Annotated in this window: 431 protein-coding genes, 13 tRNA genes, 1 other RNA gene, 2 pseudogenes and 2 riboswitches (2 of these 449 only partly in view); of the genes and pseudogenes, 298 read left to right on the top strand and 149 right to left on the bottom strand. The window is 63.1% G+C overall.

Features of this window, described 5'->3' with window-relative positions:
• The 3 genes from nagB to ACNAOT_RS14615 all read left to right on the top strand — a co-directional run.
• On the top strand, window positions 1-104 hold the end of the coding sequence (gene nagB, locus ACNAOT_RS14625; RefSeq protein ID WP_420181174.1) for a glucosamine-6-phosphate deaminase. It extends 679 nt beyond the left edge of the window; only the last 104 of its 783 coding nucleotides appear in the window; its start codon lies beyond the left edge, outside the window; it ends in the stop codon at window positions 102-104.
• A gap of 8 nt (window positions 105-112) precedes the next feature.
• On the top strand, window positions 113-451 hold the full coding sequence (locus tag ACNAOT_RS14620; RefSeq protein WP_089595519.1) for a DUF3039 domain-containing protein: 339 nt from the start codon (window positions 113-115) through the stop codon (window positions 449-451).
• 112 nt (window positions 452-563) lie between these two features.
• Window positions 564-2,339, top strand: a complete 1,776-nt coding sequence (locus tag ACNAOT_RS14615) for a DEAD/DEAH box helicase (protein ID WP_420178398.1) — start codon at window positions 564-566, stop codon at window positions 2,337-2,339.
• Window positions 2,340-2,427: 88 nt separating this feature from the next.
• On the opposite strand, the gene ACNAOT_RS14610 is transcribed toward ACNAOT_RS14615, so the two are convergent.
• Both ACNAOT_RS14610 and ACNAOT_RS14605 read right to left on the bottom strand, forming a co-directional pair.
• Complete coding sequence (locus tag ACNAOT_RS14610) at window positions 2,428-3,054, bottom strand: isochorismatase family protein (RefSeq protein ID WP_420178397.1); 627 nt, start codon at window positions 3,052-3,054, stop codon at window positions 2,428-2,430.
• The gene (locus ACNAOT_RS14605) at window positions 3,054-4,343 is read right to left on the bottom strand and encodes a nicotinate phosphoribosyltransferase (RefSeq protein WP_420181173.1); all 1,290 of its coding nucleotides are present in this window, start codon (window positions 4,341-4,343) and stop codon (window positions 3,054-3,056) included. The genes ACNAOT_RS14610 and ACNAOT_RS14605 overlap by 1 nt, the downstream gene beginning before the upstream one ends.
• Window positions 4,344-4,419: 76 nt before the next feature.
• Between ACNAOT_RS14605 and clpS the strand changes: the two genes are divergently transcribed.
• From clpS to rdgB, 6 genes are all read left to right on the top strand, one after another.
• Window positions 4,420-4,782, top strand: coding sequence for an ATP-dependent Clp protease adapter ClpS (gene clpS, locus ACNAOT_RS14600; protein ID WP_011775237.1), 363 nt, complete (start codon window positions 4,420-4,422; stop codon window positions 4,780-4,782).
• Entirely contained in the window at window positions 4,775-5,341 is a 567-nt protein-coding gene (locus ACNAOT_RS14595) for a DUF2017 domain-containing protein (RefSeq protein ID WP_178996802.1), read from the top strand. The genes clpS and ACNAOT_RS14595 overlap by 8 nt, the downstream gene beginning before the upstream one ends.
• A gap of 123 nt (window positions 5,342-5,464) precedes the next feature.
• Entirely contained in the window at window positions 5,465-6,496 is a 1,032-nt protein-coding gene (murI, locus tag ACNAOT_RS14590; protein WP_420178396.1) for a glutamate racemase, read from the top strand.
• Window positions 6,493-7,290 carry an MBL fold metallo-hydrolase gene (locus tag ACNAOT_RS14585; protein WP_420178395.1) on the top strand — a complete coding sequence of 266 codons (798 nt, stop codon included), beginning with the start codon at window positions 6,493-6,495 and terminating at the stop codon, window positions 7,288-7,290. The genes murI and ACNAOT_RS14585 overlap by 4 nt, the downstream gene beginning before the upstream one ends.
• 83 nt (window positions 7,291-7,373) lie before the next feature.
• Window positions 7,374-8,132 (top strand): ribonuclease PH, encoded by a 759-nt coding sequence (gene rph / locus ACNAOT_RS14580; RefSeq protein ID WP_011775233.1) that lies wholly within the window; start codon window positions 7,374-7,376, stop codon window positions 8,130-8,132.
• Complete coding sequence (gene rdgB / locus ACNAOT_RS14575; protein ID WP_091468346.1) at window positions 8,129-8,791, top strand: RdgB/HAM1 family non-canonical purine NTP pyrophosphatase; 663 nt, start codon at window positions 8,129-8,131, stop codon at window positions 8,789-8,791. The genes rph and rdgB overlap by 4 nt, the downstream gene beginning before the upstream one ends.
• 74 nt (window positions 8,792-8,865) lie before the next feature.
• On the opposite strand, the gene ACNAOT_RS14570 is transcribed toward rdgB, so the two are convergent.
• On the bottom strand, window positions 8,866-9,627 hold the full coding sequence (locus ACNAOT_RS14570; RefSeq protein WP_178997619.1) for a DedA family protein: 762 nt from the start codon (window positions 9,625-9,627) through the stop codon (window positions 8,866-8,868).
• Between the two features lie 121 nt (window positions 9,628-9,748).
• Here ACNAOT_RS14570 and ACNAOT_RS14565 point away from each other — a divergent pair, with 121 nt between their 5' ends.
• The 5 genes from ACNAOT_RS14565 to ACNAOT_RS14545 all read left to right on the top strand — a co-directional run bounded on the left by ACNAOT_RS14565 (window position 9,749) and on the right by ACNAOT_RS14545 (window position 13,530).
• On the top strand, window positions 9,749-10,159 hold the full coding sequence (locus tag ACNAOT_RS14565; RefSeq protein WP_420178394.1) for a GntR family transcriptional regulator: 411 nt from the start codon (window positions 9,749-9,751) through the stop codon (window positions 10,157-10,159).
• Window positions 10,156-11,091 (top strand): ABC transporter ATP-binding protein, encoded by a 936-nt coding sequence (locus tag ACNAOT_RS14560; RefSeq protein WP_420178393.1) that lies wholly within the window; start codon window positions 10,156-10,158, stop codon window positions 11,089-11,091. The genes ACNAOT_RS14565 and ACNAOT_RS14560 overlap by 4 nt, the downstream gene beginning before the upstream one ends.
• Complete coding sequence (locus ACNAOT_RS14555) at window positions 11,088-11,774, top strand: hypothetical protein (RefSeq protein WP_420178392.1); 687 nt, start codon at window positions 11,088-11,090, stop codon at window positions 11,772-11,774. The genes ACNAOT_RS14560 and ACNAOT_RS14555 overlap by 4 nt, the downstream gene beginning before the upstream one ends.
• A gap of 96 nt (window positions 11,775-11,870) precedes the next feature.
• Entirely contained in the window at window positions 11,871-12,881 is a 1,011-nt protein-coding gene (locus ACNAOT_RS14550; RefSeq protein WP_420178391.1) for an exonuclease domain-containing protein, read from the top strand.
• A gap of 79 nt (window positions 12,882-12,960) precedes the next feature.
• Window positions 12,961-13,530 (top strand): DUF4395 domain-containing protein, encoded by a 570-nt coding sequence (locus ACNAOT_RS14545; RefSeq protein WP_420178390.1) that lies wholly within the window; start codon window positions 12,961-12,963, stop codon window positions 13,528-13,530.
• Window positions 13,531-13,537: 7 nt separating this feature from the next.
• Here the strand turns inward: ACNAOT_RS14545 and ACNAOT_RS14540 are convergent, their stop codons facing one another.
• Window positions 13,538-14,608 (bottom strand): ADP-ribosylglycohydrolase family protein, encoded by a 1,071-nt coding sequence (locus ACNAOT_RS14540; protein ID WP_420178389.1) that lies wholly within the window; start codon window positions 14,606-14,608, stop codon window positions 13,538-13,540.
• Window positions 14,609-14,689: 81 nt separating this feature from the next.
• Here ACNAOT_RS14540 and ACNAOT_RS14535 point away from each other — a divergent pair, with 81 nt between their 5' ends.
• From ACNAOT_RS14535 to ACNAOT_RS14510, 6 genes are all read left to right on the top strand, one after another.
• On the top strand, window positions 14,690-15,046 hold the full coding sequence (locus ACNAOT_RS14535; RefSeq protein WP_175538584.1) for a YidH family protein: 357 nt from the start codon (window positions 14,690-14,692) through the stop codon (window positions 15,044-15,046).
• A 2-nt stretch (window positions 15,047-15,048) separates the two neighbouring features.
• The gene (locus ACNAOT_RS14530) at window positions 15,049-15,393 is read left to right on the top strand and encodes a DUF202 domain-containing protein (RefSeq protein ID WP_091468324.1); all 345 of its coding nucleotides are present in this window, start codon (window positions 15,049-15,051) and stop codon (window positions 15,391-15,393) included.
• Between the two features lie 138 nt (window positions 15,394-15,531).
• A complete protein-coding gene (locus ACNAOT_RS14525; RefSeq protein WP_420178388.1) occupies window positions 15,532-16,464 on the top strand; it encodes an MIP/aquaporin family protein in 933 nt (310 codons plus the stop codon).
• A 68-nt stretch (window positions 16,465-16,532) separates the two neighbouring features.
• Complete coding sequence (locus ACNAOT_RS14520; protein ID WP_420178387.1) at window positions 16,533-17,738, top strand: exonuclease SbcCD subunit D; 1,206 nt, start codon at window positions 16,533-16,535, stop codon at window positions 17,736-17,738.
• On the top strand, window positions 17,735-20,746 hold the full coding sequence (locus ACNAOT_RS14515) for an AAA family ATPase (RefSeq protein WP_420178386.1): 3,012 nt from the start codon (window positions 17,735-17,737) through the stop codon (window positions 20,744-20,746). Before ACNAOT_RS14520 ends, ACNAOT_RS14515 begins: the two co-directional genes overlap by 4 nt.
• Before the next feature lie 86 nt (window positions 20,747-20,832).
• Complete coding sequence (locus ACNAOT_RS14510) at window positions 20,833-22,194, top strand: MFS transporter (RefSeq protein ID WP_420178385.1); 1,362 nt, start codon at window positions 20,833-20,835, stop codon at window positions 22,192-22,194.
• Here the strand turns inward: ACNAOT_RS14510 and ACNAOT_RS14505 are convergent.
• Window positions 22,191-22,796 (bottom strand): TetR/AcrR family transcriptional regulator, encoded by a 606-nt coding sequence (locus ACNAOT_RS14505; RefSeq protein ID WP_420178384.1) that lies wholly within the window; start codon window positions 22,794-22,796, stop codon window positions 22,191-22,193. The genes ACNAOT_RS14510 and ACNAOT_RS14505 overlap by 4 nt on opposite strands.
• 205 nt (window positions 22,797-23,001) lie before the next feature.
• Between ACNAOT_RS14505 and ACNAOT_RS14500 the strand changes: the two genes are divergently transcribed.
• From ACNAOT_RS14500 to ACNAOT_RS14475, 6 genes are read left to right on the top strand one after another with little or no spacing between them, the layout of a single operon-like run.
• Complete coding sequence (locus ACNAOT_RS14500) at window positions 23,002-24,702, top strand: amidohydrolase (RefSeq protein WP_420178383.1); 1,701 nt, start codon at window positions 23,002-23,004, stop codon at window positions 24,700-24,702.
• A gap of 44 nt (window positions 24,703-24,746) precedes the next feature.
• On the top strand, window positions 24,747-25,739 hold the full coding sequence (locus tag ACNAOT_RS14495) for an ABC transporter substrate-binding protein (protein WP_420178382.1): 993 nt from the start codon (window positions 24,747-24,749) through the stop codon (window positions 25,737-25,739).
• 26 nt (window positions 25,740-25,765) lie between these two features.
• Window positions 25,766-26,539: an ABC transporter permease gene (locus tag ACNAOT_RS14490; RefSeq protein WP_420178381.1), complete on the top strand. Its 774-nt coding sequence runs from the start codon at window positions 25,766-25,768 to the stop codon at window positions 26,537-26,539.
• Window positions 26,539-27,318 (top strand): ABC transporter permease, encoded by a 780-nt coding sequence (locus tag ACNAOT_RS14485; RefSeq protein ID WP_420178380.1) that lies wholly within the window; start codon window positions 26,539-26,541, stop codon window positions 27,316-27,318. Before ACNAOT_RS14490 ends, ACNAOT_RS14485 begins: the two co-directional genes overlap by 1 nt.
• Window positions 27,315-28,169, top strand: a complete 855-nt coding sequence (locus tag ACNAOT_RS14480; RefSeq protein ID WP_420178379.1) for an ABC transporter ATP-binding protein — start codon at window positions 27,315-27,317, stop codon at window positions 28,167-28,169. The genes ACNAOT_RS14485 and ACNAOT_RS14480 overlap by 4 nt, the downstream gene beginning before the upstream one ends.
• Window positions 28,166-29,776 (top strand): sulfatase, encoded by a 1,611-nt coding sequence (locus ACNAOT_RS14475; protein ID WP_420178378.1) that lies wholly within the window; start codon window positions 28,166-28,168, stop codon window positions 29,774-29,776. Before ACNAOT_RS14480 ends, ACNAOT_RS14475 begins: the two co-directional genes overlap by 4 nt.
• A 44-nt stretch (window positions 29,777-29,820) precedes the next feature.
• On the opposite strand, the gene ACNAOT_RS14470 is transcribed toward ACNAOT_RS14475, so the two are convergent.
• Window positions 29,821-30,795 (bottom strand): helix-turn-helix domain-containing protein, encoded by a 975-nt coding sequence (locus ACNAOT_RS14470; RefSeq protein ID WP_420178377.1) that lies wholly within the window; start codon window positions 30,793-30,795, stop codon window positions 29,821-29,823.
• A gap of 235 nt (window positions 30,796-31,030) precedes the next feature.
• Here ACNAOT_RS14470 and ACNAOT_RS14465 point away from each other — a divergent pair, with 235 nt between their 5' ends.
• Window positions 31,031-32,506 carry an APC family permease gene (locus ACNAOT_RS14465; RefSeq protein ID WP_420178376.1) on the top strand — a complete coding sequence of 492 codons (1,476 nt, stop codon included), beginning with the start codon at window positions 31,031-31,033 and terminating at the stop codon, window positions 32,504-32,506.
• A 76-nt stretch (window positions 32,507-32,582) separates the two neighbouring features.
• On the opposite strand, the gene ACNAOT_RS14460 is transcribed toward ACNAOT_RS14465, so the two are convergent.
• Together ACNAOT_RS14460 and ACNAOT_RS14455 are read right to left on the bottom strand one after the other, a co-directional pair.
• Entirely contained in the window at window positions 32,583-33,395 is an 813-nt protein-coding gene (locus ACNAOT_RS14460; protein ID WP_420178375.1) for a MoaF C-terminal domain-containing protein, read from the bottom strand.
• A 136-nt stretch (window positions 33,396-33,531) separates the two neighbouring features.
• Window positions 33,532-34,278, bottom strand: coding sequence for an IclR family transcriptional regulator (locus ACNAOT_RS14455; RefSeq protein WP_370628992.1), 747 nt, complete (start codon window positions 34,276-34,278; stop codon window positions 33,532-33,534).
• Window positions 34,279-34,407: 129 nt separating this feature from the next.
• On the opposite strand from ACNAOT_RS14455, the gene ACNAOT_RS14450 reads away from it, so the two are divergent.
• Complete coding sequence (locus ACNAOT_RS14450) at window positions 34,408-35,742, top strand: MFS transporter (RefSeq protein WP_091468291.1); 1,335 nt, start codon at window positions 34,408-34,410, stop codon at window positions 35,740-35,742.
• 96 nt (window positions 35,743-35,838) lie between these two features.
• Here ACNAOT_RS14450 and ACNAOT_RS14445 read toward each other — a convergent pair whose 3' ends face one another.
• The gene (locus ACNAOT_RS14445; RefSeq protein ID WP_420181172.1) at window positions 35,839-36,507 is read right to left on the bottom strand and encodes a phosphoribosyltransferase; all 669 of its coding nucleotides are present in this window, start codon (window positions 36,505-36,507) and stop codon (window positions 35,839-35,841) included.
• 86 nt (window positions 36,508-36,593) lie between these two features.
• On the opposite strand from ACNAOT_RS14445, the gene ACNAOT_RS14440 reads away from it, so the two are divergent.
• On the top strand, window positions 36,594-37,007 hold the full coding sequence (locus ACNAOT_RS14440; RefSeq protein WP_091468286.1) for a MarR family transcriptional regulator: 414 nt from the start codon (window positions 36,594-36,596) through the stop codon (window positions 37,005-37,007).
• A 4-nt stretch (window positions 37,008-37,011) separates the two neighbouring features.
• Here ACNAOT_RS14440 and ACNAOT_RS14435 read toward each other — a convergent pair whose 3' ends face one another.
• The 5 genes from ACNAOT_RS14435 to ACNAOT_RS14415 form a co-directional block, all read right to left on the bottom strand.
• On the bottom strand, window positions 37,012-37,842 hold the full coding sequence (locus ACNAOT_RS14435; RefSeq protein ID WP_091468284.1) for an alpha/beta fold hydrolase: 831 nt from the start codon (window positions 37,840-37,842) through the stop codon (window positions 37,012-37,014).
• Window position 37,843: 1 nt separating this feature from the next.
• Window positions 37,844-38,173, bottom strand: coding sequence for a biotin/lipoyl-containing protein (locus tag ACNAOT_RS14430; protein ID WP_017200407.1), 330 nt, complete (start codon window positions 38,171-38,173; stop codon window positions 37,844-37,846).
• Window positions 38,166-39,251 carry an alpha-ketoacid dehydrogenase subunit beta gene (locus ACNAOT_RS14425; protein ID WP_420178374.1) on the bottom strand — a complete coding sequence of 362 codons (1,086 nt, stop codon included), beginning with the start codon at window positions 39,249-39,251 and terminating at the stop codon, window positions 38,166-38,168. Before ACNAOT_RS14425 ends, ACNAOT_RS14430 begins: the two co-directional genes overlap by 8 nt.
• Window positions 39,244-40,296 carry a thiamine pyrophosphate-dependent enzyme gene (locus ACNAOT_RS14420; RefSeq protein ID WP_420178373.1) on the bottom strand — a complete coding sequence of 351 codons (1,053 nt, stop codon included), beginning with the start codon at window positions 40,294-40,296 and terminating at the stop codon, window positions 39,244-39,246. Before ACNAOT_RS14420 ends, ACNAOT_RS14425 begins: the two co-directional genes overlap by 8 nt.
• A gap of 138 nt (window positions 40,297-40,434) precedes the next feature.
• Complete coding sequence (locus tag ACNAOT_RS14415) at window positions 40,435-41,820, bottom strand: amino acid permease (protein ID WP_091468278.1); 1,386 nt, start codon at window positions 41,818-41,820, stop codon at window positions 40,435-40,437.
• 174 nt (window positions 41,821-41,994) lie between these two features.
• On the opposite strand from ACNAOT_RS14415, the gene ACNAOT_RS14410 reads away from it, so the two are divergent.
• The 6 genes from ACNAOT_RS14410 to ACNAOT_RS14385 all read left to right on the top strand — a co-directional run bounded on the left by ACNAOT_RS14410 (window position 41,995) and on the right by ACNAOT_RS14385 (window position 48,612).
• Entirely contained in the window at window positions 41,995-42,468 is a 474-nt protein-coding gene (locus ACNAOT_RS14410; RefSeq protein ID WP_420178371.1) for an Lrp/AsnC family transcriptional regulator, read from the top strand.
• A gap of 110 nt (window positions 42,469-42,578) precedes the next feature.
• Window positions 42,579-43,298 (top strand): NUDIX hydrolase, encoded by a 720-nt coding sequence (locus tag ACNAOT_RS14405; RefSeq protein WP_011775198.1) that lies wholly within the window; start codon window positions 42,579-42,581, stop codon window positions 43,296-43,298.
• Window positions 43,295-44,602 carry a quinolinate synthase NadA gene (gene nadA, locus ACNAOT_RS14400; RefSeq protein WP_179017199.1) on the top strand — a complete coding sequence of 436 codons (1,308 nt, stop codon included), beginning with the start codon at window positions 43,295-43,297 and terminating at the stop codon, window positions 44,600-44,602. Before ACNAOT_RS14405 ends, nadA begins: the two co-directional genes overlap by 4 nt.
• Before the next feature lie 57 nt (window positions 44,603-44,659).
• A complete protein-coding gene (locus tag ACNAOT_RS14395; protein ID WP_420178370.1) occupies window positions 44,660-46,561 on the top strand; it encodes an L-aspartate oxidase in 1,902 nt (633 codons plus the stop codon).
• The gene (gene nadC / locus ACNAOT_RS14390) at window positions 46,554-47,432 is read left to right on the top strand and encodes a carboxylating nicotinate-nucleotide diphosphorylase (RefSeq protein ID WP_420178369.1); all 879 of its coding nucleotides are present in this window, start codon (window positions 46,554-46,556) and stop codon (window positions 47,430-47,432) included. Before ACNAOT_RS14395 ends, nadC begins: the two co-directional genes overlap by 8 nt.
• 13 nt (window positions 47,433-47,445) lie before the next feature.
• Window positions 47,446-48,612: a cysteine desulfurase family protein gene (locus ACNAOT_RS14385; protein ID WP_420178368.1), complete on the top strand. Its 1,167-nt coding sequence runs from the start codon at window positions 47,446-47,448 to the stop codon at window positions 48,610-48,612.
• Window positions 48,613-48,630: 18 nt separating this feature from the next.
• On the opposite strand, the gene ACNAOT_RS14380 is transcribed toward ACNAOT_RS14385, so the two are convergent.
• From ACNAOT_RS14380 to ACNAOT_RS14370, 3 genes are all read right to left on the bottom strand, one after another.
• Entirely contained in the window at window positions 48,631-49,116 is a 486-nt protein-coding gene (locus tag ACNAOT_RS14380; RefSeq protein ID WP_420178367.1) for a GtrA family protein, read from the bottom strand.
• Window positions 49,117-49,143: 27 nt separating this feature from the next.
• Window positions 49,144-49,956: a fumarylacetoacetate hydrolase family protein gene (locus tag ACNAOT_RS14375; RefSeq protein ID WP_420178366.1), complete on the bottom strand. Its 813-nt coding sequence runs from the start codon at window positions 49,954-49,956 to the stop codon at window positions 49,144-49,146.
• Window positions 49,957-50,117: 161 nt separating this feature from the next.
• Complete coding sequence (locus ACNAOT_RS14370) at window positions 50,118-50,738, bottom strand: DM13 domain-containing protein (protein ID WP_420178365.1); 621 nt, start codon at window positions 50,736-50,738, stop codon at window positions 50,118-50,120.
• Window positions 50,739-50,854: 116 nt separating this feature from the next.
• On the opposite strand from ACNAOT_RS14370, the gene ACNAOT_RS14365 reads away from it, so the two are divergent.
• Window positions 50,855-52,051, top strand: coding sequence for an SLC13 family permease (locus ACNAOT_RS14365; RefSeq protein WP_420178364.1), 1,197 nt, complete (start codon window positions 50,855-50,857; stop codon window positions 52,049-52,051).
• Here the strand turns inward: ACNAOT_RS14365 and ACNAOT_RS14360 are convergent.
• Window positions 52,048-52,716, bottom strand: a complete 669-nt coding sequence (locus tag ACNAOT_RS14360; protein ID WP_420178363.1) for a DUF1684 domain-containing protein — start codon at window positions 52,714-52,716, stop codon at window positions 52,048-52,050. The genes ACNAOT_RS14365 and ACNAOT_RS14360 overlap by 4 nt on opposite strands.
• Window positions 52,717-52,770: 54 nt before the next feature.
• Between ACNAOT_RS14360 and ACNAOT_RS14355 the strand changes: the two genes are divergently transcribed.
• Both ACNAOT_RS14355 and ACNAOT_RS14350 read left to right on the top strand, forming a co-directional pair.
• Entirely contained in the window at window positions 52,771-53,625 is an 855-nt protein-coding gene (locus ACNAOT_RS14355) for a hypothetical protein (protein ID WP_420178362.1), read from the top strand.
• Window positions 53,626-53,694: 69 nt separating this feature from the next.
• Window positions 53,695-54,501, top strand: coding sequence for a transglutaminase-like domain-containing protein (locus ACNAOT_RS14350; protein WP_420178361.1), 807 nt, complete (start codon window positions 53,695-53,697; stop codon window positions 54,499-54,501).
• Here ACNAOT_RS14350 and ACNAOT_RS14345 read toward each other — a convergent pair.
• From ACNAOT_RS14345 to bcp, 7 genes are all read right to left on the bottom strand, one after another.
• Window positions 54,498-54,959 carry a MarR family winged helix-turn-helix transcriptional regulator gene (locus tag ACNAOT_RS14345; RefSeq protein WP_420178360.1) on the bottom strand — a complete coding sequence of 154 codons (462 nt, stop codon included), beginning with the start codon at window positions 54,957-54,959 and terminating at the stop codon, window positions 54,498-54,500. The genes ACNAOT_RS14350 and ACNAOT_RS14345 overlap by 4 nt on opposite strands.
• Window positions 54,959-56,083: an LLM class flavin-dependent oxidoreductase gene (locus ACNAOT_RS14340; RefSeq protein WP_178996764.1), complete on the bottom strand. Its 1,125-nt coding sequence runs from the start codon at window positions 56,081-56,083 to the stop codon at window positions 54,959-54,961. The genes ACNAOT_RS14345 and ACNAOT_RS14340 overlap by 1 nt, the downstream gene beginning before the upstream one ends.
• 150 nt (window positions 56,084-56,233) lie before the next feature.
• Window positions 56,234-59,473: an efflux RND transporter permease subunit gene (locus ACNAOT_RS14335; RefSeq protein WP_420178359.1), complete on the bottom strand. Its 3,240-nt coding sequence runs from the start codon at window positions 59,471-59,473 to the stop codon at window positions 56,234-56,236.
• A 67-nt stretch (window positions 59,474-59,540) separates the two neighbouring features.
• Entirely contained in the window at window positions 59,541-61,046 is a 1,506-nt protein-coding gene (locus ACNAOT_RS14330; protein WP_420178358.1) for a malate:quinone oxidoreductase, read from the bottom strand.
• A 79-nt stretch (window positions 61,047-61,125) separates the two neighbouring features.
• Complete coding sequence (locus ACNAOT_RS14325) at window positions 61,126-62,793, bottom strand: ABC transporter substrate-binding protein (RefSeq protein ID WP_420178357.1); 1,668 nt, start codon at window positions 62,791-62,793, stop codon at window positions 61,126-61,128.
• Between the two features lie 168 nt (window positions 62,794-62,961).
• Window positions 62,962-63,043: transfer RNA gene (locus ACNAOT_RS14320), tRNA-Leu, on the bottom strand.
• 63 nt (window positions 63,044-63,106) lie between these two features.
• The gene (gene bcp, locus ACNAOT_RS14315) at window positions 63,107-63,580 is read right to left on the bottom strand and encodes a thioredoxin-dependent thiol peroxidase (protein WP_420178356.1); all 474 of its coding nucleotides are present in this window, start codon (window positions 63,578-63,580) and stop codon (window positions 63,107-63,109) included.
• A gap of 84 nt (window positions 63,581-63,664) precedes the next feature.
• Between bcp and ACNAOT_RS14310 the strand changes: the two genes are divergently transcribed.
• On the top strand, window positions 63,665-64,126 hold the full coding sequence (locus ACNAOT_RS14310; protein WP_091468228.1) for a MarR family winged helix-turn-helix transcriptional regulator: 462 nt from the start codon (window positions 63,665-63,667) through the stop codon (window positions 64,124-64,126).
• Window positions 64,127-64,229: 103 nt separating this feature from the next.
• Here ACNAOT_RS14310 and ACNAOT_RS14305 read toward each other — a convergent pair.
• The 4 genes from ACNAOT_RS14305 to ACNAOT_RS14290 form a co-directional block, all read right to left on the bottom strand.
• Window positions 64,230-64,305: transfer RNA gene (locus ACNAOT_RS14305), tRNA-Lys, on the bottom strand.
• 193 nt (window positions 64,306-64,498) lie between these two features.
• Window positions 64,499-64,574: transfer RNA gene (locus tag ACNAOT_RS14300), tRNA-Lys, on the bottom strand.
• Between the two features lie 117 nt (window positions 64,575-64,691).
• Entirely contained in the window at window positions 64,692-65,870 is a 1,179-nt protein-coding gene (locus ACNAOT_RS14295; protein ID WP_420178355.1) for a PQQ-dependent sugar dehydrogenase, read from the bottom strand.
• A gap of 55 nt (window positions 65,871-65,925) precedes the next feature.
• Window positions 65,926-66,927: a hypothetical protein gene (locus tag ACNAOT_RS14290; RefSeq protein WP_420178354.1), complete on the bottom strand. Its 1,002-nt coding sequence runs from the start codon at window positions 66,925-66,927 to the stop codon at window positions 65,926-65,928.
• A 179-nt stretch (window positions 66,928-67,106) separates the two neighbouring features.
• On the opposite strand from ACNAOT_RS14290, the gene ACNAOT_RS14285 reads away from it, so the two are divergent.
• The 9 genes from ACNAOT_RS14285 to metG all read left to right on the top strand — a co-directional run bounded on the left by ACNAOT_RS14285 (window position 67,107) and on the right by metG (window position 80,951).
• Window positions 67,107-68,039 (top strand): LysR family transcriptional regulator, encoded by a 933-nt coding sequence (locus tag ACNAOT_RS14285; RefSeq protein WP_420178353.1) that lies wholly within the window; start codon window positions 67,107-67,109, stop codon window positions 68,037-68,039.
• Window positions 68,040-68,170: 131 nt separating this feature from the next.
• Window positions 68,171-69,892 (top strand): dihydroxy-acid dehydratase, encoded by a 1,722-nt coding sequence (gene ilvD, locus ACNAOT_RS14280; RefSeq protein WP_179017214.1) that lies wholly within the window; start codon window positions 68,171-68,173, stop codon window positions 69,890-69,892.
• Between the two features lie 294 nt (window positions 69,893-70,186).
• A complete protein-coding gene (locus ACNAOT_RS14275; RefSeq protein ID WP_017199595.1) occupies window positions 70,187-72,091 on the top strand; it encodes an acetolactate synthase large subunit in 1,905 nt (634 codons plus the stop codon).
• A 2-nt stretch (window positions 72,092-72,093) separates the two neighbouring features.
• Window positions 72,094-72,606 (top strand): acetolactate synthase small subunit, encoded by a 513-nt coding sequence (ilvN, locus tag ACNAOT_RS14270; protein WP_011775174.1) that lies wholly within the window; start codon window positions 72,094-72,096, stop codon window positions 72,604-72,606.
• Between the two features lie 67 nt (window positions 72,607-72,673).
• Complete coding sequence (gene ilvC / locus ACNAOT_RS14265) at window positions 72,674-73,699, top strand: ketol-acid reductoisomerase (RefSeq protein ID WP_420178352.1); 1,026 nt, start codon at window positions 72,674-72,676, stop codon at window positions 73,697-73,699.
• A 290-nt stretch (window positions 73,700-73,989) separates the two neighbouring features.
• Window positions 73,990-75,585 carry a phosphoglycerate dehydrogenase gene (gene serA, locus ACNAOT_RS14260; RefSeq protein ID WP_091468213.1) on the top strand — a complete coding sequence of 532 codons (1,596 nt, stop codon included), beginning with the start codon at window positions 73,990-73,992 and terminating at the stop codon, window positions 75,583-75,585.
• 209 nt (window positions 75,586-75,794) lie between these two features.
• Window positions 75,795-78,605 (top strand): FtsX-like permease family protein, encoded by a 2,811-nt coding sequence (locus ACNAOT_RS14255; protein WP_420178351.1) that lies wholly within the window; start codon window positions 75,795-75,797, stop codon window positions 78,603-78,605.
• Window positions 78,602-79,357: an ABC transporter ATP-binding protein gene (locus ACNAOT_RS14250; protein ID WP_420178350.1), complete on the top strand. Its 756-nt coding sequence runs from the start codon at window positions 78,602-78,604 to the stop codon at window positions 79,355-79,357. The genes ACNAOT_RS14255 and ACNAOT_RS14250 overlap by 4 nt, the downstream gene beginning before the upstream one ends.
• 34 nt (window positions 79,358-79,391) lie before the next feature.
• A complete protein-coding gene (gene metG, locus ACNAOT_RS14245) occupies window positions 79,392-80,951 on the top strand; it encodes a methionine--tRNA ligase (protein ID WP_420178349.1) in 1,560 nt (519 codons plus the stop codon).
• 112 nt (window positions 80,952-81,063) lie between these two features.
• On the opposite strand, the gene ACNAOT_RS14240 is transcribed toward metG, so the two are convergent.
• The 4 genes from ACNAOT_RS14240 to ACNAOT_RS14225 form a co-directional block, all read right to left on the bottom strand.
• Window positions 81,064-83,529: an ABC transporter permease gene (locus ACNAOT_RS14240; RefSeq protein WP_420178348.1), complete on the bottom strand. Its 2,466-nt coding sequence runs from the start codon at window positions 83,527-83,529 to the stop codon at window positions 81,064-81,066.
• 3 nt (window positions 83,530-83,532) lie between these two features.
• Entirely contained in the window at window positions 83,533-84,327 is a 795-nt protein-coding gene (locus ACNAOT_RS14235) for an ABC transporter ATP-binding protein (RefSeq protein ID WP_420178347.1), read from the bottom strand.
• Window positions 84,328-84,415: 88 nt separating this feature from the next.
• Window positions 84,416-85,129: a response regulator gene (locus tag ACNAOT_RS14230; RefSeq protein ID WP_420178346.1), complete on the bottom strand. Its 714-nt coding sequence runs from the start codon at window positions 85,127-85,129 to the stop codon at window positions 84,416-84,418.
• A 3-nt stretch (window positions 85,130-85,132) separates the two neighbouring features.
• The gene (locus ACNAOT_RS14225; protein ID WP_420178345.1) at window positions 85,133-86,317 is read right to left on the bottom strand and encodes a sensor histidine kinase; all 1,185 of its coding nucleotides are present in this window, start codon (window positions 86,315-86,317) and stop codon (window positions 85,133-85,135) included.
• Between the two features lie 136 nt (window positions 86,318-86,453).
• Between ACNAOT_RS14225 and ACNAOT_RS14220 the strand changes: the two genes are divergently transcribed.
• From ACNAOT_RS14220 to ACNAOT_RS14170, 11 genes are all read left to right on the top strand, one after another.
• A complete protein-coding gene (locus ACNAOT_RS14220) occupies window positions 86,454-87,506 on the top strand; it encodes a 3-isopropylmalate dehydrogenase (RefSeq protein WP_091468187.1) in 1,053 nt (350 codons plus the stop codon).
• 120 nt (window positions 87,507-87,626) lie between these two features.
• Entirely contained in the window at window positions 87,627-88,739 is a 1,113-nt protein-coding gene (locus ACNAOT_RS14215) for a branched-chain amino acid aminotransferase (protein WP_420178344.1), read from the top strand.
• 227 nt (window positions 88,740-88,966) lie between these two features.
• A protein-coding gene (locus ACNAOT_RS14210) for an IS3 family transposase (RefSeq protein WP_420181171.1) occupies window positions 88,967-90,186 on the top strand; the annotation gives its coding sequence in 2 pieces (ribosomal slippage) (window positions 88,967-89,234 and window positions 89,234-90,186; 1,221 coding nt in all).
• 240 nt (window positions 90,187-90,426) lie between these two features.
• Window positions 90,427-91,224, top strand: coding sequence for an MBL fold metallo-hydrolase (locus ACNAOT_RS14205; protein WP_420178343.1), 798 nt, complete (start codon window positions 90,427-90,429; stop codon window positions 91,222-91,224).
• A 23-nt stretch (window positions 91,225-91,247) separates the two neighbouring features.
• On the top strand, window positions 91,248-92,024 hold the full coding sequence (locus ACNAOT_RS14200; protein WP_090818840.1) for a fumarylacetoacetate hydrolase family protein: 777 nt from the start codon (window positions 91,248-91,250) through the stop codon (window positions 92,022-92,024).
• A 123-nt stretch (window positions 92,025-92,147) separates the two neighbouring features.
• Entirely contained in the window at window positions 92,148-93,668 is a 1,521-nt protein-coding gene (gltX, locus tag ACNAOT_RS14195; RefSeq protein WP_420178342.1) for a glutamate--tRNA ligase, read from the top strand.
• A gap of 14 nt (window positions 93,669-93,682) precedes the next feature.
• On the top strand, window positions 93,683-94,411 hold the full coding sequence (locus ACNAOT_RS14190) for an HAD family hydrolase (protein WP_091468179.1): 729 nt from the start codon (window positions 93,683-93,685) through the stop codon (window positions 94,409-94,411).
• 137 nt (window positions 94,412-94,548) lie between these two features.
• Window positions 94,549-94,620 (top strand) — tRNA-Gln (locus ACNAOT_RS14185).
• A 127-nt stretch (window positions 94,621-94,747) separates the two neighbouring features.
• Window positions 94,748-94,820, top strand: a tRNA-Glu gene (locus ACNAOT_RS14180).
• Between the two features lie 108 nt (window positions 94,821-94,928).
• Window positions 94,929-96,710, top strand: a complete 1,782-nt coding sequence (locus tag ACNAOT_RS14175) for a dynamin family protein (protein ID WP_091468177.1) — start codon at window positions 94,929-94,931, stop codon at window positions 96,708-96,710.
• On the top strand, window positions 96,707-98,326 hold the full coding sequence (locus tag ACNAOT_RS14170) for a GTPase (protein WP_420178339.1): 1,620 nt from the start codon (window positions 96,707-96,709) through the stop codon (window positions 98,324-98,326). The genes ACNAOT_RS14175 and ACNAOT_RS14170 overlap by 4 nt, the downstream gene beginning before the upstream one ends.
• Before the next feature lie 11 nt (window positions 98,327-98,337).
• Here ACNAOT_RS14170 and ACNAOT_RS14165 read toward each other — a convergent pair whose 3' ends face one another.
• Entirely contained in the window at window positions 98,338-98,874 is a 537-nt protein-coding gene (locus ACNAOT_RS14165) for a DUF1697 domain-containing protein (protein WP_420181170.1), read from the bottom strand.
• Window position 98,875: 1 nt separating this feature from the next.
• Complete coding sequence (locus ACNAOT_RS14160) at window positions 98,876-99,595, bottom strand: IclR family transcriptional regulator (RefSeq protein WP_014922101.1); 720 nt, start codon at window positions 99,593-99,595, stop codon at window positions 98,876-98,878.
• A gap of 123 nt (window positions 99,596-99,718) precedes the next feature.
• Between ACNAOT_RS14160 and leuC the strand changes: the two genes are divergently transcribed.
• From leuC to ACNAOT_RS14130, 6 genes are all read left to right on the top strand, one after another.
• The gene (gene leuC / locus ACNAOT_RS14155) at window positions 99,719-101,170 is read left to right on the top strand and encodes a 3-isopropylmalate dehydratase large subunit (protein ID WP_091468172.1); all 1,452 of its coding nucleotides are present in this window, start codon (window positions 99,719-99,721) and stop codon (window positions 101,168-101,170) included.
• 9 nt (window positions 101,171-101,179) lie between these two features.
• On the top strand, window positions 101,180-101,788 hold the full coding sequence (leuD, locus tag ACNAOT_RS14150; protein WP_420178338.1) for a 3-isopropylmalate dehydratase small subunit: 609 nt from the start codon (window positions 101,180-101,182) through the stop codon (window positions 101,786-101,788).
• Between the two features lie 208 nt (window positions 101,789-101,996).
• Window positions 101,997-103,322, top strand: a complete 1,326-nt coding sequence (gene murA / locus ACNAOT_RS14145) for a UDP-N-acetylglucosamine 1-carboxyvinyltransferase (protein WP_091468167.1) — start codon at window positions 101,997-101,999, stop codon at window positions 103,320-103,322.
• A gap of 11 nt (window positions 103,323-103,333) precedes the next feature.
• Entirely contained in the window at window positions 103,334-104,107 is a 774-nt protein-coding gene (locus ACNAOT_RS14140) for a lysophospholipid acyltransferase family protein (RefSeq protein ID WP_420178337.1), read from the top strand.
• The gene (locus tag ACNAOT_RS14135; RefSeq protein WP_420178336.1) at window positions 104,104-105,156 is read left to right on the top strand and encodes an NAD(P)H-dependent glycerol-3-phosphate dehydrogenase; all 1,053 of its coding nucleotides are present in this window, start codon (window positions 104,104-104,106) and stop codon (window positions 105,154-105,156) included. The genes ACNAOT_RS14140 and ACNAOT_RS14135 overlap by 4 nt, the downstream gene beginning before the upstream one ends.
• The gene (locus ACNAOT_RS14130; RefSeq protein WP_420178335.1) at window positions 105,156-106,292 is read left to right on the top strand and encodes a D-alanine--D-alanine ligase family protein; all 1,137 of its coding nucleotides are present in this window, start codon (window positions 105,156-105,158) and stop codon (window positions 106,290-106,292) included. The genes ACNAOT_RS14135 and ACNAOT_RS14130 overlap by 1 nt, the downstream gene beginning before the upstream one ends.
• A 4-nt stretch (window positions 106,293-106,296) precedes the next feature.
• On the opposite strand, the gene ACNAOT_RS14125 is transcribed toward ACNAOT_RS14130, so the two are convergent.
• Window positions 106,297-106,806: a DUF3515 family protein gene (locus ACNAOT_RS14125; RefSeq protein ID WP_178996746.1), complete on the bottom strand. Its 510-nt coding sequence runs from the start codon at window positions 106,804-106,806 to the stop codon at window positions 106,297-106,299.
• Window positions 106,807-106,975: 169 nt separating this feature from the next.
• On the opposite strand from ACNAOT_RS14125, the gene thiL reads away from it, so the two are divergent.
• Genes thiL through rsmD form a run of 4 tightly spaced genes read left to right on the top strand, consistent with a single transcriptional unit; the run spans window position 106,976 to window position 111,906 of the window.
• Complete coding sequence (gene thiL, locus ACNAOT_RS14120; RefSeq protein ID WP_420178334.1) at window positions 106,976-107,989, top strand: thiamine-phosphate kinase; 1,014 nt, start codon at window positions 106,976-106,978, stop codon at window positions 107,987-107,989.
• A gap of 22 nt (window positions 107,990-108,011) precedes the next feature.
• A complete protein-coding gene (locus tag ACNAOT_RS14115; protein ID WP_420178333.1) occupies window positions 108,012-109,061 on the top strand; it encodes a DAK2 domain-containing protein in 1,050 nt (349 codons plus the stop codon).
• A complete protein-coding gene (locus ACNAOT_RS14110) occupies window positions 109,051-111,306 on the top strand; it encodes an ATP-dependent DNA helicase RecG (RefSeq protein ID WP_420178332.1) in 2,256 nt (751 codons plus the stop codon). Before ACNAOT_RS14115 ends, ACNAOT_RS14110 begins: the two co-directional genes overlap by 11 nt.
• Window positions 111,307-111,339: 33 nt before the next feature.
• Window positions 111,340-111,906 carry a 16S rRNA (guanine(966)-N(2))-methyltransferase RsmD gene (gene rsmD / locus ACNAOT_RS14105; protein WP_420178331.1) on the top strand — a complete coding sequence of 189 codons (567 nt, stop codon included), beginning with the start codon at window positions 111,340-111,342 and terminating at the stop codon, window positions 111,904-111,906.
• A 12-nt stretch (window positions 111,907-111,918) separates the two neighbouring features.
• Here the strand turns inward: rsmD and ACNAOT_RS14100 are convergent, their stop codons facing one another.
• Together ACNAOT_RS14100 and ACNAOT_RS14095 are read right to left on the bottom strand one after the other, a co-directional pair.
• A complete protein-coding gene (locus tag ACNAOT_RS14100; RefSeq protein ID WP_420178330.1) occupies window positions 111,919-112,578 on the bottom strand; it encodes a spermidine synthase in 660 nt (219 codons plus the stop codon).
• Between the two features lie 131 nt (window positions 112,579-112,709).
• The gene (locus ACNAOT_RS14095) at window positions 112,710-113,933 is read right to left on the bottom strand and encodes an aminotransferase class I/II-fold pyridoxal phosphate-dependent enzyme (protein ID WP_420181169.1); all 1,224 of its coding nucleotides are present in this window, start codon (window positions 113,931-113,933) and stop codon (window positions 112,710-112,712) included.
• Between the two features lie 77 nt (window positions 113,934-114,010).
• On the opposite strand from ACNAOT_RS14095, the gene coaD reads away from it, so the two are divergent.
• The 8 genes from coaD (at window position 114,011) to ACNAOT_RS14055 (ending at window position 120,405) form a co-directional block, all read left to right on the top strand.
• The gene (gene coaD / locus ACNAOT_RS14090) at window positions 114,011-114,511 is read left to right on the top strand and encodes a pantetheine-phosphate adenylyltransferase (RefSeq protein ID WP_091468145.1); all 501 of its coding nucleotides are present in this window, start codon (window positions 114,011-114,013) and stop codon (window positions 114,509-114,511) included.
• 166 nt (window positions 114,512-114,677) lie between these two features.
• Window positions 114,678-115,205 carry a YceD family protein gene (locus tag ACNAOT_RS14085; protein ID WP_420178329.1) on the top strand — a complete coding sequence of 176 codons (528 nt, stop codon included), beginning with the start codon at window positions 114,678-114,680 and terminating at the stop codon, window positions 115,203-115,205.
• Between the two features lie 33 nt (window positions 115,206-115,238).
• The gene (rpmF, locus tag ACNAOT_RS14080; protein ID WP_011775139.1) at window positions 115,239-115,442 is read left to right on the top strand and encodes a 50S ribosomal protein L32; all 204 of its coding nucleotides are present in this window, start codon (window positions 115,239-115,241) and stop codon (window positions 115,440-115,442) included.
• A 23-nt stretch (window positions 115,443-115,465) separates the two neighbouring features.
• Window positions 115,466-116,176: a ribonuclease III gene (gene rnc, locus ACNAOT_RS14075; RefSeq protein WP_420178328.1), complete on the top strand. Its 711-nt coding sequence runs from the start codon at window positions 115,466-115,468 to the stop codon at window positions 116,174-116,176.
• A 7-nt stretch (window positions 116,177-116,183) separates the two neighbouring features.
• Window positions 116,184-117,164, top strand: a complete 981-nt coding sequence (mutM, locus tag ACNAOT_RS14070; RefSeq protein WP_420178327.1) for a bifunctional DNA-formamidopyrimidine glycosylase/DNA-(apurinic or apyrimidinic site) lyase — start codon at window positions 116,184-116,186, stop codon at window positions 117,162-117,164.
• 180 nt (window positions 117,165-117,344) lie between these two features.
• A complete protein-coding gene (locus ACNAOT_RS14065) occupies window positions 117,345-118,067 on the top strand; it encodes a hypothetical protein (protein WP_420178326.1) in 723 nt (240 codons plus the stop codon).
• A gap of 80 nt (window positions 118,068-118,147) precedes the next feature.
• Complete coding sequence (locus ACNAOT_RS14060) at window positions 118,148-119,380, top strand: MFS transporter (RefSeq protein ID WP_420181168.1); 1,233 nt, start codon at window positions 118,148-118,150, stop codon at window positions 119,378-119,380.
• Complete coding sequence (locus tag ACNAOT_RS14055) at window positions 119,377-120,405, top strand: TolB family protein (RefSeq protein WP_420178325.1); 1,029 nt, start codon at window positions 119,377-119,379, stop codon at window positions 120,403-120,405. Before ACNAOT_RS14060 ends, ACNAOT_RS14055 begins: the two co-directional genes overlap by 4 nt.
• Window positions 120,406-120,538: 133 nt before the next feature.
• Here ACNAOT_RS14055 and ACNAOT_RS14050 read toward each other — a convergent pair whose 3' ends face one another.
• Window positions 120,539-125,461 carry a DUF4082 domain-containing protein gene (locus ACNAOT_RS14050; RefSeq protein WP_420178324.1) on the bottom strand — a complete coding sequence of 1,641 codons (4,923 nt, stop codon included), beginning with the start codon at window positions 125,459-125,461 and terminating at the stop codon, window positions 120,539-120,541.
• Window positions 125,462-125,809: 348 nt separating this feature from the next.
• On the opposite strand from ACNAOT_RS14050, the gene smc reads away from it, so the two are divergent.
• Both smc and ftsY read left to right on the top strand, forming a co-directional pair.
• On the top strand, window positions 125,810-129,388 hold the full coding sequence (gene smc, locus ACNAOT_RS14045) for a chromosome segregation protein SMC (RefSeq protein ID WP_420181167.1): 3,579 nt from the start codon (window positions 125,810-125,812) through the stop codon (window positions 129,386-129,388).
• A 20-nt stretch (window positions 129,389-129,408) separates the two neighbouring features.
• Window positions 129,409-130,614, top strand: coding sequence for a signal recognition particle-docking protein FtsY (gene ftsY / locus ACNAOT_RS14040; protein ID WP_091468133.1), 1,206 nt, complete (start codon window positions 129,409-129,411; stop codon window positions 130,612-130,614).
• Here the strand turns inward: ftsY and ACNAOT_RS14035 are convergent.
• Window positions 130,607-131,845, bottom strand: coding sequence for an MFS transporter (locus tag ACNAOT_RS14035; protein WP_420178323.1), 1,239 nt, complete (start codon window positions 131,843-131,845; stop codon window positions 130,607-130,609). The genes ftsY and ACNAOT_RS14035 overlap by 8 nt on opposite strands.
• A 264-nt stretch (window positions 131,846-132,109) precedes the next feature.
• Here ACNAOT_RS14035 and ACNAOT_RS14030 point away from each other — a divergent pair, with 264 nt between their 5' ends.
• Both ACNAOT_RS14030 and ACNAOT_RS14025 read left to right on the top strand, forming a co-directional pair.
• The gene (locus ACNAOT_RS14030; protein WP_420178322.1) at window positions 132,110-133,441 is read left to right on the top strand and encodes an ammonium transporter; all 1,332 of its coding nucleotides are present in this window, start codon (window positions 132,110-132,112) and stop codon (window positions 133,439-133,441) included.
• Window positions 133,438-133,776 carry a P-II family nitrogen regulator gene (locus tag ACNAOT_RS14025; protein WP_011775128.1) on the top strand — a complete coding sequence of 113 codons (339 nt, stop codon included), beginning with the start codon at window positions 133,438-133,440 and terminating at the stop codon, window positions 133,774-133,776. Before ACNAOT_RS14030 ends, ACNAOT_RS14025 begins: the two co-directional genes overlap by 4 nt.
• A gap of 110 nt (window positions 133,777-133,886) precedes the next feature.
• Here the strand turns inward: ACNAOT_RS14025 and ACNAOT_RS14020 are convergent, their stop codons facing one another.
• Window positions 133,887-135,386 carry a glucose-6-phosphate dehydrogenase gene (locus ACNAOT_RS14020; RefSeq protein WP_420178321.1) on the bottom strand — a complete coding sequence of 500 codons (1,500 nt, stop codon included), beginning with the start codon at window positions 135,384-135,386 and terminating at the stop codon, window positions 133,887-133,889.
• Window positions 135,387-135,416: 30 nt separating this feature from the next.
• On the opposite strand from ACNAOT_RS14020, the gene ffh reads away from it, so the two are divergent.
• Both ffh and ACNAOT_RS14010 read left to right on the top strand, forming a co-directional pair.
• Window positions 135,417-136,997 carry a signal recognition particle protein gene (ffh, locus tag ACNAOT_RS14015; RefSeq protein ID WP_420178320.1) on the top strand — a complete coding sequence of 527 codons (1,581 nt, stop codon included), beginning with the start codon at window positions 135,417-135,419 and terminating at the stop codon, window positions 136,995-136,997.
• Window positions 136,998-137,061: 64 nt separating this feature from the next.
• Window positions 137,062-137,784 (top strand): alpha/beta fold hydrolase, encoded by a 723-nt coding sequence (locus ACNAOT_RS14010; protein ID WP_054808948.1) that lies wholly within the window; start codon window positions 137,062-137,064, stop codon window positions 137,782-137,784.
• Here ACNAOT_RS14010 and thiC read toward each other — a convergent pair.
• Window positions 137,767-139,614, bottom strand: coding sequence for a phosphomethylpyrimidine synthase ThiC (gene thiC, locus ACNAOT_RS14005; protein ID WP_420178319.1), 1,848 nt, complete (start codon window positions 139,612-139,614; stop codon window positions 137,767-137,769). The two genes, ACNAOT_RS14010 and thiC, sit on opposite strands and share 18 nt — an antisense overlap.
• Window positions 139,610-139,717: riboswitch (TPP riboswitch) on the bottom strand. Its footprint overlaps the gene before it by 5 nt.
• A gap of 83 nt (window positions 139,718-139,800) precedes the next feature.
• On the opposite strand from thiC, the gene ACNAOT_RS14000 reads away from it, so the two are divergent.
• The 14 genes and pseudogenes from ACNAOT_RS14000 to ACNAOT_RS13935 form a co-directional block, all read left to right on the top strand.
• Complete coding sequence (locus ACNAOT_RS14000) at window positions 139,801-140,883, top strand: amidohydrolase family protein (protein ID WP_420178318.1); 1,083 nt, start codon at window positions 139,801-139,803, stop codon at window positions 140,881-140,883.
• 78 nt (window positions 140,884-140,961) lie between these two features.
• Window positions 140,962-141,834, top strand: coding sequence for a VOC family protein (locus tag ACNAOT_RS13995; protein WP_091468115.1), 873 nt, complete (start codon window positions 140,962-140,964; stop codon window positions 141,832-141,834).
• Between the two features lie 86 nt (window positions 141,835-141,920).
• A complete protein-coding gene (locus ACNAOT_RS13990) occupies window positions 141,921-142,373 on the top strand; it encodes a hypothetical protein (RefSeq protein WP_091468112.1) in 453 nt (150 codons plus the stop codon).
• A 235-nt stretch (window positions 142,374-142,608) separates the two neighbouring features.
• Entirely contained in the window at window positions 142,609-143,028 is a 420-nt protein-coding gene (rpsP, locus tag ACNAOT_RS13985) for a 30S ribosomal protein S16 (RefSeq protein WP_017199647.1), read from the top strand.
• A gap of 1 nt (window position 143,029) precedes the next feature.
• A complete protein-coding gene (locus ACNAOT_RS13980; RefSeq protein ID WP_011775119.1) occupies window positions 143,030-143,272 on the top strand; it encodes an RNA-binding protein in 243 nt (80 codons plus the stop codon).
• Between the two features lie 131 nt (window positions 143,273-143,403).
• Window positions 143,404-143,958 carry a ribosome maturation factor RimM gene (rimM, locus tag ACNAOT_RS13975; RefSeq protein WP_178996731.1) on the top strand — a complete coding sequence of 185 codons (555 nt, stop codon included), beginning with the start codon at window positions 143,404-143,406 and terminating at the stop codon, window positions 143,956-143,958.
• Window positions 143,959-144,759: a tRNA (guanosine(37)-N1)-methyltransferase TrmD gene (trmD, locus tag ACNAOT_RS13970; RefSeq protein ID WP_420178317.1), complete on the top strand. Its 801-nt coding sequence runs from the start codon at window positions 143,959-143,961 to the stop codon at window positions 144,757-144,759.
• Between the two features lie 264 nt (window positions 144,760-145,023).
• A complete protein-coding gene (gene rplS / locus ACNAOT_RS13965; RefSeq protein ID WP_014922079.1) occupies window positions 145,024-145,377 on the top strand; it encodes a 50S ribosomal protein L19 in 354 nt (117 codons plus the stop codon).
• Between the two features lie 80 nt (window positions 145,378-145,457).
• The gene (gene lepB, locus ACNAOT_RS13960) at window positions 145,458-146,135 is read left to right on the top strand and encodes a signal peptidase I (protein ID WP_420178316.1); all 678 of its coding nucleotides are present in this window, start codon (window positions 145,458-145,460) and stop codon (window positions 146,133-146,135) included.
• On the top strand, window positions 146,136-147,008 hold the full coding sequence (gene lepB / locus ACNAOT_RS13955) for a signal peptidase I (RefSeq protein ID WP_420178315.1): 873 nt from the start codon (window positions 146,136-146,138) through the stop codon (window positions 147,006-147,008). It abuts the gene before it with no gap.
• A gap of 17 nt (window positions 147,009-147,025) precedes the next feature.
• Window positions 147,026-147,796 (top strand): ribonuclease HII, encoded by a 771-nt coding sequence (locus tag ACNAOT_RS13950; protein ID WP_420178314.1) that lies wholly within the window; start codon window positions 147,026-147,028, stop codon window positions 147,794-147,796.
• 68 nt (window positions 147,797-147,864) lie between these two features.
• A complete protein-coding gene (locus tag ACNAOT_RS13945) occupies window positions 147,865-148,209 on the top strand; it encodes a DUF2469 domain-containing protein (protein WP_026005632.1) in 345 nt (114 codons plus the stop codon).
• 114 nt (window positions 148,210-148,323) lie between these two features.
• Window positions 148,324-148,689, top strand: a complete 366-nt coding sequence (locus tag ACNAOT_RS13940; RefSeq protein ID WP_420178313.1) for a YraN family protein — start codon at window positions 148,324-148,326, stop codon at window positions 148,687-148,689.
• Window positions 148,689-149,372 (top strand): annotated as a pseudogene (locus ACNAOT_RS13935) (magnesium chelatase domain-containing protein); the annotation flags it as partial. The gene ACNAOT_RS13940 and the pseudogene ACNAOT_RS13935, both read left to right, overlap by 1 nt.
• Before the next feature lie 210 nt (window positions 149,373-149,582).
• Here the strand turns inward: ACNAOT_RS13935 and ACNAOT_RS13930 are convergent.
• From ACNAOT_RS13930 to ACNAOT_RS13905, 6 genes are all read right to left on the bottom strand, one after another.
• Window positions 149,583-150,320, bottom strand: a complete 738-nt coding sequence (locus ACNAOT_RS13930) for a hypothetical protein (RefSeq protein ID WP_056387831.1) — start codon at window positions 150,318-150,320, stop codon at window positions 149,583-149,585.
• 242 nt (window positions 150,321-150,562) lie between these two features.
• The gene (locus ACNAOT_RS13925; RefSeq protein WP_420178312.1) at window positions 150,563-151,834 is read right to left on the bottom strand and encodes a M20 metallopeptidase family protein; all 1,272 of its coding nucleotides are present in this window, start codon (window positions 151,832-151,834) and stop codon (window positions 150,563-150,565) included.
• Between the two features lie 154 nt (window positions 151,835-151,988).
• Window positions 151,989-153,485 carry an aldehyde dehydrogenase family protein gene (locus ACNAOT_RS13920; protein WP_056387826.1) on the bottom strand — a complete coding sequence of 499 codons (1,497 nt, stop codon included), beginning with the start codon at window positions 153,483-153,485 and terminating at the stop codon, window positions 151,989-151,991.
• 205 nt (window positions 153,486-153,690) lie between these two features.
• Window positions 153,691-154,806 (bottom strand): Zn-dependent alcohol dehydrogenase, encoded by a 1,116-nt coding sequence (locus ACNAOT_RS13915; protein ID WP_235009452.1) that lies wholly within the window; start codon window positions 154,804-154,806, stop codon window positions 153,691-153,693.
• A 153-nt stretch (window positions 154,807-154,959) separates the two neighbouring features.
• Window positions 154,960-156,240, bottom strand: coding sequence for an aspartate aminotransferase family protein (locus tag ACNAOT_RS13910; RefSeq protein ID WP_420181166.1), 1,281 nt, complete (start codon window positions 156,238-156,240; stop codon window positions 154,960-154,962).
• Between the two features lie 289 nt (window positions 156,241-156,529).
• Complete coding sequence (locus ACNAOT_RS13905) at window positions 156,530-158,026, bottom strand: APC family permease (protein WP_420178311.1); 1,497 nt, start codon at window positions 158,024-158,026, stop codon at window positions 156,530-156,532.
• A gap of 412 nt (window positions 158,027-158,438) precedes the next feature.
• On the opposite strand from ACNAOT_RS13905, the gene ACNAOT_RS13900 reads away from it, so the two are divergent.
• From ACNAOT_RS13900 to ACNAOT_RS13855, 10 genes are all read left to right on the top strand, one after another.
• On the top strand, window positions 158,439-159,806 hold the full coding sequence (locus ACNAOT_RS13900; RefSeq protein ID WP_110504005.1) for an aldehyde dehydrogenase family protein: 1,368 nt from the start codon (window positions 158,439-158,441) through the stop codon (window positions 159,804-159,806).
• Window positions 159,803-161,509, top strand: coding sequence for a diflavin oxidoreductase (locus ACNAOT_RS13895; protein WP_056387815.1), 1,707 nt, complete (start codon window positions 159,803-159,805; stop codon window positions 161,507-161,509). Before ACNAOT_RS13900 ends, ACNAOT_RS13895 begins: the two co-directional genes overlap by 4 nt.
• Before the next feature lie 214 nt (window positions 161,510-161,723).
• Window positions 161,724-163,169: a glutamine synthetase family protein gene (locus tag ACNAOT_RS13890; RefSeq protein WP_235009454.1), complete on the top strand. Its 1,446-nt coding sequence runs from the start codon at window positions 161,724-161,726 to the stop codon at window positions 163,167-163,169.
• Between the two features lie 60 nt (window positions 163,170-163,229).
• The gene (locus ACNAOT_RS13885) at window positions 163,230-164,003 is read left to right on the top strand and encodes an SDR family NAD(P)-dependent oxidoreductase (protein WP_056387811.1); all 774 of its coding nucleotides are present in this window, start codon (window positions 163,230-163,232) and stop codon (window positions 164,001-164,003) included.
• Window position 164,004: 1 nt separating this feature from the next.
• Window positions 164,005-164,745, top strand: coding sequence for a gamma-glutamyl-gamma-aminobutyrate hydrolase family protein (locus ACNAOT_RS13880; protein ID WP_056387806.1), 741 nt, complete (start codon window positions 164,005-164,007; stop codon window positions 164,743-164,745).
• Complete coding sequence (locus ACNAOT_RS13875; protein WP_056387803.1) at window positions 164,742-165,935, top strand: cytochrome P450; 1,194 nt, start codon at window positions 164,742-164,744, stop codon at window positions 165,933-165,935. The genes ACNAOT_RS13880 and ACNAOT_RS13875 overlap by 4 nt, the downstream gene beginning before the upstream one ends.
• Before the next feature lie 5 nt (window positions 165,936-165,940).
• Window positions 165,941-166,177, top strand: coding sequence for a ferredoxin (locus tag ACNAOT_RS13870; protein WP_056332056.1), 237 nt, complete (start codon window positions 165,941-165,943; stop codon window positions 166,175-166,177).
• Complete coding sequence (locus tag ACNAOT_RS13865) at window positions 166,174-167,334, top strand: NAD(P)/FAD-dependent oxidoreductase (RefSeq protein ID WP_235009455.1); 1,161 nt, start codon at window positions 166,174-166,176, stop codon at window positions 167,332-167,334. Before ACNAOT_RS13870 ends, ACNAOT_RS13865 begins: the two co-directional genes overlap by 4 nt.
• Before the next feature lie 4 nt (window positions 167,335-167,338).
• Window positions 167,339-169,123 (top strand): helix-turn-helix domain-containing protein, encoded by a 1,785-nt coding sequence (locus ACNAOT_RS13860; protein WP_082581629.1) that lies wholly within the window; start codon window positions 167,339-167,341, stop codon window positions 169,121-169,123.
• Window positions 169,124-169,386: 263 nt separating this feature from the next.
• The gene (locus ACNAOT_RS13855; protein ID WP_056387794.1) at window positions 169,387-170,151 is read left to right on the top strand and encodes a type 1 glutamine amidotransferase; all 765 of its coding nucleotides are present in this window, start codon (window positions 169,387-169,389) and stop codon (window positions 170,149-170,151) included.
• A gap of 220 nt (window positions 170,152-170,371) precedes the next feature.
• Here the strand turns inward: ACNAOT_RS13855 and ACNAOT_RS13850 are convergent, their stop codons facing one another.
• From ACNAOT_RS13850 to ald, 3 genes are all read right to left on the bottom strand, one after another.
• A complete protein-coding gene (locus tag ACNAOT_RS13850) occupies window positions 170,372-170,866 on the bottom strand; it encodes an HtaA domain-containing protein (protein ID WP_235009456.1) in 495 nt (164 codons plus the stop codon).
• Window positions 170,867-171,402: 536 nt separating this feature from the next.
• Window positions 171,403-171,660, bottom strand: a complete 258-nt coding sequence (locus ACNAOT_RS13845; protein WP_110504006.1) for a hypothetical protein — start codon at window positions 171,658-171,660, stop codon at window positions 171,403-171,405.
• Window positions 171,661-171,727: 67 nt separating this feature from the next.
• The gene (ald, locus tag ACNAOT_RS13840; RefSeq protein ID WP_110504007.1) at window positions 171,728-172,843 is read right to left on the bottom strand and encodes an alanine dehydrogenase; all 1,116 of its coding nucleotides are present in this window, start codon (window positions 172,841-172,843) and stop codon (window positions 171,728-171,730) included.
• A gap of 137 nt (window positions 172,844-172,980) precedes the next feature.
• Here ald and ACNAOT_RS13835 point away from each other — a divergent pair, with 137 nt between their 5' ends.
• The 5 genes from ACNAOT_RS13835 to ACNAOT_RS13815 all read left to right on the top strand — a co-directional run bounded on the left by ACNAOT_RS13835 (window position 172,981) and on the right by ACNAOT_RS13815 (window position 178,209).
• Window positions 172,981-173,463, top strand: coding sequence for an Lrp/AsnC family transcriptional regulator (locus ACNAOT_RS13835; RefSeq protein WP_056387789.1), 483 nt, complete (start codon window positions 172,981-172,983; stop codon window positions 173,461-173,463).
• Between the two features lie 201 nt (window positions 173,464-173,664).
• The gene (locus ACNAOT_RS13830; RefSeq protein WP_056387787.1) at window positions 173,665-174,087 is read left to right on the top strand and encodes a PAS domain S-box protein; all 423 of its coding nucleotides are present in this window, start codon (window positions 173,665-173,667) and stop codon (window positions 174,085-174,087) included.
• Window positions 174,088-174,123: 36 nt separating this feature from the next.
• A complete protein-coding gene (locus ACNAOT_RS13825; protein WP_110504009.1) occupies window positions 174,124-174,903 on the top strand; it encodes an MBL fold metallo-hydrolase in 780 nt (259 codons plus the stop codon).
• 191 nt (window positions 174,904-175,094) lie between these two features.
• Window positions 175,095-175,820 (top strand): winged helix-turn-helix transcriptional regulator, encoded by a 726-nt coding sequence (locus tag ACNAOT_RS13820; protein ID WP_056387782.1) that lies wholly within the window; start codon window positions 175,095-175,097, stop codon window positions 175,818-175,820.
• 232 nt (window positions 175,821-176,052) lie between these two features.
• Entirely contained in the window at window positions 176,053-178,209 is a 2,157-nt protein-coding gene (locus ACNAOT_RS13815; protein ID WP_056387780.1) for a glycogen debranching N-terminal domain-containing protein, read from the top strand.
• A 198-nt stretch (window positions 178,210-178,407) separates the two neighbouring features.
• Here the strand turns inward: ACNAOT_RS13815 and ACNAOT_RS13810 are convergent, their stop codons facing one another.
• From ACNAOT_RS13810 to ACNAOT_RS13785, 6 genes are all read right to left on the bottom strand, one after another.
• Entirely contained in the window at window positions 178,408-178,803 is a 396-nt protein-coding gene (locus ACNAOT_RS13810) for a hypothetical protein (protein ID WP_056387777.1), read from the bottom strand.
• A 168-nt stretch (window positions 178,804-178,971) separates the two neighbouring features.
• Window positions 178,972-179,310, bottom strand: a complete 339-nt coding sequence (locus ACNAOT_RS13805) for a DUF202 domain-containing protein (protein WP_056387774.1) — start codon at window positions 179,308-179,310, stop codon at window positions 178,972-178,974.
• Window positions 179,307-179,672, bottom strand: coding sequence for a YidH family protein (locus tag ACNAOT_RS13800; protein WP_056387771.1), 366 nt, complete (start codon window positions 179,670-179,672; stop codon window positions 179,307-179,309). Before ACNAOT_RS13800 ends, ACNAOT_RS13805 begins: the two co-directional genes overlap by 4 nt.
• Window positions 179,665-180,108 (bottom strand): pyridoxamine 5'-phosphate oxidase family protein, encoded by a 444-nt coding sequence (locus ACNAOT_RS13795; protein ID WP_082581628.1) that lies wholly within the window; start codon window positions 180,106-180,108, stop codon window positions 179,665-179,667. Before ACNAOT_RS13795 ends, ACNAOT_RS13800 begins: the two co-directional genes overlap by 8 nt.
• 97 nt (window positions 180,109-180,205) lie before the next feature.
• Window positions 180,206-180,847, bottom strand: coding sequence for a TetR/AcrR family transcriptional regulator (locus ACNAOT_RS13790; RefSeq protein ID WP_056387765.1), 642 nt, complete (start codon window positions 180,845-180,847; stop codon window positions 180,206-180,208).
• Between the two features lie 3 nt (window positions 180,848-180,850).
• The gene (locus ACNAOT_RS13785; protein ID WP_056387762.1) at window positions 180,851-183,307 is read right to left on the bottom strand and encodes a glycoside hydrolase family 3 C-terminal domain-containing protein; all 2,457 of its coding nucleotides are present in this window, start codon (window positions 183,305-183,307) and stop codon (window positions 180,851-180,853) included.
• A 241-nt stretch (window positions 183,308-183,548) separates the two neighbouring features.
• Between ACNAOT_RS13785 and ACNAOT_RS13780 the strand changes: the two genes are divergently transcribed.
• From ACNAOT_RS13780 to ACNAOT_RS13770, 3 genes are all read left to right on the top strand, one after another.
• Window positions 183,549-184,835, top strand: coding sequence for an MFS transporter (locus tag ACNAOT_RS13780; RefSeq protein ID WP_420178309.1), 1,287 nt, complete (start codon window positions 183,549-183,551; stop codon window positions 184,833-184,835).
• 458 nt (window positions 184,836-185,293) lie between these two features.
• Window positions 185,294-185,605, top strand: a complete 312-nt coding sequence (locus tag ACNAOT_RS13775) for a heavy-metal-associated domain-containing protein (protein WP_082581627.1) — start codon at window positions 185,294-185,296, stop codon at window positions 185,603-185,605.
• A gap of 262 nt (window positions 185,606-185,867) precedes the next feature.
• Window positions 185,868-187,301 (top strand): MFS transporter, encoded by a 1,434-nt coding sequence (locus ACNAOT_RS13770; RefSeq protein WP_056387751.1) that lies wholly within the window; start codon window positions 185,868-185,870, stop codon window positions 187,299-187,301.
• An 882-nt stretch (window positions 187,302-188,183) separates the two neighbouring features.
• On the opposite strand, the gene ACNAOT_RS13765 is transcribed toward ACNAOT_RS13770, so the two are convergent.
• Window positions 188,184-188,459 (bottom strand): hypothetical protein, encoded by a 276-nt coding sequence (locus tag ACNAOT_RS13765; protein WP_142133538.1) that lies wholly within the window; start codon window positions 188,457-188,459, stop codon window positions 188,184-188,186.
• Window positions 188,460-188,520: 61 nt separating this feature from the next.
• Between ACNAOT_RS13765 and ACNAOT_RS13760 the strand changes: the two genes are divergently transcribed.
• The 4 genes from ACNAOT_RS13760 (at window position 188,521) to ACNAOT_RS13745 (ending at window position 193,602) form a co-directional block, all read left to right on the top strand.
• On the top strand, window positions 188,521-189,969 hold the full coding sequence (locus ACNAOT_RS13760; protein ID WP_142133539.1) for a hypothetical protein: 1,449 nt from the start codon (window positions 188,521-188,523) through the stop codon (window positions 189,967-189,969).
• Between the two features lie 5 nt (window positions 189,970-189,974).
• Window positions 189,975-190,424: a hypothetical protein gene (locus tag ACNAOT_RS13755; protein WP_056387745.1), complete on the top strand. Its 450-nt coding sequence runs from the start codon at window positions 189,975-189,977 to the stop codon at window positions 190,422-190,424.
• 450 nt (window positions 190,425-190,874) lie between these two features.
• Window positions 190,875-192,083, top strand: coding sequence for a DUF4238 domain-containing protein (locus tag ACNAOT_RS13750; RefSeq protein WP_056387742.1), 1,209 nt, complete (start codon window positions 190,875-190,877; stop codon window positions 192,081-192,083).
• Between the two features lie 352 nt (window positions 192,084-192,435).
• Window positions 192,436-193,602, top strand: coding sequence for a hypothetical protein (locus ACNAOT_RS13745; protein WP_056387737.1), 1,167 nt, complete (start codon window positions 192,436-192,438; stop codon window positions 193,600-193,602).
• Between the two features lie 210 nt (window positions 193,603-193,812).
• On the opposite strand, the gene ACNAOT_RS13740 is transcribed toward ACNAOT_RS13745, so the two are convergent.
• Together ACNAOT_RS13740 and ACNAOT_RS13735 are read right to left on the bottom strand one after the other, a co-directional pair.
• Window positions 193,813-194,106 (bottom strand): 4-fold beta flower protein, encoded by a 294-nt coding sequence (locus ACNAOT_RS13740; RefSeq protein ID WP_082581626.1) that lies wholly within the window; start codon window positions 194,104-194,106, stop codon window positions 193,813-193,815.
• 419 nt (window positions 194,107-194,525) lie between these two features.
• Window positions 194,526-195,107: a hypothetical protein gene (locus ACNAOT_RS13735; protein WP_142133541.1), complete on the bottom strand. Its 582-nt coding sequence runs from the start codon at window positions 195,105-195,107 to the stop codon at window positions 194,526-194,528.
• A 290-nt stretch (window positions 195,108-195,397) separates the two neighbouring features.
• On the opposite strand from ACNAOT_RS13735, the gene ACNAOT_RS13730 reads away from it, so the two are divergent.
• Window positions 195,398-196,651 (top strand): hypothetical protein, encoded by a 1,254-nt coding sequence (locus ACNAOT_RS13730; RefSeq protein ID WP_056387729.1) that lies wholly within the window; start codon window positions 195,398-195,400, stop codon window positions 196,649-196,651.
• A 212-nt stretch (window positions 196,652-196,863) separates the two neighbouring features.
• On the opposite strand, the gene ACNAOT_RS13725 is transcribed toward ACNAOT_RS13730, so the two are convergent.
• Window positions 196,864-197,811, bottom strand: a complete 948-nt coding sequence (locus ACNAOT_RS13725; RefSeq protein ID WP_420178308.1) for a hypothetical protein — start codon at window positions 197,809-197,811, stop codon at window positions 196,864-196,866.
• A gap of 182 nt (window positions 197,812-197,993) precedes the next feature.
• Here ACNAOT_RS13725 and ACNAOT_RS13720 point away from each other — a divergent pair, with 182 nt between their 5' ends.
• From ACNAOT_RS13720 to ACNAOT_RS13705, 4 genes are all read left to right on the top strand, one after another.
• On the top strand, window positions 197,994-198,911 hold the full coding sequence (locus tag ACNAOT_RS13720; RefSeq protein WP_056387723.1) for a hypothetical protein: 918 nt from the start codon (window positions 197,994-197,996) through the stop codon (window positions 198,909-198,911).
• 289 nt (window positions 198,912-199,200) lie between these two features.
• Complete coding sequence (locus ACNAOT_RS13715) at window positions 199,201-199,485, top strand: SHOCT domain-containing protein (RefSeq protein ID WP_420178307.1); 285 nt, start codon at window positions 199,201-199,203, stop codon at window positions 199,483-199,485.
• 447 nt (window positions 199,486-199,932) lie between these two features.
• A complete protein-coding gene (locus tag ACNAOT_RS13710; protein ID WP_420178306.1) occupies window positions 199,933-200,157 on the top strand; it encodes a hypothetical protein in 225 nt (74 codons plus the stop codon).
• 200 nt (window positions 200,158-200,357) lie between these two features.
• The gene (locus tag ACNAOT_RS13705; protein WP_235009457.1) at window positions 200,358-201,176 is read left to right on the top strand and encodes a nuclease-related domain-containing protein; all 819 of its coding nucleotides are present in this window, start codon (window positions 200,358-200,360) and stop codon (window positions 201,174-201,176) included.
• Window positions 201,177-201,484: 308 nt separating this feature from the next.
• On the opposite strand, the gene ACNAOT_RS13700 is transcribed toward ACNAOT_RS13705, so the two are convergent.
• On the bottom strand, window positions 201,485-201,901 hold the full coding sequence (locus tag ACNAOT_RS13700) for a hypothetical protein (protein WP_142133544.1): 417 nt from the start codon (window positions 201,899-201,901) through the stop codon (window positions 201,485-201,487).
• Window positions 201,873-202,172 carry a DUF4193 domain-containing protein gene (locus tag ACNAOT_RS13695; RefSeq protein WP_056387717.1) on the bottom strand — a complete coding sequence of 100 codons (300 nt, stop codon included), beginning with the start codon at window positions 202,170-202,172 and terminating at the stop codon, window positions 201,873-201,875. Before ACNAOT_RS13695 ends, ACNAOT_RS13700 begins: the two co-directional genes overlap by 29 nt.
• A 324-nt stretch (window positions 202,173-202,496) precedes the next feature.
• Here ACNAOT_RS13695 and ACNAOT_RS13690 point away from each other — a divergent pair, with 324 nt between their 5' ends.
• Both ACNAOT_RS13690 and ACNAOT_RS13685 read left to right on the top strand, forming a co-directional pair.
• Complete coding sequence (locus ACNAOT_RS13690; RefSeq protein ID WP_142133545.1) at window positions 202,497-203,225, top strand: DUF6994 family protein; 729 nt, start codon at window positions 202,497-202,499, stop codon at window positions 203,223-203,225.
• A 65-nt stretch (window positions 203,226-203,290) separates the two neighbouring features.
• Entirely contained in the window at window positions 203,291-203,992 is a 702-nt protein-coding gene (locus ACNAOT_RS13685; RefSeq protein WP_056387711.1) for a DUF6308 family protein, read from the top strand.
• A gap of 90 nt (window positions 203,993-204,082) precedes the next feature.
• On the opposite strand, the gene ACNAOT_RS13680 is transcribed toward ACNAOT_RS13685, so the two are convergent.
• Complete coding sequence (locus ACNAOT_RS13680) at window positions 204,083-204,892, bottom strand: hypothetical protein (RefSeq protein WP_056387708.1); 810 nt, start codon at window positions 204,890-204,892, stop codon at window positions 204,083-204,085.
• 220 nt (window positions 204,893-205,112) lie between these two features.
• On the opposite strand from ACNAOT_RS13680, the gene ACNAOT_RS13675 reads away from it, so the two are divergent.
• On the top strand, window positions 205,113-207,776 hold the full coding sequence (locus ACNAOT_RS13675) for a UvrD-helicase domain-containing protein (RefSeq protein ID WP_056387706.1): 2,664 nt from the start codon (window positions 205,113-205,115) through the stop codon (window positions 207,774-207,776).
• 185 nt (window positions 207,777-207,961) lie between these two features.
• Window positions 207,962-209,731, top strand: coding sequence for a recombinase family protein (locus tag ACNAOT_RS13670; protein ID WP_160141484.1), 1,770 nt, complete (start codon window positions 207,962-207,964; stop codon window positions 209,729-209,731).
• A 10-nt stretch (window positions 209,732-209,741) separates the two neighbouring features.
• On the opposite strand, the gene ACNAOT_RS13665 is transcribed toward ACNAOT_RS13670, so the two are convergent.
• From ACNAOT_RS13665 to ACNAOT_RS13655, 3 genes are all read right to left on the bottom strand, one after another.
• Window positions 209,742-209,972, bottom strand: coding sequence for a hypothetical protein (locus ACNAOT_RS13665; RefSeq protein ID WP_056387702.1), 231 nt, complete (start codon window positions 209,970-209,972; stop codon window positions 209,742-209,744).
• Window positions 209,973-210,109: 137 nt separating this feature from the next.
• A complete protein-coding gene (locus tag ACNAOT_RS13660) occupies window positions 210,110-210,439 on the bottom strand; it encodes a hypothetical protein (protein ID WP_374111515.1) in 330 nt (109 codons plus the stop codon).
• Window positions 210,417-210,752 carry a hypothetical protein gene (locus ACNAOT_RS13655; RefSeq protein ID WP_056387696.1) on the bottom strand — a complete coding sequence of 112 codons (336 nt, stop codon included), beginning with the start codon at window positions 210,750-210,752 and terminating at the stop codon, window positions 210,417-210,419. Before ACNAOT_RS13655 ends, ACNAOT_RS13660 begins: the two co-directional genes overlap by 23 nt.
• A gap of 593 nt (window positions 210,753-211,345) precedes the next feature.
• On the opposite strand from ACNAOT_RS13655, the gene ACNAOT_RS13650 reads away from it, so the two are divergent.
• The gene (locus ACNAOT_RS13650; protein WP_071416348.1) at window positions 211,346-211,927 is read left to right on the top strand and encodes a hypothetical protein; all 582 of its coding nucleotides are present in this window, start codon (window positions 211,346-211,348) and stop codon (window positions 211,925-211,927) included.
• 129 nt (window positions 211,928-212,056) lie between these two features.
• Window positions 212,057-212,521, top strand: coding sequence for a hypothetical protein (locus tag ACNAOT_RS13645; RefSeq protein ID WP_056387689.1), 465 nt, complete (start codon window positions 212,057-212,059; stop codon window positions 212,519-212,521).
• A 107-nt stretch (window positions 212,522-212,628) separates the two neighbouring features.
• Here the strand turns inward: ACNAOT_RS13645 and ACNAOT_RS13640 are convergent, their stop codons facing one another.
• From ACNAOT_RS13640 to ACNAOT_RS13620, 5 genes are all read right to left on the bottom strand, one after another.
• The gene (locus tag ACNAOT_RS13640) at window positions 212,629-213,141 is read right to left on the bottom strand and encodes a hypothetical protein (RefSeq protein WP_056387685.1); all 513 of its coding nucleotides are present in this window, start codon (window positions 213,139-213,141) and stop codon (window positions 212,629-212,631) included.
• Between the two features lie 77 nt (window positions 213,142-213,218).
• On the bottom strand, window positions 213,219-216,755 hold the full coding sequence (locus ACNAOT_RS13635) for a hypothetical protein (RefSeq protein ID WP_056387683.1): 3,537 nt from the start codon (window positions 216,753-216,755) through the stop codon (window positions 213,219-213,221).
• Window positions 216,752-219,037, bottom strand: a complete 2,286-nt coding sequence (locus tag ACNAOT_RS13630; RefSeq protein WP_056387679.1) for a hypothetical protein — start codon at window positions 219,035-219,037, stop codon at window positions 216,752-216,754. Before ACNAOT_RS13630 ends, ACNAOT_RS13635 begins: the two co-directional genes overlap by 4 nt.
• Window positions 219,038-219,078: 41 nt before the next feature.
• On the bottom strand, window positions 219,079-219,978 hold the full coding sequence (locus ACNAOT_RS13625) for a hypothetical protein (protein ID WP_056387676.1): 900 nt from the start codon (window positions 219,976-219,978) through the stop codon (window positions 219,079-219,081).
• Window positions 219,979-220,230: 252 nt separating this feature from the next.
• Window positions 220,231-222,651 carry a type IA DNA topoisomerase gene (locus tag ACNAOT_RS13620; RefSeq protein WP_200830699.1) on the bottom strand — a complete coding sequence of 807 codons (2,421 nt, stop codon included), beginning with the start codon at window positions 222,649-222,651 and terminating at the stop codon, window positions 220,231-220,233.
• A 75-nt stretch (window positions 222,652-222,726) separates the two neighbouring features.
• On the opposite strand from ACNAOT_RS13620, the gene ACNAOT_RS13615 reads away from it, so the two are divergent.
• Window positions 222,727-223,380, top strand: a complete 654-nt coding sequence (locus ACNAOT_RS13615) for a hypothetical protein (protein WP_420178305.1) — start codon at window positions 222,727-222,729, stop codon at window positions 223,378-223,380.
• 7 nt (window positions 223,381-223,387) lie between these two features.
• Here the strand turns inward: ACNAOT_RS13615 and ACNAOT_RS13610 are convergent, their stop codons facing one another.
• The 5 genes from ACNAOT_RS13610 to ACNAOT_RS13590 form a co-directional block, all read right to left on the bottom strand.
• Entirely contained in the window at window positions 223,388-224,368 is a 981-nt protein-coding gene (locus tag ACNAOT_RS13610; protein WP_056387671.1) for an Abi family protein, read from the bottom strand.
• A 115-nt stretch (window positions 224,369-224,483) separates the two neighbouring features.
• A complete protein-coding gene (locus ACNAOT_RS13605; RefSeq protein WP_420178304.1) occupies window positions 224,484-225,026 on the bottom strand; it encodes a helix-turn-helix domain-containing protein in 543 nt (180 codons plus the stop codon).
• Entirely contained in the window at window positions 225,019-225,666 is a 648-nt protein-coding gene (locus ACNAOT_RS13600) for a hypothetical protein (RefSeq protein ID WP_420178302.1), read from the bottom strand. Before ACNAOT_RS13600 ends, ACNAOT_RS13605 begins: the two co-directional genes overlap by 8 nt.
• Window positions 225,663-226,700 carry a hypothetical protein gene (locus ACNAOT_RS13595; RefSeq protein ID WP_056387663.1) on the bottom strand — a complete coding sequence of 346 codons (1,038 nt, stop codon included), beginning with the start codon at window positions 226,698-226,700 and terminating at the stop codon, window positions 225,663-225,665. The genes ACNAOT_RS13600 and ACNAOT_RS13595 overlap by 4 nt, the downstream gene beginning before the upstream one ends.
• Window positions 226,697-227,107 (bottom strand): hypothetical protein, encoded by a 411-nt coding sequence (locus ACNAOT_RS13590; protein WP_056387660.1) that lies wholly within the window; start codon window positions 227,105-227,107, stop codon window positions 226,697-226,699. The genes ACNAOT_RS13595 and ACNAOT_RS13590 overlap by 4 nt, the downstream gene beginning before the upstream one ends.
• 402 nt (window positions 227,108-227,509) lie before the next feature.
• Here ACNAOT_RS13590 and ACNAOT_RS13585 point away from each other — a divergent pair, with 402 nt between their 5' ends.
• The gene (locus tag ACNAOT_RS13585) at window positions 227,510-227,965 is read left to right on the top strand and encodes a LexA family protein (protein ID WP_056388149.1); all 456 of its coding nucleotides are present in this window, start codon (window positions 227,510-227,512) and stop codon (window positions 227,963-227,965) included.
• A gap of 15 nt (window positions 227,966-227,980) precedes the next feature.
• Complete coding sequence (locus tag ACNAOT_RS13580; protein WP_082581623.1) at window positions 227,981-229,285, top strand: Y-family DNA polymerase; 1,305 nt, start codon at window positions 227,981-227,983, stop codon at window positions 229,283-229,285.
• A gap of 70 nt (window positions 229,286-229,355) precedes the next feature.
• On the opposite strand, the gene ACNAOT_RS13575 is transcribed toward ACNAOT_RS13580, so the two are convergent.
• Complete coding sequence (locus tag ACNAOT_RS13575; protein WP_056387658.1) at window positions 229,356-229,646, bottom strand: hypothetical protein; 291 nt, start codon at window positions 229,644-229,646, stop codon at window positions 229,356-229,358.
• A gap of 109 nt (window positions 229,647-229,755) precedes the next feature.
• Window positions 229,756-230,229 (bottom strand): hypothetical protein, encoded by a 474-nt coding sequence (locus ACNAOT_RS13570; protein ID WP_142133549.1) that lies wholly within the window; start codon window positions 230,227-230,229, stop codon window positions 229,756-229,758.
• Between the two features lie 151 nt (window positions 230,230-230,380).
• On the opposite strand from ACNAOT_RS13570, the gene ACNAOT_RS13565 reads away from it, so the two are divergent.
• From ACNAOT_RS13565 to ACNAOT_RS13550, 4 genes are all read left to right on the top strand, one after another.
• Window positions 230,381-230,524 (top strand): hypothetical protein, encoded by a 144-nt coding sequence (locus ACNAOT_RS13565; RefSeq protein WP_156400145.1) that lies wholly within the window; start codon window positions 230,381-230,383, stop codon window positions 230,522-230,524.
• A gap of 133 nt (window positions 230,525-230,657) precedes the next feature.
• Window positions 230,658-230,792: a hypothetical protein gene (locus tag ACNAOT_RS13560; RefSeq protein ID WP_284975262.1), complete on the top strand. Its 135-nt coding sequence runs from the start codon at window positions 230,658-230,660 to the stop codon at window positions 230,790-230,792.
• Window positions 230,793-230,942: 150 nt separating this feature from the next.
• On the top strand, window positions 230,943-231,443 hold the full coding sequence (locus ACNAOT_RS13555; protein ID WP_420178301.1) for a hypothetical protein: 501 nt from the start codon (window positions 230,943-230,945) through the stop codon (window positions 231,441-231,443).
• Between the two features lie 106 nt (window positions 231,444-231,549).
• The gene (locus ACNAOT_RS13550) at window positions 231,550-231,987 is read left to right on the top strand and encodes a hypothetical protein (protein ID WP_056388145.1); all 438 of its coding nucleotides are present in this window, start codon (window positions 231,550-231,552) and stop codon (window positions 231,985-231,987) included.
• 186 nt (window positions 231,988-232,173) lie between these two features.
• On the opposite strand, the gene ACNAOT_RS13545 is transcribed toward ACNAOT_RS13550, so the two are convergent.
• A complete protein-coding gene (locus tag ACNAOT_RS13545; protein ID WP_202986597.1) occupies window positions 232,174-233,016 on the bottom strand; it encodes a hypothetical protein in 843 nt (280 codons plus the stop codon).
• 324 nt (window positions 233,017-233,340) lie between these two features.
• Here ACNAOT_RS13545 and ACNAOT_RS13540 point away from each other — a divergent pair, with 324 nt between their 5' ends.
• From ACNAOT_RS13540 to ACNAOT_RS13460, 17 genes are all read left to right on the top strand, one after another.
• On the top strand, window positions 233,341-233,991 hold the full coding sequence (locus tag ACNAOT_RS13540) for a homing endonuclease associated repeat-containing protein (protein ID WP_142133550.1): 651 nt from the start codon (window positions 233,341-233,343) through the stop codon (window positions 233,989-233,991).
• A 19-nt stretch (window positions 233,992-234,010) separates the two neighbouring features.
• Window positions 234,011-234,376 (top strand): hypothetical protein, encoded by a 366-nt coding sequence (locus ACNAOT_RS13535; protein ID WP_420178300.1) that lies wholly within the window; start codon window positions 234,011-234,013, stop codon window positions 234,374-234,376.
• 86 nt (window positions 234,377-234,462) lie between these two features.
• A complete protein-coding gene (locus ACNAOT_RS13530; RefSeq protein WP_056387639.1) occupies window positions 234,463-234,753 on the top strand; it encodes a hypothetical protein in 291 nt (96 codons plus the stop codon).
• Window positions 234,754-234,928: 175 nt separating this feature from the next.
• Window positions 234,929-235,276, top strand: a complete 348-nt coding sequence (locus tag ACNAOT_RS13525) for a hypothetical protein (protein WP_142133551.1) — start codon at window positions 234,929-234,931, stop codon at window positions 235,274-235,276.
• On the top strand, window positions 235,276-235,515 hold the full coding sequence (locus tag ACNAOT_RS13520) for a hypothetical protein (protein WP_056387635.1): 240 nt from the start codon (window positions 235,276-235,278) through the stop codon (window positions 235,513-235,515). Before ACNAOT_RS13525 ends, ACNAOT_RS13520 begins: the two co-directional genes overlap by 1 nt.
• Before the next feature lie 19 nt (window positions 235,516-235,534).
• Window positions 235,535-235,798: a hypothetical protein gene (locus ACNAOT_RS13515; protein WP_056387633.1), complete on the top strand. Its 264-nt coding sequence runs from the start codon at window positions 235,535-235,537 to the stop codon at window positions 235,796-235,798.
• Between the two features lie 232 nt (window positions 235,799-236,030).
• Window positions 236,031-236,522, top strand: a complete 492-nt coding sequence (locus tag ACNAOT_RS13510) for a single-stranded DNA-binding protein (protein WP_056387630.1) — start codon at window positions 236,031-236,033, stop codon at window positions 236,520-236,522.
• 175 nt (window positions 236,523-236,697) lie between these two features.
• Window positions 236,698-236,958, top strand: a complete 261-nt coding sequence (locus tag ACNAOT_RS13505) for a hypothetical protein (RefSeq protein WP_056387628.1) — start codon at window positions 236,698-236,700, stop codon at window positions 236,956-236,958.
• On the top strand, window positions 236,955-237,185 hold the full coding sequence (locus tag ACNAOT_RS13500; protein WP_056387625.1) for a hypothetical protein: 231 nt from the start codon (window positions 236,955-236,957) through the stop codon (window positions 237,183-237,185). Before ACNAOT_RS13505 ends, ACNAOT_RS13500 begins: the two co-directional genes overlap by 4 nt.
• A gap of 218 nt (window positions 237,186-237,403) precedes the next feature.
• The gene (locus ACNAOT_RS13495) at window positions 237,404-237,541 is read left to right on the top strand and encodes a hypothetical protein (RefSeq protein WP_156400144.1); all 138 of its coding nucleotides are present in this window, start codon (window positions 237,404-237,406) and stop codon (window positions 237,539-237,541) included.
• 27 nt (window positions 237,542-237,568) lie between these two features.
• Window positions 237,569-237,982 (top strand): hypothetical protein, encoded by a 414-nt coding sequence (locus tag ACNAOT_RS13490; protein WP_056387620.1) that lies wholly within the window; start codon window positions 237,569-237,571, stop codon window positions 237,980-237,982.
• 66 nt (window positions 237,983-238,048) lie between these two features.
• Window positions 238,049-238,194, top strand: a tRNA-OTHER gene (locus ACNAOT_RS13485).
• 62 nt (window positions 238,195-238,256) lie between these two features.
• Window positions 238,257-238,565: a hypothetical protein gene (locus ACNAOT_RS13480; RefSeq protein WP_056387617.1), complete on the top strand. Its 309-nt coding sequence runs from the start codon at window positions 238,257-238,259 to the stop codon at window positions 238,563-238,565.
• Between the two features lie 17 nt (window positions 238,566-238,582).
• Complete coding sequence (locus tag ACNAOT_RS13475; RefSeq protein WP_056387614.1) at window positions 238,583-238,885, top strand: hypothetical protein; 303 nt, start codon at window positions 238,583-238,585, stop codon at window positions 238,883-238,885.
• 166 nt (window positions 238,886-239,051) lie between these two features.
• Window positions 239,052-239,699, top strand: coding sequence for a thermonuclease family protein (locus ACNAOT_RS13470; RefSeq protein WP_142133553.1), 648 nt, complete (start codon window positions 239,052-239,054; stop codon window positions 239,697-239,699).
• Window positions 239,700-239,736: 37 nt separating this feature from the next.
• Entirely contained in the window at window positions 239,737-240,075 is a 339-nt protein-coding gene (locus ACNAOT_RS13465; protein ID WP_056387609.1) for a hypothetical protein, read from the top strand.
• Window positions 240,076-240,216: 141 nt separating this feature from the next.
• Entirely contained in the window at window positions 240,217-240,810 is a 594-nt protein-coding gene (locus tag ACNAOT_RS13460; RefSeq protein WP_056387607.1) for a hypothetical protein, read from the top strand.
• A gap of 61 nt (window positions 240,811-240,871) precedes the next feature.
• Here ACNAOT_RS13460 and ACNAOT_RS13455 read toward each other — a convergent pair whose 3' ends face one another.
• On the bottom strand, window positions 240,872-241,093 hold the full coding sequence (locus ACNAOT_RS13455; protein WP_056387604.1) for a hypothetical protein: 222 nt from the start codon (window positions 241,091-241,093) through the stop codon (window positions 240,872-240,874).
• A 251-nt stretch (window positions 241,094-241,344) separates the two neighbouring features.
• On the opposite strand from ACNAOT_RS13455, the gene ACNAOT_RS13450 reads away from it, so the two are divergent.
• The 5 genes from ACNAOT_RS13450 to ACNAOT_RS13430 all read left to right on the top strand — a co-directional run bounded on the left by ACNAOT_RS13450 (window position 241,345) and on the right by ACNAOT_RS13430 (window position 243,539).
• Window positions 241,345-241,584 (top strand): hypothetical protein, encoded by a 240-nt coding sequence (locus ACNAOT_RS13450; RefSeq protein WP_056387601.1) that lies wholly within the window; start codon window positions 241,345-241,347, stop codon window positions 241,582-241,584.
• 67 nt (window positions 241,585-241,651) lie between these two features.
• Complete coding sequence (locus ACNAOT_RS13445) at window positions 241,652-241,981, top strand: hypothetical protein (protein ID WP_056387598.1); 330 nt, start codon at window positions 241,652-241,654, stop codon at window positions 241,979-241,981.
• Between the two features lie 5 nt (window positions 241,982-241,986).
• Window positions 241,987-242,367: a hypothetical protein gene (locus tag ACNAOT_RS13440; protein ID WP_021473549.1), complete on the top strand. Its 381-nt coding sequence runs from the start codon at window positions 241,987-241,989 to the stop codon at window positions 242,365-242,367.
• Window positions 242,368-242,403: 36 nt separating this feature from the next.
• Window positions 242,404-242,667: a hypothetical protein gene (locus ACNAOT_RS13435; RefSeq protein WP_056387596.1), complete on the top strand. Its 264-nt coding sequence runs from the start codon at window positions 242,404-242,406 to the stop codon at window positions 242,665-242,667.
• Between the two features lie 155 nt (window positions 242,668-242,822).
• Window positions 242,823-243,539, top strand: a complete 717-nt coding sequence (locus ACNAOT_RS13430) for an HD domain-containing protein (RefSeq protein ID WP_142133556.1) — start codon at window positions 242,823-242,825, stop codon at window positions 243,537-243,539.
• Between the two features lie 104 nt (window positions 243,540-243,643).
• On the opposite strand, the gene ACNAOT_RS13425 is transcribed toward ACNAOT_RS13430, so the two are convergent.
• The 3 genes from ACNAOT_RS13425 to ACNAOT_RS13415 all read right to left on the bottom strand — a co-directional run bounded on the left by ACNAOT_RS13425 (window position 243,644) and on the right by ACNAOT_RS13415 (window position 245,897).
• Window positions 243,644-243,874 carry a hypothetical protein gene (locus ACNAOT_RS13425; RefSeq protein WP_056387591.1) on the bottom strand — a complete coding sequence of 77 codons (231 nt, stop codon included), beginning with the start codon at window positions 243,872-243,874 and terminating at the stop codon, window positions 243,644-243,646.
• A 189-nt stretch (window positions 243,875-244,063) separates the two neighbouring features.
• Window positions 244,064-245,377: a hypothetical protein gene (locus ACNAOT_RS13420; RefSeq protein ID WP_056387588.1), complete on the bottom strand. Its 1,314-nt coding sequence runs from the start codon at window positions 245,375-245,377 to the stop codon at window positions 244,064-244,066.
• Window positions 245,378-245,429: 52 nt separating this feature from the next.
• A complete protein-coding gene (locus tag ACNAOT_RS13415) occupies window positions 245,430-245,897 on the bottom strand; it encodes a hypothetical protein (protein ID WP_056387585.1) in 468 nt (155 codons plus the stop codon).
• A 2,137-nt stretch (window positions 245,898-248,034) separates the two neighbouring features.
• On the opposite strand from ACNAOT_RS13415, the gene ACNAOT_RS13410 reads away from it, so the two are divergent.
• Together ACNAOT_RS13410 and ACNAOT_RS13405 are read left to right on the top strand one after the other, a co-directional pair.
• Window positions 248,035-248,367, top strand: a complete 333-nt coding sequence (locus tag ACNAOT_RS13410) for a hypothetical protein (protein ID WP_056387581.1) — start codon at window positions 248,035-248,037, stop codon at window positions 248,365-248,367.
• Window positions 248,368-248,535: 168 nt separating this feature from the next.
• Window positions 248,536-249,024, top strand: a complete 489-nt coding sequence (locus ACNAOT_RS13405; protein WP_056387577.1) for an SLOG family protein — start codon at window positions 248,536-248,538, stop codon at window positions 249,022-249,024.
• A gap of 124 nt (window positions 249,025-249,148) precedes the next feature.
• Here the strand turns inward: ACNAOT_RS13405 and ACNAOT_RS13400 are convergent, their stop codons facing one another.
• Window positions 249,149-249,484: a histone-like nucleoid-structuring protein Lsr2 gene (locus tag ACNAOT_RS13400; RefSeq protein ID WP_056387574.1), complete on the bottom strand. Its 336-nt coding sequence runs from the start codon at window positions 249,482-249,484 to the stop codon at window positions 249,149-249,151.
• A gap of 207 nt (window positions 249,485-249,691) precedes the next feature.
• Between ACNAOT_RS13400 and ACNAOT_RS13395 the strand changes: the two genes are divergently transcribed.
• The 29 genes from ACNAOT_RS13395 to ACNAOT_RS13255 all read left to right on the top strand — a co-directional run bounded on the left by ACNAOT_RS13395 (window position 249,692) and on the right by ACNAOT_RS13255 (window position 273,638).
• On the top strand, window positions 249,692-251,617 hold the full coding sequence (locus tag ACNAOT_RS13395) for a DHH family phosphoesterase (protein ID WP_056387572.1): 1,926 nt from the start codon (window positions 249,692-249,694) through the stop codon (window positions 251,615-251,617).
• Between the two features lie 19 nt (window positions 251,618-251,636).
• A complete protein-coding gene (locus ACNAOT_RS13390; protein ID WP_142133557.1) occupies window positions 251,637-252,461 on the top strand; it encodes a CPBP family intramembrane glutamic endopeptidase in 825 nt (274 codons plus the stop codon).
• A 215-nt stretch (window positions 252,462-252,676) separates the two neighbouring features.
• Entirely contained in the window at window positions 252,677-253,042 is a 366-nt protein-coding gene (locus tag ACNAOT_RS13385; protein ID WP_142133558.1) for a hypothetical protein, read from the top strand.
• A gap of 1,118 nt (window positions 253,043-254,160) precedes the next feature.
• Window positions 254,161-256,089 carry a DNA primase family protein gene (locus tag ACNAOT_RS13380; RefSeq protein WP_420178299.1) on the top strand — a complete coding sequence of 643 codons (1,929 nt, stop codon included), beginning with the start codon at window positions 254,161-254,163 and terminating at the stop codon, window positions 256,087-256,089.
• Window positions 256,090-256,096: 7 nt separating this feature from the next.
• Window positions 256,097-256,333: a hypothetical protein gene (locus tag ACNAOT_RS13375; RefSeq protein WP_056387559.1), complete on the top strand. Its 237-nt coding sequence runs from the start codon at window positions 256,097-256,099 to the stop codon at window positions 256,331-256,333.
• 298 nt (window positions 256,334-256,631) lie between these two features.
• On the top strand, window positions 256,632-259,856 hold the full coding sequence (locus ACNAOT_RS13370; protein ID WP_056387555.1) for a hypothetical protein: 3,225 nt from the start codon (window positions 256,632-256,634) through the stop codon (window positions 259,854-259,856).
• Window positions 259,857-260,018: 162 nt separating this feature from the next.
• Window positions 260,019-260,468: a hypothetical protein gene (locus ACNAOT_RS13365; protein ID WP_056387553.1), complete on the top strand. Its 450-nt coding sequence runs from the start codon at window positions 260,019-260,021 to the stop codon at window positions 260,466-260,468.
• A 6-nt stretch (window positions 260,469-260,474) separates the two neighbouring features.
• The gene (locus tag ACNAOT_RS13360) at window positions 260,475-260,804 is read left to right on the top strand and encodes a VRR-NUC domain-containing protein (RefSeq protein WP_071416422.1); all 330 of its coding nucleotides are present in this window, start codon (window positions 260,475-260,477) and stop codon (window positions 260,802-260,804) included.
• Complete coding sequence (locus ACNAOT_RS13355; RefSeq protein WP_056387550.1) at window positions 260,801-261,220, top strand: dATP/dGTP diphosphohydrolase domain-containing protein; 420 nt, start codon at window positions 260,801-260,803, stop codon at window positions 261,218-261,220. Before ACNAOT_RS13360 ends, ACNAOT_RS13355 begins: the two co-directional genes overlap by 4 nt.
• Complete coding sequence (locus ACNAOT_RS13350; protein WP_056387548.1) at window positions 261,217-262,047, top strand: hypothetical protein; 831 nt, start codon at window positions 261,217-261,219, stop codon at window positions 262,045-262,047. The genes ACNAOT_RS13355 and ACNAOT_RS13350 overlap by 4 nt, the downstream gene beginning before the upstream one ends.
• Before the next feature lie 39 nt (window positions 262,048-262,086).
• The gene (locus tag ACNAOT_RS13345; RefSeq protein WP_056387546.1) at window positions 262,087-263,955 is read left to right on the top strand and encodes a DEAD/DEAH box helicase; all 1,869 of its coding nucleotides are present in this window, start codon (window positions 262,087-262,089) and stop codon (window positions 263,953-263,955) included.
• Window positions 263,956-264,053: 98 nt separating this feature from the next.
• Complete coding sequence (locus ACNAOT_RS13340; protein WP_186447726.1) at window positions 264,054-265,130, top strand: hypothetical protein; 1,077 nt, start codon at window positions 264,054-264,056, stop codon at window positions 265,128-265,130.
• Window positions 265,131-265,332: 202 nt separating this feature from the next.
• Window positions 265,333-265,506 carry a hypothetical protein gene (locus ACNAOT_RS13335; RefSeq protein ID WP_156400143.1) on the top strand — a complete coding sequence of 58 codons (174 nt, stop codon included), beginning with the start codon at window positions 265,333-265,335 and terminating at the stop codon, window positions 265,504-265,506.
• Window positions 265,503-265,802, top strand: coding sequence for a hypothetical protein (locus ACNAOT_RS13330; RefSeq protein ID WP_056387543.1), 300 nt, complete (start codon window positions 265,503-265,505; stop codon window positions 265,800-265,802). The genes ACNAOT_RS13335 and ACNAOT_RS13330 overlap by 4 nt, the downstream gene beginning before the upstream one ends.
• Window positions 265,803-265,891: 89 nt before the next feature.
• Complete coding sequence (locus tag ACNAOT_RS13325; RefSeq protein WP_056387540.1) at window positions 265,892-266,410, top strand: hypothetical protein; 519 nt, start codon at window positions 265,892-265,894, stop codon at window positions 266,408-266,410.
• A gap of 104 nt (window positions 266,411-266,514) precedes the next feature.
• On the top strand, window positions 266,515-266,832 hold the full coding sequence (locus tag ACNAOT_RS13320; RefSeq protein WP_056387538.1) for a hypothetical protein: 318 nt from the start codon (window positions 266,515-266,517) through the stop codon (window positions 266,830-266,832).
• Entirely contained in the window at window positions 266,829-267,029 is a 201-nt protein-coding gene (locus tag ACNAOT_RS13315) for a hypothetical protein (RefSeq protein WP_056387535.1), read from the top strand. The genes ACNAOT_RS13320 and ACNAOT_RS13315 overlap by 4 nt, the downstream gene beginning before the upstream one ends.
• Window positions 267,026-267,295 (top strand): hypothetical protein, encoded by a 270-nt coding sequence (locus tag ACNAOT_RS13310; RefSeq protein ID WP_056387532.1) that lies wholly within the window; start codon window positions 267,026-267,028, stop codon window positions 267,293-267,295. The genes ACNAOT_RS13315 and ACNAOT_RS13310 overlap by 4 nt, the downstream gene beginning before the upstream one ends.
• Before the next feature lie 283 nt (window positions 267,296-267,578).
• Window positions 267,579-267,971 carry a hypothetical protein gene (locus ACNAOT_RS13305; RefSeq protein ID WP_056387529.1) on the top strand — a complete coding sequence of 131 codons (393 nt, stop codon included), beginning with the start codon at window positions 267,579-267,581 and terminating at the stop codon, window positions 267,969-267,971.
• Between the two features lie 58 nt (window positions 267,972-268,029).
• Window positions 268,030-268,371, top strand: a complete 342-nt coding sequence (locus ACNAOT_RS13300; protein ID WP_056387525.1) for a glutaredoxin family protein — start codon at window positions 268,030-268,032, stop codon at window positions 268,369-268,371.
• Window positions 268,371-268,856: a hypothetical protein gene (locus tag ACNAOT_RS13295; protein WP_056387522.1), complete on the top strand. Its 486-nt coding sequence runs from the start codon at window positions 268,371-268,373 to the stop codon at window positions 268,854-268,856. The genes ACNAOT_RS13300 and ACNAOT_RS13295 overlap by 1 nt, the downstream gene beginning before the upstream one ends.
• Window positions 268,853-269,197: a hypothetical protein gene (locus ACNAOT_RS13290; RefSeq protein WP_056387519.1), complete on the top strand. Its 345-nt coding sequence runs from the start codon at window positions 268,853-268,855 to the stop codon at window positions 269,195-269,197. The genes ACNAOT_RS13295 and ACNAOT_RS13290 overlap by 4 nt, the downstream gene beginning before the upstream one ends.
• A 202-nt stretch (window positions 269,198-269,399) precedes the next feature.
• Entirely contained in the window at window positions 269,400-269,810 is a 411-nt protein-coding gene (locus tag ACNAOT_RS13285; protein ID WP_420178298.1) for a WhiB family transcriptional regulator, read from the top strand.
• Window positions 269,811-269,839: 29 nt separating this feature from the next.
• Window positions 269,840-270,154: a hypothetical protein gene (locus ACNAOT_RS13280; protein WP_056387516.1), complete on the top strand. Its 315-nt coding sequence runs from the start codon at window positions 269,840-269,842 to the stop codon at window positions 270,152-270,154.
• 29 nt (window positions 270,155-270,183) lie between these two features.
• Entirely contained in the window at window positions 270,184-270,636 is a 453-nt protein-coding gene (locus ACNAOT_RS13275) for a hypothetical protein (protein ID WP_056387513.1), read from the top strand.
• A 3-nt stretch (window positions 270,637-270,639) separates the two neighbouring features.
• Window positions 270,640-271,941 carry a replication-associated recombination protein A gene (locus tag ACNAOT_RS13270; RefSeq protein WP_056387510.1) on the top strand — a complete coding sequence of 434 codons (1,302 nt, stop codon included), beginning with the start codon at window positions 270,640-270,642 and terminating at the stop codon, window positions 271,939-271,941.
• Window positions 271,942-272,049: 108 nt separating this feature from the next.
• Entirely contained in the window at window positions 272,050-272,412 is a 363-nt protein-coding gene (locus ACNAOT_RS13265) for a hypothetical protein (protein WP_056387508.1), read from the top strand.
• A gap of 28 nt (window positions 272,413-272,440) precedes the next feature.
• Window positions 272,441-272,788 (top strand): hypothetical protein, encoded by a 348-nt coding sequence (locus tag ACNAOT_RS13260; protein ID WP_056387504.1) that lies wholly within the window; start codon window positions 272,441-272,443, stop codon window positions 272,786-272,788.
• A gap of 160 nt (window positions 272,789-272,948) precedes the next feature.
• A complete protein-coding gene (locus tag ACNAOT_RS13255; protein ID WP_056387501.1) occupies window positions 272,949-273,638 on the top strand; it encodes a class I SAM-dependent methyltransferase in 690 nt (229 codons plus the stop codon).
• Here the strand turns inward: ACNAOT_RS13255 and ACNAOT_RS13250 are convergent.
• Together ACNAOT_RS13250 and ACNAOT_RS13245 are read right to left on the bottom strand one after the other, a co-directional pair.
• A complete protein-coding gene (locus tag ACNAOT_RS13250; protein ID WP_056387497.1) occupies window positions 273,635-274,720 on the bottom strand; it encodes a hypothetical protein in 1,086 nt (361 codons plus the stop codon). The two genes, ACNAOT_RS13255 and ACNAOT_RS13250, sit on opposite strands and share 4 nt — an antisense overlap.
• Window positions 274,721-274,722: 2 nt before the next feature.
• Complete coding sequence (locus ACNAOT_RS13245; RefSeq protein WP_160147647.1) at window positions 274,723-275,412, bottom strand: SDR family NAD(P)-dependent oxidoreductase; 690 nt, start codon at window positions 275,410-275,412, stop codon at window positions 274,723-274,725.
• Window positions 275,413-275,537: 125 nt separating this feature from the next.
• Here ACNAOT_RS13245 and ACNAOT_RS13240 point away from each other — a divergent pair, with 125 nt between their 5' ends.
• The 7 genes from ACNAOT_RS13240 (at window position 275,538) to ACNAOT_RS13210 (ending at window position 279,950) form a co-directional block, all read left to right on the top strand.
• Window positions 275,538-276,095, top strand: a complete 558-nt coding sequence (locus ACNAOT_RS13240) for a hypothetical protein (protein ID WP_056387490.1) — start codon at window positions 275,538-275,540, stop codon at window positions 276,093-276,095.
• Window positions 276,095-277,216, top strand: coding sequence for a hypothetical protein (locus ACNAOT_RS13235; protein ID WP_056387487.1), 1,122 nt, complete (start codon window positions 276,095-276,097; stop codon window positions 277,214-277,216). The genes ACNAOT_RS13240 and ACNAOT_RS13235 overlap by 1 nt, the downstream gene beginning before the upstream one ends.
• A complete protein-coding gene (locus ACNAOT_RS13230) occupies window positions 277,213-277,851 on the top strand; it encodes a hypothetical protein (RefSeq protein WP_056387484.1) in 639 nt (212 codons plus the stop codon). Before ACNAOT_RS13235 ends, ACNAOT_RS13230 begins: the two co-directional genes overlap by 4 nt.
• 167 nt (window positions 277,852-278,018) lie before the next feature.
• Window positions 278,019-278,399, top strand: coding sequence for a hypothetical protein (locus ACNAOT_RS13225; protein ID WP_420178297.1), 381 nt, complete (start codon window positions 278,019-278,021; stop codon window positions 278,397-278,399).
• A 61-nt stretch (window positions 278,400-278,460) separates the two neighbouring features.
• A complete protein-coding gene (locus ACNAOT_RS13220) occupies window positions 278,461-279,096 on the top strand; it encodes a hypothetical protein (RefSeq protein ID WP_420178296.1) in 636 nt (211 codons plus the stop codon).
• Between the two features lie 217 nt (window positions 279,097-279,313).
• Entirely contained in the window at window positions 279,314-279,616 is a 303-nt protein-coding gene (locus tag ACNAOT_RS13215; RefSeq protein ID WP_056387475.1) for a hypothetical protein, read from the top strand.
• The gene (locus ACNAOT_RS13210; RefSeq protein WP_056387472.1) at window positions 279,609-279,950 is read left to right on the top strand and encodes a hypothetical protein; all 342 of its coding nucleotides are present in this window, start codon (window positions 279,609-279,611) and stop codon (window positions 279,948-279,950) included. Before ACNAOT_RS13215 ends, ACNAOT_RS13210 begins: the two co-directional genes overlap by 8 nt.
• 70 nt (window positions 279,951-280,020) lie before the next feature.
• Here ACNAOT_RS13210 and ACNAOT_RS13205 read toward each other — a convergent pair whose 3' ends face one another.
• The gene (locus ACNAOT_RS13205) at window positions 280,021-280,578 is read right to left on the bottom strand and encodes a LysM peptidoglycan-binding domain-containing protein (RefSeq protein ID WP_056387469.1); all 558 of its coding nucleotides are present in this window, start codon (window positions 280,576-280,578) and stop codon (window positions 280,021-280,023) included.
• A gap of 171 nt (window positions 280,579-280,749) precedes the next feature.
• On the opposite strand from ACNAOT_RS13205, the gene ACNAOT_RS13200 reads away from it, so the two are divergent.
• From ACNAOT_RS13200 to ACNAOT_RS13120, 17 genes are all read left to right on the top strand, one after another.
• Entirely contained in the window at window positions 280,750-281,706 is a 957-nt protein-coding gene (locus ACNAOT_RS13200; RefSeq protein ID WP_056387467.1) for a hypothetical protein, read from the top strand.
• Window positions 281,707-281,843: 137 nt separating this feature from the next.
• Window positions 281,844-282,875 carry a hypothetical protein gene (locus ACNAOT_RS13195; protein WP_056387464.1) on the top strand — a complete coding sequence of 344 codons (1,032 nt, stop codon included), beginning with the start codon at window positions 281,844-281,846 and terminating at the stop codon, window positions 282,873-282,875.
• 220 nt (window positions 282,876-283,095) lie between these two features.
• Window positions 283,096-284,340, top strand: coding sequence for an AAA family ATPase (locus ACNAOT_RS13190; protein ID WP_056387461.1), 1,245 nt, complete (start codon window positions 283,096-283,098; stop codon window positions 284,338-284,340).
• A 103-nt stretch (window positions 284,341-284,443) separates the two neighbouring features.
• Window positions 284,444-286,135 (top strand): hypothetical protein, encoded by a 1,692-nt coding sequence (locus tag ACNAOT_RS13185; protein ID WP_056387459.1) that lies wholly within the window; start codon window positions 284,444-284,446, stop codon window positions 286,133-286,135.
• A gap of 147 nt (window positions 286,136-286,282) precedes the next feature.
• Window positions 286,283-288,226 (top strand): AAA family ATPase, encoded by a 1,944-nt coding sequence (locus tag ACNAOT_RS13180; protein ID WP_082581620.1) that lies wholly within the window; start codon window positions 286,283-286,285, stop codon window positions 288,224-288,226.
• A gap of 58 nt (window positions 288,227-288,284) precedes the next feature.
• Window positions 288,285-288,542 (top strand): hypothetical protein, encoded by a 258-nt coding sequence (locus tag ACNAOT_RS13175; RefSeq protein ID WP_420178295.1) that lies wholly within the window; start codon window positions 288,285-288,287, stop codon window positions 288,540-288,542.
• 202 nt (window positions 288,543-288,744) lie between these two features.
• Complete coding sequence (locus ACNAOT_RS13170) at window positions 288,745-291,660, top strand: AAA family ATPase (RefSeq protein ID WP_420178294.1); 2,916 nt, start codon at window positions 288,745-288,747, stop codon at window positions 291,658-291,660.
• Between the two features lie 107 nt (window positions 291,661-291,767).
• Entirely contained in the window at window positions 291,768-292,388 is a 621-nt protein-coding gene (locus ACNAOT_RS13165) for a hypothetical protein (RefSeq protein WP_056387450.1), read from the top strand.
• A gap of 62 nt (window positions 292,389-292,450) precedes the next feature.
• Window positions 292,451-293,392 carry a hypothetical protein gene (locus ACNAOT_RS13160; protein WP_420178293.1) on the top strand — a complete coding sequence of 314 codons (942 nt, stop codon included), beginning with the start codon at window positions 292,451-292,453 and terminating at the stop codon, window positions 293,390-293,392.
• Between the two features lie 36 nt (window positions 293,393-293,428).
• A complete protein-coding gene (locus tag ACNAOT_RS13155; protein WP_056387443.1) occupies window positions 293,429-294,130 on the top strand; it encodes a hypothetical protein in 702 nt (233 codons plus the stop codon).
• Window positions 294,131-294,132: 2 nt separating this feature from the next.
• Window positions 294,133-294,396, top strand: coding sequence for a hypothetical protein (locus ACNAOT_RS13150; protein ID WP_056387441.1), 264 nt, complete (start codon window positions 294,133-294,135; stop codon window positions 294,394-294,396).
• Window positions 294,393-294,677 carry a hypothetical protein gene (locus ACNAOT_RS13145; protein WP_056387438.1) on the top strand — a complete coding sequence of 95 codons (285 nt, stop codon included), beginning with the start codon at window positions 294,393-294,395 and terminating at the stop codon, window positions 294,675-294,677. Before ACNAOT_RS13150 ends, ACNAOT_RS13145 begins: the two co-directional genes overlap by 4 nt.
• A gap of 28 nt (window positions 294,678-294,705) precedes the next feature.
• Entirely contained in the window at window positions 294,706-295,200 is a 495-nt protein-coding gene (locus ACNAOT_RS13140) for a hypothetical protein (RefSeq protein WP_056387434.1), read from the top strand.
• Between the two features lie 157 nt (window positions 295,201-295,357).
• Window positions 295,358-295,729, top strand: a complete 372-nt coding sequence (locus tag ACNAOT_RS13135; protein WP_056387433.1) for a hypothetical protein — start codon at window positions 295,358-295,360, stop codon at window positions 295,727-295,729.
• Complete coding sequence (locus tag ACNAOT_RS13130) at window positions 295,722-296,228, top strand: hypothetical protein (protein ID WP_056387430.1); 507 nt, start codon at window positions 295,722-295,724, stop codon at window positions 296,226-296,228. The genes ACNAOT_RS13135 and ACNAOT_RS13130 overlap by 8 nt, the downstream gene beginning before the upstream one ends.
• Window positions 296,229-296,282: 54 nt before the next feature.
• Window positions 296,283-296,624: a hypothetical protein gene (locus tag ACNAOT_RS13125; RefSeq protein WP_142133565.1), complete on the top strand. Its 342-nt coding sequence runs from the start codon at window positions 296,283-296,285 to the stop codon at window positions 296,622-296,624.
• Between the two features lie 11 nt (window positions 296,625-296,635).
• On the top strand, window positions 296,636-296,878 hold the full coding sequence (locus tag ACNAOT_RS13120) for a hypothetical protein (RefSeq protein ID WP_142938892.1): 243 nt from the start codon (window positions 296,636-296,638) through the stop codon (window positions 296,876-296,878).
• A 235-nt stretch (window positions 296,879-297,113) separates the two neighbouring features.
• On the opposite strand, the gene ACNAOT_RS13115 is transcribed toward ACNAOT_RS13120, so the two are convergent.
• Window positions 297,114-297,728: a hypothetical protein gene (locus ACNAOT_RS13115; RefSeq protein ID WP_420178292.1), complete on the bottom strand. Its 615-nt coding sequence runs from the start codon at window positions 297,726-297,728 to the stop codon at window positions 297,114-297,116.
• 28 nt (window positions 297,729-297,756) lie between these two features.
• Window positions 297,757-298,818 carry an ATP-dependent DNA ligase gene (locus tag ACNAOT_RS13110; protein WP_420178291.1) on the bottom strand — a complete coding sequence of 354 codons (1,062 nt, stop codon included), beginning with the start codon at window positions 298,816-298,818 and terminating at the stop codon, window positions 297,757-297,759.
• 111 nt (window positions 298,819-298,929) lie between these two features.
• On the opposite strand from ACNAOT_RS13110, the gene ACNAOT_RS13105 reads away from it, so the two are divergent.
• Window positions 298,930-299,379: a hypothetical protein gene (locus ACNAOT_RS13105; RefSeq protein WP_160141485.1), complete on the top strand. Its 450-nt coding sequence runs from the start codon at window positions 298,930-298,932 to the stop codon at window positions 299,377-299,379.
• Here ACNAOT_RS13105 and ACNAOT_RS13100 read toward each other — a convergent pair.
• The 9 genes from ACNAOT_RS13100 to ACNAOT_RS13060 all read right to left on the bottom strand — a co-directional run bounded on the left by ACNAOT_RS13100 (window position 299,314) and on the right by ACNAOT_RS13060 (window position 317,492).
• Complete coding sequence (locus ACNAOT_RS13100; RefSeq protein ID WP_056387415.1) at window positions 299,314-300,372, bottom strand: hypothetical protein; 1,059 nt, start codon at window positions 300,370-300,372, stop codon at window positions 299,314-299,316. The genes ACNAOT_RS13105 and ACNAOT_RS13100 overlap by 66 nt on opposite strands.
• A gap of 144 nt (window positions 300,373-300,516) precedes the next feature.
• Complete coding sequence (locus ACNAOT_RS13095) at window positions 300,517-300,888, bottom strand: HU family DNA-binding protein (protein ID WP_056388141.1); 372 nt, start codon at window positions 300,886-300,888, stop codon at window positions 300,517-300,519.
• Between the two features lie 109 nt (window positions 300,889-300,997).
• Entirely contained in the window at window positions 300,998-301,363 is a 366-nt protein-coding gene (locus ACNAOT_RS13090) for a hypothetical protein (RefSeq protein ID WP_056387413.1), read from the bottom strand.
• 30 nt (window positions 301,364-301,393) lie between these two features.
• Entirely contained in the window at window positions 301,394-303,148 is a 1,755-nt protein-coding gene (locus ACNAOT_RS13085; protein ID WP_420178290.1) for a hypothetical protein, read from the bottom strand.
• Between the two features lies 1 nt (window position 303,149).
• Complete coding sequence (locus ACNAOT_RS13080) at window positions 303,150-308,711, bottom strand: hypothetical protein (RefSeq protein WP_056387406.1); 5,562 nt, start codon at window positions 308,709-308,711, stop codon at window positions 303,150-303,152.
• Window positions 308,712-308,877: 166 nt separating this feature from the next.
• A complete protein-coding gene (locus tag ACNAOT_RS13075; protein WP_056387403.1) occupies window positions 308,878-312,972 on the bottom strand; it encodes a type IV secretory system conjugative DNA transfer family protein in 4,095 nt (1,364 codons plus the stop codon).
• Between the two features lie 125 nt (window positions 312,973-313,097).
• Complete coding sequence (locus tag ACNAOT_RS13070; RefSeq protein ID WP_142133567.1) at window positions 313,098-315,167, bottom strand: hypothetical protein; 2,070 nt, start codon at window positions 315,165-315,167, stop codon at window positions 313,098-313,100.
• A gap of 132 nt (window positions 315,168-315,299) precedes the next feature.
• The gene (locus ACNAOT_RS13065; protein WP_056387398.1) at window positions 315,300-317,066 is read right to left on the bottom strand and encodes an AAA family ATPase; all 1,767 of its coding nucleotides are present in this window, start codon (window positions 317,064-317,066) and stop codon (window positions 315,300-315,302) included.
• A gap of 153 nt (window positions 317,067-317,219) precedes the next feature.
• On the bottom strand, window positions 317,220-317,492 hold the full coding sequence (locus tag ACNAOT_RS13060) for a hypothetical protein (protein ID WP_056387396.1): 273 nt from the start codon (window positions 317,490-317,492) through the stop codon (window positions 317,220-317,222).
• Window positions 317,493-317,508: 16 nt separating this feature from the next.
• Here ACNAOT_RS13060 and ACNAOT_RS13055 point away from each other — a divergent pair, with 16 nt between their 5' ends.
• Window positions 317,509-318,036 (top strand): hypothetical protein, encoded by a 528-nt coding sequence (locus ACNAOT_RS13055; protein WP_420178288.1) that lies wholly within the window; start codon window positions 317,509-317,511, stop codon window positions 318,034-318,036.
• A 363-nt stretch (window positions 318,037-318,399) separates the two neighbouring features.
• Here ACNAOT_RS13055 and ACNAOT_RS13050 read toward each other — a convergent pair whose 3' ends face one another.
• The 11 genes from ACNAOT_RS13050 to ACNAOT_RS13000 all read right to left on the bottom strand — a co-directional run bounded on the left by ACNAOT_RS13050 (window position 318,400) and on the right by ACNAOT_RS13000 (window position 330,723).
• Window positions 318,400-318,939, bottom strand: a complete 540-nt coding sequence (locus tag ACNAOT_RS13050; RefSeq protein WP_056387390.1) for a hypothetical protein — start codon at window positions 318,937-318,939, stop codon at window positions 318,400-318,402.
• 160 nt (window positions 318,940-319,099) lie between these two features.
• Window positions 319,100-321,376, bottom strand: a complete 2,277-nt coding sequence (mobL, locus tag ACNAOT_RS13045; protein WP_160141486.1) for a relaxase MobL — start codon at window positions 321,374-321,376, stop codon at window positions 319,100-319,102.
• Window positions 321,377-321,470: 94 nt separating this feature from the next.
• Entirely contained in the window at window positions 321,471-322,487 is a 1,017-nt protein-coding gene (locus tag ACNAOT_RS13040; protein WP_056387386.1) for a hypothetical protein, read from the bottom strand.
• Window positions 322,487-323,023 carry a hypothetical protein gene (locus tag ACNAOT_RS13035; protein WP_056387384.1) on the bottom strand — a complete coding sequence of 179 codons (537 nt, stop codon included), beginning with the start codon at window positions 323,021-323,023 and terminating at the stop codon, window positions 322,487-322,489. Before ACNAOT_RS13035 ends, ACNAOT_RS13040 begins: the two co-directional genes overlap by 1 nt.
• Window positions 323,024-323,080: 57 nt before the next feature.
• A complete protein-coding gene (locus ACNAOT_RS13030) occupies window positions 323,081-323,812 on the bottom strand; it encodes a hypothetical protein (RefSeq protein WP_056387381.1) in 732 nt (243 codons plus the stop codon).
• Window positions 323,809-324,612 (bottom strand): hypothetical protein, encoded by an 804-nt coding sequence (locus ACNAOT_RS13025; protein WP_056387380.1) that lies wholly within the window; start codon window positions 324,610-324,612, stop codon window positions 323,809-323,811. The genes ACNAOT_RS13030 and ACNAOT_RS13025 overlap by 4 nt, the downstream gene beginning before the upstream one ends.
• Window positions 324,613-324,685: 73 nt before the next feature.
• Window positions 324,686-325,408 carry a hypothetical protein gene (locus tag ACNAOT_RS13020; RefSeq protein ID WP_056387377.1) on the bottom strand — a complete coding sequence of 241 codons (723 nt, stop codon included), beginning with the start codon at window positions 325,406-325,408 and terminating at the stop codon, window positions 324,686-324,688.
• A complete protein-coding gene (locus tag ACNAOT_RS13015) occupies window positions 325,408-326,352 on the bottom strand; it encodes a hypothetical protein (protein ID WP_420178287.1) in 945 nt (314 codons plus the stop codon). The genes ACNAOT_RS13020 and ACNAOT_RS13015 overlap by 1 nt, the downstream gene beginning before the upstream one ends.
• 163 nt (window positions 326,353-326,515) lie before the next feature.
• Window positions 326,516-328,570, bottom strand: a complete 2,055-nt coding sequence (locus tag ACNAOT_RS13010) for a phage tail tip lysozyme (protein ID WP_420178286.1) — start codon at window positions 328,568-328,570, stop codon at window positions 326,516-326,518.
• Window positions 328,571-328,865: 295 nt separating this feature from the next.
• The gene (locus ACNAOT_RS13005; protein WP_056387367.1) at window positions 328,866-330,167 is read right to left on the bottom strand and encodes a hypothetical protein; all 1,302 of its coding nucleotides are present in this window, start codon (window positions 330,165-330,167) and stop codon (window positions 328,866-328,868) included.
• 172 nt (window positions 330,168-330,339) lie between these two features.
• On the bottom strand, window positions 330,340-330,723 hold the full coding sequence (locus ACNAOT_RS13000) for a hypothetical protein (RefSeq protein ID WP_056387364.1): 384 nt from the start codon (window positions 330,721-330,723) through the stop codon (window positions 330,340-330,342).
• A 442-nt stretch (window positions 330,724-331,165) separates the two neighbouring features.
• On the opposite strand from ACNAOT_RS13000, the gene ACNAOT_RS12995 reads away from it, so the two are divergent.
• Entirely contained in the window at window positions 331,166-331,657 is a 492-nt protein-coding gene (locus tag ACNAOT_RS12995; protein ID WP_082581619.1) for a helix-turn-helix domain-containing protein, read from the top strand.
• On the opposite strand, the gene ACNAOT_RS12990 is transcribed toward ACNAOT_RS12995, so the two are convergent.
• Window positions 331,638-332,810 carry a hypothetical protein gene (locus ACNAOT_RS12990; protein WP_056387362.1) on the bottom strand — a complete coding sequence of 391 codons (1,173 nt, stop codon included), beginning with the start codon at window positions 332,808-332,810 and terminating at the stop codon, window positions 331,638-331,640. The genes ACNAOT_RS12995 and ACNAOT_RS12990 overlap by 20 nt on opposite strands.
• A 355-nt stretch (window positions 332,811-333,165) precedes the next feature.
• Between ACNAOT_RS12990 and ACNAOT_RS12985 the strand changes: the two genes are divergently transcribed.
• The 10 genes and pseudogenes from ACNAOT_RS12985 to ACNAOT_RS12940 all read left to right on the top strand — a co-directional run bounded on the left by ACNAOT_RS12985 (window position 333,166) and on the right by ACNAOT_RS12940 (window position 345,193).
• Window positions 333,166-335,865 carry a DNA methyltransferase gene (locus ACNAOT_RS12985; protein WP_056387359.1) on the top strand — a complete coding sequence of 900 codons (2,700 nt, stop codon included), beginning with the start codon at window positions 333,166-333,168 and terminating at the stop codon, window positions 335,863-335,865.
• Complete coding sequence (locus ACNAOT_RS12980; RefSeq protein WP_056387358.1) at window positions 335,862-337,838, top strand: DEAD/DEAH box helicase; 1,977 nt, start codon at window positions 335,862-335,864, stop codon at window positions 337,836-337,838. The genes ACNAOT_RS12985 and ACNAOT_RS12980 overlap by 4 nt, the downstream gene beginning before the upstream one ends.
• Window positions 337,835-339,043: a GIY-YIG nuclease family protein gene (locus tag ACNAOT_RS12975; protein WP_056387355.1), complete on the top strand. Its 1,209-nt coding sequence runs from the start codon at window positions 337,835-337,837 to the stop codon at window positions 339,041-339,043. Before ACNAOT_RS12980 ends, ACNAOT_RS12975 begins: the two co-directional genes overlap by 4 nt.
• A gap of 87 nt (window positions 339,044-339,130) precedes the next feature.
• On the top strand, window positions 339,131-340,138 hold the full coding sequence (locus ACNAOT_RS12970) for a hypothetical protein (RefSeq protein ID WP_420178285.1): 1,008 nt from the start codon (window positions 339,131-339,133) through the stop codon (window positions 340,136-340,138).
• 118 nt (window positions 340,139-340,256) lie between these two features.
• The gene (locus tag ACNAOT_RS12965) at window positions 340,257-341,108 is read left to right on the top strand and encodes a hypothetical protein (protein ID WP_056387349.1); all 852 of its coding nucleotides are present in this window, start codon (window positions 340,257-340,259) and stop codon (window positions 341,106-341,108) included.
• Window positions 341,109-341,118: 10 nt separating this feature from the next.
• Window positions 341,119-341,289 (top strand): hypothetical protein, encoded by a 171-nt coding sequence (locus ACNAOT_RS12960; RefSeq protein WP_156400141.1) that lies wholly within the window; start codon window positions 341,119-341,121, stop codon window positions 341,287-341,289.
• An 81-nt stretch (window positions 341,290-341,370) separates the two neighbouring features.
• Window positions 341,371-342,237, top strand: a pseudogene (locus ACNAOT_RS12955) (YifB family Mg chelatase-like AAA ATPase); the annotation flags it as partial.
• Complete coding sequence (gene dprA, locus ACNAOT_RS12950; protein ID WP_420178284.1) at window positions 342,234-343,466, top strand: DNA-processing protein DprA; 1,233 nt, start codon at window positions 342,234-342,236, stop codon at window positions 343,464-343,466. The pseudogene ACNAOT_RS12955 and the gene dprA, both read left to right, overlap by 4 nt.
• Before the next feature lie 62 nt (window positions 343,467-343,528).
• Window positions 343,529-344,455 carry a tyrosine recombinase XerC gene (locus ACNAOT_RS12945; RefSeq protein WP_091468086.1) on the top strand — a complete coding sequence of 309 codons (927 nt, stop codon included), beginning with the start codon at window positions 343,529-343,531 and terminating at the stop codon, window positions 344,453-344,455.
• A gap of 234 nt (window positions 344,456-344,689) precedes the next feature.
• Window positions 344,690-345,193: a DUF3145 domain-containing protein gene (locus ACNAOT_RS12940; RefSeq protein ID WP_018776197.1), complete on the top strand. Its 504-nt coding sequence runs from the start codon at window positions 344,690-344,692 to the stop codon at window positions 345,191-345,193.
• Between the two features lie 113 nt (window positions 345,194-345,306).
• On the opposite strand, the gene ACNAOT_RS12935 is transcribed toward ACNAOT_RS12940, so the two are convergent.
• From ACNAOT_RS12935 to aceE, 6 genes are all read right to left on the bottom strand, one after another.
• The gene (locus ACNAOT_RS12935; RefSeq protein ID WP_179017251.1) at window positions 345,307-346,542 is read right to left on the bottom strand and encodes a beta-ketoacyl-[acyl-carrier-protein] synthase family protein; all 1,236 of its coding nucleotides are present in this window, start codon (window positions 346,540-346,542) and stop codon (window positions 345,307-345,309) included.
• 130 nt (window positions 346,543-346,672) lie between these two features.
• Window positions 346,673-346,918 (bottom strand): acyl carrier protein, encoded by a 246-nt coding sequence (locus ACNAOT_RS12930; protein ID WP_011692310.1) that lies wholly within the window; start codon window positions 346,916-346,918, stop codon window positions 346,673-346,675.
• Between the two features lie 118 nt (window positions 346,919-347,036).
• A complete protein-coding gene (locus ACNAOT_RS12925) occupies window positions 347,037-348,098 on the bottom strand; it encodes a beta-ketoacyl-ACP synthase III (protein WP_091468082.1) in 1,062 nt (353 codons plus the stop codon).
• On the bottom strand, window positions 348,095-349,024 hold the full coding sequence (locus ACNAOT_RS12920) for an ACP S-malonyltransferase (protein ID WP_420181165.1): 930 nt from the start codon (window positions 349,022-349,024) through the stop codon (window positions 348,095-348,097). Before ACNAOT_RS12920 ends, ACNAOT_RS12925 begins: the two co-directional genes overlap by 4 nt.
• Before the next feature lie 88 nt (window positions 349,025-349,112).
• Window positions 349,113-350,357, bottom strand: a complete 1,245-nt coding sequence (locus tag ACNAOT_RS12915; protein WP_091468076.1) for a PucR family transcriptional regulator — start codon at window positions 350,355-350,357, stop codon at window positions 349,113-349,115.
• A 192-nt stretch (window positions 350,358-350,549) separates the two neighbouring features.
• Window positions 350,550-353,351: a pyruvate dehydrogenase (acetyl-transferring), homodimeric type gene (aceE, locus tag ACNAOT_RS12910; protein WP_420178283.1), complete on the bottom strand. Its 2,802-nt coding sequence runs from the start codon at window positions 353,349-353,351 to the stop codon at window positions 350,550-350,552.
• A gap of 380 nt (window positions 353,352-353,731) precedes the next feature.
• Between aceE and ACNAOT_RS12905 the strand changes: the two genes are divergently transcribed.
• From ACNAOT_RS12905 to ACNAOT_RS12870, 8 genes are all read left to right on the top strand, one after another.
• Window positions 353,732-354,151 (top strand): DUF3052 domain-containing protein, encoded by a 420-nt coding sequence (locus ACNAOT_RS12905; RefSeq protein WP_026005795.1) that lies wholly within the window; start codon window positions 353,732-353,734, stop codon window positions 354,149-354,151.
• Window positions 354,148-354,651, top strand: a complete 504-nt coding sequence (locus tag ACNAOT_RS12900; protein ID WP_420178282.1) for a peroxiredoxin — start codon at window positions 354,148-354,150, stop codon at window positions 354,649-354,651. The genes ACNAOT_RS12905 and ACNAOT_RS12900 overlap by 4 nt, the downstream gene beginning before the upstream one ends.
• Window positions 354,648-355,604 (top strand): NAD-dependent protein deacetylase, encoded by a 957-nt coding sequence (locus ACNAOT_RS12895; protein ID WP_420178281.1) that lies wholly within the window; start codon window positions 354,648-354,650, stop codon window positions 355,602-355,604. Before ACNAOT_RS12900 ends, ACNAOT_RS12895 begins: the two co-directional genes overlap by 4 nt.
• Before the next feature lie 66 nt (window positions 355,605-355,670).
• A tRNA-Val gene (locus ACNAOT_RS12890) sits at window positions 355,671-355,746 on the top strand.
• A gap of 110 nt (window positions 355,747-355,856) precedes the next feature.
• On the top strand, window positions 355,857-356,147 hold the full coding sequence (locus ACNAOT_RS12885; RefSeq protein WP_091468068.1) for a hypothetical protein: 291 nt from the start codon (window positions 355,857-355,859) through the stop codon (window positions 356,145-356,147).
• Between the two features lie 221 nt (window positions 356,148-356,368).
• A complete protein-coding gene (locus ACNAOT_RS12880) occupies window positions 356,369-357,163 on the top strand; it encodes an IclR family transcriptional regulator (protein ID WP_420178280.1) in 795 nt (264 codons plus the stop codon).
• A 143-nt stretch (window positions 357,164-357,306) separates the two neighbouring features.
• Complete coding sequence (locus ACNAOT_RS12875; protein WP_364305909.1) at window positions 357,307-358,665, top strand: MFS transporter; 1,359 nt, start codon at window positions 357,307-357,309, stop codon at window positions 358,663-358,665.
• A gap of 165 nt (window positions 358,666-358,830) precedes the next feature.
• Window positions 358,831-360,888 carry an acyltransferase family protein gene (locus ACNAOT_RS12870; protein ID WP_420178279.1) on the top strand — a complete coding sequence of 686 codons (2,058 nt, stop codon included), beginning with the start codon at window positions 358,831-358,833 and terminating at the stop codon, window positions 360,886-360,888.
• 8 nt (window positions 360,889-360,896) lie between these two features.
• On the opposite strand, the gene ACNAOT_RS12865 is transcribed toward ACNAOT_RS12870, so the two are convergent.
• Window positions 360,897-361,964 carry a D-2-hydroxyacid dehydrogenase gene (locus ACNAOT_RS12865; protein WP_420178278.1) on the bottom strand — a complete coding sequence of 356 codons (1,068 nt, stop codon included), beginning with the start codon at window positions 361,962-361,964 and terminating at the stop codon, window positions 360,897-360,899.
• 70 nt (window positions 361,965-362,034) lie between these two features.
• Here ACNAOT_RS12865 and ACNAOT_RS12860 point away from each other — a divergent pair, with 70 nt between their 5' ends.
• Genes ACNAOT_RS12860 through ACNAOT_RS12850 form a run of 3 tightly spaced genes read left to right on the top strand, consistent with a single transcriptional unit; the run spans window position 362,035 to window position 364,817 of the window.
• Window positions 362,035-362,943, top strand: a complete 909-nt coding sequence (locus tag ACNAOT_RS12860; RefSeq protein WP_420178277.1) for an NAD(P)-dependent oxidoreductase — start codon at window positions 362,035-362,037, stop codon at window positions 362,941-362,943.
• Between the two features lie 54 nt (window positions 362,944-362,997).
• Window positions 362,998-363,768: an SDR family oxidoreductase gene (locus tag ACNAOT_RS12855; RefSeq protein ID WP_420178276.1), complete on the top strand. Its 771-nt coding sequence runs from the start codon at window positions 362,998-363,000 to the stop codon at window positions 363,766-363,768.
• Window positions 363,768-364,817, top strand: a complete 1,050-nt coding sequence (locus ACNAOT_RS12850) for an L-idonate 5-dehydrogenase (RefSeq protein ID WP_420178275.1) — start codon at window positions 363,768-363,770, stop codon at window positions 364,815-364,817. The genes ACNAOT_RS12855 and ACNAOT_RS12850 overlap by 1 nt, the downstream gene beginning before the upstream one ends.
• A 17-nt stretch (window positions 364,818-364,834) precedes the next feature.
• On the opposite strand, the gene ACNAOT_RS12845 is transcribed toward ACNAOT_RS12850, so the two are convergent.
• Entirely contained in the window at window positions 364,835-365,563 is a 729-nt protein-coding gene (locus ACNAOT_RS12845; protein WP_420178274.1) for a FadR/GntR family transcriptional regulator, read from the bottom strand.
• A gap of 222 nt (window positions 365,564-365,785) precedes the next feature.
• Between ACNAOT_RS12845 and gndA the strand changes: the two genes are divergently transcribed.
• Both gndA and ACNAOT_RS12835 read left to right on the top strand, forming a co-directional pair.
• Complete coding sequence (gene gndA / locus ACNAOT_RS12840) at window positions 365,786-367,222, top strand: NADP-dependent phosphogluconate dehydrogenase (RefSeq protein WP_420178273.1); 1,437 nt, start codon at window positions 365,786-365,788, stop codon at window positions 367,220-367,222.
• A gap of 84 nt (window positions 367,223-367,306) precedes the next feature.
• Window positions 367,307-368,146 (top strand): oxidoreductase, encoded by an 840-nt coding sequence (locus ACNAOT_RS12835; protein ID WP_420178272.1) that lies wholly within the window; start codon window positions 367,307-367,309, stop codon window positions 368,144-368,146.
• On the opposite strand, the gene epsC is transcribed toward ACNAOT_RS12835, so the two are convergent.
• The 3 genes from epsC to msrA form a co-directional block, all read right to left on the bottom strand.
• Window positions 368,143-368,727, bottom strand: a complete 585-nt coding sequence (epsC, locus tag ACNAOT_RS12830) for a serine O-acetyltransferase EpsC (RefSeq protein ID WP_091468037.1) — start codon at window positions 368,725-368,727, stop codon at window positions 368,143-368,145. The two genes, ACNAOT_RS12835 and epsC, sit on opposite strands and share 4 nt — an antisense overlap.
• 41 nt (window positions 368,728-368,768) lie before the next feature.
• Window positions 368,769-369,704, bottom strand: coding sequence for a cysteine synthase A (gene cysK, locus ACNAOT_RS12825; protein WP_017200618.1), 936 nt, complete (start codon window positions 369,702-369,704; stop codon window positions 368,769-368,771).
• Between the two features lie 66 nt (window positions 369,705-369,770).
• The gene (gene msrA / locus ACNAOT_RS12820) at window positions 369,771-370,295 is read right to left on the bottom strand and encodes a peptide-methionine (S)-S-oxide reductase MsrA (RefSeq protein WP_011775087.1); all 525 of its coding nucleotides are present in this window, start codon (window positions 370,293-370,295) and stop codon (window positions 369,771-369,773) included.
• A gap of 124 nt (window positions 370,296-370,419) precedes the next feature.
• On the opposite strand from msrA, the gene ACNAOT_RS12815 reads away from it, so the two are divergent.
• Window positions 370,420-371,331 (top strand): Nif3-like dinuclear metal center hexameric protein, encoded by a 912-nt coding sequence (locus ACNAOT_RS12815; protein ID WP_091468036.1) that lies wholly within the window; start codon window positions 370,420-370,422, stop codon window positions 371,329-371,331.
• 89 nt (window positions 371,332-371,420) lie between these two features.
• Window positions 371,421-372,158, top strand: coding sequence for a zinc ribbon domain-containing protein (locus ACNAOT_RS12810; RefSeq protein WP_091468033.1), 738 nt, complete (start codon window positions 371,421-371,423; stop codon window positions 372,156-372,158).
• Window positions 372,159-372,188: 30 nt separating this feature from the next.
• Here ACNAOT_RS12810 and ACNAOT_RS12805 read toward each other — a convergent pair whose 3' ends face one another.
• Entirely contained in the window at window positions 372,189-372,953 is a 765-nt protein-coding gene (locus tag ACNAOT_RS12805) for a YaaA family protein (protein ID WP_420178271.1), read from the bottom strand.
• A gap of 57 nt (window positions 372,954-373,010) precedes the next feature.
• Between ACNAOT_RS12805 and rnpB the strand changes: the two genes are divergently transcribed.
• The 4 genes from rnpB (at window position 373,011) to ACNAOT_RS12785 (ending at window position 376,360) form a co-directional block, all read left to right on the top strand.
• An RNA gene (rnpB, locus tag ACNAOT_RS12800) (RNase P RNA component class A) lies at window positions 373,011-373,402 on the top strand.
• A 299-nt stretch (window positions 373,403-373,701) separates the two neighbouring features.
• Window positions 373,702-375,153 (top strand): glyceraldehyde-3-phosphate dehydrogenase, encoded by a 1,452-nt coding sequence (locus tag ACNAOT_RS12795; protein WP_218649360.1) that lies wholly within the window; start codon window positions 373,702-373,704, stop codon window positions 375,151-375,153.
• Between the two features lie 73 nt (window positions 375,154-375,226).
• Window positions 375,227-375,436 carry a hypothetical protein gene (locus ACNAOT_RS12790; RefSeq protein ID WP_091469568.1) on the top strand — a complete coding sequence of 70 codons (210 nt, stop codon included), beginning with the start codon at window positions 375,227-375,229 and terminating at the stop codon, window positions 375,434-375,436.
• Between the two features lie 123 nt (window positions 375,437-375,559).
• Entirely contained in the window at window positions 375,560-376,360 is an 801-nt protein-coding gene (locus tag ACNAOT_RS12785) for an HNH endonuclease family protein (protein WP_420178270.1), read from the top strand.
• Here the strand turns inward: ACNAOT_RS12785 and ACNAOT_RS12780 are convergent.
• The 4 genes from ACNAOT_RS12780 to orn form a co-directional block, all read right to left on the bottom strand.
• Window positions 376,345-377,157, bottom strand: coding sequence for an acyltransferase domain-containing protein (locus tag ACNAOT_RS12780; RefSeq protein WP_420178269.1), 813 nt, complete (start codon window positions 377,155-377,157; stop codon window positions 376,345-376,347). The two genes, ACNAOT_RS12785 and ACNAOT_RS12780, sit on opposite strands and share 16 nt — an antisense overlap.
• A 3-nt stretch (window positions 377,158-377,160) precedes the next feature.
• Window positions 377,161-377,733 (bottom strand): peptide deformylase, encoded by a 573-nt coding sequence (def, locus tag ACNAOT_RS12775; RefSeq protein WP_178994857.1) that lies wholly within the window; start codon window positions 377,731-377,733, stop codon window positions 377,161-377,163.
• 127 nt (window positions 377,734-377,860) lie between these two features.
• Window positions 377,861-377,936, bottom strand: a tRNA-His gene (locus ACNAOT_RS12770).
• Between the two features lie 132 nt (window positions 377,937-378,068).
• Window positions 378,069-378,662, bottom strand: a complete 594-nt coding sequence (gene orn / locus ACNAOT_RS12765; RefSeq protein WP_218652545.1) for an oligoribonuclease — start codon at window positions 378,660-378,662, stop codon at window positions 378,069-378,071.
• Between the two features lie 189 nt (window positions 378,663-378,851).
• On the opposite strand from orn, the gene mptB reads away from it, so the two are divergent.
• Window positions 378,852-380,408 carry a polyprenol phosphomannose-dependent alpha 1,6 mannosyltransferase MptB gene (gene mptB / locus ACNAOT_RS12760; RefSeq protein WP_091469565.1) on the top strand — a complete coding sequence of 519 codons (1,557 nt, stop codon included), beginning with the start codon at window positions 378,852-378,854 and terminating at the stop codon, window positions 380,406-380,408.
• Window positions 380,409-380,442: 34 nt separating this feature from the next.
• Here the strand turns inward: mptB and ACNAOT_RS12755 are convergent, their stop codons facing one another.
• A complete protein-coding gene (locus ACNAOT_RS12755) occupies window positions 380,443-381,129 on the bottom strand; it encodes a DNA alkylation repair protein (RefSeq protein ID WP_420178268.1) in 687 nt (228 codons plus the stop codon).
• 202 nt (window positions 381,130-381,331) lie between these two features.
• Between ACNAOT_RS12755 and map the strand changes: the two genes are divergently transcribed.
• Window positions 381,332-382,099, top strand: a complete 768-nt coding sequence (gene map, locus ACNAOT_RS12750) for a type I methionyl aminopeptidase (protein ID WP_420178267.1) — start codon at window positions 381,332-381,334, stop codon at window positions 382,097-382,099.
• 14 nt (window positions 382,100-382,113) lie between these two features.
• On the opposite strand, the gene ACNAOT_RS12745 is transcribed toward map, so the two are convergent.
• Together ACNAOT_RS12745 and ACNAOT_RS12740 are read right to left on the bottom strand one after the other, a co-directional pair.
• Entirely contained in the window at window positions 382,114-382,719 is a 606-nt protein-coding gene (locus tag ACNAOT_RS12745; RefSeq protein ID WP_420178266.1) for a GNAT family N-acetyltransferase, read from the bottom strand.
• Window positions 382,720-382,782: 63 nt separating this feature from the next.
• On the bottom strand, window positions 382,783-383,337 hold the full coding sequence (locus ACNAOT_RS12740; RefSeq protein ID WP_420178265.1) for a single-stranded DNA-binding protein: 555 nt from the start codon (window positions 383,335-383,337) through the stop codon (window positions 382,783-382,785).
• A 207-nt stretch (window positions 383,338-383,544) separates the two neighbouring features.
• Here ACNAOT_RS12740 and ACNAOT_RS12735 point away from each other — a divergent pair.
• Window positions 383,545-383,617 (top strand) — tRNA-Arg (locus ACNAOT_RS12735).
• 71 nt (window positions 383,618-383,688) lie between these two features.
• On the opposite strand, the gene ACNAOT_RS12730 is transcribed toward ACNAOT_RS12735, so the two are convergent.
• The gene (locus ACNAOT_RS12730; protein ID WP_420181164.1) at window positions 383,689-383,919 is read right to left on the bottom strand and encodes an SRPBCC domain-containing protein; all 231 of its coding nucleotides are present in this window, start codon (window positions 383,917-383,919) and stop codon (window positions 383,689-383,691) included.
• Window positions 383,920-384,072: 153 nt separating this feature from the next.
• Here ACNAOT_RS12730 and ACNAOT_RS12725 point away from each other — a divergent pair, with 153 nt between their 5' ends.
• Window positions 384,073-384,564: a DUF6993 domain-containing protein gene (locus ACNAOT_RS12725; RefSeq protein WP_420178264.1), complete on the top strand. Its 492-nt coding sequence runs from the start codon at window positions 384,073-384,075 to the stop codon at window positions 384,562-384,564.
• 56 nt (window positions 384,565-384,620) lie between these two features.
• Window positions 384,621-386,303: an energy-dependent translational throttle protein EttA gene (ettA, locus tag ACNAOT_RS12720; RefSeq protein WP_420178263.1), complete on the top strand. Its 1,683-nt coding sequence runs from the start codon at window positions 384,621-384,623 to the stop codon at window positions 386,301-386,303.
• A gap of 64 nt (window positions 386,304-386,367) precedes the next feature.
• Here the strand turns inward: ettA and ACNAOT_RS12715 are convergent, their stop codons facing one another.
• Complete coding sequence (locus ACNAOT_RS12715; protein WP_420178262.1) at window positions 386,368-387,273, bottom strand: acyl-CoA thioesterase; 906 nt, start codon at window positions 387,271-387,273, stop codon at window positions 386,368-386,370.
• A 63-nt stretch (window positions 387,274-387,336) separates the two neighbouring features.
• On the opposite strand from ACNAOT_RS12715, the gene ACNAOT_RS12710 reads away from it, so the two are divergent.
• Window positions 387,337-388,008: a hypothetical protein gene (locus ACNAOT_RS12710; protein ID WP_178994848.1), complete on the top strand. Its 672-nt coding sequence runs from the start codon at window positions 387,337-387,339 to the stop codon at window positions 388,006-388,008.
• 3 nt (window positions 388,009-388,011) lie between these two features.
• On the opposite strand, the gene ACNAOT_RS12705 is transcribed toward ACNAOT_RS12710, so the two are convergent.
• Both ACNAOT_RS12705 and ACNAOT_RS12700 read right to left on the bottom strand, forming a co-directional pair.
• Entirely contained in the window at window positions 388,012-388,494 is a 483-nt protein-coding gene (locus ACNAOT_RS12705) for a globin (protein ID WP_017200601.1), read from the bottom strand.
• Entirely contained in the window at window positions 388,487-389,185 is a 699-nt protein-coding gene (locus ACNAOT_RS12700) for a mechanosensitive ion channel family protein (protein WP_017200600.1), read from the bottom strand. The genes ACNAOT_RS12705 and ACNAOT_RS12700 overlap by 8 nt, the downstream gene beginning before the upstream one ends.
• An 87-nt stretch (window positions 389,186-389,272) precedes the next feature.
• Between ACNAOT_RS12700 and ACNAOT_RS12695 the strand changes: the two genes are divergently transcribed.
• Window positions 389,273-390,265: an NAD-dependent epimerase/dehydratase family protein gene (locus tag ACNAOT_RS12695; protein WP_420178261.1), complete on the top strand. Its 993-nt coding sequence runs from the start codon at window positions 389,273-389,275 to the stop codon at window positions 390,263-390,265.
• Here the strand turns inward: ACNAOT_RS12695 and ACNAOT_RS12690 are convergent.
• Together ACNAOT_RS12690 and pepN are read right to left on the bottom strand one after the other, a co-directional pair.
• Window positions 390,262-390,741 carry an OsmC family protein gene (locus ACNAOT_RS12690; protein ID WP_091467995.1) on the bottom strand — a complete coding sequence of 160 codons (480 nt, stop codon included), beginning with the start codon at window positions 390,739-390,741 and terminating at the stop codon, window positions 390,262-390,264. The genes ACNAOT_RS12695 and ACNAOT_RS12690 overlap by 4 nt on opposite strands.
• Window positions 390,742-390,799: 58 nt before the next feature.
• Entirely contained in the window at window positions 390,800-393,361 is a 2,562-nt protein-coding gene (gene pepN / locus ACNAOT_RS12685; protein ID WP_420178260.1) for an aminopeptidase N, read from the bottom strand.
• A gap of 131 nt (window positions 393,362-393,492) precedes the next feature.
• On the opposite strand from pepN, the gene ACNAOT_RS12680 reads away from it, so the two are divergent.
• The 3 genes from ACNAOT_RS12680 to ACNAOT_RS12670 all read left to right on the top strand — a co-directional run bounded on the left by ACNAOT_RS12680 (window position 393,493) and on the right by ACNAOT_RS12670 (window position 395,946).
• Window positions 393,493-394,497 (top strand): hypothetical protein, encoded by a 1,005-nt coding sequence (locus ACNAOT_RS12680; RefSeq protein WP_178994841.1) that lies wholly within the window; start codon window positions 393,493-393,495, stop codon window positions 394,495-394,497.
• Between the two features lie 121 nt (window positions 394,498-394,618).
• Entirely contained in the window at window positions 394,619-395,059 is a 441-nt protein-coding gene (locus ACNAOT_RS12675) for a ribose-5-phosphate isomerase (RefSeq protein WP_167532122.1), read from the top strand.
• Window positions 395,059-395,946 carry an Fpg/Nei family DNA glycosylase gene (locus ACNAOT_RS12670; RefSeq protein ID WP_420178259.1) on the top strand — a complete coding sequence of 296 codons (888 nt, stop codon included), beginning with the start codon at window positions 395,059-395,061 and terminating at the stop codon, window positions 395,944-395,946. The genes ACNAOT_RS12675 and ACNAOT_RS12670 overlap by 1 nt, the downstream gene beginning before the upstream one ends.
• Window positions 395,947-396,005: 59 nt before the next feature.
• Here ACNAOT_RS12670 and ACNAOT_RS12665 read toward each other — a convergent pair.
• Window positions 396,006-396,079 (bottom strand) — tRNA-Gly (locus ACNAOT_RS12665).
• Between the two features lie 128 nt (window positions 396,080-396,207).
• Between ACNAOT_RS12665 and ACNAOT_RS12660 the strand changes: the two genes are divergently transcribed.
• The 6 genes from ACNAOT_RS12660 (at window position 396,208) to ACNAOT_RS12635 (ending at window position 401,461) form a co-directional block, all read left to right on the top strand.
• Window positions 396,208-396,282, top strand: a tRNA-Pro gene (locus ACNAOT_RS12660).
• Window positions 396,283-396,351: 69 nt separating this feature from the next.
• Complete coding sequence (gene tig, locus ACNAOT_RS12655) at window positions 396,352-397,734, top strand: trigger factor (protein ID WP_420178258.1); 1,383 nt, start codon at window positions 396,352-396,354, stop codon at window positions 397,732-397,734.
• Window positions 397,735-397,954: 220 nt separating this feature from the next.
• Window positions 397,955-398,566 carry an ATP-dependent Clp protease proteolytic subunit gene (locus ACNAOT_RS12650; protein WP_024816919.1) on the top strand — a complete coding sequence of 204 codons (612 nt, stop codon included), beginning with the start codon at window positions 397,955-397,957 and terminating at the stop codon, window positions 398,564-398,566.
• A 39-nt stretch (window positions 398,567-398,605) separates the two neighbouring features.
• Window positions 398,606-399,265 carry an ATP-dependent Clp protease proteolytic subunit gene (locus tag ACNAOT_RS12645; RefSeq protein ID WP_011775058.1) on the top strand — a complete coding sequence of 220 codons (660 nt, stop codon included), beginning with the start codon at window positions 398,606-398,608 and terminating at the stop codon, window positions 399,263-399,265.
• Window positions 399,266-399,447: 182 nt separating this feature from the next.
• On the top strand, window positions 399,448-400,737 hold the full coding sequence (gene clpX, locus ACNAOT_RS12640; protein ID WP_026005788.1) for an ATP-dependent Clp protease ATP-binding subunit ClpX: 1,290 nt from the start codon (window positions 399,448-399,450) through the stop codon (window positions 400,735-400,737).
• A 109-nt stretch (window positions 400,738-400,846) separates the two neighbouring features.
• Entirely contained in the window at window positions 400,847-401,461 is a 615-nt protein-coding gene (locus ACNAOT_RS12635; protein ID WP_166660314.1) for a DsbA family protein, read from the top strand.
• A gap of 10 nt (window positions 401,462-401,471) precedes the next feature.
• Here the strand turns inward: ACNAOT_RS12635 and ACNAOT_RS12630 are convergent, their stop codons facing one another.
• Window positions 401,472-402,347, bottom strand: coding sequence for an Fpg/Nei family DNA glycosylase (locus ACNAOT_RS12630; RefSeq protein ID WP_420178257.1), 876 nt, complete (start codon window positions 402,345-402,347; stop codon window positions 401,472-401,474).
• 339 nt (window positions 402,348-402,686) lie between these two features.
• Window positions 402,687-405,308 (bottom strand): valine--tRNA ligase, encoded by a 2,622-nt coding sequence (valS, locus tag ACNAOT_RS12625; protein ID WP_364305958.1) that lies wholly within the window; start codon window positions 405,306-405,308, stop codon window positions 402,687-402,689.
• A gap of 72 nt (window positions 405,309-405,380) precedes the next feature.
• On the opposite strand from valS, the gene ACNAOT_RS12620 reads away from it, so the two are divergent.
• A complete protein-coding gene (locus tag ACNAOT_RS12620) occupies window positions 405,381-406,172 on the top strand; it encodes an SDR family oxidoreductase (RefSeq protein WP_420178256.1) in 792 nt (263 codons plus the stop codon).
• Window positions 406,173-406,177: 5 nt separating this feature from the next.
• Here the strand turns inward: ACNAOT_RS12620 and ACNAOT_RS12615 are convergent, their stop codons facing one another.
• Entirely contained in the window at window positions 406,178-407,239 is a 1,062-nt protein-coding gene (locus ACNAOT_RS12615; protein ID WP_420178255.1) for an endonuclease/exonuclease/phosphatase family protein, read from the bottom strand.
• Between the two features lie 329 nt (window positions 407,240-407,568).
• On the opposite strand from ACNAOT_RS12615, the gene ileS reads away from it, so the two are divergent.
• The 4 genes from ileS to ndk are packed head-to-tail and all read left to right on the top strand — an operon-like array spanning window position 407,569 to window position 413,136.
• The gene (gene ileS, locus ACNAOT_RS12610; protein ID WP_420178254.1) at window positions 407,569-410,856 is read left to right on the top strand and encodes an isoleucine--tRNA ligase; all 3,288 of its coding nucleotides are present in this window, start codon (window positions 407,569-407,571) and stop codon (window positions 410,854-410,856) included.
• Window positions 410,857-410,859: 3 nt separating this feature from the next.
• Complete coding sequence (locus tag ACNAOT_RS12605; RefSeq protein WP_091467963.1) at window positions 410,860-412,221, top strand: bifunctional folylpolyglutamate synthase/dihydrofolate synthase; 1,362 nt, start codon at window positions 410,860-410,862, stop codon at window positions 412,219-412,221.
• A gap of 1 nt (window position 412,222) precedes the next feature.
• Entirely contained in the window at window positions 412,223-412,675 is a 453-nt protein-coding gene (locus ACNAOT_RS12600; RefSeq protein ID WP_420178253.1) for a DUF4233 domain-containing protein, read from the top strand.
• A gap of 41 nt (window positions 412,676-412,716) precedes the next feature.
• The gene (gene ndk / locus ACNAOT_RS12595) at window positions 412,717-413,136 is read left to right on the top strand and encodes a nucleoside-diphosphate kinase (RefSeq protein WP_014922034.1); all 420 of its coding nucleotides are present in this window, start codon (window positions 412,717-412,719) and stop codon (window positions 413,134-413,136) included.
• Between the two features lie 79 nt (window positions 413,137-413,215).
• Here the strand turns inward: ndk and ACNAOT_RS12590 are convergent, their stop codons facing one another.
• Complete coding sequence (locus ACNAOT_RS12590) at window positions 413,216-413,884, bottom strand: vitamin K epoxide reductase family protein (RefSeq protein ID WP_420178252.1); 669 nt, start codon at window positions 413,882-413,884, stop codon at window positions 413,216-413,218.
• Window positions 413,885-414,355: 471 nt separating this feature from the next.
• Between ACNAOT_RS12590 and ACNAOT_RS12585 the strand changes: the two genes are divergently transcribed.
• The 12 genes from ACNAOT_RS12585 to ACNAOT_RS12530 all read left to right on the top strand — a co-directional run bounded on the left by ACNAOT_RS12585 (window position 414,356) and on the right by ACNAOT_RS12530 (window position 427,564).
• The gene (locus ACNAOT_RS12585) at window positions 414,356-417,574 is read left to right on the top strand and encodes an Rne/Rng family ribonuclease (protein WP_420178251.1); all 3,219 of its coding nucleotides are present in this window, start codon (window positions 414,356-414,358) and stop codon (window positions 417,572-417,574) included.
• Window positions 417,575-417,740: 166 nt separating this feature from the next.
• A riboswitch (TPP riboswitch) is annotated at window positions 417,741-417,839 on the top strand.
• Entirely contained in the window at window positions 417,829-419,379 is a 1,551-nt protein-coding gene (thiD, locus tag ACNAOT_RS12580) for a bifunctional hydroxymethylpyrimidine kinase/phosphomethylpyrimidine kinase (RefSeq protein WP_420178250.1), read from the top strand. It overlaps the preceding riboswitch by 11 nt.
• A 375-nt stretch (window positions 419,380-419,754) precedes the next feature.
• A complete protein-coding gene (gene rplU, locus ACNAOT_RS12575; RefSeq protein WP_024816904.1) occupies window positions 419,755-420,063 on the top strand; it encodes a 50S ribosomal protein L21 in 309 nt (102 codons plus the stop codon).
• Window positions 420,064-420,125: 62 nt separating this feature from the next.
• The gene (rpmA, locus tag ACNAOT_RS12570) at window positions 420,126-420,389 is read left to right on the top strand and encodes a 50S ribosomal protein L27 (RefSeq protein ID WP_003803426.1); all 264 of its coding nucleotides are present in this window, start codon (window positions 420,126-420,128) and stop codon (window positions 420,387-420,389) included.
• A 154-nt stretch (window positions 420,390-420,543) separates the two neighbouring features.
• Complete coding sequence (obgE, locus tag ACNAOT_RS12565; RefSeq protein WP_091467951.1) at window positions 420,544-422,130, top strand: GTPase ObgE; 1,587 nt, start codon at window positions 420,544-420,546, stop codon at window positions 422,128-422,130.
• Complete coding sequence (gene proB, locus ACNAOT_RS12560; protein WP_178994960.1) at window positions 422,120-423,301, top strand: glutamate 5-kinase; 1,182 nt, start codon at window positions 422,120-422,122, stop codon at window positions 423,299-423,301. The genes obgE and proB overlap by 11 nt, the downstream gene beginning before the upstream one ends.
• Window positions 423,298-424,659 carry a glutamate-5-semialdehyde dehydrogenase gene (locus tag ACNAOT_RS12555; RefSeq protein WP_091467946.1) on the top strand — a complete coding sequence of 454 codons (1,362 nt, stop codon included), beginning with the start codon at window positions 423,298-423,300 and terminating at the stop codon, window positions 424,657-424,659. Before proB ends, ACNAOT_RS12555 begins: the two co-directional genes overlap by 4 nt.
• Window positions 424,660-424,741: 82 nt before the next feature.
• Window positions 424,742-424,981: a hypothetical protein gene (locus tag ACNAOT_RS12550; protein ID WP_017200576.1), complete on the top strand. Its 240-nt coding sequence runs from the start codon at window positions 424,742-424,744 to the stop codon at window positions 424,979-424,981.
• Between the two features lie 55 nt (window positions 424,982-425,036).
• Complete coding sequence (nadD, locus tag ACNAOT_RS12545) at window positions 425,037-425,657, top strand: nicotinate-nucleotide adenylyltransferase (RefSeq protein WP_011775039.1); 621 nt, start codon at window positions 425,037-425,039, stop codon at window positions 425,655-425,657.
• A gap of 7 nt (window positions 425,658-425,664) precedes the next feature.
• Window positions 425,665-426,909 (top strand): hypothetical protein, encoded by a 1,245-nt coding sequence (locus ACNAOT_RS12540; RefSeq protein WP_420178249.1) that lies wholly within the window; start codon window positions 425,665-425,667, stop codon window positions 426,907-426,909.
• Window positions 426,910-426,966: 57 nt separating this feature from the next.
• Window positions 426,967-427,371 (top strand): ribosome silencing factor, encoded by a 405-nt coding sequence (rsfS, locus tag ACNAOT_RS12535; RefSeq protein WP_054808905.1) that lies wholly within the window; start codon window positions 426,967-426,969, stop codon window positions 427,369-427,371.
• A gap of 117 nt (window positions 427,372-427,488) precedes the next feature.
• Window positions 427,489-427,564, top strand: a tRNA-Ala gene (locus tag ACNAOT_RS12530).
• Window positions 427,565-427,648: 84 nt separating this feature from the next.
• Here ACNAOT_RS12530 and ACNAOT_RS12525 read toward each other — a convergent pair.
• Window positions 427,649-428,239 carry a ScbR family autoregulator-binding transcription factor gene (locus ACNAOT_RS12525; RefSeq protein WP_420178248.1) on the bottom strand — a complete coding sequence of 197 codons (591 nt, stop codon included), beginning with the start codon at window positions 428,237-428,239 and terminating at the stop codon, window positions 427,649-427,651.
• Window positions 428,240-428,617: 378 nt separating this feature from the next.
• Here ACNAOT_RS12525 and ACNAOT_RS12520 point away from each other — a divergent pair.
• A tRNA-Ala gene (locus ACNAOT_RS12520) sits at window positions 428,618-428,690 on the top strand.
• A gap of 66 nt (window positions 428,691-428,756) precedes the next feature.
• Here the strand turns inward: ACNAOT_RS12520 and ACNAOT_RS12515 are convergent.
• On the bottom strand, window positions 428,757-429,134 hold the full coding sequence (locus ACNAOT_RS12515) for a cupin domain-containing protein (protein WP_364305982.1): 378 nt from the start codon (window positions 429,132-429,134) through the stop codon (window positions 428,757-428,759).
• 196 nt (window positions 429,135-429,330) lie between these two features.
• Here ACNAOT_RS12515 and ACNAOT_RS12510 point away from each other — a divergent pair, with 196 nt between their 5' ends.
• From ACNAOT_RS12510 to ACNAOT_RS12490, 5 genes are all read left to right on the top strand, one after another.
• Window positions 429,331-430,461 carry a class I SAM-dependent methyltransferase gene (locus ACNAOT_RS12510; protein WP_420178247.1) on the top strand — a complete coding sequence of 377 codons (1,131 nt, stop codon included), beginning with the start codon at window positions 429,331-429,333 and terminating at the stop codon, window positions 430,459-430,461.
• 171 nt (window positions 430,462-430,632) lie between these two features.
• Window positions 430,633-431,883, top strand: a complete 1,251-nt coding sequence (locus ACNAOT_RS12505; RefSeq protein ID WP_091467934.1) for an ROK family transcriptional regulator — start codon at window positions 430,633-430,635, stop codon at window positions 431,881-431,883.
• Between the two features lie 137 nt (window positions 431,884-432,020).
• The gene (locus tag ACNAOT_RS12500) at window positions 432,021-433,385 is read left to right on the top strand and encodes an extracellular solute-binding protein (RefSeq protein WP_420178246.1); all 1,365 of its coding nucleotides are present in this window, start codon (window positions 432,021-432,023) and stop codon (window positions 433,383-433,385) included.
• Complete coding sequence (locus ACNAOT_RS12495) at window positions 433,382-434,251, top strand: carbohydrate ABC transporter permease (protein ID WP_420178245.1); 870 nt, start codon at window positions 433,382-433,384, stop codon at window positions 434,249-434,251. Before ACNAOT_RS12500 ends, ACNAOT_RS12495 begins: the two co-directional genes overlap by 4 nt.
• Window positions 434,248-435,066, top strand: coding sequence for a carbohydrate ABC transporter permease (locus tag ACNAOT_RS12490; RefSeq protein WP_420178244.1), 819 nt, complete (start codon window positions 434,248-434,250; stop codon window positions 435,064-435,066). Before ACNAOT_RS12495 ends, ACNAOT_RS12490 begins: the two co-directional genes overlap by 4 nt.
• A gap of 7 nt (window positions 435,067-435,073) precedes the next feature.
• Here the strand turns inward: ACNAOT_RS12490 and ACNAOT_RS12485 are convergent, their stop codons facing one another.
• On the bottom strand, window positions 435,074-435,277 hold the full coding sequence (locus tag ACNAOT_RS12485; protein WP_243836799.1) for a hypothetical protein: 204 nt from the start codon (window positions 435,275-435,277) through the stop codon (window positions 435,074-435,076).
• 128 nt (window positions 435,278-435,405) lie between these two features.
• Here ACNAOT_RS12485 and ACNAOT_RS12480 point away from each other — a divergent pair, with 128 nt between their 5' ends.
• Genes ACNAOT_RS12480 through ACNAOT_RS12455 form a run of 6 tightly spaced genes read left to right on the top strand, consistent with a single transcriptional unit; the run spans window position 435,406 to window position 440,512 of the window.
• Complete coding sequence (locus ACNAOT_RS12480) at window positions 435,406-436,404, top strand: AAA family ATPase (protein WP_420181163.1); 999 nt, start codon at window positions 435,406-435,408, stop codon at window positions 436,402-436,404.
• Between the two features lie 12 nt (window positions 436,405-436,416).
• Window positions 436,417-437,346 carry a DUF58 domain-containing protein gene (locus tag ACNAOT_RS12475; protein ID WP_420178243.1) on the top strand — a complete coding sequence of 310 codons (930 nt, stop codon included), beginning with the start codon at window positions 436,417-436,419 and terminating at the stop codon, window positions 437,344-437,346.
• Window positions 437,336-437,812 carry a hypothetical protein gene (locus ACNAOT_RS12470; protein ID WP_178994981.1) on the top strand — a complete coding sequence of 159 codons (477 nt, stop codon included), beginning with the start codon at window positions 437,336-437,338 and terminating at the stop codon, window positions 437,810-437,812. The genes ACNAOT_RS12475 and ACNAOT_RS12470 overlap by 11 nt, the downstream gene beginning before the upstream one ends.
• Window positions 437,803-438,810 (top strand): vWA domain-containing protein, encoded by a 1,008-nt coding sequence (locus tag ACNAOT_RS12465; protein WP_420178242.1) that lies wholly within the window; start codon window positions 437,803-437,805, stop codon window positions 438,808-438,810. The genes ACNAOT_RS12470 and ACNAOT_RS12465 overlap by 10 nt, the downstream gene beginning before the upstream one ends.
• Window positions 438,792-439,808, top strand: a complete 1,017-nt coding sequence (locus ACNAOT_RS12460; protein ID WP_420178241.1) for a vWA domain-containing protein — start codon at window positions 438,792-438,794, stop codon at window positions 439,806-439,808. The genes ACNAOT_RS12465 and ACNAOT_RS12460 overlap by 19 nt, the downstream gene beginning before the upstream one ends.
• The gene (locus ACNAOT_RS12455) at window positions 439,805-440,512 is read left to right on the top strand and encodes a hypothetical protein (protein ID WP_420178240.1); all 708 of its coding nucleotides are present in this window, start codon (window positions 439,805-439,807) and stop codon (window positions 440,510-440,512) included. Before ACNAOT_RS12460 ends, ACNAOT_RS12455 begins: the two co-directional genes overlap by 4 nt.
• A 117-nt stretch (window positions 440,513-440,629) precedes the next feature.
• Here ACNAOT_RS12455 and ACNAOT_RS12450 read toward each other — a convergent pair whose 3' ends face one another.
• Window positions 440,630-441,136, bottom strand: coding sequence for a DUF2004 domain-containing protein (locus ACNAOT_RS12450; RefSeq protein ID WP_011775024.1), 507 nt, complete (start codon window positions 441,134-441,136; stop codon window positions 440,630-440,632).
• 50 nt (window positions 441,137-441,186) lie between these two features.
• The gene (locus ACNAOT_RS12445; RefSeq protein WP_420178239.1) at window positions 441,187-442,152 is read right to left on the bottom strand and encodes a LysR family transcriptional regulator; all 966 of its coding nucleotides are present in this window, start codon (window positions 442,150-442,152) and stop codon (window positions 441,187-441,189) included.
• Window positions 442,153-442,546: 394 nt separating this feature from the next.
• On the opposite strand from ACNAOT_RS12445, the gene nrdH reads away from it, so the two are divergent.
• The 4 genes from nrdH to nrdF all read left to right on the top strand — a co-directional run bounded on the left by nrdH (window position 442,547) and on the right by nrdF (window position 446,543).
• Window positions 442,547-442,789 carry a glutaredoxin-like protein NrdH gene (gene nrdH, locus ACNAOT_RS12440; protein WP_011775022.1) on the top strand — a complete coding sequence of 81 codons (243 nt, stop codon included), beginning with the start codon at window positions 442,547-442,549 and terminating at the stop codon, window positions 442,787-442,789.
• Between the two features lie 63 nt (window positions 442,790-442,852).
• Window positions 442,853-443,323, top strand: coding sequence for a class Ib ribonucleoside-diphosphate reductase assembly flavoprotein NrdI (gene nrdI, locus ACNAOT_RS12435; RefSeq protein WP_091467904.1), 471 nt, complete (start codon window positions 442,853-442,855; stop codon window positions 443,321-443,323).
• Window positions 443,324-443,355: 32 nt separating this feature from the next.
• Window positions 443,356-445,476, top strand: coding sequence for a class 1b ribonucleoside-diphosphate reductase subunit alpha (nrdE, locus tag ACNAOT_RS12430; RefSeq protein WP_420181162.1), 2,121 nt, complete (start codon window positions 443,356-443,358; stop codon window positions 445,474-445,476).
• Between the two features lie 92 nt (window positions 445,477-445,568).
• Window positions 445,569-446,543: a class 1b ribonucleoside-diphosphate reductase subunit beta gene (nrdF, locus tag ACNAOT_RS12425; RefSeq protein ID WP_011775019.1), complete on the top strand. Its 975-nt coding sequence runs from the start codon at window positions 445,569-445,571 to the stop codon at window positions 446,541-446,543.
• Between the two features lie 100 nt (window positions 446,544-446,643).
• On the opposite strand, the gene ACNAOT_RS12420 is transcribed toward nrdF, so the two are convergent.
• The gene (locus ACNAOT_RS12420) at window positions 446,644-447,996 is read right to left on the bottom strand and encodes an HNH endonuclease (protein WP_420178238.1); all 1,353 of its coding nucleotides are present in this window, start codon (window positions 447,994-447,996) and stop codon (window positions 446,644-446,646) included.
• A gap of 125 nt (window positions 447,997-448,121) precedes the next feature.
• Here ACNAOT_RS12420 and ACNAOT_RS12415 point away from each other — a divergent pair, with 125 nt between their 5' ends.
• A complete protein-coding gene (locus ACNAOT_RS12415; RefSeq protein WP_420178237.1) occupies window positions 448,122-449,096 on the top strand; it encodes a dienelactone hydrolase family protein in 975 nt (324 codons plus the stop codon).
• Window positions 449,097-449,102: 6 nt separating this feature from the next.
• On the opposite strand, the gene ACNAOT_RS12410 is transcribed toward ACNAOT_RS12415, so the two are convergent.
• Entirely contained in the window at window positions 449,103-450,191 is a 1,089-nt protein-coding gene (locus tag ACNAOT_RS12410) for a PDDEXK nuclease domain-containing protein (RefSeq protein WP_179016501.1), read from the bottom strand.
• A gap of 60 nt (window positions 450,192-450,251) precedes the next feature.
• Between ACNAOT_RS12410 and ACNAOT_RS12405 the strand changes: the two genes are divergently transcribed.
• Entirely contained in the window at window positions 450,252-450,743 is a 492-nt protein-coding gene (locus ACNAOT_RS12405; RefSeq protein ID WP_420178236.1) for a DNA alkylation repair protein, read from the top strand.
• A 68-nt stretch (window positions 450,744-450,811) separates the two neighbouring features.
• Entirely contained in the window at window positions 450,812-452,314 is a 1,503-nt protein-coding gene (locus ACNAOT_RS12400) for an FAD-dependent oxidoreductase (protein WP_420178235.1), read from the top strand.
• Here the strand turns inward: ACNAOT_RS12400 and ACNAOT_RS12395 are convergent.
• Window positions 452,311-452,439, bottom strand: partial view of a hypothetical protein gene (locus tag ACNAOT_RS12395; RefSeq protein WP_420178234.1) — the 3' end only. It continues 843 nt past the right edge of the window; 129 of the gene's 972 nt are visible here — the last part of the coding sequence; its start codon lies off the right edge, out of view; it ends in the stop codon at window positions 452,311-452,313. The genes ACNAOT_RS12400 and ACNAOT_RS12395 overlap by 4 nt on opposite strands.

Here is a 452,439-nt window from a genome sequence, read left to right as displayed (position 1 = left end):
CGCACGCCACGATTTTGGTGGATGAGGCGGCCGCGTCATCGCTGAAACTAGCCGATTATTATCGGCACACCTATGACAACAAGCCGGAGTGGCAGGGCCTGTAGACGGTAAGATGTTTGGCATGACTACGCTTCCTCCGGATCCATTCGAAAACGACCCCATGCGCGAGCTTTCCGGAGCCGGAACGTCCACTGCCACCATTGAGCGCGAAGAAACGCGCCAGGAAGTGGAGCCCGGCGACCGCGAGCGGTTTTCGCACTACGTCCGCAAGGAAAAGATCATGGAGTCGGCCCTGACCGGCGAGCCCGTCATTGCCCTGTGCGGCAAAGTCTGGACGCCGGGGCGCGATCCCCAGAAGTTCCCGGTCTGCCCGGAGTGCAAGGAGATTTACGAAGGCCTCCGCCCCGGCAATGACGGTGGAAAAAACGGCGGCCCGGGCAACTCCAAGTAGTGGGTGGGAAGAGAACTCCGGCCCTTTCTGATCTTCACCGGCCTACGGTCCGCTTTGGCGTGCCCGGGAAGCCGGAGAACACCGTCTCTGCCATCAGGCCGGGGGAGTCAGCATGACAGAAACACTTTTTGGTGGACCATCCCTGCCTCCGGCGTATCCGGAACGCGCAGCCTGGGGTACGGCGCCCAAGCTCCGTGCGTGGCAGCAAGAGGCGCTTGACCTCTACATGACCCGCAATCCGAAGGACTTCCTCGCTGTGGCAACGCCTGGCGCTGGTAAGACCACTTTTGCGCTGCGCATCGCCACCACCCTGCTGGACAGCGGTGTGGTCAACCGCATCACCATCGTGGCGCCCACTGACCACTTGAAGCGGCAGTGGGCAGACGCCGCAGCAAAAGTGGGAGTCGCCATTGATCCCAACTTTAAGAACTCCGATGGCCAACACGGCCGGGGATTCGTGGGTGTTGCCGTCACGTACGCGCAGGTGGCGAGCAAGCCCATGTTGCATCGCGCGAAGACCGAAGCAGCCCGCACCTTGGTGATCCTGGATGAAATCCACCACGGCGGCGAGGCGCTTTCGTGGGGAGACGGCCTCCGGGAGGCCTTTGATCCTGCTGCGCGGCGCCTGTCCCTGACGGGTACCCCTTTCCGTTCGGACACCTCGCCAATTCCCTTCGTCGAATACGCCGAGGACCGGGACGGCATTCGCCGTTCGAAGGCTGATTACACCTACGGCTACGGAAACGCACTGCGGGACCACGTGGTTCGTCCTGTTCTGTTCATGGCCTATTCAGGCCAGATGCGCTGGCGCACCAGTGCCGGCGACGAGATGGCGGCGTCCCTAGGGGAAGCGGCTGTAACCAAGGACATCACCTCGCAGGCTTGGCGGACTGCCTTGAACCCCACCGGTGAGTGGATTCCTGCCGTCCTGGCGGCCGCAGACAAACGGCTCGGCGAGGTTCGGAGGACCGTGCCGGACGCCGGCGGGCTGGTGATTGCCACGGACCATGATGATGCACGCGCCTACGCCGGTCAGCTGAAGAAAATAACGGGCCAATCGCCCACGGTCATTCTCTCTGATGATTCCAAGGCTTCCAGCAAGATCGAGGAGTTCTCCGCGGGGGATCAGCGGTGGATGGTGGCTGTCCGCATGGTGTCCGAAGGCGTGGACGTTCCACGTCTATCAGTGGGCGTCTATGCCACCTCAACCTCAACGCCGCTGTTCTTCGCTCAGGCCGTGGGCCGCTTTGTGCGTGCCCGCAAGAGGGGCGAGACGGCGTCGGTATTCCTTCCGTCCGTACCTCCGCTGATGGTGCTGGCCAACACCATGGAGGCCGAGCGCGATCACGCATTGGACCGCCCTGAAAAGGACGACGACGGCCTCTTCAGCCCGGAAGAAAACCTCATGGCGGAGGCCAACCGCGAGGACAAGGCCTCCGACGAGCTCACCAAGGGCAAGTTTGAGGCCTTGGACTCCCAGGCCTCCTTTGACCGTGTCCTTTTCGACGGCGGCGAGTTTGGCACGGGTGCCGACATCGGTTCGGATGAAGAGCTGGACTTCCTGGGAATCCCGGGGCTACTCGACGCCGAACAGGTAGGCACGTTGTTGCGTCAGCGCCAGCATGAACAGCAATCGCGCAAGAAGCGCCAGTCGCCCTTGGCAGCTGCTGCTGCGCCTGCGGTGCCTGACCACCGCATGCTGATGGACTTGCGCAACGAGCTGGCTAAGAACGTGGCCGCCTGGTCCGCCCGCACCGGCACTCCGCATGGGGTGGTTCATACCAAACTGCGTGAAGTGTGTGGGGGTCCCGCTGTGGCCCAAGCGAACGAGGAGCAGCTGCAGGCGCGCCTGCGAAAGCTCCAGGACTGGTTTATCGGCAGGAAGTAGCTGGCTCCAAAATCAGCAGAAACGAAAAACACCGGAGGGCGCCGCGGTTGCGGCGCCCTCCCTGGTTTTGAGCTTGATAAGGGCGGTTTCAGTCCCGTTCGACTTCGACGCCGGCGGCTTCCATTTCGTCGTAGGCGCCCGAAAGGTCCTCGGCGATTCCGGCTGTAAGTTCAGCGATGACCGTCGTGGTGTAACCGGCCTGGACGGCATCCAGTGCCGTGGCCTTGACGCAGTAGTCCGTAGCCAGCCCTACCACCACCACTTCTTCGACGTCGTGGCTCTGCAGCCAGTCATCGAGCCCTATCGCGTCTTCATCGAGGACCTCCGCTACGGCGGTGCCTGCCTTCAGGTCGCCGGTGGGTACATCGTCTTCAGGAGCCAGGACTCCCTCGAAGCCTGAGTAAGCCGCAGTGAACTGTCCTTTTCGGAAGTACGCCTGGATGTACTCGGGATCAAGGTCTTCGTGGAGTTCTGCACCTTTGCTCCTTGCCCTGCAGTGCGGAGGCCAGGAGTCAACCATGTCCGGGGCCTCTGAAAAGTGGTCGCCGGGCTCGATGTGCCAATCCTGGGTGGCCACGATGTGGTCAAAGTGTTGCTGGTTGGCGTCCACGTACTCGGTGATGGCACCTGCTACGGCGGCGCCACCTTCGACTGCGAGCGTTCCACCCTCGCAGAAGTCATTTTGTACATCGACGATGATCAGGGCCCTGGACATCAGTTCTCCTCGTAGATGGTGGGGATGGCAGCCTCGCCGCGCTGCAGGCGGTTTACGACGGCGGGCAGCTCGGCCATGGTGGCCGCGTGCCGTTCACGGGCACGGATGACGCCTTCAGGTCCGGTCCATCCCGGCAGCACTTCGCCGTTCTTGACGAACTGGTGGAGCAGGACGCGGTCGTTGCCGTCGTCTTCGGGGCGGTGGCCGATCCCAACGATTTCCTGGGTGGCCCGGCCTCGTTCGTTGAGCTTGCGGAGGGCGTATTTGCGTCCACCCACGCTGGCCTTGTTTTTTGCGGCCTTGGCAACCGAAATGAATTCGCCGGCGTCGTTCGTGCGGCTGACCAGCTTGTACACCACGCTGGCCGTTGGTGCCCCGGAACCGGTGACCAGGGAAGTGCCAACGCCGTAGGAGTCCACCGGCGCGGACTGGAGGGCCGCAATGGCGAATTCGTCGAGGTCCGAGGTGACCACGATGCGGGTGTTGACGTTGCCCAGGTCATCCAGCATTTGGCGTACCCACTGCGCCTGGGCAATGAGGTCGCCGGAGTCCAGCCGGACTGCGCCGAGTTTGTCACCGGCCAGCTCGACGGCGGTGCGCACAGCCGTCTCGACGTCATAGGTATCCACCAGCAGGGAAGTGCCCGGACCGAATGCGGCGATCTGTGCCTCGAAGGCCTCGCGCTCGGTGTCATGAAGGAGCGTGAAGGAGTGCGCTGCTGTGCCGACGGTCTTGATGCCGTAGCGCCGTCCGGCTTCCAGGTTGGAGGTGCTGGCGAAGCCGGCAATCGCGGCGGCGCGGGCTGCCGCCGTCGCTGATTCCTCCTGGGTGCGCCGGGAACCCATCTCGATGCAGGGGCGTGTGCCGGCCGCCGAGGTCATCCTTGAAGCCGCGGAAGCAATGGCGCTGTCGTGGTTGAGGACCGAGAGGACGAAGGTTTCCAGGATGCAGGCCTCGGCGAACGTCGATTCGACGATGAGGATCGGGGAGTTGGGGAAGTAGGCGTCACCTTCTGCGTAGCCCCAGATGTCGCCGCTGAATTTGTAGTCGGCGAGGTAGTCCAGCGTTTCCTGGTTGACCACTTTGTTCTGCTCGAGGAAGGCAAGTTCGTCGTTGCCGAACCGGAAGTCGGCAATGCCTTCCAACAGGCGTCCCGTGCCGCCCACCACGCCATAGCGGCGGCCGTCCGGCAGCCGCCGGGCGAATGCTTCGAACACTGATCGGCGGTGCGCGGCGCCCGAGTGTAAGGCTGCCTGAAGCATGGTCAGTTCGTAGTGGTCTGTGTACAAGGAAGTTGCGGGGTGGTCCCACGACGAGGCTCTACTCACGGATTCACTCTAGTGCGAGCCGCCATAGAATGGACAGATGAGCCCTAGCGTTGCGTATGGCACGGACATCGATGAGCGGACGAAAGCTGCAGAGCAATCGTCCACCGATGTCCTGACAGCCCCTGATATCCCGTGGAACCTTGTGATCTGGAATGATCCCGTGAATCTGATGAGCTACGTGAGCTATGTGTTCCAGAGTTACTTCGGCTACTCCGAGTCCAAAGCCCACAAGCTGATGATGGAGGTCCATAAGAAGGGCCGGTCCATTGTGGCCCACGGCAGTAAGGAACAAGTGGAACAGCACGCGGTGGCCATGCACGGTTTTGGTCTCTGGGCCACTGTGGAAAAGGCCGCGAGCGGCAACGAAACACCTGGAAAGGGCGGCCGCCAGCGTGGCTAAGGCATTCAAGTACGGCCTCAAGGGCATCAGCGGATACCTGGAGCCGGCGGAGCGTGACCTCCTGCGCGGTTTGCTTGACGACGTCATTTCCATGCTGGAATCGGATGTCCGGGAAAACGAAGACCCGCTGGCAGCGCTGATCGGCTTGGATATGGACGTCAAGCAGCCCAGCGACCGCGCCCTGTTGCGTCTCCTGCCGAACGTCATGAAGGACGACGACGGCGGCTCGCTGGAGTTCCGCCAGCTCACCGAACGCTCTGTGCGGGAAAACAAGATCGGCGCCTTGAGGGCTGCAGCTTTAGGCCTGGACAAGAACGAGCTCGTTCTGACGCCGGAGGACGCTACCCGCTGGTCTATGGCGTTGAACGACGTCCGGCTTGTACTGGCCGAACGCCTGGACATCCGTGATGAAGCGGATGCCGAGCACATCCACAGCATGCAGGATTGGAGCCAGGCGGAGGACGTGGAGAGTTACCTGGCCCTTGTCTACAACTTCACTACGTGGCTCCAGGAGTCTTTGGTGCAGGCGATGATGGCCGCAAGGCAGGCGAAATCCTGATCCGGATGGCGGGTTGCTGCTTCGGCCCTGAAACAAATGCGACTGCCCTGTGACAAATCAGACACGAGGCGGAGAGCACAGGTAATGGCCGCACACCACGGGAAGCCTTATTCTCGAATAATTATGACTTCATCATCGGGTTCCACAAGCGGCGCGTTGGGCAATGACGCCCCCATCGGCAACGGGGAACTCATAGGGGCACGGCCAATCGGCATTTTTGACTCAGGTGTGGGTGGATTGACGGTGGCGCGTTCCATCATCGACCAACTCCCGAACGAATCAATCCTCTATGTGGGCGACACCGCAAACGGCCCTTATGGTCCACTTCCCATTGCCGAGGTCCGGGCGAATGCGCTTGGCGTTATGGACGAGCTGGTGGATTCAGGGGTGAAGTTGCTGACCATCGCCTGTAACTCGGCCTCCGCCGCGGTGCTCCGTGATGCGAGGGAACGCTATACGGCCCGGTATGGCATACCTGTCATCGAGGTTATCCAGCCGGCAGTCCGGCGGGCGGTCTCTGCTACCCGTTCCGGCAGGATCGGTGTCATCGGAACCTCGGCCACTGTAGGGTCCAGGGCTTATGAGGACACGTTCGCTGCCGCTCCGGACCTGACGATTACGTCCGTGGCCTGCCCGGCGTTCGTGAACTTCGTGGAAGCCGGAATCACCACCGGTCCGGATCTCCTGGCCGCCGCCAATGAATACCTGGAGCCACTTAAGGACGCCGGAGTGGACACTGTGGTCCTGGGTTGCACCCACTACCCACTGCTGACCGGCGTCATCTCATTCGTCATGGGCGAGGACGTCACGCTTGTCTCCAGCGCCGAAGAGACCGCCAAGGACGTCTACCGCGCCTTGGCCAACCACGGCATCCAGCGGACAGAGTCCCAAGCACCCAGCCACGAATTCATAGCCACTGGCGATGCCACCCAGTTCGAGACCCTGGCCCGCCGCTTCCTGGGCCCGGAAGTCCTCTCCGTGAAGCACGTGGACCACGTTGCGGCCCAGTACCCCACAGGCAGCCTTGCCCGCATTACTCCCGAGATGCTGGAAGCGGCACGATCGGGAGCGGGGCTGTCCCGCCGCTCGTACTTCGTCCAGCCCGGGGACGCGCTCGCCGGCGGCACCGGCACAACCATGGGGCGTGGCCTGTGAAGCTGACCATCGTGGGCTGCACAGGCTCGTTCCCCGGTCCGGGTTCGCCGGCGTCGTGCTATCTGGTGACGGCCCACGACGGTGAGCGCGAGTGGAAGATCGTGATGGACCTGGGCAGCGGTGCCTTGGGCGCCATCCAGCGCTACACGGACTTGGAAGACATCGACGCGATCTTCCTCACCCACCTGCACCCCGATCACTGCATGGACCTCTGCGGCCTGCATGTCGCGGTCCGGTGGAAGCCCGGTGGGTGGGGCCGGGATCGCCTGCCGGTTTGGGGTCCTGCAGCTACTGCAGACAGAATGGCCACGGCCTATGGGCTGGACCTGGATCCCGGCATGCACGAGGAATTCGACTTCACCAACTGGACCGAGCTCAAGCCGGTCACAGTGGGGCCGTTCACAGTGACCCCCTTCGCTGTTAATCACCCCGTTGAAGAGGCTTATGCCTTGCGGGTCACGGCTACGGAACCGGGCAAGGACGGCGTATCCGTGACCAAGATCCTGACGTATTCGGGGGACACCGATTCCTGCGAGGGACTTGAAGATGCCGCGAGGGGCTCAGACCTGTTCCTTTGTGAGGCGGCCTTCGAGGAAGGCCGCGACGACGGCATCAAGGACGTCCACCTCACCGGTAAGCGTGCGGGCGAGGCCGCCATGAATGCAGGTGCCAAGCGCCTCCTCCTGACGCACATCCCGGTATGGACTTCACAGACCAAAGTGCTGTCCGAGGCCAAACCGGTCTTCACCGGTGACGTGGCTGTTGCCGTAGCCGGGGTCCACTACACAATTTAGCTGTCCGCTTGACCCAGCTGTTCGCTTCGATCCAACTTTGCAGGGCGTCGGGTTGGGGCCCTCAGCTTGGCTAAGCTTGAACCATGACTTCTGAAGCTACAGCCACTCCCGTCATCCGCGCCGATGGCCGGACCCCTGACCAACTGCGACCCATCAGCATTACCCGCGGCTGGTCCAAGCAGGCAGAGGGCTCGGCGCTGATCGAGTTCGGGAACACCCGGGTTCTGTGCACAGCTTCGCTGACCGAGGGTGTGCCCCGTTGGCTCAAGGGCGAAGGCCGCGGCTGGGTAACGGCCGAGTACGCCATGCTTCCCCGGGCCACGAACACCCGGTCCGACCGCGAGTCCGTCAAGGGCAAGATTGGTGGCCGCACCCACGAGATCTCGCGCCTCATTGGCCGCTCGCTGCGCTCCATCATCGACACTAAGGCGCTGGGTGAAAACACAATCGTTTTGGACTGCGATGTCCTCCAGGCCGACGGCGGTACACGCACTGCCGCGATCACCGGCGCCTATGTGGCGCTGGCGGAAGCCATCCGCTTTGCCCGTGAGAACAAGCTGATCGCCCGCAACGCAGAGCCCTTGGTGGATACCATCGCGGCAGTTTCCGTGGGCATCATCGATGGCGTTCCGATGCTGGACCTGCCGTACGTGGAAGACGTCCGCGCGGAGACCGATATGAATGTGGTGGTCACCGGTTCGGGCAAATTTGTGGAAGTTCAGGGAACTGCAGAAGGTGCCCCGTTCGACCGCGACGAACTCAATGCGCTGCTTGATCTTGCCCTCCTCGGCACCACCCAGCTGTCCGCAATCCAGCGCGAGACGCTGGCGGAAGCTCCGTGAGCGGCACGCCGATTCCCGGAGCTCCACGCCTCGTCCTGGCAACACACAATAAGGGCAAGCTGAAGGAGCTCCGCGAACTTCTCCGGGGTCAGGTTCCAGGGCTCGACGTCGACACCCAGGTGGTGGACGCCGCTGCGGCAGGCGCCCCGGATGTTGCCGAAACCGGTGTCACCTTTGCTGAGAACTCCCTCCTCAAGGCCAGGGCCGTGGCGGAAGCGACTGGCCTCCCGGCCATCGCTGACGACTCCGGATTGGCCGTTGATGTGCTGGGCGGGGCCCCCGGTATTTTTTCGGCACGCTGGTCCGGCAGGCACGGCGATGACGTCGCCAACCTGAACCTGTTGCTGGCGCAGCTCTCTGACGTTCCGGACTCGTTCCGCGGCGCTGCGTTCGTCTGTGCGGCTGCGCTGGCGGTCCCGGGTCCCGACGGCATTGCCCGCGAGACCGTGGAGTATGGCCAGTTGGAAGGGGCGCTTCTGCGCGAGCCGCGCGGGGAGGGCGGCTTCGGCTACGACCCCGTGCTGCAACCTGCCGGGATGGATCGGAGCTGTGCAGAGCTTAGCTCTGAGGAGAAGAACGCCATCAGCCACCGGGGGCAGGCGTTCCGCGCGTTGCTTCCCGCCATTGTGTCGGCGTTGTCCGAGGCCGGTTCGAACTAGTTCCTTCGTGAACGCAAAAGGCACCCCGCTGTGCGGGGTGCCTTTTTGCTGCGCTTTGGGAGGTTGTCTGAGCCTTAGTGCTCGCTGTGCTTGCCGCCCTCGTGCTCCTCGATGAACTCTTCCACGGGGTCGGTGCCTTCGGCCGCGGCCCTGCGCTTTGCCATGAATCCCCGGCCGATCTCAATGAAGATCGGGATGACGGAGATCAGGACGATGACGATGAAGATGATGTCGATGTTGTTGCCAACCCACTCAAACTGGCCAAGCCATGCACCGAGCAAGGTAACGCCGCCGCCCCAGAGGACTGCGCCAATGACGTTGAAGAGGAAGAATTTGCGCTTGTCCATCTGCGCAACACCCACGATTACCGGCACGAAAGTGCGGATGATGGGAACGAACCGAGCCAGGATCAAAGCCTTGCCGCCGTGCTTTTCGAAGAACGCGTGGGCGCTCTCCACGTTTTCCTTCTTGAACAGCCGTGAATCCGGCTTATTGAAGATTGCCGGGCCGGCCTTGGACCCGATGAGGTAGCCGGTTTGGTTGCCGATGATGGCAGCCACGATGATCATGGCGCACATGGCCCACAGATTGAACTCGATGGCGCCGGTGGAGACCAGGAGTCCCGCCGTAAACAGCATGGAGTCACCGGGCAGGAAGAACCCCACCAAGAGGCCTGTTTCCGCGAACACAATGGCGCAGACCAGGAGGACCACCCACGGTCCCAAAGGTGAATCGCGGAGGAAGACGTCGGGGTTCAGCCAGTCCGGCAGGAACGAAGCCATAGGCGGCGAAACCGGTCCCGCGCCTCCGAAGGTGGATACGGCAAGGTCGCTTATCGCAGAAAAGATCACCCATCAAGCCTACTTGACGGCCGTCGTCGAATATTTCCCGGTTATCCCTTGACTGCTGGTTTGCTGGTTGTATGGTTAGTTACATGAGTAATGAACCAGTGAGGCGGTGTTGCTCGTGATCGATGACAGCAAGCCGATCTTCATGCAGATCGCCGAACTGATCGAAAACGGAATCGTGGACGGCACCATGGCTGAAGAGTCGCAGGTTCCTTCCACCAATGAGTTCGCCGCTTTCCACCGCATCAACCCGGCGACTGCCGCCAAGGGCGTCAATCTGCTGGTGGATTCAGGAATTCTCTATAAACGCAGGGGGATAGGGATGTTCGTCGCCACAGGAGCGCGCGCCCAGTTGGTAGCACGCCGCACCGAGGAATTCTTCGAGCAGTACGTCAAGCCGCTCGCCATGGAGGCCCGAAAGTTGGGCATCTCACCAGAGCAGCTGAATACGATGATTGAACGCAGCTCCGGGCTTGCACCGGAAACCGGGACAGACAAGGAAAGGAGCGCGGCCCTGTGAACGACACCATCGTCGAGGCCCGTAACCTGATCAAGCATTACAAAGACCTCAACGCTCTGGACAACATTAACCTCAGCCTCTCTGCGAACCGCATTTACGGCTTGCTGGGACGCAACGGTGCGGGCAAGACCACGTTGATGTCAATCCTCACCGCCCAAGCCTTCGCCACTTCCGGCGAAGCACTGGTTTTTGGCGCCAGCGCCTACGAGAACGATGCCGTCTTGTCCCGGATCTGCTTCATCCGTGAATCGCAGAAATACCCGGACGACTTCCAGCCGCACCACGCCTTCCGATCCGCGGCGCTCTTCTACAAGAACTGGGACCAAGGATTCGCTGACCGCCTCGCCGAAGACTTCCAGCTTCCCGTCAAGCGCCGGATCAAGAAGCTCTCACGTGGTCAGCTGTCCGCCGTCGGAGTCATCATTGGCCTCGCCTCGCGCGCAGAACTGACGTTCTTCGATGAGCCGTACCTGGGTCTCGACGCCGTCGCCCGGCAACTGTTCTATGACCGTCTGGTGGAGGACTACGCCGAACACCCCCGCACCATCATCCTTTCCTCACACCTGATCGACGAGGTAGCGAACCTCCTTGAACACGTCATCGTGATCGACCGGGGGCGGATCATCATGGACGCCGATGCCGACGAGATCCGGGGTTCGGCTCTCACTGTTTCAGGTTCCGCAGAAAAAGTGGACGCCTTCCTGGCTGGCCGCAGGATCCTGCACCGCGAAACATTGGGCTCCTTGGCCTCCGTCACGGTGGACGAGGTTCTCAGCGGCCCCGAACGCACCGAAGCCCAGGAGTTGGGCCTTGAGCTGTCGCCGGTTTCCTTGCAGCAGTTGGTGGTGCGGAAGACCATGGCCGGCACCGAAGCCGGCCTCTCATCAACTACCGGAGACTTCGCCGATGACACGATGGAGGCAAAGCGATGAGCAGGACGCTGGCAGTTGCCCGGATGCAGCTGATTAATAAGTGGACGTACATCGGATGGCCATTGACCATCCTGGCGGCATCCTTCCTGATGTCGCTGGCTATCTTCGCGCTCATTCCCGTCACCGAGGGGAAAAATGGTGGCGGCAGCCAGGCGCCCTTGTGGTACTTCCTGGTCCTTGGAATCCAGAGTATGACCTTGGTCTTTCCCTTCTCTCAGGGCCTCAGCATCAGCCGACGTGCGTTCTACCTGGGAACCCTGGGCCTCTTCTCACTGATCGCGGTCGGGATGACAGTGCTCTACATGCTGGGTGGCGTCGTCGAACGGGCAACCAACGGCTGGGGTGTCTATGGCTACTTCTTCAATATCCCCTGGGTAACGGATGGTCCTTGGTACTCGACAGCAGCATTCTTCTTTGTGCTGATGATGTTCATGTTCATCATCGGGTTCTGGTTCGCCACCATCTTCAAGCGTTGGGGCACCACTGGAACGCTGGTTTCAACCCTGGGCACAGCAGTTGCCCTGATCGGTGCCGCCGCCCTCACGACGTTCTTGCAGGGATGGGGACTTGTTGGAAGCTGGTTCGCCCAGCAGACGCCGCTCAGCATCAGCGGATGGGCTGCGCTGCTGTGCATCATCCTGGCGGCCGGTTCCTACACAACCCTTCGCAGGGCCACCCCATAGGCATCCAAATGTAGCGTTGGCCACAATGCAGGACGGAAGGGCCGCCCCGCCGCGGAAATCGGCAAGGGCGGCCTTTTCCACCTGTAATCTTGTCCAGTGGCATTGGACTTTACGGCGATCGACTTTGAAACAGCCAACGGCTTCCGGGGGTCGCCGTGTTCGGTAGGCCTCAGTAAAGTCCGTGGCGGAGTAGTCGTGGAGGAAGCCTCCTGGCTCATGCGCCCGCCCAAAAACCACGATCATTTCGAGTTCCATAACACGCGCATCCACGGCATCCGCGCGGAAGACGTCGCTGATCGCCCGCGGTTCGGGGAGCTCTTCCCGGAAATTGGCGCCTTCATCGGTGACGACGTACTCGCTGCGCACAACGCAGCCTTCGACCTCGGCGTTATCCGGTCAGGCCTGGAAGTCTCCGGTCTTGCCGGGCCAGCCTACGACTATGTGTGCACTGTGATGCTGTCCCGCCGCTGCTACTCCTTGGTGTCCAACTCTTTGCCCTATGCCGCCGAGGAGGCAGGCGTTCCCTTGGTCAACCACCACGACGCCGCGGAAGACGCCCGTGCCTGCGCCGGAATCCTTGTGGACATCGCCCGGCGGAACAACGCCAACAGCATCGCCGAGCTCTACCTCTCCCTTGGCCTCAACCTGCCGAAGCAACCGGCCTTCGATCCAGCCCAAGGTCTGTCCAAAGCGACCATGTCCGCACTCGCTGCCAGAGCCGGAAGCTTCGCAGAACGAACACTGGAGCGAGCACTTGGCGTCCCCAGCGGTTTTCAGAGCTGGCCGGAGGAGGGCCCAAACCCCTTGCCGAACCCGGCTGCGGAACCCGGACATCCGCTCTTCGGCCAGACAGTGGTCTTCACGGGCGACCTCGCCATCACCAGGCCGGACGCGAAATCCCGCGCCGCGGACATGGGTGCACGTCCGGAAAGCCGGGTCACAGCACGCACTACTGTGCTGATCGTCGGTGATGGCTTCGTGGCAGGCGACCTTCGCGCCGGCCGACTCACTGGCAAAGCCAAACGGGTCCTGGAACTGCACGCCAAGGGCCAGCAAATCGAGGTTGTGTCTGAGGGCGAGTTCCTGCAGATGGTGGGCGGCGCGTAACCTTCCGGCCGCCGGGTCATCCGGTCATACTGCGCAATAATCCTTCCCGCCGGAAGAGCGGCACTCCTAGCCTTGGGGGGTGACCAAGTCAGCCCTTCCCCAAGCTCCCGAGCGCCGTCCTGCCAGCGGTCCCGCTCCTTCTGGCGCTGCAACAAACGGTGGGGCTGGTTGGCGGACTTTTTTCGCTTTCCCCAATCCCGTTAATGAATATGCTGCCCGGATCACGGCCGGACTGGTTGTGGTGGTGGCCGTCGCCACCTTGCTGACCGGCTGGGGTTGGGGCTTGGTGGTACTTGCTGTCGGATTCTGGCTTCGCGTGCTGTTTGGACCACGGGTCTCCCCGATGGCTCTTCTGTCAGTCAAGGTGTTGGCACCAAGGATCGGGCACGCCAAGCTTGTGGCCGGTCCTCCCAAGCGGTTCGCCCAAGGGATCGGCGCCGCACTGACGAGTGCCGCCGTCGTGCTGTTTTTCACCGGCTTCCAGCCGGCCGCCTGGATTCTGCTGGCACTGCTGATCGTGGCGGCTTCGCTGGAAGCGTTTGTGGGTTTCTGCCTCGGCTGCGCGATCTTCGGGTTCCTTCAGCGCAGGGGCCTCATCCCCGAGGACGTGTGCGAGGCCTGCAACAACGTGACGCTCCGCCGGATCTAGCTATTGTTTAGCCGGTGGTGACGGCAAGCAACCTGTCCGCCATGCCACGAATGACGTCCGGCGCTTCCAGGGACTCGAGCCAGTCGGACGGCAGGCCGTCTTCGCCGTAGTAGGCCCCCAGGATGTTTCCCGCAATGGAGCCTGTGGAGTCGCTGTCGCCACTGTGGTTGATGGCCACGGATATTGCATTGCGGAAGTGTTCTGCTGGCGTGCCGCCGCTGGTGGCCAGCACAGCGTAGAGCCCGACGGCGAGTGCCTCCTCAGCAATCCAGCCCTCACCGAGCGCTGTGGTCAGTCCTTCCGGGTCCAGTGGGGCAGGTTGCAACGACGACTGCAGGGCGGCTTCCAGTCGTTTCGCCAGCTCGGGTGCTTTGGTGGGGACACCGTTGACATAGCTGAGGGCCTCGATAGCGGAGGTGCGGATGTCGCTTCCGGCCACGATGTTGTGGATCAGCAGGCTGAATGCTGCTGCGCTGAGTCGCGCCGAAGGGTGTCCGTGCGTCAACGAGGCGGCGTCCGAGCTGAGTTTGTAGACGGCTTCCCTTGAAATGTGGGGGATGAGTCCGAACGGGGCTGAACGCATCACAGTGCCGCACCCTTTGGAGTCGGCATTGACGGGTCGTGCAACTGTTCCCATTTCCCCCGTTGCCAAACCACTGAGGCAGGCATTTCCGGGTGCCCGGCGGTGACGCAGGACCTCCTGGGAGTCGATCCAGCGCGGTTGCGGCACGGGAGCGGAGGAGGCAACAGCAACATCCTGGGTAGCGAGCCAGCGGAGGTAGGCCAACCAAAGGCAGGCGATTTCGTCCGCCGCTAGGCCGTCGTTGGCCCATTCGAGCGCTTCCACAAGGCCGTCAACGGTGTATAACGTCATCTGCGTGTCATCCGAGAAGTGGCTGCCGCCGTCGAGTTGCGCGAAGGACGTCAGGCCGCCGGAACCATAGCGGGCACGGATCGCGGCAATGGAGTCGAACTCCACGGCATAACCAAGGGAATCACCCAGGGCTCCTCCCAGAAGTGACCCGTGCACTCGGGATTCGAAGGAAGGAACAGCGGGGGATTTAGGCTCAACACTCATGCCTGTAATTTACCGTGCCCGTGAACCGCCGCTGATATGGTGGGGAAGCTGCACGGCACTGACAAAACTTGGAGTGACATTTTGCGTGAACCTGCTTGGCGACGGACAGGCAAGACGCCCGACTACAGGTTTTCCCTTGCCAACGAACGCACTTTCCTCGCGTGGATCCGCACGTCCCTGGCATTGCTCGCCGGCGCGGTTGCCGTTGACCAGCTGGCTCCGAACATCGCGCCCACACCCGTCCGGCTGGTCCTTTGCGTCTTGCTGGCTCTGGTCGGGGCGGGCCTGGCGGCACTTTCCTACCGCCGTTGGGGGCAGATGGAAGCGGCGATGCGCAACGATCAGGCGCTCCCGTTCTCCAGGGTCATGCTGTTCATGACCATTGTGGTGGCCGTAGCGGCGTTCGCCTTCGCTGTGCTGATATTGGTGGCGCGGTAAGCATGGAAGTCCGCGACCCCGGGTTGCAGCCCGAGCGCACCACCTTGGCATGGCGCCGGACGCTGATCTCGTTGGTAGTAGTGGACTTGTTTATCTGGCGGAGCTGGCTGACGTCTGAGCCCTCCACGGGCAACCTCGTCGCCGGTCTCCCCGGACTTGATTACCAAGGGATCTGTGCACTCATGGCGGCACTTGCCACCATCGTGCTGGCGTCCGTGGTGTGGGTTCGCTCACGCCAACTCCAAGTTGGAAACGAGGCGGCATCAGCCCGGCTCGTCCTGGTCAGCACGCTGGCTGTGATGGGCCTTGGTGCCACTGCCATCGCTGCCATTGCCCTGGGTGGATAAGCTTGGAGGCGGGATTCAGCAACCGCCCAGACTCTGATGGCAGGATACTCAGTGGCTTTGAGCTTGCGTTACCCCTGCCAATACCAGCACGCGGCCGGTCAATCCGGCATCCATACCAACCGTAAGGACCCCTTCGACATGACCTCTCCTGTACAAGCGACGCCTGAACACCAACCGGGACTACTTGCCCGGCTGTCGGCTGAAGCTTTGGGTTCGATGTTCGTTGTGGTTGCCGCGGTGGGAGTCGGGATATTTTCGAATCCTGGTGGGGCGCCCTTGCCGGTGGCTCTTGCCACGGGCCTGGCGGTGACAGTGGCAATGCTGGCTTTCGGCTATGTCTCCGGCGGGCACTTCAATCCGGTGATCACCTTAGGCAATTTGATTGCCGGCCGCATCCGTGCCGTGGCGGCCTTAGCCTATGTGGCGGCCCAAATCATTGGCAGCGTCGTTGGTGCTGCCTTGATCTATTTCGTAGTGACCACCGTGCCTGTCCTCACGGACGCCAGGGCGGCGTTCGACGTCGTTGCCCCGGGGTTCGGTGAGCATGCTTCCGCGCAAACGCAGATGGCAGGAGTTCTGCTGGTCGAAGTCCTCGGTTCGGCCCTTATTGTGGCCGTATTCCTTGGTGCGACCGCTGGACGACGCGCTCTTCCGGCCATGGCCCCCTTCGCAGTAGGCCTTGCAATGGCTGTCCTGCTTCAGCTGGGGCAGGTCCTGGGAAACCTTCCCTTCAACCCCGCTCGGGCAACGGCCCAGGCATTCTTCAGCTCGCCTTGGGCGATTGAGGGTCTATGGCTCTTCTGGGTGGCCCCGCTGATGGGTGCCGCGCTTGCGGGTCTCGCTTTCCGTGGTTTCCAAGGCCTGTCACAGGCCACCGTCGCCGTGACCGACGACGTCCAGGGCGGAAGCGATGGGGTGAACGACTCCTTCGACGCCAATGACGAGCCGGTTGAGGATGTTCAGGTCAGCGAAGCTCCTGTGAAATCTGACGGGAACGCTTCCCGACGTGCGCCGGCTGCGCCTGTCAATGATGACGCCCGTGACTTCTTCGACGGGAAAAAGGGCAAATAACCGCACGGGGTCGACGGCGGACGGCTCGCCTGCGCTTTATTGTCGGTGCCCCCGGTTAACTTGAGAATATGCGGTTACTTCATACTTCCGATTGGCACCTTGGCCGATCATTCCACGGCGTTGGCATGCTTGAAGCCCAACGCAACTTCGTGGACCAGTTGGTATCGCTGGTTGAATCCAAGTCCGTTGACGTGGTGCTCATAGCAGGAGACGTCTACGATCGTGCCTTGCCCGGGCTGGATGTGGTCAAACTGCTGGATGATGCCCTTGTGCGCATTACTCAGGCAGGGGCCGGGGTTGTCCTGACCAGTGGCAACCACGACTCCGCCATCAGGCTGGGCTTTGCCTCCCGCCTGTTGGAACGCGGGGGAGTGCACCTGAGGACGCGCGTGGAAGATCTTGATGTGCCAATCCTCTTGCCCCTCGGAGCCGATGGACGTGGCGCCGATGGGCATGGCAAGGACGGCACCGGAAACGGCCACGTTGCCATTTACGGCATTCCCTATCTTGAACCCCGGCTTGTGGCTGAGCGTCTGGGCGCTGAAAACGCCAACCACTTTGATGTCACCTTGGCGGCAGTGGATCGGATCCGGCAGGATATTGAAGCCCGCCGCGCATCCGGACCCGTTTATCCGGTGGTTCTAGCGCATACCTTTGCCAGCGGCGGCATTACCTCGGAAAGCGAACGGGACCTGAGCATCGGCGGCCTGGGAGCAGTTCCACTGGATCTCTTTGAAGACTTCACCTACACCGCACTGGGACACCTCCATGGGCGGCAGGAGCTGGCACCCAATGTCCGGTACTCCGGTTCTCCCTTGGCCTATTCATTCTCGGAGGCCAAGCACCATAAAGGCGCCTGGCTGGTGGACCTTGACGCCCATGGAGTGATCGCTGTTGAGGAAGTTGTGTGGGATGCCCCCAAATCCCTTGCCACCTTGCGTGGAACGCTGGATGATCTGCTCGGCGCCGAAGAGCATGCCTGGGCAGAGAGTGCTTACTGCCAGATCACGTTGACGGATGCGCAACGGCCTGCGCAGGCCATGGAAAAGGTGCGCACCCGCTTCCCTGACACCCTGGTTCTCTCCTTCGATCCCCAAGGTGCAGAGGCGCGGACTTCCACCAGTTACAGCAATCGGCTCGCCGCTGCCGAAGACGACCTTGGAGTCTGCTGTGGATTCCTGGAACACGTCAGGGATCGCGGTGCCAGCGATGCAGAGGAAGCGGCGCTGCAGGAAGCACTTGAAGCTGTCCGGTTGCAGGAGGCTGAGCTGTGAGAATCCATCGTTTGGAGATCGAAGCCTTCGGTCCGTTTGCGACGCCCCAACACATTGACTTCGACCATGTGAGCGCACAGGGCCTTTTCCTCCTCAACGGCGCTACGGGTGCCGGCAAGACCAGCATTCTGGATGCGATCTGTTTCGCCCTGTACGGGTCCGTTCCGGGTGCCCGCCAGGAAGGGAAACGGCTACGAAGCGACCATGCGGCGCCAGGCGCGGAGCCGCGCGTGGTCTGTGAGTTCTCAGCACGCGGGCGGCGTTTTGAAGTGACGCGATCGCCGGCGTGGGAACGGCCCAGCGCCCGCGGACGCAACGGATTCACCACCCAGCAGGCCAAGACCCTCCTCCGGGAACGGGTGGCAGGAAGCTGGGAAGAGAAATCTTCCAGGAACGATGAGGTAGGTGCCGAGCTCTCGGACGTCCTTGGGATGGACCGGGAGCAGTTCACCCGGGTGGTGATGCTGCCCCAGGGCGACTTCGCGGCTTTCCTGAGGTCCAAGGCCAACGACCGGTTGGAACTGCTGCAAAAGTTGTTCGGCACGCACCGTTTTGAAGCTGTTGAACGCCAACTTGTTCAGCAAGCAGCTGAGGCCACCCGGGCCGTGCAGGAGAACGCGTCAGATCTCAAGTTGCTGCTTGACCGGGTTGCGTCGGAGCAGGAACAGCTGGGCCTTGCCGCAGTCGCTCCAACCGCCGGCAAGGAGCCAGGACAGGAACCTGAGGCCTGGCTTGCCGCTGTGGAAGCGGAAGTCAGTGCTGAATGGAAGCGGCGGCAGGACGAGGCCGCTGAGGCAGAATCCCTGGCTACCCGCCTGATGGAACAATTCCAAGAAGCTCAGGAGAAGTCGTTACGGCATGGGCGGCTCGGCGCTGCGATGCAGCGGCGGGTCCTGCTGGAGCTGGCAGCGCCCCGGGCTCTGGAGAACAAGGAGATGCTCGGAAAGCACCGACGTGCCGCTGTTCTCGGCGGCCATCTGGAAGCGGTCGATACTGCAGCGCGCAAACTCGAAGCCGCGGCTGCGCGGACGGAAGGCCTGCGAGGGAAGCTTGCCGCGGTCGGCTTGGAGACAACAAACACTGCCGCTGCCTTGGAAGGCGTCAAGGCAAGCAGCGCAGTCCTTGAGGCCCGGCTGCCCGATGAGCAGCGATTGGAAGAGATCACGGCGCGCCTTGCAGCCAGGCGTAGTCAAACGGCGGAACATCAAGCCGCTGCCGAGGCTTCGGCGGGCGTGCTGGAACAGCTGCGCGAAGACGTGTCCACTGTGGAGTCGCAAATCCAGCCCCTCGAGCCTTTGGCCGGCCAACTGACAGAACTGGAACGGAATGCTGAGGCTGCGGCTGAGCTGGTTCGAATCGTAGCCCGCCATGAAACGGCTGCCAGCGAGTTGGCCGAGGTTACCGGAAAGCAGCTCCAGGCCCGGTCGGCGTCACAGGACCTCCGGCAACAGTGGCTCGACGTCCGCGAGCTGCGTTTGGCCAACGCAGCAGGGGAGCTGGCCGCGGCACTGGAAAGCGGTAAGCCGTGCGCTGTTTGCGGCAGCCAAGAGCACCCCAATCCTGCCGAAGCAGTGCGATCAGCACTCTCCCTGGCCCAGGAAGAGGAAGAAGCCAAGGAACAGTTCGAGGCCAGTGAAAAAGCCCTGGGGCTCCTCACCGAACAAGTTTCCTCCGCAGCCCAGGTGCTTGCCGGCCTGGTTGCCCAAGGGGGTGCAACCGATGCTGCTGAAGCAGAGGCCAACCGGATATCCGCGCAGGACGCTGCCTCGGCGGCACGAAAGGCGGCAGGCTTGCTGGAGAAGCTTCGCGGCCGGCAGGAAGCCCTCACCAAGCGGATCTCTCTGGTGCAGGAAGAACACGACGCTTCCGTGAGCGAGACGGCACAGGCGTCGTCCGCTGTTCACCTGCTTCAGGAGCAATGTGTTGCCCTTGAAACGGATCTGGCCGGCTTAAGGGGGGACTTCCCGAGCCTGCGTGAACGGCTGGATGCACTCATGGCTGAGCGCGGGCTCTTGCAAGCCGTCGCGGACGCAGATGTGGAACTGGAACGGGCGGAGCAAGCCCTGGCAGACGCCGCCGCGTCGCTTGAAAAGGCCTTGCCGGAATCCGGTTTCACCTCCGCTGACGACGCTCGCCGGGAGATACTCTCACCGGCCGATGTTGTGGGCCTTGAGAAAGACCTGGCTGATTTCGACGCTGAATCATCCCGCTTGGATGAGTTGTTTGCCAGCGAGGACCTGGTCCTTGCCGCCAAGGAAGCGAACATAGGCGAGCTTCCCTTGGGAGAAGCTGAACTTGCTGAATCGAAGCTGATTGCTTCCAATGCCGCAGATACTGCGCGGGCTGAGGCTTTGTCTGCGGGCATGGCCGGAAAATCGGCGGCCGCTGTTGCCCGGTTGCGGAGGGAGTATCAAACCTTGTCACAATCGGGAAGCGAACCGCGGAACAGGGCGCACATGCTTGCTGAGCTGGCCGACACCTTGAGGGGATCGGGCGACAACAGCTACCGGATGAGCCTGAACACCTATGTCCTCGCTGCGCGGCTGGAACAAGTGGCAACCGCCGCCTCCGAGCGGCTCGTGGCCATGAGCGACGGCAGATATACGTTGCAACATACGGACGCCAAGGCCGCCAGGGGAGCGAAGTCCGGCCTCGGGCTTGAAGTCGTAGACGAATGGACTGGCCAGCGCCGGGACACTTCCACCCTCTCTGGCGGCGAATCCTTCATGGCGTCGTTGTCATTGGCACTTGGCCTTGCCGATGTCGTCCAGCAGGAGGCCGGCGGCGTGGACATCGAGACGCTGTTTGTTGATGAAGGCTTCGGCAGTCTCGATGAACAAGCCCTGGAACAAGTGATGGATGCCTTGGAGGGACTGCGCGACGGCGGCCGGGTAGTTGGGTTGGTCAGTCACGTCGGGGAGATGAAGCAACGCATCACCAGCCAGCTACAGGTGGTCAAGGGCAGGCACGGTTCCAGCGTGCGGATTGCCGACGCCGTGCCCGTCTGACAGCTATCCGATAGACTTAACCCGTTACACCGGGTCGCGCGCATCGGGAGGAGGGACGATGCGCACTCTTTAGCGAACCCGGATTAATGGAAAAATCTTCTCTAGCTTCACAGCCTCTATCATCGGCTCCCGCACGCCCTTCACGCCTTCCGGGCCGCTTCGCGCGGCTTCCCGAATTGGCCGGACCCGGTTTCCTTCCGCTGGGCCTTTTCGCCAGGCTTCCCCTGGCCATGCTGACAGTCGGCACCCTGACGCTGGTCACCGCCGTCAGCCACTCCTACGCGATCGGCGGCATGGCGGCCGGAGCGGTTGGCATCGGCTCGGCCCTGGGCGCCCCCGTCCTCGGCACCCTGGCTGACAGGGCAGGACAACGGATCGTGCTCCTCGTGGCAGCGGTCATCAACACAATCGCCGTCGCGGGGCTCCTTGCTGCGGCTTACCTCACTCCCGCGTACGGCTCGGTGGCCGACGCAGTTGGCGTCCTCATTGCAGCTTTCCTCGCGGGAGCCAGCTGCCCCCAGGTGGGTCCCATGGCCCGTGTCCGATGGATGGCACTGACAACCCGCAACCTATCCCAGTCCTCAGCCAACGGAGGCCGAAGCGTCGCGGCCAACCGGGCTGACCTGGACACCGCGCTGTCCTATGAAGGGACCGCGGACGAGATCACCTTCGTCCTGGGCCCTGCCCTGGTGGGTGTCCTGGCCAGCATGGTGGCACCCTGGTTGCCGCTCGCCTTGGCAGCCGTCATGACCATCACGTTGGTTCCTGCTTTTGCGATCCATCCCAGCCAGCTGACGGTTGTACCGGCACCTCGGAAGCCGAGTGCCGGCGCCGTGCCTCCAGGAGAGCAAGCGGCCCCGGTGAGTCCTGCGAGCCGCAACCGTTGGGCAGGCGCGGTGGTAGCTGTGCCGGTTGTCGCGATGGTGTGCATGGGTACCTTTTTTGGGGCAACCCAAAACGCCCTGAGTGCCTTTTCCGCAGAGTACGCCACAGCCGAAATCGCTGGACTTCTATACGCAGTAATGGGCCTCAGCTCAGCTGTAGCAGCGCTATCCGTCGCATTCTGGCCGCAACGGTTCAGCCTCGCTTCCCGCTGGGTAGCGGCAGCGCTGGCGATGTCCGTTTTGTCGCTCTTGCTGCTTCTCCCGGCGGGTATTTGGCCCATGATCTTTGTCTTGCTGGTACTGGGCATCCCCGTGGGGCCGGTGATGGTCACTGTCTTCAGCATCGGCGGCGTGGTGGCGCCGGCCGGCCGCATGGCCACAGTGATGACGGCACTGGCCAGCGGAATCGTGGCGGGAACAGCTTTGGGCTCCTACCTGGCCGGGCAATTGGCGCAAACGCAGGGCCCGGGTGCGGCCTTCGTCGTGTCGATGGCCGCTGCAGCCGGCCTTTTGCTGCTGGGCGTTCTCACGTGGTTGGTGATGAAGCGCCAGCCTCAGGCTTAGTGGAGCGCCCCGGCGAGGGACGAGGCCATGAGTTCCACCAACCGGAGGGACCGTTCGTCGTCGGGGTCGGCCAAATGCTGCATGCTGATGCCGTCGATCCCGGAAATGAACAAGCGCGTGATGTCCTCCAGGTTGGCGGGGACAGGTTCTCCGGCGGCTTCTGCGGCCGAACGGAACAGCTCCAGCGTCGAGTTAACCCAGCCGTCGTACATCGAACGGTTCATGAGCAACGCCTGTGGCTGGTCTTCGGCCTCTACCCGGAAGCGCCGGAGCAGCAGTTCGAAGGTCGTGACCTGTTCGTGCGGGTTCTCTGACATGCGGCTCCAGATGCGTCTGGCATGGGCGCCCACCATGTGGCGCAATCCCATTCCCGGATCGGCCACAGGTTCCAGTGCCTTGGCGTAGTCCCTGCTGAGGAAGTTGTAGACCTCTTCAAGGAGTTCGTCCTTGCTCCGGAAACAGTAGTGCAGTGCCGCAAGCGGTGCTTCAGCTTCACTGGCGATTCGTCGCGTGGTTGCAGAGGCGAGGCCGTCCTGGGCGATCACCCTTGCTGCGGCTTCAACGAACTGCAGCCGCCTTTCCTCAGCGGGAACCCTGGCCATTCATGCACCTTCTTCTCTTTCAGGCGGTCTCATCGATCGTAGGCGTTAACCGCCGTGACGTCGTTTTGGCCGTGCCGGGGAGGTGGAAAAGTCCTCTGAAAGAAATTTTACGCCAAAACCTAGTCAAGTGACCCAGTCAAGCGACATACTTCTTTCAGGAACGTTGTCTGCATCACATTCAGATGCGGTGAACTGAGGAGAACTGATGGTTGATTTCGCTGATCTGGTGATCATGAATGCTTCGGTCCACACCATGGACCCGGCGGCTTCTCATCACGGGAGCGATGCCGTGGCCGTCAAAGACGGCCGCGTGGCCGCACTGGGCAACAACGATGTGAGCCAGTTGATCGGCCCCTCCACGCGCGTTATCGATGCCGCGGGTGGTGCTGTCATTCCAGGCATCAACGATGCCCACCTGCACTTCGTTTCGGCGGCCATGGCCGCCTTCGGCTATGTCCGACTGGAGCCGGCTGTGGCCCCTGACTGGGCGGCCGTCGTCGACGTCGTGGAGGCAGCGCCGGCGGGGGATGACGGCTGGGTGCGTGCCCATGGCTGGGACGAAGCGCTGCTGGGCCCGGCGCAGGGATTCCTGCTCGACGCCAGGCCGGACACGCCCGTGGTGGCGTTCGACAGCACAGGGCATCAGTTGATAGCCAACAGGGAAGCCCTGAGAAGGGCCGGAATTGACGCCGCAACACCGGACGTGCACGGCGGCGTCGTGGCGAGAACCGCCGACGGCAACCCCACAGGCCTGCTCCAGGACGGAGCCATGGAACTTCTCTCGAGGGCAATGCCGCCGGTTCCGGCGTCCACATTGCGGCCCGCCTTGTTGGCATTGCAGGAGCACCTGCACTCGCTCGGTATCACTTCCCTCACGGATCCTGGCCTGGGCCCTGCAAGTGCTGGGCTCATGGACGGTACCGGTTCGACGGCGGCACTTGAGTTGCTGGGCGACCTCGCCGCGGAGGATGAACTGACGTTGAGAATCAACGTCCTGATGCTCTTCGCGGGAACCGGGGGAGCCAATGCCGACGCGGTTAAAGCAGGCCTGCGCAGCGGACTGGCCGCTACCTACCTGAACCGCGGCATCAATCCGGAGCAGTTGCGGATCGCGGGCGTCAAGATCTTCGCCGATGGCATTCCGCGCAGCGGCACCGCGTGGATGAGTAAGCCGTATGGCAAAGCCTGTACGCACGGCAGCCTGGTGATCCAAGGGGCCACCGACGCCCAGCGGGTTGCGGAGCTGCACAAAATCCTGGGGCTGATCAACGAAGCCGGGTTGCAGGCAGGGGTCCATGCCACGGGGGACGCGGCCACCGCCGCAGCCGTTGAGGCGATCATCGCTGCGGATGACAGTGCCGAGGGCCGTCCAACGTCATCCGGGAACCGCCATTACATTATCCACGGGGCCTTCGGTGATCACGGGACACTGCGAACCATGGCGTCCCACGGCATTGGTTACAGCACCAACCCCCTCATCCGCCAAGAGGCCGGTGACATCATGCGCCAAGTTCTTGGTGAGGAGCGTTTCTCCCGGCACCAGCCCCTGAAGTCAGCGGTGGGAGCCGGAGTTCATGTCAACCTTGCCTCGGACGCCCCCGTCACCAGTACCGATTGGCGGCGCACCGTGGTGGCAGCCGTCCGCCGGGCCACACGTTCCAGACCGGGCGAACCGCGGGATCCGGAGCGGATCACCGGCCTACAGGCATTGGCTGCAATGACCATCCACGCCGCGTGGCAGGACCACGCCGAGCACTTCAAAGGTGCCCTGACACCAGGCATGGCAGCAGATCTGTGCCTTCTCTCCATCCCTTGGCCCGTGGACGAGGAGATCGAAAAGCTCCTCGACACAGAGGTCAGGCTCACACTGAGCGGTGGCCGCACAGTCCACCAATCCACCAGCTAGAACCATTCCCTTCCGTTCCAACCATTTGTGATTCAAGGAGCACCATGCGACGCACTATTCCCTTGGCCCTGGCCGCAGTTTTGTCCATGACGTTGGCAGCCTGCGGCGGCGGGACGGGCCCGGCCGCCGCCCCCGCCGCCGACGGGACCACCACGCTCAAGGTGGGAACCATCGGCATCGGTTCCGATGCCGGTATCCGCCTCGCGGCTGACAAAGGCTACTTCAAGGAGCAGGGTCTCAACGTCGAGATTTCGGTCATAGCTAATCCGCCGGCCGGTATTGCAGCTGCCCAGAGCGGCCAGATTGACGTCACCTACACGCCATCCATCCCACTTTTGAATGCACTGAGCCAGAACGTACCGCTCAAGATCATCGCAGCGGCCGATGGCTACAAGGACGGGGCTAGTGAGGGGGCGGACCTCAACCGCGTAGATGACACCGGACTCCTGGTGCAGCAGGCGTCCGCCATCAACCGGCCGAAGGACCTGGAAGGAAAGAGCGTCAGTGTTCCAGCCCGCAAGGCACAGCTGGAGGTTACGGTCAGCAAGCTCGTCAAGGACGACGGCGGCGACCCCGCCAAGGTGAACTGGATGGTCCTCGATCCGTCATCGGCACTCCAATCACTGAATTCCGGACGAGTCGATGCCGCATCCCTGGTTGCCCCGTTCACGTCCAAGGCCGCGTCGGAGGGCAACAGGCTGCTGGCCTCGCCCGGCGTCGAGTTCTTTGAACAGGGCGCGATTGGCCTCTGGGTGTCAGGGGCGAACACGGTGAAGTCCAAGGAGAAGGCGTTGGAGGGTTTCAAAGCGGCCATGTACAAGGCGAACGCCTACGCCAACGGCCACATCGATGAAGCACAGCAGCTCAGCGCCGAAATCACCAAGACTCCGCTGGAGGTCGTGAAGTCCGGCGCAGTCAACTACTGGCCGGAAGATGTACGCCTGGAAGACATTGAGCGCGCCAACAAGAACCTCGCTGACCTTGGCTTCCTGAGTGAACCCGTGAAACTGCCGGCCGACATAATTTTCGGTAAGTAGGCCGTAAGCGACATGGGAGATTCATCATGAAGGCATCCATCCGCCCTTATGTGTTCAGTGCCTTGGGTATCGCCGGAGCCCTGGTCATCTGGCAGGTTCTCGCCGCGGCAAACGTAGCAGGAAACGCCCTGCCAACGGCCACCACGGTGTTCACCACCCTTGCAGGCATTCTGGGGACCGGCACGTTCTGGTCCGCACTGGGTGCCACCATTGGCATCGCGTTGCTCGCGTTGGCTGTAGCGGCCTTGGCAGGAGTGGTTATCGGATTACTCGTGGGCAGTTTCGAATCCGTACGATACGCCACCTTGGCAGTCTTGGAATTCCTGAAGCCCGTCCCGCCCATCGTCATCCTCCCCCTCGCGGTGCTGGTACTGGGTCCTACCGCTGAGATGTCGCTCTTCCTGGTGGTGTTCGGGTGCTTGCTCCCCATCGTCATGCAAACGGTCGATGGGGTGCAGGGCACCGATCCCGTGGCACGCGATACGGCCCGCTCCTATGGCATGGGCGAGGGGGAAATCCTGGCCCGGGTGGTACTGCCCAGCGCTATGCCGTACATCGGTACGGCGATGCGGGTGGCAGCTCCTGCCGCCTTGGTGGTGACGGTCGTTGCCGGACTCCTAGGCGGGGGTCCGGGCCTCGGCCAAAGCATTTACCAAGCCCAAGCGGCAGGTGACTACGCCAGTCTCTACGCATTGGTGATTGTCCTCGGTGTCCTGGGTCTGTTGTTCCAAGGTGCCACCCGGCTGGCCGAGCGCCGGGTCCTGCACTGGCATGAGTCCTACCGGGAAGTGGTGCCCTGATGAGAAACGTCAAAATACGAAACTGGGTGATCGGTGCAGGCACGCCCGTCCTGTTGCTGGCCTCGTGGTGGTTCCTGTCCGCGAACTCCATTGATCCCTTCTTCCCGCCGCTCGAGAGCATCCTTGTCCGTTTTCAGGAGCTTTGGCTCTTTGAGCACTTCCAGTCTGACGTCCTTCTGAGCCTGGGGAACTTGTTTATTGGCTTTGCCATCGCAGCGGTGGCCGGAATTGGCCTCGGGTTTGCCACGGCGCTGGTTCCTCCCGTCCGGTGGATGATCGATCCGTTGATCCACTTCCTCCGCGGCATCCCTCCTGTGGCTCTGGTCCCGATCTTTATCTCCCTCATCGGCTTCGGAACCCAGATGCGCGTGACCAGCATTGCCCTGGCGGCATTGTTTCCGACCATGATCGCCACCGTGGACGGCATCCGCAGCGTCAGCAACGACCTCATGGACGTCGCCAAGGTGTACCGGCTCAGCCGAAAGGAACGGGTGCTCAATGTCCTGCTGCCGGCGGCGATGCCCCAAATCTTCTCCGGTCTGCAGGTGAGCCTCCAGGTGGCATTCATTGTGATGATCGCGAGCGAGATGCTGGGTAGTTCGCAGGGTATCGGAGCCATGACCTTGCTTGCACAGCAGAGCTTCATGACTGCTGACATGTGGGCCGGGATCCTGCTCCTGGGTGTCATCGGATTCCTGGTCAACATCCTGTTCAGCCTGCTTAAGCACAAGGTCTTGTCCTGGTACATCGGGTCCCGTCGCATGGCGCGTGCAGCATGAGCGCCCGGCAGGCCCCGACTCTTCCCATCCGAAACAGAAAGTCCACCATGGCACAGCAACCAGAAACCCGCATCAGTGCGACCACTCCGCGGCTGGACGTGGCCCATCTTGCCAAGACCTATGGCAGCGGCGAAAAATCACACACAGTTATTGAAGATCTCACCTTCACCGTCGATGCCGGCGAAGTTGTGTGCATCGTAGGTCCTTCAGGTGTTGGCAAGACGACACTTCTGAAGTGCTTGGCCGGGCTTCATCCGGCCAGTAGCGGACGGGCGGCCATTGACGGACGAACCATTAGCGGCCCACCTCCGGAAATGGCCTTGGTCTTTCAGGACTACAACCGCTCCCTGATGCCCTGGCTCACTGTCCGGAAGAACCTGATCCTTCCCCTGCGGCACCTCAAGCTGCCGGCGGCTGAACTCAAGGAGCGCTGCGATAGTGCCCTGTCCGCCGTCGGCCTGTTCCATGCCGACAATCAATATCCCTGGCAGTTGTCAGGCGGAATGCAGCAGCGCGTGGCGATCGCCCGGGCGCTGGCGTACCGCCCGGAGATCCTCATCATGGACGAGCCCTTCGCCTCAGTGGACGCGCAGACCCGGTTTGACCTGGAGGATCTGTGCCTGAAGATCCGGAAGGACTTCAACATGACCATTTTGGTGGTGACCCACGACATCGACGAAGCGGTCTACCTGGCAGATCGCGTGGTGGTCCTGGGTTCCAGGCCCGCCCGCGTCCTCAAGGTGGTGGACGTGGACCTGCCTGCTCCGCGTGACCAAATAACTACACGTTCCTTGCCGGACTTCGCCCGGCAACGCACCGAAGTTCTGTCCCTCATCAAGAGGCCCGCATGACGGGGCAGCACCGGGCAGCCGGCAGCCGGCGGCCCAACGTCCTCTTCATCATCGCCGACCAGCTCCGGGCCGACCACCTGGGTTTCGGTGGCAACGCCACCGTCAAGACGCCAAACCTGGACGCGCTCGCCGCCAAAAGCATTGTTTTCGAGAATGCGACCGTGGCGAATCCCACGTGCATGCCCAATCGTGCCAGCCTGATGACCGGCAGGTGGCCCTCCGCACACGGGACGCGGTGCAATGGCATTACTTTGGATCCGCTGACGCAGACCGTTCCGGGGTCCTTGGGAGCGGGCGGCTACCGCACCGTGGGCGTGGGAAAGTTGCACCACCAAAATATGGGGTGGGAATTTGAGCCGCACCAGGCCGAGGAGATCCGGGCCACCGACCCGCTGCTGTTGGACACCGGAGTAGGCGACGCCCGCCGTCAGGGCTTTCCCCCGGGGTGGGACCAATGGGAGAACCGCGACGCGCACGATGACCGCTTCATTGCGCTCCCCTCCGACTACTACGGCTACCAGCACGTAGACCTCGTAATCGGCCACGGGGACCGGCCAGGCGGCCACTACGTACACTGGGCCCGCGAACGGGGCGTCGACCCGGAAACGCTGGGAGGTCCAGGAAATTCGTCCAGCAAGTACAGCGGGTGGGATCAGGTGTACCAGACGGCTATCCCCGCTGATGTGCACCCCACAAGCTATGTCAGCGAGAAAGCAATCGAGCACCTGAAGGATGCCGCCGGGCAGGACCAGCCATTCTTCATGTTTGTGTCCTTCCCGGACCCTCACCACCCGTTCTCGCCCCCGGAAGGCTACTCGGACCTCTACGATCCCTTGGACTTGCCACTCCCGCTTGGCTTTGAGCAGGACCACTCGGCTTCGCCGGCCCATGTGAGGGACATGATGGAACACCGTGGTGAGCCAAACGCGGACCCAACCATGACGTGGGCGGCTACTGAGGAACAGTACAGGTTTGCCGCTGCCGCCCAGTATGGCCTGATCACGATGATGGACGAGCACATTGGGCGGATACTCGACGAATTGGATCATCAGGGCCTTGCCGAGGACACCATTGTGGTGTTCACAAGCGATCACGGGGACTTGTTCGGGGACCATGGCCTCATGCTGAAGCACTTTGTCCACTACCGCGCAGTGACCAATGTTCCCTTGCTGGTGCACCTTCCCGGCAGCCCGCCGCGGCGCACCGGGGCCTTGGTTTCCAGCGCGGATTTGGCCCCAACGCTTATTGAGCTCACTGGCTCCAAGGGATATCGGGGAATCCAAGGCCGCTCGCTCGTGCCACTACTGCTAGGGGACACTGAACATCATCGGGAAGCGCTGCTGGTGGAGGAAGAACAACCCTTTGGCTTGGAAGGGCTGCCAGGTCCGGTCCGAATGCGAAGCGTCATCACTGCTGAGGGCAGGTTGACCCGCTATTTCGGCACGGAGATTGCCGAACTCTACGATCACAACACCGATCCAGGGGAACTGGTCAACCGTGCGGGCGATCCTGAATTCGCCCCGCTGGAAGATCGCCTGCTGCGAGCAATGCTGGATGAGATGGCTGCCCTCACGGACCGGGGGACGGCTCCGACGGCGGCCGCATAGCCAGTGTTCGACGGCGACCGCTGGGTTCCCGTTGCGGGGAACCGTTAGTGGCTGTTGCGGTAACCGGTGGGGGAGTTCCCGAATGCTGCCCGGAAGATCCTGCTGAAATGGGCGGCGTCGGTGAACCCCCACCGGGCTGCGATGGCAGTGACCGGTCGATCGGCCAGGACCGGATCCCTGAGGTCGCGCCGGCATCGTTCGAGTCGTCGTTGTCGTATGGAAGAAGCCACGGTCGTCCCGATTTCCTGGAAGAGATCGTGCAGGTGCCGCGTGGAGATGTAGTGGGCAGCGGCGATGGTTCCGGGGGAGAGCTCCGGGTCGCCGAGGTTGGCTTCAATGTAATCGTGGATGCGGCCCAGCAGCAGGAGGTGCGGATCCCGGCCCGTCTCGATCAGCTGATCGAGTTCACCGTTGAAGAGTGTGGTCACCAGGTCCAGGGCGTTGTGGACCAAGCGGAGCCCATTCGTGCCGGAGAGGGCCTCGAGGTTGTCGGCCAGTTTTACCAGAAAGGGGCTGATTAATTCGCCGAGGCCCTCGTCGCCCGGAATGCGCAAGGCAGTGACATGGCCCATGGCTTCGGCTGGCAGGTCCAGCAGCACGTGCGGGAACATGAGCACCAGAGTGCGGAAGTCGTCGTCGAAAGTTAATTGATAGGGCCGGGAGGTGTCATAGATGGAGAGATCACCGGGACGCAACACGGCTTCGCGTTCGTCCTGAACCAGGCGGCCCGAACCAGCGAGTTGGATGCTGAGTTTGAAGAAGCGCCCTGTGGACTTTGCAATCAGCTCCGGCGTGCGCAGGACGGTATGGGGTCCGGCAGTAATCTCCACCACGGAGATCTGCCCCAGCACCCGGGCTCGCATGGTTCCGTGGAAGGTTGCCCCGTGGAGGGAAGAACTGCGCGGCCCCGTTGCCAACAGAGGCACGAAGGAGGTGGATATTGCTTTGCTCCACTCCTGGAACGACTCCGCCACGGTGGTTTCCACGGTTGCGGGGCCCGTATCAGCCGCGACGGTCATCAAACTCCCTTTCAATGGCCCGCGGGCGACGCCGCCTCCGGGGCCGGTATGCCGATAACGCGGACGTGAGCTTGCCCACGATTCTACACCGGGGCACACGTGCCGCCGTGCTTGCGTGCAGCGACAAATACCCTGCCGTGTGAGACAAGTCACGCACGCTCCCTGCGGTGGAAGATTGCGGAATGACAGACACCGTGCCGTGCAATCTCCCGCGGCACCGAGGCAGGAGCACACTATGAGCGTGGATAACCCCGTCAAGGGCAGGACCGCTGGAACAGTCGGTACCAAAAGGCGGCTCGGCGTACCGGCAGTGACCTTCATGATTATCGCGGCCTCCGCACCGCTGACCGTGCTGGCGGGAGGCGTGACCACCACCTTCGCGGTCACCGGCGTGACCGGGGTGCCGTTGTCATTCCTGATTCTGGGCGGAATCCTGGCGCTGTTCGCCGTGGGCTATGCGGCAATGAGCCGCTACGTCACCAACGCCGGCGCCTTCTACGCCTACATAGCGCAGGGCATCTCCAGGCCCGCCGGTGTGGGGGCATCGCTGATTGCACTCATGGCCTACAACCTGATGCAGGTGGGCATTTACGGGTTGTTCGGCTTCACGGTCTCCTCGCTCCTGTCCGCGCGGCTTGGCATCAGCGTTCCCTGGTGGATCCCGGTGCTCGTCTGCATTGCCGTCGTCGGATGGCTGGGTGTGAACAGGGTGGACCTGTCCGCAAAGGTGCTTGGTGTCCTGGTGGCCCTCGAATTCCTGGTGGTGATCGTGTACGACATCGTCAGCCTGGCTGTGGCTCCGGAAGGCATCAGCGCAGTGACTTTCAGCCCCGAAAGCCTCTTTGTTCCCGGGATCGGCGCAGTCCTCTCCTTTGGAATAGCCGCCTTCATGGGCTTCGAATCCGCTGCAATCTATGGTGAGGAATCCAAGGACCCCAAACGAACGGTCGCAAGGGCAACGTTTGCAGCTGTGGGAATCATTGCCGTGTTCTATGCCGTCTCCGCCTGGGCAATGACCGTAGGGGCAGGACCGTCCGCCGTTGTCGAGGCGGCAACTACCAACGGACCAGATATGATGTTCGCTTTCCTTGGCGCCCACGGGGGCCTACTGCTCAGCGACATCGCCCAGGTTCTCTTTGTCACCAGCCTTTTCGCCGCACTCGTTAGTTTCCACAATGCCGTAGCACGCTATTTCTTCTCCCTCGGCCGCGAGCGCGTCCTGCCGTCGGCGCTCGCCAAGGTGCGGGCGGAAAGTGGGGCGCCGTTCGCCGGTTCGCTGGCGCAAACGGTGATCGCCGTCGTCGTAACGCTTGGCTTTGCGATTGCCGGTGCAAGTTCCGAACTCGGTGAACTGTATCCCGTGCTGACCATGTTCACTTGGCTGACCAACAGCGGTGCCATGGGGCTGGTGCTGCTGATGACCGTGGTGTCGGTAGCTGTAATCGGTTTCTTCCGGCGGCAGCAGCACGGGGCAAACCTGTGGGTAAGGGTGATCGCTCCAAGCCTGGGTTTCGTGCTTCTTGCCGTTGTCTTTGTGCTCATCATGGCGAACTTCAACGTCCTGCTGGGACAGACCGAGTCAACGGCCGCTACGTTCGTCTTGCCGTTGCTGGTGCTGCTGCCCGGGGTTGCGGGCGTCATCTGGGGCTTGCGCCTCCGGCGCTCGCAGCCTGCCTTGTACGCTCGGATCGGCCACGGCTCGGAGGACTGATAACCCGCGCAACAAAGATGAAGCCCCGGCGGGCGTTGCGCTCGCCGGGGCTTCATTGTTGTCCTCTTTGCTTGGGCTAATCCCGCATGGCCGGGTCCAGGGCGGGGTTCAATGCCGGGCTGTGCTGGGTGATGCTGATCAGGCGGCCGTGTGCACCGAAGGTGAAGTGCACGGGTTCCGTTCCTGCCTCGTCCCAGCCGAAGAGGCTGCCATGGGACCTGATGGCGTTGGGATCACGGTGGTCGGCGACGGTGACCGAGCCGCAGGGTATGACCTTCTCGCGCCAAGTGAAGACGAAAATCCCGGGGCGGACCTGAAATACGGTGTTGGAGTCCGTGTCTGCCAATCCGCGCTCCGGACCTGCCAGGCACTGCCACGTGTACCAGGTTGGGCTGAGGTAGATGTGTTCGTAGGCATGCGTTTCGCTGTAGACCCATTCGACGCGGCGGCCGATGAGTGCACGGCTTTCGGAGATTTCCGTGCCCGTGGCGCGGTATCCATCGAGCGTCCCTGGGCGGAAATCGTGATTGACGGCCACGCTGGAGGGGGTTGCCCTGCCGAGCGTGGCGCCAATGTAGAGTGCGCGGCCGTGTAAAAGGTCCAACACCAGGGAAACGGCGAGTTCCGGGTCCTGGGGGCTCTGCCATTGGGCGTAATACAACTCCTCGGCCACCAGGAAGGCCTCGTAGGTGGATGTTCCGGCGTGACTGGCGGCAGCCCATTGGACTTCTTCGTCGTCGAAGCTGAAAGTCATGGGTCCGCCGTCGCCGCTGACGGAAAACTGTTGTCCTGCCAGGTCTTGCACGGTAGGGGCCTTGTTGGCGTCGAAGCCGGGGGCCAGGCCGTCCAGTGGCAGCCAGTTGGAGGTATCAAGGAGATTCAGGCTCATGGGTTCCTTCTCGTGCTCGAAAGAAGGACCGGACGGTGTGTCCGGTCCTTGTTCGAGTATTCGCTTTCCCCAAGCTGCCGTCTTGTGCTGTGGGGCACGTCACTTGACCTGAAAGGAATGGTTCAGGGAGGAGGTTTCAGGCCAGCTGGCTTTCGATCCGCGCGGCACTGGCGGCCAGCGCCTTGCCCACGGCGTCAGCGTCCTGGTCCAAGCGGATATAGACGACGGCGATCGCCGCCGGCCGGCCGCCAGGAACCCGGATGGGGGCAGCGATGGAGGACAGGCCGGCGATGACTTCGTCGTGGCTGGTTGCGTATCCCAGGCGGCGGGCCTCGTGCGCTTCGGCGCGGTAGGGGTTTCCTGCTCCTACCTGCTGCCAGCGGTCCTCGGTCATGGTTGATTGGATGGCGATCCCGGGAGCGCCGGTGGCGATGGGGTGGCGGTTGCCCGGGTGCTGGGCGAGGGCGGCACCTGAGTGTCGCGGCTCAACGGTGACCAGGTTGATGCATTCCTGGTGGTCCCACACCGCCACGAATGCAGTCATGTGCAGTGTGTTCGCCAACTGGGTGAGCTCGGGTAGTGCTGCCGATTGCAGGTTCCGCGAGACTCCGCGGGCCAGGACCGACAGCCCGGGGCCAGGCTGCACGCGGCCGGAGTCGTCACGCACCAGCAGCGAATGGTCCTCCAGCGTCCGCAGAATTCGGTAGGCCACGGACCGATGGACGCCGAGGGCCTCCGTGAGTTCGGCGATGCTGAGGGGGCGTTCGGCTGCCGCCAGAATTTCCAGCGCACGGATTCCGCGGGAGAGCGTTTGCGACGGCGGAACCTGCGTTGCCGTTTCCGGCGGACCTTTGACGTCGCTGCGGGGATTCATGCGAACCATTCTATGGTGGCCGACACGACAGGGGTCTGTGCTTTGAGTCACAGGTTGTAGTATTCTTTCCTAACTGACCGTTCTGTCGGTTAATGCAAGTCCCGCGCCGACCAGTCACTCTCACCCCATGGAGTTCCAATGACCGAAACTTCCACTGTCGATTCACCGTCAGGGCCCAGCACCAAGCGCGAAGAGCGCCGGGTTCTGGCCGGGACGCTGGTGGGCACCACCATTGAGTGGTACGACTTCTTCATCTTTGCCCAGCTGACGGCCACGCTGTTGGCCCCGTTGTTCCTTTCTCCTTTGGAGAAGTCCAACCCGGGCGTCGCTCAGCTCCTGTCGTTCGCCACGATCGGCATCAGCTTCTTGTTCAGGCCTCTGGGTGCGTTCGTAGCCGGGCACCTCGGTGACCGCCTCGGCCGCAAGGCCGTGCTGGTTATGACGTTGGTCATGATGGGTGCTGCCACCGCGTTGATCGGGATGCTGCCCACCTATGCCACCATCGGCGTCTGGGCTCCTATCCTGCTGATCACCCTGCGCGTTGTCCAAGGATTCTCGGCCGGCGGCGAATGGGGTGGTGCTGCGCTGATGGCTGTGGAGCACGCGCCCCTCAAAAAGCGCGGACTTTTCGGCGCCTACCCGCAGATCGGTGTTCCGATCGGCATGATCCTGGCCACCGGGCTGTTGTTCCTGCTGCAGTCGGGCATGTCCAAGGAAGATTTCGCGTCTTGGGGATGGCGCGTTCCGTTCCTGCTGTCCGTGGTCCTCATTGTGGTGGGCTACCTGATTCGACGCGCAGTTGGCGAAAGCCCTGTCTTCAAGGAGATCGCCCAGCGAAAGGCTGAAAGCAAGGCACCCTTGGGCGAACTGTTCCGGAAGAACAAGAAGGAAGTAGTCCTGGCCGCGCTGATCTTCATCGCCAACAACGCCGCTGGTTACTTGTTGATTGCCTTCTTCATCTCCTACGCCACACGTACGTTGAAGATGCCCACGCCCCAGGTTTTGCTGGCCACCACCATCGCGTCCTTCGGCTGGCTCATCTTCACTATGGTGGGCGGCTGGTTGTCGGACAAGATAGGCCGCGTCAAGACTTTCCTCATCGGCTACGGCCTGGTCTTTGCCTGGATGATTCCGATGTTCGTGCTGATCGATTCCAAGGACATCGTGCTCTACGGAACGGCATTGTTCGTCCTCACCATTGGGTTGGGTCTGTCCTACGGTCCGATGTCTGCCATGTATGCCGAAATGTTCCCGGCGCAGGTCCGCTATTCGGGAATTTCCATCGGGTACGCGTTGGGTGCAATTCTGGGCGGCGCTTTCGCTCCGCTCATTGCCCAAGCACTCCTGGACACCACCAAGTGGTCCGGCTCAGTAGGCATCTACATCATGGTGCTGTGCGTCATCTCTGCCATAGGCGTGATCCTGGCCAAGGAAACCCGCGGCCGGCCGTTGGGCTACAGCGTCCATCACTAGACGCTCCAACAGAGTCCAAAAAGACGGGCGCGGTCCAGGGGACCGCGCCCGTCTTTGCGTCCATGCAGGACTCTTCGCGTTTATGGACGACGGCGACTACTTGCGGCCGCTGGCCTCTGCAGCTTCAAGTTGAGCTACGACGTCGTCGTCCGACAACTGCTCGAAGCGTTCGTAGAAGGCGCCAACAGCATGGAACTTTCCGGGCGTGTGCAATGCCATCACAAAGTCGCAAACCCGACCCAGCGACGTCGAGGCTTCCAGCGAGGCAACCGGTACCGCGGCGACGATGGTGCTGGCACCGCCCGCCCGGACCGCCTCCACGGCTGCCCGCATGGTGGCTCCCGTAGCCAGTCCGTCGTCGGCCAGCACCACGGTCTTCCCCCGGAGATCGTGGCCGATACCCGGGTAGCGGTTGGCGCGTCGGATAAGTTCGGCACGCTCATGCGCTTCCACTGCATCCAAGGCGGACTGGGAAATGCCGTGGGCGAGGACGAGCTCCTTCAGGGGCCTGTTGACGATCCGCAGGACGTCCCCCCGGGACCAAGCCAATGCCCCGAAAGCGGTCTCGTCACGCCCCGGAATGCCCAGCTTGCGGACCAGCACAGCGCCAAACGGCAAGTACAGTTCTGCAGCTGCGGCTGCGGCTACCGGGACCCCGCCACGGGCCAGACCAAGGACGATGGTATCCGGCCGTTCCCTCAGCTGGGGCAGTCCTTCAGCCAGGCGTCGACCGGCTTCCGCGCGGTCCTTGAAACGCATGCCCATCTGCTCCACTTCCACGTAATTCGTTGCACTCCCAAGCCTACCGTCCAGACCTTGCCCGGTGGCGCCCCCGCTGAAAGCATGGCCTTGTGAACAAGCCCATCGGATATTGGATCAAAAGGCTGGACGCCGCATTGGAAGTCCAGCTGGACGCCACCTTGGCCAGGATCAAGCTCACTAAGCGCCAATGGCACACCTTGGGCACTCTTTCGGAGGGTGCCCTGCTGCCTGATCAGCTGGAGGACATCCTCCAGCCGCTGTGGGGCGGCGACGTCCGGCTGCGCGAGCGGGAACTTGCAGCCTTGGTGGGGCGGGGAATGATCACCATGATCGATGACAGGCTGGCACTGAGCGAACGCGGTCGGGAAAAATACCACGAGGCCCAGCGGATGGTGGAAGATGCGCGTCAGGACCTGTCCATGGGCATCGGCATCGACGAGTACGCAATGGCCCTCAGCGTGCTGGAACGCATGAGCCTTAATGCTGAGCGGCTGGCCCGCTGACCTTCTATACCCCGAGGAATTCGACGGCGGCTTCCTTGAACGCCCGGCTGGTTATCACATTGGTATGGGTGCGCCCCGGAATCACCAGGGTCTCCACCATGCCTCCACGCTTGCCGGCGATCGAGGCCAACTCGGGCATGGTGGCCGCCCGTTCGTCTTTCTCCCCGGCTACGAGCAAGAGGGGCATGTGCGGGGCGGCCTCCGCGGGATCAAAGGGCTCGCCCTTGATGGCCTCTATGAGCGACAACATGGCGAACAGGTTGTTGCTAGGAAGCATCTGGGCCATCTTCAGCAGCCCGGCGGTGGAGGCGTCTTCAATAGGTGTGCCGTCTGCCAGGTGCCGCTGCGCAGCGACGAGGTCGAAAGCTGCCAACGGATCTGCTGAACTCGGCCCACCCAGGACAATGCGGTGAACCAGGTCCGGCTGGGTGGCGCCAAACTCCCAAGCCAGCCGCGATCCCAGCGAGTAGCCGATGACGTCCAGTCCCGTGGACGGGTCGCCGTCGCGCAAGGGCCGCGCGCCGGCGTCGGTCACTATTTGGAGAAGGTCAGCGCGGATGCGGCTGGGCGTGTACGAATCCAGGTCCTCGGGGGAGTGGCTCCGGCCGTGACCCGGAAGGTCCACAGTGATGACCCGGCGGCCGGCATCCTGAAGGGTGGTGATCCATCCGCTGTCCACCCAGTTCAGTTTCGTGGAAGAAGAGAAGCCGTGAATCAGCAGGACGGGGCGCAGGCCGGCGTCGGCGGCCGGCTCGTGAACTTCCACGAACAACCCGGGGTCCGTTCCCTCTACCGTGTGCCTGTGCTGTTCCATGGTGTGCCTGCCGGTCATCATGTCAGTCCTCATCGAGTACGGCGCTCAGGCGGACCCGGCGCTTGGGTGCTTCGTCCTTCGGAACAGTGCCCACGATCCCGGCGGTGTCGTCCGGAACCTCGAACACAATCAGCGGTTCGCCAACGTTGATGGTGTCACCGGGCGCCCCGTGAATACGCACCACTTTACCCGCCTGCGGGCTCGGCAATTCGAGGGCCGATTTTGTGGTTTCGAGCTCCACGATCGGTTGGTTGCGTTCCACCTGCTGGCCGGGCTCCACGAGCCAGTCCAGCACGGTCGCCTCAATGAGGCCCTCGCCGAGGTCGGGGAGCGGGAAGGAAATTTCAGCCACGGCGGTACTCCAGTACGCGTTGGATCCCAAAGAGGATGCGGTCGATGTTGGGGATGTACTCGTCCTCCAGGTCTCCGGAGGGGTAGGGCACGTCGAAGCCGGTCACGCGTTCAACCGGCGCCTTGAGTGTAGCGAAGCAGCTCTGCGTGATGAGCTGGGCCACCTCCGCACCCAAACCTGAGGTCAGCGGCGCTTCATGGACGACGACGGCGCGGCGCGTCTTCCCGACGGACCTCGCCAGGGCTTCTGCGTCGATCGGTTTCAGCCAGCGCAGGTCCAGGACCTCGACGTCGATGCCGTCCTCGGCCGCCAGCTCGGCAACCTGCAGGCAGCGCGAGACCATGGCACCCCAGGCAACCAGGGTGAGGTGACGGCCTTCCCTGGCCACCCGGGCGCCGGTGAGGCTGCCGCCGTAGGGCGTGTCGCCGTCGTGGGCTGCCTCGCCGGGCACCGCGGTGGTGACGTCCACCGGCCCCTTTTGCCAGTAGCGCGATTTGGGCTCCATGAAGATCACCGGGTCCGGCCGGGTGGCAGCGTACTTCAGCAGGTGGTAGGCGTCGTGCGGGTTGGAGGGGGAGACCACCTTGAGCCCGGGAACGTGGGCGAAGAGCGCCTCCAGGCTCTCGCCGTGGTGTTCCGGTGCGCGAATGCCGCCGAAGCTGGGTACGCGCAAGGTGATGGGCATGGGCAGGGTGCCGCGGCTGCGGTAGTTCATCCTCGCGATTTGGCAGACGATCTGGTTGATGGCCGGGTAGGCGAAACCGTCGAACTGGACTTCCGGGATGGGGTGGAAGCCTGCCATTGCCAGGCCCACGGACATGCCGAGGATGCCGGACTCGGCAAGCGGGGTGTCGAAGACGCGTGCCTCGCCATGTTTCGCCTGGAGGCCGTCGGTGATGCGGAAGACGCCGCCCAGCTGTCCGCAGTCCTCGCCAAAGATGACGGCCTTGGGGTTCTCAGCCAGGATTTCGTCGAGTGCACGGTTGAGTGCTTGCTGCATGGACAGCTGTTGAACGCCGGCTGTGGCGGTTTCCGTGCTGTTGTCTTTTATTCGCAGATCGGTGATGGTCTCAGGCATGTTCTGACTCCTCGCGCCACGCGGTGGCCTGGGATTGAAGGGCTGGCGTTGGTTCCTGGAAGACCAGGCTGAACATTTCGGCGCCGGGCCTTGGGCCCAGGTCCGCTATGCCCGCCCGGACGGCCTCTTCTTCCTCTACGGCCAATCGTTGTGCATCCGCGAAGAAGGCCTCGTCGGCCACTCCTTCGGCGAGGAGGCGCTGCTTGAACCGCTCCAGCGGATCCTCGCCGGCGTCGAGGCGTTCCTCCTCCAGCGTGCGGTAGCGGCCGGGATCGTCCGCGGTGGAGTGCGGACCGCGGCGGTAGGTCATGGCCTCGATGACCACGGGTCCGTTGCCCGCACGGCAATGCGCGAAAGCAGAACGAGTGGCTTCGTAGACTGCCACGACGTCATTGCCGTCCACTTGCACGGACGGGATTCCGTACCCTGCGGCGCGAGCTGCGACGGAGCCTCCGGCAACTTGGCGTTCCGTAGGGACGGAGATGGCCCAGCCGTTGTTTTGGATGAAGAAGACCACAGGGGCTTTCATGACTGCGGCGAAGTTCATGGCTTCGTGGACGTCGCCCTGGGAGGAAGCTCCGTCGCCAAAGTACGTCATGGCTACGCCCGTTTCACCTGTGGCATGGCCGGCCAGGGTTTGGCCGTGGGCCCAACCCACAGCGTGCAGCACTGACCCTGCCACCACGGCCTGGATGGGTGCGAACCTGGATTCCAACGGGTTGTACATTCCGCCGTGCCATGTGGCCTTGTGTGTGGACATGTAGCCCACCATGTCCAGGCCCATCGCCCGTGCAACACCCATCTCGCGGTAGGTGGGGAAGACGAAGTCCCTGGTCCGGTCAACGGCGTAGCCGCTGCCCACCTGCGCGGCCTCCTGGCCGAGCTCCGGTGCGTAGCCCGGGATGATCCCTTGGCGCTGCCAAGCCACGGCCGAAGTGTCCAGGTGCCGGACGGCTGCCATCAGGGTGTACAGCTCACGTAGTTGCTGGTGGGTGAGCGGGGCCGCGTCATCATCGACGGCGGCCAGCACAGGATGTGTAGTCATGGCTGTGACCCTAGTCACCCAGTGGGGGTGTGCGCAATCAGCTCAGTTCAAACGAAACACTTTGTACAATTTGGGTACACAAAGAAGCCCTGCACAGTACAAACTGTGCAGGGCTTTCTTGCGGTGATGAGCAGTTGGTTACTCGACGGATGTGGAGTGTTTGGCGGCCTTTGACTTGGCGTTGATGAAGCAACCGGCGGCTATGACCAGGATCAAAATGAATGTTCCGATCAGCTGTCCGGCACTTTCCGGGTTGGCGAAGCCCACCACCAGGATCAGGCCCAGCAGGACGAGGCCGACGATGGTGAGGAAGGGGAATCCCTTCATGCGCAGCGGTAGCTCTGTGCCGTCCCGATCCGCTCTGCGGCGCAGGATAAATTGCGACACCAGCGCCGTACCCCAGACCACCAGGCAAGTGGAGCCCACAAGGTTCAGCAAGGCGGGCAGGATTTTTTCCGGGAACAGCAGTTCAAGGACCGTTGCGATGAAGCCGAAGGCAACCGAAATTCCGACGGCGGCAACGGGAACCTTTGAGCCGCTGAGGCGGGACAGGAAGCGGGGAGCTTCCCCCCGCTCTGAAAGGGAGAAAATCATGCGGGAGGCGCCGTAGAGATTGGCGTTGAGCGCGGACAGCAGGGCAACGACAGCCACCAGGGTGATGGCTGCGCCGGCGCCGGGGATTCCCGCGAGGTCCAGCACGCCGGCGAACGGGGACTTCAGGCCCTCCGAGCCCACGGGGAGAACGGCTGCGATGACAAACACGGAGCCGATGTAGAAGACCAGGATGCGCCAGACCACCGTGCGGATGGCCTTGCCAACGCTATGGGCAGGGTTCTCTGTTTCGGCAGCAGCAACGCTGACGATCTCGGTTCCACCGAACGCGAAGATCACGACGAACAGGGCGGCGGCGATGCCACCGATGCCGTTGGGTGCAAAGTCGCCAAAAGCTGAGAATCCGGGGGAGGGGACGTTCGGGAGCCAACCGAACAGCAGGGCTGCGCCGATCAGCAGGAAGATGACGATTGCTGCCACCTTGAGGATGGCGAACCAGAATTCGAACTCGCCGAAGTTGCGGACGCCCACCAGGTTGATTCCGGTGAAGACCACCATGAAGACCAGTGCAAGGACCCAAACGGGGATGACCGGCCAGATGGAGAACAGGAGTCCGGCTGCGCCGATGGCTTCGGCGGCAATGACCACCACCAGCTGGAGCCACCACAGCCAGCCGATGGTTCCGCCGGCGGTCTTGCCCATGGCTTTCTCCGCGTATACGGAGAACGCGCCGCTGTTCGGGTTGGCGGCTGCCATCTCGCCGAGGGCCCACATGACCAGGATGATCAGCGTCCCGGCCACGAGGTAGGAAATAAGCACTGCCGGGCCGGCGGCCTGGACGCCCGCTCCGGAGCCGAGGAAGAGGCCTGCGCCGATCGCACTTCCGAGCCCCATCATGGTGAGCTGGCGCGGTTTGAGTGAATGGCCGAGGCCGGATGTTGGGGCAGGAGCCGCGATGGACTTCGTTGTCATACGTGTCTACCTTCTATGGATTACATGCTGGTTTGGCGTGCTGGCCTCATGGGCTTGGCACGCAGGCGTCGACGACGCAGCAAGAGCCGTGGAATAATTCTCGCAGTTTGTAAGATACATCACTTTTTGTTTTAGCGATGTGATGGGTACGGATCCCCGGGGACAGGAACTTTGATGCTGGTCGATGCGCTTGATGCAAAAATTGTACGTTTCTTCACCGATTCACCGCGATCCTCAGTGCTGGAGGCCTCCCGCGTGCTCAAGGTTGCCCGGGCAACGGTGCAGTCCAGGATCGACCGAATGATTGAGAACGGTGTTATTGGTTCCTGGGTTCCACAGCCTGATCCCGCCAATTTCGGTTTCCCGGTGGTGGCGTTCTGCTCGGTGACCATCACGCAGGAGATAGGCCACGACGCAATCATCGAAAGCCTGAGTGCCATCCCGGAGATTATTGAGGTCCACACAGTCACGGGAAACTCGGACCTCATGGTGAGGATCGCGGCGCGGTCCAACCCGGATATGCAGCGCGTCCTCGATGCCATGATCGCAACCAAATCGGTGGTCCGGTGCTCGTCGGTCATTGTCCTGAACAGCCACATCCAAGGTCGCACTTTGCCGCTGCTGGAAGCGGCCGTGAAGGCAGTGTGACGCAAGGCATTTTGCTAACCACCGGTCGAGTCGTACCATTAGTTCTAGTCAACATGACTTTAACTAACACTCCGCCTTGGTGGGAGCGTTTGGGACGGCGATGAAGCGAGGTGAACGCCGTGAACACCAACTCAGCAAACGTCGCCGAGAGGCGGCTCGCGCCGCCGTCGTTGGCTATTTCTACGGTGATTTTCGCCCTCCGTCCCAGCGAGAAGTCCGGGCGCCCCACGCTGTGGCTGCCGCTGGTCCGCCGCATCCGCGAACCCTACAAAGACATGTGGGCCCTCCCCGGTGGGCCGTTGGCCCACGACGAATCGCTCCAGGACGCGGCTTCGCGGAACCTCCGCGAAACCACCGGCCTCGCGCCCCACTACCTGGAGCAGCTCTACGCGTTTGGAGGCCTCCACAGGTCACCCACCCAGCGGGTCGTCTCCATTGTGTACTGGGCTTTGGTTCAACCCACCGAAGCTGCCCTCGCCGACGAATCCGAGAATGTGCGCTGGTTCCGGGCAGACCGGCTAGGCGAACTGGCCTTTGACCACAACGCAATCGTTGACTACGCCCTCTGGCGGCTCCGCAACAAGATGGCGTACGGGTCCATCGCTTACCACCTGCTGGGAGAGTTCTTCACCCTCGCCCAGGTCCGCGAAGTCTACGAGGCCGTGCTGGATCGCCAGCTCGATCCCGCGAACTTCCGCAGGCACGTCAAGGCAACACCGGAAATCGAAGAAACCGGTGAATACCTCCAAGGCGGAAAACACCGCCCACCACGCCTCTACCGCTTTACCGGCACGCCCGGCCTCGGGCCAGATAACAGGAGTACACCATGAGCAGCGTCAACACTGCCGTCCAGCTGATCACTCGCGAGGAAGCCGAGAAGGGCCTCTCCCGCGCAGGGTCCACGTGCAGCCCGGCCTTGGCCAGGGGCCCATGGGAGTACGACCTTGCCGAGGCCCTCGCCGGCGAGCCCGCCTACGGCCCGGGAGCCTCAAGCGACGACGTTGCGCCCCAAGCCACGCCGCGCCAAGGCCAGCTGCCGGAAGAGTACAAGAAGGCCACCGACGCCGAACTTGACGCCCGCATCCGGGCCGCCAAGGCGACGCTCGGGGACCGCGCCGTAATTCTGGGCCACTTCTACCAGCGTGACGAAGTCATCCAGTACGCAGACTTCGTCGGCGACTCGTTCCAGCTCGCCAACGCAGCACTGACCAAGCCGGACGCCGAAGCCATCATCTTCTGTGGTGTGCACTTCATGGCCGAAACAGCGGACATCCTCTCAACGCCTGAACAGGCCGTGATCCTGCCGAACCTCGCTGCGGGTTGCTCCATGGCGGACATGGCGGACGAAGACTCCGTTGAGGAATGCTGGGAGCAGTTGGAGGAAATATTCGGCACGGAGCCGGACGCATCAGGGCGTGTACCCGTCATCCCCGTCACGTACATGAACTCTTCCGCTGCGCTCAAGGCGTTCTGTGGGCGCAACGGTGGAATCGTCTGCACCTCGTCCAACGCCAAAGTGGTCCTGGAATGGGCCTTCGAGCGCGGTCAGCGGGTCCTGTTCTTCCCCGATCAGCACTTGGGCCGCAACACCGCCAAGGCACTGGGCGTCCCGCTGGAACAGATGCCCATGTGGAACCCGCGCAAGGAACTCGGCGGCAACGACGAACAAGCGCTCCTGGACTCCCGCGTCATCCTCTGGCATGGCTTCTGCTCAGTCCACAAGCGCTTCAACGTAGGCCAGATCGAAAAAGCCCGGCTGGACTTCCCTGGCGTCAACGTGATCGTCCACCCCGAGTGCCCCATGGAGGTAGTGGACGCCGCCGACTCCGCCGGTTCCACCGACTTCATCAAGAAGGCCATCGCTGCCGCAACTGAACCCACCACGTTCGCTATCGGCACCGAGATCAACATGGTGAACCGGCTCGCCGCCGAAAACCCGCAGCACACCATCTTCTGCCTCGATCCCGTCATCTGCCCGTGCTCCACCATGTACCGCATCCACCCCGGCTATCTCGCCTGGGTCCTTGAGGAGCTCGTGGAAGGACGCATTGTCAACCGGATCACGGTGGACGACTCCGTGCAGGAAAACGCCAAGATTGCGCTGGAGCGCATGCTGGCAGCCAAGCCGGCCTAAGCCAGTCGGCACACCCCATCTGGCACTTCACTCCGGACTAGCCGAATCGAGCCTCACATGACTACAGCGAGCGTTGCTGAAGGGCCTGCCCCCAAGCGGCTGATCGTCGTCGGAAGCGGAATTGCAGGACTGTACTCCGCGCTGCTTGCCGCGGAAGCCGGTGCGGAAGTGGTACTGCTGACCAAGGGTGCGCTCGCGGACAGCAACACCTACTACGCCCAGGGTGGGATCTCCGCCGTGCTGGACGAGCCAGCCCCCGGTGACACGGTGGCTGCGCACATCGCTGACACCCTCAAAGCCGGGGCAGGCCACTGTAACGAAGAAGCAGTACGGGTGTTGTGTACCGAGGCGCGGCTGGACATTGCCGGGCTAGGACGGTTCGGCGTGCAGTTCGACCTCGACGACGACGGCGACCCCGCCTTGGGTCTTGAAGCTGCCCACTCGGCTCCGCGTATCCTGCACGCCGGCGGCGACGCCACCGGTGCGGGAGTGGCGGCAGCGCTGATCAGGACAGTCCTGGATTTCCAAGCGGCGGGCAGGATCCAGGTCATCGGGCACGCCCAGGTCACTTCGCTCTCATTGGGCGGACCGCAGGGTGGCCGCGTGGTGGGGGCCAATTTCCTCCACGACGGACGCCACCTCGGCGTCCACGGCGACTCCGTCCTCCTCGCCACGGGCGGAGCCGGACAGCTTTTCGCCCAAACCACCAACCCGGCGGTTGCCACAGCAGATGGTTTGGCGCTCGCATGGCGTGTTGGAGCCGCGGTTGCAGACCTCGAGTTCTTCCAGTTCCACCCAACATGCATGGTGCTCCCGGCAGCGGCCAGGGAAGCAGAAGGGAACAACGACCCCCTGCTCATCTCTGAAGCAGTGCGCGGCGAAGGGGCCATCCTGGTCGATACCACCGGGCTCCGGTTCATGCCCGATTACCACCCTGACGCAGAACTCGCGCCACGGGACGTCGTCTCCCGCAGCATCGCCCTGCACCTGGCAAAACTCGGCGACCCCAACGGCCACGTCTTCCTCGACGCCACCGTGATCGAAGAACAACGAGGCCAAGGCTTCCTGGCCAAGCGCTTCCCCACCCTCAGCAAGCGGACGCGCCAGGCCGGCGTCGACTGGACCCGGCAACTTGTTCCCGTTGCACCAGCGGCCCACTACTGGATGGGCGGGGTGGTGACCGACCTGTACGGCCGCACGTCTGTTCCTGGTTTGCTCGCTGCCGGCGAAGTCGCTTGCACCGGTGTACAAGGTGCCAACCGGCTGGCCAGCAACTCCCTGCTCGAAGGCCTCGTGTTCGGGCGCAGGGCTGTTGAGGGGTTCCTCGGGGGTAGTTCCACAGGTCCCTTGGCGCCTGCGCTCGAGCCTCGTACCGGCGATCGCCTCGCAAGCTCGGCGGCCGGTTCGGGCTCTCACGCGACAACGGCGCTGTCGGGACCTCTGGAACTACCGGTTGTTGACCGCGCCCGTCCGCTGTCGGGGCCTTCGGCGCCGCTGCTGGAAAGTGTTACCTCCACCCACTCGCCGGACGCTTGGGAGTTGGAGTTGGGTCCGGTGCCTGCTCCGGTTTCCTGGGAGTTTGAGTCTTTGCCGGGGCCGGGTGCTCTTGAGACGTCGTTTGGGCAGGCGGGGGCGTTTTCGCGGGGGGCTTTGCGGCGTTTGATGACTGCGAAGGCCGGGGTTTTGCGTGATGGCGGATTGCTTCGAGAGGCCGGCGTGGCATTGGCTGCGTGGGCGGGGGATGTTCTGCCGTTGAATGTTCCGGATTCCCTTGATGTCCGGGAGCATGAGGACGCCAATCTGCTGTTGGCGGCCCAGTTGCTCGTCCACGCGGCCCGGGAGCGGCGGGAGTCGCTGGGAGCGCATTACCGCAATGACAGCGTGAGGGAACCAGCCGCCGTCGAGGAATTTGATAAGCGTTACACCATGAGCCGGAAAGCGAGCCTCGTCAATGACTAACCTGACCCTCCCCGCAGCCCCCGTCCGGGACATCCTGGAACGGGCATTCGCGGAGGACGCACCCAGCGGCGACATCACCTCGCAACTACTGATCCCTGCCGATGCCCGGGCCACCGCCGTGCTGAACGCGCGCGTCCCCGGAGTCTTCAGCGGCGGTACCGTCTTCCGCGACGCCATGAAGCTTGTGGACCCGGACACCGAGGTGGAGCTACTGCTCGCTGACGGTGAAGCGTTCGACGCCGGAACCCACCTGGCGCGGGTCAGTGGCAGGGCCCGCTCAGTGCTGCTTGCCGAAAGGGTGGGCCTGAACCTGGTGCAGCGGATGAGTGCCATCGCCACCAAGACCGCAGAATTCGTAAAGCTCGTGGAAGGGACGCGTGCGCGGATCACTGATACCCGCAAGACCACGCCCGGCCTTCGTGTCCTGGAACGTTACGCCGTGCGCTGCGGTGGGGGAGCGAACCACCGCTACAGCCTTTCAGATGCCGTTCTGGCCAAGGACAACCACCTGGCCGTCATGACCGGAGGCGACTCCAGCAAGCTGACCGAATTGCTGGTTGCCGCCAAAGCCCATCTGGGCCACACCACCCACTTCGAAGTTGAAGTGGACAGGGCCGAGCAGATTGAACCGGTGCTGGCGGCCGGTGTGGACACCATCATGCTGGACAACTTCTCCGTCGACGAGCTCCGGGCCGGTGTCAAGCAGGTGGACGGGCGGGCTATCGTGGAAGCGAGCGGCAACGTGAACATCAACACTGTCACCGAAATCGCTTCGACGGGAGTGGACGTCATCTCCATCGGAGGCCTGACGCACAGCGTAAGCGCGCTCGACCTCGGCCTCGACATCGAACTCAAAGCCACACAGGACTGAAGGCGTTTCCGCCATGATCTTCCTTGATGCCGCAGCCACCACTCCGGTCCGCCGCGAGGCTCTCGAAGCCATGTGGCCTTATCTGAGCGGCGAGTTCGGCAACCCGTCCAGCCATCACAGCCTGGGCGAAGCGGCAGCAGCTGCGCTCGCAGGGGCCCGTTCCGGCGTCGCGAAGGTCCTGAACTGCCGTGCCGGCGAGGTGACCTTCACCTCCGGAGGCACGGAAGCGGACAATCTTGCCGTGAAGGGCATTGCTCTGGCCCGTCAGGCGGCCGACCCTTCGCTGAACAGGGTGGTCATCAGCGCAATCGAGCATCCCGCGGTGGAAGAGTCGGCCCGCTACCTGGAACGAGTGCACGGGTTCGCCGTGGATGTGCTTGCGGTCGATGGAGAAGGTCTGGTGTCGATCGACGACCTCCGGGCGGCAATAAGGCCCGAAACGGCGTTGGTGAGCATCATGTACGCGAACAATGAGATCGGAACCATCCAGCCGATCGCTGCCTTGGCGACAGTGTCACGGGAACACGGCGTGCCTTTCCATACCGACGCGGTGCAGGCCGCCGGATGGTTGCCGCTGGACGTCAAAGCGCTTGGCGTGGATGCATTGAGTATTTCCGGACACAAACTTGGTGCGCCCAAAGGATCCGGCGTCCTGTTCACCAAGGGGCGTCTCCGCGTAGAACCACTGGTTCACGGTGGGGGCCAGGAGAGGGCAAGGCGCTCGGGCACGGAGAACGTGGCTGGAGCTGTGGCACTTTCCACGGCACTAAGGCTCTCCCACGCCGAGCAACCCGAACAGGCTGCGCGGGTTTCCGCTCTGAGGAATCAGTTCATCGATCAGATCCTCGCCACCGTTCCGGACGCCTTGCTCACGGGCCACCGAAGCCAACGGCTGCCTTCAGTAGCCTCTTTCTGCTTCCCGGGCACCAGCGGCGAGTCGGTGCTGCTTGAGCTCGAGCGGCTTGGGGTTGTGTGTTCCAGTGGCTCGGCCTGCGCGGCAGGATCGGACGCGCCCTCGCCGGTGCTGGTTGCCCTCGGCATCGCCCCTGAAACGGCACAGACTGCGGTGCGTTTCAGCTTCACGTCAACTGTCACTGACGCCGAACTGGAACAGGCAGCCGTTGCCGTGGAAACCGCCGTCGGACGTGTCCGGAATCTGGCGGCACCGCAGCCAGGCTAGAACCGGCGGCCGGGCCGGCTATACGTGCCGGGCCCGCCGGAAAATCCAGTGCCGCAACAGGGTAAACCGAACGGCCGTGGCCACGAACCCGGACAATGTAGTGGTCCAGAGCTCCTCCGCCACCGTGGCTTCGGGCCGGAGGAGATGCAGCATGCCAAGGCTCCCCCCGGTGATGATCAGTGCAATGCCGATCACGATCACTCCACTCAGGTGATCCTGCGTGCGCTTCTTGCGGCCCGTGATCTTGAACGTCAGGCGGCGGTTCAGGGCCGTGTTCATCAGCGACGTCAGGATCAGTGCCACAGCGTTGGCCAGTTGGGGATCAATCCACGGACGCAGCAAGGCATAGATGGCCAGGGAACTCGCCGTGCAGACGACACCAACCCCGGTGAAGCGGATCAACTGCCGGACCACCGGGTACTTCAGGACGCCGCGATGCCGCTTGCGTGGGAGCTTAGGGGAGGGAGATGGGCGTAGCTCAGTGGCCCCCGCAGCTATCTCCATGAAGTTAAGCCTGACACACTATGCGGGCTACTGTTCCCAGGAAGCGCCGGTTACAGGGTTGTGGAGCTCTCCGATTCCTTCCACACGGCACACTACGGTGTCGCCAGGCTGGATTCGCGCGCACTCTGCGGGGAACCCTGAGAGCACGAGGTCGCCGGCTTGGAGGGTCATGAACGAAGTCAGATAAACCATGATCTCGTCGACTTTCCAGCCGAGATCAGCTGTACCGGCGGTCCTGAGGGCGTGGCCATTGTGGACAATGCCGATTTCAAGGTTCGAGTCATCCAGGTCCGTGACTATCCACGGGCCGACGGGCGTGAACGTGTCCTGGCTTTTGGCGCTGATCCAGAGTTCGTCGGACTTCTGGAGGTCTCGGGCGGAGACGTCGTTGCCGATGGTGTATCCAAGGATTGCCGACCTCGCCGTCTCCAAGGTCAAACCTCGCGCGGCACGGCCGACGACGACGGTCAGTTCAGCTTCCGGGTCCACATAACCCACGTTTGAGCTCAGTTGGATTGCTTCGCCGGGTCCGATGACGCTGGATGCTGCTTTGTGGAAGGCCTGGGGCGGCAGGTCCCGGCCAGGCTGCCCGGTGTTGTGGGCCATACCGAAGACGTTGACAGGTGCCGATGGTGCCAGGAAGTTAAACGAATCTTGGCTGACCACATCGCCAAGCTCCCAGCCCTCCCTGGCCGGACTGTTGGCGTTCGCCCTCGATCCCGGGAAAGGGGAGTCCACCACGGTCCACTGGGTTCCTGCGGGCGAATCGAAATCCGTGGCGTTGTTGGCTACGAAGAACTGCTCGTCCGGATACGGGCTCGTCGAAGGCAGGCCGCTCAAGGACTCACTGGTCGGGGACGGGCCGGACGCGGGCGATGCGACGGGGAAGCAGCGAGGTCATGATGACATCCTACGTCCTCCCTGAGCTTCGCCCTGCGTTGCGAGGCCCGTTTTACACCCCATGACACGCCCTTAGCGCGCAGAGCGGGCCCCGCAACGCGTCAGGAGAGTGGGGCCGATCCGAACGCAACGCTGAAGCGGTCACACCACAGAACCACAGACGTCAGGCCGGCGACGTCGGTCCCGGCGGGGATGGCGTAGTTGTGGTTGCCGTGAGTGGCTTTGATCGCTCCCAGATCCACGTATCGTCCTGAACGGTACTTGAACCAGTCGCCACCGGCTTCCAGGCTGCTCAACCAGACTTTGACGTCCGGACCGTCGCTGCTGGCCAGGTTCTCAAGTCGCAGCAGATGGCTCCCATCGGCGAGTTTCACCAGCTGGGCCGTGCCAGTGGTCTCATGCTCCTGGGATTGGAAAGCACCCGAGCTAAGAACCAGCGGAGCTGCGGGGACGGGCGGGGTGGGAGCCGGTGCTGCGGGACCGGAGGACGCGGGCGGTGGTGAGCCTGGGGCGGCGGACCTGTCGGCAGGTCCCGAGCCCGCAGAAAACGGTGCAGCGGGCAGCGCTTCATTGAGGGTGCTGCTGGTGAAGAGGCGCCACGGCTGGAACAACGCGGCTCCCGCCACCACCGCTGAAAGGATCACCAAACCTGCCACGGCCGCAAGGATCCTGTGGGCCCGGACCAGTCTCCGGAATCGGGTCATGCTCCACAGTGTGTTCATGCTCCAAGGCTAGGCTTCGCAGGACCGGTGCGGGTGCTCCAAGGCTTACGGTTCGATGACGCGTTGTCCTCGTGGCGCGGAGGAAGGACACAGGGGCCGGGCTTAGAATCCGTTCCATGCGTCTGGCAATCATTGGGTTGGTCCTCCTTGTGGCTGGTGGGATCACCGTGGCCACGGGTGTCCTGCCGTGGCAGGAAGTGGCGGTCCTGGTGGACCGGGTGGCACTCATCCTCGGCTTCGTGGTTGCCATGACGGTGGTGACAGAACTCGTCAGTGAGGCCGGCGCCTTCCAATGGATAGCCCGCCATCTGCGCGGTTGGGGGCGCGGACGCAGCATCCTTCTGTGGTTGCTTTTGGCGTTGTTCGCCACCTTGAGCACTATCTTCCTGTCGCTGGATACGACGGCGGTTCTCCTCACCCCGGTGGTGGTCACCGTTGCCCGCCAAGCGGGCCTACCCGTCCTGCCCTTTGCTCTGACAACCGTGTGGCTCGCGAACACCGCCAGCTTGTTGCTTCCCATCTCCAACCTGACCAATCTCTTGGCGCAACACAACCTGGGCGGTATCAGTCCCGCACAGTTCGCCCAACTGATGTGGGCGCCGTCGGTGGCCGCCGTCCTGGTCCCTTTGGCGTTCATAGCCATCGTTTTCAGGCGCGAACTGCGCAAGACCTATGCACGCGATTCCACCCGTCCAGCCCAAGGAATTTCGTCCAAAGCAACCACCGACAGGGTCCTGCTGTTGGTCAGTGCGGTGGTCCTGTTGTTGCTGTTGCCGGCGCTGGTATCCGGAGTTGCCATCTGGATTCCTGCTGCAGCGGCCGCGGCCACCCTTGGGGTGGCGTTCGCAGTCCGTAGGCCCAAGGTGCTCAGGGTGACGTTGATTCCGTGGTCCCTGTTGCTGTTCACGTGCGGACTCTTCCTGGTGGTCGAGGCAGGTCAATACCTTGGAGGGTCAGTGCTTCTTGGCCAAGTGGCGGGGCAAGGGGATGGGTTCCTTGAACTATTGAGACTGGCCATGACGGGTGCCCTGGGCTCCAATGTGGTCAACAACCTCCCCGCCTACCTGCTGGCCGAACCACTGGCAGGAAACCCTGAGAGGATGGCTGCCCTTCTTGTGGGAGTCAACGCGGGGCCCTTGATCACGCCGTGGGCATCACTGGCCACCCTGTTATGGCACGACCGGTTGGTGCGCATGAACGTGCTGGTCAAGTGGAGGGGATACGCGCTCTTCGGCCTGATCGTGGCGCCCCTGACAATACTGGCCGCCGTTGCGGCGCTCGCGGTTTTTGGCCCGGGTGGGCTGTTCGGCTAGCCCAGGTAAAGTTCTCCCACAGGTACTTCTGCCGCCAATCGGTTGGCTGGTCCAGCCAGCGGGCACGCCCAAGCTTCGTTGTAGGCGCACGACGGGTTGTACGCAAAGTTGAAGTCCAGCACGAGCTCTTGCCCGGCGCCGGTTTCCCGCGTCCCATGGAACGAGCCTTTGACTGTGTCCAGCAGATATCTTCCTGCTCCGTAGCTTCCGCCCTCTTTGCCGGCAGTCGAGTCACGGAAGGGCACGAAGATGCCGCCACCATAGCTGCGTAGCCGCCAGGCCGCCAAGGAGCCCAGCCCGGGTAGCTCAAGGGTGCCGATCCTTGTAAAAGGCACTACGCCGTCAGTCCCTGTTTCGACGTTCATCTCCTGGCCGGCTCCGTCGGGGGACAAGGCGGCGTACATTCGGAAGGAGGGATCGTAATCAGCGGTTCGCAGCCCGGAAAATGAGGCTTTCATTTCCGCGGTCAGCGCTGAAGCAGGATGGGTAGCGAACATCAGGTCCCGTTCCTGCCGCCAGAAGACATGCGCGTCGAACGGGTTGGTGGCTGCGAGCTGACGCACCTTGTCGTAGAGAGCGAACGTCCGCAGGCGCCAGTCGGCAATATCAACCGCTGACATAGTGGGGATGTCGTCCTCGAAATAGTCCTGCTGATCGGGAGCCATACCCTCAGCCTAGTCCTGTGCGTGTCGCGGGATCGCCGCAGCTAGGCTGGGCTCATGAAGGGCATCCTGAACCTGCACCGCATTCCGATGCGGGTCGCAGCCGTGGTACTGGCTGGTTCCGTACTCGCGGCCACATCATCCTGCTCCGCTGAGAACAAAGGCCCGCAAGTAACCTCGACGGCCAGCTCCCAGCCCAACACCTCGGAATCAGGGACCGGTACTGCGGAAAGCGCGACGCCGGCAACGGCCTCCGCGGCAGGCTCGCCTTCCGAAGCCCCCAGCGAAGGCGGCAGCGCCTCGGCCAGCGCGGAACCCAGTCCGGCCGCAACGGCGGTGTCCTGGAAGACGTACACGGACTCCGCCAAAACCGTCAGCTTTGAGCTACCGCAGGAGTGGATAGCGCAGTCGGTGACGCCGGAGGCAGGCTCGCTGGCCCATGCCGTGAAGGTGGAGGTCAAGGATGCTGAAGGACGCTACATCGCCACCCTCCAGACAGGCCTGCCTTCGGCTGCGCCCGTTGCATGCCCCGCCGGACAGGCCCGCCCGTACGTAGTAATCAGCAGCGTGCCCTTGGACGTCCCGCACTCGGATGGCCCGGACACCATTGACCCGCGCGTGGTTTTCCGTGTGGTCCAAGGCTACAAATTTTTCGGCTCCTACGGCATCACCAATATGGTGGCTGGTGTGGACGGGCAGTCCTGCGAACTGAGGAACAGGGTGCTCGGCCCTGCCGGAAAGGGCGATATCTCCTTTGGCGACGTCCTGGCGATCCATGCCTTCGCCGCAGACGAGAAGGTGGCCCCGGCCAAGGCTTTCGATACTCTGGACCTGGCCGCGAAGTACGCGGTCCACGGGTCTGAATTCGCCAATGTCCAGCGGATGCTACTGTCTCTGAAGGTCAATCTGTAGCCCTGCGATTGGCTGATTCACACATACGGCGGCGATGGGGATGCCCGCCGCAACCCACCCCGGAGATCAATGGAACGCAATGTTGCTGCCTCGCTCGTTTTCAAGACTGCAGCCAACACCAAGGTGGCCATGGCCGTAGCCGTGGCCAACAACCATGGCTACGACGCAGTGGAGGAAACCCTGTCCATCACCAAGGATGGTGCCGAGGTTCCCTTTGCCGAACTCAGCGACCACCATGGCGGCCGCTTCCACTACCTGGAGTTCACTGAGCCCGGTGAGGTGACGGTGGACTACCGGGCAACGGTTCATGGCTATGGAGAGCCCGATACGTCCAGCCCGATGGAGCTCATCAGGTACGTCAGGCCCAGCCGGTACGCGGAGTCAGACAGGCTGCTGCCTACTTCCTATGCCGAGTTCGGCAGCCTGCAAGGTCCCGAACTGCTCCAAGCGGTACGCGACTGGGTGAACGGGGAATTGCGCTACGTCAGCGGTTCGTCGCGGGGAACTGACGGAGCCGTGGAAACCTTGCTTCACCGCAAAGGTGTGTGCCGGGACTTCGCCCACCTCGCCATCGCCCTGTTGAGGTCAAAGGACGTTCCTGCGCGCCTGGCGGCGGTGTACGCTCCAGGGCTGAGTCCCATGGATTTCCATGCTGTTGCCGAGGCACATATCAACGGTGCCTGGCACATCATCGACCCCACCGGACTGGCTCCCCGCCAATCCATGCTCCGCATCACTGCCGGACGCGATTCATCGGATACCGCGTTCCTGTCCACCGTGGGCGGCAGCCTGACCTTGAAAACACTCAAGGTCAGTGCGTCGGTAAACGGAGAGCTCCCGGTGGAGGACCCCCGGGAGCTCATCAGCTTGCGTTAGTGTCCCGCAACCGAAGCACGGAGCTTCTCGGTCAGCCGCAAAAGCTCCCGCTGTTCCTCAGCTGTGAGCGCAGGTGCCACCAGGTGCGCGATGTCCCGGACATGTTCGCGGCCGATGGTCTTTTGAAGTTCACTGCCCGCTTCGGTGAGTGAGAGCAGGACTCCGCGGCCGTCTTCGGGCGCTGTTGTTCTTTCCACCAAGCCGCGCTTCTCCAAACGGTCCACCAAGCGGCTCAAGCTGGACTGGCTCAGCAGGACTTTGTCGTTGATCTCATTGAGCCGGAGTTGGCCCGAAGGGCATTTGGACAACGTGAAGAGGACATCGTATTCCTTGACGGGCAGTGTCTTGAAGGCCGGTCCCGACTGCAGCTTCCGCATCACCGCCACCTGGGAGCGGAACAACGACTCCCAGGTTTCGGCGGCGAGGCGAACGGCGGAGGACGCCGAGGGGCTGGACATCAGGCGTCCTGCCCCGCAGCACCAGCGGTAGCGGATTCGCTGACCGTGGCTTCCAGGGCGGCGGCGGCGCGTGAGGCGTGCGTCGGTGCGTCAGGCACGTGCGCTGGCTTCATGGCGGCGTATTCCTTGCGGAGTACCGGCAGGACTTCTTCGCCGAAGAGGTCCAACTGTTCCAGCACGGTCTTCAGCGGCAGGCCGGCGTGGTCGATCAGGAACAGTTGCCGCTGGTAGTCACCGAAGGCCTCGCGGAATGTCAGCGTCTTCTCGATGACTTCCTGCGGGCTGCCCACTGTCAGCGGAGTCTGCGAGGTGAAGTCCTCCAGGGACGGTCCGTGCCCGTAGACCGGCGCGTTGTCGAAGTACGGGCGGAACTCCTTGACGGCGTCCTGCGAGTTCTTCCTCATGAAGAACTGACCACCAAGGCCAACAATTGCCTGGTCTGCCTTGCCGTGTCCGTAGTGCTCGTAGCGCTCCCGGTACAGGCCGATCAGCTGCTGGTAGTGCTCCTTGGGCCAGAAGATGTTGTTGGCGAAGAAACCGTCGCCGTAGTAAGCGGCAACTTCTGCGATCTGCGGCGTCCGGATGGAGCCGTGCCACACGAAGGGGGCCACGCCGTCGAGAGGCCGCGGTGTAGACGTGAAGTTCTGCAGGGGTGTGCGGAACTTTCCGGACCAGTTGACCGTGTCCTCATCCCACAGTTTGCGGAGCAGGCTGTAGTTCTCAATGGCGAGTTCGATGCCGTCCTGGATGTTCTTGCCGAACCAGGGGTACACCGGCGCTGTGTTGCCACGGCCGAGGACCAGATCCACGCGGCCATCGGAGAGGTGCTGGAGCATGGCGAAGTCTTCGGCGATCTTGACCGGGTCATTGGTGGTGATCAAGGTGGTGGCCGTGGACAGCGTGATGCGCTCGGTCTGGGCTGCGATGTAAGCCAGGGTGGTGGTGGGCGAGGAGGAGAAGAAGGGCCGGTTGTGGTGCTCGCCAAGGGCGTAGACGTCCATGCCGATTTCTTCGACCTTCTTGGCAATGGCAACGGAGGCCTTGATGCGTTCGTTTTCCGTGGGCGTGCGGCCCGTGGTGGGGTCAGTGGTGATATCGCTGACGCTGAATACGCCGATCTGCATGATGTGCCTTTCTCCCTGCCCGAGGTCCCGGGCTCTGTAAACAGTGTACCTCAAACTAGATGCATTTGCATGTATCGATACCTGTAACAGGGCAGGGCCGGGAATTGTTCCCGGCCCTGCCCATCGAAGGTTAGTGTGCTGGGGAGCTTGCTATTCTCCGGGATTGTGCGCCGCGCGGCGGCCCGTAACGCGGGGAATCATTCCAGTGGTCCAGTCCTGGAACTCGCCCGAGCCGTTGCTGGAGGCACCGCTGCTGTCAGTGCCGCCGGGTCCGTCGTCACGTTTCGTCGTCGGCTTGTCCTGCAGGGCCTTCAGCAACTCTTTCTTCTCCCGGCGGCCCTCCACAAGTTTGTAAAGAACCGGGACCAGAACCAGCGTCAAGGCAGTGGATGAAACCAGTCCACCGATCACCACGATGGCCAGTGGTTGCGAGATGAACCCGCCGCCACCCGTGAGGCCCAGCGCCATGGGAGTCAGGGCGAAAACGGTGGCCAATGCGGTCATGAGGATGGGACGCAGGCGCTGCCGTGCACCGTGTGTGATGGCATCGGCAACGTTCATGCCCTGACTGCCGTCATGTGGTTTGCGGTATTGGTTGATGAGGTCGATCAACACGATGGCGTTGGTGACCACGATGCCCACCAGCATCAGCATGCCGATCAGTGACGGCAGGCCCAACGGAACGCCTGTCACCAACAGCAGACCCACTGCGCCTGTGGCAGCGAAGGGTACCGAGACCAACAGGATGAGCGGTTGCACGAGTGATTTGAACGCGGCCACCATAATCACGTAGACGATCGCGATGGCTGCCAGGAGGGCCAGGCCCAGCTGGCGGAAGGACTCGGCCTGTTGTGTGGTGGCACCGCCGATAGTTGCCGTGACCCCCGCGGGCAGTTCCACAGCTGCCAGCCTTTCCTGCACTGCGGTGCTGACGCTGCCAAGGTTGGAACCGGAAGGCGTCACAGTCACCCTCGCGGTCCTCTGCCCATTGCTGCTGGTGATGGATACGGGGGTATCAACCTGTTCGACGGCGGCAATCGTCTCCAGCGCGACGCCACCGCGGGCCGTTGGGAGCTGGAGCGCACGTACTGCGGCAATGCTGGTGAAGCGCGTGCCCTCGCCGATTTGCACCGGGTAGTCGTTGGTTTCGATACGGACGGTACCCGCCGGAATGGGGCTTACCGTGGATGCGAGGAAGGCACCTACCTGCTCTTCCGTCAGGCCGGCTGCGACAGCCTTTGCCCGGTCAACGCGAACTTGGACCACCGACTGCTTTGAAGCGAGGTTCGTGGCGACTTCCGAGCTGCCCGGGACGCCTTCCATGGCCTTCACCATGGCATCGCTTGCTGTCTGCAGGTCTGCGGAGTTCGCTGCCCTGATGGTGATGTCCACAGTAGAGGAAGTCCCGAATCCACCTTGCTGGGATCCCACAGTGACTTTTCCGGCGGCCCCCTCCAGCCTGGATCGGACCTCGTCCTGGAGTTTGCCTTGATTTATTTTCTCGTCGGTGACAATGGTGAACGTTGAGTTGGAGGACCCGGTTGACGTCAGGGCAGCGAAACCCGTTTGGGCATTCCCTGAAGTGACCTGCACGTCCTTGATACCCTCAATGCCCTTGAGGGATTCCTCAATCTTGGACGCCTCATCGCTGGTGGCCTGCAGGCTGGTGCCGGGCGGAAGGACCTGGCGCACCGTCATGCTGTTCTCTCCGGAACGGCCCAGCAGGTCGGTGGCCAGAAGTGGCGAGACGGCGACGGTCGCCACCAGCACCAGCGCTGCCGCGGACAGGGTGATGACCGGGTGCTTTTGCGTCTTCGCAAGAATGGGAAGGTAGCCGCGCTGGAGGCGACTCCGCTGTTCGGCTTCTTTGGCCTTCTCGGCAGCTTCCTTGGCAGATGCCTGTGCTTCAGGGCCTTTCCCGGGGGAGGACAGGAACCAGTAGGCCAGGACCGGAACGATCGTCAGGGAAACCAAGAGTGACGACAACAGCGCGATGGTCACAGTCAAGGCGAAGGGACGGAACAGCTCACCGGCGAGGTCGCCCACGAAAGCGATGGGGAGGAACACGGCCACAGTGGTCAGCGTGGAAGCCGTGATGGCCCCGGCCACCTCCCGGATGGACGTCAGGATGGCTGTCAGCTTGTGTTCGCCGTAGCTGAGGTGCCGCTTGATGTTCTCGATGACCACGATGGAATCGTCCACCACGCGCCCGATCGCAATGGTGAGGGCGCCCAAGGTAAGGATGTTCAGCGAATAGCCTGTGGCGGAGATGCCGATGAAGGTGATCAGCAGGGACAACGGGATGGAAACGGCCGTGACCAGGGTGGAGCGCACGGACATCAGGAAAACCAGGATGACGGCGACAGCGAAGCCCAGACCAAGGAGCCCTTCCGTAGTGAGGTCCTTGATGGACTTCTCAATGAAAGGTGCCTGGTCGAATACCGGTGTGAAGGTCGCGTTGTTGCCGAGCTCGTCTTCCATGGGGCCGACGGCGTCCCGCACCGCATGCGAAATCGCCACCGTATCGCCCTCGGGCTTCTTGGTGACAGACAGCGCCAGGGTGGGCTTGCCGTTGGTGCGGGTGATGGAAGTAGCGGCGTCGTCCTCGATGCTGACGTCGGCCACGGCTCCGATGGTTGCAGCACCCTTGGCGCCCGCCAAAGGAAGTCCCTTGATGATGTCGAGGGAATCCACGGGGCTGCCGAGCTGGAGGGACAGGGTCTTGCCTTGATCCTCGATGGTGCCGACGGGAACCAGGGTGCCGTTGTTTTTCAACGCATTGCTGATGGACTGGACCGACGCCCCTGTAGTTGCGAGGTCCGCGGGGCGGGGCTGAATCAGGATGTGTTGGCTGGAACCGCCGGTCACATCGGCGCCGCGGACGCCGTCGATCTTCTGCAACCGGGGCACGCTGAGTCGCAGGAGGTCAGCGTTGAGCTCGCTCAGGGGTTTGTCCGAGGACACCGCCAAATAGACGATCGGGAAGTCGCTGATGTTGCCGGCGATGGACTGGGGTTCGACGTCGGCCGGCAGCACCCGCTTGGCGTTGGAGATCGCCCGGTCAATCTGGTTGCGCGCCCGGTCCAGGTTGGAGCCGTACGTGAACACCATGGTGATCTGCGAAACGCCGTTGCGGGACGTCGATGTGGTGGATTCCAGACCCTCGACACTGTTCAGGGCTGTTTCCAACGGCTGGCTCAACTGCTTGTCCACCACCTCCGGGGAGGCACCAGGCATGGAGGTCACCACGGTGATCTGCGGGAACTCGATGGAAGGAATGAGTTCCTGCTTGAGCGACCCCATGGTGATCACGCCGAACACCGCCGCAAAGACGGTGATCAGCGCGATCAGGGCCCGGTTTCCCAGGGACAGTTTGGCCAAGCGGAACATTGCATTGACTCCTGCGGTCTACGTAACGATTCGACTGACGGGAACCGGCCGCAGCCCCGGGTGTGGCCTAGCTCTGGATGGCGTTGGCCACTTCCAATTGCAGCGACCTGGCGGTGCTTGCTTCCAGTTCCGCGGCCAGGTCCGGATTCTCGTTGAGCTTGACGCCGTAGCCCGGCATCATGTCCTTGAGCTTGGACTGCCATCCCTTGAAGTTCTTGGGGAACGACTTTTGCAACAGTTCGATCATGATGGGCACGGCGGTTGAAGCACCCGGAGAAGCGCCCAGCAGGGCGCCGATGGAACCATCGCGGGAAGCGATGACTTCAGTGCCGAACTGCAGGACGCCACCCTTTTGAGGGTGTTTCTTGATGATTTGTACACGCTGGCCGGCGGTGATCAGTTCCCAATTGCTCCCGGCTGCTTCGGGGTAGTACTCACGCAGTGCCTCCACCTTGGCCTCATGCCGCTTGGCAACCTCCTTGATGAGGTAGGCGGTGAGGTCCATGTTGTCTTTGGCTACTGCCAACATGGGAATGATGTTTCCCGGCCGGATGGACAGCGGAAGGTCCAGGTAGCTGGAGGTCTTCAGGAAGTTGGTGGAGAAACCCGCATACGGGCCAAAGAGGAGGGAACGCTTGCCGTCCACGTAGCGGGTGTCCAGGTGCGGAACGGACATGGGCGGAGCGCCAACGGACGCCTGGCCGTAGACCTTGGCGCTGTGCTGGGAGGTAATGGCGTCATCCGTGCAGCGGAAGAACTGGCCGGACACGGGGAAGCCGCCGTATCCCTTGCTCTCGGGGATCCCCGAGGCCTGTAGCAGGTGGAGGGCACCGCCGCCTGCTCCAACGAAGACGAACTTCGCGTGGATGCGGCCGTGCTCGCCGGACTTGGGGTGTTTGATGGAGAGGTCCCATCCACCACCTGCTGCGCGGTGGATGTTGGTGACGTCGTGTCCGTAGTTGACCTCGGCGCCGCTGCTTTGCAGGTAGCCGGTCAGTTCGCGGGTCAAGGCGCCGAAATCGACGTCGGTGCCTTCCGAAGCACGGGTTGCGGCAACGCGCTGCTTGCGGTCGCGGCCCTTGACGATCAAGGGGGCCCACTTGGCGATTTTGTCCTGGTCCTCGGTGTACTCCATGCTGCGGAACAGCGTGTTGGGCTTCAGGGCCTCGTACCGGGTCTTCAGGAAGTTTGCGTGGTCATCGCCAATGACGAAGCTCATGTGCGGGACGGTGTTGATGAAACCTTTGGGGGACCCGATCACGTTGCTGTCCACCAAGTGGGACCAGAACTGGCGGGAAAGCTGGAACTGCTCGTTGATGTGCAGGGCCTTGGAGGGGTCTACGGAACCGTCTTTTGCAGCGGGAGAGTAGTTAAGCTCACACAGCGCAGCATGGCCGGTGCCGGCGTTGTTCCATGGTCCGGAACTCTCGAGCCCTGCTTCGTCGAGTCTTTCGAAGAGGGAGATGGTCCAGGTGGGTTCAAGTTGCTTGATGAACGCACCAAGGGTGGCACTCATGATTCCACCGCCAATAAGGACGACGTCGGCATGTTGAGTCTTGGAAATGAAGGTCACGATCAATCTCCGTTAGCGGCGGCACTGGCTGTCACAGAATATCCCCGCGCAGACTCAATACTGAAATTGCGGGGAATCGTCAAGGCTTTAGGCGGACGTTTGTGAAAACTTCGTTGAGGACGGGGGAAGCCGGGTAGCTTTCCACCTTGTTGGACAGTGCCAGGGCAGAGATGGGGAAGGCGATGGGCACAGCCGGTACCGACGCCGCGATCTCTGCGTTGATGGCTTGATACTGGGTGTTGCGGTCGTCGCCTTCGGGCATGGCCCGCGCGCGTTCTATCTTGTGGAAGACTTCCGAGTCTGCGTAGCCGAACTCGGCGCGTGATTCGCCGAACAAGGGTCCCAGAAAGTTGTCCGCGTCAGCGTAGGAGCCATTCCAACCGAGCAGGTGCAGGCCGCGGTCACCGGCCGATTGGACCCGCTGGAGGTAGCCGTCTTCCCAATCGATGGGAACCGGCTTGATGTTGAAGCCGACAGCCACGAGTTGGCGGCTGAGTTCGGCGTAGATCTTTTCCGGCGTGGGCATGTAGGCCCGTGTGGCGTTGAGCGGGTAGTAGAACTTCAGTTCTTCGCCCTTATAGCCGGCCTTCTTCAAGAGCTCTTTAGCCTTCTCCGGGTTGTATCCCAACGAGGGAGCATTGTTGTTGAAGCCACTTAGTTTGGGCGGCACGAACTGGGACGCCTGCGCGGTGTTGTCGATGAAGAACTTTCGGATCAACGCTTCCTTGTCGATCGCCATTTCTATCGCTTGGCGGACCTCTGGCTTTTCCAACGGTGCCACAGCCTGGTTGATGCCGAGGTACATCACCGAGAACGGGTCGCGCTGGATGATCTGGACACCCTTCTTGACCAACTGGTCAAAGGTTCCGGAGGTCACAAGATCATAGGCGTCGATCTTGCCGTCCAGCAGGGCCTGCTGACGGGTTTCGGCGCGATCGTAGGGGACGAAGTTGATGGTTGCTATTTGTCCCCTGTTGCCCCAGTAGCCCTTGTAGCTGGACAGGGTGAGTTTCTTCTCGTCCCAGCCAGTGAACTCGTACGGGCCCGTACCCACGGGCTGGCCGGCGTAGCTGGACATGGCCTGGCCATTCCGGACCTGGTCAAGGACGTTGGCTTTCTGTGCCTGCAGAGCGGTCGGGGAGGATATTGCGAAGGCCGGCAGTGTCAACGCCTGGAGGAATCCCGTGAAGGGACGCGTCAGATTGATCTGGACGTCGCTGGCCGAGACCACTTTGCAGTCTTTGAAGATGGAGAACACCGGCTGGTCCGAGTAAGCCTTGAATACGCTTTGGAACGAAATCCCGGGCGCCTGCTTTCGGAGGTCCTCGGGGAAGGTGAACCAGCGGTTGAAATTGGCGCATACTGCGGTTGCGTCCAGTGGAGTGCCGTCGTGAAATGTCACGTCGGAGCGGAGCGTGAAGTCGTAGCTCAGCCCGTTGTTGCTGTCTTTCCACTCAGTGGCGAGGAGGGGAGTGGTCTGCCCTGTCTCACCGTCTACCCCTACGAGCCCTTCGAGGACTTGACGGGTGACACGGTAGGACTCGGAATCGGCGGTGACTGCAGGATCGAGGCCCAAGGGCATGGACGCCGTGCCGAAATTGAAGGTTGCCGAAGGTTCAACGGCGGGGGAGTTGCTGGTGGATGTAGACAGCGCGGGGCCGGGTGTTCCTGTGCACCCTGCCAGTCCCAAAGCCAGTACGGCAGCTCCGAACTGAATGCTTAGGTGCCGCATTTTGCTGCTTGCCACTCTTGTCCCCTCAAGCCGGTTGGAAGTGCTGTGGCCGGCTTCGGCCAGACCGCATTCCAGTCTAGTTGAACGTCCTGAGTGCACTTCCCAGCGCACCGTCAGGATGCCCCCCGCTGCTTGAGGAGAAAAATACCCCCGGTCGTGCAACCGGGGGTATTCATGTATCTGTGCGCAAGGGGGGACTTGAACCCCCACGCCCGAAGGCACAGGAACCTAAATCCTGCGTGTCTGCCAATTTCACCACTCGCGCTGGCTGGCTACCGAACCGCCTGGTTGGACGGTCGATGCCATATACCGGCCTCCAGTGTACCCGCTACTTGTCCAGCTTGAGATCCCGCCGGAGCTTGGCCACGTGCCCCGTAGCGCGTACGTTGTATTGCGCCAGGGAGAGCTTTCCATCGGGATCGACCACAAAGGTGGATCGGATCAGCCCCATATAGCTGCGGCCGTAGTTCTTCTTCTCGCCCCAGGCCCCATACGCTTCGGCAACGGAGTGGTTCTCGTCCGAGAGGAGGCGGAAGGTCAGTTGTTCTTCCTCACTGAACTTGGCAAGCGCCTTGACGGGGTCGGGGGAGATTCCCACCACTTCGTACCCTGCAGCCTGCAGTGACCCGAGCGTGTCGCGGAAATCGCAGGCTTCCTTGGTGCATCCGGGAGTGGAAGCGGCCGGGTAGAAATAGAGGATGGTTTTCCGTCCCCGGAGGTCCCCCAAGCTCATGCTTTTGCCGGTTTCGTCCTGAAGTGTGAAGTCCGGGGCGATGTCTCCCGGGATAAGTCGTTCAGCCAAAATGTGCTCCTTGCCAGTGATCGCGATTTCCCAGTTTAGTAGGAGAAGCCGCGTCCTCACCCCTTCCGCGCATATACTGTCGGCATGCCAGATATGGAGAGATGGCCCACCACCCGATTGCTTTCGACAGCTGCACGCCTGGTGGAAATCTCGTGGAACGAAAAATTGAAGTCCATCGGCCTGACCCACGCCGGTGTCATTGCCATGCAGGTATTGGCCGCCAAGGGTGCCATTACGCAGGCGGCTTTGGCCGAAGTTGCGCGGGTCAAGGCCCAAACAATGGGGACCACCCTGGCGAGGCTTGAGCTGCACGGGCATGTCACCCGACAACGCAGTGATTCCGACCGCAGAAGTCACGTGGTGACCCTTACCGACGCCGGTATTGCAGCGCTTGCAGAAGCAGTAAAGCTTGAGCAGGATGTCTTGTCGCCCGTCGCCGTGGACACCGCCCGCCTCCGCGAGGAACTTCGGATTGTTGTCAGGGGCCTTGCCGGGCTTCCGGCGCCGGAATCGCACCAGGTTGACACCGACCTGCCTCAAGTCTGACCGAAGCCTGTGGCCGGGGTTTAAGTTGCGAAGCCCCGGCATGGAAACAGATGGAATACAGAAAGGCTCCGGATCGTATCTACGATCCGGAGCCTTTCCTCTGTGGTGCACCCCCCGGGACTCGAACCCGGAACCCATTGATTAAGAGTCAATTGCTCTGCCAGTTGAGCTAGAGGTGCAGCTATTGTTTCGGCTTATCCGGGAAATTCACATTCCCCGTTGACCTCCGCAACGACAAATAACTCTACACCACTATTTGACTGCTGGAGACCAAAAGGCGCAATGCGTGATGAACGCCATTTGATTGACCCGAAAAGAGTATTGAACAACAAAAAAGGCCTTGGAGTGAGATTCACTCCAAGGCCTTTTGCTTGGTGCACCCCCCGGGACTCGAACCCGGAACCCATTGATTAAGAGTCAATTGCTCTGCCAGTTGAGCTAGAGGTGCAGCTGTTGATTCTGATCAAACCCGGAAGCTTTTCTTTCCCCGGCGATCTCCGCAACGACATGTAACTCTACACGACTTCCGCCGAAGAGGGAAATCGGCACCTCGTCGCCTGCGGTGTCACGGCCCAACCTTCAGAATCACCGCGAAATCAGGGTTTCTGTTGTTGCTGATAACCCAGAGGGTGCCGTCTGGAGCTCGGGCTACGTCCCTGAGCCGCCCGTATTGTCCTGTGAAATAGGCCACAGGAGTGCCCGCGTTTTCACCCTCAAGGGGAACCGCCCACAGTCTTTGACCACGAAGCGCGCCGGTGTAGGCAATGCCATCCACGATTTCGAGTCCGCTCGGTGAGGCGTCCGACGTTGAGGGCCAGACGACCTTCGCATCGATCAGCCCGCTTCTGCCAGGCGCGCCGGTCACGGTAGGCCAACCGTAGTTGCCGCCCGGGGTGATCAGGTTCAGTTCGTCATCCACGTCCGGCCCGAATTCGCTGGCCCAGAGGCGTCCGTCACTGTCCCACGCCAGGCCCTGCACGTTACGGTGCCCATAGCTGTAGACAGGGTTATCGCCGAAGGGATTACCCGGCGCCGGGCGTCCTTCCGCAGTAAGCCTAAGGATTTTGCCTCCCAGGGCGTTTGTATCCTGGGGTTGCTCCCGGCGCTGGGAATCGCCGGTGCCCACGTACAGGAACCCATCCGGGCCAAAACGGATTCGACCACCGTTATGGGTTGAGGCCTTGGACATCCCGGAGAAGATCACTTCAGCCTCGCCCAAGGCCAATTGACCACCAGAGTCCTCAGTCAACTTCATCCGCGCAATCCGGTTGTCGCTCGGCGAAGTGAAGTATGCGTACAGCCACCGGTCCGTTGCGAAGTCAGGTGAGAGGGCCAGTCCGAGCAATCCGCCTTCTCCGCCGGGGTCGACGCCGGACACCTCGCCTATGGTGGTGGCCTCGCCGTTTCGGATGCTCTTGACCTGGGCGGAGTCGCGCTCGGAAACCACAGCTGTGCCGTTTGGCAGGAAGACGACCGACCATGGCAGTTGCAGTCCGACGTCGAGCTTTTGAGCGACTTCCGGGATCCGTGGCGACGCGGGCGTCGTTTGGCTGCTTCCGGGGGCGGATGTCCCTGAAGCGGTTGTCCCTGAAGTGGTTGTCCCCTCCTGGGTCGCCGACGCGTTGGGTGTTTCCGCGGTGCCCGGCGACGACGGACTGCCCGTGCATCCCGTTAGCGACAAGAGCAGGACAAGCGCAGAGGCGCGCATGAGGCGATCACGCCGTTCCGGAGAGAGCCTGCCCATGTTCCTGCCTGCCTGTATGTCTGGCCGCGCGCGTTCTTCCCAGCGTGTGTTCTTCTCAGTGCCTGCTGCGGCGGGGTGGACGGAAGCCGGCAGCCTCTGCGTGCGCGGAAGACTCAAACCACACATCGGCAGCAGCGTCGTCGTACCCTGCCGTGTCCTCGTCGTGGTAGGTCATGGCCGAGGCGTCAGCCTTGACCGGATACGCATTCCCTGGTGCGCTGGATGATCCGGTGCCGTAGGGATGCTCGACGGCCAGGTGACCAGAGGCCGCCGAATCTTCGGCCGCTGCGGACTCTGCTCCCGGCAGGGTGGGTGAGTGGGCATCGGTGTACTCGTGATGATGGACAGGGGTGCCGCTTTCGTCTGTCCAGGAAGACTCCCACTCAGCCTTATCTGCTGCCTCCTTGGAGGCGGCAGCGGAAGCACCTGTGTCCCAGTCGTCCACGTCACCGGCGTCCATGTCACCGGCGTCTGCGGCGTGGACCTTCGCGTCCGTGTCCACCACGGGTTCGGCCACCACCGGTTCGTCAATCACGGGTTCGGCCACCGCGGGGGGTGCGATGACTGGTTCGGCCACGGTCAATCCGGGTGTGGTGGCCGGCTGAGCGTCTGAGGCTACAACAGGTGGTGAGTCGTCGACGGCGGTGCGGGGCACGGCTTGTTTGTCATCGGTGACAGGGGAGGCGCCGTGGATTTCTTCGGAAGGTCCGGGTTCGGCAACGTCCGGTTCGGCAATGTCGGGTTCGGCAATGTCGGGTTCGGCAACCCTTGGTTCGTCGACAGTCGGGCCGCTGCCTTCGGCGGCGGTCTTGCCCAGGTTGGTTACCCCGGCCAGGCCGGCCACACCTGCTGCCGTTGCACCAGGGTCAGGCATGGAAGCTGTGTTACTGGGCTCCATCGCTGCCGGGGCCGTGGTGCTGGTTGTCCCGGAAAGGCGATCATCGGCGGGAGCTTGGCTTGGGGTGGTATCGACGTTTCCTGCCTTGTTGCGGTTCATTAGCCACCAAACAATTGCGACGACCAAAACAATGACAATGACCCAAATTAACCAATCCATGGTGGAAGCCCTTCTGCTCACTGGGGTGAAGCTCGTGGTAATGCCGACGTTACGTGCCTGCTTATGGGCTGTCCAGCGTTTGACCTGCCGGTTTGTCCGAAATATCAGTTGCCTTACTAATTGCAGGCCGGGATAATTCGTGGGCAGGCAATTCTCCGGGAGTCGCCTAGTCTGGCTCCATGGACTTCAAAAGGCTGCAGATTCTGCGCGAATTGGCGGACCGGCAAAGTGTTGGCGCCACCGCCGAGGCCATGAATGTCACAGCCTCGGCGGTATCACAGCAGCTGAAAACGCTACAGGCCGAGATCGGTGTTGTCCTGGTGGAGAAAGTGGGCCGGGGCGTTCAGTTGACCGAAGCAGGGCTGTCCATGGCGGCAGCAGCAGCGGATATAGCCACAGCCATGGCCCGGGCGGAGTCCACCATTGACACCTACCGGAAGGGCTGGCAAACACGTGTTTCTGCTGCTTTCTTTCCCAGCGCTGCGGAAATGCTCCTCCCAGGTGTCCTGCACCGGGTCTCCTCCGTGGATGGTCTGACTTTCGATGCACATTTCGAGGATCCGGGAACCGCCCATTTCGCTCCCTTGGTGGCGGACTACGACATCGTGCTGGCGCACAGCGTGGACGGGCCGGAAGTTTTCGCCCGGCGGGGCCTGACCGTGGTGCCGCTCCTGGAGGAAGCCCTGGACGTCGCCATGCCGGCCGGTCATCCCTTGGCCGCAAAAGTCCGGCTCAGCCCCCAGGACGTTGTTGATTACCCGTGGATCGGGGTCCCGGAGGGCTTCCCGTTCGACACGGTGCTTCGCCAGATCGAACTCCATGCAGGCAGACAGGCCCTGAGGGGTCAGCGGTATCCGGATTTGAGGGTGCTTGAGGCTCTGGTGGGCGCGGGCCATGGCATCTGCCTTCTGCCTCGATACACTGCCCGGGCAAGTGCGCGGCGGGGACTCGTTCTCCGGCCACTTACAGGGGTCAAAGCAAGCAGAAGCATCGTGGCTTTGTCGCGGCAGGAAGTTGCCGCTCGGGCCACCATTGCAAGTGTCCTGGATATGCTCAAGAGCGAAGCTGAATCCATTGCCAAGGAACTCAATGAGACACGCCCCAACGTTTGAGGCGCAGGCCATTCGAGGCACGGACCTTCGTTTGGGGCAGGGTGGCCGCAAAATCGCAACATTCGGCAGTTTGGGCTTAACCCGGCGTGCATCAACGTTCGCAGCCGCCCGGTACACATAGACTTTGGACCATGAGTGACACCACCCGAATTGCGACAGACAACACGCCGGACATCAAACCCCGCAGCCGGGTGGTGACCGACGGCATTCACGCGGCGCCTGCCCGTGGCATGTTCCGTGCGGTGGGCATGGGAGACGACGACTTCGCCAAACCCCAAATTGGTGTTGCCAGTTCGTGGAACGAAATTACCCCCTGCAACCTTTCCCTTAACCGCCTAGCGCAGGGCGCCAAAGAAGGCGTCCATGCGGGCGGTGGCTTCCCGATGCAGTTCGGCACCATCTCCGTCTCGGACGGTATTTCCATGGGCCACGAGGGAATGCACTTCTCGTTGGTTTCCCGTGAGGTCATCGCCGACTCCGTGGAAACGGTGATGCAGGCCGAGCGCATAGATGGCTCTGTGCTGCTGGCCGGCTGTGACAAGTCCCTTCCCGGGATGCTCATGGCTGCTGCCCGCCTGGACCTCGCATCGGTGTTCCTTTACGCAGGTTCCATCATGCCGGGCTGGGTCAAGCTGGAAGACGGCTCGGAGAAGGAAGTCACGCTCATTGACGCCTTCGAGGCCGTGGGCGCCTGTGCCGCCGGCAAAATGAGCATGGAAGACCTCACCCGCATCGAAAAAGCCATCTGTCCCGGCGAAGGCGCTTGTGGCGGCATGTACACGGCCAACACCATGGCTTGCATCGGCGAGGCCTTGGGTATGTCCCTGCCGGGTTCGGCCGCTCCGCCGTCGGCCGACCGCCGTCGTGATGATTTCGCCCGCAAGTCCGGCGAAGCGGTGGTGAACCTGTTGCGCCTGGGCATCACGGCCCGCGACATCATGACCAAAAAGGCCTTCGAGAACGCCATCGCCGTCACCATGGCATTCGGCGGCTCCACCAATGCCGTGCTCCACCTGCTCGCGATCGCCCGCGAAGCCGAAGTCGAACTGACGTTGGATGACTTCAACCGCATCGGCGACAAAATTCCCCACCTGGGGGACCTCAAGCCTTTCGGCCGCTACGTTATGACCGACGTGGACAAGATTGGTGGCGTGCCGGTCATCATGAAGGCACTCCTCGACGCCGGACTGCTGCATGGTGACTGCCTCACCGTTACCGGCAAGACGCTTGCCGAAAACCTCGCCTCGATCAATCCGCCGGACCTTGACGGCAAGATCCTCCGTGCCTTGGACAACCCCATCCACAAGACCGGTGGCATCACCATCCTGCACGGGTCCATGGCTCCGGAAGGTGCCGTAGTGAAGAGTGCAGGCTTCGATGCTGACGTCTTCGAAGGAACTGCGCGTGTCTTCGAGCGCGAACAGGGCGCCCTCAGCGCGTTGGACAATGGCGAAATCAACAAGGGTGACGTCGTGGTCATCCGCTATGAAGGCCCCAAGGGCGGCCCCGGCATGCGCGAGATGTTGGCCATTACCGGAGCCATCAAGGGTGCAGGGCTTGGCAAGGATGTCCTGCTGCTGACCGATGGCCGCTTCTCCGGAGGCACCACGGGCCTGTGCATCGGCCACGTTGCGCCGGAAGCCGTCGACGGCGGCCCCATCGCCTTCGTGAAGGACGGGGACCGCATCCGTGTTGACATCGCTGCCCGCTCCTTTGACCTCTTGGTCGACGAAGCCGAGCTCGAGGCCCGCAAGGAGGGCTGGGAGCCACTGCCAGCCAAGTTCACCAAGGGCGTGCTTGCCAAGTACGCCAAGCTTGTCCACAGTGCCTCCACGGGAGCGTACTGCGGGTAGTTCCTGCTTCGGACTCCGGCTGCCTTGCGGCGGCCGGAGTCCGGCAGGCGGACATTGCTGTCCAAATAGTGAGATACGATAGTGCCCGATTGACACGTATCTCACTTTGAGGGAACACTGAACGCATGATCACATTCGTTACCGTCGGCATCGTCGTCCTTACCAAGCGCGTGGCTTAGCCCGACTGGTAACGAACCGTCACGCGCAAACCCCTCGAAGAGCCGGAAGGCTGAGGGGTTTTTTTATTCCCCGAAGCAAGACCCACCTATTGAAGATCCACTAAGGAAGAGTCCGATGAGCAAAGGATCGCCGATCAGCCCCTCGCTGATGGCTGCAAAGTCCGCTGGAGCCCACAAAGCTCCGGAAAAGGTCGACCGTACGGCTGAGGCCGTCGTCGTCGACGCTGCTGCACCTCTCTCTCCTGTACTTGGGCCGAACACCGTTGTACCCCCAACGGTGATGTCCGGCTCGCAAGCAATTGTCCGTTCGCTCGAAGAACTCGGCGTGGACGATATTTTCGGTTTGCCCGGTGGCGCGATCCTGCCCACCTACGACCCCTTGATGGCCTCCAGCATGAATCACATCCTGGTCCGTCACGAACAGGGAGCCGGCCACGCCGCGCAAGGCTACGCCATGGTTACCGGACGGGTTGGCGTTTGCATCGCCACCTCGGGACCCGGTGCCACCAACCTCGTTACCGCCATCATGGACGCCCACATGGATTCCGTGCCCATGGTGGCCATCACCGGCCAGGTTTCCAGCGGTGTCATCGGCACCGATGCCTTCCAGGAAGCGGACATCGTGGGTATCACGATGCCCATTACCAAGCATTCGTTCCTGGTGACTGACCCCAACGACATCCCGCATGTCATGGCTGAGGCTTTCCACCTCGCGTCCACTGGCCGTCCGGGCCCCGTCCTGGTGGATATCGCCAAGGACGCCCAGGTTGGCCAGATGACCTTCTCCTGGCCGCCGAAGGTTGATTTGCCGGGCTATCGCCCCGTAGTGCGCGGCCACAACAAGCAGGTCCGCGAAGCTGCCAAGTTGATCGCTGCCGCCAGCAAACCGGTCCTCTACGTGGGCGGCGGTGTGGTCAAGGGCCATGCGTCCGCAGAGCTCATGGAGCTCGCGCTGGCTACCGGCGCTCCCGTGGTCACCACCCTGATGGCGCGCGGTGCATTCCCTGATTCGCATCCGCAGCACGTTGGCATGCCGGGCATGCATGGCTCTGTCTCCGCCGTGACTGCGCTTCAGCAGGCTGACCTCCTGATCACCCTCGGTGCCAGGTTTGATGACCGCGTCACCGGCGTGCTGAAGACCTTTGCCCCGTTTGCCAAGGTCATCCACGCTGACATCGACCCCGCGGAAATCTCCAAGAACCGCACGGCCGATGTCCCGATCGTTGGCTCGGTCAAGGAAATCATCCCGGAACTCACCGAGGCCGTGAAAACGCAGTTCGAACTGAGCGGGACCCCGGACCTGGACTCGTGGTGGGCCTTCCTGGGCAACCTTCGCGACACGTACCCGCTGGGATGGACCGAGCCCGAGGACGGGCTCACCGCCCCGCAGCGCGTGATCAAGCGGATCGGCGAGCTCACGGGTCCCGAAGGCATCTACGTTGCCGGCGTTGGCCAGCACCAGATGTGGGCCGCCCAGTTCATCAAGTACGAACGGCCCCACGCCTGGCTGAACTCAGGCGGTGCAGGAACCATGGGATACTCGGTTCCGGCGGCCATGGGCGCCAAGGTCGGTGAACCGGACCGCGTGGTCTGGGCCATCGACGGTGACGGCTGCTTCCAAATGACCAATCAGGAGCTGGCCACTTGTGCCATCAACAACATCCCGATCAAGGTCGCCATCATCAACAACTCCTCGCTGGGCATGGTCCGCCAATGGCAGACGCTGTTCTACGAGGGCCGCTACTCGAACACGGATCTGAATACAGGCCACGACACTATCCGGATTCCGGACTTCGTGAAACTGGCCGATGCCTACGGTTGTGCTGCACTGCGTTGTGAGCGCGACGAAGACATCGATGCCACCATCCAGAAGGCACTCGAAATCAATGACCGTCCCGTGGTCATCGACTTTGTCGTCAGCCCCAACTCGATGGTGTGGCCGATGGTGCCTTCGGGCGTCAGCAACGACCAGATCCAGGTTGCCCGCAACATGACCCCGGAATGGGAAGAGGAGGACTAGGCATGAGCCGCCACACACTGTCCGTTCTGGTAGAAGACAAGCCCGGCGTGCTGACCCGCGTGGCCAGCCTCTTCGCCCGGCGCGCGTTCAACATCAATTCCCTGGCTGTGGGACCCACCGAGGTTCCTGGCATGTCCCGCATGACGGTTGTCGTCGACGCCGACGGCGACCTCATCGAGCAGGTCACCAAGCAGCTCAACAAGTTGGTCAACGTCATCAAGATTGTTGAGCTGACTTCCGAATCTTCCGTACAACGTGACCACATCCTGGTCAAAGTACGTGCGGATGCCGCGACACGTCTGCAGGTTACCCAGGCTGCAGACCTGTTCCGTGCCGCTGTCGTCGACGTGTCCACAGACTCATTGGTGATTGAGGCAACCGGTACCCCCGAGAAGCTCGCTGCGCTGCTGTCAGTGCTCGAGCCGTTCGGCATCCGTGAAATCGTGCAGTCCGGCACCTTGGCCGTTGGACGGGGATCCCGCTCCATGAGTGACAGGGCGCTCCGCTCCGCGTGAGCGTTGCGTCCAGTACCGCAGCACCACTATCAATATCTACGAAAACCACTCAAGAGGAGTTACGCAAGTGACTGAAATGTTCTACGACGACGACGCAGACCTGTCGATCATCCAGGGCCGCAAGGTAGCCATCGTTGGCTATGGCTCCCAGGGCCACGCCCACGCACTGAACCTGCGCGATTCCGGCGTCGAGGTTGTTATCGCGCTGAAGGACGGCTCCAAGTCGGCCGCCAAGGCAGAGGACGCAGGCTTCACTGTCAAGAACGTTGCGGATGCCGCCGAATGGGCAGACGTCATCATGATCCTGGCACCGGACCAGCACCAGCGCTCCATCTACAACGACTCCATCAAGGACAAGCTGACCGAGGGCAAGGCACTCGCCTTCGCTCACGGCTTCAACATCCGCTTCGGCTACATCGAAGCTCCGGCAGGCGTCGACGTCATCCTGATTGCCCCGAAGGCTCCGGGCCACACTGTGCGCCGCGAATTCGAAGCCGGCCGCGGTATCCCGGACATCATTGCTGTTGAGCAGGACGCATCGGGTTCCGCATGGGACCTGGCGAAGTCCTACGCCAAGGCAATCGGCGGAACCCGCGCCGGCGTCATCAAGACCACCTTCACCGAAGAGACCGAGACCGACCTCTTCGGCGAGCAGGCCGTTCTTTGCGGCGGCGTTTCCCAGCTCGTCCAGTACGGCTTCGAAACCCTGACCGAAGCCGGCTACCAGCCGCAGATCGCCTACTTCGAGGTTCTCCACGAGCTCAAGCTCATCGTTGACCTCATGTGGGAAGGCGGCATTGCCAAGCAGCGCTGGAGCGTTTCCGACACCGCAGAGTACGGCGACTACGTCTCCGGCCCGCGCGTCATCACCCCCGAGGTGAAGGAAAACATGAAGGCTGTCCTCGCCGACATCCAGAGCGGTGCGTTCGCCAAGCGCTTCATCGACGACCAGGACAACGGTGGCACCGAGTTCAAGGAACTGCGTGCCAAGGCAGAGCAGCACCCGATCGAAGAGGTCGGCCGCGAACTGCGCTCCCTGTTCTCCTGGCAGCAGCAGGACGCTGACTATGTTGAAGGTTCCGCAGCCCGCTGATCCTTCGGTGCTGGCCTAACGGCCGGCGCACTACGACGCCCGTCCGGAGAACATAGCCGGGCGGGCGTCGTCGTTTCTCCATCGACACCAGTTTCTCCAGTGAATTGCCCAGCCTCATGGGCTGTGAACTTCTTCACAACAACTACCGGCCCGGCCGTAACATCCCTCCCCGGCACCGGAAACTCTGCCCGGATTCGATATTCTGGGCTGGTCCCGGCGCCGTGTCCCGGGCCACGCATCCGCTCCTTGTCCAGTTCTGTCCAAAGTTGTCCAAAGTAAGGTGCCACCCCGTGTCAGTCAGCAAACCCGTCGTCCTCCTCGCCGAGGAACTTTCGCCCGCCACAGTCGAGGCATTGGGCCCGGACTTTGAAATCCGACAGACCGACGGCGCCGACCGTTCCCAGCTGCTGTCCGCCATTGCCGACGTCGACGCCATCCTGGTCCGTTCGGCCACCCAAGTGGATGCCGAAGCCATCGCTGCGGCCAAGAACCTTAAGGTCATCGCCCGCGCCGGCGTGGGGCTGGACAACGTGGATATCAAGTCCGCAACGCAAGCAGGCGTCATGGTGGTCAACGCACCCACGTCCAACATCGTTTCTGCCGCAGAGCTCACCGTGGGCCACATCCTGAGCCTCGCCCGCCACATTCCGCAGGCCAGCTCTGCGCTGAAGAACGGCGAGTGGAAGCGCTCAAAGTACACCGGCATTGAACTCTTCGAGAAGAAGATCGGCATCATCGGCCTTGGCCGTATCGGCGCACTGGTAGCAGCACGCCTGCAGGGATTCGAAACCGAAATCCTCGCCTATGACCCCTACATCACGGCTGCACGCGCGGCCCAGTTGGGCGTCAAGCTTGTAACTTTGGATGAACTGTTGGAAAACGCCGATTTCATCACCATCCACATGCCCAAGACGCCGGAGACGGTAGGCATGCTGGGCGCCGACGCCTTCCGCAAGATGAAGGAAACGGCGTACGTCATCAACGTGGCACGTGGCGGCCTGGTGGACGAAGAAGCCCTGTACACGGCTTTGAAGGAAGGCCAGATCGCGGGCGCCGGCGTGGACGTCTTCGTCAAGGAACCCAGCACCGACCTGCCGTTCTTCGAGCTCGACAACGTGGTTGTCACCCCGCACCTTGGAGCGTCCACGGATGAGGCCCAGGAGAAGGCCGGCGTGTCAGTGGCCAAGTCGGTTCGCCTTGCCCTTGCAGGCGAACTGGTTCCCGATGCCGTGAACGTTGCCGGAGGCGTCATCGCTCCCGATGTTCGCCCGGGTATCCCGCTGATCGAAAAGCTGGGCCGGATCTTCACGGCGCTTACCCATGCGTCCCTCACCCAGATCGACGTTGAGGTGGCCGGTGAAATTGCCGCGCTGGACGTCAAGGTACTCGAACTGGCTGCGCTGAAGGGCGTCTTCGCTGATGTGGTCACGGAGCAGGTCTCCTACGTGAATGCTCCGGTAATCGCAGAACAGCGTGGCATCAATACCCGGTTGATCACCACCCCCGACGCCGAGGACTACCGCAATGTCCTGACCATCCGTGGTGCCCTCAGCGATGGGTCTCAGATCTCTGTTGCCGGTACCCTCACGGGTCCCAAGCAGGTGGAGAAGCTCGTAGGCGTCAACGGATACGACGTCGAAATTCCCATCAGCGAGCACTTGGTTGTTGTGGCCTACGCCGACCGTCCGGGCGTGATTGGCACCATCGGACACATTTTGGGCATGAATAACATCAATATCGGCGGGATGCAGGTTGCGCGCCAGACCGAAGGCGGCCAGGTTCTTGCGCTCCTGACCATCGACAGCTCGGTTCCGCAGCAGGTGCTGGAAGCCATCAAGGCCGGTATCGGCGCAGAGATGGTTCGCGAAGTGGACCTGGAGGACTAGCACTGATCTTCATCAGCTAGGTTCGCGTGCCGGCGACACACCATGGCACGCAGGAGTGGCCGGTCTGCTTACAATGGCTGGGTCCGGGATTCGGACCCGGCAGCAGGCCGGCCACAACTTTTTGCACATACAGCCCGGTCTTCCTCTGTGTCTTTTGAGGAATCACGGTGCGTGTGTGCGCGCCCGCAATCAAGGTCTCAGGGAGCCCAATGAACGCCGTCCAAAGGTTCATCAGAAGCCGTGTGCTGCTGCTGACCGCGGCCATTTTGATCGTCGCCATGTGCTTGTCCGTCCTCGTCCAGAGCCAGTCGCAGGCGGCTCTGAACAGGACAGTGGACGAGAACTCGCGGGGACTCTACGACATCCTGGTCCAGGCAAAGCCTGACCAATCACAAGATGGCGACGGCGGTGCATTGATTCAGCCGGAAATCGCCAACGGCCAAGGCGGCATCAGCTTTGAGCAGCTGGAGAAGATCCGGACCATGGGCCAAACGGCCGTGGCCGCGCCCATCAGCCTGGTCTCGCGTGTATCGCAGAACCTTGAAGCTCCGCGGCTCAACGCCATGGACTACCTCGGCTATAACGCGGGCCTTGCCGGGGCAGTGACGGCGGGGGATCCATCCGCGATGGATTCCAACAAGTGGCCTGCCGCGGAATCCGTTCTGCCTGATTCTCCCAAGAAGTACCGCCTGACCGCTTCGGCCACGAGCTCGGACGGAGCTAACGAGAAGACCCTTTTCAAGACCAGCGCTGAAGGCACCCTGGGCAAAGGCCGACTGATCCAGGAACAGACTGCTGGCGGCACCAATGTCCGGATCGCCGGCCCTGAGGGCGAGACAGGTGTTAAGTTCCCCGCTCCCGCTCTGGGCTCGGAGCACAATCTCTTTAATCTCTCCGTGGCGCTTCCCCTGGCGCCTGAGGTGACAGAGTCCGTCGTCGCCGTCGACCCTGCCGCTGAGCGGGCGCTGCTGGGCTCGGCAGGAGACTTCCTGGCCCCTTTGGAGAAGGCTCCTCCGGCGGATGCCCGTGACGCGGGCGCTATCGGACGCCACTTCGAGAGTCTTTTCACCACCGGCCTCAGCATGGACCAGTTGGAAGAAGGTCCCGATTTCCTGGGCGTCAAGCTCAAGCATTGGGCGCCGCTGATGACGCAGTACCAGCAGGCCAAGCGCGACGGCCTGCTGACTGCGGACTCCCAAGCCATTCCGCTGATTGTCCGTTCAGGCACATCCCTTGACCTGCAGTACTCGGTGAAGATCGAGGAACTTGACGCCAGCGGCAAGGTAGTCAATGAGGTGGGCACGGTAACGCGTTCACTGGACAAGGACTACCTTCCGTTCGTGTCGAAGTCCCCGTTCGCCCTCGAGTGGCCTGGATCAACCGACCACAGTAAATTGCTGGGCAGCACGGCCTCCTTCAGCCAGGGTTTGTACAATCCCGCCACGTGGAGCACGGCATTTGCCGCAGCGCCCCAGTACAAGGACGGCGACGAAGCTTCCAACGGCGCGTCGGATAAGAGCGCCACACCGGGGGACTGGGTTACGGTGAACCGTCTGCCCGAGAAGTCGTCCTTCGGTGCGCCCGTGGACCAGACGCAGCGTAAGCCGGTGGAGGAGCGCTCATACCGGGAAGACCTGGAAACAGGCAAGAAGCCGGCAACGCCGCTGCCCATGGTGTACGGCACCTTCGACCCTGCCGCGGTGAAGTCAGCTGCCGGGGACGTCAACAAGCTGCCCTTGGGCGGCTACGACCCCACGCCGATGACCCTCACCAAGGACGCTGAGGGCAAAGAGGTTGAGGGCACGGAACTGAAGCCATCGTTGAGTGCTACGGGCTTGGTCAGCCAGTCCGCCGGCGCCATCACCGATTACTACGGTCTGGCAGCCGCCCGTGGTTACGACACCAACGCGGACGTCATTGACGCTATCCGTGTCAAGGCGTCGGCAACCGGAAACTGGAAGACGGCACAGCCCGAGGTTGAGAAGCTGGCCACCCAGATCCGTGAGCTCGGCCTTGAGGCTACGGTCGTGGCGGGTTCCGCCCGTGAAGATGCCAATATTTTCGTCCCCGGCTACAGCAAGGACGACGCCGGCAAGGAATCACCCCTGGGTACTATCCAGCAGTCGTGGGTGCGCCAGGACGCGGCCGATGCCGTCTCAGGTTCCCTCACCGGAACCAACATCACCCTGCTGTTCCTGACGCTGCTTGGTGCAACGCTCCTGACGGGCGCCTCCACAGTCAGCTACATCCGACAACGCCGAAGCGAAGCCGGCATCCTCCGCGCCATGGGTTGGACCCAGAAACGGATCCGCTCCTGGGTCCTGGAGGAATTCGCTGTGGGAGCTGCCGCACTCGCGGCGGCGGGAGTCGTCCTCAGCTTGCTGAGCTGGAACGTTGCCACCGTGATCGTCTCAGTCACCATGCTGGTCATCTACAGCGCTGCCGCGTTGCTCGCCGCCCAGCAGTTGCGCCACCGCGTGGTGATTGATCAGGAACCGCAGCACGATGAACGCCTGGTGACTGTTGACTCGCCCCTGACGTTCGCCAACAGGCAGCTCACCACCAACCGCTTCAACTCGATCTCCCTGGCCGTGGCAGTGGGTGTGTTCGGTGCAGCAGTGGGTGCCCTGATCGCGCTCCTGATCGACATTCCCCGAGCAGCCGGCGCAAGCGCTTTGAGCGGTCTGGCCGCTGCCAGCATCACCTTGCCGAGCATCATCCTCGCTGTGTTCGGTGTGGTTGTTGGCCTTCTCCTGACCTTGGTCACCGGCCGCTTCGAGCTCCACGCCAAACGGGAGTACCTCGGTACTTTGCGTGCCATGGGCTGGAACCCGGACATGCTTGGCCAGGTCCGCTTCTTCGAAAACGCACTTGTGGGCACCGTGGCACTTCCCTTGGGTGTCCTAGGTGCCCTGGGGCTGGGACTGCTCCTGGCTCCCTACGCGGCTCTTTGGGCCGGTTTGGCCGGTCTGCTGGCCGTAATTTGCTGGATTCCGATTGCAACGAAAGTAGTCAAATGACTGACAACCTCAACCCCGAGCTGACGGCCACCCCGGAATCCGCGGACGAGTCGCTGCAGACCCGTGCCAACACCATCGTGAGGGCCACGGACCACGCAACTCCCTTGGAACTGAGCCGGGTGACCATTCATTACGGTGGAGACAAGGGCGGTGCCGAGGAAGTGGACGTCGTGGACGACTTCAACCTCACCCTTCACGCTGGTGAGATGCACTGCATCGCCGGACGAAGCGGTTCCGGTAAGACCAGCATCCTGACGGTGAGCGCGGGACTTACGCTCCCGACGTCGGGCAAGGTCTTGTGGGAAGGCCAGCCGTTGGACACCATGGGCGACGACGAGATCGCGGACCGCCGACGGGCCCTGATTGGTTACGTGGACCAGGGCGGCGCCTTGATCGATGGCATGAGCGCCTTGGAGAACGTCCTGCTCCCCGCCGTACCCGACGGCGAAGTGGAACAGCGTACCGAGATGGCAAAGGACCTCCTGGACCTGGTGGGCCTCGGACGCCGTATGCGCCACCGTCCCGCGCAGCTCTCCGGTGGTGAACGCCAGCGTGTCGCCATTGCCCGCGCCCTGATTCTGGGCACCCGCGTACTGGTGGTGGACGAGCCCACGGCCAGCCTCGACCGCGCAGCGGCCAACCGCATCATCGGCATTCTCAAGGACACCACCAGCGATGGCATTGCCGTCCTGGTTGCTTCCCACGACCATGAACTGGTCCGGCTCAGCGATACGCTGACCGAACTTAACTAAGCTATTTCATCCCAAAAAAAGGTAACTTCTTAGAGTGACGTCTCCAGAGAAATCCCCGTTCTACATCACCACCGCAATCAGCTACCCCAATGGCGTGCCGCACATCGGCCACGCCTACGAGGTCATCGCGACTGATGCCATGGCGCGGTTCAAGCGCCTTGACGGCCATGAGGTGTTCTTCATGACCGGAACGGACGAGCACGGACTCAAGATGCAGCAATCAGCCGAGAAGGAAGGCATGACTGCCAAGCAGCTCGCTGACCGCAACTCGGCAGCCTTCAAGCAGATGAGCCAGGACTTGGGGATCTCCCACGACCGCTTCATCCGCACCACGGATAAGGACCACTACGCGGCTTCCCAGGCCATCTGGAAGAAGATGGAAGCCAACGGTGATATCTACCTGTCCAAGTACGAGGGCTGGTACTCGGTCCGCGACGAGGCCTACTACGTCGAGGACGACACCGTGGTGAAGGAGGACGGGCTCCGCTACTCCAAGGAGACGGACACCCTTGTCACCTGGACTGCCGAGGAAAGCTACTTCTTCCGGCTCTCCAACTACCAGGACAAACTCCTTGCCCTGTATGAGGAACAGCCTGAATTCGGTGCGCCGCAATCCCGTTTCAATGAGGTCATCAGCTTTGTGCGACGTGGTCTGGAGGACCTGTCCATCAGCCGCACCACCTTCGACTGGGGTGTCCCGGTCCCTGGCGACGAGAAGCACGTCATGTACGTCTGGGTTGACGCGCTCACCAACTACCTGACCGGCGTGGGCTACCCGGACATCGAGTCGGAATCCTTCAAGAAGTTCTGGCCCGCTGACGTGCACGTCATCGGCAAGGACATCTCACGCTTCCACGCCATCTACTGGCCCGCGTTCCTCATGAGCGCAGGGCTGGAACTGCCCAAGCGCGTCATGATCCATGGCTTCCTCACCAACAACGGTGTGAAGATGTCCAAGTCCTTGGGGAATGTTGTGGCACCCCAGGATTTTGTGGCGCAGTACGGCCTGGACCAGTGCCGCTACTTCTTCCTCCGTGAAGTTCCTTTCGGGGCGGACGGCAACTACAACCACGAAGCCATCGTGGGCCGCATGAACTCGGATCTGGCCAACAACTTCGGCAACCTCGCGCAGCGTTCGCTGTCCATGGTGGCGAAGAACTGTGAAGGCAAGGTTCCGGTTCCCGGCGCGTATACGGCCGAGGACAGCGCTTTGTTGGCCCAGGCCGGCGAATTGTTGGGCACTGCACGTGCTGCCTTCGATAAGCAGGAATTCAGCAGGGCCCTTGAAGCGATCTGGACTGTCCTCGGCGACACCAACGCTTACTTCGCGGAGCAGGCTCCGTGGGTGCTGCGCAAGACTGACCCGGAGCGTATGAATACGGTCCTGTACGTCACCTTGGAGGTTGTCCGCATCGTGGCGATCCTCGCCCAGCCGGTCATGCCGTCGTCGTCCGCGAAGCTCCTTGAGGTGCTCGGGCAGCCTGAAGGCGAGTCGCGCCGGTTCGCCGCCGTCGCCACCCCGATTGTTGCCGGCACGGAATTGCCCGCCCCGGCGCCCGTCTTCCCACGCTACGAAGAACCCGTCGAAGCGTAGACCCTCTTTCACATAACAGCCATAAACAGGAAACGCTCTCTCACTTCCTTCCGGTCCGTCCGGGTTAGTGAGAGAGCGTTTCCTGTTATAGGGCGATGAGGTGGGAGAGGGTCTAGGCTGTGGCTAGTCCCTCCACCGGTGACAAGCGTGCCGCGCGCCTGGCAGGGACCACCGAAGCCAGGAGTCCGGCCACCACGGCGACCCCAAAGACAGCCGTCAGCTGAAGCCACGGCACGGCCGGAACAACAGTGGCTACGCCTCCCAGGCTTGCCTGCGCGCCAAGCCAGCCATAAACGATGCCCAAACCTGCCCCCATGATCGCTGCCACACCTGCGACGAGCACGGCCTCGATGGCCAGCATGCCGCGGAGTTGGCCCCTGGTCAGCCCCAAAGCACGGAGCAAGGAGTTCTCGCGCGTCCGTTCCAGGACCGAAAGTGACAACGTGTTGGCCACACCGATCAACGCGATCACCACCGCGACACCAAGGAGCCCCGTGACTACCAGCAACAGGACATCGATGATGCTGTTGAACGTCACCCGCTCAATCGCGGCACCGCTGACAGTGCGCTCATGCACGCCCAGCTCTGCGGCGATCTCCTTCTGGATGGCCTGAACCCGATCTGCGGATACGGAATCATCCAGTTTCACCCACACCATCCCGGGCATTTCCGGCAGCGTACCGGAAGAGATGCTGGAGCTTTCCACGAAGGCAGGCACATGGCGGGTACGCAGGACTTTGGCATCGAGCGAAATGGTTCCGGCCGCCGTCGTGATGCTTGCCGGGCCTTCGGGGGAGTCCTCAGGCAGGTACACGGTGCCCGCGGACGGCTTCAGGTGGTTATCACGCACCACGGATGCAGCGTCTGAGGCGGAGAGACCATAGATGGTCATGCCGCCGTCGGGCGTCGCATTGTCATTCAGCGTTCCCACCGGCTGCAGCAGCACTGCAGCGCTGACGCCGTCGAGCGGTTTGATCCGGGATACAGCCTGGGCGGGATCGCTGGCGTCCACCGCGGTCTGGGCGGACAGGTCCACCGGGTAGTTTTCAGCCAAGGTGTCGTTGAAGGCGTGCCTGGAGGTAGCCGCCCCCGTCATCATGAGGGAAACCAAGGTGACGCCGATCAGCAGCGCGGCGGCAGTAGCGGAGGTACGTGCCGGGTTCCGGGTCGCGTTGACGGCGGCAAGCTTGCCTGGCACACCGGCCGGTGCGGCCAGGCGTCCGGCCAGGGCCACCACGGAGGGAATGAAGAGGGTGGAGCACAACAGGATGCCCACAAACGAGGCAGCTCCACCCAGCAGCGCCACGAGCAAGGAAACAGTCATGCTGCCGTACACCAGCAGGGCCGTTCCGCCCAGCAGGGCCAACAGGCCCAGGACAAGGCGAATCCTGCCGCGTCGGTTGCTTACGGAGGCGTCGTCGGCCGGGCGGAGGGCGGCGAGTGGTGCGACGGCGGTGGCCGCCTTCGCGGGCACCAGCGCGGCAACTACGGTCAGGAGCGTTCCGGCCACCAAGCCGGCAATGATGGCCGACGGCGGCACCGCCAACGTAGCGAACGCCTGCTCGGGCTGGGATTTGGCCCAGGCGATCAAGCCGGTCATCAGTCCCGTGGCAGCGAGGACACCCGACACTGAAGAGATGAAACCAACCACGACCGCCTCCAGCATCACCGACCCGCGGATCTGTGCCCGGCCGGCGCCCAAGCATCGGAGCAACGCCAACTCCCTGGTCCGTTGAGCTACCAGCACTGAGAACGTATTGGCCACCACCAACGTGGAAACGAGGATGGCCACCCCTGCGAAGGCGAGCAGGACAACGGTCAGCTGGTCCTGGCCTGCACTGAGCATGGCCACTGTGGAGGTGACTTTCTCCTGCGCCGTTTCCAGCACTGGCTCAAATGCACCCGCTGCTTCCATGCGGTGTGCGATGAAGTCCTTGGCTGCTGTGACGTCTTCCCCGGGCTTGAGTGCAAACTGTAGCCCCGAGTATCCGGCGCCCGCGTCCTGGACCGCATTCAATACTGACTCAGAACCCACCAGCTGGGCAGCCGACGACGAGAAGGGATCATTGGTTGCCTTCGTCAGGCCCGAGATAGTCACTCTTGCAGTCTTGACGGGTCCTGACCCCCGCAGCTCCAAGGTGCTGCCCACTGTGAGGCCTAAATGCCCGGCCGACTTGACGTCAATGACCGCTTCCGAGGCGCCCGATGGCATGGACCCGGAGGAAAGCACTGCGCCCTCCAGGGAAGCCGGTGCCGCATTGCGCAACCGGCCGTATTGTTCACCGCCACCAGCCTCGAACGTCACGTAGGTGGAACGCTCGGGATAGCTGTCCTGCACTGAGGGCGCGGTAACCGCTGCGTCCACCGCTGCCTGGGTGAACGGCTCCCCGTTCTTGGACGTAGCCACAACATCGGCGTTGCGGTACGCCTCGCCGATGCTCGCGCCCAGTGATGCATTGGTGCTCGCGCCCACCATCAGCGTGGCGGAGAGGAACATGACAGACAACATAACTGCAAGCCCGATGGCCACGAAACGCCGGAAATGGGTGGTCAATTGGGAAAGGGCAACACGCAACATGCTCTAGGCCCCCAGCTTGCCGAGCGCAGCCAGCACAGAATCGGCAGTGGGATCGTGGATCTCACCCACCAGGCCTCCATCACTCATCAGCACCACGCGGTCCGCGTAACTCGCCGCCACGGGATCATGGGTGACCATGATGATGGTTTGCCCCATCTCCTGGCTGCTCCTGCGCAGCAACGCCAGGACTTCCCCGCCCGCCCGTGAGTCCAGGTTTCCAGTGGGTTCGTCGCCGAAGACGACGTCGGGACGCGTCAGCAACGCCCGGGCAACCGCCACGCGCTGCTGTTGGCCACCCGAGAGCTCATGGGGCCGGTGCTTCAAACGGTCCTTGAGCCCTAGCGTTGTGACAACCGTATCCAGCCACCCGGCGTCGGCGGTGGTTCCCGCCAAGGCGAGCGGAAGCGTGATGTTCTGTTCGGCGGTCAAGGTGGGCACCAGGTTGAACGCCTGGAAAACGAAACCGATCCGCTCGCGGCGCAAAGCGGTGAGCTGACGGTCACTGAGCCCCGTCAATTCGGTGCCGCCCAACAAGATCCGCCCGGAGTCGGCCGTGTCCAAGCCGGCAAGGCAATGCATCAAGGTGGACTTGCCGGAGCCGGACGGTCCCATGATGGCAGTGAATTTTCCGGCATTAAAGCTCACTGACACTTTGTTCAAGGCAGTGACGGTGGTATCAGCACGGCCGTAGCTCTTGGTCAGCTCATGCGCCTCCACGGCGGGACGAGCGTGGGCGTCTTCCGGGCCTGCGGGACGGTCGGTTCCTGACGGGTGGGGGAGAGGCGTGAATGTTGTCATGGTTCCACGCTATGTTTCCGGCCGGCCCTGCCGGATCGGGCCGCAGGCCCATTATCCCGGAGGCTTGCTCATACCCTGGTCTGAGTTGCTAGGTACCCGGGGCTACAACGCCGGTCTCATAGGCGATGACCACTACTTGAACGCGGTCCCGTGCGCCAAGCTTCGCCAGGATATGCCCCACGTGGGTCTTGACCGTAGCCTCGGACAAGAACAGCCCCGCCGCGATTTCCGGGTTTGATTGTCCCTGCGCGATCAGCTGGAAAACCTCGCGCTCGCGGGCTGTGAGGCGCTCGACGGCTGCAGCATGTTCAGTCTGCTCCGGTGTCTGCGTCCTCAGGAGTGGCGCCACGTGGTCAAGCAGGCGTCGTGTTGTGGAGGGTGCAATCACGGCGTCCCCGCGGTAGACAGTGCGGATGGCCTCCAGCAGTTCCTCCGGCGGCGCATCCTTCAGGAGGAATCCGCTGGCACCGGCCTGAATGGCTGCAAGGGCGTACTCGTCAAGGTCAAAGGTGGTGAGGACCACAATTTTGACATCGGCCCGCTGCGATCCGATGGGCTGTGCCGCTGCCTGTTCCAGGATGCGACGGGTCGCTTCAATCCCGTCCATACCAGGCATTCGAACATCCATCAGGACCACGTCGGCAGCGGTGGCGCTCAGGGCTTGGACCGCCTCGATCCCGTTGCCGGCCTCAGCAACTACTTCAAGGTCCGGCTGCGAATTGATGAGCATGCCAAAACCCGATCGGACCAACTGCTGGTCATCAACGAGAGCCACCCGGATGGGTGCGGAAACTTCAGGCATGGATCAGGCCTCCGAATACGGGATAAATGCGGACACACGGAAACCGCCGCCCTGTTCAGGTCCCGCGGTCAAGGAACCATCGTAGAGGGAGACACGCTCACCCATTCCCAATAGTCCGTTACCGCCCCCTGCCGAGGGCGGATCAGCAGCGGCGCCCCGGCCGTCGTCGATGATCTCCAGTTGCAGGCCGCGGGCCTGCCACGTCAGGGTGACACTCGCCGTCGCCTTCGGTCCTGCGTGTTTCATCACGTTGGTCAAGGCTTCCTGGATGATTCGATAAGCCGTGAGTTCCGCGCCGGCGGGTAGGGCCCTGCGGGGTACACCGGTCTGCTCGAACGCCACCTGCAGTGTTGCGGCGCGGAAGCCGAGGAGGAGTTCGTCAAGATCGGAAAGCCGGGGTTGAGGGCGGGTAGGGGAGTCGTCGTCGGAGCGGAGTACGCCCAGCAGTCTTCGCATCTCGCCCAGCGAATCCCGGCCCGTAGCCGCAATAGTGGCCAGTGCCTCGGTCGCGAGTTCGGGTTTCGCGGCGGCAGCGTATCGGGCTCCGTCGGCCTGGGTGATGATGACGGACAGGGAGTGCGCCACGATGTCGTGCATTTCCCGGGCAATGTGGGATCGTTCGTCGGCGGCAGCCAGCTTGCGCTCCTGCATCTGCTCCACTTCAAGCCTCCGCGTGCGATCCTCAAGAGCCTGAAGCTGTAACCGGCGTACGCGTGTGAGGTCGCCCAATGTCCAGCTCACCAGCACCAGCATCCATATCAGCACGGTGTAAAGCGCACCGATGGTGAGACCCAGGATGCCGGACTCAGCTGTGGTTGAAAAGAGCCGGGTAGTGAGCATGACTCCACCCAGCAGTCCGGCCAGAAGAACCGTCCGGCTCGCCCACGCGGGCCCATAAGCCGCCGTAGCGTAGATGACCAGCGGGACGGCAATTTGGCCAGCTACGGGTTCGACGCCCGCTGCCCACTGGATGAGGCACACCAGGATGACGACGCCGGCCGCCACGGCCGGGCGGGTGCGTCGCCATGCGAGGGGCAGCAGGAGGCTGCAGGACAAAAGGAACAGCCAAGGGCGGTCCGCGACCAGATATACGGGACCAAAGAGGAGGATGAGGAGGCACGTGGCCGTCATATCAACTTTGAAGCGGTTGATCCGGAACCATTCGTATATCTCGTGCCTTCTATCCACGCTATGACTCTATGTGCCCTCGACCGGCCCGGGCATCATGCCGTGGTCTGATTCTTACCCAAGTCCGGGGCACGGCCAGTGTTCAAAGAGTGAGACGATTTTGACCAGCATGTGGATTGCTTGGCTAGATAGAGCTATGAGTGCAACGTCCATCAATCTCGCTGTCATCCCTGGCGACGGCATTGGCCCTGAGGTCATCGCCGAAGCCGTCAAGGTCCTCGAAAAGGCTGTCGCCGCCGAAGGCGTGGCCCTCGAGCTGACCAACTACAAGCTCGGCGCCCAGCACTGGCTTGAGACTGGCGAGACCCTCCCGGACGAGGTCCTGGAAGACCTGCGCACGCGTGACGCCATCCTCTTCGGAGCAGTGGGCGCAGCCCCGGGGGATACCCGCATCCCTTCCGGCATAATCGAACGCGAGATGCTGCTCAAGCTCCGCTTCAGCCTGGACCACTACGTGAACCTGCGCCCGTCCCGCTTGTACGGCACCGTCGGCAGCCCCCTGGCGAACCCCGGCACCATCGATTTCATCGTCGTCCGCGAAGGTACTGAAGGTCCCTATGTGGGCAACGGTGGCACCCTGCGCGGCGGAACACCCCACGAAGTGGCCACGGAAGTTTCCCTCAACACAGCTCACGGTGTGGAGCGAGTCGTCCGTGATGCCTTCCGCCGCGCCAACGAGCGTCCGCGCAAGCACGTCACGCTCGTCCACAAGCACAATGTGCTGGTCTTCGCCGGGCACTTGTGGAAGCGCACGGTTGAGGCTGTGGCCCTGGAATTCCCTGAGGTCACCCACGACTACCTGCACATTGACGCCGCCACCATCTTCATGGTGACCGACCCCTCCCGTTTCGATGTCATCGTCACCGACAACCTGTTCGGCGACATCCTCACCGACCTCGCCGCTGCCATCACAGGCGGCATCGGCCTGGCGGCATCGGGCAACATCAACATGGACCGCACCGCACCGTCCATGTTCGAGCCCGTCCACGGCTCAGCCCCGGACATCGCCGGACAGCAGAAAGCCGATCCCACCGCGGCCATCCTCTCCGCAGTGCTCCTCCTGGACCACCTTGGCTACACCACGGCGGCCCGCAAGATCGAAGCGGCAGTAGTCGCCGACGTCGAAACCCGCACCGGCGAGCCGCGCAGCACGGCTGCTATTGGCGATGCCATTGCGGCCGCACTTTAGGCCCATTTCTCAGGCGTAAGCTTGTGTTGAATTATTTACCTGCTTCCCTGGTCCATCGCTGAACCACACCCTTTTTTGGGGCCCGGTTCGCCCTGCCAGGTAGCTGACTGTGGAGGAAACATGACTCAGACTGCCCATGGCGTCGACTTCAGCCAGCAGCTTTCGGATACCCCGAAGTCTGCTGAGGAGCGTGCAGCCGTCCTGGCGAACCCAGGCTTCGGCGACTACTTCACCGACCACACTGCCGTCGTCGACTACAAGGTTGACGCCGACGGAAATGGCGGTTGGCAGAATGCCCGGATCGAGCCTTACGGACCCATCTCCCTGGACCCGTCGGCTGCGGTTCTGCACTACGGCCAGGAAATCTTCGAAGGCCTTAAGGCTTACCGCCACGCTGACGGCTCCGTTTGGACTTTCCGGCCCGAAGCCAACGCCGCGCGCTTGAACAAGTCCGCCCGTCGCCTCGCCCTTCCGGAGCTGCCCGAGGAGTACTTCCTCGGCGCCATCCGGGAACTCGTTCAGGCTGATAGGGAATGGGTTCCTTCCGGCGACGGTGAAGCCCTCTACCTGCGTCCGTTCATGATCGCCACGGAGGCGTTCCTTGGTGTTCGTGCCGCCCGCAAAGTGTCCTTCCGCGTCATCGCCTCTCCTGCCGGCAACTACTTCGGCGGCGAGCTCAAGCCCGTCTCCATCTGGATCTCCCGCGAATATGCCCGTGCCGGCCGCGGCGGAACCGGTGCCGCCAAGTGCGGAGGCAACTACGCAGCTTCCCTGATCGCGCAGCAGGAAGCCGAAGCGAACGGTTGCAAGCAGGTGCTTTTCCTGGACCACTTCAACGACGACGCCGTGGAAGAACTCGGCGGCATGAACGTGTTCTTCGTCATGAAGGACGGCTCCCTGGTCACTCCGGCCCTTAGCGGCACCATCCTTGAAGGCGTCACCCGCATGTCCGTTATCCAGGTGGCCAAGGACATGGGCCGTGAAGTCACCGAGCGCAAGATCACCCTGGACGAGTGGCGCGACGGCGTGGCCTCAGGTGAGATCACCGAAGTCTTCGCTTGTGGCACCGCAGCCGTGATCACGCCGATCGGTGTGCTCAAGGACGCCACCGAATTCATCGGCTCCGAGGACGCGAAGGCCGGGGAAACCACTATGGCCATCCGCCAGCAGCTCCTGGGCATCCAAACCGGAACCGTCGAGGACACCCACGGCTGGCTGACCCGCCTGGTCTAGGTTTTCGGCTCAACAGCACGCACGACGGCGGCCCTTCCACTTGGCAACAAGCGGATGGGCCGCCGTTCTGCTTCCCCGACGCTCTATCACCTCCCTCGGGTTTGAGCCGGACGCTCTATCACCTCCCTCGGGTTTGGGGCGGACGTTCTTTCAGATCCCTCGGGTTTGGGGCGGACGCTTGCGGTCGTATGGTTTTCTGAGACAGCTTGATGGGAGATTCGCTTCAGATGACCACGCCCAGAAGAAAATATGATGCTGCGTTCCGCGAGGAAGCAGTGCAGCTGGTTTTGTCCACTGATCGGTCGGTGAAACAGGTAGCTGAGGAGATCGGGGTGAAGGAAAGCACGTTGGGCAACTGGCTCGCGCGGGCCCGTCAGCGTTCCCCTGGTGGTCCGGCACTGGTCCCGGTGCCCGATCGTGGGCCCGTGGAATGGGAAGAGCATCAGAAGGCTTTGGCCGAGAACGCGCGGTTGAAGGCTGAGGTTGAGTTCTTGGGAAAAGTCAGCGCCTTCTTTGCCGCGAAGCAAAAGTAGAGGACTTCTACGAATTCATCGAAGCGGAGAAGGCCAACCATTCCGTGGTGTGGCTGTGTCGGGCTCTAAAGGTATCCCGGGCCTCGTATTACCGGTGGCGCAAACCCTCGGCGCCATCACCGCGGGCGGTCCGGCATCAGGAACTGGTCACCGCTGTCACCAGCTTGTACACAGATGAGGAAGGCCGTGCCGGGCGGGACCAGCTGACTCTGATTCTCAATGAGAAGGGCGTGAAGGTCTCGGCCCCGACCGTCGGTTCGATCATGCGGGCGAACGGGTTGCGGGCGGTGCGCACCCAAGCCTGGAAAACCACCACTGTTCAGGACCCGCAGGCCAGGACAGCACATATTGAGAACCACATGCTCGACTCAGAGGGCAAACGGGACTTCACCTCATCAGTGCCCGGGACCCGTCTGGTAGGTGACATCACGTACCTGCGCACCGGTGAGGGCTGGCTCTACCTAGCCACCGTCATCGACCTGTTTTCCGGCATGGTCATCGGCTGGGCCATGGCCGCCCACATGCGCGCGAGCCTGTGCACCGCCGCACTGCAGATGGCCCGGAACCACGGACACCTCAGCGGATCCTCGATCATCTTCCACTCCGACCGGGGAACCCAGTACACCTCCGACGAATTCCAGAACTGGTGCGGCAGCAACAGCGTCACCCAGTCCATGGGCAAGATCGGGGTGTGCTGGGATAACGCAGTCGCGGAGAACTTCTTCTCGCACCTGAAAACCGAGTTCTACCACCACCAACGCTACGGTTCCCGGCTCGCTGCCCGAACCGGAGTGATGGAATACATCGAAGGCTGGTACAACCGCCGCCGACCCAACAAACGAGCCGGCGGCACAGCACCACTAACCGCCCACACCGCCTACAAAACCAGCACCCGGAAACCCCTGGCCGCCTAACCAACAACGACAACGAAACCTGTCTCAAAAACTTGACGACCGCAGCTCTATCACCTCCCGGCGGAAGGTCTAGGGATGTGAGCGGGCGTTGGTGGGAAGGGTTGGGGATGTGAGCGGGCGTTGGTGGGAAGGGTTAGGGATGTGAGCGGGCGTTGGTGGGAAGGGTTAGGGATGTGAGTGGGGGTTGGTGGGAAGGGTTAGGGATGTGAGAGAGCATCCGTTCAGTGCCAAGATGGGACAGTGACTCCAGAATCAACGGCGACCTCCCATGACAGTTCCCTGCAACGCAGCAGCGAACTCACCCGCTTCCGATTGGCCCCCAATCCGGGGCCGATGAGCCTGGACGGTACCAACTCCTACGTCATCGGCGCCCCGGGATCCCGTTATGTGGCGGTGGTAGACCCGGGCCCTGAAGACGAACAGCATTTGGCTGTGTTGGCATCGGCAGGTGTTGTGGACGTAGTCCTCATTACGCATCGGCATGCAGATCACACGGAGGCGTCAGCACGTTTTCATCAGGTCACCGGGGCGCCTGTCCGTGCTGCATTGCCGGAGCATTGCCACGGCGGCGAGCCGCTGATGGACGGCGAAGTCCTGACGGCGGGTGGCGTGGAGATCCGTGTGGTGGCCACCCCGGGTCACACGTCGGACTCCCTCTGCTTCCATCTCCCTGATGACGGGCCCAACGGATCCGTTCTCACCGGCGATACAATTCTGGGCCGCGGAACCACTGTGTTGGATTACCCGGATGGCCGGTTGGGAGACTACCTTGCAAGCTTGGAAAGGCTGGAAGCGCTAGGACCCGCAACACTGCTGCCCGCACATGGGCCTGTTCTGCCGGCCTTGGACGAAAAGTGCCGTGAGTACCGTCATCATCGCGAGCAGCGGCTCGACCAAATCCGGACGGCGTTGAAACACCTCGGTACTCATGCATCCGTCGCTGCGGTCACGGATGCCGTTTATCCCGACGTCGACCCTTCCGTCAGGTGGGCGGCAGAGACTTCCGTTGCGGCCCAGTTGGATTACCTCCGAAGCTAAACCCGGACTGTAGGCTTGAGCCCATGCGTATCGCCCGGTTTGTAGTTGATTCTGATCCCCTTTACGGCGTTGTTGAAGGCGAGCCCGGCAGTGAGGAAATCACTGTCATCAACGGCGACCCCTTCTTCAATGGCGTCGAACGTACCCATGTGAAGCACAAGCTGGAGGACGTGCGGCTCCTCGCCCCGATCATTCCCCGCAGCAAAGTCATCGGCGTTGGCCGGAACTTCGCCGAGCACGCCGCTGAACTCGGCAACGAGGTTCCCCAGCAACCGCTGCTGTTCCTGAAGCCCAACACATCGGTGATCGGCCCGAACGATCCCATCATCCTTCCCGAGTTCTCCGAGGAAGTTTCCTTCGAAGCTGAGCTCTGTGTAGTGATCGGCCGGATCTGCAAGGACGTTCCCGAGGAGCGTGCGGACGATGTTATCTTCGGCTACACCTGCGGTAACGACCTCACCGCCCGTGATGTCCAGAAGACCGATCTTCAGTGGGCGCGGGCCAAGGGGTTCGATACCTCCGCACCGCTGGGTCCGTGGATCGAAACCGAACTCGACCATGAGGACCTGTCCATCCAGGGCCGGCTCAACGGCGAACTCCGCCAGGACGGCAGCACCAACCAGATGATCCGTGGTGTACGCGAGCTCGTCTCGATCGTTTCGCACGCGTTCACCTTGCTTCCGGGCGACGTCATCATGACCGGCACTCCGGCCGGCGTAGGCCTGGTCAGTGAAGGCGACCGCTTTGAAGTGGAAATCGAAGGCATCGGCCGGCTCTCCAACCCGGTGGTTCGCCGCTAGGCTCCCAGCCAGGCCTTAAACCTCGACGGCGGCACGCACCTTTCACACGAAAGGCGCGTGCCGCCGTCGAGCGTTTCCGTACGGGAATCCGAGGCATCGCCAAGCGGTAAAGTTGGAACCACTATGACTACTGCTTCTGCGTCGAACGCTGCCTCCAGCGCCATTCCTGCCGTCAACGCCGAGACTCCGGTCCGCGTCCGTTTTTGCCCGTCACCCACGGGAACGCCGCACGTTGGCCTGATCCGCACCGCCCTGTTCAACTGGGCCTATGCACGCCATACCGGCGGCAAGCTGATCTTCCGCATCGAGGACACGGACTCAGCCCGCGACAGCGAAGAGAGTTACCACCAGCTGCTGGACGCCCTCAAGTGGCTCGGCATCAATTGGGATGAGGGCGTAGAGGTTGGCGGACCGCACGAGCCTTACCGGCAGTCGCAGCGCGGCGACATCTACCAGGATGTTATCGCCAAGCTCAAGGCAGGGGGACACGTTTACGAGTCCTACTCCACACCCGATGAGATTGAAGCCCGCCATAAGGCGGCCGGCCGCGACCCGAAGCTGGGCTATGACGGTTTCGACCGGCACCTGACGGATGAGCAGCTGGCACAGTTCAAGGCCGAGGGCCGCGAGGCCGTCCTGCGTCTCCGCATGCCGGACGAGGACCTGACATTCAACGACCTCGTCAGGGGCGAGATTACTTTCAAGGCAGGCTCGGTTCCCGACTTTGCCGTTGTCCGCGCCAACGGTGCTCCGCTCTATACGTTGGTGAACCCCGTTGACGATGCCCTCATGGGAATCACCCATGTCCTGCGTGGCGAGGACCTCCTGAGCTCCACTCCGCGTCAGATTGCGTTGTACCGTGCGCTCTACGCCATTGGCGTGGCCGAGTACATGCCGGAATTCGGACACCTTCCCTATGTCATGGGCCAAGGCAACAAGAAGCTTTCCAAGCGCGACCCGGAGTCGAGCCTCTTCCTGCACCGCGAACGAGGATTCATCCCCGAAGGCCTGCTCAACTACCTCTCGCTGCTTGGCTGGTCCTTGAGCGCGGACGAGGACATCTTCACCGTGGAGCAGCTTGTTGCTAACTTCGACATTCATGATGTCCTGGGCAACCCCGCCCGTTTCGACATCAAGAAGGCCGAAGCCATCAACGGAACGCACGTGCGGATGCTCGCGCCGGAGGACTTCAAGGAGCGCCTGGTTCCATACCTCCGCGCTGCTGGTTTCGTTGGGGAAATCCTGACTCCACGGCAGGAGGAGATCCTCGCTGAAGCAGCTCCTCTGGTCCAGGAACGAATCACCCTCCTGGGTGAAGCTCCCGAGATGCTGGCTTTCCTCTTCAAGGCCGATGACGCGATCGATGTTGCGGACGATGCCCGCAAGGGTCTCCCGCAGAACCTGGAAGAAGTACTGGATGCCGCCGTGGCGGCGTTGGAGCCCATCGGGGAGTGGACGGCAGAGAACATCCAGGCCGCGCTCAAGCAGGCTCTGGTTGAGGACTTGGGTATCAAACCGCGTGCGGCGTTCGGGCCTGTGCGCACTGCCATCTCAGGACGACGCATTTCGCCGCCGCTTTTCGAGTCGATGGTGATCCTCGGCAAGGATTCCTCGCTCGCCCGCGTCCGCGCCTTCCGCGGCTAGCAACGGAAGCAGTCATGGCTATCTCAAGTACTTTCGGCACCATTCGCGGTGTCCTCTTCGACATTGATGACACCTTGGTGGACCTTGAGTACGCCATGACAACAGCACTCCGCGATGTCAGCGAGCATCTCCTGCCCGGCCTGGACCAGGCCGGGTGGGTGAAGTTCGGGCGCATCTTTACCCACGAAACCACGCACTTTTACGACCGCTACCTGGCCGGAGAGTTGACGTTCAACGAGCAGCGGCTGCTGCGTGGCAGGGCCGCTTTGGGCCACTTTGGTGTGGAGCTTCAGGACGGCGAGGAGTCGCAGGCGTGGGTAGCCGACTATCACCAACGCCAGACGGCGTACGTCCGGGCTTTTGACGATGTAGAAGGCGTACTGGACGCACTTGATGCTGCAGGCATCCCCTACGGCGCCGTCAGCAATAACGTGCATGATTACCAGCGGGCCAAGCTGGATGGTGCCGGCCTTGCAAGGATCAAGGTCCTCGTGGGTACGGACACTGTAGGTGTGCCGAAGCCGGATCCTGCGATCTACCTCGAAGGCGTGCGCCTGCTGGGTACCCGTCCGGGGGAGACCCTCTATGTGGGCGATAACAGGTTGCTTGATGCTGACGGTGCAACGGCGGCGGGCTTGGTTGGCGTGTGGCTTAACAGGACGGGGGAAGTGGTGGAAGAGTTTGCCGGCCGCCAAGTGGACTCACTGTCGCGGCTACTGGTGAAGGCGGCTACTCCGGCATGAGGGCCGTGTGATGCAGGTAACGGCTTTACGATTTGTGCAGGTGGCAAGACTCCGGTAGAGTCATTACTCGTGCTGAGGGGCACGGAGGGAAAAGCTGAGGGAAACCAAAGCGCTGAACTCCGGTCCAAAAGCCACTTTGGGATATGGTGTAATTGGCAACACTACGGTTTCTGGTACCGTCATTCTAGGTTCGAGTCCTGGTATCCCAGCTCTGAAAATCCGCGTAAACACGCTGGAAATTCAGAAGTTTCAAGTCGATTAGTCGATTTGGAGCGTAGCTGAAAGTATGAAATACTCATTCAGCTTGATCGCCGGAAACGGTGACAAAAAGTGCAAGGCCCCATCGTATAGCGGCCTAGTACGCCGCCCTCTCACGGCGGTAACGCGGGTTCGAATCCCGCTGGGGTCACAAACAAATCCCCCGGAACCACGGTTCCGGGGGATTTCTTTTTCCCCAATTTCGGCCACGGTGCTTGCGCCGCTCCTGTGACGGAGATCGGGCTGGCATGATGATGCTGTGACCGCAAATGATGATGAGACAACACCCCGGGCTACCCAAGCTGCCCAAGGTGCGGCAACCGCCGTCGAGGCCTTGGAAGCTGCCCGTGCGGAACTCGCGGCCACAACCCTTCCGCTCGCGGTGCCGGAGGTCCGCGAAGCCCGTCAGTGGATCCGTGAATCCCTGGCCCAGCTCGACGACTACGTGATTCCCCGCTACCGCAGCCTCGACGCTCCGCTGCTGGCCGTCGTAGGTGGTTCCACCGGCGCAGGGAAATCCACGTTGGTCAACGCGCTGATCGGCTACCCGGTGACCCGTGCAGGCGCTATCAGGCCCACCACCCGCCAGCCCATCCTCCTGCACCATCCTCTGGACGCCGGGTGGTTTGAAGGCCACCGGATACTTCCCAGCCTGGACCGTATCCGCGGCACAGTCTCTGCGAGTCCTCTCCCGGCGCATCAGGCAGGGGCCGCTCCGGACGCACAGGCCATCACGTCTTTGGTACTGGTGGGACACGAGTCAGTGCCCCAGGGAATCGCCCTTCTGGATGCACCCGACGTCGACTCCATCTCCGATGACAACCGTCGGCTCGCCGGACAACTGCTTGCTGCCGCTGACCTCTGGGTGTTTGTCACCACGGCTAACCGCTATGCCGACGCCGTACCGTGGCGCCTGCTCTTGGACGCAGCTTCGCGGGATATCACCGTAGCGGTGGTCCTGGACCGCGTGCCCGCAGCTGCGGAGGATGAAGTCAGGACTGACCTCCAGGCAATGCTGGACCGGCAGGGCCTGGCTGACGCGAAGCTCTTCGTCGTTCCGGAGAGTGCCTTGGATGGGCTGGGGATGCTCCCGGAGGACTCCGTGGTCGGCTTGCGTCAGTGGCTGGGGGCCTTGGCGGCCAATGCGGCCGGACGGGCGGAAGTGGCCAGGCGGACACTGAATGGCGCAGTTAAAGCTGTCAGCGTCCGGTTGGAGGGAATCGCGGGTGCTGCTGCGGCCCAGGATGCCGCCGCCCACGATCTCCAGTCAACGTGCGTCACCGAGTATGAGCAAGCTCTCTCGCGCATTCTGGAAGCCACGAAGGACGGAGCGCTGCTTCGCGGCGAAGTGTTGGCGCGGTGGCAGGACTTCGTGGGAACAGGGGAATTCTTCCGGGCACTCGAGCAGAACATCGGCCGGATGCGGGACCGTGTAGGGGCCTTCTTCCGGGGCGAGCCGGCTCCCGCGGTGAAGGTTGAAACCGCGATCGAGACCGGGTTGCAGGCGGTGATCCTGGACGAGGCCGCGAACGCGGCCGAAAACGTGGACAGGCGCTGGCGCTCGGACCCCGCTGGTCGGGAACTTCTTGGCTCCGAAGATCTTTCGGGCACCAGCGAGGGTTTCGATGCAAAGGCTGCAGCAGCTATTCGTTCCTGGCAGGAAGGACTGATGGAGATGATCCGCACGCAGGGCCAGGGAAAACGCACGCAGGCCCGGTGGTTGTCCTTCGGCGTCAACGGGCTCGGCGCCGCGCTCATGGTGGTGGTGTTCTCCATGACCGCCGGCCTGAGCGGCTTGGAGATCGGTATCGCAGGCGGAACGGCTGTTGTTGGACAGAAGCTGCTGGAAGCCGTGTTCGGTGAGGACGCAGTACGTCGCTTGGCCCAGCAGGCCAGGGATGATCTGCACACACAGTGCCAACGACTCCTGGACGACGAGAGGCAACGGTTCCTGGATCGTCTTGAAGCGGCCCATCCCAACTCCGGAGACAACCTCGCCCGGCATGCCCAGGCCTTGCGCCGCCTGGCAGGGGTCGCATGAGCCGCCACGGCCAGGTCCGCGAGTCGTCCCAACTACAGCGCAGGCTTGAATCGCTCAACACTGCCAGGGAACTGGCTGAGGGCGTCCTCCCAGACCCCGATCTGCAGTCAGTTTATGACGTTTTGGAGCGTGCAACCTCGCGTCGGTCATTGTCTGCAGGGCATACTGTGGTGGGGTTTTTCGGGGCGACGGGCAGCGGAAAATCGTCGTTGTTCAATGCTGTATCCGGCAGCGATCTCGCGACTGCCACTGCGCGGCGTCCCACAACGTCTGCACCTTTGGCGGGCATCTGGGGCGAAGAAGGCAGCGGCCCTTTGCTTGATTGGCTGGACGTCAAGGAGCGGCATACCCTACCGCCTGTTCCAGGGCTCGCAGACGAGAACAGCGGCCTGGTGTTGCTGGACCTGCCCGACTTCGATTCCACCAGGGTGGAAAACCGGGAGATTGTTCAGCGCATGGTGGGCATGGTGGATGTGCTGGTGTGGGTCCTGGACCCGCAAAAGTACGCCGACGCTGCGGTGCATAACGACTTCCTTCGACCCATGGCCTCCCACGGTGCCGTCACACTGGTTGTCCTGAACCAAGTGGACAAACTCAATGCAGCCGATGCAGCCGCCGTGATGGAGTCCTTGGAAGGGATCCTGGCGCGGGACGGTCTAGGAAAAGTCAGGGTCCTCAGTGCCTCGGCGCTAAACGGCGACGGCGTCCCGACTCTCCGCGCGTCCATCCGGAACGTCGTGGTCCAGCGGCAGGCAACAACACAGCGCCTGTCAGCAGACGTCACCAAGGCCGCGGCGGAACTTGCCCGGGCCTCCGGCGAGGGCGAAGCCCGAGGCATCAAAGGAAGCGCGAAGGCCCGCCTGGCCTCTGAACTCTCGACGGCGGCAAACGTACCGGTGGTGGTGGACGCCGTGCAGCGATCTTTCACGAGGGAGTCAGCCAAGAGGACCGGGTGGCCCGTCACCCGATGGCTGTTGCGTTTCCGACCCGACCCATTGCGGAGGCTGAACCTGGGCAGGGATGACACCAAGCCGGAATTGAGCCGGACATCGCTGCCTCCTGCAGGGGCGCCGGAACGGGCACGGACGGACGCCGCCGTCAGGGATTTTGCCGATGAGGCTTCCGCCGGCGCCCCCGGTCCTTGGCGTGCAGCAATTCGCAGCGTGGCCAGGGAGGGGAGGGAACAGCTGCCTGACGCGTTGGATCAAGCTATTGCAGGCACCGACTTGAAGGCGGGCAAACGTCCCCTGTGGTGGATCCTTTTCAATACCCTTCAATGGATTGCGCTTCTGCTCGCAGTAGGCGGCCTTGGGTGGCTGGGTGTGTTGGCCGTACTCGGCTACTTCCAAATGCCAGTGCCGCAGGTCCCGCGGACTGAAGGGTGGCCGTGGCCTACGCTGATGGTCGCCGGGGGAGTGGTGCTGGGCATCGTCCTTGCCATCACTGGAAGGATTCTTGGAGGCTGGGCTGCCCGGGTCAGGGCATCGGGAGCAGCGAAGCGTTTGAAGGCCGCCGTGGCGGCAGTTGCCGAGCAACGGATCGTGGAGCCTGTCGGGGTGGAAATTACGCGCTTGAAAGCGTTCAACGCGGCGCTGAAGGCCGCGCGCTCCGGCTAAGGCCATGCAGCTTAGAGGGCCGAAGCGGCGTCCCTGACTTTGATGAGCGTGCGCAGGTTCCTTGTAGTCGTGCTTGCTTTGTAGCGTGCCTTGGCCGAGAGCTTGCTGAAGGGGCTGTCCAGCGTCCCGCCGGCGGGAGCCAGCCACGCGGAGGCTTCCGGGCCCAGCCGCACTTGTTCCACGCCGTCCACCGCTTCGCCTGCCTGAAAAAGTTCATCGAGCATGGCTGTATCGGAGGTGAGGGTGATGTAGCTGTGCGTGGTTTTGTCGTCCGCCGAGTACGGGCACGCGTCCACCAATTCCGCTACCCGTGCGGCAGTAAGGACAACCACCCAGGCATCGTAACCAAAGGTTTCCCGTAGGCACTTCTCGAACTGCGCCTTGACGTCCTTGGCGCTGAGTTCACTCTGAAGCACCACATTTCCGCTGGCCAGCAGCGTCTTGACCTTGCTAAACGGGTAGTCCTTGAGGGCTGATGTGAGATCGGCCATCTTGATGTTGATGCCGCCCACATTGATGCCGCGGAGGAATACGGCGTAGTTACTCAGGCTAGTCATTGTTCTTGCGCAGGGCTTCGGTCAAAACCCGGGCGGCGTTACAAACTACCTCGGCGTGAAGGCGGCCCGGCTGGCGGGTAAGGCGTTCAATCGGACCTGAAATGGACACGGCCGCGATGACCCGGCCTGACGGTCCGCGAACGGGGGCTGAAACCGAGGCAACCCCGGGCTCGCGTTCGCCAAGGCTCTGACCCCAGCCCCGGCGTCGTACGCCTGCAAGGACGGTGGGCGTAAAGCGGGCGTTTTGCAGCCCTTCGAGGAGGCGGTCGTGGTCTTCCCACGCCAGCAGGACCTGGGCGGCGGAGCCGGCCTTCATGGAGAGCTGGGTTCCCACCGGAATGGTGTCACGCAGGCCGATGGGACGTTCCGCGGATGCCACGCAGACACGCCAGTCGCCCTGGCGGCGGAAGATCTGCGCGCTTTCGCCTGTGGCGTCCCGGAGCTGAATGAGAACGGGTCCTGCGGAGGCAATGAGCCGGTCCTCACCGGCAGCGGATGCGAGCTCCACCAACCGGCTGCCCAGGACGAAGCGTCCTTGGATGTCCCGGCTCACCAGACGATGGTGAACCAGAGCCAGCGCAAGGCGGTGAACTGTGGGCCGGGCAAGCCCCGTGGCCGCTACGAGTTGCGCGAGAGTCGTGGGCCCTGCCTCAAGGGCATCGAGTACTTGGGCCGCTTTATCAATGACACCGACTCCACTAGAATTGTCCATGTAATGATATTGCCGTCTCAATATCTGAGATGCAAGTTGTTTCGCTGGCCTATTTTGCGGCGGTGCTGCTTCAGTGGAACAAGAACAACGCAACAAGCCAACCGCAGTGAAGGGAGCAAGGCCGTGGGAAAGACACTGGCCGAGAAAGTCTGGGACGCGCACGTAGTGCGCAAGGGTGAGGGCGAAGGAGCCAATGCCCAGCCAGACCTTCTCTTCATCGACCTGCACCTGGTCCACGAAGTGACGTCCCCGCAGGCGTTTGAGGGCCTGCGCCTGGCTGGCCGGCCCCTGCGACGCGTCGACCTGACTATCGCCACGGAGGACCACAACACTCCCACGCTGGACATCGACAAGCCAATCGCGGACCTGACCAGCCGCACGCAGATTGAGACCCTGCGCGCCAACTGCAAGGAATTCGGCGTCCGACTGCATTCCCTGGGTGACAAGGAACAGGGGATCGTGCACGTCGTGGGGCCGCAGCTGGGACTGACCCAGCCGGGCATGACAGTGGTCTGCGGCGACTCGCACACCTCAACACATGGCGCCTTTGGTGCGTTGGCCATGGGAATCGGCACGTCCGAGGTGGAGCACGTCATGGCCACCCAAACCCTGTCTTTGAAGCCATTCAAGACCATGGCCATCAATGTTGAAGGCACCCTGCGTCCCGGCGTCACCGCCAAGGACATCATTCTTGCCGTCATCGCCAAGATCGGGACAGGCGGCGGTCAGGGTTATGTGCTCGAATACCGCGGCTCGGCCATCCGTGCATTGTCGATGGATGCCCGGATGACCATTTGCAACATGTCCATCGAAGCCGGTGCCCGCGCCGGCATGGTGGCTCCGGACCAGACCACGTACGACTACATGCAGGGCCGCCCCCACGCGCCGGAAGGCGCCGACTGGGATGCCGCCGTCGAGTACTGGAACACGCTCAACACGGACGCGGACGCAACTTTCGACGTCGAGGTTGACCTGGACGCCGATACGCTCGAACCGTTCGTGACCTGGGGAACCAACCCGGGCCAGGGCGTGTCGCTGTCCGCAAAGGTACCGTCGCCGGAAGATTTCGGTGACGAGAATGCCAAGGCAGCTGCCGAGCGCGCCCTGCAGTACATGGGCTTGGAAGCCGGCACTCCCATGAAGGACATCCGCGTGGACACCGTCTTCCTGGGATCCTGCACTAACTCACGCATCGAGGACCTGCGCGCTGCTGCGGACATCATTCGTGGCCGCGAAAAGGACCCCAAGGTCCGCATGCTGGTGGTACCGGGTTCCGCCCGTGTCCGCCTGGAGGCAGAGGCGGAAGGCTTGGACAAGGTCTTCAAGGAATTCGGTGCAGAATGGCGTTTTGCCGGTTGTTCCATGTGCTTGGGCATGAACCCGGACCAGTTGGAGCCGGGGGAGCGCTGCGCCTCAACATCCAACCGCAACTTTGAGGGTCGCCAGGGCAAGGGCGGCCGCACGCACCTGGTCTCGCCTGTCGTGGCTGCCGCCACTGCTGTCCGGGGCACGCTGAGTTCGCCGTCGGACCTCGAGTCCGCTGCCGCAGGCACACTGACCGGAATCGCAGTCTAGGAGGATCCCATGGAAGCTTTTACTACCCACACCGGCATCGGCGTTCCGCTGCGCCAGAGCAACGTAGACACCGATCAGATCATCCCCGCTGTGTACCTCAAGCGCATCACGCGCACTGGCTTCGAGGACGCTTTGTTCGCTGCTTGGCGGAAGGACGAGTCCTTCATCCTTAACCAGGCCCCGTTCAATGCGGGCTCAGTGCTGGTGGCAGGCCCTGACTTCGGTACGGGGTCATCCCGTGAGCACGCTGTCTGGGCGTTGAAGGACTATGGTTTCAAAGCCGTCCTGTCTTCCCGGTTCGCCGACATTTTCCGCGGAAACTCCGGAAAGCAGGGGCTGCTGGCAGCCCAGGTGGCACAGGATGACATCGAACTGATCTGGAAGGTCCTGGAAAACCACCCGGGAACTGAGGTCAAGGTTGACCTGGTGTCCAAAACGGTTGAGTGCGGCAACGTGGTGGCGCCGTTCGACATTGACGACTACACCCGTTGGCGCCTCCTGGAAGGCCTCGATGACATCGGCCTGACCCTTCAGCATGAGTCGGACATCACGGCGTACGAGGCCACCCGCCCGGCTTTCAAGCCGAAGACACTCCCGGCGAAAGTTGATGCCCGGTAGCCCCTTGTCTTAGGCCGCAACCTGCGGATAAACGGACCGGCAGGCCTCCCTCGGGAGCGTCTGCCGGTCCTTTTTCGTCGGTGTGCGGCTGAAGCCGGATACGGGGTGTGTCGGGCGGTTCCATTTCGGATCGGTAAAGCGAGCTTCTATGCTTAGCTGGAGCCTTTGTAAGTTTGGGGGGCGAGTAGTCGTGAGGAAACCGGTATAGATGAGTAGTGTTCTGACAATCCGCGGTGGCGTCCCGTTGACCGGGCGAGTGACCGTTCGCGGTGCCAAGAACCTGGTGCCCAAGGCCATGGTGGCGGCGTTGCTGGGCAGCGAGCCATCGGTGCTGAGGAACGTGCCGGAAATCAAGGACGTCGAGGTTGTCACCAGCCTGCTGCAGCTGCACGGCGTGACCGTTGTGAAGGATCCGGTATCGGGCGACCTCACCCTGGATCCCAAAGATGCAAAGACGGCCTCCAGCACGGCAATTGATGCGCACGCCGGCGATTCGCGGATTCCCATCCTTCTGTGCGGACCGCTGATTCACGCGATCGGCGAGGCCTTCATCCCGGATCTGGGTGGCTGCAAGATCGGCGACAGGCCCATCGACTATCACCTGAATGTCCTGCGGCAGTTCGGCGCGGTGGTGGAGAAGCGCCCGGGCGGCATCCACATTTCTGCCCCGAATGGCCTGCATGGAGCCAAAATTTCGCTGCCGTACCCATCGGTTGGCGCCACCGAGCAGGTGCTCCTGAGCGCAACGCGTGCCGAGGGCATCACTGAACTCATTGGCGCGGCCACGGAACCCGAGATCATCGACCTCATCGCGGTCCTGCAGAAGATGGGCGCCATCATCAGCGTCCAGACTGACCGGACCATCCGGATCGAGGGCGTCAAGGACCTTCGGGGTTACAACCACCGTGCGCTCCCGGACCGGAACGAATCCGCATCCTGGGCCTCTGCTGCATTGGTTACCCGCGGCGACATTTATGTTGAGGGTGCTTCGCAGCGCGACATGATGACGTTCCTGAATACGTACCGCAAAGTTGGTGGCGGCATGGACATCGGCGACGACGGTATCCGCTTCTACCACCAAGGCGGTAAGCTCTCCCCGCTCGTCCTGGAGACGGATGTCCACCCGGGCTTCATGACGGACTGGCAGCAGCCGCTGGTGGTTGCCCTGACACAGGCCGAGGGTGTTTCCATCGTCCACGAGACTGTTTATGAGAACCGCTTCGGATTCACGGAAGCCCTTGCCCGGATGGGTGCGAATATCCAGGTACACCGCGAGTGCCTGGGTAGCGTTCCCTGCCGGTTCGGACAGCGGAACTTCCTGCACTCAGCAGTGATTTCAGGCCCCACTCCGCTCAGGGGCACAGACATTGACATCCCAGACCTCCGGGGTGGTTTCAGCCACCTCATCGCAGCGCTGGCAGCTACAGGCACGTCACGCGTTACGGGCATCGACATCATCAACCGCGGTTACGAGCGCTTTACCGAGAAGCTCGCCGGCCTGGGCGCCGATTTCGATATCACCACCACCAAGTAGCGGGGGCTCCTTTGAAGGAATCGGCCAAGAGCCGTGCAACGTTCATGCTGCTGGCGGGTCTCGCGCGTCCGTTGATGAATGTCCTGATGGCCAGGAAGTGGGAAGGCGTGGAGAACCTTCCACCCGGTGGCTTTATCGCAGTACCAAACCATTGCACCGAGATCGACCCCATCGTCATCGGACACATGGTGTACAACCAGAAGCGGCCACCGCATTTCCTCGCGAAGACGGGCCTCTTCAAAGTGCCTGTCCTGGGTGCCCTGCTGCACGCCACCAAGCAGATACCGGTTGAACGCTCGACGGCGGGAGCGAACCGCTCGCTTCAAGTCGCCAAAGAAGTGGTGGACGCCGGTGGTGCCATCATCATCTACCCCGAGGGCACTCTCACCCGCGATCCCGATTTGTGGCCCATGAAGGGCCATACCGGGGCCGCCAGGCTAGCCCTGCAGACCGGAGCCCCTGTGGTGCCCATGGCGCACTGGGGTGCACAAGAGGTTTTCCCCCGGTATGCCAAGCGGTTCCATATCTTCCCGCGGAAAACCGTCCGAGTGCTTATTGGGAAGCCCGTTGATCTCAGTGCCTTCAGCGAACGGCCGCTGGATCGCACAACGCTGACAGCGGCCACTGAAGTCATCATGGATGCCATTACCGAACTCCTTGAAACTCTTCGAGGCGAACAGGCCCCGGCTGAACGCTGGGATCCGGCTGTGCACAAGCAGTCCAAGCACGGCCGCTTCATTCAGGGTGGTTCTCCTGATGCCCACGAAGGCGAGGACGGCAAATGACCGCGGTGGAAACGAATGTCTCCACGCCGGACATCGTGGCTGTTTTGGGCGCGGGTTCGTGGGGAACCACGTTTGCCAAGGTCCTGGCCGATGCCGCTGCGGCTACCGGATCTGAGCGTAGTATCCGGATCTGGGGTCGTCGGGCGGAGGTCGTGGAGCAGATCAACTCTTCGCACCGAAACGAGCAGTACCTCAAAGACATTGAGCTTCCACCATCCGTAACAGCATCTACGGATGTGGAGAAGGTTCTCAAGGATGCCACCCTGGTGGTCCTCGCCGTACCCGCCCAGTCACTTCGGCCGCAGCTCGGGGAGTGGAAAGCCTTCCTTGCGCCTGACGCCGTGGTTGTCTCCCTGATGAAGGGCCTGGAACTGGGCACGGACGCCCGGATGAGCGAAGTCATTGCCCAGGAATTGGGTCTTCCCGCACCGCGCGTAGCAGTAGTCTCAGGCCCCAATCTGGCCATGGAGATTGCCAGGGAACAACCAACAGCGTCAGTTGTTGCCTGCAGTGACGCAGACACTGCTGCTGCCATTGCGCTGTGCTGCACGGCGCCGTACTTCCGGCCATACACCAGCACTGACGTTGTGGGCGTGGAAATCGGCGGGATCGTAAAAAATGTGATTGCGCTTGCTGTGGGCATTTGCGAAGGCCGGCAGATGGGCGACAACACCAAAGCCTCGGTGATCACGCGCGGACTCGCTGAGACGTCCCGGCTTGCCTTGGCCCTTGGCGGAGAAGCCCACACCATGGCCGGTCTTGCCGGACTCGGCGATCTTGTTGCCACTTGCTCTTCAGCCCTGTCCCGGAATCACACCGCCGGCAGGTTGCTTGGTGAAGGCCTCAGCCTCGAGCAAGTGGCCGAACAGATGACGCAGACAGCAGAGGGCATCAAATCCGGCCCCGCTGTGCACGAGCTGGCCGGCAAATTGAATGTTGAAATGCCCATTACGGCTGCCGTCGTGGCAGTGCTGGAAGGCAGAATGTCCGTTGATGACCTGGGACCACGACTGTTGGCCCGGGCACTGAAGTCCGAAGGCGACTACTGATGGTGACTGACCAATCCACCCCCTTGACGGGCCGCCCCCGCGTAGCGATTCTCTTTGGGGGTCGCTCCAGCGAACATGCCGTCAGCTGCGTGACAGCGGCTGGCGTCATGGGAGCGATCGACAAGAACAAGTACGAGGTCATACCGATTGGCATCGCTAAATCGGGGCAGTGGGTACTTGCCTCGGGTGACACCAGCGACTGGTCCTTGGCTTCGGCAGCGCTTCCCGAGGTGGCGCCCTCAGGCAGGACCGTGACCTTGGCCGAAGTGGGTGGTGAGCATCAGCTCATCGTTACCGAGCCCAACGCGGTTCCCCAGGAACTGGGTTCCGTGGACGTTGTCTTCCCCCTGCTTCATGGGCCGTGGGGCGAAGATGGGACCATCCAAGGCCTCCTGGAGCTTTCGGACACGCGCTATGTAGGCGCCGGTGTGCTGGCCTCGGCCGTGGGGATGGACAAGCATTTCATGAAGGTGGTTTTTGAATCCGCCGGACTGAGCGTAGGACCGTACGTGGCTGTCACGGACCGCGAATGGACCACGGACGCCGAGGCCGTCCGTAAGCGCGTGGACAAGCTCGGGTACCCCGTGTTCGTTAAGCCTGCCCGCGCGGGTTCGTCCATGGGCATCTCCAAGGTCGACTCAATGGAAGGGCTCGACGCTGCCATCGAGGAAGCCCGCCGCCATGACCTGAAGCTGGTCATCGAAGCCGGCATCGTGGGCCGCGAGATCGAGTGTGCTGTCCTACAGGGTCGTGGCACGGATGCGCCCCGAACTTCCATGCCTGGTGAGATTGCGGTGGCAACCGGTGAGCACCAGTTCTACGACTTTGCTGCCAAGTACGTTGAGGACGGTGCCGCAGCCCTGAGTTGCCCGGCTGACATGCCGGACGAGGCAATCGCACGCGTGCGCGAACTCGCCGCCGTCGCTTTCGACGCCGTGGGGGCGGAAGGCCTTAGCCGTGTGGATTTCTTCTACACCCCGGCCGGTGAACTGATCATCAACGAGATCAACACCATGCCGGGCTTCACGCCCAAGAGCATGTACCCGCAGATGTGGGCGGCATCCGGGCTGGATTACGGGGACTTGATCGACGAACTGATCCACTTGGCTCTGACCCGCAAGACGGGGCTGCGCTAAAGCACTACTGCGGGGATGGCAGGTTCTGCAGATCTTCCTGGCCCACGCACTTTCCGGTCGCCTTGATCTTGCCAACCGCGGCTGCCAACTCAGTCAGGACAGTTGCTGAACTGATGTTTGCCGCCTCCAGCTTGACTGGATCTATCAAGATCTCCGTGGCTGGTTCGCGGCCGAACGTGGTCAGGGTGTAAACGGGATCGCCTTCCTTGATGACCCAGTCGATGTCATTGACGCTCACACAACGGTCCGTGGTGGGTCCGGGAACGTTCACTCCGCATCGGAGAATGACCTGCGAAGGATCTCCCCAGGCAGCTGTCGCCTGGCTGTTGGTTTTGCGGAGGGCAGCATCACCGATCTGGTCCGGCAGAGCAACCATCATTGGCGCGCAGGCAGGATTGGCGGCGTCGGAGGCTGCCGTGACGTCCACCGTAGGCGCACAGGCCGACAAAGCGGTGACGGATGCGGAAGCCAAGGCGATGGCCAGGGCGGTCCGGGGAAGGGTCTTTCGGTGCATTTATCCAGCCTATCCCGCAAGCGCCGGCAGGCAGATTCGCGTTGCCCGGGTCACATTCCCGCTGGAACTGCCGTCCGGAGAGCCGCATTATTCTGTCGGTGGATCGCGATAGCGTAGAGCGGTGCCATGAGAAGACGCAGGCGCCGTGCCAAGAGAAGAGTTGACAGCAGTGCCAGAAGAACCGTTGACCGTCCAACACCTGTCGGAGTCAGAGCTCCTCGCGCGGATTTTTCCGCGCCTGCACCATAGCCCAGGCGTTCTGCTGGGACCCGGCGACGACGCCGCCCTGATAGCAGCGCCGGATGGCAGGGCGCTCATCTCCATCGACACCCAAACGCAGGACCAGGACTTCAGGCTTGAGTGGCGTAACGGCTACCGGACCACAGGATTCGACGTCGGCTGGAAGGCCGCAGCGCAAAACCTCAGCGACATCAACGCCATGGGCGGCAGCGCCACGAGTCTCGTGGTAAGCCTCACCATGCCGCCGGAAACGCCTGTCGAATGGGTTGAAGCTTTTGCTGATGGGCTCACGGCGGCAATTGTTGGCTTGGGCGCTTCGGATTGCTCGGTGGCAGGCGGAGACCTTGGAAGGGGCCGCGAGCTGGCGGTAACTGTCGCCGTCGTCGGGACGCTTGCCGGTGTTGCGCCAGTGCTGAGGTCCGGTGCCAAAGCCGGGGACGTCGTGGCGGTTTCAGGGACCCTGGGAAGGGCCGCTGCGGGCTGGGCGCTGCTGGAAAGCGACATTCCGTTCGACAAGCTGTCTTCTGAATTGCGGAGCCTGGTGGACAACCAATGCCGGCCGATGCCACCGCTGGCCGCCGGACCGCTGGCCGCGCGTACGGGTGCCACGGCCATGATGGACATTTCCGATGGCCTGCTGCGGGATGGTAGCCGCCTGGCCGGAGCGAGCAACGTGATCCTTGATTTCGATCCCGTTGCTTTGAAAACTTATGCAGCCTCACTGGAACCAGCAGCGGCCGTTCTGGGAAGGGAAGCCATGCGATGGGTGCTTGGCGGGGGAGAAGACCATGGTTTGCTCGCTACGTTCCCGGCAGGAATTCAGCTGCCGCAGGGCTTCACTGCGATAGGCTCGGTGCAAGCCGTTGTCGAGCCGCCAGGCAGTGGCGTCCGGATTGCCGGGCAAACTGCTGACACCGTTGGATGGGATCACTTTGCAGACTAAGATCGCCGCGAATGCACACGCCATGAAACGTTGGCTCGGCAAGGCGGAGGTGGTCCTCGGCAACCACAGTGACCGTCTCAATGCGATCAACATCTTCCCCGTCGCTGACGGAGATACCGGAACCAACCTTTATCTCACTGTCCGGGCAGCTGTGGCTGCCCTTGGCGGAAATGCGCCGGACTCCACTGAAACCGGCAACGACGTCGGCGCCATACTGTCCCGTGCCGGGCAGGCAGCCATGGAGCAAGCCCGAGGCAATTCGGGCACACTCTTTGCAGTGTTCCTCTGCGCCGCTGCCGAGCCCCTGGCTGGGAAAACCCGCCTCAGCGCGCCCCTGCTTGCCACTGCGCTGAACAGGGCACAGATCCGTGCCTGGTCTGCCCTGAGTGAACCTGTGGCAGGCACCATGCTTTCGGTTTTGGAAGCGGCCGCCCATGCTGCTCAAGCCGTGGACGCATCCCAAAGTGGCGACGACAGCAACCATGCATTGGGGTTCTCGCTCGACGCCGTGGTGGAGGCCGCCTACCAAGCCGTCGTCCGGACGGAGGATGAGCTCGCACAACTCCATGAAGCACATGTTGTGGACGCAGGCGGCGTGGGGATGCTGCTGGTGCTTGATTGCCTCCGAGCCGCCGTCCTTGGGGAGGAACTCCAGGAGGAGCTGCTCGACGGCCTCCACGGCTACAAATTGCAGGATCCCCACATCCACGAGCACATGCCGGCCGACGACGGCGTGGAAGTCATGTGCACCATCAACCTCTCGCCCCTGAATGCGGCCATCCTTCGGCAACGCCTGGACGAGATGGGCGATTCCGTCATCATGAGCCAAGTCGGCGGTGCCCAAGGCGCAGATGATGACGACGACGAATCCAGTGTGGAGATCAGTTACCGTTGGCGCGTCCATGTGCACGTCGCCGACCCGGAACCGGCCGTCGCATTCATTCGTTCGCTGGGAGAACCGACTGATATAGCAGTAAGCCAGTTGGCAATACCCCGTGATGACGTGCAGCGCCCGGCTCTCACACAAGAACCAGTCGGCAGCGAATCAGGCCAGTCACGGCATGAATACTGAGCTGGACCTGCCCCTCGAACGCAGGATTGGCAAGCGGTCTGCGGCCGTCATAGACAAGCATTTGGGCCTAAAAACGGCCGGAGCCTTGCTGAATTACTTTCCTCGCAGATACTTGAACCGCGGTGAGTTGACGCCCATCAGCAAGCTCCCGCTGGATGAAGAGGTCACGCTGATTGCCCGGGTGCTGTCCAACAGTACCCGCCAGATGAGGGCCCGCCGTGGTTCGATCACCGATGTGGTGGTGACGGACGAAGCCGGTGGTAGCGGTGTTCCAGGTACGTTGAAGGTCAGCTTCTTCAACGGGTTCCGGGCAAAAGCTGAACTCCTGGCCGGTCGTCGGGCCATGTTTTCAGGCAAGGTGACCCGTTACGGTGGAGCCCTCGGCCTGACCAACCCGGACTTCCTTCTGCTGGACGAGGACCCGGAAGCGGAAGGGTCTGTAGACCCCGAAAAACTCGCAGCCATGCCCATCCCCATTTATCCGGCAACGGCCAAGCTGACCAGTTGGTCCATTCACAAAGTGATCACTGCCCTGCTCCAAACCATGGACCTTGATTCCCTGGAAGATCCGCTTCCGGCAAGCATCGTCCAAAGGGACGGCCTGCTCAGTGTCGCTGAGGCCTACCGCTTGATCCATTCACCCGGGATTGCCAAGGACTGGCAACGCGCTCAGGAACGCTTCCGATACCAGGAAGCCCTGGTGCTGCAAACGGCCCTCGCACGCCGGCGTGCCCAGCTGGCTGCAGAAGAAGCCACTGCGCGCCGTCCGCGCGTGGGAGGTTTGCTCACTAAGTTCGATCAAAACCTGCCCTTTACCCTGACTGCCGGCCAATCCGCCGTCGGAAAGACGCTGGCTGAAGAGCTCGGGCGCGACACTCCCATGAACCGGCTGCTGCAGGGCGAAGTGGGCTCGGGAAAGACGATCGTGGCCTTGCGGGCCATGTTGCAGGTAGTGGATGCAGGTGGCCAGGCAGCACTCCTGGCGCCCACGGAGGTCCTGGCGGCCCAGCATTTCCACTCCATCCGCAAGACGTTGGGTGCGCTCGCCCGCGACCACATCTTTGGCGGTGCCGGCATGCTTGGCGGCGACTCCACCCAAGAAGCCGTTCAAGTGACGCTCCTGACCGGTTCCATGCCCACTGCTGCGCGGAAACAGGCAATGCTGGACGCGGCCTCAGGAAATGCGGGAATTGTCATTGGCACGCACGCTTTGCTGAGCGACAAGACCAGCTTCCAAGACCTCGGGCTGATCGTGGTGGATGAGCAGCACCGCTTTGGTGTGGAACAGCGCGATGCCCTCCGGGCCAAGGCGCAGCGGCCTCCACATTTGCTGGTCATGACAGCCACGCCGATTCCCCGCACGGTGGCCATGACGGTATTCGGTGACCTCGAGACCTCCATCCTTGATGAGCTTCCGGCCGGGCGTGCGCCGATTTCCACTCACGTCGTGGGGCTCGCGGAGAATCCGGGCTGGGTGGACCGAATATGGAAACGTTCCCGCGAAGAAGTCGATTCGGGTCACCAGGTTTATGTGGTGTGCCCCAAGATCGGCTCCGACGACGACGGTGACTTCAGTCCGGGCGAAGCGGAACCCAGCGATGTCGACCTGGCGGACGAAGGCCCGGCGCGGGAACTCGCATCGGTGACCGCCGTCGTCGAAAGCCTCCTGCAGGAGCCTTCACTGGCTGGCGTCCCGGTAGCGCCGCTCCATGGGCGGCAGGATCCGCAGGTGAAGTCGGAGACGATGGCTTCGTTCGCCTCCAACAACACCAAAGTGCTGGTGTCCACCACTGTCATTGAGGTGGGCGTCGATGTCCACAACGCCACCCTCATGGTGATTCTCGATGCCGACCGCTTTGGAATCTCACAGCTCCACCAGCTGCGTGGGCGGGTTGGCCGTGGAGGTTTGCCCGGCACTTGCCTGCTGGTGACCACGCTGGAACCCGGACACCCGAGTCGTCGCCGGCTTGATGCCGTTGCTTCAACGACGGATGGATTTGAGCTGTCCCAGGAAGACTTGAAACTCCGCCGTGAAGGCGACATTCTAGGTGCTTCGCAATCCGGCGGACGCTCCACCCTGAAGTTGCTCCGTGTACTTGAACACGAAGACATCATTGCCCGGGCACGTACCGACGCCCAAGGCCTGGTGTCGGAAGATCCTGCCCTGCAACAACAGCCGGCACTTGCCGCCGCAATAGATGATTATCTGAACCCCGAGAAGGAGGCGTTCCTTGAACGCGGTTAGAGATCCATGGAAGCGCGTTCATGGAGAATCCCTGTGAGCCGGATCATCGCCGGGGTTGGTGGCGGGAACCCGCTGGCCAGCGTCCCCGGAACGGCCACGCGTCCCACCACGGACAGGGTCAAGGAGGCGCTCTTTTCCCGCCTGGAATCCTTGGCGGTCATTGACGATGCCCGGGTACTGGACCTTTATGCAGGCTCTGGATCCTTGGGCATCGAAAGTGCCAGCCGAGGGGCCCGGACTGTGGATCTGGTGGAGTTCGATGCCAAGGCAAGCGATGTCTGCCAGCGCAATGCGGATTTGGTGAACCAACTCCTGGGGGGGAAAAGGGTCTCAGTCCATCGATCCAAGGTGGAGTCATTCCTGGAGCGTGCGGGTGAAGGGGATCTGTGGGATCTCGTCTTCCTTGATCCGCCCTATCCATTGGACGAGCCTGCCTTAAGTGCTGTGCTGACAAAGTTGGGGCCGCATTTGGACGATGCGGCCGTTGTGGTGGTGGAGCGGAGTTCGCGAAGCCCTGAGCCTGAGTGGCCCGACGCCATGGAATGTTTCGCCGACAAGAAGTACGGCGAGACCAAGCTGTGGTTCGCTGAGCCGGCCTAGCGGACCCTCTCTTCAGCCCGTAATACTGTCGAGTTCTACGCCCGTGAGGACGGTGGCGGGGTGGGGGCCACGTGCCAGCAGTTGCGCCGTCCAGTCCGGGGACCACGGTTTGCATGTGCCTACCAGGACGATGTTGCCCGGGTAGCGGCCGGCGAACATTCCCGTCTCAGCGAAGGCTGCGACGTCCGGCATGGCTTGGCGCAGCGCTGCCACCTGGCTACGGACGAGCGTCAGCGCAGGTTCGTCACCCACATTAACGATCAACACCCCATCCGGCCGGAGCCTGCTTGCTGCTTCCTCATAGAATTCCCGGCAGGCAATATGGGCTGGGGCCTCCGGCCCGGAGAAGATATCGAGAATCACGACGTCGAACATCACCTGCGCGGGAAGCTCCGCCAGGGCGTCGCGGGCGTCGCCGATGTGAGTGGTCAACGTAGCGCCGTCAGGCATGGGCAGCTTCTGAAGTACGAAGTCCAACAGCTCACGCTCAAGCTCAACAGCGTATTGCTCCGAGCCCGGACGGGTTGCTTGGATGTACCGCGCCAAGGTGAGGGCACCGGCGCCCAAATGCAGGGCGCTGATGGGCATTCCGGGGGCTGCAGCCAAGTCCACCACATGCCCGATCCTGCGGAGGTACTCGTAGAAGATCTCCGAGGGATCGGCCAGGTTCACGTGCGATTGTTCGGCTCCGCCGATGCTGAGTATGAAGCCGCCCTCAACGAGGGTGTCGTTCTCGATGGTGGCGTGCTGTCCCGTGGTTCGGAGGAAGCGCGATGCCTGGGGCTGGCCGGAGCCTCTGGCGTTCAGAGCCGGTCCTTCAGGGTGGCGAGGCGTTCGGCGGCTTCCTGCAGGACGCCGGTCTTCTTGCAGAAGGCGAAACGCAGCAGGCTTCGCGTACGCTCGGCTCCCTCCGGATGGCAGAACACCGGGACCGGGATGGCTGCCACGCCGACGAGCCCTGGCAGCCGCCTTGCGAGGTCAACGGAGTCGCGAATGCCCAGCGGTGCCGTGTCCACGTTGATGAAGTAGGTGCCGCTCGGGTTGTAGACGCCGAAGCCGGCTGCCCGGAGGCCTTGGGCGAGAATGTCCCGTTTGCGGCGCAGTTGATCGGCGATTCCTGTATAGAACTCATCGGGAAGGCCAAGGCCCACTGCGATGGCGCTCTGGAAGGGGGTGCCTGAACTGTAGGTCAGGAACTGCTTCACCGTGCGAACTGCAGCCACCAAGTGTTCCGGTCCGCTGAGCCAGCCGATTTTCCAGCCGGTGAAGGAAAACGTCTTTCCCGCGGATGAAATGGTGATGGTACGTTCGGCGGCGCCGGGCAGCGAAGTAATCGGTAGGTGCGGTACGCCGAAGGTGAGGTGCTCGTAGACTTCGTCGCTGACGATGATGGCGCCGTACTTTGCGGCCAGTTCCACAATCATGGACAGGACGGATTCCGGAAAGACCGCACCCGTGGGGTTGTGCGGGTTGTTCAGGAGGACAACTCTGGTGCGGGTGCTGAAGGAGCTTTCCAACATCGCGAGGTCGGGAAGGAAATCCGGGGCCAGCAGGGGAGCGGTGACGTGTTTGGCGCCGGCCATGCCGATGATGGCCCCGTAGGAGTCGTAGAAGGGTTCGAAGGTCAGGACTTCGTCCCCGGGCTGGATGAACGCGAGCAGCGTCGCTGCGATCGCTTCTGTTGCGCCCGTCGTGACAAGGACTTCAGTATCAGGATCCGGGTTCAGCCCGTAAAAGCGCTGCTGGTGGGAGGCGATGGCTTCCCTCAACGCGGGAACGCCTTTGCCGGGCGCATACTGGTTGGCTCCCGCGGCGATGGCGGACTGGGCTGCCGCTTTGATTTCCGCGGGGCCGTCTTCATCGGGAAAACCTTGGCCGAGGTTGATGGCGCCGGTGGACAGTGCCAAGGTGGTCATTTCCTCAAAAATGGTCACTCCCAGCGTTCCTTCGGGGGAGAGCAGGTTGGCTCCCGTGGCCGCCCGCTGCCATGGTGTTGCGATGGTACCTGCGGTGGTGCCCGCGCTCATATCAAGGGAAGAATTGCTGCCTGCGGATGCCATGTCAGACATGGTATCCCGGCAAAGCCATGGGGTAGGTTCGTCTCATGAGACGCGCGGTATGCCCTGGATCCTTTGACCCTATCCACAATGGACATCTCGAAGTCATCGCCCGGGCCGCCGGCCTGTTCGACGAAGTCATCGTGGCCGTGTCCACCAACTACGCCAAGAAGTACAGGTTCAGTCTTGAGGACCGAATGGAGATGGCGCGGGAAACTTTGGCCTCTTTGCGCGGCATCATCGTTGAGCCGATGGGTGAAGGGCTGCTGGCGGAGTACTGCCGCCACCGCGGTGTCTCAGCCATAGTCAAGGGCCTTCGTTCATCGTCGGACTTTGACTACGAGTTGCCGATGGCCACCATGAACCGCCAGTTGGCCGGCGTCGAAACGGTCTTCCTGCCTGCTGAAGCGCATTACGTGCACCTTTCCTCCACCTTGATCAAAGAGGTCAATGTCCTTGGGGGCGATATCTCCGATTTCGTCCCCAAATCGGTACTGAAGAGGCTCCTTGCTGGCGAGCCGCCAACAGAACCGCCGCGCAAGGGGTAGGCTTGTCGGGTACCTTGCGCCATCGCGCAGAGTTCCCCAAGCTGAAACCACTGCGCGTTCACGCGCGCCCGGCGTCGGTTTGAGTCCTCAAGCGTGATCAGGCTAAGATGGTACGTCGGTCATATGTTCTACAGGAGTTCTCATTAAGCGAGATGCAAGTTCGCCCTTGGCGCTGGTAGTCAAGGACCTTGGACGCAGTCCAGGGACCATGCGGACACTCAACGAGCATGTACCTGCGCCAAGTGACCTTGGTGTGGCGCTCATTGGCGTAAAGGAAGGCTCGGATATCGAGCTGGATCTTCGTCTTGAGGCCGTACACGAAGGAATTCTGGTATCCGGAACCGTAGTCGTCGAAGTAACCGGCGAATGTGGTCGATGCCTGGATCCCCTTGCGTATGACCTTGAGGTCAATGTGCAAGAACTTTTCTTCTATGAAGGTGTTGAGCTTTCAGGCGAAGAAGACGATGAAGAGCAACATCGAGTCGAGTACGATCTGATCGATCTTGAGCCGGTGTTGCGGGACGCAGTTGTCACTATGCTGCCGTTCCAGCCGGTGTGCCGGGAAGACTGCCAGGGCCTGTGTTCCGAATGTGGAGCGCGCCTGGAAGACGAGCCGGGGCACCACCACGAGGTCATTGACCCTCGCTGGGCTGCCCTAGCTGATCTGGCTAAGACTGACCGGCAAACCGATTAGTAAGTGTTCGTCTAAGAGAGAAATGAGATAGCCGTGGCTGTTCCCAAGCGGAAAATGTCTCGCGCAAATACACGCGCCCGCCGTGCCCAGTGGAAGGCAACTGCCCCCAACTTGGTCAAGACCATCGAAAACGGTCAGGTTACCTACAGCCTGCCGCACCAGGCAAAGGTCGTCACTGACTCTGCCGGCACCGCGCTGTTCCTTGAATACAAGGGCCGCAAGGTCGCAGACGCCTAATCTGCCGTACAGGCTGACTAAGGATGTCTTCAACTGAAGAGCTTCTGAAGCGTCTCGGTGTCTCGATTGACACCGAGACGCTTCGTCTTGCTCTGACACATCGCTCATACGCGTATGAGAACGGCGGGATTCCCACCAACGAGCGCCTCGAGTTCCTCGGCGACTCCATCCTGGGCTTCTCCGTGACCGATTCCCTTTACCGTGAGAACCCCTCGCTGCCCGAAGGTGAGCTCGCAAAGCGACGCTCGGCCGTCGTCAGTACGCGCGCGCTGGCCGGGATTGGCCGGCAAATCGGCGTGGGCGAGTTTATATACCTCGGGCAAGGCGAGAAGCTTACCGATGGCAAGAACAAGGCCTCCATCCTGGCTGACACCATGGAAGCCCTGATCGGGGCCACGTATCTCTCGAACGATATCGAGACCGCGCGGCAACTGGTCATGCGCCTGGTAGGACCGCTCCTCAAGGATGCAGGCGCACTGGGGGCGGGAACTGACTGGAAGACGAGCATCCAGGAACTTACGGCCAGCCGGCAGCTGGGCGCCATTCACTATGCCGTCGAAGGTTCAGGGCCGGACCATGCCCGGACGTTCGAGGCAGTTCTGAACATCGGCGGAACTCCCTACGGTCGGGGCTCGGGCCACTCCAAGAAAGAAGCGGAGCAGGAAGCCGCCGCTGATGCCTGGCGTGCCCTGACCGCCCTGGACCCCACTACTGCCGGTCCTTCTTCCTCTTGAACCCAAAATGCCTGAACTTCCCGAAGTAGAGGTAGTCCGCCGCGGCTTGGCCCGTTGGGTCCGTGGCCGAACAATCACCGGAGTGGACGTCGTCGATCCGCGCTCCATCCGGCGACACACACTCGGAACCGAAGACTTCATCGGGAATCTTGAGCAAGCCACTGTGCTGGACGTCGTGCGGCGAGGGAAATTCCTCTGGATGCCCTTGGCCATGTCCGGCTCGTCCGAATCCGACCCCGGAATAGCGCCGGTCCTCACAGCAGATCTCCCTAAAGTGGCGCTGATGGCGCATCTGGGAATGAGCGGCCAACTGCTGATGCAGGACCCCGAAGTACCGGATGAAAAGCACCTCAAAGTCAGGATCAGGCTCAGTTCCGCGGATGGTATGCCGGAGCAGCTGCGTTTCGTGGACCAGAGAATTTTTGGCGGCCTGTTCGTGACGTCCCTGGTGCCGACTGTCGACGGCGGCCCTGGCGGCTTGGGCGAAACACCCCTGCCGGAGATCGCAGAAGAAGCATCGCACATCGCCAGGGATCCGCTTGACCCGTACTTTTCGTTCGACGCGTTTTATCGGAAGATCAAGAGTCGCAAGACAGGGCTGAAGCGGGCGCTGCTGGACCAGGCGGTTATTTCCGGCATCGGCAACATCTACGCGGACGAAGCGTTGTGGCGCGCCCGCCTCCATTACGCCAGGGCCACGGACACGCTTCGCCGCGCGGATGCTGGACGGCTGGTTGAAGCCGTGAGAGAGGTCATGAACGCTGCACTTGCCGCGGGAGGGACTAGTTTCGACTCTCTGTATGTCAATGTCAACGGCGATTCCGGATACTTCGCCCGGTCGCTGAATGCCTACGGGCGTGCTGGTGAAATGTGCGGCCGCTGCGCGGCGACAGGCCTGCACAGCATCATAAAGCGGGAACAGTTTATGAACCGTTCTTCCTATACCTGCCCTGTGTGCCAACCGCGGCCCCGGAATGGACGTTGGTAGGCCCAAAACTGTTCCGGAATCGGGATCGCAATGGCAGACTGTCCCCATGAACAGCTTGGCGCTTCGAATCGCCATCGCAAGGATCAACGCCACCACGATGCGGGTGGCGTCAGTTCTATCCGCTCACCTTCGTGAAAGCGCCTCCCAACCTTTCGGCAACCCAGTCACCCCGGGTACGCCATGATGGCGCGGCGGTTGGTCATCGCGGGCATTTGCCTTGCTGTGCTGATCGCCGCCGTCGCCATAGTTCTGGACCAGATGGCCGGGAAGCCAGGGCCGTCTGCTGCCCAAAGCACATCCTCTTCCGCTCCGAGTACTGGCTCCAGCATCACCCCGTCCGGGGGAGCAACCCCTGGCGGCACGGGAGATCCCACCGGCGATCCTCAGCCCGGCAGCCCGGCGTCGGGGACTGAAGGCAGCGGCATTGGTGACGGCAGCGGTGAGGGTGATGATGGTCCGTCCACTGCCAAGCCGCTCGAAGTCCTGCCGCCGGTGACTGCCACCCCAACAGGGCTGCCTCAACCATCTGCCCCCGCACCATTGGTCACCACCTTGCCTGACCCCGGCAGCGCAGCCGGCGAAGTGGTTGACGGGTGGCCTGCCGACATTCTGACGTTGCCCGAAGGAACAACGATCGGTTCCACGTCAGTGTCGACGTCGGGTGATGTCCTCCAGGTGGCTGCTGATGGCATCATCGCCAAGCCACAGGCAGAGGTCTTGGCGTCCTTCCGTCAGTCGTTGGTTGCCCACGGGTTCTGGTCTGAGGCTGCGCCGGCCGCAGAGGGCGCACTGGCCGAACGATTCGTGCGAGGCGCAGACACGGTCACGGTTTCAGTGTCGACGACAGGCACAGGCAACTCACGCTTCCAGCTTTTGGGCAGCCTGCACACGGCGGCGGACTAGGGGCAGCGATGTACATTTCACTTTCGGACCGGGGTAAACGGGACAAGCCGGAGGGAACAAGAACGGCACTATCGAGCGAAGTGCCGTTCCGTTTGTCTCCGGTCATTCTGTGGCTGGGCATTGTGAGTATGGTCACCGACGTTTCTTCGGAGTCAGTCACAGCAATCCTCCCTTTGTACGTGACCGGCTTCCTGGGGCTGTCCACCATTGCCTTCGGGTTCATCGACGGAATCAACCAGGGTGCCAGTGCAATCGTCAGGATCGCGGCCGGCTGGGCTGCCGACCGCAGCGGACACCCCAAACGGATAGCTTTGGCCGGCTACGGATTATCAATGCTTGCCCGGATCGGTTTCCTCTTCGCGGGCGGGTTCTGGGCAATTGCGGCGATAGTTACCGGGGACCGGATCGGCAAGGGCATCCGCACGGCACCGCGGGACGCCCTCATTTCAGTTTCAGCACAGCCTGAACACCTGGCCCGTTCGTTCGGCGCTCATCGCATGCTGGACAACATCGGCGCCGCAGCCGGGCCGTTGATTGCCTTCTTCGTGTTGTTGATGATTCCCAACGGTTTCAGCACGGTTTTTGTGGTGTCGCTGGCGTTCGCCGTGATCGGTGTTGCCGTCCTCGCCTTGGTGGTGCCTGACATTAAGGCACATGGCGTTAAGGGCATGGAGGAGCGTGAAGGCCGCCGTCTTTTCGCTTTCTCCTGGTCCCACCTGAAGGAACCGGGCCTCGGCAAGCTGCTGATCGCTGCCGGTTTGCTGGGCTTGGTGACCATCGGCGACGGCTTCATCTATCTGGTGCTGCAGGCACGGGATTCTTTCGCAGTCCAGTGGTTTCCGCTGTTGTTCGTAGGCACAAACGTGGTGTTCCTGGCTTTCGCCATTCCGCTGGGACGGCTGGCTGACCGGGTGGGAAAAATCCCGGTGTTCGTGGGTGGGCATATTGCACTGCTGGCAACGTACCTTCTCGCGGCGGCACCTTTTGGTGGGCTGTGGGCGACCGTCGGTTGCCTCATCCTTCTGGGGGCGTTCTATGCAGCCACCGACGGCGTGCTGGCCGCCTTGGCCAGCCAGCTGACACCTCCGGGAAAACTTGCTACGGGCATCGCGTCCGCGCAGACCGTAGTGGCGCTAACCCGGATGTTGGCATCGGCAGGTTTTGGTGTTCTCTGGTATGCGGTTGGTGCCCCAACGGCCATGGTGGTGGCGGGTGGATTGCTCGCTTGTGCTGTTGTGGCTGTGGCCTTTATCCTGCGTGGCGCAGGGGTTGCGCCGGCAGGGGACCCGGATGACTCGAGCAACGAGGCATGAGCGGCGCGCTCGCTGAAGGCAAGCTGCGGTGGGGTGCACTCCTGGCCGTCACGGCACTCGTCCTGGTGGCGGCCGGTATATACGCGGTGGCGGCCTACCAGCGTTTTGAAGAAAGTCGCACTGCGGCTTCGTCCGTGGGCACCACAGCGAGCCAGCCGCTTCCAGCAGCGCCCTTCATCCTTTTTCGCAACACAGCATCGGGCCAAGGCTATGGCAACGCGGCCACTGTGCCGTTGGCATCTCCCGATGGCAACCGGGCCGTCAGTGGGCAGGAGTGCGACCGCGTGTACGGAACGTCTGAGAAGGTGGTGTGCCTGAAGACAAACCGTGGACTGGTGACGGCGTTTGAAGCTGCTGTCCTGAACCGCAACTGGGAGCAGCAAAGGGCATGGCCGGTCCCGGGAATACCCAGCAGGACCCGCATCAGCCCCGACGGATCCATGATTGCCACCACCGTGTTCGTCTCGGGCCACTCCTACGCCACGGCAGGCTTTTCCACGGCCACCGAGATCAGCCTTCCGGAAGGCACATCAGGCAACCTCGAGGACTTTGCTTTGATGGTGAACGGCGAAAGGCTTCTGGCTACGGACAGGAATATTTGGGGTGTGACGTTCGCGCCTGGCCAGAGCGATGTTTTCTACGCAACGGCCGCTTCCTCCGGGCGCATCTGGCTGGTTCGGGGGAGCCTGTCCGCGAAGACCCTGACTGCCATTCACGACAATGTGGAGTGTCCGTCCATTTCGCCTGACGGCACGAGGATCGCGTTTAAGAAGAACGACGGCGGGGCGCTGGCCGCACACTGGAAAGTCGCAGTGCTTGAGCTCGCTACGGGACAACAAACCGTGCTCTCCGAGAAGCGCAGTGTTGATGACCAGATCGAGTGGCTGGATAACCGGAACCTGCTCTATGGCTTGGCAGCCGATGACGGTAACGGTGACAGCAACATATGGAAACTCGGCACGGACCCGACCTCACAGCCAAGCCTGTTCATCGCCCATGGGTGGTCTCCCAGCGTCGTCCGCTGAAGGTAGTCGTCCGCTGAAGGTAGTGGGCTCAAAATCGGCTGGCACATGGAACCGCTGGTACGTGGAACCGCTGGCGCCCGGCCCGGAGTTCGGGGGGCGGGCACCAGCGGAAGTCGCCGTTTACGGCCGGCCGTCAGCAGGCCCGCAGCAACCCGCAGAGAAGCCCGCCGGTTTGCGTGGGACTGGGCGTCGGACTCGGGGTCGGACTGGGTGTGGCCGTCGCCGTAGGAGTCGCCGTCGCCGTCGCTGTTGGTGACGGCGTTGCCGTGGCGGTGGCAGTCGGAGTAGCTGTGGCTGAAGGTGCAGCCTGCTGCTGGGCCGGCGCCGCCGTGGAGTACACGACGTCAACGAAGTAGTTCGTGGCGTTCCAGGAGTTGGTTGGCATTACACCGCCGGATCCGTACCGGTAACGGCCATTGTTCGGGCTAGTGGCCGTAAATACTCCGCTCGTCCACGTCTGGTTGAAGAAGCCCTGCGTTGAGGAGTAGCGGCCGTTCGGCGCCCGGTAGGACACGACGTAGGTTTGGCCTGTCGCCAGCGCCACTGGTGTGGCCAGGGTGGCGGTTTGCCAGCCCGTTGCCGTCTCGTTGGTGAAGGTTACTTGAGCCAGGCGGGTGCCGGCCGCATTCCAGAGTGAGCCCACATGGGTTCCGGTGTTACCGGTCCCCTTGTAGAAGCGGATGCCGGTCACATGTCCCGCTTGGGAGACTGTGAAGGCAGTACCGAGTTCCACAGATAGGAAGTCGGAGTTTGCGGCCACCTGTGGCACCAGCGATCCAAAGATGGTGGATTGTTGCATTGTTGGGGCGGCCGTGGTGAATTGCCAATTGCTCGGGGGCAGCGTCTGCCCTTGTGGAGTTGCCACACCCGAGACGCTGGCGGAAATCGCAGTGTTGGCCGGCAGTGCAGCCGTCGGCGTGAAGGTAATGGTCTTCGCATCGGCGGACAAGGCAGCCGTCCCGGCGACGGACGAGCCGTTCGCGGTCAAGGTGAACGAGGCACCGGGTTTTATGGCTGTGGAGAACGTGATGGACGGTTTCACGTCAGTCGGAATGGCCGTTGCGCCGGGTGCCGGCACCTGCGCCACCATGCTCAGTGGCGGTGCCGCTACGGTAAATACCAAATCCACGAGGTAGCTTGCCGTGGATGCTGTATTCGGGAAATCCCCGCTGTAGGAGTAAGACCCGGAATCCGGCTCGGTCTTCAGCGGTCCCCTGGTGAAGCCTTCTCCGAATCCTCCGGCCGTGTACGAGTACTTACCTGTAGGCGTCTTGTAGGCGGCCACGTACTCCGTGTCAGCCTGGATGTTCACCGGTTGGCTGAAGGTGGCCGTCTGCCAGCCGGTGCTGGATTCATTGGTGAAGGTGACGGTAGCCAAAACCTGGCCGGCCGCCGTGTACAAGTATCCGGTGTGGGTTCCGGTGTTCCCGGCGGACTTGTAGAAGCGCACGCCGGTCACCTGGCCGGCGGTGTCACTGCTGAACCGGACGCCCAACGTCAAAGGCACTCCATCATTGACTTCGACAGTGGTCGGCGTCACCGTGTCCTCGTACAGGGTGCAGGGGCACGAACCAGGCGTGCCGGCGGGCGGGACAGTGGTGAACTGCCAGGTACCACCGGACGACATCGGTTGTCCGGACGTCGCCGTCGCAGTCACCGTTGCCGTGTACGTTGTACCGGCCGCCAAGGGGGCCGCCGGAGTGAACGTGACCTTGCGCGTTGCCGTGTCGTAGGCGGTGGTTCCTGAAACCGCAACGCCGGCGGCGGTCTTGAGGGACAGAGTAACGCTTGAGGCAACTGCGGCCTCGGAAAGGACTGCGCTCACGGTCGAGTTTAGGGGGACGCTGGAGGCGTTCGGGATCGGGTTATGACCGCCGACCGTGAACGGTGGCGCCGAAACCATGACCACCACGTCCACCAAGTAGCTGGCGGACGACCGCGAACCCGGGAAATCGCCACTGTACGTGTACGCGCCCGCATCCGACACAGTCCGCAGGGGTCCAACGCTCATGCCGGACCCAAAGCCGTTGGACGTGGCCGAGTAGGCGCCCGTGGGTGACTTGTAGGACGCAATATATTCCGTGTTCGCCGCCATCTGGACGGGCTGGCTGAACATTGCGGTCTGCCATCCGGAGCTGCTCTCGTTGGCGAAGGTAACTGTTGCCAGCTGCTGGCCCGTGGCCGTGTAGAGGGCGCCCGTGTGCGTGCCCGTGTTGCCGGCTGACTTGTAGAAACGGATGCCGGTGACCTCGCCTGCCGAAACACTCGAGAACCGCACACCCAATGTCAGCGGAACGCCATCACGGATCTCGGCAATCCCTGGCGTCACGCTGTCATCGTAAAGACTGCAGGGGCAGGAACCGGGAACCGGCACCGTGGACGCTGTGGTGAACGTCCAAGTGCCGCCTGAGGTTACCTGGCCGCCTACCGTGTCGGTACCGGCAAGAGTCGCCGTGTACTGCGTACTGAAGGCCAACTGCGACGTCGGAGTGAACGTGGCGCGGCGGGTAGCAGCGTCGTAGGTCGTGGTGCCGGCCATGGGACCGGCAGCAGACCGCAGCGTCAACTGGACGCTGGCGGCGGTGACGGGCTTGGAGAACACCGCGCTGACCTTCGTGGAGACCGCGACGCTTGACGACGACGGGATCGGGGAGTGCCCGGACACCGTCATTGGGGAATTGTCAACGGTGCTGAAGATGGCGTCGGCGAAGTAGTTGCCCCCGTTGAAGCTGGTGGTCGGGAAGCTCTGGGAGGTGCTGTACACACCCGCAGGTTCAGCGCCAAAGCCCCCCGCAACCGTCAGTGGGGCAGCGGTGGACCCGAAGCTCACCCACTGGAAGTCCTTGGTGGCATAGTGCCCCCGTGGAGCCCAATACGAGACCGTGTACTTCTGCCCGGCGGCGACCGCTACAGGTTGGCTGAACAGCGTGCTCTGCCAACCGCTGGCAGTCTCATTGCTGAATGTGGCGGTGGCCAGGCGCTCGCCGGAGGAGCTCCAGAGTGAGCCCGTATGCGTTCCTGTGTTTGCGGTGCTCTTGTAGAAGCGGACGCCGCTGATGAAGCCATCCACTGTGGGAGTGAAACGCAGTCCCATTTCGTAGGCGCCCCCATCACCGGAGTCCTGGATCGCGGGAACCGTTTGGCCGAACACACTGTAGGGTCCGCTCAGTAGGAGGTTGCGGGTGGTCGGAGTTCCAATGTTGGCGCTGTCGTCAATCGCCCGAACCTGGATGGTGGCATTCGCCAGGCCCTGTTGGATGTAACTGTAGGTCCAGTTCTGCTTGCCCGCGGCGGGGTGCCAAGTGCTGCCGCCGTCCGTGGAAACCTCGACGCCGGCAACCACGCCGCCGGTGTCGGCTGCGGTGCCGCTTACTGTGACTTTGCTGCCATGGGGGATGGTGGCCCCATTGGCCGGGGCGGTAACAGCAACCGTCGGCGCTGTCCGATCGCTGCTGGCGGCCGCGGCCACAAGGCCTGCTGCCCGCGAAGCCGGCTGCGCCCCCATGTCGGCAAGAAGGTTGACTTGGGCTTGGCGCATCCTCGGGTCAGCCGGAGCCCCGTTGCCGTCGTGTTCCTGATCCAGGCCCCAGGTCCACTGCACGCTGCCGGCTGAGAACACCAGGGCCCCGCTCGCAGCGCGATACAGCGTGACGTTATGGGTGGTGGTTCCGGGCTTCACCGTGTTCCCGTAGTCCTGCAGATATTCAGCTACGCTGCCTACCGTTGTGGACAGGCGGATGAGGCCCGCCGGACGGAAGCCGTTGTCGATGTCCTCGTTCGACTCATACCCCACGGTGTGCGGAGCCAATGCCGCCGACGAGCCTGCCGGCAGGGAAGCCAGAGTGGTATTACGCCATAGCCGCGTCTTGCCTTCCTCGGAGCTGACGGTCACGGGAAGGTCGGAGTAGTTGGACATGTACAGGGTTCCAGTCAGCCCGTTCTCCGGGAGTCCGCCGCCATTGGCCTGTGATGCGAAACGCGGGTCCCGCCAGGTGCCTGTCCACTGCGGGCTGGGGTCGATCTTGCCGTTGGACCACGTCTCCTTGTAGGAGGTCAGCGTGCGCCCGGCTGCGCCATCCACGATTGAGGGTTCGAAACGGGTTCTCCAATACATCTCGTTGCCGGACAAGAACTGCAGGTTGACGCCCGCATCGCGTGCCGCTGCGACGTTGGCGCGCTGTGGGCCGGACCAGTATTCATCGTGCCCCACGGACAGGAACACTTTGTGATTGAGCAGTAAACTCCCGCTGCGGTCGGTGTCGAGCCCGCTGATGTAGCTGACGTCATAGCCGTTTTGCTCCAGGAAGCGGACCATCGGGTACTCGTTGGCGAAGTAAAAGTCCCTGCCATCGGGCCCGCCGCGGCTGTTCATGGGCCGGTTATAACTGATCTTGTAGGCCCTGCCATTGTCACCGCCCTCATAGAAGCTGGAGCCTCCGTAAGTGTTGTAGGCCTGCCATGTGGTGTCACTGGTTTGGAAGACCACGTCCGAGCGGCTGGCGTCTTGGCGGACAACGAACGTTATGTGGCTTTGGCCGCCAGTATCAGGCCTTGTCAGCAGGGCAACGTAAACACCGGATACTGCTGTTGCCGGTACTTGCCACGTTGCCGACACACCCCACGTGCCGCAGTCGTACAGCTCCGTGGCGAGGTCGCTTCGGCAGGCAGGTTGGTTCTGGCGCAAGACCGATGGCACAACATCCGCGATCTTGCGCGCTCCGTTGCCGCCGTACCAGCCTGTGCGGTAGATCGCTATGGTGTAGCTCGGCGCATTCGTGGCCACCTTAAAGCGGATGGGCTGGCCGGCATTGACGCTGATCTCGGTCGAGAAGCCTTGAATGCTGTCATCCCCGGCTCCAAGGATGTCCCACTCCGATGGGGGGCTGCCTGGTTTGGAGTTCTCGCAGACCACAGGGTTTACCACGGGGTCGCAGGGCCCTGCCGCAACGGCTGCTGGTGCTGTAAGAGGCAGCAGGGCTGCCACCATGGCAAGCACCAAGGGCACAAGAAACCCTTTGAAGACCCGCTGCGGTTGGGTAGCTGAAGGACCGGGCATGAGAACTCCTGGAGTGGTACGCCGATTGCTAAGACGGGGCCACGCATTAAGCACAGCCCCTGCTTGCCGCTCCCCAGCCAGGGTCAAACCAAGATCTTCAGTTATGAAACACAGGATTATCACGGATGGATGTTCCGAAGATCGGGACCGGATCCGGCAAAGACCGAACAGAAGTTCAAGCCGAAGCCGGATCACAGGAACGAATCCGCCAAGTAACCCTTGGCAGGAGTGTAGGGGCGTGGCTTGCCGCCCGCAAGGGCTTACGCCTTCAGATCCGCGGATTTCGCACAAACCGCAGTAGATTTAGTGGATACAGACACCCGGGCCACCCAGGAGAACCGAAGCGCCTTGCACCTGAAAAGTTTGACTGTCCGAGGATTCAAGTCCTTTGCATCGGCCACGACCTTCGACTTTGAGCCGGGCGTCACTGCCGTCGTCGGTCCCAACGGCTCGGGCAAATCCAATGTGGTGGATGCCTTGGCCTGGGTCATGGGAGAGCAGGGCGCAAAAACCCTCCGCGGCGGCAAGATGGAAGACGTCATCTTCGCAGGTACCTCAGGCCGGCCTCCGCTGGGCCGAGCCCATGTAGCCCTGACAATCGACAATGCGGACAACGCGCTCCCCATCGAGTACAGCGAAGTCACCATCTCCCGGACCCTCTTCCGTACGGGTGGGTCCGAGTACGCCATTAACGGCGCACCCTGCAGGCTCCTGGACATCCAGGAACTCCTCTCCGATTCCGGCCTCGGCCGCGAGATGCACGTCATCGTCGGACAAGGCCAGCTGGACCGCGTACTGCATGCCACCCCTGAGGACCGCCGCGGCTTCATCGAAGAAGCCGCAGGCATCCTTAAGCACCGCCGCCGCAAGGAAAAGACTGTCCGCAAGCTGGAAGCCATGCAGGCCAACCTCGCACGGCTCGGTGACCTCACGGCAGAGATACGGCGGCAACTAACCCCCTTGGGCAAGCAGGCAGAAATAGCCCGCCGTGCCCAAACAGTCCAGTTCGATGTCCGTGATGCCCGCGCACGACTTTTAGCGGACGACCTCGTGCAACTGACCACAACCCTTGAAAAGGACGTCGCCGACGAAGCAGCGCTCAAGGAGCGCCGCCAGGTGGTTGAAGCGGAGCTGGGTGCGGGGAGGCGGCGCCAAGCTGCCTTGGAGCAACAGGCCACCGAAGCCACACCGCGACTCAACGCAGCACGCGACCATTGGTACCAGCTCTCAGCAAACAGGGAACGACTCCGCTCGCTCGGATCACTGGCCACCGAGCGCAGGAGGCTCTTGGGTTCCTCGGAGGTCAGCCCGGACACAGGACGCGACCCCGAGCAACTCGAACGCCAAGCCGCCAGGGTCCGTGAGGAACAGGCTGCCCTTGAGCACGACATCCTTGCAAAGCAAGCGGCACTTCTGGAAGCCACAGTTGCCAAGGACTCGGCCGAAGCGCTCGCAGCTGCGGAAGACAAACGCTTGACGGCCATGCTGAGGGCAGCCGCCGACCGTCGGGAAGGGCTGGCCAGATTGGCAGGCCAGGTTGCCGCGGCCAGGTCCCGGGCTGAAGCTGCCGAGGCCGAACGTGGTCGCCTCAGGGAATCCCTCGCTGCAGGTGATGAACGGCGCCGCAAGGCCCAGAGCGAGTTCACTGCCCTCGAGTCGCAAGTGGCCGGTGTTGAGGACGGCGAAGAGAGCCTTGACGCTGACTATGAGGATGCCAGTGACGTCTTGGACGCAGTCCTCGCGGAAATCGAGGAGCTCAAAGCTTCTGAGCGGGAAGCTGTCCGTGAGCGGGACGCGCTGACGGCACGTCGCGATGCCCTTCAGCTTGGGCTCAACCGCAAGGACGGGTCCGGAAGTCTCCTCACGGCCGACGGCGTGCTTGGACCTTTGGCCGCGCTGGTTTCCATCGAGCCGGGATACGAGGCCGCCATAGCTGCCGCCTTGGGGAGTGCCTCCGATGCCTTGGTGGTTGCCGATACGGATATTGCGTTAGCAGCCATTGGATTGTTGAAGGATAACGACGGCGGGCGGGCAGCATTGCTTCTAGCCGGCGGTACCGCTGTCGATGCAGAAAGCCGTGCCAACCCCGCGCTTCCCGGTGGCAGCCGCTGGGCCGCGGATGTTGTCAAGATTGCTGATCCCGCTGCCCAAGGCGCGCTCGGGCTCCTGGCCCGGACCGCCGTCGTCGATGATCTGGAGGCGGCGGCAGCCTTCATCGCGGAACATCCCGACCTCAGGGCCGTCACCCGGGAAGGTGACATCCTGACCTCCCTGACCATCACAGGAGGATCGGCCAACGCGCCGTCGCTGCTGGAGGTCCAGGCAGCAGTTGACGACGCCGATGCCCGGCTTCAGGAGGTCACGGCCCGTCTGGAACGTGGACGCTTCGCCCTGGCCGGGGCCCAGTCCCGCCGCGCTGAGGCGCAGGACCGCGCCGATGCCGCTTTGGAGCGGCTGCACGAATCGGACGCCCGGCTTGCGGCGGTAGCCGAGCGCTTGGGTCACCTTAATTCGATTCTTCGCAGTGCTGTTGGAGAAAGCGAACGGCTCGCTGCTTCCATGGCCAAGGCTGAAGCCAACATCGCCGATGCTCAACTGGACCTCGAAGTTGCGGCGGAGCGCCTCGCCGCGGCCCAGGAAGCTCCGGACGAGGAACCGTCCACCGACCAACGGGACGAACTCGCTGCCAAGGCCAGAACCGCCCGGGCACAAGAAACGGAGGCCCGCCTTGCCCTCCGCACGTCCGAGGAGCAAGTGGGGGCCATCAGCAACAGGGCTGCATCGCTGGAGCGGGCAGCAGCGATAGAACGCCGCGCCCGTGAAGAAGCCGCTCGCCGCGCCCAACGCCGACGCGCCCAGGCCCAGCGTGCCGCGGCAGTCGCGTCAGCGGTGGAGCAGACCCTCCGGTTCATCGATATTTCGGTGGATTTGGCGGGCCATGATCGTGACCTTGCCGAGCAAAAGCGGGAGCAGCTGGAGAAGGAACTCACCGAGGTCCGCACTGGTAACGATGCCTTGGCCCGGGAGCTTGCCCAACTTACCGACTCCGTCCACCGGGACGAGATGGCCCGGACACAGCAGCGTCTCCGTATCGAGGCCCTGGAGACGCGGTCCATCGAAGAACTGGGCCTCTCCGCTGAACAACTCATCGCAGATTACGGTCCCGATCAACCGGTTCCGTTGCCTCCTGGAACCACCACCGATAAGTGGGCTGAACTGCGGGCGCCCGTTGATGAGAATGGCGAGGCCATCATTGAGGGAGTTCCGTTCGTCCGGGCGGAACAGGAGAAGAGGCTCAAGAAGGCCGAGCGGGAACTCGCGGCGCTGGGCAAAGTAAACCCGCTCGCGTTGGAAGAGTTCGCCGCCCTGGAAGAACGGCATCAGTTCCTTAGCTCGCAACTCGAGGACTTGAAATCCAGCCGCAAAGACCTGCTGGACATCATCAAAGAGGTGGACAACCGTGTCCAGCAGGTATTCACTGAGGCTTTTGCTGATACTTCAGCCCAGTTCGACCACGTCTTTGCCCGGCTCTTTCCCGGTGGTGAGGGCAGGTTGGTGCTCACGGACCCTGACGACATGCTGAACACGGGAATTGAAGTAGAAGCCCGGCCTGCGGGAAAGAAAATCAAGCGGCTTTCGCTGCTCTCCGGCGGGGAGCGCTCACTCACGGCAGTGGCGCTGCTGGTGGCCATCTTCAAAGCCCGCCCCTCACCGTTCTATGTCATGGACGAGGTGGAGGCGGCGTTGGACGATACCAACCTGGGCAGGCTCATCACCATCTTCGAGGAACTACGCGAGTCCAGCCAGTTGATCGTGATCACCCACCAGAAGCGCACCATGGAAGTGGCGGATGCGCTTTACGGAGTCACCATGAGGGGCGACGGCGTCTCTACGGTCATCAGCCAGAGGCTCGGTGCCGGGGCATAGCTTTATGAGAAGGTAGGGGAGTGAACGATTTCCTACCCATAATTCTGTCCATTCTCGCTGCGCTCGTAGTGGTCGGCGGACTCGTGCCGGTACTGATGAAAGCCCGGAAGACCGGAGCCAAGTACCCCGGAACACGCGACGCGAACGATCCCGTCCAGTCATCAGCAGCAGGCGGCGGAACTCTTGTGGAGGACCGCCCGGATGCGGTGACCGCTCCGGCCCCGACCTTCGACGGGACCGTGGAGGATACGGATGTCCCGGATGACGCCGCCGGGCTCGAAACCATCGCGATTGATACTCCGGCGCCGGTGGAAGGCAGGCTCACCCGCCTCCGCGCCCGATTGATCAAGTCCAACAACATCCTGGGCAAGGGCCTCCTGGCTCTGCTGTCGGGCGACAAGATCGATGAAAACGTCTGGGACGAGGTGGAGGAGACCCTCCTCCTGGCCGATCTTGGCACCGAACCCACCATGCAGCTGGTCGATGCACTGCGTGAGCGCGTCAAGGTGCTGGGCACGCGCAGCCCCGAGGACGTCAAGGCAATGCTCCGTGAGGAGCTCATCAAGCTGGTCGATCCCTCCATGGACCGCTCCTTGAACGTCGAGCGCAAAGCTGACCGTCCCGCCGTCGTGCTGGTTGTTGGCGTGAACGGCGTTGGCAAGACCACCACAGTAGGCAAGCTGGCACGTGTGCTGGTGGCCGAAGACAAGGATGTCTTGTTGGGCGCCGCTGACACTTTCCGCGCAGCTGCTGCGGAGCAGTTGGCCACTTGGGGACAGCGCGTGGGCGTGCCCACGGTCAAGTCCGACATCGACGGCGCCGATCCCGCGTCTGTGGCCTACGAAGCCGTGAAGGCCGGTATCGATCAGGAAGTCGATGTGGTCATGGTTGACACTGCAGGACGCCTGCAGAACAAGACCGGTTTGATGGATGAGCTTGGCAAGGTCAAGCGCGTTATTGAGAAGCTGGCCGAAGTTGATGAAGTCCTGCTGGTCCTGGACGCCACCACCGGACAGAACGGCCTCAACCAGGCCCGCGTCTTCGCGGAGGTGGTGAACATCACCGGCATCGTGCTGACCAAGCTGGATGGAACCGCCAAGGGCGGCATCGTGGTGGCCATTCAGAAGTCACTGGGCGTCCCGGTGAAGCTCATTGGCTTGGGTGAAGGCCCGGACGACCTCGCACCGTTTGACGCCGAGAGCTTCGTGGACGCACTGCTCAACTAACGTCGTCACCGGAGGGGGAGTGCTTTGAGGGTTCGCGCGCCGGCAGCCATGCCACTGCGGTGAGGATGAGCACTCCTCCGGTGATGCCGAACGCCCATCCGTAGCCGAGGCGGTCAGCGAGCAGACCGGCCACAATCGGACCGACAATCGCGCCCGTGTCGGCCGCCATCTGGAAGATGGCGAGTACTTTCCCTCCCGAGCGTCCGCGACCGATGACATCCGCGACGGCGGCTTGTTGCGCCGGGCCCAGCAATCCGGAGCCGAAACCCGCCACTGCGGATGCGATGAGGAATGCAGTCAGGTCGGTGGTGAGTCCTATAACGCCGGTGGCTGCGCCCGTGATGAGCAAGCCTGGGATGAGCAGGGGCTTACGTCCCCAAGCGTCTGCGAGCCGACCGCTGAATGTCAGGGCAAGGGCGTTGCCCACAGCAAAAATGGCCAGTGCCCAGGCAGCGGTCTCGGGCGCTGACTGCAGGACGGCCACGGCGAACAGCGGGATGGTGGCCATTCGGACGCCGAAGGTCACCCAGCCGTTGCCAAAGCTCGAAAATATGGCGGCGCGGTAAGCGGAGTCCGCCAGGGCTTCCTTGAGCGTCATGGCCGGGGCAGGTGTGGCGTTCTCGGCCGCGTTGCCTTCTCCGCTGAGCATGGTGCGCACCACCAAGGCCGCCACCAACAACGCTCCTGCGTAGGCAAGGAACGGTACCCGGAGGCCGAAGCCTGCCAGCAAACCGCCCACGACCGGACCCAGGACGCTTCCGATCAGGAATGCGGAGGCGTAAGCCCCGGACACGCGGCCCCGACGTTCGGGCGGTGCGAGGCGGATGAGCAGTCCCATGGCGGCAACGGTGAACATCACAGAGCCGGCCCCTCCGAGGCCCCGGAAGATCAGTAGTTGCCAATAGTCCTGCGCGAAAGCGCATGCCGCGGTGGAGACGGCCACGATCAACAAACCGGTGACGTAGACGTTCCGCTCACCGAACCGTCCAATCAAGGCGCCGCCTGCAGGTGCGAAGACCAACCGCATGAACGCGAAGATGCTGACGATCACCGCGGCGGCCGTGGCACCAACATCGAACGTCGTAGCGAACTGCGGCAGTACGGGGGCCACCAAGCCGAAGCCCAGGGCGATCAGGAACGCTGCGACCAACATCACCTTGATATCGCGCGGAAGGGGAGCTTTCTCCGGCCTGATCCTTGGGGCTTTGACGGATCTGGGCGACTCGGTCATACGGTGCTGGTCCTTCTGGTGGGATCTCTGGGGCTGCTGAGGTGTATGTGGTCCAAAACCGGGTATTTCCGGTGAAGTCCGACGCCTGAAACATATCCGTAACACCGGGGATATGCACCATTTACGTTGGGGAGGTTGTTGTAACGAGCCCGCAATGTAAAACCTGCGCAGGTGAAACACGGCGGCACAAAACTCTTAAGCAGGACGCAAACGGCGTCAGGACAGCGGTTGAACCGCAGATCTAGCAAGAGAGGAACGTGCACCATGGAACTTACCGCAGGTCACGTATGGGTCATGGTGGCGGCGGCGCTTGTGCTGTTCATGACACCTGGTCTGGCATTTTTCTACGGCGGCATGACACGCGCCAAAGCAGCACTGAACATGATGATGATGAGCTTCATCTCCATCGGTATCGTGGGCGTCGTCTGGGTGCTGTGGGGCGCTTCCATGAGCTCCGGTGAAGGTTTCATGCAGATCGTGGGCAACCCCTTTGCTGCCTTCGGTCTTGCCGGAGTTGAAACCACGCCGGACGCGATGATCAAGATCGGCTACGCAGCCACCTTCGCCATCATCACCGTCGCCCTTATCAGCGGCGCAATCGCAGACCGCGCAAAGTTCGGCGCCTGGAGCATTTTCGTTCCGGTCTGGGTCACCCTGGTCTACTGCCCGCTGGCCTACATGGTCTGGGGCGGCGGCTTGTTCGGTCCCGAAGGCGCCATTGGCAAGGCCCTCGGCCCGGCCATCGACTTTGCCGGCGGCACCGTAGTCCACATCAACGCGGGTGTCGCGGCACTCGTTCTGGTCCTCATCATCGGTAACCGCCGCGGGTTCGGCAAGGACCCGAACCACCGCCCCCACAACATCCCGTTCGTGATGCTCGGCGCTGCGATTCTCTGGTTCGGCTGGTTCGGTTTCAACGGCGGCGCAGCAACCACCGCAGAACAGGCGGGCCTGATCTGGATCAACACCCTGGCAGCCCCTGCAGCAGCCATGATCGGATGGCTCATCACCGAACGCATTCGTGACGGCCACCCGACGTCGCTCGGCGCAGCGTCCGGTGTTGTAGCCGGGCTTGTAGCCATCACCCCGGCCTGCGCAAACGTAGACCCCGTTGGCGCCCTCGGCCTGGGCGTAGTTGCAGGCGTTGCCTCTGCCCTGGCAGTTGGCCTGAAGTTCCGTTGGGGCTTCGATGACTCCTTGGACGTAGTAGGCGTCCACCTCGTCTCCGGCATTATCGGCACCGTGGCCCTTGGCTTCATCGCCAAGTCCACTGACGGAGTCGGTGGCGGACTGTTCTACGGCGGCGGCATGACGCAGATGTGGGCACAGCTCGCAGCGGCCGGCATCGCCATCGCTTTCTCCGCCATCATGACCGCCATCATTGCCTTCGCCATCCACAAGACCATGGGCTTCAGGGTCTCCACGGAGCAGGAGAATGTTGGCGTCGACCTCAGCCTCCACGCTGAGACGGCATACGAGTTCGGCGTCAATGGCCACGGTGGCAGCTTCCAGCCGCTGCACAATGCAGTGACTGGAAAGTCCGACCCCGAAGCAGCCAAGACCCCCGCAGAAGGCAAGGAGAGTGTCCAGGCATGAAGCTCATTACAGCGATCGTCCGTCCCGAAAAGCTTGAAGCAGTCCGGGAAGGCCTCGAGTCATACGGGGTCCAGGGCCTGACGGTCAGCGCGGCCAGTGGCTACGGCCGTCAGCGCGGCTACACGGAGGTGTATCGCGGAGCCGAGTACAACGTGGACCTGCTGCCCAAGATCCGCATCGAGGTCCTCGCCACGGATGAGCAGGCAGACGACATCCTGGATGTCCTCATCGCCAGCTCAAACACAGGCCGCGCCGGTGACGGCAAGGTGTGGACCGTGGATGTCTACGAAGCAGTCCGGGTCAGGACCGGGGAGCGCGGCGCAGCCGCAATCTAAGTCCTTCAGTCACACACAGCGGGCCGGGTACCAGTTCAAGGTACCCGGCCCGCTTGCCGTGTTGGCGGTGTCTATCCGTCACACCTTCTTTAGTCCTCGACGACGGTGGGCTAGTCCGCCGGCCCGGCGCTGCCGGCGTCGTACTCCTGAAGCGGGACGTCGCCGCCCTCCCAGGCGCGAAGAACAGGCTCGATGATCCGCCAGCAGTCTTCGGCGGTATCGCCCCGAACGGACAACAACGGGTCGCCGTTGAGGATGCCCTCCAGCACCTCTCCATAAGGCAGCATTCCGGCTGCGTTGAGCTCGGCCACCAAACTAGCGCGGTCCAGCGTGAAGATGTCGCCGGGGCCGTTCACGTCGACGTCGAGTTGGAGCACGTCCGGACCGAAACCGATCCGCAGCTGGTTGGGGGAGTCCACGCCCGAAAATCCTTTGGGCAGGTGGGGGACAGGACGGAAGGTGATCACGGCCTCCTTGCGTCGGCGTCCCATGGCTTTGCCGGAGCGAAGGATGAACGGGACACCCTTCCAACGCCAGTTGTCGATGTCCACCCGGACCTCTGCAAGGGTTTCAGTGTTGCGGGCCGGGTCCACGCCTTCCTCGGCAGCGTAATCCGGCACCGTTCGTTCTCCGAGGGTTCCCGTGGTGTATCGGGCCCGGCGTGTGGAATCGGCGTACGGGGCTTTGATGCTGCTGGCCCGCAGGACCGTCGCCACGGCGTCGCGCAGGTCCCGTTCTTCGATGGTGGCCGGCGCGTCGATGGCCAGGAAAGCCATGATGTGCAGGAGGTGGCTTTGGATCATGTCGCGGAGCGCCCCGGCGGTGTCGTAGTACCGGGCGCGGCCCTCAAGTGCCAGGTCCTCGTCAAAGATGACTTCTACTTTTTCGATGTGGTGGCGGTTCCACACCGGTTCCAGGAACGTATTGGCGAAACGAAGTCCCAGGATGTTCAGCACCGTGGCTTTGCCCAGGAAATGGTCCACGCGGTGGATGTGGTCCTCGGGCACCAGTGCGGCCAGCGTCTTGTTCAGCGCGTGCGCAGATTCTGTTCCCGAACCGAATGGCTTTTCCATCACCAAGCGTGTTCCCGCTGGTAGCTGATCCTCATGGAGAACCTCGCAAGCCTTCTGGCTGATGTGCGGCGGCAGGGCGAAGTAAATGGCTACCGGGCCTTCCAACCTGGCCAGCAGCTCCGCCAAAGGCCCGTCTGCCGTGACATCGAGCTGATGGTATTCGGTTGCTGCGGCTACAGCAGCCAGTGCAGCGCGGCCTCCTGCGTCGGCTGCATCCGACGCCGCAGCAAAGGCGCCATGAACCCGTTCCTGCCACTGTTCAGGGGACCAAGGGTCGGAACCCGCCCCGACCAGCCGAAGTCCGGGCGCCCGGCCGGAAGCCAGGAGTCCGGCAAGCCCGGGCAGGAGCAGCCTGCCTGTCAGGTCCCCGGACGCGCCGAGGATGAGCAACGTTTTTACAGTTGTTTTGCTGGTCACTGTGCCAGCATGCCATCTTGCAGGTGCGACTTGGTACCCTAGATAGTCGAGTCCCGTAGTTGAGACATATTTGCCGGGGCAAGAATCGTCAAGACTATGGCGTGCCGCATTGGCCGCCATTCGTAGACCATCGAAAGAAGTGCACGGCGCGTGTTCAATTCACTCTCTGACCGGTTGACAGCAACCTTCAAGAACCTTCGTGGCAAGGGCCGCCTCACCGAGGCTGATGTCGATGCCACCGTTCGCGAGATTCGCCGTGCCTTGTTGGATGCGGACGTTGCCGTATCCGTGGTCCGCGAGTTCACTGGCCGTATCCGCGAACGCGCTTTGGGTGCTGAAGTCTCGGGAGCACTGAACCCGAGCCAGCAGATCGTGAAGATCGTCAACGAGGAACTCAAGGAGATCCTCGGTGGCGAAACCCGCCGCATCCGCCTGGCCAAGACCGGCCCCACCATCATCATGCTTGCCGGCCTCCAAGGTGCCGGTAAGACCACCCTCGCCGGCAAGCTGTCCAAGTGGCTCAAGGCCCAAGGGCACAGCCCCATGCTGGTGGCCTGTGACCTTCAGCGACCCAATGCAGTGACCCAGCTCCAGGTTGTTGGTCAGCGCGCGGGCGTCCCCGTGTTCGCTCCGCACCCCGGTGCTACGTCCGAGCTCGAGCACCCTGCCGGTGACCCGGTAGCCGTAGCCAAGGCCGGCGTCGAGGAAGCGCGCCAGAAGCTGCACGACGTCGTGATCGTTGATACCGCCGGCCGCCTTGGCGTCGACGCCGAGATGATGGATCAGGCCCGCCGCATCCGTCAGGCGATCATCCCCAACGAAGTCCTTTTCGTCATCGACTCAATGATTGGCCAGGATGCCGTCAACACGGCGATGGCGTTTGATGAAGGCGTCAACTTCACGGGTATCGTGCTCTCCAAGCTCGACGGCGACGCCCGCGGTGGTGCCGCGCTTTCGGTAGCGTCCGTGACCGGTAAGCCGGTCATGTTCGCGTCCACCGGTGAAGGCCTGGACGATTTCGAACTGTTCCACCCGGACCGCATGGCCTCCCGCATCCTGGACATGGGTGACGTCCTCACCCTGATCGAACAGGCTGAGAAGGCGTGGGACAAAGACGAAGCCGCCCGGATGGCGAAGAAGTTCGCTGACCAGGAAGACTTCACCCTGGACGACTTCCTCGCCCAGATGCAGCAGATCCGCAACATGGGCTCCATGAAGAAGATGCTCATGATGATGCCGGGTGCGCAAAACATCCGGCAGCAACTGGAGAACTTCGACGAAAAAGAGATCGACCGCGTCGAGGCGATTGTCCGCTCCATGACTCCGCACGAGCGTGTGGCTCCGAAGATCATCAACGGTTCCCGCCGCGCACGTATCGCCAAGGGTTCCGGTGTACACGTGTCTGAGGTCAACGGCCTGCTGGAGCGGTTCGCCCAGGCCCAGAAGATGATGAAGAAGCTCGCTCAGGGCGGTGGCATGCCGGGTATGCCCGGGATGCCTGGCCTTGGCGGCCCCGGCGGCGGACGCAAGGGCGGCAAGAACGCGCCCAAGAAGAAGGCGCGCTCGGGCAACCCTGCCAAGGCAGCCCAAGAGCTGCGGGATGCCGAAGCCAAGCGGGCGAATGCAGCCTCGGCAGCCCCCACAGGCGCGGCTTTCGGCCAAGGCGCAGCAGACTTCGATCCCTCATCGCTCAACCTCCCCAAGGGCTTCGACAAGTTCCTGGGCAAGTAGTCCGTGGCTGACATCCCAACCGCGTCGCAGTTGGGATGTCAGAGCCGTGGAATAGGCTGAACCAATGCATAAGCAGCGCGTAGTCTTCGTCCATGGCCTGGGAAGTTTCGGTGCTGCGGCATGGCCGAAGCAGCATGGCATGGCCCTTGCTTATGATGCACTCTTCCTTCGGCGGCACGGCTTTGACGCTATGGCCGAACCGGTGGAATCCAACGTGGCGGCGGACGTCGCAATACTGATCAATGCGTTGGTCGATTCCGGTGGCGGTCACATCGTTGCCCATGAACAAGGTGCAATTTCCGCCATGCTGGCAGCCGTCGAGCGCCCGGACTTGGTGCACTCACTTTGCTTGGTAGAGCCGTCCTGTTTGTCCCTGACCGCTGAGCTTCCGGCGACTGCTTCCTATCGGGCCCTCATGGAACCGCTGTTCGACGTGCGAAACCAGCTCAACGACGCCGATTACCAGCGTGAGTTTTACCGGCGTGCTTTCTCCGCCGAGACCGGCGGACTGGACACTCCGGAGGCGCGACGGTCAGCACACAGGCTCCGGCTCCAAGCACCGCCATGGGAGGCTCCGCTTCACATTGTGCCGGGCGTTCCCACGCTGGTTCTCACTGGCGGTTGGGAGCCCTTGTACGAGGAAATCGCCGGCTATCTCCAGGAGACCGGCGCCCTCCGCCGCGTGGCAGCGGGTGGACACCGGCCCCAGGATTCAGTTGATGGCGATCAGGCAATCCGCTCATTCATCGCGGACGTCGGACGAGCCATGTCAGCTCAGGCTTCCTGAACTGCTTCCGTTTAAGTTCGTTGGGACCTGAAGTTCCGGCAGGTAGACCTTTCCGCCGGAGGCCAGGAACTCCTCGCTCTTTTCCCGCATCCCGCTGTACATCCCGGCGATTGCGGCCTGCGACTCTGCCGAACCATACTCGTCACGGATGTCCTGGCTGATGCGCATCGAACAGAACTTGGGGCCGCACATGGAGCAGAAATGCGCGGTCTTCGCCGGCTCGGCGGGCAGGGTCTCGTCGTGGAAGGATTCTGCCGTGACCGGGTCAAGGGACAAAGCGAACTGGTCCCTCCAGCGGAACTCGAACCGTGCCTTGGAAAGAGCATCATCACGCTCATGGGCCCCCGGATGTCCCTTGGCGAGGTCCGCTGCGTGAGCCGCGATCTTATACGTGATGACACCGGTCTTGACGTCGTCCTTGTTGGGAAGCCCCAGATGCTCCTTGGGGGTCACGTAGCAGAGCATCGCCGTGCCGTAGCGGGCAATCTCCGTGGCGCCGATTGCTGACGTGATGTGGTCATAGCCGGGGGCGATATCGGTAACCAACGGCCCCAACGTGTAGAACGGCGCACCGTTGCAGAGTTCCTGCTGACGCTCCACATTTTCCCGCACCAGATGGAAGGGAATGTGCCCGGGTCCCTCCACCATGACCTGCACGTCGAATTCCCACGCCCGCTGGGTCAGCTCCGCGAGCGTATCAAGCTCGGCGAACTGCGCGGCGTCGTTGGCGTCGGCGATGGAACCCGGGCGGAGACCGTCACCCAGGGAGAACGCGACATCGTATTTGGCGAAGATTTCGCACAACTCATCAAAGTGCGTGTAAAGGAAGTTCTCCTGGTGGTGTGCCAGGCACCACCCGGCCATAATCGATCCGCCGCGGGAAACGATGCCCGTGACGCGGTTGGCGGTCAAGGGCACGTACCTCAGCAGAACGCCAGCGTGAATGGTCATATAGTCCACACCCTGCTCGCATTGCTCGATCACGGTATCGCGGAAGATCTCCCACGTCAGCTGGTTGGCCTCCCCGTTTACCTTCTCAAGTGCCTGGTAAATAGGCACTGTTCCGATCGGAACGGGCGAGTTGCGGATGATCCACTCGCGAGTGGTGTGGATGTCATCTCCGGTGGAGAGGTCCATCACCGTGTCAGCGCCCCACTGGGCTGCCCACTGCAGTTTGTCCACTTCCTCTGCAATGGAGCTGGTGACTGCCGAGTTGCCGATGTTGGCGTTGATCTTGACCAAGAATGCCTTGCCAATGATCATCGGCTCGGATTCAGGGTGGTTGATGTTGTTCGGAATAATTGCCCTTCCCGCGGCGACTTCGCTGCGGACCAGCTCAACGTCACAGTTCTCCCGCAACGCAACGAACTGCATCTCCGGAGTCACGACGCCTTGTTTCGCGTAGTGCATTTGCGTGACGGTCTTACCCGCGACGGCGCGGCGCGGCACCGGTTGCGCACCCTTCCACTCCGCTGACGCGGCTCCACGCCGAACCGCGGACTTACCGTCGTCGAGCAGGTTCCTTTCCCGCCCCGAATAAGCCTCCGTATCTCCGCGGGATTCGATCCATGGTGCACGGAAAGGATCCAGGCCCACCACGGGATCGCTTCCGGGTCCCGCTGTTCGGTATACCTGCAGAGGCTTGTTTGCTTGCCCATTGGGAGATGGCTCCAAGGCGATCTCCGTGACGGGGACCCGTATGCCGTTACCTGGGTCTTCCAGCCAAGCCAACGAATGGGACTTCAGGGATTGCGTTACAGTTTCCGCCGTATTTTGGACAGTATTCGTCTGGTTTTGGGCAGGGCTGTGCTGTGTTTCTGTGGTGCTCAAGGGAATACTCACTTCCTTCGCCGGCATTACCCGGACAGGTTCAACGGTCGCAGACTGCGTCAGTCCGATCTCAGCCCCTGCAGGGGCCCCCGTGTGGTCGTAGACGAAGCTACCACAGCTCCCGACGGGCTCCCAGTCACATGCAGGCACCAGGCTCCAACACGCCGCTCCCGTTACGCTTTTGCCATGGCCAACATCATCGAATTCAGCGGACCTGCGCTCGTATCGGCAGACGAAGAGCGCCAGGGGCTGTGGTCCGTAGACGGCATACTGACGTTTGAGCGTCCCGGTGCGACGCCGGACAGGATATTGGATGGCTGGGTCCTGCCAGGTTTGGTTGATGCCCACTGTCACATCGGACTCGGCCTTGGAGGAGCGGTGGATGAACAGGCAACGCTCGCCCAGGCCCAAGCAGACCTCAACGCCGGAACGCTGCTGATCCGCGATTGCGGATCGCCCGCCGACACCCGCTGGGTGCAGCAACGAACGGACCTGCCGCGACTGATCAGGTCGGGTCGGCATATCGCCCGGAGTCGGCGTTATCTTCGCGGTTTGGGTCATGAAATTGAGCCGCGGGAACTAGTGGAAACGGTCCGAAAGGAAGCCCGTGACGGAGATGGCTGGGTGAAACTTGTGGGCGACTGGATCGATCGCGGCGTTGGAGACCTCGCTGCCTCGTTCCCCGCGAAGACCGTCAAGGAAGCCATTTCCGCGGCCCACGATGAGGGAGCAAGGGTCACCGCGCATTGTTTCGGCGAGGACACCATCGATGACATGCTCGACGCCAACATCGACTGCATAGAGCACGCCACCGGACTCCTTCCGCGGCACCTTCCCCGTTTGGTGGAACAGTCAGTGCCCATCGTCCCCACCCTGGTCAACATCGCTACCTTCCCGGATATCGCAGCCCAGGCAGCGCCGAAGTTTCCGGAGTACGCGGACCACATGATGCGTCTCTGGGAGCGTCGTCGCGAGCGTGTGCTGGAGGCCTTCGAAGCGGGGGTTTCCGTCTATGCCGGTACCGACGCCGGTAGCGTGATCAAACACGGCAGGATTGCGGACGAAATGATGGAACTGCACGACGCCGGCCTTCCGCCGGCGGCGGTCCTGCACGCCGCCGCCTGGGGCGCCCGTGAGTGGCTGGGAGTCGAGGGCATCAGCGAAGGCGCAAGTGCCGACGTCGTGCTGTGCAGTGACGATCCACGCCGTCATCCGGGTACCATCGCGGCGCTCAAACATGTCGTGCTCAGGGGTAATGTCGTTCGTTAGGAATAAATTGAAGCTTCAAGTAATTTAGATAGGTAAGAAGGTGCCGATGCGCGGCCACCTCAGAACCGGGAGCTTCACATGACCTCATCATTCAGCCAGGATCTTCTGCCTGCCGAACTCACCATGGGCACCGTCATGCTCAAGGTGGGCGACATGAAGGTCATGAGCGACTACTATCAGCGAGCACTTGGCCTGGAAGTCGTGGCTGAGCAGGATGGTGGCCTGTACCTCGGACGCGTAGCCAAGCCCGTTGTCCACCTTGCCCCCGCTGCGGGACTGCAGATTCCCGGGCGGGGAGAGGCCGGTCTGTTCCACACGGCAATCCTGTTCCAGGATCAGCCGTCGCTGGCCGCGACTATTGCTACGGCGGCGGAGTACGAACCTCGTGCTTTCGCAGGCAGCGCCGACCACCTGGTGAGCGAAGCGTTCTACTTCACTGACCCCGAAGGCAACGGAATTGAGCTTTACTACGACAAGCCGCGTGAGCTCTGGCAGTGGGACGGCAGCAATGTTGTGATGGACAATGTGGCCTTGCCTCCGCAGCGCTTCCTCCAGCAGCACCTGAGTGAAGCTGCAGTGACGGGTCAACGCGAGGCCGCTGCCGGGATCGGGCACGTGCACCTGCAGGTGGGTGACGTCGAAACTGCGCAAAAGTTCTATGTGGAGACCCTCGGCTTCGAGCGGACCGCAGGCTGGCATGGCCAGGCGTTGTTCGTTTCCGCCGGCGGCTACCACCATCACATGGCCATGAACGTCTGGAACAGCCGCGGAGCCGGCCCCCGAAAGGACACTCTCGGACTCGGGGAGGTTCTGATCGAAGTGCCCGGAAGTGACGACGTCGCAGCGTTGGCGGATCGCCTGAAGGTTGCAGGAGTGCAGCATCAGCACACCGGGGCCGAGCTTCAGTTTGAGGACCCTTGGCGGAACAAGCTGCGGGTTGCCGTCCGCTAGCAGCTTGCCGCTTCTCCTGCACTAGGCTGGGCAGTGACGGCACGGAGCCATTCGGATTCGTGCCGCCGCCCCGTCAGCACGAAGGAATGAGAGTACTCTCCATGGGCTTTGCCGAAATTTTTGTAGCCACCCACGATGAAGCACTCAAGCGGGCAGCTGCCCTTGAAAAGGGTGCCGATGTAACCGGCCCTGCCGTGAGGATTGAGGGAATCACCGACTTCGAGGTGGAGCAGTTGGGCGACCTCGCAGGACAAGCTGTCCACGCCGCCGGAGCTGACTATGAGCTTGCCCTGGTTGATGTCACCAGTGATGCCCTTCTTGGGGTTCCTGAAGCCATGGTGAGGGCGTTGGCCGAACTGCTCACCTATGAAAGCGAAGGCGACGCGAACGTCCTCGATGACGTGGCTGCTGCCTGGGCCGCGCAGGACGATATGCCGTTTGATGCAGCCCGATCGCGCCAGTATGTCCAGCAGTTGGCCGCCCTCGCCACGGATGTCGAAAAGGCGGAACGCTCCGGACTCTTCGTCTGGTCTGAATGATGCATTGACGCGGACCATGCGGCACGTTTTATTCGGGGGAGTGGGCAAGAACACGCCGCTCGACGTGGGCTGAGTCGTATTTGCTCCGGGCATCTGGCACAATAGACAGGTACTCGATCGGTGCGGCCCCTCTCTCCGTGCTCGTATCTTGTCCTTCGAACCGTCAAGTATGGCCCGCCCCACGGGTGCAAAACGTCGGGTTCACCTCGTTTCAGAAACAGGAGTGACCACAAAAGTGGCCGTAAAGATTCGCCTTAAGCGCTTCGGTAAGATGCGCGCACCGTACTACCGCATTGTCGTCATGGATGCCCGCGCCAAGCGCGATGGCCGTGCCATTGAAGAAATCGGCAAGTACCACCCCACCGAAGAGCCGTCGTACATCGAGGTCGCTTCCGAGCGCGCCCAGTACTGGCTTTCCGTTGGCGCCCAGCCCACCGAGCAGGTTGCCGCGATCCTCAAGATCACCGGTGACTGGCAGAAGTTCAAGGGCCTGCCGGGCCAGGAAGGCACCCTGAAGACCAAAGCTCCGAAGGAAGCCTTCGTAGCCCCGGAGAAGGGTTCCGTCATCATTCCGGAAGCCATCACCAAGAAGGCCAAGAAGGACGAAGCCGAAGCTCCGGCCGAGGCTGAAGCAGAGACCACCGAGGCTGAGTAAGTTGCTGGCAGAAGCGCTCGAGCACTTGGTCCGTGGGATCGTTGACAGCCCTGAGGATGTCAAGGTCAGTGCCAAGAACAACCGCCGCGGGGAATCCCTCGAGGTGCGTGTTCACCAGGAGGACCTCGGACGGGTGATCGGCCGTCAGGGACGCACCGCACGCGCATTGCGCACTGTGGTTGCAGCCTTGGCTGGTGGCGAGCAGGTCAGGGTCGACGTCGTCGACACCGACCGTCGCCGGTAACGCGCTCAGCAATACTTGTCTTAGATCCGGCCCCTTCACCGAATATGGTGGAGGGGCCGGATTGCTTTATCCACATTTTCCTGTCCGTTGCCGCCCGGTGGCGCGGACATTACAAGAATTCAGAGGAACCCATGCAGCTCCAGGTGGCCCGGATCGGCAAACCCCATGGCATCCGCGGCGAGGTTACGGTGCAGGTTCTCACCGATGCCCCCTCCGAGCGCTTCGTCGCCGGAACGGAGTTCGTCGTTGAGCCCGCCTCCGCTGGACCTTTGACCATCCGCAGTGCCAGGTGGAACAAGGACATCCTCCTGCTTGGCTTCGAAGAAATTGCCGACCGCAATGCCGCCGAGGTCATTCGCGGAGCGAAGCTCTTCATCGAAACCGAGGAACTCGACGACGAAGACGATGATGAGGGCTGGTACGAGCACGAGCTCGTTGGCTTGGAGGCCCGGGTAGGTTCGCAAGTGGTGGGCAAGGTTGCCGCTCTCACCACGCTGCCCGTTCAGGATCTATTGACGGTCAAGGCCGACAACGGCAAGGAAATCCTGGTTCCCTTCGTCGAGGAAATTGTTCCGGAAGTCAACGTCGAGGGTGGGTACATACTTATCACCCCGCCGACGGGGCTCTTTGAGATCAACGACGAGAACCCCAAGGAGCCCACGGACGACGCCGGGGATGATGCCTGAATGAGGATCGATGTCGTCAGCATATTTCCTGAGTACCTCGCCCCGCTCGAGCTTTCGCTCATCGGCAAGGCCCGCCAGGACGGGTTGTTGGAGCTCAACGTCCACGATCTACGCACCTTCACCACGGACAAGCACCGGACTGTAGATGACACGCCGTACGGTGGCGGCGCTGGGATGGTCATGAAACCGGAGCCATGGGCGCAGGCCCTCGAATCGGTTGCCGCAGCCCGCGAAGGCTCCAAGCCGGTGCTGATTGTCCCTTCGCCGGCAGGGGAGAAGTTCAACCAGGCCTTGGCCTATGAGCTAGCCGAAGAAGAGCAGCTGGTCTTCGCCTGCGGACGTTACGAAGGCATCGACGAGCGCGTCATCGATTGGGCGCAGGAACGCTTCACGGTCCGGCCCGTAAGTCTCGGTGACTACGTCCTCAACGGCGGAGAAGTGGCCGTGTTGGCCATGGTCGAGGCCATTGGCCGCCTTCTTCCCGGCGTGGTTGGTAACCCCGAGTCCTTGGTAGAGGAGTCCCACTCCGATGGCCTCCTGGAGTATCCCGTGTACACCAAACCGTCGGCGTGGCGGGAACACGACGTCCCCCCGATCCTCCTCAGCGGTAACCACGGCAAAATTGCCCAGTGGCGGCGCCACGAGCAGTTCCGCCGGACGGCTGAGCGCAGGCCTGATCTGATGGAGGGGTTCGACGCCGGTGTGTTGAGTCGCGCGGACCGTACGGCCCTCGCGGACCTTGGGTACGACGTCGTTGACGGCCGCCTCCGTGCCAGGCCGGCCGGCGACGCCGAAAACTAAGTCCACTTTCCGCCGTCGAACGTTGCGGGAGTCATGGCAGTTGGCCGGATGGTGGCGACTATGGCAGAATTAACCCTTGTGTCTGCTGGGCTGACACCTGCCACAGGGGGAGTTCAGCCAACAGTCGGACAACCCGGCGACGCCAATCAGTGGCGGAGCTGGACACTAAGAAACTTCGGCAGGGATTTCCGGTTGCTTTCATGCCCGGGCTTGTCTGCCGTAACCCAAAGTGAATGACCTGTGGCGTTCACCAGGAGTGGATTAATGCATATCCTCGATAGCGTAGATGCAGCCTCGCTGCGTAACGATGTTCCGGAGTTCCGCGCGGGCGACACCCTCAAGGTTCACGTCAACATCATCGAAGGCAAGAACTCCCGTGTCCAGGTATTCCAGGGCTTCGTCCTGGGCCGCCAGGGTGACGGCGTTCGCGAAACCTTCACCGTGCGCAAGGTTTCCTTCGGTGTCGGCGTAGAGCGTACCTTCCCGGTACACTCCCCGATCATCGACAAGATCGAGGTCGTCACCAAGGGTGACGTCCGCCGCGCGAAGCTTTACTACATGCGCGCATTGCGCGGTAAGGCTGCGAAGATCAAGGAAAAGCGCGACTTCGCCAAGTAAGTCCCGCGACTTACGCAACGGGTCCAGGATTCGTGCCCGGTAGTTCCGGAGCAATCCGCAACGCAACAGGGATACGAGTCATGGACACAACAGAACGCCAGCCCCGTAAACAGGGCTGGCGTTTTGTTTTGCTCGCACTGGTGCTGGCCGTCGCGATCAGCGGCCTGGTCCGGTCCTTGTGGCTGGATGTCTACTACATTCCGTCCGAGTCCATGGAGCCCCTCCTCGTTGAAGGGGACAGGATCCTGGTTTCGCGGACGGCCTTCAGCGCCGATCCGATCCGCCGCGGGGACGTTGTGGTCTTCGACGGCCGCGGTTCCTTCGCACCCTTGAGCAGCGGTCAGAGCCCATTCGTTGACGCGGTGTCGGCTGCAAGCCAATGGTTCGGGCTCACCGGCAGTGACACGACATACGTCAAGCGGGTCATTGGGGTCGGGGGCGACCACGTCCAGTGCTGTGACGCAGCAGGGCATCTCACGGTCAATGGTCAGATTCTTGAGGAACCATATCTGTATGTGGGGGATGAACCCAGCACGCAGAAATTCGACGTCGTAGTTCCCGATGGCCGACTATGGCTCATGGGTGACCACCGTTCGCGTTCTGCTGATTCCCGTGGACTACTGGGGGCGCCGGGTGGCGGCATGGTCCCGGTCGAGCGTGTTATCGGGCGACCGGTCCAGATTGTTTGGCCACTTGATAGATTTGCAGGGATGCCTCGCTCAGCGCAGGCTGAAACATCATCGAAGAACGGACAGTAAATGCCGGACAAAGCTCCTGAGAATCCCGAGCGGTACGACGACGACGCCCGGCTCTCGGACGGAACGGCAAGTGCCGCCGCCGGTGTGGCTGAGCCGCGCCAGGTCGACGGCGTCACATCCGGCTCGCGCGACGCCGCGGACGAGCCCCGTTCCCGTGATTCTGAAGGCGGCGCCCACGCTGCAGAGAAGCCGCGCAAAAACCCCCTGCTCGTGTGGGTCAAGGAGATCGTCACCGTGGTGGCGATTGCGCTGGTGCTGTCCTTCCTTCTCAAAACTTTCCTGTTCAGGGCGTTTTACATTCCTTCCGAGTCCATGGAAAGCACCTTGGACGTCAACGATCGCATCTTCATTAATCTCCTGGTTCCCGGGCCATTCGATCTTGAGCGCGGGGATGTTGTGGTCTTCAAGGATGCCCAGGCTTGGTTGCCGCCTGTGGCCAAGAAGCCGGCCGGACCCATGGACTGGGTGGGAGACGGTCTGGAGTTCGTAGGTTTGGCTCCTGATGACAACGAGCAACACCTTGTTAAGCGCATCATCGGACTCCCGGGTGACAGAGTTTCCTGCTGCGATGCAGAGGGCCGTCTTTCGATCAACGGTGTGCCTGTCAACGAGACCTATATCAACCCGGCAGAAGTGCCTTCGCCCATGACGTTCGACGTCGTCGTTCCGGAAGGAAAGGTATGGGTGATGGGCGATAACCGAAACCACTCAGAGGACTCCCGGGCGCACCAGGAAGTAAATGGCGGCTTCATTAACATTGAGGACGTCGAAGGCAAGGCCACGGTCATCGCTTGGCCGATCAACCGCTGGACCATCCTCGATAACTATCAGGACGTTTTCCGTGACGTCCCTGAAGGCACCTCGTCAAAGTAAGGCATCCCGGCAAAGTAATGGCAACAACGGCTAGCGGCACGAAGGGCAAGGCGAAGGTCAAAGCCGCGTCCAAGACGACGGCGAAATCCACCACCAAGGCCAAGAACCCGGTGGGTTTCCCTACCCTTGACGTCGAACGATCCTTCTTGTCCTCCGGAGTGCGCTTGTTGGCCGGCGTGGATGAGGTTGGGCGGGGAGCATTGGCTGGTCCTGTGAGTGTGGGAATTGCCGTGGTCAACCTCGAGAACCACGGCTTGTTGGCAGACGTCCGGGACAGCAAACTGCTCAAGCCTGAGGATCGCGACAGGCTGGAACCACTGGTTCGGGAATGGGCCGTGGCCTCCGCCGTTGGGCACGCATCGTCCCGGGAGATTGACCGGATCGGCATCATCGCGGCGCTCCGTTTGGCCGGAACCCGCGCCTGGTTCGAGATCCTGGCTGGCGGCGTTACGCCTGATGCGGTGCTGCTTGATGGCAGCCACAACTGGTTGTCGGCCGAGGTTCAGGCCTCTCTCTTCGATACGCCCGACTCGGGACCGTGGTGCGAAGCGCCTGTCCATACCAAGGTCAAGGCCGATATGAGTTGCCTCAGTGTTGCCGCAGCCAGCGTCCTGGCCAAAGTGGCCCGGGACCGCATCATGGTGGGCCTGCATTCGGAACTTCCTGCCTACGGCTGGAACGAGAACAAAGGCTACGCCACCTCTGCCCACCGGGAGATGATCCGGCTGCAGGGCCCAAGCGCGTACCACCGGACGAGCTGGAACCTCACTGGGCCGGAACTCCTCTGACGTCACCTTGAGCGGCGCTGCCGGCTTCCATGGCGCGGGCCGCCCGGCTGATAGTGCAAGATGGAACTATGAGCGCCGAGGACCTTGAGAACTATGAAACCGACATGGAGCTTCAGCTCTACCGCGAGTACCGGGACGTTGTCGGTCTGTTCAGTTATGTAGTGGAAACCGAACGGCGGTTCTACTTGGCCAACCATGTGGACCTGCAGGCGCGCAGCGCGGACGGTGAAGTCTATTTTGACCTGACCCTGCAGGATGCCTGGGTTTGGGACGTTTACCGCTCGGCGCGCTTCGTGAAGAACGTCCGGGTAATCACGTTCAAGGACGTCAACGTGGAAGAGTTGCCGCGAAATGAGGAGCTGGCCCTGCCGAAGGATGGCGGACTTGGGGATTTGGGAGATCTCGGTAACTAGCGCCTGCCTCTGCCTGGAGTAGTCCTCCACAACCACCTTTTGGCCAGGTTTACCCACATAGCTTCATAGGCCTCTGCCGCCGCTTTCCACCAGCCTGAAAGCTGGTGAGCGGAGGTGGTGGTCATGAGAGCAAAAGACCTGCTTGGTCGAAACGGCGAAGCACTGGCGGCCGGTTTTCTGGAGAACCAGGGAATGCGGATCGTCGATCGCAATTGGCGGTGTCCGGACGGCGAGATCGACATTGTGGCGTTGGAGGGCGACACCTTGGTAATTGCCGAGGTGAAGACCCGGAAGAGCCTGGATTTCGGACATCCTTTTGAGGCTGTGGACGCGGCCAAGCTGGCCCGTCTCCACCGGCTCTCATCGGCGTGGTGCCGGGAGCACGACCTCAACGCCCCGCGGAGGCGCATCGATGTCGTGTCCGTGATTGATAGCGGCGTCGGTGAGCCGCAGCTGGAGCATCTGCGGGGTGTCGGCTGATGGGGGTCGGACGCAGCTACTGCGTTGCCCTGGTAGGGCTCAACGGCTACATCGTGGAGGTCGAAGCTGACATTGGCCAAACTCTTCCGAACTTTGTGATCCTTGGGCTCCCTGATGCTTCCTTGAATGAGGCTAAGGAACGCATTCGATCTGCGGCGCAGAATTCCGGGATTCCGCTGAGCAGACGGAAGATCACGGCCAACTTGATTCCGGCTTCCCTCCCCAAGCGGGGCTCTGGATTCGATCTCGCCATCACTATGGCCGTGCTCCGCGCCGCCAACGACATCCGTGAAATTGGTGGAACCGTCTTCATCGCGGAGCTTGGCTTGGACGGCAGGTTGAGGCCGGTACGGGGCATACTTCCTGCCGTAATGGCCGCTGTTCAGGCTGGCTATCCGGATATTGTGGTGGCCGACTCCAACGCCGTGGAGGCCGCCCTTGTTCCCGGGGCAAAGGTCCGCGGTTATAAAACGCTGGCTCGGCTTGCCTTCGACTTTGGCGCCGATCCCAAGGACCTCGCCCTCGATTACAATCCCTTGGACGCCGATGCTCTGGACGAGGACGACGATGTTGCAGCCACGATGCCGGACCTTTGCGATGTGTCGGGGCAGGGCGAGGCGCGACGTGCCCTGGAGGTAGCTGCCGCCGGGGGTCATCACATGTTGCTGACCGGGCCGCCGGGGGTATGTCCTTAAGTAATGATGTGATGTGTTCCCTGTAATGACGGGCATTTCTCACCATGCGGAGCGGTGCTCCTCGGGTAGACAGAGCCCTTTCCGAGCTCCTGCCCGTCATGCACGAAAGCTGGGATGACGACTCAGCGACATCGCCGTGCTCTTCGGACTCGCAGAGGAGCCAGAAGATGGGGTAGTGAAACTACCCGACTGCGATTCCTAATCCTCAGCGTCAGGATCGTCACCCGATGCCAGCTTCTGCCGCAGGTAGTCGATATAGTCCGTACGGAGCACGTGCCGGGCTCGCGGGCGCTTCCCGCCGTTGATGTCCCGGACGTACTGCGCCAGCCGCTCCGGATTCTTGCCGGCCCACCCGTGAGCAAGGGCCCAGCCCTGCATGGCGTCGGCGTCCATCGGGATTCTGGCGTCGCGCAGCGCCAGGAGTACGCCGACGACCTGATCCTTCTCAAAGCCGGCCGATATCGTGTTGTTGTGGTTCACCGTAAGCGTCAGGCTTCTCAGAGCCTCCATAATGATCGGGTCGAGTTCGGCGGAGGGAGTCTTCCAGTCTGAGCCGTCGCCAAGAATGTCCGGTTTCATCGCCGTGACCCACGAGCGGATTCGGTCGGCGTTCCAGGTGATGACGCAGATGGCGCGGATCCCGTGGCCGTAGCGCACCAGCTTCCCGATGTCGTCCATGTCCGGCCAAGCCATCAGCACCGGACCGGTACCTTGTGGCGTACCGCCACCACGACCGGTGATATGCGACACATTGCTGTGTCGCTGCACGAGGCGCTCCAAAGCGTCGCAGTTGCTGAGGTTCGACTGTAGTGCCGTCCAGACAGAGAGCGTGTCATCCGTCTGCATGTGTTCGACGCACCAGTCGATCGCCGCGCTGACGCCCTCGTCGTCGTAGCTCGCTACGGCTGTTGGGTAGTCGGTGTCTCGGTCAAACATGTGTCCCCCTAATTGTGTCGTCGGGCTTAACGCTAACCAGGAGGTCCGACAAGAACAGCGGTGCTGCCCACCACTAGGTGTCAGATTGAGATCTCAGAATTCAGCCGCTGGGTGTCAAGGAAGAGCACTTTGAGCCCATCTTGACGCATTTTTTGCGGATCGTCTGACGTCCGGTTGGGTTGTACGCCAATCTGATAGTGGTTGAACTGCCATCCATTCGGGGCTTCGAGACCGGTACTGCGCTACCCCAGGACCTCCAACTCCTGGAGCTTTCCAAGCGCCACGCCCGCCATAAATTGTGTCTGGTCGACGAGGATACTGTCGTCAAACACTGCCCTGGGCGAGTGCATGGGAGCCCACTCCATGGGGTCGATATCTGGAGACCCAGCTCCGAGGTGCCCGTACGCTCCTGGGACCTCCACGAGGACACGGGAGAAATCGTCAGAGCCGGTCCTGGGGGACGGGCTGGGCACGAACCGGTGCTCTCCGAAGAACGTCCGTGCGGTCCTGCCCCAGAGTTCGGCGTCACTGTCGTGATTGACGGTGGCCGGCATAACCGGAGTGAACGTTGCCTCGGCTGTCAGCTGATGAGCGGTCGCCAGTTGCCGGATAAGATCCGGCAACTCCTGTGCGAGCCGCGCTTCGACACCGGGGCTGAAAGACCTGACGCTGGCCCTGAATTCCGCCGAATCAGGTATGACATTAGAGGCGGAACCGCCATGGAATTGGCCCACGGACAGTACCACGGGATCAAAAACGTTGAATCGCCGGGTGATGTACGTTTGTAGCGCGCCAAGCATTTCAGCAGCTACCTGTATGGGATCCAGAGCTTGGAAGGGGCGCGAACCGTGCCCACCACGCCCGATAACCTTGACGGACAGATCTCCGAAGGCTGCCATGTAGGAGCCGGCCCGGGTCGTGAACACGCCTGACGGGATGTCCGAAACGACATGCAGGGCGTAGGCAGCATCCGGCCGCCTCCCGGCTGCGTTAAGAACGCCTTCCTCCAGCATGATGCGGGCCCCGTCATGTCCTTCCTCCCCCGGTTGGAACATGAAGATGATGTCGCCGGTCAGGCTGTCACGTACGGACGAGAGCAGGCGGGCGGCACCAATCAGGCCCGCTGTATGCAGGTCATGGCCGCAGGCATGCATCGCTCCATTGGTCGAGGCAAAGGATATCCCCGTCTTTTCAGCCAGAGGAAGGGCGTCCATGTCGCCTCTGAGTAGTACAGTGGGGCGGCTCCCGACGGGGGCCTGGGTGGCCCCGCCACGTAGTACCGCTACCACGGACGAGGCTGCTTTTCCCAGGCTTATTTCGAGATCGAGTCCCTTGAGTGCCTCAAGGACCCGGGCTTGGCTGCGGGGCAGATACAGGCCGACTTCAGGATCGGCGTGCATTTCCCTACGGAAATCGACCAGGTCGGTTTCAAGGGCCGGGATCGCCGCTGCGGCGCCCTCAAGGAAGCTCAGCGTTGAAAGCCGCACCGTATCTGTCGTTGAAGTATCTGTCATTGAAGGACTTTCTCGTCTCATGTTGCCAAGGCCTTGGCCTGCTGCTTTCCCGAGAGGACGCGGAGCCCCCGTCTGAGCCACGCGTCACGTTCCCGGAATCTTTGTCCCAGGCCCAGTGCAGCCTCGCCTACGCTTTTGGGGTCGGATATGGCCCCTAGAGCGGGAAATCCGTCCTGTCCACGCCAACCACGCGGTCGCCGGTGAAGAAGCGTACGCCGTACTGGGGACCGTGGCCTCCGATACCGCTGGTACCCCAGAAACTCTGGCGCGAATTGCCGGCCAGGTCGCTCATGAACGTGCCGTTGATGCGGACCTCCCCGGCACGGATACGGGATGCAACGTCGATGGCCCGTGTTTCGTCGCCACCGAATACGTAGGCATCAAGACCGGTTGCCGGTCCGTTTGCATGGCTAAGCGCCTCTTCAACGGAATGCACGGAATGTACCGTGACCAGCGGCCCGAAGAGTTCTTCCGTGGCGGCTCCGGCGGGACATCCGACAATCATCCCCGGTGCCAGGAACCAGCCGTCTAGATCCGGTAGGTCGCCGCCAGTGACCAGCGTTCCCCCCAGTTCGAGGAGTCGATTCACTGCGGCTTTCAAACCATCACGCTGCCGCTCAAACGCCAGGGGACCCACTTGCGTTGTCTCATCCAAGGCATTTCCTACCCGAAGCTTACTGAGTTCGAACTTCATAGCTTCAACGAAACGGTCGTGAATCGACCCGTCAACCAGTACCTTGCCGGGCGCCTCGCACCACTGGCCATTGAGACGGGTCATGCCCTGCACAATGGACTGTGCCGCTGAGCTGACATCGGCATCATCCAGAATGATCACGGGATTGTTGGATCCGAGCTCCATCTGCATGACAGCGAGATTGGACGCTGCAGCCTGCGCGACTGTGCGGCCTGCCGAATCGCCGCCGGTAAACGAAAGAGCCTCGATGCGGGGATCCGAAGTCAGCAGTGATCCTGTCTCCGAATTCCCATGAACCAGTTGAAACGCGGCGCTCGGGTAATCGAGTTCGGTCATGGCGGCGACGATCGATTCGGCGAAGAGCTGGCAACCTCCGGGGGCGTTCTCGGAGGGTTTGAGGATGACCGGGCAGCCAGCCGCCATTGCTGCCGCCACCTTGCCTACCACGGTGAAGGTTGGAGCATTCCAGGGGCCAACGATGAGGGCCGGGCCGAGGGGCTTGCGCAGGATGACCACAGACCGGTCACCGCCGTCCAGGGTCTCCGACTCGCCAAGCTGCTCCGCTTCAGCGATAGTACCCCGGACTCTGTCCCCGAGTGCACCGGCAATCAGGCGAGTGGTCCGGATAGGGACTCCCGTGTTGATGCTGTCCTGCAGCGCGATTTCTTCGCTCTGAGCATCGAGAGATGCGGCTACCTTCGTCAGGAGCTTAAGACGGTCCCGGAGTTTGATGTCTTCAAGCGTCCCGGACTCGTGCAGTGTCGCCGCTGCGGCGAGTGCGCACTCGACGTCAGCCTTTCCGGTCTTTCGCATCGGCTGCCGAGGTTCGCCCGTATTTGGGTTGGTAAGGTAGCGGCCGTTTTCGTCGAGCTGCAGCCATGCGCCATCGACAAAGGAGCGTTGCTCGACAAGGTCGGGGGTGATAGCGGTCAGTTGTGTTAGTCCTTCAGCAGTCATTCAAGGTGCTCCTCTGGTTTTCGTTGTTGTCTTTGTCGTCCGGGACCAGCGACGGCAGGGGCTGAGCCTTGACGTTGACCGTTTATGTTCGGGAGGATTTGCAGCGCCATGTTGCGCAGCTTTCGTTCCGACGCTGGCCGTGGCGGAAAATCAGATCATGATCGGCGTAATAGTCAGCTGTTGAATGGTCTTCAGGTTGCCCGGATCACGATTGCCTGTCGGTCATGTTCAGCACAACTCGGATCGTCGAGGCTTCTGCCATCGCTTCGAATCCCTCGTTGATACGTTCGAAGGGCAGTTCCTTGGTGACCATTGCATCGAGATCCAGTCGGTTGTTCAGGTAGTGGTCCGTGAACATGTCGACGTCGCTGAGGAACCTGTTCGCGCCCATGTAGGCGCCTTGCAGGTGTCGGTCGCCGTAGACGAGTGCATCTGCGGGGATACGCAGTTCGGACCCTGTGGGCATGAGACCGAGGATGGTGGCGGTTCCGTTCGGGCTCAGGAGCGAAAAGGCGAGTTCCGCTGTCTGGCTGCGGCCCACGGCCTCGATTGCATGGCTGACACCTTGGGGAAGTAGTGATCGGACCTGGATGAGTGTTTCTGTCGGGTCGGGTGATGAGACAACAGTGTCCGTGGCACCGAAGTTGCGGGCGAGCTCCAGCTTCGCCGGCACGGCGTCAATGGCAATGATTCGTCGTGCCCCAGCCAACCTGGCACCTTGAATGGCTGCTATGCCGACACCGCCGCAACCGATTACGGCAACAGTATCCTCTGGCCCTACCTTTGCGCCGTGAATAACCGCGCCTACTCCTGTACTAATGCAGCAACCGAGAAGACACGCCACCTGGGGAGGCAGATACGAGCCGACCACTGCAACGGATGCCTCCTTCACAAGGAAGGCTTCTGCAAATGCGCCGATACCGCCGAGCGACTCAACGCTTGATCCATCAGGTGCGAGCAGCCTGGGTCGATGCCGCTCACGCATCGAGTCGACCCGTTCGCACTGGGTCGGGCGCCCGCTTATGCAGTTGCGGCATGCCCCACAGGAGGGGGTGACCGTTGCCACGACCCGGTCACCGGTCTTAATTCTTGTGACCGCAGAACCGACGCGCTCGACAATGCCTGCGACTTCATGCCCGAGGACTACCGGCAGGGAGATATCCAGCGACCCCTTTATATAGTGCAGATCGCTGTGGCAAAGGCCCACTCGCTCAGTCCGGATGAGAACCTCATTGTCCTCCGGATCGTCAAGCAGCAGTTCGCGGATCTGAAGAGGGGCTCCGGGCTTTTCCAGCACGGCGGCAAGAATCGGTGTAGTCACTTGGCTTCCTTGATGGTTGAGGTGCTGGCAGATGGGTCGCTTCGACCATCTTCAGCCCTGGTCGAGTTTCAAAAGTGTGTGGAGGGAACAGCCTTTACGACCACTATGTGCAACCTGACCTCCGGCTCCACTGTGGAACGGCCGGGATGAGAGTCAGCTTCCGGTTCCAACTCGGGATCCATGCCGGTCGTCACCCACGGTTGCCCAGCGCTTAACGTGGCGTTCCATGGCGCGGAGGGCTTTCTCCAGCTTCGCCAGCAGTACGCGTGTCTCCTCTTCGGTGATCACCAAGGGCGGGGACAGGATCACGGCGTTGTTCAGCGGGGCGATACCGGCCGGATAGACAATGAGCCCTTGGGCCAGGCATTCCTGCACGAATGCGTTGGCCGCTCCCAGCGCAGGATCGGGTGCCTGCTTGCTTTCCTGGTCCATAACGAACTCGAAGCCCCAGAGCAGGCCCCGCCCACGGACATCTGCCATGCAGCGGTACCTTGTTGCCAGGGAGAGCAGACCCTCCTCGAGCTGCTTCCCCCGTTGCCGGACGTTCGCTAGGATATCCTCGCGTTCCATAAAGTCCAGGACCGCCAGGCAGGTTGCTGCCCCCAGGGGGTTCCCCGAGAAGGTGTGGCCGAACGGCGCGACGCCGCTGCCCTCTCTGAACGACTCAACGATGTGGCTCCGCAGCAAGACGGCAGCAACAGGGGAGTAACCGGCACTCATTCCTTTGCCGATAAGAAGAAGGTCCGGCACGACGTCCTCGTAGGAACTCGCGAACCAGTCGCCCGTGCGCCCCATTCCGGTAATGACCTCATCGATGATCATCAGCACGTCCAGCCGATCACAGATTTTCCGAAGCCGGGCGAAGTAGCCCGCTGGAGGTGTGAGGACTCCGCCGGCGGCTCCTACGATTGGTTCGACGATGACTGCCGCGACTGTGCCGGGGTCCTCCTTCTGAATGGCATCTTCGAAGGCTTTCGCAGCCCGCGCAGCGTACGCTTCCTCGCTCTCGCCTGGCAGGGCGAAGCGGTATGCGTAGGCCGGCGGGGCGAAGGAGAACGCATGCAGCAAGGATCCGTAGTCGGGGCGACGTGCTGCATGCCCGGACATCGACAGGGCGCCCATTGTCATGCCGTGATAGCTGATGGTCCTGCCAAGGATTTTGACTTTGCCTGGGAGCCCCCTTTCGCGCCAGTAGCTCACTGCGGTGCGGATGGCGTATTCGGATGCTTCTGACCCGCTATTGACGAAAAAAGCCATATCGAGGTCCCCGGGAGCAATGTCGGTGAGCCGGCGGGCAAGTTCTTCAGCGGGCAGGTTGGTGAACTGGGTTCTATACGTAAAAGCCACGCGGCGGCACTGTTCTTTCACCGCCTCAGCAATCTCCTCCACACCGTGGCCAATGCTGGCGGTCATGGCGCCGCTTGAACCATCCAGATACTGGCGCCCTTCCGTGTCATACAGGAAGACGCCTTCGCCGTAGGCAACTGTCGGGTACTTCCTGTCGATGATTTGCTTTAACAGTGCGCTGTCGGAAATGGGAAGCTCCTAAATATCGGCAGCTGCTCTAGCAGCTCACTAAATGCAGTGACGGGTAGAGAAATCTCTGGAAGATCCTTTTGTCCATGGGCGCGAGTGTCCGGCCGCGCTTTGCGCGACCGGACACCGTTACGATCGCCCCAAGAAGACCTGTGCGACGGAAGCTACGGAGATAGATCTTCTTTTCTTAGCTCGCTGTAGATCTTTCCTCGCTGCTGGAACTTGCCGGAATCAGTGCGGCATACGTCGCCGGCCGCTTGGATCGCATAACCAGCGCGGTAGTCACGCCTCCCAGGAAGAGTGCGGCCATGAGCGCCAACAGTATTCCCGCCGCCAAGTCGCCGCCGACGAGAAGCCCGAAGTTCTGAAGGACCAGAAAGACAATTCCCCCGAGTCCGAGAAGGGCAAGCGCGGGGGCCAGCAACGTGCCCCAGACCTTCTTGTTGTGTGCATTCCTCCGGAAGAACACGATCACCGCGAGTGACGTGAGAGCCATCAGAACAACGATGCCCAATGTGGCCGAGCCTGAGAACCAGGTGTAGGCCTGCGTTACCGGGTCGAGCCCGATGATCGCCTCGACACCAAGCAGTGCTATCGCAACTACCGAGACGATCAAGGCTGCCCTGGACGGAGCGTGGTGACGTGGGTGGATTGCACCAAGTCCAGACGGAAGAACACCTTGAGTACCAAGGGTAAAGAGGTACCGGGTCAGTACGTTCTGGAAGGTGAGGATACAGGCGAAAAGGCTGGTGATGAGGAAAACCTGGAGCAGGGTGGCAAGGAGCGGGGACACGTACTGTCCCGCGAGCCCTACCACAATGCTGGTGGGATCATTCGTCGCGGCTTCGACGATCTGGCTGCTTCCGACTCCCGCCTGCAAGGCCCAGGCAGTGAAAGTGTAGAAAATGCCGACGCCGATAACGGCGATGTAGGTTGCCCGAGGGATAGTGCGATCGGGGTCACGTGCTTCGTTCCGGAAGACGGCGGTGGCCTCAAAACCGAGGAACGAGAAGAAGGCAAACATGACGCCCAGAGGCGGGACACCTTCGCCCAAACGCGCGGGGGACAGCGAGTCACCACTCAAACCTTCCGCGCCGCCGTGGACAATCACCCCGATGTTTACTGCCAGCAGAACGACTGTTTCGATGACCAGGACCACGCCCAGCACCTTGGCGGAGAGCTCGACGTCCCGGTAAGCAAGAGCACCGCAGGTTGCCATCAGCACCAGACTGAACAGCCACCAGGGAAGATCCGGACCGCCCAGATCGTGAACCGTGGTCTGGGCCGCTGATCCCAGGTATGAACACAACGCAAGAAACAGCAGCAAGTATGTTCCGAGCGCAAAAGTGGCAGCCCCCATGCCAACACCCCGGCCCAGCCCCGTTTGGATGTAGGAATAGAACGCTCCAGCATTTTTTACAAAGGGCGTCATCCTCGTAAAGCCAACGGCAAACAGAAACAGAATAGCGGTCGCGATAAGGAAGAACAGCGGACCGCCCGTGCTTCCCGATGCAGAAACGACAACAGGCCAACCAGCCACGACAGCTGTCATGGGCGCAGCTCCCGCCACAACCATGAACACGATCGACCGGACTCCAAGGCCCCTGCTGAGCAATCGGTCCGGGCTCAATATGCTGTTCGGTCCCGCATCCACCGGCTCAAATTTAACATCTTTAATTGCCATTCGTCCCTCCTGGACGTAGAAGCTGAGTGTCATCGCGATGCCTTCGACAAGGCGGAATTGAACGGCATCGCGGAACCCACAAGTGGGGCCGGCCCCCTTGCCGAACGTCACTGTGAATTGGATTACAGCGTAGGAGTTACCCCAGGGTTTGCGGTGTTGAGCCTGCACATACATCCGTCCTGCGCATGGTCTTGATGCACAGCTACCGGCTGGCAAAAGAATGGACGCGGTCCGATGACCGAAGAGTTTCTGGAATGTGCACCACGCACATACAGCTAGTTATCGTGGTGCTCCCAGCACTCGCTGGCCGCAGTTTCCTCAGGCATTGTCGGAACTAACGGAGCTTCCCAGACTCCACACGGGACTAGGAAATTTTCGACAAAACCCACTTCTCCTGAAGGAGCACCCGATTATGAGCAGCGTTATTTCGGTCTACAACCCCGCTACAGAAGAACAGATAGGCGAGGTGCCCGCCTACGACCTGCCGGACGTGAATGCAGCGGTAGAACGCGCACGGGCCGCCCAGCGCGCCTGGGTCCGCAAGCCACTGGCTGAACGCCGTGATGCCCTCTGGGCTATTGCCGATGCTGTCATCGCTCACAGCGACGAACTGGCCTTACTCGAATCCACCGACGTTGGTAAGCCATTGGCGGCGGCCCGACAGGAAGTTCTTGGTGTCGCCGAGTGCTTCAAGTACTACGCCGGAACGGTGGACAAGATCCTCGGAGACACCATTCCCGTCGACGGCGGCGTCAGCATGACTTTCCGCGAGCCGCTGGGCGTGGTGGCCGTAATTGCCCCCTGGAACTTCCCTCTGCCTATCGCATCCTGGAGTATCGCGCCGGCACTGGCCAGCGGCAATTCCGTGATTGTGAAACCCGCCGCCCTTACCCCCCTGTCAACTGTCCGATTTGGTGAAATCGTGAAGGAACTGGGCGTCGTCGGAGACGCGCTTCAGGTTCTCACAGGTTCGGGCGCCCGGATCGGCAATGCCCTCGCTGAACACCCGGATGTTAACAAAGTAAGTTTTACTGGTTCCACCGAGGTCGGCCGGTCCATCGTCCAAGCGGCTTCAACGACGATGAAAAGAGTCTCTCTTGAGCTCGGCGGGAAGTCCGCCAGTATTGTCTACAACGACGTCGACCTCGCCAAGTGTCTGCGGGCAGCCCCGATGTCGGTCTTCGACAACACGGGCCAGGACTGCTGTGCACGCAGCCGCTTTCTCGTGCAGCGGGGAATCTTCGACGAGTTCGTTGAGGGATTCATCGAAACTACGCGGGCACTGAAAATCGGTAACCCGCTGGACGACAAGACCAACCTCGGACCGCTGGTATCGGCTGCCCACCGCGACACCGTTTCCAGCTTCCTCGAAAACGGGCTCAACGTCGTCACCGCCGGTGAAGCACCGGATGGCCCCGGCTTCTGGATGGCACCCAGAATCGTCATCGCCCCCGACCCCAAGAGCCGGGTGGCAACCGAGGAAATTTTCGGCCCCATCGCCTCGGTGATTCCCTTCGACACCGAAGAGGAAGCCATCGCGCTGTCCAACAGCTCAATCTACGGCCTGAGCGGCTCCATCTGGACCAACGACGTCGGCCAGGCCCTGCGGACGGCGCGGGCACTCGAGTCCGGGACTCTCTCGGTCAACTCAAACTCATCAATTCGAATCCAGACACCTTATGGCGGCTTCAAACAGTCAGGCATCGGCCGCGGACTGGGCCAAGCTGCCATCGAGGCATACACAGAACTCAAGACCGTATTTGTAAGGACAGAACCGTGACAACTGACACAGGGGAGCTGGTTCGGACCAACCAAGGCACCTCATCCGGAGTATCCAGTGAGACAGACACCGCCGTGCAGACCCTCAGCGTCCTCTACGGCAGCCAGACCGGGAACGCTGAGTTCCTTGCGTCCAAGATCGTGGACAAGGCAAACGGCCAGGGTTACTCAGCCGAGCTTATGAGCCTGGACATGCTGACCCCGCAAGATGCGGCACGCAAGGACCGCCTGTTGATCGTTACCGCCACACACGACAACGGCCACATGCCGGACAACGCGCAACCGTTTTGGGATCAGCTTCAAAGCGCCGGCTCAGACCTCTTCAGGGACGTTCCCTTCGCAGTCCTTGCCATTGGCGACTCCATGTACGAAGACTTCTGCAAAGCCGGCATCGACCTTGACGAGCGCCTTGGCGAACTCGGCGGCAAGAGAATCCTCGACCGCCTCGACTGCGATGTCGACTATGACCTGACGTCAGGCAAGTGGATCAAGGGCATGCTCGAGACCTTCACGACAGTTGTTCCCAAGAAGCGGGACAACAGCCCGCAAGACTCCACTGTTCCAGGAGCAAACCCCGCCGAGCAGCCCAAAAGCACACGCCGGGAACCTGACACTGCCACCGTCGTCGAGGCCCGCCTCCTAAGCGCTCCAGAGTCCGAAAAAGAGGTCTGGCACTATGAGCTTGAGGTCAGCGGCGACAGCCGCAACTACCGGCCAGGTGACTCACTTGCCGTAATCCCCACCAACTCCATCGAGCTCGTGGAAAACCTCCTCGAATTCCTTGGCCTCGAGGGCAGCGAGGCGTTCGGTGAGGACGGCAAGACTGTACGCGAGACGCTTCAAAACGACTATGAGCTTCGGCTGCCCCACCTGGGCATCGTTGCCTGGCTCGTTGAAGATCTCGCACCGGATCATCCCGTGCGGAACCTGGTCGAGTCCGGTGACCGGAACGCGCTGGAGAACTGGCTGTGGGGACGGGACATGCTGGACGTGCTGCAGGAAACCCGGACAACAGATGTCGACCCCGGCGAGTTCCTCTCAAAGCTGAGGCCTCTGCAGCACCGGTCGTACTCCATCGCCTCCAGTCCCCTCGCCGACGGCAACCGCGTCCACTTGACGGTCTCCTCTGTGCGATACGAGACCGCCGGGCGCCGGCACTCGGGGGCGTGCAGCGCTTTCCTCCAGTCCGCCGCACGCACCAAAAAAGCTATGAAAGTGTTCCCGCTGCCCGCGCACGAGTTCCACCTGCCCAAGGACAGCTCAGCTGATGTGATCATGATCGGTCCAGGTGTCGGAGTTGCCCCGTTCCGCGGATTCCTCCGTGACCGTGAAGTCTCACAAGCCCGGGGCCGGAACTGGCTGTTCTTCGGGGACCGCCATGAAAGGCCTTCCTGGCTCTATCAGGCGGAAATGGAAGAACTGCAGAGCAACGGTGTGCTGGACCGCCTCAGCCTGGCTTTCTCCCGGGATCAACAGGGCAAGGTCTACGTCCAGGACCGGATCCGCGAAGAAGGTGAAGACATCTTTGCCTGGCTATCGGACGGAGCTTCCGTCTATGTGTGCGGTGGGAAACAGATAGCACCTGATATCGACGAAGCCCTATTGGCGGTGCTGGGCAGCCACGGCGCAATGACCCGCGAAAAGGCGTACGACTACGTGCAGTCCATGAAGACTGAGGGCCGTTACGTCAAGGACGTCTACTAGGCCCCATCTGAACCCTGCCCAGTACCAGGGCTTTCGTGTCCCGGATACTCGGCAGGACTCGAAAAAAGTCTTGGCCTACGTACGGCTCTGGATGTGATCTGCCTTACCGCATGCATGTAGCCGGCAATCATGATGTGCAGCTTGCACATACGCCAATAGGATCCCGCTCTTAGTGTTTTTAGTAAGCAATATCAATGAGGATAAGAGGTACACAGTGAATCCCATCACACAGGTCCCGGAGGATCTCCAAGAACTCGAGGCAATCGACATGCAGGATCAATCCGCAGCGGCGTCAGCGCATGACGAACTGCAAAAGTTCGTCTCCGACAACGACATCAAAACGTTCAAAGTGGGCGTGGTGGACCTCGACGGTGTTTGGCGCGGCAAGCGCATCCCTGCCAGGTACTTCCTGGAAAGTGTCGCTGAGAGCGGAACGAATATCTGCAACATCATCTTCGGCTGGGACATTCAGGACGAAATCATTTCTGATCTCAGCTACACGGGGTGGGACACGGGTTACCCTGACGTGACGCTCCTCCCCGATCTCAGTACCCTGAAGGTCGTTCCCGGGGAACCCGGCGTGGCTTCCGTCATCTGCGACGCTTACGAGATGTCGGGCGAGCCTGCGGCAATCTGTCCCCGGAGCATTCTCAAGCGGGTCGTGCAGAAAGCCGAAGACCTTGGATACTCGCCAGTCTGCGCCTACGAGTTCGAGTTCTACCTGCTCAAAGGCACTCCGACGGACCTGGCCGCCAAGGACTGGCGCGACCTGACCCCCATCACGGCGGGCAGCCATACCTACAGCCTTGTCAGGGACACAGGCACCGAGTTCCTCATCGGTGAGATCCGACGCCGCCTGTCTGAGCAGGGCATTTTCATCGAGGCCAGCAACAGTGAAAACGGTCCAGGCCAGTTCGAGATGAACATCCACTATTCGGATGCTCTCGCAGCCGCGGACAACGCCCTCCGGCTTAAAGCCACCGTCAAGGAGGCTGCAGCTGAAGCCGGCTACACGGCATCGTTCATGGCCAAGATCAACCCGGAGTGGGCCGGTTCTTCCGGACACATGCACCAGAGCCTTTGGGATCCGGAATCTGGCAAGTCAGCTTTCGCCAATGCCGACGAGCCCGGCGAACTGAGCGCCATCGGGTACAACTACCTGGCGGGCGTCGTCGAGACGGCGCCGGAGCTCACGGCCGTCTACCTGCCCACCATCAACTCTTACAAGCGGACCGAAGGTGGTCAGTGGGCCGGATCCAGCGCCACCTGGGGGCTCGACAACCGTACGGTCGCAATCAGGTCCATTCCGTCAAAGGGCAGTGCTGCACGCATCGAAAACCGGGTACCGGGCGCTGACGCCAATCCCTACCTGGTCATCGCCGCAAGCATCGCCGCCGGCCTGCACGGCGTGGAGCAGGAACTGACTGCCCCGGAGCGGGTGGTAGGAAACGCTTACGCCCTGGAGGAAGGACACCAGGTAAAGCAGCTGCCCGGAACACTCGACCAGGCCATCGAACAGTTCGAGAAAAGCGAGGTCGCCAAGGCGTACTTCGGCGAAACGTTCGTTACCCACTACGTCCAGACGAGGCGCTGGGAGCTCCGCAAGCTTCAGACCAGTGTCACCGACTTCGAAATCGCACGTTACCTGGAACGAATCTAGCGCCCAACACCGCGCTAAGAGCTCCATTTCCATTTTTCAATACTCAGAAAGAAGCACCCAATGACTACTCACCCCGGAAAGATCGCTGCAGTCACCGGAGCCGCGTCCGGAAACGGCCTTGCCATCGCAGAAAAGCTGCTCAAGGAGGGCGCCACCGTCGTAGCCCTGGACCGTGACGAGGCCGCGCTCGAGCGTCTGATTGCCCAGCACCCGGAAATGGTGCCTGTTGTTATGGACGTCGCCGACGAAGCCTCGGTCCGCAGCGGCATGGCCGAGATCGACGCAAAATTCGGCCGGCTCGACACCCTCGTCAACAACGCAGGCATCGTCAAGGGCAGCAACTTCGACGACGTGAGCGTAGCGGAATGGGACCAGGTCTTCGCCGTGAACTCCACCGGACCGTTCCTGGTCAGCCAGGCCGCACGGCCGCTGCTGGAGAAGGGCGCTGCCGCCCGGGGCGACGATTCAACCAGTGCCATCGTCAACATCACCTCTGTCGAGGCCCACATCGTCATCGCCAGCAGCGGACACCCCCAGGTCCACTACAACGCATCCAAGGGTGCACTCCTTATGTTCACGAAGGCTTTGGCCATCGAAACCGCAGCTTCCAAAATCCGCGTCAACGCTGTCGCCCCCGGCTTCATCGAGACCCCATTCACCAAGTCCGTGCTGGAAAACCAGGAGGCCGTGAAGTTCCTCCTCGACCGTACGCCGCTCGGACGAATCGGACGGCCCTCTGACGTTGCCAACGCCGTCGCGTTCCTGGCCAGCGACGAGGCCAGCTGGGTGACCGGTACCACCATCCACGTCGACGGTGGTTGGCTGGTTTACTGACATGCGGGCGCCCCTTATTGCCATTTCCGCGGCCCGGCAAACCGTCGATACCGCCTTCGGCCCGATGCCTTCAACGGTCCAGAACATGGCCTACGCCAACGGCGTTCTTGCCGCGGGCGGCCGTCCCGCCATTCTTCCGTCCACGGCAACAATCCCGGATGCGGCTCTTGAAGGATTTGACGGGCTCCTCCTCACCGGCGGCGGCGACATCAGCCCCCGGCTGTACGGCGAGGACCCGATCGACACGGTCTATGACGTCTGCGACATCAGGGACGACTTCGAAATAGAACTTTACAACGAGGCCATGCTTCGCGGCCTGCCCATCCTGGCCACTTGCCGGGGGATGCAGCTTGTCAACGTCATCCGCGGCGGAAACCTCGTCCAGGAAGTGAGCCCGGACAGGGGGCACTGGCAGGACCACCCCTCACACGAACCATGGCACAAGGTACAGCTGGAGCCCGGTTCCGAACTTGCCCGGATCGCCAAAGGCCTGAGCATTCCCGTGAACAGCTACCACCATCAGGGCTTGGGAAAGCTCGGAACAGGTCTTCGTGTCGTGGGACGGGAAGGCGACGTCATCGAAGCAATTGAAGCCGATGATGCCCGCCTCATCGGAGTCCAATGGCATCCCGAGCACATGGTCGACTATCACGAAGCCCAGAAGGCCCTCTTCGTTGATCTCGTGGAGAAGGCCGCAGCGTACGCACAGTCACAGAAACCACTTCAGGAGCAATTCTCATGAGCACAGAAACTGAGCGGGGACTCAGCCACAACAAGTCAGACTTTGACTTCCACGGACGGTCGCTCGACAACATTTTCGACGAATACCAGGACATACTGGCCAACGGCCCTGTTGGACACAGCAACAAGTATGGAGGCTTTTGGTACATCACCAAAAGCGAGGATATCTTCAACGCCGAGCAGGACCCCGACACCTTCGCTGTCGGTCCCTCAATGCTCCTCCCGGCGTTCGGCACTGACGTCCCCCTGATTCCGATCGACATCGATCCGCCGACCCACGCTGACTTCCGCAAAATCCTGCTACCGATGTTCACACCCATGAACATCTCAAAGCTGACACCCGGCATGCGGGAGACCGCTAAGCAGCTGTGCCAGGAAGTCCTTGCAGCCGGCGACGTCGTTGATGTTTCGGCGAAGCTTGCCCGCCCGATGCCGACCATTATCTTCAGCCGCCTGGCCGGATATCCGGAACAGGACTGGCCAATCTTCGACCGGTGGATTGACGAGATCATCTATGAGCGGACCGCTCATCCGGAAAAGGCATACGCGGCCGGACGCGAGCTCAACGACTACTTCGACCGTCTTCTCGACGAACGGGAAAAGGCCGGACCGGAAGCAGAAGCCGGCAATGACCTGATCACCCAGCTTCTGAAAGCGGAAGTGAAAGGCCGGAAGCTCACGCGTGAAGAGCTGCTGTCGTACTGCTACCTGCTCTTCTTGGCCGGGCTGGACACGACCGCCTGGGCGATCCGTTCCGCCCTTTGGTACCTGGCCGGCAACCCGCAGGCCCAGCAGCAGTTGCGTGAAAACCCCGACCTGATCCCCACAGCTGCAGAAGAATTCCTGCGGACGCTTTCCCCGGTCCAGGCCATGGCCCGCACCGCGAAGAAGGACACAGTCGTCCGGGGCCAGGAGATCAAGGCCGGTGAACGCGTCGTGCTCGTCTTCGGCGCGGGCAACCGTGACCCAGAGGTCTACGAAGAACCCAATGACATCAAGATTGACCGCGAAGACAACCGCCACCTGGCCTTCGGCGGAGGGATCCACCGGTGCCTTGGCTCGAACCTTGGCCGCGCCGAAATGGTTATCGCCATGGAGGAATTCCTGAAGGCTGTCCCTCACTTCGAACGGGCGAATGACGACGAACCGTGGCACGGCGTCGGCCCGCTTACCCTCAAGATTGGAGCTTGATCACCATGGGAGAACTTTGGGTCGACGGAGGGCGCTGCCAAGGCCACGCCCGGTGCTGGGCTCTGGCACCCGAAACCTTTGAGATCGACGAGGAAGGCTACGCGCACGTCATTCCTGGCCGCGAAAACAGCGGCGATGAACCCAACGTCCGAAAGGCCATCCGGAACTGCCCCGAACGGGCAATCCTGGAACGGGAAACGAACGAGGCCAGCGAGAAAGCATCAGAGGTTTCGGCGTCGTGACACATCTGCCAGAGCGGGTTGCGGTCATTGGCGCTTCGGTTGCATCAGCAATGCTGATTGAACGCAGTCGCGAGCTGGGCTTTGCAGGCGAATTTATCGTCATTGATTCAGACCCGAACGCGCCCTACGACAGGCCCCCGCTGTCCAAGCAATTCCTTCTAGGCACTGGTCCCGTTGAACCGGCCGAGTGGTGGCCGGAGGCTACACCGATCCTCAACGCAAAGGCGATCGGGCTGCTCACCGACAAGCGAACTGTCCTGCTGGACAAGCTCGGAGAGGTAGCTGCTGACGCGGTCGTCATCTCAACAGGAGCCGGTTCAATCCGGCTGCCGAACGAGCCAGCGGGCGTTCTAAGCCTAAGAACCGCCCAGGACGCCCTGGCCCTGCGCAACGCTGTGGATGCAGGAGCTGCCAGTGCGATCATCATCGGCGCCGGAACCATTGGTGCGGAACTGGCGTCTACTCTCGCCCAACGTGGGCTTGCCGTCACGGTAGTGGATTTGGCTCCGCAACCAATGCAGCGCTTCTTTTCGGGGCATCTTGGGGAGGAAGCGAAGGCATGGATGCACCAGGCCGGTGTTGTCACTCATTTTGGGGTTGCTGTGGAATCCATTCAGAAAACGAATGCGCACTGGACGGTCCGGGTCAGCGGCCTGGACCTGCACGCCGACCTGGTTATCAGCGCTATCGGTGCGCGGCCCAATACCGAATGGCTGACCTATAGCGAGCTTGACGTTTCCAACGGAGTCCGTTGCACTGCGGACGGGAAAGCCCTGCGGGCCAGCGGTGAAATCGCCGACGGGATCTTCGCTATCGGAGACGTTTCGGCCCGGCAGGCGGAGGACGGAACCTTTCGGCGGTTCGAGAGTTGGACCCAGGCCCAACGGCATGGCGCAGCCCTGGCTGAATACTTTGCCGGTTTCGACTCCACGGAACTGGAACAGGCTCCGTACGGGTGGACGGAGCAGTTCGGCCGAAAGGTACAGGTACACGGAATGCTTCCGTCGGCAGGCGAACTCGTACAGGTATACGCTGCAGAGGAACGCAACGCCGCCTTGTACCGGATTGGATCTGCGGAGGAGGACGTGGCTTGGATAGGCGTCAACGCGCCACGGCAGTTCAGCCGGGCGTCCATGGGCATGAGCCTTCTAAGCTGAAACCATGAAACCCCCTGCTGAGCCCGCGGCCTCGCAACCGAATGAGGCCCTGCCCGCTGACTATCGCCATAAACTCCAAATAGCAGAGCTTCGCGCAGATACCTTGTCCGAGCTCACGCAGCTAATGATGGAAGGACCGGATCCACTCGCGCTTGCTCAAAGAGCAGTGGACTTGGTAGCCAGGGCAACAAACTCAGCAGGGGTTTTCGTCTACCTGTGGGATGAACAGGAACAAGTCCTTGTCATGCGCGCAGGCACCGCTGGAGTGCAAAGCCAGCAAGTGGGAAGAGTCACCCTTCGCCTCGGCGAAGGTGTAACTGGCTGGGTAGGGCTTACTAGGCAGTCGGTTGTCCTTAACAAGAACATTCAGCAGGACCCGCGGTTCGTCAGCATCAGCGAACTGCAAGAAGAAGATTTCAATTCGATGCTGGTTGTCCCGATCGTGGCACCGACCGGGACCCTGCTAGGCGTGTTTAGCCTCTGGTCATATGAGGAGGAAACCTTCACCTGGGAGTCGAAGCTGATTGCTGACGAGGTGGGCGTGCTGCTTGCCAGCGGCCTGCTGCAGGCTGAGACTGTTGATGACTTGCGGCGCCAATCCGCAGCAGCGCATTTCCTTGTCGATTTCCCGATCAACTCCGCCACTTCCGTCCTGCAGTGCGCCCAGGTGGCCGCCCGGTCGATTCTTAAGCACATGAGCTCGGACGCCTGCGTCATTGAATATTTCGGGCGTGGTCCAGCCACGTCGCCGCCCACCGCCATTGCAATGGACAAGGGCGAGCGGAGCGGAATCATGGTTCGAACCACTCATTCACGAACGGCAACGTCCGAGTTCATTGAATCCAACGTCGCTGGACACGAGCGGATATCTGTCTCCTTTGGCCTGACGAGCACCCGGGGCATTGTCACGTGCTATCGTCCACGCCGCTATTCCGCCAGAGAGCTCGATCGGCTGAGCGCCATTTGCTCTCAGCTGGCCGCTCTGTTTGAAGCAGTAGAACTGGAGTCCGTCGGTTCATCCCATGCTTCACGCTTGCTCCGAAGCGTCGGCACGAGCACATTCGCCCGGATTCTCGAGGAGTCAGGTTGGTCCAAGGGCCGCACTCTGCCGGTTCTGGTGCGAGTGAAACGGCTGAAATTCGACTCTGACGCGGTGTCCAGGCGCATCGCCCCCTATCTTCAGGAGCTGGCTGGCTCCCGATCCCTGGTCTTCACTGAAGGCCCCCTCAGCCTGCTCTTTATCGATACCGCCTCCGGCTCCGGAGAAGAGATCAAGGCGAAGTTGGAGACAACTCTTTCTGACCTCGACGAACACCGTGGCGTCTCAGCTTTCGCCGGCGTAGGTCCACTGGCGCGGGACGTCGCCTCTCTGCAGCCAGCGCTTTCAGACGCCGAAACCGCACTGGCATGGACAGAACTGGTCGGCAGGACATCCGGGAGACGGGTAACCTCTTTCAGCGACATAGAACACCTGCAGGAACTGCCGCTTGTTGGGGAAGGGATGTCTGCGGAGATCAGGGACGTGCTCGCGGAACTCAGGTCCCTCACGCACTACGACGCGGAAAATGGAACCCAGCTGGCCGAAACAGTCGCCATGCTCCTATCCAACAAAGGATCCATTGCCGACACGGTCTCAAAACTGCACATCCACCGCAACACACTCCGGCAACGGCTCCAGCGTGTAGAGCAGCTCATCGGTCATTCATTCGAAGAAGCCGGCGACTGGCTTCCCACGGGCATTGCAGCGCGACTGGCGATGCGCGAAGGCCACCGCGCGGTTCTTCAATGACGGCAACAGCGGCCGGAGTTCGCTGAGGAATATTCGCGTGATCCCAAGAGCACCAGGGTGTGGCACACACATTTGGATCTTAATGTGCAAACGGCACTGCGGTCCCGGCGATGCTGTTCGCTACGTTGAAGTTGTCCGCGGGGGTCGGGGATTAAAGGCCATGGGGCCTTGGTGTCCGGGTTAACCGCACGGGATGCCACCGTCCCTTCACAACCGGGGGTTTCGAACGCTGAAACCCCGATCGCCCGATAAGGAATTCGAGCATGACCAATCAGCCAAACCTGCCCCGAGGTACCGGTACCCTGCAGGCACTCGTCATACAGCCAGATTTCCACTGCCCGCTGGACCGTCTCGGTGTTTGGCTGCATGACGAGGGAATAACCACCAGAATTATCCAGCCTTTCATTGGCGACGTGATCCCGGACGTGATCCAGGAGGACGCCTTGGTGGTTCTTGGTGGAGACATGAGCTCCTTGGACGACGATGCCTATCACTGGCTTTCCGACATCCGGCGCCTTATGGCGGCCGCCGACAGACATAGAAAGCCCACGCTAGGGATCTGCCTTGGAGCTCAGCTGATGGCACAGACGTTCGGCGGGACCGTGGCTAGGGGAGACCAGGGCCTCGAGGCGGGGGTCGTAGAGGTGGCATTACGGCCCGATGCTGCCAAGGATCCCTTGATGGCCGGATTGCCGGGTCCATTCTTCGCAGGCGCCATGCATGGGGACATGATCGAACAACTCCCGCCGTCAGCGGTATGGCTCGGGATGACGGCCCAGTATCCGCACCAAGCTTTTCGAGTAGGCGAGATGTCATGGGGAGTTCAGTTTCACCCGGAAATCTCGCCGGTGGTCTACCGCCAGTGGTTGTCCCTGGTCAAGGAGAATGACACGGATGCCGTAGAGCGGGCCGGCCGCGGAATGAAAGCATTCGAGAATCAAGACCAGATCGTGAGGGAGCATACCGAGGCGATGGCGCGACGCTTCGCCCACCTGGTCCGAACGACCGCAACAGTGGCTACTCAGTAACCAACAGTGCGTGGTGGTGCTGCGGCCGCGGGTTGGACACACTAGTCGATGCAGCGATTCCTGCCTCTGGACCCATTGAGTCTGCGGGCAGGAACAGGTCCTTGCCAGTCTCTCGTGCCCGGATCCACCGAGTCGTCGGGAGCGGGGCAAGGCACGGCGTGTTCATGCCTGGCCCAGCACCGTGTCCCAAGTGGTGCCGCCAGTCCCCCGCAGAACGCGGTCAGGATACTTCCACAATGGATGGTGCTCTCACGGTCAGTGGAGCCAGTGTTTCTCCGGCTGAGTAGCTATCTGCGAAAACAGCCGCTCCTGCGCTGGTCAGAGCTACCGGGACATTTGCCCACATATTGATGCCTTCTTCCACCGACACCGCCGGCAAGTTGAGATGGGCGAGGTGCACGATCTCGTTTCCTTGTTCGATGGACAGGCATGCCCCGTCGGGCCCGACTTTAATTCTTGGGTTGCAAATTGAGACCGACATTAGCCCGTGATGGGCGAGGAAGCGGGCCTCTCCACCGAACTGGAGCACAAAGTTGTTCCCGTCGGATTGATCCAGGCTTCTGAACGGGAAATAGAACTGTCGGGTATTTGTCACGGCAGCACCCTCGCGCAGGAGTATGCGTCCATCGCGCATAGACTGCACGTACTGTACAAAGCTCTCTTTCACCGCCCAGGCCATGCCGAGATCTGCTCTTTCCACAGGAAGTTCGGACATCAGGGTTCCTTCTCGTTGCCAGGTTGCACACGGCCGGTGGGGCTCCCGCTCCCGACTCACCAGGAATGGGAGTGGCTTACCGACTCTTCATATTCGACCATTTTCGTGCCGGCTCAGATGATCGATATGTACTGCGGGCACAGCGTTCGCATCGGCTGTGTGCCTGGTGCCTATCCGTGAGGACGGTGGACCCGCGGTCGGCTCGTGAGGTCGACAGCCTGCTGGAAGGGCGCCGCCAGCGCGCCGCCGTTGGAGGGAGGGGCGCTGATGGGCTCGACCAGTCAGACCGGCGGTCCTGAATCAGTCTGAGAAGTTCAGTTGTTCAGGGGCGACGCACTCGTAGACGAGACCAGGAGGAATCTGATGGCTGAGTTCAAGGGTGTAGGACCAAGGGCCGTACCAGGTGACAAGAACGCCTGACGCTTCATCCGGGACTGTTTCAGAGCGCAGTCGGGTAATGGCTCTTGCTAACTCATTATCATCATGCAGCTGTTCCAGAAGCTGTACGCGTCCAGGGGCAGCGGAGTGTTGGCACGTCATGGTGCAGCAGCATGCTGGAAGCCAGGGCAGAGGCTGGACCTGTCGGTTTCCCATCTATAGTCGACCCACACCTTGAAACCGTCTGCCCGGTGAAAGAGACGGCGGGGCTCGGCGCCGTGACTGTCGAGCCATAGGATTTGATCATCATCGGTGACTGCATCGACAACTCCGCGGCGGATCTCCTTATCCAGAAGTTTCACGATGACCAGTTGACCGACCAGCGGCTGCCATTTGGGTTGCAGATGAAATGCCATTTGATGCCGTGCCCTTCCTATGGAGCGGGCTGTGCCTGCCTTCTATCGGGCAGGCACAGCCGATGTCCTAAACCGTTACGAGGTCCTGCCAGTCGGCGAGGTTATGTCCATGGGCATCGCTGACAGACTTGTGAGTGACCTTTCCCGCCGCCACGTTCAGACCGCCGGCCAGAGCGGGGAGCCGGTCGAAAGCACCTTTGACGCCGTAGTTGGCCAAAGCCACCGCGTAGCGGAGCGTGACGTTGGTCAGCGCGTAGGTGGAGGTGTTCGGGACAGCGCCGGGCATGTTGGCCACGCAGTAGAAGATCGTCTCGTGAACCTTGTACGTGGGTTCCTGATGCGTGGTGGGGTGCGTGTCCTCGAAGCAGCCGCCCTGGTCCACCGCGATGTCCACCAGGACCGAGCCGGGCTTCATCCGGGCCACGAGGTCGTTGGTGACGAGCTTGGGTGCCTTCGCTCCCGGAATCAGGACGGAGCCGATGACGAGATCTGCATCGATAACTGACTTTTCGATCTCGTACGAGTTCGACGCCACGGTCTTGAGCCGGCCCTGGTACTGGGCGTCGAGTTCGCGCAGCCGGTTGATGTTGATGTCCAGGATGGTGACGTCGGCGCCGAGGCCGAGCGCCATGGCCGCGGCGTTGGTGCCTGCGACACCTGCACCGAGGACGACAACCTTGGCGGGACGGACGCCCGGAACGCCACCGAGCAGCACACCCTTGCCCCCTGCCGGCGCCATGAGCGAGGTCGCACCGACCTGGACGGAGAGCCTGCCGGCCACCTCGGACATGGGTGCGAGCAGCGGCAGCGTTCGGCCTTCCTGGACGGTCTCGTAGGCGATGGCCGTGACGCCGGAGTCGACAAGCGCCTGGGTCAGTGCGGGTTCCGCTGCGAGGTGAAGGTAGGTGAAAAGTAGCAGGCCCTCGCGGAAGTGGCGGTATTCGGATGCCACGGGTTCCTTGACCTTCATCACCATGTCGGCCCGCGCCCAGGCCTCTTCTGCACTCTGTACGATCTCGGCTCCGGCGAGTGCGTACACCTGATCGCTGATGCCGGAACCAGCGCCGGCACCGGTTTCCACGAGCACGTCGTGGCCGTTTGCTTTGAATTCATACACGCCGGCGGCCGTGATGGCGACGCGGAACTCGTTGTTCTTGATTTCCTTGGGGACGGAGATGATCATGACTCATGCTTTCTGACGAGATTGATGCTTGTGGGGAAGAGAATGACAGAAAATGCGGAGAGCTGCGCGTTGCTCGCAGGATCTGCGGCAGAATGGAAGCAGCTGATTAATTCCTGCATTGTGAGGAGCGTTACAGAGTGTCGGACTCGCAGAAACTGCAACAGGTGCCATTGGACGAAGTGGACCACAAGCTTCTAGGCCTGCTGTCCAATAATTCAAGGCGTACCAATCAGTCGTTGTCGGAGGCCCTCGGACTTGCGCCGTCAACCTGTCTTGCCCGCCTCAAGGCGCTCAAAGAGTCGGGGGTAATCAAGCGGTTCACCGTCGAAGTCGCACCCGAAGCAATGGGCCTGCCCCTCCAGGCCCTGGTCAGCGTGCGGCTTAGGCCTGGGGCCCGGCACCTGATGAATGCCTTCGGAAATGAGTTGCGGGACCTGCCCGAGATCAAGCAATTCTTCGTTCTTGGCGGTGCAGATGATTTCCTGATCCACATCACGGCCAGGAATACCGAGCACATCCGTCAATTCGTACTGGACCATCTGTCATCGAATCCTGCCGTCGCAGGCACCCAGACCAACCTCGTGTTCGAGCATGGCCACGGAACCGCCTTCGGACTCTAGGGATCTGGGACAAATGCCGCCGATGGCCCAAGCCAAAGGGCATCCCCGTTTTTCCCGGCATCTGCGGCAGGCCCTGGTCGGCGAAACAGCAGGGACGCTGACTCCTTCCAGTCCATGTATTGCACTAGTGCGGGACGGCCCCACCTGCTGCAATGGCAATACGAGACGCGAAAGAGTCGCTCATCAGGGAAAGGAGTCGAAGTGTCATCCTCAGATGCACGTAACCCCGACTTTCAGAAAATCTTCGAAAGTCTGCCGAACCAATACATCATCGTCACCCCCGACAGAACGATCGTCGCTGCCACTGACTCGTTCCTTGCATCTACGGGAAAGAGCCGCGAGGGAATCGTCGGCATGGACATCCTCGAGGCTTTTCCGGACAACCCGGACAACCCTGACGCCAAGGGAACAGAGATTCTGCGCAGCTCCATCGAGCGTGTTGTCGAAACCGGCAAGATCGATATTCTTCCGCCTGTTCGGTATGACATCGAGAACTCAGACGGGATTTTCGAGCCCCGGTGGTTCCAGCCCCTGAACGCTCCGGCTTTCGATGGTGACGGCAAGCTCGTCTATGTCCTGCACGGGGCGGAAGACATCACGGCTCAAATGACGAGCAAGAGCTGAACCCCGGCCCCCACCGACCCGATAAGGACTGAAATTATGGACGACGTCAAAGTAACCCTCATTGGAGGACCGACCCTGCTCCTCGAGATCGCCGGCTACCGGATGATCACTGACCCCACCTTCGATTCCCCCCAGGTCTACCACCACCCAATCGCCGGACCCGTCATCAAGAAGCTCGCCCCCAGCGCCACCCCCGAGGAGCTTGGCCACGTTGACCTGGCACTCGCCTCCCACGAGCACATCGACAATCTGGACGTGGCCGGCCGGGGTTTTCTGACGATGGTGCCGCTTGCCCTCACCACGACGGAGGCTGCGAAGAACTTCGGCCCCAACGTCCGCGGGACCAGCGACTACGAGACTCATACCGTTACGCTTCCCGATGGCAGGCAGATGAAAATCACGGCAGTGCCGGCGCATCATGGCCCGGAGGGCGTGTGGGACGCACTCGGGCCCGTTATTGGCTTTGTCCTCGAAGCAGAGGGCATGCCGACGATTTACATCAGCGGTGATAACTCCGAGCTGGATATCGTGCGCGAAATTGCGGATCGTTTTCCAGCCATTGATATCGCTGTGCTCTTCGTCGGCGGCGCAAAATTCGATGTGATCGCAGATGGCGCGTACATCACCCTCAGCAATGACCGGGCCCTGGAGGCGGCCAAGATCATGGGTGTCAAGAAGGTCGTTCCAGTGCACGAGGATTCGTGGGAACATTTCAGCCAGAATGCTGACCAGATCAGCAAGCTTTTCGCAGATGCCGGGCTCAGCGAACTCCTCATCGCCTTGAAACCGGGGGAGTCTGCAGACATCCGGCTCTAGCAAACGGACCGCAGAATCGAAGGTTGGACGGTTATCGGCCAACCTTCGATTCTTGCTTAAAGGCAGAACCGGTGAAGGCCTGCGACGGACAGGCGGGCATCAACTTATGTGCGTGGCGCACACACAGCACCTCGAAGGGTCGGGAAGAATGGTGGCAGCACAACTCACGGATCGCTTGGAGTTCAGGGACGATGACGACCATTGCGGAGCAGTTCACCCGGGAACAAGACGACCTGGCGAAAACAGCAGGGCGCCCGAGTGCCGATTATTGGTCGATATCACAAGGGCTGCGGCTGCTGGGTGACCGCTGGTCCCTATTGATCGTGCGCGAACTCCTCTGCGGTGAAATGGGGTTCAACGATATGTCCCGGGCCCTGCCTGACCTTTCGCGGACACTGCTTTCCCAGCGGCTCAAGCGCCTGGTCCAGCTGGAGCTTGTCGTTCGCAACGATGAAACCGGCCCCCGCGGCTCACGACGCTACAGACTGACGCCGGTCGGCTACGCGCTGCGGCAGACCTTGGAGTCGCTGGGCCTCTGGGCGAGTCATTGGCATGCGCCCTTTGAGAATGACCTGCGGACAGGGCTTGGCACGCTGCTCGAACACATGGGCCGCGGCCTTGTGACAGATTCCCTGCCCAGGAAGTCGATTGTCCTGGGGTTCGAGTTCGACAACGTCAGGGGAGCTCCCCTTCATGGCTGGATCTGCACAGAGAACAGCAAGACAACCGCGAGCATCGGCCGCGCAGAACGTGTCCCGGATCTTCAGGTTCATGTCGCCCCGCGGGTGCTCTACGACCTCTGGTGGGGTCTGCGCCGCTGTGAGGAGGCGCGGCAGCTGGGCTCCATCGGGTTTGTTGGCCCGCAAGAGTGGGCTGCGGACTTCTCCGGCTGGTTCGCCCCTCGGGCAGCTTCCTAACGGTCAGCGCCCACCATACGGTGCCCCGCGGTTGACAGGCCCGCCTTTTCCCGGCTTCCTGCTATACAGGTACGTTGCACTGGGTCCTGTTTCTGGATGCCATGCAGGGATATGAAACAGGGTCTACACCCCTTAGCCGGGGGAGAGTAGGGTCAAGTAAACAGAGGTGCCGTCGCCCAAGCGTGTCTAAGAGACCACGTTGTGCCGGCGCTGCTTTCTTGGAGGAACCAGGATGGCTGGATGGAATGCTGACACGGCTGCCGGCCCAGTAGGGGCAGGGACCGTCACCCTGGTCGAGGAAACCTCGTTCTGCATTTCTTTGCCCAATGGCGACATTCATCCCGAGCACCCGCATGGCCTGTTCGTGCAGGACACCCGATTCCTGTCCCGCTGGAACCTGACAGTTAACAGTCATCCGCTTGAGTCCCTGGCTGCCGAGACGCGCGAGCCGTTCCGGGCCCTGTTTGCAGGTCGCGTTCCCCGTTCCGACGGATATGCGGACAGCCCGCTGATCGTGGAGCGCCTGCGGGAAGTCGGCGCGGGTATTCAGGAGCGACTTACCGTACGCAATTATTCAACCAAACCCGTCGAATGCGCGATTTCCCTCGAGGTTGAAGCTGACTTCGCGGACCTTTTTGAAGTGAAGGAAGCCCGGATCCAGCGTGCGTGGGACGCAACCCGGTACGTGGATGGGGACCAGCTGACCATTTCCGGTGTCTGGCAAGGCATGCGAAAACGGGTGGTTATTCAGGCTCCGGGAGCAGAGGTGAAGCCGGAGGGGGTCACCTTTCTGGTATCTGTCCCACCGCAAGGGGACTGGAGCGCTGTCGTCAGTGCCCGGGTTGAGGTTGAAGGCTCTGGCCGGAGCGCCACCCTTGTCCACCCTGAGGGGGAGGAGTTGTCCCCCAGTGACCGGCGCCGCAAGGAATGGGTTGCCAGGATTCCCGTCGTTCGCATGGGTAACCGATCCATTGAGCGGACGTTACGGCGGAGCTACGACGACTTGGGTGCCCTCCGGATCGAGGATCCGGATCATCCCGAACGCGTTGTGGTGGCGGCAGGTGCGCCGTGGTTCATGACGCTCTTTGGCCGGGATTCCCTGTGGGCCTCGGAAATGGCGTTACCGGTGGATCCCTCACTGGCTTTGGGGACGCTGCAGACGCTGGCGGACCGGCAAGGAAGCGTCGTGGACCCACTGACGGAGGAGGAGCCCGGCAAGATCCTGCACGAAGTAAGGCTTAGCCTCAATGCCGGTTTGGCCCTTGGAGGCAAATCAGCCTACTACGGGAGCGTCGACGCGACTCCGTTATTTGTGGATGTGCTCGGAGCCGTCAGCCGGTGGGGATTCGGTGCGGATATTATCGCCGGTTTGCTGCCCCACGCGGACCGCGCCCTGGAATGGATACGTCACTACGGGGACAAGGACGGCGACGGTTTCGTCGAGTATGAACGGCTCAACGACCAGGGCCTGATAAACCAAGGCTGGAAAGACTCCTGGGACGGCATCAATTTTGCCGATGGAACACTTGCGGAGCCCCCGATCGCGCTCTGTGAAGTCCAGGCCTATGTCTATGCTGCGTATACCGCGCGTGCCTGGATGGCATACGACGCGGGCGACACGGCACGGGGAGATGATCTCGCCGATCGGGCGGCGGAACTGAAGCGGAGATTTAACGAGCAGTTCTGGATGCCGGACCGGGGGTACTATGCAATCGCACTCGACGGCAGGAAGCGACAGGTGGACGCGTGTGCTTCCAACATGGGCCACTGTCTGGTCTACGGACTCGTAGACGAGGACAAGGCTCCGCAGGTTGCCGAGCGGCTTATGTCTCCGGAGATGTTCAGCGGCTGGGGTATACGGACCTTGGCCAGCAACATGGGCGCATATAACCCGGCCAGCTATCACAACGGCTCGGTATGGCCCCACGACAATGCAATCATCGCTGCCGGTCTGTTGCGATACGGCTTCGTGGCGGAAGCACAGCGCATTACCACTGCGATATTGGAAGCCGCCGAATTCTCGGGCGGGCGCTTGCCCGAGCTCTTCTGCGGCTTCAGCCGTGATCAGTTCGCCGAACCCGTACCTTATCCAACGGCGTGTTCGCCCCAGGCTTGGGCAGCAACGGCCCCGATCCTCCTGGTGACGAACCTGATGCGGTACGACGTTCATGTCTCCCGTCGGGGACTGTGGATGGATCCTGTGCTTCCGGAAGCCTATGGTGATCTGCACATCACCAACGCACCTGTTGGTGGCGGCCGGATCACCATCGACATCGATAGGTCCGGCCCCTCTATTCAGGGCCTGCCTGAGTGGATGGAATTTCGACGCGGACATCGGCCATGGATTACGGAACTGGTCGAACAGGCAGACCGCCGGCGACGGAAGTAGGCAGCCTGGCTGTCGTCAACACCCTCGATGTTACAGCGCCGCCATCCCCTCTGGGACGAAGCCGGCGAACAGTTAGATGATGACTTCTGGCACGCCTCCCGTTAGGCGCGGCGACTTGCCCAACGGGAGACGTGGCATGATGAGCGCTATCTTCAGCGCTCATCGTGCCATCACTTCACATGGCGCCTACGCGCCCGCTCAGTGCTCCGGCCAGTAGTCGTAGACGTCACTGGTCCCACGCATGAATTCGATAAAGACGCAGTCCCTGTCCCCGACGGTCCATGCTTCATGCTCCGGCGGCAGCATCATAAGATCTCCGGCTGAGAATTCCTCCTCGGATCCGGTACGCTGGCGCACCCCCAAACTGCCTTCCAGGATGTAGGCGACATGCGGCATAGGACACATATCCGTGTCGAGAATTCCGGTCTTGACCGCATCCTCCGTCACTGATGCCCCCACCGGAAAGCGGACGAGAACGGCGCTGGCCCCGTCAAGGGTCACCATCCTCTTCGTGATCCGCCCGATAGTGATGAGTTCGTAATTGTCCTCGTCGACAAAATTGGCCTTCTGCATGCGCGAGAGGTCTGTAGTCATAGTTCTTCGTCTACTCCTTCGTGGTTTAAGGCGTCAGCAGTGACGCCTTGCTTCAATTCAGCGCCCTGCTCTGTAGACCGGACAAGTACGAAAGCTGTACCGCCCCCGATACTGAACACACTGTTCCACGCAGTTGCCCTCTCCAGGGCGGAATATCCGACGACGTCCCTAAAGCCGGATTGTCAGGACCAGAGCCAGCGAAACAAACCCTGCAACCAATGTCGAGGCGCCAAGAGCGGCCGGAAGGAAGCCGTCGGCGGCCCGGGCAGGTGGCCCGTCCGGGGCTGTGAGAATTTGATGGTGCTGGAGGTATCGCCGACGGACCACAAACAGTAAGAGCACGGACTCCAGAACGCCCGCCACACCCAACAGCAGTGACCAGGGCCCCAGGATGGGCGGAAGGACCTTCATGGCGACGAGGGAGCCTGCGAGGAACGCAAGACAGGTCCGTTGCCAGGCCAGACCCGTGCGCTCCGGTTGGAGACCGGGATCGAAGAGCCCGGTCACTTCAGAACGATTCCAATCAGAACCAGGACCGCAACCGCTACCAGCAGAACAGTCAGGGGGAGCGAGAGGATCGTCGGGGGAAGGGGTGAACTCTTCCGCAGGGCCTGTTCCGTCCTCGTCCACCCGCCCCAGGCCTGGATGGCCGACATGATCCCGCTGAGGATCAGCAGGATGGACGCAGAGAGCCGGTACCCGGGATGGATGCCGAGGCCCAGTGCCTCGAGAGCGACCCCGCCGGCGAGTAAAGCCAGTGCGGTGCGGATCCACGCCAGGAAGGTGCGTTCATTAGCGAGGCTGAACCGTGGGTCCGGTTCATCTCCCTGGCTGAAGACTCTTTTGGGAAAGCGATTGAGCTCAGCCAACTGTCTCGCCTTCTCCGGCTTTGTTGATGCGGAACATCGCGTTGGAGTGTTCGGTCCATTCGTCGATGCGGACCCTCACTGCCGTGCGCGGGTTGCGGATCGCGTAGGGCGCACCGAAGTAGTGGGTGGTCATGGCATCGATGATCTGGAGGTCCTTGTCGTCGAAGAATTCAACGGCGGTTCCCAGAACGGTGACGGCCTCTGTCCAGTCGTCGTTCTTGAGCACGGTGAGGGACATGCGGGGGTCTTCTCGCAGGTGCTGGAGCCGGCCGCCGCGGGAATTTCCGGAAGCGATGCTCAGGAGGATGTGCCCGGCATCTTCGGCGAGATAGACGATCTGGACGCTGACAGGGCGCCCGTCGGAGGCGACCGTGGACATGACTGCAGGATTGGGTTGGGAGATGAAGTCGTACATGTGCTGGGGGAGAGCGGGCATGAGGGGGCGCCTTTCAGGGTGGGAACGGGTACGCCAGAATGCCCCGCACGCTCGACTGGTACGCGCGGCGGGCAACTGGGCCTGGCAGGTGCTGTGGTTACTGCTGAGAGTTTCCCCAGGTAGCACGAAGCTGGTCAAGGTACACCCGGAGCTCCGCGACCATTGACATGCTGTGCGGTTCGGCCACCCATTGCTGCTGGAGCCCGTCAAGCACGGCGATGGTGTTGCGGACGATGGCTTCAACGGGGGCGTCCGGGAGGATCTCGCCCGTTCGCTTGCCGTCCTCGATGGCTTGGGTGAGCCATTCCCGGGTGCTGCGGTAGTGATCGAGCATCCATTGGTTTGCCGGGTGTTTGGCTTCGGTGGCTTCTGCCGAGATCCGGACGAACAGGCCGATCCACTCCGGCCGGGTGGAGTTGCGGGCAACGAGGGCGACGAGCGAGTCGAAGGCCGCCCATCCCATGGGTGCCGCGCCTTCTCCGAAGAGGAATTCGCTGTCTTCCTTTTCCCGCTGTTCGAGCACCGCAGTGAGCAGGGCGGTCTTGTTGGGGAAATGGTGGAGGAGGCCTGACTGGGACAGCCCGGTCCGGAGTGCTACCTCGGCGATGGAGGACTTGTTGTACCCGCTGGTCGAGAACAGCTCAATCGCCGCCTGGATGGCCTTGGCCCGGGCGATGTCGCCGGCCTTTTCCGTGCGGTTCCGCTCGCGTTCAATGCGGTAGCCGGGTGGGTAAGACATGCCTTAGGACTCCTGTCCGTTTTCGAGCGGAACCGTGATGCGGGGATCGCCGAGGCCACGCGCAATCACGATTGAACCGCCGGAGAGCGGCAGCCATATGTGTTCTTCCACGTCCCAGATCCGCTGGGTTCGGAGATCACACTCAACCTGAACAGTAGCGCTCTGCCCGGGATCGAGGGAAACCTGTGCCCATCCGATAAGACGTGCAGGCTGATCCTCGCCGGCGGGGACGCGGTAGACCTGCACGGTTTCCCTGCCGGAACGCTGACCTGTGTTGGTCAGGGCCACGGCAACGGCTTTAACCCCCGTCCCGTCCTGCCCGGTGATGTGCGCTGAGGTGTAGTCCCAGGAAGTGTAGCCGAGGCCGTGGCCGAACCAGAACAAGGGCTGTGTCCCGGATTGGTGCCATCCTCGGTAGCCTACTCGCGGCCCTTCCGCGTACTCGAGACGCCCGTCGGTGGGCATGGTCCCCCAGGCCGGCCCTTCGCCGTCACGGGCGGGGAAGGTGGTAACGAGTCGCCCCGACGGTTCGATGTCACCGGTCAGCGCTGCAGCGACTGCGTCTCCTGCTTCCTGCCCGGGGAGCCCGGCGAAGAGCACGGCGTCGACATTATCAAGCCAGGGCATGAGGACCGGTGTGGCGGCGTTCACGATGACGACAGTACGCCGTGCGACGGCGGCGACGGCGGCCACGAGGGCGTCCTGGTCGCCGGGCAATGCCAGCGTTTTCTTGTCCTGGCCTTCGGTTTCCTGTTCCTGGGTGTTGCCGACGACGACAATGGCAGTGTCAGCCGATGCCGCTGCCACCACGGCCTCACGGATCGCGGCGGCGGCGGGGCGGGCGGCCGCTGTGACGACGAGCCCGATGATTCTCATTTCGAAGTGGGGCCCGGTGGTGGCGGTAATCCTGGCGCCGGCTTCCAAGGGCACCACTGCGACGTGGCTCTTGGGCCGGTGAAGGCCGCCGCCGGGACCATCATGCGGGGTTACGGCGAACGTCTCGTGGTGGCCGGGCGCCGTCACGGTCCATTGGCCGGGTCCGATCACGCCGACGCGCATCCGGGCCGGTGACGACATGGCGACGTCGGCCGAGAGCTCGATCCTGACCGCATTTGCGAGCCAACCATCGTCAGCTACTTCAAGTTCGGCTACGTCAAAGTGGCGGGACTCAATGACGTTGCCCTGCTCGTCGAGAGCGCGGACCCGCATCCCGGGAGTGCCGTTTTCGGGATCGCGCACAGTCGAGGCAGGCGCGGCCACCATTCGCGTCCTGGTTTCCACCCCGTCCACGATCGTGGCCCCCGGGCCGAGCGCGGACGTAAGGCCATCTGCGATGCTCACAATGTGCGGCGGGCGGACCCGGGCGGAGCCGCCGCCCTGGGCGACGGTGTCAGTAGCGTGGCGACCGATCACGGCCACGGTCCCCGTTTCGTTGGCGAGCGGAAGGGTGGCGTTGTCATTCTTGAGCACTGCCATGCCCTGGGCAGCGATCCTTCGCAGCTGTTCGCGGCGGACTCCGCTGTCGGGCCGGGCAATGTCAGCGGGCCAGTCACGCCGTGTGCCGAAGGCGCCGACCCGGGCGGCAAGAATCAGTAACCGGCGAACGTGGTCATCGATGGCTTCTTCGGGGACGTCGCCGGAACGCACGGCTTTCTCCAGGGATGTGCTCCAGACCGTTTCGGGCCCGGGCATCACCAGGTCCAGGCCGGCGTTCGCGCTTTCCGCGGCCGTCTTTGTGGCGAACCAGTCGGACATGACAAGCCCGTCAAAGCCCCACTCTTTTTTCAGAATGTCATTGAGGAGCTCATCGTGCTCCGTGGCGGTGACGCCGTTTACGCCGTTGTAGGAGGCCATCACGGTCCACGGCTGCGCGTCGTGATTCACGATTTCGAACGGCAGCAGGTAAAGCTCCCGCAGGGTCTGTTCGTCAACGACGCAGTCAACAGTGGTGCGCTGTATTTCGGATTCGTTGGCGAGGAAATGTTTCGGGGACGCTCCGATGCCCCGGCTCTGGAGGGAGCGGACATAGGCGGCCGCGAGGACACCGGTGAGGTACGGGTCCTCACTGAAGCACTCGAAGAGGCGACCACCCAGGGGAGTGCGGTGGAGGTTGATCGTGGGGCCCAGGACGATGTGGGTCTGCTGGTCCATGGCTTCCTCTGCCAGAAGTGCGCCGACCTCGTCGAGCACGCCAGAGTTCCACGTCTGCGCCAGCAGTGTGGCGTTCGGCAGCAGGCAGCTCTCGCGACCACCGACAACTTCTTCACCACGCACACCGGTCGGGCCATCAGACATGACAATCTCGTCCAAGCCAATGGAAGCATCACCCCAGAGGCTGAACATCTTTGCACCGGAAAGCAGCCGGATCTTTCCTGTCAGGTCAAGGGACTGCACCGCTTCATCTATGAAGTCCGACTGCACGCCGGACACGACAGGAAGATCAGTGGCAGGAACGCTCATCGGAAGACTCCTTCGTCAGGAAAGTGGCGAATTTCGGGACTGGTGCCCCTTCTGTTGTGCTTCGAATCACAACGATAGCACGCCGACCGACTACACGGTCGGTAACGCAAGCTTTGCGCGACGAAAAAGTAACGATTTGATAAACCGACCGCATACTCGGTCGGTCTGCGGTACTGTGGTTCCTATCACACGGGCTACGTCTGGCCCGCCTCCCCTCTCCCAATAGAAAGCAATGAGACCCATGGTTGTGTCTGATTCTGCTGCAGGACCCGAAGCGCCCAACTCGTTGTCCTACGCTCCCGTCCCCGTCGAAAAGGCCCAGGCCAGTGTCATCACAACGATGGTGCTCGCGCGGCTGGGACTGATGATTGCCCTTTTTATGCCCATCGTCGTCGGCATGACACTCAAGGTGCAGTCTCTGGTTCCGGGACCGGACGTTGCCGCCACACTGGGCACCGTCATCTCCATGGGCGCGTTCGCAGCCCTCCTCTTCGACCCCGTTTTTGGCCGCCTTAGCGACCGCACCGTCGGACGTTTCGGCCGCCGCCGTCCCTGGCTGGTTGCCGGAGCTTTGGGACTCCTGGCATGCCTGGCCGTCATCGCCACGGCCCCGAATGCCGTAGTGCTGGGCATCGGCTGGTTCTTCGCGCAGGCTCTCGGCAACGCGGCGGTCGCTGCACATACGGCGACCCTGGCAGACCAGGTACCCCAGTGGCAGCGAGGCAAAGTAAGCGGCATGATCGGCATTGCTTCCCAGGCAGCCTCCCTCGGCGCAGCCTATTCGGCAAGCCTTTTCGGGCAGAACATGCTCCTACTCTTCCTGGTCCCCGGCGTCCTCGCCCTGGTGCTGGTCCTTGTCTTCGCCTTCGTACTGCCGGACCGGCCAATGGAGCGCCGCCCTGCCTCAGAAGGCGGGTTGCGGACCGCCCTGAAGACCTTCTGGGTAAACCCCCGCAAGAACCCCGACTTCGCGTTCGCCTGGGTCTCCCGCTTCCTCGTCGTCCTGGCGATGTTTATGTTCGTCACCTTCCGCCTCCTGTACCTACAGCAGGATCTGGGCCTGTCCAAACAGGATGCGGCCGGCGCACTGGCAACCGGCGTTCTCATCTACACGCTCGCCTTGGTTACGGCCGGCCAGATTGCCGGATGGATCTCCGACAGGCTAGGGCGGCGGAAAGTCTTCATTTGGACCTCGGCCATAATCTTCGGCATCGGCACCTGGATGCTCACTGCGGCCGACTCCACCAGTGGGTTCTACTGGGCGGAACTGGTCATCGGCATTGGCTTTGGCATCTACATCGCTGTTGACCTCGCCCTCGTCATCGATGTCCTTCCGAATCCTGATGACACAGCGAAGGACCTCGGCGTATTCAACATCGCCATGACAGGTCCGCAGACACTCGCCCCGGCGGTCTCGGCAGCCCTGGTTACCATGGGTGGTGGCCGTTACGACCTCCTGCTCGCCGTAGCGGCCGGGATCGCCCTGTTGGGGGCACTGACGATCCTCCCCGTGAAGAAAGTACGGTGACACTGTCCTTATGACTGGCCCCCGCATCGGGTCAGATGTGCCGAAGCAGGGGGACCTTCTTCGATGAACTAAGGAATGGGCAAGCGCCCGGCTGGGAAAGCCAGCCGGGCGCTTCGTCATAACCGGTGTGTTGAGGAATCGTGCCGGCACCCGAAAGATCCGTAAAACCATCTCTCATCGAGGCCTGACCGGCGGACCATCCGAAGGTTGTCCATCGTGCACACGGTGGACCATGACACAAAGCGAAGATTGGCGCTGTGGCGACGCTGACCGAGCCTCTGTTGGCGTCGTTACGGAGGGCCGTTCCAGCCGGGCCACACTTTGCTTCCTATACCCCTGGGGGGTATGCTTTCAACTGTTGTCAGTGACATGGTATGTCCCGGCGTGTGCCCTGCACCGCCCCTCACAGCCCGTCAACCCCAGCGCCATTGATGCTTCGTCAAGGAATGGAAACTGGCATGTTTGAATCTGCAAACCGCACTCAACTGCTCCTGGCCCCATCGGGCGCGGCGTGCAGTTGCTGCTCATCAGAACCCTTTTCGCCACCCGCCTTCACCCCGGCTGCTGCTGAGCTCACTCTCGAGGGCCTAACCTGCGGGCACTGCGCCCGCACTGTTGAGAAGGCCGTCTCAGCCCTTGAGGGCGTGGAGTCTGTGGCTATTGAGCTCGTTCCCGGCGGCCCTTCCCACCTCCTTGTAGGTGGTAAGGCCGCCGGAGCCGCTGTGCGTCAGGCCGTCATGTCCGCCGATTACACAGTTGTAGGCGACTGAGCCCCTGCAACTTCCCGAGCCCCTGCTGGTTGCACTCAAATCCGGCGCCCCTCCCGAAAAAGGAGACGCGAGGAAGGGCACGTGCAGCCAGCAGCGAACGATTCCCCCGGCAGGTCCACCACAAACGGACTGAACCGGCAACGGGGAGGATTCGACTTTCGCGGGGTCCTGTTGGCGACGCCCCAAATTCAACAGAGTGATGCCCCCTCGGGGTTTCCAAAGCTTCTGCGGGCCGCTGCCCGCCAATCTAAGAGGAGATGTTATGACCGGAAAGCCAGGCCAGCAGCGCGGATTGGTACCGCTGCTGGTGATCGCGACCGCCCAGCTGATGTTGGTGCTCGATGACTCCATTGTGAACATCGCGTTGCCAAGCATCCAGCAGGAACTCCGGGTGAGCGCCGTGCATCTACCCTGGATTGTGAATGCATATATCCTCGCATTTGGCGCTCTGCTGCTCCTGGGCGGCCGGCTTGGCGACCTCTACGGCCGGCGCCGCATCCTGCAGGCAGGCCTCACCCTCTTTGTTGTGGCTTCCCTGGCCGGTGGCCTCAGTCCCAACAGCGATACGCTCATCGCTGCTCGCGCGATTCAGGGACTGGGAGCAGCACTGGTTGCGCCCAACGCCCTGGCCCTCATTGCGACAACCTTCTCCGAACGCAAGACCCGTGATGCAGCCCTGTCGCTGTACGGCGCGATGTCCGCTCTCGGAATTGTGGTGGGATTGCTTCTTGGTGGCGTCCTGACCGACACCCTCGGCTGGCGGTGGGTCTTTTTCATCAACGTACCCATCGCCATCCTCGTGCTCCTGGGCAGCCGGACCTTGGTGAGCGCAGGACGGCGCGCCGGGAGTCTCGATGTCAGGGGCGCCGTATTGGGAACCAGCGGCATGGTCGCCCTGGTGTACGCAATTACCCGCTTTGGCGAGGAGGGTTTCGCGGATCCTCTGGGCCTTGGTCTGGTAGCCGCTGCAGCCCTGCTGCTGGCTGCCTTTATCGCCCTGCAATCCCGCAGCAGCACGCCGCTGGTCCCACTGGGGCTGTTCCGGGACCGTGGCCGCGCTGGCGCATACGCCTCCATGCTGCTGCTCGCCATTGGTCCCATGGGCAGCTTCTACGTGATCACCCTTTATCTCCAGCAGGTTCAGCATTACAGCCCTCTGCGGACCGGTGCCAGCTGGCTGCCGTTCGCGGCAGGGCTGGTGCTCGGGGCAGGGGCCGCGCCTAAGCTGCTGCTGAAGATGGCCGCGCGCCTCATCGCAGCAGCGGGGGCACTGCTCAGTGCCGGGGCTGCCTTCTGGTTCTCCTTCATCCAGGTAAACACGAACTACTGGCTGTACCTGGCACCGGCCATGTTCATCCTCGCCCTTGGGTTCGGCCTCGGCATTATCGCCCTGACCCAGGCCGCCGTATATTACACGAAGGAAACGGAGGCCGGAATTGCCTCTGCGCTGCTGAACTCGGCCCAGCAAATCGGCGTTGCCCTCGGACTGGCCGTTTTGGCAGGCGTTGCTGCAACGGTCAGCAACAGCAGCCAGCATTCGGCCGTCACCGAGGCAGGCCAACTGGTCGCCGGATACGGCAGCGCACTTGCCGTCGCGGCTGGGCTGCTGGTGGCTGCAGGAATACTGGCTGCAGCTACCTTGCCTTCCCGAACCGCGGCACAGGCCAACGCCCCCGCTGCGGCCGGAATTCATTAGGCGGACCCGGACAGGGACTGTCTCCGGCGACGAGAAGGTACAGCATGCGCGCCCCGGTGCCGGGGCGCGCATGCTTGGTGACAGGTATCGTCCGCTCGAAAAGCGCAGCTAGAGCCTCGCCTAGATACCACCGGGTCACCGTTCAATAGCCGGCGGACCTCGCGGAACGCTTCGAAGCGGCGGTTGGCCCGGGCTTCCCCGCCCCTATGGGCAGTTTTCCTGGCCGCTAACAACCCGGTTCTGCGCTTCAGGGGATCCCCCAATCCGACTTTGTTCCGCCAGCCTAGCCCTGGTGTATCCCCATTCTGGAGGACATGCCATCGGAATTTGTAGGTCTTCAGGTACCCACGAGAACCCCAGAGTTGGTCGGACCGATCCTGGCTACCGTCCACAAATCAGCCAGAATTTCGGTGTCAGCAGGGCGCGCACACATGGTCTTTACGCTTTCCTGCACCTCCGGGTCATTGCTCTTAACCATAGATATGATGATGCACTCGTATACCAGGCTTATCTGGTGTCGACACGGTCGCCGGAGACGTCCTGGAACGAGTGATCAGCGGCCGTCGCCCTCGGAGTCTGGGTGCTCATGAGTGGTCTTGGGACCGCCTGCCATGCAGCGCGCAGTTCTCGAAGACGAACGTCGCGCTCGGCTGGGTGCGGCTGAGGGACTTCGAGCGCATTCACCTGTTCGACCTCGCCCGGCGCGGTGCCGCGACAGCTCCTCCCGCGGAGCGGAACGAGCCTTCTACGGTGCGCTCTTCGCTCCGACGCCTCGTCGAGAGCAGGTCATCCGGCGGTACGGGGGCGTGTTGGACAGCTTTGATGACCGTAGCGTTGTCGACGACTTCACTCGACACCTTGGTCCTCGTCTTATCAGGCTGCTCAGTGAGTATCTGATGCGTAGCTCACTTTGAATATCCAGTGGCAGGGTCTTGTGCGGAAGGCAGGCCGGATCGCGATTGCCTTCGAGCCCTCGGGGGTCATGGCTTCGGAGGCTGCTTTGGCCAGTTCATAGGTCTTGTCTTCGGCCCTAAGGCGGCCCAGCTGGCCGCCGGCGGCTTCTAGAGTCACTTTCTGCACCGCCGCCGTGGCAAAGGGCCAGCGTGAGCTCAGGTCGGTAGCGTAGGCAGCAGGGACAACGCGGATGGTCTGCCGCATTCGAGAGCTTGGGGAGAAAATGGGAAGCCACGCGGGGCATATGGGGGACCTGCGAGTCCTGATGGACACAAATATTGTTCTCGCCATCGAGGGTGATGAGGATGCAGATCACGTCAACCACCAGTCGGCGTCGAATGTTTATCGCCTTGTTCTGGACACCGGCGGCAAGATCTCCATCATGGAGAATCAATTTGACGACATCTCGCGGATTCAGGATCGCCACCTAAGGGACCGCCGGCGCCGTCAGTTGGAGAAGTATCCGCGGTTGGGACGTGTTGAACTCACCACAGGGTTCCTGAATGAGGCACGTTATGCACCGGATCTTGGGGCCCGCAGTAACGATGGCGTGGACGCCGCGCTGCTTCTTGCACTGCAACGTAACGCCGCCACCTGGCTGATAACTGAGGACCGGAAGCTCCACGCGCATGCCCGTCATGCGGGACTTCAAGACCGCGTGATGATGCTCGATGACGCCCAAGGGGTGTTGACGGCACTGTCGGGGCAGCTGCCAGTTCATTATTCTGTCGATGACGTCCAGCCTCACACCATAGATCCAGTCCAACCGTTCTTTGATTCACTCCGAGCTGATTATGGGGACTTTTCCAGCTGGTGGGAGAAAGTGGTTGCCGAAAGACGGGCCTGTCTGGTCATAGGGGGCGGCAGGGACATCCGTGGCCTGGCGGTCCTCGATCGTCAGGAACCGGAAGTGTCCGGATTGACCGGAAACAGCGTGAAGATCTGTACATTCAAGATTGCCGAAGCCAACCAGGGCAAGAAACTGGGAGAGACACTGCTGGAAGCCGTCATAGCCCGCATCCGGTCGATGCGGGCTGACACCTGCTTCATCGAGGCTTCTTTGGACAAAGAGCCGTTGCTCGCGATGCTGAAGGAATTCGGCTTCTTCGATTTGGGGCCCAAACCGGGGGCGTCCGGACAAATTATGCTTGGCAAGATCCTGGAGCCCAGCGTCGACCAAGAGCCGCCTGAGCACCCCCTCGAGTACAACAGGCGCTACGGCCCTGGAAAGCGACGTGTGAACAGGGCATTCCTCGTCCCTATCATTCCGGTATTCCACAGCATGCTCTTCCCTGCGTCCGAACCACAGCAGTCTTTCTTCGATTCGACCTATGGAAACGCAATCCGTAAGGTATACATCTGCCACTCGGGTATAAAAACGTTGGAGCCGGGCGACACTCTTTTCTTTCTCCGGACGCACGAAAGGCGGGCTGTGCACGCTGTTGGCGTCGTTGAAGAAACACGACGCACCAGCGTCCTGGCCGACGTGCTGAGTTTCGCCGGAGCACGCACCGTATACCGTGCCGAGGAACTCCAGAAGATGTGCGCAAAGGAAGTACTGGCGGTCAAATTCAGGCTTGACCAAGTGCTCGACGCGCCAGTGTCGCGCGAAAACCTCAAAATGCTGGGAGTCATGGAAGAGTCCCCGCAATCCATCGCCCAAATCAAATCAGAGGGAGGAATTCAGTGGGCAAGAACACTCCAGGAAGGGTAGCCCTGATGTCTATCAGGCCGGAGTTTGCCAATGCGATTCTCGCCGGCGAGAAGATTGTGGAGTTCCGCAAGCGGCCCGTCGCCGATGACGTCAGCCACGTTCTGATCTATGCCACCATGCCTGTTGGCTCACTTCTTGGGTGGTTTGCTGTCCGCGGGCAGAAGACCATGTCCCCGAAGAGGCTCTGGTCCACATTCCGTGCAGTTGGTGGGATCTCAAAGAGCAGGTTCTTTGACTACTACGACCAGCGGGAGCACGGAACAGGGATCCTTGTCGAGACCGCTGGCCGATTCCTTGAACCAGTCCCCCTGTCTGAACTGGGCACGACCCTTCGTCCCCCGCAGAGCTTCCAGTATCTGACCGCAGCGCAGTCAGACATATTCTTCAAGATGGTGCAGACCCAGCCGAATGTTGAGTCGGACTCCGAGCTGCTTCCGCTGGCTCGTGTTGGCTGATGCTCCCGGCGAAGCGTGAACGCCCAACACCATGAGCAGCGTGGGCTCGGGGCATGAGAAGAATGCGCCGGCACTGGTTGGGCACTGCACCGATGGTGCCGCCTTGATGAATATCCTTACGAAGAACGAGCTGTGGGCGGTTCGGCGGCGTTCATGAAAGATACGAACGAACTACTGTGTGTCAGGATCAGCTTCGAAAGCATTTTGAGGATCAGCGGGCAGCGCTGCCGACGGAAGTCGAGGGGTTGGAAAGATACATTCCCGAAGTAAGGGAGAGATCGCGGCTTTCATTTGTGCTTTCCGCCTTATCTGACGGCGACAGCATGAGCATGTGGCGCTACCACGGCCGCCATCAAGTCAGCCTTGCAGTCGGGCTCGACCGAAACGAGCCTCTGGTTCCGCAATGGGGAGTCCCGGTTCCGAAGGTTTGCGCAGGTTAAGGAATGACGCGTGGCCAGACACAGTTCCGCCAATGCTGTCCTCTTTGGATACGCTCCTGAGATGGGAGCGGAACTTACGTATGACCTATGGGCTACGGCAGCTGCGCGGGCTGCTGCAATGACAGCGGCGGGGCAGGAGCCAAGACGCCATCATCTCGTCCCCCGGTTCTACATCGATCGCTGGGCTGTCGATGGGCGAGTAAGAGTCGTTGACCTACTGCGCGGGCGGAACGCCTACGAACTCTCTCCGGCCCAGGCCGCGTTGGAGACTGACTTCTATCGACTTGATGAGCCGGACGATGAGACGTCGCCGGTCTATTGGGAAGCGTGGCTTTCGGAGGTCGAGAGGAAGGCCGCGGCATCGATCGCACGCATCGATGCTGCCGGCCCGGGGGCCATGGACGACGAAGCACATCAGTGGCTATGTCTCTTTCTGGCTGTGCAGATGACGCGCAGCCGCTCTGCGCGTCTGCGGCGGCGTGCAATGATTGCCGAGCAGATGGCCCGGGTCCTGGAGATCGGCGGACCTGGCGAACTAGCTCGCGAATTGTCCGCCGGTGACCAGTCGTTCGCCTCCGAGGACCTCGAAAAGCTTGTTGCGGATGTCGAACGTTTCCGCACCGATCCGTCGCAACTGCCGCTCCCACGGAAAGAAGACCTGGAGTCTTCAGCAAAAGCAGCGACACATATCGCCGGCATCCTCATGACACGCCATGTAACGCTTTATGGGACTCGAAGGGCGCTAATTACTTGTGATGAGCCTGTCATCGAGCTACATGAGTACATGGCCAATCCCGCGATAGGGGGTGGGGTGTGGGGCGCTCCGATTTTGGCCTTCCCTCTGGGCCCCTATTCTGTGCTTGCTATGTACCGACGTGATCTGGAGCCTCCCTTGGAGCCTGGTTCGATGCTAACGACGAGCGAAGCGATCGACCTAAACAGTTCGATCCTCGCGAATGCGCATAGCTTCGCGATCGCTTGCGCGGGAGACAGCATTGCGGAGAGGCTATACCTTCCCTCGCAGCCGGTCAGCATCCGGTCTCAGCTGATCGACTTACCCAATTCGGACGAATCCCTATTTCGATTCTGGACGCCGCGAAGATGGGAGGGCCAGCACGATGCACCCGTCCGTGTGGTCAATCGATGGTGGTCCGGGCACATACCCGCAGCTCCTCGTCCGACTCCTGAGGAACAGAAGATCATTGACGGTTGGGGTTAGTGGAAGTAGGGACATACATCGCACAGACACCCCGCAGCAGATGAGCGGCGGACGTGTGCATCGAGCGCAGCAGGATTCCTTCTTCCGAGAAAACGCTGCGTCCAGTCAGCGCATCCCAGTGCGCTTTCGTGATCGCTGTTTGTGACGGGTGGCCGGATTGCTCGAACGAAAATGATACCGGCCTGCTGGTCGCCGCGGATAGCACGCTCAATGCCGAAACACGCTCCACAATTCGTCGTCAGCTCTCACCCGGAAACTAAGCGAATGGCTCGACCCTCATGAGCACGACCACATCATGTGACCCACGGTGACGATAAGCCGGCTTACGGGCAGCGACCCCTAGAGTATCGTCATGACCGATCAGACGTATACCTGGCTCCCTGAGCGCCATCTCGGCGTCGCCGCGACAATTTCCCACGCCGACGAGCTGATCGGGCAGGTCGCGGATCTCCTCTTCGACTACCAGACGCAGCCAGACGGCGTGATCGGCCTGCGCGAGGTGCCTGCGGGCAGGTTCAGCCGAACCGTTGTAGAGCGCGTAGATCCGATCCCGCGCAAGGTGCCGCTGCTCGTTGCCGACGCGCTCGTGGCGCTCCGGGCCGCACTCGAGCACACGCTCTTTGCCGAGGTCGAGTTCGTGGACGGCGCGCCACTCGACGAGAAGGCCGCCAAGCTGGTTGAGATGCCCGCGTCAGACAGCTACGAGAAGTTCGAGGAGTGGAAGAAGAAGCGAGCACGCAATGGCCCGCCGTCACTGCGTGCCGGCAGTGAGCTCGTACGACGGATCGACGGCCTGCAGCCATTCCACCGTCGGAACGAGCCTCAATTACACCCTTTGGCCCGGCTTGTGCTTCACACGAACCACGCCAAGCACAGGACGCCGGCGATCACGGCGGTGCGTCTGGCTGCCATGTACCAGGACGACCAGATGCCTCGCTCAGTGCGCGACCTTGCTCCCCGGCCCGAGGAACCGCTGCGCGTTGGCGACATCATCGCGGAGACCCCGATGGGCACCAGGGTCCCTGTCACCATGTTTCCTACGGTCGGGATCAACCGACCAGACACGGACCGGTGGCCGGTCCTGACGCAGGAACTCGATGAGATCGCCCATTGGGTCCGCACGCAGGCGGTGCCGCGCCTGATCACGGGGACAGAACCGCCCGAGCCTGCGCTTCCGACGCGCTACGAGATCGCCGTCGGGCATGGGGACGAGCGTCGAGCGATCTCGGTGGGATCGGCGACGTCCGCAGGGGAACGCCACAAGCAGCGCCTCGTTGCGGCATCGGCACGGGTTGATCTGGTCGACATGATCGGCCAGATGGGCGGGTCCCCGAGCAGCCCGCAGATCGCGGCGTGGTTGGCCCAGTTGAACGACGAGGAGGTGCTCGAGCGGATGTCGCGGCTGCTGGTGACCTATGACTACGCCCCCAACCTCGTACTGCACAACTTTGAAGTCCTGAAGGGCTGGCAAGATGAGGCTCGGGAGTTCGGCCAGAACGACCAGCCTGTCGAGAGGTGAGTGCGCATTTATCACGCGCTAGTGGTCAGCAACGGGCACTCCGAACACTTCGGGCGATCAGATGTGGTCAACCGCGGAGAGCTTCTCGTTGAGCCTCGAGATCGCGGAGGCGAACCACCCATCGACCGTCAGCAAGCCCGTGCCGGTCGCTCGACCGTTCCATCATTCCGGGCGTGCGTGCCGCTATGTCACAGGTTTGCCATTCGGCAGCTAAAGGAGCTTTTGGAAGACATCGGGGTAGGGGCAGCCCCGGTTGCCTCGATTACCGGGGTTTCCTGGATTGCCAGGGTTCCCCGGATTTCCTGGATTGCCGATATTACCTAAATTGCCGAGATGTTTGTCCACGACTTGGTCGTCGTGGAGCTCTCCGACGTACTGACCGCTAAGCCGATGGACATGGGTTCCATGGAGTTGACCGATGGCAGCGCCGTGGAGCGAGTGGATATATCGGCCTCGAACGAAGCCCACGGCCTGGCCAGATGTCGCATAGATGTACTGAGTCATAGGCAGACTCTAGAGGCCACCAACGACATCTCGGTGGTGCAGTGCCGGCGTGGCTCGTACGGATCATCTTTCCTGACTCACCGTGCCCCAGAACCCTAGGTGTTCGGGCTGTATTGGTGCTGATCAGATCGCTCTTCTCCACCTATGAATCGACCCGTGCCGCCACCTTCATCCGATAAAAGCCCCGCTGTACGGGCCTGCCGCGCTTGCATCCCCGAGACGCTTAGAACAGGTCGACCATGGTGTCCAGTCGCTCGCGGACGAGGCCCGCCTGGACGTTGACGATGCGCTCGCCGCATGGCAGACCACCCCACACCAGAGGATGGGTAAGATGTCTCTTCACGAGGAGAGCCACTACGACCCCGCCGCGCCGCCCGGCGGTTCCCGCGGCAAGGGCGGGAACCCGGCTGTGGCCGCCTCTAACTGCTCGCTCGCCTGGCCCGGAGCTTCCGGTCCCTCCTCCAGATCGCCGTCGGGATCAGCGCGGCGACGAGGATCATGACCAGCACGGCCCAAGGATTCATCCACAGAGACGGCCATGTCCCGAGCACGATCCCAGCGACGACGAACGGGATCCCGATCGCGTTGATCTCGATGCTTTCCTGGGATGCGCGATCGATCTTCCGCGTGATGTCTGCACTCAGCTCGGCGTGGCTTCTGCGAAGCTCGTCCAGCGCTGTCCGAATGAGGTTCTGGACGGACTGCAGGTTTTGAATCTGCTTGTACGAGTCATGCATCTGTTGCTCGAGGATTTCCAATCGGCGCTCGAGCTCGGGGCTTGTCAGCTCAGCCGACACTGTATCCCTGATAATGGATGCGTCGCCAAGCCTCGCGCCGGAGGGAATCCCGGCGGGGGACACAACCGTCCGCTTCCGGATGAGGTCCCACAATATCCTGGCCGCGCCGCGGGCTGTCAGGTGTATCCCGAGCACGCTCAGCACCACGGCAGAAGCATTCATGAGGAGCTCGAGGTTTCGAGGGTCCTCCAGCCAATCGACCATGACCGGATCGTACCAACGACTCCACAACGTCTGGACGGAGACCACCAATGCAGACCGCCTTGGACGTCATCAGGGGTCGCCGCGTTCTGTCCTCCTCAAGGCGCGGGGTTGGTCCGAAGCTCCAGAGACTACAGAATGCCGTCAGTGCAAGGAAGCCCCCGTCGCCTCTTCATCCATAGTCCTCGACGCGGAGCGGTGTGCCGCGGAAGGCGCTCTTGCGTGCCGTAGGCTGGGCTTCAACAGCCTTATCCCTTTGGATTTTCCTCGCGCCCTTTTGGAGACAAAGATTAATGCAACAGCCTCCTCGCAACACGAAACGAGAGTTTGAGTCGGACTTCGGTTTCCGGGAAGACGGTGCCAGGAAAACGGCCGAGCTCGTCGACGACGAGACACTCGAGGACACGGACGTCGACGTTGTGATTGGTGAGATCGTCAAGATGTGGGCGGCCTTACCCATTGAAATCCATGTCGATAGGATGCACGCAACCCCATCCTGGCCTAAGACCACGATGGCTGAGATCCCGCCGCCAGGGGAAAGGGTCGTGCAGGTGCAGCTCACCATTCCATGTACGGGCGCGGCAGATCTTTTGATCCGTGTCTCCGATCCGGGGGTGATCGGCAGCTGCGGAAACACTGGTTTGCGGGGCGAACGATATGAAATCCATCTGACGCTGACCAGCAAAGGGCTGGACCAAGTCACCCAGCAGCAATTCGATGAAACCATAGCCAACTTGAAGCGGCAGTGGGTGGAGAAGGTCAACGAGGCTGTTGGGAAGGCCAACAATGTGATCATGGAGCACCAGGAACGAATGCGAGCCCAGCTCTCCTCCATCCTGGAGCACAAGCAACGCGCCTCGCGAATGGTTCGACAATCGATGCGGAGGGCCGGAATTAACTTGGTCCCTGTGGAAGGTGGAATCGAGATAGCTCTTCGACCGGCATCGCTGACCCTTAGCCACGTGGACCGATCGGCAGCCAGCGGCGTACCCGAATATGAGCTCCAGGAGAAGATAGCGGCGCAATTACTGGGAACCATTCGCTCCTTCGCAACAGCGCTGGAACGGCTCCCTGAATCAGCCGACGCGCTGCTGACAAGCGACGAGCAGACACTCCGTGATTTTCTGCTGTTCATTCTCAATGCCAACTGGGACGGTACCGCCACGGGCGAGACCTTCATCGGCATCGGGAAGAGCGACATCCTCCTGAGATGGAAAGATAGGGACGCTTTCATCGCCGAGTGCAAGCTCTGGGAAGGGGAAAAAGGGCTACAGGCAGCGATCGACCAGCTCATGGGCCGTTACGTGGTCTGGCGGAACACCAGAGCAGCCCTGATCATCTTCATCCGTGACAGGAAGTACATGTCCGAGGCTATGGCGAAGGCGCAGACAGCGATTCGTGAGCACAAACTCTTCCTTAACCTGCGAGAGAATCTGGAGCATCCGGACGAACCAGACTACGTGCTTCGCTCGACCAGTGACCCGGACCGCTCAGTCCGCTTAAGCCTTATTACGGTACCCATCACTTACATGCGAACCGGAGCCTAATGCCGCTCCCAACTCGGGCTGCCGGCCCAGAGCATGTCTCCACGGGTCGACATGCTCTGCGCTCCTCGCTCCGGCGGTGAAGGCCTGGTTCCTCTTGTCGAGCCATGGCTTGATGGAAGTCTTCATGTGCTGTATCCCGCTTGGCTCCAGAAGTGAGTCGGGATCCGCAGACGCAAGCAGTGTCCACGTCGTCTGCGGTTAGTGGGTACGTGTCAGCGGTACCAGCCGCGGCGGGTGGGGACTTCAATCCGCGGGATTTCGTGAGGTTTCAGTGGACGTTGGGGAACCGGGCGGATGGTATAAGGGGTGATGCGGTCCTCCTCGTGCTCCCTCTCGATCAATTCTGCGGCGCTCTTGTCAGTCCTGCGGATGTGGTCCACTGCCCAGGCCAGGAGGACGTCGAGGCGATTGACTTCCGCTTCTGCAGCCAAGAGCCGTTCATGGGCCGTCACCGAGCCATAACCACACCATTGGCGGAGGATCTCATGAACGGGCTTTTGGCGGCGCAGGTAATAGTCGTATTCAAACTCGGCTGAAGTCGTTACCGGTTCTCGGGTTTCCCAGTTTTCAATTGTTCCGCCCCGCTTGGATTTTTCTCGAGCCACCGCTTCCTCGGCCATGACGAGGTCCAGGACCGGGGCCGGGTTCCTGCGACAGGCCAGCTCCACGATAGCCAGCGCCGCACGCGGCGATAGGAACACCTCGCCGTCGTGAACCAGCCAGGAAAATCGGGCTTGGAAGGCAGCCACGGTCTGTCCGGTGAGCGCTTCGAAGGCGACGTGATCGTGGACCGTCAACGTATCGTCGCTTGAAGCGACAGACAGCTCGGCGACCTCCGAAGGTACAAGCAGCTCAAGGGCCGCCCAAAGGGCCGACGCCTCATGTTCGTCGATGGCCTCGGCCTTGAGCCGCCTCCAGCCATCCATTGCGGCATCGTACGGGACTACGTCTTCCCACGGTACCTTGAGCCGGGAACGAGGGACGTTCTCTTCCCTGCCCGGTGGATGGCCGTGCATGTGACGGATGTCGACCCGGAATCTTCGACCCTCCTGGTGCACCGCCACGATGTGCACCCGCTCGGACCGCGCATCGTCACGCAGCCTGTAGGCCCACTCTTCCCCCGGGCAGGGACCACGGGAAACCTCAGCATTTGGTTCCATAGCCGCTCATTATCCGTCCACACCAGGCTGCTGTCTCCTAGCAGATTGGTGCCAACAATTAGCCGAACGAGAAACCATCAGCTGGAACTGCGCAGGACCTGGCTTTTGTTCAAAGCTACGTTTTCGGGATGATGTCCGTCTTGTTCCTAGACTTGGGTGACGCTGTGGACGAGCATTGAATAGTGAGCGCCGCCGACACTGCCCCGGTCGATGACCAGACACGTGAATCCGCAAGACTGCTGAAGCGAGTACCTGGGCGGGCGCGGCCTCAGAAGGAGGCCCTCCGGGAGTTCGAGGAGGGTGTCGCCCAGTTGCGTCAGCATTACGACCCGGTATTCTGGCCGCTCTTCGTCCCGGAAGCCAAGAACATGTTTCGCTGGCGCGTCGAGTTGGAGTGCGGATGTACGCACGAGGTCTACACGCACGGAGAGGACAAGTATCCGGACGATCGCCGCTTCCCCGACCTCATCAGTCAGTGCAGGCTTCCCTCCGGGGAGTTCTGGTGTACGACTGACCACGGACCTGCTCAGAAGCCGTATCGGGACATCGTCGAGTGGGTCGATCGCAAGGTCACGGAGTTCCCGGCGGACCCTGTGGAGCCGGAATACGACTGGATGGACGCCGAGGACTGGGCGAAGATCCGGAAACCCAAGCCACACTCGTCGGCGTTCTGGCGGGTCAAGCTCTCCTGCGGGCACTATGAGCAAGTCTGCACTGATGTGGATTGGAAGCCCGAGGACGGGCCCAAGCTGGTGTCCGAGGAGCGCATCGTGGAAATCCGCCGTGATTTCGAGGAAAGCTGGGCGGCAGCGGATAACCCTGGATGGCCTGAAAAGGGTTTCGAGCGAGACCACATCCGGAAGATGATCGATCTGCGCTGGCCGCGCCCTGAGCCCGAGAGGGACTGCTTCACGTGTACGCAGGTGCGGCGGATCACTGGCTATCAGCGGATCGGCTGGCTCGTTACGAGGACGAGGACGAGGCCGGCACCGCGTCCGTCGACGAACCTCGATCGGGAGAAGATCGAGGCTCGACTCGCCGCGGCGGAGGCTGAAGTCCAGCGGCTGCGCAAGCAACTCGACAACCCAGGCAACGCTTGAATTCACAACGACGCGATCTTGACTTCGTATTTTGGGAAGGGTCGCAAGAATTACTCCCCCGATGGGAACGGGAAGTGGACCAAGGACGCCTATGACGAGTTCAGCGTTCGGCAGTTCATCGCGTTCACATCAGGGGATGTTCTATGAGTATTCGTAGGGCTATCCTCGGCAGATGAACCAACATGCAGTACCGACCGAACCAGGCCAATACATATTTGCGTTCAGCCTCAGCCGAGGGTGGCTTCGGATAGCTGGGACGTTTTCAGTTGCTGGGGTGGTTATCGCCGTCGTGGCAAACGCAACGGAGCCGTTCCGAGCCCCCTTGGGAATCGCGCTAGGCGTCCTCGCGATAACCCTACTCATCGCATTTGGCATCAAAGGTTCATCACGACGGCAGACGCAGGAACCAGCGGCAGCCCAAGCCCGCACGGGCGGGCATCGGATGTTACTTGGCAAAATGCGGGGCAGAAGGTCCCTGGCGGCAGAACTGGCTCTCCTTGCAGAACTCCACGCGAAGGGTGCACTCTCTGACGAGGAATTCAGCGCCGCCAAGCTCCGTACCCTTGCGGACTGATATCCAGCGGCTGCTTCGTCAGTCTCTTAGCGACTTCAGGGGCAACTTCGGCCACGAATTCGCCCATCGTGCCCCGCAGTGAGGGAAAAAGAAGGCCCACCGATGGGGGACCGGCAGGCCTTCAGCCGCCACGGTACAGCAGAGCGCATGGAACATCGACTGGACTAAGAGGTCAAACGAACGAGTTCCTAGTTGTCGTTCTTCTCTTTGTCTGGGGCATGGATCGGGGTTGTTTCCGGCGTTGGAACGCCGCCCGCCGCACGGGAATAACGCGTCTGTTCGGCTGCTGCTATCCGCTTGGCCATGGGGCTGGGCGCTCGGTCGTAGTGTCCCGGACGCATTGAGAGGACATTGATACTCTGGGCAGAGGGGAAAGGGGGAACAGAAATGGGTCTTAGAAGTCTTTTTCGGCGAAGAGGCGCAACCGCGGCACCCATAAGTCCAGTCGTGGCGGCGGAACGCGTCCCCGGCGCGCCCATGTCACCTGAGCTCCAAGCGGAACTGCGGGAAGCGTGGGCAGAACTAACTGAGGCCGCCAAGGCATCGAAAGTGAAAAACTTCCACGCCTGCACACGTACGGCCCGGCACTGGACCGAGGACCCGGCGGCAGTCAGAGCCATAGCGGCCACACTCCGTGAATTCCCGGATACAGACAGCCAGCAGACAACGTAGTGACCTACGGGGCGTTCACCCGAGGTCATCACAGCTCGCCGGAAGGCCGGCGGTCAAGATTTCCACTCAGCTCCTGGGACGGTTTGCAGGGAATTGACATGCGGTGGGCGAGGATTGAGCCATGGTAAACGTATCCGCATTTTAACCGCCGTGATCTACAAGCAGATTGGGTCCGTGTCGATGCTCCACCCTGTGTCCTCATGAAGAAGATGCGGCTCCGGTACGCCGGAGCGTGTCGGCTGTGCGGTGCATCTCTTCCGGCCGGGACGGAAGCGATCTACGAGAGCGAGACGAAGACCGTCCGATGCTTGGAGTGTGCCACCGAGACCCCGGAAACAACCCCCCACCTGGAACGAGTTGGTGATAACTCGTTGTCCACTGAGTCCGGAATCGCTGGCTCGTCAGCCCGACGCGAGTATGAGCGTCGCCAAGCGAAAGACGAGGAAAAGCTCCGCGAGAAGTGGGGGCCATTCGGCGGCATCGCAGTCGCCGTCTCCGACGAACGCCAAAGCACCAAGGCCTGGGATCGAGGCGCGATTGGCGAGGAACGCCTCGGCGCTCGGCTGGATGCCCTAGCCGCCGATGGCCTGGCCGTCCTTCACGACCGACGCATCCCCGGATCTAAGGCCAACATCGACCACATAGCCATCACTTCCAGTGGAATCTGGGTCATCGACGCCAAACGCTACAAGGGACGGCCTGAACTGAAGATCGAGGGTGGCATCCTTCGCCCCCGCGTCGAGAAGCTCCTCGTCGGCCGACGGGATTGCACGAAATTGGTCGATGGGGTGCTCAAACAGGTCGACGTCGTGCGAGACCTCGTCGGGGATGTTCCGGTCACCGGGGCGCTGTGCTTTGTTGAAGCCGACTGGCCCTTGATCGGAGGCGCATTCTCGACCCATGGCATTCATGTACTCTGGCCGAAACGGCTGGCCAAAGTGCTTGTAGAAGAGCCAGCCGGCGACGTTGCGGTGGCGAGGATGCGTGAGACGGTTGCCTCCCGGTTTAAACCTGCTTGAGTCAGGTGCCCACGTTCCAGGCCGCTCGGAACCACACCGAGGGGATAGCTTGCGGGAACGAAGTCAGGCATCGATCGGTAGTGAATTTGCAGTCCGGCCGCCTGCCCAGGCTCCCATGATGAAGCATGGGCCCCCTCGACGTCGTCACAGTTCGGGAAGCCCGTGCCAACCGCCGTTTCGAAGCTTTTCGCGAGGTTCGTCAGATTCTGGACCGCGGGCAGGATGCCCGCTAGGTCGGGTACATGTGCAGCCATTTATTCATGCCCTCCACGAAGCCATCTGACTTAGGATACGGCAGAGCCAAGCCGCTAGTTACGCTTTTCGGCCGGCCGGTACCTGTCACCAAAGGCGACCAAGGAGCTCTGGAGCAGCGTCATGCTGCCCAGTATGTCCACTGGCCGGGAACGGGTTTCTGCCGGCAGTGGGCTGACCATCCAGGCGGCGAACACGTTATGAGGAATCTTCAGGCTCATCGCCTGGTCAAAGAGGCGCAGCACCGCTTCGTGGAAGAGCCCATCTTTGAGCTGGAAGCCCGGGCAGAAGGTTCCCTCGCCGATGAATACCCGAACTGCCCGGCGCATGGCCTCCGGGTCGCCGAGGGATTGGAAATGCGTCTCCAGGTCTGCCGCTGTCGGCAGGGTGAATTCTTCGCGGATGCTGTTCCAGATATGCTCCGGGACAGCCGGCCAAAACCGCTCAGTCTTCGCATTCGACGCAGTAGGCATGGCCGTCCTTCTCGCGGGCCTTCTGCGAACGGTGGCGGACCAGGAAGCAGGACCAGCAAGTGAACTCATCATCAGCCTGCGGAATGACCTGGACGACCAGCTCTTCGGCAATGAACTCCCCGCCAGGGGTCAGGCCGTCCAGGGCGTCAGCCTCGTCGAGCTCCTGAACCACGGATTTCGCATCCGGGGCTTTGGCGGACTTCAGGGCCTCCAGGGAGTTTTCCTGGGATTCCTTGACGTCGGTGCGCAGCTCATCGTAATCGGTTGCCACGGAGGTGCATCTCTTCTCTGTTGAGGGGGTATTACCGATCCTGCAACGTACAGGACATGGGAAGAATTCCCTGAAAGTGCAGTGCTGCATGGGCACACAATCAGAACCCCAGGGAACATGGGCGTTGCCGAGAGTCAGTCGGCCACTTGGGGTTTCAATATCAGGAAGTGACACCTAGTCTGGGACAGAGCCGATGGCCGAGACATTTGCGGACCCAACCACCGGTTCGTTCGTCTTATAACTCTGGTCTTTGGGGGAACCTTGAGTGATCCGGAATACCCGCAGCAGCAACAGCCGCGCGTCTTCGATACTTCGTTCAATTACATGACCGACACCCCTCCAGGGACTGACCCGGACAGTGGCAGTCCGAATCTCCGGGCGGACCACGAGCTGCTGTGGACCAAGGAGCTGCGACCCGGCGTCGTCTTCGAACCGACCGCGCCGCCGAAGCGTGGGGACGGCTACCTCATCTTCACTGACCCCTCCGAGGCGAGGCATTGGTACGGCAGTGATGCCATCACGCACTCCTACACCGACCGGGCACGTACGAGGTCTCTGGCGAACGCCATCGCCTCGCTGAACGAAGACGAGCGGTCCCGCTACCTGAATCCGCCGTATACCATCGGCAGCGCGATGATCTGGCCCGTCAGGAAGAAGGACCGACCCACGATGAACCAGGCCCGGGGGTTCAGGTCGCTCATCGCCGACCGGATGGATCTGACCCTGGAGTGCATCCGGCGTCATTACGCAGGAGAGCCGGAGAGCCCTCTGGCCGATGTCATCAACGCGTACGCGGACTTCTTTGCGCTCTTCGACGGGTTCAAGGAGTTTGTGGAGTTCTTCCACTTTCAAGACCTCGTGACACCCGACTACGAAGAGGTTCGGTTCTACCTGCCCTTCGACAACTTCAAGCGTTCCGGGATGCCGGCCACAAAAGACGAGTACGTAACGTACCGGGAGGCCACGCTGGAGTTCATCTCGGCACGGAGCCGTCGGATGGCCGCCTGGGTCATGGAGAACCACCCCGGAATTGAGGTTCGCCATACAGACTGACTACCCAGCGACGTCGCAGGGTCAGTCAGGGTCATAGTCCGCGCATTGGAGCCATAGGGGGATTCATGGAACTACCAGCCATCCTGAAAGAAGATAACGTCGAAGCCGCAGCCGAACTGCTCCGGCGCTACTACCTTGAACCGTCCACAAAGACGGGGTTGCTCAGTACCGGCAGTTACTTTGATGAATGGGCGAACCGCGGCGACAACCCGAAGGTGAGGGACAGGATCACCGACAGCGACGCCGTCGCCGTGTCCATGCTCAGCGTCAAAGTGCCGGCCCAGGCCATCATCGGACTGCAGGAGGAGCTGTTGGCGGGGAAAATACGAGATCTCCTGGCTGATATACCCACCGACGTGAAGATGAGCGACCTCACGGTCGCCGAAGCAGAAGCCACTCTCGGGGAGGGCAGCCCCCCATGGCTGCTCTGGCAGGAGCTGAGACGCACACCCAAAACGCGCTGGGATGTCGGGGCCACCACAGCCAGCAAGATCATGGCGAGGAAGCGACCGCATCTCATCCCCATCTGGGACAAAGTAATTGGGGCAGTCGTGGGCAAAGACACCTCTGAAGGCCAATGGCTGAATTGGCACAACCTCTTCATGGAAGACCCCGACCTTGCTGGACGATTGGGGCGCATTCACAAGCTTTCTACGGTCCAGACACCCATTTCCGAACTGCGCATCATCGACGCCATCCTGTGGCGCTACGGCAAGGACCATGGCATCAAGGGCGGGCGAGCCGGCAAACTCGGAATCGCCGGCTGAAGCACAGCGAAGCCACGACAAACTTGGTCGAATCTCGCAACCGTCCGCGCCAGCTTCGCAGCCGGCCGATGTCGTCCGATGAAGGAGTAACTACGAGTTCGGAGCTTCGTATGAGTACGAGCCCCCGACGCGACCGGACAATGCAGTCAGCTCTGCCTCGGTTTCCCTGAACCGGATCACTTGAGGGCCCAATGTGTTGACCCCCTCCGGTCCCTTCACCACGAGGGTTCGCGCTATGGTCCTGCCCAGTTGATCCAGTTCCTGGTTGAGTCGCCGCAATTCTGCCTGCTCGAATTTGGAGCGCTTCATCACTTCAGGGTCCCTGTCGCATTGCGTGCAGCGTCCCCTCGGGCCCACATCAGCCATCATGGTCACATAGATGCCTCTTTGGCCGGATCGCCACTGACCATCCATGATCGAGCACCACTGAGTGTGGAACAGTTTCCCGGTTCGTGTGACGTACACCTGTCCGTAACCTGCCACAGGTGACCCGTCGTCACGGTGGCTTTGCGCCTCAACGCGAACGAGCGGCCGTTCCTTTGCCCGGTGCTCAGCTTTCGCTTCTTCTTTGAGTCGCAGCCTCTCTGCCCGCTTCTCCGCACGCTCCAATTTGGAGCGCTTCTTCTCTTCAGGGTCCTGGTCGCATTGCGGGCAACGTCCCCGCAGGCCCACATCCGCAAGCATGGTCAAGTAGATGCCTCCATTGGTGGCGCGCCAGTGGCCGTCCATGATCCCACACCATTGAGTGTGGAACAGCTTGCCCGACCGGGTCACATACGCCTGACCTTCACCTGCGATGGGCGACCCGTCGTCACGGTGGCTTTGCGGCTCAACGCGGACGAGCGGACGTTTCTTTTGCGCCCCGTGGTCGGCTTTCACTTCTTCGTGTGTGGTGCTCACAACCCGTTCCTTCTCCCAAGACCTCTGCCATATCCTTCCATGATGGGGAGGCCCGCCTCCACCATGCCATCGAAGGGTTGACGGGCAAGCCCGCCGAGTCCAGTACCTGCGGATCAGCACGAACGCGGTGAACGCACTCGACGACACACAATTCCTCGCTGATACCGTGGAAAGAGGGCAAATAGTCTCCTTTTGAAGACGTGTGTGAGTCGGGGGAAGCATGACGGAGTGGAAGCCGGGTTGGTGGGCACGCGCGTTCAGAGGTGCCGGGTCATGGGTGCTGTCGATCCGTGAGGGCCGCCTGCGCGTCTGCGGAATCCCCCGGGAGGTGGACGCTGATGTCATCGACGTCCTCGGACTCGCAGTCGATGAAGGCTCAGGGCAGCTCATCGTCACTCTCGTCCACGGGACGGAGACGGTGCTCAATGGGCTGTCTCGTCGCGCGGTGCGTGAGGTTGCCGCTTCGTACCACTCCGAGCTCGATGAGCGACGGCATCTCGCCGCCCTGCTCTCAAAGGCTGAGGAGCAGGGCGAGGCGGCCAGCCTGTGGTGGTCCCGGGTCCGGGATGTGATGGACCGACTACGGTGGGCGGACCAGGACACGATCGCCGCGCTCGCGGACTCCCGTCCGGACGTCGCTGTGTGGCTGGCTGCCGACAGCGATCCGAGGCTCTCCGGGCTTCCCAAGGGCAAACGTGAGGACCAGCGTGCCGCAGTCGACGCCTGCTGCACCACTGACTTGTCAAGGTGGGCTGCCCAGCGCAACGAGGCGTTCCTGGAGTGGGAGAAAAACGACCTTGCCGACTTCTTCCGCAAGGTCGAGAAGTCGCCGTTGACGGAAGAGCAGACGAGGGCGACGGTCTGCTTCGACAACCGGGTGCGTGTTATCGCGGCCGCGGGCTCCGGGAAGACGTCGACGATGGTAGCCCGCGCCGGGTATGCGATCCGGCGTGGCATCGCCCAGCCGACGGAGATCCTTGCCCTCGCATTCAACAAGAAGGCAGCCGGTGAGCTCTCGGAGCGGCTTGTCTCTCGCCTCGGCGATGACGGTGCGTCGGTAGCGTCGAGCACTTTTCACGCCTTCGGACTGCGAGTCGTCGGTGAAGCCACCGGTCGAAAACCTTCAGTCCCCGATGACATCACCAATGGCAACGGGATCGGGCGGCTCGCGGCGATCGTTGATGGGCTCCGTGACCGGGACCCGGCCTTCCGGCGTGACTGGGACCTTTTCCGGCTCGTGTTCGGCAGGCAACTGCCGGACCTCGGGGACGAAGACGAGCCTGAGACGTGGGACAGGAACAAAGGTATTAACGGCTTCGGCACTCTCGCAGGGGAGGTCGTCAAGAGCCAGGAAGAGGTGATGATCGCAAACTGGCTCTTCCTGAACGGCGTCCGATATGAATACGAGCGACCCTACGCGCACGACGTTGCGGACGCGCACCACCGTCAGTATCAGCCGGACTTCTACTATCCGGACATCGACGTCTGGCATGAGCACTGGGCGCTCGGTTCAGACGGCAACCCGCCGCCAAATTTTGACGGGTATGCCGAGAGTGTGGCGTGGCGGCGTCAGACCCACACTCGATACAGCACAAGACTTATCGAGACAACCTCGGCAACCATCCGGGACGGGTCCGGGTTCGAGCACCTCGAACAGGAGCTCCGCCGACACGGAATCCAACTCGAGGAAGACCCCTACCGGGAGGCGGTAGGGGAGCCTCCGATCACCGAACCAGCCATGATGACGCTGATGCGGTCGTTCATGGCCCACGCGAAGGGCAACCGCCTCACCCCTGACGTGCTGACGCAGCGGGCCAGCCGAACCTTGCGGGCCAGGCTCTTCACACGCCTGTACGGCGTCATCCTCGCCGAATGGGACCGTCAGCTCCGAGCCGCGGGCCAGATCGATTTCGAGGACATGCTGAATCTCGCAACCGATCACGTCGAGTCGGGCCGTTGGATGAGCCCTTACCGGCTCGTCATGGTCGACGAGATGCAGGACACCAGCTCTGCCCGTGCGGCGCTGGTGAGGGCGCTGATGAAGACTCCTGGAAACTACCTTTACGCGGTCGGTGATGACTGGCAGTCGATCAACAGGTTCGCGGGCTCAGACCTCAGTGTGATGACCCGCTTCGATAATTGGTTCGGGACAGCGTCCACCATCTGGCTGGACCGCACCTTCCGGTCCCCGCAGTCCCTGTGCGATGTCGCGGGTGGATTCGTGATGAAAAACCCCAATCAAATCTCCAAGAACGTCCGATCTTCAGCGCCGGAGGCTGACGAGACCGTATGCGCCGTCAGTGTACGGGAGCGCAGCCACTACGGATCGGCCGTTCGGCAGCACCTGACAACCCTTGACTCAGAGCTCACTGAGCCAGCCACTGTGCTGCTGCTCGGCCGGTACTCCCGGTCCAAGGACGATGTCACCTCGGCGCTGGAAGCCAGATACGCCAACCTGACCATCGAGTTCAACACCGTGCACGCCTCGAAAGGAAAGGAGGCAGACTACGTCGTTGTGCTCGGCCTTGAGAGGAACGGATTCCCCAGCATTGTCGAGGATGATGCTCTCCTGCAACTGGCCATGGCCGCCCCCGACTCCTACCCACACGCAGAAGAACGACGCCTGTTCTATGTCGCACTGACCCGTGCCAAGCGCTCAGCGCTCTTGGTGACGCGCGCCGGTAGGGAATCAGCGTTCCTCCTCGAGTTGGTCGGAGATCGTGTCGTCAAGATCCGATCCGCGACAGGCGACGACATCACCCCCGTGGTCTGCCCGAAATGCAAGAAACACACGATGAGGGAACGCAAAGGGCGCTACGGCCGGTTCTTCGGCTGCACCGGGTACCCGACCTGCAAAGGAACGATGAAACTCGCTGATAGTTAGGAACAAGGATGCCTTCCATGTTCCGAGGCGCACGTTCTACGCTTCGCGATATTTTGGCGGCTGACGAGTCCGACCCACGTGGTCGGCCAAGCCGAGCCTTGCGGAATGCAGCACTTGCAGAGGCCATCATCACACCGATACACAGACCACGAGGGTCACCACCCTTAAAAATGTATGCTTTACGGGTGCGAGCCGTTGCCTATATCCGCAGATCCAAAGATCCCACCGAGGGCAACGCGTCGCTCGTCGACCAGCGTGCCTGGATTATGGCGGAAAGCCGGAAGCACCACCACACGGTCGCCAAGCACGACATCTTCGAAGAAGTCGTCAGTGCCTACCGCGACCGGCACCGCCCAGAGCGCGACCGCCTCGAAGGGGTCCTCGCCGAAGGCGACGTCAAGGCGCTCTACGTCCGGGACCTTGACCGGCTGGCACGTCGGTTGATGGACACCGCCCGCATCGTCGACACCTGCAACCGCCACAACGTCACGATCTACACCCATGACCGCGTGTTCGCCCCTCGATCGCCCGACACCATCCTGCTGATCTCCGTCCTCGGCGGCCTGGCGGAGACCGAGGCGGCGACCACGAGCAAGCGGCTGAAGCGCACCGCCGAGAACATCCGCCAGAAGGGCGGCTGGAACGGCCCTGCGCCGTACGGCTGGATGCGGCCCGAGCAGCGCAACGCCGACGGCGTGAAGACGCTGAAGCTGCACCCGGAGGAGAGCAAGACCGTCCGCCGAATCGTCGAATGGCGGCTCGACGGACTCTCCGTCGCCGAGATCGTCCGGGAGCTCAACCAGAAGGGTCTGACCAACCGCGAGGGCCGGCCGTTCCAATACCGCGCCGTCGCCTCGCTACTGCGCCATCCGCTCCTGGCCGGATACAACTCGCTCACGGCCAAGGCCGATGGACGCGGCGGCGGCCCAGGTCCGGACTTCCGCGACACGCGCAAGATCGTCATCGACAAGGATGGGCGTCCGGTCAAGAGTCATGAGGCGGTCTGCACGGAGGCCGAGTGGGAAACCCTGCGCCTGCTGATGAAGCCCCAACCGCTCAAGCGGACCCGGGCCCGCGCCGGAGGCCTTCCCCTGGTCGGCCTCGTCTACTGCGCCGGCTGCGGCACCAAGATGACCAGCAACAGGTCGATGGGTGAGTCGGGATCGTACGTGTGCAACGGACGGATGCGCGGCGCTGACTGCCCCGGCGTTGCAATCAACAGGGAAGCCCTGGAGCGCTTCATCCGCGACGTCGTCGCCGGATCGCTCGACAGCCCCGAGGTGATGGAGCTGCAGGCCGAGAGGCTGAACCAGGCCGCGGAAGGGAGCGCGAGCTCGGAGTTGTCCGAGCTCCACGAACAGGCTGATGCCCTGGGGGACTCCATCCTGATCCTGCGGGCCCAGATCAACACCGCGCCGGCCAGCGCGATGTCGGCACTGCTGAACCGCATCGGTGAGGAGGAGGCCCTCAAGGGCCAGATCGAGATGCGGATCTCGGAGAAGACCGAGGGGCGACCGAGGGCGATCCCCGACATCAGCGGGGCCGAGTTCCTCGAGCTCTCCGAGACGGAGCAGAAGTCGATCATCAGGGCCTTCCTCCGCAAGGTCGTGGTCTACGCCGACGACGGAAAGCGCGGGTCGGTCAAGGGGATGTTCGGCTCCCAGGGCACGAACCTGAGCCGGATCGGCTTCTGGTATCTCGGCGAAGCTGACGACCAGGAGCCGCGCCGCGGGGGCGGGTACTCGCTCATGCCCTCGAACGGCAGCTACCAGTGCCCCAAGTGCGAAGAACCCCGGACGTTCCGCTACCGGAACAACCTGCGCCACCACATGAACTACGCGCACCCGCAGCCAGTGCCGTGTCCTGAGTGCGGCCAGGAATTCCCTTTGCCCGGGCTGCCCAGCCACCGCCGCAACAAGCACGGGGTCAAGGGCTCACGCCAGTCGTGGAGCTGACTCTCGGGGACTAGGCGGCCCGACGGCGACCCAAGTGCGCAGGCTTGGCAGCCTCAGCTGCCTCCGCCCGCCGGATGGCCACCGAGGCCGCCACGGCGGCTCCGGCCTTGATGGCCTCCACCGGGATCGGGCGGACGGCGATCGCGGCTGCAGCTGCCGCCGAGATCTGCACTGGCCTGCGCGGGGAGGCAGATGCAGACGAAGCCACACCGCGTTCAGCGGTGGTGACCTGTCCTGTCATGACTGCCTGCCTCAGATAGCTGTGCTTTGAATGCCTATCGGCACTCTATCAACTAATGAGTCAGAGGATCAATCGAATGGAATCTGATACGAGTCGAATCGTCACACTCGGGGATGAGTCGACGAGATGGAGCGGGCTCAGGCCGCGGCAGCCCCGGTGTCGCTGATCCCGGCCAGCAGCCACTGCTCGGACAAAGGGTCGCGGCGCAGCTCGAAGGTTCGCAGCGCCGAAGTGGACGTCAACCGGACCTGAACCTGCCAGTGTTCGACGCTGATCAGGTCGCCGCTGCCCACCGGTGCCCGCTTGGCGGTGTTCCACCAGTCGGCACGGGTGAACCAGTGCACAGGTTCCGCGGCCACGGCCCAGATCCTGCCGTCATGCCTGACGGCCAGGGGAACCCCCTTCGCCGTGAAGCGGACCTCCACTGGAGCGTCCAGAGGTTTGCTATTTGATGCTGTTGCTGCCACGGGTCCGCTCTCCAAGATTCCTGTTAATCATTTCTTCCCGGCGGGTAACCGCCGAACTCCACACCCAGGTCCGGTACGTCACCGGCCCGTCCTTCCATGTCACTTCGACCGCTTTCGCTGTCCAGGCGAAGACCTCGCCGTCCACCAGTTCTGCGCAGTTCGGGAACCGGATCCATGCCTTGACGGGGATTCCGGGATACCCGTTCTTGGCCGGGAAATGTTCGAAGTCGAGCTCCTCCACGGTCAGCCCGATCGGGCCGGCCCGCCGCGCATACTGCGCTTGCAGTGCAGCGGCGAACTCTTCGGAGGACATAACACAACCTTAGAACACATATTCGAATAGGCGACCCACAAAGATGGCGGCTACGGCCGGCCGCCTCTCTCCCGGGAATCACCTTTGGTCCTGTTTTTCGATCCCCTGGGCACCAAGCTATAAAAGGGCTCCGACAACGTCCGGAACGGACTGATCCTGGTCCGCTGCCGGTTCGGCACAAAGCGGCGCAGTGTCCGACAATGGGGACATGCCAGCTGCTTCTGCCCCCTGCACCGTCCACCACCTCTACTCCACACCCGGTCACCTCCTCCCCGCGTGCGGTGTAACCCCCGGCCCCGACGGGTCCGAGTGGCACACCGGACACGACGCCGGGGTCCTGCAGGCGTTCTCCGCGCAGGGATCCGCGTGCTGCTCTCTGTGTCTGGAGTTGTCCCTGTCATCTCCTGACTGACATGTGCAAGGTGGTACAGGTGGTACGTGGTCTGCCATACTGGTAGAGAAAACAGGTATACGAGTGGAAATCCTGCTCAGCCCCGGCTGAGCAGATCGTCCGTCCAGGCGGGCGTGGATAGTCCAGCTTCGGCTCCCGGGCATGGCCTGGGAACGGGGGCTCGGGGAAACAGTTCTGAACTGTGGAGCCGAGACGCTGGACCTTCCGAACACTCATTGCCTGGACACAGAGCCAGGACGACAGGACCGACCAGAAGGACGAGAAGACCATGGACATCACCAGGACCGCACACGTGACGCGGACGAAGCTGGCCGCGACCGCTGCAGCCCTGGCATGCGCCGCGCTCGTGCTCAGCGGCTGCAGCAGCTCCGGCGGGGACGGGCGGTACTTCGCCACCTCGGAAGGACAGAACGGCGACATCGTCGTCGTGGACGGTGACCAGATCACCTACTTCGACACCGCCAGCCGCCAGGACCTCGCCTGCCACTCCATCAACTCCGTCCTCGACGACCCGAAGGCGGCCGCGGCGAAGGGCGAGCTCAAGGACGCCTACACCGTCCGCGGCACCGGCAAGATCAACGAGTCCAAGTCCTCCGTGGACTGGACCGAGGCTGGCCGCAGCACCACCGAGACCGGCTCGATCAGCTTCGGCAAGGACAAGTCGACCATGGAGTTCGTCTTCTCCAACGGCGTCAACGACGTCGTGCTCGTGCCAGTCGACAGCGAGCAGGGCAAGGCCGTCAAGACCAAGTACTGCGGCTGAGGAGGCTGACCCCTTTGCTGCCCCGATCGACCTGCAGCACCGGAGCCCCGTGGACCACGCGTCCGCGGGGCTCTGCCTTTTCTCTCCCGGGATGCGCCCGCGCGCCAGACAGGATGCAGGAGGTCGGGCATGACGCTCATCGGACCGATCAGGTACTACAAGGGGCGGGTGGCGTACCCCAGCGACGAGCAGCTGCGCACGGCAAGAGCCACCTGGGATTTCGACGACATCCGCCGGCCGACGGACGATGTGGACTGCACGCACATCCAGCTGATCGAAGTCTCCGGCCGCAACGCGGGGGAGCGGCGGCAGCTCGAGGAGGAGAAACTCACACGCTTCTTCGACTACATCGGCACCCGGGCCGGCTTCCGGGTGCTCACCCACCAGAAGAAGCCGGACTCGGCCACTTCGGCCTTCGTTTCGCACGAGATCGTCTACGTCATCGAGTCCCGGCCGACCAGGGGGTACGCCAAGCTCACCCTGCGCTCGGAGCTGCCGCGCAGCGGGACCGCCGGTGCCGTCTCGGACATCTTCAGCGCCGAGGGAATCGACCGCATCTCGCGGATCTTCGACAAGGGCCCCCGGAGGGATTGAGGCCGGTGCTGCAGTACGACTGCCGCCCGACGGGAAAGGAAGACCCCGTGGACATCACGTCCACGGGGTCTTCTTGTGTCTGACTGGCTGGCAGTCCCGTATGAGCCCTACAGCCGTCCGCCCTTCAGGCGCAGCGCCCGGTACTCCTCGATCGTCTCCGGCGGCCGTCCGTACTTTGGCGCATGTGTCTCGACGAAATCGATCTCGGCCCAGGTGTCCCGGTGCCGGACCCGCGACCTGGCCAGCACGGCAAGCGCGGTTACTGAAACGACCACGTTGGCCAGCCACCACAAGATGGCGATGAGGACCGCAGCCTGGACCAGTCTCCGTTCAGAGGAGCCCGTCTGTGCTGCCAGGGCCGCCAGGGCCGTTGAACTACCCAAAGCCATGCACCCGAGCAGGAGCCCGGCCACCCAACCCTCCGTCGGCACCCGCCGGCGCGCCAGATCAGCGGGGCTGTCGCGATGGCGGACCAGCCGCAGCGCCTCGCGCAGGAAGAACACAGCAGCCAACGCGGCCAGGCAGTTCACCGCCAGCTCGCGCGCTCCCTCGAGCCACCAGCGCCCCGAGTGCCACCAGCCCAGCGGAAACTCGTCGCGCGCCTTGCCTCGCAGATTCATCCGTTCCATCCTTTCCCCCGTGGCAGGCAAAGGGCGGCGCACCCCTTGTCGGAGTGCGCCGCCCTCATCACCAACGATCAGTTCTTCGGGTCCTCAGCCGGCTTCCTCCGCGACACGGGACCGTCCGTGCGCTTCGGAGCCGGATCCGCCGTCCGCCGCGGCTGGGCCGGAGCCGGCTGCGACGGCTTCGGGGCCGGGGCCTTCGGAGCCTGAGCCGCCGGTGCCGATCGACGTCCGCTGCGTGGAGTCGGCTGGACACCCTGGCTGCCCTGAGTGCCTCCGGTAACCCGGCCACCGACACGGGGCTGGGTAGAAGCAGGAGCAGGAGCCGGGGCCTGCAGACGCTGACCGGACTGGCCCTGCGCCTGCGCCGGAGCGCCGGTGCGGGGCTGGATCGGAGCCTGCGGGCTGCGGCGCTGACTGCCGTTGGCCTGCGGGATACCGGGTCCCGCCTGCACAGCACGGGAGCCGGAACCCGCGTTGGCCTGCGGCTGCTGGCCTTCGGCGGCCCGCGTCGCCCGGGTGCCCGGAATCCCCGGGACCGCTGCGATGACGGGGTTCACCTGCGCGGGCCCGCCGGTACCAGCGGTGAAGCGCGGGCCCTGGCCCGAGGAGGCCGGAGCCGCCTGCTGTCCGGTGCCGAACTGCGTCGGTGCCGACTGGCCGGCGTCCGCCTTGCGGCCACCGCTGGTGTGCGCACCGCTATCGGTGCCGCCCGTGAGCCCGTCGCGCTTCTGGCCCTGACCCTGGCCATGGCCCTGCTGCCCGGTACCAGGAGCACCCTGCGCGCCGCCGAGCCCGAAGCTCGTCTGGCCGCCGGTGGCCTGGCCGCCCCGCGAGGAGGGACCCTGGCCGGTGCTGTAGCCGAGGTTCGACAGGCCGCCCTTGCCGCTCAAGGTCTGAGCAGTCTCCTTGTCGGAGCGGGAGCTCCCCGCCTTGCCGCCCGTGAGCTGCAGAGGACCGCCCTTGTCGCCCGGACCCTCGGGACCACCAGCGGACGGGCCGCGGCCGCCGCTGTCACCACCACCGCCGGGAACCGGACCGGGACCGGCGGGGCTGCCGCCGTCGGGGCCGGCTTCCGGACCGTCGTTCGGACCGGCGGCCAGGGCCAGTGCGCCCTTCCCGGCAGCAAGCGACTTCTGCTCACCGTTCAGGCCGCCGGCGTTGGTCGACGAGCCCTTGCCGCCACCGGGGGTGCCGCCGGGCTTCGTGGCCCCGCTGCCGCCGAGTTTGCCGCCGACGCCGGAGGCGAGCTTGTTACCCATGGCCATGCCCGCTCCGGCCCCGGCTCCCGCAGCCAGCGCGGGGAGCATGCTGCTCTTGTCCGGCTTCGGTGCGGTGTTGGTCTCGAGGAACTTGTCCACCAGCTTGGTGAACACCTCGTCCATCGCCTGCAGCACGACCTTGCGCACCCGCAGGAGCGCCAAGGTGATGCCGATGATCAGCAGCGAGGAGATCAGGGTCAGGATGACCACGATGATCCCGCCGAGCATGCCTGAGCCCCACAGGCCGTCCTGGGACATCCAGGCCGACACCGGTCCGGAGATGATGTCCGGGATGGAGATCAGCAGCTCCGAGACGAACTGGTAGATGAACAGCGTCACCAGCACCTCGAGGATCAGTGCGACGGAGTAGACGATCACCTTGCTGATCGCGGCGATCGCGCCCAGCGTGGCGAACGGCACCGCGGCCACGAGGCTGAAGGTGCGCTTGACCGCGCCCACCAGCATGCCGATGGCGTACCAGAAGCCGAGCAGGACCATGCTGCCCAGGACGACGCCGGCGTTCTGCCAGTACATGAACTTCGCCGGGCCCGTGCCGACCTGGCTGACCGCCATGTGGTCCTCGCGGGTCAGGCCGCTGGTGACGTTGTTCGAGCTGTACATCGTCATCGAGTCGGGGCCGAAGCCGGTGTTCAGGTAGTTGTACGCCGACAGCGCCGACATGTTGCAGGAAACCGGGGCGTTGTCCGCCCAGACCGAGAACCCACAGCCGTGCTTGGTGCCCTGGGTCGAGAAGCTCGTCGTGTTCCCGCCCGGGTTCGAGGAGGTCAGGCCCTTGCCGCCGACCGCCAGCACCGGGTGGTTGGTCGGGATGTAGTCCGACTCGCCGTGCCCGCCGAAGTTGTCGCTGTCACCGTAGGACTTCTTGTCGATGAACCACTCCTTCTTCACGTCGCTGTTGACCGGCAGGTTGGTGATCGCGCTCTTGATGCCCGACTCGAAGTCCGACGCCGATGTAATTTGGCCCGAGATGTAGCTGTTGAGCATGCCGAAGGTCTCGCCCACGGCGTTGAAGTCACCCGCCGGGCTGCCCTCCATGCCGACCAGGCTGTTCTTCCAGGCCGTCTCGGCATTGGTCGCACCGGGGCCCACGCTGATGTCGCGGAAGGTCGAACCGTGCGCCTGCTTGTTGATCGCCAGTGCCGTCGTGCGCACCGACATCATCGCGTTGTTGCTGGCCTGGCCGTTGTCCCAGGCGATAACGGCCTCATCAGGAACGCCGAGGCGGTCGTTCATCATCCAGGCCTCGAAGTCCACGTACGTGGAGAGCACCACGCGGGTCGGGCCGGCGTGCTGGCCCAGCAGCGAGTCATCGAACTTGTCCAGGACGCCGGTGTACATCGAACCCATCAGCGGAAGGCCCACGCCAATGAAGACGACGCGCACGACGAGCTTCTTGATCGCCGAGCCGCGGTCCATCTTCTTGAACAGCACCAGGCCAATAATCAGGAACCCGATGAAGAGCGGGACCAGCGCCTCCCAGGCGATGGACTGCAGCAGGCCGTACCAGCTTGCGATCCAGTGCTGCAGGCCCGCGAGGGCACCGCCGCCGGCCTGGCCACCGGTCATCCCGTCGGCGAGGTCCTGCTGGTGCGCGCTGTTCGTATTGCCGCCGGAGTCCGCGACGCCGGCGACCGCCTGGTAGAACCACATGAACGGGTTCAGCACCTTCAACAGCTGGATGATGAGATAGAACAGCGTGCCCACGGCCAGCGCCATCGCGTAGAGCAGCCAGATCGCGCCGCCGCCGATGAGCGACAGGATCTGTCCACCGATGCCCGAGGACATCGTGTCCAGGCCGAGGTCGGCGTTGGCCGCGCCGAAGTGGGCGTAGTCCACCATGCCGGAGTAGACGTTCTTTCCGCTGCCGCTGGCTGTCGCATTCAGCGTGTCGTACCCGATGGTCTGCGTGGAGCCCGTCGCCTCGGCGAAGAGCCAACCGACTACGTTGAAGAGGCTGAATTCGGAGTCGGCGTAGCCGAGCATGTCGCCGCCCGTCGCCGGGTCGGCGGTGATCGCCCGCCAGTCCTCGTTCATCCGATCCTCGGGCTTGTCCTTGCCTTCGGGAGAGTTCTCCTGACTGAAGTACGTCGAGGCATTCGACGCCAGCTGGTACAGCGAGTAATTGTCGCGGTCCTCGTCGTCGGCAGCGTGCGCCGATGGCGCGAACACCGTCATCAGCAGCGGCACAACCAGTGCCACGAGCAGCGACAGAGCCAGGACGCGCACCAGCCCGCCCCGGGCAGTCGCCGCGGCCCGGGCCCGCGCCGCGAGCGTGATGGTCCCGTTCATCTTTCCCTTCCTGTCTGTCGTGTCCGTGATGGCCGTCATGACTTACCCAGCTTCCACGGGGCCGTCCCGGCCTTCTTCATGGCCTTCCTGCGGTCGGCCCGCCCCACATGGTCCTCGGAGCGGTCCTCCTCGGACTCGACGCTCTGGCGGGCACTGGTGAGCTTCGCGCCGGGTGCCGGCTCGTCCTTCATCAGCTGGTCCATCCGGGCCGCCTCGTCGGCCTTGGCGGCCTCCAGACGAACCTGCCTGCGCTGGGCCTCGCGGAAGGGGTTGATCCCCAGCGCGAGGTCGAGGTGGAAGACCACGTTCGACACGTCCCGGCGCAGGTAGGTAAGGTTCTCGCCCTTGGTCGTGATGAGCTGGGCGAGGTCCGGCGGGATCTGCTGGTGCAGCTGCTTCTGGTACTCCGCCACCGTGCGGTCGCGCATCGGCCCGAAGAGCGTGTAGTCCGCGGCGTCGAACTTGTTGAAGTCCGAGTCCGCGAGCATCTTGTCCACGTCGTTGTAGCTGTAGACCACGCGGCCGCCGCGCTCGTGCATGTGGTCGAACTGGTCGTGCAGGTACTTCTTGACGCGGTCGTCAATCTGCTCGGTGCCGTGGATCACCACGGTGTCCCCGAGCCCGAGCTTGCCGACGGCGAAGCCGACGATGTTGACCAGCTGGGCCATGGCCACGCCCTTGCCGCGGCGCATCAGCCGCGAGAAGTCGTAGACCACGCGCCGGGCATCCCGGACCCCGTCCACGGCCGATGCCGTGTGGTTGTTGAACAGGTCGCCATTCGTGCTGAGCATCGTGTTCGCGATGCCGCGCAGCACGTTGTACGCGCGCAGCTGGTCGGGGTCGGTCTTGCTTGAGTTCAGCAGGGCCTTGTGCGCGGTGTCGAGGTACGAGACGAACATCTGCAGCCGCGGCACCTGCTGGTGCGGGATGTTGACCACGCGCAGGCGGTGCCGCTGGTCCTTGGCGTTGTGCCGCCACATGCCCTGCTCGACGTAGAAGTCGGTCGCCGTGTCCTCCAGCGCGGAGCGGATGATCGAGCCGATTGCCCCGTCCGTGGTCTCGTAGAGCTGCTCAAACATCAGCTTGAGCTTCTCCATCTGCGCGGCGAAGACCGTCAGTTCGTCGTCCTCGTCGCCGAACAGCTCGAAGGGGTTGACGTCACCGCGGTTCAGGTCCACGCGCGAGGTCAGCCGCTCGAAGTTCGGGCCGAGCTTGTCCAGGTCCGCCCCGTCCAGCACGAGGTGGACCACCGAGCCGTTGCCGAGCATGCAGGCCTGCGAGATCTTCGAGCACCACATGTTCGACACACGCTGGCGGTCCAGGTACTCGCTCAGGGTCGCGTCTGCCACGACAACGTGGTGCTCGTACCGGTTCACGTCCATGAGTACGGCCGAGTTGTTGACGTCGCCGACCATGTAGCCGACGTACTCGCCGCCCCGGTCGTTCAGGCCGTTAGTCACCAGCGAGTACGAACCCGCGAGCTCGGTCGAGGTGAAGTGGAAGCCCTTGCCGCGCTTCTTCTCGTTGTTCTTGAACAGGCCCGAGAGTTCCTGGCGCTGCTCGCCGGCGTACGCCGCAGCCTTCAGCGTGCCGAAGCGGTCGATGTACAGCCGCGTGACGCGGTCGACCGAGTCGTCCAGCGTCTCCAGGTCCGGAGCCTTGAGAAACAGGCGGTTGTGCACCGACAGGTAGCTCGCGCCGTCCTGGATCTCGCCGATGGTGACCTCAAGGTCGGAGGAGATCTTGGCGGCCTTGCGCTTGGAAGAGGTCGTGCCGGTCTCCTCCTGCTCGTTCGCGTCAAGGCGGTCGAGCTTCTCCGACTGCTTGGTGAACGAATCCACCCACTTCTCGTCCATCCGGCGCACCTGCTCCAGGACGACCGCGGTGACGCGCTCGTCGAGCCCGTCCGGGATCCGGTCGATGCCCCAGAACGCGGCGAAGTTGTCGTGCGCGGCGTCGTCGTGGAAGAACGCGAGCACGCACGCCACGGAACCGTCGACCTCGAAGTAGTCGGAGCGGAAGACGTACTTCTCCCGAGGCTTGAGCGCCAGCAGGTGCGGATACGAGTCGAACCGCCCCTCCAGCTTCTTCATCTCCTGGCGGCGCTGCCACCAGTTCTTGTTCGGCTCGGCCACCTCGGCCGGCTCAGCGGCGACCGCCGGCGCGGTCACCTCGGACGGCTCCGCCGTCCCGCCCGTGGCGGGATCGCCGTCGAGAGCGGCCTCCAGTTCATCCACGCCCGGCACGGCCGTCGCGTCCCCGCCCCGGGGCTTCTTCCCCGGAATGCCCAGCTGCGCGCGGGCCTTCGTCATCAGCGCCATGTCACCCTTCGTCCTTCCTTTGTTCGTCCAGCTCGGCCCGGTCAGTTCAGTGAGGCCTTGAGAGAGTGCAGGTCGTCCTCGATGCCCTGGTAGAAGACCCGCAGCATGGGCTCGGTCTCCTCGCGGTCGAGGACCGTAGCCTCCTTGATCATCAGCGCGGACCCCTCGACCTCGGACTGCAGCACCATGTGCGCCCGGCGCAGAGCGTCAGCGCTCTTGCCCTTGAGCAGCAGGTACTGGTGGATCGAGGTGAACTTGCCACCGACGTGCTGCGTGAGGATGTCATACTGCTCGTTCTGCAGCTCGATCAGGTCAGGGTCGCGGACCGCGAGGGCGTGGTTGCGGTGCTCGAGCGAGGCCACCTGGTGGTAGATCCGCTGCGGCTCCTTCGTGGTGACGAAGGCCCACTCGCAGTTCGTGTCGATCTTGCGCCAGAAGGCGTCGACCCGGTCCAGGATGCCGATGCGGTCCTCGTCGAAGAGCAGGTACGACGCTGAACCGACGACCAAGTAGACCTGCCCCTCACCGCCGTCGGAGAAGTGGATCCGGCCGTCCTCCTCGATGCCGTCGATACCGACGATCGAGTGGAAGTCGCTCGGGTCCGAGCTGCGGCGGGTGAAGACGTTGCGTGCCCGGGACGGGGCGTATGCCAGCAGGGCGGGCACGTTCATCGCCCGCAGCTCCTTGGTCTTGGTCATGCCGCCGAAGTAGACGATCAGTGCCAGGCCCCAGATGACGAAGAGCGTGATGAACACCGGACCCGAGCTCGCCACGAAGGTCTGCGTCACCGCCCACAGCAGCGCCAGCGCGCCCCCGCCGAAGAAGAACAGCTGCTTGATGGGGGAGGGCTTGGCCGCCCAGCCGCCCTTGCTGAGCGTGATCTCGTGGTCGAGGAACGACCTGTTGAGGCTCGTCGGCACCTTGTACGACATCTTCGCCATGAATCTCTCCCTGCTGCCACCACTGATTTGTCTGCGCCTGTCCGAATGCCCTCATAGATGAGGGATACATGACCACTCTACCTTAGATAGACCTATCGAATCGAGCGCGACTGACGCAAGAATGGCACCGCCCAGCGACTCGGACGTGCGATCCGATGCCGTCGGGCGGTACCGTGGCGTGCTGATTTAAGTGGACGGGCAGTCTATCGGACTGGCATCCGAATAATCATTCAGGAACGAGTCCGCGCAACCTCAGCCGAAGGAGGGGACGAGCTTCTTCTTGCCGCCCTCGTTCCTCCACTGAAGCTCGGCGTCGAACTTCTTTCCCTTGCTCGAGGTGAAGCCCGTACCCTTGATCGTCTTGCCCGCGGCCAGTGCCGCGAGCTGGTCGTCGGTGAAGGCAACCCCGCACCAGCTCTTCGGCGGGGAGTCCAGGGAGGCCTCGAAGTCAGGCACGATCTTCTTACCCTCACCCTTCTTCTCCTCGCGGAAGAAGACCTTGCACTGGAAGCGGTTGCCCTTCTTTGAGACGAAGTCGCTTGACTCGACGCCCTCGCCAACCATGAGGCGGTCGATCTCCTCGGGCGTAAAGGTGTAGTGGCACCAGGACGCCGGCGGCAGCGCGTTGCCGCTGGCGTCGCGCCGGCCGAAGCCGAGCTTCTGGAACCCGACGAAAGTCCGGCCCTTGAAGGTGCCCTCGCCAAGCTCGCCGAAGACCTCATAGGCCTTGCCCGTGGTGCTCTTCGCCGAAAACTCGATCGTCTCCCCGGCCAGCAGCCGGGCGACCTCGTCGTCGGTGAAGCGGTGGCCGCCCCACTCACGCGCGAACACCACATCCTTGCCCGTCTTGGCCCAGGTGCCCTGCGCCCGCTCCTTCCGGGTGACGGCCTCCTCCTTGAGCCCCAGTGCGGAGCGCATCGTCGCGGCGTTCTTCTGCATGGTCGCGATGTCCTCGCGCACCCAGTCGGCCACGACCGCGAGGCGCTCCTCTGCGCTCGGGCCGGTGCCTACGGCAATCTCCTTCATATCGGCATAGACCTTCTCGGTCAGCGCCAGGTCGCCGATCCGGGTGCCCGGAAGCAGCCGCCAGCTCATGTCCCCGGCCTCGGCGAGGGTGAGCTTGCGGCCCTTCTCCAGCAGCAGCGGGTACTTCGTCTTCGTCGAGGTCACCTCGGAGTACGTCGAGGTCCGGGTGGCACCCGTGCCCACGTCGCGCTTCTCCAGCTGCTTCATCAGCCACTTCATGCTCGGGTGCTCGGGGCGCTTGTTCGCACCCTCGAAGACGAAGGGCTCAGCGTTGGTGCCCAGGCCCTTGGCCGACTCGTTCTCGTCGCCCTCGGCGGTGTCGTCGCCGGCGTCCGGATCGAACACCGCCTTCCAGCCCGCCGACATGGGCACGTTGGCGATGCCCACGAAGTCCGGATAGTCCTTGACGTGGCCCTTCTGCTGCTCGTAGACGTAGTCCTCGGCAATCATCGCCAGGTAGTTCTTGCCTAGGGTCTCGTAGATCAGGCGGCCGGCCTTGCCGAAACGCTGCTCGACGTCGTCCAGCGAGGACGGCACCTTCGGGCCGGGACGGTTCGCACCGTGCGCCCCCTGCGGCTTCACGTGGGCCTTGCGCGGCTCGCGGTGCGTCAGATGCTTGCGATCCACCCCGACCACGCCGGCGATCTTGTCCACCAGAGGCGCAAGCTCGTTGAACTGCTCAGGCGTGATCGTTTTGTCCTCGGTGCGCGGGTAGCTCACGACCTGGGCCTCGTACATGGACTGGTAGGTCGAGAGCACCAGCTGGGCCCTGATTCCCTTGCCGACCAGGATGGACGAGAGTGCGGCCAGGTCCAGCAGCTTCGGTGGCGGGGTCTGTTTCGTCGCCTTGCCGTCGAGCACGACGGGGGAGGGGTCGTACTGGTTCGGCACCTGGTCCTTCTGGTCGAACCGCGGCTCCTCCGGGTTCGTGTACATCACGTCGTTCTCGTCACGGAACCGGTTCTGGAAGAACGGCTTCTTGACGTAGTCGTTATACGCCTTCAGCTGGTCGCCGACGAGCTTGACCATCGCCGACTTCAGCCGGCCCTGGCGCAGCACCATGTCCTGCCCGGACTGGCGGGCCATGTTCGTGGCGATGCGGGTGAACTGCATCGAGAGCAGGTCGAACTGTGAGCGGTAGCGCGCCTTGCGGTACTCGTCGAAGTCCAGGAGTGACGGAATGACCTTGCGCGCGGCGAAGGCCTTCTGCAGCGAGGCCGGAGCCTCATCAGTGAAGTACATGCGCGACCACTTGCCCGGCTTCAGCCCCAACTCGAGGAAGGCATTGACCGCGATCATGCCGCCCTCGCCCGTGGGGTCGACGTCGGTGGCGATCGCGATCTCGTCGCACTTGCCCAGGGTCCGCTTCACGTCCGCGGCGACAGCGCTCGCGTTCTTGATCACCTCCAGGCTCCAGTCCAGCTGCTGAGGGTCCCAGGGCAGGTTGCCCAGGTCCCAGGTCCGGTACTTCCCGGCCACGTCCGGATCCGCCACCATCCGGTGCGGATCGACGAACTCGTACAGGTGCCCCCGGGCGTGGGCGATGACGAACTGCTCCCCGTTGTACGTGCCGTTCATGCCGCCGAGGGCTGCAGCGAAGTGCCGCGCCGCGCTCGGCTTCTCGGTGAGGATCCCGACAACCATCATGACTCCCTTTCGTCGGTGACTCATAAACCAGTCGACTCATAAATCAGTCACAAGTCTATCGATAGAATGAGTTGAATGGCGAGTCTAAGCGAGTCGCACAGCGAGTCGAATGGGAGCGGCGAGACCCGCGCCGGCACGCCGGTCAGAGAGGGCCTGGATCATTCACGGCGACCCCGGATCGAGGTAACGTCTATAGAGTCGCCACCCGCTCACGCCCGACCCAGGAGCACGAATCCCATGGCCCTCGACCACGCTTTCCTGCGCACACCACAGGACTTCAGCAGCATGCTCATCGAGATGCAGGAGGGCAGCTGGCCGCCGGACGAGGCGGACATCATCCGTATCGCCCAGGGGTGCTCGATGCTGATCGAGTGCATCGATGCCTGGGAGAGCGCCACGCACGGCAAGAACGTCTTCGACGTCGCCCGCGGAGAGATCTGCACGGCCGACGTACGGCGGCTCCTCGCCCAGGAGGTCTCACTGAGCTACGAGGGCGACGTCGCGGTGCTGCTGGTGCCGCCTGCGGACGAACGTGTGCGCGTGGAAATCCGTGCCGACGTCGACGAATACCAGGGCCTGCTGCGCCGTCCGGAGATGGTCCTGGATTGGGAGCAGGATGGTAAGCAGCACGAGCACTACATCTCACTCAAGCCCAAGGGCGCGCACTGGTACATGCTGTCGCAGCTGCGTGACGACATGAAGGAAGGCCGGCTCACCGTCCGGTCCTAGCTCCGCCTCAGCCGCGCCAGAGCTCGAGCGACTCCCAGCCCACAGGCGCGCCCATCGACTCGATGGTCAGGGCGTGTGAGACCGGGAATTGGCGAAGCAGAGCCGCCAGCCGACCGGACCAACCGGTGTCCGGGTCGATGGCGCGCAGCAGGTACGCGATTACGGCCAGGGCGTTGTACGTGCCGAAGACACCCTTGGCGGTCTGCTCATCGCGCAGGTGGTCCAGCACCGGCACCACTCCGACCTTCGGCCGCGACGGCGCGTTCTGGAGCTTGCGGTTGAACAGTCGGGCATGGTGGGCAGCGACGTTCCGCACGTAGTTCAGGCTGGCGAGCCAGCTGATCATGACCTTCTTCGTCGGCACGCCGAACTCACGGGCAATCTCCTCGGCATCCTGCTGGTGCATGCCGCGGTAAAGCACGCACAGGTGTCCCAGCTCAAGGATCTCCGTCAGCGCCCACACCGGCATCCTGTCGTCGTACTTCTGCCTGAAGTGCTCCACGAACTGCTCGTCGGAGCTGGCCCGCCGCTCGTTGACGCGCTGGAGCCAACGCACATGCGGGCTCGGCGCGGGATCCCGCACATCGGTGCTCTCGGCTGTGAAGGCCTCGGTGAAGCACTCCGGGTCCTCGTAGGCGAAAGGGGACCGGCGGCCGAGGACATAGCCGATCCGCATCCGCGCGGCGACCTCGATGCGTTCGACGCCGTCCATGACGAGCATGCGCAGCTGCCGGTCGAAGTCGATGATCTCCTCAGCGTGGCGCAACGTCGTGCCCGGCCGGTAGCCGCTGAGCACCCGGATGCGGGAGCGCCCGTCCTCGTCGGCGTAGCGCTCGGACTCGCGGAAGGGGTAGAGGTAGCCGGTGAGGCGGTAGTAGCCGACGGCACCCAGCAGCACGGCTGCCCGGTCCCCGACGTCGGCCCCGTGCCACGCCAGCCGGTCGATCTGCGCGTCGACCGACAGCCATGGCTTCGCGTACTCCGCCACGTTCCTCCCCCTGAAAAGAAAATCAGCCCGCGCCTTGCGGCAACGGGCTGATCGTGATGGCTATAAAGTAGCACGGATCGTCTGTCCATGCATCGCTGATGCTGTACGGCGCTGATCACCGTCCGGGCGGCAGCGCGACGCCCAGACGAACCCGGTAGGCCTTCAGGACCTTGCCGAGCGTCTTCAGGTTCTCCGGATGGTCTACACCGGACTCCAGCTCCCTGATCCGGATCGGACGGACGCCGGCGACCTCGGCGACCTGCTTGTGGGAGGCCTTCCCCCGGAGCTTGACCAACAGGTCCGGCAGGTCCTCGTCAAGGTCCTCGAACATGCGGAACTTCTCGGCGGCCCCCATGCGGGTATGACCCAGGTGCCAGTGGCCACAGTGTCCACAGCTGTACCAGCTCGTCGAGGGATCCTCGCGGAGCCGGTCCGGAATCTCGCCCTCGCTGCGGTAGCGGCGCTTGAAGACCTTCTTCCCTTCGCGCATGGTCGTGCACTCGCGCGGGGCGTCCTCGGCCCGGGAGGCGGGGTTGGACATCCCCGCGCACCGGGGAGCGCAGTACAGCCCGAGCAGCACCGGGTCCTGGGGACGCAGCGCCAGACCCTTGCCACACCCCTTGCACCGCTGTCTCTTCGGGAACAGCACCTCAGCCACGCCCGGCCTCCTTCATTTCTGCGTTGCCGGACCGGTCGTCGCGGCCCTCCTCAGCCTTCTTCCTGGCGCGCCTCTCGCGCGCCGCCGCCCGGATCCGGGCGCGGTAATCGGGGTCATCGCGGTACCGCTGCCGCTGCCGCTGCTTCTTGCGCTCGGCCCGCTGCGGGTCCGCGGCGATGTACCTGGCGCTGGCAGCAGCCTGGTCGGCCCGGAACTGCGGGTCCTGGCGGTACCGGCGGGAGTGGTCGCGCTTGCAGGGACGGCACACCCAGGTGCCGTCCTTGGCCCAGTAGCCGTTGTCGGCGTCCATCGTGTGCCCGCGGGCACAGGTACGGCTGCCCGGCCGGCGCAGCGGCTTGGCCCCCTTCTGCATGTGCCCGGGGTTGACGCAGGCACTGCGACCACAGGCCATCCGCAGGATCTCGTCCTGCGTCAGGGACCCGAGCCCGAGCTCCTGCTGCAGGGCCTCCCAGGCGTATCGGCGCGGCGTGGCCGAGGATCGGCCGTTCGACAGGCCGAAGCGGCCCGAGGCGGTCCAGACCCAGCAGCCTGTGCCGTCGAGCCTGCCCGCCTCCTTATCGACCTTCTCCCGGAACCGCTCGGCGTCGGTCGCTGTACTCCTGTGCGTGGCGGTGCTCACCGGATCGGCCGCCCTTCCCGCTCGCGCTCGAGCTTCGCCTGCTTCTTCGTCGCCTCCCGCACCCGGTCCCGGACGAAGACCGCGTCCTTGTGCGTGATCGGAGCCTCGTGGACATTGTGCGAGCCGCGCAGGAAGTTGCTCGTGCGGTCCGCGATCGAGTACGCGAGTGCCTGCTCGATCGCCGCGCTGGTCTCCTTTACCTCACCCAGCTGCCCGTGCAGCGCGGCCAGGCCTTGGGTCTGCTCACGGCCCATCTGCTCCAGGGCTTCCATGCGCGCCGCGATGCTGCCCAGCAGCGGATCACGGGAGCGGAACAGCTGCGCCGCGCGCCGGGTGGCAGCATCGGTCGCCAGTCCAAGGTCGAGCTGGGCCAGCAGAAAGGCCGTGACCAGGCTTGCCTGGCTCAACCGCTCGGTGAACTCGCGGGCCGCCGTGTCGCCGACGCCGAGCTCACGGACGGCCGCTGAGCGCAGCTGCTCCCGCAGCGCGCCGACGATGGCCTCGGGCAGGGCCCGGACGGCAGGCTGGCTCTTCACGCCGTCGAGCCGGAAGCCGCTCTGTGGCAACGACTCGCTGCCCTCGTCCCCTCCGCCGGAGCCGCCCCTGGCCGCCGCAGACTGCACGGCCTCCTGATGGTCGGTGTGCTGGAGCGGGACGGGCGGGAGGAGGTTGGCATCTTCCGGCGGCGACACCGGGAGGGCCGCGGGGTGTGCTTCGGCGTCTGCGTCGTCGTGCACCTGCGGCATCGCTGCTGTGTCCACGACGACGGCGTCGCTCTGGGCCGGGGGAGTGGCGCTGCCTGCTCCCGAGCCTCCCCGCTGGCCGGCACCGGTTTCCCGGTCAAGGTTCTCGGCGCTCTGCTGCGGGGCCTCATCCTTCTCCGGCGTGTCCTGCTCCGGCTCCGCCGGCTGTGCCCGTTCCTGGGCCCGCTTCAGGCCCTCGCTCCCGCCGGTCCGGTACGCATCGAGGAAGGACGTGTCGACGTCCATCAGCTCGTCGGTGGACGGCATGATCTCGTTCAGCCCCTGGCTCACGTCAGCTCCCCGTTCTCCTCGTCCAGCAGATAGTTGTCGCCCCTGGTCAGCCCGAGCAGGGAATCGAAGCCCATGGTCACGACCCGCTCGAGGTTGGCGTTGTTCGTCGAAAGCGCCTTGAGCTCGTCGACGACCTGGTTGATGCGCGCGGTGAGCAGATCAGGGATGTCGAAGTCGAGATTCTCGCGCCGGATCTTCTCGGCGATCGCCTCGGCGTAGTACTCGTTGGCGGAGGGGTAGCCGCGCCGCTGCGCCCAGTACTCCGCCCGCTGCTTCTCGTCCGAGGACAGGCGGGTAAAGACCCGCTCCCTGCGGTCGCTGCCGTTCTGGTCGGTGCTCGGTCCACCGGACCTGGTCGCAGCCCGCGCAGCGGGAGGCGCAGCCTTCGGCTCGTCGACGACGGTCATGTCTGGCCTCTCCTGTCATATTCGACTGATGTACGAGTCCATTCTAACGTCATTCGAATGCCTGTCACGAATGATTGGGCAATGACTTGTGACAGACCTTTGGGAGAGGTCGGGCAGAGAGGTAGGGTCATCTGCGTCACCCGGTCAGCGCCTGATCGCGTGTCCCAGGCGGCCTCGGTTCCTCGACCCCAAGGCCGGGGCCGCTGGACGTTGGTTCGCACCTCCCGTTCGTGGGAAAAAGAGAAGGCCCCGACGCGCATGAAGCGCACCGGGGCCTTTATTCCTGGCTGCCGTCCCAGAGCCCAGGCCTGTCCAGTCCGCCCGGCATTTTGCTCCACGTTGCGCGCCGTTCCCGCCCGGGCGTACGATTCCATCGAACATATGTTCGAAAAGGAAGTGGACATGCAGGCCTCGCAGCCAGAACCGTTGGCGCTCGACGAGCCGCTGATACTCCCGTTTGCGCCGGAAGCCGTCGCCTGCGGCTTCCCCAGCCCTGCAGAGGGATATTGGTCGGGGGACCTCGATCTTGTCCAGCACCTGGTCCGGGACCCAACCTGCACATTCGTCTGGCGTGCAGCCGGCCATTCCATGACCGGAGCCGGAATCAATGACGGCGACCTGCTGCTCGTGGACCGGGGGATCGATCCCGTTCCGGGCAAGATTGTGATCGCCGTCGTTGACGGCGAATACACCGTCAAGCGGCTGGACGTCATCCAAGGACGTACCGTTCTCGTGGCAGAGAACCTCGACTATGCGGACATCGTTCTCCACGAACACACGGAGATGTCAGTCTGGGGCGTGGTCACATGGATTCTGTCTCCTGCGAAAATCAAACGTGGTGTCAGACCCCGCCTATAGTCTCCAGCCGTGGCAATGACGACTCTGACCCCAGCACCCGATCAAATCGCTCTCGTAGACTGCGTCTCCTTTTACGCCAACGCGGAGCGTGTCTTCGACCCCACGCTGCATGACCGGCCGACCCTTGTCCTCTCGAACAATGACGGCTGTGTGGTTGCCGCGTGCCCGCTGGTGAAGGAGCTCGATCCTGACATCATGGGCAAGCCGTGGTTCAAGATCCGCGGCTGGTGCCAGGCCAAGGGCGTCGAAGCCAGGTCATCGAACTATGAGCTCTATGGCTCGCTGAGTGCACGGGTTGCCACCATTCTGGGCCGCTTCAGTGCGTGGCAGGAAGTGTATTCGATCGACGAAAGCTGGCTGAAGCTGCGGGGGGCTCCTGAAGAACTCGAATCACGGGGACAGGAGATCCGACGGACTGTCCTCCAGCTGACCGGAATTCCTGTCCGCGTCGCGATCGGTCCCACGAAGACCCTCGCCAAGGTAGCGGCTCTCGGCATCAAGAAAAACCCCGCGTTCAATGGTGTTCTCGATCTCCGGCGGTTTTCGGAGGAGCAGCTTGACCGGATCCTTGACTCCCTCCATGTGACTGACCTCTGGGGCGTCGCCGGGCGTAACGGCAAGCGCCTGGCTGCGCTCGGCATCCACACGGCCAGAGAACTGCGCGACGCTGATGCCAAATGGCTCCGCAAACGGTTCTCCGTCGTCATGGAAAGAACCATCCTGGAGCTGCGCGGGCAAAAATGCATCGAGCTGGAGACCCAGCCGCCGGCTGCCAAGGACCAGCTGATCTATTCCAGGAGCTTCTCGCGCAAGCTTACGGACCCTGACGAGATGCATCAGGTTCTGTCGATCTACGCCCAGCGGGTCTCAGCACGTCTTCGGGCCCAGGGGTCCGTCGCCGGCGTGCTCTCGGTGTGGGCTTCGACCGGCTGGGCCGACGAAGGAACCGTCCCGCATTCAGCCCACCGGGCTGTTCCGCTGGCCATGCCGACCGATGACCCGATCGCGCTTACGAAAGCTGCCAGTGTGATCCTGCCTGATCTGTTTCCGACCGCCGGTATCCGCTACGCCCGTGCAGGAGTTGTACTCACGGGACTGCGCGCGGGTGACGGCGTTCAGTTCCTACCTGTGTTCCAATCCGAATTCGAAGATCGGGGAGTAGGGAAGGTACTTGACGAAATCACGAGAAAGCTCGGCGCGCAGGCAGTGGGTGTGGGCCTGGGTGGCATGAAGACCCCGCCGGCGTGGGAGATGAAGCGCGCCATGCTCTCGAAGCGCTGCACGACCCACTGGGACGAGCTGCCGGTCGCTGTGGCATAGCGGGGTAAGGGAAGCGCAGGACCTCAACAGCACCCGCGCCGGCAGCAAACTCGAGCAGCGACCTGCCACATTAAAGCGCGGCTTCGAGTTCCTCCGAGGAATACCCGAACATGTAATCCTCATCCTTACCGTGTGAGGCCCAGATCTGAGCTGCATCGTAAACACTCAGCGCCTCGCTGTCGTCATCGTCATCGTCATCGTCATCTAGACCGTAGCGACACTCAAGGCAGTACATCTCGGAGTAAACAAACTTTTTCACCAGGGGCGTCCCACAGTTGGGGCACGGGGGCGTTTCACCCTCGTAGACATCGATCTCGTCCCAGCTTTTTTCCTTCTTCGCAAGGAAATCAAAGATACCCAAAGGCCCTACCGTCCCAATACGTCCCGCCGAAGCCGTTTCTGATATGACATAAACCGCTGACGACAAGCACAACCGCAATTTTCGACACGGTCAGTATCGCATGCGCCTGTTAGGTACTACCTCCACGCGAGTAAGGCGATACCTGGACGAACTTTGTTTCGGTGCCGCCGGGACCGTAGTGCTGCACGCGCTGGTGCCCGCTGACATTATGCTCGGTCGGAGACTTTCTGCTGGCCTCCTCGCCGATGCCCTCGAAAGCCGCCTCCGTGAACTCAGGGATTTTCTCCCAGACCGCCGCGCTGACCTGCTTGAATACTTCGGGCGACTTCAGTGTCAACAACGTGACCGCGCCAGCAGCCGCAAGAGCGCCAACGGCGAGACCTGTCTTGAAAGCCGGATGCTCCTTGATCCGCTGCCAGCGGGTCGGGCCCTGGCTCATATCCTGCTCGCAGGCTCCGGCGGCCTCAGGGTTGGGCACTTCAATGGGCTCAGACTGGACTGACTTGTCCTTGGGCTGCTGAAGACGTGATGGATTGAGCGGCTGCGCCCGATCGAACGGGCCTTCTTGATCATGACCGGGCACTCAGGCAGTCTATCCTTTACCGGCAATCCCAGTCTCGCTCCGGTCTTAGGCAGGCTACTCACTGCGCATGCTGTTACTTGACAACTTTCTCTTCTCCAACGGACAGAGGACGGCCGGGCAGGGCTCTATGCTCAGAGCTATGGAGGTTGAATTGACCATTGAAGATGCCCAGGGCGAAATGATGCGCGTCAGCGCGACGGGCCCCGACTATGGCACCACCCTGGCTGCTGCGAAGGCCAAAATCCCGGAAGGATCCCGGATGATCATCATTCGCGTTCCGGACCGTGAGGTGTAACCGTTTCAGTATGCTCCTCCGCCCGGATACCCTGCTGAATTCCCAGCAAGGTCCTGGTCCGGCCTGAAGCAAGCAGTCCGGCATCAGGAAGCACCAGCCATACAACCAAGACAGCGCCCGTCAAGGTTGGTCATTGCCAGGTCTGGCCACACCAGCAACGGCCCTCTTTGTGTTCCTGGATGACCAAGACCCGTTCCTCGCCGAGCAGAATGATGTCTTCGTAGCTGAGCATGCCTCCAGTGCAGCATCGGTTGCCGACTGCCGGTAGGGGAGTCCTGGCGTATGTGGAAAACCGCAGGGACGATCAAGCTCGTTCCGGTATGCCCAGCCGCCTCGATCCGGTGCCCTTCAACCTCCGTCCGAACCGGGCCTATCATGAGGGAGGGGGACACCTATTGGCCGCTTGTCGGGACAGGTCATGGCACCACACAACGCGAATAGGCGGGACAACCGCATCCCTGGAATTGCAACATTGCGCCCCGGGCACCGCATCAGGGAAATACGCCAGGACCTCCATGACCGACACCCTGCCCGGGCCCGCTACCAGGTCATTGCTGCTCATCATCCGTTAGCCGGCGGGGCACCCCTTGTGCCCCCGGCCTCGGATGAATATCAGATCCGTCTCTACGCGCGGTCCCGCAGCGGAGACGTAAGGGTGCGACTCGCCGCGGTTAGGGAGGCCATAGCAACCTCGCCATATGTCTGGGAGGACCTTACCGACGATGGTGTGCGGGAATGGGTTGAGCCTTCGATTGAAGACGATGTGCTGTTGGCGGCTGCACTGGTGTCTCTGGGAACTTTGAGCGCCGAGGAACGCCCTTATTTGGGCAAGTTCGTGGTCGAGGAGATCTACGAGATTCTGACAAGTGCAGAAGCGGCTTACTGGCACCGGGCCGTATCAGGCCGCCGCCGGCACTGACCGAATCAGCCTGGTTCCGAGATCCTAAGCTCTCAGAGCGGACCAAACGTCGTTCTTGAACCTATGAAGCATGGGCCTCTCGGCTGAACTCTGCAAGAATCACGGCATGGTCGACCGCACTGCGTCCGATGAGCACTACGTGCTTGACCTGTGCGATGGCGTCCTCGGCATGAGCAGCTGTCGCCAAGCGACGTTCGATTGGCTCCGCGGCGACCCGTCCCCTTTGCGACCCCTCGGCACCAAGCTACCCGTGGACGGCTTTTGGTCCGATCTCAAGCTCGTCGTCGAGTTCCAGGAGGAGCAGCATTCGAAGCCGTCGCCGTTCTTCGATCGGCGGCAGACCGTCTCTGGTGTCGGTCGCGGCGAGCAACGTCGCCTCTACGACGAACGCAAGCGCCTTCTTATCCCCGAACATGGATTGAAGCTCGTTGTGATCGAGAAGTCCGCGTTCATCGTCAAGTCGAAGCGGATCCGGCGCGACCCGACGAGGGACATTGCCGTGGTGCGCGCGCACCTCGGCAATGCGCAGCCAAAACGGCTCTAGTGCCGACGTCGCCATCGAAGTGCTGTGACGCGGACTCCGCTCTGGAATGCTGCCATCTGGGGCTTGCTATGACTTCGGCAGCCTTGTGAACAGGAAAAGAAGAACCGGTGCGAGTATGCACCGGTTCTTCTTTTTGATCGGTAGAAGCCAATCAACGGCAGGACGAAAACCCGCGATGGATGAGCCTCAGACCTTTGCGCTGGCCGTGCAGTCCACGAGTGCCGAGGTGAAGTCCTTCGACTTCCAGATCTTCTTGTCCTCGTCCTTCGGCAGGAAGTCCGAGATCGATCCGGTCCCTATTGGTGCGCCGCCGGCGAGGAAGCGCAGCGTCTCCTGCGAGAACCCTGCCTGGAAGACGACGCCCGCCAGGCAAGCGCCCGAGGCTGCGTAGGTCTTCTTCTGATCCTCGTTCAGCGCATAGGAGGAGAACGTCGAAACGAGCCCCGCGGTCAGCTGTGAGGAGGAGTTGATGCTCGCGCCCTGCGGCACCGGGAACTTCGGCGTAAGATCCGGCTGCCGGGCCTGGGGGAGCTCCTGTCCCTGCTTCGGCGGCACGTAGACCTGATCCTTGCCGTCCTTGCCGTCCTTGCTGGTCGTGGCAAACGGGGCCGGGGTCGGCGGGATCACCGCGTCGACGCAAGCGTCGAACTTGTCGCGCAGCTCGGGGGAGAGCATGATCGCGGCGTCCATCGCGCTGACCTCGCGCAGGCCATTTGCCACCGCGGCGATGTCGTCGCTGCCCTTGCCCACGATGTAAGCCTGCGCGGCGTCCGAGAGCTTCTTGTCCTCTACGGCGCGGACCAGGCACGCGCCGCCGTCGGCGCTCTTGGCCCCGGTGCCCTGGAACACGAGCCGGTCCAGCGCCTTGCCGAGGTTCTCGCTGGTCACCTTCGCCGCGCTGGTGCTCGGGCTCGGCGATGGCTGCGCCGTCTCTGAACCGGCGGAGCATCCGGCGAGCAGGCTGCCCAGCACCGCCAGTGCGGCGGCGGACAATGCCGCCTTCCTCGTCATCGGGGTCTTCATCGCCATGGCCTCTCCTGTCGGGTCGATGTCTGCGCCGGATGGCACAGAGCCCGCATCCGACTGGTCTTCCAGTACATCTTATCCGATAGGTCAATCGAATGGTCTATCGGTTGATGCGCGAAGAGCGACACAAAAGACGGCTGACAGAAGGTCTGCGCCAGGCCCTGGCGATGCCTGGTATCGCCAGGGGGCAGCTGGGCTGGGAGGGATCAACGGAGTTGATCCGGACGGGTGCTCGACGCGTCCCGAGCGCGTCACCCGGTCCCTGGGTGGGCCGGGTCGGGACGGCTTGCTGCGCCCGGACGACGCCGAGCGAGAGAGGGACTGCCAATGACCCGGACGACTGTGCCGACGGACCTGATGCCGCGCTGCCAGATCGCAGACCCGCAGGTGCAGGAGCACCTGCCGTGCCAGCACCACGAGAGCGGCGGCGTGCAGTGCGAGAACCCCGATCCACACACGGACGATCACTGGATCTCGGAGCACACAATTTCCCACGCGCTGGCCGGAAACGGCTACGCCTGCACGGCGTTCGACCCCGCAGAGCCGGCCCGAGCCTTCCAAGGGCCTGTCCAGACCTACACCGAACAGCAGATGGTCGACGCGCTCCTGCGCTGCGCCGCGGATCAGGACAGCCTCCCGCGCAACGACTACATCCGCCGCAGACACGACGACGAACCATCCGCGCCGCTGCTGGAGCGCCGGTTCGGCTCCTGGAATGCAGCCCTGGAGAGAGCGGGCCTGAACACCACCGAGCAGCCGCTGCACTTCCAGGGCGCGACCACGAAGTGGACCGAGGAGATGATCCTCGACGCCCTGCGCGAGTGCTGGATCAAGACCGGCTCCATCGCCGTGCTCGCCTACGAGGCCTGGCGCACCGGCGGCACCGACGGCATTTGCCGGACCCATGTCCCGCCGGCGGCCACCATCCGGTTCCGGATGGGCAGCTGGTCGCGGGCCACGCAGCTCGCCGTGGGATGAGCCGGCGGCCCTGACGCGGGTGGCTGCCATCCCGCTCATCCCACTGACCGCACACAGACCGAAGGACTCCATCATGACGATCGCCCGCCCCCTCCATGACGTCATCGACGACGCACGGCCGTCGGACGCCATCGCACAGCAGATCCAACTGCAGGCCGCCGCTGCGCTCCTGCCCGAACAGGAGTGGTGCGGCGGCTGCACCCCCGGGGACGATCCGGTGCCCGATGTCGAGGGCGGCATCCCTGGCATGCCGCAGGACGTCGTCCTGCGTACGACGGAGCCGCTGCCGCTGCCCGCGGCCTGGAAGGCCGCCTGGGGCCCGGCCCCGCTCTACGACATCGCGTACCTCGCCTGTGGGCACACCGTTGCCCGCCGGGCCTCCTGACCCGGGGCAGGGATGCAGCGACGCAGCGCAGCTGCGCCGGGGGACTCATCGACTGAACCACCGACCAGCGAAGGAGCGTCCCGCTCATGCCCATGACACCACTACAGAGCTGGGCCCTCATCGTGCTGCTCGCCGTCTTTGTGCTCGGGCTCATCTGGCTCTACGCCGAGGCCGAGGCTGCGCTCCGGCGCAGACATACAGACAAGGCGGCAGCACAGCAGCCGCAGGCCGAGGAGGCAGACAGCTCGCTCGTTCCCATTCCTGTACCCACCGCCCGCCCGACCCTTCGTCTCATCCAGGGGCAGGGCCACCAGGGCTCCGCGAGGTCCCGTCGCGGTCCCGCCGAGGTCTACGACTGGGCCCGCCGGGGAATCTAAAGAGACCCCTTCCGGCCCCCCTGGCCTCCTGCGGGGCTGGGTCAAGACTTCATGCGGCCCACTGCCGCACCACGAACAGCCCCGGGCCGTCGCGAGAAGCGCCGGACACACCGTTCCTGCCGCAGCCCGGCAACGAAGCCACGGCGGCCCGGGGTCAACAACCATTCACCTGCCTGTGCAGGCATCGAAAGCGAGAAGAACCATGGACCAGACCATCGCACCGCCCGTCATCAAGCACAGCGTCGCCGTCGACTTCGGCGTCATCGAGCTCACGGGCACCCTGCAGCACGCCGACGCCCAGCGCAGCCTCGTACTCCTGACCGACGAGGCCCCCGAGCGCATCTCGGTGAACCTCGAGGCATATGGCCTCGTAGCCGGCCCGGGGCGAGTGTTCATCAAGGACTGGTCGGAACACGCTGGCCTGGCCGAGCGCCTGCAGGAGGCGGGGCTCGTGCGCATCATGCGCTCCGTGACCGTCGGTCCGTTCGCCTCCACCGCCCACGAGGTCGAGGTCACGCTCTGATGGCCGCGGACACCCATGCGCTGAGCGTCCTGAAGCTGAGCACCGGCCACCTCGAGAAGATCGAGCAGCTCCAGGGACGGATGCTCGCCCTCGGCGAGGAACAGCTGGAGGTCGAGCGCCGCCAGCTCGAGGCCCAGGACACGCAGAACGTCCTCGCCTGGCTGCAGCTGCAGCAGGCCCAGGGGCATGCACCCGACCCGACGCTCGTGGACCTGGTCCGCCGGCGGCTGCGGATCTGAAGCAGACAGGAGAAACGCCATGGACAACATCATCGAGAGCACCGGAGTCCTCATCGCCACTCTTGCCTTCATGATCTGCCTCGCGTGGCTGGGCTGGTTGCTGTTCCGGAGACGGTTCCCGAACCGGGACGGGCAGATCGCGTACCTGGAGGAGGACTACCGGCGGGCCTGCGAGAGCGGAGACGTGGCCGCGGCCGATCAGATCGAGGCTGAACTCTGGGATCTGGGGGCAGCACCGGGCTGGCCTTGGGCCGGGCGTACCGGGTTCGATCAGCGCAGCTGATGCGGGACCCGTGATGCAAGGGCATCTGGGATCAACGCAGTTGATCCGGAAGGAGCACTGAGGAGCGCTCGATCAGCACAGCTGATCCGAGTCTTCATTCGAAAGATCATCGTCTGATCAGCACAGCTGATCCGGATGGGGGTCTGAGAGACAACCGAACACTTCAACTCACCATCGCGCGCGGAGCAGGGACACTGCCCGCGCGTTTCGTGCACAACGAGGAGAAATACTCATGTCGAACCCCCGCAACTCCGCCACCGTCATAGGCCGCCTGACCAAGGACCCGGTCGTCTTCAACAACCAGGACGGCTCCAAGAAGGTCGCGTTCACCCTGATGGCCGACCACAACTACACCGACAGCCATGGCAACCGCGGCGCTGACGCTGTGCCGGTCGAGGCCTTCGTGCGCGCGACCACCAACGGCATCGGCCCGTTCGCGAGCATCCACAAGGGTGACCTCGTGGCCGTGAACCTCAAGCTGCGCCAGGACCGCTACACCAAGAACGGTGTCGAGGTCTTCGAGCTCAAGGCAGTCGTCGAGGACATCACGTTCCTCGAGCCCCGCTCGGTGACCCAGGCCCGCGTGAACGAGCGCGTCGCTGCCGCCGAGGCGCAGAACCAGGCCCTGCAGACCCAGCCGGCTCCGGCTCCCGTCGCAGCCGCTGCCGCACCGCAGCCGGCCGTCGCCAGCGCCGTCCACAGCGAGGAGCTGCCCTTCTCCTGAGAAGCGCGCCCCGCACCCAGCACAACCCACAACTGAATAACAACCGAATAGGCGGCTCACGCACGCCGACAGTCCCCGTCCGAGGAGCCTCGCGCTGCTCGGACGGGGATCTGCTTTCGCTGGCCGCCGTCCTGCCCTGCCCCCAACGTCATCAGCCAAGAGAAGGAGTTCCGCCATGCAGATCGTCGCCGACGCGACCGTCGAGGCCACCGATCACGACCAGGCCCTGCACGCAGGGCTCACCGCCGTCGTCGGCTCGGTGATCACCGACCACCCCGGACCGGATGTCGAGGCCATGGTCGACGACGTCGTCACCGCCGTCATCCAGAAGCTGCGCCTTCACGCCAGCCAGGTCTTCGTCGCCGATCACGGCGGCACCCGCCCCGTGGAGCGCTTCCGCACCGTCACCGGGCGGATGGACCTGGAGGACGAATGAGCCTGGTCCAGCAGCTCGAGCCCGCCGCCGAGGTCCAGCCGGCTGCCGGGCTTCCCGCGGCGGCGCGGATCCTCGCCGAGACGTATCCCCGGATCGTCGACTTCGACCCCAGTGGGATGACGATCGAAGAAGTGCACTACTTCCTCGGTGAGTCGGCTGCCGTCGCCTTCTTCCAGTTCCTGGTCCTCACCAAGCGGTGCAAGGCCGCCGTCGGGATCCGGCGCTGAGAGCTTCCGTGCAGAGCGGTTCGATCCCTCCGTGGCTCCGGCCCCACCAGCGCCCCGCGCGCCCTGCCCTGCCCTCCCGGCAGCAGCGGCGTGGCGGGGCGCTGTCTTTTCGTTCAGGTTTCGTTCGTGGCCTGTGTGGAGGGGATCGGCACAGCCGATCCGGATCTGACGACGAAGGACAACGTCCCCGTCCTGCCACACTTCACTGGAGGTCCGCCATGTCTGGTCTCAGCTGCCCCAACGATGGCGTGCCGATGGAGTCCGACGCCCCCGCCACGGCCCGCGAACGGGCCGGCCGGCGCGGTTGCGCCTGCACCCACACCTGCCCGGAGTGCGGCTACTCCGAGATCCGCTGATCACCACCCATCGACCGAGGAGGGGCCATGTCGACCTCCGTGCAGCACCGTCATCACCGCAACCACGACCACACCCTCACCGGCTTCCTGTCCGCCGTCGCAGCGGTCTTCCAGGAGCTGAACGCCGCCGACGACGCCGACGAGCTCGAGCGCCACGTCGGCTGGGTCTCGCACTCGTGCGAGCCGGACTACCAGGTGCTCGTCGAGCTGATCGGCCCCGCGCCGGGCCTCGCCCTGCAGCTGGTCATCGACCTGGACATCGACTCGACGGTCGCCTCCGCGCAGATCGTCGGCACGGCCGATGACGAGTCGTTCACGACGGACGTCGAGGTCGGAGTCCGGTTCCTGTCCCATCTCGTCGAGCACCACCTCGCGCCAGCGGCCAGGCCGTGCGACGGCTGCACGGCTCCGGACTCCCTGCGGGCACCGACCTGGAAGTGAGTGGCGAACGGCTCCTCGTCCCTTTCCTCACAACCCCTCGCCGGCTCCTTCCCGGAACCGGCCCACGGCGCTCTAGCTCAGCGGCAGAGCACTCGGCGTTCTGACTGCCCGCGGTTCGATTCCGCATCAATCCCTGGTCAGGCAGACCCAGGCTACAGGCCCGTTGCAGGGCGACGCACGAGAGGTCACGGGTTCGATCCCCGTGAGCGCCACAGACCCAGGGTCGTACAGGCCCGCGCGATCCATCAGCTGCACCAGCCAGGAGGGCAATGCCATGACCGACACCATCACCCCCGCCTTCCTTGACATCGTCAAAGACGGCGGTCCTGCGGTCCAGGAGGCTCTGTTGCGCTCGACCGAGCGCCACCGCATCCTCGGCGGCAAGAGCGCCCGGATGCTGCGCCGGGGCGACCGGGTCGCGCTGCGCGACCTGAACCCTGATCTGGATGGCGGCACAGCCGTCGTCCAGCAGGTGCGGCCCTCGGTGGGCAGCACTGTCCACATCCTCACCGTCGGCGGTGAGGCCCACCTCGTCCGCGGCTCGCGCCTCGTGCTCGTCGCCCGCGGACCGGAACAACCCTGACCAGCAAGGAAACCGCCATGTACACCGGACCCATCAGCAACGGCATGCTGCTCGGCATGACGCACAAGGGACGCAGCGCATTGATCCGCGAGCTCAGCCCGGACGTGCGCCGCAAGCTCGCACACATCGCCTCGCTCGGTGCCGAACAGGAGACCAGGAAAGCCGCAGAGCACTTCGACGCTGGCCGGCGTGTCTGGGCCGGTAACAGGCTCGACCACGCCCAGTCACTGAGCCGGCTCGCTGCTGAGCTCACGGGCGAGCCCGACGGCGTCTTCATCGTCGAACCCATCGACTCCGGATCCGTCGCGGCAGGCAACTGATCTCTCTCACTGGACCCCTGGCACCGAGCGCATCGCTCAGGGCCGGGGGTCCTGTCTTTCTCTTTCCGGAACAGCCAGCACAGCTGGCTCGGGCGTGCCCGTGGAGAAGCACGCCTGCCACCCCGGCCAGAGCGCCCGACGACCACTCCAGCAAGGAAACCCCACCATGAAGCGCACCCCCTCCGGATCTGTCTTCGGCGGCCTCATCGCCGCCGTGCTCTGTATCGTCACGCTGACCGGCTGCGAGGACCTGCCGAAGGCCCCCGGCGTCCCGGGTACGCCGTCCACCAGCACTGCGGCAGCCCAGGACCCGGGACAGGTGTCCTCTGGCAAACCGGCGAGCGTGGAGACCAAAGTCATCCGTGTCATCGACGGCGACACCGTCGCCGTGCTGCCGGTGGCCGGCCTGCTCGAGGCGACCGACAAGCATATCGGGATCCCCGAGCACACAGTCAGGCTCCTGGGCATCGACGCGCCCGAAATGAACTATCACAAGGATGCCGAGCCCGAGTGCGGCGCTAGGGCCGCCACTGATCATCTTGGCGGCATCCTGCCGCAGGGCATGCCAGTGACCATCGAGTACGACCCCGGGGCAGACAGAACTGACCGTTATGGCCGTTCTCTCGCCTACGTCATCACACCGGCCCACAACGATGCCGCGCGACAGCAGGTCACCGACGGCTACGCCATGCCCTGGTTCCCCAAGGGCGAGCCGGAGCCCCAGCGGATCCCCGAGTACCGCACGGCGGCTGACAACGCCGTGGCACTGCATGCCGGTGCGCACTCACAGTGCTCCTCCATCGGCCGCGGCTGAGCTGCTGCACTTACAGACTACGAACCAGGAGAACCACATGCCCATCCCTACAGCACCCTCTGAGCTGGACGAACTCCAGGTCGGCGACAAGGTCCTCGTCAAGAGGGTCCTCGACCACCCCGCCTGGATGAAGCAGGTCCCGTGCGATCCCCGCAATGGCTCCACCGCGAAGTACGTCCGCGACCCGCAGGTCGTGGAGGAGCTGGGGGTGAGCTGCGTGATGGACCGCCGGGCGGTACCCGCGATCGCAGCTGCCGGCAACTGGCCAGGACGTGAGGCGCACACGCTGGTCCGCCTGCCCAACGGCTTCTGGTACGACTGCGCCACCGGCCTGCAGGACGGGTCCGGATCCACGCGCATCGAACGCATGCACTGAGCCTGAACAGAGCCCGGCACGGGGGAGAGCCCCTGGTGCCGGGCTCGTCTCTTTCCTGGCGGCTCGTCAGATCGGCACAGCCGATCCGGATCTGGACTCGAAGGAGACACCCGCTCCTTCCTGACCAGAAGGAGCAGCACGATGAGCCACGACGACCACAAGTGCAGCCTGGCCCAGCTGGAGCGGGCGCTCGAGGTGCTCAACGGAAAGCTGAAGCGCCTGGGGCTGAACGCCCCGGTGCAGATCCGTGCGATCGGCGGCTTCGCGCTCATGAAGTACGGCATCCGTGCTGCGGACCGGGCATTCACCGTCGACATCGACAGCGTCACCGGCGATTTCGCGCCAGAGGTCATGGCGGCAATCCATGAGGTGGCCGACGAAATGAACCTGGAGCGCGACTGGATCAACAACGACAACGTGATGGACGGTGACGACGCTGAGCTCGTGGCCTCGATATACCAGGCGCGCTGGATCGACGACGACACAGCGTACGAGTGCATCAGGCTTCAGCTGGCCAGTGTCCCCACGCTGACCCGCGCCAAGATCATCGCCGCGGACACCGCGGAGTTCTCCGGCCGTGCACAGGACCTGCCGGATCTCCTGGAATTGCTCCGATTCCAGGGCATCACCACCGCTGCCCGGTTCGATGCTGCTTACCCGGATCCCTACGACGAATACCCCGCCGCCCGCGAGGCCGTGCACGAGCACTTCGCTGCGGACAGGACGTTCGCCTGAAGAAGACCCCACCGTCAGAGCGCGTGCTCCGGCGGTGGGGTCTCTTTTTTGTGTCCGTGGTTTACTGCTGGCCGGAATCTTCGGAGTTACCTCCGTCGTCGATGTCCTTCAGCCGCTGTTCCAGCCGGGTTGCGTGGGCCTCTTTGACTTTCCGGTAAACCTTGACGCCACCTGCAATGACCAGACCTGCAGCCGCCAAGACCCCCGCGGCGATCAGGTCCTCTGTACGGGCATCCTGCTTGCCTGCGTGGTAGCCCTTGCCATAGACCGCGCTTCCCGCCACGAATCTCTCCCTTTGTTGAATTTTGAACTCCGCCGAAAGCCTATCCCAGGGTGCGTGGAGGGGTTGTGCCGATGCTGCGGATCATCCGCGTTTTGCCGGCGCGGGGTTGGAACCTTCTTGTTGTTCTTCTTCATCTTCGATTCTCAGGTGCAGCCAGTGGTGGTGACAGCGGAGCTGTCACGGAGGAGTCATCGACGAAGGACGGCCTGCAGTGCAGCGCCGTGCCCCACAGGATTCCGAGGAGAACCGCCATGAGCACCATCGCCGCACCCATGCAGGACGCGCTGCCATTCGACTTCGGCTCTGATGTGCTGGTCGTCAGCGCGCCCGTCTACGACGAGCAGGCCCGCCAGGCCGACCGCGAGCTGTGCCAGCGCTACGTCACGGGATGGTGCGGCACGGCGTTCACGGCGGACGGCACACGGGCAGAACGCGCCGAGACCACCTTCGCGGATTTCCAGGCGGCCGCCCGCCGTCTGGCAGAGGGCTGAGGAACCAGCGCAGCTGATCCAGGTCCGGCATCGAACAAACGACTTCATCAAACAGGAGGGGATCACCGTGTCCATTGCCACCACTTCCGAGCCCGACCTCGACGCTGAAGCCCAACGCGTTACCGCCGTCCACCGGCTCGCCACGAGCAAGGCCTTCTACCCGGAGCTGCGGCGTGCCGAGGCTCAGGCCCGGGTCCAGCTCGCCGCCGCCGTCATAGCAATGGACGAGGTCGAGGACCGCATCGCCGCCGGCGAGAAGATCCACTCACTCTACGAGCAGGCTGCAATCGAACGGGCCAAAGACGCCTACGCCCAGGCGCTGGCTGATCTCGTCCGCGGCGAGTCCAGCGTTGAGGCTGACCCGTCGACTTCCCAACCCATGAACCAGGAGCACTGATCACCATGTCCTTCCTCGAGAAGATCGGATTCGTCGAGACCGCCGAGCAGGAGGCCCAGCGCCTCGCGCAGTCGCCCGAGGGCTCGGCCAACCACGAACTGTCCAAGCTGCCGGTCACCATCGAGCAGTGGCCCCAGGACCTGCTCATCGAGCTGCCCTGGCACGCCACCGAGCGGGGCTCAGGCCACCGCGTCGTCGTGGTGCCCATCGAATACCGCGGCGAGGCCCGCACCGAGGGCGAGGAAGAACCCCGTCCTCGCAAGCGCCACGCTGGTTGGTGGAACTGCGCGGTCGTCGCCAGCGACCACCCCAGCTACCCGGTCGGCGGTTACCGGCTGAGCATCCCCGCTGCCGAGCTCGCCCGCGGCAAGCGGATCGAGCTCTGAGAGAACACATCCCACGACGAAGGAGCGTGAACCACCATGCCTGACACGATGCAGACCACCGGCCGCCGCGAGCGGATCCTCCGGAGTGTCGGCAGGGCGCTCCTCGTCACGGGGATCGTGCTGAACGTCCTCGCCCTGCTGCCCGCGATCGCAGCCAGCGCCTGGACCGGCCACTGGACGGCGAGCGTGGTGCTCGTGGTCCTGTCCGGTGCTGTCTGGGCTGCTGGACTTCCGGGCCTGAAGACCTGGGCTGCCCGGCTACGCCGTCACAACGACACCCAGCCCAGCCAGCACCAATGACCAGTCGCCCTGCCTGATCCCACCAGAGCCCCGGCTCCTGCGCTCCGGCGCGGGGCCGGGGCTCTCGCTCTGTCTCTGAGGCGGGTCCACGCGCTGCGGGGCAGCGCCTGGTGTTTTGCAACAGCAAGAGAACCATCCCGAACAAAGGAAGAGCCATGACCACCCTGACCACGACGCGTGTCCCGCTCAAGCAAATGGACCCTGCGATGCTCGTGTTCGAACTCGAGCGGGAGATCCAACACCTCATGCCCACGAACACGGAGCTCGTGACCCGCGCAGCTGCGACGGCCTCGTTCCTGCACCGGAAGCAGACCCGCTTCATCAGGGGAGACATGCCTCGCGTGCCGTACATCGAGCATCCGCTGCGCGTGGCGTTGCGCCTCCTGCGCTGGGGCGTCACCGACGCTGAACTGATTGCCGCAGCACTGCTGCATGATGTCGTCGAGGACTGCAGCAAAGAGCTGCTTGCTGCTTTCGGCCAGCCGGGTGAGGATCCCCTGGGCTGTCTGGCGCGGCTGTACGGCCGGCGCGTCTCGGTGCTCGTTGGGGCGGTGACCACTCCTGGCGGGAGCACCTCCTATGAGGAGCACCTCACGCGGCTTGCCAACTCCGGTTCCCGGGCGCTGCTCATCAAGGCCAGCGACCTGAAGGACAACGCCGGTTCGATCCGGCACCAGCTCGGCCACGGCCAGGATTCGCGCATGTACCGCATGCTCTTCAAGTACATGCCGGCCGTCGAGATCGTCGGAGCAGGTCTGCGCCGTTCGCTCTGCTGCCCTGCGACCCAGCAGTGCACCATGGCCGCCATCGCCGCGATGGAAGATCTCAGCCACGATCTCGCAGCCCTGTCGGCCGAGCATGGCATCGATTGACCATCCTGTTGACCTGGATCACCAGCACCGCAAAGACCTCCCTGGCGCAGCATCAGCTGCCGCCGGGGAGGTCTCTTTTTCGCCCGCGCTGTGCCTGCCGGGCGCTACGGCATGTTGTCCATCGGCAGCAAAGAGATGCCGATGAGGTCCACAGCTCCGGTGAGGACTCCGCCGAGCAGGAACACCAGCCCGGAGACCACCATCACGAGCACGGCGAAGACTACAGGTCGGTCCTCGTGCAGCTGCTGGAGCCGTGCGACGATGCCCGAGGGCTTCTCATAGGTCTGACGCTGGTCCTTCTTGGGTCCGTCGTGGGTCTCGTCGTGGTCGGTCATGGTATTGATCCCTCCTGGGGTGGGCTGTGGTCTGTTGTTGGTCGATCAGTGGTCTCTTTCGGGGCTTCCTGTGGTACCGCTCAGCACTGTGAGCGGTACCACAGGAAGCAGTTCGCGATCGGCAGCCTGCACGCATCATCTCGATGCCGACCGCAAGCCTCTCAGGACCGGGCCACGAATGCATGATCGTCACGCCGCGGCCTTGCTGCGCTTGCCCTCGGGCTTCTGGACCTCGACGGCCTTCGCCGCCAGGTACAGGCCCTCGCGGTTCAAGTGGCGCGAGTACGCGGCGTCGAGGTAGAGCACCGGGATGCCGCCGGCGGCCTTCTGCAGGACAGGGCGCAGGATCTCCTTGATCGGGCCCGAACCGCCGCCGTAGACGTACACCACCTCGGTGGTGCCGCCGACCTCGGCGAGGACGTCCTCGAAGCGTGCGCCGATCTCCTCGGCCAGGTACTCGGCCTCCTCGTCGACGTAGCCCTTGGCGCGGTCAAACCTGCCCTGGAGGAATACGCTGGGCTCCTGCTGCAGGAAGTCGGCCAGCGCCTTGCGGTTCTTGAACCTCAGGTCCTTGTCTCCGCTGGTGCTCATCCGGTCCAGCGCGTTCGTCAGCGCGGTGCCGTAGCCCTGGTCCAGCGTGCTGGCCGCTTCGGAGTTGAACGCGCCGTCGGTGAAGACGGGGAAGTTCACGGTGCCCTCGCCGACGTCGACGCCGACGGTGTTGCGCACACCGACCAGCAGCTCGGCGGTGACACCCTGCAGGCGCGCGGCCTCCTCGGGGTCCGAGGCCCGAAGATCGTCCAGCAGAGCCTGCGCCAGCGGCGCGCCCTTGTCGGTGATCGCGAACTGCGCGGACGCGCCCTCGGGCAGGACCTGCACATCCTCGAACTGCAGGCGCACGGTGACCGGCGTGGAGAAGTTCTTCACGGTCACCAGGTGCACCGTGGGGTCGGCCGCGCCCAGGAGTCCCACGAACTGGGCAGCGTAGGCGCTGCGGCGCTGCACGTACTCGGCAATCGGCAGAGCCAGGCCTGCGCGCACCGTGGCGCGCAGCTCGCGGTCCGGCAGCGCGCCGTGCTCGCGGACATAGTCGCGCAGGGCCTTGGCGGCGAAGACGCCCAGGACGAGCACCGAGCTCAGTTCCTGGTCGGCCTTCGAGCGGGATCCGACGACCTCGAACTGCGTGAACTTCGACCCAGGGGTGCTCAGTGCCGCGCGGCCGAAGGTGCGCAGGTCCGAGTGCCCGATCAGGGGAGTGGTGAACGAGGCGGCGACGCGGTTGTAGAAGTCGTCCTCCACCACGATCTTGAAGGCATCCGAGTCAGCCTCGGGCACCTTGGGCGTGGAGCGCGAGGTGCTCACCACGGCAGAAGGAAGGTCGATCGTGTCAAAGACCTCCTTGCCGTGGACCTCGCCGCGGATGACGCCCTTGACGTATCCGTTGCCGACGTCGATGCCGCCGGTGAGCTGGATGGTCTTCTCGGCGGTGCGGGTGTTGCTCATGGTTGTGTCCCTCTCGGTCAGGAAGTCGGTGTCTCAGGAAGTGCGGTGCGGATCAGCGGGTGAGGAAGGCGTCCAGCCCCGAAGGGACAGAAGGCTCCTCGGCGGGAACAGGGTGGGGCTCGCGGACAGGAGGCGTGGGCGGCGGCTGAACAGCCTGGGCTGCCTCGACGCGCTGCACGGGCTCTGAAGAAACAGCAACAGGCACGGCAGCCTCGTCACGGCCTTCGCGACTCTCGTGCTGGCTTTCACTCCCGTCACGGCGGTCATCGCCGCGTTCCTCTCCGTCAAGGGCCTCGCTGCGCCCAGGGTCCTGCTCGCCCTGCGGCGGGCGGCCGCGCCGGGGAAGCTGCTCGACGGGACGGTTGACCACGTCGATGTAGCCGTCGCGCTGGATGGACTCGCGGATCAACAGCTGGAGCGAGCGCGAGATGTCGTACTGCTCGTCGAGCCACCGGTTCGTCGACTCGTCGGCCCGCGGGACGCTCCAGCGCAGACGGCGCGGCTCGGCCTTATCGGTCATTGCGAGCACCCCCTTGCGCCCTCGTGCTGATGGACACTGTCCTCGGTCATCGCGGCCCCCTCTCATGCGCGGTCCCCGAGGCGCTACTGCCAGTCGGGGACCTTTCGACTCATTTACCAGTCATCATTCTACTGGTCTTTCAATGGTCTCTGCAAGGACCACGCCAAGACCAGCAAAAGGCCACCAGCAGATCAGGCCTGCGTCACCGTGAGCGACCATGGCCGCGGCGGGACCCGTGGGAGCCGCCGGCAGGACCCGCAGAAGGCCACGGGTCAGCCGGGGAACCAGAAGACACAGGACTCATCAAGGGCTCACCCGGGACCGGCACGCGGTCCGCTGCGGACCAGCAGAAGACCTCGATCAGGCCACGGCACATTGGAGGGCGCTCGGTGGTCCCACACAAAGCACAGAAGCGCCCTCGAAGAGACCAGCAACAGTCCACCGTCGCGAGCCGGACCAGAGCAGACCTGTGAGAGACCATCATGAGACCAGCAGTGCGCCCGAAGCGGCCCCGAGGAGCGCCATCCGGCACTTAATGGTGTCTGAATGGCCTTTCTGGACTCTCTCGGGGCTTGTGTAGGTCTGGTCTGTGTCCCTGTCTGTCCATGCCGGTGCAATGATCTGTCCACTCCGGGACCAGAAGGGGTCCAGCGATGCGGGCCCGGACCGGTACCTGGAACACCCGCCTGCGACACCTCGAGGCAGTCCTGGAGCGAGCGGAGGAGCTATCGGAGCAGGGTGGAGCAGCTGTGGTTGCGCCTGTGGCGTCACCGACCCGCCCGGGGGGGCCGCAAGGAGAGCGGAGGGAAAAGGCGAACTGGGTAGTAGGGCCCCGCATGGAGCGAAAGGGCAAAAACTCCGCTTCCTGAAGAGGCTCACGGGCGGTGGGGGTCTAGAAGGTAAGAACCCGTGAGCCTCTTCAGGAAGCTGCACCTGGTGGGAGACCCGGACGGCTCGGTGACGCTGTGGAAGCGGGGGCTGCCGTTGGATCCAGGGAGGCTTCATGCTTCCCGGGAAAGCTCCTCTTCTGATGCGTCCACGAGGGGCAGGCCGGGCGGTGGCCGTCGAGGACTCGCTGTCGCTCATCCGGGGGTGCAGCTGCCACCAGGAGGGGCAGTCGGCCGGCCCGGAACGGACCCCGGCAAGGAAGCGGTGTGGGCCCGCCTCGGACGCGGTGCGACAGGTGCTGGCGCGACCGCGAAACAGAGCCGGAGTGAGCGCCCGCACACCGGTGCGACGAGCGCACCGACAGATCAGTGCAGTGCTGTGACAGCAGAGTTTTCCACAGCCTGACGCGACAGGTCGCGAGGAGTGGTGGACCGCTGCGCGCCGGGCCTGATGCGCCTGCGGCAGCAGGATCCACCAGGGGGTGCGGACCGGGCTGCGCCCGACGTCGCTGACGCTACATGTGAGGACCCGTACGGGTACCCGCTCGTGCCTTGCGGTGGTGCGGAAGATGCATCCGTACGGCGTTGCAGCGGACGGCAAAAGGGCTGTACAACCAAAAGCCCGTAAATCCAGCGGAAACGACATGACCCGTACACCCGCTGCGCGGATGGAGAGGGGGTGTACGGGTCAAGGGTGTACGGGGCGTTTCCCCTGATATTCCGGGCTTCCGCTAACGCTCCAGCCGTGGAATGGCGAAATGGCGGCAAGAGAGGAAAAGGGCATAAGGGAACCTGGCAACAGCGGTCCTGCGGACCCTCCGCTTCGCTCCGGTCTCTCGCTGCGCTTCGAGACGCTGTTGGTCGGCATAGCCGACAGGTTCCACCGCTCGCTTCGCTCGCCGGTCCGTCAGTCGCTGCGCTCCCTCCGGCTATGCCCAGCGCTGCGCTTGAGTGGAGGACACCCCGCCTGCCCCGCCGCATTTGTCCACAGGTGGACGACGCGGCAAAGGGTGCAGCCAGGCGGTGGATCACCTGGCGCTGCGCACCAGGTTTGTCCGAGGAGGACGGCCCGTCGGCCGGCCCGCTGCGCGGCCCAGTCGGAGCAGTTCCCGACACGGTTCACCAGTAGGCCGTCAGGCCAGCGGAGCTGGCACGGGAGCTGGACCGTACATCGAGTCTCCGCGGACCCCTGGCGGGACCTGCACTCGATGCCCGACACCTGCATCCCGAGAAACAGAAGAGGCATCGTCATGACACACGCCCGGAAGGCATCCAGGTCCGCACGCCGGCCACAGCCGCAGCTCTCGCCCTACGACACCGGAGCAAGGTGCGAGGCCAAGCCGTGGATCCCCTACGGAGAGCGAGTCACTGAGGCGACTCCGGCGGAGAGCTTTGGCAAGGTCGACTTCGACGATGAAGAGAGCGGCACGGTCTGCGTCGCCTACCTCGAGCGCGACAAGGACGGTGGATACACCCTTCACGTCGCACCGCTCAGCGAGGACCGGAAGGTCCGGGTGGCAATCCATTACGAACGCGGCGGTGCCAGGGTCAACAGTGCCCAGGCGTCGGCAGCTGCCGCGTAGTGACCTGCCGACTGAGAAGGAACACCGGGAATCATTCCGGAAAACATTGCGGCGAAAGAGGACGCGAATGATGCAGCGACAGACGAGTATCACAATCCGGACTGCCACCGCGGCGGCCTCGGCGGGATCTATGCCGATGACCAAGATGACCAGCCGGGAGGCATCACGATGACCAGTGGATTCAGCCATGCCCTGCTCGTGACCGGTTCCCGGACCTGGGACGCCGCGGAGGCCATGAAGGCGGCTTTGAACGAGGCCTGGAGAGCCTGGGGACCGTCTGCGGTCGCCCGACCCGTGCTCCTCTCAGGGCACTGTCCCAAGGGTGCTGACGCCATGGCCGAGCGGCTGTGGCGGGCTGCCGGCTTCGAAGTAATTGAGTTCCCGGCCGACTGGAGCGCTGAGCCCAAGGCGGCGGGCTTCACCCGGAACCAACGGATGGTCGATGCCCTCGTCGCCATGCGCGCCGGGGGAGCGGAGGTCCGTGTCGCCGCCTTCCTGGACCTTTGCAGCAAGTGCGACCAACGCACCGGCCAGCAGCAGCTGATGCCCGGAACGCCAGGGCACTTCTCACATGGCACCGTGCACGCCCGCTCCCGCGCCCTGGCTGCAAGCATCGAGGTCGAAGACATCATCCACCCGCGCCTGCCTCCGTTCTGACAAGTGCACACCCCGGAGATGACAACAGCCCTGCAGCTGGTGCTGCAGGGCTGTTGATCCTTGATTCGAATAGGTGGCCGGAAATCTCTCCGGTATGGCCCGAAAGACTGCGGAAAGGGTGGGGCTAGAGAGTCCGCTCGATGCCGTGTGCCTCATCGTGGGCCTTCATGACAGCTTTCGGAATGCGACCAAACTCGGGCACTTCATGACCGTTCTCGCGCGCCCACTTACGGATCTCCTCACGTTCCTCGGGCGTCGTCTCGGGCACGAGTCGCTTCTTCTCGCCCTTCTTAGTGGCCTTTCGACCCTTACTGATGTATTCCTTGAGATTCTTCTCAAGCTCTTTGCGCTCTTCGTCGGTCAGGTCTATCTCGAACCAGGTGTCGCCCAGTCCGAAGGTGACTGTGGCAGCATCCGGCTTGCCACTGATGTCCGACTCCACAATATTTCGAATAGCCATGTCTTGAATGGTAGACGATCCGAACCACCTTAGAGAAGTCTTTGGGCACGCCAGAACGACAGATCTTTCGAATGCCTTCATCATAGGCCGAAAACGCTGCTATACCAGCATAATAAACCCGCAGCACTGCTAAAATCACACTGCCAGCGGGTGCCTTTCCCCACCCCTGTAAACCGACCATTCGACACGATCGAGAGGCCCCCCACCATGACCATTCTCCAGACCGTCGACGACCATCCACTGACGGACGACGGCGTCGACCTGTTCGCCCTGATGTGCCAGCGCCGCGGCTGGACCGACGAGTACTTCCGCGAGATCGAATCAGCTGAACACGACGAGCTCCTGGGCCTGGCCGAGATGGTCGAGGCCCTGGAAGACGCCCGCGCCGCCGGCCACAAGGTCACCATCGCCCCTGACTTCGACATGGACGGGATCTCCTCCGGTGTGCTCGGCTACGCCGGACTGTCAGAGCTCGGCTTCGACGTCGAGCTGCACGTGCCCGACTACCGCCGCGGCCACGACCTCACGGCCGAGGACATCGCAGAGATCGCCGCGACGTGGCCGGACACCAAGGTCCTGCTGACCTGCGACGGGGGAGTGAACTCCCACCGCGGGATCGCCGCCGCCCGGGCTCTGGGATGGAAGACCCTGGTCACCGACCACCACGAGGAGCTCGAACCCGGTTCGAGCGCCGACGTCACCGTCGACCCCTGTCGGATGGACGAGACCTACGCCAACACCGGCATCTGCGGCGCACACGTGCTCTACCAGGTGTTGGAGGCCTATGCCCGCGTCCACCGGCCGGAGAAGCTCTGGGAGATCCGCCTGCTGCGCCTGTTCGCCGGCCTGGGCACCGTCTCCGACGTCATGCCAGTGCTGTACGAGAACCGGCAGCTGGTGCGCGACTCGCTGTCCATCGCACGGCTGCTGTACGCGCCCGCGCCGCGCACCGTCCCGACCCCCTGGGGCTTCGACCCGGACCCCGAGGCGATCGACGTCGGGCAGTCGACGCTGATGCAGCTGCTGCGCGTCGACCCGCACCACCCGGCCTTCGTCCGGGCCTTCGAGGGCTTCGCGGTCCTGCTGAAGGCCTTCGGCCAGGCAGGCAAGGTCCGCGACATCGACAGTATCGACGAGGGCTTCTACGGGTTCTACCTCGCGCCGGCGATGAACTCCCCGCGCCGCACGGGCGACCCGCTCGCACCGTGCTTCGGTGTGTTCACCGCGCCTGACCAGGACTTGATGCTCGAGGCGGCACACCAGGTCATCGCGACCAACGAGAGCCGCAAGGAGCTTGTCGAGGTCCACACCCAGGAGCTCGAGGAGGGTGATCAGCCGCTGGCCCCCTGGGTCTACTTCTCCGAGGCCTACCCGGGCATGTACGGTCTGCTCGCCAACCGGCTGATGGAGCGCCACGGCCACCCGGTCGTCGTGCTCAACCGTCCCGTCGGGCCGGATGACTACGTCGGAGGCTCCGGCCGGGCACCGTCGTGGTTCGGCATCATCGACACGCTCGAGCACCAGGACGGCATGCGTGCCATCGGCCACCAGCAGGCCTGCGGCGTCAAGGTCGACCGGGCGGAACTGCTCGACGGTCTGGTCGAAGCATTGCGGGAGGCCACGCAGGTTGCCCTGCTGGCTGTCGTCCAGGATGAGCGCCGGGCCGACCTGGTCCTGGGCCCGGACCGGGACTGCGATGCTGGCCTGGACGACCTGGAGCCTCTGGTCGGCTTCGTCCGGCGTGTGGAAGCGCTGCGGCCCTTCGGCCACGGCTTCGTCGAGCCGGTGGTCGAAATCGCTGTCGAGCCCCTTGGGCTGCGGGTGGACCGGATCGGTTCCGATACTGACTGCGGCCATGAGCGCACCGACGCCAACCTGATGACCAACGCCCGCGGCTACCGCGTGTGCCGCCTGTGCAAGAAGCATCTGCGGCTGGTCACCAGGTCCGGGCTGTCCTGCCTGTGGTGGAACGTCGCCGAGGAGAAGGAGCCGGAGATTTCGGCTCTGACGCGGTCGGCCAGCCGCACCGAGGTCGGAACGCTGCGTTTCATCGCGAAGCTGCAGCTGAACACCTTCCGCGGCGAGACCCGCGTCCAGGCCGTCATCGAAGAGCAGATCCCCGCGTCTGTCTGACCACGGAAAGGAGGCGGGGATGCCCGCTCCACCCATCAAGTCCCGGCTCGTCTCCATCGCGTGGTGTGTCCTCGTGCCCCTCGGCGTGCTCGCCGCCTACCTGGGACTTGGCCTTGCCGTAGTTTCCGTGGTCGGCGAGCCCGTCCTGGGTACGGCGGTGCTCGGAGGCCTGGTGGCGCTGCTCGTCGGCGCTGCCAGGCTCTTCCGGCCCCGGTGGTTCGCCAACGCGCCAACGGTCCGACCGATGTCCGGAACACCGCGCTTTACCCGAACGGTGCTTGGGTGCCTGGCTCTGGCGTTCTTCGCCGGCCAGTCCCTGGCCCTGTGGCTCTATACCCTGGGCGGCTCGGCGGGATTCGATGAATCGACCCGAGCCAGGACAGACGCCGGTCCCGTCGTGGCCCTCCTGCTAGCACTGGTGGCAGCGCCGGTGGCCGAGGAGATGCTTTTCCGCGGCCTGCTCTACCCGCTGCTGCGGCGCAGGGTCGGCATCGTCGCGGCGGTGCTCGTCACCGCCGCGGGCTTCAGCCTGCTGCACGCCAACGTCGTCCAGTTTGCTGCCACGCTGCCCCTGGCGGTGCTGCTGGCGCTGGTCTACGAACGCGCCCGCGTCCTGTGGCCGTGCGTGCTGCTCCACCTGGCCTTCAACCTCGCGGCCGTCCTTGTCCCCGCCCAGCTGCTGGGCGCATTGGCGAACCCCGTCTCAGCGCTGCTGATGACCGCGGCGTTCCTCGCGTGCGCCCTGGCGGTGTACCGCATGGCGGCACCCGCGCCCGGGCCTGCACAAGACGACAGGGAAGCCGGCGGGGAAGAAGGCAGGGAAAGCGAGCCACAGGCCGCATAGCGGCCGGGCTCAATGTGCAGGACTGACGCTGGTGCCCTCCGGGCGACCTTTCGGCCGTGGGCCGACGGTCGCTCCGGAGGGCCTGCTCTTGGGTGACCGGGGTGATCCGGTCACCGGGGGATTGGCTGAAGGATTTTCGTCAGCCAGACCTGAGAGGAGGTGGATCCACCATGGCAGTCGTCAACAAGTGCGCGTATGACGCGCAAGGCCGGCTCGTGCGCCCCAGCGGCAGCGAAGTGCGCCGCGCGCGGTTCGCCAGCGACTTCGACACCGGTGAGAGGCCGACCTTCGATCGAGGGTCCATGCACTTCTTCACCATGAGCACCAGCGGCCGCACGGCGGAGCAGGCGCACGAACGCGCCCGCGAGATGCTTGCCCGCTTCTTCGAACGCGCCGAGTCCGTCGCTGGCTTCCGCAAGCTCGAGATGCGCCGGAGGCAGGGTGTGATGCCCTGCAACCGCAACGTCTCCATCACCTACGAGATCCTGTACGCCGTCGAGGACGGCCACCGGGTCCGTGCCCACATACCCGAGTCCCCCAATGCGGGATACCGGCGAGGCCGCAGCGCGGCCGCCTTCTAGGCGGCCGGCGCACCCAGGGCCTCGCACCAGCGTGAACGCGCAGAAAGGCCGGAGAGCTCCCTTCCCACGGGGATGCTTCTCCGGCCTTTCTGTTTTCACGTTCCTGTGACAACAACACCTGGTGACGGTTCCTGGCCCTAACACCGATGCCCACTATATCAGTGTCGATTCATCATGTGCAATGCAGTCGGCGTCCCATTCCGGCGACCATTCGAAGGTCTGTCTCGAATCACTCGGAATAACTCGGAAGCCCGGTCGACCAGGACGCGGGACCCATCGCGATCGCTCCCGTCAGGGCCGTCAGGGCCTGATGCTCCGCTGCACGGGAGGACGCAGCGCCGAGGTGTACCACGTGTCGTGGTACACCTCCCGATCCCAGTGCTGGCCTGCTCAAACGGCGGGTCAGGCGACCGCGGCCGAGGGAGTCTGTACCACGTGCCCGAGCGGACGTGGTACGCCGTATTGCCTTGGCAGATCAGCGTTTTCGGCGGGTGTACCACGAGTACCACCAGATTCCGAGCGTTTACATATGTGCGCGAAGGACGCCTCCGATCGGTCATCCAGCCAGTAAGAGCTCTTATCCCCATGCGCGTATATCTAGTCTTTATTTAGTGGTACAAGTGGTACAGGGGGTATATAAAGCCCGTCTGACCAGGGCAAACGCCTGTACCACGTGCAAATCTCCATGTGGTACACCCCGTTTGGAGAAGTCCTGAAATCCCCGACTGACCAGGGGAAACAGGTGTACCACGTCAAGTGGTACACCTTCCGATACCCATTGGGGGTATACCGGCTCGCTGCTGCAGCCGGATCCCAGCTCTGGAGGTTCCCGGCCGGCCGGTCGGAAGAACTCCCCGAACCCCGACCAGGGGTCGGGCGGCTCACGCCGCCCGCGGGGGAGTGCTCGAGCACGAGAAGCCAGCGGCTCCGTGGGGCATACGCCCCCGGAGCCGCTGTTTCTCATTCCAGACCGCACGCTCTCGTCGTGTCGCCGTGGCCTCCGGGTCTCGCGCGCGACCCCTCCGAGCCCCACCCGGGTACCACCCGGGACCTCTGTCGGACCATGAGTCGACTATCAGTCGACTCGTTGCGAAAGACCATTCGGATGGCATAGAGTCGTGAGCACGTTCCTATTCGATTACGAGACCAATCGGCTTCCCACTCACTGCCGGCAGGTACTCGACGCGATCGAGAAAGACAGCAGCATGACGACTCCTGACGACCCAACGCCCGTCTTCGACGAGGACTTCGACACCCCCTCGACCAACCCTGTCGCCGACGCCTTCACCGAGGTCATGACGTACTTCGCCGACGGCGGCGACATCGCCCCGCAAAACGAAATAGTCACGCGCGCGACCGAGGTCTACCTCCAGCTGATCGACCCGTCGGACCCGCCCGCACCGCGCCTGCTCGAGAAGCAGCTGCTCGCGATCGTGAACGGCGTCTCCAAGGCCGAGAACAGCAAGACCAAGGTGGCTGCCGAGAAGCTGCCCCTGGCCCGGCACCTGACCTACTGGCAAGTGGCGCAAATCCTGTTGAGCCTGCACCACGTGATCCGCATCGCCCCCAGCGCCAAGGACACTGACCGCGAGTACGACCTGCTGGCGATGTACCAGGCCACCGGTCCGGGCCGCGGCACGTACACCACCAGCGAGGACGACATCCGCACCACGGCACGCCGTTACAACACGCAGCTGACACTCAAGGAGTTCGCCGAGGTCCTGGCAGTACTCCGCGAGGACAGCCCGCGCCGGCACCAGTGCAGCCACAGAGACCTCATCGCCGTGAACAACGGCGTGTTCCACTACGGCCGCGAGGCCCGGGACATCCATGAGGGCGGCAAGGCCTTCCACTTCGAACCCAAGTCGCTCGTGCCCTTCGACCCGGCACTGGTGTTCCTGGCCAAGTGCCAAATCGACTACGTCGAAGACCCGGACAATCCGGTGATCGTCCACCCTGTCGACGGCTCGGTCTGGGACATCGAGTCCTGGATCCGCGAGCTCTCCGACGAGGAGGGTATCCCCGAGCTGCTCTGGGAGGTCATCGGCGCGATCATTCGGCCGCACGTCAGTTGGGGCAAGACTGCCTGGTTCTATTCAGAACAGGGCAACAACGGCAAGGGCACGCTGTGCTCGCTCATGCGCAACCTGTGCGGGCCACGCTCGCACACCTCGATCCCGCTGAGCGACTTCGGCAAGGACTTCGCGCTCGAGCCGCTCGTGCGCGCCAACGCGATCATCGTCGACGAGAACGACGTGGGCACCTTCATCGACAAAGCGGCCAACCTGAAGGCGATCGTCACCAACGACGTCATCCAGATCAACCGGAAGTACCGGATGCCGATCGCCTACCAGTTCTTCGGCTTCATGGTCCAGTGCCTCAACGAGTTCCCGCGCGTGAAGGACAAGTCCGAAAGCTTCTACCGCCGGCAGCTGTTCGTACCGTTCAACAAGAGCTTCACCGGCATGGAGCGCAAGTACATCAAGGACGACTACCTCCAGCGCCGCGAGGTCCTGGAGTACGCCCTCTGGTACGTGCTCAACCGCGCCGGCGCAGCCGACCCGGGCAACTACTACCAGCTCTCCGAGCCGGTGGCGACCAAGGTGGTCCTGGCCGAGTACAAGGAGGCCAACGACCCCGTGCGCGCCTTCTGGGAAGAGTTCCGCGAGCGGCTGGTGTGGGACCTGGTGCCTTTCACCTTCACCTATGACCTCTACAAGGCCTGGTTCGCAGACGTCTCGCCCTCGGGGTCGCCGGTGAGCAACAAGCAGTTCATCACGGACCTGGTTGCGATCGTGCGGCCTGACCCGCTGTGGCACTGCCCGGACAAGAACAAGAAGATCCGCCCCGGCCAGATGATGGCCACCCCCGAGACGACCATCGCCGAGTACGAGCTGAAGAAGTGGATGAACCCGCACTACAGCGGCTCGGACCCGAAAAAGAAGTCGCAGCCGGTCCTTCAGGCCAACTACCGCGGCCTGCTCCGGCACACAGGTCCCGCCGCCCAGGTGGACGCCGACGACGAGGACACCACAGGAGAGGACTGATCCGACCATGCCCACAATCGCCAGGGCCATCACCGAGCTCGCCCGGGCGGTGACCGACCTCGCCAAGCAACAAGGCAGGGCAAGCACCGCGCTGGCCGATGTCGCCCGCGAACAGCGGATCACCAACCTGATCGTCCGCTCGCAGATCAGTGCCGACCCGGAGGAGAAGCGGCGGCTCGTGGCTGAGGCCTCCAGCCGGATGGACGCCCCGCGCCGCCGCTCTCCACACAACCCGATCGACTGAAGACAAGAACGGAAAACAGGACATGACGCAGCCGCACCCGAACGAACCGAACTGGAAAGACGGATGTGCAGGAGAGGGAGTCTCGCCCGGAAAGGAATGCGCCGACTGCACCGGCCAGCGTGAGCACTTCGGCTACTCCCTGGTGGGAGGTCGATGGGCCCGCGGTGCCCGGCCGGTCCCCGCGCCCGTCACAAGGAAGAAGCGCCGCCTAAGGCCATCCGCGGCAGCGCCCGGCACCCCGACCAGATAACTGCATACCCCGGCCGTGACGGCCGGTGACGACCGAAAGGCCAGACCCATGACCACCCAGCGCACCCCCGTCACAGCTGAGACCGCGCTCTTCACGTTCTACGACATCGAATCGCTGTCGAACGTCTTCACGCTGTGCGCCTACACCCCGCGGCCGGGCCGCGCCGTCCACGACCTGGAGATCTTCTTCCTGGCCGACGACCCGGCGCTGGTCGCCTCCGTCGACCCCCAGGCCCTCTACGACACCGTGATCCGCTCCAACCCGGGGCTGCCCGCGGTCAGCGTCCAGCTTTGGAACCTCGGCAGCGAACGGGGCAGCCTCCGGCTCGCCGAACTGATGGGCCTCTCGAACGCCGACCAGGTGTGCAACCACTCCGACCCAGGCGGGTACCCCGCGGCGCTGCGTCCGGTCTGCGACACAGACCCCGAATACGACCCGGCACTGCATCCGTTCCTTGCTGGCTACAACTCAATGAACTATGACACGACCATGGTCGCGCTCTACCTCAACGAGGCGTTTCCGGCCCCGGGCAGCGGTCGGCCGTTTCAGCCGACCACGGCCCGTACTCTGCGCGACCACAACGACCAGCTCTTCTCGTCCCAGCACATCGAGTACATGCCTGGCTACCTCGGCTGGGACGGGGCGGCTGCGAAGATCCGCCGCGCCATGCTTCACTCGGGCCGGCACCTGGACGTGGCCCGGCTGAACGAACTGCAGTCCAAGGTCAGCCTCAAGCGCCTGCTCGGGATGCTCGGCCGCCAGATCAAGGAATCCGAGAAGCTCAGCCATGACACGAGCATCGAGGCGGTAGAGGATCTCTATGAGCTGCTGGCCTACAACGTCTCGGACTGCCTTGGTCTGGCCCAGCTGTTCCGGCACCCGGCGTACGCGAGCAACTTCGATCTCAAGGCCGCTCTGCTCACCCAGTTCACCGAAACGGTGTTCACCAAGAACGGTGCGGTGCGCAAGGACCGGCTGGCAGTCGACTCCTCATCGGCAAAGTTCGTGGGCCGCATCCTCGCACCCTACGCCTCACTGGATGACATCGAGGCGGTGTCCTTCGTATATCCGCACCCCGAGGTCGCTAAAGAACGCGGGATCGAGCCGGTCAACGTGCTCGACGAGTGCGTGCGCTTCTTCGAGGAGAACGTCGCGCCCGACCCGGCCACCCACTCCGAAGTGACTGCAGCCCAGCGCGAGGCCCACCGGCAATTCCTGCAAGTCGTGGCGTACTACCGCTCGATCGAGGGGCAGAACTTCAACGACTCCGAGGAGTACCGCGACAAGTTCAGCCTTCCGGCCCGGTCTCTGCGCGATGTGCCCAAGACCCCGAACAACGTGCCGTATTTCCGGGCGGACGCCTCGCCGTCGTCCTGCTTCGCCACGTTCTCCACCGGCGGCATCCATGGGGCCGAAGCCGACCTGTCGGTGTTCAACGCCGAGAAGGTCGAGCACAACGATCAGACCATGATGCTCATCCGGGCAGCGCAGGCCTTCCCGGACGCAAAGGACTTCGTAGCAGAGGCCAAGCGTCAGCACGCCATGCTCCGCCTGCCCGACGGCACCTTCGTCGACAAGCGGCTGGTCCTGCTGGGTTCGGACCCGGAGAAGGTCAAGTACCGCAAGCCGAAGAAGGACGACCCTGACCAGGCCGGGCAGCTCGCCCGCGCCCAGGCCCAGGTGCCTGACCCGGCGGACCTGTTGACCACCCAGCGGCCCGAGGCGGAGGCGCTGAACGTCGTCCTGCCCGACGGCGGTGTCCTGGAAGGCAAGGTGGTACTCGCCAACAGCACGGCCACCAATGCCGCCTACCGCGATGAGCCGGCCAAGAAGAAGCCAGAGCTGTTCATCGCCAAGGAAGACGGCTCCGACAAGCTGCACCCGAAGTTCGCACGCACCTCGGCTGGCCTGGTGATCCACGAGGACTTCACCAGCTACTACCCGAACCTGCTGCGCAACATGCGGGCGTTCTGGAACCCCGAGCTGGGTGAGGACCGCTACGCGAAGATCTTCTTCGACAAGGAGCGCTACGGCCAGGAGATCAAGGGGCTGAAGAAGCAGCTGGCCCAGCTTCCGGGCGACAGCCCTGAAGCTGCGCGGCTGAAGGCTCAGATCGCCGGGCTCGGCGTGCTGCGCAACGGCACGAAGCTGATCCTCAACTCGGCCTCGGGCGCAGGCGACGCAAGTCACCGCACGCCGATCCGGATGAACAACCGCATCATCTCGATGCGCATCCTTGGCCAGCTGTTCAGCTGGCGGATCGGACAGGCCCAGACCCTGGCCGGGGCGCGGATCATCTCCACCAACACCGACGGCCTCTACTCGGTCGTCGGCGGCGAGAACGGATTCGACGAAGCGACCAACAACCGGGTGCTCGCCGAGCAGCAGGAGGCCATCGGCGTCGACATCGAGCCTGAGCTGATGTTCCTCATCAGCAAGGACTCGAACAACCGCCTGGAGCTGGAGGCCCCGGAGCCGGGGCGGTCCGTGGCAGACAGTCCGATCATCGCCGCCGGTGGCGGCACGCTGGCCTGCCACGCGGGCCCGACTCCGACGAAGTCGCTGGCCCACCCGGCCGTGATCGACTTCGCCCTGGCCCGCTACCTGCAGACGGTGGCGAGCAGGGGAGAGTCGGCGATCGCGGAGCCCTTCGACCTGATGCTGGGCCGGAAGGTGATCGAGGAGGCGGTCCTGGAGGACGACCCGATCCGGTCGCTCCTGCTGTTCCAGAACGTCATCGCGGCCTCCCGCGGCTCGATCACCTACCCCTTCTCGGCTGCACCCATCGACCCCGCCGTGGGTGTGAAGTACAGCGAGCAGGGTCACGTGACCAACGTCCGCGACCCGCAGGTGCTGCAGATGGTCAACCGGGTGTTCATCGTCCGCGAGGGCACTGAGAACGCCCGGAGCCTGCTCAACGCCGGTGCCTGGAAGGTCACCGCGGCCAGCCAGGCCAAGCGCCGCGAGGAGGACATCGGCCGGACCAAGCGCGACCCGGTCGCGCTGGAGGTGCTGCGCCATCACGGCTGGGCCCGCTCCCGCGCCGAGGCCAGCATGTCGGACGGGCTCGCCGTGCTCCCGGACGACCAGGACGTCGTGGTGCGGCGCATTAACGCCATCGACCCAACCTGGTCGATGGTCGTCGTCAACGACGACCTGCACCAGCTGCCGGCCGACCGGATCGAGCGGCTCATCGCCTCGCTGGACCTGGACACCTACGTCCGGATGCTCGAGGAGACGTTCACCAAGAACTGGATGAACGAGGCCGCCTGAGCCGATCGACCACAGCCCGCACAAGGGGGCCGCGGACGCCGCGGCCCCTTGTTCAACTCTGTGCACCATTGCGAATGGTTCCGTACAGATCATTCACTTCGAGTCATAATTGAGTACGAAAGGCAATTCAGGCTCGACACGACACGACCACGAGAGGCCATCATGTCCCAGTCAACACTCCCTGTCCGCTCCACTGACCCGGAGACCTCCTACGCCGCCGCCGTGAAGGCCGCGCTCGGCGCATCCCGCGTCCGTCCCATCGTGCTCGACATCGTCCGCGAGAAGGGCCCGCTCACCCACGACGAGCTCATCGCCGCTTACCACGACCGCGTCGTCACCAGCCTCGGCGAGGTGCCGCGCTCCTCGGACTCCGTCATCCGCACCCGGCTCAAGGAGCTCGCCCACCAGGGCCTGGTGACCGTCGCCGACATCGACGGCTTCTCCAACTACGGCAATGCGGCCAAGCGCTGGGTCGTAGTCGACCCTGACGACCCGAGCTTCGTCTACGACCCGGACGCCATCGCTGCCTACATCGACGACGAGGACATCGTCGGCTTCGGGCACTTCCTTGACGGCGACGCCTCCGACGCTGCCGGGACCGACGAGGACTGAGGCCCCATGCCGAGGAAGAAGAACCAGCGGGAGAAGGCCGTCGAGCAGTACCTGCTCACGCAGTGCCGCCGGCACGGTCTGTTCTGCCTGAAGTTCGTGTCCCCGGCCCGCGGGGGCGTCCCCGACCGAATCGTCCTCACGCCCACCGGCACGGTCTTCGTCGAGGTCAAGCGACCCGGCGGAGACCTCGAGAAGCGCCAGCGCGTCATGCACGCCAAGATGCGCCGTTTCGGTGCCGAGATCCACGTCGTGGATGACGAGCAGGCCGTCGACGCCTTCATCACCCACGTGCTCGGTTACCGCCGGATCGAGAGCCAGCAGAAAGCAGCATCATGACCGCAACAGCCACGGCCGCGGGCCCGGAGACAGCCGCCCGCGACTACGAAACGAAAGACTCGGGATCACGCAGGGTCACCGCCTCCGGCATGCAGCGCGAGGTGAAGACAGGCCAGCCCCGCTTCGACCTGCTCGTACCGCTTCAGGTGCCCTACCAGGACCAGCTGCTCACAAGGACGGCCGCGCTCGTGGAGCGTGGAGCGCGCAAGTACGACTCGCGCGACTGGGAGCAGGCCAGCACTGCCGCAGAGATGGAGGAGTTCCGCGCCAGCGCCTTCCGCCACTTCATGCAGTGGATGTGCGGCGAAGACGATGAGGACCACGCGGCTGCCGTGGTGTTCAACCTCCTGGCCGCGGAAAGCACCCGGACGGTGATCGCCCGCGGTGACGCCGGAACCCCGGAGGCCGCCCGATGAGCGGCCGCGTCACCAAGGGCAACGGCCAGGCCACCTCGGCCTTCCGCCAGCTCACCCGGGCCGACCTGGGCACCTTCGATCGCGAGGCCACGGAGCTCGTGCTCGAAGCGATGCGGGCCGGCTGCGTTGGGCGTGTCTCGTCCCGGGGCCACGCCATCCTGCGCAACAATGCCGGCGGATCCGTCTCGGTGCCGCGCAACATGACCTCACCCAACCGCACGGCGCAGAACGCCCGTGCCGACATGAAACGGCTGCTCGGCGGGCACCGGGCCGATCATGCAGTATCCGCCGCAGACCGCAGGCCACGCGGGAAACGGCAGATGACCGTCGCGGTGGCCTTCGTGGAGCACCCAGCCGCCTTCTCCCGCTGGTTCGACGCCCAGCCCGAGGGCCTGCCTGCGGACCAGCTCATCGAGGTCTCGTTCGACGGGGCCGGGGAGCCGGCCTTCCAGGCCGTGCCCGTCGACGCGCCCGCACAGCCCGATGCACCGGAACAAGACCAGCCGGAGCCCGCGACGGCCCGGCCCACCCGCCGCCGGGGACACCTGATGATCGCGCCCGAGCCCGGGCAGGAAGCAGAGGACGACATGACCGCCGAGGCCAAGGAAGATTTGCCGTTTGCGACGCCCATACCCGATGCGGCCGTCGGGGATGCCTCTGCCGAAGCGGTGCTTGAGCGCGTACGCACCGCGCTGGGTGAGGACCCGCGTGTCACCGCCCTGCAGCGCAGGATCGTCGGGCTGGAGGCAGAGCTCGCCGCCCAGACACGCCGGGCCGATGACGCCGAGGTCCGCCTGGGCCTTATACGCGAGGCATTCCATGCCTGATCCCGACTGCCGACAACCCACGAGAGGAGGCCGCACACCATGACCACGACCATCGCACCACCGCAGCCGTCACCCGCGCCCATCGTGCTCAAGCCCTACCAGCAGCAGATCCACGACTTCCTCGTCAGCCGCCCCTTCGCCGGAGCCTGGCTTGGTGTCGGAGCCGGGAAGACGCTTTCGACCCTCAGCGTCCTGCAGACAGTCCGGCCGATGGGCCACATCCTCGTCGTCGCACCGATCGCGATCGCTCGCTCGACCTGGCTCGACGAGATCGACAAATGGGGATTCCCGATCCGAACCAAGTCGCTCATCGTCAACGAGAACGACCGGAAGCTGCCCAAGGAGAAGCGACTGGAACGCTTTCGGGAAGTCTTCTCCGACCCGCCGACGATGTACTTCGTCAACCAGGAGTTGCTGACCCAGCCCTCCCAGGGTGCGCGTCTGCTCCAGCTGACCGGCGACCCTACCGGCGATGCCATCGCCGCCGGGATCTCACCGGAGGCCGTGCGGCTGCGCGGGCTCATCGAGACGATCGGACCAATGGCCCAGGAGCAGCTGATCGGACACTTCCTGCAGCTGGCTGCCGGGCAGTCCGGAACCAAAGCCCCCACCAAGACCGCGGTCAAGGAGGCGATCAGCGAGCTCGTCACCCGCGGCGCGCTGGAGCGCGAGAGCCACGACTGTCGCAGCTGCGGCGGCGACGGCTGCGCGCAGTGCCGCTACGGCCTGGTCGACCAGATGCCGATCCAGTCCATCAACGGACAGGACACCCTCATCTGGCCGTTTCAGACGGTGATCATCGACGAGTCGCAGGGCTTCAAGTCCCACAGCAGCGCCCGGTTCAAGGCCTTGAAGGCGGTCCGCCCGGCCATCACGCGGCTCATCGAGCTGACCGGCACGCCGAGCCCGAACGGGCTGCACGACTTGTGGAGCCAGATCTACCTGCTCGACCAGGGCGAGGCCCTGGGCCGGACCATCACGGAGTTCCGCAACCGGTGGTTCATCCCGAAGATGGTGCCTGGCACCACCACCCCGGCGAAGTGGATCCCGACCCCGAACGCCGAGGCCGAGATCCATGAGGCCATCAGGCACCTGGTGATGAGCGCGCAGAACACCAACCTCAACCTGCCGGGCCTGACGATCCAGGACGCCAACGTCACCCTCCCGCCGGACCTCATGCAGGCCTACAAGGAGTTCAGGCGCGACCTCGTGCTCGACGTCGTGAAGACCTACCAGGACGAGGACGGAAAGCTCACCCAGAGCGTTGAGTCGATCGTCGCCGAGAACCAGGCGGTCCTCACCAGCAAACTGATGCAGTTCGCCTCGGGGACGCTCTACACGGCCGACCCGGAGGACCCGGCGACCAAGGGCCAGTACGAGGTTATCCACGACAAGAAGCTCGAAATGGCCGAGTACCTGGTGCGCAACAGCGGGGGAGACCCCGTGCTGGTCGCGTACCACTTCCGCTCTGACCTGGAGCAGCTGATGGCGCGCTTCAAGAAGGCGGGCATCGACGCGCAGGTCTTTGACGGCTCGCGGGAGATGGTCCGCCGGTGGAACGCCAAGCAGATCCAGGTGATGCTGCTGCACCCCGCGGCGGCCGGCCACGGCCTGAACCTGCAGGACGGCGGCTCGACGATGATCTGGTACACGCTGCCGTTCTCGCTCGAGCACTACCTGCAGACCAACGGCCGTCTCTACCGCACGGGGCAGACCAAGCCCGTGGTGATCCACCGGATTATCACCAAGGGCACTCAGGACGAGCGGATGCCCGGAGTCCTGGCAGAGAAGCAGCAGGTCCAGGACGACCTCATCTCGGCTGTGTCCGGCGAGGAGGCGATCCTCGTCGCCCTCGAGGAGGAGATCCAGGACGACCTCAACGACCTGTGGGTCTCCGAACGGGTCTGACCAACCCATTCCGACGCCGCGGAGCGCCAGCCACACGCCGGCGCTCCGCGGCGCACCACCCCGACCCCAGTGCCACCCGGCCCGAGGAGGACTGATCCATGAATGACCCGAAGCACCAGGCCTGGCCCGACGGAGCGCGCGTGCGCTTCACCGCCGAGGCCAGGGAAGCCATGCAGGCGCGGCCCGGAACGAAGCCGCTGCGCGCACCGGCCCTCGGGCCGAACACGGACTACACGATCGACAACACCGACGACGGCCTGCACGACGTCGTGCTGCGCGAGACCGGGGAACGCTACGGCGTGCTCTGGCTCCAGAGCGCAGAGCACGAACCCGTCGACCCCGACGTCGCGCTGCTCGAGGAGCTCTTCGACCGCGAGCTGCCGGCCAGCTTCGACCCCGCCCGGGGGACAAGGAGCGTCACTCGCCATCACGGAGCAGGGATGGCCACAGCCGGAGCCCGGCCCGCCACGACCGTAGTTCCGCGCGGCAACTGGATGCAGACCTACACGGGTCGCCGGTTCTACCCGCTGGACCCGCGGCCCGAGGACGTGGACATCGCCGACATCGCACACGCGCTGTCCATGCAGTGCCGCTACAACGGCCACGTCCGCCGGTTCATGTCCGTCGCCGAGCACTGCGTACTCCTCTCGCGACTCGTCGCCCCGGAGCATGCGCTCTGGGCGTTGCTGCACGACGCGACAGAGGCATACGTGGGCGACATGGTCCGCCCGCTGAAGCTTCACATGCCGGAGTACCGGGCCGTCGAGGACGGCGTCATGGTCGCCATCGCCCAGAAGTTCAGCATCGACCCCGCCATGCCCGCCGAGGTGAAGCACGCCGACTCGCGGATCCTGCTCGACGAGCGCGCGGCGCTGCTGGGCGAGCCGGCGGGGGACTGGGAGGTTCCAGGTCAGCCCTTCGGGATCGAGATCCAGGCCTGGAGCCCGGATGCTGCCGAGCTCGAGTACCGCCTGCGCTTCGCCGAGCTGACTGGAGACCCGGCCGGTCTGCCCGTCGGGCTGTGCGGAGACCGGGAGGACCACCTGCCCCACACCCACCGCAGCGCCTCGCTTGGCGGGCTCTGGTGCTCCGCTGACCAGGACTCCCGCCTCCCCTGGGCCGCCGAACGTCGGCAGACCCAACCCGGAAACGCAGGAGAACAGCCCTATGGCTGAGACCAGGATGACCGGGACGGGACGCATCGCAGCTGGTTCATGACCGACCGGTGACCGGCACCCTGCGGGTGCTGGTCACCGGAGGGCACAGCGTCGGGGTCGGCAGGGCCGACCCGGGTGCCGGGGCAGTGATGCCGGGGGTCGGGTCCCGGCCCGGTCCCCCCTCATTGCCACGACACCACAACGAGAAGGAGCGAGTCCCATGGCTGAGCAGCCCATCTACCGGCTCCCGCCTGCGGGCTGGTCGGACTTCGGCGCACACATAGACCAGCCGGAGGTCCGCCTCGAGTTCTCGGCCGAGACCGGCGAGGACGGGATGCCGCTCTGGGAGCGGCCCATCGACATCCGTCACGACGACCAGGAGGTCTCGCCATGAAGGCGTACAGCACGCAGACCGAACGCACCTACGATTCCTGGGAGGACCTGGTGGCCGAGGAGGCCAACGGCTACGGCGTCGTGGTGATGATGCAGGCCAAGAGCCTGAAGTCCGCCAGCCCCCAGACCTACTCGCGCCTGATTGGGCCGTTCGACGACCAGAAGAAGGCCCGGAACAAGGCCGCAGCCGTTCGCCGCGCCTGGAAACGCGCCAAGGACCGCGACCCCCGTATCCAGCTGCTGGGCGTCTCGGTCGAGCCCATCTGGCCCGACCTGCGCTTCGGCACCAGGAACTGAGACCTAATTCCACAACCAGCGCCACGGGCGCGCTGTCGGGGCCGACGCTCCGCAGACCATCAACGACACGACCGACGAGGACATCCGCCATGACCATGACGACCACCGCCCGCCCCGCACCTCCACGCCTGCAGGACCCGCTCGACGCCGTGATGCGCAGCTGCCTGCGCGATGACGCAGTCTGGGCCGAGGTCACCACCACGCCGGCCGGCCTCAACCAAACCGAGCACTGGCTGAAGACCACCGCCTCAAGCATCGACCAGCAGCTCTCATTCCGCCAGGACGACGCCGAGATCTGGCGGCTGTCCCCGCTGGATCACAGCACACAGCTGATCGAGTTCCTCGAGTGGCGCAAGGGCGCGCTCTACCTCAAGAGCCTCTGCGAGAAGCGCCTCATCGACATCAAGCGCCTGCGGACCGCCGACGAGGAGCGCGCCGAGGAGATGAAGGTCCTGCTGGTCCGCCTGGCGCAAGCCGTCGTCGCCCACGAGGGCGAGCTGATCGGAGACGAGGACCTGTACGGAGCCCTCGACCGGATCTCGCTTCCCGGCGCGGACGCGCCGACCCTGCGGGAGTACCTCCAGTTCCGCGACGGCTCGAAGGACTGACCCAGACCACACGACCGCAGCCTCGCCGCGGCCGGGTCCCTGTGGGACGGCGTCGCGACGGGGCTCCTCGATCCCGGGCCAAGCGGCCCGGCGGAAAGAACCGCATGACGCCCCAGACCACCACGACCACCGCAGAAGAGCTCGTCCCTGAGATCGAGCAGACCCTGCTCGATTCGCGGGCGGACCGTGCCCTGCACGAACGCCGTGGGGTGCACGAGCACTCCGAGCAGACGGAGCTGAGCGACCACGAGCGCACCGTGATGCTCGACGTCACCCTGGCGCTGCTCATCCGGCATCGGCTGCCCATCGATGCCGACCGCGCCGCGAAGGCGGTGGCCGCCGCGCAGACCGCCGATGCCCGCACGTGGGCGGCTGGCTGCGCCCGCCACATCGCCCGCGTGGCGGAGGAGAAGAACCCATGAGCCGAAAGCGCAGGCAGCACTACTCCACCGAGGGCTTCCGGCCGTCGGCGAATCCCGAACAGGCGCACTGGATGCGGGAACTCCGCAAGTCCAGTGCGACGCAGCGGCACACCCCCAAGCCCCGCAAGGGCACCCGCCGCGAGCGGGAGCGACAGGCGATCCGCGACCAGCAGCGACACCGAGGAGACCACCCATGACCGACAACAACCGAGGGCCCGCAACCGGAATCGCGCTCGACGCAGAGTCACTGCGCGCCGAGCTGCGGGAGGCCCCGGAGGCCCACGGCCTCGATCCGGAGCAGGCGGCGGAGATCGCAGCGCTCCCGGACGGACAGATCAACAGCTGGATACACGAGCTCGCCGCGCGCGACGACGCCTTCTGGGCGCTTTACGACGGGCTCCGCCGGCGCACCATCGCCCATCTCGCCGAGATGCACAGCACAGCCAAGGACGTGAAGCCGTGAACGCGCCCCTGCCCGACTGGTGGGTCGACGCGACGCCGGACGGCAAGCGCGCCAAGCACCCCGGCAAGCACGAGGTCTACGTCTACGGCCAGCAGCGCGCAGACGGCATGGCGTGCATCGGGTGCAGCTGGCAGCACAGCACGGTCATGTCGACACCAGCAGCCATCGCCCGGCACGACGCCGACCAACACCTCGAGCACGACCACGGGCTCTGGGTGCCCATCGATCGCGGCCCCCTCGCGGCGGGTGCCCGTGCGGGAAGCCCGGGCTGTACGCCGACTCAGTGCTGCGGACCAAGGTCCGCGCAGTCCTCCAGCAGGCGCAGCCGTGGAGCCCGACACCGGACCAGCTGGCGGACCTGCTCGTCGGCGCGCTCGTGCCCGACCACGGCATCCTCGTGGCCTTTACAGCCGAGCAGCAGACCGAGTCCGACTGGGAGCTGGGCTACAGCGCCTCGTACACCGACCTCGCTGCCCCCGAAGTGCTCGGCCACCGCCTGAGCGAGCGGGAGCTCGCCGAGCTGTACTTCCAGATCGAGGCCATGGGTGGACTCGGCGAGTCCGAGGCCTACCGCGACCTGGACAAGGCCGTCGAGCGCCTCGGCGAGGAACCCGCCCGGCAGCTGCGCGAGCGTGTGGCCCAGCCCGGGCTGTTCGACCTGGAGCCCGACGTCTGAGAGCCAGGGCCTCCACACCACAACGACCCCAGCAGGGGAGAGAAGGAAACCAAGTCCCATGACCCCCACCACGATCGGCGACCTGCCCCGGACCGCCCACACCGCGCCGAAAATCACCATCTACGGGCCGGCGGAGTGCCCCAACTGCGACAAGGCCAAGAGCCTGTTCGATCGGCAGCAGCCCGCGATGCAGTACACCAAAATCGACATCGAGCAGGGCGATGAAAACCACCGCCACATCACCGAAGACCTCGGATACGCCCAGGCACCCGTGATCGTCGTCAAGCTGGCCTCCGGCCGCACTGTCCACTGGGGCGGGCACCGCCAGGACATGCTCACCGCCCTCGTCCGGCTGTGCACCAAGGGCATCGTCCCGGAGGACCGGAAGGCGGCGTCCTGATGGCAGCGGCGCAGCAGCGCCTCGGCCTCAGCATCACCGCCCGGCAGGCCGACATCCTGCTCGACACGCTCGTCGACAAATCCGTCGAGACGGACCACTACCTGCTGTCCTATCCCAAGGACGAGCCCGACAAGACCGACACCTGCTGCGACGCGCACCTGGCCCGGTTCGAGCAGCGCGCACTCCAGCGCAAGGCGCTGCTCGAACGGAAATCAGAGGTACAGCACCTCATCGCGCTCATCGAGGCGATCCGGCCGGCGTTCGAGGCCTCCGGGTCCTCCCCGGTAAGCACCACGGCCGTGGACCTGTCCGGCGTGACGCTCGTCTACCGGGACACGGCAGGCAAGACGCACGAGCAGCCGCTGGCCGACATCGGATCCGCCGGGACCCTCATCGACCCCGACAGCGGAGACGACCTCGAGCTCATCGCCGCGCTGGTCGCAGCAGACCCCACCCGAACCAAAACCCAGGGAGCAACCCCATGAGCCTGCACATCGACAGCCTTGCCGACCTCATCCGCGGAGCTGTGTCCGGCGGCGACACCACCCGGGAAGACTTCGAGCGTGCGCTCGACCAGGTCTTCCCCCGGGATCAGCTCGACCCGTTTGAGGGCACCGGCAGCGAGGAGTACCTCGTCGGATGGACGATCGACCAGGATGCTGCATCGCCCGCTGAGGCCGCCAGCAAGGTCTGGCGGGAGGTCTTCCAGCGCGGACCATGGCAGCCCAGTGCTGACGAGGGCTGCGTCTTCACGATCTCTCGTGGGGGCCAGCGTGTCGAGATTGACCTCAGCGACGAACACTTCGCGCACCTTTTCAGTGACTAAAAGGAACAGCGGGAGCAGCGCGCGGCGCAGCCGCCCCGGAGTACAGGACGGAAGCCTCGCGCACAGAGCCCCGGAGGAATGGGATCCTCCGGGGCTCTGTGCCCGCACACCCCGAGAACGAAGTACCGACACACGCACGACAACTTCTAGGAGGAGCCACGGTGCACGCACAGCAGAACACCCGCCTCCCGGCCGCACCGTCATGAGCGGCGAGGACCCCGACGAGAAGTGGCGCAGGGATGCCCTGTGCGCAGAAACAGACCCCGACGCGTTTTTCCCGGAGAAGGGCGGCAACACCACCGACGCCAAGAAGGTCTGTGCCCAGTGCGGGGTGCGCGCACAGTGCCTGGATTACGCGTTGAGCGCCGACGAGCGCTTCGGCATCTGGGGCGGACTCAGCACCGCCGAACGCGACCGCCTTATCAAGACTTCACCGGTGGCACACCGTAGCGCCGCCCAGGCGCAAAAGCAGGAACGCGACACCCTCATCGTCGCGATGGCCGGCAGAGGGATCGACCCCCGGACCATCGCCGACATGGCCGAGGTCACCGACCGCACCGTCTACCGGGTGCTCGCCCGGCACAAGGAGCGGGAGGTCGCCGTCTCCGCCTGAGCGCAGCACCGTCAATTGAAAGGACCGCCATGCCACTGTTCCCGCGCCGCTTCAGGCAGCAGAACATGCTGCCCGGGGACGCCTATCCCCCTGAACGGACTACAGGCGCGCCCATGCCGGCCAGGAAACGCGCCGCCATTGACCGCAAGCTCCGCCGGATGGTGAAACAGCATCGGCTCCCGGCCGAGCCGGGAGAGTACCTCGACACAACGGGCGACCGCTGGACGCTCGACGCCCAAGGCGGCTGGACCGACGCCGGCGGCGTACACCGCGACGCCCGGTACGCGCCGATCATCGCCTTGTTCGTCCACAACTCCGGCCCGTTCACGCGCATCGAGAGCTGATGGCCACCCCCGCCGCAAAAGGAGCAATCATGCACCCCCGCATCGAAGACAGCCACCTCGACCCCGGACTCCTGCCGACCGTCAATCCACAGCAGCGCACCGACACCCAGCTCGTCGAGCCGGTGCTCCGGGCCATCCACGCCGCCGTCGCGGACTGCAGCGTGACCGCCGCCCAGGTCTTCGCCGGCCGGATCCACACGCGCAAGAACGAGGAGTGCACGACAGCGTTCGGCCGGCCGCCCAGCGTCGGTCACGCATCTGACGGTGACGACTTCTACTTGCAGATCGGCGTCCGGGTGCCCTCGTACGCAGCCGCACCGGTGCTCAAAGCGATCCACGCCGTCGAGGCCATGTCGGACGCGCAGGCGCTGCGCGAGGCGCGTGCCCGGCTCGCCGAGGCCAGGGCGCGCACCGCCGCGGCACAGAGCGAAGAAGCCCGGGTCGAGGCCGAGATCGCCCGCCTCGAACCAAACAAGGAGTAGACCATGAGTGCCATCCAACCCCTGGCCGCCCGCATGCGGCCCACCTCCCTCGACCAGATCGTGGGCCAGGAGCACCTGGTCTTTCCCGGCTCGCCGCTCGAGCTGCTCGCCCAGGGCGAGGGTGCGACCTCGGTCCTGCTCTGGGGTCCGCCCGGCGTCGGCAAGACCACCATCGCCTCGGTGATCGCCCGCCAGACCAGCCGCCGCTTCGTCGAGCTCTCTGCGACCAGCGCCGGCGTAGCCGATGTCCGCAAAACGCTCGCCGGAGCCCAGAAGGCCCTCGACGACGACCTCCAGACGTTCGTGTTCATTGACGAGATCCACCGCTTCTCCAAGGCGCAGCAGGACGTCCTCCTGCCCGCCGTGGAGGCCGGGGTCATCTCGCTCATCGGCGCGACCACCGAGAACCCGAGCTTCTCGGTCAACTCGGCACTGGTCTCGCGCTCAATCCTGCTGGTCCTACGCCCTGTGGAGGACGGCGAGGTCGTGAACCTGCTCTCGCGTGCCCTAGAGGAGGACCCGGTCCTCTCAGCCACCGGGATCGGGTTCGCCGACCCCGCGCTGCAGATCATTGCAGGGCTGTCCAGCGGCGACGTCCGCCAGGCGCTGAACCGGCTGGAGACCGCTGTCGCAACTGCGCAGGCCGCAGGCAAGAGCGTCGTCGACCGCGAGGTGCTGGAGCAGGTCACCGGCGCTGCGCTGCAGCGTTACGACCGCGATGGCGACCAGCACTACGACGTCGTCAGCGCATTCATCAAGAGCATGAGAGGCAGCGACCCGGATGCGGCCCTGCACTGGCTGGCCCGGATGATCGAGGCGGGGGAGGACCCGAGGTTCATCGCACGGCGCTTGGTGGTGCACGCCTCCGAGGACGTCGGCATGGCCGACCCCTCGGTGCTGGGCATCGCAGTGGCCGCCGCCCAGGCCGTCCAGCTGATCGGTATGCCCGAGGCGCGGCTCAACCTCGCTCAGGCAACGGTCGCAATCGCCACGGCCCCCAAGTCGCCGGCCGTCATCCGCGGCATCGACCAAGCGCTGGAAGACGTCCGGCGCGGCCGGACCGGGAGCGTGCCAGTGCACCTGCGCGACGCGCACTACCCGGGCGCGAAGGGCCTCGGGCACGGAGAAGGCTACTTCTACCCTCACGACTTCGAACACGGAGTTGTCTTGCAGCAATACCTACCCGATGCCGTCCGCGGCACACAGTATTACCGTCCTACCGGCAATGGCTTCGAACAAACCATCGCCAGACGGTTGGCTGCGATCGATCAGATGACCGTGGAGGACAGGAACCCCCTCGACTAGATCGCGGACCAGAGGTAGAACCGTGGCCGCATCATCCTGGATCGTCGCTGCATGGAAAATCACCAGCAAAGTCGTCGGCTTCCACAAGACCTACGAGAGGGGATGAGCATGATCAACGACAACACTGAACGCGCGAGGCAGACCCCGGAGTCCGACAAGCCCAGGACTGTGGACGACCGACTCTCAGCAGATCTTGGTATCGACGTCGCCGCCGTCGAAGCGCAGGCACGGTTGCATCTCGACCTGCTGCGCATGCAGCGCCGCGAGCCCGGCGAACTAGGCTACGTGCTCATCGACCGGGAGTTCCATCCCCGCACAGCTGTCGTCTTCGCATCTCCCACAGAAGCCCGCAGCGCGCTGGAAGGCCACCCTTTGATCGATGCCCTCTGTGAGGAGGACAGCGTCGATGCACGGGTCCCGGATCCGGCCGTGCTCTCCGACCTCGCCTCCCGCGAAGTCATTTTGCCCTGATCGCACGGAATCGCGAAGGAATGGAAACATGACCAACACCGGTATCTTCACCCAATCAGCAACTTCAGTCCTGCAGGACGTCGAAGAGTTCTACTTCGGTGGCGCGCTTCCCTGGTACCACGGGAGCAAGCTGACAGAGGACGGCTTGCACGTGAGCATCACACTTGACGATCCAGAGTCTGATGACGAGTCCAAGACCAAGGACTACGAGCTGTCGGCCGCCCAAATCAAGGAAGCCTTTCGAAAGGCCAAGCAGAAGGGGTACCACCTCTGCTGCTCTGCCGCCATCGAGTCCGAACAGCTCGGATTCGGCTGCGTCCAAGACCTTGACATCATCCTTCAGACCGCTTGCTACGGCGAGCTGGTCTTCGGCTGACGCCGCACCGGCTCGACTTCACCAGTGGAACTACTTCCACTAGGATGCAATCTCAGAGCTACCCAGTGGACACGGACCCCAGCACAGCCGTCCTTGCTCCTTCGTGAAACCACCCTGCTCACCCTCACTTCGCCGACCTCGACCGATAGGCTCCGATCACATGAACGACCAGGAAGTGCGCCGCGGCGCAGGTATCTACAGCAAGCCGGTGCTGGGCTTCTACGACCTGCTCGTCGTGAAGTTCTCCAATTCGCTGGCCTGGCGATGCCCCAGCCAGCTCATGCTAGACCAGTACAACCGTTGCATCGGCACCCGCCATCTCGATGTCGGTCCCGGCACTGGTTGGTACCTCGCCAATGCCGACCTCCCCGAATCTGCTGAGATCACACTCATGGACCTCAACGAAAACAGCGTGGAGCACGCAGCGTCCAGACTCGCCCACACCCACGTAAGCACCAGAGGTGTGACCGCGAACGTCCTCGAACCGATCCCCGAGGCTCTCGGCCAATTCGATTCCATCGCGGCGAACTACGTCTTCCACTGCGTTCCCGGCTCCTGGGCGGACAAGGGCGTAGCTTTCAAACACCTAGGGGAGCGGCTCGCTGCTGACGGTGTGCTGTTCGGCAGTACCATCCTGGGCAGTGGCGTGAGCCACAACCTCATCGGCCGCGGCTTCATGGCCCTGTACAACCGCCTGGGCATCTTTCACAACCGCGAAGACGACGCCGCAGGACTTGAGGCTGCACTGCGGCGAAGCTTCGACCAAGTGAAGGTCGACGTCATCGGTACCGTGGCGGTGTTCAGTGCACGAAACCCGTTGCGAAACGGCGGGGCAGGTGGACTCGACTAAAAGTCGAGCCTGATGACTGCATCCCGCCCTTCAGCCCCAGACCTGACTCCGGTGGCGGTGATGCGCACATTCTGCACGGAACCGTCGACCCGGCGAAGCGCCAGACCCATCGATTGAGAACGAGCGGTATCCCTCGCCGCAGCCGCGATGAACCTGTGCAACTCACCTGAAGCGTCAATGGCAAATTCACCAAGGCCGCCGACATACCCGAAGTCTTCCCGACGCCACGATGGCGACGTCATAAGAACATCCAGCGTTGCAGAGTCGACGACGGCCATCGGTTCCTTGGCCAGGGCCATGACTCCGCGAAGCACGTCGTCCACGCGCCCCGCATTGGCGTCTTGCTCGAAGGCCATATCGTGAAAAGTCTCCGGGGCCTCGTAACTGAAGCCCTGCAGATAGATCTTGTCGTGATCGGGCTCGATCGGCGGAATCACGCCGACCAGGCGCATGTGCCGACGGTCCTGTGAAGCCGTGCCGTAACCTGTGACGATGTTGTAGGTCAGGCACCGGACCTTGCCCGTTACGCCCATCAGCCCGTCCTGGATGCCGTCGCGGATGAGGCTGTTCACGCGCATCCGGTCGGACTGGTCGATGAGCTCGCTCGCCCATTCCCCGGCTTCCCAATAGCCACTGCGCTGCTGGGCGACGCTTGTGTCGACGTCATAGATACGAAACAGGTTCCGGTCCCAGTACGTGCGCCGGCGCAGTGTTGGTTGACCGTCGGCGTCACGCTCGATCTCCCATTCCCAGCCACCGACCAGCGGTAGTTCCGGAAGCGGATCAGCCGCTTTGGCCACGCCGGCGAGGACACCGATCACCGTGGAGGTACGTGGAGAGAAGACGGGCCGTACCTCAACTGCCCACTGCTCGTCCGCATGGGGGACTGTCTCGGAAATTACATTGCCACTGCGCATCACCTGGGCGATGCGGTTCTCATCAAGTAGAAGACGCCTGGGAATTGCACGCGTGGGCTTCCGAGCGGAGACCGGACCACAGGGCTTATCGTCCACCAGAACCAGCTGCTTGCCGTCGCTTCCGCAGAAAAGGCCCCAGGAACCTACATCCAGCTGGACCTGCATGATCAAATACCGCCTGAGACCTGCACAGTGGCCCCCGACATGTAGGTATTCTCCGCGGTGTGAATGATCGCCGAAGCGACTTCATCTGCCGTCCCGAACCGACCCAGCGGGATTCCTTCCAGCATTGCCATCCGTGCCTCCTCAGCAACATCAGCCATCATGTCCGTATCAGTTGCGCCGGGAGCAACAACGTTCACCCGGATGTTCCGGGCTGCGTACTCCCTGGCCATCGATCGTGCAAACGCTTCCAATGCCCCCTTGGAGGCAGTGTAATTGCACTGGCCGACAACGCCGTACTTCACGGACATGGATGAAACCAGCACGATCGATCCGCCGCGCTGCCGCAGCATCGGCCCCAGGGCCGCCTTGCAGGCCAGCATCGGCCCGATCGCATTGACCTGCATGACCTCGCTCAGGTCCTCCTCGCTCATCCGCATGAGCAGCTTGTCGCGGGTGATCCCTGCTGCGACGACGAGCACATCCAGACCACCCAGGTCGGCGGCAGCCGCCTTGACGCCAGCTGCGATCGAATTACCGTCACGCACATCCATCTCGAGGGGGAGCACCCCCTCGGGCACGGTCCCCCCGGTACGATGCGTACCCGCCGTCCGGTAGCCGGCGGAGAGCAGGGCTCGAGCCGTGGCCGCCCCGATCCCACGGGTTGCACCGATCACCAGGGCAGTTCTCCCCATGTCGCTCATTTTTTTCTTACCCTCCCAGGTTGTAAAGTTGTGACACGGAACTTTACTGGACTTGTACCCCTTCGTTGACAAACGACAGGCGGTGTCCGCTCTTCTCGCTATTTAGAGGAACGCTGATGCCTGCCTTCATTCCATCCGCTGCGACCGCCGATACGCCTCGGAACGGCCAGCCCCGTCACCCCCTGTTCGCCCGACTGATGCGCAAAGGCGCTGCCAAGATCGGTCCCACCAGCTGCACCCCGAAGCCCGCTCAGCTCGACCTCTTCGACTGGCCGAACGAGTTGAGCCTCGAAGCACTCGGGAAAGCCATCGCCTCAGCTTGCGGACTCGAGATCGTGATACGGCCCATCCCGGATGAGATGCGCCATCATGAGGTCAGCGGCCTCACTACTGTGATCGGACGAGTGGCCCACGTCTTCTACGACCCTGAGCTCCCGCCCCTCAACATTGAGCAGACAATCCTCCACGAGTTCGCCCATATCCTGCACGGCGACGTCCGGGCCGACACCGACTGCACCCATCTGCGCAGCATGTTCGACGATCCGGTGGAGAAGCGCGCCGAGACCACCGGCATGCGGCTGATGGATGCTCTGCACCGGAAGCGGCGGGCATCGGAAGAACGCAGCGAGGTCCTCGCCTTCCTGTCCGGATCAAACGAGGACGGTGAGATCTGATGACTGAGATCATCATTGTCGGTATCACCATGGGCCTGATCATCATCGTCTCTGCCCTGTATCAAGGACGCCGACGCCGGGTTAACCTTCTCAGGGTCACCTGTGCCGCCCTCTTCGTGGCCACGGTCTGCCGTGGCGTGGAGCCGCCCTTAGACGGACCTGCCGTCGACCTCCTCAAGCGCCTTGCCATCCTGACCGCCCAGGTATCCGTGGCGCTGCTCATCCTCACGTTCCGCGCGACTCCGCTTTCACGACGTGCAACCCGGTTCATCTACCTCTTCGCCGGGATCATCGCCCTGGGCGAGGCCGTGCTGGTGTGGTTCATCCCCGTCCATGCCGACGGCACCATCTACGACCGGGTCGACATCGACGCCGCCCTTGCCCGCGGCCAGGCCTGGGCACTGATCTCCTACAACTTCCTGTACCTCTCTGCATTCGCCGCGGCAACTGCCGTAGTTGCCGTCGGCTGTTGGCGGACCATGACGCAGAAGAACCAACCCTTCTCCGCCCGCCTTCCGGTTGCATTCGTCTTTACGGGGGCCATCGGATCTGCCCTGTTCATCGGCTCATCACTCCTGGACCTCTTTGGCAGTCCGGTCGTCGGCGGAACTGAACTGAGGACACAACTCCTCGTCACCGTTGTCAGCTTCTTCTTCCTGGGACTCGCAACAGGGGTCATCCGCCGCATCAGCATAGAAACGCAGGTGAGGCTCGCGCTCCGCCTCGCGCACGAGGTCGTCGTACCTCTGTGGCGAACGACCACCACTCTTCACCCCGACGTAAAGCTTCCGCCCGAAGACAGGCAGGGGTTCGATCAGCTGATGACGCTCTCAAGGCTCACCATCGAAACCCACGACGCGCTCAGACTCATCCGCGAGGACCACGACCCCGCACTGGAACCCCTGCACAGGCAGCACCCCGAGGATCCGCACCTGTCGGCGGGGCTGGTGCGCCATCTCAGCGGCGAGAACGCCGTTCCCAGCCTCGGGTGGTTCACACTCGCCCTGAGCCGGCTCCGCACGCTCAAGCTGAAAGACGACGAAACCCTGGCCGCCTCTGTGCAGAGCCTCTACGAAATCCGTGTTGCGATGAGTGCCATGAATGGGGCGGACGGGCGATGACCGGGAACGGGACGAATATCCGCATCCCCGCGGCCGGCGATCCTGCGACCCGGGCCGCCCGGATCCTCAGTGACGTGTTCGCGCCCGCTGTGTCCGTGTTCCTCATCTGCGTCCTCTGCGGCGTCACAGGCCACCCGCATACATGGGTTGGTCTCGGATGGGGCATCCTGATCGGCTCTTTCTGCGCAGTGATCCCGACAGCAACCATCCATGTCGCCGTGCGGCGCGAGCAGCTCACCGATCGACACGTCACCCGGCGCGATCAGCGCTGGTGGGTCTTCCTGGTTTGCGTGGCGTCTGTGCTTGGAGGCATGGCAACGGCGGTGCTGCTGGACGCACCGCGCCCGCTGCTGTGGATCCTGCCGACGATGGTCGCCGGGCTCGTCCTTGCCGGGGGAGTGACCCTCCTGGGACCAAAAGTCTCCATGCACGCGTTCTGCTTCACCTCCCTCGTCGTCCTCGCGGCGATGCGGCTCTCGCCCTGGTGGCTGCTTGCCCTCCCAACCCTGCTGCCCGTGGTCGCCTTCGCCCGGCTGAAGCTAAAGCACCACACACGCCTCGAGCTCGCACTCGGATCCGGCCTGGCGGCCGCCGTGATGCTCGGAGCCAGTGCGTACATGCCCACCGCCGGCTAGGACTGCCCGCCGCTCCGGCGCAGCGGGAAATGTGCCGATGCCACCGCATTGGAAGATCTTCCACTAGTATGAAGGTGTCGTCGCGTGCACCGTTCGCCTCGATGACTTCATGTCTGAAATCACGAGGAGGATCCAGCTCCGTGACCATCGCCCAGCGACTAGAACGCTTGTTCGCGGAGACGGCGGGACCACACGGTCGCCCCGTCACCCTGCAGGAAATCGTCCAGAGAATGGAGCAGCGCGGCATCTCCTCGATGTCGCTCAGCTACCTGCAGCAACTGCGCAAGGGGGAGGCCCACAATCCCCGCCTGCAGCACCTCCGAGCCCTGGCCGACGCCTTCGACGTCCCCCTGTCCTACTTCCTGGAGGAGAACGAGCCAGACAGCGCCACCGAGCAGGAGCTGACCCCGCAGGAGCGCACCATCGCCCTGCGTGTGCACGGGCTCAGCGACGGCGCACTGGCCAGCATCCGGGCCATTGTGGAGCTGGCGCGCAAGAGCGAACAGCTCGACGACCCGCCCAAGAGCCCTGATTCCGCTCAAGACTGATCCCGCCGCGGGGTCCCACCACCCTGCGGACGTCTTCCTCGTGCCGGCGTTTGGTATTTGAGTGGAATCTTTTCCACTCCTGTGGCAGGATGGGAACCACAGCCCGGCGATTCCGTACATCGTGATGTCCCGCCGGACTAAGGTGATCACGCCCGTGAAGGAGCATCAGATGGTCGATATGCAGCCCCCCTCCGACGAGTTCCGCGGATTCGACGAGGCCCGGTCGATCATGTGGTGCTACGAAGCCCGCTCACGCATCTATGCCCGTCTGAGCGAGACGGACTTTCTCGCCAACGACGCCGTGGCCGCCGTGCATGTCGAGAACACCTCCCGCGCCGACCGCGTCTTTCTCACCGCCTTCGACCGCTCCGGCGGGCTGCTGTTCGGCGACACGCTTTACATCGACGACCCGACACGGCGGCTCGACGTCACACCCGAGTTCGACCACGACTTCACCGATATGACCGTCGCCGCTGGCTCCGAACTTGAGGAAGCCGTCGAACGCGAGAACGGCTGGGTGGTCAACCTGGATGCCCTGCGCGACTACGACCCGTTGGAGGACCGCCGGACCACGCAGCGCGCGGTGCTCCTGGCGCACCTCGGAGACATGATGGCCAGCGGCCAGGCCCGGGGTTTCCTGTTTGACAAGCACGACGCTGCCGAGGATCCCGGTGAGGCCGACACAGACGCCGCCTGAGCGCGGCGCAGCACTTCTTCCGGCGCTCGATCGACCCCGCCCGGCTTCGGCCGAGGCGGGGTCTTTTGCTTCCCTGGGGAACCGGTGGAAAAGACCGTGGACCGGCTCACGCCGGTCCCGGGGGTCGTTCCGTGGTGGTCGCAGCCGCGCGGTGCGCGGCGCGGCCACCGTTACCGAATCGTCTGTTCTTGAGAGCCACGACCCACAGGAGTAGCCCATGACCGTCCCTCTCCGCGCAGCCCAGCTGCCCGTCAAGTACGAACGGGCCGAAGGCTCCGCCCGGCACGGCCGGACCATCTACGAAGTCGCCGGCTCCGGGCTCTACCAGGTGACTGCGGCCAGGGAAGAGTTCGCCGTCTCGACACTCACGCAGTCGGGATGGACGGAGCTGATCACGCTCGACGAAGGCGACGGGGTCTCGAACGTCCTGGAGGCCATGCAGATCTGGCTGGACATCCAGACCCCGTCGCCCCCGGCCGGCGACAGCGCCGCAGGGCAAGGCGGCGGTGCCGATGACTGACCTGACCGGAACGATTGCAAGCCTCACCGAGAAGGCCGCAGCCGCTGTCGTCACCTCCCGGGGCCTCACCCATGAGGACGGGGAATCCGCCCTCGCAGCCCTCGGCTGGGCCCAGGGCGCGGCGATCACCCACGAGGACGCGTTCCGGGCCTTCACCCGGGCCCTGATCGACGAACTCGGCGTGCCGGACCTCCTCGCCGCCAAGATCGAGCTGCTCGCCGAGTACAAGCTCGACTACCCCCAGGACTACGCGCCGGACGACGTCGCCCGCATGCAGGCCGAGCTGACGCGGCTGCGATCGCTGCAGCAGATGCTTGCAGGACCCGCCGACTGACCGTTTCCGGACACAGCAAGAGGCCTGGACTGCGCTGAAGGTCGGCGCAGTCCGGGCCCCAGGCCTGCTCTCACGCCGTGGGCGGGATGAGCAGCGAGGCCCCGGCGTAGATGAGATTCGGATCCTGGATCCGGTTCTTCTCGACCAGGGCCCCGATCGGCACTCCGGTCTCCGCCGAGATCTCCGTGAGGGTGTCACCCCACTGGATCACATACACCCGCGGCTGTGGCTTCGGCTCGGGGACCTGCGCCGGCTTGTCCTCGTCGCCCTTGCCCGACGCCGAGGTGCCCGAACCCTGGCCGTCCGCAGAGCTGCCGTTACCGGCCTTGGCCTCGAAGGCGTCCGGGACCCCGTTGCGGTCCCGGTCCGGCAAGGTCACCGTCACGGTGCCCTCCTCGTGCTGGGAAGCTGCCGCCGCATCGCTCGCCGGGCTCCGGTCAGCAGTGAGGAGCTGCGTCGCGCCCCAGCCGGCGAACAGCAGCGCGCCACCGGCCATGATCCCGGCCGCCAGCACCGGTCCACCGCCATAGCCCAGGGGCCCAAGCCGGTCCCGCCGCTGCACCGCCACCCGGGCCGGGGGAGCCGCATCAGCGACCTTCTCCTCGGGCCTGTGCATCGTATCCGTCATCCCTGTCCCTCTCTATCCAGCTCACCATTTGTGACCATTCGAGTCCTCATGCACATTCTACTCGTAGTCCAGTGCCTCTTGATAGAATAGGAGAAGGAATAGACGAGTCATAGACCAGTCCGACGGGCCGCCACGAACCACCGAATCACTCAACAGAAGGAACCCACCACCATGGCCAACTACTCCATCTCCGCCAACCAGCTCACCGAGGGCACCAGCGTCTTCATCCGCGGCAAGCTCGCCTTCGCCCGGCTGACCAGCCTCATCGAGGGTGCTGCCCTCGCCGCCAGCGACCAGCGCAAGGTCCAGAACGGCATGAGCCCCGTGGGCAAGCCGCACACCACGGCGACGATCACCGAGGCCGAGGTGCAGTTCGCCGACCCGGCGAACCCCACGGTCGAGGAGCAGTTCGTCTCCGAGCGCCGCTACACCTCGAAGAAGAACCCAGCCTCGGGCGCGAACTACTCGATCGACTCCAAGGGCACGAACCTGCCGATCATCGCGATCCCGTCCGAGAAGGGTGATGGCACCTACGACCAGGACACCTCCGGCCAGGAGCTGGCACAGGGACTGGACGTGACGCTCGTGCTCCGCGTCTACAAGCCGAAGAACTTCGCCAACCGCGGCCTGTCGCTCGACCAGGTGATTGTGCACGAGACCCCGCGCTACTACAACGCCGGCGGCGTCGCCAGCGGGGAGCTCGCGGCCCGCGGCATCGTCTTCAACGCCCCGCCCCGCGCGGTCCAGGCCCAGCCGGGCTCGGGCTCCGCCGTCGGCAACGGCGAGGAGCCGGTCGCCACCGAGGTCGAGGACGGCTTGTCCTTCCCGGCCCCGCAGCCCGCCGTCGCGGCTTCAGTCGCGGCTCCGGTCCCCGCCCAGGCCCACGCGCAGGTCCTGACCGAACCGGTCGCGGTGACTCCGCAGGCGGCCCCTGCCGTGGCTCCGGTTGCCGCCCCGGTCCCCGCGGTGCAGCCGCAGCAGGAGACGCCCGAGCAGAAGCTCGCCCGCCTCGAGCGTGAGAACGCCGAGTTGAAGAACGCGGGTTCGGCCGTGGGTGCTCCCGCCGGCCAGGGCCCGTGGGGCGGCTCCGGCGATGCCCAGCAGGCCGGAATCACCTACCAGGGCTGATCCAAGGCCGATCCGACCGACCGAACCCCCAGACGAGACCCCCGTGCAGGCATCCATGCCGTACGGGGGTCTCGTCTTTCAGGGCCGGAGTGCAACCCGGCCCTGTTTTCATCCGCTCCCGACAAGAAGGCATTGATGTGACCGCCGTCGATCCCCGCGCGATCTTCCCCAGCTTCTATGACAACCCCGCGATTCGCGCCCTGGCGACCGCCTGCCGCTGGACCATCTCCGGCCGGCTCGGCGAGCTCGACGACGAGGACTCCGGCCGCAAGGCACCGATCGATGTGCGGCACCTGCTCGACGGCTGCAATCCGGGCTGCCGCCACGCAGGCCCCCTGCGCGGAGCTTTCGCCCTGGACGCGACCTGCCTGCTCACTCTCGACCAGCTGGCCGCCACACTGCCGAACGCGGCGAACGCTGCCTTCTACCTGCAGGCCCCCTCCGACGGTCTGATCGTGATCGACGTCGAGCCCGGTTGCCCGCCGGACGTGGCCGCAGACATCCTGCGCCTGCCCGGAATCCTGTACTCGGAGCTGTCGATGTCGGGCCGGGGCTTCCACCTGGTCGCCCCGCTGCCTGCCAACCTCCACGACTTCCCGATCGCCGCTGACAAGCGCGTCCTGCGCGAGGAGCACGGCTGGTACGAGGTCCTCCTGGACCATTGGTGCACGTTCACCCGCAACCCGGTGCCGCAGCGGATCGTCGAACACGTTGCGGCGCGACCAGCCTCCGACCGGTTCTCTTCGGTGGCGGACCTGTATGCAGACCTCGCCGCCAAGGCCAAGCCAAGCATCAGCATCCCCTCGACCGCCGTCGGCACGGACGGCGAAATGCCCGACATCCCGTACGCCGAGGCCATCGTCGAGCAGACACTCGCCGGCTCCCGCGACCGGCTGAAGACGCCCGAGGACTTCGACAACGACCGCTCCCGCTGGGAGTTCTCCGTCCTGGGTGTCCTCTACACCGGCATGCAGCTGCCGTTGCGCACCTACCGGTCCTTCGGCGCGCAGTTCTCCTCCGGTGACGAGGCCTGGCTGCTGTACAAGACCTCGCTGGCGGTGATCGAGCCTCGGCCCAAGCACGCCCAGATGCGCAACGGCAGGCCGTTCCTGCTGGACCGTGCCGCTGCCCTGGTGGCGGCACGGGAAGCCTCCGCCGAGGCGGGGTGAACCTTTGGGGGTTGCCCATCGGTTTGGCGGTGGAACAAGGACTGGATCGGGCGGAGCCCGATCGGGGATGGGGAGGCGGTGGGCTTCTGAGCCCGACCGCCCCCGTCACCGGGCCTTGTGGCCCTGCTTCCGACATGTCCCGTACGGCGCTCAGCCCTGCCGTGGGTCCGTCTCCCGTCTCACCTGCTCACAGCTCACCCACGACCAGAAAGACATTCCCATGAAGTTCAACGACACCCTGACGACTCTGATCCAGCAGTCCCTCGAGGTCGGGGCCACGCCCGCGCTCATGGGCGAGCCCGGTATCGGCAAGTCCTCCTTCGTCGAGGCTCTCGCCTACTCGATGGGCACCAAAGCCTTCGTCCTGCCCTGCAACCAGCTCGCCGACAAGGCCGACCTCACCGGCGCGCGCCTGGTGCCCTACGAGAAGACCGACGGGACACAGTCCTACAAGCAGGTCTTTTACCCGCACCAGGTCATTCAGGAGTGCATCGACTACGCGCTGGAGAACCCGCGCGAGTGGCCGATCCTCTTCCTCGACGAGATCAACCGCACGACCTCGGACGTGACCTCCGGCGCGCTCACCCTGGTGACCCTGCGGCGCATGGGCCACATCGAACTGCCGGAGAACGTGCGCCTCATCGTGGCGGGCAACGACAAGGGTAACGTCACGACTCTCGACGAGGCCTCGCTGTCGCGCTTCGCGATCTTCCACGTCGAGCCCGATGCGACGACCCTCATGTCCGTCCTCGGTGACGCGCTCAACCCCTGGGTGAAGAAAGTCCTCACCCAGCACCCCGGACTCATCTTCCAGAAGTCGACGCCGAACTCCATCGTGGCCGACGGCCGCGATGACGACGATGACGACGGCAACGTCACCATGGCCGAGCTGTTCGACGGCGGCGAGGAGATGAACCAGCTCACCACGCCGCGCACCATCGACCACCTCTCCCGGTGGCTGAACCGCGTCGACCGCCAGGAGCTGGCAAGCCACCTGGCGACCCCGGTCCAGATCGGCGGCCGCGACACCTCGCTGCTCAACGAGGCGATCGAGGCCTTCACCGGCGACACCATGTTCACCACCCAGCTCGTGGCGGTCATCGCCGAAGACCTCGCATCGAACTCGGGCGGCCCGGCACACAACCGAGTCAACGTGCCAAAGCCGAACTGCTACGCGACCCTCAAGTCCGCGGGCACGGTCACCGACCTCGCCGCGCAGATCTCGGGCCTGACCCAGAACGAGGTCTCCGGCTCGCTGCTCTACGCGATGAAGGAGAAGGATGACAACTCGCGCCTCATCGAGCAGCTGGCGCAGGCCGCCGTCCAGATTGAGCCGGAGCACACGCGCACCCTGTTCGAGCTGGTGACCACCGGGCAGTTCGACCGGCAGAACCTGGAGGCCTTCCTCGAGGTCGACTCGCCGATCGTGGCCGCGGTCAAGCCGTCCCTGTCGGCCTTCCTCTGAGCCGACCCGGCACCGGGCGGCGGGGGACGCCACCGGCTCCGTTCCGGAGCGTCCCCCGCCATCCCACGACACCCGTCGCCTCAGACCGCATTAGGAGACCACGATGACGATCACCGTCACGAACCAGAAGCCGGCGGTGCTCGACGCCCTGCACACGATCTCGTGCACGGGCGACTACGACCCCATGCCGGCCATCCAGAAGGTCCTGGTCGACCCGCTGCTGGAGCCGCTGAACCCCAGCGCTCCGGCGAGCATCGTCGACGGCTCGGGCCACGACATCACCGGCGACGTCCTGGACATCGTCATGCGCTGCCTCGGCGAGACGATGGACCCGGCCGCCGAGAAGAACGCCAAGGCGCTGCTCGGGCAGACCATGGTCAGCTATGACCAGGGCACGCCCCTGCCGGTGGGCGAACTGTTCGCTGTCCAGGCCGGGCAGCAGAACAAGTGGCCCGCGCCGTCAGCCCGGGTCCTTTACTCAGCCCAGAACGATGTCATCCCCGCGGCCAAGGGCCTGCTCGCAGGCTCCGCCGACGAGAGCGCCTTCTTCGCCTCCGTCGCCTACACCTACCACCCGAATACCCTCGGGTTCTGGTTCCAGTCCTCTGCCGCGTTCGACGGCTTCAAGATCTGGCTGAACCAGCAGGTGCAGACGATGGCCGGCGCGAACGCGATGCCGGCGGACACCCTCCGGCTGCTGAACGACTTCGCGAACCTCTCGCTCAAGGGGCTGACCGAATCGCTGCTGCTGCGCAAGGACGACTCCGACGGCAACGACGAGTTCTCTTTCGCCCGGCTGGTCATCCGCATGCTGATGACTTACGTCGACCAGCAGCGCAAGGCCGCCTCAACAGGCGCGGCCGCCCTCGACACCGGCATCATGCCGTTTACCGTCGGGGAGCTGTTCTGCCCGCGGTCGCTGGTCCTGGTCAACGTCGAGGCCCACGCCCGCGCCACCGCCGCAAAGGTAACGGGGGAGTGGAACCTCATCAACCAGTCCCTCGCCTCACCCGTGAAAGTCGTCTCCAACGCCGCGCTGTCCAAGCTGACCTCGCTCCCGCGAGCAGCTGCCAGGGCCGCTGCCATGGGCGCACGGCAGCAGCCGGGACAGCCGGGCTCGCGCTCGGCCCAGGTGAAGTTCCGCAAGGCCCCGCCCACGAAGCTGGACCTGTTCAAGGACATCACCCGGGTGCTCAAGCGCATGGGCAAGGTCAACAAGTCCCAGAACGTCTACCGGACGACGAAGACGACCTTCCTCAAGGCCAACCGCCGCAACCCGGACGACTTCAACAAGCCGGGCCGGATCACCTCGGTGCAGTACATGCCCGACCTGCACGTCTTCATCGACACCTCCGGGTCGATCTCCGAGGAGAACTACCAGGAGGCGGTGCTGATGCTCATCCGGATCGCCAAGAAGCTCAACGTCAACCTGTACTTCAACTCCTTCAGCCACATGCTCTCCCAGGAGACGCTGCTGAAGGTCGAGAACAAGTCGACGCGGCAGATCTGGCAGGAGTTCCGGAAGGTGCCCAAGGTCACCGGCGGCACCGAGTTCAAGCAGGTGTGGGACTACATCAACGCCTCCCCGGTGCGCAAGCGCCGGCTGTCGCTGATGATCACCGACTTCGAGTGGTCTCCGCCCTCGAGACGCGAGGAGCACCCGCCGAACCTCTACTACGCCCCGTGCTCGGCCATGGACTGGAAGTACATGGTCCGTTCCGCCGAGGCGTACGCGAACGGCATGCAGCACATCGACCCGAGCATCCGGCAGAAGCTGCTGGGCATGGTCCTCTGATCCTGCTCCCGGCCACAGGGGAGACGCCGACCGGCCGAACCGGCCGGCGTCTCCTCCTCCCTCAGACCTACCCGTAACCCTGCCGGGCATCCCGGCGCGCCCACCCAGCGCGCCGCCCGGCGAACCCCACCGAAGGAGGGACCCGCGATGGGCCTCAACAACTTCACGTCGGGCTCCGACGACGACACGAACAGCGGCGGCACGCCTCCGAGCTTCCCGCCCATGGGCGGCATCCCCAGCCAGGGCGGCCAGTCCGACGACGCCGTCAAGGAGCTCCTCGTCGACTACAACGAGAAGTTCAAGAACGCCGACCCGACGATGTTCCGCGACGCGCTCATCGAGCAGGTCCTCTCCGTCCTGATCAGCCGGAACAAGCCGAACGTGCTCCTGAAGGGCTCCGCCGGCGTTGGTAAGACCCGGATCGTCGAGGACATCGCCCGCCGGATCGCCCTGGGCGACACCCTCATCCCCGACCAGCTCAAGGGCTTCACCGTCTACGAGCTGCCCATCACCAACCTCGTCGCCGGCTCCGGCATCGTCGGGCAGCTGGAGGAGAAGGTCCAGGCCGTCATCGACTTCGCCTCAGACCCCAAGAACAAGGTCATCCTGTTCATGGACGAGATCCACCAAATCACCGGTGGATCCACCTCCCACACCGACTCGGTGCTGCGAAAGGTCTCGCAGGTGCTCAAACCTGCCCTGGCCCGCGGCGACATGCGCGTCATCGGTGCCACCACCTCCACGGAGTCCCGGGCCTTCGACGACGACCCTGCCTTCGCGCGGCGCTTCACCCCGCTCATCGTCGACGAACTGACCGTCGAGCAAACCCTCACGGTGCTCGGCAGTGTCCGTCCGGGCCTGGTGGCGCACTACCGCCACCAGATCGCGGTTTCCGACGATGTCCTGGCGGAGACGGTCCGGATCGCGGAGGAGAACTCCCGTGCCGGGCAGCACCGCCCCGACAGCGCCATCACGCTGCTGGACCGGGCGATGGCCGACCGTGTGCTGGAGCAGAAGAAGCTCATCGTCCAGGCCGAGGCAGCCGGAGACACGGCACTCGTGAACACCCTGCGGTCGATCCCGCAGGTGCCGCTGACTACCAAACGCGTCCTGGACGTGGCCAAGCGTCTGATGACCGGAAACGCCCAGCGTCCGGATTTCGACGTCGCAACCCTCCGGGCGACCCTGCTGGGCCGCCTGCGCGGACAGGACGACGTGCTCGAGAAGCTCGTGGACCGCCTGGCCCGCGAGGAGCTGGACCTGTTCCCGACGTCGACCCCGACAACCTGGATGCTCGCCGGAGCCTCGGGCGTGGGCAAGACCGAGACCGCGAAGATCATTGCGGAGCAGATGACCGGCACCGAGCCGATCATTCTGAACATGACGGAGTTCCACACTCCCTCGGACACCGCGAAGATCGTCGGGGCACCTCCCGGCTACGTGGGCTCGGACTCCAACCGCGAGCTGCCGTTCGACACGCTCGAGTCCAACCCCCACCGGGTGATCCTGCTCGACGAGTTCGAGAAGGCGGACAAAGCCGTGCAGCGGCTATTCCTCTCGGCCTTCGACGAGGGCTACATCCGCAACGCCCACGGCAAGGTGCTGGACTTCTCCAAGGCGCTGGTGATCTGCACGACCAACGCCGCGCGGGAAGCCCTGAACCGCAAGCCGGTCGGCTTCGGCTCGGCCCCGCCGGCGGTCTCCCACCGGTCCCTGACCAAGGAGCTGGCTCAGTTCTTCGACGCAGAGCTGCTCGGGCGGTTCTCACTCGTCGTGGGTTTCAACCCGGTCGACGAGCAGGCCTACCGGGAAATCCTCGCGGCGGAGTACAGCCGCCAGCGCGAACGGATCCTGGACGCCAGGCCCCGCCTGGGCCAGACGCTGCCCGCGTCGATCCCCGACGACGAGCTGCGTGCCGTCGCCGAGGAAACCTACGTCGACTCCCAGGGTGCGCGTCCGGCCGGCAAGGCCGTGCGCGTGTGGATCGAGGACCGGCTGCTCGCCGCCCAGGCTGCGTCGGCTGCGTCGACTGCGTTCATCCCACCCGCAGCCGCCGTCTCCGACGAGCCGGAGCCGCTGGCCGTCGATTGATCCGGCACCACACTGCGTTCGAGCGCCCCTGTCCCGGATACCTGGGGTGGGGGCGCTCGTGCGTGCGCGCACCGCGTTCGAACACAGGAAGAAGGACGTCACTGCCATGACCACCACGACCACCACCGCCGTCGGCACAGTCCGTTCGGCACAGCCCGAAGACAGGAGCGAGCAGATCTGCGGCGACGCACTGCTGCTGGTCTCCGCCCACTCGGCGGACGCGGCCGACTGCCGTGATCTCGCACTCATGCTCGGCCTTGTCGAGGTGGACCCCTCCGGGTCCGTCACCAAGGCCAATCCCTGGAACGCCGACTGAAGGTGCTTCCCGCCGGGCCTACCCAAGAGGTGAGCCTGCGATTGACCGCCGCGCGCATGGGTAGTGCGCGGTGTCCGGGTCCGCGGGGCTGACGCCGCCGCGCCCGGATTCAGGGGCCTCACGGCCCCTGACGGGTGGGTTGAGAGGAGCGCGGGAGGGCTCGTCGCCAGAGGCGAGCCCTCCCGCTCTCATGCCCGCGCCCGTGACCCAAGCGCTCGTCTACGAGCATTCGACTGACCATTCGTCTCCTGTGAGCATGGTCTATGCGGCTTCCATTCGACAAACCCTCTCGACCCGCCTACTGATTCGTTCGAAGAAAGACGACACCATGCCTATTCTGCTTGACGACATCGACCTTTCCGCAGCCGCCGTCGCTGCCCAGAAGACCGTCGACCCGAAGTTCTTCTCCTCGCGCCTGACCGGGTCCGGCAAGAAGACCGGCCTGCTCAATGAGAGCCTGCGGCCGATCAACACTGCGACCAACACCGCCTACGCGGTTGACCGCGACATCGAGGTCAAGCAGAGCTCGACCCACCACGACATCACCACCGCGCTGGTGCCGCTGGCCCCGATCACGCGCCGCTCCCTGCTCTCGGGCGGGTCGTTCACGCTGCCGGTACCGCATGTCGATGACCGCTTCGAGCTCGACATCGCCACGCCGACCAACTCCTGGGACGTGCACTTCGACATGACCCCCCAGGCCCTGACCGTGTACGAGGACAAGTCCGGCGACAAGATCCGCCGTGACCTGGTGATCCAGTACCGCCTGGAGCTCTACTTCCTCAAGCAGGGCTTGGCCGAGCCCGAGCGTGCCGTATCGGTATCCCGCTCCATCGGCTACGGTAACCACGACGCGGCGGTGTTCCTGCAGTGGGACACCAGCCCCGCAGAGAATGCCCGCGACGTCATCGAGGATGTGCTCTCGGCCGCAGGGTTGAGTGCCACCAACCTCGACAAGCTCGCCGACTGGATGGACGAGTACCCGATCTACGAGCGCATCACGCGCCTGGCCCAGATCTGGGACTCCGAGGCCATCTCGGACACCGTCTGCCAGTACGTGCAGGACATGCCGGCCAGCCCCACCGAGGAGCAGCTGAACATGCTCGCGGTGCAGCTGCGCTACCTGGAGAACTACAACGTCCCGCTGGAGGCCTACCGCCGGATCCACCAGCAGCTGGACACCACGTTCTCCGCGCCGATCGCGGCGAAGCTGTCCAAGCAGAACCTCAGCCTGCTGATGAACCACACCCTCGACCACCTGGAGCGCATGAAGGGCCAGCTCATCACGCCGCCCCAGCCGGCCACGGCCCCGGTCTTCCCGCCGCACCTGTCCAAGCAGCAGCTCGACGCGCTCAGCACGCACGAGCCGCTCGTGATGACGCAGGCAGGCGCGGGCACAGGCAAGTCGACCGTGATCCTCGAGCGCATCAAGTACCTCGAGACCTGCGGGGTGCCCGCCAGCGACATCACCGTCCTGTCGTTCACCAACGCCGCGGCCGACAACATCACGGAGAAGAACCCGAACGTCGGCTCGATGACGATCGCCAAGATGATCATCGACATCTATTCGATGAACCACCCGACCCACAAGGTCTCGGCCATCGACACGATCATCAACTCGATCGACATCTTCTACCCGAACAGCCAGTTCGCGGCGACGTTCCGACACCGCCTGCTGGAGGTCGACCAGAACAAGACCGGCGCGTTCACGGCCCTGAACACCTTCGTCGAGAACCACTTCGACGAGGTGATCGCGCTGCTCGACCGCATCGAGCAGACCTCGCTGGAGCTGCAGATCATCATCTGCTACCAGAAGATCGATGACATGTCCGAGCCTGCCCACGTGCAGAGCAAGTACCTGATCATCGACGAGGTCCAGGACAACTCGGTCTTCGAGTTCATCTACGTGCTGAAGTACATCACCAAGCACGCCCAGTCGCTGTTCATCGTCGGCGACGCCAGCCAGACGCTGTACGAGTTCCGCTCGGCCAACCCGAGGGCGCTCAACACGCTGGAGGGCTCGGGGGTCTTCGCGACCTTCCGGCTCACGACGAATTACCGGAGCAACCAGGAGATTCTCGACTTCGCGAACGTCGTGCTTGGCGGTCTGGAGACCAACCAGTTCGCCAACATCCAGCTGCAGGCCAACTCGCTGGCGGTGCCCACGGTCGACTCCTTCCAGGAGAAGGTCACCCTCAACTACCACGAGGTGGCCCGCCTGACCAGCTTCATCGCCAAAGACCTGCAGCCGCTCGTGCGCAACACGGTGATCCCGGAGTACGTTCAGGCCTGCCTGGACCGCGGCGAGCAGGTGGCCTTCCTGGCCTACGCCCGCCGTGAGGTGGCGCTGATCCAGGAAGTGCTCGAGAAGGCCTACCCGAATAAGCACGTGGCCTCGCTCGTCAGCGACCGCGTCTACGCCACGGACATCTTCTCGAAGTACATCAAGTTCTTCTGGAACGACGTCCTGCAGGTGCAGCCGGCCAACGCCTCGTTCGTGGTCTCCCAGGGGATCAAGGACAACATGGGCAAGCTGACGAAGAATGCCGGAAACGTCAACGTCGAGAAGGCAATCCTGCGCACCATCTCCGAGTGGTGGGTCGAGAACAGCGCCGCGATCAACGGCTGGGTGGCCCTGTGCAACCAGGGCAGCCTGCCTGCGAACGTGTTCTTCGACCGGCTCCGCGACAACCTCCTGTCCTTCGAGATCACGCGCAACCAGCAGAAGCTGAACGTGAACAAGCAGAAGAACCAGGAGCGCAAGCGGAAGAACCTCGAGTCCAAGGCCGACCTCGTCGTCTCGACGATCCACGGTGCCAAAGGCCTCGAGTTCGACAACGTCGTCGTCCTCTACAAGGAGGACGCGAAGATGACCCAGGACACCAAGCGGATGTTCTACGTCGCGTTCACGCGCGCCATGAAGAGCCAGTACGTGCTCTCCTACGGCACGGCGAAGAACCCGCCGATCCAGAGCAGCTACGAACAGATCGTCAACGCCCTCACCGAGCGTGACGAGAAGAACGCGCAGCGCGCTGCGGGCATCGACCCGACCCTTCTGGTCGACGACGAGGACGCCGGTACCGCCGGCGACCAGCAGCAGGTCGCAGAAGCCGTCTGACCGACGGCACCGGCGCGGGCGCTCCACCTCCACGAGAGGTCGGAGCGCCCGCGCCTCCTGCTTCCCATCCTATAAACACAGCCAATGCAGCTTCGAAGGAGCACGCCATGACCGCCACTGGAATCCAGGCCGGCTCAGAGGAGCTCGTGCCGGGCCCCGACAGTGCCTACGACCTGGTCATCTGCCACGACGACCGGATCGTCTTCCACAACCACTACCCCTCGCCAGCATTCCGGCTGCGCATGTGCGCGCAGCTGCTGACCGCCTCGGACGTCGTCCTGGGCGCAATCGACGCCTCCGCCGCGAACGAAGTGCACGAGCTGTACCAGTCCAGCTCCGGGCAGTGGGAGAGCGCCCCGGACAGCGTGGTCAACGCCATCGCCAAGCTCTGCCGCCGATGGGGCGTCCAGGTCTACGTGAGCACAACCCGCAAGAAGACCGAGGTTCCCGCCGCGCTCTATTCGGTGATCACCGAGTACGGCCCCGGACAGACCATCGCCGAGCACTTCACCTCCAGAGAGGCCCGCCGGGCCAGCCTCATCGAGCGTGCCGACATGTTCTTCAGCTCCCGCGGCAGCATCCCCGAGCGGGTGCTGGCCGACGAGCAGCGCCTCGCCGCGCTCGTGGGTGCGTTCCTCATGCCCGCCACCGTGCTCCTCACCGAGGCCGTGCTCGACGAGGCCGACGGCCACTACAAGCCCTCCGGCCGGCCACTGCCGATCCTCTGAGCACCGCCCGAGCGGACGGCCCCGACCACAACCCTGACCAGCAGACCCGGAAGGGACCCGCCATGTCCGCACCTGACACCGTCAAGCCCGAGAACCCGTACGCCCGTACGTACGCCGACTTTCTCGTCCAGACCCGGGAGCACGTCCTCGTCGTTCTGCACGACGAGGATCTCTACCGCCACTTCAGGATCCAGGCCCCAGGGACCCGCATGTGGTCCTGGGACGTCACCACCTGGCCCGGCCACCTGGCCACCAGCGGCGACATCGCCGACGGCTACATGTTCACCCGAGAACCAGACATGATCGGGTTCTTCGCGTCGGCCGGCAAGAGCGAGGGCTACTACTCCGACGGTGCGCCAAGCATCGACTTCCGCTACTGGGCCGAGAAGCTCTGCGGCGGCCGCTCCCGCGAAGTAAAGCAGTACGACCCGGATCTCTTCATCCAGCTGGTGCGGGAGCACCTCGAAGAAAGCGAGGGACTCGGCACCGAGGCCCAGGAGGTCCACCATCAGCAGTTGGCGCTGCTGGCGCGCCTGCACGAACTGCGCGGCCTTGACGGGGACGCACAGTTGGCGCTCTTCGAGGCCCACTGGACCGCCCAGGAGCACCGAGCGGCCACCGACACCGTGCTGAACCACGAGCGCCGGAACGCGGCCGCTGCGGCGCGTGCTGCCCTCTGGAGCACCGACGGCATCCCCGACGAGAAGTTCGACCGGCTCACAGAGGAACACAACTGGATGGAGATCGCCGACATCGAGGTCCCACGACATTCCCCTGCCGAGCGGCGCATGGAAATCATCGAAGACGCCCGCTGGCACGCCGACAGCGAGTCGGAGGCCCACAAATGGCTGGCTGAGCACGAGGACACCGTCGGCTCCGACACCTGGGAGTGGGACCTGCGCGACTGGGACATCCACTTCCTGTTCACCTGCTACTGCGTCGACCTGGCTGTGCGCCTCTACCGCGAGCACGCCGCCGCGAAGACACAGCAATCCGCCGCCTGAGCCGACCCCACCCACATCCCGACCCAAGGAGAACCCATGAGCGCCGATATGCTCACCGCGGCCATCGCCGTCCCGGCCAACCGCACCAAGCCGATCGACTTCGAACGCGGCCGCCTGATGGTCGAGGAGACCGCGGACCCTGAATCGTTCCGGTTCGACGACCCCGAGTCCCAGCTCGAGGAGCTGGTCGAGGACTTCGACCCCGACATGCACCTGGACGCCGAGGGCGAGCCGACCCCGGAGGTCATCAAGCGCGTCGGCCGCAGGATCATCGACGAGCTCGAAGAGGTGCTGGACTCCAGCGAGACGGACACCATCGAGGTCGCCGGCTACCGGCTGTACCTCTCCGGCGGACTCTCCTCGGGCGATTCCCCCACCGACGCCGCCGACGCGATCTGGCACGCCCACCACCTGCCGGTGACCGTCCTGCTTGCCATGGGATTCATCCCCGACTGCCGCAGGCCGCTGTCCCGGACCAACGGCAACCCCGGACCTGTGACCGACACCGACATCGTCGACGCCAATGCCCTCGGCCTCGGCACCAAGCCGGAGTGGTCCGGTGCCGACGAACTGGAGTGGATCGCCAACGCGATCGGCTCCGTCCGGCCGCACCCGGGAGACCGGGACCCTGCCGAGTACCACGCGGAGTTCACGGAGCAGCACGGCTTCGATCCGGTCGACGACAACTTTCTCATCGGCTATGTCAGCCAGTACGACAACCAGGAAGGCGGGGACTGACCTTGGCCAGTGGTGTTTTCATCCTCTGCGCGTGCTGCGCCCTCAAGCTCGCGAACGACGACGAGTCGGCCTGCCGCGACTACCACGGCCACGACCACGCTCCGCTGCAGGTGCCGGCTGGCACCGCGATCACCCAGGGTCCCCACGAATGGGCCGGCTCTCTCGAACTGACCTGCCATGGCCATGAAGACGGGACCATCCAGCCCCTCGGGGAGTACTGGGTGGCCCAGCCCGGTCCCGCACCGGCCGAAGAAGGAGTGCGATGAGCAGCCGGACACCAGTGCCCGATGCCCTCTTCGACGCCGATCTCTGCCAGCCTCTCGGCCGCGAGGACTGGGTTGACCGCTTCGACTGGATGATCATCGACAGGCGCGTCGTGCACGCGCCTGTCACCTGGACATGGACGTGTCCCACATGCGGAGAGTCCGGGGTCATGCCCGATGGTCCCGACCCGCTGGCAGTCCCGCACGGGCCACAGCATGCTGCAGGACTTTTCGGGACGATCGTCCCGCTCGACGTCGAGGCCGAGCGTCCGTCCACTGAATAGCCTCACCGCCCGGAAGGAGGGACCCACCATGACAGAAATCAGCACTGCCACGACCGCGGTCCTCTCGCCGGCCGTGATCGTCGACATCGACGGGACAGTCGCCACGCACACACTTCCCGACGGACGCTTCATCAGGGGACACCACGAGTACCGGCTCGTCCCCTGGGACCTGCCCAACCCGCCAGTGATCGAAACCGTGCGCGCCCTGTACGCTGCCGGACTTGAGATCGTGTTCTGCTCCGGCAGGCCGGTCCTGGACGACAACGGCTGGGACGTCGGCCGCGCGACCTACGCCTGGCTCATCGAACATGTGGGGGAGTGGACCGCCAGCTGCCCTCTGTTCATGCGCGGACAGGGCGACCGCCGGCCGGACGACATCGTCAAGCCCGAGATCTACGAGGCCTTCATCCGCGGGCGGTGGGACGTCCGGCTCGCGCTGGATGACCGGCCCAGGGTGATCCGCGCCTGGCAGGCCCTCGGCGTGCCGGTGTTCGACGTCCAGCCCGGCTCGGGCGAGTTCTGATGCATGGCCCGCGCCCTCGACCCGCAGTGGGCCGCAGGGCGCGGGCCTGCTTCTCTTCAACTGCCCCGCTACGCCATTCCCCAGCGACTCAGTGTCCATCAGGAATGGTGGGATATGAGGCACTGGCATCCCAGTCGACCACGAATAGACTGGAACCATGACTGACGACAAGACCCCCCAGGCCCCGCGCGAGGGCTCCCTGCCGAAGTTCTCCGTGAACGTCGCCCCGACCCAGAAGATTACCGCCGCCGACCTGGGCACCCTGCTCGAGCGCTTCCGCGCCGGGGATGCCGAGCCCCTGATCTTCGGTGACGGGAACGTCCCCGAGGCCGCCGTAATCCCGTTCGCCGACTTCGTCGACCTGCTCCGGCGGGTCCATGCCGACGAGACTGCCTTCCAGGCCGAGCTCTCCCGCCGCATCCGTGCCTCCGACGCCTCCGAGGAGCCCGGCCTGACCCTCGATGAGCTCGGCGATGAGCTGGGCGAGCCTGCCCGGTCAATGATCCGCAAGGTGCTCGACGATGACTGAGGGGCTGCGGATCAAGGTCCATCTCAGCCCCGGGGCCCGCCAGGACATCGAACGGCTCAACCAGCGCGCCCTGAAGAATCCGCACAGCCGGGACGAGGCGCTCCTTGAGGCCACCATCGTCATGCTCCACCGGCTCAACGGCCGCCGCCACCCGACTAAGCCGCTGGACTACGACTCCCGCTTTGCCGACCTCTCCGACTGCGACACAACCTACGTCGGTGCGGACCCCCATGAGAAGCCGCCGCTGCGCATCGTCTCACGCGACGTCAGGCCCGAGCCGCCCGGCGGCATCACCCGGCGCGAGATCGTCGCCATCGGCGCACGCCGCGACAGCGAGGTCTACCGGACAGCCGGCCAGCGCCTCGGGCGGCCCGTCGGGGTCACCCTCGACCAGCTCGCCGCCCAGCGCCGCGCATCCGCGGCGAAGAATCATGCCCCGCAGGCGGGCAGGGGGCTCGACACACCCGCACCAGTCGGTGCAGACCTCGAGTTCGACTGACCATTGGGCCTCGTTTCTGTTCGTCATTCAGCCTTTCTCATAGAATGGACATGAATGATGATTCGATGGAGACGGGATGAAGTGATGCACGACTACGACACGGACCACCAGACCTGGGATCCGGCAGTCGCGGAACCACGCCGGGGGATGAGCCCGCGGGCGCAGCTGACAATCCGCCGGAGCCTTGCCCTGGCGATCGCCCTGGGAATGGCCTACGGCATCTTCCATGTGGTCTTCCGCACCGATGTTCTTGCGCCGGTGCTCGCGTACGCCGAACCCGTCAAAGAGGGGATCACATGGGTGATCGAGGATCCGAAGCGGGCCTGGCTGGCCTTCGCCGTGCTCGTCATCCCGCACATCGGGCTCTACTACCTGCTGTTCGAGGACCGGAAATGAGGGGACTGGCCATGCTCAGGAACACCAGAACGATCGTGGGGCTGTGCGCGCTCAGCGGAGTCTCGGTCACCGCCGTCATCGGCTGGGCTACCGGCTTCTTCGCCTGGGCCGTGGGCTCCGTCCGTAGCCTGTGGGATGGCTTCATCGCCTTCCTCAACTCGCCGTTCAGCTGGGAGCACCTCGCCGCCGGCGCGGGCGTGCTGCTCATCCCGATCATCATCATTGTCGTGATCTTCGCCATCGCGGATAACTGAGTCGCGCGGCATCTTTTGCAGTACCCGCTCCGGCCGCCGATTCTTGCTTCAGCGGGTACAAATTGGCTGCTTAGGCCCGCGACAGCTCGGAATGCCGCTCGAGGCTGTACCGGATCAAATCCATAGCCGGGGTAAGGGCCCAGACAAGCAGCCTCATGGTCGGCCGGTTTTCCTTGGCGATGACATCATCCGGCAGAGAAGTTGACTGCGCCGGCTTCAGCACGGCATCCGCGGCTCAGCGCCTGCCGTGGGCAAAACCCGAGCACAGCTGCCATACGGACAAGGCGGACGTCCTGGGCACCAGGTCGCGGACCTGCGTGAGTATGTGCGTGCTGCTGGGGAGAATCAACTTTCCAGCGGCCCCGGAGGCATCGAGAATAGCCTGCAGTTGCGCCTTGTCGCTGTCGAAGTCCGGAAGCGTTCCCTGAAGATTCGGATGGCGACGTGCCAGTTCGCTGTACGCAGTCTCGCGGTCTTTGGCTACCTTCAGCGACAGAGACAGCGAACGAACTATCCTGGTCGCCTGTTCTTCTGGCGCTGAAATCCAGGCGGCCTGTGCGGCGCACTCAATGGCTGCCCTGACCAGCGAGAACGGGGCAAGAGTATGTGATGCTCCGGCACCAAGCATGATGCTGTCCAGCGCGTGCAAATGATCGATCGCGCTGACTACCGCATTGGCGATGTTGTGCGACGCCTGGTGGGGTTTGATGAGCCCATCGTCCTGCGCCAGACGGCTTCCGGCTTCCGGGATCCATGCCTCGTGGGAATCCCGGAAGCCCAGCCAGGTCCTCAGCTCCTGAAAATACGAGTCGGCAATCTCGAACTCTTCAGGTTCATCTTCTCGTCGCATGACTCCATTCTTCACATGGCTACATTCTTTATCGCCAGGCACGCTGGAAGCCTTCCGGGAGGGATACTTCCGTCGGCGACAACTCAGGCCTGACCCGCATGAGGCGGACTGAATGCCGGAATGCCTGACCCGACCAGGCTATGTCGGCCGAGACTTCAACCACCAACGGCTCCACCAAAGTCAAGCGAGTGGTGCCGCCCTCCTTGGTGAAGCGGTCCAGCACCCGTTCGCTGATTTCCTCCGGCCATGGATGCCTTCCCCGGGGAGGACGAAGATATGTGGCCAGATCCCTTCCCGCACGAGCCGTCAAGGACGTGGACCGGCCGACAATCCGCAGCCGTCCGTGTACCGGCAAACCCACCACCGCTGCCCGCGGGTGCGCCATGGGACCTATGACCGCCGCAAGAACCACATCAAGGGCGCTTCTGCTCTTGACCTTCAGCCAGATTCGCCGGGGCTCGTACGTCTGCCCTTCACCCTTGATCACAATTCCTTCCACGCCCGTGGCGGTCATGTCACTGAACCACGTGGCCGCCAGGGCCTGGTCGCTGGTCACCGGTGACAGATGCAGTGGCGGAACCCACCCGCGCGCCAGCTCCTCGAGCAGAGCCCGGCGGTCCCGGAATTGAAGCCCGCGGGTATCCTGCCCCGCCACTGCCAGGACGTCGAAGGCGATCAGCGAGGCAGGGCTTTTCATCACGAGCTCCGCAAGAGCCGCCTTTGAGCTCACCAGGCGCATCTGCAGCGCATCGAAATCCAGCCGCCCTTCGGACCACACCACAACTTCGCCATCGACAACACAGCCCGGAGGGATCTGCTCACGCACGGAAGCCAACACGTCCGGAAAGTACCTGCTCAGATCCTTGCCCTGTCTGCTGTAGAGCCACGCCCCATCCGAACCGACCAGGCACACTGCCCGGAAACCGTCGAACTTCATCTCAAAGACTGAGCCGCCGGACAGTGCGTCACCGCGTGGTATCGACTCCACGGCCTTGGCCAAAGCAAGGGCAACAGGAGGATGCAGGGCGGCCGGCAAACCTTCGAACATCGTGGGCACAGCGTAAGCCCAGCGAAGCAGGGGTGGAAACAAGGCTTCCTCCCGGCTGGATACAGCACCAAGCACCGGGAAGCGTCACAGCAAAGCTGTGACCGGGTCCTTCTTCGATCAGGGAAACCAACCACATTCGAAACAGGAGTCGTCATGTCCACTGAAGCTGTTACAAACCCCGCTGGGTCTGCCGGGACTGCCGGTGGCCGGCGCTACAAGGAACCCACCTCACAGCAGATTGAAGATGCCGCGGCCCTGATGTTCCTGGCGGCGACAAGGAAAGCTCTGCGGGACCAGCAGCACATCTGGGATGTCGAACTGGAGTTGGAACTCACCTACACCGTGCACAACCAGCGCAGGTACTGCGTGCACGCCAGCACCCGTACAGGTGAAAGCCTCACGGGCCCACACGGTGTTCTCGTGCATCCGGCCAACGGAACTGCGGAAACGGCTGCCTGGAGCATTGCCGCCGAGGTTCGCAATGCAACGGCAAAACGTCGGCAAAGGCGGCCATCAAGATTGCGTGACTACTGGCCTTTACCGGGGCGGGGCTTCCGAGGACCTTCCTGGCGTGGCTTGTGTTTTGTCTTTGCCGATCTTTAGCCAGAACCAACCGACATACCAAAGAATCGCCACCAGTCCGATGACAAAGCTGCCAAGCAGCAGAATCTTGGACACGACGTCCAGGCCCTTGGGCTCAAAGGCCATCATGATCAACGGTACGAGGATTCCCAGCGAGAGGAGGCCCAGCATCCACATGGCCGCAGCCACACCCACAGGCTTGCCGACGCGGGCCAGCTCTTCATCCAAGCGGTCCCGCTCGGCCACAGCCGCCCGGAGTTGCGTCCGCAGATCTGCCTCAGCCTTGATTTCCTCGTCCTGCCGTCGCAGGCTTGCCGCGTGTGCCGCATCTGAAATGATCCCCGGTCGAAGTACCGAAGATAAATCCGCATAGCTGCTCGGTCCAAACATCGCCAGACCCGCCGGAGAGGGAAGGCTGCGTCGCCGATGCTTGAAGGCCTGTTCGTAAATATCCTGATCGGCGTCAGCAATCACCAGACCCCGCTCGACAAGAGCTTCAAGCTCCAACGCCTTGGTGTCACCCTTCCTGAGCTTCCCGTTGATAGCCTTCACCGCGTCCTGCACGCGTTGCCGAAGCGAAAGCGCATACGGTTTGAGCTCATCCACTGCCGTTCCCCCTAGCAAGCGGCCTTGGATCAAGGAGTCGAGATCCAAAGCCGGATCTTCGAGTATTTTCTCCACTGCTTCTTCGTAGAGATAGCTCTTTGCCCTGTTCAATCGCGTCTGATGGGCCTGGTCCAGGTCCGACTCAATGTGCTGAATACGGCCGGTGGCTGCTTCCACTAACCTCCTGATACCCTCGCGTTCGCTGGAGATCGCGACAAGCCGGCTGACCAGGAAACCACCAATGATGGCGACCAGAACGGCCGACGCCTGGCTGAGGGCGGACAACAAAGTGCTCGGGTCCCAGTCCTTTTCCGCCGACCTGACAATCACACTGAATGGATCGCATTGCACCACTGACTGGAGCAATGGCACATGGGAGGTACAGGTGAGGAATTCAGACGAGATCACCGAGCGATCATAAGCGACCCCTGACGATGCGCCGTGCACAGGGACCGGTCTTGGCACCTGCAGCCCCTTACGGACAGAAGAACCCCGGTGATGCTTCCGCATCGCCGGGGTTCTTCTTTTTTTCTGTCAGCAGCTGCCCGTCGTCTATCCCGCCACCCGGGCAAGGACCTCCTCAGCCTCGTCAAATTCATCGATCAGCCTCAAGGTCTCCTGGCCGCCCAGGTCAGTGTCCGGATCGAGCCGTCGATTGATGCTGCGTGACGCTGAGAACTTCAGCACCGAGTAGTCATCCACGTCCTTCTTGCCGAACCGGACCTTGTGGCCTTTGTGCGTCTGCCGGGCGAAGCGGCCAAAGCCGGTGAGCACGACGGTGTCTCCACGGCGCACGGCGTCGGTGAGCTCCGCGATGAGCGACTCGTACACCTCACTCACCACCCTTATCGGCTGTCCGCTGCGGCCGGCCACCTTCGAGATGAATCCACGCTTGCTGATCCGCGGATGAACCGTCGTCTTCATGCCCACACCTTTGTCCTATCATCCCTCGTCGTCCGCTTCCTGCTTGAAAACCAGTTTATCCGACAGGCCTGTCGAAAAGCGATCCACAGACCTGTCGGTATTCATTCAACTAAAGCTCGAAATCCGGATCAATGGACTGGCGGTCGTCCTTGTACTCGTAGTCAACTGACTCAATAATCGACCGAGTCTTCGGATCGCGCCGTGTGCTGACGATCTTGTCGTGGGACTCGTCGAACCGCTGCTGGTCGGCGATCCGGTGGGCCGCGTTGAGCTTGGCGTTGATGTTCTTGTCGCCGAACTCCATCATCGAGCTCACGGAGGACTTCGCACCCTGCTTGGTTACGTTGACGTTCTTCTTGTTCTGCGCACGCTGCTGCTCCCAGCGACCGCGGTCCTCGGACGTGACGTACCCGAACATCTGGGCGAGCCGGGAACCGTACCGCTCCTGCTGCTCTACCTGCTGGTCGTCGCTCATGGTCCTGTCTCCTTCTCGTTCGTTTCCGGACTATGCCGGCTGGTAGTCCTCGGCTCCGCGGTCGCGGCTCCACTGGCCCTCCGGCCCCGGCCGGGCCGAGGGGCCGGGCCCCTGTCGGAAGGGCTGGGGCCGCGTGCGCTGCGCCGCCAGGAAAGTAGCGGGATCGTCGACCGCGGCCCGCATCGTGTCCTGCCAGTCCTCGCCGAGGGCCAGCTTGAGCTCGTGCTCAAAATCCGGGTCCTCCTTGTTCAGCTCCTCGATGGCGTCCACGTAGGCGTTCGAGTAGACACGCTGCTGCTCCTCGTCCGAGAGACCATCGATCTCCATGCTTGCGAGCATGCTCTCGGACTGGTCGAGGCGCTGCTGGAGGTCCTCGGGCAGCCCGCGGGTGTCCAGGCCCTGCTTCTTGGCCGCGAAACCGATCATGTAGCCCATGACACTGCCGCCGAGGGCCTGTCCGTCGCCACGCTGGACGCCGTCCAGCATCGCCGCCTTCATGGTTTCCGCCAGCTGCACCTGGTGCTCGTCCGGCTCCATCGGCAGGCGCAGCGTGAACATGCCCTCGTCGGGGATCCGCCGGCCCAGGTGGTCGTCGAACTCCCCGGTCCAGACCTCGCGTACCCTGTCGGTGCCCGGGAGGCGGGCCTCGTGCGGCGGGGCCTTGACGATGCGGCCGTGCGCGACGCCGTTGAACATCAGGCGCAGCTCCGGCTCGGACTCCATCCGCTCGCCGATGATCGTCCGGGCGCGCTTGACCACCTCGGCACGGTCGAGCCCGTCGTCCTCCATCTGCTGGCGCAGGCGCTTGCGCAGGGCCTTGTAGCTGGCGTTGATCTGCTTCGCGTCCTGCTCGGGGTCACGCATCTTCCAGAAGGCGTTCTCCATGAGTGCGACCTCGGTCATGGCCGCCGACTCGGGAGTAAACAACTCACGGTTGCCCCGCTCGCGGCGCTCCAGGTCCTCCAGGCGGGTACGCCAGCGCCGGGAAAGGAAGTCGTCCCTGCTGGTGCCCCACCGCCCGCCCGACTTCCCGGACTGCTTCCCGCCGTCGTCGCCGGAGGCCTCCTGCGCCTCCGGCGCGCCCCCGAACAGATCTCCGACCAGGGCCGCCTGGCGCTCGGCCCTCTCGCCGATGTGCCGGGTCTTCGCGTCGATCCGGTCCTGGACCTTGTCCTTGAACGGCTGCAGGTAGGAGTCCATCTCCTTCCTGAAGTCAGGAGCGAGCATCCGCATTGCCATCATCATGCCGGCGGCCTGGATGACCGAGTTCGGGTTCACGCCGCGGGTGAGCGGACGCAGGCAGCCCTGCATCATCATCTGCATGTAGACCGCGTGCATCGCGTCGAACTCCTTCGTGCGCTCCCCGTCGTTGAAGCCGGGCACGAGCAGCTTCGAATCGCGCAGCGTCTGCATGTACGCCTCGCCCGCCAGCCGCGTCTCCGCCCGGAGCTTCAGCAGCCGCTCCCGGTCGTCGAGGCCGTCATCGTCGGCCGCAGCGCGCTCCTGGTCGCGTGCACGCTGGCGCTCCCGCTCCTCGGTCCGCTCCCGCGTCGTGGCCCCGAAGAAGCCGCGGGCACGGTCGCGCAGCCGCTCGCGCTGCCCGCGTGAGGTGTCGTGTCCGGCCTGCGTGTCCGGCTCGTCGACAATCTCCGCGTCGATGATGTCCTCCTCCCCGGCGTCCATCCCGTACACAGGATGGACGTGGCCCAAGGGGTCGACAGGCAGTGCCTTGCGCCCCCGGCCCCTGCCGCCCGGACCCATTTCCTGCTCCGTGTCCTGTGTCATGTCAGCCTCCCAGTCCATAGTCGTCGTCATTCTGCTGCTGCCCGGTCTCGTAGCTCGGCGTCCAGGCCGGGCGACGGCCGCCCACGCCGACGGCGTGTGCCGAGCGCCGGCTGGCACCGCGCGCCCTGGCGGCCCCGTCCCCGGTCTGCGCGAGCACGTCACGCTTGAGGACCGAGGCATCCACCGCGGCCTCCGCGGAGTCCAGGCCGTCCAGCCCGTCGAGGCCGTGCGCCGCGAACGCGTCGAGCTCGCGCGCCGCCGCGGCCCGGGCACGGCGGGTGCCCGCTGAGGCGAACTGCTCGTTCTTCTCGCCGTCGAAGACGCTCTCGCGGTTCTTCGCGACCTGCACCAGCGCCTCGAAGTCGCCGCCGTAGGCCATACGGTCCATCACCGTGCCCGCCAGGGACGGGTCCTCCTCGAGGTTGCGCACCAGGCCCGACTTCGGGTCCTCCAGCGCGCGGGCCACACGGGCGACGCAGTCCGGGTTGACCGAAACGTTGAACCCGTCCTTGGCCTCGTAGAACTCGACGAACTGGGCCTCCCACTCCTCGGCCGTGGCCTGGACAGCCTCGCCGTCGGCGAACTCGGGACGCCACTGGCCGGGGCCGGGGTGCTCGAGCTTGCGGCCGCGCCACAGATCGCGCCCGGGACCCTGCAGCATCTCGTACTTGTGCCGTGCCTCCGCAGCGTCGTGCTTGGCCTGCAGGATCGACTGGGTCACCGGATAGGTCACCTCAAGCACCGCCTTCAGGTCAGCGCCACGCAGGGCGCGCACCGCACGCTGGGAGAACGAGCCACCCAGTCCCGTGCCGTGGGCCTTGATCGCCGTGGCGAACATCGAGGCCTCCTGGTCCTCCTGCGTGATGCCCGGCGTGCCCTGCTCGTCGCCGAGGTTGCGGGAGTAGTCCGCGAGCTTTTTCTCGCTGCCCTTGGCCCCGGTCTCGACGCAGACTTCACGCACGCTCTGCAGGTGCGCCTCGCGGCTGCTGAAGGTCAGCGCCGAGCCGAACTCGCCGCGCTGTGCTGAGCGATAGAGATCGCTGAGCTCCTCGACGAGGACCTCGTGGCCGGCGGCAACCTCGTGCGGATCGCTGACGAACCGCAGGCGGTTCGCCTCCCTGACGGCACTCTCAAGGCTCTCCGCCAGCTCCGGGCTCTTGGACATTGCCACCTGGGTGTCCAGCGAGACCTGCATGGCCAGCGGGTGCGAGCCGTCGGCCTTCACCACGCCGGTGTCCAGGAGGTTCGCTCCGACCGAGAGCCTGGCCATCGCCTCGGCCTTGGCGGCTTCGCTGTGCAGCCTCACGACGGCGACCGCGTCACCGTCGAAGTCGCCGTCGAAGCACTGGTCCATCACCGGGTTGATCGCCGCGCCGGTGAGCCGGTCGTCGATCGCCACGCGCATGTAGCGCACGCCGGCGTCGCGCAGGACCGGGTCGCGCCAGACCAGCGCGTGATCGCCTTCGGCCAGGCCCAGCTGCTCGGCCTTGACCGAGCTCAGAGCGATCTGATCGATGTCCAGCCGAGGGTCGGCGGTCCAGACCATCGTGGCCGAGTCCGACAGGCGCGAGCTCATCAGCCCGGTCTTGAAGATGTTGTTCTTGCCGGTCAGCACGCGGTTCTGCACGTCCGTGGTGATCGCCTCGAAGGCACGCTGGGCCCGCGAGACAGACTCGCTCATGCCCCGGCGCACCTCGGCGCGCTTGTCCGGCGACAGGCCGTGGTCATCCAGCTGCTCGGCCATGTACCGGTAGCGGCAGGCTTCGACGAAGACGTCCTGATAGCTGCGCGTGTAGTCGTGCGTGACGGACGTGCCGTCGTCGAACTCCTGGCCGCTGCGCAGGTGCGAAGAGAGCACCGGCAGCTTCCACGAAGTCGCGCTGACCGTCTCGGTCAGCTGACTCGTCGGGTAGGTCAGCGGAAAGGGGATTTCCATGTCGCCGCCACGATCGCCGATCAGGTCGCCGAAGGACTTGCGCATGGCCGTGGTGTTCAGCCCCGGCGTCGCGCCTTCGCTGCGCGGCTGCGTGCGCATCAGCTCCGGCATCGGGATCAGACGGCGCTCGGGCCGCTCGTCGACACTCTCGGCCTGGCCCACGACACGCAGGGTGCCGTCGGCCTCCATGTCCAGTCCCGCCACCAGCAGATACTCGCGCAGGTTCGACTCGGCACCGGAGTTGTGGCCGTAGAACTCGCGCATGATCGCCGGGCAGTCCTGGGACTGCAGCGCCCAGGCCAGCTGCGAGGAGGCCTTGCGCCCCTTGCCGGCGCGCACTTGTTCGTCGTCGTAGATCTTGGTCTTCTCGTCGACAGCCATGTGGGTGACCACGAACCGCATCTCGCCCAACCCTCCGTCGACCGGCCCGGCATCGGGGCCCTGGACGGCCGGGCGGCGGATGTCGCCCACGGCACCACCCATCAGCTCGCGCGCCGATCCGGCGTTGCGGCGGGAGATCAGCGAGAACGGGCTCATCACCACGTCGATGCCCGGGTTCTCCCTGAACCAGGCCACCTCCTGCTCCAGGCCCTGGGCACGCGCCTCGTCCGGGTCCATGTGGCGGTCGACCACCAGAGAGACGACACCCTTGTTGCCGTGCAGATCGCTGATCTTGTCGCCCACGACGAGGTCGCGCAGCTGGCCACCGGCCCCGCGGATGCGGTGCCGCTCGGAGAACTCCGTCGACACCACGATCGGGTCGTCGGCCGTCCAGCCGCCGAAGGTCATCAGAGCGGTGCCGGTCGGCTTCGTCACCTCGGAAGACTGCATGATCGTCGAGGCCGTCATCTGCTGGCGGTCGAACGGGTCATAGCGCAGCGTCTCCAGCTCCGGCCGGCTCATCAGCGGGGCGCGGGAGCCGGTCACGGTCTCCGGGTCACCCGGCTCAATCGTGCCGTCGGGGCGCACGGCGGCGTCCTCGGTGAGGTAGCGCACGATGCCCTGGTTGGTCGCGCCGCCGGTCATCACCGGATCGAAGAAGCCGCCGGGAGCCGTCACATGGTTACGGTCGGTTCCCGTGAGCACCGTCATGTTCCGTCCACCGGTGAGCCGCCAGGCGTCGAAGACGTTGTCGTCGGCCGGGTCGGTGCGATCGCGTTCGGCGCGGTACTCAGCGTAGATCGTCGAGCCCTGCTTGATCTCGTTGGAGTAGCGCACGCGCTTGGCCTCGGTCTCGAGGATCGAGGCCGTCCACTCGTCCAGCCGTGCGGTGGCCTTGCCGGTGGCAGGGTCGACCTCATACGTCGTGGCCCGTTCGATGAAGTCAACCGGGTGCTTGGTGCCGTAGAGCTGCGAGTACACCGCGTTCAGCGAGGCCGGCACGCCGGTCCGGCTGCGGCCGGAGACGAGGTCACCGGCAAGCTGGTACTGGATGCGCTCGTGCATCAGCTGTTCGTAGCCGCGCAGCACCGTGCGCTCCTCGACCGACTTGGGGGCCTCGCCCGGGGTCTGGGCCTTGATCCGCGCCTCGTAGCCGGGGACGATCAGCGCGTTCTCGCCACTGGCGAAGCGCGTGACAATCTCCCCATGGCTGCCGACATCGAAGACCTGGCCGATCTCACCGGAGACCGGCGTGGCCTTGCCGTCACGACGCAGCTTTTCGGCGGTCCAGCTGATGACGCCCTGCGCGTCGACCAGGATCTCACCCGGCGTCGCGGCGTTGCGCTCGATGCTCTCCCGGACGGTCTGACCGATCCGGCGCATGAACTCCGAGGGATGCTCGGCGATGGGGGCGGCGGTGGCCGCATGGAAGGAGACGATCCGGTCCTTGAAGCGGGTCGCCTGGAAGCTGGTACCCATGAGCTCGGTGGGAGGCACCCCGCAGCGGCGCAGCGCCGAGGCGAGGTTGTCCAGGTTAGACCACTGGCCGGTCGGGCTGGTCATGTACTTGGCGACGCGGGCGGGGTCGAAGCGCTGGTCGAGCCACTCACCGTCGATCAGGTGCGGCTCGGCATCCCAGGTGCCGACCAGCTCGAACGGAACGTCATCAGCGTGCGCACGGACCTTGTCGGCGGCCGTGCCACCATAGACGAGGTTGCCCAGGTCCGGAAGCTCACCGGCCTGCAGCTCGCCGATCTCCTCCAGGCGCTCCTGGTACATCTCCTCGGTCGCGCCCGGACGCAGCAGCTCGCTGCGTGCTCCGGTGAGCACGTCCCAGTAAGAGCGCTGGATCGCCGCGACCTCGGGGTCAGAGGCATACTCCGGGGGCTCGATCTCGTCGAGCGCGCCCTCGGTGCGCTGCAGCTCAGACTCCGCGCGCAGGATCAGCTCCTCGACGCCCAGGGCGGCGCGCAGGTTCTCCCGCGCGGTGTCCACGGCCTCGCGACCGTAGGCCTCGGCCGGCTCTGCGTCCACGAAGAAGGTCGGCAGGGAGCGGTTCTTGGCATCCCGGCGCAGCATGACCTTGGACCCGGGGCGCGGGGCGCTCTCACCGGGGACGACATAGTCCGCGACGACGAACATGCTCTCGCGGTCGACGTGATAGCTGTCCGGCACGTCGATGAGGGAGCGGCCGCGGCCATGCTCGGGGTGGCTGGAGCCGACGACGCCAACCACCGTGCCGGGACGGTCCTCGCGTTCGATGGGCAGGCCTTGGGCGAAACGCAGCAGCCGCACGGCGTCCTCGGGAGTCGGGGCGGGCACGGCCATGCCGCCGGGCACCCGGTGATTGGTGCTGTAGCGCAGCACCGTTCCGTTGTCGTAGATGCGCGCCCCGGCGTACTCCTCCTGGCGCGTGTCAGTGAGACGGATCTCCATGCCGGTCCCGGAGATCCGGGCCTTGATCTGTCCGGGCTCACGGTCGCGCAGGACCTCGTAGGCCACGCCCTGGGACTTCAGCTCCTCGAGCAACGCCGCCGAGCGTGCCACCGCCCGCTGGGACATGAAACGGTTGCGGTCAACGCGGCCGGTCTGCGGGTCGCGTCCGCCGTCGATGACCCACTCGCGGACCTGGTCGTACTCCTGGCGGCTCATCTTGTCCATGAGCGCCGTGAGGCCTGCGGCGTCGTCGTTGGTCATGGCACGGCCGGCCTCGTACGGCTTACTGTCCTCGTCGAGCCGCCAGAGCGTCATGTTCCCGCGGCGCGGCTCAGACAAGGACTCCACCTCGCCGCCGGCGTTCTTCACGATCGTCTCGTCGGGAATGTACAGCAGCTCGGTACCTGCGCGCTTCACCGTCGCGCGCTCGGACCAGGCCGGGTCGTAAGGGCTGATCGGCAGCCGCGCCGAACGCGGGTCGATCTCCGCTCCGACGCCCGTGGCACGGGTGAACTCGCGCTGCAGCGTCTGGTAGCGCTCGTTGGCGGGGGAGTGGTCGCCGAACTGCGGCTCGTAGTCCGGGACGCGCTCGGAGAAGGCCGTGTCGATCGCAGTCAGACACGCGGTGACGCCGAGTCCGGGATCAGCCAGGGCGGTTCCGCGCTGGCCGAGGATCTGGTCGACCCGTGCACGGATGGCCTTCGCCTGGGAGATCGGAATGATCTCCCCGCTCTGCTCCCGGGCCTGCTCGACTGCCTTGTAGAAGACGTACTCGTAGAAGTACCGCCTCAGTCCGTGTGCCTTCTTCATTGCTACTCAGCCTCCTGTGGACGCTCGGGGACATAACTATGTATAGATCATACGCAGATGATTCGAATGGAAGCGATAGATGAGTCAGAAGCGAGCCAAAAGACGAATGCCGGGACAGTCGAATTGCATCGACCGTCCCGGCACGGAGCGAATAGACCCGCCGGCACTACCCCCGGGACTTCATCTCAACGGCCATGGCCCGGTCGAAAGCCCCATCGGCCAGGACCTCCCAGCTGGGCAGCGAGGCCAGGTAAGTGTAAAAGGCGGCGTGCACCTTGACCGTGGCCAGCGACCGCAGATCCTCCTCGGTCACGTCCTGCTCGGCGAACACGCGCGAGCCCTCGTCGCTGATCTGGCCGTTGATCCTGCGGGCGGCGTCGGTGTAGGCATCGGAGCGGACCTGGCTGATGTAGGTCTTCGACCCGTCGGCGCTGCGCAGCTCGCCGTCCCCGCCGACTGAGAAGTGCTCGCGGTCCCGCTGCATCTCCACCAGCGCGGTCTTGTACGCCTCACCGATCTCAAGGTCCAGGGCCTTAACCTTCGCCGAGCCGTCGAGATTGATCAGCATCTCCTTGCTGACCGTGCCCTCGGCGTAGACCAGGCGCTTGTGGTCCTTCTGCGTCGCCTGGTGGGCAGCCACGGTCGCGGCCACCTCCACGTCCTCCAGGAACTCCTCGTCGTTGCCCAGCATCATGGCCTCGTAGTCGTCCGGGTCCACGACCACCGGGGCGTTGGGGTCGCCACTCTCGTCGGTGAAAACCATGCGCGTGATGACCTCCATGACCTCGTCCGAGTAGACGTCCGGGTCAAGGCGCTCGATGTCGATGTCCTTGTAGTCGTACGTCTCCTGGTAGAGCGTCTTGGCGTCGGCCGCCCTGACCGCCTGGGCCATGCGCTTGTCGAGCATCTTGACGAAGTCCGGCTGGTTCATGCGCACGTCGAACTCCATCGCGGAGCTGAGCGTGGGGATCGTCTGCAGCGAGTACTCGTGCCCCGGGTGGGTGATCGTGTTGCCGAGCAGCTTGAATGACATCGGCAGGATCGTCTCGTTGCGGTTCCAGACCGGCGCGTCGCCGGCGCGCAGCACGATCGAGTTGCGCGGCGAGAGGAAGGCGAAATCGTTGTACTTGATCAGCGGCTCCTCCTCCGTCGACCAGGTGCGCGAAATCGCTCCGTCCGTCTTCCCGCCGACCACCTTGTCCAAGTTCTGCGTGATCTGCTTCGAGCTGGCGTGGGTACGGTGGGTCTTGCCGCTCATCTTCTCCAGCGTCTCGATCATCGAGTCGTCGGTCGACTTGAGGAAGACGATGTTGCTCGTGTTTCCCTGCACAATCTTGTCGACCGACTCGCCGTAGACGTCGCGCAGCTGCTGCAGCGTCTGCAGGATAAGCGTGAACTGCTGCTCCTGGCCGAGGCCGATGGAGAGCATGGTCTCGAAGCCGGCGATGCCGTTGCCGTCGGACTGCAGGTTGCCGAGCTCGTCGAGCATGAACCGGGTGCGGTAGAGCGGCTTCTGGTTCGACTTGGTCATGTACGACTGGTCAAACGAGACGTCCACCAGCTGCTTGACCAGGATCAGGATCAGCTTGGCGTACTTCATCAGGTGCGGGGGAGTGACGAGAAAGACCGCCTTGGGCGACTCCGAGTACCGCGCCATCGTCTGCGTGATCGCGCGCGCCCGGACCTCGACCTCCTCGGGGTGCCCGCCACCGGAGAAGTCCAGCTTGCGGCTCGGGAAGGTCGTGTCGCCGGGCTGGAACGAGAGGATCTTCCTGTCGCGGGTGCCGCCCTCGCGCACCGGCCGCAGCTCGCGCAGCACGCCGTTCTTCACGATCTTCTTGCCGGTGACCGGCTCGACCACGAAGTGCCGGCCGTTGAGGGAGAGCTGGTAGCTCTTGCGGAAGTGGAAGTAGAAAGTGCGCACGAGCATGCCGCTCTGCGGGTTCTTCAGCTCCAGCTTCAGCCAGGCCTCGTCGCCGGGGAAGATTCCCTTGAAGTTGTAGCGCGCCCAGCCCACGCGGCCGACAATCTCCGAGTGCTCGAAGTCCTTGCCAAGGTTCTGGATGAACATCGGGTCCGCGTACGCCGACCAGCTCGCCATCTGGCCGAGCAGGTGGTCGCGCTTCATGAAGTTCGGCGAGAACCGCACGCCCAGCCGCCGCGGGAAGGACAGGCCCGCCAGGTCAGTGTTCTGGCTCGGCTTACCCGAGGTCAGGGTCGAGATCGTCGGGTCGGTGAAGAAGCTCATGCCCGTGATCGCGATGCCGTAGACCGAGGACATCATCTTCTCCGCACCGGCCATGGCGACCAGGGCGTTGTGGGCGTTGCCGACGAGCGTGCGCATCGAGTTGCGCGGCAGGGCCTGGGTGGCGTTGAAGTAGAGCGTGAGCAGGTCCTGCTCGGCCTTGCCCTCCCACAGGAAATCCTTCTCGGCGACCTTGGCCTGCTCCTCGGCCAGGGCGTCCTCGTCCTCTTCGAACTCGCCGTTCTTGATGCGCTTCTCCAGCTCGGCAGCGGGGTTCTTCCACTTCTTCGAGGTCAGCTGCACGAAGAGCTGGTAGCAGTTGTACAGCGTGACCTTTCCCCACATGTCGTCCAGCCGCTGCTCCAGCGTGCCCGGGTCCATGCCGGTGGCTGCTGCGTACTCGCGCAGCTCACGCTCCTCCTCGAGGTAGTAGTCGATGAGACCGTAGGCGGCCCGTTTGAAGGCGTTGTTCGCCGCGTTCGGCCAGACCGGGTCCTCACCGCCGTCCAGCGGGAAGAAAACCTCGCCGATGTTCTCGATGTAGAGCGCGCACTTGGTCGAGTCGCCCTCGCGGGCGGCGTCGGCGGCCATGCCCAGCGGGTTGTAGATGTCGGTCTTCATCGCGTTGATCAGGTTGAACTGCACCGGCTCGAAGCCGCGCGTGACCAGCGGGATGTAGTTCTTGACGAGCAGCTCGCCCTTGGGGTCGTTGATGACCATGTTCGAGGGCTCCTTCTCCCTCGACCACATGTCGATCATCGGCTCGATGTAGGTCTGGCCCTTGCCCGCCCGGGTGATGGCCAGCACCATCGTGTTCACGGGAGCAGTGTCGACGATGTAGGCACCGGCAGGGCGCTGGACTTCGTACGCCGGGAACTCCCAATCATCAGTGATCAGGTCCGACACCGTACGGTAGGGCCCGAGCTTGTCACGGTTCGCGCCCTGGAGCTTCCCAGGGTCCATCGCCTCTTTGGCCTTGCGCCGGCTCTCCTCGGTCGGCGGGTTGTACGGGATCACCGTTGCGTCATACTTCCGGCGCAGCCGCTTGTCCCGGGGCAGGCCCGAGGCGTCGAAGAGCGCCTCGCCGAACTCCTCGTCGATCAGCGGCAGGGTCTCGACCAGCGGCTCGCCGTCGTCGCCGTCCATGACCTCACCCTTGTAGTAGACGACGTTGCCGTCCTGGTCAATCACGTCGGACTCTGCGCGCCGGGAGACCTTGACCGTGCCCAGCCCCTTCTTGCTGAGCATCATGTGACTGATCATGGAGCTGACCTGCACCCCCGAGTGCGCACCGGCGTCCGGGAACCAGTCGTAGTTCTGCTGGACCTCCTCCGGCAGCGCGATGTGCTGGTCGTTGCGGTGGTCGTTGATGTCCGTGTGGTCGACCGTCGCGTTGTGCTTGGCGACCTGGCGTCCGGTCCAGGTGGAGATCATGATCATGACCAGCGCGCCCGATCCCAGCGTCAGGAAGAGCTTGAACCCGGTGACGGACCCCAGCTGCCCGCCCACGTTCGTCGCCGTGGGCGTGGCCCCCTGGTCAGCCTCCGGGGCGTCCTGGGCGGCGCTGCCTGCGTGGGTCCACCACGCTGGCACCGGGACGTCCTTGAGATCCGGGTAGCACTTCGAGCCGATCTCGGGGTTACCCTTCTCGTTGACGGCGCGGTAGCACGTCATCGGGGCCCCGCCCTGGCCTGTCGTAGTGTCCTCCACGTAGTACGAGTCCGGCTTTCCGCTGCTGTTTCCGCCCAGGCCACCGCCCATCGTCGCCCCGAGCGTGAGCACTGCCGTAGCAATGACCGAGTACAGCACCCACGCCACGATCGCGACCAGCAGGCCGGCGACGCCGGCGAGCGCGAGGCCCGACGTGTTCGACTTCTTGCTCAGCCGCTCGCCGCGGTCCAGCTGCTGGTCTTCATAGACGTCCCGGTTCGTCAGCGTCTCCTCCGGCCGACGCGCCGAGATCTTCTCCCAGCCGCTGGCCTTGGGCCGTGCCGCCCTGCGCTTGCTGCCTGCCATGGTTCTCCCTGCCTGTTTCCGCGTGTGTCTGTGTGTCCTGCGCCTGTTGTGATCCGGAAGACGCCGACGGCGCACGGGGTGCGAGCCCCATGCGCCGTCAGACCCCCGTCGATCTCCGAGTCGGATCAGCCGCCCATGGCCGCCCCGCCGATGAAGCCGGCGAGGCCGCCGAGCACGGGCAGCGCGACGATCAGGGCGATGAGCATCTTGTTGTAGCGGCTCTGGATCTCCGAAGCCCTTGCCAGCTCGCTGGCGTAGGACTCCTTGTCCGCAGCCATTTCCTCCAGCCGCGCCTCGTAACGGCGCTTGACCGAGTCCTCGACAACCTCCATCTGCTGCAGCAGGTCCGTGTTGCGCTGCGTGGCCGAGTCGGTCTTCTCCTTCTCGAGGGACAGGCTGTGCTGCCATTCCGTCTCGCGGGCCTGCATCTGCGTGATCGCGTCCTTGCGGTTGCGGTCGAGCTCGTCCTCCATCCGGCGGATGCGGTCGGCGTGCTCGTTGCGGATCGACTCCAGCAGCGCCTCCTGCTCGCGGCGCAGGACGCCGATCTCGTCGGTGGTGCGCTGGTGCTCTGCCAGAGCCTCGGCCTGGGCGATGTCCGCCTTGCGGTTGTCGTCGACGATCCGCTGGATCTCGGCCTTCCACTGCCCCAGACGCTGCTCCTCGGCCTCGAGGTAGGCCTTCTGCTTCTCGGCCAGGACCTCGAAGATCCGCGTAGTGCCGACCTGCATCTTCAGGGCGGCGTCGGAGCGGCGCACGCGCAGGATCTCCTGGCGGTCGTGCGAGTAGGAGTTCTCGAGCACCCGCTCGATCTCGGCGACGGCGTCGGCCTGCTCGCGCTCCATGCGGGAGCGGTTGCGCTCCTTGTACTGGATCTCCGCCTGGAGGGCGGCCTGCTCGGCGAGCTTCTTCGCCTGGGCCTCGTAGTCCTGGACGATCTCGGCCTTGCGGGTGCGGATCCGCTGTTCCTTCTCGGACTCCCGCTCGCGGTGCGCCGCCTCGGTGCCGTCCTTGAGTGCCTTGTAGCGCGAGCCCTCGCGGTCGGTGGCCACGTCACGGATGACCTGCTCGACGTGGGCCGACATGAGGTTCACGTACAGCGTGCGCAGTTCGTCCTCGTGCGCCCACCGCAGCTGGGCAAGGTCGGCGTTGGCCTGCCGGTTGAGCTGGGCGACCTGGTCGCCGAGCCATTCGGTCGCACCCTGCGGCACCTCGATCTGCACGACCGGCGCGCCGATGGCGAAGGTCGCATTGAACTCGTCCAGGCGCACGTCGAGGTCCAGGTCCTCGGAGAGGAAGCGGCGTGCAATGACCTCACGCACCTGCTCCTGGTTCTCCAGCAGGACGGCTTCCTCCTCGGCCGGGGCGTACGCCGTATCGTCGGCGGTCACGGGACCGGACTCCTCGTCGAACTCCTCGAAGCCGGCCGTGCCGTCGAAGCCGGGCTCCGGCTCCACCGCAACCGGGGCCGCGTCCTCGTCTCCGAAGTCGACGGCTTCGTCGTCGAACACGGGCTCATCGCCCGCAGCGTCGAAGACCGGCTCGTCACCGGCACCCTCGTCCCCGCCGGAGATCGAGTCGAAGATCGGGTCACCCTCGTCGGCGGTATCCACGGCAGCAACAGCGTCCGCGTCCGCCGCGGGACGGGTCCCGGGCTCGTCGGTGGTGACGCCGCTGTGCTCGCGCCAGGCCTGCGCTCCGACAGCCTCCTCGAGGCTCAGCGTGCCGGAAGCGACCTCCTGGGCCTGCTTGAACGTGGCCTCGGCGACCAGGTCCACCAGCAGCTCGCCGCTGGGCTTCTGCCAGACGACGGCCCAGGAGTACTCCGCGCCAGCCAGGAGCGAGTACTCCTCCATGCGCGCAAGCGTCTCCGTGTTGGGGATGATGCCGAAGACCTCTTCGCCCAACATCTCTGCCGTGGCGACGGTCTTGATCTGGTCGGAGTCAATGAGCTCGATGAGCGAGCCCTTCGCCTCGTCGCGGCCGTGCCGCTTGCTCAGCCCGCCGATGGACTCGGCGGCCAGCACGAGCATGACCCACGCCGTGCCGCTGGGGAAGACGAACTTCGCGTTCGACCGCAGCAGTTCGACTGCTGCGGGGATCGCCGTCTCCCTGACCACGGACGACAGCAGCTCGTCAGGCTTCTTCTTCCGATCCTTGTTCCGGCTTCCCGCAGCCGTGCCCAGAATGCCCATTGGTGTCGATCCCTTCGATGATGAAACGCAGTTCGCCTGGTTTATGAGTATCCTATCGCTTATGAGTCGATAGGTGCAATGATAGACAATTCGACACGACGCCGAATGACCCACAATGGCCGCTGGCGCAGATCAGCGCACGGCGCTCACCTCGATGCACGCATCGGAGGTGAGCATGTCCTTGTGGTCGCTCGCCAGCTCGCCGACGACGTCGATCCGGATCCGCCGCTCAGAGGGATGCTCGTTGATGAACGTCGCCACTCCGGTGGTGACCTCGTCGGTCATCTTCGCCACCGCGCCACGGGCACCGCCGGCATTGGAGTCGGTGTCGCCCTTGTCGTCGATGAGGTACTGCAGGACCCTCTGGTCGATGTCTACCCGCACGTTGTGCTTGATGAGGACCTCCTGCACCATGTGGCGCAGCTTGTTGCGCACGATCTTGCGCTGCGTGTCCTCAGAGAGCGGCTGGAACGGGACGATGGCGTCGATACGGCCCAGCAGCTCGGGCGGGAAGCGGTTATCCGCCGAGGTCTCGGTGATCGAGCGGCGGATGAGCTTGTCGTACTTCAGCAGCTGCTCGCCCGAGCCCGTGTCGTCGGCCGCGTACTGCGCGATGGTCTTGTAAATCTCCGAGCCTGCGTTCGTCGTCATGACGATGTAGGTGTTCAGGAAGCTGACCTCGCGATTGTTGTCGTCGGAGAGCCGGCCGTCGTCGAGCACCTGCAGCAGCAGGCGGGTGACCATCGCCGAGGCCTTCTCGACCTCGTCGAACAGCAGTACGGCGTGCGAGAGGTCCCAGACCCGCTTCGTCAGCTCGGAGCGGAACAGGTCCATCGAGGAGTCCTGGGCGTACTCGGACATGTCGAATCGGATCAGGTGGCGCTGGTCGTCACCGAAGAGCAGCCGTGCCAGCTGCTTGGCAAGCTCGGTCTTACCCACACCGGTCGACCCCGTGAACAGCAGCGAGGCCTCCGGCCGGCCCTTGTCGTTCAGGTCCGCGACCGACAGCTGCAGCCGCCGCGCGACCGCACGCGTGGCCAGGTCCTGGCTGAACACCTTCGAGTCCAGCTGCTCCTTGATCTTCGCGCCGTCGACCTTGAAGGCAACGTTGACGCCCAGAGACTCCTGGAGCACGTCCGAGAGCAGATCGCGGTCCAGCGCCCGCTTGGTGAGGCGGTGCCAGCCAACCATGCTGTCCAGCACCAGGATCGACTTGCGCGGCTGCGAGCTCGCCGGCATGTAGCGCGTGGTGTACTCATAGATCTGCCGGTAGATGTGGTCGTCGTAGAACTGGTCGGCGACGTCGTAGTGCTCGGCCATGCCCTGCAGAATCCGGATCGTCGTCTCCTGGTCCGGCGGCGTCAGGTTGATGCGCTGCAGCCGTTCAACCAGCGGCTGATTCGGCGCAATGTGCCTGTGGAACTCGTCATAGGTCGTCGCGGCGATGATTCGGATGCCGCGTGCCCCGGAAGCCGCCAGCACCGGCTTGATCGCCTCAACCGCAGCATCGGAAAGCTGGATGATCTGGTGGAACTCGTCGATGAACAGGACCAGCTCCTGCTTCTCGTCCGCCACGAAGTGCTCGGCCTCGTCGAAGAAGCCCTTGAGCATGGCGGCCATGCGGTCCGAGTCGCCGGCCTCGGAGATCATCCGGGACGGATCGACCTCGAGATAGAGCCGCTCGGCGTCAGCGGCCATCGTGGCCTGGACGAGAGCGGTCTTACCCGTACCTGCCTCGGCCAGGAGCAGGGCGTTGCAGAGCTCCGGCCTGCTCATCGAGGCCAGCAGCTGGAGCTTCTCGTGCTCGCGGCCGACGATCTCGCGCTCGGCCCTCTTGAGCGGGTCCGACAGCTTCGACAGGAGCGGATAGCCCTCATTCAGGTGCACTTCATGGAACATGCCGTGGAAGACCTCTCGCCAAGACTTGAATTCATCTGATAGATCAGTCAAAAGTCTATCATGGCACCATTCGGCTCGACTGTGATAGGACAGCGAAAGGCCCCCGGACTCATATCCGGGGGCCTCCTGGCCATTCACTCCGTAGGGGTGCTGTCACAGCCCCGGCTGGCGGTCCTCCTGGGACGAAGCCCCATCCTGCTCGAACTGGTAGTCGTACCGCTCGCTCAGCGGCCTGCTGGACTCCCGGTCGCGCCGTGCCCGCTCGTTCGCCTCCCGCTGCTGACGCATCGAGGCACCCACGCGGTCGACCAGTGCGCGCCCGGCCTCCGCCCACATGTCCTTGCCCTCGTCCGGGGCCGTGATCTCGTCCAGGCCCAGCTCCAGCAGGCTCGTGCCGCTCAGTGGGCTGGGATCGTTCGTCGCCATAGCCTTCTCCTCCTCCGTGCCTGTCTCAGGCCCCGCGCTGCTGCTCGGTGCCCTCGGGCCCGCCCTGGCCCTCGAACTGATAGTCGTACCTCTCGCTGACCGGCTTCCGTCCCTGCGGCGAGGTGCCCGGCAGCTGCTCCTGAGCACCACGGCCGACAACCGAGCCCATCCGCCCGACCAGGTCCGCCCCGGCAGCGGAGCCCTGGGGGGCCTTCTGTCCGCCATGTCCGGCCAGCTCCGTGTGCAGCCCGCGGGCTGCACCCACGGCAGCTCCCCTGGCGGCGCTGGCGGCGACGCCCCTGGTCGATGCACCAGACTGCTGGGCACGTTGGGCGTGGGCCGCGGCATCCTGCATGGCCTCGGTGCCGAGCCGCCTGGCTCCCTCGCGGAGGCCCGCGGACTGCACGGCCTGTCCGACCTTCGACCCGGCGGCCCGCTGGGTGAGCGGGACCTTCACCGGACCCTGAACCGTGCCGCCGGCATGGGCCTGCTTCGCCTGGGGCTGCTCCTGCCGGGACGATTCCGGCTTCGGCACATCCGCTGAAGTGATCATCCCCGGTGCCGGCTCAGCCTGCGGGCGCGGCCGCCGCTCGACCACGTTGGGGTTGAACCTCGAGCCCGGCTGGCCGGGAGCGGGGGAGGAGGGCAAGCTGTATCGGGGACCCCGCACCGCGCCGAGGCCCGCCTGCGAGCTCGGGCCCCGCTGCTCTCCGGTATCGGGGGTGGCCCCGCGGATCGCCGCCAGCTGCTCGGGCGTGTACGACGTCGGGCGCTGGCCGTGCTCCGGTCGGCCCTGGGAACCTTTACTGAGATCTGCCATGATGATTCGTTCCTCTCTATGCGAAAGGCCCCCGGAGAGGTTTCTCCGGGGGCCTTTCAATGAGTTCTGCTGAGCCGTGGATCGGTGTCAGCCGACCGCGGGGGCCTCGGCCTCGACGACCTGCTCGGCCTGGGCGGTCTGCTCCGGACCGGCCTGGCTCTGCTTGGCAGCCGCCTGGGTCTCCTTGGCCGCCTTCATGGAGGCGAACTGGTTGTCCAGGGTCTTGGCGTCGACCTTGAAGTCGCTGGCCTCCACGGACTTGGTGTTGACCACCAGACCGGTGCCGCGCGAGGCCGGCATCACGTTGCCCTTGAAGCCGTAGACGGTGCCGACCTTCTCGCCGTCCTTGTTGAGCAGCGGCTCCGTATTCGGGCCCGCGGCCTTGACGATCTCCTCCAGCTGGCCCACCGAGTAGGGGGCGGTGTTGGCGAAGCGCTCCTTGCCGTCCGGGCCCTTCACGCGCTCGGACTTCAGGTGCAGGTTGCTCTGCTCCGGTCCGCGCGAGTCGCGGGCGTCGACCTGGATGTCGGCGTAGTGCGACTTGCCGTCCTTGGTCGCGCCGTTGTCATAGACCTTGGCGATGAGGTTGACCCCGGTCATTGCGCCCTTGCCCTTGAGAAGTGCCATGATCTCGTCCTTTCGTCGTTCCGTCCGCCACTCGGCAGAACGGCCTTGATCATTCACGTCGTCCGAGCAAAGCCCCGAAGTGCAGTGCCGAACTGCTCTATACACTAATACTCCTATAGAGCATTCCGCAACCATTCGAATGATCTTTCGACTCGTGTCCCTACTCGTGCTGGATACCGTCGGACCGGCCTGCCGGCTCCTGCTCGGGGCCGGGGAGGACCCCGGCACCAGCCACCGCGGCGTCGACCCGCTGCTGGACACGCACCACCAGGCCGGCGTCGAGCGAGGAGGCCTTCGAACGGCGCATCCGGGCCGCCTGTTCCTGCTCTTCGCGCAGCGCCGCGATCCTCGAACGCAGAAGCGGCCGCATGGAGCCGTCCTCCACCGGAACCAGTTCCCGCGAGACCCGGGTCATCGCGGCGATGTCGTCGACAGGGAGGTCGGCGATCGCCTCAGACTGGCCTGACTGGTCGAGGTACTCCATGGCCGCCAGCAGCAGCCGGCGGCGTTCGGCCGCGGCTGCGGTGAACTCCCGCCGGGCCCGCTCGCCGATCTCGACATCGGCCACGAAGTCGTAGCCCAGGTGATGCAGGTCCAGTGCCTTGACGTCGTCGAAGGGGTGCGCCGTCCCGGTCTCGATCGACAGCTGGGTGGAGACCTCCGGATCCCCGCCGGCGACGGCGCTGCGCTGGTCAGCAGGACCGGCGACGAGCACCAGCCCCGAGTCGGCCAGGTCGGTGCGCAGCTCCTGGAGCCGTTCGTCGTAGACCTGCTTCATCGTCTCGATGCGCGCGTCCAGCACCGCCCGTCCGGCCTTGCCCGCGGTCAGGTGCCGTCCGCCGGGCTGGCCGTAGATCTCGCGGCCCATCTCCTCGGCCTGGTCGGCGTCCTTCATCCGCTGCAGCGAGGCGTCCTGGCGCAGCGCCATCAGCGAGAGCAGGCGCTGGCCGTACGCGGCGACCTCCTGCTGCTGGGCGTACCACTGGCTGGCGTCGCCGACAAACGGCAGGAAGTGCTGGTACTTGCTCATCACCCGCCGGTGCCAGTCCTCTTCGTAGCGGTAGAAGTCGTAGAGCGGCCGGGAGTCCTCTACGGCCACTTCGGCCTTCTCGGCACGCTCCCATTGCCGGGCCAGGTCGCGGTAGGCGCTGGCCTTGGACTTGTGATGCTGCAGGCGGGAGGCATAGCTGCGCAGCCGGAAGCCGAAGGAGACGACGTCGTCCTCCGAGCTGCCGTGCTGCTGCTGGCGCTCTGCGGCCAGGGCGGCCATCTCGGCGTAGTCCATACCCATCACCTCAAGCATCGGCGTACGCACCCGCAGCTCCTCCTCGGGCAGGGCGCGCAGCATCTGGTAGACCCCGTTGACCGCCCGCTCGGTGATCTGGTTGCGGCCCGCGTCGACCAGGCGCTGCCACGCGTCGGTGGGCAGGCCCTCGGCCTCCCGGCGCTGATTGGCGTACTCCACGACCCTCTCCATTGCCGCCGGCAGCGGAGAGCCCGGCCGCTCCAGCTGCTCGGCCACCAGCTCGGAGACCAGACGGTTGGCTTTGCGCATCCGCAGATCGTTGGTTCCGGCGCGCCACAGCGAGCGGTCGGCGGGCAGGCAGGCCAACAGGAACTGGGGGAGGGCCTCTGAGCGCATGCGCTCGTGTGCCCAGCGCTTGATGAAGGTCGTCACGTTCCTGCGCTCGTAACCGACGGCGCTGGACAGGTGCGCGACGGCCTGCTTCTCGTCCAGCCAGGCGTCCACGCCGCGCCGCAACCGGGACTTGTGCCGGTCCAGAAGCTTGCCCCGCTGGGTGCCGTCCTTGGCCAGGTGGCCGTGTCCGGCGTCGACCATCGCCAGGTGGCAGTGGACGTGCTCGGTGTCGACCTGGATCACGCCGACGTAGCGCAGGTCGTCGAAACCGCTCGTGCCCGAGCTCATCCGCTCCAGCCCGTGCATGATCGCCATCCGCAGCTTCATCTGGTCGATGTGGCCGCGGTAGTCCCCGCGGCCTTCGCAGTGAAAGTCCTCGCCGACGATGCGGTGCCGTTTCAGGTATTCCTCATCGAAGGAGAGCACGGTCTTCAGCACCGTCTTGCCGCTCTCGAAGTGTTTCTGGATGTCCCGGGATGCAGCCCGCAGCTGCTCGTCGGAGAGCGACACTGAGCCGTAGCCGAAGGCCACGCCGCCATCGCCCTGGGCCTGGCGCATTATCGTCTTGGCCTCGACCCTGCTCGTCCCGGCGCGCTCGACCGCGCTCTCGCGGGCCATGTAGCGCAGGATGAAGTCGTCCGTGCGCAGCCGCTGGATCGGCGCGAGCGACTCAGTCGCCTGCTCGCGCGCCATGTACCGGGTGACGTAGTCGCCGGGGGTGCCGCCCCGGGACCCCTTGCCGCCGGGCAGCGGCACACTGAACTCGTTGACGATGACCACTGACTGCTTCAGGCCCATCCCGCCTCATCCCTCCGTCGTGTGAATGCACAGAACCCCGGCCGCTGTCCTCCAGCGACCGGGGCCCGTCCTGACTGCTCTGCCCGCCTCGGCCTCAGTGGCCCAGGCCGTGCCCGTCTTCCTCGCCGAAGTCGAGGTCGGCGGCGCGGCGGGAGGCCTCGCGCTTGCGCTCCTCGAGCGTCGGCGCGGGCACCTCCTGCCCGGTGGCCTCCTCATCCAGACCAAAGTCCAGATCGTGGGTCGCGCTGGCATCCGGCTCCGCGTCCGCAGGGACGGCAGCATCCTCCGGTCCGTCCAGGTGCAGGGCCGGGGCCACACGCTGGTGGTACAGGTGCTCGGGCGTGCCCTCAGTGCGCTCCAGCTCAGCCTGATACCGCTCGCGCTCCGCGGTGATCTCAGCCTCGACCGCCAGCAACTGCGCGGTGACGCCCTCGGCAGCCGGCTGCTGCTCCTCGGGCCGCTGGAGGTTCTCCGCCTGCGCGACCAAGTCGAGTTCGTCCTCGCTGAACAGCGAGTTGATCGCGTCGGAGCGGGCCCGCAGGCCCCGCTGGTCGACGACGGACTCGACCGGACCATGACCATCTTTGGAGCGGTCAGCGAAGTAGGCCGCCAGGTCGTACTCGGTGGAGGCCAGGTCGATCTCGAGATCGGCGATGCGGTGCACGTTCATGAAGACCACGGGGGCATCGGCCTGGTCCCCGGACGGGGTGAGCACGAGGGCATCCGCCCTGGCGGGCAGCTCCCACTCGATCCCCGTGAGCTGGTCGGGCACAGTGAACGAAGGGCTGAAGTAGCCCTTGGCCGCCAGTGCGACCAGCTGCTCGTCGTCGAACTCGTAGAAGGCGTCGACCTTCTCGCCCTGGCCGTGCGAGTAGGTCACCTGGGTGATCCCGTACGGAAGCGGCTCGGCGGGAGTGATCGAGCGCAGCTCGCCCACGACGTGCAGGTAGGGCCGGTAGTTCTCCTCCTTGCCGCGGTGCTTGAGCTCGACAGAGTCGACCAGCACCCCGATCTGGGCATCGAGGCCGTCGTAGCGGTGCGCCTGCACGCCACGCTCCCGCAGGGCCCGGTCGGCCCACACGTCATTCATCATCAGTCCAGCAGTGCGCATCAGTTGCTCCTCTTCCGGTTGGTCTTCTTGCTCGGGCGGGTGGTCCTGGGGGCGGAGGTGGCCGGGGCCAGCGCCGGGGTGCGGGCGTCGCGTACAGCCCGGATCCGGCGGGTGGACCAGCGCCACATCCCGCGCATCGCGGCGATCTCCGCGGCGGCCAGCAACAGGACCACAAACAGCAGCGGGGCGATCCACATCGCGACGGTCCCGGCCATGGTCAGGTCGCCGCTTGCTGCGCCCGACTGCCGGTGCAGCCACGCGCCGAGCATCGGGATCACGACCATCGCAGTCATCGAGGCCAGCACGTAGTCGGCGATGAGCACGACCGAGCGGAAGAACACCGCCCAGATCAGCACCGGCGATCCGCCGAAGCCCTTCCCGGGGGCCAGGCGGCGCAGCGCGCCGGCCAGCTTCGAAGGGCCACGCCCGGCCTTCGGCTTGACCGGGGCCTTCTCGACGGGGACTGCAGTGGCAGCCTCCACCCGGGCTTCGTGCTCGGTCGCGCTGCCGGTCTTGTCCAGAGTCTGGATCGTCATTCGTCTCGTCCTTCGTGGTTGTCGTGTCGTGTCGTGTCTGTGCGGGTGTCCCGCCGGTCAGCCGCTGTGGCTGGGTCCGGGGCTGGCGGTATCGACCGGTGAAGCAGAGGCAGGTGGCCTCTGCGCGGCAAGCTGGTCCCGCGTCCGGCCCGAGGCCCGGTACGCTTCGAACGAGGCGACCGTGCCGTCCTGTCCGGTGGCGAAGGTGAAGACCACGTACTCACTTTTGGCCGTGGACTTGCCGTCGGCGGACACCGGGTCCAGGCGCGCCACTCCGATGACGGAGTAGTCCAGGCCCTTCACCGCGGCAACGTCGACGTCGAAGTCGGCCAGCTGGTACGCCGTCCCCGCGCCCTTTCCGGCACCGGTCGCTGCCATCCACTCCGGGATGAACTCGGTGAGGGCCCGGGACGAGGTCCCGAGAAACCCGTACCGGGCGTCGAGGGCGGCCTGCGTCTCCTTGACGGTCCGCGAGGCGGCCGAAGAATCCGTCAGGCTCAGCAGCACCGAGCGCGCTGCGGCCCGGTCCCGGTCGGCCCGCTCGGCATCCATCCCCGGCAGGGCAGCCAGCAACCGGGCATGCTTGGTCTCAAGTGCCGCCTGCGCGTCCTCCTGCTTGCCCTGGAGCTGGACGATGAGCTGGTCGGCCTTGGCGTCGGCGTCCGCCGAACCGTCGGCCAGCAGCGCCGGGGCCAGAGAGAGCAGCGACAGCGCCAGCAGCGTTCCGGTGCTGCAGACCAGGACCTTCCCGGCCCTCGCGCGCACCCAGTCCTTCACGTCCTCGATCACGGTGCCTTCACCTCCTGCCGCAGGGCCTCGCCCGTGGTCGTCGTTCCGGTCTGGACCCCGGAGAAGCTCTTGCGGGTCATGTCGTAGTCAGCCCGGGCCCAGGCCAGTACCGCCGGGGCCTGCCCGGCCGCCGGGCGGGTCTGCACCGCCAACCAGGTGACCCGGATCGTGCCGTCCACCTCGACCGAGTAAGGGCGCTGGGCGACCCACTTGAAGCCGGAGTCGAAGCTCATCGGAATCTCGTTGCCCGCGGCGACGTCCTTGTCGGCGGCCAGCAGGTACCAGGGTTGGAGAGTGGTCCCGACGTCGGGGGCGAAGTACGGGGTGAGGTTCCGGCGCGTCGGCTCGGCGGCAGCCTGGTCCAGCGTCCCGCCCGAGTCCGCCACCGAGGGTGTCAGGTAGCGGTACTCGTTCTGCAACCGGGCGATCTGTTCCGCAGCTCCCTGTGCCGTGACCAGGGCGCGGTCAGCGTCCTTGGCCTCCGGGAGGGCGTCGGTGCGCACCTCGGCGGTGCGGATCTGCTCGCGCAGGGAGACGATCTGCTGAGCCTTGTCTTGGCTGACGGTGGCCTCGCCACCAGAGAGACCTGCGCCGACCAGGAAGCAGAGCAGCGCAGCTGCCCCCGTGCACACCCCGCCGATGGCCGCCCGGCGGCTCATCAGCGCACCCGGGACATTTCCGTCCCCAGTGGGGTCGGCGTCGCCCGGTGCCGCACCGGCGTCCGGCGCGGCCACGAAGCGGGTCTTGCGGACAGGCTTGTCAGCCTGCACACCCGACTGGCCGATCTTTGTCGATGCCATTGCCCCTCAACTCGCTCTTCGTCTCGAATACCAGTACAACTCTATCAAGAAGATGAGTCGAAAGGGAGTCGGATCATCTGGAATGACGAGTCGAACCGCCAGCGGGAATGGCGGACAGGCCAGAGACCTTCCCTTGCGCGTCGACGGTGAGGTACACCAGCACGGTCCGGTACGACTTGACCCGGTCCGGTGCCACCTTGTTCTGGGACACCGCATCGGAGGTAGCCGCCACCTCGATCTGCACGGCATACGTGTACTCGTCCGCGGTGACCTTCACGACCTCGAGGTCCGCGTCGGCATTGACCGCCGAGTTCAGCCCTTGGGTGTCGATGTAGTAGTAGCGCTTGCCCGCGGCGTCTTCGTTGAAGCGCGCCGGCGGCATGAACTGCTTCAGGAACTGCTCGTCCTCGGACAGGTGGTAGCGCTCTTTCAGGTCCCGGCGAGCGGCCTCGTAGGCCTGGCCGGAGTCCCAGGTGAATGCCGTCTTCACCAGGCGGTCCACGATCTGCGTGTCGTCGTGGATCCGGCTCTGGCTCACGCCGAGCGACTGCATGACATCCTGCTCGACCTGCTCGGACTTCGCGGTCCCGACCGAGGCAAGCTGGCCCTGAAGGCCCGTGATCGTCTGCTGCTGCTGATCCAGTGCACTGCGCTGGGACCCCCATGTCAGGCCGGTCACCGTCACGGCGGTAACCAGCAGTACCGTGACCCCGACCACCAGGGCGTTGCGCCGCATGAAGCCCGGTTCCGGCGCTGCCGTTTCGTCCGTGCCGTCAATCTGCTGCTCCTGCATCATCAGCCCTCTCCGCTTCCGTTACCCGTCGTCGATGCGCCCTGCTGGTGCTCCGCGCCGGCGGCGGTCACCACGACCTTGAGATCCGCGAAAGTCCCGGCCTTCCCGTCGTAGGAGTAGGCCGCGTTCGCCCACGCCAGCACCTGTCCACCCGCGGTGTCCCGGCACAGCCAGATCACCCGCGCCGTGCGCGTGGTGCCCGTGGCGTCCTGGGTGGCGAGGTCCGGCATTACCGACTCGACCGACCAGGCGTACGCTCCGGGCGAGGAAGCCTTCAAACCCTCGTAGCGCACGTACCAGGGGAACCGCGGGTCGATCTGCGTGCTCGGGTCGAACGGCGTCACAGAGGTCCAGGAGTAGGCCCCCTTCTCGTCGGCCAGGAACGAGCGCGGGCTGAACAGGGGTGCCAGCGTCCGGCGGTGCTCGGCGATCTGCAGTGTCGCCGCGTTCGGCGTACCGTTGCCCGCATTGGGCTGTGTCGCCGCCTCGTGGTGCAGCTGCGCGAAGCGCTGCTGGGCCTCCGCGACCTTCTGGGCGTCCTTTGCGGCTGCCTCCATCAGCCGCGTCATCTTTCCGGGCAGATCCGGGGCGACCGGAGTGCTCCTGGCATCCTCGATCTGGACCTGGAGCGCGGAGATCCGGTCGGCGTTGGCCGCGTGCTCCACCTCGAATCCCTTGCCGCTCACTCCCGCGGCCGCCGCGAGCCCGAGGATCGCCACGCCCATTGCGGCGCTCAAAACCAGGCGCGTCCGCCGCGCCGACTCCTCCGGAGTGCGTGCCTGCCGCTCTCCGCGCCGCTCGGAGCGCCAGCCCTCGAAGCGGGCCTCGAGTTCGACCCCGCTGACCCGCCTGCGGGTGGCGGGGGCCTTCAGCTTCTTCGGCGCGCCGTCCTCGTCCTTGACCGTGTCCCCGGCCCTGCCATGCGCATCATCGTCCGCACTCGTCACGATGCCCGCCCTTTCTCGTGTTGTCCTCATATATGACTCCAAGTCTATCTGTAATGGTCATTCAATAACGAGTCTGCCCCATTCGACAGGTCACTGCGCACGGATCGGGACGCAGAAAGGGCCGGTGCCCGGATCGTCCGGACACCGGCCCTGCTTCCGCCGGCTACGCCGGCAGGTTGCCGCCCGTGGTGATGAGGTCCGTGACGTCGACGAACACCCACCCCTCGGACTTCATCCGCTCCGCACTGTCAACGCGAACGCGGCCCATGAACGCGCAGTAGCCGGCCTCACCGAGGATGACCTTGTCGCCCTGCACGCCCAGCACCACGAGGGTGTGGCCCTCGGACCCCGTACCCGGCCCGGAACCGACCGAGTACGCCGTCGGCGTACTCGAGACCTGCTTGCCCGTCATGGACGCGATCGCGTGGGCTGTCTGGATGCCGTCGCCCGGCGGGTACTGCTGGAACGAGGTGTACTTGTTCATGAAGTAGACCGAGAACGACACGCAGTTCATGGCGTGGTTGTCGCCGCAGGAGCCCGGTCCGCCAGCGCCGTACTTGTCGTCCAGGAACTTGTCGCCCTCCTGGTTGTACAGGTCGATCAGCTGCCGGGCCTGCTCCTCGTTCATGCCGCCGTCGACGAGGCTGCCCGGGCGCACCTTGGTGTCGCTGTCGCAGTTGCCGAAGATGGAGCGGATCCCGCTGCCGACCGTGTCGACAATGCCGCCCACGATGTCCTGGACCCCGCCCACGACCGAGGTGTCGACGGTCCAGCCGCTCATCTTGCCGAACCACATCTCGGCGTCGGCCTTACGCTCCTGCAGCTGTGAAGCGTTGTCGGCCGAGCGCTCCCACTTGTCGTGGAAGTGCAGTGCAGCAGCAGAGGGAGAGCCCTGCGAGGTCTTGATCATGTCCTTGAACACGGCCACGTCCCCCGGGCTGTCGCCCTCCGCCATGAATGCCAGCTGGGCCTTGATGGTGTACCAGTCCAGGTTCTTGGACTTGGCATAATCCAGGAGCATCGTGGTGCGCCCGTTCGACCACTGGCCCAGACCGATGCCGCCGTGCGACTGGCCGGGGATGTGGGTGAAGTTCCCGTCCCAGGCGGTCTGCTTGCGCGGGCCGATCTGGTAGGGCTCGTTGTAGATGCCCTCCACGCTGGTGGGGTCCACGCCCGACTCCTGCGACCAGTTGCCCAGGATGCCCGCGATGTTCTCCTCGGGCATACCCCAGGTCTTCAGCACGGAGTAGACCGCCCGGGCGTTCGCCTCGGTATTCGCCGGGACGTCAGCGCCGGGGCCGTTGCGGCTGACATTGACGATGCAGTTGGTCATGGTCGAGCCGCGGCCGCCATCGAGGCCGGCCTGGTCGAGCACACCCGTGAGGACCGTGCTGAGCACAGCCACCGCGGCAACGGTCGCAGCCACCCCGGATGCGGCCGTGGCCACCGGGGCGACGGTGGCCGTCACGGTGACCCCGAACACGGCTCCTGCCGCCTTGCCGACCAGCCCGCCCAGTGCGATGAACGGTGCGGCGATCGTGTGCCCGACCGCCTTGGCGATCCCAAGGATGAAACCCCAGATCATGCTGGCCGCGTTGGCGGCCATCGCGAGCATCGCGAAGAACATGGTCTTGAGCCACTTCAGGAAGGCCATGACCATGAGAAGCCCCGCAGCCGGGGGAGCGGCCGCCGCGGTGCCGCCGACGGCGACACCCCTGGCGGTCTTGGACAGCAGCTGGCCGTCCTTCTCCTTCTGCGAGGTCCGCTCGTAGCCGGTGCCCCCGGCACCGAGCCGCTTGTCGGCAGGCTCGGCGTCCGGACCTCCGCCGGTGACCTTGGACGCACCGTCGACAACATCCTTGCCGGTCTCCAGGCCCACATTCTTGGCAGCGCCGACCGCTGCCCCGGGCAGCGCGCCGACACCACCGGCGGCGGCTCCGGCCTGCGCCCCGGCGACAGCTCCCGAGGCAGCCGCTCCCGCGTACCGGCCGGCACCGCGGCGGACCGCGCTGCTGCCGTCACCCTCGACCGCCTTGCGGGCAGCTCCCCCGGCCGCCCCGGCGGCGACACCGTCGAGGCTCTTGGCAGCCTTGGCGGCCTTGCTGGTCTTGCTGGCTGTGTCGGCCGCACCTGTGGCCTTGCCAGCGGCAGCCGCTGCGTCCGGGGCCGGTGCGGCTCCCAGGTGCTTCGACCCGCGGCCCGCAGGCGTCGGGTCCACGGGCTGCGGCGCGGGGGCGGCCCCCGGGGTTTTCGGCAGACCCTTGGCTGCATCCCCGGACGGGGAAGGAGCGGAGGCCGCTCCGGTACGGGGCCCGGCGCGGCGTACGCCGGACCCCTCACGACGAGGGGGCTGCGACTCCTCCTTCGCACCCCCGTCGGCGGACCTGCGGTCCCCGCGGGGCGATGCAGCGCGCCGGGCCGGGTCATCCCGCCGCGTCGGCTGGTCGATGGCCATAAGCTTGTCCTTTCCGGCTCGATGCCTGGGTGGTGACTGCCCGCTCCGTGGAGCGCGCTCAGTGATAGACGGTCAGGAAGTCCCCGGCCGAGTTCGCAGTGCTGTTGGACTGCACATCGCGCAGCTTCACGTCCAGGCCGAGCAGCTCGAGCAGAAGCCCGGACTGGTACTCCGACTTGGCCTTGCCGTAGTCCTGGTAGGCCTGAGAGAGGTTGTTCATCACGTTCGTGAGCGGGCGCATCGTCACCTCGGAGGACCGGTAGTCCTTCTTCAGGTCGGTGCCGTCGGAGAGGACCCACTTCATGTCCGAGACCTGCTGGCTCGTGCTGTCGCTGCCCTCGGCGCGCTTGTCGGCGAGGAACTGCACATAGCCCTTACCGGCGGGCACGAGCGTGTCGAGGTAGCCGGCATAGACGTTGCCCGCGCGCCAGTTGAAGTCGAATCCGCCGGGCACGACATGGCCCGTCTTCAGCTCCAGCGTCGCCTTCCCGTCCTTGGCCTCGGCCGCCGAGACACCAGCCACCTGATCACCTGCGATGGAGGTCGGAACGGCCGGCGGACGGAGGAAGAGCCCATCGACCTTGGTGGTCGCCAGGTCGGAGGTGTACGACTCGACCTGCTTCAGGCTCGTGCGCATCGCGAGCAGCTTCTGGTCGAGCTTGTCCCGCGTCTGCTGCTCCTGGGTCTTCAGCACGACGTCGTAATAGGCCCGGGCCGGGTCGAAGCTGGCCGCGTCCAGGGCCGGGATGTCGGTGGTGCCCGACGCACCCGGGTTGATGATCACGCGCCACTGGTCGTACTTCTTGAAGCTCGAGTCGCCCACGACCTGGTCATCCCTGCTCTGCTGCCGCTCGTCGTAGGTCAGCTCGGCGTTCGCGCGGACGGTCAGGTTGAGCACCTGCCGGTCGAAGGGCCGGTCCGCGTCCAGGAGGACCCCGACGTAACCGGTCGAGCCGAAAACGTGGAAGGTGCCCCTGATTCCGCTGGTACTGACCTTCTCGGTCTGCAGCTTGTCGTTGGTGCCCAGCAGGAAGGCCTGGTAGTCCGCCGCGTTGTACGAGATCGCCGCGCTGGCGGGGAAGTGCATCATGACCAGTGCCCTGTTGCCGGTGTGATTGGTGTAGACCCCGTCGACCGTGCCCTTGAGCTGGGTCTTCGAGGAGGTGAACTCGGTGTTGTAGAGCGCGGTGTGCGACACCGCGTCGCTGCCCGCCTTGAAGGCGGCGGCACCCGAGCCGGCCACCACGACCAGCCCCATCACAGCGAAGATGCCGAAGAACACCCCGAAGCGCTCGATTGCGTGGTGCGAGTCGAGCTTGAACCGCTTGCCGAAGGCCAGCGCCTTGTCCTTGATCCCCATGTCCGTTCCCGTTCGTCCTGTTCCTTGCTCTGCCTGTCCTGCTCGTCGTCAGCGCCGTCGTCCGACCCCGGAAACGACGCACCGGGCCGGTTGAGGCCTGGTGACCTCAACCGACCCGGTGCGGTCCGTCGACGCTTTGTGTGCCCGGCCGTTGATTCCTGCCGCGCCGGGCTTAGCCCAGGACGCCGCTGGTCAGTACGTGGCTGACCGTCTGCACGAGGACAGAGCCGCCGCCGAGGTCCTCGAGGGTCTTCTGGCCGCCGGAGCCGATGGTGTTGATCAGCGACCACCCACCGGTGCCGAGCGCGCCGCCGACCAGGATGAGCAGGGCGATGGTGCCCCAGCCCTGCTGCTGGCCCGCGGACTGCGGGGTGGCCATCAGCTTCTTGATCAGGAGCACGCCGCCCCAGACCAGTCCGACCGCACCCAGGAGCATGAGCAGCAGCCCGCCCCAGAGCTGGATCTGGGACTTCGCGTTCTCCAGGAAGCTCGTCAGGTCCCAGGCCGCGGTGGGCAGGGCGACCCGCTCGAGTGCCGCCTCGTAAATCTTCGTCATGGTTCTTTCCTCTCGCCTATCGAATGGTCGCTTGCATGACATGTGTCACGAGGCGACTGGCACAACCGATTCGCCTAGACAGAGCACAGCGCCCTATCAATGGTCTCTCCCGATGCGACGTGACTCCCCGTTGAGCGGGACGACATGCCTGCAATCATGCGGCCGACCCCTCTCTAGGGACTCGTATACGTGCACATCTTCAGTGACCAATCTACATCATTCGAGTCATCAGTCATAGTCGTATCCGTGACGAGTCGGATACGAGTCCAAAATGTGCTCGAAGACCAGCGCAAACGAGGTGTCGGCGGGAGGACTGACGTTCTGCTCAAAAACGTGTAGATTTCACATGACGGGGCGCGCGGTGTGCGGCTCCGGCACGGCTCGGCATACGCTTCTTGCTGAGCCCTTCGCGCCCATGTACCCGACCAGGAGCCCAAACCAGATGAACGCCTTGCCCGGAGACCTCTTCGCCCGCCGACTGCGACAGGAGAGGGAACGCCTGGGCATCAGCCAGGCTGAGCTGGCCCGCAGGATTGCCGAGATCCTTGGAACGAACGTCGACCCTTCGGCGGTGACCCGGATAGAGCAGCAAATCCGCGCCGTCCGCCTGGACGAGGCGGTCGCCGCCTCCAAGGCCCTGGACGTCCCCCTGGCGATCCTGGTCGCCGAGGATCCGGAGGCAGAGAGCGAGGCCCAGCTGCAGCAGTACCTCGCCGACCTGGCAGCGGCCCAGCGCGAGTGGGAGAAGAACAGGCTGGAGGTGCTGCGGCTCTCCAAGGCCATTCAAGTGCTCGGCGGCGGCGCTCAACTCAAAGGTGTCGTCGACTTCCGCCTCATGGAAAGCATCGACGCCCGCGTCCCGGTCGAGGAGGACGACCAGTACGGGCACCGGCTTGCCCCCGGCATCGAGGGGTCTACAACCCCAGACGCATGACGCTGTTGCGTGCCGCAGGATTGAACTCGCGGTCGTAAACGTCTACCGTCGCTGCCCGGCTCCACCGGCCGGCGCGCATGATCTCCTCCGTGCTCGCACCGTTGCGCCGCGCCTGGGTGACGTGCCCGGCCCGCAGCGAGTGGAAGCCGTAGGCAGCAGGGTTCATCCCCGCCTCGACCATGCGCGAGAGCAGCATCGTGTGCAGCGCGTCGCCGCTCACCGCCCGTGCATGGATCCGGGCGTCCTTCCTGTTGCGGTACGTTGCCCGGAGCAGGGGCGCGCCCGAGGCCAGGTCGGCGCTGCTGATGAGCGCCGTTGAGCCGGCGGCTCCGCAGACGTGCTCCTCGAGACCGTACGAGAACAGCTGCTGCATGATCCCGCGACGCCGTGTGCGCGCATCGTCCTGCCGGGCGAGCCCGAGCAGCACGACCCAACGGTGCACCGCACACGGGGGACAGGATGCCGGCGAGCTCCCGAACGGCAGCACGACCACGTCCGGCAGCGCGTTCTCCGGGTCGGCCTTCGAGGCCCCCACATGAACGTGGACACCATCGACCGGGTGCAGCTCGAGCCGGTTCAGCGTCAGGGCCGCCGCCTCGCTCCTGCGCAGGGCCCCTGCGAACCCGAGCCACACCGCCAGGGCGTCCCTGGTGGCTGACACGCCTGCCGGATATGTGTCGTGCTCCATCACCGCGATGATCCGGACCACGTCGTCCAGAAGCAGAGGGCGCTTGCGCCGGGGCCTGGTGGCCCGCAGCTTGGCCAGCCCGCGCACGAGATCCACCACGCCGCGGTGGGCCGTGGGATCCAGAAGCCCGCCGCGCAGGTGCCTCTCGCCGATACCGGCCAGGCGCTGGCGGATCGTCGCGACGGAGAACCGGGGGAGCCCGTCGTCATCGAGCTGCGTGGACATCCAGGCGACGTACCAGCGCACGGTCTCCGGATGCGCAGGCAGCGCCTCCAGTCCGTGGCCGGTACAGAAGTCATCAAAGGCACGCCACGCCGTGGCATAGGCGCGCCGGGTGGCAGCAGACAGCGTGTGTCCTTCCAAAGACCGCGAAATTTCTTCGAGCTCGCGCAGCTCGTCGTCCACCTCCGGTTCAGGTGGGACGGTGGGAGCGCTGAGCGCTGCGAGCCTCACCTGTACTGCCATGACTCCAGTCTCGACTCACTGGCCGGAGAATCCAAGTCGCAATGGTCTGTCAGTGGCGATTCCCCATACCCGCGATCGACGGGGCGGCTTCGAACCGGGTCTCTGGTAAGGGCGCTTATCGGGGCATGGAGGAAGACTGCCCTCGCGTGACGCGGTGAGGGAAAAACAACCGCCGCACCGTCCCGGATAAGATCACGGGGAGGTAGAGCGTCCCGCCCTGCCATGTAAGGAGTAACAACGTGTGTGAACCGTGGTCGTCTGCCGACGGTATTTCAGCTAGTGCCAGGGACAAGGGCCTCATCACCAATTGCACCGCGGCCCATGATGGGATCATGTTCGCGAAGGAAACTCGTTCATGGTGAAGCTCAACCTGAAAGCCGTCGAGGAACGCGTTGCCCCGCTCGGGGGCCGTGAATCCTACGATCGCGAGTTCATTTTCAGCCTGCTGCTGGCCTACGGCAAGCCGCAAGGCAACGTGACCAGGTTGCGGAATGGTTCGCTCAACGTTGCCCATGACCCGTCCACTGAAGTGGCACAAAAGAACGTCGTCTACTTCAAGGAGACGACCGGTGATCCTCTCGCCGTCATCGACGAGCTGAAGACTTCACCGCTGGTCGTCCGATACAACACCCGCTTCGTGATCGTCACCGACTACACGGAACTGCTGGCCATCGATACGAAGACCGGCGAGAACCTGATGATCCCGATCCGGGACATCGACCAGTACTTCACGTTCTTCCTGCCCTGGGCCGGCATGGAGAAGGCACAATATGTCGCTGAGGCGCACGCTGACGTCAAAGCTGCCGAGAAAATGGGCAAATTGTTCGACGAACTGCTGGCGGCGAACCCCGGAATGTTCGACATGGCGCACGGGCGTCACGCGCTCAACGTGTTCTTCACCCGGCTCCTATTCTGCTTCTTCGCCGAAGACACCGGCATCTTCGAAGAGGGTGTCTTCGTCAATGCAGTCGGCTCTCATACTCAGCTTGATGGATCCGACGTCGCGGAGTTCCTCACCGAGGTCTTTCTGGCACTGGATACTGAAGATGCCGCCGAGAAGCCCACACACCTGGCAGGGTTCCCGTATGTCAACGGCCGACTGTTCACGATGTCATCTGAGCACATCGTTCCGGTCTTCACGAAAAAGGCCCGCGACCTGCTGATTGAGTTGGGCACATTGATCTGGCGTGACATCAACCCGGACATTTTCGGCTCGATGTTCCAGGCCATTGTCACCCCGGGCAAGCGCAGCGACCTGGGCCAGCACTACACGTCAGTGCCGAACATCCTCAAGACCATCGAGCCGCTGTTCCTGGATGATTTGAAGGAACAGCTCGATGCAGGGTTCGACTCAGTCAAAAAGCTTGAAGCACTGCTCGAGCGAATCAGCGCGATCAAAGTTTTCGATCCTGCCTGTGGGTCCGGCAACTTCCTCATCATTGCGTACAAGGAACTGCGCCGGCTGGAACACGCGATCCTTGAACGCCTTTTCGAGATCGATCCGAAGCACCAGATGCTGTATGCCGAGTCGAAGATCAACATCGAGAGTTTTTACGGTATTGAGATCGACGATTTCGCAGTCGAGGTGGCGATCCTCTCCCTCTGGATCGCCAAGCACCAGATGAATGCAGAGTTCAAAGATAAGTTCAACATCTCTATCCCGCTGATCCCGCTCAAGGAGACCGGACAGATCCAGGCTGGCAACGCCGCACGTACCGACTGGAACACGGTCTGCTCGAACAACGGACAGGCGGAGATCTATCTCATCGGAAACCCTCCGTACGTCGGGGCGAAGACCCAGACCAAGGATCAAAAGGCGGACTACGACTTCGTGTTCGGACGCCGTCCATACTCGAAGAACCTGGACTACATCGCGCTCTGGTTCCTGAAGGGTGCGGACTATATCGAGGGCACGCGAGCCGAGCTCGCGTTCGTCACTACGAACTCGGTGTCTCAGGGCGAACACGTTGGCCTGATGTTCCCGATGATCTTCACCAAGGGTATAGAAATCGGGTTCGCCTACACGTCCTTCAAGTGGGAGAACAACGCCAAACGCAACGCCGGCGTCACCGTCGCAGTAATCAGCCTGCGAATGGCTCGGACGGAGCCGAAGTACCTCTATACCGAGGACCTTCAGATTACAGCGGACAACATCAACGGCTATCTCGCTGATGGACCCAATGTCGTCATGGAACGGCGCAAGAAGCCACTCAGTGCTCAGCTGCCCGACATGGTTTTCGGCTCGATGCCGCGTGACGGTGGTGGTCTCCTACTGTCTCCGGATGAGCGCCAGCAGATGATCGACAACGACCCGCAGAGCGGTCAGTTCATCAAGCGATTCATGGGAACATCCGAAGTGATCAACGATGGAGAACGCTACTGCCTCTGGATTCCTGACGGCTTCGCTGCGACTGCCTTATCCATCGCACCAATCGCCAGCCGACTGGCCCGCGTAGCGGAGGAACGAAGCAAGAGCAAAGCGGCCAGCACGGCCGCGTACGCCTCTCAACCTCATAGATTTGTACAAATTAGCTACAAGCCGACGGAATCCATCATTGTCCCTCGGCACTCTTCCGAGCGACGCAAGTACATACCCTTTGGCTATCTGGGGCCAGAGACCGTTGTCGGAGATTCGGCGAACGCTGTGTATGACGCGAAGCCTTGGGTCTTCGCTTTGTTAATGTCTCGGATGCACATGGTTTGGACCCGAGCTGTTGGCGGGCAACTGGAAACCCGAATCCGCTACTCGAATACGATCGTCTACAACAATTTCCCGCTGCCGCCCCTGTCGGATGCGATGAAGGAGAAGCTGACCATTACGGCATTGCGTGTGCTTGACGTACGTGAGTACCACTGCGAGAGCAACTTCGCCGATTTGTACGATCCGGACTTTATGCCGGAGGACCTGCGGACGGCGCATGCCGAGATTGATGTGTTGGTGGATTCGATCTACTCCAAGCGCGGATACGAGACCGATGAGCAAAGACTGTCGGACCTCTTTGCTATGTATGAAGAGATGGCAGCGGAATCTGCAAAGGGGAGCAAGAAGAAGTGAACAAGCCGATCAACATCGTCGACGTGACCTATGCCCGCACCAAGGCGTCGGTTAACACCGATGCCTTAGGTATGCGAGAGATGCAGCAGCGCGTCTTCGCCAAGAGAGATGCCCAGCACCTTCTGGTCAAGGCCCCGCCGGCCTCAGGCAAGTCGCGGGCTTTGATGTTTGTTGCGCTCGACAAGCTCTATAACCAGGGCCGGAAAAAGGTCATCGTCGCCGTCCCCGAGCGATCCATCGGAGCCTCCTTCTCCTCGACGAAGCTCACCTCGCACGGATTCTTCGCAGACTGGGAAATCAAAGCCGAGCACAACCTCTGCGACGCCGGTTCCTCGCAGGGCAAGGTCGGAGCATTCATCGACTTTCTCAAAGGCCCCGACGCCACACTGGTCTGCACGCACGCGACGCTACGGTTCGCCTTTGAGAAACTCGCACCGGAAGCGTTCAACGGCATCGTGCTGGCGATTGATGAGTTCCACCATGTCTCCGCTGATACTGAAGCCAACCGCCTCGGCGCGCTCCTGCGTGAAGTCATGAACGGCTCGGACGTGCACATCGTGGCAATGACCGGCTCGTACTTCCGCGGAGACTCAGTGCCGGTTCTGTCCGCTGAAGACGAGGCACAGTTCACGCCGGTCACGTTCAACTACTACGACCAGCTCAACGGTTATGAGCACTTGCACTCGCTCGGCATCGGCCATCACTTCTACCAGGGCCGCTATACGGACGCTATAGGTGAAGTCCTGCACCTGGATAAGAAGACCATCGTTCATATTCCGAACGTCAACTCGGGGGAGTCCACCAAGGACAAGATCGAAGAAGTCGGGTTCATCATCGATGCGATCGGCCATGTCGAAGCCACTGACCCCGATACCGGAATCATCAGCATTCGCCACAAAGATACCGGTGAAATTCTTCGCGTCGCCGACCTCGTGGATGACACTGACCAGAAAAAACGTGCTGACACGCTCCACTATCTCTCCCATGTCGCCTCGAAAGAGCGCGACGCTGTGGACATCATCATCGCCCTGGGCATGGCGAAGGAAGGCTTCGACTGGCCTTTTGCCGAGCACGCCCTGACCGTCGGGTACCGTGCCTCGCTGACCGAGGTCATCCAGATCATCGGCCGCGTTACCCGCGACAGCCCCGGCAAGGAGCATGCCCAGTTCACGAACCTGATCGCTGAGCCCGACGCCACTCAGGGTGAAGTGAAGGTCTCGGTGAACAACATGCTGAAGGCCATTACGGCATCGTTGCTTATGGAGCAGGTACTCGCACAGAATTTCACCTTCAAAACTAAGAAGTTCGATGGTGACGACTCGAAGATCCCCGGTCAGCTGAAGATCAAGGGCTTCAAGGAGCCCTCGACGGAGCGTGTCAGGCAGATCGTCGAGACGGACCTGAACGACCTGAAAGCTACGATCTTGCAAGACGACACCTTCGCTCGCGCAGCTGCCGGCTCAATCGACGCTGAGACCGCCAACAAGCTCCTGATCCCGAAGATCATCCGGGAAAAGTACCCGGACCTCAGCGACTCGCAGGTTGAGGAGGTGCGGCAGCAGGTCGTCGTGGACTCAGTGGTCAAGAACGGTGAGGTCCGCGAAGTCGGAGACAAACGCTTCATCAAGATGGCAGAGAAGTTCGTCAACATCGATGAACTCTCCATCAACCTCATCGACTCGGTGAACCCCTTCCAGCGCGCCTTCGAGGTCATGTCCAAGTCGGTGACTCCCTCCGTACTGCGGATCATCCAGGACCAGATCACGGCTACCCGCGTCGAGTTCACTGAGGAAGAGGCTCTGGCTCTTGTTCCCCGGATCAAGAACTGGATCAAGGTCAACAATCGACGGCCAGACTCCCGTGCCGAGGAACCGACTGAGAAACGATACGCCGACGCGCTGCTCTGGCTCCAGCGGGCCAAGCAGAAACTTGAAGCCCAAAAGCGTGCGACTGAAATGGCAACGGACGAATGATCGATAACGACGAAATTTTCGAGGAAGCGCCGGCTTCCCTGCAAGACCTCATCGACAACGACCTCGATGGCCTGCTCAACGTGCCTGAGAAAGCCAAGAAGGTAACCTCGTCTGACCGCCTTGAGCGGGCTTTCCTAGAGATCGTGGAGTTCCGCCGGACACACGAGCGTCTGCCGAGCTCGGCGACGAGGGAGATCGCCGAGCGGAAGCTTGGGGCCCGCCTGGAGGGCATCCTGGCCAACGACGAAAAGATCGCAGCGCTCAAACACCTCGACACGGAGTTCGAACTCCTGGCTGTAGAGGCAGCGCCAGAGTCATTGGACGAGCTTCTTGACAGCGATGACCTGGACGATCTGCTCGGCGACGACAGTGGCATCCTCGACGTATCGGATCTTCCCGTGATCAAACGGCCCGAGTCTCCGGACTCGGTCGCTCAGCGGGTAAAGGCCGAGGACTTCGACCTGTTCGAACCTTTGTTCAAAGCGAAGCACGCCGAGCTGGCCGAAGGCACATATAGTCTGGTGCCTTTCACCGGCATGGATCTTATCCGTGAGGGTGCGTTCTTCGTTCTCAGTGGCGTTATGTGCTTTGTCGCTGAGGTCGGTGAAGACGTGGACCTGATTGTCGGCGGCAAGCCCAGGCAGAAGCAGCGGCTCCGCCTCGTCTTCGAAAACGGCACTGAATCGGCGATGTACAAACAGAGCCTCATGACCCGCATGTACGAAGCACAGGGCCAGGTCCTGGCGCGGACAGGCCACGATGCTACCGAAGCCCTCGACGCCGACGTGGAGAGCGGCCACATCTACGTATTGCAGTCGCTCAGCAAGGATCCTGTTGTCGCTGGGATGAAGGATCTCCACAAGATCGGCTTCTCGACTACCAAAGTCGAGACCCGCATCAAAAACGCGGCGAAGTCGCCGACCTACCTGATGGCACCCGTGAAGGTGCTGGCAGACTACCGCCTCTACAATGTGCGTGCGTCGTGGCTGGAGCACCTCTTGCACCGGGTGTTCGCCGAGGTGCGTCTGGACCTGACGCAGGTCGACCGGAAGGGACGCGACTACGACCCATCGGAGTGGTTCGTGGTGCCGCTGGAAACCATCAACAAAGCCGTCGCAATGATCATGTCCGGCGAGATCACCGACTATGTCTACGACGCTCAGCTCAAGAAACTCGTCGAACGACAACAGGCAGGATGGGAATGACGAATGGCTGTTGAGATGGGCTTGTGGCGGGCAGAGGGCGGCCAACTCAGCCGGATAGTGCCGACATCAATCGGCTTGGAATCCCAGTTGGAGGGCTACATCGAGTCTGACCCGTCAGTGCTTGGCGAGCCGCTTCTCGTCATTGGCCGGCAGGTTCCGACCGCGCACGGGGGATTCGTAGATCTGCTCGCCCTGGACGAAACGGCGTCGCTGCACGTAATCGAACTCAAACGCGACAAAACTCCACGCGATGTTGCCGCTCAAACCCTCGATTACGGCTCCTGGGCAGCAACCCTTGGCCGAAGCGATATCGACAATATCTTCGCCACCTACCGTCCAGGCCTTGCTCTTGAAGAAGCGTTTGCCGATCGCTTCGGCGACACTCTTCCTGAAGAGGTCAACACTGCACAAGAATTTACAATCGTTGCCGCCAGCGTTGACAACGCTACCGAGCGCATCGTGCGGTTCCTCAATGAAGACTTCGATGTTCCCATCAACGTCGTCTTCTTCAGACATTTTCAGGACAACGGATCTTCGTACCTTGCCCGCAGCTGGCTGGTCGATCAGAGCGAACAAGCCAAGTCGTCCATTTCCGCGATCTCGCGGAAGAATAAGACACGTGAGCCTTGGAACGGGTCTGACTGGTACGTCTCATTTGGTGAAGAGCCAACAGGCCGGCAATGGGTCGACGGCATGAAGTACGGTTTCGTCTCGGGCGGTGGCGGCAAGAGGTACTCTCAGACGCTCAAGAATCTGCCGATTGGTGCCAGAGTCTTCGCCTACATTCCCAAGATTGGGTATGTAGGAGTTGGTACCGTCGCCGGCGAAGCCCAGCGATACGACCAAAGCACGCTTCTCGTGAACGGGGCCGAGCGACAGCTGCGTGAACTCGACCTCTCCGGGAATTATCGCCACGAGGGTGATGAGAACGACGACAATGCTGAATGGGTTGTTCCGGTCGAATGGATACGGGCCGTTCCGCAAGCGGAGGCCGTGCGGAAAACGGGTCTTTTCGCCAACCAGAACACGGCTACAAGGCTGCGAAACCAGTTCACGATCGAGCACGTCACCGCTGCTTTCGGGCTTGATAGCTGAGCATCGGCGGATGGCCCATCGAGAGTTATGCGGACAATAGCGGTCGCGAATAGCAGGCCTGACCCTCGCCTGAGGCGACGCTCGTGTCGAACCAAGCCGCGGTAGGAGAATCGTTAGGATGACGACGGCGCTTCCCGACCTCTGGACCGACTGGTGCTCGGTCACGGGCGTGCCTGCCGGAAGAATCGACGAGGCCACAGTCTCTCGCTTTGTGCAGCAAGTACAGCCGTCCCGGGCTGTCCTCATGACACTGCGCCGGCGGCTGGCTCCCAAAGATCCACCAGCCCCGGCGTGGCCGCGCGGGCACAGGGAGGACGCCGGCTCACTGCAGCGGCTGATCCGGCGTGGGACGGCGATCATCCAGCACCCCGGCACGCACTGGGTCTTCCGGCTGCGGCTGCGTAGGATTCTGTTCGCTGCGGTGCTACTCGCACCGCGCTCCCACGGAGGCCTCGGACTGGACAGGTCAGGTGCGCTGGGACTGCGGTCGGACAGCATGCGCGAGCTGCGCCAGTGGATTGGCATCGCCGAGGACCCGAGCGCCTGCCCGGCGTGCGCCACCTGGTCGTGGCTTGATGTGATCGGCACCAACAGCGGGTGGTCGCACAGTTCCGTCCGGGTCCTGGGACACCGCCGCGACGAAGTAGGCTCCGCGCACCGGCACCTGCGGCCGGATCCCAATCCGGATTGGCACCTCTCCATCGGCTTGCTGCCAGCCATGGACCGCTGGGGATGGATCGATGCCTACCGCTCCATGCACCCATCCTCGCTGTCGGCGGTCATCAGTGCCGCGGCCCTGCTGCTCGACGGTCCGGAGCCCGCACCTGCGCCGGTGCCTGCTGCAGCTGCGATGCCGGCCAGCCCCCGGCGGCAGATGTCACATGAGGAGGAAGAGCAGATCCTCAAACGCGCCGACGAACTCACCGCGCGCGTCGAGGCGATCCTTCGCGAGTTCGATACCGGCCGATAAAGTCGTGTGTATGGGATTCAACTGGGAGCAGGTCCTCGGGACCAAGGGTGCAGACCTCTCCGACGCCTACGACCAGAGCGCCTCCGACGCGCTGTACCAGGACCACCCGAGCGCGGCTCCGCCAGCAGGTCCGGAAGACCCGGGCGATGAGGTCGTCGGCCTGCCGTTCGACGAGAGCTGAGCCTCCAAAAACTCCCACGCTGCGATGTCCGTTTTCGGACATAACCGCAGGTCAGCGCGCATGCATACTTAAGTGTGCAGTCCCCCGGGGGCCGGCAAGACCATGCTGGCTGAGCGTTTGCCGGGCTTGCTCCCGGATTTGGCCGATACAGCGGCAATGGAAGTTACGGCTATCCGATCGTTGGCCGCTGTCCAGTCGTCTACGGTGCGGCTCGTCCGCAGGCCGCCCTTCGAAAATCCCCACCACAGTGCCACCGCCGCTGCCATCATCGGTGGAGGCTCAGGGCTTCCCCGGCCCGGGGCGGCCTCGCGTGCACATCGGGGCGTGTTGTTCCTGGACGAGGCCCCGGAGTATGAGCGCCGGGTACTGGATGCCCTCCGTCAACCGCTGGAGAGCGGAGAGCTGGTCATCCATCGCTCAGCGGGAACTGCGGCATACCCGGCACGGTTTCAGCTCATACTTGCCGCAAATCCCTGCCCCTGCGGAAAAGCCTCCGGCAAAGGCATGGACTGCACGTGCACGGCAATGATGCGGCGAAGGTATTTCGGACGAATCTCAGGACCGCTGTTGGACCGCGTGGATATTCAATTGCAGGTTGAACGGGTGTCCTTGGCCGATTTCGGCCATGCGGGTGAAGAAGAAGATACCCGCATCGTCGCGGAACGTGTATTGGCAGCCAGGGAACGCCAGCTTGAGCGACTGCTGGCCATGGGGCTTGAAACGAATTCCCAAGTGCCGGGGCGAACCTTGCGGGGTGAATTGCGGCTGCCTCCCGGGACCACCCGGATTCTGGACACTGCGCTGGAACGGGGCACCCTCACTGCGCGCGGCTACGACCGCGTACTCCGGCTGGCATGGACGCTGGCAGATCTCGCGCACAGCGATACGCCGGACGTGGATCACATAGGCCAAGCACTGGGCCTGCGCCAAGCTGCAGCTGCGACATGAGAAATACCGACACGAAGGGATTCACATCAGTGGCCGAATTGGGGAAGCAAGACAAAGAACGCATAGCCAGGGCAGCATTGGCCCGGCTCATGGAACCTCAGGACTCCGTAGGCCTCGCATTGGTGAGGGCAGTAGGCGCCGTGGAGGCTTTGGGTGTTGCAAGCGGCGAGCTGAGAACAGGTCAAACCCTGGAACAGGAGATCTCGTCATTGCTTGTTGACGGAGGAGGAGCATCGTCGTGGGCAGGACTTCCGGCCAGCCTTCGGCGATGGGCACCGCGCGTCGCCGACCTTGCGCCGGACCGCGATTTGGAGACCATGCGTCGTTTGGGTGGGAGATTGATCATCCCCGGTGATGACTTGTGGCCCGGGCAGTTGGCAGACCTGGGACTCCAGGAGCCGCTTTGTTTGTGGTGGCGGGGACAGGAGCAGCAGTTGCCCTCCGCCCGTCAAACCATCGCCCTGGTGGGTTCCAGGGACAGCACCAATTACGGAGCATCCGTCACAGGTGATCTCGCTTACGGCTTGGCGCAACGCGGTTATACCGTGGTTTCCGGTGGTGCCTATGGCATCGACGCTCACGCACATCGTGGAGCCTTGAGCGGCGGAGTCGCCAGCGTGCCCACCATCGCAGTCATGGCAGGAGGTGTGGACCGTTTCTACCCATCGGGTAACGAGGACCTTCTTCGCGCAGTGTCCATTCAAGGTTCCGTCATCTCTGAGGTACCACCTGGATCGGCTCCAACCCGTTACAGGTTCCTTCAACGGAACCGGATCATTGCCGCCTTGGCATCAGTGACGGTGGTAGTGGAGGCACGCTGGAGATCGGGCGCCCTCAACACAGCCCACCATGCTGAAACCATTGGAAGGGTTGTTGCTGCTGTCCCGGGTTCCATCCACAGTGCCAATTCGGCAGGCTGTCACCGCCTACTCCGGGATGGGGGAGCAATCTGTGTTACCGACGTCGGCGAAATTGCCGAGCTTGCCGGCGCCATAGGAGAAGCCACAAGCGAGGAAAAGGACTCAGGGGCAGCGGTGCACGATGGCCTGTCCTTGGAGGACCTCATTCTTCTGGACGCACTTCCTCTCCGGTCCACCAGCTCGGTGGAAAAGCTGACTGTGGTGGCAGGACTGAGCGCGGATTCCGTGCGGGCCGGCCTGGGTCGGTTGGGGTTGCTGGGTTTGGCCGGATCGGAAGGGGGAGGGTGGAAACGGGTCAAAAATGCTTAGTCCGTCAAGGAGATGCATGTTGATGCACCTTCTTTGTACTGGTAACTGGCACAGTGTGAAGGGTGGACGGACAATCGCTACCAGCACCCCTTCAAGATGCAGTCGATGGCTTTCGGCGGTATTTGGAGGGCGAACGTGCCAGGTCTGCGCACACAGTCCGTGCCTACCTTGCCGATGTCGAGAGTCTCCTTGGCTTCGCCGTGCAGGAAGGAGTCAAGGAACTTGGGGAATTGGAGTTGGGCTCCCTGCGTCGGTGGCTTGGCGCGCAGAGTGAGGCCGGCATGGCCCGGGCCACGTTGGCGCGCCGAGCCGCAACCGCGAGGTCGTTCACGGGCTGGGCGCTCCGGGAGGAACTTATCCAGACGGACCCTGCGGTCCGTCTGCAGGCACCCAAGCGGGACAAGTCCCTGCCCGGAGTCCTCCAGCAACAGCAGGTCTCCCGGATGGTGGATGACCTGAACTCTGCAGCCGCCGACGGGGACGCCATGGCTTTGCGCAACAGGGCCATGGTGGAACTCTTGTATGCGACGGGAGTCCGCGTTGGGGAACTAGCGGGGCTCGATATAGATGACCTTGATCCTGATCGTCGTACGCTCCGCGTGCTGGGCAAGGGTAACAAGGAACGCACTGTTCCGTTCGGCGTACCAGCGGCTGTTGCTGTGGACGATTGGCTCAGGCGGGGTCGACAGGCAGTGGTCACAGCCACGAGCGGACCTGCCTTGTTCCTGGGCGTGCGTGGCAACCGTGTTGATCCCCGCCAAATCCGGGCAGTGGTCAGCCAATTGCTGCAGGCGCTGGGCGACACATCCGCCACAGGGCCGCACGCACTCAGGCACAGCGCGGCCACCCACTTGCTGGATGGAGGAGCAGATTTGCGGGCTGTTCAGGAGATCCTTGGTCACAGCAGCCTGGCAACCACACAGATCTATACCCACGTGTCCGTGGACCGACTCCGGAAGAGCTACCAACAAGCGCACCCGAGGGCCTGAGTATGCCCCTCAAGGGCGCCACTGGCGGAAAAGGGCAGCGTACGGCAAAATGAAAGCACCACGGGGAAACCTTCAATTCACGGTTGAGGGTTACATCTGTGCCAATATCGTCTGTACTACTAAAACTGAATAGCCTGTCAGGGCCCGCATGAGTTTCATGGCATCCGGCAGCAACAGCAAAACATCCAGGCAGAGGTCGTTGGGGAAGACGTACCTACAGCTATGGAGGATGGAATGTCTGTTGCAACAACCCGCGGTGTCTTGTTCGTGCACTCGGCCCCAACGGCGCTTTGCCCGCACGTTGAATGGGCCATCGGATCGGTCGTGGATAAGCGAACCGATCTTGAGTGGACCCCTCAACCAGCTGCGCCAGGAATGTTCCGGGCGGAGTTGTCGTGGACCGGGGCGCCCGGTACGGGAGCGCAATTGGCATCAGCCCTGAGGGGTTGGGCCCATTTGCGCTACGAGGTGACCGAAGAACCCAGCCAAGGGGTGGATGGAGCGCGCTGGTCGCACACCCCCGAGCTGGGTATTTTCCATGCTGTCACCGACGTGCACGGCAATATCATGGTGACGGAGGACCGCATCCGCTACGCCTATGAGTCCGGTGCAGGGGATCCCTCCGCGGTTTACCACGAGCTCTCGTTAGCGCTCGGTGAAGCGTGGGATGAGGAACTCGAGCCCTTCCGCCATGCAGCTGAAGGTGCTCCCGTGCGCTGGTTGCACCAAGTCGGTTAACAGCAATCGATCCAGAGCACTGACTCACAAGCGTCTCCCATAGCAATGAGAAGGGCCCCACCTGTTGGTGGGGCCCTTCTCATGTCTCATCGAGGCAATGGTGAAAGCCGGACTTAGACGTTCCGGACTGCGATGACGGCGTTGTGGCCACCGAAGCCGAAGGAGTTGCTCAATGCCACGATGTCGCCACTGGGCAAGTCACGGGCAGACGTCACAACATCGAGTGGGATCTCGGGATCCTGGTTTTCGAGGTTGATTGTGACCGGTGCCTTACGTTCGTAGACGGCAAGTACGGTCAGAACCGCTTCAACGGCCCCTGAAGCGCCCAGGAGGTGGCCCATTTGCGACTTCGTAGCGGAGACTGCCACGTTGTCCACGTGGGTCCCCAGGGCGGCGCGCAGGGCCGTGTACTCGGGCTTATCTCCAACAGGAGTCGAGGTAGCGTGCGCGTTGACGTGGACCACGTCCTCCGCCTGGATCCGCCCATCGAACATAGCGGCCTTCAGTGCGCGGGTAGCGCCCAGACCCTCAGGGTCCGGTGCTGTGATGTGGTAAGCGTCTGCTGTCACGGACGTTCCGGCAAGCTCGGCATAAATGCGTGCGCCGCGGGCGATGGCGTGCTCCTCGGCTTCCAGTACCAGAGCACCGGCACCTTCGCCCATGACGAAACCGTCGCGATCAATGTCGTAGGGGCGCGAGGCGCGCTCCGGCTCGTCATTGCGACGGGACAAGGCCTGCATGGAAGAGAAGGCGGCCAGCGGCATCGGGTGGATGGCAGCTTCAGCGCCACCGCAAACCACAACGTCTGCTTTGCCGGACCGGATCAGGTCCAAGCCAAGGTGGAGGGCCTCTGTGCCGGAAGCGCAGGCCGAGACCGGAGTGTGCGCGCCGGCCCGGGCGCCGAGGTCGAGGCTGACTGCCGCTGCCACACCGTTGGGCATGAGCATGGGGACGGTCATCGGCAGGACCCTGCGGGGTCCCTTGTCCCGGAGCGTGTCCCAAGCATCGAGGAGCGTCCAGACACCGCCGATGCCTGTGGCGAATGCCACGGCGAGGCGGTCGTGGTCGATTTCTTGAATCCCCGAGTCGGACCAGGCCTCACGGGCTGCAATGACACCAAACTGGGTGGAGGGGTCCATGCGCTTTGCCTCAACGCGGCTCAGGACCTCAAGTGCCGGCGTCGAGGCCCGGGCAGCAAAGTGGACGGGGAGGTCGTACTTGGCCACCCACTCGTCGCCGAGCGTGCGGGCGCCGGAGACCCCTTTCAGCGCGTTCTGCCACATTGTGGGTACGTCGCCGCCGATGGGAGTGGTGGCCCCCAGACCGGTTATGACTACTTTGCGTGCCATGCGATCACTCTCTGTCGGATAGCCATCCCGCATGCGCGGTTCACAGGGGGAGGCATGAAAATCTATGGGTGTTACTGCGGCTGTGCCGGGCAAGGATAGGAATCCTGGCCCGGCACAGCTGGTGTCAGGACTAGGCCTGTGCGTTGGCGATGAAGCTGACGGCGTCGCCGACGGTCTTGAGGTTCTTGACCTCTTCGTCCGGGATGCGAACGCCGAACTTCTCTTCAGCGTTGACGACGATGGTCATCATCGAGATGGAGTCGATGTCCAGGTCCTCGGTGAAGGACTTGTCCAGCTCCACGGCTTCGGTTGCAAGGCCCGTTTCTTCGTTGACGATTTCAGCCAGGCCGGCCAGGATCTCTTCGTTGCTAGCCATTGTTGGCTCCTTTTCTTGTTGTACCGGCTACTGCCGGAAAGGGGGGCAAACCGCGGGTTGCGGCTTGGGTATGTAAGTCGTATTCAGTTGGCTGGTGGTAGCCGGGACGTGTCCTGGTCTACGGCAGAACCACTACCTGGGCGCCGAAGACCAGTCCGGCACCGAAACCGATTTGCAGTGCCAGGCCGCCGCTCAGCTCAGGGTTCTCCTGAAGCAAGCGGTGCGTTGCCAAGGGGATGGATGCCGCCGACGTGTTTCCCGCCTGGGCGATGTCGCGGCCGATGACAACAGATTCGGGAAGCTTGAGCTTCTTGACCATCTCGTCGATGATGCGCATGTTGGCTTGGTGGGGAACGAAAGCAGCGAGGTCGCTGGCTTCGATGCCGGCGGCATCCAAAGCCTGCTGGGCTACCTTGGCCATTTCCCAGACTGCCCAGCGGAAAACGGTCTGGCCGTCCTGGCGCAGGGTGGGCCAAACGTCCTGAGTCGCGGAGAGGATGGCGGGGTCGTCGATTTCGTCCGAGTGGCGGGCAGATTCGCCGAGTTTCTTGACATCTTCCAAGGAGTGGGTCATCCCGATCGCGTCCCACTTGCTGCCATCGGAGCCCCAGACCGAAGGTCCGATGCCAGGGGTGTCGGACGGGCCGACCACCACAGCGCCGGCGCCGTCGCCGAGGAGGAACGAGATGGTCCGTTCGTGGTTGTCGATGACGTCTGAGAGTTTCTCGGCGCCGACCACGAGTACGTACTCGGCAGCGCCGGAACGGACAAGGGCATCAGCCTGGGCCACGCCGTAGCAGTACCCTGCGCAGGCGGCCGAGATGTCGAAGGCCGGTGCCGGCGTCGCGCCCAATCGGTCGGTAAGCGCAGCGGCAGCGGAGGGAGTCGCGTACGGGTGTGTCACGGTGGACACGATGACGGCACCCAGCTGGGACGGTTCAATTCCTGCCTGCTTGAGGGCCTCACGTGCGGCGCCTTCGGCCATGTCGATCACGCTGACATCCGCGGCTGCACGATGACGGGTGATGATGCCGGTGCGCTGGCGGATCCACTCGTCCGAGGAGTCAATCCACTGGCACACGTCGTCGTTTGTGACGATGACGTCCGGCCGGTAGGCACCGATGCCCAGAATGCGTGCATTCTCGTTGACAGCAGCCTTGTTGAGTACTGGAGTGCTCATGCCTGCCCCTCCAATTCAGCAAAGAGTGCGAGAGCCGCGGAGAGATCCTCCGGGGTTTTGACAGCAACCGTCTTGACGCCGGGCATGCCGCGCTTGGCTAGCCCTGCGAGCGTGCCGGCAGGCGCAAGTTCGATCACACCGGTGACGCCGCGTTCAACGAGGGTTTCCATGCACTGATCCCAGCGGACCGGGCGTGAGACCTGCGCGATCAGGCTTTCGACGGCGGCAGACCCTTCTGTGACTTCCTTGCCATCGTAGTTCGACAACAGCGGAACTGCCGGGTTTCGCGGCGACAGGGACGGCTTGAGGGCCTCAAGGGCGCTGACTGCCGGTGCCATGTGGGGAGTATGGAAAGCGCCGGCGACCTTGAGGGGAATTACGCGGGCCTTCGCTGGCGGGTTGTCCGCCAAAGCCTTGAGTTGCTCGAAGGTACCTGCAGCGACTGTTTGTCCCGCGCCGTTGACATTGGCTGGTGTGGCACCCGCAGCAGTAATTGCCGACAGGACCTCGGCCGGGTCTCCGCCCACAACGGCGCTCATGCCCGTGGGGGTCACTGCGGCTGCTGCAGCCATGCTGTTGGCCCGCTCCCGAACGAAGCTCATGGCCTCGGCCTCGGTGAGGACGCCAGCCAGGGCTGAGGCCGTGATTTCGCCCACCGAGTGCCCGGCGAGGATGACGGGAAGGGTGCTGAGTTCGACATCGAACAAGGACTTGGCAGCAACCAGACCGGCGGCGACGATCAATGGCTGCGCTACGGCAGTGTCCTTGATGGTCTCTTCATCCGACGTGGTTCCGTGGGCCTTGAGGTCAATGCCTGCGATTTCGCTCAGTACGGCCAATTGGCCTTCGACGGAGGGGAGTTCCAGCCAAGGGGCCAAAAATCCGGGGGTCTGGGAGCCCTGTCCAGGGCAGACGATTGCAAGCACGTATCCAGCTTTCCAAATTGCCACGTGATCCACTGGTGTTTTGGTACACCAAGCTCACTGGGTCAGTTTGTAGGAAGTCTACAACGGTTCAGTTCTGTGAACGTGACGCGTGACGTTCGGCAGCGGCTTTCGGTTGGGCCGAAAGGCGCCCCACCACCAACGCCGTTTGCAGCACAAACGCCTCCCTGGGGAGGAGCGGATCCCAGCCTGTCACATCGCAGACACGCTTCAAACGGTAGCGCACGGTGTTGGCATGGACGAATAGTTCGCGTGCCGTGGCTTCCAGCGAGTGGCCGAGCTCCAAGTACGTGCCCAGGGTCTCCACGAGCCCGTTTGAGGCCGCCAGCAGGGGCCTGTAAATGTTCTTGATCAGTGACCTGCGCGCGGCGTCATCACCGGAAACGACACGCTCGGGGAGGAGGTCGTCCGCAGCAACAGGCCGTGGCGCGGACGGCCATGCACGGGCTGCGGTCAGCCCTGCGAATGCCGCTTGGGCGGAACTGCTCGCCTCAAGCAACGAGCCTGCTTCCGGGCCGTAAACCACAGCCCCTGGTGCAAAGAGCTCACTGAGCTTGACATAGGCTGTGTCGCGGTCCTGCACCCCGCCAAGGATCAAGATGAGCCGGTCGCCCTGGATTCCCACCAGTGCATCCTCGGCGAAGCGGCCAGCGGTACGGCGAAGCTCACTGACATAGCTGGCGCTGGGCTCCGACGGCGAATTTCCCACCATCACGGTGAATCGCTCCTGCGCTTTCCAGCCAAGGGCTGCGATCCTGGACCTTAACGCATCGGTGTTCTCGCCTCGCAAAATGGCGTCAACGATCAACGCTTCCAACCGCGTATCCCAGGACCCGCGGGATTCCGCGGCCCGCGCATAGACATCAGCGGCCGCGAAAGCTACTTCCCGTGAATAGCGCAATACGGCTTCCCGGAGTGACGGCTGGTCCGATTCCGGGGCGATTACGGGCACCTGGTCCTCGACGACTTCCACCACGATGCGGATCAGCTGCAGGGCCTTTTGCAGGCTGATGGAACGAGTCAGTTCCGTGGGGGCGTTGCCAAAGACGTCTGTGAGGATCCACGACGGCGAACTGGGCCGTTCGTACCACGTCACGAAGGCCGCGATGCCGTTCTGGGCCACCAGGCCCAAGGCCGAGCGTTCATCGGAGCTCAGGCGGCCATACCAGGGCAGCGATTTCTCGAGCTGGCGCATGGTGCTGGTGGACAGCTGGCCCACGTTGGCGCGGAGTTGCCGAAGGGTTTCAGCCTTTTCGGGTGACAATGCCTGGGATGCTGCCTTGCGCTTGGTGGTTGTTTTGCTCGGCTCTGCCATGGAACGAGCATACGGCCCATCACGGACAAGCTCCATTTGTGAGAAGGCTACAACTCGTGTTGTTGCTGGTCACGTCCTTGGCATGTATGTCCTAACCCGCTTAACGCCCGACGGCGGCCCCCACCTTTCGGTGAAAGCCGCCGTCGCGGATATTGCTGTCGCTGCTTTTGCCGCGAATTACCCGACGAACAGTTAGGCGTCGCCGCCTGCTCCGCCGGTGGTGCCGGCGTTCACATCCAGAAGCCGGTACTTTTCGATCGCCTTTTCCAGCGCACCTGCTTCAACTTCTCCCTTGGCGGCGAGGAGTTGGAGGGTTTTGGCGACGATGGAGTGGGTGTCGTTTTTGAAGTAGCGGCGTGCGGCTTGGCGGGTGTCGGAGAAGCCGAAGCCGTCTGCTCCGAGGGAGGCGAAGTCGTTGGGGATGAATTGGCGGATTTGGTCGGGGACGGCTTTCATGTAGTCGGACACGGCGATGACGGGTCCGGTGGTGCCGGCGAGTTGTTCGGTGATGAACGGGGTGCGGGCGGGTTGGCCGGGGTTGAGGAAGGCGTGTTCTTCGGCGGCGAGTCCGTCGCGTCGGAGTTCGTTCCAGGAGGTTACGGAGTAGATGTCGGCGGCGACGTTCCAGTCTTCGGCGAGGATCCGTTGGGCTTCGAGGGCCCAGGGTACGGACACGCCGGAGGCGAGGATGTTCGCGGTGGGCCGGTTCCCGGTGGTGCCGTCCGCTGCGGGGGCGGGGGCGAGGTGGTAGATGCCTTTGAGGAGCCCGTTGATGTCGAGGTTTTCGGGTTCGGCGGGTTGGGTGATGGGTTCGTTGTAGACGGTGAGGTAGTACATCACGTTACGGTCTTCACCGGTGCCGTCGGTGTTGTTCTCGCCGTACATTTCTTCGAGGCCGTGGCGGATGATGTGGCCGATTTCGTAGCCGTAGGCGGGGTCGTAGGTTTTCACGGCGGGGTTGGTGGAGGCCAGGATGGGGGAGTGTCCGTCGGCGTGTTGGAGTCCTTCGCCGGTGAGGGTGGTTCGTCCTGCGGTGGCGCCGATGATGAAGCCGCGGGTCATTTGGTCCGCGGCGGCCCAGAAGGAATCGCCGGTGCGTTGGAAGCCGAACATGGAGTAGAACACGTAGATCGGGACCAGGGGTTCGCCGTGGGTGGCGTACGCGGTGCCGGCGGCGGTGAACGCTGCGACGGCGCCGGCTTCGTTGATGCCGGGGTGGATCAGTTGGCCTGCGGGTGATTCTTTGTAGGCCAGGACGAGGTCGCGGTCCACGGAGAGGTAATTCTGGCCTTTGGGGTTGTAGATTTTCGCGGTCGGGAAGAACGCGTCCATGCCGAAGGTCCGGGATTCGTCGGGGACGACGGGCACGAACCGGGCACCGAAGTTCTTGTCCCGCATCAGGTCCTTCAACAAACGGACGAAGGCCATGGTGGTCGCGGCTTGTTGTTTCCCGGACCCGCGTTTGGCCACTTCGTAGGATTTGGCGTCCGGGAGGGTCACGGGGGTGTGGGTGCGGCGTCGTTCGGGCACGAACCCGCCGAGTTCGGCGCGGCGTTCCATCAGGTATTTGATTTCCGGGGCGTCCATGCCGGGGTGGTAGTACGGGGGCCGGTAAAGGTCAGCGTCGAGCTGGTCATCGCTGATGGGGATGCGGAGGTGGTCACGGAAGGCTTTGAGGTCGTCCATGGTCAGCTTCTTCATCTGGTGCGTGGCGTTACGGCCTTCGAAGTGCGGGCCCAGGCCGTAGCCCTTGACCGTTTTGGCCAGGATCACGGTGGGTTTGCCCTTGAACTCGGTCGCTGCCTTGTAGGCGGCGTAGACCTTGCGGTAGTCGTGGCCGCCGCGTTTGAGGCCCCAGATCTGCTCGTCGTCCAGGTCCGCGACCATGTCCTTGGTCTGCGGGGATTTGCCGAAGAAGTGTTCCCGAACGAACCCGCCGGACTCGGCCTTGTAGGTCTGGTAGTCACCATCGGGGGTTTCGTTCATGATCTTCACCAACGCCCCGTCCTTATCGGCTTCCAGGAGGGAGTCCCACTCCCGGCCCCAGACGACCTTGATCACGTTCCAGCCCGCACCGCGGAAGAACGCCTCCAATTCCTGCATGATCTTGCCGTTACCACGGACCGGTCCGTCCAGGCGCTGGAGGTTGCAGTTGATCACGAAGTTAAGGTTGTCCAGGTTCTCGTTCGCGGCGAGCTGGAGCAGGCCACGGGACTCGGGTTCGTCCATTTCCCCGTCGCCCAGGAACGCCCAGACCTGCTGGTCGGAGGTGTCTTTGATGCCACGGTTCTGCAGGTACCGGTTGGACTGGGCCTGGTAGATCGCGTTCATCGGGCCGATACCCATCGACACGGTCGGGAACTCCCAGAAATCAGGCATCAGGCGCGGGTGCGGGTACGAGGACAGGGCATGACCGGCCTTGGACTTTTCCTGACGGAACCCGTCCAGATCCTCTTCCGTGAGACGGCCTTCCATGAACGCCCGGGCGTACATGCCCGGCGAGGCGTGGCCTTGGAAGAACACCTGATCCCCACCCGAGGGGTGGTCCTTGCCGCGGAAGAAGTGGTTGAAACCCACCTCATACAACGTCGCAGCACCGGCATACGTGGAGATATGCCCGCCGACACCAATATCCGAACGCTGCGCACGATGAACCATCACCGCGGCGTTCCACCGCATGTACGCCCGGTACCGGCGCTCGAACTCCTCGTTCCCCGGGAACGCCGCTTCCTGGTCCACCGGGATCGTGTTCACATAATCCGTGGTCGTCACCATCGGCACACCCACCGACCTGGCACCAGCACGCTGCAACAACGAACGCATAATGTACTGGGCACGCTCGGTACCCTGCTCCGCGATCAACGCATCAAGGGACTCAATCCACTCCGCGGTCTCTTCCGGATCACGATCAGGCAGCTGGGCAGTCAACCCGCTGAGGATGTGTGAGGTCTCTTCTCCTGCAGCCACGTCCAACCTTCCTTTAGGCGCATGCATCGGCGCCTCAAGTCCGGCAGGGTAACTGCCCGTCGTGAACGCGTCGTGTGCGACATCTCTGTTTCAACAGCCCGGTCGGATGCGCCGGGCAGGTCTTGTGAGCGCTTGGCTGCCTGTGGAACTTCTCGGGGCGGTCGCCCTGCAGCCGTAGCGCTCATGGCCACTCTAGCTTTCGCGGCGTCGCGATGCGTAGCCGTGGGCGCCTGGGGGCGTTGTATGTCACACTCCCGCTGCCTCCGTGACGCAAAGCACGCAATCCTCTTGGCGTCCAAACACCGTGTGGAATGCGGAATATGGCCGCTGGCTGGGACAATAGCTTGAAGCACACGCCCAAAGGGTGTTGGCTGTTAGTAATGGAAGTCACTGCAAAAGGAGGAAACGTGAGCGAGGCCGACGCCGCCACATCGGTAAATGTGGCGGAAAGAATGGGTTTCAAAGATGGGGATCTGATTCAGGAACGCGGCTACGACGACGACGTCGATTTCGACTTGCGTGACGACATCGAAGATGTCACAGGCTCCGAGTTGTTGGATGAAGATGATCATGACGTCGTGGATGCTGTTGTTTTCTGGTGGCGGGATGGCGACGGTGACCTTGTTGATGCCCTGATGGATTCGCTCACCAACCTGAAGGAAGGCGGGGTTGTTTGGGTACTGACGCCAAAGTCAGGCCGTGACAACTACGTTTCTCCTGCAGACATCCAGGATGCCGCCCCCACTTCAGGACTACACCTGACTACATCGGCAGGGGTCTCAAAGGACTGGAGCGCCACGCGTTTGGTGCCCAAGAAGAACAAGTGACAGCAGTCCAACAGGCTCCGGCCCAGGTGCTCGTTCCTGAAGCGGGGCAGCTTGCGCCGGATTTTGAACTGCTGAATCAGTACGGCGAGCCTGTCCGTTTGGCCGACTACCGGGGCCGCAACGTTGTCCTCGTGTTCTTTCCCTTTGCTTTCTCCGGCATTTGCACCGGCGAACTCTGTGAGATTCGCGACAACATCGCGGACTTCAAGGATTCGAATGCCACGGTTCTGGCGTTGTCCGTAGATAGTAAGTTCGCACAACGGGCCTACGCGGAGCATGAGAACTTTGGCTTCGACCTCTTGGCGGATTTCTGGCCGCATGGGGCCGTGGCACGGGACTACGGCGTCTTCGATGAGGCGAGTGGAATGGCCCTAAGGGGGACGTTCATCATCGACGCTACAGGCGTCATCCGCTATGTCGTTGTCAATCCCCGCGGCCAAGCGAGGGACTTTGCCGAGTATCGCCGGGCGTTGTCGTCTTTGGCGGACCAGCAGTCATGAACCATCCCAGGCCCGGAGTCGGTATGACTGGATTTGCCAGCATGCCCTCCGCGCCCGTGGGGCAACTTGACCCCGAAGAGTTGCAGGCACTCGAGGTTACCGGGAATCTCCTAAGCGGGAAGCGCTTAGCTGTACTCACCGGAGCCGGACTGAGCACCGATTCAGGGATTCCTGACTACCGGGGGCCCGGTTCTGCGCCCCGGAACCCCATGACCTACCAGGAGTTCGTGGGAAGTGAGGCAAACCGGCGGCGCTATTGGGCGCGGAACCACATCGGATGGTCCCACCTCAGGCAGGCCGATCCTAATGCCGGCCATAAGGCAGTCGCGGTTCTGGAACGTCGCGGCCTGTTGTCCGGTCTCATTACACAAAATGTTGACAGGCTCCATGAGGACGCCGGAAGCATCAACGTGGTGGACTTGCACGGTCGATTCGACCAAGTGGTTTGCCTCAGCAATAGACACACCTTCACCCGGCGCTTGATCGCAGCGATCCTTGAAGAAATCAATCCTGGTTTCCTGGAGGCGGCACTGGAGTCCGGTGTAGTAGAGATGGCTCCGGACGCTGACGCAACAGTTGAGGACCACGAGCTCATTACCTCGTTTGTGATGGCGGTCTGTCCCATTTGCGGTGGGACGTTGAAGCCGGACTTCGTCTACTTCGGTGAGAACGTCCCCAAGGATAGGGTGGCCCGCGCCTACGAGATGGTGGATAACGCGGACGCCCTCTTGGTGGCGGGATCGTCGCTGACGGTTCAGAGCGGACTGCGGTTCGTGCGCCACGCCGCAAAATCGGGAAAACCAGTGGTCATCATCAACCGGGGAACTACCCGCGGCGACAACTTTGCTCAAGTGAAATTGGAACTGGGAGTCAGCGGCGCATTGGACTACCTTGCGCGCTCTTTGCCGGATCTTCCACAAGCTCCTGCGTCGATTGGTGTTTCGGGCGGTTGATCATGTAGAGTCATTGTTCGTTGGTTGAAGCGCGGAGGAAGTTACGAAGCACGGAAGCCGCGGTTTGGGTCTTTAGCTCAGCTGGTAGAGCGCCACGTTTACACCGTGGATGTCATCGGTTCGATCCCGGTAGGACCCACCAGGAAAACCCCGTCATTCAAGTCGAAAGGCTTGGAGGGCGGGGTTTTTTGTTTGCCTCCTTCCAGCTGCCCGCGATCTTGAATGTCAGACCTGCACCCTACGGTTTCTTCCATGGAGCACGTACACATCGTCACAGTTGAGCCAGGCGCCCCGGCGGTCATCATGAGGGGCGGCCGGGAGTGGCGCATGGTGGTGGAACCAGTGCGGTGGTTTGAGCGGGTTGCCTGGTGGGAGCAGTCCCGCCGGATGCCCAGGGGGCAAGGGCGGGTTGATATTGAAGTCTGGCAGGTCCAGGTCCGCCTGGGGAGCAACCCGCGGTCCGGCATCGCTACCTGGGAACTGGTGAGGGACGGAACTGGTGGGGGCTGGCGCCTCCGGGGCGAGGAACTCGCTGCTGCTTAGGCTGACGCCGGAAATGGATGAGCTCTCCACCACGACTATTGGGGGATGCCGCGGTGGAGAGCTCGAAGATGAATATACAGAGAACTTTTTGGTTTGGAAAGTACGGTCTCACCGGAGACGCCGCGTTGGGCCCAACTCACCCTGCTGAGACGCCCCCATTCCACTATGATGAGTATTGTTCAGCAGAATGAACAGTCGAATTGCGATGTCGAAGGAGAATCATGGCTGATTCCCGCACCTCCCGTTCCGAAGGGCTGGGCGCTTCGTCGCCGGCGCCTGCCGTCACCCGCGCTGCAGCCGTGTTGGAGGTGCTGGCCGAGTCGCCTACGGGCCGACTGACGCTGAGCGATCTCTCGCGTGAACTCGGAATTCCCAAGTCCTCCACGTCCAACCTGCTATTGGCGCTGGAAGAAGCGCGGCTCATTACCCGCCAAGGTGCCGACTTTGCCTTGGGGAGGAAGCTTGTGGAACTGGGAGCTGCATACCTCAGTCGCCTGGACGAGGTGCAGGAGTTCTACAAGTACTGCGAGCAAGCGCCTACGCTCTCGGGAGAGACTGTGAGAATTGCGATGCTCGATGGCGACCATGTCATCTATTTGGCACGGTACGAGGGCCATCCAGCGGTCAGGCTGACGTCCAACATCGGCGACAAGATGCCTGTCTCGCTCTGCAGCGTCGGCAAGGCCCTGATTGCACAGCTTCACGATCACGATATGGACGCGATGTTCCCGGATGGCATGGAGTTGCCCACCATGACCGCGAACTCCCTCAAGACCGCGGAGGAGCTCAAGGCCCAGATTTCCACCATCCGCAAGCAGGGGTACGCCTTCGAGGATGAGGAGTCCACGGTAGGCGTAGTCTGCCTGGCCGTGCCGGTCCCTACCCACGGGGCACATGGCCCAAGCCTTGGCCTGTCGGTGACAGCGCTCAAGGCCACCTACTCGGAGGAGCAGGGCGCCCTCATGGTCAAGGAACTTAAGGAATTGGCGCGTTCCCTGGGTAACCCCATGGGTTAGTTCTTTTCAAACGCTCTAAATAAATCTGATTACAACCTTGGCAGTGCGTTCAACAAGCTGTACGCTGTTCATCATAGTGATCTTGGCGGTGATGCCATCACTATCTCGCTGGGCCAACGGGGGCCCGGGGTGATTTTGAGGGAGTGCTTGTGATAACTCGTGCAAATGAAAAGCTCGCGGCCGAGGCCGGGGACGCTGTAGTTGAGCCGGAACAGCTCCGGCGGGCTACGCTGGCCAGCTCTGTCGGCTCCGCGCTGGAGTACTACGACTTCTACATTTATGGCTTGGCTTCGGCGCTGATCTTCGGTCCGCTGTTCTTTTCTCCGCTGGGCCCTGACGGTGCGTTGATTGCGTCGTTCGCCACCTACGGCGTTGGCTTTGCTGCCCGTCCGTTTGGCGGTTTGATCTTCGGCTACATCGGCGACAGGTTTGGCAGGAAGATGGTGCTGATCCTCACCATCGCGCTCATGGGAACAGCAAGCTTTGCCATTGGCCTTCTGCCCACCTTCGAACAAGCCGGAATGCTCGGCGCTGTATTGCTGGTCACGCTGAGAATCATCCAGGGGTTGGGGGCCGGAGCCGAGCAAGCCGGCGCTACGACCCTGATTTCAGAAGTGGCTCCGCGCCGTCGTCGTGGGTTCTTCGCTTCATTGCCGTTTGTCGGCATTCAGTTGGGCACGCTCCTCGGTGCCGGCACCTTCGCGCTCATTGCCATGGCGGACAAGGCTGTCCTTCAGGGGTGGCTGTGGCGGGTGCCTTTCCTGGCCAGTTTCATTCTGATCGCCGTGGCCATTTTCATCCGTCTCAAGCTCAAGGAAACGCCCGCGTTTCAGGAGTTGGAGAAGCACAAGAACGTGGTCAAGAACCCCATTGGCGCTCTCTGGAAGCACTCCAAGAAGAACGTGTTGCTCGGCATCGGTCTTCGCATGGGTGAGAACGGCAACTCTTCGATCTACTCCGCGCTGCTGGTGTCCTTCATGAGCATGCCGGCGGGCGTGTTCGCTGGTAACAACTCCATCGGTCCTGTGGGTTTGCTGATCGCGGCCGGTTTCGCCGCCGTCATGGTGGTAACTTTCGGTGCCTTGTCCGACAGGTTCGGCCGTGTTCCTGTGTACCGCTACGGCGCACTCTTCCAGGCGATCATCGCGGTTCCTGCCTTCTACCTGGTCACTTTGGGGAACGTCACGTTGGTATGGGTAGTCATGGCGGTAGGCATTGCAATCGGCGTCCAGTCGATGCTTGGCCCCCAGTGCCCCCTCCTTCCAGAATTGTTCGGCTCGCAGTACCGCTTCACCGGCGTCGCCATGAGTCGCGAAATCTCGGCGGTCCTGGCTGGCGGACTTGCACCGCTGCTCGGCGCGCTGATGTTGGCCGCCACCAACCACTCATGGCTGGTCCTGGCCATCTACTCCCTGGTCCTGGCGCTCATCTCCTTCGTGACCACATTCTTTACCCCTGAGACGGCTGGCAGGGACCTCGTCAGTACCGAAGACGCAAAGTAGGTTCCGCAGAAGCACCTGCACCAGGAATACTCAAAACAGCGCGGCACCTCCTTCAAGAGGGTGCCGCGCTGTTTTGCGACTGAACACAAAAATGAGTGGCTCAGACTGTGGTGGAAATTCGCGGGTGGCAGTGCAGAATTGGTGCAGCGAAAGAGGAGCGTGTCGATGACGGCAACCAAGGGCCTTGCGTCACCGGAGAGTACCGGGCAGGTCCGGGCCGGGGCAGGGAAGGCTACGTTTCGGCCTGAGATCCAGGGCCTGCGTTCCTTGGCCGTACTCATGGTCGTCTCCTACCACATTTGGTTCGGCCGGGTTTCCGGTGGAGTGGACGTCTTCCTGCTAATTTCGGCGTTCCTGATGACGTTGCAATTCGTCAGCCGCTACGAGGACGCGCGGCCGGTATCACTGGTGAGGCACTGGCTGCACCTGTTCTGGCGGCTGCTGCCTGCCGTCGTCGTGGTCCTGCTTGGCACTCTCGCGGCCACGTATGTGTTCATTCCCCGCACACGCTGGATCGAAATAGTCAGCCAGGGATGGGCTTCGCTGTTCTACGTCGAAAATTGGCTGCTCCAGCGCCAGGTGGTCAATTACTACGCGGCAGACCATAGCTTGGCGAGTCCGTTTCAGCATTTCTGGTCGCTGTCCATCCAGGGGCAGGTCTTTATTCTCTGGCCGGCCATCTTTGTTGCCACGGCCTGGGTGTGCCGCCGCCTGAATCTGCGGTACCGGGCCGTGCTGCTTGGGGTCTTCGGGCTGATCTTCGCAGTATCGCTGGCGTATTCGATCTATTTCACGGCGGCCAATCAGGAATTGGCCTACTTCGATACCTTTGCCCGGTTGTGGGAGTTTGCCTTGGGCACGCTGGTGGCGCTGTTGCTTCCGTATCTTCGGCCCGGGCGGGGACTGCGAAGCGTGCTTGGCTGGGCAGGGGTGGCCGCCATGCTGAGCTGTGGCGCCCTTCTTCAGGTGCAGACCGCGTTTCCTGGTTTTGTGGCTTTGTGGCCGACCCTTGCGGCCGTGGCTGTCATTGTCGCGGGGCAATCGGGCAGTCGCTTCGGAGTTGACAGGATCCTTACGTCCAAGCTGTTGGTGGGTCTGGGATCTACCTCCTATGCGCTCTACTTGTGGCATTGGCCGTTGTTGGTGATTACTTTGGTGTGGATCGGCCAAGACCATGCAGATGCGATCACCGGCACCTTGATCGTGGGTGCGTCGCTGCTGTTGGCGTTCCTGACTACCCGGTTTGTGGAGCAACCCTTGCGTGCATGGCGATGGCCGGAGGCCAAGCGCCGGCGTCTGGCGTTGGCTGTATTTGTTTGTCTTGCGGTCGCTGCCGCTCCGATGGTGCAGTTCGGATACCAGCAACAAATGGCGAAGAACATTATCGCTTCGCAGAATGCCGACGATAACCCGGGGGCGCGGGCGTTGCTACCCGGATATGTCGACCTTGTTAGCGAAGGCGCGCGGACGCTGCCCACCCCTGAGCAGCTGCCGGAAGATTGGGGAAGGCTCGACGGCACATGTACCGGAGATCTTCGTCCAACGGATCCGGTGCTGATTGCAGAGTGCCAGCAGAACGACGTCGGTGCTGACGCCGAGAGGACCGTCTTTGTGGTGGGTCAGTCCCATTCGCTGCAGTGGCTTGGAGCCATCGGCCCCCTGGCCAAGGAGCACCAGTGGCGTGTCCAAGCCATCACGTTCGGGGCCTGCCCGTTCATGACCGAAACGGACGAGGTAGGGGACGAATGCAACGCCTTCAACCGAAACGTCCGGGAACACATCCGTATCCATCAGCCCGATGCTGTCTTCCTTGTGGGGACGGCAGCAGTTACAGACTCGCCGGATGAGGACCTCACTTGGGGTCTTGACGAACTGGTTGGCGAGATCACTGACCAGGGCATTGAGGTCATCGCCATGAGGGACAACCCGCGCTTCTCATTCAGCCCGAGTGAGTGTGCAATGGCGTCCGGCGTAGAGGACCCACGCTGCCGTCCAGCCCAGTCGTCGGTGCTTGCCGAAAGCAATCCCTTGGATCAGTTGGAGGGTACTTTCACGGGTTTGTCCATCCTGGACATGACGGACCTGATCTGCGACGGATCTTCATGCCCGGGAATCGTTGGCAACGTGTATGTCTACCTCGACGACAACCACCTCTCGAGTACCTACGTCAGGACCATGACCGAGACGTTGTCCGAGAGGTGGTTTGACGCCACAGGATGGTAGTTTCCGGCCTAGTAGAAGTGGACCGGATCAACCAGGTGGGGGAGTTCGCCACCGTCCAGGAATGTGCGCAGGTTGCTGCAGAAGCGTTCCGTGATGAGCCGGTTTTCCGCTGTGCTTAATGCCGAGGTGTGCGGTGACACCAGAACTTTGGGATGATTCCACAAAGGGCTGTCCTGCGGAAGTGGCTCCACCGCGAATACATCGAGGCAGGCGTATGAGACCTGGCCGTTGTTCAGGGCTTCCAGCAAAGCGGCCTCATCCACTACGGTGCCGCGGCCGACGTTGACGAATACGGTTCCCGGCTTCATGGCGGAGAAAATGTCCTTGTTGAACAGCTTCTCCGTGTATGGGGTGCCGGGCAGTGTGTTCACCACTGCGTCGGCGTCCGCCAGCAGGCCGGGGAGGCCCTCATTGGTGGTGACCTCGTCGATCCCCTCCATCGGTTCCACAGTGCGCTTCGTTCCACTGACCTTCATCCCCAAGGCCCGGGCGATTCGAGCCGTCTCCATGCCAATCTCGCCGAGGCCTGCGATGACCACTTTGGAGCCGTTGACCAGCTTGGTGGGCGTCCTCAGCTCGGGCCAGTTTTTGGTGGCCTGGTCCTGCGCCATTTCGGCGCTGCGCTTGAACCCGTTGAGGATGCCGAAGGCTGAGAACTCTGCCAGGGGCAGCGCATGGACACCCGCGGATGTCGTCACGCGGAACTTTTGAAGGGTTTCCGTGTCCAGGCCGGATGCCTTGACGGCGCCACCCGCTCCGGCCGCCATGGCGTGGATCCATTGCAGGTGCGGGTTGCTGTTTGCTATGCGCGCCAGTCCGGCCGGGCTCTCGTTAGGGAAGCCGTACAGGACCTGGGCCCTGTTTAGCATGGCCCAGTAGCGTTCCTCCTGCTCCGGCGTGCGTTTGAACTCCGGATCGCCGGCGTGATCGGCGGGGAACCTTTCCGGCGGAAGAAGTTCGGGATCGTAAAAAACTGTTACAGAGGGATCTACAGCGCGGATCAGCTCTACGTGCTCTGCTTCGAGCGGCACAGCGATTGCGATGGTAAGTTCGTCAGTCGTCATGGTGTTCATCATACTGAATGGAGGCTAGGATATTGAACAGAAATCTCTTGGATGACCACAAAGAAGTGAGGTGTTACCTACCGTGACCAGCAAACGCGTGGGCTTCGTCGGCCTAGGACTCATGGGAGCGTCCATGGCTTCCAACATCGCCGGCGCAGGATGGAATGTCATCGCCTGGAACCGCTCCGAAACCGTTTTTGAGGACCTCTCCGGCGTCCGCCGCGCAGCCAGCGTTGCAGAGCTGCGCAACGAAAACACCATCATCTTCATGCTCCCTGACCTGCCCTTCATTGAGGAAGCGGCCACGGAATTGCTCGAGTCATGGCGGAACGATCCACCCGAGCCGGGCACCGCCGTCGTCATCATGAGCAGCGTCTCACCAACCGCAGTCCGGCTGTTCGGCGAGACTGTTCACCAGGCATCCGGCGGCAACGCCGCGGTGGTTGATGCGCCGGTCAGCGGCGGCACCTCCGGGGCACAAAGCGGAAGCCTGGCCATCATGGTGGGCGCGACCGAAAGCCAGTTCGAAGCGCTCGAGCCGCTCCTGGGAACCATGGGGACCACGGTGCGCCGCATGGGTCCTCTTGGATCGGGGTCGCTCGCCAAAGCCTGCAATCAACTCATTGTAGGAACCACGACGGCGGCGCTGGCCGAAGCGGCCGAACTCGCGGAACGCTCCGGCATGGATGTGGTGGCGCTTTACGAGGTCCTCTCGGGAGGGCTGGCCGGAAGTCGGGTGCTGGACAACGTAGGCCCCCGCCTGGCTGCCAAGGACTATGCCCCGACAGGGCCGGCCAAGTTCATGCATAAGGACTTGGGCTTCGTGCTCACCAGCGCTGAAGCGGTTGGCTCCGCCGTCCCCATGGCTTCGGCGGCAATCGATTTATATGACGAACTCAAGCGCCAAGGACTCGGAGACCAAGACCTCGCCGTGGTTCGCCAGGCCATCGCAAACCTGAGTGTGGCAGCCGCGGCGTCGAACAGCAACTGACCGGGGCAACTGAAGAAGAGACGGCCCAACCGAAGAAGAAATGACGTACAAACTATGAATGGACTTTTTGATCTGACCGACCGGGTTGCGTTGGTCACTGGTTCAAGCCGGGGGATCGGTAACGCCCTGGCCAGGGGGCTTGCGGATGCCGGAGCAACCGTGGTGCTCAATGGCATCAATGCCGAAAGGCTGGAAGCAGCCCGGCAGGCCATGGCTGCTGACTACCCGGAGGGATGGGTCCACAGCCTGGCCTTCGACGTCACCGACGCCACGGCCGCCGCTGAAGGAATGGCCTGGGTGGAGGAGAACGTGGGTCCTCTTGACATCCTGGTGAACAATGCCGGAATCCAGCACCGTGTTCCCATGCTGGACCTTGATGTGAAGGACTGGGAGCGTGTGATTACCACCAATCTCACCAGCGCCTTCCTTGTGGGCCGGGAAGCGGCCCGGCACATGATCCCCCGGGGACAGGGGAAGATCATCAATGTCTGCTCTGTCCAGACGGACCTGGCCCGTCCCACCATTGCACCCTATGTGGCGGCCAAGGGTGGACTTCGCAACCTGACCCGCGCCATGACTGCAGAGTGGGCTGCCTCCGGCTTGCAGATCAATGGCATAGCGCCCGGGTATATCCACACGGAAATGACCCAGAACCTGGTGGATGATGACGATTTCAACTCGTGGATCCTGGGCCGGACGCCGGCCAACCGGTGGGGGACAGTAGCCGATCTTGCCGGGCCAACTGTGTGGCTCGCCTCGCAGGCATCCAATTTCGTGAACGGCCAGACGATCTTCGTCGACGGCGGAATGACGGTGGTGGTCTGATGGGCATCAATCTCCCGGCCTTCGGCCCCGCCGTAGTCGCCCACGGCAAGGGCGATCTCAGGATTGAAGACATTCCCTTGACGGCACCTGCTCCCGATGAGGCGGTGGTGGAGATCGCCTACGGTGGGATCTGCGGGTCAGACCTGCATTATTGGCTGCATGGTGCAGCGGGGGAGTCCGTCCTCAAAGAACCCCTGGTCCTCGGGCACGAAATCGTAGGCGTGGTGGTCCGGCAAGCTGTTGATGGTGCCGGCCCCGGGGTTGGCACACGTGTGGCTGTCCATCCGGCTACCCCTGCCTCAGGTGACGTCAGGTACCCGGAGGACCGGCCAAATCTGTCCCCGGGCTGTACGTACCTGGGCAGTGCTGCCCGGTACCCGCACACGGACGGCGCGTTCAGCCGCTACGCCAACCTGCCCACGCGAATGCTGCGACCGCTGCCGGAAAACCTGGATCTTCGCACCGCTGCCCTGGTTGAACCTGCCAGTGTTGCCTGGCACGCGGTAGGACGCGCAGGAGACGTCAAGGGAAAGACCACGCTTGTGATCGGCAGCGGCCCTATTGGTGCGCTTGTGGTCGCCGTTCTCAAGCGTGCCGGTGCGGCCAGGATCGTCGCTGTCGACATGCATGACAAGCCCTTGGAAATCGCCCGGGCCGTTGGCGCCGATGACGTCCTTAAGGGTGATGATGCGGATGCCATCGCCGCCGTGGATGCCGATGTCGTTATTGAATCCTCTGGAAGCCATTTCGGGCTGGCCTCGGCTATCAAGGGTGCTACCCGCGGCGGCAAAGTGGTGATGGTGGGGCTCCTGCCGTCAGGACCGCAGCCGGTGTTCATCTCACTGGCCATCACCCGCGAGTTGGAACTGCTTGGCTCGTTCCGCTTCAACAACGAGATCGATGAGGTCATTGATGCCCTGGCTGATGGCTCGCTGTTTGTCGATCCTGTGGTGACACACGAGTTCGACCTCGCCCAAGCCCTGGAAGCCTTTCAGGTGGCGAAGAACTCAGCCGAATCCGGCAAGGTGCTGCTGAACTTCCAGCGGTAGCTGGCTCTTGGCGACAGTCAGTTCTGCGCGATGGGGACGAAGACGCGGGGCTGGTCATTCCAGCTGGGTGCCAACTCCGCGATGGTCTGCCGCATGATCTTGGCGGCGGCATCGCGTGCGACGGAACCGTCGCCGGCGTCGATCGCGTGTGCAACATCCATGTGCCACTGAAGCGCCTGCTTTTGGGGGTGTTCCGGCATGAGCCCATGGACGGTGCGGCCGGTGAGGGTTTCAGTGACCTGCCCAATAAGGTTGGCAAACATTTCGTTCCCGGAGCCGGAGAGGACCAGCGCATGGAACCGGATATCGAGGTCAAGGAAGCGGGCCATATCGCCGGCATCACCGGCTTCCTTCATGGCAAGGGAGATGCCCACCAGCTCCCGCCGGAGACTTTCGGGTGCGTTTCCTGCGGCCAGCTCTGCTGCAACAGGTTCGACGGCGGAACGGAGTTCGGCCAGCGACCTCAACTGGGCGCCACGCCCTTCGCCGGCAAGCCGCCAACGGATCACCAGCGGATCGAAGGGATTCCAACGGTGGGCCGGGAGGACCCGGATGCCCACTCGCTTAATGGTCTCCACCAGCCCCAGCGACTGCAGTACACGGACAGCTTCACGGACAACGGAGCGCGATACTTTGAGCTCGTCTTCCAAATGCTCGGCCAGCATGACGTGGCCTGTAGGAAGGGCGCCACCGACAATCCTGGTGCCCAAATGCTCTACGGCGCGGTGGTGGAGGCTGGTTGACATAGAGGTAAGCATAGTGGCGCGGGGACGTCCCGTGCGCAGTCGGATCCGGGTCGGCATCATAGACTGTTTATGACGCGGCGCCGTTCCAAAACGTGGGCGCCGCTTTCCGGCCCACGGTTTTAATACGTATGGTTTATTACAGCCCCTGGTTTTGAATTCGCTTCCTGCGTGCCCCCAGGGGGGTAGGTGGGACTGTTTGCACACGAACGAATTGGAGTTTTGATGTCAGCACACATCGGTGTCACCGGCCTTGCGGTGATGGGCGCCAACCTGGCCCGCAACCTCGCCCGCAACGGCTTCACCGTGGCTCTCCACAACCGCTCCGTGGATAAGACTGACGCCCTGCTCGAAAAGCATGGCACGGACGGCGACTTCATCCGCACGGAAACCCTGCAGGAACTCGTCGACTCCCTCGAAAAGCCCCGCCGCGTCCTCATCATGGTCAAGGCAGGCGCTCCCGTTGACAACGTGATCGAGCAGCTCGAACCGCTTCTCGAAGCCGGTGACATCATCATCGACGCCGGTAACTCGCACTACGAGGACACCCGCCGCCGTGAAGCCGCGCTGGCCAAGAAGGACCTCCACTTCGTAGGCGTCGGCGTATCCGGTGGCGAAGAGGGCGCACTGAACGGCCCGTCCATCATGCCCGGCGGCTCGCGTGAGTCCTACGACGCCCTCGGCCCGCTGCTGGAGAAGATCTCCGCGAAGGTCGACGGCGAACCGTGCTGTGCATGGATCGGCACCGATGGCGCGGGCCACTTCGTCAAGATGGTCCACAACGGCATCGAATATGCCGACATGCAGGTCATCGGCGAAGCATTCGACCTCCTCCGCTCCGGCGCCGGCATCGAGCCCGCCGAGCAGTCCAAGATCTTTGCTGAATGGAACAAGGGCGACCTGTCCTCCTTCCTGATCGAAATCTCCGCCGAGGTCCTGGGCCACGTTGACGCCAAGACGGGCAAGCCGTTCGTGGATGTGGTTGTGGACGCTGCGGGCCAGAAGGGCACAGGCCGCTGGACGGTCATCTCCGCCCTGGAGCTCGGTTCTCCGATCTCCGGCATCGCCGAATCTGTCTTTGCCCGCGGCCTCTCCTCCCAGGCCGAGCAGCGCAAGCTTGGCCAGGAACTGCTGGCCGGCGAAGAAGCCTCCGTGGAAATCCCCGAGACCTTCGTCGAGGACGTCCGCCAGGCACTGTACGCCTCCAAGCTGGTCTCCTACGCCCAGGGCCTGGACATGCTGACCTCCGCTGCCAAGGAATACGGCTGGGACCTCAAGCTGGACGAGATCGCTTCGCTCTGGCGCGCTGGCTGCATCATCCGGGCAGAACTGCTCAAGGACATCACCAAGGCCTACGCCGCCGAAGAGAAGCCAGCCAACCTGCTGTTCGCGCCGGCCTTCACCAAGGCCATCGCCGAGGCCCTCCCGGCATGGCGCCGCGTGGTAGCCACCGCAGTTCAGCTGGGCATCCCGGTACCGGTGTTCTCCTCCTCGCTGGCCTACTACGATGGCCTGCGCCGCAAGCGCGTTGCCGCTGCCCTGATCCAGGGCCAGCGCGACCTCTTCGGTGCACACACTTACGGTCGCGTGGACACCGAGGGCACGTTCCACACCTTGTGGGGAGAAGACAAGTCCGAGATCTCGGCAGTCGACACCCACTAGCAGCAGCTTCCCGTCAAAGGCCGGTTCCTCCCAGTTACGCTGTGGAGACCGGCCTTTGCCGTACCCAACTGAAGGAGACCAGCCATGGCACCCCGTATCGCTTTTGTCACCGGGGCTTCAACGGGAATCGGTTTCGAAACTGCCGTCGCCCTCAGGTCCGCCGGTTTCACCGTCTACGCAGGGGCACGCCGTGTGGACAAGATGGAGCCGTTGAAGCAGCATGGCATCACGGTGCTGTCCTTGGACGTCACTTCGGAGGAATCGATGGCGTCTGCTGTTGGCCTGGTTGAAGCGGCACATGGGCGAATCGACCTGCTCGTCAACAACGCCGGCTACGGCTCCTACGGCTCACTCGAGGAAGTTCCACTAGCTGAGGGCAGGCGCCAGTTCGAGGTCAACGTCATGGGCCTGGCGAGGATGACCCAACTCGTCATACCCGGGATGCGCCGCTCGCGTTCAGGCAGGATCATCAATGTGGCGTCGATTGGCGGCAAGATCCATGAGCCCCTGGGAGCGTGGTACCACGGCACCAAATTTGCCGTTGAGGGAATGAGTGATTCTCTGCGCCTGGAGCTGGGGCCGCACGGCATCGACGTCGTCATTATTGAACCGTCGGGAACGGACAGTGAATGGGGCACCATCGCGGGCGAGGGCCTGTTGGCTGCCTCCGGCGGAGGGCCCTACAGCGAGCAGGCCCACATAGTGGCTGCCGCACTGGCATCAACATCCGGAACCGGTCATGTGTTGTCGACCCCGGCGCGGGTTGTGGCGAAAACGATAGTACGGGCCGCAACGGCAAAACGCCCCAGGACCCGCTACCCGGTGGGCAGGGGAGCCTGGAGCGTCCTGGCATTGCGAAGGGTTCTTCCGGACCGCGCCTTCGACGCTGTCTTCTGGAATTTTTACAGAAGGCTCGCCGGCTAGATCCGGTATTCGATGTAGTACTCCGCCGGATCCACAGCGGGTTTGGTTTCCGACCGTGCATCGCGGTGTCGCCATGTGGCCGGAATGCCTGTGATGATGGATTCCGCTGGCGCGTCCTTGACCACCACGGCATTGGCGCCGATTGCGCTGCCGGCACCGATGGTGATGGGCCCAAGGACCTTTGCGCCTGCGCCGATGGTCACGCCGTCACCGATGGTGGGGTGCCGCTTGACCTTGGCCAGCGAACGTCCGCCGAGCGTTACTCCATGATAAATCATCACGTCCTCGCCGATCTCTGCGGTCTCACCGATCACCACCCCCATGCCGTGGTCGATGAAGAATCGGCGGCCGATGGTGGCACCGGGATGGATTTCGATTCCGGTAAGGAACCTGGCCAGCTGGGAGATCAGGCGCGCGGGAAAACGGAGCGCCGGATTCTGCCACAGCCGGTGCGTCACACGGTGGGCCCAAATGGCGTGCAGGCCGGAGTATGCGAAAAAGTTCTCAAAAGAGCCTCGAGCCGCCGGGTCGTGGGACCGGGCGGCATCGAGGTCTTCCTTAAGCCTTGCGAAGAAGCTCACAAAGACCTTTCTACAGGAAATGAAGGCGTGCGGGCGAAGTGTTAGCCGCGGATGTCGTCGAACAGCACCGTGGAGATGTAACGCTCTCCAAAGTCACACACGACGGCGACGATCAGCTTGCCGGCGTTCTCGGGACGCTTGGCCAGTTCCAGTGCACCCCATACGATGGCGCCGGAGGAAATGCCGCCGAGGATACCTTCACGAGCGCCGAGTTCACGGGCTACGCGGACCGAGTCCTCCAGAGTCGCGTCCAGGACTTCGTCGTAAACGTTGGTGTCCAGGATTTCCGGAACAAAGTTGGCGCCGATTCCCTGGATCTTGTGCGGACCGGGCGCTCCACCGTTGAGGATCGCGGAGTCCTTGGGCTCGATAGCGACAATCTGCACGCCGGGCTTGCGCTCCTTGAGGACCTGGCCAACACCTGTGATGGTGCCGCCGGTGCCTACGCCAGCAACAAAAATGTCTACTTCGCCATCGGTGTCTTCCCAGACTTCCTCGGCGGTCGTGGTGCGGTGGATCGCCGGGTTGGCCTCGTTGGCGAACTGCTGAGCCCAGATGGAGTTCTCCGTGTTGGCGACGATTTCCTGTGCCTTCTCGACGGCGCCACGCATGCCCTCGGAACCGGGCGTCAGGACAATTTCCGCACCGTACGCACGCAGCATGACCCGGCGCTCAGTGGACATGGTCTCAGGCATGGTCAGGATGACCTTGTAACCGCGGGCTGCACCCACCAGGGCCAGTGCGATGCCGGTGTTGCCGGAGGTACCTTCGACGATGGTTCCACCGGGCTTCAGGGCGCCGGACTTCTCGGCGGCATCAATGATGGCCACGCCGATACGGTCCTTGACGCTGTTGGCCGGGTTGTAGAACTCAAGCTTGACTGCAACGGTGGCGTCGAGGCCTTCGGTCAGCCGGTTCAGACGGACCAGCGGGGTGCGGCCGACAAGCTGCGTGACGTCGTCGTAGATCCTTGCCATGAAAATTACGCCTATCTCTGAAGAGGGATTGCTGAGGTCAGCCTAACCAGCAGGATCGAAACCCTGCTAAGCAGTAAGCCACGCAGAGTAATATTTCCGGGCCTTAGCCAATTTCGGGTTAATGATCACCTGGCAGTACCCCTGATACGGGAACTTCGCATAGTAATTCTGGTGGACTTCCTCGGCCTCATGGAACTCGGGAAGACGGCTGACCTCGGTCACAATCGGATCGGACCATAGGGCCTGGGCGCGCTCGATGGCTTCCTCGAACAGCACCTTCTCTTCCGTCGTTGTGTAGAACATCGAGGACCGGTACTGGGTTCCCACGTCATAGCCCTGACGGTTCAGCGTGGTGGGGTCGTGCAGGGCGAAGAACATGTCCAGGATGACTTCCTCCGGAACCACGGTTTCATCGAATGTCACCGCGACAACTTCTGCATGGCCCGTAGTACCGGAGCACACTTCGTAGTAATCGGGATTGCGGACGTGGCCGCCGGTGTAACCGGATACAACCGAGCTGACGCCGCGGGTCTTCTGGTATACGGCATCAAGGCACCAGAAGCAGCCGCCGCCAAGTACGAAAGTTTTCATGTTCTCTTCAATGGATCGGAGGGCCTGATGATTCCCGCTTCACCTTACGGGAGAATTACGGCACCAGGGAGGTGCTGCCGGTGCGGCAACCGCCCGATCGGGCCCAGTAGGGAAGAATAAGAGCATGGAAGCAGTAAACACCGACATTTCTGATGCGGATTCCGTCGAAGAAGACGAAACAGTTGACGCCAGCGGTGATCCTACGCTCGGTCAGGTGTTGCTGGCTGTCGAGGAACTCTGGCCGGAGTCCCTGGCTGAAGACTGGGATGAGGTGGGCCTTGTTGTCGGCCGACCCAACGCCCCCGTCACCAAAATCCTCTTTGCTGTGGATCCCACGCTGGCCGTGATCGATGAGGCCGTGGAGTGGGGAGCCGAACTGCTCATCACCCACCACCCCCTGCTTCTCAAAGGGGTGAACTCTGTGGCAGCCACGTCCGCAAAGGGCCTCGCTGTCCACCGGTTGATAGAGGCCGGTACGGGCCTTTTGACCGTGCACACCAATGGTGATTCAGCAGTGGGCGGGGTTTCCGATGTCCTGGCCGACGCTTTCGGATTGGAGAATGTCACTCCGCTGACTGCTGCTAGCAACGGCCTTCCGGAGGAGGGCATCGGCAGGGTGGGGGACCTCCCTGAACTTGAGACGCTCGGTGATTTCGCAGCGCGCGTCTTTGAGATGCTGCCCGCTGTCGCCGGGGGAGTCCGGGTGGCTGGCGATAAAGACGGCCTGGTCCGGCGTGTCGCAGTTTGCGGTGGAGCCGGGGACAGCCTGTTCGACGCCGTTCGGGCCAGCCATGCGGATGTGTACGTCACGGCAGACATGCGTCACCACCCGGCATCGGAGGCCCGCGAAGGTGCCACAAACGGCAGGCCCTACCTGATCGATGTTTCGCACTTTGCCAGTGAGTGGCTGTGGCTGCCTGCAGCCGCCGAAGCGCTGGGTAACGTGCTCGCAGACCAGGGCTACGACGTCGAGATCCGCGTCAGCGGCACCAACAGCGACCCATGGGACTTCATACTCACTCCCGGCGGGGACTAGAGTCTAGAAAGATACGGGCAGCCCTGACAGATAGTGGCGGTCCGGCCGGACCTGATCCCCAGGACCGGTGGCGATTAGCGGAGGTAAGCGTGGCGAAAGCAGCACCGGCAGAACAATTGAAATTGCTTGAACTGCAGGGGCTCGATGCCAAGCTCAGGTCGCTTGCCGGCCGACGGAAGGTTCTGGAAACAGATCCACGCATCACGGACCTCACGGATGCGTTGAACGTGGCCAACGGCGAACTTGGCGCTGCCAAGGTTGCCGTCCACGACGCCGAGGCCGAACTTCGCCGTGCGGAAGCCGACGTTGAGCAGGTAGCCACCCGCATTGAACGCGACGAGACCCGGCTCAACAGCGGCACCGGCCTGTCCAAGGACCTGGTGGCGCTGCAGAGCGACATTGCCTCACTCAATAAGCGCCGTTCGGACCTGGAAGACGTGGAGCTCGAAATCCTGGAGCGCCTGGATACGTTGCGGGAGCGTCAGGCTGCCCAGCAAGCGATCGTGGACGACATCCAGGGCTCGTTCGGCAGCATCCGGGCTGAGCTGGACGAGGCTATTGCAGAGATTGCCGCTGAAGAAACCGTGGTCCGCGGGCAACGTGCCGCTTTCGCGGAATCACTGGACGCGGGAGTGCTTGCCATCTACGAAAAGACCATTACCAAGCGGGGAGTCGGTGCAGCCCGGCTGTTCCACGGTAAATCCGAAGGCTCCGGCATGATGCTCAGCCCCGGCGACCTTGCCGAAGTCAAAGCAGCCGCAGAGGACGACATTGTTTTTTGCCCGGACTCAGGTGTCATCCTGGTCCGTTCGGCGGAGTGGAACTGACGTAGCCCAACCTCAGCTGGGCAGGAGCAGTCAGTTGGACAGGATGATGTTAAGCGCGTGCGGCTTTCGGGCCGTTCCCTCAACAAGTTCTGTTCTCCAGATTTCCCGTGCGGCCTTCAGGAGCTGATCCGGGGTTGCCGGCGCCTTGCCACGCCGGGTCAGCAAGTGTCGCGCAAGTTCCCCGCGGGTGTGTTTGGCGAAGTGGCTGACAACCGTGCGCTTGCCGTTCGCCTCGTTGAAGACGTTGACATTGACTGTCTGCGTCGCCGGGGGAGCCCAGGCCGCGGCGTAGGTGCTGGAGCGGCAATCGACCAGGAGCTCACCTTCGGCACGTGAGGCGAGGGCGGCGTTAAGCTGCGGCTTCCAGTAGGAGGCGAGGCGTCCGACGTCGGGCAGTGCAGTTCCCATGGACAACCGGTAGGCGGGCACATGGTCGCCAAAGCCGATGGCTCCCCACAGTGCGGAAACCACCAGGATGGATTCGTTCGCCTTCCGGCGCTGCGTCGGGGTCATGCTGTTGTAGCCAAGGGCGTCATACAGAACCCCTGAATAGACCTGATGTGCGGGAGCGGCCGGTTCGGCGTGCAGCCGCGTATTACGTTCGACGTCGTCCCGCAGCGAGGCGCCGACCCCCAACAGCGCAAGGGCATCCTCGTGCGCGCTCACCGTGCCCAACGCTTCGAGTACTTTTGCCCGGTGCGGGTTCAGCTCAGGGAAGCTGAGCGATTCCCAGTTGATGGAGGGACCGTTGGCAGCGGGGGTCTTGCCTTCGGAAGGCGGCAGCAGAATCAGCACCCGTCGATATTACCGGGGTCTTTGGGTGGTCCCAACGCCGGTAGACTGGACGGCGGATGGGTCGACCAGGCGGTCGCGCGTCACGAAAGTGGCTCGAGGAACGTCCGGGCTCCGTAGAGCAGGGTGGTGGGTAACGCCCACTCGGGGTAACCCGCAGGCCAGTGCCACAGAGAAGAGACCGCTTGCGCGTCGTGATGTTTGCATCGCAGCGCAGCAGGTAAGGGTGAAACGGTGGTGTAAGAGACCACCAGCTCCCTGGGTGACCGGGGAGGCTAGGTAAACCCCACCCGGAGCAAGGCCAGACAGGACACGCTTGAGGGCTGCTCGCCCGAGTGTCCGGGTAGGCTGCTGGAGGGCGTCGGCAACGGCGTTCGTAGATGGATGGCCGCCACTCCCTTTCCGGTAACGGCAGGGGATGACAGAACCCGGCGTATCGGTCGACCCATCCATTTATTACTCCCGAATTTCCGCCGTGTGAGTGATTTCACGCCGCGGGGCGGCCTTCACCGCTTCCTTCCGCCCTAGAATGGTTACTGAACGTAGATGTTCTGCCGCCGGGACTGCGTTCGCAGCCGGCGGATTTTCTTTGCTCTCGTTCAAGGCGCTGTGGGTGGACCGAAGCCCGCCGGCGCATGAGCCGCAGGACTACTCCGGGCGGCCGCTGCCATCTGCATACGAAGACGTATGTGGTTGACCCAAGGAAGGTAGTTCTGTGAGCCAGACGTCAGATTCTTGTCTTGATAAGTGGATGGGCCGGGAGGCTCTCGCCGAGGCCATGATTCCGGTGATCGGCCGGTTGTACCGGGAAAACAACGTGGTCACGAGCATCCACGGCCGGAGCCTGATCAACAAGTCCACCATGAACATCCTGAAGGCCCACCGCTTTGCGCGCCGGATGAGCAACCACGAGCTGCTGCTCGAAGAGACCGCACCGCTGCTGAACGCCCTGTCCGAGCTGGAACTCGGCGCAGCCGCCATTGATATCGCACGTTTGACAGAGAAGTTCCGGGCCGAAGGCAACGGCGCCTCGCTGGATGAGTACCTGCGTGCCGAGCTCGCCGAAATCGTGGGAAAGCGTGGCGCAGACGACCGCACCAGCACCGACGTCGTTCTTTACGGCTTTGGCCGCATTGGCCGCCTCCTGGCCCGCATCCTCATTGAGAAGGCCGGTGGCGGGCACGGCCTGCGACTCCGCGCGATCGTAGTGCGCAAGGGCGCCGAGAACGATCTTGTGAAGCGCGCCAGCCTGCTGCGTCGTGACTCGGTACACGGTTCCTTCGAAGGCACCATCCGCGTGGACGAGGAAGCCAACACCATCACCGCCAACGGCGTGCAAATCCAAGTCATCTACTCGGACAACCCGGCCACTGTGGACTACACGGCCTTCGGTATCAAGGACGCCCTGGTGGTGGACAACACGGGCCGCTGGCGCGACGCCGAGGGTCTCTCCCAGCACCTGCAGAGCAAGGGTGCTTCCCGTGTGCTGCTCACTGCACCGGGCAAGGGTGAGCTGAAGAACATCGTCCACGGCATCAACCACCGGGACATCTCCGATGATGACAAGATCGTCACCGCGGCATCCTGCACTACCAACGCCATTACGCCGGTGCTGAAAGCCATCAACGACAAGTTCGGCATCATCCACGGCCACGTTGAGACTGTGCACTCCTTCACAAATGACCAGAACCTGATCGACAACTTCCACAAGGGCGATCGCCGCGGCCGTTCCGCGGCCCTGAACATGGTCATCACGGAGACTGGTGCCGCCAAGGCCGTAGCCAAGGCACTTCCGGAACTGCAGGGCAAGCTCACGGGCAATGCCATCCGCGTTCCTACTCCGGATGTTTCCATGGCCATCCTGAACCTCAACCTTGAAAAGGGAACCACCCGCGACGAAGTCAACGACTTCCTCCGTGAGATGTCCCTGCACTCCGATCTTCGCAAGCAGATCGACTACATCGACTCTCCCGATGTTGTCTCCACTGACTTCGTTGGCTCACGCCGCGCGGGCATTGTTGATGGCCTCGCAACGATTTCCAACGACAAGAACCTCGTTCTGTACGTCTGGTACGACAACGAGTTCGGCTACTCCTGCCAGGTAGTCCGTGTCATGGAAGAAATGGCCGGCGTGAACCCGCCGTCGTTCCCGGCACGCGACGTGGTTGCTCCCATCGCAGTGCTTGAAGGCGCTGGAGCCTAAGCACGCCGAAGTATTCACGGGTTTCCCGGCTGAGTCACTGGTATCAGCCGGGAAACCTGACCAAAATGGGTTCATGGAAAACGAATCAACGTTGGAACATGAGACCACTCTGGAGCACGCCCTGGACGTCGCAAAGGCCAACCACAAACAGGCCCAAAAACTTCTGGATCAAGCTATCGCAGCCAACGCTTCCGGCGATGTTCCGGATCAGCGCGTGGAGCAACTGCGAGGCCTCCTCGCGCTGGCAACAGAGGACCTGCAGCGCGTAATGCGTGAGCAATAACCCACTGAAGCATCCCATCTCCGAAGTGTGACATCTCCTGCACACTGTGGATAACGACTCTGACTGTCGGGGCCTTGTCCTACGCTCGTAGGACATTGCTGTTTCCCCACTGGATGGAGTCCCTTGAGTATCACTTGGTCTGCCTACAAACGCGCGCGGCGACGGTCACGTCAGGCGTGGGCCATTCTGGGACTGGCCGCCGCAACCGTGGTGGCAGGGCTTTCATGGTATTTCACCACAGGACAATTCACGGCCGCTGAACCATGGGCCGCCGGCCCTAGTGAAGCGCCCGTCTACAATCCCGGCTGGATGAAACCCCTTCGCGGTGGGGTGCCCGTTGCCCCGGAAAAGGCGAGCGACGCCTTGGAGCGACTCCCGGTAAAAGGGCGCGCGGCCAAATCGGACTACGATAGGGCCGCATTCGGGCAAGCCTGGGCGGACGCTGACCGCAATGGATGCGACACCAGAAACGACATTCTCCGGCGGGACCTCTCGGCGGTCGAATTCACGGAAGGCTCCTCGTGCAAGGTTGCCGGTGGTAGCTTTCACGAACCATACACGGGGTCGCAGGTGACTTTCCGGAGGGGCCAGGACACCAGTGCCGCAGTTCAAATCGATCACGTGGTGGCCCTCGCCGACGCCTGGCAAAAGGGCGCCCAGCAACTCACTGTGCAGCAGCGGCAAATATTCGCGAACGATCCGCTGAACCTGATCGCCGCCGACGGTCCCGCCAATGTTAAGAAGGGCGCAGGTGACGCGGCCACGTGGCTGCCGGCTAACAAGAATTTTCGCTGCCACTACGTCGCCCGGCAGGTCTCCGTGAAAGCGGCCTATAAGCTCTGGATTACGCAGGCTGAAAAGGACGCCATGAAGCGGGTTTTGTCCTCGTGCCCGGAACAGCAAACCATCTACAATGCCAGGTGACCGTGCCCCAGTTGCCAGATGCCGCCGTCGTCGATCCGCTCCAGGACCACACGCTGGAGAGAGGTTTCCCGCGGGAGCTTATCCAAGTCATGGAGTCCCCGCTGCCTGAAAGTGAAGTAGATGGCATCCGTAGGAGCATCAGTGCAGCGGTCGAGCGTGAAACGTCCGGCAAACGACGCGATGTTGCTGTCCGGCAGGCGCTCGACGAGATACGGGTCCAACATCCATGAATCACACGTGGCTTTGCGCGCAGGCTTGTCAGGAAAATACCGGGGGAAGAAGGATCCCGCCTCCGCAAAACTGGCATCCACCAGCGCAGGGGAGAGGCCTCCATCTTCGGGTATATGGACGCCAAGAACCCAGCCTGAGCCCCGACCATCGGCCGGAACCAAATGAAACTGCAGTCGGCCAAGCCGGAACAAATTGCCGGCCATGTGCAACGTCAGCCAACTCCAGGTATCCAGGCCAAAACGGCCATGGACCCGCCTGTTGATACGAAGCTGCAAGCCCATGTCTGCCAAGGATGCGGCCGAGACAGCGGGACTGATTCCCAGCTCCAGATGGTAGGCGTGAACTGAGGGCGCGAAGCGGAGGAGTGCTTCGATCCACACCGTCTCCACAGCGCCGTCGGCCCGAATGCTGTCTACTGGAAAGGTCCCAAGCCGTTCCTGCATGGTCTTCATTGCCGTCAGAACAGGCTCGTCCGGGGGCGTCCCCAGAAGGTGCGCACATCCTGTGGCGTCTTCGCCGGTGATGTCCAAGAGCTCAAAAAGCTCTGCGTGAGGGCTGGCGGCCATGGCTTAGTGCCCGAACGGATCTGGGTCGACGCCAGGCATCCAGGTCAGGCCCGGCACACCCCAGCCGTTTTTCTTTGCTTGCTTGAGGGCCTTCTTCGAGTACCGGTCCACGAGACGATTGACGTAAAGCTTGCCGTCCAAATGGTCGAACTCGTGCTGCAGGATTCTGGCGAACCAGCCTGTCGCTTCGAAATCCAGGGGTTTGCCGTCGCCGTCAAAGCCCTGAACCCGTGTCCATTCAGCGCGCTGTAGCGGGTAGTACTCGCCGGGGAAGGACAAGCAGCCCTCAACGTGTTCATCGGGATCCGGAAGTGCGCCGGAGACCTTGGACAGCGTCAGGACGGGGTTGACTACGACACCCTGTTCGGGGACGTCGTCATCGTTGGCGTACTTGTAGACAAAAAGGCGTTTGCCCACGCCGATCTGGGGCGCGGCCAGCCCTACGCCGTTGGCAGCGTCATTAGTCTCGAACATGTCCGCGATCAAGGCGCGGAGTTCGTCGTCGAAAACCTCGACTTCACTTGCCCGGCGGTGCAATACAGGTTCGCCCCAAATGGTGACTGGCAGGACGGTCATCTCAGTTTTTCCTTCGTCTAGCGCTGCGGTCCGGAAGCGGCCTTGGTCCGCTTTTGGGTTAAAAGCAAAAGCCGCACCGGATAACCGGTGCGGCCTTTGTGGAAACCGGCTCTGGAGCCAATCTCGGTGGGGTGAGCTACGGGGGTTGAACCCGCGACCTCCTGGACCACAACCAGGCGCTCTGCCAACTGAGCTAAGCCCACCATGTGCCTTTTTGGACTGAACCCTTTGACCGGCTTTCCTTCAAGGCAACGACAAATAGCTTACCTGCTGTTTTGGGGTGCAAAGTCCACTTTTGCCGGTTTTGGCGAAAAAACCTCAAAAAATGGTGCAGATCACACTTTTTCGCTGGACCCCAAGGTCTCTGCGGTAGCCATGATGTCCTTGGAAATGCGCTGTGCCGTTGCCGTGTCCGGTCCCGGCGCCGGCACAAAGACAGCCTGGCGGTAGTAGCGGAGCTCGTCGATGGAGTCCTTGATGTCGCCCAGGGCGCGGTGACCGCCATGCTTGGCCGGGGACTGGAAGTACGCGCGCGGGAACCAACGGCGTGAGAGCTCTTTGATGGTGCTGACATCGATCACGCGGTAATGGAGGTGCTCTACGATGTTGGGCATGTCCCTGGCAAGGAACATACGGTCTGTTCCCACAGAGTTTCCACCCAGGGGAGCTTTGCGGGGATCCGGGACCCACTTCTCAATGTATTCAAGGACCTGTGCTTCTGCCTCTGCCATGGTCTTCCCGTGGGGGAGCTCGTCCAGGAGCTTGGAGCGGGTGTGCATGTCCCGCACGAAGTCATTCATTTGTTCCAGCGCTGCGTCATCCGGCTTGATGACGACGTCAACGCCGTCCCCCAGAATGTTGAGCTCGGAATCCGTCACCAACGCTGCAACCTCGATCAAGGCGTCGTTCGTGAGGTCCAGGCCGGTCATTTCGCAGTCGATCCAGACGATGCGTTCATTAGTAATAGGCACGCGCCAAGCCTATCCCTCAGTGGCTTACAAGTGCTCCGATGGTACGATTTTTGAGCGCGGCAGTGTCGTTTCTTCCTGTTGCCGAAAGCCCCCATGACGCAGAATTTTGACCCGAACACAGCGGGTGAACGATTGGATGACGACTACATGACGGTGCCAGTACCCGCCGCCCAGTTGGCAGGGACAGCGACGCCGTCGGCTGACGCCGTTGCCGGCGAGGTAGATAACGCACGTTCGCCGCTGATCGCCGGCTTCGTTGGTTCCATGTTCATGGTGTTTGGCTCACTGGGGGTTGGCTGGCTTGCTCCGGTCTCGGAACTTCGCCGACTCCCGCTTTTCATCTGGATGCGCACCGAAGGTGTGGGCGTCGGACTTTCCATTGTTTTACTGGCCATCGGCGGCATGCTGCTCGTCCGCGCCTGGCTTCGTCTGGGCCAGCGGGTCCGGGTCTGGGGAATGGAAGCCCGAAAAGCCACGCTGCAGGCGGTGGTGGCCTGGGGTCTGCCCATGATGTTCACTGTTCCCCTCTTCAGCAGGGACGTTTACGCGTATATCGGCCAAGGCCGGTTGATGGTGGAGGGCATCAATCCTTATGAGAACGGCATATCGGCGCTGCCCAACTACTTCCAGTTGGGAGCTGACAAGCAATGGACAGAGGCGCCGGTACCGTACGGACAGCTGTTTCTTTGGATTGAACAGTTTGTGGTGTGGGTGACCAACGTCCAACCGGAAGCAAGCATCATGCTCTTCCGCCTCGTCGCTGCAGTGGGTGTGGTTCTCTGCATCATCTATGTGCCGAAGCTGGCCGAACTCCACGGTGTAAATCCCCACAGGGCACTATGGCTGACAGCTGCCAATCCGCTCTTTCTCACTAACTTCATTGCCAGCGTCCATAACGACGCCTTGATGATCGGGCTGGCACTGGCAGGCCTGTACTACTGCGCAACCCACCGCGTCATTCGCGGACTGGTGCTGGTCACGCTCTCCATCTCAGTCAAACCGATCACGGTGGTATTCCTTCCTTTCATTGGACTTCTGTGGGCCGGCAAGCATGCCTCATGGCCGCGCAGATTCCTCTACTGGTTCCTGACAGCGGCTCTGAGCTTCGGGCTCCTCTATGCACTCAGCCTGGTCAACGGCTTCGGGTTCGGATGGATCAACGGCTTGTCGGCGCCCGGGAGCGTAGCAATCTGGTATGCGCCCGTTGGTCTTATCGGGTTGGCTGTCGGATCGATTTCCAGCGTTTTGGGATTGGACGGCCAGGTCATGGCCAAGGTGGTTTATGACGCCGGCAAGGTCCTCATGGTTGCTGCTGTTGCCTGGATGATCTTCCGGGGAGACTACGACCGGCTCATGCGGCGGCTTACGTTGGCATTTGCTGCCATTGTCCTGCTGGCACCAATGATCCAATCCTGGTACGTGGTGTGGTTGATCCCCCTGTTTGCCGTGACCGGCATCCGCAACGACTGGCAGGTCAAGGCACTGTACTTCGTTGTGTCATTCTTCATGGTCTACGCCATCTCCGACCAGTTGGACGTCTTCCCGTACCTTCAGAGTGAAGACCTGGGCTTGGCACTGTTGCTGGCCCGGATCGGGGCGGCTGTTATTGCGTTGTTCTTCGCCATTTACCTGATTTTCATGGATCCGAAGACCAAGAGCTTGTTCCGGGTGCGGGACGAATCCGGACTGCGTCCGATTATCTGAAGTCCCGGCCCTATCCGGCCTGCTGCGTTCCGCGTCAGTCGGACGGCAACAGCCGCAATGCCTCGCGGGTGGACAGCGGACTCAACGCGGCTGAGTTGTTGGCAGCGAACGCCTTGACCCATGCTGGATCTGTTTTGCTGTACTCACGGAGCGCCCACCCGATGGCCTTGCGGATGAAGAATTCATTGTCGGCGAGGTTCGCGGAGATGACCGCTGACAGGAGGCCGGTATCAGTCTCTGACTTGGCCCCTAGCTGTGCGGTGATCGCCGCCCGGCGAATCCACATGTCGTGGTCAGTGGACCACTGCAGCAGTACCGGCGTCATCGTGGGCCGGTGCGCAAGAAGAAGCGCGCAGATCCGATGTGAGACCCCATCGACGAGGTCCCACCATGCACCCGTCCGGATAATTTCCTCATATATGGGGAGCATCTGCAGGTCTTCTTTGACCATTCGCAGGCCTGTCAGGTCGATGGCTGCGTATCGCTCTTCGCGGGCCTCCGCGTTGCGCCACAGCTCAAGAACGGCTTTTTGCAGCTCAGCTGGCGAGGTCACCGGGAACTGCTTTACTGCAACCTTCGCTATCCTGCGAACCTCGGGAACCCGGACACCCCAAGAAGGCATGTCGGACTTCAAGTAAGCCTGGGCTCCGGCGCCGCGTTCGGCATCAGCGGCTGATCGGAGCGTTGATCGAATCGACTCCACGAGGACATTGGGGCTCATGCCATAACTCTAGGTCGGTGACGGACGACGGGGTGTGAGCCGCTGCGCGATAACTGTGGTCCCCGCTGTTCGGCCACCGTAGAGTGGGCATATTCGGCCCGCTGTTCCTTTTCGCGGCCATCGGCTCCCGAACTCATATCGGCAACAACGAACTCCCGCCAGCAACAACCAACTTCACATCGGCCACAACGAAGGAACCTTGATGTCAATGCTGAAATCACCGGACCAAATCGCGATGATGCGCGAGGCCGGGCGCGTAGTGGCCAATGCACTGTCCGCAGTCCGGGAGCAAGCTGAAGTGGGTGTTTCGCTTAAGGAACTCGACGACGTCGCTGCCGCCGTAATCTCCGATGCCGGCGCAAAACCTGCCTTCCTGGATTACCACCCACGCTGGGCGGCTGTGCCGTTCCCCGGCGTCATTTGTACCAGCGTCAACGACGCCGTGGTGCACGGGATCCCCAATGGATACGTCCTGGAGGACGGCGATCTGCTCAGCGTCGATTGTGGTGCCTTCGTGGAAGGCTGGTGCGGTGATGCCGCCGTCAGCTTCGTCGTAGGGGACGGAGACCCGGCGGATCATGAATTGGTGAAAGCAACGGAAGCCGCACTTGCCCGCGGTATCGACGCTGCCCGCATAGGAAACAAGATGGGTGACCTTGCCTATGCGATTGGTGGCGAGGCGAAACGTGCCGGATATGGGCTGTTGGCTGATCATGGAGGGCATGGCATAGGACGGACAATGCACGCCGAACCTCCTGTCCCTAACCTGGGACGACCTGGCCGGGGCATGAAGCTCGAAGAAGGCCTGGTCATTGCCATTGAGCCCATGTTGATCCTGGGCGGCAAGGACGACTACTACCACGACGAGGACGAATGGACTCTTCGTTCGGCAAACGGGCGACGCGCCGCCCATAGCGAACACACTGTGGCCGTCACGGCTGACGGGCCGATGATCCTCACTTTGCCGTAGTTTGCCGGGCCTCCTTATCGAGCCGCACCACGCTTTTTGAGGCGTACCACCGGCCGGCCGGGAACTGATTCGGACACGGAACTGAAGCCGGCAGCCTTGAAAAGAGAAAGCGTGCCGTGGAAGAGGTCCGAGGCCGTCACTTTGGTCCTTTGATCCGTATCCACCGGATAGGCCTCGATGACGTTCGCACCGTTGTTGAAAGCGTGATCCATCGCGGCAGAAAGCAGAGCGAACGACACTCCGGTGCGCCTGTGGTTCGGTGCTACAACAAAGCAACTGACGGCCCAAAGATCGAGGCCTTCCTCCGACCGGAGACCTGCCTCTCTGAGGACCTGGGAGCGTTTCAGGCGCGGATACTTGGCTCGTGGTTCCACTGCGCACCAGCCGACCGGACGTCCATCCCGGAACGCCAGTACGCCGGGCGCAGGACCTGTTTGGAACGATGACTTCAACAATTCCCTGCGGTCTCCGGGCGATGTTCCGGCCCAATCATTGCCGGTAAGGGCGAACCACCGGCACCAGCACCGGGAGGGTTCGCCCTTGGTTCCGAACAATTCCTCAACAGCCGCCCAGGTGGCAGGAGCTGTCTCGATCTTCGAAGCAGGATGGCCGTGTTCCATGGACCCACAATAGGCCGGGCCCGCGTTGCTGGTCCCGTGGACGCCGGAAGCGTGGTGCAACGATCACACGCCGGCACCCACCAGTTCGCCTGTTGTGGTGTTGACCAGTAGGGGACCGGTGCCATCAGGACCGTCAACGTCCCTCACGATGGACTCTTCTTCCGGTGGAACTTGTTCGTGGTCGTCCGAGTCCCAGTCATTGCTGCGGTCAGGGGTGCCGGGTGCCTCAACAGCAGGTGCTGCATCGGCAGGGGCTGAGGCGCCGGTCATTCGGGTGAAGTTGGCAGAGCCCCACATTAGGTCATGTCCCACTGATTCGGCGTCGATTTCGGCTACGTGGTAGACACGGCCCTCATGTTCCCATTGCCGCAACCGGAGCTTCCCAACGACGAGGACGCGCTGTCCCTTTTTCACGCTGCATCCAACGTGTCCGGCGAGGTAGCGGAATGACTGAACCGTGTACCAATTGGTGTTCCCGTCCACCCAGGTGTTGGTGGCGCGGTCGTAGCGGCGTTCCGTGGTGCCCAGGCGGAACGATGCCGTGGACGTGCCCCGTGTTGTGGTGGAGCTCTTGACCTCCGAGGCCACGAAGCCCCGAACGGTGATCATGTCATTCATGGTGGTCCTTCTCGGTTTGGTGAAGTGCCTGTCCGGCTCCTTCAGCTTCATCCAGGGAAGTCAGGGAGGGCAGTGCCTCATGCGCCTATGTGGATAACGGCGGCTGTGGAGGAGCAGAGGCACCTTGCATGGGATGGCAAGCAGTTGGCTGATCGCACTGTAAACTCTTTGTGGCGCCAGCGGCCCATGTGGTCTTGGCGCGAGTGCGCCCCAGTAGCTCAGGGGATAGAGCAGCGGCCTTCTAATCCGCCGGTCGGGGGTTCGATTCCCTCCTGGGGCACCGAAACATCCCCCTTGGAACAGCGTCCAAGGGGGATGTCCGCGTTAAAAGGCACTCACTCGTTAGCGCCCTTACTCGAGAAATTCCTTGATGTTTCGGAGCACCAACTCCCAAGTCGCGGTGGACTGCTCCACTGCCTCCACACTCGAATTGTTGCCCTGAATGATGGTCACTCTTGTTCCGTCAGATTCGTCAGTCACGTTGTATTCCACAGTGTGGTGGTTCTCGGGAACGTCAGGGAGCCCCGAGGATGGACTGTAATGAGTGGTCTTCAGCAACTTCGGAGGATCGAAAACAAGGATGGTGCCTCTGTCCTGGTACCGCTTCGTTCTGCCCTGAAACGTAACTTGGAAGCGCTAAACCCTAACTGGGAAAACGCTACGCCCGTCAGCACGCCCTGTGAATGGCGCTCGCAGGTGAATGGCGCACTCGTTTGTGGATGGCAGAATGGCTAGGTGATAAGCAGGCGAACCGCACAGGCATATGGCAGGGCAGCAGACGCATCGAAAGTCCGCGTAGCCGGGTTGTCGCTGATGGTCGTGGCGGCATTGACGATCACCGCTTGCACGGCAACGCCCCCGTCATCCACCGTTCAGCCCGCGGTTACTCCCTCACCGTCCGCGAGTCCGGTGGCCACGGCCACCATTGATCCGGCTGTTGCAGCAACCACCTCTGCCGTGGAGTCAACGCTGAAAACCCTGGTAGCCAGCAACCCCAAGCCCGACCGCGAAACCCTGCGTGCGGCCCTGGTTGCTGCAGGCATCCCCAACGCCAACGTAGAGGTGTCCGTGAGCCGTACGCCCACGGGCCTTGATGTGGATGCAATGGAAGCCGCAGCGCTGACGGGGGAGAGCTGCATCATGGGGCAGATCCGCGACGGCGGGGTAGTGGTTACGGTGCTGCCGGTGCTGGCCACCGGAAAATGCTTCGTGGGAGACGCCCGCTAGCTCCACCGCAGGGCTCGAATGTGAGTTATGTACGCCTACCCATTAGATTTAAGGGCATGGCGGAATTCATTTACACGATGACCAAGGCTCGCAAGGCCGTTGGCGACAAACTTATTCTGGACGACGTCAGCATGTCGTTCATCCCTGGCGCGAAGATCGGCGTCGTGGGACCGAACGGTGCTGGTAAGTCCACCATCCTGAAGATCATGGCCGGACTGGACACCCCGTCAAACGGCGAGGCCCGCCTGAGCCCCGGCTACACCGTGGGCATCCTCCTGCAGGAACCGCCGCTGAACGAGGAAAAGACCGTCCTGGGCAATGTCCAGGAGGGTGTTGGCGAGATCTACGGCAAGATCCAGCGCTTCAACGAGATCTCCGAAGAAATGGCCAACCCGGATGCGGACTACGAGACGCTCCTGGACGAGATGGGCAAGCTTCAGGAAGCCATTGATGCTGCTGATGCCTGGGACATCGATTCCCAGCTCGAGCAGGCCATGGACGCACTGCGCTGCCCGCCGGCTGATTCCGATGTCACAGTCCTCTCCGGTGGTGAGCGCCGCCGCGTAGCACTGTGCAAGCTTCTCCTGCAGAAGCCCGACCTCCTGCTCCTTGACGAGCCCACCAACCACTTGGACGCCGAGAGCGTACTTTGGCTTGAGCAGCACCTGGCTCAGTACCCCGGCGCTGTCCTTGCCGTGACCCACGACCGTTACTTCCTTGACCACGTGGCTGAATGGATCGCAGAAGTCGACCGCGGCCACCTCTATCCGTATGAGGGCAACTACTCCACCTACCTGGAGAAGAAGAAAGCCCGCCTGGAGGTCCAGGGCAAGAAAGACGCGAAGCTTTCCAAGCGCCTTACCGAGGAACTTGAGTGGGTGCGCTCCAACGCCAAGGGCCGCCAGACCAAGTCCAAGGCCCGTCTGGCCCGCTACGAGGAAATGGCTGCCGAGGCCGAGCGCACCCGCAAGCTGGACTTCGAAGAGATCCAGATTCCGCCTGGACCGCGCCTGGGTTCTTTGGTCATCGAGGCCAAGAACCTGAAGAAGGGCTTCGACGATCGGGTGCTGATCGAAGACCTTTCCTTCTCGCTGCCCCGCAACGGCATCGTCGGCGTCATTGGACCCAACGGTGTGGGTAAGTCCACGCTGTTCAAGACGATCGTCGGTATGGAGCCTTTGGACGATGGTGAGCTCAAAATCGGCGAGTCCGTGAAGATCTCCTACGTGGACCAGTCCCGTGGCGGCATCGATCCCAACAAGTCCCTGTGGGAAGTTGTCTCCGAAGGCCATGACTTCATCCAGGTCGGCCAGGTTGAAATGCCTTCGCGTGCCTACGTTTCGGCGTTTGGTTTCAAGGGACCGGACCAGCAGAAAAAGGCGGGTGTCCTCTCCGGTGGTGAGCGCAACCGCCTGAACCTGGCCCTGACGCTCAAGCAGGGTGGCAACCTCCTGCTCCTTGACGAACCTACTAACGACCTCGACGTCGAAACCCTGAGCAGCCTTGAGAACGCCCTTCTCGAGTTCCCGGGCTGCGCCGTAGTGGTATCGCACGACCGTTGGTTCCTGGACCGGGTTGCGACCCACATCCTCGCCTATGAAGGTGACGACGAGAACCCCTCCAAGTGGTACTGGTTCGAGGGCAACTTCGACTCCTACGAGGAGAACAAGGTGGAGCGCCTCGGCCCCGATGCCGCAAAGCCGCACCGGGTGACCCACCGCCGCCTGACCCGCGACTAGTAGTAAGCCGCAAACACAAGAGGCCGGTCCCAGCAGGGATCGGCCTCTTGGCTTTAAGGCAAGGCTACGGAATCCGGACCATGCCTTCTTGGGCCACCGTGGCAACATGCTGCCCATCCCGGTTGAAGATGCGTCCCGTGGCGAGTCCCCTGGCACCCTGGGCACTGGGGGATTCCTGCACATACAGCATCCACTCGTCCACCCGCACGGGACGGTGCCACCACATGGCGTGATCGAGGCTGGCAACGCTCATGCCCGGCGTCATCCAGGCCAGGCCGTGCTTTCGGAGGATGGGTTCCAGCAGCGTGTAGTCGCTCGCGTACGCCAAGGCGGCCCGGTGAAGGTTGGGGTCATCGGGAAGGGGGCCCATGGTCTTCATCCAGACAGCATTAGTAGCTACATGATCGGTGGGTGGGGACACATAGAGCGCGGGGTCGATGTGGCGGACGTCGAAGGGCCGCTCTGAAGACATGTGCCGTGCCATGGGGTGATCGTAGTGGGACAACAGCTCGGCGGTGCTGGGCAGGGTTTCCGGATCAGGGATGCCCTCGGGCATCTGTGCCTGATGGTCCAGGCCGCTGTCTTCCACCTGGAAGGAAGCGATCATTGAGAGAATCGGTACGCCGTCCTGGTAGGCATGTACGCGGCGGGCCGAGAAGGACCGGCCATCCCGCAGCCTCTCAACACCGAAGGTGATGGGTTTGTTGGCATCACCCGGACGGAGAAAGTATCCGTGCATGGAGTGCGCCACCCTGTCCGGCTCAACGGTCCTCATGCCGGCCATCATGGACTGCGCCAGCACCTGGCCACCAAAAACGCGGTGCCTGGGTTGCTTTTGGGACGGCCCCAGGAAAATGTCCTCGTTGGTGCGGGCTCCGTCAAAGTCACCAAGATCCAGCAGGCCAATCAGCACTTCCATGGGGTCTTCTACGGGTGCGTCCACCTCGAGGCCAGCGTTCGTGTCAGTCATGGTTCGACTTTAGACGGCACCCCAACCCCTCTCAACCGGGGACATGCCGGTAGAGTCGATGATGTGACAGACGTCTTGACCCAGTCCTTCCGCTTCGCCGATCCCCGCGACCTCGCTGACCTGCGAACCTTCGTTACGCGGGCAAAGAGCATCGACGACGGCGCTATCCGCCTTCAGGCCACGGGCAATGTCCTGGCTGCCTACGTGTGTGTGCTGAGGCCCCGCATCCTGGGCGAATCAACCCCTACAATTCTTGGCCTGCGAACCATGGCCCTGGCAGAGCCTGCGCAAGCCGACGTGACGGTGACGCTCGCGTCCGTTATGGACCGGCTGGCCCGCTCAGGGGCCGAGGATGTGGAACTGCCCATCCCGCCGTCGACAGTTTCTGAATCCTGGGCGGGCGTTGGCGCGCCGCGGACCGGCTGGGAAGCCCAAGGAACTGTTCCCGACGCCGACCTCAAGTCTGCGGCGGAGGCCGGCATTGCGGAGGTGGCGGGCGTCATTCCCGCTTTGGCGGGTGCCGCAGTGGTCAACACAGCCAGGGCCGCAGTGTGGGGCCGGGAACTACCCGGTCTGGACGGGTTGCCGGCAGGTGCGGCTTTCGCCGCTTTCGCTTTGGGTTTCCTGGGCGGGTCTGAGCAGAAGGTCTTCCGCAATGGCCGCTGGTTCCGCCTGAGCGGCCCTCGCGGCCATGTGCTGGTCCGGACCGGAGCAGGCCTGGGGCTCGGTTTCTAGGACCTAGGCCTCAGGGCCGGCCGAAGGGCTATTGACCATGGTCAGCGCTGCGCGCTCCATGTAGTCCCACAGCGTGCCCTCATGCAACGGCGAGAGCTCCAAAGAGTCCACGGCCGTGCGCATATGAAACAACCAGCGGTCCTTGGCTTCGGGGGTCACCCGGAACGGCATATGGCGCATGCGCAACCGTGGGTGGCCGCGTTCTTCGCCATAGGTGGTTGGACCGCCCCAGTATTGCTCCAGGAACATGAGGAAGCGGCGCTTTGCCGGTTCGAGGTCCTCTTCGGGGTACATGGGTCGAAGCAACGGGTCCGTGGCTACGCCGTCGTAAAAGACGTCGATGAGCTTGACGAACGTCTCATGGCCGCCGACTGCCGCGTAGAAGCTGTCCGTGTAGGCGGGCTGGCTGAACGGGTCGTTCTGCATCAGCTGGCGTCGGGGGCCCGCCTGCGGTGCTGGCGGTTGCCCACCTGCAGTGTTACTCATTGGACTTCTCCTCGGCTTTGGTGACGCGCGGTGCGCCTGCTGTGACGGGCGCAGCTGCAGCGCCTGGTTCGTCGCTGGTGTCAGGTGTCTCCAGCGGTACGTAGTCGCCCTGCGAACGGTTGCCCACGCGGAGGATTTCGCCGTTGCGAAGGTACCAGATGGCGCCGTCTTCAGCGCGGACCCGGGTAATGCGCAGGCCCACCGATTCAACGGTACCAATGACTTCGCTGGTAACGATCACGTCGCCGATTCCGTATTGGTCCTCAATGGTGATGAAGATTCCCGCGAGGAAGTCGCGGATCAACTGCTGGGCGCCGAAACCGATGGCAACACCGAGGATGCCCACGCTGGTCAGGAGCGGTGCGACGTCCACGTTCATGTATTTGAGGACGTAGATGATCACGATCACCACCACCACAACGCTTACAAGGCTTGTCAGCAACGAGCCGATGGTCTCGGCGCGCTGGGAGCGTCGTTCATGGTCCAATGCACGGATTGCGGGTTGCACCCACTTGAAGTGTGGCTTCTTGAAGAAAGAACTGCCCGCCGAGACTCGTCGCGTAATGCGCAGGATGATGAACCGCGCCACGATCCACACAGCCAGGCCTACGCCCACTGTGATGAGGATCGACATGAGGTCGATTTTTTCGGGTTCGATGTTGATGGTTTCCGCCAGGGGGATGGAGGTCAAGGTGGAATAGCTCCTTGTCGTCGGCCCGTGTTCGCCGGGCGCGGAACACTCTGTCCACCTACAACCCTAGCGCCGTAGCGTGACGGTATGCGCATCCTGGTCTTGGGCGGTACCGCCTTCTTGTCAGCAGAAATCGCCCGGCAGGCTGTTGAAGCCGGGCATGAGGTCACCTGTTTGGCGCGCGGCAGTTCAACAAGCCCGCCCGACGGCGTCACTTGGGTCAGGAGCGACCGCGCGGCGGGTGCAACGGCCTTCGCGGAGATCGGCGGACGCTGGGACGAAGTGGTGGATGTCTCCCGGGATCCGGTACAGGCGCGTGTGGCACTGGACGTGCTGGGCCCTTCTGCCGCTCATTGGACCTTTGTTTCAAGTTGCTCCGTGTACGCGGACCACTCAATGCCTGACGCGGATGAGAATGCGGCCCTCTTGGAGCCCTTGCCTGAAGGCCAGGCAGGGACCCCGGAAACGTATGGGGAGTCCAAGTCGGCGATCGAGCAAATGACGCTTGCCGCTGTGGGGGAAAAGGCGCATATCGTCCGGGCGGGACTCATTGGCGGACCCGGAGACGGCACCGACAGATACGGTTATTGGCCTGCCCGATTCGCTGCGAACACTGACACGGTACTGGTCCCGGACATCCCGGACGACGCCACCCAGATCATTGATGTCCGGGACCTCGCGGCGTGGATCCTGCAGTCCGCGGAGGAAGGGCTGACGGGAATTTACAACGCGTTGGGAGAGGTAGTGCGGTTCGAGGACTACATCGCCGAGTCGCAGCGGGCGGTTGGAACCCCGGACGTCGTCGTGCCTGACGTGGATTGGCTCGTGCAGCACGGTGTCGAGTACTGGTCCGGCCCGGATTCCCTGCCTCTGTGGCTCCCGTCAGGCCATGACGGCTTTCAGGCGCGGAGCAACCGGGCGGCACGTGAGCGCGGAATGGTCCTGCGGCCGTGGCAGGAAACCCTGGCGGCCACGCTCGAGGATGAACGGGCGCGAGGCCTGGACAGGGAACGAAAAGCCGGCCTGAGCCGTGAAACGGAACAAAGGCTGGTGGCACTCTGGCAGCTCGAACAGCGTTAGGCTGCTGCCGCCGTCGTGATCGGTTCGTGGAGTACCGGGAAGTTGACGCTGCGGGCGATGAAGCAGACCTGGTTGGCTTCGTGGTGAAGCTGCGGGACCAAGCTTTCGTGGGCGGGATCGGCAATGATGACGTGAGGCTTCAGGGTGACGCTTTCGAACTGCCCGCTGCCGTCCCGGTTGAGCTTCATGAGGCCTTCGGCGTTGTCCTCGTAGCCGGTCACTACCACTCCGTGTTTGACGGCCACGTGCAGGAAGGACAACATGTGGCATTGCGAGAGGGCCGCAAGTAACAACTGTTCCGGGTTGTAGCGTGTCCGGTCGCCGTGGAACGTCGGATCTGCTGAGCCCTTCAAGGTGGGCAAGCCACTGATTTCGACGTCGTGATCCCTTGAATATCCCCGGTAGCTGGCCGTGCCTTCGCCGAGGTTTCCGGTCCAGCGGACGGTCAGTGCGTAATGGTGTTCGTGGAGGCCCATGCGGACAGTTTAGCCTTGGGGCCACTACCGTCCGCACGGGCCTCACGATTCTGCGGGCTTAGACGTCTGCTGCCCGTGCGCGCAGTGCCCGGGCTACGCTGTCCCGGTTTTCCAGCATCATGCGGCGCAGTGCTGCGCTCTCCTCCGGAAGACCGGCCAGGAACTGGTCCGTGCGATCCACTGTGGCCTGCGTGGTGAGCTGTGCCGGGTAGAGACCCACCACAATCTGCTGGGCCAGGGCGTGCGTTCGGTCCTCAACGATTCCAGGTACGGCCTCGAAGTACTTCTCCGCGAAAGGTTCCAACAAGCCAGTGTCCACGACTCGCATGAAGCCAGCCACGGCTGAGGCTTGCAAGGCGTTGGAGAGTTCTCCTTTGACCACGATCGAGTCCCAGGCTGCTGCCTTGGCCTCCGGCGTGGGGATGGCTGCTGTCGCCTGGGCTGCTGCATTTTGGCCGTTGGAAGTGTTGTCCCGGGAAAGCTCCTCGTCGATCCGGGCTTGGCCCTGCCGGCCGCCGGCAACAAGGGCCGTCAGCAGTTCCCAACGCATGTCTTGGTCGATGCTGAGTCCTTCGAGGGTCTCCGTACCGTCCAAAAGGGCCTGAAGACGGTCGAACTGTCCGCCACTGCGGGCCAGCTGGGCATACGACTTGGCGAACTGCAGCTGGGCATCCGAACCTGCGACAGCTGCCGATGCGAGCTCCCACAACTTGTCCGCAGCCGCGGTCGTTGAGTCAAGCTTGTGATCGGCGGCCACGAAATAGGTCAAGGTGGTGGCGAGCTGGCGCAGCTGGACCAGGATCACGGAGGAATCTGTTTCCGAGGCGATGTTCGCCAGGATCAGTTCTACGTAGCCGCGGGCCGGGGTTTCGCCGTCGCGGGCGGCGTCCCAGGCCGAACCCCACACCAATGTGCGGGGCAGGCTGGTGGCGAAGTCCTTCAGGTGGGCTTTGGCGGTGGCAAGGGAGTGCTCATCGAGGCGGACCTTGGCATACGCGAGGTCATCGTCGTTCAAAAGGATCAGGTCCGGCCGGGCTTTGCCAACCAAGGCAGGTACGTCGGTACGGGGGCCATCGACGTCGAGTTCCTCGCGGTGGGTCCGCTCCAGCTTGCCTTCGCCCGAAAGCGAGTAGAAGCCAACGGCCAGGCGGTGCGGGCGGAGCGTGGGCTGTTCGTCGATCGCGGTCTGCAGGATCGCGAAATCGGTAATGTTGCCGTCCGCGGCAACGGTCAGCTCCGGGGCGAGGGTGTTCACACCTGCAGTTTCGAGCCAGAGCTTGCCCCACGCGTCCAGGTCGCGGCCGGACGCAGCTTCGAGCTCCACCATGAGGTCCGCGAGCTCGGTGTTTTTCCAAGCGTGCTTGGCGAAGTACGTGCGGACGCCTGCCATGAACTGTTCAGGTCCCACCCAAGCCACCAACTGTCGTAGGACAGAGGCGCCCTTGGCGTAGGTGATGCCGTCGAAGTTCACCTCGACGTCTTCGAGGTTGTTGATCTCGGCGAAGATCGGATGCGTGGTGGGCAACTGGTCCTGCTTGTAGGCCCAGGACTTTTCCACGGAGGCGAACGTGGTCCAGGCCCGGTCAAATTCGGTGTTCTCTACGGCGGCCAGGTGAGACATGTATTCGGCAAAGGATTCGTTGAGCCAGAGGTCGTTCCACCAACGCATGGTTACCAGGTCCCCGAACCACATGTGCGCCAGCTCGTGCAGGACCGTGATGGCGCGCCGCTCAATCTGTGCACCCGTGACCTTTCCACGGAAAACGTAGCCCTCCAGGATGGTCACGGCACCGGCATTCTCCATGGCTCCGGCATTGAACTCCGGGACGAAGAGCTGGTCGTACTTCTCGAACGGGTACGGGAACCCGAATTGTGCCTCGAAGAACTCGAAGCCTTGGCGGGTCAGTTCAAAGATGTTGTCCGCGTCGAGGTACTGCATGAGTGACTTGCGGGCAAATACTCCCAGCGGGATGACGCGGCCATCTGAGCTGGTGACCTCGGAGCGGACCGACTGGTACGGTCCGGCGATCAAGGCGGTGACATAGGAAGACAGTCGGGGCGTGGGGGCAAATTTCCACACCGAACGTGCGGTGCCGTCATCGGCGCCAGGGGCTTCAACGGGAACCGGCGTGGGGGAGTTGGAGATCACGTCCCAATGCGAAGGAGCAGTGACGGTAAACGTGAAGCTGGCTTTCAGGTCGGGCTGTTCAAAGACGGCGAACATGCGCCTGGAGTCAGGAACTTCGAACTGCGTGTAGAGGTAAACCTCACCATCAACAGGGTCAACGAATCTGTGGAGTCCCTCACCGGTGTTCATGTAGGGAGCGTCTGCCACCACCACGAGTTCGTTGTCCGCTGACAGATCCGGGAGCTGGATGCGGACGCCGTCAGAGGCCTCAGCGGGGTTCAGCTCGGTGCCGTTGAGCGTCACGCTGTGGACCGCTGCGGTGATGGCATCGATGAACGTGGACGATCCGGGCTCCGCGGAAAACTTCACAACAGTGGTGGAGCCGAAGGTCTCTGCTCCCTGGGTCAGGTCCAGGGTGACGTTGTACGACTCGACGTTGAGTAGTTCGGCGCGCGTGGCGGCTTCATCGCGCGTAAGATTCAGGCCTGGCAAGTGGTGCCTCCGGAGATTTGGGATGGCCGGCCCGTCATGGCCGGTCGCTGGTGTGAAGTCATTCTTTCACTCCACGCCGTGAAGGCAAGGAGCGGGCACCACAGTGTCGCGCCACGGAGTAGCGTTGGATTATGGCATCGTTCCGGGACACCCTCGATTTCCGCGCACTGAGGTTTGCGGTCGCCTTTCCGTTGCTGCTCGCCGTCGGGTTTGTCGTGTGCGCCCAGATGCTGCGCAACGACCTCCCAAACCCGGTCGCCGTTATGTGGAGCGCCGACGGCGGCTCTTCCTTCGCTCCTTTCGGCGCCTACGTGGCAGGCGGCGCTGCCCTTATCACCTTCTGCGGTTGGGCAGTCTTCCTCCAAGCGGTGTCGATTTCCCGGCCGGTGGTCATGCGCCGCGTCATGATGGGTGTGGGCCTCATGGTCAGCCTTTTCATCACCACAGTGTTGGCTGCAGGTTTGGTCGGCCAGTCCGGGCTGGCGGACGCGCGCGAGTCCCACGTTGATCCGATCGTGCTGGCCATGGGCAGCGGAGCCGCTGTTGCGCTGGGCGTCGTCATGATGTTCGCCTTTAAGCCGGACCCTCGTTGGACCAGGGAAGATGACGTTGCGCTGGAAGAAGAGTTGCGACTTCTCGAAGATCCCGATCTCGCCCGCGACACGCTCCGGCTGTGGGTGCATGCCCGGAGTTCCGTTTTCGTCATGATCATAGTCTCGGCACTGTTCCCCGCTGCGCTGATAGCGGTGGCAGTTCCGTGGTTGGGTGCCTTGGTAGCAGCGGCGGCCCTCATCGGCGCAGGTTTCCTGTTCGCACGGGTGCGGGCGGACAGGGGAGGGTTGCAGGTATTCGCCGGCGGGATCGTCCGCGTCCTGACCGTCCCCGCCGTCGACATCGCTGGGGCAGCCCCTGCGGACGTAAAGGCGGCAGATTATGGTGGGTGGGGCTGGCGGCACCATGACGACGCGACAGCGATGCTCGTCAGCAGTGGCCCGGCCGTCGTCGTAAGGAAACTCAACGGAGGCCGCGTGGCACTTAGCGCAGGGACCCAGGCTTCCGCAGACAAGCTGGCCGGTGTTCTCAACAGGGCGGCGCATCGCGCCCATGGCGACGGGCAGGCCCAACAACCCGGGTAGCGGTACCCTAGGTAGCGCATCCCTCAACGCCGCGCCCGGCCATATGCCGTACCCGCGCGCCAGAAAGAATGGACTTCCTGTGACTACACCCCGCGTCCACATCGCCACGGACCACGCCGGCATGGAACTTAGCGCCCACCTGGTCAGCCACCTCACGGCCAAAGGCTACGAAGTGGTGGATCACGGGCCCAAGGAGTATGACGCCCTGGATGACTACCCCTCCTTCTGCATCAATGCCGGCCTTGCTGTGGTGGCAGACCAGAAAGCCGGTGTGCACGCTCTCGGCATCGTGCTGGGCGGCTCGGGCAATGGGGAACAAATTGCTGCCAACAAGGTCAACGGCGTCCGCGCGGCCCTGGCCTGGAACCTCTCCACCGCGAAGTTGGCCCGCGAACACAACGATGCCAACGTTGTGGCCGTTGGCGGACGCCAGCACACCGTTGAAGAGGCCACGGAACTCATCGAAGCCTTCCTTCAGGAACCCTTCAGCAACGACGAACGCCACGTTCGCCGGATCGGAAAAATTGCGGTGTACGAAACCACCGGCGAGATCGTCGAGTAGTGCCTGAGGGGCATTCGGTCCATAGGCTGGCCCGCCAGTTCCAGGATGTTTTTGGCGGCCGGTGTTTGGATGTCTCCAGCCCGCAAGGGAGGTTTGCCGTCGGCGCGGAGCTACTCACCGGGCACGCCATGGTTGAAGCCACTGCCCATGGCAAGCAGCTCTTTCTCAGGTTTGACCACGAGCTGTTCCTGCACGTCCACCTGGGCCTCTATGGGGCCTGGAGCTTTGGCGGAGATAGTTCCTTCACGGGCGCATCCAGCATAGGGGCTCCGCGTCGTATCGGCGAACGGGAGGCAGGTCCGTCTTCCGACGACGGCGATTACGCCGGCCCGCCTCCTCCCGTGGGCGCGGTGCGTGTCCGGCTGGTGTCCGGGCACGGCTGGGCTGATCTCCGTGGTGCCACCACCTGTGCCGCCATCACTGCGGCCGAGGCAGCCGCCGTGTTGGCGCGGCTGGGCCCGGATCCGCTGCACAATCGCCGGGGTGACCGTGAGGAGTTCATCCGCCGCCTTCGCCGCCGCAAGACTGCGGTGGCCCTGCTTTTGATGGATCAGTCCGTCCTGGCCGGCGTCGGCAACATCTACAGGGCCGAGGTTTTGTTCCGGCAAGCGGTCGATCCGTGGACACCGGGGAGCAGCATTGATGCGGAAACCGCTGGCCGTCTCTGGGACGACACCGTGGACACCATGTCCGACGGCGTCCGTGACGGACGTATTGTTACGACGCCCCCGACGCTGTGGACCGGCGGTGGTGCTGTAGCGCCCGACGCCGATGCCCACTTCGTCTATAAGCGGGACGGCATGCCCTGCCGGGCGTGCGGGACGCTCGTGGGGATGACGGAAATCGGTGCGCGCAAGCTGTATTGGTGTCCCGGCTGCCAGGTGTAGAAGTTCATCTTTGAATAAGAGAAAAAGGGCCCCGATCCGTTGATCGGGGCCCTTTTGCGTGGAGGGGACGACGGGAATCGAACCCGCGTAATCAGTTTGGAAGACTGAGGCTTTACCATTAAGCTACGTCCCCAGGACGGATATCCTTGTTCAGGACATCTTCCTGGTGGCTGTTGAAGCCGGGTACTACTAAACCTAATTCCGGCGGCAGTGTCAAATGTGCATTCTGGGCTCGCTTGCCCGTAGACTGTCCTGTGCGTTCGGGGTGTAGCTCAGCTTGGCTAGAGCGCCTGCTTTGGGAGCAGGAAGTCGCAGGTTCAAATCCTGTCACCCCGACTCTGTGTTTGTGTCCGCTTCAGGGGCACGACAGAAACCCATACCCACAAAATCAGGAGTACTTAGACTGTGAAGAGCGCTGTCGAGAACCTCACCGCAACGCGGGTCAAGCTCAACGTTGAGGTTCCCTTTGAGGAACTGAAGCCGAGCATCGATGCCGCGTACAAGACCGTTGCTTCGCAGATCCAGGTTCCCGGATTCCGCAAGGGCAAAGTTCCCTCCAAGCTGATCGACCAGCGCGTTGGCCGTGGCTATGTTCTGGAGACTGCCATCAACGATGGCCTCAACGGCTGGTACCAGGCTGCAGTTCAGGAAACGGGTGTTCGCCCCCTGAGCCGTCCCGAAGTTGAAATCACCGAGGTTCCGGACCCGTCCGCAACCGATGGCGAACTCAAGTTCCAGGTGGAGATCGACGTCCGCCCCGAGATCGAGCTGCCGGACTACGCCGGCATCAAGGTTGAGGTTGCGGCTGCTGAGTCTTCCGAAGCTGACGTTGATAAGGCGCTGGACGAACTGCGCGGCCGCTTCGGCACGCTGAAGTCCGTTGAGCGTCCGGCCAAGAACGACGACTTCCTGACCATCGACATCACCGCCACGATTGACGGCGAAGACATCGATTCCGCTTCCGGCCTTTCTTACCAGGTTGGTGCCGGCACCATGCTCGAAGGCCTCGACGAAGCCGTGACAGGCCTCTCCGCCGACGAAGAAGCAATTTTCGAGACCACGCTGGTTGGCGGCGACCACGCCGGCGAGTCCGCTCAGGTGAAGGTTGTTGTCAAGGCTGTCAAGGAGCGCGAGCTCCCCGAGGCAAACGACGACTTCGCTCAGCTCGCCTCGGAGTTCGACACCCTTACTGAGCTCCGTGAGGACCTCGCCAAGCAGGCTGCGGACTCCAAGGTAGTCGAGCAGGGCGTTGAAGCACGCGACAAGGTCTTGGACAAGCTCGTTGAGCTCGTTGAAGTTCCCGTTCCGGATTCCGTCGTTGAGGAGCAGATCGAAGCTCACTTCAACCCGGAGAACGCACACGGCGAAGGTGAACACGACACCGAGGAACACCGCGCCGAGGTCAAGGCCAACACCGAGCGTGCCTTCCAGAACGAGATCATCCTGGACGCCATTGCGGACAAGGAAGAAGTAGACGTCAGCCAGAACGAGCTGATCGACTACATCGTTACCACCGCAAGCCAGTACGGCATGGATCCCAACCAGTTCGCCCAGATCATTGATCAGAGCGGCCAGGTTCCCATGATGGTTTCCGAGGTTCGCCGCCGCAAGGCCCTTGCCGTTGTGCTGGGTCAGGCTGAGGTAGTCGACTCCGAGGGCAACAAGGTCGACCTCACTGACTTCGTACGCCCCGCCGGCGAAGCAGCAGCCGAAGAGGCTGCAGCGGTTGAGGCAAACGAAGAAGGCGACGTTGTCGCAAGCGACGACCCCGCAGCAGTGAAGTTCTAGTCAACGACTTCAACCGGCCCCGGATCTCTTGATCCGGGGCCGGTTTGCTTTAAGGCTGAACATTGGTGCTGAACGCAGACGTGCGCCGTCAGCGAACAGTGCGATTTCGGCGAACAAATCACCCGCGAAAACGGTTAGTGTCCAAGTAGTGAAGTTCAGTGAGGTCACTGGCACCAGCGAGAGGTAAGTACTTATGTCACAGCAATCAGAGGCTCCCCGGATGGCAACTGTCGATCCCGCAGCCCAGGACAACTACATCTACAACCGCCTGCTGAAAGAGCGCATCATCTGGCTCGGCTCTGAGGTCCGTGACGAGAACGCCAACGCCATCTGCTCGCAGCTCCTCCTCCTCTCGGCCGAAGACCCGGAGAAGGACATCTACCTGTACATCAACTCACCGGGTGGATCCGTGACGGCCGGCATGGCCATCTACGACACCATGCAGTTCATCCCGAACGACGTCGTCACCGTGGCAACCGGCCTGGCAGCGTCGATGGGTCAGTTCCTTCTTTCCTCCGGCACCAAGGGCAAGCGTTACGCAACGCCCAACGCACGCATCCTGATGCACCAGCCCTCGGGCGGCATCGGCGGCACGGCGTCGGACATCAAGATTCAGGCAGAACTGATCCTGCACATGAAGAAGGTCATGGCCGAACTCACGGCAGAGCAGACCGGGCAGTCCGTGGAGACCATCCTCAAGGACAACGACCGCGACAAGTGGTTTACGGCTCCTGAGGCCCTGGAGTACGGCTTCTTCGACAAGATCTCGGCGCACGCCGGTTCTGTTGCCGGTGGCGGCGGAACGGCCAACCAGTCGAACTCCGAAAACTAACCGGCACAAAGAACCACTGAAACCCCAGGAGTAAAGAACATGAACTACAACTTCGGATGGTCTGCCGGCAATCTCCCGTCCAGCCGTTACGTCCTGCCCCAGTTCGAGGAGCGCACGCCTTACGGCTTCAAGCGCCAGGACCCGTACACCAAGCTGTTCGAGGACCGCATCATCTTCCTTGGTGTCCAGGTCGACGATGCGTCCGCTGACGACATCATGGCGCAGTTGCTGGTCCTTGAGTCGACTGATCCGGACCGTGACATCACCCTGTACATCAATTCGCCGGGTGGCTCGTTCACTGCCATGACGGCCATCTACGACACCATGCAGTACATTCGTCCGGAGATCCAGACGGTGTGCCTTGGACAGGCAGCCAGCGCCGCTGCGGTCCTGCTGGCTGCTGGTACACCCGGGAAGCGCCTGGCCCTGCCGAACGCCCGCGTCCTGATTCACCAGCCGGCTCTTTCCGGCGGTCAAGGCGGACAGGCCTCGGACCTCGAGATTCAGGCGGCCGAAGTCATGCGTATGCGCACCTGGCTCGAGGACACGCTGGCGCACCACTCAGGCCGTACGTCCGAGCAGGTAAACAACGACATCGAGCGAGACAAGATCCTCACTGCGGCGGACGCCCTGAGCTACGGTCTCATCGACCAGGTTCTGGACTCCCGTAAGATCAAGCCCCAGGCAATCGCCCGGTAGAGCACGGATTTCGACGCCGGTGCGGTTCACGAAATATGGACCGCACCGGCGTTCTGTTTCCACCCAAGCAGCCCATTGTGACCTAGAGTGGATGTTGTCACGGTGGTGCCAACCGCGGCGTGGCCGCACACCTGGGTACGGCGCGGAGCCGCATCACCCGTATGCAACGAAGGGATTCCCACATGGCTCGGATTGGCGAGAGCACGGATCTGCTGAAGTGTTCTTTCTGCGGAAAGAGCCAGAAGCAGGTACGGAAGCTGATTGCCGGGCCCGGTGTCTACATCTGCGATGAGTGCATCGAGCTTTGCAACGAGATCATCGAAGAGGAACTCGCTGAAGTCTCCGATCTCGGTAGTTTCGAGCTGCCCAAGCCTCGTGAGATCTTCGACTTCCTGCAGGAATACGTCATCGGCCAGGAGCCCGCCAAGCGTTCCCTGGCGGTAGCGGTCTATAACCACTACAAGCGCATTCAGGCCGGTCACGCGCCCAAGGCGGGCAGCCTCGGCGAGGGTTCGCACCATGAGGACGTTGAGATCGCCAAGTCCAATATCCTGCTGATCGGGCCTACGGGTTGCGGCAAGACTTACTTGGCGCAGACACTGGCTCGTCGCCTTAATGTGCCGTTTGCCGTAGCTGACGCCACTGCGTTGACGGAAGCCGGCTATGTTGGCGAGGACGTCGAGAACATCCTGCTCAAGCTCATCCAGGCTGCTGACTACGACGTCAAGAAGGCCGAGCAAGGCATCATCTACATCGACGAGATCGACAAAATTTCCCGCAAGAGTGAGAACCCGTCGATCACCCGCGATGTCTCGGGCGAAGGTGTACAGCAAGCACTCTTGAAAATCCTGGAGGGCACAGTCGCCTCCGTTCCACCCCAAGGCGGCCGGAAGCACCCGCACCAGGAATTCATCCAGATCGACACCACCAATGTTCTCTTCATTGTGGCCGGCGCGTTCGCCGGGCTGGAAGACATCATCGGTTCGCGCTCCGGACGAAAGGGCATCGGCTTTGGTGCGCCGCTCAACGAGGCCCGGGACAACGTGGATACTTACGGCGAAGTCATGCCGGAGGATTTGCTCAAGTTCGGCCTCATCCCGGAATTCATCGGGCGGCTCCCTGTCATCACCACGGTGTCCAGCCTCGATCGGCCGGCGCTGATCCAGATCCTCTCTACCCCAAAGAACGCTTTGGTGAAGCAGTACCAGAAGATGTTCCAGTTGGACGGCGTAGAGCTGCAGTTCGACGACGACGCCTTGGACGCCATAGCGGACCAGGCCCTTGAACGTGGCACTGGTGCACGTGGCCTGCGGGCCATCATGGAAGATGTGCTGCTGCCCGTTATGTTCGATCTCCCCAGCAGGGATGACATCGCAACTGTGGTGATCACGGCGGACGTGGTGGCCAAGAAGGCCCAGCCCACCATGATCGCCCACGACGTCGTGGCCAAGCGCCGGAATAAGTCGGCTTAGCCTCCTGTTGGCCTAAACAAGACATGGTTCCGCTGGGACCTTGGTCATGCCACTTTCGCACCTTTTAGAGGAGTTCCCTGTGCCCGAGCAGACTTCGACCGAACAGCTTATGTCCGAAGAGAACGTCAACAAGGCCGATTTCTGGTTCGACCCCGTATGCCCCTTCGCGTGGATCACGTCGCGCTGGATCGGCGAGGTGGAGCAGGTACGGGGCATCGAGACCGAATGGCACGTCATGAGCCTCTCGGTGCTCAACGAGGGCCGTGACCTTCCCGATAACTACCGGGCCATGATGGACGATAGCTGGGGGCCTGTTCGAGTGATCATCGCAGCCCAGGAGCTCCACGGCAGCAGGTACGTCAAGCCTTTGTATGACGCCATGGGGGAGCAGATCCACCACGAGGGTAACAAGGACCGGGCTTCCGTGATCCAGAAGGCCCTCGCCGACACCGGACTGCCCGCTGACCTGGCACGCTTTGCCGGCTCAGATGAATACGATGCCCAGCTGCGCGCCAGCCACGAAGCCGGTATCTCGCTGGTGGGGCAAGACGTCGGAACTCCCGTGGTAGCCGTCAATGGCACGGCGTTCTTCGGTCCTGTCCTTACACGGATTCCCCGGGGCGAAGAAGCAGGAAAGCTCTGGGACGCCACGGTGACTTTGGCTGGCTACCCCCACTTCTTCGAGCTGAAGCGCAGCCGAACTGAAAGCCCTGAGTTCAACTAGCGGCGCAGCGCTACTTCAAGAACCGTGAGGTCCTGCGGTCGGCGAGGATCTTCCCGTTGGTCTGGCATGTAGGGCAGTACTGAAGTGAGGTGTCCGCGAAGGACACCTCACGGACGGTATCTCCACACACAGGGCAAGGCTGGCCCGTCCTGGCATGCACCCGGAAATTGCTGCGCTTAGTGTCCTTGAGTTCGCTTGAAGGCTTGCCCGCAGCTGCGTTGACGGCGCCCACCAGAACTTCCTGCATGGCTTCATAGAGCCGGGCCACCGTTGCCTGGTCCAAGGACTTAGCGGTGGCAAAAGGTGAAATTTTCGCGGCGTGGAGAATCTCGTCGCTGTAGGCATTGCCGATTCCAGCGATCACGCTCTGGCTGCGGAGCAGACCTTTGATTTGTTGGGAACTTGAGCCGACGATTGCGGCCAACGCTTCGAGATCAAAATCGGGACTGAGGGGTTCTGGTCCAAGGGTTGCTATTCCCGGGACGTCCTGTGGATCTTTCACCACGTAGATGGCCAGGCTCTTTTTCGTTCCGGCTTCGGTCAGGTCTACCCCAATGTGGGCATCGTCGGCGGGACGGTGGAGTAAGAGTCGTGCTGAGATGTTGCTTTTGCCCAGGCGCAGCCCGGCCGAGGACGGGTGCTCGGTGTACCTGACCCAGCCGGCTTTCGCCAGGTGGAACACGAAGAACAGTCCGTCAGCGTCAACGCACACGAACTTCCCGATGCGCTTTGCGCCAAGTATGGTCCGGCCCTCAAGGGCTGTGTAGGGAGGGTCCGCCGTCTTGAGTGCAGAGATGGAGTTGATGCGGACCTCGGTCAGCACGGCTCCATGGAGTTGGGTGTCCAAGTACATGCACAGGCCGTGCACTTCGGGGAGTTCCGGCATGGTCAATACTCTGCCACAGGTAGCCATCTTCCGGCAGGAAAACTACAGGTTTGTAGTTCTTTCGAACCCCTTGTGCATCGTCCTCAGCGGGACAACAATGGTTCTTACCCACTTCGAAAGAAGAGGGATACGGAAACCAAAGATTCAGTGATTGCAACCAACGCAGCCTTTGGCAAAGTTGGAAGTAACCTACCAGTGATGAGGTAGGAAGACCTGAAATTCCAAGGATTCCGCCAGACTGTCAAGACATCACCAGACAGCCGAAAAGTCGAAGCCCCACCAACGGCAAAACGCTGATGGGGCTTCCCCTTTGCCCTAAAACGGGCGGCTCACTACTTACTAGGACGCAGGCTGTTCCTCGGCGGGCGCCAGGACAACATCGCTGACCGTCAGTTCGCCTTCACCGGACTGGAGAGTGATCTCCTGAGCGTTTGCGGCTGCCTTCAGGTCGCCAAGGCCGGCCTTCAGCTGGGCGACGAGTACTTCCGAAGCCGTAATGGATGCCGACAACACCTCGGTGCGCTGCTTCACCTTCGCCTCAGACTTGGCCTTGCGGATACCGCTGAGTGCTATGCCCACGGTGCCAAGCATCGTGGTGTCGCCATCGGTGATTTCCAAGGCTGCAGGCCACTGGGCACGGTGAACTGATCCTGTGCGCCACCAGCCCCAGACCTCTTCGGTTGCGAAGGGCAGGAACGGTGCGAACAGGCGCAGGAGCGAGTCCAGTGTTGTTGCCAGGGCTGCCAGGACGGATGCCTGCTCTGTTTCGCCGGCGGCACCGTAGGCACGGTCCTTGATGAGCTCCACGTAGTCGTCCGTGAATTGCCAGAAGAACGACTCAGTGATCTGGAGCGCGCGGGCGTAGTCGTAGTTCTCGAACGCCTTGGTGGACTGGGCAACGACGTCGGACAGCTGCGCCAACAGCGCACGGTCCAAGGGGTTGGAAAGCACCGACAGGTCAGATGTCACCACTGAGTTCTCGGTGGCGCCGAGGTTCAGCACGAACTTCGAAGCGTTCAGCAATTTGATGGCCAGGCGGCGGCCGATCTTCATCTGGGCGATCTCGTAGGCCGTGTCAGCACCGAGCTTGGCCGAGGCTGCCCAATAGCGGACCGCGTCCGAACCGTACTCGTTCAGCACGTCCGTAGGCACAACAACGTTGCCCTTGGACTTGGACATCTTCTTGCGGTCCGGGTCCAGGATCCAGCCGGAGATGGCCGCGTGCTTCCACGGGGCGTTCTTCTGCAGGGCATCTGCGCGAACGGCAGAGGAGAACAGCCAGGTTCGGATGATGTCGTGTCCCTGTGGACGGAGGTCGAAGGGGTAGACCTTGGAGAACAATTCCTCGTCACGGCTCCACCCACCCACGATTTGCGGGGTCAGCGATGACGTTGCCCAGGTGTCCAGCACATCGGCGTCACCTGTGAAGCCGTTGGCCTGGTCGCGCTGGGATTCCTCGAAGCCGGGAGCAGCGTCTGCGGCCGGGTCCACAGGGAGCATCTCGTCCGAAGGCAGGATGGGGTTGTCGTAGTCCGGGTTGCCCTGGGCATCCAGCGGGTACCAGACAGGGATGGGCACGCCGAAGAAGCGCTGGCGGGATACGAGCCAGTCACCGTTCAGGCCCGCGATCCAGTTCTCATAACGGGAACGCATGAACGCTGGGTGGAAGGTGATTTCCTGCCCACGGCCGATCAGGCGTTCGCGGCGTTCCTCATCGCGCCCACCGTTGCGGATGTACCACTGACGGGAGGTAACAACCTCGAGGGGCTTGTCGCCCTTCTCGAAGAAGTTCACCGGGTGGGTGATCTTCTTTGGTTCGCCGTCCAGCAGCTCCGCTGCCTTGAGCAGTTCAACCACGGCTTCCTTGGCGGAGAAGGCGGTCTTGCCGGCAATCGCAGCGTAGGCTTCCTTGCCGGCGTCGGTGGTGATCCATTCGGGGGTCTCGGCAATGATGCGGCCGTCGCGGCCCATGATGGCGCGGGTGGGCAACTGCAGTTCGCGCCACCAGGTGACGTCGGTCAGGTCACCAAAGGTACACACCATGGCGATGCCGGAACCCTTGTCGGCTTTGGCGAGCGGGTGTGCCTTAACCTCGAGCTCCACGTCGAACAGGGGCGACTTTACAGTCTTGCCGAAGAGCGGCTGGTACCGTTCGTCGTCGGGGTTCGCCACCAGGGCCGCGCAAGCAGCAAGAAGTTCCGGGCGCGTGGTTTCGATGAAGATCTTTTCGCCGTCTTCCGTGAAGAAGGGGTAGCGGTAGTAGGCGCCGGCAACTTCGCGGTCCTCAAGCTCGGCTTGGGCAACAGCGGTGCGGAACGTGACATCCCAGAGTGTGGGTGCTTCGGCCATGTACGCGTCACCGGCCGAGAGGTTCGCGAGGAAGGCACGCTGGGACACCGCACGCGAAGTGTCGTCAATGGTGCGGTAGGTGAGGTCCCAGTCCACCGACAAACCAAGGGTCTGGAACAGGTTCTCGAAGACCTTCTCGTCCTCAACGGCGAGTTCTTCACACAGTTCGATGAAGTTCTGGCGCGAAACGACGTCGAAATCGCGCTGGTTCTTGGCAGGCTGCGCCGGGGGCGTGTAGTCGGCCTTGTAGGGGATGGCGGGATCGCAACGCACACCGTAGTAGTTCTGGACGCGGCGCTCGGTGGGCAGGCCGTTGTCGTCCCATCCCATGGGGTAGAAGACGTTCTTGCCGGTCATGCGCATGTAGCGGGCCTGGACGTCAGTCTGGGTGAAGGAGAACATGTGGCCCACGTGGAGCGAGCCGGATGCCGTGGGCGGGGGAGTGTCGATCGAGTAGACCTGCTCCCGGGTGGTGTCCGGGTTGAACTTGTAGGTTCCTTCCTTCAGCCAGCGCTGCGTCAAGGCAGCCTCGAGGCCTTCAAGGGCCGGCTTGTCGGGAACGTTGATGGGGGCGGTGGCGGGCGTGTCTGTACCCTGCGTTGATTCAGCCATGGGTCAATTGTTTCATGGCCTGGCGTTACCGCCCGCCCTCCGTGCAGCCTGCACCCCCGATAAGGTGGTGCCATGACTTTGGCTGCGCACAACACGCCTTCCGGACAGAATGTAGACAACAACAAGACGGCAGTCGTAACCGGTGCGAGTACCGGCATCGGCGAGGCCACGGTGAAGGCGCTGGCTAGCACCGGATGGAAGGTCTTCGCAGTGGCCCGCCGGGCGGACAGGCTGGACGCCTTGGGAGCCGAAACCGGCGCCGTGCCGTTCCCGGCTGACATCACGGACGACGACGACGTCTCGGCCTTGCTCGCGGCCGTCACCAAAGCCGGGGGTGCCGACACGCTCATCAACATCGCCGGTGGGGCACGCGGCGCGGACACCATCGCGAACGCTGACACTGAAGACTGGGATTGGATGTACCAGGTGAACGTCCTGGGCACCATGAAAATCACCCGGGCCTTCCTGCCCATGCTGCGGGACAACGGCGAGGGAACCGTCCTCAACCTCACGTCCACGGCAGGGCTGTCCGCCTATGAAGGCGGCGCGGGCTACAACGCAGCCAAGTTTGCCCAGCATGCCATGACCAATGCCCTGCGCCTGGAAGAGGTGGGCAACAACATCCGGGTCATCGAGGTTGCCCCGGGCTTGGTGCAGACTGAGGAGTTCGCCCTGAACCGCCTCGGTGACAAAGACGCAGCCGCCAAGGTCTATGCCGGTGTGGAGAAGCCCCTGACCGCCGAGGACGTGGCAGGCGTCGTGGCGTACTCAGTCTCTTTGCCGCACCACATCAACCTCGACCAGATCGTCATCCGCCCGGTGGCCCAGGCGGCGAACCACAAGCTTGTCCGCAAAGAAGGCTGAGACGCTCAACCAGCTGGAATGATCAGCCTGGCCATGATTGCCGCGTGGTCCGAACCGGGAACCCGATGGACGGCGTAGTCGCTGCTGCTGATCCCTGTCGAGGTGACCATGTGATCGATCACGATGCCCGGAAGCAGTGGCCCTTCCATGGGCCACGTGGGGGAGAACCGCGCACCAGCGGCCATCCCGACGTCGACGAGCTTTTTGCCGTCCGGAGTATCAGCCTGCGGCCCCCCACCCAACGCGGTGTCCAGCAAAGCCCGGAATTCGGAGTGATCGTACGTGGCGTTGTAGTCACCCATCAGCAGGTGATTCCCGGATTCTGATGCTTGGCGGGCGATCTTGCCGAGGTCGCTCCGCCATTGGTCAATCCGCTCATCCACCGGTGGGAGGGCGTGCACGTTGCTGAGGTTCAAGGAGGCCTTGGCACCGGACTCCGGGTGTGAGACGAGTACTCGCGTGACGTCAATCCGGAAGGGCGTGTCAGGCAGGAGGCCGTCGGGCTCAAGCGGGAACACCGAATACACGGCGCCGGCGGATGCGTCGTCATTGGGTTCACTGACCCGGTTCGGCAGTACATCCTCCATGCCCGCGGAGGTTAGGCGATCCTCGAGTCCCTGCGTATGTTCCTGGATGGTCAGCAGCTGAATCCCGTTGTCCCGGACCAAATTCACGATGGTGGCGGCGTCCGCCTCTCCGTATTCGGAGTTGAGGCTCATCACTCTCAAAGGGATTGTTGCAGTACCGGCAGGCAAAGAATCCGGCTTTCCGGCGTCCAACGGGAACAGCCAGAACAACTGGGCCGCCAAGAGGACCGCCGTCGTGATGATGACCCAACGCCGCCGCCCTACCGAGGCAAGCACCAGGGCAAGCGCCGCCGGCAGAACCATCCACGGGGTGAAGGACAACAGCTGCACCACGATCAAGGGCCATTCCGCGGGGATCGCGCGGAACATCGATACCCCAGCCACGGGCAGCGCAGCAAGCAACGCCATCACCGACCACGCCAAAGAAGCGTGGCGCGGCGCAGGGCGGGTTTCCATCACGGCAGTCCCGGGGTGTGTCATGGGCTTGAGTCTATGCATCGCCCAGCGAACCGGACTCCATCCACAGGATGAACTCACAAGTAGAGCGGGGCCCTCCGCTGCCGCTAGACTTGGAAGAGCAGCTTTGACCCGGCCATCACCGGTGAGCTTCCGGAAGAACAGCACTGACCACCTGCAAAGGCGGCAAGCGCCCAGTAGAACCGGACGGGTAAGCCCGTCACAGCAGTAATGAGAGGCCGGAACTTCGCGTTCCGGTAAGTGAGGTGGTACCGCGGTACCTGCGCAGCCGACAGGCAGCACAGAAGCCGTCCTCGCATCCTGACAGTCAACCAGCTATCACAGGATATGAGATGACCCACTACCCCAAGGCCTCAGCGTCTTCGTCCGGCACGCACGGCGTGTCCGCTTCCGTGAAGTTCCCGGAAATCGAAGAGCGCATCCTCAAATACTGGGACGAAGACGGCACCTTCCAAGCCAGCATCGACCAACGTGATGCAGGCAAGGACGGCAGCAACGAGTTCGTCTTCTACGATGGCCCTCCCTTCGCCAACGGACTCCCGCACTATGGCCACCTCCTGACCGGCTACGCCAAGGACCTTGTGGGCCGCTACCAGACCCAGCGCGGCAAGCGCGTGGAGCGCCGCTTCGGCTGGGACACCCACGGCCTCCCGGCAGAGCTCGAAGCCATGAAGCAACTGGGCATGACGGACAAGACCCAGATCGAAGCCATGGGCATCGACAAATTCAACGACGCCTGCCGCGCTTCGGTCATGAAGTACGCCAACGAGTGGAAGGCCTACGTCACCCGCCAGGCACGCTGGGTGGACTTCGAGAACGACTACAAGACGCTCAACGTCGAGTACATGGAGTCGGTGCTCTGGGCCTTCAAACAGCTGCACGAGAAGGGGCTCACCTACAACGGCTACCGCGTCCTCCCATACTGCTGGAAGGACGAGACACCGCTGTCCAACCACGAACTCCGCATGGACGACGACGTCTACAAGAACCGCCAGGACCAAACGGTCACTGTAACGTTCCCCGTCAAGGCAGGGGAGTCCGAGCTCTCCAAGGCACTCGCCGGTGTTCAGGCACTCGCCTGGACCACCACGCCCTGGACGTTGCCCACCAACCTGGCGCTCGCCGTCGGGCCGGACATCTCTTACGCAGTCCTGCCCGCCGGACCCAACGGCGTCAAGGCCGCTTCAGCTGAAGCGCCCGTCACGGGCAGTTTCCTGCTGGCAGCTGACCTTGTGGGGGCGTACGCCAAGGATCTGGGGTACGACGACGCTGCTGCCGCGGCTGCCGCTGTCGTGTCCACTCACTCCGGCACCGAGTTGGCCGGTCTTGAGTACGAACCGCTCTGGAACGACTTTGCCGATGCTGAGAAGTACGGCACCCAGAACGCCTGGCGTTTCCTCGTAGCCGACTACGTCACCACCACCGACGGTACGGGCATCGTCCACCAGGCTCCGGCCTACGGTGAGGATGACCAGAAGGTCTGTGAAGACGCCGGCATCCCCGTGGTCCTGTCCGTCGACGAAGGCGCCAAGTTCCTGCCGCTGTTCGCGCACGGCGAGCTGGCCCCGATCGTCGGCCTCCAGGTCTTCGACGCCAACAAGCCCATCACCCAGGTACTCCGTGCCGACGGCCGCTTGGTCCGCCAAGCCAGCTACGAGCACAGCTACCCGCACTGCTGGCGTTGCCGGAACCCGCTGATCTACCGTGCCGTGTCGTCCTGGTACGTGGAAGTCACCAAGTTCAAGGACCGTATGTCCGAGCTGAACCAGGAGATCAACTGGATCCCGGGCAACGTCAAGGACGGCCAGTTCGGCAAATGGCTGGATAACGCCCGCGACTGGTCCATCAGCCGCAACCGGTATTGGGGTTCGCCCATCCCCGTGTGGCAGTCTGATGACCCCGAATACCCGCGCACCGACGTCTACGGTTCCCTGGCCGATCTCGAAGCCGACTTCGGCCGTCTTCCGATGAACAATGAGGGGCAGGTAGACCTGCACCGGCCGTTCATCGATGAACTGACGCGTCCCAACCCGGACGATCCCACGGGTAAGTCCACCATGCGCCGCGTCGAAGACGTCCTGGACGTCTGGTTCGACTCCGGTTCCATGCCGTACGGCCAGGTGCACTACCCGTTCCAGAACGAGGAGTGGTTCGACACCCACAACCCGGCGGACTTCATCGTCGAGTACATCGGACAGACCCGCGGCTGGTTCTACATGCTGCACATCCTGTCCACCGCACTGTTTGACCGTCCTGCGTTCCGAAATGTGATCAGTCACGGCATCGTGCTGGGCTCTGACGGCCAGAAGATGTCCAAGAGCCTGCGCAATTACCCCGACGTGTCCGAGGTCCTGGATCGCGACGGTTCCGACGCCATGCGCTGGTTCCTCATGTCCAGCCCCATCCTGCGCGGCGGCAACCTTGTGGTCACCGAGCAGGGCATCCGCGACGGCGTACGCCAGGTCATCCTGCCGCTGTGGAACGTTTACAGCTTCTTCACGCTGTACACCAACGCTGCTAATGGCGGCTCGGGCTACGAGGCGAAGCTGCGCTACGACGGCTACGCCGACACCCTCGACCAGTACCTCCTGGCCAACACCGGGGACCTGGTCCGCAATGTCACCGCAAGCCTGGACAGCTATGACATCTCCGGTGCCTGCGATGAGCTGCGCAGCTACCTGGACATGCTCACCAACTGGTACGTGCGCCGCAGCCGCCAGCGCTTCTTCGATGAAAGCGTTGACGCCTTTGACGCGCTTTACACCGCGCTCGAAGCGGTGTGCCGTGTATCGGCGTCCTTGCTGCCGCTGGTGACGGAAGAGATCTGGCGTGGGCTGACCGGTGGCCGCTCTGTTCACCTCGCCGACTGGCCTGACGCTTCGCTGTTCCCGTCCAACCCGCACTTGGTTGAAGCAATGGACCGCGTCCAGCAAATCTGCTCCACCGGCTCAAGCCTCCGGAAGGCAGCAAACCTGCGCGTCCGCTTGCCGTTGCAGGAGTTGACCGTGGTGGCACCTGGTGCAGATGCGCTGGAAGGCTTTGCCGCCGTCGTCGCCGATGAACTGAACCTGCGTTCCGTCCGGCTCCTGGACGCTGCAACTGCCTCGCCTGAGGAGTTCGGCATTGAGCAGAAGCTCGTGGTCAACGCCCGGGCCGCGGGTCCGCGCCTTGGCAAGAACGTGCAGCAGGCCATCAAGGGATCCAAGTCCGGCGATTGGTCTGTCAATGACTCCGGCGTGGTGGTGGCCGGTGGCTTGGAGCTCGAGCCCCAGGAATACACGCTTGAAACTGTCGTGGCAGAAACGGCCGACGGCGGTAGCTCGGCAGTAGCTGTCCTGCCGGGCGGCGGTTTCGTTGTCCTCAACACCGAGGTCACTCCTGAACTTGCAGCCGAGGGACTGGCCCGCGACATGGTCCGCGCCATCCAGCAGGCGCGCAAGGACGCAGGACTGAACGTCAGCGACCGCATCCACACTTCCGTGGAGGCCGCACAGGATGTGGTTGACGCCCTGGAAGCCAACTCGGAACTCGTCAAGACCGAAACTCTGACGTTGGAACTGGAGGTTCTGTTGGCCAGTGTCGACGAACCGCAGGTCACCGTCGCAAAGGCAGGGGCCTGATCCATGACTGACGAATTCTCGGTTGAAAGTGTCTACGCCGAACTTCTGGGCCGTGCCCCGGAAAACAAGATGGAACCTCGCCTGGCTCCGCTGTTCCGGGCGATGGATGTGCTGGGGGAGCCGAACAAGGCCTTCCCGATCATCCACATCACCGGCACCAACGGCAAAACGTCCACGGCACGCATGATCGAGGCCGGACTGCGTGCCCACGGCCTGAGCACGGGCCGTTACACCAGCCCGCACCTGTCCAAAGTGACTGAGCGCATCAGCATTGACGGAGAGCCTGTACCGGATGCGACGTTCGTGCGTATCTGGGACGAAATTCGCCCCTACCTGGAGATCGTGGACAGCGAGCTCGTTGCCGAAGACCAGCCGCGACTGACCTACTTCGAGTGCCTGACTATTCTTGGCTTCGCGGTGTTCGCTGATCAGCCTGTTGATGTTGCCGTCATGGAAGTCGGCTTGGGAGGCATCACCGATGCCACCAACGTTGGCGATGGCCAAGTCTCAGTCATCACACCGATTTCGCTGGACCACACGGATCTTCTGGGGGACACCACCGAGGACATCGCCTACGAGAAATCCGGCATCATCAAACCGGGCGGCTTCCTGGTCAGTGCAGCTCAACCCGTTGACGCTGCGCAGGTCCTGTTGGAGAAAGCCCGTGAAGTTGACGTGCCGTTCCGATTTGAGGGCGTCGAATTCGGTGTCGAGTCCCGCAGCGTCGCTGTGGGCGGCCAGGTCCTGACCATTCAGGGTCTCGCCGGCCGCTACGAAGACCTGCTGCTGCCACTGCATGGTGCCCACCAAGCCGAAAACGCCGCCGTAGCCGTCGCGGCTTTGGAAGCGTTCTTCGGTGGGGGAGAGAAAGAGCTCGATGCCGAGGTGCTCAAAGAAGCCTTTGGCAACGTGACTTCGCCCGGCAGGCTGGAAGTTGTGCGCACTGCGCCCACAGTTGTGGTGGATGCTGCACACAACCCGGACGGCATCCGCGTCTCGTCGGAAGCCATCCAGGAGGCCTTCAGCTTCAGCAAGCTGGTGGTTGTGGTTGGCGTTCTTCGGGAGAAGGACGCCGAGGAGATCCTCAAGACCCTCAAGGAATCACTGGGTGGCCTGGCCGAGGAATTCTGCTTCACCCAATCCAACTCGGCGCGTGCCGTTCCGGCAGCGGAACTGGCCGAACTCGCCGTCGACCTCGGCTTCGGCGAGGACAACGTCCACATCGCGGAGAAGCTGGACGACGCCTTGGAATGGGCTGTGGAGCGCGCCGAATCCAACGATGACCTGGCCGGCGGTGTCCTGGTAACGGGTTCCATCACTGTGGTGGCCGAGGCGAGGATCCTGCTCGGAAAGGCGAGTGCCTAGCATGGCGAAAATGACCAAGGCGCAGCGTGAATGGCGGCCCGGCATGCCCAAGAAGCGCCGATCCACCAAGGTGATGTTCGCGTCTACCGTGCTCCTGCTTGAAGCCTTCGTCGCGTTCTTCGGCACGTTGGCAGTCTTCGGCCTGAGGCGTGGAGAAGTTGACCCCGGCATCATTCTTGGGGTCGGCATCGCACTGACGGTGGTGCTGGTGTTGGCGTGCGCCGTACTGTCCAAGCCATGGGGCATCGGGGTTGGCTGGGCACTGCAGCTTGTGCTGATCCTGACGGGCTTCGCCGAGCCCACCATGTTCATTGTGGGGATCCTGTTTGCCATCTGCTGGTGGTACGGGATCAGGGCCGGTATGCGGATTGACCGCGAGGTGGCCCAGCGCGACCGCGAGCAGGCGGAATGGGATGCAGCCCACGGTGACCAGGCTGGCCCGCAAACCCCGTAAACTGGCTGGGAAAACCACCAAACAACCACATTGGAGCAACTGTGAGCATTGAACGGACACTTGTCCTGGTCAAGCCCGACGGCGTCGCCCGCAACCTGGGTGGAAGCATCCTCGCCCGGATCGAAGCCAAGGGGTACACCCTGGCGGAGTTGAAGAAGGTCAACGCGACCCGCGAGCTGCTGGAGCAGCACTACGAGGAACACGTTGGCAAGCCGTTCTACGAGCCGCTGGTTGAGTTCATGCTCAGCGGACCGGTTATCGCTGCAGTCTTCGAAGGCCACCGCGTGATCGAAGGCTTCCGCTCGCTGGCCGGAACAACGGATCCGACGACGGCGGCACCGGGCACCATCCGCGGCGACTTCGGCCGCGACTGGGGCCTGGCAGTCCAGCAGAACCTCGTTCACGGCTCAGATTCAGTCGACTCCGCAGAGCGTGAGATCAAGATCTGGTTCGAGGGCTAAACACCCCCGCCGAGATAACAGTTAAGGCCAATGTTCTTCGTGAACATTGGCCTTAACTGTTATCTCGCGAGTGGTGGTTCTACGCTGTGGACGCCACGAAGAGGTGGATGAACGAGAAGAAGATCGTGGCGATCACGGCGATGTACAGCAGGGCAACGATGATCCATCCCGATCCGGACAAAAGCTTGACCAGTGCCGGCGGCGCCTTGATGACCCCGCTGGTGACGTTGCGGATGGTTACCCAGACAAACAGGGGGATCATGGCGGCCCACACCACCATGCAGAACGGGCACAGCACGTGAATGACGTAGAGTGCCTGCGACCATAGCCACACAACGAACGCGAAACCAAGGGTCACACCGGTTTGCAGGCCCAGCCAGTAGCCCCGTGAATACCTGGCTCCCGCAAGAATGCCCATGGCTGTAGTGATGATGACAGCGAAGGCAACGATGCCGATGAACATGTTGGGAAAGCCGAACACCGAGCTTTGCGGTGTCTGCATCACTTCACCGCAGGAGACAAACGGATTTACATCGCACACTGTCACGTGGTTGGGATCCTTGAGGACCTCAAGTTTCTCCAGCACCAGGATTCCGGAAGCCAGCCAGCCAACGACGCCGGTGATCAACAGCAGCCACGCGAAAGGCTTGTCACGGACCGTGTTGGGGAGGGAATCCTGCTGGGTGGACATGTCCTCCACATGGCTTGTGGCTTTGTTGGCCAGGTTTTCCCTGGCGGTGCTTGGCATCGCGGATGTGATCCTTTTCGACAAATGGCCCGGCAAGCCGGGAAGGGCTCTTGGGAGGATTGTAACTCCGAAGGCTGGGCGCCGGCCCCAGCTTGTGCACGGAGCTCCACGACACAGCGACCTACCCTGGGAATGTGCAGGGGTGTGAGAGAATGAACATGGCCGGGAGTCGATCCACATTCGAATTCCGGTCCGGTGACTTTGTTCCCAAGACCGCCAGTATGAGCTGGGCATGCCCGGATCGTGTGATCCTCGGTAGGCCCGCCATGACAATGGACGGCACCTGGTTGTGGCAGCAGAACAACGGGTTTCAGAATAAAGCCGCCGGCCTTCCAGGGCTGCCGCACCCCAATGCTGGTGCGAACCGGAAGGCATACTGCCGACTTCTGTCAACGCCTGCGGGTTTTGACAATATTTGCTCCACTGGGCGCCGGATGTGGCGGCGTCGCTGGGGCAGGAGTGTTGCCACATATGGATAATGACCAGGTTGTAGCCGTTAATGACGAGGCAGCTCCCGCGGAAACTGCGGAAGCGCCCAAGAAAGCCACCAGGACCCGGCGCAAGGCAGCGCCCAAAGTCGCCGCTGACGTAGAGGCACCTGCGGCCGAGGCCCCCGCCTCGGAAGCCGCCCCTGAGGCCGCCGCAGCACCAGTGCGTCGCACGCGTTCCCGCAAGAAGGCAGAGCCCGCCGAAACCCTGCCCGGTTTGGACGACGAAGCCACTGCTGTGGGCGAAGACGCCGCTGCCGCCCCGGCAGCTGCCGAAGCCAAGCCCGAAGCGGCCGCTGAGCCGGCCCCCGAAAAGCCGGTCCGTCGTCGTCGTGTTACCAAGCCCAAAACTGAAGCCGTAGAGGCACCGGTTGCCGCGGAAGCCGCGCAGGAAACCACGACGCCGGAAAAAGGCTCCCAGCCGGAAGTACCGGTCGCTGAGGTAGCCGCCGATGTTGCTGCCCAAAACCCGGAAGCGGAAGCCGCCGCGGAGGAAGCTGCCGAAGAAGCTGCCTCTGCTGCGTCCACCTCCCTGTTCATGGAGCCGGTTTCCATCACCTCCATGATCTTCCAGGCCCCGGACCTCACCACAGTTCCCCGCGTCGCCGCGGTGGAGGAGAAGGCTGAGGAGCCCGAAGAGGAAACCGAAACTACCGCTGAAGGCGAGCTGGAAGACGCAGGTAGTCGCCGGCGTCGCAGGAGCCGCGGCCGCCGTGGCCGCCGTGGAAACGAGCGGGACGAGAACGAGGCCGAGGACGGCACCGAGTCCGAGGACGAGGAAGCGCCGGTAGTAGAAGCCCTCGAAGAAGGTGTCACGTCTCGGCGCAGGCGTCGTCGCCGCCGTGGAGACCAGGATCTTGAACTGACCGGCGGCTCGGATGATGACCCGCCCAACACAGTCACCCGTGTCCGCGCGCCGCGCCCCATCACGGAGACAGCACCCTCCAACCGCGTTACCGGCGTCAAGGGCTCCACCAGGCTGGAGGCCAAGAAGCAGCGCCGACGCGAGTCCCGTGAAACCGGACGCCGCCGCCAGGTCATCACCGAGGCTGAGTTCCTTGCCCGCCGCGAGTCGGTGGACCGCCAGATGATCGTCCGCCAGCGCGACGACAGAATACAGATTGGTGTCCTGGAAGACGGCGTGCTTGCTGAGCACTTCGTGTCCAAGACCCAGCAGGACTCCCTGATCGGCAACGTGTACTTGGGCAAGGTCCAGAACGTGCTGCCGTCCATGGAAGCTGCGTTCGTGGACATCGGACGGGGCCGTAACGCGGTCCTGTACGCCGGTGAAGTCAACTGGGACGCAGTCAACCTTGAAGGCCAGCCGCGCCGGATCGAGAACGCCCTGAAGTCCGGCGACTCCGTCCTGGTCCAGGTCACCAAGGACCCCGTGGGACACAAGGGTGCCCGCCTTACCAGCCAGATCTCCTTGCCGGGCCGCTACCTGGTGTACGTACCCGGTGGTTCCATGACCGGCATCTCACGCAAGCTGCCCGACGTCGAGCGCAACCGCCTCAAGCGCATCCTGAAGGACCGCCTGCCGGAGAACGCCGGTGTCATTGTTCGGACAGCAGCCGAGGGCGCTTCGGAGGAAGAGCTCACCCACGACATCAACCGTCTGCGTGCGCAGTGGGAAGGCATTGAAGGACAGGCCTCGTCCACCAAGGTCCTGGCTCCGGAACTGCTCTACGGCGAACCTGACCTCACCATCAAGGTGGTCCGTGACGTCTTCAACGAGGACTTCTCCAAACTGATCGTCTCCGGCGACGACGCCTGGGACACCATCGAGGCTTACGTGACATACGTTGCCCCTGATCTGGTGGGCCGCCTCGAAAAGTGGACCAAGGATCAGGACATCTTCGCCGCCTGGCGCATTGATGAGCAGATCCACAAGGCCCTGGAGCGGAAGGTCTTCCTGCCGTCCGGCGGTTCGTTGGTCATCGACCGCACCGAGGCCATGACTGTGGTGGACGTCAACACCGGCAAGTTCACCGGCAGTGGCGGAAACCTTGAAGAAACCGTCACCAAGAACAACCTGGAAGCGGCCGAGGAAGTTGTTCGCCAGCTTCGTCTGCGCGATATCGGCGGCATTATCGTCATTGACTTCATTGACATGGTCCTTGAATCCAACCGCGACCTCGTCCTCCGCCGCATGGTGGAGTGCCTCGGCCGGGACCGCACCAAGCACCAGGTGGCCGAAGTAACGTCGCTGGGCCTGGTCCAGATGACGCGCAAGCGCATGGGTACCGGCCTCCTTGAGGTCTTCGGTGAGCAGTGCGAGCACTGCGCTGGCCGAGGTGTCGTCACGCACGACGAGCCCGTTGAGCACCGACGCGCCAACGTGGTGGCTGCTGAACATCACCGCCCGCATACGGAAGCGCAGCAGCCTGCTGCGCGGACCGAACGCAAACGCCGCCGCGGCAAGGGCGGGGGACCGGCTGTTGCCGAAGCTCCCGCGCAGGTCCACACCACCACGTCCGCCCCGGCCGCAGCATCCACCACGGCTGAACCGCAGGATCCTGCCCGGATAGCCAAAGCCGAGGCAACCAGGGCCGCCCTGGCGACGATTGCCGCTGCAGCGCACGCCGCACACCTGCACGACGACGAAGTTCACCGTGCAGAGGAGGAAGCGCGGGCGGCAGGCCGGCACGAGCCGGACGCAAGCCCTACAGCCGGCACCGCCGCCAGTAGTGAAGCAGGCAGCGGCGAAGCAGGGACTTCAGCCCGCGATGCTGCAAGCAGGGAAGCAGCAGTCCAGGAAGCAAGATCTACTCCCGTGCTGCGCTTCGGCGGGGAAGAAGTTGCCTTGCCGTTCGTTGAGCACCACGAGGAACCGCAGGCAGCCAAGCCTGCCATGAGCCTGGATCTGCTGGCCGAAGCGTTTTCGCACCTCGGTGCGGCTCCGGCACCCGAGCAGGAAGCCGCTCCGATTTCAGCCCCGAAGGCTGCTTCTCCGGCACGGACTGCCGAGGAAGATCCGGAGGCTGCTTCAGCCTCGCGTGGTCGTCGTGGTCGCCGTAACCGGAGCGCCAGCAGGGCCCAGGGCGCGGCCAATGAAACCAGCGTTGAACACCATGAGGCGACAGCGTCGGCCACCCGGGGTTCGGCCCATGAGGCCAAGGCGCCTGTGGAACCGGCCAAGAAGGCACCAAAGGATGAGCCCATCATCCTCGGCGTTGGAGTTCCTGCTTCCGAGCTCTAATCGCGGCGAATAAGTTGAAGAGGGCCCTGCGCTAACTGCCAAACGGCGGGTAGCGCGGGGTCCTTTTGCGTCCGCTCTGCAAGCCACGCACAGGCTGCGTTCAGAGTCACATCCGGGCGTCGGTGTGGCCCGGTTCCCGCGGCGCGTTGCTTCCCGGCTACGCTTGGGGACTGACACGGGGTGCCGGGCGTTGGGCCAGGCTGAGATCCAAACCCGTTGAACCTGTCCGGTTAGCACCGGCGAAGGGATGTCTCATGACTGCATCATCATATTCATCGGTGTACCCCCTCGACGCTCCGGCTTCGGGCCGTCCAACCCCGCGCATTCTGAGCATTGCCGGCTCGGACCCTTCAGGTGGTGCCGGAATCCAGGCGGACCTGAAGAGCATCGCCGCTTTTGGCGGGTATGGCATGGCTGCCATCACGGCCCTCACCGCGCAAAACACCAGGGAGGTCAGTGCCGTCCACGTCCCTCCCGCGCACTTCCTGCGTCAGCAACTGGAAGCCATTAGTGCCGACATCACCATTGACGCCGTCAAGATCGGAATGCTCGGCGACGCAGCCGTCATCAACCAGGTCCGGGGCTGGCTCGAAGAGGTGAGTCCCGCCGTCGTGGTCCTTGATCCGGTGATGGTGGCCACCAGCGGTGACCGGCTGCTGCGGGAGTCTGCTGAGAAGGCATTGCGCTCGCTGCTGCCTTTGGCCCACCTCATTACGCCGAACCTTCCTGAACTGGCCATGTTGCTGGGGGAGCCCGAGGCAACTGACTGGGCTTCGGCGCTGGACCAGGGCAAACGGCTGGCAGCGGAGTACGGAAACACGGTCCTGGTCAAAGGTGGCCACCTGCCAGGGCCGGAGTGCCCGGACGCGCTGGTGAACACGAGCGGGCTGCTGTCCCAGGACGTGGTCGAAGTGGCAGGTCCCCGGGTTGCAACGCGGAATAGCCACGGTACCGGGTGCTCTCTGTCTTCCGCCTTGGCCACAGTCCAGGCACGAACCGGTGACTGGGAAGTTTCATTGCGGGAAGTCAAGCCGTGGTTGCTAGGGGCATTGCAGGCCTCTGACAGCCTGCACGTGGGTCAAGGCAACGGGCCCGTGAACCACTTCCACCACTTCCAGCAGGCATCCACGCCGGGCGCTTTCGCTGCGGCGATGTGGAACGAAGCCGTCCCCGAACTCGAAGCGATTTACGGGCTCCCGTTTATTCAAGGACTTCAATCCGGCGAGCTGCCGGAACGTGACTTCAATTACTACCTTGCCCAGGACGCCATCTATCTCAATGGGTATTCGAGGGTCCTGGCACGTGCGGGCGCCTTGGCGCCCACGGAGGAAGAACAACTGTTCTGGGCAAAGGCATCACAGCAGTGCCTGGAGGTTGAATCGGAGTTGCACAGGAACTGGTTGAGCACGCGCGAAGCCTCCACGGCAACCGGACCGGTTACCAAGTCCTACGTGGACCATTTACTGGCAACATCCGCCGCCGGCAGCTACGCCGTGGTGCTGGCGGCGATCCTGCCCTGTTATTGGTTGTACGCGGAGGTGGGGCAGCAGCTTCATACGGCATACGTAGACGCCGGCGCGCCGGCGGACCACGCATATGCGGACTGGTTGAAGACCTATGCCGACGAGGATTTCGCGGCGGCAACGCGGAAAGCGATCAACTTCACTGCTGCCGCGGCCGTCGCGGCTTCTGGCACGGAGCGGACTGCGATGATGGATGCTTTCACTCAGTCCTGCCGCTACGAGACGGCGTTTTTCGATGCTCCCAGGCTGTTTGCCCAGGCTTCGTTCACGTGCGCTGAGTAGCTTTCCGGGCACGCACTTGAGGCCAATTGCGGCGACACGTCCGCGCGTCGCTGGCCGGATCGCGTTAATCTCGCTCAAACCCTGTAGGCTGTATGGGCACGGTGCCGGGAGAGTCCGTTACAACTGGTGATGCAAGTCACGAGGTAGCCTCCGGACCCGGCCTCATTTGCAGCTGAAGGTCAAACTAGCGTAATCTTGATCTTCGGTGCTTACGCCAACACTTGGGTTATGCCCCTTGGAATTGTTCATGGGATGACTCGCGGACTTCGATTCAGAAGTCCACGGCGTTGAGGCACAGCGCGAACCAGGGCTGATTCCGGTTCAAGGTTCCGCACGCAAATTTTGTAATAAACGTCGAGAGAAGTGAGTACCCAAGTGGTGTACGCGATTGTCCGCGCAGGCGGCCGCCAAGAAAAAGTTTCCGTTGGAGACTACGTAACGCTGAACCGCGTCCCCGGTGGAGCCGGTAGCACGCTTGAGCTGCCCGCATTGCTCCTGGTTGACGGCGAGAAGGTCACCTCCGCAGCTGCGGAACTGGCCAACGTCAAGGTCACGGCTGAGATCCTCGAGGACCTCCGTGGTCCGAAGATCGTCATCCAGAAGTTCAAGAACAAGACCGGCTACCGGAAGCGTCAGGGTCACCGTCAGGAACTGACCAAGATCAAGATCACCAGCATCGCGTAACTTTCGTTACCCGCTGTTCAGGTTTTTCAGTTTCCCCAGAAATTTAGAGGCAGGCATTTCACATGGCACACAAAAAAGGCGCGAGTTCCACTCGCAACGGTCGTGACTCCAACGCTCAGTACCTGGGCGTCAAGCGTTTCGGTGGTCAGGTAGTTTCCGCTGGCGAGATCATCGTTCGCCAGCGTGGAACCCACTTCCACCCCGGTGCAGGCGTCGGTCGCGGTGGCGACGACACCCTGTTCGCACTGCAGGCCGGTGCGGTTGAGTTTGGTACTCGCCGCGGCCGTCGCGTAGTGAACATTGTTGCTGCTGCAGCTGCAGAGTAACTACAAGTTCTGAACCGGTGGAGCGGGCCAAACGGCCCGCTCCACCGTTCTTTTAACCGCATTACAATCGACTAGGGCGCTTTAGCGCACTGGTTTTTGCAACAACGCTGGGAACAGCAACAAGCGCTGTAAGACAGCAACTGAGGAGATTCACGTGGCGAGCTTTGTAGACCGGGTAGTCCTGCACGTATCCGGCGGAACCGGCGGCCACGGCTGTGTCTCTGTCAAGCGGGAAAAGTTCAAGCCGCTCGGCGGCCCCGACGGCGGCAACGGCGGCAACGGCGGCGATGTCATCCTGCGCGTATCCGCCCAGACCACAACCCTGCTTGATTACCACCACGCTCCCCACCGCCACGCCACCAACGGTGGCCCCGGCATGGGTGACTGGCGTGGCGGCAAGAACGGTGAAACCCTGATTCTTCCCGTGCCCGATGGCACCGTGGTCAAGACCAAGGACGGCGACGTTCTGGCCGACCTCGTCGGCGAGGGTGCTGAGTACATTGCAGCTGCCGGCGGCCAGGGCGGCCTCGGCAACGCATCCCTTTCATCGCAGAAGCGTCGGGCTCCGGGCTTTGCCCTGCTTGGTATCGAAGGTGAATCCAGCGATATCGTCCTGGAACTGAAGTCCATCGCAGATATCGCCCTTGTTGGTTTCCCTTCTGCCGGTAAGTCGAGCCTCATTGCAGCCATGTCTGCTGCCCGGCCCAAGATTGCCGACTACCCGTTTACTACCCTCATTCCCAACCTCGGCGTGGTGCAGGCCGGCGATGTCCGCTTCACTATCGCCGACGTTCCCGGCCTGATCGAGGGCGCCAGCGAAGGCAAGGGCCTGGGCCACAACTTCCTGCGTCACGTAGAGCGTTGTGCTGCACTGGTTCACGTCCTTGATTGCGGAACCCTTGAATCTGACCGGGATCCCCTGTCCGACCTCGCCATCATCGAGGCCGAACTTGAGAAGTATGCAGTTGACATGAGCTACGCCGGTGTTGACGGTGAAGTGGTGCCCCTTAACGAGCGCCCGAAGCTGGTAGTCCTCAACAAGGTGGATCTTCCTGACGGCAAGGACATGGCCGAGTTCGTCCGTCCTGACCTCGAAGCGCGTGGCTACCGCGTTTTTGAGGTATCTGCAACGAGCCACGAGGGTTTGCGTCAGCTCGGCTTTGCCATGGCTGAGATCGTCCAGGCAGCCCGTGACGCCGTTCAGGCCACGCCTCCCAAGGTGACTGCTCCCGTCCTCAGGCCGCGCGCCGTCAACGAGTCCGGCTTCAAGATCCGCCGCGAGGAGAAAAACCTCGAGCCGCTGTTCCGCGTCCTGGGCGAAAAGCCCGTGCGCTGGGTCAAGCAAACCGACTTCACCAACGAGGAAGCGATTGGCTACCTCGCCGACCGCCTCGCCAAGCTCGGTGTTGAAACCGAGCTCTTCAAGGTTGGCGCCAAGCCCGGCGACACCGTGGTTATCGGTGAAGACGATGGCGTGGTGTTCGATTGGGAGCCCACCATGATGGCAGGCGCCGAGCTCCTGGCGACGCCCCGCGGAACCGACATTCGAGTCGCGGACATCGGCGACCGCCCCACGCGTTCACAAAAGCGCGACGAGCAGATCGAGCGCCGCGAAGCCAAGGCTGCCGCGAGGGCTGAGCTTGAAGCTGAACGCAAGGCTGGCATCTGGACTGAATCCGTCAGTGGCCGCCGTGCCCAGGCAGTGAAGGAAAGCCACCTGGATTCCGGTGATGACGACTAAGACTGTCGACGCTCCGGACATAGCTGAGGGACTTGAGCGCCAGGCCCTTGCCACCGCCAAGCGGATTGTTGTCAAAGTGGGGTCGTCCTCACTGACCAGCATCAAGGGGGGCATCTCCGAAAAGTCCCTCACGGGGCTCGTCAATGCCTTGGCTGAAAAGCGCAATGCGGGGACAGAGATCATCCTGGTGTCCTCGGGTGCCATCGCCGCCGGGCTTGCCCCTTTAGGCCTGGCCAAGCGACCCAAGGACCTCGCCACGCAGCAAGCTGCCGCCAGTGTGGGGCAGGGACTCCTGATGGCACGGTATACCCAGGCTTTCAGCGCCCACGGTGTAACAGTCAGCCAGGTCCTGTTGACCGCCGATGACCTGATGCGCCGGACGCAGCACACTAATGCCTTCCGGGCATTGGACAGGCTGCTAAACCTTGGTGTCGTTCCGGTAGTTAATGAGAACGACACCGTGGCCACGCATGAAATCCGTTTCGGTGACAACGATCGTCTCGCTGCCTTGGTGGCCCACTTGGTTCGCGCCGATGCGCTCGTGCTGCTGTCCGACGTCGACGCCCTCTACGACGGCCCGCCGTCCCAGGGCGCCCAGCGTATTCCTCTGGTCCGTGGTCCGCAGGACCTCGAGGACGTGACCATAGGCAAGGCGGGCAAAGCCGGCGTCGGAACCGGCGGCATGATGACCAAGGTGGAAGCAGCGTCCATCGCTGCCGGTTCGGGTATACATGCCCTGGTCACGTCCACGGCCAATGCTGCGGCGGCTTTGGCTGGCGAGGACGTTGGAACGTGGTTTGCCGTTAACGGCAATCGCAAGCCGGTCCGACTCCTCTGGCTGGCACACCTGGCCACCGTTCACGGCCGTTTAATACTCGACGACGGCGCCGTGAAGGCCGTGCGCGACCGGCACAGGTCACTCCTTCCCGCAGGCATTTCGGACATTAGCGGTGATTTCGAAGCAGGAGATCCCGTTGAGATGGTTGCCCATGACGGAACCGTGGTGGCACGCGGCCTGGTGAACTACTCTTCGGAGGAACTCCCGCGCATGTTGGGCCGTACAACGCAGGAGCTCGGCCAGGCCATGGGTCGCGGCTATGACCGCGAAGTTGTTCATGTTGACGATCTGGTGCTCCTGAGGGCGTCGCGCTCATCTAAACTTGGAGCATGACTGAAGCGCTGACCCCTGACGCCCCTGTGATCTCCGACGTATCCGGTACCACCGGCCAGACGCCGGAGAACCCTGCGGCAGGCGTCCCGTTGTCACCGGAAGATGTCCAGGCAGCTGTTCACGCCATCGCGGACCGTTCCCGTAAAGCTGCACGCCGCATGGGACAGGCCAACCGTGCATGGAAGGACCGCGCGTTGCGTGCCATCGGAACTGCCTTGGTGGAGAACCGGAAGCGCGTGCTGGAGGCCAACGCCAAGGATGTAGCCCTGGGCCGTGCCAACGGTACGTCAGCGGCTTTGCTGGACCGTTTGACCCTGACTCCTGCCCGCATCGACGGTTTGGTCGCTGCCTTGGAGAACCTGGCTGGCTTGCCCGATCCCGTGGGAAACGTGGTCCGTGGACAAACGCTGCCCAATGGACTGCGCTTGCGCCAAGTGAACGTCCCCATGGGTGTTGTCGCTGCCATTTATGAGGCCCGTCCGAACGTTACGGTGGATATCGCAGGCCTGGCATTGAAAAGCGGGAACGCAGTAATCCTCAGGGGAGGTTCCGCCGCTGCGAACACCAACGAGGCACTGGTTCAGATCCTTCGCGAAGCGCTGGATTCCGTCGGCCTGCCCGCGGATGCCGTGCAGACTGTGGACCAGTATGGTCGCGAAGGAGCCAACGTACTGATGCGCGCCCGCGGCCGGGTGGATGTCCTGATTCCCCGCGGTGGACGGGATCTCATCCAGACTGTTGTGACCAACTCCGCTGTACCCGTCATCGAAACCGGCGAAGGCAATGTCCATATCTTCATTGACGAGTCCGCGAATGAAGAGATGGCCGTGGAAATCCTCCTCAACGCCAAAACGCAACGCCCCAGCGTCTGCAACACCGTTGAAACCCTGCTGGTGCACTCGGGCGCCACTGTGCTGCCTGCAGTTGCCAAAGCACTGCGTTCAGCCGGCGTCACCCTCCACGTTGATGAGCGGATCGCTTCTGCCTTGGGCAAGGACGTTGAAACCGTTCCCGCCGACGATGACGATTGGGCCACCGAATACATGGACCTTGATCTCGCGGTTGCCATGGTGGACAGCCTGGATGAAGCGGTCAACCACATCCGCACCTGGACCACCGGTCACACGGAAGCGATCCTCACCAATAACCTAGCCAACGCTGAGAAGTTCATTGCGGACATTGATTCTGCTGCCGTGATCGTCAATGCCTCCACCCGGTTCACTGACGGAGGGGAGCTCGGCCTCGGAGCCGAAGTGGGTATTTCCACCCAGAAGTTGCACGCCCGGGGTCCCATGGGCCTCACGGAGCTGACCACCACCAAGTGGATCGTCCAGGGCGAGGGCCAGATCCGCGCCTAGCAACGCGGTAACATAGAACAGAAGTCCGGAACGGTGGGGAGTCCCGCCGTCGAAAATCCTTTGAGAACCAATAGGGGAGAAGATGCTGTTTCAGCAGATCGCCACGTCCATTGCCGCCCAAACTGAAGGCGGCCACGAGGAACTCGCTCCACTGTGGGCCGAGCCGTGGGTTTTCGGCGTCGTGATGTTCGCCCTCATGCTGGTTCTCCTGTTCGTTACCCTCTCCTACACCAACCTCGGCAACCGTCACGAGGCCGTTGAAGAGCACGCCGATCCGCACCGCCAGCACCCGAACAAGCACACCCACGGCCAAGGCCACTAACATTATCGCCGCAACACCGCGTGGGGAGGCGGGGCGCAGGCTCCGGCTGGGCGTGATGGGTGGAACATTTGATCCCATTCATCACGGCCACCTTGTGGCTGCCAGCGAAGTCGCAGCCAAGTTCGGCCTTGACGAAGTGGTTTTCGTGCCCACCGGCCAGCCTTGGCAGAAGTCACACAAGCTGGTCAGCAGGCCTGAACACCGCTACCTGATGACCGTCATCGCCACGGCCTCCAATCCAAGGTTCACAGTAAGCCGTGTGGATGTTGATCGGCCGGGGCCGACGTTCACTATCGACACCCTCCGCGATCTCCGTGCAGAGCGTCCTGACGCTGACCTGTTCTTCATCACGGGTGCAGATGCCTTGGCGCAGATCCTTTCGTGGAAGGACGTTGACGAATTGTGGTCCTTGGCCCATTTCGTCGGCGTGACCCGTCCCGGCCATGAACTGCACGACATGGGCAGGGACGACGTCAGCCTGTTGGAAGTTCCCGCCATGGCCATCTCCTCCACGGATTGCCGGACCCGCGTTGGGGCCGGAAACCCTGTCTGGTACCTCGTGCCTGATGGAGTTGTGCAGTACATCGCAAAATATGGACTGTATGCGGCGCCGGCGAACGCAGCGGATCTGACACCAGCACTGTCCGGATCAGACGACCAAGCACGTACTGAATGAGTTTTGAATGAGCAGCCAGGACCAGCGACCCATCCGTAGCAGGCGCGAGCTTCGACGTGCCCGGGAGGAAAACCCCGAGGCTGAGCAAGTGGATACGTCCGCGCCTGCGGACGTGGAAAACCTTCCTCAATCCGATCGCCCGAACGGCCGCAATCGTCGTGCCGCCGACGTCCCTGTGGACGCAGTGGGACCGGCAGCCCAGGAACGGTCATCGCAGATCCGTGCCCGGGATCGTGCCGCTTTGCGCACCATCAAGGAGCTGGCGGACAAAGAGGAGCAGCTCTCCGGCGGGGGACCGCCTACTCGTCGCCAGTTGCGCCTCCAGCAACTTCAGGCCGAAGTTGCTACCTCAATGAATCCCATTGTTCCCGCCCCAGCGGCAAAGGACACGGGTCAGTCGGGGGGTGCCAAGTCTTCCAAACCGGATTCTTCCAAGCCGGAGCCTGCCAGCAAAGCTCCCAACGAGAAGACCCAAGGAGCTCCCAAGGCCACAACGGGTGGTGCGGGAAGCGGCAAGGCTCCTGCTGAGTCCGAAATGTCCGTGGAGCAGGCGCTTGCGGTTCGGCAGCTGATCGCCGCGCAGGTGGAAAACCAGACGTCCAAGCTGGAACACATTGCCGAACAGGACCCTTTGGCTGTAGATCCTGAGGTCCTGGCCCAGCAGATCGCCCTTGCCGAGCGTGCTGCCGTCCTGAACAAGCGCGCCGCCGCTAAGCAGAAGCTTGCCGAGAAGACGCAGGGAGAATCCGCCAAAAACACGTCGGAACCCGCCAAGAATGCGTCGGGTTCCGGGGTTGACGGAAAGTCGCCGGCCGCTACGGTGGGTCCTTCCACGGCTAACAACCTGGCGATGGTGACTCCCTTGGAGTTCGTTAAGATGCCGGGGATCGAACGCCCTGTCATGAAGCGCCCGAGCACCACCTTTGTACCGCTGATCACTTCTGCGGGGCCAAAGCTCGACGCAGAACAAGCCCAGGGAAAAAAGCCGGCAGCACGCGGCCGTGCCGGCGTTCTTGCCCGCGCAGAAGCAGTCGCGAAGTCGGTCGGGAAACGTCCTGTCGCCGCCGCGGAGCCCAGCCAAGAGACCCAGCGCCCACCGGTTTCGGCCAGCGCCGCGTATGGCCTTGACCCCCTGGATGCCAACACCGCCGGTTTGGCCCGGGCGCAACGGAACAGGCTGCTGCAATTCGGCGTCCTGGGGTTGGGCATCGTGGCGCTAATCGTCGGCATCATCATGATCACCAGCGGCTAATTCCGCTGAACAACGGCTCACGCCAACACAGGCCACTGGCCACAACAAGGAGTACCCGTGTCTGCACATGAACAATCCATTACCCTCGCCCGTCACGCTGCGCGTGCCGCGGCAGACAAGCTTGCCGAGGACATTGTCGCCCTGGACGTGAGTGAGCGTTTGGCGCTCACCGACGTTTTCCTCATTGCGTCCGCTCCCACCGAGCGCCAGGTCAACGCCATTGTTGACGGCATCGAGGAAGAACTGATGAAGCAGGACCTTCGTCCCGTGCGCCGCGAGGGCCGCTCTGAAGGCCGTTGGGTTCTCTTGGACTATGCGGACATCGTGATCCATGTCCAGCACGCTGAAGATCGTGTCTTCTATGCTTTGGAACGCCTCTGGAAGGACTGCCCTGTAGTGGACCTCGAATTGGGCGACGACGCTTCCGCGAAGGCTGTTTCGGCGGAAGATTCCGAACACTAGGAACAGCAATGAGCAGAAATATGTCCGATTTGGAATTTTCGGAAATGCTGTTCTAAGATATTTGAGTTGCTTCGGCGCGGATGGTCCAAAAAACCAGTTGCGAAGCAGCAAGAATATGGGGCTGTGGCGCAGCTGGTAGCGCACCTGCATGGCATGCAGGGGGTCAGGGGTTCGAGTCCCCTCAGCTCCACCACCAAGGTCCTGTCTTCTTCATGAATTGTATGGAGAAGGCAGGACCTTTTTCGTACCCGGAGGCAGCCGCTTGCAGAACTCGTGGCTATTTGGCCGGTGCCGGGCGTAACGCCGGCAGCATGAACTCCCACATCTGTTCGATCCTTGGCAGCATGTCTTCACGTGAGGTCAGTACTTCAGAGACCATCTGAACGCCGGTGAACGACGCAACCAAGTACCGGGCGAACGCTGCAGCGTCCAGCTCGGGACGTACGGCGCCATCCTCTGCAGCCTGCCGCAGCAGTTGCTCTGCCGTGCTGATCCAGTCCTGGTAGGGACCTGAGACGTCGGCGTCGAAAGCGGAGGCTTCAAACGTGAGCCGAATGCCTCCTTGGACAACCGGCTCATCCAGCAGCTGTTGGCCGAACATCCTGCAGAGTCCTATGAGCCTGTCCAAGGCGGGTGCGCCTGAGGCGACGATTTCAGACCCCGCGGCCAAGACGATGGCGTGCTGCTCCTCGATGACAGCTAAAGCCAGGTCCCGCTTTGATGTGAAGTGGAAGTAGAGCGCACCCTTCGTCACGCCTGCGCGCTTGGTGATGTCGGTCAGGCTGGCATTTCCGTAGCCGATTTCCGCGAAGACCCGGGCAGCGCCTTCGATGACGGAAAGCCGGGTGTCTTTCGCACGTTGCTGCATGGGTGGTGGGTAGCCTCTCAGGTCAGGCAGGAGACGGAGGAGCGGGCCGCCGTCGAGACTCCACAACGCTACCATCGGCCGACCACGGCCTCACCGGAACATAAACCGACTGAACGGTTTGGTTTTGTTCCGAGGAAAATCTAGACTTCAAGTGGAGCCGCGCAGTTTTGGCGGATGGCTCCTTCGCGGCCGGTTTGGGGGGAGGTGCGGTGGAGTAATCCAGCGCACCTCGGCTGCGGATCGCCCTCCGTCGGACCGCAAGGGCGGCGTGATGCAGCTCATGTTCCGGCGATTTCGCTTCTCGTGGGATTGTGGTTAGTATTGACGAGTTGCTTCGGCGGGAAGAGAAATTGAACCGTTTGCGGTCAACAAAATTCCGGGGCTGTGGCGCAGCTGGTAGCGCACCTGCATGGCATGCAGGGGGTCAGGGGTTCGAGTCCCCTCAGCTCCACTTCGGAAGAAAGACCCCGCTCACTGAGCGGGGTCTTTCTGTTGTTCACCTCCCGATCCCTGGAGGCTACTCCGCAGGACGCGCGAATTCGGCGCCGCTGACGAACTCGACGCCTTGGAAGGGTTGATCGCCCACTACATGGGCGTTGTGACCCGGTGGGATGGTGTAGGAGTCGCCGGCTGAAATGCTGATCTTGCCGCCGTCATTGGTTTCTACCTCCAGGTTGCCGGAAAGGCAGAACCCGACGTGGCTCAATTCGCAGGAGTCGGTGCCAACTACTGGCTTGATGCAGTCGGCCCAGGTCCAGCCTGGTTCAAAGGTCATACGGCCGATTGTGTAATCTCCCACGGTGACGAGGTCCAGGACCGTCTTATCGGGGCGTCGCGTTTCGTCGGGAGAGTTGTGGGACTTTACTTCAAGGTTCGTGACAACATTGACACTCATGGCTTCTCGCAGGGAAAGGGGAGCCCAATGATGAGTGGATCCCGGTGCCTGGCTCCAAGGGTCGCCGTGACCTGTGCCTGCCGCCTTGGTGGTCTCCAGCCGAAGGCATGACAGGTGTTTGCGTGGTGCAAGCACTAGGTTCCTCCCAAGCCGCCCTTAAGTCGAGACAGTTAAGTATGAAAGCGAGAACCGCACCGTGACGGCAATGGATGTTGAATCGCTCTTGGGTACGTTGAGCAGGCTTCCCGACGTCGAAGCGGACAACCTGCAGGCCTTCGATGCCACAGACAGGCTCCTGTTGGACACGGCGGCGGATCTGCTGGGGCCCGACACGAAGGTGGTTGTCATCGGCGACCGCTATGGTGCGCTGACATTGGGCGCCGTGGCTGGGCTCGGCGTCGGGCATGTACGCGTCAGCCAGGACCTTTTCACTGGAAGGCTTGCGCTGAAACGCAATGCCGCGGTGGCTGGCTTGGAGGGACGTTTCACCGAATACGAACTGAACCGGGACTTGCTGGACGGTGCAGGCGTTGTGCTTCTGCAGTTGCCTAAGTCTCTGGCTGAGTTGGAGGAAATCGCCGACGCCGTAGCGCGGTTTGCGGCGCCGGATGCGGTCCTGCTGGCCGGGGGTCGCGTGAAGCACATGTCACTCGGCATGAATGAGGTCCTGGAACGCTACTTCTCATCGGTCCAGCCGCAACTTGCCCGGCAGAAATCCCGTGTCCTGGTGGCACGGAACCCCAAAGCGACGCCCGGAAAGCGTCCCTTTCCTGTGGTGGAATCGCTGCCGGAGTTGGGAATCACAGTGTGCGCGCATGGTGCTGCGTTCTCCGGCGCCCGTCTGGACATAGGCACGCGCTACCTTCTGACGTTCCTGGATCGTATGCCGGCATCGAAGCAGGTTGTGGATCTGGGTTGCGGGACCGGTATTCTCGCCACAATGTATGCGCTTCGCCACCCGGATGCCCGCGTCGTAGCCACCGACCAGTCAGCTGCAGCCGTTGCTTCAGCCAGGGCTACGGCCGCTGCAAACGGGTTGGGGGAGCGGGTGGCAGTGATCCACGATGATGCCATGTCCACCCTTGAGCCTGGCAGTGTTGACCTCATCTTGCTGAACCCGCCGTTCCATCTGGGTGCCAGTGTGCATGCCGGCGCTGCGCTCAAGATGTTTCAAGCGGCCGCCCGTGTTCTTGCCCCCGGGGGAGAGTTGTGGACCGTCTACAACAGCCATTTGCAGTACCGGGCCGCCCTGGAACGGAACATCGGGCCAACGGTGGAGGAAGGCCGGAATCCGAAGTTCACTGTGACTCGAAGCCGGAAGTCCTGAGCCTGGCCATCAAGCGACTGCCGCAACGGCGGTGGCATGGAATGCAGTGGCATCGTTACCAAGCCCTGACACCTGCGTCAGCGTGTGCTCGTATCCGAAGCGGCGGCGGTATCGTACGATTCAGACAAAGACCATCTTCGACGAAGTTCATCCCAATGACGAGGGGCATCAGTGACTGAGATCCGGCAGCCGACACCGAGGCGCGGAACCAACCTTCCCCGCATGGGGGACTTCAACCTGACCGTAATTCTGGAGGCGATCCGGCGGTCATCGGGCGGTCTCAGCCGTGTTGAGCTGGCTCAGATCGTGGGCCTTTCCCCACAGACGATTTCGAATATCTCCCGACGCCTCCTGGACCAGCAGCTGATAGTGGAGGCCGGTAAGGAAGGCTCGGGCCCCGGCAAGCCGAGGACCATCCTGCGCCTCAACCCGGCGGGTATGTACGCGGTGGGCGTTCATCTGGACCCGGCCGTCATCACCTTTGTGGTCCTCGACTTGCTGGGCGACGTCGTAAGGCATTCGCGGATGGCAACCCCCGGTGGTGACCCTGCCGACGTGATTACCAGCATCGCCGAACAGATCAATGTCCTGATCGAAGAGTCAGGCGTCGATGCTTCCAAGATCGCCGGGCTCGGTGTTGCGGTTCCGGGCCCGATCGACCTCGACGAGGGCTCTGTGGTGGAGCCGCCCCTTCTGACGCGATGGAACCGCGTGCGCATCCGCGAGGCCTTGGCCGAAGCCACCGGCATGGAAACGTTGGTGGACAAGGACGTGACAAGTGCCGCGGTGGCGGAAACCTGGGCCGGTGGCGCGAGTGGGGCCGGCAGCTTCGTGTTCATGTACATGGGAACCGGTATCGGCTGCGGCATTGTGCTCAATGACGAAGTAGTGCGCGGCACTTCCGGCAATGCCGGTGAAATCGGCCACATCGTGGTGGACCCCAACGGTCCGCAGTGTGATTGTGGATTGCACGGCTGCGTCAAGTCTTCCTGCATTCCGCAGGTGCTGGTGGCCGAGGCCGAAGCCGCCGGTTTGCTTGAAGGGCACCGGGAGGGTGCTGACGGCCCTGAAGTCCAGGAACGCTATGCCGCGTTGTGCGACAAAGCAGATGCAGGTGACGCCAAAGCGATTGCCATCCTGGACAAGTCCGCCACACTGGTGGCACGCGCCGTTTCCATCGTGACCAACACACTGGACGTGGAGCGCGTCGTCTTTGGTGGTCCGTTCTGGGGGCGGATGTCCCCTTACTTCCTGGAACGCGTTCCGGATTTGCTGGACAAGAACAACGCAGCCCGCATGATCCATGACCTGGAAGTCGTGGGAACCGGTGTAGGTGAAGACGTTGGCGCCATTGGTGCCGCCTGCCTGGTTCTGGAGCACATGCTGGCTCCGCGCGCGCAAAGGCTCCTGCTGGAAGGCTAGTTCGAAGCAGGACAACTGAATATCCACAAGGCTCGGCCACGTCGCATGGGTGTCACGGTGAAGTATGGGGGCTGTAGCCACGTTCGACAGAATGGAGCATCATGCGCCGCCCTGTGAAAAACAAGGCAATGATTAAAATGTCGGTGAAATCTGCCGCTGTTAAGTTCGCTGCCGTTGTCTCCGTCGCTGCCGTTCTTACGGCAGCGACGTCTTGTTCGCCCACACCTGAGGCTGCTGAGAGCAAAACGCTCAAGATCGTCTATCAGAAAACGGACTCGTTCACGGCCTTGGACACCGTCATGCAGGACGCCAAGAAGGAATTCGAAGCTTCCAACTCCGGTGTGACCGTGGACCTTCAGCCCATCCAGGCCAATGACGACGACTATGGGACAAAGCTCGCCCTGGCTCAGCGTTCCGCTGATACGGCGCCGGATGTTTTCTATGAGGACACCTTCAAGGTGCGGTCCGACGTCGACGCCGGTTACCTCCTCAAACTGGACAGCTACCTTGAGAAGTGGGACGACTGGGGGGCGTTTAACGAAGCTGCCAAGGCAGCCGGCCGCGCGGATGACGGCGGCATTTATGCGGTGCCGTTGGGCACTGATACGCGGGGCATTTGGTATAACAAGTCCGTCCTGCAGAAGGCGGGAATTTCCGTTCCGTGGCAGCCTAAAACGTGGGACGAGATCCTGACCGCCGCGCGCGCCATGAAAGCTGCGGATCCCAATGTGATCCCGTTCAACATGTATGCAGGCAAGGGGACCGGAGAGGGAACGGTCATGCAGGGCTTCTATGAACTGCTCTATGGCACAGACAGCAGCCTGTATGACGAGAACGAAAAGAAGTGGGTGGTGGGCTCCCAAGGGTTCACCGACTCGTTGGCGTTCTTGAAAACCCTGTATGACGAGAAGCTCGCCGTGAGCCCTGCCGAAGCCCTGGACGCGAACGTCTGGAAGAAGGTCTTTGGCGAGTGGTTCCCGCAGGGCAAACTCGGGGCAACTGTGGAAGGTTCCTACACGCCGTCGTTCTGGCAGAAAGGCGGCGCGTATGAGTGGGCCGGCTATGAGCAGGAGATGGGCGTAGCAATGTTCCCCACCCAGAAGGGACAGGACCCCGGTGGTGTGAGCATGTCCGGTGGTTGGACCCTGGCTGTGGGGGCGAAGACTAAGAACCCTGAACTGGCCTTCCAGTTCCTCACCACAGCGCTGAACAAGAAGAACGCCCTGGCCTATGACATCAACAACTCCCAGATCGCTGTCCGCACGGATGTTGCATCGGAGCCTGAATATCTGGGAGCCAACCCGTTCGTGAAGGACGTTTCAGACTTGGTGAAGGTAACGCATTACCGGCCGGCAACTGCCGATTACCCGAGGATCTCCACGGCCGTCCAAGTAGCTACTGAGTCCGTTATCACGGGTAAGCAGAGTCCTGAGGATGCCGCGGCTGAATACGATGCCACCGTCCGCAAGCTGGTAGGTGAGGACAAGGTTCTGGAGAAATGAGAATGCGCCGCTTCCTGCGGCTGCTCCCCGTAGTCCCGTCTGTTCTCCTGCTCCTGTTGTTCCTGCTGGCTCCTGTGGCGTGGTCCTTCTACGCCTCGTTCACCGACGCCGCGTTGTCAGGGCGGGCGGCCAAAGACCCGCAGTGGGTGGGTGTGGACAATTACGTCCGGATGTTCAGCGACGACTCTTTCCCTTTGGCCGCGTGGCTCACGATAGTGTTCGTCGCAGCGTCGGCGGTGCTGGGACAGAATGTGTTGGGCTTGCTGATTGCCCTGTTGATGACGCGTTCGCGCAGGGCAATGGCATCCTGGGTGGGGACCGCTGTGGTGGCGGCCTGGGTGCTTCCGGAGATCGTGGCTGCGTTTGCCGCATACGCCTACTTCAACCGTGAGGGAACGCTCAACCAGATAGTGGGAGCCTTCGGTGGTGTGGGCCCGGATTGGCTGTACTCGTTTCCCCTGGTGGCGATCGTCTTGGCGAACACCTGGCGTGGAACTGCCTTCTCCATGCTGGTTTACCGGGCAGCGCTTGCTGACGTTCCCAGGGATATCGCAGAGGCGGCGCTCATGGATGGGGCACGAGGCTGGCAGCGGCTGGCCTTCATCACGCTGCCGCTCATCCGGAGCAGTATCGCCACCAACCTGATGCTGATCACGCTTCAGACGTTGGCTGTGTTCACCCTCATCTGGGTGATGACTGCCGGAGGCCCCGCCAATGCCAGCACCACCTTGCCGGTGTTGGCTTACCAGGAAGCGTTCAAGTTCGGTGACATTGGTTACGGCACAGCCGTGGCATCGGTGCTGATTCTGTTGGGAATGATTTTCGGTGGCGTGTACGTGCGGTTGCTACGGGAGCAACGGCCATGACCACCAAGGCCAAGTTGGGCGCGGACATCGCCTTGGCGGTCATCGGGATTTGTTTTGTCGCGCCGTTGCTCTGGTTGCTGCTGGCCGCCGTCGACCCCCAAGCCGGGTACCAGACCAAGGTCCCCTTGGCGCCTTCCACCGAGAACTTCCGTGCGGTGATGACTCCCGAGCTGTTGTTTCAACCCTTGGCAAACAGCTTTCTGTTGTCAGCGGGCACGGCTGTGGTGAATGTGCTTGCAGCTGTGCTTGCCGCCTACCCGTTGTCCAGATATCAATCACGGTTCAACAGGCCCTTCATGTACACGGTCCTGTTTGGGACGTCGTTGCCCGTGACGGCCATCATGGTGCCTGTCTATGGCTTGTTTGTTCAGCTTCAGTTTTTGGATTCCATGGCTGCCACCATCTTCTTCATGGCAACTACCACGTTGCCCATGGCGATCTGGATGACCAAGAACTTCATGGATTCCGTTCCTCTAGAGTTGGAGGAAGCGGCGTGGGTGGATGGGGCCTCCACGATGGCGGCCCTGCGGAGCATCGTCCTGCCTCTGATGAGGCAGGGACTGGGAGTGGTGTTTATTTTTGTTTTCATCCAGGCGTGGGGGAACTTCTTCGTCCCCTTCATCCTGCTGCTGTCCACAGGCAAGCAACCAGCCGCCGTTTCCATCTTCAGCTTCTTTGGCCAGCACGGCGCTATCGCCTACGGCCAGTTGGCCGCGTTCTCCATCTTGTATTCGGTCCCTGTGCTGGTGCTCTATGCGCTGGTATCGCGTGGCATGGGAAATTCGTTTGCCCTGTCTGGCGCTATGAAGGGTTAGTTCGGTGTCAGTCGATGTCCTCGATGATCTCCCCGTACGGTATGGAATCGTCCAGATGGGCTTGGTGACCGGTTGGGCCCCTGTTGAAGGTGATGCGGACGCCGTGGCGTTGGTCTGCTGCAGACTGGAGGAGAACCGGCCGTACGGCGTCGATGACGTGCTGGTCCTGGGAGGCGAGGTACTTCTGATAGGCGGCTGGTAGCGGATGCATGGCAAAAGAATAGACCCAGGAAGACCACATGGGGAGGGGTCCCCATTGCGGCGCCGCTCCAGGAAGGCTTGGATGAAGTGGCCGTTTCACATCAACGCCAGCAAGCAAGGGGACCACGAGTGCAACAGATGACAGCCATGGCCGGAATCGATGCGCCGGACATGGCCCGTGCCCAGCAACTCGTCGGGAGCATCGTACGAAGCTTCGAAAACAAGGTGGTGGGCCAGGCACGGCTGCGCGAGACGTTGGTTATCGGCCTGTTGACCGGTGGCCACGTCCTGTTGGAAAGTGTGCCCGGCCTGGCCAAGACCACTGCGGCCCAAGCAATCGCGGAGTCGGTGAGCGCAGAGTTCCGCCGGATCCAGTGCACGCCGGACCTCCTGCCCAGCGACATCGCCGGTACGCAGATTTTCGACGCCGTCAAAGGCACGTTTGTCACCCAATTGGGCCCGGTCCACGCCAACATCGTCCTGCTGGACGAGATCAACCGATCCAGTGCCAAGACCCAGAGCGCCATGCTGGAAGCGATGCAGGAGCGGCAGACGTCCATCGGCGGCGAGTCCTACCCTTTGCCCCAGCCCTTCCTGGTGCTCGCTACGCAGAACCCCATAGAGCAAGAAGGAACGTATCGTCTTCCCGAAGCGCAGATGGACCGGTTCATGCTCAAGGACGTACTGGACTATCCAAGTCCTGCGGAGGAAGCGGAAGTCATCCGGCGGATTGACGCCGGCGTGTTCAACGCGGACCAGAAGCCTCCGGCGGCCGCTTCCCTTGACGCCGTAGTCCAAGTCCAGGAATTGGTACGGCGGGTCTACATTGATCCGGCGATCGTCCGCTACATCGTGGGACTCGCCTACGTCACCCGCAACGCTTCAAAGTATCTGGAGCCCCGGCTGGCCAACGTCGTGGAATTCGGTGCCAGCCCGCGGGCGAGCATCGCCTTCAGCCAGGCAGCCCGCGCCATGGCATTGCTCAAGGGACGTGACCACGTCATACCTGAGGACGTCAAAAACCTCGCACATCGGATCCTGCGTCACCGGATCATTCTCGGATTCGATGCCGTGGTTGAGGAAATTTCCGTGGAAACCGTGATCGATGCCGTGCTGGCGTCCGTCCAGACGCCGTAGCGGGGCCTGCACGTGCCCAGCCTCCTCCGACGCGTCAAGTCGAAGATGTTCATCTTCGCCCACCGTAGGACACTGACCCTTCTTGACGGCGAATACGGTTCGGTCTTCAAAGGACGCAGCCTGGACTTCGACGAACTCCGGGCGTATGTCCCCGGCGACGAGGTCCGTGACATCGATTGGAAAGCCACGGCACGGCACGGATCACCCCTGGTCAAGCGCTACGTCGCAGTGCGCCGCCACGCGGTCCTGTTACTGGTGGATACCGGAAGGAACATGGCGGCACAGGCGTTCTCGGGGGAGTCCAAGAAGGACATCGCCGTTCATGCGGCCGGGGTCCTGGGGTACCTTGCTTCCCGGCACGGTGACGACGTGGGTCTCCTTCACGGGAACGCCGTTGCGTCCAAGTACCTCCCGCCCCGCAGTGGCGAGGAGCATTTGGAGCGGCTGCTCCGTGAAGTGGATGCGAGTGCTTCCCTTGACGGCCCAGCCAGTGGCATCGCAGCGCAGCTGGATTATGTGCTGAGGTACCTGAAGGGGCGCCTGCTCATTGTCGTCATTGCGGACGAGTTCCTGCCCGATGCCCGCACGGAGGGCCTGATGCGGAGGTTGCGCGGCCGGCACGAAGTCCTGTGGCTGACCGTTCGGGACGCCGAGCTCGCTGCTGAGCTAGGGAGCCAAATGCAAGACAGCACGGACGTGGGCACGGGACGTGGAATTCCCCGGTCCGTGGCCGTGGACGGTAAAGTACGTGCCGCCTACGCTGCGGCAATGCTTAAACGCGACCAAGGGCGGCGGGACGTGTTCCACAGGCTGGGAATCGCCGAGGAACACACAACCGGCAATGAGAACGTCCTGACCGCAGTCTTCTCACTCCTGGAAAAGCACCGCTCCGGAACTTTCACCACAAGAACCTTTGCCCGGGGTGGCACTCGTGCAGGATGAAGCCGGCTTCTATTCGCCCCTGCAGTATCAGCCACAATGGTTGTGGCTTGGGCTCGTTCTGGTGCTCATCATCGGGGCTTGGTACGCATGGATCTTCCGGCCAGCCCGCAAAATGGTGGCGGTCCACGAAGATCCAGCCCGTCAGGTGACGGTGGTGCCGGACCTTGAGACACTTCGGGCCGCCTGCCTGGCCGCAATCAACGCCACAGCTTCAGACGCCGACGCCGGCCGCCTACCCGAGCGCGACGCGCACCAGCGGCTCAGCTTCCTCGTGCGGGAGTTCGCCGGAGCGGCCACCAGCCTGCCAGTGACCTCCATGACCCTCGAGGATCTCCACCGCCACGACCTCAAGGAACTTGCGGCAGTTGTGGCCGGCATCTATCCCAACGAGTTCGCGCCGCTACCCGTCCATACGGTCAGGCAATCCGCGGAGACCGCGCGTCAGGTGGTCTTGGCATGGAACTAAGCTACTGGTGGATTCTTCCCCTGGCCGCAGCAGCCGTGACAGTCACAGCGTGGCTGTACCGCCGCCGTCGTCCGCAAAAAACCAAGCCAATCGCGCACGGTGGGCGGCTCACTGAACTCCCCGAATACCAAAGGGCCCTACGCCGGCACCGCACCCGCTTGGCGCTCGCGGTGGTGTTGGGCGCAGTGTTCCTCGCTGCGACCGCCACGGCAGCGGCAAGGCCCATCCAACGCACAACAGAGCAGCCGGAAGTCAGGAACAGGGACATCGTGCTGTGCTTGGACGTCTCTGGGTCCATGACCAGCACGGATGCCGCCCTCGCTGCGGTATTCGAAGACCTCGCCAAGGAGTTCGACGGCGAAAGAATCGGCATGGTCATCTTCGACAGCAGCAGTGTGCAACTCTTCCCGCTCACCGACGACTACCAGTTCGCCGCCGAACAACTCACGCAAGCGAAGGAAGCCTTGGACAGCGGCACCGGGTCCTTCTTCGACGGCACCTGGAACGGGGAAGGCTCCTCGCTCATTGGTGACGGACTGGCATCCTGCATACAGAGCTTCCCCGACACGGCCGCAGTAGATACCAAGCAAGGGGACAATCAGCCAGGAGACAACCAGCGCTCACGGTCCGTGGTGCTGGCCACGGACAACTTCCTCTCCGGGGAACCGATCTTTACCTTGGACGAGGCCGCAGCCCTGGCCGCCGGAAAAAACGTGAAGGTGTACGCCCTGAACCCCGGCGACATGGACTACGGCGAGCAACCTGAGCAGCCCGGTGCCCAGCTCAGGGCCGCAGCAGAAAGGACCGGCGGCTCCTACTTCACCTTGGACAGCCCCACCGCCGTGCCGGGCATTGTCCAAAAAGTGCAGGAAACCGAGGCCACAAGCTACCTCGCGGCACCGCAGGCAGTAGTCGCCGATACACCCGCTTGGCCTCTGGGTATCGCCTTGCTTGCCGGCTCGGGAATGCTGCTGCTCGGATGGCGGCTGGAACCATGACCTTCGCCCCCATCATTCCGTGGCCCCTACTGGCCTTGGCATTCGTCGCCGTGCTGGGCTTCACTGCCTGGACCTACACGAGGCGTGTTCGAAGCCAGCCGCTTCGAACCTGGAGGCCCGCAGCCCTGCGGAGCGCCGCCGTCGTACTTCTTCTGCTCGCCGCTTTGCGTCCCGGTTGGGCAGGTGGCCAAGCCCAAACCGCCACCGCTGACCTCGACGTCTACTTCGTCGTAGACACCAGCACCAGCATGGCAGCCGAAGACTACAACGGAACCGGCACCCGGCTTTCAGGGGTCAAACAGGACGTCATGGCCATTGCAAAGGAACTCGCGGGAGCCAAGTTCTCCCTCATCACCTTCGACAACAAAGCAACCGTCCGCATGCCGCTCACACAGGACGCAACAGCCCTCAAAACCGCCATGACCACCTTGCAACCCCAAAACAGCAGATACGCCAAGGGGAGCAGCGTCACGGGTGCGGCACAACTCCTGAAAGAAAGGCTCGCAGCCGCTAACCAGCAACGTCCGGGTCGCCCGGCACTGGTCTTCTACGCCGGCGACGGCGAGAACACCAGTGCCGAGGCCCCGGCCCCCATGGATGCCACCCATGTGGCCGGGGGAGCGGTACTGGGGTACGGCACCGGCGGGGGCGGCCCGATGAAGGAAACCGCGGACCCTGACGCTGGATACGTGAAGGACAAAACCTCCAACACCCCACAGGATGCCGTCTCACGAATTGACGAATCGCAGTTGCAAACCATCGCAGAGCAACTCCACGTCCCCTACGCCCACAGAACAGGCGCCGAGCCAACACAGGACATGTTGGGCCAAGCCCGCCCCGGCGCCATGACCGCCATGACACACGACGGCCCGGGGCGCGTAGAGATCTACTGGTTGCTCGCCCTGGCCGCTTTCCTCCTGGCAATCCACGAGCCGTTGCGGCACTTCACCGCACTTCAAGCGCTTCGGCCCACCATGCGGAAGGAGCCCACCCCATGAACGGGGACAACGCACGACGACGGCGAAGCAGCCTTGCACTCTGGTCAGCGCCACCTGCGCTCGTGGCGCTCGCAGTTGCCGCGAAGCTCCTGAGTGTTGGGGTGTTGGGTGTCTCTGCCGGGCAGTCCTTCGATTCCGGGGAGCAGCAGGGTGTCGCCAGCGCGGCGTCGTGGTTGCAGATAGCCAACATCCTTGAGCCGCACAAGGCACATTTCGCCTCCGGGGATGCCCACGTTTTGGCGGGCGACTTCACAGCTGCGCGGAAGGACTTTGAGTCAGCCCTCAAAGCCGGCTCCGGCGTCGATGAGTGCAAAGTGCGCGTCAATCTGGTCCTCAGCATTGAGAAGTTGGGGGACGCCGCCGGGGATCGGGATGCCGCCGCCCAACTGTTCAGGGAAGCCATGGGGGCAGCAAAAAGCGCACCGCCGCAGTGCCACGCGGAAGGTCCGGCAAACGCCGCCGGAGAGGGTGGCAGCCTGGACGCGGCCCAGGACCGGCTGGCCGGCAAAATCACCGAGGGCGAGTCGCGGAACGACGGTGCATCCGCGCCCAACCAGGAAGCGCCGTCGCCCCCCAAACAGGAACAGCTTCAGCAACTTGAAGAGAACGCGCAACAGGCCCAGCGGGAGCGTTCGGAAGGTCAGGAACGCGGCGAGTACCTGCGAGGACCGGACAAAGCCCCGGGTATGGATAGGCCATGGTGACTTGACGAAGCATCTGCTGTGATCGCGTCCCGCGCAACCTCGTCAAGCCAGCCATAACGACGGGCGGCCGGTCACCCGAAAGGTGACCGGCCGCCGTCGTTCGCGGTTAAAAGCTGTTTATGACTCCCACAGGATTTCGTCGTCCACCACGCCGTCCTCATCAGCGGCTACTACCAGCAGCTCGTCGGTGAAGTGCGAGCCGAGGGTGAAGTCCAACACGAAGTACCGCTCCGGCTGACCCGGATAGATGGCCACGTGGCCGAGTTTCAGGGCTTTCAGGAAAACGTCGTTAGTGAGCTGGCCCTTGTCGCTGACACCAAAGACCGATTCGAGTTGCTCTTCCTTGAGCTGCGAGCTGTGGAAGTGCAGGAACTGTTGGGGATTAGTGCCGTCCTGGTCGAGTTCATCGGCGATCATCTCCCTGACCTGATCCACTAGTTCCGGCAGGAAGCGCAATCTATAGTCCACCTTGCGCATGGCCGCCTCATCGAAGTGGTCGTGCGCGGTGACATTGAGGTCCAGCTCCAGCTGGTTGCCGCCAAGTTCGTGTCTCGCGACGAAGCAATGTTCACGCCCGTGATTGAGCTCGATCTCCCCAAAATGTTTGCTCGCTACCTTGCCCATGTGATCAATCTAACCCCATCAACCGGCGGGTTCCAGCACTTCGCAGCAATTCACCTCTGGAGCTTGCGGCCCTTGACAGGAGCGGATTTCAGGGGGTGAAGACCACTCTTTCCCGAGGTGTCCCTGAGAGTGTCCGCAAGCAGCTGTGTGAACAACTGCACTTGGGCTGTGCGCTTTTCGTTGATGAGAAGGGCGAACACGTTCCGGGCCAGCCGGATGTCCGGTACGTCAAGGACCACGACGCCGGGTGGCCGGTGCCGCAGGGCCAGTTCCGGTACCAGCGAGGCACCAAGGCCGGCGGCTGTCATCTCCAGGCTCGCGTGGAAATCGTCGCTGTAGGCCACCACCCGGGGGTGCAGGTTGCAGCTGGCGAACAGGCGTTCGATCACCAGGGCATCGCTGGTGCCCGGGTGGTGGATGATCCATGGCATGTCGGAGAGATGTGCTGCTTCGATCTCGGCGTCCTCGCGGATCTTCCAGGATGCGGGCAGCACTACACGGAAGTCGTCGTCGCCAATCCACTGGCGTTCCAGTGAATGCGGCCACGCCAGGCCGGACTGCCCCACCTGGTACACAAGTGCCACATCCAGTTCACCGCCGCTGCGCAGGCCTTGAATGGTTTGTGCCGGCTCGGCTACGGAGACCCGCAGCTCAATACCCAGTCCGCTCCATCGCTCATTCCTGAGGATGTCCGGCAGTACGTAGGTTGCGAGGCTGGGGAAAATGCCCAGCCTCAGTTCCTGCGCGGGGGAGTCATTGGTCCTTGAGGCTGCTGCCATGAGGGCCTCGACGTCGGTCAGCACTTTCGACGCGTGCCGGGTCATGGTCAACGCGGCCTCCGTTGGGACAACGCTGCGGGCTGACCGCTGGAAGAGCTCGACGCCGGTATCGCGTTCCAGCGCAGCCATCTGTTGGGAGACTGCAGAAGCTGTGTAGCCGAGTTGGGCGGCAGCGGCTGCGAAGGAACCCAACCGGGTGACCTCCATCAAGGTGCGGAGATGGAGAAGGTTGACCATCAGCCGATTTTAGCTGTTCGCCACGCCACATTTTCAAAGTGTCACGACACGCCGTATCCGGGCGACACGCTGAAGATTAAATGTGGCTAAGTAGTCCACAGGGTGTGGATGACATCTCTCAATTCGGCGGAATCACGGACATTTTGAGGGCCCCCGCCTGTGGACGAGCGGTGGATTGAATGACATACTTGTAATACATCATCTTGGGGTTCCGGCGAGGCGCTTGCACTACATGTAGTATCGATTTACGGATTGAGCGGGAAACCAGCACAAGACTAAATAAGCGTGTTGGCTGCCACAGCAGCCCGCGGGCCGGTATCGGATTCAGAAACTAGTTCCGGTTGAGCCCGCCAGATACGAAGAGCGACAGACTTCAACTAAGGGGACAGGGATCATGACCGTTACGGTTTACACGAAGCCGGCCTGTGTTCAGTGCAACGCAACCTACCGTGCACTCGACAAGAAGGGCATTGCCTACCAGAGTGTCGACATCTCCCAGGACGCCGAGGCCCTCGAGCGCCTCAAGGCCTTGGGCTACATGCAGGCGCCGGTTGTCGTGACCGAGCAGGACCACTGGTCTGGTTTCCGCCCGGACAAGATCGAGGAACTGGCCCAGGCTGTTTCCTCCGTGGCCTAAGTTTCCATTCAAACTTCGCCACCACGGCAAACTCAGAATTCCTATGTAGTGGAGGTGACTCCCATGGCACCGCTGGCAACGGCAACCGTACGCGAAGCTGCGGAAGCGGTCACCACCAGGAGTCACCTCATCTACTTTTCCTCGACCTCCGAGAACACCAAACGATTCGTCCAAAAATTGGGCAGGGATGCAGCACGCATCCCGCTCTATGCCCAGGATGCCCCGCTTCAGGCCCTTGAACCTTTCGTCCTTGTGCTGCCCACTTACGGCGGAACAAACGGCGAAGGTTCTGTGCCGAAACAGGTCATCAGGTTTTTGAACGATCCCCGGAACAGGAAACTGATCCGGGGTGTTATTGGAGCAGGGAACACCAATTTCGCGGATAACTACTGCGCAGCGGGGGACATCATCTCCGTCAAGTGCAAGGTGCCGCATCTTTACAAATTTGAACTCATGGGGACGCCGGAAGACGTTCAACGGGTCAACGAAGGGCTGGAAAAGTTTTGGACACAACTGTCGCAGAAACAGAAGTAACCGGGGGCGCTGTGGACACGGTCAAGAAGCCGCTGCCTGAGGCTTTCAAGGGCTTGGGTTATCACGAGCTCAACGCCATGCTGAACCTGTATGGCCCCAACGGTGAGATCCAGTTCGAAGCCGACCGTGAAGCTGCGCACCAGTACTTCCTGCAGCACGTGAACAACAACACGGTGTTCTTCCACGACCTGGAAGAGAAGCTCGACTACTTGGTGAAGAACCAGTACTACGAGCGCGAAACCCTCGACCAGTACACGATGAACTTCATCCGCGACCTCTTCAACCGCGCGTACAAAAAGAAGTTCCGCTTCGAGACCTTCCTCGGCGCCTTCAAGTTCTACACGTCTTACACGCTGAAGACTTTTGACGGCAAGCGTTTCCTTGAGCGCTACGAAGACCGCGTCTGCATGGTGGCCCTCCACCTGGCCCGCGGTGACGAAGAGCTGGCCAACCGCCTCGTCGACGAAATCATTGACGGCCGCTTCCAGCCGGCCACTCCCACGTTCCTCAATGCCGGCAAGGCTCAGCGCGGTGAGCTCGTCTCCTGCTTCCTGCTCCGCATCGAGGACAACATGGAGTCGATTGCCCGCGCCATCAACTCAGCCCTCCAGCTCTCCAAGCGCGGCGGCGGTGTAGCTCTTTCGCTCACCAACATCCGCGAGCACGGCGCCCCGATCAAGCAGATCGAGAACCAGTCCTCCGGTGTTATCCCCGTGATGAAGCTCCTCGAAGACAGCTTCTCCTACGCCAACCAGCTCGGTGCCCGCCAGGGCGCAGGTGCAGTGTACCTGCACGCCCACCACCCGGACATCCACCGCTTCCTGGACACCAAGCGCGAGAACGCTGACGAGAAAATCCGCATCAAGACGCTCTCCTTGGGCGTCGTGGTTCCGGACATCACGTTCGAGCTCGCCAAGAAGAACGAGGACATGTACCTCTTCTCCCCGTACGACGTCGAGAAGGTCTACGGCGTTCCGTTCTCCGATATTTCGGTGACTGAGAAGTACTACGAGATGGTTGACGATTCCCGGATCAAGAAGACCAAGATCAGCGCCCGCGAGTTCTTCCAGACCCTCGCGGAGATCCAGTTCGAGTCCGGCTACCCGTACATCATGTTCGAGGACACCGTGAACCGGGCCAACCCGATCGACGGCAAGATCACCATGAGCAACCTGTGCTCGGAGATCCTGCAGGTTTCTTCGCCGTCCATCTACGCCGAGGACCTCAGCTACGAGACCGTGGGCAAGGACATTTCCTGCAACCTCGGTTCCATGAATATCGCCAAGACCATGGATTCGCCGGACTTTGGACTCTCCATTGAGACCTCCATCCGCGCCCTCAGCGCTGTTTCGGACATGTCGTACATCAACTCCGTGCCTTCCATCGCCCAAGGCAATGCCCAGAGCCACGCGATTGGCCTCGGCCAGATGAACCTCCACGGCTACCTTGCCCGCGAGCACGTCCACTACGGTTCCGAAGAGGGCCTGGACTTCACCAACATCTACTTCTACACGGTGCTGTTCCATGCTCTGCGCGCTTCCAACCGTCTGGCCATCGAGACCGGCCAGAAGTTCGGCGGATTCGAGAAGTCCACCTACGCTTCCGGTGAGTTCTTCGACAAGTACACCGAGCAGGAATGGGTTCCGGCAACTGAGCGCGTCAGCGAGCTCTTCGCCGGCCACCACATCCCCACCCAGGATGACTGGCGCGAGCTGAAGGCTTCGGTCATGGAGCACGGTATCTACAACCAGAACCTGCAGGCCGTGCCGCCCACCGGTTCCATCAGCTACATCAACAACTCCACGTCCTCGATCCACCCGGTGGCCGCCAAGATCGAAATCCGCAAGGAAGGCAAGATCGGCCGCGTTTACTACCCGGCTCCGTACCTAACCAATGACAACCTGGAGTACTACCAGGATGCCTACGAAATCGGCTACGAGAAGATCATCGACACCTACGCCGCTGCCACGCAGCACGTGGACCAGGGCCTGTCCCTGACGCTGTTCTTCAAGGACACCGCCACCACGCGTGACATCAACAAGGCGCAGATCTACGCATGGCGCAAGGGCATCAAGACCCTCTACTACATCCGTCTCCGCCAGATGGCCCTCGAAGGGACCGAGGTTGAGGGCTGCGTCAGCTGTGCGCTCTGATCAACCGCGCTGAAAACTAAAGATTACGACGGCGGGTTACCACCCGCCGTCGTAGGCTTATCTCAAGAAAACCATCGCTTTAAGGGGATGAAATGACCGAAAAGGTCAAGCTGCTGACACACGTCGAGGCCATCAACTGGAACAAGATCCAGGACGACAAGGACGTGGAAGTCTGGAACCGCCTGGTCAATAACTTCTGGCTCCCGGAGAAGGTGCCGCTGTCCAACGACGTCCAGTCGTGGCACACACTGACGCCGGACGAGCAGCAGCTCACCATGCGCGTTTTCACCGGCCTCACTCTCCTGGACACCATCCAGGGCACCGTCGGCGCCGTTTCGCTGATTCCGGACGCGATCACCCCCCACGAAGAAGCTGTGTACACCAACATTGCCTTCATGGAGTCGGTGCACGCCAAGTCCTACTCGTCCATCTTCTCCACCCTGTGTTCTACCAAGGAGATTGACGACGCTTTCCGCTGGTCCCTCGAAAACGAGAACCTGCAGAAGAAGGCCCAGATCGTCATGGACTACTACCAGGGCGACGACCCCCTGAAGCGGAAGGTGGCCTCCACGCTGCTGGAGAGCTTCCTCTTCTACTCGGGCTTCTACCTGCCCATGTACTGGTCCTCGCGCGCCAAGCTCACGAACACGGCTGACCTCATTCGCCTCATCATTCGCGACGAGGCCGTGCACGGTTACTACATCGGCTACAAGTTCCAGAAGGGCTTGGAGAAGGTTTCCGAGGCCCGCAAGCAGGAAATCAAGGACTACACGTTCGAGCTGCTCTTCGAGCTGTACGAAAACGAAGTTCAGTACACGCACGACCTCTACGACGGTGTCGGCCTTGCCGAGGACGTCAAAAAGTTCCTGCACTACAACGCCAACAAAGCCCTCATGAACCTCGGCTACGAGGCCATGTTCCCCGCTTCCGTCACCGACGTGAACCCGGCCATCCTGTCGGCCCTGTCCCCGAACGCCGACGAGAACCACGACTTCTTCTCCGGCTCGGGCTCCTCCTACGTGATTGGCAAAGCTGTCAACACGGAGGATGAGGACTGGGAGTTCTAAGACGTCGTCTATTAGTCGACTTTAGAAGGCGGACAGCGAGCGATCGCTGTCCGCCTTTTTTGTGCGCAGCTTGAGGCAACGCAGCTCCGTCGGCGGGTGGTTATGTTCTGGAGGGGCGGTGTCCGGGTAGGGGTGGGGCTTTCGATTGATAGCTGTGTCCGGTGGGGGTGCTGATTTCCTGGGTGTGCGTACCCCCGTGCACGCCGGCATGCACGGTTTTGGTGGTCCAGCCGGGGTTTTCCTTGGTGTGGTTGCACGCCTCGCATAGACCTGCACCGTTGGCGAGGTTCGTTTTCCCTCCGGAACGCCAAGGAACCACATGGTCGATATGCCGGATCGGCGCATCGCAGTACGGCATCCGGCAGGTATCGTCGCGGGTTTCAATGAAGCGCCGAAGCCTCGCCGGGAAGAGCCGGGCTTTGGAGTCCATGCTCAACAGCTCACCACTGGCTGGTGCGGTGTAGAGCCGGCGAAGCCAGACAGTGAGCTCTGTATCCGGCGTTGTCGCGTGGACCTGGCCGGCTTGCCCCGAACCGACTATTTCCCTCCCCCATTCTGCCGGGACGATTCCGTAGCCCTTGAGCCGGGCCGGTTCGCTGTCGCCTTGGAACAGGGTGCGGTCGGTCATGACGAGGTCCAGGTTGATCCCTGAAATCCCGCCAGGTGTACCGGTGACGCGCTCGACCAAGGTATCGGCCGTGACCTGACCACGGGTCGGGACAACACCAGAGCCCGCATCATCGCTGGAACGGGCCGAATCAGCAGCCTGGCAAAGAGCAGCGTAAACAGCCACCCCTTGCGCGACCGGAAGCAGCGCCGTCAGGTACGTCATGGTGTCCGGAGCAGGGCGCAGGCTCACCATCCGCTCGGCTGCGGCACGGCTCGCACGCCCGACCACCGACCGCGGATCACGCCGATACGCAGCAGCCTTCGCCGCCGCAACAATCGCCTTATCGCCCTTCCCCTCAAAAGTCCCGGTATCGGCAGCGAGTTCCTCATCCACCGCGCACCGGTCCTCAACAGACAAACACGCGGTCTCTTTCACCAGCAGCGTGGCCCGCCACTCATTCAACTGCCCCGACTTCAAAGCCGCCAACGTCCGCGGCATCTCCAGCACAAGGGCCTTCGCCAAACCCAGCAACCGGGACCCACGATTCGGCGACTCCCGCCGGGCCAACGCCACCTGAGCACCCACCCCACTGCCACGCTCCGAAACAGGAACACCCGCCTCGGCCTGCTCTGCACGCTGGGCAAGATCAAAAGCCACAGCAACCCGCGCCTGCAAAGCCGTGATGGCCGACTTCATCTCCTCCAAAACCCGCAACTGCTCGATCAGGTCCCCACTCACGGAGCCGGCCGGAACCGCGCCGGGCTGAGGCACGCCTCGGGATGTGGCAAGAAGAGGCGCAGCGGACACCGCTGTCTTCGTTTGCCTTTCCCGGATCTGCTTCATGTCCCTACTCTCGCAGGAGGCACTGACATTATTAGACGCTTCATCCGCGACGGAGTTGAACCATCCCGCCCTTGTCCGCGTCTTCACATCAGGGGAGGATAAGTGCCATCTTCGGGAGGTTCACCATGGTGCAGCTTGAGAAGTTCGAAAAGTACTTGATTGAAGAGTTTTACGACGACTTCCGGTCGGGGGACATGTCGCACAAGACATTCACCAGGCGGGTGGCGTTCATCATGGGAAGCATGACTGCGGCCGCGGCAGCCATGACTTTGGTGGGCTGTACACCGGACGAGGTTCCTCAAACCACCGACCCCATGCCCACGCCTTCACCGACATCCGAGGCGGCAAGAACAGGGACCGCGACTACTGCAGTTCCCAACGCCAAGAGTCCGTTATCTGTCCCGGAAGGTGCTGCGGGCCTGACGACGGCAACAGTGACGTTCCCCGCAAACGGGACGGAAATCAGCGCGTACCTGGCCAGGCCCGAGGGGAGCCAAAAGGGTCCCGGCGTCTTGATCTGCCACGAAAACCGCGGGCTCACGCAGCACATCCAGGACGTTGCCCGACGTTTCGCCAAGGAAGGGTACGCGGCGCTGGCGCTGGACCTCCTCAGCAGGGAGGGCGGCACCGCGAATATGGATCCGGACGCTGTCCCCGGCGCTCTGACGCAGGCGGGCGCCCAAAGGCACGTGGACGATTTCAAAGCAGCCTTGGAGTACATCAACGGCCAGGATTTCGTCGAAGAGGGCCGGATCGCCATGGTGGGTTTCTGCTTCGGTGGCGGCATCACATGGCAGGCAAGCACCGAGATCCAAGGACTCAAAGCAACATCCGCCTTCTACGGTCCCGCGCCGGACCTGGCCAAGGTGCCCACCATCAAGCCGGCGGTCCTTGGCGTCTACGCGGAGAACGATGCACGTATCACCGGGGCAATGCCCCAGCTGCAGGCAGCCTTGGATGCCTCAGCGGTCAAGCACCAGCTCAAGGTGTACCCCGGCGTGGACCACGCGTTCCACAATGACACGGGCGAGCGCTACGTGGAGGCCCAGGCAACGGCAGCGTGGAACGACACCCTGACATGGTTCAAGGACAACGTCTAAACACCCCTAGCCCTGCAAACGCGCAGCCTCGCTCGCCAGCTCGGCCTCCAAGGTCTCGATACTCGGCAGGCTCGCCACCAACTCATCGGGCAAGGAGTCAGCAACGGAGGTTTTCCACTCCGCGATGCCCACAGGAGCGTTGAATCCACGCAGTGCGTACTCGGCCACCACGCTGTTCTTCTCCTTGCACAACAGCAGGCCGATGGTGGGCTTGTCGTCAGGATGCGCCATGAGGTCGTCCACGGCCGCCATATACATACCCAATTGCCCGAGGAACCCAGGTTCGAACTTCACGGCCTTGAGTTCGATGACCATGTAGCAGCGCAACTTCAGATGATAGAAGAGCAGATCCGCGAAGAACTCGTCCCCGGCAATCTCCAGCCGCACCTGCTCACCAACGAAAGCGAAACCCTGGCCCAGCTCCAGCAGGAATTTCTCCACGTGTTTCACCAACTGCAGCTCCAGGTCCCGTTCGGTGTGCCGATCACTCATGGACAGAAAGTCAAAGACGTAGGGGTCCTTGGTCGCCTGCTGCGCGAGGTCCGAATCGGCAGGGATCATGGTGGTTTTGAAGTTGGTGATGGCCTGCCCTGAGCGTTCGTGCAGACGCGTTGAGATCTGGTGGGTCAGCACGTTGCGCGACCATCCGTGTTGGGCAGCCGCCGCGGCGTACCAAAGGCGCGTGGCGGCGTCGTCGAGCTTTTCCAGCAGTGCGATCTGGTGGTACCAGGGCAATGTTGCAAGCGGCGCTTGCAACATTGGAAAGTCCGGCCATGCTTGGGCGAAGCTCTTCATGTACCTCAGGTTCCTGGGGGAGAAGCCTTTTGCTTCCGGGAACCGTGTCCGGATGTCGGCGGACAAACGGGTGACCACCTTGGCTCCCCAGCCTTGCTCGGATTCACGCTCGGCGAGCTGCCGGCCGATACTCCAGTAAGAATTCAACAACTCGCTATTGGCGGCTGCCAGCGCCCGGGTCCTGCCGACACGGACCTCTTGAGCCACGGTGTTGAGCAGTGTCGGGTACCAGTCGGGCATGGACGAAGCAGCGGGGACACCCGGAAAGGATGCCTCGGTGGCGAGCTCTTGGGACGGCATGTTGCTCCTGTCGGTTGCTGTTGTCATCACGATAGGGGGAGGCACTGACAAAATAGACAGGTGAGTGAAGCCGGTGAATTCGTGGACTACACCCTGCAGATGGAATCGACCTGGGAGAAGGCGGCAGAGGCCAGTGAACGTCTGGGCGGGAGCCTGAAGGTATACGGCGCGTCCGTGGGCGCGGTGCGTGGCACGGTCCGGGATGCGCTGAAGCGGTACAAGAACCTCAACCATGACGACATCACCGCCCTGAGCTCGGAACTTTGGGAGGAGCCGGTCTTCGAACGCCGCCTCGCGGCGGTGGTTCTGCTGCAGGCCAAGGTCGGGCTTCTCGTCAACACGGATCTGACGCGCATCGAGGGATTCATCAGGCATGCAGGAACCCGGGAGCTGGTGGACCCGCTGGCCAGAGACGTTGTGAGGCCTCTCATTGCGCGGCTGGAAGGACTCGCGAAGGAACGCGCAGAACGCGTCCTGGAACGTTGGGCGACTGATCCGGACGCCGAACTACAGCATGCAGCTGCCCTGGCGAGAGACGCCGCCACCCCTTGATAAGCACCAGCGACCCGCCTAGCGTTTCCCTCAACACATGCCACTGAGTTTGAGAGGCGGATTGTTCGATGAAATCGCTATGGCTTGACCGCAAATCTCACTTCACGTCTGACGCAATCCCCGCTGAGAAGCACTTTGACACGATTGTGGTGGGCGCCGGCCTCACCGGAATGGTCGCAGCTTTGCTCTTGTCCCGCTCCGGCCAGCGCGTGGTGGTTTTCGAGGCCCGGACACTAGGCGCTGTGACTACGGGAAACACAACTGGCAAGCTGAGCCTCCTGCAGGGCGGTGTGCTTTCCGCGTTGCGCAGCCAGTACTCGCTGAAGGTGGTCCAGGCCTATGTGGAAGCCAACAAGACCGGACAAGCCTGGCTTGCGCAGTACATGGAGCAGCAAGGCGTCCCCTTCCAGCGCAGGACCGCGGTCACCTTCGCAACCACCGACGACGGCGGGCAGCGGCTCCGCAAGGAAGCTGCCGTTTCGCGGGACGCGGGTTTGGATGTCCATTTCAGCCGTGATCCTGGATTGCCGTTCCCTGTTGTGGAGGCGCTGGAGCTCGAAGACCAAGCGCAGATTCACCCCATGGATGTCCTTGAGACCCTCGCCAGCGATGTCCGGGAGCACGGCGGCCTGATCGTTGAGGGCGTGCAGGTCCAGAACGTGGGCTCAGATCTGCCGTTGGAAGTGGCCACCCGCAAAGGAACGTTCACCGCGGACACTGTGGTGGTTGCCACAGGAACGCCCATCCTGGACCGCGGTTTGTACTTCGCGAAGCTCGAACCGAACCGTTCCTACGCCGCCGCCCTTCGCGTGGCAGGGGACATTCCGAAGGGAATGTACCTGTCCATCGACGCGCCAACCCGATCCCAGCGGACCTATCCCACTCCCGAGGGCGAGTTGCTCTTGGTTGGCGGCTACGGGCATACCGGTGGCCGCGCCACTTCGCCGCAACAGCATCTGAATGACCTGCTGGGATGGGCCCATGAGCACTACCCTGGAGCTGAGGTCACCCACACGTGGTCAGCACAGGACTACCAAGCCACTAACCTGATGCCGTTCTTCGGCAAACTTCCCCGTGGCCACGGACGGATCTTCTTTGGCACCGGCTACAACAAATGGGGGATGAGCAACGGAGTGGCTGCTGCCCTGTCCATCACCTCGGACATCCTGGGTGGCCAGTCCGACTGGGCCACGGCGATCCATCACCGGGTCACATCACCCCAAGGTGCCATCCAATCCATTCGCCTCAATGCCAGCACCGCCAAACGGATGATCGAGGACAAGGCCAAGGTCAGGAGCAACCCTGAAATCACTGACGCAACGCGCCCACCGGAAGGCAGTGGCGTCGTCGGGCTCTACAAGGGCGAGCCCGCGGCGGTGTCCACCGTGGACGGGAAGGTCTGCATGGTGTCCGCCAGCTGCGCGCACTTGGGCGGATTATTGACCTGGAACGACGCTGAAAAATCGTGGGACTGCCCCTTGCACGGTTCGCGTTTCACCCCGGAAGGAAAGTACCTGGAAGGCCCGGCCACGCACCACCTGCAGAAGTCGCCGGTCAAGAAGAAGGACTAGCTCAGCCGCTCGACGCGCCGCTGGGCTTGGTCCGCGGCGCGTCGTTGCTGCGTTGCGGCCCGGACCGCACGCTTCTTGTCTGATTCCGCGGATTCCGCATCACGGGTAATCCCAATGAGTTCGGC

This window comes from Paenarthrobacter sp. TA1.8 (genome assembly GCF_048595705.1).
Taxonomy (GTDB): Bacteria; Actinomycetota; Actinomycetes; order Actinomycetales; family Micrococcaceae; genus Arthrobacter; species Arthrobacter nitroguajacolicus.
The sequence above is the reverse complement of the archived record's forward strand: the minus strand, read 5'-3'. Positions and strand labels throughout refer to the sequence as shown.

Excerpts from the sequence above, each read along its gene's own strand:
- ACNAOT_RS14620 (WP_089595519.1), top strand. The coding sequence starts at position 113 with ATGTTTGGCATGACTACGCTTCCTCCGGATCCATTCGAAAACGACCCC.
- ACNAOT_RS14615 (WP_420178398.1), top strand. The coding sequence starts at position 564 with ATGACAGAAACACTTTTTGGTGGACCATCCCTGCCTCCGGCGTATCCG.
- ACNAOT_RS14610 (WP_420178397.1), bottom strand. The coding sequence starts at position 3,054 with ATGTCCAGGGCCCTGATCATCGTCGATGTACAAAATGACTTCTGCGAG.
- clpS (WP_011775237.1), top strand. The coding sequence starts at position 4,420 with ATGAGCCCTAGCGTTGCGTATGGCACGGACATCGATGAGCGGACGAAA.
- murI (WP_420178396.1), top strand. The coding sequence starts at position 5,465 with ATGACTTCATCATCGGGTTCCACAAGCGGCGCGTTGGGCAATGACGCC.
- rph (WP_011775233.1), top strand. The coding sequence starts at position 7,374 with ATGACTTCTGAAGCTACAGCCACTCCCGTCATCCGCGCCGATGGCCGG.
- ACNAOT_RS14555 (WP_420178392.1), top strand. The coding sequence starts at position 11,088 with ATGAGCAGGACGCTGGCAGTTGCCCGGATGCAGCTGATTAATAAGTGG.
- ACNAOT_RS14540 (WP_420178389.1), bottom strand. The coding sequence starts at position 14,608 with ATGAGTGTTGAGCCTAAATCCCCCGCTGTTCCTTCCTTCGAATCCCGA.
- ACNAOT_RS14530 (WP_091468324.1), top strand. The coding sequence starts at position 15,049 with ATGGAAGTCCGCGACCCCGGGTTGCAGCCCGAGCGCACCACCTTGGCA.
- ACNAOT_RS14525 (WP_420178388.1), top strand. The coding sequence starts at position 15,532 with ATGACCTCTCCTGTACAAGCGACGCCTGAACACCAACCGGGACTACTT.
- ACNAOT_RS14520 (WP_420178387.1), top strand. The coding sequence starts at position 16,533 with ATGCGGTTACTTCATACTTCCGATTGGCACCTTGGCCGATCATTCCAC.
- ACNAOT_RS14510 (WP_420178385.1), top strand. The coding sequence starts at position 20,833 with ATGGAAAAATCTTCTCTAGCTTCACAGCCTCTATCATCGGCTCCCGCA.
- ACNAOT_RS14505 (WP_420178384.1), bottom strand. The coding sequence starts at position 22,796 with ATGGCCAGGGTTCCCGCTGAGGAAAGGCGGCTGCAGTTCGTTGAAGCC.
- ACNAOT_RS14500 (WP_420178383.1), top strand. The coding sequence starts at position 23,002 with ATGGTTGATTTCGCTGATCTGGTGATCATGAATGCTTCGGTCCACACC.
- ACNAOT_RS14495 (WP_420178382.1), top strand. The coding sequence starts at position 24,747 with ATGCGACGCACTATTCCCTTGGCCCTGGCCGCAGTTTTGTCCATGACG.
- ACNAOT_RS14490 (WP_420178381.1), top strand. The coding sequence starts at position 25,766 with ATGAAGGCATCCATCCGCCCTTATGTGTTCAGTGCCTTGGGTATCGCC.
- ACNAOT_RS14485 (WP_420178380.1), top strand. The coding sequence starts at position 26,539 with ATGAGAAACGTCAAAATACGAAACTGGGTGATCGGTGCAGGCACGCCC.
- ACNAOT_RS14480 (WP_420178379.1), top strand. The coding sequence starts at position 27,315 with ATGAGCGCCCGGCAGGCCCCGACTCTTCCCATCCGAAACAGAAAGTCC.
- ACNAOT_RS14475 (WP_420178378.1), top strand. The coding sequence starts at position 28,166 with ATGACGGGGCAGCACCGGGCAGCCGGCAGCCGGCGGCCCAACGTCCTC.
- ACNAOT_RS14470 (WP_420178377.1), bottom strand. The coding sequence starts at position 30,795 with ATGACCGTCGCGGCTGATACGGGCCCCGCAACCGTGGAAACCACCGTG.
- ACNAOT_RS14465 (WP_420178376.1), top strand. The coding sequence starts at position 31,031 with ATGAGCGTGGATAACCCCGTCAAGGGCAGGACCGCTGGAACAGTCGGT.
- ACNAOT_RS14460 (WP_420178375.1), bottom strand. The coding sequence starts at position 33,395 with ATGAGCCTGAATCTCCTTGATACCTCCAACTGGCTGCCACTGGACGGC.
- ACNAOT_RS14455 (WP_370628992.1), bottom strand. The coding sequence starts at position 34,278 with ATGGTTCGCATGAATCCCCGCAGCGACGTCAAAGGTCCGCCGGAAACG.
- ACNAOT_RS14450 (WP_091468291.1), top strand. The coding sequence starts at position 34,408 with ATGACCGAAACTTCCACTGTCGATTCACCGTCAGGGCCCAGCACCAAG.
- ACNAOT_RS14445 (WP_420181172.1), bottom strand. The coding sequence starts at position 36,507 with ATGGGCATGCGTTTCAAGGACCGCGCGGAAGCCGGTCGACGCCTGGCT.
- ACNAOT_RS14435 (WP_091468284.1), bottom strand. The coding sequence starts at position 37,842 with ATGATGACCGGCAGGCACACCATGGAACAGCACAGGCACACGGTAGAG.
- ACNAOT_RS14425 (WP_420178374.1), bottom strand. The coding sequence starts at position 39,251 with ATGCCTGAGACCATCACCGATCTGCGAATAAAAGACAACAGCACGGAA.
- ACNAOT_RS14420 (WP_420178373.1), bottom strand. The coding sequence starts at position 40,296 with ATGACTACACATCCTGTGCTGGCCGCCGTCGATGATGACGCGGCCCCG.
- ACNAOT_RS14415 (WP_091468278.1), bottom strand. The coding sequence starts at position 41,820 with ATGACAACGAAGTCCATCGCGGCTCCTGCCCCAACATCCGGCCTCGGC.
- ACNAOT_RS14410 (WP_420178371.1), top strand. The coding sequence starts at position 41,995 with ATGCTGGTCGATGCGCTTGATGCAAAAATTGTACGTTTCTTCACCGAT.
- nadA (WP_179017199.1), top strand. The coding sequence starts at position 43,295 with ATGAGCAGCGTCAACACTGCCGTCCAGCTGATCACTCGCGAGGAAGCC.
- ACNAOT_RS14395 (WP_420178370.1), top strand. The coding sequence starts at position 44,660 with ATGACTACAGCGAGCGTTGCTGAAGGGCCTGCCCCCAAGCGGCTGATC.
- nadC (WP_420178369.1), top strand. The coding sequence starts at position 46,554 with ATGACTAACCTGACCCTCCCCGCAGCCCCCGTCCGGGACATCCTGGAA.
- ACNAOT_RS14385 (WP_420178368.1), top strand. The coding sequence starts at position 47,446 with ATGATCTTCCTTGATGCCGCAGCCACCACTCCGGTCCGCCGCGAGGCT.
- ACNAOT_RS14380 (WP_420178367.1), bottom strand. The coding sequence starts at position 49,116 with ATGGAGATAGCTGCGGGGGCCACTGAGCTACGCCCATCTCCCTCCCCT.
- ACNAOT_RS14370 (WP_420178365.1), bottom strand. The coding sequence starts at position 50,738 with ATGAACACACTGTGGAGCATGACCCGATTCCGGAGACTGGTCCGGGCC.
- ACNAOT_RS14365 (WP_420178364.1), top strand. The coding sequence starts at position 50,855 with ATGCGTCTGGCAATCATTGGGTTGGTCCTCCTTGTGGCTGGTGGGATC.
- ACNAOT_RS14360 (WP_420178363.1), bottom strand. The coding sequence starts at position 52,716 with ATGGCTCCCGATCAGCAGGACTATTTCGAGGACGACATCCCCACTATG.
- ACNAOT_RS14355 (WP_420178362.1), top strand. The coding sequence starts at position 52,771 with ATGAAGGGCATCCTGAACCTGCACCGCATTCCGATGCGGGTCGCAGCC.
- ACNAOT_RS14350 (WP_420178361.1), top strand. The coding sequence starts at position 53,695 with ATGGAACGCAATGTTGCTGCCTCGCTCGTTTTCAAGACTGCAGCCAAC.
- ACNAOT_RS14345 (WP_420178360.1), bottom strand. The coding sequence starts at position 54,959 with ATGTCCAGCCCCTCGGCGTCCTCCGCCGTTCGCCTCGCCGCCGAAACC.
- ACNAOT_RS14340 (WP_178996764.1), bottom strand. The coding sequence starts at position 56,083 with ATGCAGATCGGCGTATTCAGCGTCAGCGATATCACCACTGACCCCACC.
- ACNAOT_RS14335 (WP_420178359.1), bottom strand. The coding sequence starts at position 59,473 with ATGTTCCGCTTGGCCAAACTGTCCCTGGGAAACCGGGCCCTGATCGCG.
- ACNAOT_RS14310 (WP_091468228.1), top strand. The coding sequence starts at position 63,665 with ATGCCAGATATGGAGAGATGGCCCACCACCCGATTGCTTTCGACAGCT.
- ACNAOT_RS14295 (WP_420178355.1), bottom strand. The coding sequence starts at position 65,870 with ATGGGCAGGCTCTCTCCGGAACGGCGTGATCGCCTCATGCGCGCCTCT.
- ACNAOT_RS14290 (WP_420178354.1), bottom strand. The coding sequence starts at position 66,927 with ATGGATTGGTTAATTTGGGTCATTGTCATTGTTTTGGTCGTCGCAATT.
- ACNAOT_RS14285 (WP_420178353.1), top strand. The coding sequence starts at position 67,107 with ATGGACTTCAAAAGGCTGCAGATTCTGCGCGAATTGGCGGACCGGCAA.
- ilvD (WP_179017214.1), top strand. The coding sequence starts at position 68,171 with ATGAGTGACACCACCCGAATTGCGACAGACAACACGCCGGACATCAAA.
- ACNAOT_RS14275 (WP_017199595.1), top strand. The coding sequence starts at position 70,187 with ATGAGCAAAGGATCGCCGATCAGCCCCTCGCTGATGGCTGCAAAGTCC.
- ilvN (WP_011775174.1), top strand. The coding sequence starts at position 72,094 with ATGAGCCGCCACACACTGTCCGTTCTGGTAGAAGACAAGCCCGGCGTG.
- ACNAOT_RS14255 (WP_420178351.1), top strand. The coding sequence starts at position 75,795 with ATGAACGCCGTCCAAAGGTTCATCAGAAGCCGTGTGCTGCTGCTGACC.
- ACNAOT_RS14250 (WP_420178350.1), top strand. The coding sequence starts at position 78,602 with ATGACTGACAACCTCAACCCCGAGCTGACGGCCACCCCGGAATCCGCG.
- ACNAOT_RS14240 (WP_420178348.1), bottom strand. The coding sequence starts at position 83,529 with ATGTTGCGTGTTGCCCTTTCCCAATTGACCACCCATTTCCGGCGTTTC.
- ACNAOT_RS14235 (WP_420178347.1), bottom strand. The coding sequence starts at position 84,327 with ATGACAACATTCACGCCTCTCCCCCACCCGTCAGGAACCGACCGTCCC.
- ACNAOT_RS14230 (WP_420178346.1), bottom strand. The coding sequence starts at position 85,129 with ATGCCTGAAGTTTCCGCACCCATCCGGGTGGCTCTCGTTGATGACCAG.
- ACNAOT_RS14220 (WP_091468187.1), top strand. The coding sequence starts at position 86,454 with ATGAGTGCAACGTCCATCAATCTCGCTGTCATCCCTGGCGACGGCATT.
- ACNAOT_RS14215 (WP_420178344.1), top strand. The coding sequence starts at position 87,627 with ATGACTCAGACTGCCCATGGCGTCGACTTCAGCCAGCAGCTTTCGGAT.
- ACNAOT_RS14200 (WP_090818840.1), top strand. The coding sequence starts at position 91,248 with ATGCGTATCGCCCGGTTTGTAGTTGATTCTGATCCCCTTTACGGCGTT.
- gltX (WP_420178342.1), top strand. The coding sequence starts at position 92,148 with ATGACTACTGCTTCTGCGTCGAACGCTGCCTCCAGCGCCATTCCTGCC.
- ACNAOT_RS14190 (WP_091468179.1), top strand. The coding sequence starts at position 93,683 with ATGGCTATCTCAAGTACTTTCGGCACCATTCGCGGTGTCCTCTTCGAC.
- ACNAOT_RS14170 (WP_420178339.1), top strand. The coding sequence starts at position 96,707 with ATGAGCCGCCACGGCCAGGTCCGCGAGTCGTCCCAACTACAGCGCAGG.
- ACNAOT_RS14160 (WP_014922101.1), bottom strand. The coding sequence starts at position 99,595 with ATGGACAATTCTAGTGGAGTCGGTGTCATTGATAAAGCGGCCCAAGTA.
- leuD (WP_420178338.1), top strand. The coding sequence starts at position 101,180 with ATGGAAGCTTTTACTACCCACACCGGCATCGGCGTTCCGCTGCGCCAG.
- murA (WP_091468167.1), top strand. The coding sequence starts at position 101,997 with ATGAGTAGTGTTCTGACAATCCGCGGTGGCGTCCCGTTGACCGGGCGA.
- ACNAOT_RS14135 (WP_420178336.1), top strand. The coding sequence starts at position 104,104 with ATGACCGCGGTGGAAACGAATGTCTCCACGCCGGACATCGTGGCTGTT.
- ACNAOT_RS14130 (WP_420178335.1), top strand. The coding sequence starts at position 105,156 with ATGGTGACTGACCAATCCACCCCCTTGACGGGCCGCCCCCGCGTAGCG.
- ACNAOT_RS14125 (WP_178996746.1), bottom strand. The coding sequence starts at position 106,806 with ATGCACCGAAAGACCCTTCCCCGGACCGCCCTGGCCATCGCCTTGGCT.
- ACNAOT_RS14115 (WP_420178333.1), top strand. The coding sequence starts at position 108,012 with ATGAAACGTTGGCTCGGCAAGGCGGAGGTGGTCCTCGGCAACCACAGT.
- ACNAOT_RS14110 (WP_420178332.1), top strand. The coding sequence starts at position 109,051 with ATGAATACTGAGCTGGACCTGCCCCTCGAACGCAGGATTGGCAAGCGG.
- ACNAOT_RS14095 (WP_420181169.1), bottom strand. The coding sequence starts at position 113,933 with ATGAGCGCGGGCACCACCGCAGGTACCATCGCAACACCATGGCAGCGG.
- coaD (WP_091468145.1), top strand. The coding sequence starts at position 114,011 with ATGAGACGCGCGGTATGCCCTGGATCCTTTGACCCTATCCACAATGGA.
- rnc (WP_420178328.1), top strand. The coding sequence starts at position 115,466 with ATGTCTTCAACTGAAGAGCTTCTGAAGCGTCTCGGTGTCTCGATTGAC.
- mutM (WP_420178327.1), top strand. The coding sequence starts at position 116,184 with ATGCCTGAACTTCCCGAAGTAGAGGTAGTCCGCCGCGGCTTGGCCCGT.
- ACNAOT_RS14065 (WP_420178326.1), top strand. The coding sequence starts at position 117,345 with ATGATGGCGCGGCGGTTGGTCATCGCGGGCATTTGCCTTGCTGTGCTG.
- ACNAOT_RS14055 (WP_420178325.1), top strand. The coding sequence starts at position 119,377 with ATGAGCGGCGCGCTCGCTGAAGGCAAGCTGCGGTGGGGTGCACTCCTG.
- ACNAOT_RS14050 (WP_420178324.1), bottom strand. The coding sequence starts at position 125,461 with ATGCCCGGTCCTTCAGCTACCCAACCGCAGCGGGTCTTCAAAGGGTTT.
- ACNAOT_RS14035 (WP_420178323.1), bottom strand. The coding sequence starts at position 131,845 with ATGACCGAGTCGCCCAGATCCGTCAAAGCCCCAAGGATCAGGCCGGAG.
- ACNAOT_RS14030 (WP_420178322.1), top strand. The coding sequence starts at position 132,110 with ATGGAACTTACCGCAGGTCACGTATGGGTCATGGTGGCGGCGGCGCTT.
- ACNAOT_RS14025 (WP_011775128.1), top strand. The coding sequence starts at position 133,438 with ATGAAGCTCATTACAGCGATCGTCCGTCCCGAAAAGCTTGAAGCAGTC.
- ACNAOT_RS14020 (WP_420178321.1), bottom strand. The coding sequence starts at position 135,386 with ATGGCGGCCAATGCGGCACGCCATAGTCTTGACGATTCTTGCCCCGGC.
- ACNAOT_RS14010 (WP_054808948.1), top strand. The coding sequence starts at position 137,062 with ATGCATAAGCAGCGCGTAGTCTTCGTCCATGGCCTGGGAAGTTTCGGT.
- ACNAOT_RS14000 (WP_420178318.1), top strand. The coding sequence starts at position 139,801 with ATGGCCAACATCATCGAATTCAGCGGACCTGCGCTCGTATCGGCAGAC.
- ACNAOT_RS13995 (WP_091468115.1), top strand. The coding sequence starts at position 140,962 with ATGACCTCATCATTCAGCCAGGATCTTCTGCCTGCCGAACTCACCATG.
- ACNAOT_RS13990 (WP_091468112.1), top strand. The coding sequence starts at position 141,921 with ATGAGAGTACTCTCCATGGGCTTTGCCGAAATTTTTGTAGCCACCCAC.
- rimM (WP_178996731.1), top strand. The coding sequence starts at position 143,404 with ATGCAGCTCCAGGTGGCCCGGATCGGCAAACCCCATGGCATCCGCGGC.
- trmD (WP_420178317.1), top strand. The coding sequence starts at position 143,959 with ATGAGGATCGATGTCGTCAGCATATTTCCTGAGTACCTCGCCCCGCTC.
- rplS (WP_014922079.1), top strand. The coding sequence starts at position 145,024 with ATGCATATCCTCGATAGCGTAGATGCAGCCTCGCTGCGTAACGATGTT.
- lepB (WP_420178316.1), top strand. The coding sequence starts at position 145,458 with ATGGACACAACAGAACGCCAGCCCCGTAAACAGGGCTGGCGTTTTGTT.
- lepB (WP_420178315.1), top strand. The coding sequence starts at position 146,136 with ATGCCGGACAAAGCTCCTGAGAATCCCGAGCGGTACGACGACGACGCC.
- ACNAOT_RS13950 (WP_420178314.1), top strand. The coding sequence starts at position 147,026 with ATGGCAACAACGGCTAGCGGCACGAAGGGCAAGGCGAAGGTCAAAGCC.
- ACNAOT_RS13945 (WP_026005632.1), top strand. The coding sequence starts at position 147,865 with ATGAGCGCCGAGGACCTTGAGAACTATGAAACCGACATGGAGCTTCAG.
- ACNAOT_RS13930 (WP_056387831.1), bottom strand. The coding sequence starts at position 150,320 with ATGTTTGACCGAGACACCGACTACCCAACAGCCGTAGCGAGCTACGAC.
- ACNAOT_RS13925 (WP_420178312.1), bottom strand. The coding sequence starts at position 151,834 with ATGACAGATACTTCAACGACAGATACGGTGCGGCTTTCAACGCTGAGC.
- ACNAOT_RS13920 (WP_056387826.1), bottom strand. The coding sequence starts at position 153,485 with ATGACTGCTGAAGGACTAACACAACTGACCGCTATCACCCCCGACCTT.
- ACNAOT_RS13905 (WP_420178311.1), bottom strand. The coding sequence starts at position 158,026 with ATGGCAATTAAAGATGTTAAATTTGAGCCGGTGGATGCGGGACCGAAC.
- ACNAOT_RS13900 (WP_110504005.1), top strand. The coding sequence starts at position 158,439 with ATGAGCAGCGTTATTTCGGTCTACAACCCCGCTACAGAAGAACAGATA.
- ACNAOT_RS13885 (WP_056387811.1), top strand. The coding sequence starts at position 163,230 with ATGACTACTCACCCCGGAAAGATCGCTGCAGTCACCGGAGCCGCGTCC.
- ACNAOT_RS13880 (WP_056387806.1), top strand. The coding sequence starts at position 164,005 with ATGCGGGCGCCCCTTATTGCCATTTCCGCGGCCCGGCAAACCGTCGAT.
- ACNAOT_RS13875 (WP_056387803.1), top strand. The coding sequence starts at position 164,742 with ATGAGCACAGAAACTGAGCGGGGACTCAGCCACAACAAGTCAGACTTT.
- ACNAOT_RS13870 (WP_056332056.1), top strand. The coding sequence starts at position 165,941 with ATGGGAGAACTTTGGGTCGACGGAGGGCGCTGCCAAGGCCACGCCCGG.
- ACNAOT_RS13860 (WP_082581629.1), top strand. The coding sequence starts at position 167,339 with ATGAAACCCCCTGCTGAGCCCGCGGCCTCGCAACCGAATGAGGCCCTG.
- ACNAOT_RS13855 (WP_056387794.1), top strand. The coding sequence starts at position 169,387 with ATGACCAATCAGCCAAACCTGCCCCGAGGTACCGGTACCCTGCAGGCA.
- ACNAOT_RS13850 (WP_235009456.1), bottom strand. The coding sequence starts at position 170,866 with ATGTCCGAACTTCCTGTGGAAAGAGCAGATCTCGGCATGGCCTGGGCG.
- ACNAOT_RS13845 (WP_110504006.1), bottom strand. The coding sequence starts at position 171,660 with ATGGCATTTCATCTGCAACCCAAATGGCAGCCGCTGGTCGGTCAACTG.
- ald (WP_110504007.1), bottom strand. The coding sequence starts at position 172,843 with ATGATCATCTCCGTCCCCAAGGAAATCAAGAACAACGAGTTCCGCGTC.
- ACNAOT_RS13825 (WP_110504009.1), top strand. The coding sequence starts at position 174,124 with ATGGACGACGTCAAAGTAACCCTCATTGGAGGACCGACCCTGCTCCTC.
- ACNAOT_RS13820 (WP_056387782.1), top strand. The coding sequence starts at position 175,095 with ATGACGACCATTGCGGAGCAGTTCACCCGGGAACAAGACGACCTGGCG.
- ACNAOT_RS13815 (WP_056387780.1), top strand. The coding sequence starts at position 176,053 with ATGGCTGGATGGAATGCTGACACGGCTGCCGGCCCAGTAGGGGCAGGG.
- ACNAOT_RS13810 (WP_056387777.1), bottom strand. The coding sequence starts at position 178,803 with ATGACTACAGACCTCTCGCGCATGCAGAAGGCCAATTTTGTCGACGAG.
- ACNAOT_RS13795 (WP_082581628.1), bottom strand. The coding sequence starts at position 180,108 with ATGCCCGCTCTCCCCCAGCACATGTACGACTTCATCTCCCAACCCAAT.
- ACNAOT_RS13790 (WP_056387765.1), bottom strand. The coding sequence starts at position 180,847 with ATGTCTTACCCACCCGGCTACCGCATTGAACGCGAGCGGAACCGCACG.
- ACNAOT_RS13785 (WP_056387762.1), bottom strand. The coding sequence starts at position 183,307 with ATGAGCGTTCCTGCCACTGATCTTCCTGTCGTGTCCGGCGTGCAGTCG.
- ACNAOT_RS13780 (WP_420178309.1), top strand. The coding sequence starts at position 183,549 with ATGGTTGTGTCTGATTCTGCTGCAGGACCCGAAGCGCCCAACTCGTTG.
- ACNAOT_RS13775 (WP_082581627.1), top strand. The coding sequence starts at position 185,294 with ATGTTTGAATCTGCAAACCGCACTCAACTGCTCCTGGCCCCATCGGGC.
- ACNAOT_RS13770 (WP_056387751.1), top strand. The coding sequence starts at position 185,868 with ATGACCGGAAAGCCAGGCCAGCAGCGCGGATTGGTACCGCTGCTGGTG.
- ACNAOT_RS13765 (WP_142133538.1), bottom strand. The coding sequence starts at position 188,459 with ATGCGGCAGACCATCCGCGTTGTCCCTGCTGCCTACGCTACCGACCTG.
- ACNAOT_RS13760 (WP_142133539.1), top strand. The coding sequence starts at position 188,521 with ATGGACACAAATATTGTTCTCGCCATCGAGGGTGATGAGGATGCAGAT.
- ACNAOT_RS13755 (WP_056387745.1), top strand. The coding sequence starts at position 189,975 with ATGTCTATCAGGCCGGAGTTTGCCAATGCGATTCTCGCCGGCGAGAAG.
- ACNAOT_RS13745 (WP_056387737.1), top strand. The coding sequence starts at position 192,436 with ATGACCGATCAGACGTATACCTGGCTCCCTGAGCGCCATCTCGGCGTC.
- ACNAOT_RS13740 (WP_082581626.1), bottom strand. The coding sequence starts at position 194,106 with ATGACTCAGTACATCTATGCGACATCTGGCCAGGCCGTGGGCTTCGTT.
- ACNAOT_RS13735 (WP_142133541.1), bottom strand. The coding sequence starts at position 195,107 with ATGGTCGATTGGCTGGAGGACCCTCGAAACCTCGAGCTCCTCATGAAT.
- ACNAOT_RS13730 (WP_056387729.1), top strand. The coding sequence starts at position 195,398 with ATGCAACAGCCTCCTCGCAACACGAAACGAGAGTTTGAGTCGGACTTC.
- ACNAOT_RS13725 (WP_420178308.1), bottom strand. The coding sequence starts at position 197,811 with ATGGAACCAAATGCTGAGGTTTCCCGTGGTCCCTGCCCGGGGGAAGAG.
- ACNAOT_RS13705 (WP_235009457.1), top strand. The coding sequence starts at position 200,358 with ATGAAGAAGATGCGGCTCCGGTACGCCGGAGCGTGTCGGCTGTGCGGT.
- ACNAOT_RS13700 (WP_142133544.1), bottom strand. The coding sequence starts at position 201,901 with ATGCCTACTGCGTCGAATGCGAAGACTGAGCGGTTTTGGCCGGCTGTC.
- ACNAOT_RS13690 (WP_142133545.1), top strand. The coding sequence starts at position 202,497 with ATGACCGACACCCCTCCAGGGACTGACCCGGACAGTGGCAGTCCGAAT.
- ACNAOT_RS13685 (WP_056387711.1), top strand. The coding sequence starts at position 203,291 with ATGGAACTACCAGCCATCCTGAAAGAAGATAACGTCGAAGCCGCAGCC.
- ACNAOT_RS13675 (WP_056387706.1), top strand. The coding sequence starts at position 205,113 with ATGACGGAGTGGAAGCCGGGTTGGTGGGCACGCGCGTTCAGAGGTGCC.
- ACNAOT_RS13665 (WP_056387702.1), bottom strand. The coding sequence starts at position 209,972 with ATGACAGGACAGGTCACCACCGCTGAACGCGGTGTGGCTTCGTCTGCA.
- ACNAOT_RS13655 (WP_056387696.1), bottom strand. The coding sequence starts at position 210,752 with ATGTCCTCCGAAGAGTTCGCCGCTGCACTGCAAGCGCAGTATGCGCGG.
- ACNAOT_RS13645 (WP_056387689.1), top strand. The coding sequence starts at position 212,057 with ATGACGCTCATCGGACCGATCAGGTACTACAAGGGGCGGGTGGCGTAC.
- ACNAOT_RS13640 (WP_056387685.1), bottom strand. The coding sequence starts at position 213,141 with ATGAATCTGCGAGGCAAGGCGCGCGACGAGTTTCCGCTGGGCTGGTGG.
- ACNAOT_RS13635 (WP_056387683.1), bottom strand. The coding sequence starts at position 216,755 with ATGACGGCCATCACGGACACGACAGACAGGAAGGGAAAGATGAACGGG.
- ACNAOT_RS13630 (WP_056387679.1), bottom strand. The coding sequence starts at position 219,037 with ATGGCGCTGATGACGAAGGCCCGCGCGCAGCTGGGCATTCCGGGGAAG.
- ACNAOT_RS13625 (WP_056387676.1), bottom strand. The coding sequence starts at position 219,978 with ATGGCGAAGATGTCGTACAAGGTGCCGACGAGCCTCAACAGGTCGTTC.
- ACNAOT_RS13620 (WP_200830699.1), bottom strand. The coding sequence starts at position 222,651 with ATGATGGTTGTCGGGATCCTCACCGAGAAGCCGAGCGCGGCGCGGCAC.
- ACNAOT_RS13615 (WP_420178305.1), top strand. The coding sequence starts at position 222,727 with ATGGCGAGTCTAAGCGAGTCGCACAGCGAGTCGAATGGGAGCGGCGAG.
- ACNAOT_RS13590 (WP_056387660.1), bottom strand. The coding sequence starts at position 227,107 with ATGACCGTCGTCGACGAGCCGAAGGCTGCGCCTCCCGCTGCGCGGGCT.
- ACNAOT_RS13585 (WP_056388149.1), top strand. The coding sequence starts at position 227,510 with ATGCAGGCCTCGCAGCCAGAACCGTTGGCGCTCGACGAGCCGCTGATA.
- ACNAOT_RS13580 (WP_082581623.1), top strand. The coding sequence starts at position 227,981 with ATGACGACTCTGACCCCAGCACCCGATCAAATCGCTCTCGTAGACTGC.
- ACNAOT_RS13555 (WP_420178301.1), top strand. The coding sequence starts at position 230,943 with ATGGCACCACACAACGCGAATAGGCGGGACAACCGCATCCCTGGAATT.
- ACNAOT_RS13550 (WP_056388145.1), top strand. The coding sequence starts at position 231,550 with ATGGTCGACCGCACTGCGTCCGATGAGCACTACGTGCTTGACCTGTGC.
- ACNAOT_RS13545 (WP_202986597.1), bottom strand. The coding sequence starts at position 233,016 with ATGGCGATGAAGACCCCGATGACGAGGAAGGCGGCATTGTCCGCCGCC.
- ACNAOT_RS13540 (WP_142133550.1), top strand. The coding sequence starts at position 233,341 with ATGACCCGGACGACTGTGCCGACGGACCTGATGCCGCGCTGCCAGATC.
- ACNAOT_RS13530 (WP_056387639.1), top strand. The coding sequence starts at position 234,463 with ATGCCCATGACACCACTACAGAGCTGGGCCCTCATCGTGCTGCTCGCC.
- ACNAOT_RS13520 (WP_056387635.1), top strand. The coding sequence starts at position 235,276 with ATGGCCGCGGACACCCATGCGCTGAGCGTCCTGAAGCTGAGCACCGGC.
- ACNAOT_RS13515 (WP_056387633.1), top strand. The coding sequence starts at position 235,535 with ATGGACAACATCATCGAGAGCACCGGAGTCCTCATCGCCACTCTTGCC.
- ACNAOT_RS13510 (WP_056387630.1), top strand. The coding sequence starts at position 236,031 with ATGTCGAACCCCCGCAACTCCGCCACCGTCATAGGCCGCCTGACCAAG.
- ACNAOT_RS13505 (WP_056387628.1), top strand. The coding sequence starts at position 236,698 with ATGCAGATCGTCGCCGACGCGACCGTCGAGGCCACCGATCACGACCAG.
- ACNAOT_RS13500 (WP_056387625.1), top strand. The coding sequence starts at position 236,955 with ATGAGCCTGGTCCAGCAGCTCGAGCCCGCCGCCGAGGTCCAGCCGGCT.
- ACNAOT_RS13495 (WP_156400144.1), top strand. The coding sequence starts at position 237,404 with ATGTCTGGTCTCAGCTGCCCCAACGATGGCGTGCCGATGGAGTCCGAC.
- ACNAOT_RS13490 (WP_056387620.1), top strand. The coding sequence starts at position 237,569 with ATGTCGACCTCCGTGCAGCACCGTCATCACCGCAACCACGACCACACC.
- ACNAOT_RS13480 (WP_056387617.1), top strand. The coding sequence starts at position 238,257 with ATGACCGACACCATCACCCCCGCCTTCCTTGACATCGTCAAAGACGGC.
- ACNAOT_RS13475 (WP_056387614.1), top strand. The coding sequence starts at position 238,583 with ATGTACACCGGACCCATCAGCAACGGCATGCTGCTCGGCATGACGCAC.
- ACNAOT_RS13470 (WP_142133553.1), top strand. The coding sequence starts at position 239,052 with ATGAAGCGCACCCCCTCCGGATCTGTCTTCGGCGGCCTCATCGCCGCC.
- ACNAOT_RS13465 (WP_056387609.1), top strand. The coding sequence starts at position 239,737 with ATGCCCATCCCTACAGCACCCTCTGAGCTGGACGAACTCCAGGTCGGC.
- ACNAOT_RS13460 (WP_056387607.1), top strand. The coding sequence starts at position 240,217 with ATGAGCCACGACGACCACAAGTGCAGCCTGGCCCAGCTGGAGCGGGCG.
- ACNAOT_RS13450 (WP_056387601.1), top strand. The coding sequence starts at position 241,345 with ATGAGCACCATCGCCGCACCCATGCAGGACGCGCTGCCATTCGACTTC.
- ACNAOT_RS13440 (WP_021473549.1), top strand. The coding sequence starts at position 241,987 with ATGTCCTTCCTCGAGAAGATCGGATTCGTCGAGACCGCCGAGCAGGAG.
- ACNAOT_RS13435 (WP_056387596.1), top strand. The coding sequence starts at position 242,404 with ATGCCTGACACGATGCAGACCACCGGCCGCCGCGAGCGGATCCTCCGG.
- ACNAOT_RS13430 (WP_142133556.1), top strand. The coding sequence starts at position 242,823 with ATGACCACCCTGACCACGACGCGTGTCCCGCTCAAGCAAATGGACCCT.
- ACNAOT_RS13425 (WP_056387591.1), bottom strand. The coding sequence starts at position 243,874 with ATGACCGACCACGACGAGACCCACGACGGACCCAAGAAGGACCAGCGT.
- ACNAOT_RS13420 (WP_056387588.1), bottom strand. The coding sequence starts at position 245,377 with ATGAGCAACACCCGCACCGCCGAGAAGACCATCCAGCTCACCGGCGGC.
- ACNAOT_RS13415 (WP_056387585.1), bottom strand. The coding sequence starts at position 245,897 with ATGACCGATAAGGCCGAGCCGCGCCGTCTGCGCTGGAGCGTCCCGCGG.
- ACNAOT_RS13410 (WP_056387581.1), top strand. The coding sequence starts at position 248,035 with ATGACACACGCCCGGAAGGCATCCAGGTCCGCACGCCGGCCACAGCCG.
- ACNAOT_RS13405 (WP_056387577.1), top strand. The coding sequence starts at position 248,536 with ATGACCAGTGGATTCAGCCATGCCCTGCTCGTGACCGGTTCCCGGACC.
- ACNAOT_RS13400 (WP_056387574.1), bottom strand. The coding sequence starts at position 249,484 with ATGGCTATTCGAAATATTGTGGAGTCGGACATCAGTGGCAAGCCGGAT.
- ACNAOT_RS13395 (WP_056387572.1), top strand. The coding sequence starts at position 249,692 with ATGACCATTCTCCAGACCGTCGACGACCATCCACTGACGGACGACGGC.
- ACNAOT_RS13390 (WP_142133557.1), top strand. The coding sequence starts at position 251,637 with ATGCCCGCTCCACCCATCAAGTCCCGGCTCGTCTCCATCGCGTGGTGT.
- ACNAOT_RS13375 (WP_056387559.1), top strand. The coding sequence starts at position 256,097 with ATGCCCACAATCGCCAGGGCCATCACCGAGCTCGCCCGGGCGGTGACC.
- ACNAOT_RS13370 (WP_056387555.1), top strand. The coding sequence starts at position 256,632 with ATGACCACCCAGCGCACCCCCGTCACAGCTGAGACCGCGCTCTTCACG.
- ACNAOT_RS13365 (WP_056387553.1), top strand. The coding sequence starts at position 260,019 with ATGTCCCAGTCAACACTCCCTGTCCGCTCCACTGACCCGGAGACCTCC.
- ACNAOT_RS13360 (WP_071416422.1), top strand. The coding sequence starts at position 260,475 with ATGCCGAGGAAGAAGAACCAGCGGGAGAAGGCCGTCGAGCAGTACCTG.
- ACNAOT_RS13355 (WP_056387550.1), top strand. The coding sequence starts at position 260,801 with ATGACCGCAACAGCCACGGCCGCGGGCCCGGAGACAGCCGCCCGCGAC.
- ACNAOT_RS13350 (WP_056387548.1), top strand. The coding sequence starts at position 261,217 with ATGAGCGGCCGCGTCACCAAGGGCAACGGCCAGGCCACCTCGGCCTTC.
- ACNAOT_RS13345 (WP_056387546.1), top strand. The coding sequence starts at position 262,087 with ATGACCACGACCATCGCACCACCGCAGCCGTCACCCGCGCCCATCGTG.
- ACNAOT_RS13340 (WP_186447726.1), top strand. The coding sequence starts at position 264,054 with ATGAATGACCCGAAGCACCAGGCCTGGCCCGACGGAGCGCGCGTGCGC.
- ACNAOT_RS13335 (WP_156400143.1), top strand. The coding sequence starts at position 265,333 with ATGGCTGAGCAGCCCATCTACCGGCTCCCGCCTGCGGGCTGGTCGGAC.
- ACNAOT_RS13330 (WP_056387543.1), top strand. The coding sequence starts at position 265,503 with ATGAAGGCGTACAGCACGCAGACCGAACGCACCTACGATTCCTGGGAG.
- ACNAOT_RS13325 (WP_056387540.1), top strand. The coding sequence starts at position 265,892 with ATGACCATGACGACCACCGCCCGCCCCGCACCTCCACGCCTGCAGGAC.
- ACNAOT_RS13320 (WP_056387538.1), top strand. The coding sequence starts at position 266,515 with ATGACGCCCCAGACCACCACGACCACCGCAGAAGAGCTCGTCCCTGAG.
- ACNAOT_RS13315 (WP_056387535.1), top strand. The coding sequence starts at position 266,829 with ATGAGCCGAAAGCGCAGGCAGCACTACTCCACCGAGGGCTTCCGGCCG.
- ACNAOT_RS13310 (WP_056387532.1), top strand. The coding sequence starts at position 267,026 with ATGACCGACAACAACCGAGGGCCCGCAACCGGAATCGCGCTCGACGCA.
- ACNAOT_RS13300 (WP_056387525.1), top strand. The coding sequence starts at position 268,030 with ATGACCCCCACCACGATCGGCGACCTGCCCCGGACCGCCCACACCGCG.
- ACNAOT_RS13295 (WP_056387522.1), top strand. The coding sequence starts at position 268,371 with ATGGCAGCGGCGCAGCAGCGCCTCGGCCTCAGCATCACCGCCCGGCAG.
- ACNAOT_RS13290 (WP_056387519.1), top strand. The coding sequence starts at position 268,853 with ATGAGCCTGCACATCGACAGCCTTGCCGACCTCATCCGCGGAGCTGTG.
- ACNAOT_RS13285 (WP_420178298.1), top strand. The coding sequence starts at position 269,400 with ATGAGCGGCGAGGACCCCGACGAGAAGTGGCGCAGGGATGCCCTGTGC.
- ACNAOT_RS13280 (WP_056387516.1), top strand. The coding sequence starts at position 269,840 with ATGCCACTGTTCCCGCGCCGCTTCAGGCAGCAGAACATGCTGCCCGGG.
- ACNAOT_RS13275 (WP_056387513.1), top strand. The coding sequence starts at position 270,184 with ATGCACCCCCGCATCGAAGACAGCCACCTCGACCCCGGACTCCTGCCG.
- ACNAOT_RS13270 (WP_056387510.1), top strand. The coding sequence starts at position 270,640 with ATGAGTGCCATCCAACCCCTGGCCGCCCGCATGCGGCCCACCTCCCTC.
- ACNAOT_RS13265 (WP_056387508.1), top strand. The coding sequence starts at position 272,050 with ATGATCAACGACAACACTGAACGCGCGAGGCAGACCCCGGAGTCCGAC.
- ACNAOT_RS13260 (WP_056387504.1), top strand. The coding sequence starts at position 272,441 with ATGACCAACACCGGTATCTTCACCCAATCAGCAACTTCAGTCCTGCAG.
- ACNAOT_RS13255 (WP_056387501.1), top strand. The coding sequence starts at position 272,949 with ATGAACGACCAGGAAGTGCGCCGCGGCGCAGGTATCTACAGCAAGCCG.
- ACNAOT_RS13250 (WP_056387497.1), bottom strand. The coding sequence starts at position 274,720 with ATGCAGGTCCAGCTGGATGTAGGTTCCTGGGGCCTTTTCTGCGGAAGC.
- ACNAOT_RS13245 (WP_160147647.1), bottom strand. The coding sequence starts at position 275,412 with ATGGGGAGAACTGCCCTGGTGATCGGTGCAACCCGTGGGATCGGGGCG.
- ACNAOT_RS13240 (WP_056387490.1), top strand. The coding sequence starts at position 275,538 with ATGCCTGCCTTCATTCCATCCGCTGCGACCGCCGATACGCCTCGGAAC.
- ACNAOT_RS13235 (WP_056387487.1), top strand. The coding sequence starts at position 276,095 with ATGACTGAGATCATCATTGTCGGTATCACCATGGGCCTGATCATCATC.
- ACNAOT_RS13230 (WP_056387484.1), top strand. The coding sequence starts at position 277,213 with ATGACCGGGAACGGGACGAATATCCGCATCCCCGCGGCCGGCGATCCT.
- ACNAOT_RS13215 (WP_056387475.1), top strand. The coding sequence starts at position 279,314 with ATGACCGTCCCTCTCCGCGCAGCCCAGCTGCCCGTCAAGTACGAACGG.
- ACNAOT_RS13210 (WP_056387472.1), top strand. The coding sequence starts at position 279,609 with ATGACTGACCTGACCGGAACGATTGCAAGCCTCACCGAGAAGGCCGCA.
- ACNAOT_RS13205 (WP_056387469.1), bottom strand. The coding sequence starts at position 280,578 with ATGACGGATACGATGCACAGGCCCGAGGAGAAGGTCGCTGATGCGGCT.
- ACNAOT_RS13200 (WP_056387467.1), top strand. The coding sequence starts at position 280,750 with ATGGCCAACTACTCCATCTCCGCCAACCAGCTCACCGAGGGCACCAGC.
- ACNAOT_RS13190 (WP_056387461.1), top strand. The coding sequence starts at position 283,096 with ATGAAGTTCAACGACACCCTGACGACTCTGATCCAGCAGTCCCTCGAG.
- ACNAOT_RS13185 (WP_056387459.1), top strand. The coding sequence starts at position 284,444 with ATGACGATCACCGTCACGAACCAGAAGCCGGCGGTGCTCGACGCCCTG.
- ACNAOT_RS13180 (WP_082581620.1), top strand. The coding sequence starts at position 286,283 with ATGGGCCTCAACAACTTCACGTCGGGCTCCGACGACGACACGAACAGC.
- ACNAOT_RS13165 (WP_056387450.1), top strand. The coding sequence starts at position 291,768 with ATGACCGCCACTGGAATCCAGGCCGGCTCAGAGGAGCTCGTGCCGGGC.
- ACNAOT_RS13160 (WP_420178293.1), top strand. The coding sequence starts at position 292,451 with ATGTCCGCACCTGACACCGTCAAGCCCGAGAACCCGTACGCCCGTACG.
- ACNAOT_RS13155 (WP_056387443.1), top strand. The coding sequence starts at position 293,429 with ATGAGCGCCGATATGCTCACCGCGGCCATCGCCGTCCCGGCCAACCGC.
- ACNAOT_RS13145 (WP_056387438.1), top strand. The coding sequence starts at position 294,393 with ATGAGCAGCCGGACACCAGTGCCCGATGCCCTCTTCGACGCCGATCTC.
- ACNAOT_RS13140 (WP_056387434.1), top strand. The coding sequence starts at position 294,706 with ATGACAGAAATCAGCACTGCCACGACCGCGGTCCTCTCGCCGGCCGTG.
- ACNAOT_RS13135 (WP_056387433.1), top strand. The coding sequence starts at position 295,358 with ATGACTGACGACAAGACCCCCCAGGCCCCGCGCGAGGGCTCCCTGCCG.
- ACNAOT_RS13130 (WP_056387430.1), top strand. The coding sequence starts at position 295,722 with ATGACTGAGGGGCTGCGGATCAAGGTCCATCTCAGCCCCGGGGCCCGC.
- ACNAOT_RS13125 (WP_142133565.1), top strand. The coding sequence starts at position 296,283 with ATGATGATTCGATGGAGACGGGATGAAGTGATGCACGACTACGACACG.
- ACNAOT_RS13120 (WP_142938892.1), top strand. The coding sequence starts at position 296,636 with ATGCTCAGGAACACCAGAACGATCGTGGGGCTGTGCGCGCTCAGCGGA.
- ACNAOT_RS13115 (WP_420178292.1), bottom strand. The coding sequence starts at position 297,728 with ATGCGACGAGAAGATGAACCTGAAGAGTTCGAGATTGCCGACTCGTAT.
- ACNAOT_RS13105 (WP_160141485.1), top strand. The coding sequence starts at position 298,930 with ATGTCCACTGAAGCTGTTACAAACCCCGCTGGGTCTGCCGGGACTGCC.
- ACNAOT_RS13095 (WP_056388141.1), bottom strand. The coding sequence starts at position 300,888 with ATGAAGACGACGGTTCATCCGCGGATCAGCAAGCGTGGATTCATCTCG.
- ACNAOT_RS13090 (WP_056387413.1), bottom strand. The coding sequence starts at position 301,363 with ATGAGCGACGACCAGCAGGTAGAGCAGCAGGAGCGGTACGGTTCCCGG.
- ACNAOT_RS13085 (WP_420178290.1), bottom strand. The coding sequence starts at position 303,148 with ATGACACAGGACACGGAGCAGGAAATGGGTCCGGGCGGCAGGGGCCGG.
- ACNAOT_RS13080 (WP_056387406.1), bottom strand. The coding sequence starts at position 308,711 with ATGAAGAAGGCACACGGACTGAGGCGGTACTTCTACGAGTACGTCTTC.
- ACNAOT_RS13075 (WP_056387403.1), bottom strand. The coding sequence starts at position 312,972 with ATGGCAGGCAGCAAGCGCAGGGCGGCACGGCCCAAGGCCAGCGGCTGG.
- ACNAOT_RS13070 (WP_142133567.1), bottom strand. The coding sequence starts at position 315,167 with ATGGGCATTCTGGGCACGGCTGCGGGAAGCCGGAACAAGGATCGGAAG.
- ACNAOT_RS13065 (WP_056387398.1), bottom strand. The coding sequence starts at position 317,066 with ATGTTCCATGAAGTGCACCTGAATGAGGGCTATCCGCTCCTGTCGAAG.
- ACNAOT_RS13060 (WP_056387396.1), bottom strand. The coding sequence starts at position 317,492 with ATGGCGACGAACGATCCCAGCCCACTGAGCGGCACGAGCCTGCTGGAG.
- ACNAOT_RS13050 (WP_056387390.1), bottom strand. The coding sequence starts at position 318,939 with ATGGCACTTCTCAAGGGCAAGGGCGCAATGACCGGGGTCAACCTCATC.
- mobL (WP_160141486.1), bottom strand. The coding sequence starts at position 321,376 with ATGGGCCTGAAGCAGTCAGTGGTCATCGTCAACGAGTTCAGTGTGCCG.
- ACNAOT_RS13040 (WP_056387386.1), bottom strand. The coding sequence starts at position 322,487 with ATGCGCACTGCTGGACTGATGATGAATGACGTGTGGGCCGACCGGGCC.
- ACNAOT_RS13035 (WP_056387384.1), bottom strand. The coding sequence starts at position 323,023 with ATGACGATCCAGACTCTGGACAAGACCGGCAGCGCGACCGAGCACGAA.
- ACNAOT_RS13025 (WP_056387380.1), bottom strand. The coding sequence starts at position 324,612 with ATGGCATCGACAAAGATCGGCCAGTCGGGTGTGCAGGCTGACAAGCCT.
- ACNAOT_RS13020 (WP_056387377.1), bottom strand. The coding sequence starts at position 325,408 with ATGATGCAGGAGCAGCAGATTGACGGCACGGACGAAACGGCAGCGCCG.
- ACNAOT_RS13005 (WP_056387367.1), bottom strand. The coding sequence starts at position 330,167 with ATGGGGATCAAGGACAAGGCGCTGGCCTTCGGCAAGCGGTTCAAGCTC.
- ACNAOT_RS13000 (WP_056387364.1), bottom strand. The coding sequence starts at position 330,723 with ATGACGAAGATTTACGAGGCGGCACTCGAGCGGGTCGCCCTGCCCACC.
- ACNAOT_RS12995 (WP_082581619.1), top strand. The coding sequence starts at position 331,166 with ATGAACGCCTTGCCCGGAGACCTCTTCGCCCGCCGACTGCGACAGGAG.
- ACNAOT_RS12990 (WP_056387362.1), bottom strand. The coding sequence starts at position 332,810 with ATGGCAGTACAGGTGAGGCTCGCAGCGCTCAGCGCTCCCACCGTCCCA.
- ACNAOT_RS12985 (WP_056387359.1), top strand. The coding sequence starts at position 333,166 with ATGGTGAAGCTCAACCTGAAAGCCGTCGAGGAACGCGTTGCCCCGCTC.
- ACNAOT_RS12975 (WP_056387355.1), top strand. The coding sequence starts at position 337,835 with ATGATCGATAACGACGAAATTTTCGAGGAAGCGCCGGCTTCCCTGCAA.
- ACNAOT_RS12965 (WP_056387349.1), top strand. The coding sequence starts at position 340,257 with ATGACGACGGCGCTTCCCGACCTCTGGACCGACTGGTGCTCGGTCACG.
- ACNAOT_RS12960 (WP_156400141.1), top strand. The coding sequence starts at position 341,119 with ATGGGATTCAACTGGGAGCAGGTCCTCGGGACCAAGGGTGCAGACCTC.
- dprA (WP_420178284.1), top strand. The coding sequence starts at position 342,234 with ATGAGAAATACCGACACGAAGGGATTCACATCAGTGGCCGAATTGGGG.
- ACNAOT_RS12940 (WP_018776197.1), top strand. The coding sequence starts at position 344,690 with ATGTCTGTTGCAACAACCCGCGGTGTCTTGTTCGTGCACTCGGCCCCA.
- ACNAOT_RS12935 (WP_179017251.1), bottom strand. The coding sequence starts at position 346,542 with ATGGCACGCAAAGTAGTCATAACCGGTCTGGGGGCCACCACTCCCATC.
- ACNAOT_RS12930 (WP_011692310.1), bottom strand. The coding sequence starts at position 346,918 with ATGGCTAGCAACGAAGAGATCCTGGCCGGCCTGGCTGAAATCGTCAAC.
- ACNAOT_RS12925 (WP_091468082.1), bottom strand. The coding sequence starts at position 348,098 with ATGAGCACTCCAGTACTCAACAAGGCTGCTGTCAACGAGAATGCACGC.
- ACNAOT_RS12915 (WP_091468076.1), bottom strand. The coding sequence starts at position 350,357 with ATGGCAGAGCCGAGCAAAACAACCACCAAGCGCAAGGCAGCATCCCAG.
- aceE (WP_420178283.1), bottom strand. The coding sequence starts at position 353,351 with ATGCATGCGCCTAAAGGAAGGTTGGACGTGGCTGCAGGAGAAGAGACC.
- ACNAOT_RS12895 (WP_420178281.1), top strand. The coding sequence starts at position 354,648 with ATGAACCATCCCAGGCCCGGAGTCGGTATGACTGGATTTGCCAGCATG.
- ACNAOT_RS12885 (WP_091468068.1), top strand. The coding sequence starts at position 355,857 with ATGGAGCACGTACACATCGTCACAGTTGAGCCAGGCGCCCCGGCGGTC.
- ACNAOT_RS12880 (WP_420178280.1), top strand. The coding sequence starts at position 356,369 with ATGGCTGATTCCCGCACCTCCCGTTCCGAAGGGCTGGGCGCTTCGTCG.
- ACNAOT_RS12870 (WP_420178279.1), top strand. The coding sequence starts at position 358,831 with ATGACGGCAACCAAGGGCCTTGCGTCACCGGAGAGTACCGGGCAGGTC.
- ACNAOT_RS12865 (WP_420178278.1), bottom strand. The coding sequence starts at position 361,964 with ATGATGAACACCATGACGACTGACGAACTTACCATCGCAATCGCTGTG.
- ACNAOT_RS12855 (WP_420178276.1), top strand. The coding sequence starts at position 362,998 with ATGAATGGACTTTTTGATCTGACCGACCGGGTTGCGTTGGTCACTGGT.
- ACNAOT_RS12850 (WP_420178275.1), top strand. The coding sequence starts at position 363,768 with ATGGGCATCAATCTCCCGGCCTTCGGCCCCGCCGTAGTCGCCCACGGC.
- ACNAOT_RS12845 (WP_420178274.1), bottom strand. The coding sequence starts at position 365,563 with ATGTCAACCAGCCTCCACCACCGCGCCGTAGAGCATTTGGGCACCAGG.
- gndA (WP_420178273.1), top strand. The coding sequence starts at position 365,786 with ATGTCAGCACACATCGGTGTCACCGGCCTTGCGGTGATGGGCGCCAAC.
- ACNAOT_RS12835 (WP_420178272.1), top strand. The coding sequence starts at position 367,307 with ATGGCACCCCGTATCGCTTTTGTCACCGGGGCTTCAACGGGAATCGGT.
- cysK (WP_017200618.1), bottom strand. The coding sequence starts at position 369,704 with ATGGCAAGGATCTACGACGACGTCACGCAGCTTGTCGGCCGCACCCCG.
- msrA (WP_011775087.1), bottom strand. The coding sequence starts at position 370,295 with ATGAAAACTTTCGTACTTGGCGGCGGCTGCTTCTGGTGCCTTGATGCC.
- ACNAOT_RS12815 (WP_091468036.1), top strand. The coding sequence starts at position 370,420 with ATGGAAGCAGTAAACACCGACATTTCTGATGCGGATTCCGTCGAAGAA.
- ACNAOT_RS12795 (WP_218649360.1), top strand. The coding sequence starts at position 373,702 with ATGGGCCGGGAGGCTCTCGCCGAGGCCATGATTCCGGTGATCGGCCGG.
- ACNAOT_RS12790 (WP_091469568.1), top strand. The coding sequence starts at position 375,227 with ATGGAAAACGAATCAACGTTGGAACATGAGACCACTCTGGAGCACGCC.
- ACNAOT_RS12780 (WP_420178269.1), bottom strand. The coding sequence starts at position 377,157 with ATGGCCGCCAGCCCTCACGCAGAGCTTTTTGAGCTCTTGGACATCACC.
- def (WP_178994857.1), bottom strand. The coding sequence starts at position 377,733 with ATGACCGTCCTGCCAGTCACCATTTGGGGCGAACCTGTATTGCACCGC.
- orn (WP_218652545.1), bottom strand. The coding sequence starts at position 378,662 with ATGACCGGCCTGGACCTCACGAACGACGCCTTGATCGAGGTTGCAGCG.
- mptB (WP_091469565.1), top strand. The coding sequence starts at position 378,852 with ATGACGGTGCCAGTACCCGCCGCCCAGTTGGCAGGGACAGCGACGCCG.
- ACNAOT_RS12755 (WP_420178268.1), bottom strand. The coding sequence starts at position 381,129 with ATGAGCCCCAATGTCCTCGTGGAGTCGATTCGATCAACGCTCCGATCA.
- map (WP_420178267.1), top strand. The coding sequence starts at position 381,332 with ATGTCAATGCTGAAATCACCGGACCAAATCGCGATGATGCGCGAGGCC.
- ACNAOT_RS12745 (WP_420178266.1), bottom strand. The coding sequence starts at position 382,719 with ATGGAACACGGCCATCCTGCTTCGAAGATCGAGACAGCTCCTGCCACC.
- ACNAOT_RS12740 (WP_420178265.1), bottom strand. The coding sequence starts at position 383,337 with ATGAATGACATGATCACCGTTCGGGGCTTCGTGGCCTCGGAGGTCAAG.
- ettA (WP_420178263.1), top strand. The coding sequence starts at position 384,621 with ATGGCGGAATTCATTTACACGATGACCAAGGCTCGCAAGGCCGTTGGC.
- ACNAOT_RS12715 (WP_420178262.1), bottom strand. The coding sequence starts at position 387,273 with ATGACTGACACGAACGCTGGCCTCGAGGTGGACGCACCCGTAGAAGAC.
- ACNAOT_RS12705 (WP_017200601.1), bottom strand. The coding sequence starts at position 388,494 with ATGAGTAACACTGCAGGTGGGCAACCGCCAGCACCGCAGGCGGGCCCC.
- ACNAOT_RS12695 (WP_420178261.1), top strand. The coding sequence starts at position 389,273 with ATGCGCATCCTGGTCTTGGGCGGTACCGCCTTCTTGTCAGCAGAAATC.
- ACNAOT_RS12690 (WP_091467995.1), bottom strand. The coding sequence starts at position 390,741 with ATGGGCCTCCACGAACACCATTACGCACTGACCGTCCGCTGGACCGGA.
- ACNAOT_RS12680 (WP_178994841.1), top strand. The coding sequence starts at position 393,493 with ATGGCATCGTTCCGGGACACCCTCGATTTCCGCGCACTGAGGTTTGCG.
- ACNAOT_RS12675 (WP_167532122.1), top strand. The coding sequence starts at position 394,619 with ATGGAACTTAGCGCCCACCTGGTCAGCCACCTCACGGCCAAAGGCTAC.
- ACNAOT_RS12650 (WP_024816919.1), top strand. The coding sequence starts at position 397,955 with ATGGCAACTGTCGATCCCGCAGCCCAGGACAACTACATCTACAACCGC.
- ACNAOT_RS12645 (WP_011775058.1), top strand. The coding sequence starts at position 398,606 with ATGAACTACAACTTCGGATGGTCTGCCGGCAATCTCCCGTCCAGCCGT.
- clpX (WP_026005788.1), top strand. The coding sequence starts at position 399,448 with ATGGCTCGGATTGGCGAGAGCACGGATCTGCTGAAGTGTTCTTTCTGC.
- ACNAOT_RS12635 (WP_166660314.1), top strand. The coding sequence starts at position 400,847 with ATGTCCGAAGAGAACGTCAACAAGGCCGATTTCTGGTTCGACCCCGTA.
- ACNAOT_RS12630 (WP_420178257.1), bottom strand. The coding sequence starts at position 402,347 with ATGCCGGAACTCCCCGAAGTGCACGGCCTGTGCATGTACTTGGACACC.
- valS (WP_364305958.1), bottom strand. The coding sequence starts at position 405,308 with ATGGCTGAATCAACGCAGGGTACAGACACGCCCGCCACCGCCCCCATC.
- ACNAOT_RS12620 (WP_420178256.1), top strand. The coding sequence starts at position 405,381 with ATGACTTTGGCTGCGCACAACACGCCTTCCGGACAGAATGTAGACAAC.
- ACNAOT_RS12615 (WP_420178255.1), bottom strand. The coding sequence starts at position 407,239 with ATGACACACCCCGGGACTGCCGTGATGGAAACCCGCCCTGCGCCGCGC.
- ileS (WP_420178254.1), top strand. The coding sequence starts at position 407,569 with ATGACCCACTACCCCAAGGCCTCAGCGTCTTCGTCCGGCACGCACGGC.
- ACNAOT_RS12605 (WP_091467963.1), top strand. The coding sequence starts at position 410,860 with ATGACTGACGAATTCTCGGTTGAAAGTGTCTACGCCGAACTTCTGGGC.
- ACNAOT_RS12600 (WP_420178253.1), top strand. The coding sequence starts at position 412,223 with ATGGCGAAAATGACCAAGGCGCAGCGTGAATGGCGGCCCGGCATGCCC.
- ACNAOT_RS12590 (WP_420178252.1), bottom strand. The coding sequence starts at position 413,884 with ATGCCAAGCACCGCCAGGGAAAACCTGGCCAACAAAGCCACAAGCCAT.
- ACNAOT_RS12585 (WP_420178251.1), top strand. The coding sequence starts at position 414,356 with ATGGATAATGACCAGGTTGTAGCCGTTAATGACGAGGCAGCTCCCGCG.
- thiD (WP_420178250.1), top strand. The coding sequence starts at position 417,829 with ATGACTGCATCATCATATTCATCGGTGTACCCCCTCGACGCTCCGGCT.
- rpmA (WP_003803426.1), top strand. The coding sequence starts at position 420,126 with ATGGCACACAAAAAAGGCGCGAGTTCCACTCGCAACGGTCGTGACTCC.
- proB (WP_178994960.1), top strand. The coding sequence starts at position 422,120 with ATGACGACTAAGACTGTCGACGCTCCGGACATAGCTGAGGGACTTGAG.
- ACNAOT_RS12555 (WP_091467946.1), top strand. The coding sequence starts at position 423,298 with ATGACTGAAGCGCTGACCCCTGACGCCCCTGTGATCTCCGACGTATCC.
- ACNAOT_RS12550 (WP_017200576.1), top strand. The coding sequence starts at position 424,742 with ATGCTGTTTCAGCAGATCGCCACGTCCATTGCCGCCCAAACTGAAGGC.
- nadD (WP_011775039.1), top strand. The coding sequence starts at position 425,037 with ATGGGTGGAACATTTGATCCCATTCATCACGGCCACCTTGTGGCTGCC.
- ACNAOT_RS12540 (WP_420178249.1), top strand. The coding sequence starts at position 425,665 with ATGAGCAGCCAGGACCAGCGACCCATCCGTAGCAGGCGCGAGCTTCGA.
- ACNAOT_RS12525 (WP_420178248.1), bottom strand. The coding sequence starts at position 428,239 with ATGCAGCAACGTGCGAAAGACACCCGGCTTTCCGTCATCGAAGGCGCT.
- ACNAOT_RS12515 (WP_364305982.1), bottom strand. The coding sequence starts at position 429,134 with ATGAGTGTCAATGTTGTCACGAACCTTGAAGTAAAGTCCCACAACTCT.
- ACNAOT_RS12500 (WP_420178246.1), top strand. The coding sequence starts at position 432,021 with ATGTCGGTGAAATCTGCCGCTGTTAAGTTCGCTGCCGTTGTCTCCGTC.
- ACNAOT_RS12495 (WP_420178245.1), top strand. The coding sequence starts at position 433,382 with ATGAGAATGCGCCGCTTCCTGCGGCTGCTCCCCGTAGTCCCGTCTGTT.
- ACNAOT_RS12490 (WP_420178244.1), top strand. The coding sequence starts at position 434,248 with ATGACCACCAAGGCCAAGTTGGGCGCGGACATCGCCTTGGCGGTCATC.
- ACNAOT_RS12485 (WP_243836799.1), bottom strand. The coding sequence starts at position 435,277 with ATGCATCCGCTACCAGCCGCCTATCAGAAGTACCTCGCCTCCCAGGAC.
- ACNAOT_RS12480 (WP_420181163.1), top strand. The coding sequence starts at position 435,406 with ATGACAGCCATGGCCGGAATCGATGCGCCGGACATGGCCCGTGCCCAG.
- ACNAOT_RS12465 (WP_420178242.1), top strand. The coding sequence starts at position 437,803 with ATGGAACTAAGCTACTGGTGGATTCTTCCCCTGGCCGCAGCAGCCGTG.
- ACNAOT_RS12460 (WP_420178241.1), top strand. The coding sequence starts at position 438,792 with ATGGCGGCTGGAACCATGACCTTCGCCCCCATCATTCCGTGGCCCCTA.
- ACNAOT_RS12455 (WP_420178240.1), top strand. The coding sequence starts at position 439,805 with ATGAACGGGGACAACGCACGACGACGGCGAAGCAGCCTTGCACTCTGG.
- ACNAOT_RS12450 (WP_011775024.1), bottom strand. The coding sequence starts at position 441,136 with ATGGGCAAGGTAGCGAGCAAACATTTTGGGGAGATCGAGCTCAATCAC.
- ACNAOT_RS12445 (WP_420178239.1), bottom strand. The coding sequence starts at position 442,152 with ATGGTCAACCTTCTCCATCTCCGCACCTTGATGGAGGTCACCCGGTTG.
- nrdH (WP_011775022.1), top strand. The coding sequence starts at position 442,547 with ATGACCGTTACGGTTTACACGAAGCCGGCCTGTGTTCAGTGCAACGCA.
- nrdI (WP_091467904.1), top strand. The coding sequence starts at position 442,853 with ATGGCACCGCTGGCAACGGCAACCGTACGCGAAGCTGCGGAAGCGGTC.
- nrdF (WP_011775019.1), top strand. The coding sequence starts at position 445,569 with ATGACCGAAAAGGTCAAGCTGCTGACACACGTCGAGGCCATCAACTGG.
- ACNAOT_RS12420 (WP_420178238.1), bottom strand. The coding sequence starts at position 447,996 with ATGAAGCAGATCCGGGAAAGGCAAACGAAGACAGCGGTGTCCGCTGCG.
- ACNAOT_RS12415 (WP_420178237.1), top strand. The coding sequence starts at position 448,122 with ATGGTGCAGCTTGAGAAGTTCGAAAAGTACTTGATTGAAGAGTTTTAC.
- ACNAOT_RS12410 (WP_179016501.1), bottom strand. The coding sequence starts at position 450,191 with ATGCCGTCCCAAGAGCTCGCCACCGAGGCATCCTTTCCGGGTGTCCCC.
- ACNAOT_RS12400 (WP_420178235.1), top strand. The coding sequence starts at position 450,812 with ATGAAATCGCTATGGCTTGACCGCAAATCTCACTTCACGTCTGACGCA.